The following is a 454,132-nucleotide window of genomic DNA, read 5'->3' as shown; positions in this document are numbered from 1 at the left end:
GTGCGGGAAGAGGCCCGACGACTGGATCGCGTACCCCACCTGTCGGCGCAGCTTCACCGGATCCATGTCCGTGACGTCCTCGCCGTCGATCCGGATCCGCCCGGACGTCGGCTCGATCAGCCGGTTGATCATCTTCAGCAGTGTGGTCTTGCCGCCGCCGGACGGGCCGACGAAGACGACGGTCTCCCCGGCCCGGATCTCCATGCTGACGTTGTCGACGGAGGGGTACGGATTGCCCGCGTACTGCTTGGTCAGGTTCTCCAGCCGAATGGCAGCACCGGATGCGGCCCCGGACACGGCACCGGACGCAGCACCGGATGCGGCCCCCGACACGGCACCGGACGCGGCACCACTCGTCGTCGCTTGCTCAGGCACGGATCCCCCTAGAAATGGTCAGACGCCCCACCAGGACGTACACGGCATCGAAGATCAGCGCGAGCAGCACGATTCCCAGCGTCCCCGCCAGCACCTGATTGAGCGCGTTCTTGCTGCCCAGCGACGCGATCCCCCGGAAGATCTCATTGCCCAGACCGGGCCCGGAGGCGTACGCGGCGATCGCCGCGATCCCCATCAGCATCTGCGTCGCGACCCGGATCCCGGTCAGGATCGGCGGCCACGCCAGCGGCAGCTCCACCCGTACCAGCCGCGCCGCCCGCGACATCCCGATCCCGCGCGCCGCATCGACCAGCGTCGCGTCGACGCCGCGCAGCCCGACGATCGCGTTCCGTACGATCGGCAACAGCCCGTACAGCACCAGCGCGATCACGGTCGGCGCCACACCGAGGCCCACCACCGGGATCAGCAGACCGATCAGCGCCAGCGACGGCACGGTCAGGATCCCGGACGCCGTCGTGGTCGCCAGGTTCCCGGCCCACTCGCTGCGGTACGTCAGGACACCGATCAGCACCCCCAGTACGGTCGCCACGACCATGCACTGGAACACCGCGCTGGCGTGCTGAAAGGCATCCGCCAGCAACTGCTGGTACCGGCTGCCGAGGTACTCCCAGAAATTCACGGGCCACTCCTCGGCGACGACAGTCGGACGACGGGTGACGAAAACCCTCGTCAGGTCAGACCGGAAGCCTGTTCCACCAACGGGATGATCCGCAAGGGAACGGGGTTCTCCATGACGATCGCCGTGGAGGCCCGGACGATGCCATCAAAACCCACAACCCGGTCGATCACACGTTGAAGGTCCGCATTCGACCGTGCGACGAGGCGGCACAGCATGTCCCCCTGGCCCGTCGTCGTGTGCAGCTCCAGGACCTCGGGCACCGATCCCAGGTGCGCCCGTACGTCCGCGCCCTGCCCCTGCTTGATCTCCAGCGTCGCGAACGCCGTCACCGGATACCCGAGCGCCGCCGGGTCCACGTCCGGGCCGAAGCCCCTGATGACGCCATTCGACTGAAGCCGGTCCATCCGCGCCTGCACGGTCCCGCGCGCCACACCCAGCCGTCGCGACGCCTCCAGCACTCCTATCCGGGGCTCACGGGCCAGCAGCACGATCAGCCGCCCGTCCAGCTCGTCCACGGCCACACGCACTCCCCGGGCTAGTCAACCGCTGATCATTCACTGGTCATCCTGTACAGAACGCCCGCCCATACTCACTCTTCACTGCACACCTTGACCAGCATTTACGCAAACTATTGCGCACCTTGCGATGCGGGGCGACGCTCCACCTATGACTGAGACCACTGCACACGCCACCCCCACTACCGCGCGCGAGGCCGATCCCTTCCCGGTCAAGGGAATGGACGCGGTCGTCTTCGCCGTCGGCAACGCCAAGCAGGCCGCCCACTACTACTCGACCGCCTTCGGCATGAAGCTCGTCGCGTACTCCGGACCGGAGAACGGCAGCCGCGAGACCGCCAGTTACGTCCTGGAGAGCGGCGCGGCCCGCTTCGTCCTCACCTCCGTCATCAAGGCCGCCACCGACTGGGGCCACTTCCTCGAAGCCCATGTCGCCGAGCACGGCGACGGCGTCATCGACCTCGCCATCGAGGTCCCGGACGCGCGTGCCGCCTACGCCTACGCCGTCGAGCACGGCGCCACCGGCCTTGAGGAGCCGTACGAGACGAAGGACGAGCACGGCACCGTCGTACGCGCCGCCATCGCCACGTACGGGCAGACCCGCCACACCCTCGTCGAGCGCAGCGGCTACAACGGCCCCTACCTGCCGGGCTTCGTCCCCGCGAAGCCGATCGTGGAGCCCCCGGCCAAGCGGACCTTCCAGGCCATCGACCACTGCGTCGGCAACGTGGAACTCGGCAAGATGAACGAGTGGTGCGCCTTCTACAACAAGGTCATGGGCTTCACGAACATGAAGGAGTTCGTGGGCGACGACATCGCCACCGAGTACAGCGCGCTGATGTCGAAGGTCGTCGCGGACGGCACCAAGAAGGTCAAGTTCCCGATCAACGAGCCGGCGATCGCGAAGAAGAAGTCGCAGATCGACGAGTACCTCGAGTTCTACGGTGGCCCCGGCGTCCAGCACATGGCGCTCGCCACCAACGACATCGTGGCCACGGTGAAGACCATGCGGGCCGCGGGCATCGAGTTCCTCGACGTACCCGACAGCTACTACGACACCCTCGGCGAGTGGGCGGGCGAGACCCGCGTCCCCGTCGAGATCCTGCGCGAGCAGAAGATCCTCGTCGACCGCGACGAGGACGGCTACCTGCTGCAGATCTTCACCAAGCCGGTCCAGGACCGCCCGACCGTCTTCTTCGAGATGATCGAGCGGCACGGCTCCATGGGCTTCGGCAAGGGCAACTTCAAGGCCCTCTTCGAGGCGATCGAGCGCGAGCAGGAGAAGCGCGGCAACCTCTAGCCATCCGGCTCGCCCCCGGCAACTTCCCCTGCCGGGAGCGCGATTGACCCTGCGGCCCCACGGACCTGCCCCCGTGGGGCCGCAGTGCATTCCGCCTCCCGTACTCTCGAACCCCTTTGTCCAGCAGGAGGGTTCCCATGGCCGCGGCCGTACTGACCACATCCCGTCTGATCCTCCGCGCGTTCGCCGAGGGCGACGCCGAGGCCATCACCCGGCTGATGACCGACCTGGCCGTCCGCCGCTATCTCGGCGGCCCGGTCACCGAGGAACGGATGGCGGCGATTCGGGCCGCGTACGTGGGGGCGCCGGGCGTGTACGCCGTGGCCCTCGCCCCCGCCGGCCCGCTCCTCGGCGTCGTCTCCCTCACCCCGTACGAGCGGCTCGCCGGCCGTACCGAGATCTCGTACGCGTTCCTGCCGGAGCACTGGGGCCAGGGGTACGCGCGTGAGGCGGTCTCCGCGCTCCTCAAGTACCAGGCACAGGAGGGTGGTTCGCCGCTCCTCGCCCTCACCCAGGAGGCGAACGCCCGCTCCCGGTACCTGCTGGAGGCCCTCGGGATGCGGGTGGTCGACTCGTACGAGGAGTGGGGTGCGAGGCAGGTTTTGTACGAGGTGGGCAGGGGCGGGCCGCAGTGGCCCTAAGGGGTGACCCTGACAACGACAGCCCCTCTGAGGCGAGTTGATCGGGGTCCGGTCAGGTGGGCTCTCCTCCTGGGTGACGACCCCCCGGGACGGGTGCGCGTCGCAGGATGTGAGGCGTACCGCGCCGTTGATCGTCAACGCCGCGTCGAAGCACCCGCCTGGAGAATTCCGTGAACCGTCGTACCCGTACCGCCCTGGCCACATCCCTCGTCCTCGCCTTCGCCGCCGGGCCGCTCGCCGCCCCGGCGTTCGCAGCCCCGGCACCCGGAGACACACGCCCCGCCGGGGCGGTGACCGAGCCCGCTCACGGTCCGGACAGAGCCGCCCTGGCGAAGGCACTGGAGGGGCTGCCCGACTCCGTCGCCACCTCGGCGGTCGTCCGGGTGGGCGGCAAGGGGAGCTGGCGGGGCAGTGCCGGGGTGCGGGACCTGCGGACCGGGGCGAAGGTCCTGGAGAACGCCCGCTTCCGGGCCGGTTCCACCACCAAGGTGGTCACCGCCGCACTGGTGCTGAAACTGGCCGCCGAGGGGCGCGTCGACCTGGACGGCACCGTGCAGCAGTACCTGCCGGGCCTGCTCTCGGACGCCTTCGAGCCCGTCACCGTACGACAGTTGCTCAACTACACCAGTGGGCTGCAAGGGGGCAGAACCCTCGGGGACACCGTCGACGAGGAGTACCCGCACCGCTTCGAGACCCTCCCGCCCGAAGAGGTCGTCGCGACCGCCGTGGCCAAGGGGCCGCTCCACGCGCCCGGCAAGGAGCAGCACTACGGCAACATCCACTACCTCGTACTGGCCATGCTCGTCGAGAAGGTGACCGGCGATTCGTACGCGCACCAGGCCCAGGCGCGGATCTTCAAGCCGCTCGGCATGCGCGACACGTCCTTCCCCGCCGGACCCGACCCGCGCATCCACGGCCCGCACAACCGGGGTTACGAGGACATGGAGGGGCGGATCGTCGACGTCACGGAGTGGAACATGTCTGACCGGAAGGGCGCCGGGGACATGATTTCGACGGTGGCCGACATGGAGCGGCTGCTCGTGGGGCTGTTCCGGGGCAGGGTCGTGCCGGAGCCGCAGCTGAAGGAGATGTTTACGTTCCCCGACGTGCCGGGGGCGCGGTACGGGGCCGGGCTGGAGATGTTCGAGGTGAACGGCCGCGAGGTCTGGGGCAAGACGGGGGCACGTCCCGGCTACCACACGGTCCTCGCGGCGACCCGCGACCTCTCCCGCACCCTCGTGTACTCGGTCACCGCGACCGACGCGAAGGGCGGCGGCCTGAGCCTCGCGCAGCGCTTCGCGTTCCCGGCGTTCAACCGCTGAGCGGTGGGGTGCGGGTCAGCGCTTCTTACGGGGGGACGGGGCCTGCGTACGGGTCTCCTGGCTCCGCGCACCCCCGCCCTGCCGGATGGACTGGCCGGACCGGGCGGACTGGCCGGACTGGCCGGACTGGCCAAAGGACCCGGAATTCGTCGTGGGCTTCGGCTCCCACACATTGCGCGGTCCGCCCTCCGGCGGATCGCCGAGCCGGGTCAGGGAGGTCTGCGCGCGCGGCGCCCAGAGGGGGGAGAACACCGGGTTCACGCGCAGCGCCTCCTCCAGGTGCCGTCGCGCGGCCCCGTAGTCGCCCGTCGCCCGTTCGATCTCGCCCCGGTGGTAGAGGAAGAGCGCACTGCGCACCCCCTCCTTCGTCGCCTTCTTGGCGTACTCCAGGGCCGCCTCGTCGTCGCCCGTACGGTGCAGCGCCCAGCCCAGCGCGTCCGCGACCTCCGGGCCCGGGTGCCGCGACCACTCCTCCCGCAGCAGTTCCACGGCCGTGTCCGCGTCGCCGTGGTCGGCCTCCAGGCGGCCGAGCACCAGGTCGCCGTCCACGCCCTGCTTGCTGTTCCAGGCGACCTGGGCGCGGGCGACCCCGTACTGCGGCTCGCCGTTCCCGCCGTTGGATTCCGTCAACTCGCCCAGTTCCAGGGCGTATTCGGGGCGCGGAGTGAGGGCGAGGGCCGCCCGGTACGCCTTCACCGCCTCCGTCGTACGCCCCAGTGCCGCCAGCACCCGTGCCCGGCCCGCGACCGCCGCACCCTGCTTGCGGTCCAGGGTGATCGCGGAGTCGTAGAAGCCGAGTGATTCCTCCAAGTCACCTCGCTCCCAGGCGAGTTCGGCGGCGCGGCGCAGCTGGTCCGCCTTCTCCGGAGGTGTCTGGGCCGCCACCACCGCCTCCGCCGCCAGGACCGCCGCGTCCTCCCGCCAGCCCTTGTCGCGGTACGTCTGCGCCGTCCAGCCCAGCGCCGCCGCCCCGCCCCGCTTCTCCATCAGGACCTCCGCCGCCCGCGCCGCGGCCTTCGGGTCGCCGAGCCGCCGGTAGGTGTCGATCAGCAGCGGGTACGTCGCCCACTCCTTGGGCGCCTGCCGCTGCACGATCTCACCCCACCGCTTGGCTGCCGCGAAGTCACCGCGCGCGTACGCTAGTTGGGCCATCGCCACCATTCCGGCGGAGTTGCCCTTCTCCGCCGGCCGTACGGAGAGGGAGCGCTTCAGCGCGTGCTCCGCCCTCGGGTAGTAGGCCGTGTCGGCCGCCCGCAGCCCCCGCTCCACCAGGGCCGCACCGAGCGCCGACCACGCACCGTCGTCCCGCGGGTGCGTCTTCACCCGGGCGTTCAGGGCGGCCAGCGAGCTCGCGGCCCCCGGGGCGCCCGCCGCCGGTTTCGCCGCCGGCCGCTTCCCGTCCCCCGACGGGGGCAGCAGTACGAGCGCCCCGGCGGTCAGCGCTGCCGCCGCCACCGTGGTGATGGCAGCACGCCGCACCAGCACCGAAGGCTTCTTCGGCTTCGGCTCAAGGCCCAGGCCCAGCCCTACCCCCAGCCCCGGCACGGGCCCAGGCCCAGGCCCAGGCCCAGGCCCAGGCCCAGGCCCCGGCCCAGGTCCAGGCCCCGCCGGTCCAATCCCCGGCCCCGGCCCCGGCCCCGGTCCAGACTTCGCCCCCGCCCCCGCCCCCGGCGACTCGGCGGCGGGCTCCCTGACAAGATCCGTGGCGGGCTCCGGTTCCATGGCGTCCATGCCGCTCACTGTGCGCCAGTACGACGAGCACACCCGTCCGCCGCGAACGGATATGCATACGGGTTCACACCGATGGCCCCGGGGTGCCAGGCTGGGCAGCATGGATGATCTTCAGAAACTGCGGAAGCTGCTGAGCGAAGGACTTCCGGACGAGGCCCTGATCACCGACCCCGACGTCATGGCCTCGTACAGCCACGACATGGCCAGTTTCTGCGCGGCCGGGGCGCCCGCCGCCGTCGTCCTGCCCCGCACCGTCGAGCAGGTCCAGCACGTCATGCGCACCGCCACTGCCTGCCTCGTCCCCGTCGTCCCGCAGGGCGCCAGGACCGGACTGTCCGGCGCGGCCAACGCCTCCGACGGCTGCATCGTGCTGTCCCTCGTCAAGATGGACCGCATCCTGGAGATCAGCCCCGTCGACCGGATCGCCGTCGTCGAACCGGGCGTCATCAATGCCGTCCTGTCCCGCGAGGTCGCCGCTCAGGGTCTCTACTACCCGCCGGATCCGTCCAGTTGGGAGATGTGCACCATCGGCGGCAACATCGGCACCGCCTCCGGCGGCCTGTGCTGCGTCAAGTACGGGGTGACGGCGGAGTACGTGCTCGGCCTCGACGTGGTCCTCGCGGACGGCCGGCTGCTCAGGACCGGCCGCCGCACGGCGAAGGGCGTCGCCGGATACGACCTCACCCGGCTCTTCGTCGGCTCCGAGGGCAGCCTCGGCATCGTCGTCCGCGCCGTGCTCGCCCTGAAGCCCGCACCGCCCCAGCAGCTCGCGATGGCCGCCGAGTTCCCGTCCGCCGCTGCCGCCTGCGAGGCCGTCTGCGAGATCATGGCGCGCGGCCACGCCCCCTCACTGCTCGAACTCATGGACCGTACGACCCTGCGCGCCGTCAACGCGATGGCCCACATGGGCCTGCCCGAAACCACCGAGGCCCTGCTGCTCGCCGCCTTCGACACCCCCGACCCGGCCGCCGGCCTCGCCGCCGTGGGGGAGATCTGCACGGCTTTCGGCGCCACCGCCGTCGTCCCCGCCGAGGACTTCGCGGAGTCCGAACTCCTGCTCCAGGCACGCCGGCTGTCGCTCACCGCACTCGAAGCCGTGAAGACCGCCACCATGATCGACGACGTGTGCGTACCCCGCTCGAAGCTCGGCGCGATGATCGACGGCACCGCCGCCATCGCCGAGAAGTACGGTCTGACCATCGGCGTCTGCGCGCATGCGGGCGACGGCAACACCCACCCCGTGGTCTGCTTCGACGCCGCCGACGAGGACGAGTCACGACGCGCCCGCGAGTCCTTCGACGAGATCATGGCGCTGGGCCTGGAACTGGGCGGGACGATCACCGGGGAGCACGGCGTCGGCGTACTCAAGAAGGAGTGGCTGGCCCGCGAGATCGGACCGGTGGGAGTGGAGCTGCAGCGCGGCGTCAAGGCCGCCTTCGACCCGCTCGGACTGCTCAACCCCGGAAAGCTGTTCTGAGGCCGGGGGCGTAGGACCAGCGGTGGGGCCGGAGCGGTCCGATGGTCCGATGCATCGGATGCCCGTCCCCGAATAGCGTGCGGAGGCAGGTCAGTTGTTGACCGTACCGACGAGGAGGAATCGTGCCCGCACGACTCGACCACACGATCGTCCACAGCCGCGACCGCTTCGCCTCCGCCCGCTTCCTCACGGAACTGATGGGCGCCCCCGAACCCAAGGCCTTCGGCCCGTTCGCCACGGTCCCGCTGGAGAACGGCGTCTCCCTCGACTACGCGGACGCGCGGGGTGCGCACTACGGCGAGGAGGGCGACGCCCCCATCGTGTCGCAGCACCTGGCGTTCCTGGTCACCGACGAGGAGTTCGACGCCATCCTCGGCCGCGTCCGGGAACGCGAAATCCTCTACTGGGCCGACCCGTTCGGCCAGAAGCCCCAGCAGATCAACCACGACCACCAGGGCCGCGGCTTCTACTTCCGCGACCCGGACGACCACTTCCTCGAATTCATCACCCACACGTACGTGATCGACTAGCTCTCCCCGTCCTGAGAGGTCGCCAGCAGCTCGGCCAGCGCGTCGTCCAGGCCGAGCTGCCCGCCCTCGGTCCCCGGCGGGACCATCGCCAGCGTCCGTCCCAGCCACGCCGACACGATCGGCGACGACGCCTCCAGGAGTGCGTCCCCCTCGGGTGAAGTCAGCGCCACACACACGACCGAACGCCCGTCGACCTTGGTCGGCCAGATCCGGACATCTCCGTGCCCGCAGGGACGGAACACCCCGTCGATGAGGAGTTCGCGCGCGAACGTCCAGTTGACCGGGTAGTCCGTTCCGATGTGGAAGGTCATGTGCACGGCGTACGGGTCGTTCGTCCGGTACATCAGCCGTGCGGGTACGGGGATGGTGCGCTCGGGGGACAGAACGAGGTTGAGCTCCAGCTCGCGTTCCACGACGGTGTGCTGCATGGGTGGTGCTTCCCTTCCGGTACGGGGCCCACGGGCGGGCCGTACCGGGTGAGAGCACGCTCCCCGCCTTTCATTACGCGACTTCCGCGAACTTTTTCCGCAGGACCGGCATTGACCGGAAAGTGGTGCATCCGGACGGACGGGCCCGTTGGTGGGCGGCGGTCTGGTAGATGTGGACCCCGGAATTCAAGACAACGAGGCCTCTAGCAGATACGGGACACGGTGATGAGCGCCCCCACACCGGCCAACGGCGGACACGCACCCGGCCACGGCTTCTATCCCGATCCGTCCATCCCCGGCTACGTCCGCTACTGGAACGGCAGTTCCTGGGTGCCCGGGACCAGCCGGCCGGCCCCCGCGGCCGGCGAGCCGATGCCGACCCCGCCGCCGGGCGCCGCCCCCTCGCCCGCCCCCCACTCAGGCCTCCCGAACCTGGCGTCGGTCCCGGCCCCGGCCCCGGCCGTGCCCCCGGTCGACGAGACCGGCCCGTTCTTCTTCGACGAGGAGGACGAGGCGGGCAGCCTCGCGCAGCAGACCGGGTACGAGGTGACCGGGTACGAGGTGACTGGATACGAGGTGGAGGTACGCCGCTCCGCCGATCCCGCCGTCGTCTGGCAGGCCGACACCGCCCGCCAGAACGGCTTCGGCGGCGAACGCGACCGCCGCGTCTCGTGGGGGTCCCCGTCCGCCCCTGACAGCCCGGGAGAGGCTGGTGCTGGTGCTGGTGCTGGTGCTGGTGCTGGTCCGGGCGCCGGTGCTGGTCGGGGCGCCGGTGCGGCTCCCGCCGACGGGCTGCGGCCGGGGCACCCTGCCACGTCAACACCCCCCGGCCTGACCCCCGCCCAGGGCCGAGCCCCGTCCGCCGACCCCCGCGCCCCAGGCGCCCTCCCCGCCCCCGCCCAACGCCCCGCCCTGGAATCCCCGCCCTCCGGCCGGGCGAACCCCACACAGCCGCACAGCCGGCACGGCAGCCCCGAGCCCCGCGAGCCCCTTGCGCAGCAAGCCCGCCCCGAGCCCCACGGACAGCAGGGCACCCCCGAGCCCCGTGGGCAGCACAGCACCCCCGAGCCCCGTGGGCAGCGGGGCCGCCCAGAGGGCGAGTGGGGCATCCCCTGCTCGAGCGAAGCCGAGAGCTTGGGGAAGGGTGGGCACGGGGCGGCCCCCCGCGGAGCCGCCCCCCTCGCCACCGCCCCACCCCGCTCCGGCCCGGCGACCCCGACGCCGCCCCGGACCACCGCCACCCCCGACGGCACCTTGTCCATCCGTACGGTCAAGCCCCGCCAGCGCCAACAGCCCGCTCCGGCCCACCCCCACCCCGTACCACCGCAACAGCCCTCCGCCCCACAGGGCCCACAGGGCCAACTCCCCGCCCAGGGACATCAGCCGACGCCCCCCGCCGCCTCCTGGGCCCAGCAGGTGAACCAGCTCGCCACTGCCCCCGCATCCGGATCCGCATCCGGATCCGCCCCCGCCCCCACCCCCGCAGCGGAGGGCCAGCCCGTAGTTCCCTGGAAGCCCCCCGTCGAAGACGTCTTCGCGAAGGCTGCCCGTGAGCAAGCCGCCGCCCGCCCGGCCGGTCTCGGCCGCCGGCTCGCGGCCCGCCTCCTGGACACGGTCGTGCTCGGTGCGGCTGTCGCCGCCGTCGCCGTACCCCTGGCGATGCAGGCCGTCGACCACATCGACGAGAAGATCCGCGCGGCGAAACTGTCCGGCACGACCGTCACGGTCTATCTGCTGGACGCCACCACGCTCTCCATCCTCGGCATCATCCTCGGTACGTTCCTGGTGCTGGGCGTCCTCTACGAGGCGGTGCCCACCGCGAAGTGGGGGCGCACGCTCGGCAAGAAGGCGTTCGGTCTCCAGGTCCGCGACATCGAGGAGCACGAGCCGCCCCGCTTCGGCGGAGCGCTGCGCCGCTGGCTGGTGTACGGGGTGCTGGGCGTCCTCGGCATCGGCGTGCTCAACGTGCTGTGGTGCCTGGTCGACCGGCCGTGGCGCCAGTGCTGGCACGACAAGGCGGCACGTACCTTCGTCGCGGGCGCCTGACCCGGCGTCACCGGCCCGGCCCCACCGGGCCCGCCCCACCAGCCCCGCCCCGCCGTCCCCCGAACGGCGTCCGAGCCGTTGCGGGCCCTGGGCACCGGGGTTCGACTTCCGGTATGAGCACCGACCAGCCGCCGCCCGGCGTGCCGCCTGAGAACGACCCGTTCCAGAAGTACCCGCCGCCCCCGCCGCCGCCCCCGCCGGGCGGCGGCAGCCCCTACGACCAGCCTCCGGGCAACCCGGGAGGCCCGCTGCCCCCCTACGGCGGCGGACCGTACGACGGCAACTACGGAAGCGGCGGCTACGGCGGCGGCTACGGCGGGGACGACCCGCTGGCCGGGATGCCACCGCTGGCGCCGCTCGGCAAGCGGTTCCTGGCCCGGCTGGTCGACCTGCTCATCGTGGCGATCCCGCTCGCGATCATCGGCATCCCGTTCGGCACGTACGACCGGATCACGAAGACCACCGACGACTTCGGCGACACCATCACCGAGGTCAGCAGCGGAAAGAGCGTGGTCTTCCAGCTGCTCTCGATCGTCGTGTACCTCGCCTACGACACGTACATGACCAAGAAGAACGGCGCGACGGTCGGAAAGCGCCTGCTGGGTCTGCGGGTCGCGATGCTCAACGACGGCACCGTCCCGCAGACGAACGCCGCACTGATGCGCGCCGCGGTGCTGCTGCTGCCCGCGCTGATCTGCTGCCCCTGCCTGTGGTGGCTGATCACGCTGGTGGTGATCGCCGTCGACAAGCCGTACAAGCAGGGTCTGCACGACAAGGCGGCGAAGACCGTGGTGGTCACCGCAGCCCCGTAGCCGGTCCGCTGCGCGGCTGCGAGGCTAGCCGCGCAGCGAGTGCTCGCCCACCGAGGACGCCTAGGACGCCGAAGACACCGAGGACGCCGAAGACGCCGAGGACACCGAGTCGCGTGCGCGGGGTCCGGGCACCCGGACCTCGTCGTACGCCTCGGGGGCGGTGGCAGGAACGGAGGCGGCCGTGGGACTCGTACGCGTACGGGCCCCGCGAGCCGCCTTCTTCGCGGCCCGCGCGGCCCTCGCCTGCGGCATCGGTACGGTCATCGCCACCAGCAGCCCCAGTCCCAGCGCCGCACACGCGATCACCGCGATCCAGGCGCCCGAAGTGGTCTGGGACAGCAACAGCATGGCGAGGGTGGAGAAGACCACGGTCATCGCGCCGTACGTGCACTGGGCGACCGTCGGGGCCGGAAGCTGGGTCCGGATCGGAGTCTGGCGCGTCGTCCGCTGCATGGCAGTTCCGTCCTCGGAGCACGGGGGTGGGGTCGCGGGGTCCTGGCTGACCCTACGACCATGAGGTTCCCGCACGGAACGGCCGGTAAGCGTGACCTAACCCACGGTGCCGATGCATGGGGGGCGCACAGTGTCATGACGTCGTCCGCCCACTGAGACGTGAGCGCCCGTACGCGGAGAGCCGACGGCGTTTCGCGGTGGCCCGTGAGGAAGTTGTGACCTACAGGAAGTCCGTATAGCGGAGTTCGTGAACTGCCTAGCGTGCATGTGGAGTTCATGTCAAGGTCTGTCTTTTCTTTCGTAACTCCGGTCGAATGACGTCACTTGTGACGCGCGCCGCGAACGGAACCCCTCACCCTTCGGGCCGGGCGGCCCGCGGGGGAGGACACCACCAAGTGACCAGTAAGAGACATGCCCTCAGAGGCACCGCCGTGCTCGTGGCGCTGGCTGCGACCGCTGCCACCGCCTCGGCCTTCGCCACCGCGCAGGCCGCTCCGGCGGCGCAGGTCCCGGCGGCCGTGGGCCACCAGGACCCGGCGCAGCCGGACGACGGCGGCAAGGGCGGCAAGGGCGACAAGGGCCACGTCATCGACGGCCCGTACAGCGCCCAGCAGGCCGAGCAGCGCAAGACCGCCCTGGAGGAGGTCCTCAAGGGGACCAAGAAGGCGGAGAAGCGCGGCAGTTCGAGCGTCGTGAAGCTCGCCGACAAGAAGTACGTCGAGCTCGGCCGTGAGCGCACCGACCAGATCTTCACGATCCTGGTCGAGTTCGGCGACAAGGTCGACGACACCACGATGTACGACCCGGACGGCAGCGGCCCCAAGCCGCCGATCAAGAAGTACGGCGGCAAGCCCGGCCCCCTGCACAACAAAATAGCCGAGCCCGACCGCACGAAGGACAACTCCACCGCCTGGAAGAAGGACTACAACCAGGCGCACTTCCAGGACCTGTACTTCGGCAAGGGCAAGGGCCCCGACGGGCAGCCGCTGGAATCCCTCAAGACGTACTACGAGAAGACTTCCTCGGGCCGCTACTCGGTCGAGGGCAAGGTCTCCGACTGGGTGAAGGTCGAGGCAAACGAGGCCCGTTACGGCTCCGACTACTGCGGCAGCAACAACTGCCCCAACGTCGAGGACCTGGTCCGCGACGGCGTCAACGCGTGGGTCGCGCAGCAGAAGGCGGCCGGCCGCACCGACGCCCAGATCAAGGCCGACCTCGCGAAGTACGACGCGTGGGACCGCACGGACCACGACAACGACGGCAACTTCAACGAGCCCGACGGCTACATCGACCACTTCCAGGTCGTGCACGCCGGCGAGGACGGCTCGGCGGGCGGCGGCGAGCAGGGCACGGACGCCGTGTGGGCGCACCGCGGCTACGCGTTCGGCCGTGACGACGGCGAGACGGGCCCGGCGGGCTTCAAGGCCGGCGGCACCCCGATCGGCGACACCGGCATCTGGGTCGGCGACTACACCGCGCAGCCCGAGAACGGCGGCCTGGGCGTCTTCGCCCACGAGTACGCCCACGACCTCGGTCTCCCGGACCTCTACGACACCACGAACACCGCCGAGAACTCGGTCGGTTTCTGGTCCCTGATGTCGGCCGGCTCCTGGCTGGGCACCGGCAAGAGCGAGATCGGCGACCTCCCCGGCGACATGACCGCCTGGGACAAGCTGCAGCTCGGCTGGCTCGACTACGAGAAGGCGAAGGCGGGCAAGACCTCCCTCCACAAGCTGGGCGTCTCGGAGTACAACACCAAGAACCCGCAGGCCGTCCTCGTCGAGCTGCCCAAGAAGAACGTCACCACCGACGTGGTCAAGCCCGCCGAGGGCACCAAGCAGTGGTGGTCGGACTACGGCGACAACCTCTCCAACACCCTCACCCGCGACGTCGACCTGACCGGCAAGTCGAAGGCCTCCCTCGAACTCACCGGCTGGTGGGACATCGAGGCCGACTACGACTACCTCTACACTCAGGTCTCCACGGACGGCGGCGCGAGCTGGAAGCCGATCGACGGCACCGCCGACGGCGAGCCGATCACCCGTGACGGCGGCGACAAGCCCGCCATCACCGGCGTCTCCAAGACCCACAAGAAGCTCGTCTTCCCGCTCGACGCGTACGCGGGCAAGAAGATCGGCATCCGCTTCCGCTACAAGACCGACGGCGGCGCGGGCGGCAAGGGCTTCACGGCCGACAACCTGACCGTCCAGGCCGACGGCGCGGCGCTCTTCACCGACAACGCCGAGGGCGACGACAACGGCTGGACCGTCCGCGGCTTCTCCCGCGTCGGCGGTTCGATCAACGGCGACTTCGAGCAGTACTACATCGCCGAGAACCGCCAGTACGTCTCGTACGACAAGACCCTCCGATACGGCCCCTACAACTTCGGCTTCCAGAAGACGGACCGCCCCGACTGGGTCGAGCACTACGCGTACCGCCCCGGCCTCATGATCTGGCAGTGGGACACCTCGCAGCGCAACAACAACGTCAGCGAGCACCCCGGTGAGGGCATGCTGCTGCCGATCGACGCGCACTCCAAGCCCCTGAAGTGGCAGAACACCGGCAAGCTGATCTCCAACAAGATCCAGCCGTACGACGCCGCCTTCAGCTGGTACCCGAACCCCGGCTTCACCCTCCACAAGGAAGGCGTCGCCACCAAGATCCCGGCCCAGCTGGGCGTCCCGTACTTCGACGACCACAAGAACACCTACTGGTCGAAGGACAACCCCACGGGCAGTGTCAAGACAACTGACACCAACACCCGGATCTCGATCGTCGGCCAGCCGCTGAACGGCCAGACGATGTCGATCCTGGTCAGCAAGGCCGGCCGCTAAAGGGTCATTTTCAAGCCATAACCCCAGGTCAGAGCATGATCGGCCGTCGCCCCTCTAGCGGGCGGCGGCCGATCGCGTTTAGATGCCTCTTAGGTTCTCACTATTGACGCGACGTCTCACGGGGGAGTGATTCGGTATGTCCGCAGGAGGTTTCAACAGACTCCCGAACGGGAGCGTGGTGGTGGCACTGACCCTGCCCCGCCCCGGCCCTTCGGGCGCCAAGGTCCGCATACTCGTCCACGCGGCCAACCGCGCCCGAGCCCTCACCCGGCTGCGCAACCTCGGTCTGCGCGCGGTCTACCTCCGCGGCAACACCGAACCCCCCACCCTCGACGAGATCACCGCCGTCCTCCACCACCCCGACGGCCTCCTCTGGCGCACGGCCCCCCAGTCCCGCCAAGAACTCTGGCACCCGATCCGCGCCCTGATGAGGCCCGCCTCCTGACCGCTTGAGCCCCTTCCCGGCCTCCGGGCCCGCCTCCTGGTCTCCGAGCCGCCTCCGGCCCGCCTCCAGGCCCCGTTCTGACCCCCCTCGCGGCACCGAGGGCATGCTCAGTTGCCCACCCACCCCCCGGCGCGGGCCGCAGACTCGCGCGGCCCGGCAGTCGTTGCAGCCGTCCCGCTGCGCGGAGTCCCCGCTTTCGGCGAGGCCTCCGGGGGTGCGGTCTACCGGCGGCTGATCAGCTCTCCGGGTGTCGGCCCCGCCCCGAGCGTCAGGGTGCACGCTGGGCAGCCGTAAAGCATGGTTCCGATGCCCCCGCCGCTCTGAGCCCACCGGATGGGTACGGGTGCGGTGGTGGTGGAGTCGCAGCCGATGCAGAGTGCGACGAGTACCGGCGGAGGTGGCTGAGTGAGAGCGTCCCGGGTCATGCGGCTGCCGCCATCCCCGCCACGAAGGCGGCCCGAGGGAAGGGAGCACCGGGGTAGCTGTACGGGTACTCCCGCCCCAAGGCAGCTTCGTGCAGGGCAAGACGACGCTCTTCCTGCCTGGCCAGGAGGCGTGCGGATGCCTCCGCCTGAAGCTCGAAGATCCGTCGCGCCTCCTCTTTGGAGGGGCCGGTCCAGGGCTGCGACCACGGGCTCACCGGTGCGGGCCCGGGAGCGGGCGCGGGCTGGGCGGCGAGGTAGGCGGCAGTGTGCCTGCCGGGCCTGCGGGGGCAGGCCCACAGCGCCAGGACGGACAGCACCTGTGCGAGAGTGTGGGCGATACGATCGCGCATACGTCGTTCAGCTCCTCGAAAGCTGTTCGGTCGAGCCCCGGCAGACCGGTCCTAAGCGGTCCGTCGGGGCGTTTTCATGCGTGACGCTAGGACAACCGGTATAGGTCCGTCTAGCCCGGATCAAGTCTGTCCACATTGCGGTGAAGTGAAGGCCTGTTGTCTACGCTTCCGTCCATGGCAGCGCGCGAGATTGACCACCGGGCACCGGAACCGCCGTACCGGCAGATCGCCGCCGACCTGACCGGAGAGATCGAGCGGGGCGAGCTGGCCCCGGGTCGTCCGGTCCCGTCGGAGAAGGAGCTCGTCGAGCGGTACGGCGTGGCACGCAATACGGTGCGCTCCGCCCTCGGGGTGCTCAGGGACAACGGGCTCGTCTATACGGTGCCGAGCCGAGGGACGTACGTCTCCGACCGGAGCGAGCAGGCCAAGGGGGGTTGACCACGTGCATGGTCGGGCCGGGCTGACGCATTGCCGGACCGTCGACCGCAGCTGTAAGCCCCGCTCCATGTGCTGCGGAACGGGGCTCTTGCAGCGCTAGCGGTTCAGGTCGCGGTAATCATCCAGCTTCCGCAACGAGGCCGTGCGGCGGGGCAGTTGGCCCATGCACAGGATTTCTTCCGGGAGTGCCCAAGCGTGCCAGCACGTGAGGCAGTGGACCATCCGCTTGTGCTCGGGGTCCCGCACCGATTCGCCGCCGCAGCGGGGGCACTCCTGCAAGGTGTCTCCTAGACCGAGAGGTCGAACTCTCCCAGCTTGGCACCGCTCAGGAAGTCGGTCCATTCAGCGGACGTGAACTCGACCTCCCGGCCGGTGGTGGTGGAGCGGACGGCCACCTTGCCGGGAATGTTCGTTGCCACCTCGACACAACGAGGGTCGTTGTTGTCGTACTTGCAGATGCTCGACGTGCGGAACTCGAACTTGAGGGTCGCGGTCATGGCGAACTGTCCCTTCGTCGTACGTGCGGGGAAACGGTCCCCGTGCCGTTGCCGGAAGGGCGTCGGTCAGCGTGCCCGAGTCCGGTGGGGGTGGTTCCGGATCTCCACGTCGGCATCCGTGGCGGCGGAGTAGTCGCCCCGGTCCCGGGCTTCCTGTCGCTGGTCGGCCAACGCGGCGCGGACTCCGCAGCCGGGTGCGGGTTTCGGACGGGTCGGGGGCAGGGCCAGGTGGACCGGGGCGTCCATGCCCGTCCTCAGTGTTCTCACGGGGGCCTCCGTGCGGTGGGTGACGGCTCCGATGTTCCCGGTCGCTGTCGGCCACTGCGACGGCATTCGAGGCGTCGCGAGGACGTCACTCGAAGGGCGTCAATTCGGTGTCAGAGGGCGCCACTTGGGTCTAGCGTGGAGGCATGACGACGACAGCCGTGGTGTCGAACGACGTGCTGCGGGCCGTACGCATCGGCCTGCGGATGAGCCAGGACGACCTTGCCCGCGCGATCAGGCGTGCCGGGGACGAAGCAGGCGATCCCAACGACGCTTCCAAGCGTCTCGTCCAGAGGTGGGAGTCCGGGATCAGCAAGACCCCGCGCCCGGTGTACGCACGTGCGCTGGAGCGCGTGACGGGTCTGTCCGTGGAAGCGCTGGGCTTCAGCCTGGCGGTGCCGACGGCCCGGGTGCACGAGGACGGTGCGGGAGGTCACGACATGGAGCCGGGCCCCGAAGGGGTGGCCTCGGCGCTGCCCGCGTCATCGCCCCGGCCCAAGGCGCAGCAGGCCGGGGAGCCCCAGTACAACGGCGTGTGGCTGTCCCGGTACGAGTTCTACTCGTCGAGCCGCGACGAGACCTTTGTGGGCGCGCACTACGTCGTGCTGATCCAGCACGGCAACCGGCTGACCGGCCGCTCGCTGCCGGGCGCGTCCGCCAACCCCGACAGCCCGCTCACCCTGGACCTCACCCTTGACCGGAACGTGGTCACCGGCTCATGGACGGAGCAGACCGCGACGGACGGCTACTACCAGGGCGCCCGCTACCACGGTGCCCTCCAGATGCTGGCAGAGCCGACGGGGCGACGGCTCGCGGGCAAGTGGGTCGGGTTCGGCAAGGACTTCGACGTGAACACGGGCCCCTGGGAGCTGGTCAAGAAGGAGACCAGTACGTCGAAGGCGACGCTGGAGCGGTACAGCAGACCTCCGGAGTGACCTCCTCCACCGGCCTGCTGTCCGGGGCGCCGGCCCCGCCCGTCGGCCGGCCCGACGGCGGGGCATTCCCGGACGCCGGGCACGCCGAGCGCGCGGCGTACGTGACGGCGCGGCCGGGGGCGGGTGGGCAGCGGAGTCCCGCCCCGGTGCCGCGAGGGGGGTGAAGACGAGGCTTGAGGGACGGGAAAGCGCCGGCCGAGGCGAGCAGCGGCGGGCTCGGTTCCGGGGGTTACACCACCGGCTTGCCGGTCAGCTTTATGCCCGCCTCGCGGAGTTCCTCCAGGGCCGCTTCCGTCGTCGGGGCGGCGACTCCCGCGGTCAGGTCCAGGAGGACCTGGGTGGTGAAGCCTTCGCGGGCCGCGTCCAGGGCGGTGGCGCGGACGCAGTGGTCGGTGGCGATTCCGACGATGTCGACCTCGGTGACGTGGTGGGTGCGGAGCCAGGCGGCCAGGGAGACACCGTTCTCGTCGGTGCCTTCGAAGCCGCTGTACGCCGCCGAGTGGGCGCCCTTGTCGAAGACCGCGGAGATCGCGCCGCTGGCGACCGCGGGGGCGAAGTTGGGGTGGAAGCCGACGCCCTCGGTGCCGGCGACGCAGTGGACGGGCCAGGAATCGACGTAGTCGGGGTTCGGGGAGAAGTGGTCGCCGGGGTCGATGTGGTGGTCGCGGGTGGCGACGACGTGGCAGTAACCGGCCTGGCACTCGCCGATCAGGTCGGTGATCGCGGCGGCGACGTCCGCCCCGCCCGCGACCGCGAGGCTGCCGCCCTCGCAGAAGTCGTTCTGCACGTCGACGACGATCAGGGCGCGGTGCATGGTGTGTTCCTCACTGGCGACTGGCGGTCGGGGCCGGCACTGGACCCACTCCCGAGCGTAGAGACTCCGGCGGCCTTGTGGGAGTGGGCGTTCGAGGCAGTACGTGGCTGCATGCAGCTACACGCGGCTACATGTACTCGGTGGGGATCACCGGCTCGCCGCGCGAGAGCTGCACCGAGGACATCGGGAGCGCGCCGCGGGCCGCCTTGTGGCGGTCGCGGGCCTCGTCCAGGGGTTCGCGGGCGACGACCTGGCCGGACTTGACGAGTTCGACCTGGAGCTGGTGGTCGAGGAGCTCGGCGGGGATCGGGCCGGTGCCGATGACCTCCGCCTCCGCCACGCCGTACGCGTCCGGGCGGCGGGCCGCCCACTTGCGGCCGCCGCGCGAGGACTTGGCGCCCATGGACTTCTTCGCGACGGGGAGGAGAGGGGCCTTGGGGTTCGAGGACTCCGCGCGGGCGACCAGCTTGTAGACCATGGAGCAGGTGGGGTGGCCGCTGCCGGTGACGAGCTGGGTGCCGACGCCGTACGCGTCCACGGGGGCCGCCGCGAGGGACGCGATGGCGTACTCGTCGAGGTCGGAGGTGACGACGATCTTGGTCTTCGTCGCTCCCAGCTCGTCGAGCTGCTGGCGGACGCGGTGGGCGACCAGCAGGAGGTCGCCGGAGTCGATGCGTACGGCGCCCAGCTCGGGGCCCGCGACCTCGACCGCGGTGCGGACCGCCGAGGTGACGTCGTACGTGTCGACGAGGAGGGTCGTGCCGCTGCCGAGCGAGGCCACCTGGGCCTCGAAGGCGTCGCGCTCGTTGTCGTGCAGGAGCGTGAAGGCGTGCGCCGAGGTGCCGACGGTGGGGATGCCGTAGCGGAAGCCCGCCGCCAGGTCGGAGGTGGAGGTGAAGCCGCCGACGTACGCGGCGCGGGCCGAGGCGACCGCGGAGAGCTCGTGGGTGCGCCGGGCGCCCATCTCGATCAGGGGGCGCTCGCCCGCGGAGGCCGCCATCCGGGAGGCCGCGGCGGCGATCGCCGAGTCGTGGTTGAGGATCGAGAGGATGACCGTTTCCAGGAGCACGCACTCGGCGAAGCTGCCCTCGACGCGGAGGATCGGCGAGCCGGGGAAGTAGACCTCGCCCTCCGGGTAGCCCCAGATGTCGCCGTTGAAGCGGTACGAGGCGAGCCATTCGAGGGTCGGCTCGTCGACGATCTTCTGCTCGCGCAGGAAGTCCAGTACGTCCGCGTCGAAGCGGAAGTTCTCGACGGCGTCCAGGACGCGCCCCGTACCCGCGACGACGCCGTAGCGACGGCCGGAGGGGAGTCTGCGGGTGAAGGCCTCGAAGACGGAGCGCCGGTCGGCGGTCCCGGCGCGCAGGGCCGCCTGGAGCATCGTCAGCTCGTACTGGTCGGTGAAGAGCGCTGTCGAGGGAACATCCACCGGCAGGCCGAGATCCGCTGTGTTCATACGACGGATGCTACCCCCTATTTCGTCAGAGTGACGAAATGGGGTCGGCCGAACGGGGAGAAGGGGTCGGGGAGAGCTGTGGGAGGGCCCGTTTGTGCGACGGCTGCCCTCCGGTGGCAGCATGGGAAGGGTGAGTGTCGCCCCCGTAGAGACCGAACGCCCCGAGTCGGCCGAGCAAACGTCCGTCGTTCCCGAGCCGGACACCCCCTGGGTGACTCTGGTCCACAACGACCCGGTCAATCTGATGAGTTATGTGTCGTACGTCTTCCAGACGTACTTCGGGTATTCCAAGGAGAAGGCGAAGAAGCTGATGCTCGACGTCCACCACAAGGGCCGGGCGGTCGTCTCCGCGGGCAGCCGCGAGGAGATGGAGCGCGACGTGCAGGCCATGCACGGGTACGGACTGTGGGCGACCCTCTCCCAGGACCGCAACTGATGCCGGGCTACTTCGAAGCGGTCCCCGGCGGCGGTGCGGCCGTCGCCCTGGACGAGGTCGAGACGTCCATCCTGCGCTCCCTCGCCGTGCAGCTGCTCGAACTGGTCGGGCCCGGCGACGAGCCCGTGGAGGGCGAGGATCCGCTCGCCGCGCTCTTCGCGGAAGGGCCCAGCGAGGCACCGACGGATCCGGCGCTGGCCCGGCTCTTCCCCGAGGCGTACGCCGATCCGAGGAGTGAGCCGGACAAGGAACAGCAGGCCGCCTCCGCCGAGTTCAGGCGCTTCACCGAGAACGACCTGCGTACCCGCAAGCGCGAGGACGCGCTGTCCGTCGTACGGAACCTGGACGCGCTGGCCTCGGCGGCCGACGAGGGTGATCAGGGCGGCGAGAGCCGTCTCGTGCTGAAGCTGACGCCCGAGGAGTCCCGGCGCTGGCTCGGCACGCTCAACGACCTGCGGCTGACCATCGCGTCCCGGCTGGAGATCACCGACGAGGACGAGGGCGAGATGCTCCTCCACCTCCCGGACGAGGACCCGCGCAAGCCGATGGTGATGGCGTACCTGTGGTTGGGCGGGCTGCAGGAGACCCTGGTCGAGACCCTGATGCCGTGAGCCGTGTACCGGCGATGCTGCGATCTGCGAATCCGCGATCCGCGAATCCGCCATCCGCGAATCGGCGCTGAGCTGGGCCGCGTATCAGCCCTCGGAACGTCCGTACCAGAGCTCGAAACACAAGCGTTCGCTCAGCGGACGCTCAAATCCGAATAACGATCGGGTTACCTCCCCTGTGCGCTTTGCTGCCGCAGGGGAGTTTTGTCCGGTTTTTCCTGTGCAATAGGGCACAAAGCGCTAGTCGATCACCGCGCCGAGCGTGATAGATCTGCACGACCACCCACGGACGCCACCCCTGTCCCGTGGGGGCGCTGACGCCGGAGGAACCCGGCGATGCACTCCATCCACATCCGGGGGCACACGCCCCGAGCAAGGATCGTCACAGTCGGTCCGAGCCGCGCACTTTGAGCGAATACGGCCGGATCGCATGGAGAAAGGCGCACCACCATGACCTCAGTGCAGGTCGACAACAAGCCGGGCGACGGCAATGAGGCCGCGGACGCGCAGGGCGAGTCCGGCGAGGGTTATCAGCGAGGACTCGGCGCCCGCCAGATCCAGATGATCGCCATCGGCGGCGCCATCGGCACCGGCCTCTTCCTCGGTGCGGGCAAGGGCATCTCCAAGGCCGGCCCCAGCATCATCCTGGCGTACGCCATCGCGGGCCTGGTCATCTTCTTCATCATGCGGGCGCTCGGCGAGCTGCTGATGTACCGCCCGGTCTCCGGCTCCTTCTCGGAGTACGCCCGTGAGTTCCTCGGCCCGTTCTTCGGGTTCGTGACCGGCTGGACGTACTGGCTCTTCTGGGTCGTCACCGGCATCGTGGAAGTCACCGCCGCCTCCGAGTACATGCAGTACTGGACGAAGGACGCGACCGGCTGGATCAACCAGCCGCAGTGGGTCTTCGCACTGATCTTCACGGTCGTCCTCTTCGGCGCCAACCTGATCTCGGTGAAGCTCTTCGGTGAGCTGGAGTTCTGGTTCTCGATGGTCAAGGTGACGGCCATCATCGGCATGATCCTGATCTGCGCCGGCATCCTCACCATCGGCTTCTCCGACGCCGGTGACACCGCTTCGGTGTCCCTGCTGTGGTCCGAGGGCGGCTTCTTCCCCAAGGGCATCGGCTCGACGCTGATGACGCTCCAGATGGTCATGTTCGCCTTCCTCGCCGTCGAGCTGGTCGGTGTGACCGCGGGCGAGTCCAAGGACCCGAAGACCGTCCTGCCGAAGGCCATCAACACCGTCCCGTGGCGCATCGCCGTCTTCTACGTCGGCGCGCTGATCATGATCCTGTCGGTCGTGCCGTGGACGCACTTCCAGCCGGGCGTCTCCCCGTTCGTCGCGGCCTTCGAGAAGATGGGCCTGGGCGTCGGTGCCGCGATCGTCAACTTCGTGGTCCTGACGGCGGCACTGTCCTCCTGCAACTCCGGCATGTACTCCACCGGCCGCATGCTGCGCGACCTCGCGCTGAACGGCCAGGCGCCGAAGTTCCTGACCAAGCTGACCGCCCGCGGGCTGCCGTTGGCCGGAACGTCCTTCTCTGCCGCGCTGATGCTGATCGGCGTGTGGATCAACTACCAGTGGCCGGGTGAGGCGTTCAACTACGTCGTCTCCTTCGCGACCATCTCCGGCATGTGGGCCTGGATCATGATCCTCTGCTCGCAGATCAAGTACCGGAAGCTGTCCGACGCGGGCGTGCTGCCGAAGTCCTCGTTCCGGGCGCCGGGCGCGCCGTGGACGAGCTGGTTCGCACTGCTCTTCATCGGCATGGTCATCGTGCTGATGGGCATCGACAAGGACGCCAGGATCTCGCTGTACTGCGCGCCGTTCTGGGCGCTGCTGCTGGGCGTCTCGTACCTGATCATGAAGGCCAGGAACCCGGAGAAGTTCGCCGCCAAGAAGTAGGCGCAGAACGGGTCGTCTCGGCATTCGGTCCCGTCCGTACCATTCCTCGGTACGGGCGGGACCCTTTGCATATCCTGGCGCGCATGCTGACCATTTCCCGGACCCTGCACGACCAGATCGTCGCCCACGCGCGCGCCGACCACCCCGACGAGGCGTGCGGCGTGGTCGCGGGCCCGGAGGGCACGGGCCGCCCCGAGCGGTTCGTGCCGATGCTGAACGCGGCGCGCTCTCCCACGTTCTACGAATTCGACTCGGGCGACCTGCTGAAGCTGTACCGGGAGATGGACGACCGGGACGAGGAGCCGGTGATCGTCTACCACTCGCACACGGCGACCGAGGCGTATCCGTCCCGGACGGACGTGACGTACGCGAATGAGCCCGGGGCGCACTACGTCCTGGTGTCGACGGCGGACACCGACGGGGCCGGGCCGTTCCAGTTCCGCTCGTACCGGATTGTGGACGGGGTGATCACGGAGGAGGAGGTGGAGGTGGTGGGCTGAGCATGTCGTCGGTGGCCGGGGCTGCCTGCGGCGCCGGTCCCCTCCCCGCCCTTCCACCGTTCCCCGGGCGCCGCCCGGACCCGCTCACGGCTGGCGCCGGTGGGGGCGGGTGTCCCGGGCTGCGCCCGGTGCGCGGCTGCGCCGTGCGTCCTCAAGCGCCGGACGGGCTGAGAGTGTGCCTCCTGGTACGTCGGGTGGGCTGGGTCCGGTCCCTGGGCGTCGTCCGGACCCGTTCACGGCCGGCGCCGGTGGGGGCGGGTGTTCCGGGCTGCGCCCGGTGCACGGCTGCGCCCGGTGCACGGCTGCGCCGTGCGTCCTCAAACGCCGGACGGGCTGAGGTGTGTGCCTCCTGCGTTCGCGTGTCCTCAGGCGCCGGGCGGGCCGGGGTGTCCGGATCTGTGGGATGTCTGTCCGTAGGGACATGGTGGGGGTCCGAGCGGCGGCGCAGGCTGTAGGCATGACCACTACAGCCGGCATCGCCGTCCCCGACAGCAAGCTCGCCACCGCCGCCACCGAGCTCGTCCGTGACACCACCAGCGAGCTGATCTACCACCACTCCCGCCGCGTCTTCCTCTTCGGCGCCCTCCAGGGCGGGAACCGGGGTCTCTCCTTCGACCCCGAGCTGCTCTACCTCGGCGCGATCTTCCACGACCTCGGCCTCGGCGAGCAGCACCGCACCAGCGGGCGCCGCTTCGAGGTGGACGGGGCGGACGAGGCGCGCCGTTTCCTCCAGTCGTACGGGGTCCCCGAGGACAGCATCCGCCGCGTCTGGACCGCGATCGCCCTGCACACCACCCCCGGCATCCCCGAGTTCATGGAGCCCGAGGTCGCGCTCGTCACGGCCGGTGTCGAGTACGACGTCCTCGGTATCGGGTACGACGACATCAGCGCCGCCGACCGGGCGGCGATCACCGCCCTGCACCCGCGCCCCGACTTCAAGCGCCGCATCCTTGACGCCTTCACCGACGGCGTCAAGGACAAGCCGGAGACCACCTTCGGCAACGTCAAGGCCGACGTCCTGGCGCACTTCCTGCCCGGCTACGAGCGCGGCGACTTCGTGACGACGGTCCAGGAGTCCGCCTGGCCCGAGTAGGGCGGGGCGAATTGCCAGGTGGGACGGGTGAGAGACTGTGCCCGACTTGGGCGGCAGGACCCAGGAAGCCGGTGCGAATCCGGCACGGTCCCGCCACTGTGACCGGACGCGGCCCGACAACCCGTCAGCCCGTCCGGAAGCCAGGAACTGACCTGCCGCCTCCACCGCACCACCAGGGGACGAGGTAATCCCCGGAGGAGGCTCACCGCCGTGCCCATTCCCATGCCCGTTCCCCTGTCCGTGACCGTGTCACGCCGTGCCCGTACCGCGCTCGTCGTATCCGCCGTCCTGCTTCCGCTCACCGCCTGCGGCGGGATCGACGCGAAGCAGGACGACACCAAGGCCGCCGCGAAGGCCGCCCCCGGTTTCCCGTACACCGTCGACAACTGCGGTGTGAAGACCACCTTCACCAAGGCCCCCGAGCGCGCGCTGCCCATGAACCAGCACGCCACCGAGGTCCTCCTGGAGCTGGGCCTGGCGAAGTCGGTCACCGGCAGCGCGTACCTCGACGACAAGATCCTTCCGAAGTACGCGGCCGACTACGCGAAGATCCCGGTCGTCGCCAAGGAGTACCCCTCCAAGGAGAAGCTCCTCGCCGCCAACCCCGACTTCGTGTACGGCGGTTACGCCTCCGCCTTCGACGCCAAGCAGGGCCGCAGCCGAGAGGTCCTCAAGAAGTCCGGCATCGAGTCCCGGCTGAACATCGAGTACTGCACCGAGGGCAGCAGCGCCATCGACGACATCTACCGGGAGGTCGCCGAGACCGGCCGGACCTTCGGGGTCGGCGCCCGCGCCGACAAGTGGGTCGCGGACGCGAAGAAGACCATCGACGGCACCGCCGCGCGGCTCAAGGGAATCAAGCCGGTCAGCGTCTTCGCGTACGACAGCGGCGACAAGACCGCCCAGACCGCCGGCGGCAAGGGCATGGCCAACGAGATGATCACCCGGGCGGGCGGCAAGAACGTCATGGCCGACACCCCCAAGTCCTTCATGGACGCCTCCTGGGAGCAGCTCGTCACCCGCAGGCCCGACGTCGTCATGATCATCGATTACGGGTCGACGACCGTCGAGCAGAAGAAGAAGCGGCTGCTCGAAGACCCCGCCCTGAAGGACGTACCGGCCATCAGGAACAAGCGGTTCGCGGTGATGCCGCTGTCCGAGATCCTGGTGGGCGTACGGGCGCCCGCCGCCATCGAACGCCTCGCCCTTCAGCTCCACCCCGAGCTGAAGAAGTAGCCCCGCCGTGGGCTGCAGGACTCCGCCCGCCCGCGGGCCGCTCCGCTACACCCTCGTCCTGACGGTCCTCGCCGCCGCCCTCGCGGCGGCGATGGTCGCAGGTCTCGCACTCGGACAGGTCCGGATCCCGGCCGGACAGGTCCTCGACATCGTCACGGGCGGCGCCGAACCGAGCCCCTTCCGCACGATCGTCCTCGACGTACGGATGCCGCGCGTGCTGCTCGGGGCGATCGTCGGGGCGGGGCTCGCGGTGGTGGGAACCGTGCTCCAGGCGCTCGTACGCAACCCGCTCGCCGACCCGTACCTGCTGGGGATCTCCTCGGGGGCGTCGGCGGGCGTCGTGCTCGTCATCGTCTTCGGGATCGGCAGCGGTCTTGGGCTCGCGACCACCGTCACCATGCCGGCCGGGGCCTTCGCCGGGTCGCTGTTCGCGCTCGTCCTCGTCTACACCCTCGCCCGGCGCGGCGGGCAGATGACCGGCACCCGCCTCGTCCTCGCCGGGGTCGCCGTCGCGTACATCCTGTCCGCGCTGACCAGCCTCGTCATGGTCACCTCCGCGAAGCGCGAGCACTTCCAGGAGGCCATGTACTGGACGCTGGGCGGGCTGGGGAGTGCGCGGTGGGACATGCTGCTGCTGCCCGCGGTCGTCCTCGCGGCCGGGACCGTGCTGCTCATCGCCCTGGCCAGGCCGCTGGATCTGATGCTGGTGGGGGAGGAGGGGGCGACCGTCCTCGGGCTCGACACTTCGCGCTTCCGGGCGGCCGTGTTCGTACTGACGTCGCTGGTCACGGGCGTGCTGGTGTCCGTCTCCGGGGCGATCGGGTTCATCGGGCTGCTTGTTCCGCATGCGGCTCGCATGCTTGTCGGGGCTTCGCACCGGACGCTGCTGCCCGTTGTCGCGCTTGCGGGGGCGGCGTTTCTGGTGCTTGCCGATCTTGGGGCGCGGGTGATTGCCGAGCCGCAGGACATTCCGGTGGGGATCCTTACCGCGCTCATCGGCGGGCCGTTCTTTCTGTGGCTGCTGCGGAGGCGGCCGGAGGGGGTGCCGGCGTGAGTGTGCGGCGTCCGGGGGCGGGGTGCTGTTCAGGCCGCCGGGTGCGTACGTGCGGGTGCGTTGTGGCTGGTCGCGCAGTTCCCCGCGCCCCTGTCGGGGCGTCCCTGGAAGAAGCCCCGCCACCGTCAGGAGTGTCAGCATGAGCCATCTGCGTACCGAGGGACTCTCGTACGGCATCGACGGGCGGCACCTCGTCGACTCCGTCGACATCGAGGCACGGCCCGGGGAGACCGTCGGTCTCGTCGGGCCCAACGGCAGTGGCAAAACCACCCTGCTGCGCTGTGTGTACGGCACCCTCGCCCCCACCCACGGCCGCGCCCTCCTCGACGGCGAGGACCTGCACGCCATGGGTGCCAAGCGGCGTGCGCAGCGGCTTGCCACCGTCCCGCAGGACGGCCAGGCCGTCTTCGAGCTGTCCGTGCGCGAGGTCGTCGCCATGGGCCGCTCCCCGCACAAGAAGTTCTGGGAGGCCGACACCGCCGCCGACGCCACTCTCGTACGGGACGCACTTGAGCGGGTCGGGATCGCCGACCTGGAGGGCCGCTCCTTCCCCTCCCTCTCCGGCGGCGAACGCCAACGTGCCCTCGTCGCACGGGCGTTGGTCCAGGAACCCGCCCTCGTCGTCCTCGACGAGCCCACCAACCACCTCGACATCCGCTACCAGCTCGAAGTCCTCTCCCTGGTAAGGGATTTGGGCACCACGAACCTCCTCGCCCTGCACGACCTCAACCTCGCCGCGTACTACTGCGACCGCCTCTACGTCCTGAACGCCGGCCGCATCGTCGCCGACGGCACCCCCGAAGAGGTCCTCACCCCCGATCTCCTCAAGCGGGTGTACGGGGTGAACGCCGAGGTCAGCATGCATCCGACGACCGGTGCGCCGACCGTCGTCTACCTTCCGCCGTCCACCTGACGAACAGAATCGTCTTGAGGCGTGAGATCACATGCCGGGAATCGGGCCGGGAATCTATACGATGACCGCATGGTTGCCCACGACGTGACAGCGAAGACGACGCCGATCAGCACCGTGCTGCTCGTTGCGCGCCTGCACGTCGACCTGTGCAGGCTCGACAGCGCCATCTGTACGGCCTGACGCGCGTATCTCCGCCCGCCAGCACGCACGCCCCTCGCGCGGGGGAGCAAAGCCGCGCGCCCTTCCCACGCACGCTCTCCCTGACTGGAGCCCACGCCATGGCCATCGAGGTCCGCATCCCCACCATCCTCCGCACCCACACCGGCGGCGCGAAGGCCGTCGAGGGCAGCGGCGCCACCCTCGCCGACCTGCTCGCCGACCTGGAGAGCCGCCACACCGGCATCCAGGAGCGCATCGTCGAAAAGGACAAGGGCGAGCTGCGCCGCTTCGTGAACGTCTACCTCAACGACGAGGACGTCCGCTTCCTCAGCGGCATCAACACCCCGCTCACCGACGGCGACAGCGTCACGATCCTGCCCGCCGTCGCGGGCGGCTCCCGCTGACATGCGGTACGACTCGCCGCTCGCCGCCGTCGGCAACACCCCGCTCGTACGCCTGCCCAGGCTCTCGCCCTCGGCGGACGTACGCATCTGGGCCAAGCTGGAGGACCGCAACCCGACCGGCTCGATCAAGGACCGCCCCGCGCTCCACATGGTCGAGCAGGCCGAGAAGGACGGCCGCCTCACCCCCGGCTGCACCATCCTCGAACCCACCAGCGGCAACACCGGCATCTCGCTGGCCATGGCGGCCAAGCTCAAGGGCTACCGCATCGTCTGCGTGATGCCGGAGAACACCTCGCAGGAACGCCGCGACCTGCTCACCATGTGGGGCGCCGAGATCATCCCCTCCCCGGCGGCGGGCGGCTCCAACACGGCCGTACGCGTCGCCAAGGAGCTCAGTGCCGAGCACCCGGACTGGGTGATGCTCTACCAGTACGGCAACCCCGACAACGCGGGCGCCCACTACGCCACCACCGGCCCCGAGATCCTCACCGACCTCCCCTCCGTCACCCACTTCGTCGCGGGCCTCGGCACCACAGGCACCCTGATGGGCGTCGGCCGCTACCTCCGCGAGCACAAGCCGGACGTGAAGATCGTCGCCGCCGAGCCGCGCTACGACGACCTCGTCTACGGCCTGCGCAACCTCGACGAGGGCTTCGTACCCGAGCTGTACGACGCCTCCGTCCTCACCACCCGCTTCTCCGTGGGCTCCGCCGACGCGGTCACCCGCACCCGCGAACTCCTCCAGCAGGAGGGCATCTTCGCGGGCGTCTCCACCGGCGCCGCCCTGCACGCCGCGATCGGCGTCGGCAAGAAGGCGGTTCTGGCGGGGGAGAGCGCCGACATCGTCTTCGTCGTCGCCGACGGCGGCTGGAAGTACCTCTCCACCGGCGTCTACACGGCCCCCACCACCGAGGCCGCCATCGAGACGCTGCACGGCCAGCTCTGGGCGTAACGCCCGCCGTACGACGAAGGGCCCGGCGCGATTCCCTCGCGCCGGGCCCTCCGTCGTACGTACCGCTCGTATCGCTCGTACCGTGCGTATCGCTGGTACCGCGCGTATCGCTGGTACCGCTCGTACCTTTCGTACCGCCGAAGCCGCTACCGGGGGGCGGGCACGCCCGCCGTCATCGTCTCCTCCGGCGTGGGCGGCACCCCCACCTTGCGGCGCAGCCGCTGCGGCATCTTCCGGTTCAGCCACTTCGCGGCCGGCTCCTCGACGAAGTGGAACAGCGCCCACGACATCGCGGTCACCACCAGACCGACGCCCAGCAGGTCGAACAGCACGCTGTTGTCGTCACCCGCCCGGCCCCAGGCGTACGTCGCCAGCCGGGAGACCGAGTGGTGCAGCAGGTAGAAGCCGTAGCTCCAGGCGCCGAGCAGGATCAGCGCCTTGTTGTTGAGGATGCCCCGGTGGCCGTTGATCTCCCGCTGTACGAACGCCACGATGATCAGCATCGACAGCAGGGCGATGGTCGGCCGCACCATGTAGTCGAGCTGGCCGACCACGGCGTCGGAGAGCCGGGCGCGGCCCTGGTAGTACCCGTACACGTACAGCCCGAGCAGCAGCACCGGGACGATCGGGCGCATCGGCAGCCGCCAGCCGCGCCGCACCGCCAGTGCCACCGTCATGCCGAGCAGGAACTGCGGCAGGTAGATCAGCGGGTTCCGCATGATCCAGCCCTCAGCGGGGCTGGAGAAGGTCGCGGCCGCCCACCAGTTGACCGCCCACATGCCGACCAGACCGAGCCCGGTCAGCAGCGCCAGCGTCCGGGTGCGCAGCCGCACCGCGATCCGTGCGGCCAGCGGGAACAAGGCGTAGAAGAGCAGCTCGACGCTGAGCGTCCAGGTGACCTCGTTGCCCGGCAGGTTGGGCGTGACGCCCGGGAACCAGGTCTGCACGAGGAACAGCGACGAGATCAGGCTCGGCCAGTCGATCGCGTGGTGCGCGGCGATGTAGTACGCGTAGACGCCCAGCACGGCCGCCACCAGCGAGGCGGGCCAGATCCGGCCGATCCGCCGCCAGTAGAAGGCGAGCGGGTGCTCCTGCGGCTTGAAGACCCAGGTCAGCAGGAAACCGGACAGCACGAAGAAGAAGGTGACGCCGTGGCCACCGATCATCGAGTACGGGAAGATCAGCGGCGCCGTGCCGTAGCCGGTGCCCTTTCCGTGCCCGGAGAAGTGATGGGCGAAGACCGCGAACGCGGCGAAGAATCGGAGGCTGGTGAGGGAGTCCAGCCGGTTCGGCAACGCCCTCGGCAGGTCCGACGGCCGGAACGGCGCGGGGACGAAGCTTGGGCGGGTAGCAGCGAGCGTCGCAGTCACAGGCATCTCAGTACGTCGGGGACGGAGTGGGAACGTTCTGCAAAGGTGCTTGTCGGGTCTCTGGGCACGTGGTGATCATGGGAAAAAGCCCAAGAGCGGTCAGGCTAGCGCCCCAACGGCCCCTTCTGCCTCCCGGTGTGAGCTACGCCGCCCCTGTTCGTTCCGAACCGCTGCGCCACAGTTCGCACAAGGGTGCGGGCAGCCTCGATTCTCAGCGGGACAAATGCCGTACCTGATCCCAAACAGTTGGGTCGGCGACCCCCACCCGGCGCCGGAAGTCCCACAGCGCCACATCCCGCAATTCGTCCGTCTCCAGGAAACTCGGCCGCCCCTGCGCATCGCCCACCGACCCGGGCGGCAGCGCGATCACTCCCGCCCGGTCGTGCTGCCACTTGCTCGTGATCTTCGCGACGAGCGCGTTCTCCCCCTGTACGGACAGCACCAGGCACGGCCGGTCCTTCGACCCGGGCCCGTCCTCGTAAGGCACCTCCGCCCACCAGATCTCCCCGGCCCGCGGCGTCCGCGCGGGCAGCCTGCCCGGCTTCCGGCGGGGGCCGGTGGGCCGCCCCGGCGGCCGGGTCCGCCCACCGGGGCGCTGCCGCTGCCGCTTCGCCCGCTGGCCGCGCCCCCACCCGTCGGTCAGCGCCGCGACCAGCGCGAGCACCACCACACCGAGCAGCGCCAGCCACCACGAGGTATCCATGCGCCCGACGCTACCGCCGCCCCCACACCCTCGCCTCCTTGGGGAGCGGGGCATTTGCGGGTGCGGTGGGGGTGGGCGGTGGGCGGTGGGCGTTGTGCGGGCGCGGTGGGGGTGGGCGGTGGTCGTCGTGCGGGTGCGGTGTGGCTGGGCGGTGGTCGTCGTGCGGGTGCGTCGTGGCTGATCGCGCCCACGCGGCGGAGCCGCAAATCAACACAGCCCCGCGCCCCTAAATGACTGCCCCTTACCCCGCTGGCCACCTCGTCTCCTTGGGCAGCGGAGGGGGCCCGCTGTGCCCACCCGTTCCGCCCCATCCCAACGCCCCCCTCCACGCCCCCAGTTCACCCCCACCCACGCGCCCCCGCGCACTCCCCCCGAACCGGTGACAGCGCGGGTGAGTTCCCCCACAACGGCACACCACCGAGGAGCGGGCACCCCCGCCGCGACTTACGCTCGATCCATCCGCGCGCTCCCCGCCCCGCGCCGCGCGCATTCCGCCCTCCTCGCACCCCTCCCCGCCCCCGAATCCCCGCACCGGTTCCCGCACTCGCACCCGCACCCGGAGGTTCCCGCTCCATGAAGCTCACCGTCGTCGGCTGCTCGGGGTCGTTCCCGTCCGTGGAATCGCCTTGTTCGAGCTACCTCGTAGAGGCCGACGGCTTCCGGCTGCTCCTCGACATGGGCAACGGCGCCCTCGGCGAGCTGCAGCGCCACATTGGTCTGTACGACCTGGACGCGATCTTCCTCAGCCATCTGCACGCCGACCACTTCATCGACATGACGGCCTACTTCGTCACCCGCTACTACCGCCACGACGGCGGCATGGCCCCCTCGATCCCCGTCTACGGCCCCGACGGCACCGAGGAACGCCTGACCGTGGCGCACGGCGCCACCCCCACCCCCGACTCGATGAGCAAGGTCTTCGACTTCCACACCCTGAAGCCCGGCACCTTCGAGATCGGCCCCTTCACCGTCCGTACGGAGAAGATGCGCCACCCCGTCGAGACGTACGGCATCCGCCTGGAACACGGCGGGCGCACGCTCACGTACTCCGGGGACACCGGCCCCTGCGACGCCCTGCACGAGCTCGCCGCAGGCGCCGATCTCTTCCTCTGCGAAGCATCGTTCCTCCATGGCAAGGAGGACATCCCGGACCTGCACCTCAACGGCCGCGAAGCGGGCGAGTACGCCGCCCGCGCGGCCGCCGGCCGCCTCGTCCTCACCCACGTCCCGCCGTGGACGGACGCCGCCCGCAACCTGCGCGACGCCCGCGACACGTACGGCGGCCCGGCCTGCCTGGCGGCCAGGGGCGCGGTCTACGAGATCTAGACGTACGGAGATCAGGCGTACGTACGCGGATACGTACGCGGATACGCGGAAGGGCCCCGGAACCAGACGGTTCCGGGGCCCTTCCCACAAGCTCTGCAGAAGCTCCGCAGCAGCTCTGCAGACCGGCGAAGCCCTACTTGGCCTCGGCCTTCTGCAGCTCTGCCAGCTCCTCGTCGGACTCACGGCCCGGCGTGGGAATGTTGAACTTCGTGATCGCGAAGCGGAAAACCACGTAGTAGACGGCGGCGAAGCAGAGGCCGACCAGCGCCAGGCCCAGCGGGTTCGACGCCTTGCCGAGGTTCAGCAGGTAGTCGATCAGACCGGCAGAGAAGCCGAAGCCGTCCTTCATGCCGAGCGCCCAGGTCAGGGCCATCGAGACACCGGTCAGCACCGCGTGGATCGCGTACAGCGCCGGGGCCAGGAACATGAAGGTGAACTCGATGGGCTCGGTCACACCGGTCACGAAGGCGGTCAGCGCCAGCGAGAACATCATGCCGCCGACGATCTTGCGACGCTCGGGGCGGGCGCAGTGGACGATCGCCAGGCAGGCAGCCGGGAGGGCGAACATCATGATCGGGAAGAAGCCGGTCATGAACTGGCCGGCGGTCGGGTCGCCGTGCAGGAAGCGCGCGATGTCGCCGGAGTGGGTGGCGCCGTCGGCCTGGAACGAACCCGCCTGGAACCACGGGAAGGAGTTCAGCAGGTGGTGCATGCCGACCGGGATCAGCGCACGGTTGGCGACACCGAAGATGCCCGCGCCGACCGCGCCGGAGCCGACCAGCCACTCACCGAAGTTGTGCAGACCCGCACCGAGGACCGGCCAGATGTAGCCGAAGATGACGCCGACGAACAGACCCGCGAAGGCGGAGAGGATCGGGACCAGCCGGCGGCCGCCGAAGAAGCCCGCCCAGTCGGGCAGCTTGGTCCGGTAGAACTTCTGGTAGAGCAGGGCGACGATGATGCCCATGACGACACCGCCGAGCACACCGGCGTTGACGGGGGCGTCCGTCATGGCGATCTTGCCGTCGACGACCTTGGCGACCTTCGGCAGGTTGCTGTCGGTGAAGGTGGCGAGCACCTTCTGGAAGACCAGGTAACCGGTCACGGCGGCCAGGGCGGTCGAGCCGTCCGACTTCTTCGCGAAGCCGATCGCGATACCGACGGCGAAGAGGATCGCCATGTTGTCGATGATCGCGCTGCCACCGGCCTCCATGAACGAGGCGATCTTGGTGATGAAGGTCGGGAAGCTCTCCGTGCCCAGCATGTCCTTCTGGCCGAGGCGGATGAGCAGCGCTCCGGCGGGCAGCACGGCGACCGGCAGCATCAGGCTGCGGCCGATGCGCTGCATGACAGCCATCGCGCCCGCGCCCTTCTTCTTCTTGTCGGCCGCGGGTGCGGCGGCGCTGGCCTTGGACATCTGATCCTCCATGGGGGCAAGGCGCCGCCAGGGACATGGAAAAGAGGGGGACGGCGGCGTCTCCGGGGGTTCACACGGCCGAATCGGTCGGGCTCGCGTGGTCTACACCACTCAGTGGTGTAGACCAGTTGTAACACGGTGAGGGCGAGATAAGGAACCCTCGATTCCGGTGGTCCGGGACACATCCGTACGGAACAGACAAAGGCCCTCGGACCGAGTGGGTCCGAGGGCCTGCGGGGGAGGGCAAAAGCCCCTAACCCGTTGTCAAATGCAGCTACTTGCCGTGCGCCGACTGCCTACCGTGCGCCGTGCGCCGACTGCCTGCTTGTGTCGGCTTCCTGCCGTCTGCCGGCTACCTGTGGCGTGTCAGCCGCCTGGAGCCGGCTACTTCACGTTCGCCTGCTCGATCTCCTCCTCCAGCTCCTCCGGCTCACGCCCCGGGGTCTGCAGGTCGAACTTGAGAATCGCGAACCGGAACAGCGCGTAGTACACCACCGCGAAGCACAGCCCGATCGGGATGATCAACCAGGGCTTCGTCGCCAGGTTCCAGTTGATGACGTAGTCGATCAGACCGGCCGAGAAGGTGAAGCCGTCCTTGACGCCGAGCCCCCACGTCACCGCCATCGAGACACCCGTGAGCACGGCGTGCATCGCGTACAGCAGCGGCGCGATGAACAGGAACGAGTACTCCAGCGGTTCCGTGATGCCGGTGACGAAGGACGTCAGACCCACCGAGAGCATCAGACCGCCGACCACCTTGCGGCGGTGCGGCTTGGCGCAGTGAGTGATGGCGAGCGCCGCGGCCGGCAGCGCGAACATCATGATCGGGAAGAAGCCGGTGGTGAACTGCCCCGCCGTCGGGTCGCCCGCCAGGAAGCGGTTGATGTCACCGTGCACCACGGAGCCGTCCGGCTTCGTGTAGCTGCCGAACTGGAACCAGATGGGCACGTTCAGGAACTGGTGCAGCCCGATCACCAGCAGACCGCGGTTGGCGATGCCGAAGATGCCCGCGCCGATCGCGCCGAGCCCGATCATCCAGTCGCTGAAGCTCTCCAGCGCGTTGCCCACCGGCGGCCACACCCACAGGCACAGCGCGGCGAAGGCGATCGCCACGAACGACATGATGATCGGCACCAGCCGTCGGCCGTTGAAGAATCCCAGCCAGTCGACCAGCTTGGTGCGGTGGTACTTCTGCCAGAAGTACGCGGCCAGCAGCCCCATCACGATGCCGCCGAACACACCCGGATTCTGGTAGGTGAAAGCAGTGACGGCACCGTCCGCCGCCTGGCACCCCGTGGCCACCGGCTTCGCGCCGCCCGCGCAGTCCTGGGGGAACTGGCGCAGCACGTTGTAGTAGACGAGGAACCCCGCCACCGCGGCGAGTGCCGTCGAACCGTCCGCCTTCTTGGCCATGCCGATCGCGACACCCACGCAGAACAGCAGCGGCAGCCCGATGTTCGCGTCCAGCAGCGCCCCGCCGGCCCCCGCGATCACCTTGGCGACGTTGTTCCAGCCGAGCCCGTCCTTGCCGAAGACGTCCGGCTGGCCCAGCCGGGTCAGAATGCCCGCAGCGGGGAGGACCGCGATCGGCAGCTGAAGGCTGCGCCCCATCTTCTGCAGCCCCTGGAAGAGGCCGTTCCACCACTTCGGCGACGGCGCCGCCGCGCTCTGCACACTCATGGAAGTCCTCCCGGAACAAGCCGTCCCTCACGGGTGCTGCACACTGGTGTAGACCAGTTGCGATACGGTCCCGGGGTACGACTGATCACGCACCACCGGTGATCGTCATCCTTCGCCACGACAACCCTGTGCGCCCGAGAAGTTGGGCCAACGGTGGGTTAACGTGACAAAGCGGCCAACGCTGGGCCGACGCAGCGTGATGCAGCGACCTTTGACCATTCAGGGAGAAACACATGGCCACCAAGGCTGAGAAGATCGTCGCCGGGCTCGGCGGGCTCGACAACATCGAAGAGGTCGAGGGCTGCATCACGCGCCTGCGCACCGAGGTCGTCAACCCCGACCTCGTCGACGAGGCCGCACTGAAGGCCGCCGGCGCCCACGGCGTCGTCAGGATGGGCACCGCAGTCCAGGTCGTCATCGGCACCGACGCCGACCCGATCGCCGGCGAGATCGAAGACATGATGTGAGCCACTGAGCCACTGAGTGCTCCCGGGCCCCCTCGGGCCCGATCCGCGAAGGCCCTGTTCCAGCCACCGGAACAGGGCCTTCGCACATTCCGGACCGGACCGCCCACCCCCACCGACTACGCTCGACCCATGTCTCGAATCGACGGCCGCACCCCCGAACAGCTCCGCCCGGTCACCATCGAACGCGGATGGAGCAAGCACGCCGAGGGCTCCGTCCTCGTCTCCTTCGGCGACACGAAGGTCTTCTGCACCGCCTCTTTCACCGAAGGCGTCCCGCGCTGGCGCAAGGGCAGCGGCGAAGGCTGGGTCACCGGCGAGTACTCGATGCTCCCGCGGGCCACCAACACCCGCGGCGACCGCGAGTCCGTACGGGGCAAGATCGGCGGCCGCACCCACGAAATCTCCCGCCTCATCGGCCGCTCCCTCCGAGCCGTCATCGACTACAAGGCCCTCGGCGAGAACACCATCGTCCTGGACTGCGACGTCCTCCAGGCCGACGGCGGCACCCGCACCGCCGCCATCACCGGCGCGTACGTCGCCCTCGCCGACGCCATCGCCTGGGGCAAGTCCAAGAAGCTCATCAAGGCCAACCGCGAGCCCCTCACCGGCACGGTCTCCGCCGTCTCCGTGGGCATCGTCGACGGCGTCCCCCTCCTCGACCTCTGCTACGAGGAGGACGTCCGCGCCGACACCGACATGAACGTCGTCTGCACCGGCGACGGCCGCTTCGTCGAGGTCCAGGGCACCGCCGAGGCCGAGCCCTTCGACCGCAAGGAACTCAACGCCCTGCTCGACCTGGCCGCCGGCGGCTGCGCGGACCTCTCCGCACTCCAGAGCCGGGCCCTGGCAACCGTGGCGACCCCCGACGCGTCCTGACGGATACGGGCGCACGGCTTCAACCCCGTGCGCCCGTCCATCCGTCATCCGTTTCGCTCCTCGGGGGAGGACCCGCTCCATGCAGTCGTACGTACGCCGTACCGCCCTTGCTCTCGCGGCCACCGCACTTGCCGCCACTTCCCTCGTGGGCTGCGGCGCCCTCGACAAGGCCATGGACTGCGCCAACACCGCAACCACCATCGCCGCGAGCGTCGACAAGCTCACCCGGGCGATCTCCTCGGCAGCGGACAACCCCCTCCAGTCCCAGCAGGCCCTGAACGACATCGACCGGGAACTCAAGACCCTCGGCGACAAGACCGACAACGCCGACCTCTCCAAGGCGGTCAAGGACCTCGGCACCGGCGTCGACAACGTCCGCAAGTCCCTGGACTCCGGCGACACCACCCCCGACCTGAAGCCGGTCACGGACGCCGCAGCCGAAATCGGCAAGGTCTGCACGCCGTAACGAGGTCGGTAACTTGTTACGCATGACGACCCGCCTCATCCTCGCCACCCGCAACGCCGGCAAGATCACCGAACTCCGCACGATCCTCGCGGACGCGGACCTCGGGTACGACCTGGTCGGCACGGACGCCTACCCCGACATCCCCGACGTCAAGGAAACCGGCGTCACCTTCGCCGAAAACGCCCTCCTCAAGGCCCACGCCATGGCCAAGGCCACCGGCCTCCCCGCCATCGCCGACGACTCCGGCCTCGCGGTGGACGTCCTGCACGGCGCCCCCGGAATCTTCTCCGCCCGCTGGTCCGGCACCCACGGCGACGACAAGGCCAACCTGAACCTCCTCCTCGCCCAACTCGCCGACATCGGACCCGAACACCGCGCCGCCCACTTCGCCTGCGCGGCGGCGCTCGCCCTTCCGGACGGCACGGAACGAGTCGTCTCCGGCACGATGCCGGGCACCCTGCGCGACACCCCCGCCGGCACGAACGGCTTCGGCTACGACCCGATCCTCCAGCCGGAGGGGTACGAGGTGACGTGCGCGGAGCTGTCTCCCACCGAGAAGAACGCGATCTCCCACCGGGGGAAGGCGTTTCGGGCGCTGGTGCCGGTGCTGCGGGAGCTGTTGGGCTGAGGCCTTCGCGTACGAAAACGGCCTGCGAATCATTCCTTCGATTCGCAGGCCGTTGCTGTGCGGCGGAAGGGATTCGAACCCTCAAGCCTTTTCACAGGCCACGGAACCTAACTCCGCTGTGTCGCCACTGCACCACCGCCGCCAGACGACAGACATCGTACCGGGGAGCTGATGGGTGTGCGGTGCGGGTTATGAAGTGGTCGGGTGCTTCTTGCGCTTGCGGCACCACGTCTCCGTCAGGGCGTGGCAATTCGGGCACAGATAGCGAAGGTTCTCGGGGCGATTGTCGAGCCAGTTGCCGTCGATGTGGTCGATCTGGAGCGTGATGACTTGCCCACGCCACTCTCCAGGGTTGTCACAGACGGTGCAGCAGTACGGGACGCCGATCTCCTGCAAGGCGCGGTGGAGCTGAGCTCGGTTCACGCGTGGTGACCCCTCCTCCCGCACCACGAGGACCCTGTGAGCGGTACGCCGGGGTTCGTGCACCTTGGTCACGCGGCGGGCGCGGCGGGTGAAGTGGCTGGTATCGAGATCGAGTTGGAGTGCTTTGCGCTGTATTCGCCGGTGATTGGTGTCGTTGACCTCAAGGTCGAGTGCGCGCATCACGTCTGCGAAGCTGGTGGCCGTCGGAACGACAGCCCGCAGGGCGTGCTCAAGGACTTCTCGTCGCGCGTTGCGGAAGTGGGACATGTCTACGTTCCGGCGGCGGAGCAAGGCTCCCAACGCGGCCCGGGTGCGGCCGTCGTCGGGTATCCCCAGCGCCCGCGCGACTCCACGTACGCTGTCGGTCTGCGTAGCGGCAGCTCGAAGCTCCTCCGTCGTGAACGGCAGCTCCGTCACGGCTCGTCCGCTGCCTTGGAAGTGAGCGACGTCGATCCCTGCTGCCGTGATCCGATGGCTGAGATGCGACAGCGTGCCGGTAGCGGGGACTGCACCGAGTTGGACGGCGACTTCGCGGAGCGTTGTGCAGCATCTGACTGCGACGGCTATCGCTTCGTCGGTGTATTTGCGCTGCCGTTCTTGCTGGAAGTGACCTGTGTCGATTCCGTACTCGGCGACCTTCGCCTGAAGCACACGTCGTCTGCCGCCGGTTGTCTTGAGCCCGAGCCGCCGCATGAGGTCATTCCAGTTCTTGGCCTCGGCAACAGAGCGGGCCAACACGTCCGGCGCGTAGAAATCAGTCACGGCACACCCCCTTGGAGCGGATGAGGTGCGTCATGAGAGCTTCCGCATGGGTGGCGCGGTCTGGGAGCAGGGCCCCGGACAAGTGCGATAGCTCCCGTGGACGGTAGGGGTGTCGCATGACTTCGGCCACGTTGGGCGAAACGGCCACCAACCCCCGCAGCGTCTCGTCGCTGTGCCGCACCCACCGGGTCGGAATGTGCGACGCGTCGATGCCCGCGTCCCGCATCTTCGCCCGCAGATACCGCCTGCTCCCCGCCGTGGCTATCCCCCCGCACAGCCGGACCGCCTCGTCCCAGCTCTTCGCCTCGCGTGCCGCCCGTTCCAGCATCTCGGGCGTGTACCGAACCGCCATGCTCGCCTCCTCGTCCCGGCCGCGCGTTCGCAGCCTCGTACGGAGAAACGAGCCGTTTATCGGATGGTCACGTCCGAAATGCGGAATGCCGTGCCCCAGTTGAACTGGTGCACGGCATTCCGGATACGGGACCGAGCGGAGGCTAGAACTTCGGTTCGCGGGCCTGGGACTCGACCAGTTCCGCCGCCTCTTCCTTCGTCTCGACCGATGGGGGCGAGCCGGCGAGGGGCTTCTGGGCGGTCTCCTTCATGCAGGCCACCGCGATGATGCCGACCAGAGCCGCCGCCATCGAGTAGTAGGCGGGCATAAGGTTGTTGCCGGTCCAGGCGATCAGGCCCGTGACGACCAGCGGGGTTGTACCGCCGAAGATCGACGCCGAGAGGTTGTAGCCGACGGAGAGGGAGCCGTAGCGGACCGAGGTCGGGAAGAGGGCCGGGAGAGCGGCCGACATCGTGCCCAGGAGGCAGACCAGGGACAGGCCCAGCATCAGCAGGCCCGCGATGATTGCCGGGATGCTGCCCTGGCCGAGGAGGAGGAAGGCCGGTAGGGAGAGGACGAAGAAGCCGATCATGCCGGTCATCAGCAGGGGCTTGCGGCCGAAGCGGTCGCTCAGCTTGCCGATCTGGCTGATGATCACCATCAGGAAGGCCATCACGGCGAGGAGGATCAGCAGGCCGTGGGTCTCCGAGTAGCCCAGCTCCTTGGAGAGGTAGGTGGGCATGTAGGAGAGCAGCATGTAGTCGGTGATGTTGTACGCGCCGACCAGGCAGATGCAGAGGATGAGGGTCGGCCAGTAGTCGCGGAAGATGCGGCCGAGGTCGCCCTTGGTGGTCTTCTCGACGGCGTCGGCGGCCTCGGAGGCGCGTGCGTTCTCGGACTCCAGCTTCTGGAAGGCCGGGGTCTCGTCCAGCTTCAGACGGAGGTAGAGGCCGATGAGGCCCATCGGTGCGGCGACCAGGAAGGGCAGGCGCCAGCCCCATTCGCGCATGGCGTCGTTGCCCAGGATCGCGGTCAGTGCGGTGACCAGACCGGCCGCGCCGACGTACCCCGCCAGGGTGCCGAATTCGAGGAAGCTGCCGAAGTAGCCCCGGCGCTTGTCGGGGGCGTACTCGGCGATGAAGGTGGACGCGCCGCCGTATTCACCACCGGTGGAGAAGCCCTGGAGCATCCGGAAGAGGATGAGGAGGACCGGGGCCCAGATGCCGATGGAGTCCCAGGACGGGATCAGGCCGATGGCGAGGGTGCCGATCGACATCAGGATCATCGTCAGGGCGAGGACCTTCTTGCGGCCGATCTTGTCGCCCATCGGGCCGAAGAACATGCCGCCCAGGGGGCGGACCAGGAAGGCCACGGCGAAGGTCGCGAAGGAGGACAGGAGCTGGGCCGTGTCGTTCCCGGAAGGGAAGAAGACATGGCCGAGGGTGACCGCCAGGTAGCTGTAGATGCCGAAGTCGAACCACTCCATGGCATTGCCGAGGGAGGCGGCCTTCACGGCTCTCTTCACGGCCGCTTCGTCGGTGATGGTGATGTCGGACCGGCGCAGGGGCGGGTTCTTGCGGCGGTTCAGGGCCCGGAAGAGGACGCGGTGACGCTTTACCGCCTCGGGGTCCTCGGCCCTCTCGGGGGCGGTCGGCGTCATGTGCAGGTTCCTTTCCTCGGACATGTATCCAAGGGTTTCTTCTGCACAGTCGTGACCGTTGCAAACGGAAGTCCCAGATATCTGGGACTTCCGTCACAGATTTTTAGATCTTCAGGTCCTTGATGATCTTGGCTACGTGGCCGGTCGCCTTGACGTTGTAGAAGGCGTGCTCGACCTTGCCGTCCTCGTCGACCACGATCGTGGAGCGGATCACGCCGGTCACCGTCTTGCCGTAGAGCTTCTTCTCGCCGAAGGCGCCGTAGGACGTCAGGACCGACTTGTCGGGGTCGCCGACCAGGGTGACCTTCAGGGACTCCTTCTCGCGGAACTTCGCGAGCTTCTCCGGCTTGTCCGGGGAGACGCCGATGACGTCGTAGCCGGCGGCCGCGAGGACGTCCAGGTTGTCGGTGAAGTCGCAGGCCTGCTTCGTGCAGCCGGGGGTCAGGGCGGCCGGGTAGAAGTAGACGATGACCTTGCGGCCCTTGTGGGAGGCGAGGGAGACGTCGTTGCCGTCGGCGTCGGGGAGGGTGAAGGCGGGGGCGGTGTCGCCGGGGACGAGGCGCTCGCTCATGGGGACTCCCAGGTGGGGTAGGGGCCGGGTGATGGCTTGAGCGTAATGGGGGTGCCGATGGGTGTGAGTGCGTGGGAGCTGACAGACTGCTCATGACGGAATACCGGACCGGACCACGGAGGCGGCGCAGTGTCGGAAGCCAGGACCCCTGCGCAGATCGAGGCGGACATCGTCCGCAGGCGCGACGAGCTCGCTGTGACGCTCGACGAGATCGGTGTACGGCTGCACCCCAGGACCATCGTGGGCGACGCGAAGGCCCACGTGAGGTCGACTGTCGACGAGAAGGCCGGGCGGGCGTTCGTGGCGATCAACCGCAAGGTCACGGACGTACGGGCGCAGTTCGTGGACGACGAGGGTGCGCCCCGGCTCGACCGGCTGGTGCCGGTGGCCGTGGTCGCGGTGGCGGTCGTGGGGCTGCTGGTCGTCTCCACGCGGCGCCGCAAGGGCTGACCCGCGTCCGGACGGCGGTGGCCGGGGCAGGTAGGTTTCGTGGCGTGAGCGAGAAGACCCACCCCCAGAGCGACCACGACGACAAGCTGCCGATCCGGATGCTGCACGACCGGGTGCTGGTCAAGTCCGACTCGCCCGAGGGCGAGCGCCGTTCGGGCGGCGGCATCCTGATTCCGGCCACGGCTGCCGTCGGCAAGCGGCTCGCCTGGGCCGAGGTGGTAGCCGTCGGGCAGAACGTACGGACTGTGGTGCCCGGCGATCGGGTGCTGTACGACCCTGAGGACCGCGCCGAGGTCGAGGTGCGCGGCACCGCCTACGTACTGATGCGGGAGCGGGATCTGCACGCGGTGGCGTCGGAGCGGGTGTCCGAGGATTCGACCGGCTTGTATTTGTAGAGAGCTGTTTGTAGAGAGCTGTTTGTGGCGGGCTGTTTGTAGAGAGCTGTTTGTTGCGAGCTGTACGTGAGAGGGCCCGGTGACCATCGTCACCGGGCCCTTCTGCTTGCCCTTTGCTACCGTGGGGGGACCCCGACGAGACGCGCCGTACCGGGCAGAGCTGTACTGCAAAGACGACGCACCCCGTGAGTTCGCGTTTCTCGTTCCGGAGGTGCCGTCATGGCATGGGTTCTGTTGGTCGTCGCCGGTCTGCTCGAAGTCGGCTGGTCGATCGGGATGAAGTTCACCGAGGGGTTCACCCGGCTGTGGCCGAGCGTGTTCACCGGTGCCGGGATCGTCGTCAGCATGCTGCTGCTCTCGCAGGCCGCCAAGACGCTGCCGATCGGTACGGCGTACGGCGTGTGGGTCGGTATCGGGGCGGCGGGTGCGGCGGTGGTCGGCATGGTCGCGCTGAACGAGCCGGTCACCGCCGCACGGATCTTCTTCGTGTGTCTGCTGCTGGTCGCCGTGGTGGGGCTGAAGGCAACTTCCGGTCATTAGAAGGTAGTTGGGCCGGCCGGGCTGCCCGTTTCAGTTTCCTCCCGGGCGGCGGGCGGCGCCGTTGCCGGCCGTGTCGTCGCCGTCGTCACCGCCCCCGTTTCCGCCGCCGATCAGGCCGCCGACCGGGTTGGTGGTGCCGCCGGTGTCGTCGCCGCCGTCCGCGGTTCCTCCGATGATCCCGCCGTCGGTCGCACCGCCGGTGTCGCCGCCGCCGGTGGCCGCTGCTCCGGTGGCGCCGCCGGTCTGGTCGCCGCCCGTGGTGTTGCCGCCGGTGGCCGCGCCTCCGGTGCCGGTCTGGCCGCCCTGCTGCCGGCCGCCGTCCGTGGTGGCACCGCCGGTGTCGGCGCCGGGGTCCTGGCCCGCGGTGTCGCCTGGCGTGGGCCGGACGGGCTGCTGCTGGGTGGGCGGGGGTACGACCGGGGCCTCGGCGCCCTCCTCCAGCTCCAGCTCGAAGTCCTTGGCCTCCTTGCCCTTCAGGGCGGCGGCCGTGTACTGCGCCCAGGTCTCGGCGGGGGCGCCGCCGCCGTTGACGCGCTGCTGGCCCAGCGCCCCGTACAGCGGGGTCTGGACGGCGGTGTCGGGGTCGGCGCCCATCACGGCGACGACCGTCGCCAGGTCCGGGGTGTAGCCCGCGAACCAGGCCGCCTTGTCCTCCTCCGCGGTGCCGGTCTTGCCTGCGGCGGGACGGCCCGCCGCCTTGGCGGCCGCGCCCGTACCGCCGTCGACGACGCTCTGCAGGATTGAGGTGGTGGTGTCGGCTGCGGCGCGCGAGACGACCTGCTTGACCTCCTGCTTGGGGAGGGGGAGGTCGGTGCCGTTCTTGGAGATCTTCTCGACGATCGAGTACGTGCCGCGCTTGCCGTGGTTGGCGAGGGTCGCGTACGCCTCGGTCATGTCGAGGACGCTCGCGGTGGCGACGCCGAGCGAGATCGAGGGGTAGGCGTTCAGCTCGGGCGTCGTCTCGGGGAGGCCGAGGGTCACCGCGGTGTCCTTGACCTTCGCGGGGCCGACGTCGACGGCCATCTGTGCGTAGACGGCGTTGACGGACTTGTCGGTCGCGGTGCGGACGGTGATCTGCCCGTAGGAGCGGTCGTCCTCGTTCTCCGGGGCGAACGGGATGGAACTGCCCACGACGGCCCGCTTGTTGGTGCCGTCGTACGTGGTGTTGGGGGTGATCGGGACGCCGGACTGGGTGGTCGAGCCGTTCTCGACGGCCGCGGTGAAGACGAACGGCTTGAAGGTGGAGCCGACCTGGAAGTCGCGGCGGGTCGCGTTGGAGACGTACTGCTTGGTGTAGTCGATGCCACCGTACATGGCGACGACCTTGCCGGTGGCCGGGTCGATGGAGGCGCCGCCGACGCGTACGTTGCGGTCGGCCTTGCGCTTCTTGGCGTCGGCCTTCTTCATGACGTTGTCCTCGACGGACTTCACGAAGGCGTCCTGGCGGGGCTTGTCCAGGGTGGTGGTGATGCGGTAGCCGCCGGTGTTGAGGGTCTCCTCGTCGATGACCTTGTTGTCGGTGAGGTAGTCCTCGACGGCCTGCACGATGTAGCCGCGCTGTCCGGAGAGCCCGGCGGCGGGCCTGGCCTGCTGCGGCTGCGGGAACTTGATCTTCGTCCGGGCCGGCTGCGTGAGCCAGCCCTCCTTGACCATGCCGTCCAGGACGTAGTTCCAGCGGCCGAGTGCCTTGCCGCGGTTCTCGGGGTGGGTGGCGACGTCGTACGCGTTGGGGGCGTTCAGCAGCGAGGCGAGGTAGGCGCCCTCGGGGGCGCCGAGGTCCTCGACGTCCTTGCCGTAGTAGGCCTGGGCCGCGGCCTGGATGCCGTACGCGTTGCGGCCGAAGTAGCTGGTGTTGAGATAGCCCTCCAGGATCGAGTCCTTGGACTCCTCCCGGTTGAGCTTGATCGCGATGAAGAACTCCTTCACCTTGCGGGTGACGGTCTGCTCCTGCGCCAGGTAGTAGTTCTTCACGTACTGCTGGGTGATCGTCGAACCGGACTGCTTGCCCTTGCCGGTGAGGGTGTTCCAGGCGGCGCGGACCATGGCCTGCGGGTCGACGGCGGGCTCGCTGTAGAAGCCGCGGTCCTCGGCGGCGAGCACGGAGTGCTGGACGGCCTTGGGGATTTGGGCGAGTTTGACGTTCTCCCGGTTGACCTCGCCGTCGCGGGCGAGCGGGGTGCCGTCGGCGTACAGGTAGACGTTGGACTGCGCGGTCGCGGTGTCGTTCGCCCTGGGGATCTTGACCATGGTGTAGCCGGCCACGAAGGCGCCGCAGAGCAGGAGTGCGACCAGCAGGAACGTGGTGAGCAGCATGCGCCAGGTGGGGATCAGCCGGCGCCAGCCCTTGCGCTTGGGGCGCTTGGGCTTCTTGCCCTTCTTGCCGCTCCCTGAGGCCGCCTGCCCGCCGTCGGGGTCCGAGGCGTCGGGGTTCGAGGCGTTGGGGCCCGAGGCGTCGGGGTTCGAGGCGGAGTCCGGGCCCGGGACGGAGGGGTCCCGGGGGGCCCAGCCCGGCGGCTGCTGTGGCTCGTCACTCATGCCTGTGAAGACTCCTCGGGCGCGGCCAGAGGTTCACACTCCGGCATAACAGTGTCGTATCGGGCGATTCGCTTGCGCCTCCATAAAACACCGTGCATTACCGCGATTCGTATTCGTCCTCGCACTCGGCGAGTAATCACTCGCGGACGGTGACCCCGTTGGGCTAGGGTCGTGCGCTTTGGTGCCGGAAGCGGGCGGCGGGCCAAGTGGCACAACGAGTGAGGGGGTGGGGGAGGTGCGGGTGCGGCAGATGCGGGTGCGGGAAGGGCAGTTGCGGGAGAGGCGAGTGCGGGAGGGGCGGGTGCGCTGGCGGTTGTACGCGCTGGTGGCGGCCGGCGGCTTCCGCAGGTACGCGACGTACCGGGCGGCCACGGTGGCGGGAGTGTTCACCAACACCGTCTTCGGGTTCATCCTCGCGTACGCCTACACCGCGCTGTGGGGCGAGCGTCCGGGCCTCGGCGGGTACGAGCTGCCGCAGGCTCTCGCGTACGTGTGGCTGGGCCAGGCCCTGCTGGCCGCCGCCTCGTTGATGGGCGGCGGCTTCGAGAACGACCTGATGGAACGCATCCGCACGGGTGCGATCGCGACCGACCTCTACCGCCCCGCCGACCTCCAACTCTGGTGGCTGGCAAGCGACTTGGGGCGCGGCGTGTTTCAACTCCTGGGCCGCGGGGTGATCCCGATGGTGGCCGGGGCGCTCGCCTTCGAGGTGGCGCTGCCGCCGTCGGGAGGGGTGTGGGTGGCGTTCCTCGGGTCGGTGGTGCTCGCGCTGGTGGTGAGCTTCGCGCTGCGGTACCTGGTGGCGCTGAGTGCGTTCTGGCTGATGGACGGGGCGGGGGTGGCGCAGCTCTCCTGGCTGGCCGGAATGTTCTTCTCCGGGATGCTGCTGCCGCTCACCCTCTTCCCCGGGGTGCTCGGCGAGGTGGCGCGGGCACTGCCGTGGTCCTCGCTGCTCCAGGTGCCTGCGGACGTGTACCTGGGCAAGCGGACGGGCTGGGACCTGGCGGGTGCGTACGCCTTCCAAGCGGGCTGGGCGGTCGCGCTGTTGGTGTGCGGGAGGCTGTTGCAGGGGGCGGCTACGCGGCGGGTGGTGGTGCAGGGTGGCTGAGGGGGGTGAGGTGGCTGAGGTGGCTGAGATGCGTGGGGCAGCTGCGGAACTGGTCGTACCGGTACGGGGCCGGGTGGCGCTCGCGCGGGACGGGCTGCGGGCGTACGGGCTGATCGCGGCGATGTGGATCCGCTCGACGATGGCGTACCGGGCGTCCTTCGTGATGACGACGCTGGGCAACTTCGCGGGCACCGGGCTGGACTTCGTCGCCGTACTGCTGATGTTCCAGCACGTCGACAGGCTCGGCGGCTTCTCGCTCGGCGAGGTGGCTTTCCTGTACGGGCTGGCGGGTGCGGCGCTCGGATTCGCCGACCTCGCGATGGGAACGATGGGGCGCCTGGGTGAGAAGGTGCGCGACGGCACGATGGATGTACTCCTCGTGCGGCCCGCGCCGGTGCTCGCGCAGCTCGCGGCGGACCGGTTCGCACTGCGCAGGCTCGGGCGGACCTCGCAGTCGCTGGCGGTGCTGGCGTACGCGCTCGTACAGCTGAACGCGGTGGACGCGGTGGACTGGACGCCGCTCAAGGTGCTGCTGGTGCCGCTGACGGTGCTGAGCGGCGGGGTGATCTTCGCGGCGGTGTTCACGATGGGAGGCGCGTTCCAGTTCTGGGCGCAGGATGCGGCGGAGGTGCAGTCGGCGTTCACCTTCGGGGGGAACGCGCTGCTCCAGTACCCGCCGACGGTGTTCGCGAAGGACCTTGTGCGGGGCGTCACCTTCCTCGTACCGCTCGGGTTCGTGAACTGGATTCCGGCGATGTACGTGCTGGGGCGGCCGTATCCGCTCGATGTGCCGGAGTGGTTCGCGTTCCTGTCGCCGGTGGTGGCGGTGGGGTTCTGGGTGGTGGCGGGGCTGTTGTGGCGGGCGGGGCTGAGGTCGTACCGGAGTACGGGGAGCTGAGGGCGGAGTGGGAGCTGTGGGCACAGGTGATCTGATCGAGCTGGAGGGCGTCGAGAAGGTCTTCGACGTACGGCGTAAAACGGGCTTTATGCGACGGGAGAAACGGCAGGTCAGAGCCGTCGACGGGATCAGCTTCACGATTCCGCGCGGTGAGATGGTCGGCTACATCGGGCCCAACGGGGCGGGCAAGTCCACCACCATCAAGATGCTGACCGGCATCCTCACCCCGAGCGGCGGCCGGCTGCGCGTCGCGGGCATCGACCCCTCCCGCGAGCGGACCCGTCTCGCCCAGCGCATCGGCGTCGTCTTCGGTCAGCGCACGACCCTGTGGTGGGACCTCCCGCTCAAGGATTCGTACCGTCTGATGCACCGGATGTACCGGATCCCCGACGACAGGTTCGCCGCGAACATGGCCCGCTGTGTCGAACTCCTCGACCTGGCCGAGCTGTTGGACGTGCCCGTACGCCAGCTCTCCCTCGGCCAGCGGATGCGCGGCGACATCGCGGCGGCCCTGCTGCACGACCCCGAGGTCCTCTATCTCGACGAGCCGACCATCGGCCTGGACGTCGTGTCGAAGTCCAAGGTCCGCGAATTCCTCCGCGACCTGAACACCGAGAACGGCACCACCATCCTCCTCACCACTCATGACCTGACCGACATCGAGCAGCTGTGCAAGCGCGTGATGGTCATCGACCACGGGCGGCTGATGTACGACGGCGCGCTCGCGGGGCTGCACGAGGTGGGGGAGAGCGAACGCACCCTGGTGGTCGACCTGGAGCACGAACTCCCGCCTGTGGAGACCGACTTGGCGCGGGTGGTGAAGGTGGAGGGCCCCCGGCAGTGGCTCGCCTTCCCGGCGTCGGTGTCGGCGGCGCCCCTGGTGGCCCAACTGGCGGCCAAGTACCCCCTGCTCGACCTCTCGGTGCGGGAGCCGGACATCGAGGCGGTGATCGCGAAAATGTACGCAGGCGGGGCGAGCGGGGCAACAGGCGCCCGGCTAGGCTGACTCGTATGACCAGTGACCTTCCCGAACTCCGGGCATCGGACGCCGACCGCGAGCGGATAGCCGAGGTGCTGCGCGACGCGGTCGCCGAGGGGCGGCTCGACATGGAGGAGTTCGACGAGCGGCTGGAGGCGGCGTACAAGTCACGCACCCAGGGCGAACTCCAGCTCCTCGTAAGGGACTTGCCGGTGTCAGCGGGGGCGGCGCCGGCGGTACTCCCCGCTCACGGGGCGAGCGGATCCGCTGGGGAACTGACCACTTGGGCCGGCCGGGTGGGAGTCCCCGCCACCTCCAAGGGCGCGTTCGCCTTCTGGGGCGGGTTCAAGCGGTGGGGCCAGTGGAGCGTGGCACGCCGCTTCACCGCGTTCGCGATGTGGGGCGGCGGCGAGATCGACCTGCGCGAGGCGCGCTTCGAGGACCGCGAAGTGACGATCCGCTGCATCGCGATCATGGGCGGAATGGTGGTCAAGGTCCCACCGGAGCTGACCGTCCAGGTCTCCGGCCTCGGCATCATGGGCGGCTTCGACGACAAGGCCACCGGCCAGGGCACCCCGGGCTCCCCGACCGTCCGCGTCACGGGCTTCGCCCTGATGGGCGGCGTAGGAGTGGACCGCAAACTCCGCAGGTCGGACAAGCAGCGCCTGAGGGCTGAACGACGCAAGGAACTGGACTGAGGCGGGCGGAGACGGGCTGCCCCTCCCCTCCACCGCTGTGGGCATGCGCGGCCCCTCCCTCCACCGCTGTGGGCATGCGCGGCCCCTCCCCCCACCGCTGTGGGCAATCGTTCCGCTGGGCGGAACGGGTGGGCACAGCGGAACCCCTCGCTCCGGGTAGGAGCACCCCCGCCCCCACCCGCACCAACAACGCAGCCGCACGGGCCCGCACAACCCCCGCCTCAGGGGCTGGCCCTGCGGGACCGCACCCCGGTGCGCCCCCGCACAGCACGCCCGCACACCCCCCCGTCCCCTCAGTACCGCACCGAAGCCTGCGCCCCCACCCCCGCCTCGCTCCCCTTCCCACTCCGTACCTGCGTCCCGCCCTTCAGTACCCGCAGGTCCATCCACTGACCCATCCGCCGGTACCCCTCGTCGCTCGGATGCAGATGGTCCCCGGAGTCGTACGCCGTCAGCAGCCGCGTCGGCGCGTACGGATCCCGGACCGCCCGGTCGAAGTCCACGACCGTGTCGAACACCCGCCCCGCCCGGATCTCCTCGTTCACCGCGTTCCGTACGCTCTCCAGCTCCGGCGTCCAGGACGAATGCCCGCCGAACGGCAGCAGCGTGCCCCCGACCACCCTCTGCTGCCGCGCGTGCCCCTGCCGTACGAGCTCCCGCAGCCCCGCCACGATCCGCGCCGGATCCCGCTCGTGCGGCGGCGCGATGATGTCGTTTATCCCCAGCAGCACCACGGACACCCGGACCCCGGGCCGGTTCGCCGCGTCCGCGCCGAACCGGGAGAGCCCGCTCGGCCCGCGATTGTCGCTGAGCAGCCGGTTTCCGCTGATGCCCTGGTTCAGGACGCCGTAGTGCGGCGCCCCGGGTTCGGCCCGCAGCCGGTCGGAGAGCACGTCCGGGTACCGCCGGTTGGCGTCGACCGTGGACGTCATCCCGTCCGTGATCGAGTCGCCGAAGAGCACCACGGCCCCGTCCGCGTCCGGGTTCAGCACCTCGACGCCGGTCACGTAGCGCCAGTTGTTGCTCCGGCTGCGGTACGCGCCGCCCGAGGGGTCCTCGGTGTGGTCGCCGACCGCGGTGTACCCGGTCTGCCGGGAGTGCGGGTGGTACGTCACCGGGCCGCTCGGCACCGGGGAGAAGAGGGTGACCAGGAGCTCGGCGTCGTACGGCACCTTGATCGCCGTACGGTCACCGACGACCGACCCGCCGGCCGGAATGGTCACGTACGGCTTGCCCCGGAAGGTCACGGGCCGCATGGTGCCGGGTTCGGCGGCCGGGGCGCCTGAGGCCGCGGCGACGGCGATCGACGCGTGCGAGAGGACCAGTGGTGTGGTGCCGAAGCGGTTGGAGAGGGTGATGCGGGCGCTGGTTCCGCCGATGCTGGTGTGCACGACGTTACGTACGGAACGCCCGGGGAGTCCGTGCGGAGCACGCGGATCCGGGCCGACGGGGGAGGCGGACCAGGTGCCGATCCACTGGCCGACGGCGGCGGGCCGCAGCCCCGTACCGTTGCCGTGCCGGCCTCCGTCTCCACGGTCCTGCCGCGCGTCGCGCCCCTCGCGCGGGGGGCCGTCGCCGGTCATCAGCCCGGTGAGGGCGAAGATGCCGCAGGAGATCAAGACGACCACTGCTGCCAACCCGGCCAGCAGGGCATAACCATTGCGCCTGGTCATGCGGTGGGGGACTCCTCATCATCATTCGAACTGATCACCATGATGCGCCATGACGTCGGGAAGGGAGACGTCGGGAACTCCAGGTGCGTTCCGGGAGTAGGTCAGGTAGGGACATTGCGTACGGGTCTTCACGTACGTACGTCATGCACGACATCGACATCGACATCGACATCGGCACGGGTTCGGGTACGGGCGGCAGCGCCGTCACTGGCACGGGCGAGCGGAGTGGGCGGAGCGGATGGAACGTACAGACAACGGTGCGACCGAGCGGGAGGCACGCGGGGGGCCTGATCGGCGTGAGGGGCCGGAGGGGCGCGAGGGGCCGGAGGGGCGCGAGGAGCGCACGACCGGCCCCTCACTCTCCGCAGCACGCCCCGGCCCTTCGAAAGGCGACTCCTCCCTCAGCGCCCCCTCGCCAGAGGCTGCCCGCTCCACCCCCCGCCCACCCTTCGCCTTCAGCGAGGCGGACGAGGAGAAGCGCCAGGGCGTCCGCCGCATGAAGACCACGGCGACCGGCCTCCTCGTCCTGGTGGCCCTGATCTACGTCCTCGCCAAGTGGGCCCAGCACAGTGGCTTCACGGGCTGGCCCGGCTATGTCGCGGCGGCGGCGGAGGCGGGGATGGTGGGTGCGATGGCCGACTGGTTCGCGGTCACGGCGCTGTTCAAGCACCCGCTCGGCATCCCCATCCCGCACACCGCGATCATCCCCACCAAGAAGGACCAGCTGGGCGTCTCGCTGGGCTCCTTCGTGGGCGAGAACTTCCTCTCCGAAGACGTGATCAAGGCCCGCCTGGCCCCCCTCGACATGGGCGGCCGCCTGGGCGCCTGGCTCGCCGAACCCGCGCACGCGGACCGAGTCACCGAAGAACTGGCCACCGCGCTCCGCGGCGCGCTCACGGTCCTGCGCGACTCCGACGTACAAGCCGTCGTGGGGGAGGCCATTACCCGCCGCGCGGACGCCGCCGAGATCGCCCCCGGCCTGGGCAAGGCCCTCGACAAGGTGGTCGCGGACGGCGCCCACCACCGCGCCGTGGACCTGGTCTGCACCCGCGCGCACGACTGGCTCGTCGAGCACGGCGACTCCGTCATGGACGCGGTCCAGGGCGGCGCCCCCGGCTGGACCCCCCGTTTCGTGGACCGCAAGATCGGCGACCGTGTCTACCGCGAGCTCCTCCGGTTCATCACCGAAATACGGGACATGCCGACCCACCCGGCCCGCGGCGCCATCGACCGCTTCCTGTCCGACTTCGCGACCGACCTTCAGTCCGACTCCGACACCCGGGCCCGTACCGAACGCATCAAGTCCGAGATCCTCAACCGCCCCGAGGTCCAGGACGTCATCGCCTCGGCCTGGTCCGCGGTCCGCTCGATGATCATCGCCGCGGCCGACGACGACCAGTCCGAACTCCGCCTCCGAGTCCGGGCCTCCCTCATCTCCCTCGGCACCCGCCTGGCCACGGACGGCCGCCTCCAGCGCAAGCTCGAAGGCTGGGTGGAGGGGGCGGCGGTCTACGTCATCACCACGTACCGCTCCGAGATCACGTCCCTCATCACGGACACGGTCGCGGGTTGGGACGCCGACCACACCTCACGCAAGATCGAGGCGCACATCGGCCGCGACCTCCAGTTCATCCGTATCAACGGAACGGTGGTGGGAGCGCTGGTGGGGCTGCTGATCTATACGGTGTCGACGGCGTTGGGCGCGTAGATCGCGGGGCTACGGGGGAGGGGGCGGGGCGGCACGGGAAGTCCCGTGCCGCCCCGCCCCCTCTCCCTCTATCGCTACGCGCCGCAGCTCTTCTTGCCGCCGCACCGCGTGGCAGCCCAAGAAGCAGCAGCCACCCCACCCGCCACAGCGGACACCGCAGGCCAGGCCCCCACCTTCTTGGCCAACGGGTGCGACCCGGCGAACCCGGCCACGTACAGCCCGGTCAGCCCGGCCGCGACCTTCCCCCCGGCCTCCTGCTGCCACTGCCGAGCGGCCACAGCCCCGGCGGCAGCCAGCGCCACCCCGCCCAACGGCCGCTTCTTGGTCCAACGGGCAACCCCGTAGCCCCCCACCAACCCGGTAGCGGCAACGACGGATGCGGGCACCTTGGCCATGACTACTGCCTCCAGTTCTGCTGCGCCACCGAGGACGCAAGCCTCTCCCACCGAGGCTAACGACCGCCCCGGACGGCCGGGATCCGGGCCCCTCCACGCGCTCCTCACGACGGACGAGCGCGCTAGTCACGCAGAGCCACCCGCAGGGCTGGTTCGGGACATGCGCCAGAACCGGAGCTGACCGCTCGTAGTTATGTCAGCTCAATGGTTCAAACGAGCAGGGGTGGCCTGATGCAGATCACCGCTACACACAAGAAGTGAGCAGCGAGTCATGGTGAACGCGAATCAACCGCAGGAACGCCGGCGACTCCTCAAGGGCATCGCCTTCGTGGCGGGCCTGCTCGGATCACTCGCGTTCTTCGGACTCTTCCCGGGGCTCCCGCATGTGATCGACGGCGGGGCGATTCTGGTGTCGGTGGGAGTGGGGGCACTGGCCGGCTGGGCGTACGGACGGAGGCTCGGCAGGTCCGATGGGTCTGACGGGACCGGCATGACCGACGGGACCGACGGGCCCGGCAGGTCTGACAGGTCTGCCAGGTCCGACGAGACCAACAGGACCGGTTGAGCCGCCTCCCCCCCCGGGTGCTGCCGCTGCTCCCCCTCCGAGGCCCGGCAGCACCCGGTCGACACTCCGTACTCAACCCTTACGACTCGCAGCCCACCCCGTCCCCGTCCCGGTCCAGGTGGCGCCCGTACCCGGGGTCGCCCGCATGGATCGGTGCGGCGCCGGCGGCACGCACGGCGGAGCAGTTCTTGTACGAGACGCTGCCGCCCGAGCTACCACCACTGCTGCTGCCCCCGGAAGTGCTCCCGGACCCGGACCCTGACCCGGACCCGCCCCCCGAGGTTCCTCCCGACCCGCCGGAGGACGAGTCGCAGCCCACTCCGTCCCCGTCCCGGTCCAGATGGCGCCCGTACCCGGGCTGGCCCTCCTTGATCGGGGCGACGCCGGCGGCACGTGCCGCAGCACAGTTCTTGTAGTAGATCTTCGGCGCGGGCTTCTTGGTCCGCACCGGAGCGGGCTTGGGCGCGGACACCTTCAGCCGGACAACGGCCGTGCCCGTCACGGGTATTGCCCCGCCCTCACCCGTCACGACGACGACCTTGTACGTGAACTCGTCCTCACCACCGAACCCCGCCTTCGGCGTGTAGGTGAAGCCGCTCCCGTCCGCGCTGACGGCAGCAGTCCCCATGGACGGCTCCTCGGCGAGGGACAGGGTGAATGCCCCCTTCCGTACAGCCTTCTTGAAGGGCGCGGCAGCACCCCCGCCAACGGCGGTGAAGGTGTCGTTCGCCAGGACGTTCACGGTGATCGGCTTGACACTCATCACGCTTGCGGTGTCGTCGACGAGGCCGAGCGTCGCGGCGGCGGGCGAAGGCGTCACGTCAGCCTTGGGCGTCGCCGCCTTCGTGGGCCCGGCCGTGGACCCGGCGGCCCCCACCGGCTTGGCGTCCGTCGGAGTGCCGCCCCCGCACCCCACCAACGTCACCGCCATGACCACGGCAGCCCCGCTCATTACTGCTGTGCGCTGACGCGCCGCGCCTTTCCTCAACTGCATGTGCCCCCCAAGGCGTTGGAAGTGAACTGAGAGGCTGATGATGGCAGCCATGTGAAGATCTAGTAAGGAACTAGTGGCCAATTGGCCAGAACAGGCCGTTTACGCCACCCCTTCCCCGACTCCCTCCCCATCACCTCCCAAGTCACCCCAGCTCGGCCCGCCGCCCGCTCCAACCCCCCTCCGTGTAGGCAAAGTTGCGATGATGGCTCAAAAGAACACGCGGTCCTGTCACAGTTCACCCACAGCGCGCGCAATCACCCCAGATGCAGGGCAAGCCCCCGAAATGCCCACCCCCACCAAGGTCAACGCCACCGCTCTCGCCCGCCTCGCCCGCTCCCAGCAGAACCTCGTCACCGCCCGCCAGCTCCGCACCCTCGGCCTCGCCGCCAGTACCGCCCGCCGGCGTTCCGCCCCCGGCGGCCCCTGGCAGTACGTACTCCCGCGCGTCTACCTGATGCAGACCGGCATCCCGACCCCCACTCAGTACGCACTGGCCGCGGTCCTCTACGCGGCGGACCCCCACACCCGCCCCCTCAGCGGCAGATCAGCAGCCGTGACCGCCGAAACGGCCCTCTACCTCCGAGGCGTACGCGACACGCGCCCCACTCCCGTACACGTACTCGTTCCAAACCCCCGAGTCATCCGGAGCACCGCTTTCGTACGCGTCCACCGAACCCGGCGCTACCTTTCCGTGCTCCTGGTCGAGGGCGTCCCCTCGGTACGCGCGGTCCGCGCCGCAGCGGACTTCGCCGCCCACGAACCCGCGCCGGACCGCATCCGCGCAATCCTCGCCAACACCGTCCAGAGATCCCTCTGCCACCCGGAGGACCTCCTCGCCGAACTCCGCGCCGCCAAGGGCCCTCCACCACGCGCCGACAGCCGTCGCAGCCACTGAACTGCTCGCCGGCATCCTCTCGTTCGCCGAAGCCCAGGCCCGCGACCTCCTCCTGACCACGGACCTCCCCACCCCCCTCTGGAACCCCACCCTCCACACCCCGTCGGGCACCTTCCTGGCCACCCCGGACGCCTACTGGCCCGACCACGGAGTAGCCCTGGAAGTCGACTCCCAGGAATTCCACTTCACACCCGCCGCGTACCAGCACACGGTCCGCCGCCGCCTGCGCATGGAGGCGCACGGTCTGGAGGTGGTCACCACGACCCCGGCCACGGTCCGCGACCAACCGGGTTCTCTGGTGGAGGCGTTGCGGGCAAAGCTGGCGCGGGGCGGAGCGAGGGACGCACTGCCGGCGGTACGGGTCACCCCGCTCACACCGCGCTGAGGCCCCCGCTTTCGTACCGTCTGCACGAAGCCGTCCCAGCCAACACCGAACGCACGAAGACGAACGGCCCGCCGGACGACGCAAAGCCACCGAGTTCGGGAGCCCGCACGGCGGCAGTCCGGCGCGGCAGCGGCGCCGTGGGGCGGCCGAGCCCGAGCCGCCCGCGGATGCCGCCTCGGCGCACGCCCCAGCGCACGCCCCGGCCATGCCGCCGACGCACCCCGGGCGCGACAGCAGCACCCCCAGCCGTACCGAGGTCGGCCCGCATCGACTCCCTACGACCCGCAGCCCACCCCGTCCCGGTCCAGGTGCCGCCCGTACCCGGGGTCGCCCTTCCTGACCGGCGCGGCACCGGCGGCCCGTGCCGCCGAACAGTTCTTGAAGTACACCTTCGCCGCAGATGTCTTCTTCCTGACCGGGGCGGCTGCGGCGCTGTTCATCGTGACCCGCACAACTGCCGTCCCCTCCAGGGGAGTCGAGCCCACTCCCGCGCCCACACCGGTCCCCTTGACCCTCACCTTGTACGTGAAGTCGTCCTCGCCCATGTACGAGGCGGCCGGCGTGTAGGTGATGCGGGTCCCGCTGAGTACGGCGGTGCCGTGCCGGGGCTTGGCATCGAGGGTCAGTACGTACTCGGCCTGGCCCAGGGCCGTGAGGAGCGGCGCACCCTTCGCGCCACCGCCCTCCGCGAAGGTGTCATTGGTCAGCACCTCCACCACGACCCGCCGCCCGCCCTCCGTACTCTTCGCGTCGTCGACGAGCTGGAGTACGGGCGGATGGGCGGCGGCGTCCGCCTTCACCACCCCCGCGTCACCACCCGCCTTCGCGCCCGCACCCTTCTCATCGGCCGAAGCGCCGCCTTCGCACCCGACCAGCGCCACCGCCAACGCCACAGCAGCCCCACTCACCACAGCTGCGCGCCGACGCGCGGCACCTCTCACCCACGACATGTGCTCCCCAAGGCGTTCGTCCGAAATTCCACAGGCCACAGTCCGCAATCCAAGAACGGCGGCTCGAATTCGCGCAAGGTACGCCACGGACCGCCCCAGCAACACCCCTGTTCACAAGACCTCTCGTACCTCATGGAAGTACCGTGAAGTGGGGTAATCCGGACCAGTCGGAGCCGCTACTCGCTACGTTGTGGGCCAAGTGGGGGGGGGGGAGCGCTCCGCTGAGGGTTCAGGCCAACCCACTCGCCCCGCTCACTCCGGGCTGAGGTCCCCGCGCCGTACCGCTCCTACGAAGTCGGCCCAGGCGGTACTGCGTACGGCGATGAGGGGCCCGCCGGGGGACTTGGAGTCGCGTACGGCGGCCGAGCCGCCCGCGTATGCCGTCTCGACGCACTCGGTGTTTGCGCCCCCGCTGTAGGACGACTTGAACCAGCTCCAAGAGCGATCCGTCATCGCATCTCCCCATCCTGGATGGCTCGTATGAACTCCACCCACGTGGCATGCCGCAGATCAATCCGGTGCCCCTCCGGCATCTTCGAGTCACGTACGGCGGTGTGCGCCGAGACGCGGGCGACCTCGACGCACTCCCCGCCCGTGCCGTTGCTGTAGCTGCTCTTCTGCCAACTCGGTTCTGTGGACCGGGTCATCGGGAGTGTTCCTCCAAGGTCTTCCGGATCAGCGTGGCTGATCTCTGCGGGCTCAGCGCCATCGCCCGGAGGTGATCGAACGCCTTCGTGTAGAGGTGCACGTCTGTGGGCTGTTCCAGGTAGACCGAGTCGGTCAGCCCTTCCCGGTAGACCACGTCGGGGTCCTCTTGCTCGGGGAAGCCGAGGATGGTGTACGTCCCCGTCACCGGATATGCCCCGGCGTCGAAAGGCAGGATCTGCACCGTCACATTGCTCAACTTCGCCATTTCCAGCATACGTTCGAGCTGTACGGCCATCACCTGGCGGCTGCCGATGATGTGCAGGAGAGCGCTCTGGTGGATCACAGCCCAGAGGTCCGGCGGGGCCGGTTCGGCCAGCAGTTCCTGGCGCCGCAGCCGTACGTCGACAAGCCTCTGGATCTCCTCGGCGCTGTGGTCGCTCGATGCCCGGCTCAGTTCGGCTGCGTAGTCCGCGGTCTGGAGCAGTCCAGGGATGAATTCGTTCTGATACGTACGCAGATCAGAGGCGGCCTGCTCCAGGCCCACGTACACCGAGAACCAGGCCGGCACCGCGCTGCCGTGCGCATGCCACCACCCCTTGGTCTTCGAGTCCTTGGCGAGGGACTTCAGCAGGTCACGCATCTCGTCAGAGGTCTCGTAGAAGCGGCACAGCGCGTCGATGTCCGAAGGCTGTACGCGCCCCTGCCCGGTCTCCAGCCGGTTGACCTTGGACCCGCTCCAGTCGAGCTCCTTGCCCACCTGGCTGCAGGTGAGCCCGCTCTCTTCGCGCAGCTTCTTGAGCTCGATCGCCAGCCGTCGGCGCCGCGCGGTGGGTGAACCGGCCACTTGCCTCAACTCCCTGTGTAATAGCGGAAGTTCCATCCCATAGGAAGACGGGCGTTTCGCCAATCACTCATTCGAGCTAATCCCGCCGTGCACATTGCACGGCGGGATGGGCACTGCAATCCTCTCACTAAGAGTGACTAATGGTCACGCGGTGCACGGCGAGGTGCGCGGGAGGCAGAAGCGAATGTTGACCTACGGAGAAGGAAGCGACGCCGGAGGCGAGAGCGGGTGCGTGAAGCGGAAACCCTGGGAGCTCCCCTTCTGCGCGGAGCCGAAGGAAGCCGCGGGCGTGAGGCGAGTGCTGGCCCTCCACCTCACCCTCTGGGGCCTGCCGGAACTGATCGACGCAGCGCAGATCTGCGCCACGGAGCTGACCTCGAACGTCATCAAGCACGTGGGTCCCGGGACCCCGGCGACGCTCGCGGTCTCCATGAATGGGACGTACCTGCGCGTGGAACTGCACGACCCGGACACACGCGCTCTCCCCACCCTCCTGGACGCTGAGAACGACGAGGAGTCCGGCCGGGGCATGGCACTGGTCGACGCGGTCACCGACCGCTGGGGCGTGACTCTCCGCGCGGACACCAAGGTGGTGTGGTGCGAACTGGCCACCAGCCTCACGGCGGAGAACGGTCACGCCAGCAGCCCCCGGGTCTCCCGGGCAGAGGAACACCTCACGCTCTACCGCCCCGCCAGCCATCTCCACTCGCCGGCCACGGGCAGGCTCGGTACGGCGATCGCGGAAGAGGCGGCCATCGACCTGATCGCGGACCTCCTCCACTGGCTGCGCGCGCACGGCTGCGACCCGGATGAGGCGCTGGACCGGGCGCAGGTGCACTTTGAGGCTGACGCGGTCTAGCGTTCCCATGCTGCGCCAGAAGCGGGGCCGGTTGCTACGACGTGCCGTCGGCTCCGGTGTGCGCCTTCCTGGCTGCCCGTACATCTTCGGGTGTCCGCCACCGCGTGCCCTCATAGTGCCGGTGACACATGCGGTGGCAGTTCGCGCACAGGAAGGCGAGATCGTCGAGTTTGGTTTTGCGCAGCCCAGAGACATGGAGGGGGAGGCGGTGATGTACCTCGATGTAGTCCTTGCCGACGTCCCCGTAGGTCTGACCGAAGTCGAATGTGCACACTTCGCACTGGAGCGGCTGGTTGCGCTTCCTTGCCTGCGCGATTTTGCTTCTGCGGAGCTTTGGATCCCGTTCGCGTGAGATGGCCCAGCGAGTGAGGAGCTTCCCCTCGACCGCAGATATGCCGTCTTCGTCGGTTTCCTCTGGCTGTGCGGGGATAAGGAAGAGTTCGCCGGAGGCGATGCCCTCTTCGAGGGCTTGGGCGGCCTGAAGCATTCCAGCTTCGTCATCGATGAAGGCCTGGATGATTGCTTTGTCACCCTTCCCGCACCGAGTGGGCTTGCGCGGGTAAGCGGGGTGGTTCGTGGCGAGGTCTGTGGTTTTGCGGCTCACGCTTCCCAGGGACCGGAAGTCAGGCGCTTTGGCTGCGCCGTCGTGGATCGGGAGCGAACGAAGCAATTCGGAGAGCTCTGCCACGGCGCGGTCCCCTTCCCGGAGCTCCCGCCAGCCGTTTTTGACGACCAGGGCGCAGGCCAGCAGTAGCTCATCCGGTGTCCATGTGGGGTTAGCCATAGGCAATATCGTATGTGTGTTCGCTGTGCCGACGGGGGGAATTCTGACCGAGGGCAGTGCATGCCGCACACTGGGGGCTGCGTTGTCAGTGGGGCATGTCACCCTCTGTGAGTGGCGGTTCGCAAAGAGTGTCCGTCGTGTCTGTGTGTAAGGAGGGTGCATGAACAGCACTGAGGCGGGGTTCACTTCTATCGAAATCTGTGCAGGAGCTGGTGGGCAGGCGATCGGCCTGCACCGGGCGGGTTTCCGGCACCTCGCGCTGATCGAGATCGACCCCCACGCGGCAAAGACGCTCAAAATGAACGTCGAAAGGCAAAAGGGCTGGGAGTGGGAGAGAGCCCACTGCGATGTTCTGCCGCCCACTGACGTCAAGGATTTCTCTCCGGCCAACGACTTGAAGAAGAGCGGAGAGCTGCTCACGCGGAACGGCTTGGATTTGCTGGCTGGCGGAGTCCCCTGCCCTCCCTTCTCCCATGCGGGCAAGCAGTTGGGCAAGGACGACGAGCGTGACCTGTTTCCGAGGATGCTGGAGCTTGTCGAGGAGCTCGGGCCGCGGGCGGTGATGATCGAGAACGTGCGCGGGATCATGGACCCGAAGTTTTCGGACTACCGGGACTGGATCGTGGCGCGCCTGCAAGGCGGTACCTACCGGGGCGAGGACGGAGCCAAGGTGTCCGACCCAGGCCTTGGATACAAGGTCTGCCACTGGGGTGTGCTGGAGGCGAGTGACTTCGGTGTGCCGCAGCTCCGTCCGCGGGCGATTCTGGTGGCCATCCGGGACGACGTGCTCAAGGATCTCAAGTACGAGTGGCCGACGGCTACACATGAGGAACCGGTCAGCGTCGTCGAGGCTCTCGGGCCGAGCATGCTCGAAAGGTACGGGAAGTACTTCGAAGGCACCCATGCGGAGGTCGCCCGCGCGAAGTACGAGGCCTGGCTCGAAATGGCCACGAAGCGGCGCGAAGAGCTCAAGGGCAAGGGGGGCGGCATCGCCCCCACCCTGGTCGGCGGTTCGAAGAAGCACGGGGGCGCGGATCTCGGCCCCAGCCGGGCGAAGGCCGCCTGGAAGCTGCTCGGTATCTCCGGGCTTGGTGTCGCTAACGACGTCAAGCTCTGCAAGGAGAGGGAGACCGAAGACCGGGACCTGTTCGGCCCAGGCGGCCCCATGCTTACGGTGCAGCAGGCAGCGATCATCCAGGGGTTCCCGTCGGACTGGGAGTTCGAGGGCGGCAAGACCGCGCAGTACCGGCAGGTTGGCAATGCCTTCCCGCCGCCTGTTGCGACGGCGGTCGGAAAATCGATCATCGAGGTTCTGCGGGCAGCCCGTGAGCGGGACGCACCGCAGCGATAGCAGCGGGCTCTGTCACTCGTTGCTGGTACGTCCGGGATCTCGCTGGCGGCGCTCCCGGACCTCGGCTGCGATTCGCGCCGCGCAAGCCGCAGCCGGCTCGTGTTCCCAGAAGCGGAGCACGAGCCAACCTGCTTCGCTGAGACGCCGATTGGTGTCCCGGTCCCGCGCCATGTTGCCGGCCACTTTTCCTGACCAATAGCCGGGATTGGTCTTTGGCGGTACGTAGTGCTCCGGACAGCCGTGCCAGTAGCAGCCGTCGATAAATACAGCGACCTTCGCCGGCCGGAAGACGAGGTCTGCGGTTCGGCGGAGGTCTGGCAATGGCCTCGCAGAGACGCGGTATCGAAGGCCCTGGGCGTGCAGCAGGCGACGAACGAGGCGTTCCGGGACTGTGTCCCGGCTGCGGATCGCCTGCATGTTCCGGCGTCGAGCCGCAGAGGATGCCCACGAGTCAGCAGGCAGCGGCTGGGGATCTTCTTTTTCCAATGATCTTTTCCCTTGAGGTCCAGCCGGCCTTCCGATACTGCCGGCGGCGGGCAGTATGTACGGCGGGTTCAGGAGCCGAGTGCTAAGTCGAGCAGTATGCCGGCAGTGGCCTGCTGTTGATCGTTCAGCAGCTTCTGCGTCAGGGACATCACTGCCCGCTCGTCCCTCTGTGACGCGTAGTGGAGTATCACATCGACCGCCTCATGCAGCCCATGATGCCGGCATGTGGCGATGGCCAGGGCCGTCTCTGGGACGCTTGCTTGCCTGCCGAGGTGACGCAGCACACCAGCCGCGTCTGCGTGTTGCCCTGCCGCGAACCGATCGGTGAGTCCCTGCAGGGCCGGCCAGGGTGGGCTTGCATCTCCGTTGTGTTGCCGGTCCCCCTCCGCGAGGGGGACCGGCAACACAACTGGAAGCTCAGGGGGGCTGCTCAGGTGATTCACGGCGAGACCAGCCGGCTTGTCCTCGGGATGGAGGGCAGGACAGTTCGCGCAGGGCATTGAGGGTGAGGGACCGGTGTGCTCCCGTACGGACTGACACAGCTTTGCCAGATCCTCCCAGGAGATAACGGGGTCTCCGGTGCTGCTGGCGTGCTCATATGCCAAAGCATGTACGGACTTGAGAGGCTCAAGTGCGGGTCGCTTGCGCTTGCCGTGGATCAGATCGGACAGGACTGACTTTGACACGGGAGGGTTTGCGCCTCGCTGGTCAAGTTCCCTGCATATGCCTGCAAGTGAGAGCTGCTGAGGCTGCTGTGCGGGAGGGGTCTTGGAGATCTTGATGGCGGCGCAAAGGTCCCGGACGGCCAAGGCCAGGTCTCTCTGTGGCCCGGGCGGGCAGGTCAGCAGCCCGTACCTACCGCGCTTCGGCATCTCTACTCCCTGGCTGAGCCACGTTGTTGGGGGTTCTCCCTGAGAGATTGTCACCTGCAGGTGAGGGCTGTGGGGAGAGCCTTCTGTCCTGACTTCAAGTGGGACAGAAACGAGCTTCCGTTCAGCTGCTTGGTGCCGTTCTCTTGAGGAGGAAGAAGCCAACGGGGTGATGCGAGCTGATGCCGGGTTCCGAATTATCGGCTGCGACGCCCATACGAAAGGTGACGTGTGCGCATGAACATGCCCATCTGGACGGATGAGAAGCTCGGCACGATGAAGCGCGCTGGGCTCTGGCTCGTTCAGGAGGTAGGTGTGGGGAATAGCTTCACCAAGGGACAGTTGAGGGAAGCGTTTCCTGAAGTTGCTCAGATTGACCGTCGCATGCGTGACCTTCGTGACTTTGACTGGCAGATCGACACGAAGCGCGAAGACGTAACTCTCGATGCGCACGAGCAGCGTTTTGTCCGGCAGGGAGAGCCGGTCTGGGAACCCGGTAAGGCGACACGTAAGGCCGGCGCGGCGGTCAATGCCTCTCAGCGGCGTTCGCTTCTCACGCGCGACGGGCACAAGTGCCGCTCATGTGGAATCGGACCCGGTGAGAACTATGTGGGTACGGATGTGACCTCACAGCTCGACATCGCCCGTCGGCCTGTCCGGGTGGCGGACGGGACCACTGAACTTCAGCTGATCATCGAGTGCAACCGCTGCCGTGTGGGTGACCGGGATCTTGTCGCGGACATGGGTGCGCTTCTGGCGCGTGCCACCGCTCTGCCGGCGATCGAAAAGAAGATCCTTCTTGGCTGGGTGGAGCAGGACCGCCGGGAGTTCAGTGAGATCGAAGATCTGTGGGCAGCGTTCCGGACCCTGCCGACCGATGCCCGTGATCATTTCAAGGAAGGTCTGCAGTAGGTCCACCGGGTAGGGGGTACGGGGACACAAGGGCTGTCCCCGCACCCGAAGCACTGTTGAGAATATTTGTAAGCATGAAAGGCATGACATGTCTGCGCAGTTCGGTATCCCGCCGATTTCGAACGAGAATCAAGCTCTGGTAGAGCAGAGGCTCAAGGAGGTTCACGAGGGGCAGGGCGTTGCTGAGACCTTGACGGTCGAATTTCGTGGGCAGCCCCGGCACATCGAAGTTATCGATATGCCTGTGAATCAGCTCTTCTACAATCCAGGAACCCATCGGATCCGAGCACAGCGCAGCCATGACCCGGTCAAAGACCAGGAACTGGATGAAGACCCGTGGAGCGATGAGAGCCAGGAGTATCTGCATTACCTGCTGACTGCGCTCCCGGCGGACCCGAAGAAGCGGGACCCGGCATTCATAACGCTGATGGAAAGCCTGCAGCAGCACAAACAGAACGAGCCTGGCCTGATTACCCGCGAGGGAATCCTCGTCAATGGCAACACCCGCCGCGCTGCTCTGAAGGAACTCGGAGTACCCAGCATCCGGGTTGCTGTGCTGCCGGCTTCGTGCACTGAGGCAGACATCCATGCGGTGGAGCTGTCGCTCCAGCTGCGCCCCGACGAGCGACGGCCCTATTCCTACATCAACCACTTGCTCGCCCTGGAGGAGCAGGTCAAGATTGGCAGGCCGCTCTCAGAAGTGGCCCGAAACTTCCGTACGACCCAGCCTGCCTGCGAGCGGGACCTCTGGATCCTGAGCCAGCTTCACGATTTGGTCCGGCGTAGCTCGACGGGCGGCCTCTCCCTGCGGCTCATGGACTTCGAAGAAGCGAAGGAAAAGCTGTTCGAGCTCTTCCGTGCGTACACCAAAGAGCATGGAAAGAACAAAGAGAAGGCCGATCTTCTCAAGGAGGCTCGACTGGCAGCTATCGCCCTTGACTTCTCCAAGACCGATGTTCGCTATATCAGTTCCGATTTCCAGGCCCGTTTCCTCGAACAGCGCCTCCCGGCATCAGTGAAGGGGCCCGTTGCTGCTCCTGCTGCAGTTTCCATTCCGGGCCTCAACAGGGTGGTTCAGTCCGCCGGCGCCCCGGTTGCGGCAGCCCGTGCGCTGACGGACTCATTGCTGCGCGCCAGGGCGGTCCAGGTCGCGGATGACAAAGCAACGCCGGAACAGCTCAGCACCGCCTCTCAGGCAGTTACGGAAATCAAGGATGCCTTTGAGGAGGCAATCGAGTTCGCCGGGAAGGATCACCGTCTGCGGAAGAAGCGGCAGGCGGCCCCAGACCGGGTACTGGACGCCGGCAAGGATCTGGAGCAGTGCATCACTGACCTCGTGTTGGCGCGAGGAAACGGCAGCCTGGATGAGGGGGCCTTTGATGATGCCCTGATCGTCCTGCGCACTGTGATGGGGCGCCTTGCCGTGGAGGCGGGTAAGAGCATCCCGCTGCCGGGAGAGGGTGTCAGCTGGCTGCGCGAAGCAACTATTGAGGGCCGGTAACTACGATGGCTGACCCCGGGGGTCCTTCGCTCTGGCTCGACTTTGACGCTTCCCGTACTCGGGTTGTCCTGCGTACCCGGTCCGAGTTCACCAGCGACTTCTCTGCGTTGATTGCCCGCTTTTCGGTGGGAGGCCAGAGGAGTCCGCTGGTTGCAGAGCTGGATCTGGATGATTTCCTCGTTGGCTTGAGTGAACTCGCAACCTGGGCGCACGAAGGTGTCGAGTGGGAGGGCGCTCTTGTCGGCCTCGTGAACGGAGTTCTGGACGATGCCGCAACGGCTGAACAGAGCATCCAGGGAGATGCCCCGCACCCCGAAGACAGGGTCGAGCCTGACGACCTTGATGCACTGATCGGCTCGGACTGGACCGCTGACCTCACTCCCTTCCAGCGCAGGGATATTGCACGTTTGCTGTCCCTGCGGCATGGGGCGAATTTCAGTGTTCCCGGTGCGGGCAAGACCAGGGTGGGGCTTGCGGTATTTTCCGCGATGAGGGAGCGGGGGGCGGTGCAGCGCCTGTTGGTGGTTGGCCCCAAGTCGGCTTATGAAGCCTGGCAGTACGAGAGTACGACCTGCTTCAAGACCCCTCTGCGTACGTCCATCATGGGGAGCTCTCCCGATCCGAGCGCCGAAGTACTGATCGTGAACTATGAGCGGCTGGGCCGTTCGGTTGCTGGTCTCGCCTCGTGGCTCCGGTCCGCCCCTTCGATGATCATTCTCGATGAGGCGCATCGGATGAAACTCGGCGCTAGCGGAACCTATGGGGCGGCTTGTCTGGCGCTGGGACCTCTTGCCGAGCGACGATTGATCTTGACGGGCACCCCAGCCCCTAATGGAGCCAGAGACCTTGAGAATTTGCTTTCTTTCGTATGGCCAGGGCATGGAAAGCGGGTGGTGACAGATGCGGTGGGCGGAGGCGACCTGGCTCACGCGAGCTCTGTCCTTCGTCCGCTCTTCACTCGTACGACGAAGAACGAGCTAGGCCTTCCGCCTTTCGAACCCAAGATCCAGTACGTAGATCTGCCACCGCTCCACGAGGAGATCTACAAGGCGCTCAAGGGAGAAGCCTCAAGTCGGCGTGGGGACCTTGAGTCACTGGGGAAGGCCATGCTGCGCATGCTCATGGCCGCAACGAGTCCGGCGCTGCTCGCGGAAGGAGCAACCCGGTATGAGCCGCTTTCCCATCCTGCACAGTTGGTCGAGGCTTCACCAGACGCTTCCCTGAGGTCGTTGCTGCGGAGCTTGCCGAGCCATGAACTTTCTCCCAAATACCGGGAAACTCAGGAGATTGTCCGGAGGAATGCCACTGCGGGACGTAAGACGCTGGTCTGGACGACCTTTGTTCGTAGTCTCACGACGCTGGAACAACTTCTCGCCCCGTACGAGCCGGCAGCCGTCCATGGCGGGACGCCCGACCGGGAGGAGCAACTGCGCCGCTTCCGTGAGGATCCGGACTGCATGGTCCTTATCTCGAACCCTGCGACGCTAGGTGAGGGTATTAGCCTCCACCAGATCTGCCACGATGCCGTCTACGTGGACCGGGACTTCATGGCGGGCCGATTCCTTCAGAGTCTCGACCGAATCCACCGGCTTGGCCTTGCGCCGGGCACCGAAACCAGAGTGACGGTACTTGCAGCGCGCCGGACCGTTGACGAGATCGTAGCCATGCGGCTGCAGGAAAAACTGGAGTTTATGGGCCGAATCCTGGATGACCCTTCCGTTCAGCAACTTGGCGACCTTCAAGAGGAGGCGCCTGCCACTGAAGGAATGGATACGGCGGATATCCGGGCACTTCTGGGCCACTTGGATTCATCTGACGCGTAGGTGGGGGCCCCGTTTCAGGGAGTTCGCTACTCGGCGCGCTGAGCCGCACGGAGGTCCGGCAGAACCGGACCTCTGGCCGGGAGGTCCTCAGAGTGGGCGAGAGCCCAGTGCCGGCCGTCAAGGAAGATGTGCGGGCGTGCCACGTCTTCAGGGACAACAGTGACAACTCGCGCGCTGACGAACTCGCCTTCATGCGGCACTGGGAGTTGCAGTTGGCGTGCGATGTCCTGATGGCTGGTGTAGTCCCCCATGATCAGGAATCCTTCATCCCGGAGCGCGGACCGTGCACCACCGTTCCCGCGTACGCGCTTCATGTAGTCCTTCTGCTGCGCGACCGTGCGTACGACATTGCGGCCGATGCGGCGTCCCTGGGCGCGCCGGAAGAGCTCGTTGAGGCGGGCCTGGCCGGACTTCGGCGCGAAGACGGCTGCCTGGTCCACGGGGCTGAGGTGCAGGAGAACGTTCTCGGGGAGGTCCGCGTCGTGCCAGAGCCAGAGGATTTTGTTCCGGTGTTCGGCCTTGACGGTCAGCTTCTTGTCGCGGTTGTTCCCCGTGTTGAGCCATGCCCGGTCTATCCGGAGCAAGCCCGCGCTCCAGCGGCTCTGGTAATCGTTAGCCCATACGAGCAGGCATAGATGTCCTACGGCTTCGGGGGGAATCATCCAGCCGCCGAAGGTCTGGGAGTACTTGCAGTCCACGTCGAAGCCTGCGATTTGGTAGTCCATGTCGACACCGTCGTCGAACCTGAACTCCCGCTGGAGGTTGATCTCGACGATCGTGCCTGCGTGGGTCTTCTCAGTCTTGAAGAGATCCTTCCAGTCGTAGCGGCCGGTGACCTCTCCGTTGAGCAACTGGTCGATCGTGTTCCGGAGGACTGCTGCGAAACGCTGGCCGGTGGGGTCGAGCTGTCCAAGGCGCGCGTACACCGCCGCCAGCTCTGGGTCTTCCTGAAGGAAGAGCTGTGAGTGCATGTTGACAGCGGCGGATACATCCGGCTGGAGCAAGTGGCAGTCCAGTTCTGTGAGTTGCTGGTCAGGCGGGCATTGAGGCTACCTGTCGGAGTCTGTGCCAGCGCCTGCGAACTGGCGCGATTCCATCGTTGGGCCGGACTCGTCCATACCCTGGCCGTCGTCGACTATGAGGAGGCGGACCAATCGGTCTCTGTCATGGAGGAAGCTGATGACGCCTCTGCCGTCGAGCGAGTTATCGACGAGGTCAGCGACCGCTGCCTCGAAGCTGTAGCCCTGGTGGGTCAGCGCCTCGCCTCCACGTGCAGGGCATCAGGGGGAGGCGACTGCACGAGGCGTGGCCAGGGGTGAAAGTCGCGGAACCCTGGCCGAAAGGCCTTCTAGTGGGGCGCCTTGTGTGGGGCGCCTCGTGCAGTTCGTGCGTCAGGCGTGAGCGTTAGGCCAGATCCGGCACCCCGTGGCAGTCCCGGTATGTGGTTCCGGAGCCGCACCAGCACGTCGCGGTTTTTGCCGGGGGCCAGGGGGTGGCCTTGCCGCGGGCGGCCAGGGTGGTGGCGTATTCGGCGAGGAGGGGGATGGAGTCGGGGGTGGTGCGTTCGGAGGCGGCGAAGGCTTCGTAGGAGGGGATGGAGCCTGTGACGATGCCGAGGTTGGGGGTGCCGGTGGCGGCCAGTTCGCGGAGGGACGATTCGAGGCGGGTGAGGTGGGCCTCGTGGGAGGGGTACTCGGGCTGGAGGCCGGGGTACGTCGCGAGGAGCTCGGTCAGGTCGGCGGCCGGCCAGTGCAGGAGTGCTACCGGGAACGGGCGGGAGAGCGCGGCCCGGTAGCTGCCCAACTCGGCTCGTAGCCGGGCGATTTCAGCCTTGAGCTCGGCCGGGTTGTCCGAGCCGAGGGCCCAGAGGCGCTTCGGGTCGTGGAGTTCGTCGAGGGAGATGCCGTCCGTGTGGGTGGACGTGTGGGTGCGGTCGGCCAGGGCGTCCCAGTTGTCGTGCGCCTTGCCGAGCATGCGGCGGACCCGGTGGCGGCCGGCGAGCAGGGACTGGGTCGTGTACGGGATCTCGTCGTCGGAGGGGTCTACGAGGAGGGTCAGGGCCGTCGTGTAGCAGTCGTGGGAGGCCTGGAGGTCGTCGTGCTGTTCGAGGGCCTCGGCGATGATGTCCCACGGTTCCGGGGTACGGGGGGCGGCGGCGCGGATCCCGTCGATGATCGCGCGGGCCTCGGCCTCGTGCCCGTACTCCCAGAGGTTCGCCGCTTTGAGCGCCTTGATGAGGGGCGGGTTCTCGGCGACCGGAGCGGTCGAGGTGAGCAGCTGGTCGTAGAGGGTGGCGGCTCGGGCCCGGTCTCCGGAGAGTTCGAGGTGGGCCGCCGCCTGGAGGAGCAGTGGCTCCTGGTCCTCCGGGTACTGCGCCGCGGTGCGCAGCAGACGCTCGGCTTCGGTGGTGTGGTCGGCGGGCGAAGGCGTGTCGGGGCGCATGTGGGACACCGTACTGCTGTACGGGGCGCGGGTGAGAGGGACCTGGGGGTCCGTGTTCGCGGTGGTGGTGGAAGCAGCGGAAGCGGGGGGAGGGGTGGGGGTGGGGTTGGGCATGAGGGGAGCGTTCCCCGGCGGGGTGGGGTGGGAACGTCGCTCGTGGGGGTGGTGAGTTGAGGAGGGAGGCGTTACTTTGCGCGGCCTGTTGAGTGGCGGCGGCATTGGCGGCATGGGTGGTGGTGGGAGTGGTGGCGGTGCGGGGGTGGTGGGGCGGTCGGGGGCGTGGCCGGGTGCGGGGTGCGGTTGTACGGGGTGCGGTTGTACGGGGGCGAGCGTGGGCCGGAGCTAGGGGAGCGGCTCCGCGCGGGGGCCGCCCTGTGCCCACCCGTTCCGCCCTCTGGGCGGCCCAGCTGCCCACAGAGCGGGGGCGGGCACGCGTGCCCGCAGGGTGGCGGTGGCGTGTAGGTGTGGGGGTTTGGCGGCGGGCGTCCGGGGAGCGGTGGAGGCCTCGGCGGGGGCGGGTGGGGCGGGGGCTCTGGGTGGGGGGTGAGGTCTTTGTGACCTGTGGGGTTCTGCTGATGCTGTTGGTGGTGCATCAGGTGTGGTGGACGAATCGCGAGGCCAGGGGTGGGGCTGAGGAGACCGTTCGGGCCTTGGAGAGGGAGTGGGAGGGGCCGGGAGAGAGCGGGGGCGTGCGCACGGGGGCTGGGGTTGGAGTGGAGGGCGAGTCCGGTGGGGGCGGGGGGTCTTCTGGGGACTTGGGCTCCTCGGCGGACTCTGGGTCAGTCGGCTCCTCGGGTGGGTCCGCCGGCGAGGGGGCGGGTGCGGCCTCGGCCGGATCCGGCGGAGGAGGTGGATCCGGGACAACCGGAGGCGGGGCCGGGAGCGGGGGCGAGGGCGGGAAGCAGCGGGTGGGGCCTCCTCGTTGGGATCAGGCCTATGCCGTGATCCGGATTCCGAAGGTGGGCGTGGTGGCGCCTGTCGCTCAGGGGGTGGGGAAGCGGGGCGTGCTGGACAAGGGGTACGTCGGGCATTACCCCGGGACCGCTCAGCCGGGGCAGGCCGGGAACTTCGCGTTGGCCGGGCATCGCAATACGCATGGGGAGCCGTTCCGCTACATCAACCGGTTGCGGGCGGGGGACGAGCTGACCGTCGAGACGCGTGAGGCTGTTTTTACGTACGTGGTGAGTGGGGGTGTGCCGCAGACGTCCGCCCGGGATGTGGAGGTCATCGGGAGCGTGCCGCGCAGTGGGGTCAGGGCGGGGTACGGGTATCGCGAGCCGGGCTACTACCTCACCCTCACCACCTGCACCCCTGAGTTCACGTCGAAGTACCGGCTGGTGGTGTGGGGGAAGTTGGTGCGGATGAGGCCTCGGTGACTAGGTGACTAGGTGACTAGGTGACCAGCGGTGACTGGGTGACTAGCGGAGTGCCGCCGTCACCAGTCCTCGGATCTCCTGTTCCGACACGGATCCGCCGCCCACCAGGCGGTCATAGACCAATCCGTCCACGCAGGTCAGGAGCGTGACTGTACGGTCGTCGGCGGCTTCGACGCCTTGCGTGGCCAGGAATTCGTGGACGGCTTGGCGTGCTGCGTTCTGGCGCGGTACGAGGATCTCCCGCAGCTCGGAGTGGTGCACGCTCTCGATCGCGCACGCGTAGCGCGCGAGGGAGCGCAGCCGTCCGTCGCCCGTGAGCCGTTGCTCGATGAAGGCGGCGAGTCCGGCCACCAGTTCCTCGGCGTTCTGCGGCATCGGCGTCTGTTCCCCGGCGGCCTGGTACTCCGCCCGGCCTCAGTACACCGGCGGCACCCGCGTCCCCGGTGGCGGCTGGCTGGCCCGGATGGACGGGACCGCCCTCGAACGCGAGCTGGGCACGCCCATCGTGGGTATTCCACGGGCCGTACTGCACCAGGTGCTGCGCGCCGCGCTGCCCGCCGAGTGCCTGGTGGTCGGGGCCGAGGTGACGTCCGTCGACCGCTCCGACCCGGGCCGCGTACGGATACCCCTACTCAAGGGCAGCGCCCTGGAGGGAACCCGCGAGACGGACCTGGAGGCGGATCTCGTGGTGGCCGCCGACGGAGTGGGCAGCCGGCTGCGGGCCCAGCTGTTCCCCCAGCACCCCGGCCCGGCCTACAGCGGGTCGACCGTACTGCGGGCCCTCACCGAGCACCCGGTCGCGCTGGCCACCGACTTCGAGCTGACCTGGGGGAAGGGCGCCGAGTTCGGCCACATCGCATTCGCCGACGGCCGGGCGGAGTGGCACGCCGTGCTCAACTCGCCGCCCGGGGTGCGGCATACGGACGCCCTCGCCGCGGTGCGCCGCCGCTTCGGTTCCTGGCACGATCCGATCCCCGCACTGCTCGACGCGACCCGGCCCGATGCCGTCCTGCACCACGACATCCACGAGCTCGCGACGCCCCTGCCCGCCTTCACCGCAGACCGGATCACGCTGCTCGGAGACGCGGCCCACGCCATGACCCCGAACCTCGGCCAGGGCGCCTGTCAGGCACTGGAGGACGCGGCCGTTCTGGCCGCCGCGCTCGCCACCGGGCCCACCGTCGAAGCGGCGTTGGCCCGGTACGACGCCGAGCGCCGGCCGCGCAGCCAGTCCGTCGCACGCGACGCCCGCCGGGCCGGCCGGATGGGTCAGCAACTGGCGCATCCCCTGGCCGTCGCCGCGCGCAACACCGTTCTCCGGCTGGCTCCCTCCGGCGCGACCGTCCGCGCCATCCTGCGGCATGCGGACTGGACGCCACCGGAGCCGCCCCGTGGCCGGTCAATGACGCGTTGAGGAGGCGTTGGGGGACGCGTTGAGTACGAGTTGAGGGTGCGAGTTGAGGACGCGCCACGGGGTGAGGCCTTAGGGTCGCGGGCGTGTCCAGTGATCTTCCCCGTGCCTCGGGTACGTCGCGTGAGCCCCGCAAGTCCCGGAAGCCGCATGAGCCGGAGGTGCCCCAGGTGCCCCATGTGCTTCGGCGGCGGCCTCAGTTGTTGTGGTTGTTGGTGCCCTATGTGCTGTATCTGGGGGCGCTGCCACTGGTGAACCGGGTGCAGCCGGTGGTGCTGGGGCTGCCGTTCTTGTTTGTCTGGTTGTTGGGGGCCACGTTGCTCACGCCCGTTGCCGTGTGGATGACCTGGCGGGGGGATCACAGGCGATGAGTTCCGCAGTGGTGGCTACGTCCATCTTTGGCGCTTTCATGGTGGGGACGGTCGGGCTCGGGCTGCTTGCCATGCGGGGGCGTGGCGGCGGGAGCGGGGGGCTTGCCGAGTGGTCCGTGGGTGGGCGGAGCCTGGGGGCCGTCTTTATCTGGGTGCTGATGGCGGGCGAGGGTTATACGAGTTTCAGTTATCTGGGTGCTGCGGGGTGGGGGTACAACTACGGGGCTCCGGTGTTGTACGTCGTGGCCTACATGTCCTGCGGTTATGCGGTGGGGTACGTCGTCGGGCCGATGTTGTGGGCTTATGCGCGACGGCATTCGCTGGTCGGCATTACGGACATGGTTGCCCATCGGTACGGGAAGAAGTGGGTGGGGGCGGTCGTCGCCGTGCTCGCTTCGGTGTTTCTGCTGCCGTACATCCAGTTGCAGATCACGGGGATGGGCGTGGTCGTTTCGACCATTTCTTACGGGGCGATCAGTCTCAACTGGGCTTATTTCATCGGGTTTGCGGTGACCGTTGGCTTTGTGGTGGTGAGCGGGCTCCGGGGGAGTGCCTGGGTTTCCGTCCTGAAGGACGGGATGGTGATTCTGACACTGGGGTTCCTGGCCGTATATGTGCCCTTGCATTATTTCGGGGGGTACGAGCCGTTCCTGGACCGGGTGGTGGCGGAGAAGTCGGAGTGGCTGACGTTTCCCGGGCACGGGGAGAGCGGGTTCGGGCAGGTGTGGTTCATTACCACGTCTTTCTTGAATTCTCTGACGGTGGTTATTTTCCCGACGACGGTGGCCGGATATCTCGGGGCGCGGTCCGCCGACGGGCTGCGGCGCAACGCGATGTGGCTGCCCGCCTACAACGTGCTGCTGTTCATTCCGATGCTGCTGGGGATCGCGGCGTTGTTCGTGGTGCCCGGGCTCGTGGGGGCCGATTCCAACCTGGCGCTCTTCAAGCTGGTCGTCGACTCGCTGCCGGCCTGGGTGGTGGGGGTCGTCGGAGTTGCCGCCGCGTTGTCGTCGATCGTGCCGATGGCCGTGTTCATGCTGGTCATCGGCACGATGTGGGGGCGCAGCGTGCTTGGGCTCGTACCGAAGTGGCACGGGCGGGAGAAGCTGGCCTCGCAGGTCGTGGTGGTCGTCGCGGGGGCGCTCGCGCTCGTGCTCACGTACACCGCGCCGAACACCCTCGTACGGCTGTCGCTGATCTCGTACGAGGGGATGGCGCAGCTTCTGCCCATGCTGCTGCTGGGGCTGGTGTGGCGGAAGCTGACCCTTGCCGGGGCGTTGAGCGGGCTGGTGGTGGGGGTGGGGGCCGTGTGTGCGCTGGTGTTCAGCGGGCACGATCCCGTGTGGGGCATGAACGCCGGAATTCTGGCGCTCGCACTCAACCTTCTCGTCGCTCTCACCGTCTCCTTCTGCGGGCCGGGCGATCGTGACGAGCGGCCCGACGACGAAGTGCTGGCCCGTGATCCACAGCCGGGCCCACTGGTCAAGGGCGAGGAACTCGTGGCAAGCTGACGCGAGTTGAGTAGTGGAAGACTGTCGCGGCGGGTGCCGGGGCAGTCACGGAGAGAGAGCGGGAGGGGTGGGTGTGATCAGGAAAGCAGGGCGTGCGCGCTATGCGCTGCTGATGTTCTTCCTGCTGACCCAGGTCCTCTTCGACCTCGGCGGCTTCGGCTTCGCGGGCGCTGTCGCGCTCGCCGCGACCGCCACCGCCGGTGCCGCGCTCATCGCCTGCGCGGTCATCTCCGGGCGTACTGTGCCGACAGTGCCGCGTACGAAGGTGCGCACCGCCATCCGCGACCGGGAGCGGCGTACTGCCTTCCTGGCCCAGCGTGACCCCGACGCGGCGGGCAGGCCCCGTCCGCGAGCCCCGGGCCGGCTGTCTCCGACGGCCGCGTAGGGGTAACTGCACGGGACAGCTGCACGGGATAGTTGCACGGTGTAGCTGTACACCTTTGCCGACAGCCCCTCGTGGGTCGTCATACCGATGTTGATTTTTCTCATTCTTCGGTACGACGAGACCCCCGGAGGGCTCTTCCGTGTATTCCCTTTTCGCTTCCCTTGTCGAGTGGCTTGCCGCGCTTCTGGAGCCCGCTTTCGCCGTCTTCGCGACCGCCGCCGCCATTGTCGTCTTTACGATGCTGGTACGTATTGCCTTCCATCCGCTGGCACGGGCTGCCGTACGCGGCGAGAAGGCGCGGGCGAAGATCGCACCGAAACTGGCCGCCGTACGGAAGAAGTACGCGAAGAATCCGGAGCGGATGCAGAAGGAGATCCTGGCGCTGCATACGAAGGAGAAGGTTTCGCCCTTCTCCGGGATGCTGCCCACGCTGGTGCAGCTGCCGGTCTTCTTCGTGATGTATCACGTGTTCTCCTCGGCGGAGGTCGGGGGAAAGGTGAATGAGCTTCTCGGGCACCGGCTCTTTGCTGCGCCGCTCGGGTCGCGGTGGAGTGATGCACTGGCACACGGGGGCGTTTTTGGGGCGCAGGGGCTTGTGTATGTGGGGCTTTTCGTGGTGATGGCGGGGGTTGCCACTTGGTCGTTCCTGCGGGCGCGGCGGAATGCGGCCCATTCCGATGTTCCGCAGCTTCCGGGTGGAGCGGGCGAGGGGGTCGGGGCGGGGCTGGTCAAGTGGATGCCGCTGCTGTCGTTCGGGACCCTGATCTCCGCGATGGTGCTGCCGCTGGCGGCCGGGCTGTACGTGGCCACGACCACCGCGTGGACCGTGGCGGAGCGGGCTTGGCTGCACCGGGAGCAGAAGGGTGCGAGCGAGGTTCCCGTACTGGCGTAGGGCTGACGCGGGGCCGGGGGTGGTCCACGCAGTGGGCGTGGTCTTGCGGAGAGGGCGTCGACCTTGGAGGATCGGACAATTCTCCGGTGGCCGGGCCGCAGCACATCATCAGCGGTCGGGTTGGGCGCGACCTTCGACCACAAGGAGATCAATCGTATGAAGCTGCTGCGTGTGGGAACTGCCGGTTCTGAACGTCCGGCGCTCCTCGACGGCGACGGAGTGACCGTACGGGACCTGTCCGGTGTCGTGGACGACATCGACGGCCTTCTGCTGGCCGATGCCGCAGGTCTGGAGCGGATCCGGGAGGCGGCGCGGGCGGGGACGCTGCCCGTACTGGACGCGGCGGGGCTGCGGGTCGGGCCGCCGCTGGGGCGGATCGGCAAGATCGTGTGTATCGGGCTGAACTACCACGACCACGCGCGGGAGACCGCGGCGCCGATCCCCGAGGAGCCGATCCTCTTCTTCAAGGCGCCGGACACGGTGGTCGGCCCTTACGACACCGTGCTCGTGCCGCGCGGCAGCGAGAAGACGGACTGGGAGGTCGAGCTCGCGGTCGTCATCGGGCGGACGGCCCGGTACCTGGACAGCGCGGAGGAGGGGCTCGCGTGCGTGGCGGGGTACGCGACCTCGCACGACGTCTCCGAGCGGGAGTTCCAGATCGAGCGGGGCGGCACCTGGGACAAGGGGAAGAACTGCGAGACGTTCAACCCGCTGGGGCCGTGGTTGGTGACCGCGGACGAGGTGGCGGATCCGCAGGAGCTGGAACTGAGGCTCTGGGTGAACGGGGAGCTGAAGCAGGACGGGCGGACCGGCGAGCAGATCTTCGGGGTGGGGGAGGTCGTGCGGTACGTGTCGCAGTTCATGACGCTGTACCCGGGGGACGTCATCAATACGGGGACGCCGGCGGGGGTGGCGATGGGGCAGCCGGAGCCGAAGCCTTACTTGCGGGCGGGGGACGTGGTGGAGCTTGAGGTGGGGGGGTTGGGGAGGCAGAGGCAGGAGCTGAAGGGGGCGTAGGGGGGGGCTGGGGCTGGGGCGAGGGGTGCGGCTCCGCGTGGGGGCCGCCCCCTTGCCCACCCTTCCCCAAGCTCTCGGCTTCGCTCGAGCAGGGGAGACCCCACTGCCCCCGGGGGGCGGCCCCGCTGCCCAAGAGGGCTAGGGAGGTAAGGGGCAGGCAGTTAGGGGCGCGGGGAACTGCGCGACCAGCCACGACGCACCCGCACATTGCCCCACTGCCCAGGAGGGCTAAGGGTGGGTGCCAGCGGCCTCAGGTGGGTCAGAGGTGGATGGTGGTGCCCGTGGTGGCGGACTTTTGGGCGGCTTCCAGGATGGTGAGAGCTTCGGCCGCCTGCAGGGCTGTGACCGGCGGGGGCGTCCGGTGGCGGAGGGCTTCGGCGATCGCCTCGTAGTAGGCGGGGTAGTTGCCGGGGAGGGTGGGGACCGGTACACCGCCGCCCGTGAGGGGGGATTCGCCGGAGCCGATGCGGCCCCACATCTCCTTCGCCTCTTCGCCCCAGCCAGAGGAGGGCGAGGGGCGCTTGCCTTCGCGGAGCGCCGCTTCCTGGGGGTCCAGGCCGTACTTCACGTAGCCCGCCCGGGAGCCGAGGACACGGAAGCGCGGGCCGAGCTGGGCGGTGGTCGCGCTCACGTAGAGGTGCGAGCGGACCCCGTTCGCGTGGGTGAGGGCGATGAACGTGTCATCGTCGGCAGCCGCGCCAGGACGCCGTACGTCCGACTCCGCGTACACCTGCGTCACCGGCCCGAAGAGAGTCAGCGCCTGGTCGACGACGTGGCTGCCCAGGTCGTAGAGGAGGCCGCCGATCTCGGCCGGGTCGCCGGACTCGCGCCAGCCGCCCTTCGGCTGCGGACGCCACCGCTCGAAGCGCGACTCGAAGCGCTGTACGTCGCCCAGCTCGCCCTCCGCGATCAGCGCGCGCAGGGTGAGGAAGTCGTTGTCCCAGCGGCGGTTCTGGAAGACGGAGAGGAGGAGTCCGCGTTCGTCGGCGAGGGCCGCCAGCTCGCGGGCCTCGGCGGCGGTGCCGGCGAGCGGCTTGTCGACGATCACCGGCAGGCCGGCGTGCAGCGCGGCCTTCGCGAGCGCGACGTGGGTCTTGTTCGGGGAGGCGATGACGACCAGGTCGAGTTCCCCGGCGCGGGGCCACAGGTCGTCGGCCGAGTCCGCGAAACGTACCTCGGGGAACTCGTCGAGGGCCTGTTGCCTGCGCTCCGGGCTCGACGTGACGACCGTGTCCAGGACCAGGCCGTCGGTTGCGGCGATCATCGGCGCGTGGAAGACGGAACCCGCCAGTCCGTAGCCGATCAGGGCCACCCGGAGGGGAGCGGCAGGGGTGGAGGCGGGTACGGGCGAGACAGGTGTGGGCGTCATGGTTTCCACTTAAACAACGCAGGTGGGGAAGTGCAAAAAGGGAGCCGACAGGGGGCTGATGGAGGGGGTTTTGAGAGCTGTTCGGCCGTATGGGGCGTGGCGCTGCATTCGCAACTGATCCGCATGGCAGGGTCACGGACCATGGCCGGGCGCGGGTGCTCGGCCATGCGTTTGCTCCTTCGCGATCCTGGAGAGGCCAACTCATGCGACTGTGCAGTGCACTTGTACTGGGAGTCACCGCCGCGACGCTCGTACCGGCACCCTCCGCCGTGGCCGGCGGCCTTCTTCCGCAGCGGGAGATGTGTGCGGTGTCCTCTTGGCAGGGGGCGGAGTGCGCGGAGAGCCACCTCCCCCAGGAAGCCGCCGCCCCCCGCCGTATCGGCACCGCTCCCCGCATCGGCACGGCCCGCCGCATCGGCACCGCTCCCCGCGCCGACCAGCAGCAGCCCTCCTGCGGCGACCCCCGGAGCGTCGACTTCCCCCTCGGTACGCGTATCCACGGCGGGCCCGGCACCTACCAGCCCGGCGGCGACAGCGCCGAGTGGTACCTCGACCTCACCAATGACACCGGTGCCGCCTGCCACGACATCCACCCCGTCCTCATCCTCGTGGACCACAGCAGAAACCTTTGGCCCGACCACGTCAGGGCCGAGTTCTACGACACCGCCTCCGACACCTGGCACCCCGTCCCCTTCATCCGTACCGACGAGGACGAGCTCATCGGCGTCTTCGGCACCGGGGGAGGGGACGGGACCCCCGGCTTCACCGTCGGGGCTGGCCGTACGGCGAGCGTGCAGGTGCGGCTCGCGTTCACCGAGGCCGCCCGGCCGAACACCGTCGTCGCCAACACCGCCGTCGTGCAGCGCAAGGGAAAGGACGGCGAATGGGTCGGCCAGTCCGCCGACTACCGGTTCGCCGTCGACCCCAACATCCTCACCGGGGACAGCAGTTACTCGGAAGCGGCCGGGAGTCTGCCCGAGCTCGCACAGTCGGGACCGAGCCTTCTGTTCGGGCTGGGGGGCTCCTCCGTCGCTCTCGTCCTCGGCGGCGGAGCCCTGGTGGCGGGTTCCCGGCGGACGCTGATGCGGACGGCGGTGCGGACGAGGCGGCTGATGCGGACGCCGTATCGGAGCGCTGACGAGCGCTGACGAGCGCTGACGGACGCCGCCGGAGCGCTGACCGGCGCTGCCGAGCGCTCCGGGTACCGAACCGCCCCCGCCCGCCGTCATCTGCGACGATCCCTGACGTGGACTACCCGAACACGCACCACCAGGACCCCGGCGCGCCCGTCCGGTCCGGCATCCCGGAGCACGGACGCATCCCCAAGTACTACGCCGTCAAGGCCCATCTCTCCGACCTGGTCGGCGAGTTGGCGGAGGGCCAGCTGCTGCCCACCGAGCGCGACCTCGCCCTGCGCTACGAAGTCGCCCGCGACACCGTCCGCCAGGCGCTGCGCGAACTGTTGCTGGAGGGGCGGGTGAAGCGGCAGGGGCGTGGAACCGTCGCCGCCGGGCCCAAGCTCGAACAGCCCCTGTCGTTGGCCAGTTATACAGAAGGGGTTCGCAGGCAGGGGCGAAGGCCGGGACGGAACCTGATCGGCCTGGAGCGCTTCCCCTGCCCCGCCCGGCTCGCACCCGACGTCGGGATCGAGCCAGGGGAGCCCGTCTGGCACCTGGAGCGGGTACTGCTCGCCGACAACGAGCGGGTGGGGCTTGAGAGTTGTTACGTCGCCGTGGAGCGCGTGCCGCGTCTCGACGTCGACTTCCAGCCGGACTCCTCCTTTTACGCCTACCTCCGCGAGGGCGTGGGGGTGGGGCTCGGCCGGGCGCACGAACGTATCGAGACCGTCCTGGCCACTCCGCGCGAGGCGCTGCTCATCGGGACGCCGCCCGCGCTGCCGATGCTGCTGATGCACCGGTGGTCGCAGGACGTCGGCGGCCGTCCGTTGGAGCGGGTGCGGATGCTGTTCCGGGGAGACAGGTTCAGCTTCTCCACGCAGCTCCTGACGTAAGCGGGGCTCCGGGGCAGGCTCCGGGGGCAGGCCGATACGGCTTGCGTTGATAACGAGAACGTAACGGGTCTGGTCCATCCTTGGGTGGCTGTTCACCGTGCCGTTGCCATGTGGATCCGGCCGCGTCATCCGTCCCGAGGACTGTTGCCGCCGTGAGAGTCATAGTCGTTGGAGCCGGCGTCGTGGGAACCATGCACGCCTGGCACGCAGTGGAACGCGGCCACGAGGTCGTACAGATCGAGCGCGAGAGCGAGGCACGCGGCGCGAGCCTGCGGAACTTCGGCCAGATATGGGTCAGCGGGCGTGCGGCCGGCGAGGAGCTCGACACCGCGTTGCGGGCCCGCGAGCTGTGGGAGGGCATCGGAGCCCGCATTCCCGCACTGGGCTTCCGGGCCAACGGGTCCCTGACCCCGGTACGTACGGAACTCGAACTCGCCGTAGCGCAAGGGGTGCTGGAGCGGGACGACGCCGCTGCCCGTGGCTACAAGCTGCTGACGGCCGACGAGGCCAGGGCCCTCAACCCCGCCCTGCGCGGCGACTTCCTCGGCGCGCTGTGGTGCGAGCGGGACGCGGCCGTCGAACCCCGTACTGCTCAATTGGCCCTGAAGCAGGCGCTGTTGGCGTCGGGCCGGTACGCCTTCCTCGGTGGGCGCGAGGTGCGGGACGTGGTCGGTGAGGGGGCCGTACGGGACGACCACGGAGTCGTGCACCGGGGAGACACCGTCGTCCTGTGCACCGGAGCGTGGCTCGGCGGGCTCGTGCGTGAGCTGGTGCCCTCGCTGCCGGTGCGGCGGGTGCGGCTCCAGATGATGCAGACCGAGCCTCTCGGCGAGACCCTCACCACCTCGGTGGCCGACGGCGACAGCTTCCGCTACTACCCCGCGTACGCGGGGGAGGCGCTGGACGCCCTCAATGCGGGGCAGGACCAGACGCCGACCGCCGCCGCCCACAAGATGCAGCTGCTGATGGTGCAGAGGCGCGACGGCGGGCTGACCATCGGCGACACCCACGAGTACGAGCACCCGTTCCGCTTCGATGTGGAAGAGGAGCCGTACGAGCATGTGAAGGCCGTGGCGGAGAGCTTCCTGGGGCGTCCGCTTCCGAAGATCCAGCGACGCTGGGCCGGAGTGTACGCCCAGTGCACCGACAAGAGCCGCGTGGTGCACCGGGAGCAGGTGCGCAGTGGGGTGTGGCTGGTGACCGGACCCGGCGGACGCGGGATGACCTGCTCGCCGGCCATCGCCGAGAAGACCGCGAACGAATTGGGCTGGTGAGTATCTCCATGAGCACGACTGTGAGCAGCAACAGGATCGAACTGGTGGTCCTCGACATGGCCGGGACGACCGTCGCCGACGGCGGGCTCGTCGAGCAGGCCTTCGCGGCGGCGGCCGAGCGGCTGGGGGTGGAGCCCGGGTCCGCCGACTTCGAGGAGAAGCTGGGTTACGTACGGGCCACCATGGGCGAGTCCAAGATCTCCGTCTTCCGGCACCTCTTCGGGGACGAGGCGCTGGCGCAGCAGGCCAACGCCGCCTTCGAGGAGGCGTACGGGGAGCTTGTCGACGGGGGCCGGATCGAGGAGATCCCCGGGGCCAGGGAGGCCATCGAGAAGCTGGCCGCCGACGGCCGCACCGTGGTGCTGACCACCGGCTTCGCCCGGGTCACCCAGGACGCGATCCTGGCCGCCCTGGGGTGGCAGGACCTGGTCGGGCTGACGCTGTGCCCGGCCGACGCGGGCGGCCGGGGCCGTCCGTACCCGGACATGGTGCTCGCCGCGTTCCTGCGCACGGGTGCGGTGGCGGGGGTCGGCGATGTCGCGGTCGTCGGTGACACCTCGTACGACATGCTCAGCGGCGTACGGGCCGGGGCGGGCATGGTCGCGGGTGTGCTGACGGGGGCGCACGGGCGGGACGCGCTGCTTGCGCACGGGGCGAGCCATGTGCTCGGGTCCGTGGCCGAACTGCCTGCGATGCTCGTGGAGTTGGGGCGATGAGCAGCGGTATGGGCAGCGGCATACGCTTCGATTCCGTATCGGTTTCGTACGGGAAGAACGTCGTCCTGGACTCGCTGGACCTGACCGTCGAACCGGGCGAGGTGATGGCGCTGCTCGGCCCTTCCGGGTCCGGGAAGACGACCGCGCTGCGGGCGGTGGCGGGGTTCGTACAGCCCGCTTCAGGGCGGGTGTTCATCGGGGAGCGGGACGTCACCGGGCTGCCGCCGTACCGGCGGGGCATCGGGATGGTCGTCCAGCAGTACGCGCTCTTTCCGCACCTGCGGGTGGCAGACAATGTCGCTTTTGGGCTGAAGGCGCAGAAGGTCGCCAAGGCGGAGATCCCGGGGCGGGTCGCGGAGTCCCTGGAGATGACCGGGATGGCTGCCTATGCGCAGCGTTATCCGAGGGAGTTGTCGGGAGGGCAGCAGCAACGGGTGGCGATCGCGCGGGCGTTGGCGATTCGGCCCGGTGTGTTGTTGCTGGACGAGCCTTTGTCAGCGCTTGATGCGCAGTTGCGGTCGGGAATGTTGGCCGAACTGGCCCGGCTACACCGGGAGTTGCCCGACGTTCCCATTCTGTATGTGACACATGATCAGGTCGAGGCGCTGACGCTTGCCGACCGGATCGCGGTGATGGACAAGGCGCGGCTGCAGGACTGCGGTACGCCGCAGGAGCTCTACCGGCGGCCTCGGACGGAGTTCACGGCTTCGTTCGTGGGCAATGCGAATCTGCTGCCGGTGGAGGTGGGGTCGGGGGGAGTCCGGTTCGACGGCGTCGAGCTGAAGGTCTCCACCGAGGGGGCCCGCGAAGGTGCCACGGCGACTCTTTGCGTACGGCCGCACCTGGTGGGGCTCGGGGAAGGGCCCAATGCGCTGCGCGGGAAGATCAGCGAGGTGCAGTGGAGGGGGTCTACGCACCGGCTGTACGTGGATGTGGGGGCGGGGCAGCGGGTGAAGGCGGATGTGCGGGAGCTGCGGGAGACGCCGGTGTTGGGGGACTCGGTGGTTTTGCACTTTGCGTCTGAGGACGCGGTGCTTTTGGGGGCGGGGGTTTCTGGTGGGTGAGGTGGCGTCCGTGGGAGCGGTAGCGGGTGGGGGCCGGGCGGTAGCGAGCGCGGGCCGAACAGGGGGAGCGGCTCCGCCGGGGGCCGCCCCTGTGCCCACCCGTTCCGCCCCCAGGGGCGGCCCTGCTGCCCACAGGGACGGCGGCGGCCCTGCTGCCCGCAGGGGTGGCGGGGGCGGCCCTGGTGTGCGCAAGGGGGGCGGCTTCAAGGGGCAGGGGCGCGGCGTGCCCCGCTGGGTGTGGGCCCTGCCACCGGTGGCAGTGTTGGCGCTTGTCTTTCTTTATCCGTTGGCGCTGGTGGTCCAGCAGTCGATCACGGCGGACAGCGGGGAAGTCTCGTTCGATCCCTACGGGGACGTATTCGCTTCCGAGGTCTTTCGGGAAGCGCTGACCACCACCGTGTGGCTTGCTCTCGGCGCTACCGTCGGGTGTCTTGTGCTCGGGTTCTTCCTTGCGCTGGTGATTGCATTTGTGCCATTCCCCGGCGGGAGAGCCGTCGCGAAGTTCATTGATGTGTTTCTGTCCTTTCCGTCCTTCCTCATCACGCTCGCTCTGCTCTTCATTTACGGGAGCGTGGGCATGGCCAATGGGGTGTGGACGGGGGTGACGGGGGCCGTCGAGGGGCCGTTTCATTTCCTCACCACGCCGTGGGGGGTGCTGCTCGCGGAGATCACGTACTTCACGCCCTTCGTGATGCGGCCACTGCTGGCGGCCTTCTCGCAGATCGATACGGCGCAGTTGGAAGTGGCCTCTTCGCTCGGGGCCCGGAGCTGGCGGATCGTGCGGCAGGTGATCCTTCCCGAGGCGCTGCCCGCGCTCGCCGCCGGTGGTTCGCTAGTGCTGGTGATGTGTCTGAATGAGTTCGGGATCGTGCTCTTCACGGGGGCGAAGGGCGTTACCACGCTGCCGATGCTGGTCTACAGCAAGGCGATCCTGGAGTCGGACTATCCGGCGGCGTGCGTGGTCGCGGTCGTCAACATCGCGATATCTGTGGGGCTTTACGGGATCTACCGGGTGGTGAGCCGTCGTGTTGGTGCATAGCCGGACCGGGAAATGGGCGACCTGGGTCGTCTTCTTTCTCCTCTTCCTGCCGCTCTTCGCGCTGCCGTTGCTGGTGATTCTCGGGGCCTCGTTTTCGACGCACTGGTCGGGGGCGTTTCCGTCCGGGCCGACCGTCGAGAATTACGGGGCCGCCGTGCGCGGCGAGTCGCTGCAGGCGCTCACGACGAGCCTTGTCACCGCCGTCGCCGCCAGCGCCCTCGCGCTGACCTTCGGGAGCTGGGCGGCCCTCGCCGCGGCAGCTCTCCAGAAGGGCGGGAAGAGGGTGCTGGACGCGCTGTTCATGCTGCCGGTGGCCGTGCCTTCGGTGGTGGTCGGGCTCGCGGTGCTCGTGGCTTTCAGCCAGCCGCCGTTCCTGCTCAACGGGACGCGCTGGATCGTCATCCTCGCGCACACCATTCTTGTCACCGCGTTCGCCTACCAGTCGGTTTCGGCCGCGATCCTGCGTCTCGACCCGATGTACGAGCAGGCCGCCGCGTCGCTCGGCGCCAGACCCTCGTACGTCCTGTGGCGGGTGAAGCTGCCCCTTCTGCTGCCGTCTCTGAACGCGGCCGCCGGACTCTGCTTCGCCCTGTCCATGGGGGAGTTGAGCGCCACGATGATGCTCTACCCGCCGGACTGGATGCCGCTGCCGGTGCAGATCTTCACCGCCACCGACCGGGGGTCCCTCTTCACCGGATCGGCCGTCGCGGTCGTCCTCATGGGAACCACGCTGCTCGTGCTGCTCGCGGTCTCCCGCATTCGTACCAAAGCCTCGTTCCGCTGAACGTCACTCCGCTGAACGTCACTCCACAGATGGGGATACGAAACGTCATGCAGCGCACCCTCAAGCCGCTCGCCGCCCTCACCGGCAGCCTCGTCCTCGCAGGCTCCCTCTCCGCCTGCGGCGGGGCCTCCTCCGCCTCCTCCGACGAGAAGATCGTCACCGTCTACAGCGCCGACGGCCTCAAGGGCGAGAAGGGCGACGGCTGGTACGACAAGGTCTTCAAGGACTTCGAGAAGAAGACCGGCATCAAGGTCAAGTACGTGGAGGGCGGCTCCGGCGAGATGGTGCAGCGCGCCGTCCGCGAGAAGTCCCACACGCAGGCCGACGTCATCGTCACGCTCCCGCCGTTCATCCAGCAGGCCGACTCCAAGGGGCTGCTGCAGAAGTACGAGCCGGCCGGCTCCGACCAGGTGAAGGGCGGCGACAAGTCGGGCGAGGGCAAGTGGACTTCGGTCGTCAACAACTACTTCGGGTTCATCAAGAACAAGAAGGAGCTGGCGGGCGACACCCCCAAGACCTGGGAAGAGCTGCTGGACGTCAAGTACAAGGGGAAGGTCCAGTACTCGACGCCTGGTGTGGCGGGTGACGGCACCGCCGTCCTCATCAAGGCGATGCACGACCTCGGCGGCAAGGACGCCGCCATGGAGTACCTGAAGAAGCTCCAGGTCAACAACGTCGGCCCGTCCTCCTCCACCTCCAAGCTCGCACCCAAGGTCGACAAGGGCGAGATCCTGGTGGCCAACGGCGATGTGCAGATGAACTTCGCACAGGCCAAGTCCGCCCCGAATCTCGGCATTTGGTTCCCCGCGAAGGCGGGCGGCAAGCCCACGACCTTCGCGCTGCCGTACGCTGCCGGGCTCGTCAACAAGGCCCCGCACACCGAGAACGGCAAGAAGCTCCTCGACTTCATGCTCGGCGAGGAGGCGCAGAAGGAGGTCAGCTCCGTCGGCGGCGGCTTCCCGGCCCGCGGCGACGTGCAGCCGACCGACGCGAACGCCATCGAACTCACCAAGCTGCTCGATGGAGTTGACGTCTTCCAGCCGGACTGGGCGGACATCGACAAGAACCTGAAGGCGTACGTCGACGCCTGGAAGACCGCCACCGGAAGCTGAACCGATCCCTGCACAGGCGGAGTTGTGCCCGGCCGGAAGCCGGTGCGACGTCCGTCGGTAACCATTCGGCCAAGGTTCACCGCAAGAGTCTGGACCAGTCACCGTTATCACGCAAAGGTAACGGGTCTGGTCCAAATTCTTGTGCGCCTCGATCTCAACAGCCCCGTCCCCGTTGGAGGTTCGCCATGCCCCGAGGTATGTCACGCCGTACCGTGCTCGCCACAAGCGCCACCGCCGCAGCGGCAGCCGCCGTACCGGGAGCCCTCGCCGGGCCCGCCCAGGCTGCTGCCCGCGCCGCCGCCCCCGCCGATGTGCCCAAGCTCCCCCACGGCACCAGCAGAAACAAGGTCCTCTTCGTCGGCATGGACGGTCTGCGCCACGACCGCATCCACGCGGCCAAGGCGCCCACCTTCAAGTCCTTGATGGCTCAGGGCACTTTCGCCACCAGCCTGCTGTACGCCCCGCCGCTCGCGCAGACGTCCTCCGGCCCCGGCTGGTCCACCGTCTCCACCGGTGTCTGGCCCGACAAGCACGGTGTGGTCGACAACAGCTTCAAGGGCAAGAACTACGCCGAGTACCCCGGCTTCCTGGCCCGCCTCCGTCAGGTGCGCCCGGACCTCTCCACCTTCGCGGCCATCGACTGGAAGCCCCTGGACTCCGAGGGCACCGTCACCGCGGGAGCCAGTGCCAAGATCGCCCTGGACGGTGACGCCGACGGGTACGTACAGCACGACGCGACCATCGCCGCCGCAGCGGAGAGCATCCTGCGCGACCAGAACCCCGACGTCTGCTTCATCTACTTCGGCCAGAGCGACATCGTCGGACACAACTCCGGCGCCATGAGCCCCAAGTACCTGGAACAGATCGACCTCATGGACGGCTACGTCGGCGGGATGATCGCCGCGATCAAGGGCCGCAAGTTCTACCACCGCGAGCGCTGGACGATCATCCTCACCACCGACCACGGGCACGCCGACGCAGGCGGCCACGGCGCCCCCTCCATCGAGGAGCGCCGGGTCTTCACCCTCGCCCAGGGCCCGGGTGTCCCGGTGGGCGCCAAGCCGGTCAACGCCCGGCACGTGGACGGCGTCGCCACCGTCTTCCACGCGCTCGGCATCACCCCCGACCCGGCGTGGGGGCTCGACGGAAAGCCCCTCCAACGGCCTTTCGCCGACGGCTTCGACGCCTCGTACCCGCTGCTCAAGGCGGCCGTCGACGAGACCGGCACCCCGGCGTCGGTGCTCGGCTTCACGCACAGCCCGGCGGGCGGCTGGAGCATCGACAACTCCCGGATGCCGGCGACCGGCGTCGAGGAGTGGCGGGGCTGGAGCCTCACCACCGACGAGTTCTGGACCAGGGCGGACAAGAGCCAGAACCGCGAGAACTTCACCAGGGGGCGCGGTGTGATCGCCGTCGCCGACGCTGACGAGTGGGACGACAAGGGCAGCCCGAGCACCACCGGCGAGTTCGACTCGACGCTGGTGTCGCCCGCGTACCGCATCTCCCGGAAGTCCTCCGTCACGCTGACCTTCTTCAGTCACTACCTCCAGGACGGGCCGCAGCGCGGTGACGTCCTGGTGTCCTTCGACGGCGCCGCCGACCAGCTGGTCAAGACGTACGCCGCCGATGCGAGGAACACCGCCGAGAAGCTCACCGTCCCGGTGCCGGACGGCGCCCGCACGGTCCGCGTCAAATTCCGGCTGCGCGACGCCCGCAACAACTGGTACTGGGCCGTGGACAACGTCCAACTGGGCTGAGACCAGGCCTTGTTGACCGAAGTAAGTACGGCAAGGAAGTACGGCAAGGAAGTACGGCACGGTCCCCCGTCCCACGCACCACCTTCCCCCTCCTGGAGAGAGACATGTCCTCCGGCATCTCGCGCCGCGCAGTCCTCCTCGGTGCCGCCGCCGTCGCCACCGCGGCCGGCCCCCTCGCCTCCGTCACCCAGGCCGCCGCCGCCGGGCGCACGGCCCGTGCCGCCAAGATCCCCAAGGTCCTGGTCATCGGGCTCGACGGGGCGATGCTCCGCCGCATCAAGGACGCCGACACGCCGAACCTGGACGCGCTGATGGCGTCCGGCGTCACCGCGCCGTCCAGCATCTACACCAACCCGATGGCGCCGACGAGTTCGGGCCCCGGCTGGTCCACGCTGATCACCGGTGTGTGGCCGGACAAGCACAAGGTCGTCAACAACGAGTTCACCGGCGCCGACTTCACCACCTACCCCGACTTCCTGACCCGCGCCGAGAGGGCCAACCCCGCACTCAAGACGTACGCGGTGGCGTCCTGGAACCCGGTCACCGACCTCATCTTCTCCGCGAAGGTCGACGAGCGCGTCTCCACCCCGGAGGCCGAGTACGACGTCGGTACGACGAAGCGCGCGGTCGCCAGGGTCAAGACGGACGTCGACGCGGTCTTCGTCCACCTCGACAACGTCGACCACGCGGGCCACGCAAGCGGCAACGCCAGCCAGGCGTACCTCAACGCGCTGCACGGCGTCGACGCCCAGGTCGGCGAGATCCACGCTGCCGTCAAGTCCCGTGCCACGTACGGGAACGAGGACTGGCTCATCCTCGTCACCGCCGACCACGGGCACACCGCGACCGGCGGCCACGGAGGCAACTCGTGGGACGAGCGCCAGACCTTCCTGATCGCCACCGGGGCGGGGCTGCCCGCCGGCGTCACCCGGTACGACGTGTTGATGCCGGACGTCGCCGTCTCCGCCCTCGTCCACCTCGGGATCCCCCTCGACCCGGCATGGAAGCTTGACGGGCGGGCCGTGCAACAGCCCGTCACCGACTCCTTCGACTCGCTGCGCGGCACGCTCCAGAAGGCCGTCGACGAGAGAGACATCGGCGCCGACGTCCTCGGCTTCACGCACGTCGCGCCCGCCGGCTGGTCGGTCGACAACGCGAGGATGGGCACCGGCGGCGTCACCGAGTGGCGCGGCTGGTCCTTCACCACCGACGAGTTCTGGACCAAGGCCGAGAAGGGCCAGGAGCGCGAGCTCAACGTCCGCGCCCGGGGCGTCTTCGCGGTGTGCGACGGCGACGAGTGGTCCGACAAGGCGTGCACCGGGACCTTCGATTCGACGCTGGTCAGCCCGGCGTTCCCGGTACAGGCGGGCCGCCCGGCCACGCTCACGTACACCTCGTACTACCGGCACGAGGCCCCGCAGAAGGCCGAGGTCCTCGTCTCGTACGGGGGTGGGGCGCCGGCCGTCGTGAAGACGTACACGGCGAACGCCTCGTCCCGGGTCGAGACGATTGTGCTCCAGGTCCCGGCCGGGGCCACCACCGCCCAGGTCCGCTTCCGCTACACCGGCGGCAACAACTGGTACTGGACGATCGACGGCGTCCACATCACCGCCTGAGGTTGGGGCTTACTCACATTAGGCTGGGGGCGTGCACAGGGTTGTGCGCGCCCCTTGTCTTCATGTGTACGCACGGCGGGAGTCCCACCAGATGGCAGAGCGCAAGCCGATCGAATCCTGGCTCACCGACATGGACGGAGTCCTCATCCACGAGGGCGTCCCGATCCCCGGTGCCGACGCCTTCATCAGGAAGCTCCGGGACACCGGAAAGCCGTTCCTGGTACTCACCAACAACTCCATCTACACCGCCCGTGACCTGCACGCACGCCTCGCCCGGATGGGGCTGGACGTGCCGGTGGAGAACATCTGGACCTCCGCGCTCGCCACCGCCCGGTTCCTGGACGACCAGCGCCCCGGCGGCACCGCGTACGTCATCGGCGAGGCAGGACTGACCACCGCGCTGCACGACATCGGGTACGTGCTCACCGACCACGAGCCGGACTACGTGGTGCTCGGCGAGACCCGTACGTACAGCTTCGAGGCCCTCACCAAGGCGATCCGGCTGATCAACGGCGGCGCCCGCTTCATCTGCACCAACCCCGACGAGACCGGCCCCTCCGCCGAGGGCCCGCTGCCCGCCACCGGCGCGGTCGCCGCGCTGATCACCAAGGCGACCGGCAAGGACCCGTACTTCGCGGGCAAGCCCAACCCGCTGATGATGCGCACCGGCCTCAACGCGATCGGCGCGCACTCCGAGTCCAGCGCCATGATCGGCGACCGGATGGACACCGACGTGCTGGCCGGCCTGGAGGCGGGCATGGAGACGTTCCTGGTGCTCACCGGGCTGACCGGCAAGGACGACATCGACCGGTACCCGTTCCGGCCGTCCACCGTCGTCGACTCGATCGCGGACCTGGTCGAGCGCATCTGACGCGCATCTGACGGCTCCGACGACGCCGCAGGGGCCCGTACGGCGCAGTGACGGGCCCCTGCGGATGCGGAACCTCGCGTACGGGTGAATCTTCGAAGTACCAGGAGGTTCACCATGCGCTCATCGCATCTCACTCTGTGTGCGGGTGCGGCACTCGCGGCGGTACTCGTCCCCGCGCCCGCCGCCCTCGCCGCAGTACCGGCCGTCCCCGCGCCGGTCACCGTCACCAACAACGAAGAGAACCGCAACGTCACCGTCACCCCGTCCACCATCGCGGCCGGCGGGGAAGTGGATCTGCGGGTCCACATCTGCAACGGCAAGAAGGCCGTCGGCACGTCGGAGGCGTTCTCCTCGCCCGCGTACTTCAACCCCGCGGCCGACGGCGGCCTGTTCGCCGAGGCGCGCATCCGCTCCGACGCCCAGGGGCGCGACTACGGCATCCACGTCAAGTGCGAGGACGGCGACGGCAGCGCCAGCGGCAACGTCACCGTCGTCCACCACAGGACCGAACCGACCGCCCCCGTCCGCGCGGGCGGCGGCGGCACCGCCCTGGCTGCAGAGTCCGACGGCCCCGGCACCTCGCACACCCTGATCGGCCTCGGCCTCGCGGCCGCCGCCGCCATCGCCATCGCCGGCCGCTCGGCCCGCCGCCGCAAGCGCCTTTAGGGGCGCGGGGCTGTGTCGAATCTGCGGCTCCGCCGCGTGGGCGCGACCAGCCACAACGAACCCGCACGAAGGCAACAAACCCGCCCGAAGGGAGCCCCGCAGCAATGAGCTCCGACCAGACCGCTTCCGGCAAAGGCCGGATGCTCACCGGCATCGCCTGGGCGGTGCTGCTCCTAGGACTGTGGCTGTGGGGCCGCGACCTCACCAACGGCCCGAGCGGCAACGCCGCTCCGACCACCGGTGACGTGGCCGCGGTGGGACGCCCACTGCTGCAGGTCGAACTGCCCGACGCGCACGAACCGGTCACGGGCGTACGCCCCGGCCGCCTCGACGTCCCCTCGCTCGGCATCAAAGCGCCGGTCAGCGCGCGCGGACTCGACGCCGGAGGTGCGGTCGACCCGCCGCCGTACGAGCAGCCGCGCGAGGTCGGCTGGTACCGGAACGGCACCCGCCCCGGAGCGAGCGGAGTCGCCCTGTTCGTGGGGCACGTCGACACCAGGAGCAAACCGGCCGTGTTCTACGGCCTCAGCTCCGCCCGTCCCGGCGAAAAGATCAAGATCACCGGGGCGGACGGAACAGTCACCGAGTTCACCGTCGAAGACGTCCAGGTCTTCAGCCGCGACAAGTTCGACGCGAAGAAGGTCTACGGACCCCGCGAGGACGGCCGCGCCGAGCTGCGCCTGATCACCTGCGGCGGTACGTACGACCACAACGCCCGCTCCTACACGGCCAATGTGGTCGTCTCCGCCTATCTGACGGGCGTCACTCAGGCCCCGGCGGTCGCCGGTGCCGAGTCTTGAGAAGACGCAGCCTGAGAGGACGCGGCCCGAGCGGGGGCGGGTGATCCGGCCCGCTTCGTGGCACGCAGCCCAAGACCGCCGAAGACCGCCGCGAACACGGCCCACAGCAGCACCTGCGACCCGAGCGACAGCACCCGGAAGTCCCACAACAGCGTTGCGGGTACGGGGACTTCGTCCGGATTGCCGGGCAGCAGGAACAGTACGGCGAGGGTGGCCGCCCCGATCAGGAACACCGCCCCGTGCCGCACCGGGTCCGCCTTGCCCGCCAGGCGTACGTACACCTGCCAGGCCAGCAGCATGCCCAGGACCGAGATGACGACGGCGGCCAGCCACAGCGTCTGGCGCTCGCCGACGGTGTTGGCGTCGCCGACGCCGGGCGGGGCTGCCGGGTAACGCAGCCCCGGCAGCAGCGCGACCGCGACGAACGCGGCGGCGCAGAACGCGAGGGCCCGCGGCCACGCCCGTACGAGGAAGCCGGTACGGCGGTGCACCAGCGCATAGGCGACCGCGAACAGCGCGCCCAGGGCCAGGCCGGCGACGACGGCCGTGACGACCAGGCCGAAGTGCTGCTGGGAGCGGGAGAACAGTTCCTCGTGGTGCTCCGCGACGGCGCCCGCCGCCGCGTGCGCGTGCTCCGCCGCCTCCGCCTTGGCCGAACGCGCCTCTTCGAGGACGATCGCCCTGTCCATCACGGGTTCGGCGAGCAGCAGCGAGAACAGGCCGGTGACCAGGCCTGCGGCCCCGCCCGCCGCGAGACCGCGGCCGAGCAGGGGAAGTACGGGACTCGGGTTGTTCATGGTGCGTACGGCCCCGATCAGTGGCAAGGGGCACCGAAGAGGTGCCGGCCGTCGTGCGAGAACTCGTGCAGGTAGCTGCCGGTCGCGGAGATGATGTGGCCGTTGTCCATGAACACGGCGTACAGCGCGATCAGGGCCACGATCACCGCGGCGGCCAGGATCATCAGATCCCGGGTGCGGGTGGTCGCGGCAGCCAGGTCGGTGGTCTGTGCGGACTGCTGGGCAGACACGGACATGTCGGGTGAGCCTCCTTCTGGGGTTTCCACGCCCCATGGCAGGAGGACGACGGGTCAGTTCCTGACTCCCACAGCCGCATGCGGCAGCTGTGGTCACAGTGGCGGGACCGCCCCGGAATCGCACCGGAGTTCCTGCTTACCGTCGCCTCGAAGTGTGGAGTTGTCCTCCGGAGAGTCCCAGCCTGGCAGTGCACTGTCAATACGCCCCAGGGGGGCGCGAGAACGCTCAGGGGGGCGTGAGAAGCACCTGGCCCGGCCGACTGCTCGCTCCCCCCGGAGCCGTCGGCCGGGCCGGTCCTCGACCGCGCGCGCACGAACTGCGGGAGAAGCCCGGCGCCGTCGCGGGAGGTTCTGGAGAAACCAACTCGGAACTGCGGGCCGGGGGCTGGGGCCGCCCTCCCACTCTAGAGGGCTCAAGCTCCGTTCTCCATAGGGGAATTGACGCAATGTCACAGCAAAGTCGCTGCGGGTGTAGCCCCAGTTGTCCCCACCGCGTCAGCGAGAACCGTTTTCTCCGCTCTTGTCCTGGGTGCGGGGCGTCCCGCGGGACTCCTTACGGGATTCCTTGCGGGGTTCCGTACGCGGCTTCGCACGGACCGCCTCCGAGTCCAGCGTCCCCTGTACCAGCTCCAGCGCCACCTCCGACAGCGCCAGCTGATTCCGGCGTGCGTACGACCGCATCCCGGCGAACGCTTCGTCCACCGAGACCGCCCACCGCTCGGCGAGCATCCCCTTGGCCTGCTCCAGGCGCACCCGGCTGGTCAGCGCCGACTGGAGCTGCCCGGTGAGCAGCTCGCTCTGCCGGATGGTGCGCTGCTGGAGGATGCCGATGGTCGCGGCGTCCGCGAGGGCCTGCGCCAGCTCCACGTCACCGGGCCCCAGCTCCAGCCGGGGCGTGGTGACGAACAGGTTGAGGGCGCCGATCACCGTGTCGCGCAGCCGCAGCGGGATCGCGTACGTGGCGTGGAAGCCGTACTCCCGGGCGCGCGGAGCGAACACCGGCCAGCGCTCCAGGATCTCCGCGGTGTCCAGGGAGACCGGCAGAACGGTCGTACGGCTGTGGAAGCAGTCCAGGCAGGGGCCCTCCTGGTGCTGGATCTCCAGCAGGTCGAGCAGCCAGGCGCGCTCGTCGGACGACGCCGCGGTCTGCAGCTGGCCGCGCTGGTTGACCAGCATCAGCCCGGCGGCCGACACATCGAGCAGCTCGACGCAGCGGACGGCCAGCCGTTGCAGAAACTCGATCACGTCGAAGTCGTCGACCAGAGTGTCGGCCAGCTCGACGAAAGCCGTCGCGATCTTCTGTTCGCGCACGTTGCTGTCCATGCCTGTCACCCACATCTGTCATGCTGCCGGGCGGGGCGCCCGGGGCGCTTCCCATGAGTCATCGTGTCGATTCCGATCCGTCGCCGTCGCGCAGCGCCCCGTCGGAGGTGAAGCGCAGCCGCCGCGCCACCACATCCCTGGCTACTTCCAGGATGGGCGCTTCGGCGGCGTACGCATAAGCCCGCAGCCGTACCAGGGCCGCCGCGGGGGGCACGCCGAGCCGGACCGAGATCATCCCGGTGGCCTGGTGCACCTCCGCCCGGTACAGGGACGCGTCCGCCGCGAGCCAGCTGCCGGTGCCGGGTCCCGCGCTCTCCGTACTGCCCAGCAGGGTCAGGGTCAGCGCGTCCGCGAACACCAGCAGGTTGGCGAGCGACTCCTGGTCCAGCGGGGCGGGGTCGGCCCGGTGACAGGTCAGGACCCCCACCAGGATCGCGCCGATCTGCAGCGGTACGGAGAACACCGCCCGCACCCCGAGCATCTCGGCGGCGGGCAGGAAACCGGGCCAGCGCTCCCGCGAGACCAGCCCCAGGTCGCCCTCCAGGACGAGCCGGCCGGTGCGCAGCGCGTCCGTGCCGGGCCCCTCGCCGAGAGTGAACTGGAGATCCTCCAGCGCCACGCTCGCGGACCCCGAGAACCACACCGGTTCGCCGCTCTGCTGCGTGGGGGTGCCGCGGGAGAGCGTGACGGCAAGCCCGTCCACTCCCAGGGCCTCGGAGCAGTGGCGGGCGAAGGACTCGTCGAGTCCGGCAGTGCGGCGGACCGCCAGCTCGTCGAGCAGGGCGGCCATACGGGTGCTGACCACGCACTCCCTCCGAGGGTGCTGTCCGGGTACTGCCAAGTGTGTCGGAAGTGTGCTGCGAAGAGGATAGAAGTGTGTCCTTCGGACCGCCTCATCGTATCCGGATGCCCCCGAACGGGCTGGTTGAACGCGGTGCAACAGGTTCTCGACGAAGCAGGGCACGCCGCGTGGGGGCGGGGCCCGGTGTGTCAGGATTGGATTCGACCGGATCTGTCCGGGCAGGGGCGCCTGGGGGGCTGCCTCGGAATTTCTTTCATCTTCGAGACGGTCACCTTCGAGAGCTTTCGAGAAGGTCGGTCTTCGCAAAGGCGCCCAAGGGGGAGTCGATGTACGGCAGTTACAGCGGACGAGTGCGAGCAGTGGGAGCGGTCGCGGTGGGGGCCGCGCTGCTCCTGACCGGCTGCACTTCGGGCGGCGAAGGGGGCGACGGCGGGAGTGCGGGGAAGAATCCGCCGGTCTCCCAACTGCCCAAGGGTGACGACCCGTACTGGGTCAATCCGGACGCCAAGGCGGCCAAGGCGCTCGCCGACGAGGACGACAAGGGCAAGCAGGACCTGATCAAGAAGATCGCCCAGCAGCCGGCCGGCGAGTGGCTGATCCCGGAGAACGCCAAGGAGCAGGCCAAGGGCTTCACCGAGGCCGCCGCCCAGGCCGACCGCGAGGCGATCCTGGTCGTCTACAACATCCCGCACCGCGACTGCGGCAACTTCTCCGGCGGCGGCGCCGCCGACGGCAACGCCTACCGCGCCTTCGTCAAGGAGGTCGCCGAGGGCATCGGCGACCGCCCGGCCACCGTGATCCTGGAACCGGACGCGGTGCTGCACATGGTCGACAAGTGCACCCCTGACAAGTTCCACGAGGAGCGCTACGACCTCCTCAAGGGCGCGATCAAGACCCTCAAGCAGCAGCCGAAGACCAAGGTCTACCTGGACGCGGGCAACGCGGGCTGGGGCAAGCCGGACCAGATCTTCGAGCCGCTGAAGTGGTCGGGCGTCGACGCGGCCGACGGCTTCTCGGTGAACGTGTCGAACTTCTACACCACCGAGGAGAGCAAGAAGTACGGCAAGGAGCTCTCCGCGAAGGTCGGCAACAAGCCGTTCGTCATCGACACCAGCCGCAACGGCAACGGGCCCTGGACCGGTGGCAAGCCCGAGGAGCGCTGGTGCAACCCGCCAGGACGCGCCCTCGGCGAGGCGCCCACCACCGCGACCGGTGACCCGCAGGTGCACGCGCTGCTGTGGATCAAGCGCCCCGGTGAGTCGGACGGCGACTGCAAGGGCGGCCCGCAGGCCGGCCGCTGGTTCGCGGACTACGCGGTGGAGCTGGCGAAGAACGCCAAGTAAGTGACGCAACAAGTGCCAGGTAAGTGACGCAATGAGTAAGGGGCGCCCTCCACGGAGGGCGCCCCTTACTCGTATGCACTCATGTGCTCCGTGCCGTGGTTACGGAACCTCGACCCAGACCGCCTCGGAAGGCGTGCCCTGGTCGTCCGTCACGAACAGCATGTAGCTCCCGGAGGGCACCAGTGCGCGGTTCGCCGGGACGGTGACCGTGATGCCGTCGGCCGTCTTCTTGACGTCCAGCGCGATGCTGCGCTGGTCCATGTCCGTCATGTGCGTGACGGAGCTCGGCCGCATCAGCTTCGCCGTCTTGATCGACGACGCGTGCTGCGACTTGAAGGTGCCCGAGCCGCCCCGCGCGATCTTCTTCGGCCCGTCGGTGAGCTTGGGCCGCGAGTCGCGGTAGAGGTACGGCGGGGTGTAGATCTCGATGCGCTGCTCGAAGACGCCGGGCCGGGTGTTGGCCTTGTCCGAGTAGAGCGAGTCGGAACCCGCGATCATGACCCGTCCGTCGGGAAGCAGCACCGAACCCGAGTGGTAGTTGCGCCCCACGTTCGGGTCCGCGAGCCGCTTGAACTGGTTGGACTTCGGGTCGTACGTACGGGCCTCACGGATGTTGGAGTCGCTGCGCCCGCGGTAGTCCTCGGAGCCGCCGGTGACCAGCACCGTGTCGTCCGGCATCAGCGAGGCGCTGGGGTAGCGGGTGCCCTTGTCGAGCGAGGGCCCGTCCTTGAAGGCCGGGTTGGGCATCTTGGTGTCGACCAGCCGGGTCTTCTCGGAGGACTTCTCGGACTCGCCGACGCCGCCACCGCCGATGACCATGAACTTCTGGTCCTGCGCGGGCGGCAGCATGACCGACGCCGAGGTCTCCAGCTGGTCCGGGTCGCTCATGCCCGGGATCTTCTTGAAGTTGTTGTTGTCGATGTTCCAGATGCCGGGCTCGCGGCCGACGTCGGCCGGGCCGTAACCGGCGTTGGAGCCCGAGTAGAAGAGCTTGCCGTCGTCCAGCAGGAACAGCGACGGGTAGGTCGGCAGCCGCCGCTCGAAGCCCGTGTACTTCCAGGTCTTCGTCTTCGGGTTGTAGATCTCGTCCTTGCCCGGGACGATCTGGCCGATGTCGTCGAGACCGGACGTCGCCAGGACCTTGCCGTCCTTGAGCGTGGTCAGCGAGGGGTACCAGCGGGCCTCGTTCATCGGGTCGACGGTGATGTACTTCTCCGAGACCGGGTCGAACTCGTAGGCCTCCCGGATGCCCTGGAAGTCCTTCTTATCCAGGGCCAGCTTCTCGGCCACGCCGTAGGTGTTGCGGGCGTCGACGCCGGTCAGCGAGGGGATGGCGTAGTTGTCCTGGGCGCCCGTCTCGTACTGCTTGCCGGTCTGCTTGGCCTCGACGTAGATACGGCCGAGACCCGGGTCGTTGCGCAGGAACCGGCCGGTGTTCTTGTCGAAGACCTTCTTGGCCTTCTCGACCAGGACCGGGTCCTTGGTGACGTACGACTTGCCGTTCTTCTTGCCGGTGAAGACCGTGCCGGCGGGCAGCGTTATCGGCTTGTCCGGGTTCTCGTTGTGCACGACCATCAGGCCACCGGCCTTGGTGACGTCACCCTCGAGCTTCTCGTACTGCTTCGTACCGCCCGCGACCAGCAGCTTGCCGTCGGGCAGCTGCGTGTGACCCGAGCAGAACATGTCCTTCGGCGTCGGGATCTTCTTGAAGGTGTTGGCCTTCGGGTCCCAGAGGATCGACTCGAACTTCTTCGCGTCGAAGTTCTTCTGGTTGTTGCCGGAGCCCGCGATCATCAGCACCTTGCCGGTGTTCAGCAGCGCCGAGTGGATCGTGTTGATCTTCTTGTCCGTCGGGACGTCGAGGAAGTCCCAGTGGCCGTTCTCTGCCTTGTACTCAGGACGGTTGATCTTGTACTCGTGGTACTGCTCCGAACCGAAGCGGTACAGCGCCGGCCCGTTGAACGCCGCCAGAGCAACAACCACCGCGGCCGTGATCGACAGTCTTTTGGCCCGGCGGCTCGGACGGAAACTCATTTCTTACGTCCCCCAAGGGAAGAAATCTGCATGGTCTGATCGGCCGCGGCCCAGCTCGGCTTCTGCTGCGGGGCGTGGCCCTCGGGGTGCTGCCCGGGGTAGCCGGCCGGTGCGTCGTACTCCGGGGTACTGCCCGCGGAACCCGGTCCCTGCTGCGGGCCCGGCTTGCCCTTCTTCTTCTCGTCCCGCATGCCCAGCCGCCAGGCGATGATCGGCGCCGCCGTGACCAGCAGGGCGAGCGAGGCCCAGAGGACCATCGCGGGGTGCGAGTGGCCGAGGAAGTACGAGGCTGCGATGGACCCGCCGAAGATCACGATGAAGAACATGTGGATACGGAAGGTGCCGGTGAGCGTGTCCGGGCTGGACGAGTCGCCCTTGGGCGTCACGACGAAGCTGGACTTGCGGCGCAGCACGGCGTCCATCAGTGAGCGCGCGTAGATCGGTGCGGACATCGCGGACATCGCCATGCCGGCCAGACCGCCGGAGCCCTCGGGCTCGTGCGGCGAGACGTTGTGGCGGCGGTTCCAGATGTAGAGGCCGATCTGGAGCGCGGAGGCGTTGCCGTACAGCATCATCCAGATGACCGGGTCGATCTGGACACCCGAGGCGCCCATGCCCAGGAACAGCGCGCAGGAGAGCGCGGCCAGAATCCAGTTCATGGCGGACATCGGGTAGAAGATGATCATCATCGTGTAGTTGAACATCTTGCCGGGGGGCAGCGTGCCGAAGCCCCTCCAGTACTGCTTGAGGATCGTCTCGTACGTACCGCGCGACCAGCGGAGCTGCTGGGTGAAGAAGTCGGTCCAGGCGGTCGGGCCCTCGCCGACGGCCAGCACGTCCGGGGTGTAGACCGAGCGCCACTTCTTGCCGGTGGCCGGGTTCTTGGCGCGGTGGATCTCGAAGCCCGTCGCCATGTCCTCGGTGATCGAGTCGTACAGACCGCCGATCTGCTTCAGCGCCTTGATGCGGACCGCGTTGGACGTGCCCACGAACATGGGGGCGCCGTAGCGGTTGCCCGCGCGCTGGATCAGGGCGTGGAAGAGGAACTGCTGCGACTCGGCGGCCTTCGTGACGAAGGAGTCGTAGTTGCCGTAGACCTGCGGGCCGATGACGAAGCCGATGTTCGGGTCACGGAAGTAGCCGAGCATGCGCTCCAGGTAGTTCGGGAGCGGGATGTGGTCGGTGTCGACCGAGGCGAAGTAGTCGTAGTCGTCACCGTGCGCGTCCAGCCAGGCGTTGTAGTTGCCGTGCTTGGTCTTGGCGCGGTGGGCGCCCTTCTTCTGGTTCCACTTGGCGATGCCCTTGCGGGAGAAGTGGTGGACGCCGAGACGGGCGCAGACCTCCTTGACGGCCGGGTCGTCGCCCTCGTCGAGCAGCCAGATGTGCAGCAGGCCCCGGTGGCGGATCTTGACGGCCGCCTCCAGGGTCTTGGTGACCATCTCCAGCGGCTCCTTGCCGGGCACGAAGGAGGTCATGAAGGCGACCCGGGTGCCGGTCTCGGGGACGACCGGGATCGGGTCGCGCGCGACGAGCGTGGCGTGCGCGTTGGAGAGCACGTTCAGGGTGCGGAAGAGCTCGATGAGACCGATCGACACCAGCATGACGACGTCGAGCGCACGCAGGAGGTCGTCCTGGAGGTTCGGGTCGCGGTCGGTCCAGTGGCTCGGCTGCATCAGCCAGACGAACAGGGCCAGCGAGAGCAGCGGTGCGGCACCGAGCAGCAGGGCCGCCCGGATGCGGTGCGTCTCCTGGGAGATCAGCGACCGGTACTGGACCTTGTACGGCTTACTGGGGTCCGGCTGGGTCAGCGGACCGGCCAGCCGGCTGTAGTGCTCGTAGTCGTACTTGGGCAGCGCCTTCTGCTTTCGGCGGCCCGGACCCTCGGAACCCAGCTGCGGGGGGACCCGGAGCTGCGTCGTCTGGGTGGGGTCATGGGTAGGGTCGTGGTACTGCCCGGCGCCGCTCGGCGTCGACGTCATGAGTCATCCCCCCGCACGCAAGGCTGGCTGCGTGTGTTCGTAGGTCTGGTCGCTCGCTGGCGGTCCCCCTCGACCGTCCCGAACGCATCATTGGTCGGCCCGCCATCACCACAGACACAGGACGGCAACCTTCCGGTTGCATGATGCCCGCCCCGATATCCATCGGCGATAGGGGCCCCCACCCCGTGGGGTGCTGATGCACCCCGCATGGCCCGGCCGTCTCCCCGTCGGCCGTCCGAGCCTCAACTCGTCGAACCGTCCGCCCCATTGGAGCCACGGGCTCCAGGATAGGTTCCCCGACTCTTCATGTGATCGCAAGGGTCGCTGATCGCAGGGGAGCCGGAGTCCCGGGGCGGTTCCGGGGAGGGCCCGGAACCGTGGGAATGACCGAGACCCTCCCACCGGTGGTGGAAGGGTCTCGGTTGCGCGTGCGCCGCCAGGGACTCGAACCCCGGACCCGCTGATTAAGAGTCAGCTGCTCTAACCAACTGAGCTAGCGGCGCCTGCTGACTCGGAGAACTCTACCGGATGCTCAGGAGTAGTTTGAACCAACAAGCGTCCGTGATGTCTGTTTGATTATCATTCGCACCGTCAAGATGCGTTATGTCCGGGCAGTTGGGACACTGTGCCCGTGATCCAGTTCCAGGAGATTCAGCCCGCAGCCGACTGCCCCTGCGCCGGATGCGCCGCCCAGCGCCGGGTCCGCAGAACGAGGTCTCTTCCGGTGCGTGACGGAGGTCACGCGGCGGCGCACGGCGCACGGCGGGCCGTACTGCTGGTCACCGCCGCCGGGATGGTGCTGGGCGGCGGGGGAACGGCCGGGGCGGCGGACCACGCCCCGGAGGGGGAGCGCCGCCACGATCACGGTGCCCGTCACTGGCTCGAAGTGCGCATCGAAGTACGTACAGAGGGTGAAGAGGAGGAGGTCGGGGGAGAGGAGCAGCTGGACGCTCCGGCTCCGCAGGGGCAGACCGCTCCGCTGCACGGGCGCCCCGTGGCTCCCGCAGGATCGGGCGCGACAGGTGCGCCGGGGCCAGGCGGGGTCGCCGCGGAGCCGAAGCTCAAGCCGGCCTCCCGGGCCGACATCATCAACCGGGCCAAGAAGTGGGTCGCGGCCGGCGTCCCGTACAGCATGGACAAGTTCTGGACGGACGGATACCGGCAGGACTGCTCCGGGTACGTCTCGATGGCCTGGGGGCTCAGTGGCAACGAGTGGACCGGCAGCCTCGCCGACTACGGGGTGAAGGTGAGCCGCGACCAGCTGGAGCCCGGCGACATCCTCCTCTTCCACAACGCGGCCGACCCGCACGACGGCTCGCACGTGACGATCTTCGGCGGCTGGACGGACTACACCCGCGGCCACTACCTCGCGTACGAGCAGACCCGGCCGAAGACCCGCAGGCAGGCCACCCCGATCGGCTACTGGAACAACGCCGACCGCTATGTGGGGTACCGGTACCGGGGCCTCGTCGGCGGCGCCGTCGTCCAGGGTGCGCCGGGTGCGTCGGTGTTCCCGGGGGCGCGGCACTTCCGGCCGGGGCAGGCCAGTACGTACGTGGAGAAGCTGGGGCGCCAGCTCGTGCGGCGAGGGTTCGGCAAGCACTACACCGTGGGGCCAGGACCGCGCTGGAGCGAGGCGGACCGGCGCAACGTCGAGGCGTTCCAGCAGGCCCAGGGCTGGCGGGGCAAGGCGGCGGACGGCTATCCGGGTCCTGAGACATGGCGCCGGCTGTTCACGACCGGAACGACGGAGGGGAACCAGTGAGGAACGACCCCGTAGTAATCCCCGTGCATCTCCTCTACCGCGACGAGGCCGGGGGCTCCGCGGTGCCGTCCGTGCCCTCCGGGGCGACCGTCGTCGGGCGGCGCAGGGGGACGGGCGAGCAGCGGAAGGTGGTCGTCCCCGAACCGGCCCCCGTCGCGCAGGCCCCCCTCGCGCAGGCCCCCCTCGCGCAGACGTCCGTCGCGCAGGGTCCCGTCGAGCGGCCCGGTCCTTCCGGCCCCGGCTGGGCGGCGGTGGCCGCCGGGCTCGCCGCGGTGGCCGGGTGCGGTTCGGTGCTGTGGTGGGTGGGCCTCGTACCGGGTCCGCTGCGGGTACTGCTCGGGCTGCCGGCGCGTACGTACGACGGGATCGGGACCGCGGGATGGGGTGCGCTCGCCGCTCTGGCGGCGGTGGGGCTGTGCGCGTTCGGCGGTCTGACGCGGGGGCGGGAGGGGTACGCGTCGGTGCTCACGCTCTTCGGGGCGTACCGGGGGAGCGTGCGGCGGACGGGTCTGGTGTGGCTGAGCCCGCTGCTGGTGCGCCGGCGGGTGGACGTACGGCTGAAGCACTGGCGGAGCGAGCCGCTGCCGGCCGTGGACCGGAACGGGATCGCGCTGCGGGTGGTCGTCCTCGTGGTGTGGCGGGTCGCGGACACGGCGCGGGCGACGCTCACGGTGGCCGACCACACGGGGTATCTGCGCGGACAGGTCGAGGCGGGTCTCGCACGGGTGCCGGTGGACGCGCCGTCCGCCGCGGCGGCGGTCGGGGACGCGCTGACCCGGCAGGTGGCGGCGCGGTCGGCGGCGGCCGGCATCGAGGTCTTCTCGGTGCAGCCGGTACGGATCGACTACGCGCCCGAGGTCGCCGAGGCGATGCGTCACAGGAACGTCGCCGCACTGGACGCCAAGGACCGGGACCGGGCACTGGCCTCGGTGGTCGACGCGGTGGAGGACACGGTGCGCAGGCTGACCGCGCGGGGCCTGGTCGGGGAGCTGGACGACTACGAACGCAAGGCGTTGGTAAGGGAGTTGACGGTTGCGTACCTCGGGGGGAGGTGAATTTCTTAAGTCCTCTTAACTTTGGACATTGGTCTGGACATGTTCAACTGCCGTCCCTACATTGAGTCTTGGTCTAGACCGGAAGTTCTGCTTCATCTCTTTACCCGCACGCCCTACCCAGGCGTGTGTGCGCCGGCACAGCTCGCAGTTCGACGAACGAACTTCCCCCACGTTCTCCTGGAGCCAAGCATGCAGAAGAAGGCAATGAGTGCTGCCGTCCTCGGCCTCGCGATAGCGGGCAGCACCGTACTCGCCACCGGCAGCGCCAGCAGCCACGGCTACACCGATTCCCCGATCAGCCGCCAGAAGCTCTGCGCCAACGGCACCGTCACCGGCTGCGGTTCCATCCAGTGGGAGCCACAGAGCGTCGAGGGCCCCAAGGGCTTCCCGGCGGCCGGACCCGCCGACGGCAGGATATGTTCCGGCGGCAACGGCGGCTTCGCGCAGCTCGACGATCCGCGTGGCGGCAACTGGCCTGCCACGCAGGTGAGTTCGGGCCAGAGCTACTCGTTCCGCTGGCAGTTCACCGCACGCCACCGCACATCGGACTTCCGGTACTACATCACCAAGCAGGGCTGGGACCCGACCAAGCCGCTCACCCGGGCCTCGCTCGACCCGCAGCCGTTCCTGAACGTGCCGTACGGCGGCCAGCAGCCGCCCGCGACGCTGACCCACCAGGGAACGATGCCCACGGGCAAGTCCGGCAAGCACATCGTGCTCGCGGTGTGGAACGTCTACGACACGGCCAACGCGTTCTACGCCTGCTCGGACGTCAAGTTCTGATCCGCCTCCCCTTCCCCCCTTTCCCCTTCCCCTGAGTTGAGCCGCCCCGACGCCTGCGGGGCGGCTCACGCCGTATGGGGGAGTCGCCTTTCGCGTTGACGTCCCGGACCGCGGCTGCTTCCCGTGCGTCCAGATGTACGACGAGGACCTGAAGTGGTTCGGCGCCCGGCTCAAAGAACTGAACGGGATGCTCGCCAAGGGCTGAGCGCTCCGCCTGAGCCGGCCCCTCCGCCTGAGCCGGCCCCTCCGCCTGAGCCGGCCCCTCCGCCGGATTGGCCGCGATGCGCCGTCGGCCGGCTGTGGCGCCGTCGTGGCTGGTCGCGCAGTTCCCCGCGCCCCTATGGGGTGCTACCGAAAGGTCAACAGGCGTTGCGGGAGCGTGAATTGTCGGCCGGAATGTGACGGGGAGTGCGTGCCGCCGTGGACGGGGCGGGGCGGTCGACGGTTTGCTGGTGGGGTTCAGGCACACACATGAGAACCCAGGGGGAGCACCTTGCCGTCCATGCCGCGCCGCACCTTCCTTCAGGCCACCACCGTCACGGCCGCCTCCCTCGCCGTGGGCGGCGGGGCGACGGCTCAGGCCCAGGCGGCCCCCGCCGTCCCCGTCCCCGTCCCCGGTGCTCCCGCCGCCGCCCCCGGCAAGCGGCTGCTGCGCCTGAGGACCGCCACCAACGGTGCGGGCAGTGGCCACGCCGGCCGCTACGTCGCCGAGGTCCACAACGTCCTGTGGTCCTTCGGCGAGGACGGCAGACCCGCCACCGCCCTGACCCCGCCCGACCTCGAACCCAACCGGCCCGTCCTGTCGCCCGACGGCCGCCAGGTAGCGATGGCCGCCTTCCGGGGCGGCCAGTTCCACCTGTGGGTGATGAACACGGACGGCTCGGGGCTGCGCCGCCTCACCGACGGCGCGTGGGACGACCGGGCCCCCGCCTGGTCGCCGGACGGCACCCGCCTCGCGTTCTCCTCCGAGCGCGGCGGCGACCCGGTCAAGGGCAGCCCGTACCGCATCTGGACCGTCGAGGTGCGCAGCGGGAAACTGGTCCAACTCACCGGCCTGGCAGGCCAGTCGGGCCCCGGAAAGGCGACCGGCTGGGAGGACTTCGACCCCACCTGGAGCGCCGACGGCAGCCGGGTCCTGTTCGTCAGGGGCACCGTCGAGGGCGCCGCCCTCAAGGCCCGTACGATCGCCGCCGTCGCCGCGGGCGGAAGCGGCCCCGTCACCGTCGTCCACACCGAACCGGACACCGCCCCGCCCGGCGGGCTCCTCGCCCCCGCCGTCTCCCCGGCCGGCCGCACCGCCTGGCTGCGCACCACGGCAACGGGCCAGCGGTACGAACCCGTCTCGCTGGTCGTCGACGGCACACCCGCCCCGGTCGACGGCTCGCTCGCCGACTCGCCGCCGCGCTGGCTCGACGACGAGCGGATGCTCGTCACCCTCGACGGCCACTTCCAGATCGTCCGCCCGCACCGCGCGACCACCGGGCAGGTCGTCGCCTTCGACGCGACGTTGCCGGTCGAGCGGCCCTCGTACCGGGTCAAGAGTTACGAACTGGAGCCGCGGCGGACCCGCAGGGTGCGCGGCATCCAGCAGCCGGTGCTCGCCCCCGACGGCCGCTCCTTCGCGTTCGTCGCCCTCAACTCCCTCTGGATCCAGTCGACTTCGGGTCACTTGGCACCGAAGTGCGTAGTCCGGGGAACGCCGACCAGCTACCTCCAGGGCCCCTCCTTCAGCCGCGACGGACGCTGGCTGCTGTACGTCGACGACCGCGAGGGCCTGAACGGGGTGTACCGCCACGAACTCGCCACCGGCAAGAACGAGTTGCTGGCGGGCGGCGGACGCACCCACCCCGCGCTGTCCCCGGACGGCACCCGGCTGGCCTGCATCGACATGGCGGGAGGTCTGGTCGTACGGGACCTGGCCCCGGGGACCGAGAAGGTGCTCGCCGCCCCGCTCGGCGGCGGCGGACTGCCCGGCCCGCCGAGCTGGTCCCCGGACGGCCGCCACCTCGCCTACTGCGACCGCAACCGGCTCAACTTCCGTTACCGCGAGGGCTACAACCTCATCCGGACCGTCGACACGGTCACCGGCGCCACGGCCCTGCACGCCCTCGCCCCGTTCGCCTCCCTCTCCGACCGGTACGCGTCGGGGCCCGCCTGGTCGCCGGACGGGAAGTGGCTCGCGTGCGTCAGTGAGTCCGCACTGTGGGCGCTGCCGGTCGGGGGCGACGGCAGCCCGGCGGGCGAGGCCCGGAAGCTCTCCACGTTGGGCGCGGACCACCCGAGTTGGGCGGCGGACTCGCGGACGCTGCTCTACCTGGCGGAGGGGAAGGTACGGCTGACCACCCTCGACGGGACGGGTCCCGGACGGGAGATCCCCGTCCGCCTCGACCGCCGCCGTTCCACCCCCGTCGACACCGTCGTCCACGCGGGTCGTCTCTGGGACGGCACCGCCGTCGACGGTCGGCTCCGCACCGACGTCGACATCCTGATCCGGGACGGCCGCATCACCGGCATCGAACCGCACCGGGCCGGACGGCGCGCCGCCCGCCACGTCGACGCCTCCCGGCAGACCGTCCTGCCCGGCCTCTGGGACGCACACACCCACCCCTGGCAGTACACCTACGGCGCCCGCCAGACCTCGCTCTCCCTCGCGTACGGCATCACCACCACCGTCTCGCTCGCCGGGTTCAGCTACGAACAGGCCCGCATCCGGGAGGCCGTCGTCTCCGGGCAGCTCGCCGGACCCCGACTGCTCACCACCGGCGAACTCCTCGACGGGTCCCGCGTCGCCTACAGCATGGGCCGCGCCCACCGCACCGAGGAGGGCCTGCGGCGCTCGCTCGCCCGCGGGGCGGCCCTGGACTGGGACTTCGTCAAGACGTACGTACGCGCCCCGATGGCGTACATGGAACAGGCCGCCCGCTTTGGCCACGACCGGCTCGGCGTCCTCTCCGGCTCGCACCTCGTCTCGCAGGGCCTGCAGAGCGGCCAGGACCTGACCAGCCACCTCGTCGCCACCGAGCGCGCCGACCGCGGACACGGCGCCACCAGCGAGGGCTTCACCTACCAGGACACCATCGACCACTACGCGCGCGGCGGCCTGAACCTCCTCGCCACCCCCTTCGTCGCCTCCCCCCTCCTCGGCGACTTCCCCGAACTGGCCGACGACCCGCGGGTGACGGCGATGATGCCGCCCTGGGACGCGGAGAAGGTCCGCGCGGCAGCCGCCAAGTCCCCGACCGCCACCGAACGGCTGGCGCTGCGGCGCGAGATGGGCACGTACCGGAAGCTGGTGGACGACGGCGGCCGCATGACGATCGGCACGGACACCCCGATCACCCCGGTCGGCCTGACCCTGCACCTGGTGCTGCGGGCGATGGTACGAAGCGGCTTCACGACGGCCCAGGCCCTGCACTCGGTCACCACCTCACCCGCCGAACTCTTCGGCGTACAGGGAGAGTTGGGCACGGTCGAACGCGGAAAGATCGCCGACCTGACCCTCGTCGACGGCAATCCGCTCGCCGACTTCGAGGACCTGGTGAAGGTGAGCGGCGTGCTGGTGGGAGGGCGCGTGCACGAACGGGCGGGGCTGGAGGCCGCGTACGGGAAGAAGGCCCCGACCCGGCTGCGGAGCGGCGCTCAAGGCGGCGACTGGGCGGCCGTCACGGCACTGATGCGCGAGGGGGACTGCTGCTGAGCGCTAGGGCCTGTCCGGCGGATCTTGCCGCGGTCGCGTGCCCTGGCACGCACATCTGCCGCGTTGTCGTCAATCGACGACGCTCCGCGTCGCCTCAATCCTCCGCCTTGCAGCTGCACGCACCATGCCCCGCTCAGCGGTAGTGAAAGGGCAAGGTCACTCCCATGCGGCCTGATCCGCCGGACAGGCCCTAGCCCGGGACGTGGGTGCTTCGACCTGCGGCTTCGTCGTGGCTGGTCGCGCCCACGCGGCGGAGCCGCGAATCGATACAGCCCCGCGCCCCTCAGAGGGGCGGCAGCGGGTCGTCGCGCAGGATCGCGTACCGGACGATGTCCCGCCACGCCCCCGCCCGGAAGGTACGCCCGCGCATCACGCCCTCCTGGGTGAAGCCGCACTTCTCCAGGGCGCGCCGCTCCGCGACGTTGTCCGCCTCGGTGTCCGCCTCGATCCGGGACACCGGGGTGGTGTGCCGCGGACGACGACGCTGGTGCCCGCGTCGTTCAGCAGCCGGTTCTCCTCCCAGCCCCGCCGGGGTGGGGTCGCTGGTCATCCGAGTGAGGGTAGTGACGGTCGCCCGCCCGCGACAAGGGGCGGACAGGGCCGGCAGGTACGGTTTTCGGCGTGAAGATCCTCGTCACCGGCGGCGCCGGTTTCATCGGTTCGTCGTACGTTCGCATGCTCCTCGACGGCAGCCTGCCCGGCCAAGAGCACGCCCGGGTGACCGTCCTCGACCTGCTCACCTACGCCGGGAGCACCGACAACCTGCCCCTGAACCACCCCCGCCTGCGCTTCGTCCACGGCGACGTCTGCGACCTGCCGCTGCTCCTTGAGCTGCTGCCGGGTCACGACGCCGTCGTGCACTTCGCCGCCGAATCGCACGTCGACCGGTCCATCGCCGGCGCGGGCGCCTTCGTCCGTACGAACGTGGAGGGCACCCAGAGCCTCCTCGAAGCGTGTGTGCAGACCGGCGTCGGCCCGGTCGTCCAGGTCTCGACCGACGAGGTCTACGGTTCGATCGCCGAGGGAGCCTGGACGGAGGACTCCCCGCTAGCACCGAACTCCCCGTACGCCGCGTCCAAGGCGTCCGCCGACCTGATCGCCCGCTCCTACTGGCGCACCCACGGCCTGGATGTCCGCATCACCCGCTGCTCCAACAACTACGGCCCCCGCCAGCACGCGGAAAAGCTGATCCCGCGCTTCACCACCCGGCTCCTGGCCGGCCTGCCCGTCCCCGTGTACGGCGCGGGGGAGAACGTCCGCGAATGGCTGCACGTCGAGGACCACTGCCGCGCCGTCCACCTGGTCCTCACCAAGGGCACGGCCGGCCGGATCTACCACGTCGGCACCGGGAACGCCCTCACCAACCTCCAACTGACGCAGATCCTGCTGGAGTTGACGGGTGCCTCGGCGGACCTGGTGGAGCACGTCGCCGACCGCAAGGGCCACGATCTGCGGTACGCGCTGGACGACACCCGCATCCGCGAGGAGCTGGGGTACGCGCCACAGGTGCCGTTCGCGCGGGGGCTGGCGGAGACGGTGGAGTGGTACCGGAGGGCCGGGCGCGAAGAACGTGGCGGGGAATGAGGAAGGCCCCCCGGGCTTTCGCTCGGGGGGCCTTCCTTCGTCTGTGCGCCGCCAGGGACTCGAACCCCGGACCCGCTGATTAAGAGTCAGCTGCTCTAACCAACTGAGCTAGCGGCGCTTGACTCGTAAATCGTACCTGGTCCGAGGGGGTGCTCGCGACCAGCACGGGTGGTAGCCGGGCAGGCACGAGAGGTAGTCGGGGCCGTTACAGCGAGAGCGACAGTGCCATCGGGGTGGCCCGCCGGTTGAGTGCGTCCGCCGCCTGCCGCAGCCGGTGCGCGTGCTCGACCGGCAGCGACAGGGCCAGGCAGCCCACGGCCGCCCCCGCCGTCAGCGGCACGGCCGCGCAGACCGTCCCGAGCGCGTACTCCTGGAGGTCGAGGACCGGGACGGTCGGCGGCTGGCTGTCCAGCTTGGAGAACAGCACCCGCTCGCTGGTGATCGTCCGCGAGGTCAGCCGTGCGGTTTTGTGCCGGGAGAGGTGGTCCCGGCGCCCGTCTCTGTCGAGCTGGGTGAGCAGGCACTTTCCGACCGCGCTGGCGTGTGCGGAGGAGCGGAAGTCGACCCACTCGTTGACCTTCGGGGTCAGCGGGCCCTCGGCGACCCGGGTCACCTTGATCTCGCCGTCCACGTACCGGCCGAGGTAGATCGCGGCGCCGACCGAGTCCCGCAGCTGGTCCAGGGTCTGCTGGAGGCGCAGCTCGACCAGCTCGCGGCGGGTGGTGCCGGGCGCCCCGACGAGGTCCAGCGCCTCACCCGCCACATACGCGCCGTCGGCGATCTGCTCCACGTACCCCTCGCGGCGCAGCATCAGCAGCAGTGGGCGCAGTTCGGCGGGGGAGAGACGGGTCTCGCGGGTGAGCTGGGTGTCGGTGACGCCGTCACTGTGCCGGGACACCGACTCCAGCACGCGCAGGGCGTGCTGCACCGAGTGCTGCGGCCGGCGTGGCTGTGGTGGCTGTGGCGTGGTCGGCTCGGGCTTCAGCGCCACGGTTTCCCCTTAGCTCTGCTGCTCTGCGTGTGCTGCTCTGTGTGGTCGGTTCTGTGTGGTCGTTTCTGCGTCGTCAAGCCACGATAGCCGTCAACCCCCGCCCGCGGGGCGGGGGTTGACAAATGAGTTCGCGCGGGCATTCGGCCCGATCCCCGTGAGCTGGGCCTGTACACCTCCGGCATATGCCAGAGGCATGCTCAGATCACCACGCCCGGACGCTTCGGATCACCGCGCCCGGAAGCTTCGGACCACCGTGCCCGGACGCTTCAGAGAACCGCGCCGAGGAACTCCCGGGTGCGCTCGTGCTCCGGGTCGCCGAAGATCTTCTCCGGCGGCCCCGACTCGATGACCCGCCCGGAGTCGAACATCAGGACGTCGTCCGAGATGTCCCGGGCGAAGTTCATCTCGTGCGTCACGCAGAGCATGGTGATGTCGGTCGTACGGGCGATGTCGCGCAGCACGTCCAGTACGCCCGCCACCAGCTCCGGGTCGAGCGCCGAGGTCACCTCGTCGAGCAGCAGCACCTGCGGCCGCATGGCCAGTGCCCGCGCGATCGCCACCCGCTGCTGCTGCCCGCCGGACAGCTGCGTCGGCTTGGCGTCGACCCGGTCGCCGAGCCCGACCAGGTCGAGTAGGTCGCGGGCCCGCTGCTCGGCCTCGTCCTTGGACAGGCCCAGGACGCGGACCGGCGCCTCGGTGATGTTGCGCAGCACGGACATGTTCGGGAAGAGGTTGAACTGCTGGAACACCATCCCGATGTTCTTGCGCACTTCCCGCAGCTGCTTCTCGCCCCGCGAGGGGAAGAGCTGCTGGCCATTGACGTGGATCGTGCCCTCCTCGGGCTTCATCAGCGTCATCAGCAGCCGCAGGATGGTGGTCTTGCCGGACCCGGAGGGCCCGATCAGGGTCACGTGCTTGCCCGGCTTGACCGAGAAGCACAGGTTGTCCAGGACGGTGTTCTTCCCGAACCGCTTGGTGACGTTGTTGAACTTGATCAGCTCGTCGGCAGCGGCCGGGGCCTGGAGGGAATCAGCGGTTTCAGCGGACAAGACGACGCTCCAGGGCTCGCAGCAGAAGGGACGCCGGGTAGGCGATGAGGATGAAGGCGATGCCGACGACGGTCAGCGGCTCGGTGTACTGGAAGGTCGCCGCGCTCTCCAGGCGCGCCTGCTGGAGCATCTCCAGCACGCTGATGCCGGCCAGCAGGGGCGTGTCCTTCAGCATCGAGACGACGTAGTTGCCGAGCGCGGGCACGATGCGCCGGATCGCCTGCGGGAGGATCACCGCGAACCAGGTGCGGTGCAGGGGCAGGCTGAGCGCGGTCGCCGCCTCCCACTGGCCGACCGGTACGGCGTCGATGCCCGCCTTGTAGACCTGTGCGGTGTACGTCGAGTAGTGCAGCCCGATCGCGACGGTGCCGGTGGTGAGCGCCGAGAACTGGATCCCCCACTCCGGCAGCACGAAGAACAGGAAGAACAGCTGCACAAGGAGGGGGGTGTTGCGGATGAACTCGGTGACGATGTTCACCGGCCACCGTACGAAGCGCGAGGCCGAGCGCAGCCCGAAGGCCCACACCAGACCGAGCGAGAACGAGAGCAGCGAGCCGAGTGCCAGCACCTGGAGGGTGACCAGCACCCCGTCCCAGAAGCGCGGCATGAAGTCCGCGACGGCGGACCAGTCCCAGTTGCTCATCGCGTCCCCCCGGAGATCTGCGCCTTCACGTCAATCCCGATCCCGGCCTTGGTCCTGCGCTCCAGCGCCTTCATGCCGCGCGTCAGGACGAACGCGATCACGAAGTAGATGACGAGGGTGATCGAGTAGATCTGCGCGCTCTCCTGGGTGGCGAGCCGCACCAGGTACGCGGCGAACGACACGTCGCCGATGCCGAGCAGCGACACCAGGGCGGTGCCCTTCAACAGCTCGATCAAGAGGTTGTTGAACGGCGGGATCATCTCCGGCACCGCCTGCGGCAACAGGATCAGCCGCATCCGCTGCCACGGTGTGAAGCTCAGCGCGACCCCCGCCTCGCGCTGCGCCGGGGTGACCGAGGCGAGCGCACCGCGCACGACCTCCGCACCGTACGCACCGTACGAAAGACCCAGTGCGAGCACGGCGGCCCACAGGGGCACGAACGCCCACCCGATGAGTCCCGGCACCACGAAGAACAGCCAGAACATCAGCACCAGGGCCGAGGTCCCCCGGAACACCTCGGTGTAGACACCCGCCAGGAAGCGAACGATCCACAGCCGGTTGGTCCGCGCGATCCCGATCACGAAGGCGACGAAACCCGCCAACAGGGCCGAGTAAACGGTGAGTTGAACGGTCGTCCAGATCCCCGGCAGAATCCAGTGCTGCCACAGCCCCGCGCTCATCGGCACAGCTCCTTGGCCGTCAGCGTCGTCATCTCCGCCTTCGTGAAGCCGAACGGCTGGACGATCCGGAAGAGCTCGCCGCTCTTCTTCATCTTGTGGATCTCCACGTTGAAGGCGTCGCGCAGCTCGGCGTCCAGAGCGCGGAAGGCGAAGCCGCCGCCGTCGATCTTCTTCTTGCCGTCCACCACCGGCGCGAACGGCGCGGTGGCCTCCGCCTTCCGGCTCTTGCGCACCACTTCGCGCCCGGTGAGCGCGGTACCGGCGAAGACGTCGACCCGCCCCGACTCCACGGCGTTCAGCCCGGCCACCGGGTCCTGGAGGATCACCAGTTCCTTCTCCGGGATGCCGGCGGCTATCGCGTACTCGATCTCCGCGTATCCGCTGCCGGTGGCCATCTTCGCGCCGGACTTCTTGATGTCCTGGTACGAGTTGAGCTTCTTCGGGTTGCCCTTCGGCACGATGAAGGAGTCCAGCATCTGATACTCCGGGTCGGCAAAGATGACCTGTGCGCACCGCTCCTTGTTGATGTACATACCGGCGGAAACGACGTCGAACTGCTGGGAGTTGAGCCCGGGAATCAGCGACGAGAAGTCCGTCGCGACCGGCTGCACCTTCCCGATGCCGAGCCGCTTGAAGATCACCTTCGCGAGCTCGACCGCCTCGCCGGTGAAGTTCCCCCGGTCGTCGATGAAGCCGTACGGCGCCTCACCGGCGATTCCCATCCGCACGATGCCCTGTGACTTCAGCCGGGCGAGCGTGTCCCCGGTCGGCACCTTGCTGCAGCCCGCGACCCCGAGCGCCCCCGCAGCGCCCAGCGCCGCACCGCCCGCCAACAGGGCACGCCTCGACACCGGCCTTCGTCTTTTGCTCTCTTCACTTCTCGTAGGAGCCATGGGCGCGCGGCTACCCGAGACCGCACGGATTACTCCACTCAATTCCGGCCCACGGGGCTCCAGATGCCCCCTTGACGGGAGGAACCCCCTGAGCACGATGGGAGGATGACCGACCGATTCGTGGATATTTCGCTCGACAAGCGTGGTGTGCACTGCACCGCGAAACTCCTCGACTCCCTCGCCCCGATCACCTGCCGGGCAGTCTGGGACGCGCTCCCGCTCGGCGGTGACGTCTACCACGCGAAGTACGCCCGTAATGAGATCTACGCGCTCTTCCCGTCCTTCGCGGCCACCGAGCCCCCACTCGAAAATCCCACCGTCACCCCCATCCCCGGCGACCTCTGCTACTTCTCCTTCGCCGGTACGCAACTGGCCACCGGCTCCCACGGTTACTCCGCCGACCACATCCGCCAGGACCGCCCCACCATCGTCGACCTCGCCCTCTTCTACGAGCGCAACAACCTGCTCCTCAACGGCGACCAGGGCTGGGTCCCGGGCATCGTGTGGGGCACGGTCGTGGAGGGCCTGGACCGGATGGCCGACGCGTGCCAGGACCTGTGGCGGGCGGGGGCGGTGGGGGAGACGCTGAGCTTCCGGCGGTCGGCGGCGGGCTGAGCCGGAAAAGTCCGACACCGCACGGCAGTTGGCGACCGCGCTCCCACTCCGTACGATCCGGCCGGGACACCGGACCGGAAGAACGGAAACAGACTGTGGACGCGAGACCCGACGACGAGAGCCCCGTCTACGAGATCGGCGGCAGCGATGTGGACTGGGACGGGGAGTGGCGCTGGCACGACGCGATGTGGGCCGGCAACGCGCTGATCATTCTCGGCGCCTGCGCCGTGTCCGGGGTGGGCTGGGTGTCGGGCCCCGGGGCCGGAATCCGGCTGGGCGTGATCGCCCTGGTGGCGGCGGCTTTCCTGATCTGGCTGAACACCAGGGCGCTGAACCGGCTCAGGGCCGAGACGGGCCTCTCGCACTGCAGGCTGGTGGCGGTCATGCGGCTCGCCCGGCGGGAGCAGATACCGAATGATCCGGTGGTCCGGCATGCGATGGCCCGCCTGATCGCGTTCCAGAACAGCAAGAAGGCGGGGGCGCTCTGGGCGCGCCCCCTCTGCGTCGCGCTGCTGCTGCTGATCGCGCTCCTGCAATTCCTCGCGGGGAACGTGCTGTTCGGCCTGTTGCTGCTCGCCGCGGGCGGCTACCTGGCCTCCCCGTTCAGCGTGGCGGCCCGCGTCCAGGCCCGCCAGAACCGCCTGGAGGCCCGCCTCGCCGCGCTGAACGCCACTCCTCCGCAGGGCTGAATCGTCCGCCGTAGGACTGACTCACCCTCCGCAGGGCCGACCCTCCGCAGGGCTGACTCAGACCGGCCGGGTGCCCACCGGCACGGCCCGTACCCACGTCCGGTCCGGGTCCAGGTAGGCATCGACCGCCAGCCCGGCCTCCTGCAGCGCCGTCTCGAACTCCTTCTCCGTCAGCGGGCACGCCATGAAGGTCTGCGTCCAGTTCGCGTCGGGGAACTCGTACTCGACGTGCACGGACCGGGCCCCGGGGCGGCCCCCGTCCGGCGCGGGCTCCGAGGAGACGATGCGGACCAGCCCGCCGTCGGGATAGTGCCGCACGGCGGGCAGCCCCTCGTGCCGGCCCGCCGCCTCCCGCTGGATCACCACGACGCCGTCGTCGGCGACATGGCGGCGGCAGACCCGCAGGAAGCCCTCGCGCAGTCCTTCCGCGCCCGCGTGGACGAGGAAGGACATGAGGACCACGACGTCGAAGCGCTCGCCGGGCAGGTCGAGGGCCTCGATCGGGCTCCGTACGGTACGGACCCCGGGCAGCCACTCCCGTACCTCCGCCAGCATCTCGGCGGACTCGTCGACCGCGGTGACGGCGAAGCCCTGCTCGGTCAGGGGGCGGGTGAGGCGGCCGGTGCCGGAGCCCAGCTCCAGGAGACGGGCACCCGGCCGGGGAGGGGCGGCCAGTGCCAGCCACTTCGGCTCGTCGAGGACGGGGAGCCGCCGGTACAGCTCCACCGCACACCCGTCGGGGGTGATCGCTCCGGGCCCGGTGCCTTCGTATCCCTTGCGCACGATGTGATCCATGGGACGCATCGGAACACGGGACGGATGGCACGGAAAAGGCGATCCTCGGCCGTTCCTGGCCCCTGCGGATGACGATCCGGTGGGAAATTCCGCCGGAAACCGTGCCCACCGTGCCGCCTCATTCGTCAGGCGGGTAGGCGACAACCTCATGTGGCCGCACGATATGGGCATCTGGAGCATTCAGCATGAAGACCGAAATGATCGGAATCAGCGGAATCAGCGGAAATATGAAGATGCGGGCGCGCCGTGTGTCGGCCGTCGCGGTCACCGCGGCCACCGCCGGGTCCGTCCTGGCCACCGGGGCGTCCCTCGCCCCCGCACAGGCCCTCACCCCGGCGACCGCCGCCACGGCCGTCCCCGCGCTCGCCGCCCCCAAGGCCCCCACCGTCACCGCCAGGGGCGCCTTCCTGATGAACGCGGCCACAGGGAAGGCCCTGTTCGCGAAGAACGCGGACACCCGGCTGCCCACCGGCTCGACGACCAAGATCATGACGGCGAAGGTGGTCCTCGCCGCCAAGGGCCTCAACCTGGATTCCAAGGTCACCGTCCAGAAGGCGTACAGCGACTACATCGTCAGGAACAGCGCCTCCTCGGCCCGCCTGATCGTCGGCGACAAGGTCACCGTCCGCCAGCTGCTGTACGGGATGATGCTGCCGTCCGGCTGCGACGCGGCGTACGCGCTGGCCGACAACTTCGGTACGGGTGCGACGCGCGAGGCCCGGGTGAAGTCCTTCATCGGAAAGATGAACGCGACGGCGCGCTCACTCGGCCTGAAGAACACCCACTTCGACTCCTTCGACGGCGGGGGCGGCACAGGCAACTACTCCACGGCCCGCGACCTGACCAGGCTCGCGGTGAACGCGATGAAGAACCCCACCTTCCGCGCCGTGGTCAGGACCAAGTCCACCAAACAGCGCACCGTCACCAGGGCCGGCGGCCACCGCGACATGACCTGGACCAACACGAACCCGCTGCTCAGCAGCTACCCGGGCACCCTCGGCCTCAAGACGGGCTCGGGCCCCAACGCCAAGTACTGCCTGGTCTTCGCCACCCAACGCGGCAACAAGACCCTCTACGGGACCCTGCTGTCCTCGTCGTCGGACGTGAACCGGGCGAAGGACGCGGGCAGGCTGCTGGACTACGGCTTCAGGAGGTAGACGCCCCTGGCCCTCTTGAGCAGCGGGGCCGCCGTTCCCTCCCGCCCACCCCTTGGGGGCGGGTGGGCAAGGGGGCGGCCCCCACGCGGAGCCCCGCCCTCCGACCGCACGCGCTCGCGACCGCCCCCTACACCGCCCCCGGAATCCCCGCCCCCGCCCCGTACAACGCCTCCGCCACCCGCAGCACCAGCCCGTCCCGGTGCCTCGCTGCGACCAGTTGGACCCCCACCGGCAGTCCGCCCCCGTCCACCCCGCACGGCACCGTCGCCGCCGGCTGCTGGGTCAGGTTGAAGGGGTACGTGAAGGGGGTCCAGCCCGTCCAGCGGCGCAGGCCCGAGCCTTTTGGGACCTCGGGCCCCGCGTCGAAGGCCGTCAGCGGCAGGGTCGGGGTGACCAGCACGTCGTAGGTGGTGTGGAAGCGGCCCATCCGGCGGCCCAGTTCCATCCGTGCGTCCACCGCGGCCAGGTAGTCCAGGGCGCTCATCCGCGCCCCGGTCCCGGCGATTTCGCGCAGACCGGGGTCCAGTCCTTCCCGCTGGGCGCGCCCGAAGTTCTGCGTCACCCGCGCCGCCCCGCTGAACCAGAGGGTGTGGAAGGCCTCCACCGGGTCCGCGAAGTCCGGGTCCGTCTCCTCCACGTACGCGCCCAGCTCGGCCAGCTTCTCGACCGCGCCCCGTACCGCCGCGGCGACCTCCGGGGCCACCTTCACCTGTCCGCCCAGCGTCGGCGAGTACGCCACCCGCAGGCCGCGCACCCCGTCCCGCAGGCCGGTCCTGGTCTCCGCGTCGTCCGTGACCGGTGACTGCGACCAGTCGCGCCAGTCCGCCTCTCCGGCCATCACATCGAGCATCAGGGCGGCGTCGGCCGCGTCCCTGGCCATCGGGCCCGCGTGCGAGAGCGTGCCGAACGGGCTCGACGGGTAGAGCGGGATCCGGCCGTAGGTGGGCTTCATGCCGAAGATTCCGCAGAAGGAGGCGGGAATACGGACCGAGCCCCCTCCGTCGGTGCCGACCGACAGCGGGCCGGCGCCGGCGGCCACGGCCACTGCGCTTCCGCCGCTCGAACCGCCCGAGGTCCGTGAAGGATCGTACGGATTGCGGGTGACGCCGAAGCGCGGCGAGTCCGTGACGCCCTTCCAGCCGAATTCGGGGGTGGTCGTCTTGCCGACCAGGACCGCCCCGTGCTCCCGCAGCCGCGCCACCGCGGGGGCGTCCTGTGTCCAGTTCCCCTTCTCCGCGACGGTGTGGGAACCGCGCAGGGTCGGCGTGCCCGTGGTCAGGAGCAGGTCCTTGACCGTGACCGGTACGCCGTCGAGCAGGCCCTGGGGCTCCCGCCTGCGCCACCGTTCCTCGGACGCGCGGGCCTGCGCCAGGGCGCCCTCGTGGTCGATCGAGACGAAAGCGTTCAGGGTCGGCTGGATCGCCTCGGCCCGCTCCAGTACGGCACGGGTCGCCTCCACGGGGGACAGCTCGCCCTGCTCGTACGCGGCGAGCAGTTGGCGGGCGGTGAGGGCGGTCGGCTCATTCCTGGGTGAGGTCATGGTGGGGGACGTACCCAACATTCTTGTCCACTACATTCGGAAGCGGCTTCCCGCTCTCCCAGAGTCCGTACAACTCCAGGAACTGGTCGGCCAGTTCGTCCCGCCAGCCGATCACGTCGCCGCTCATGTGCGGCGACACGGTGAGACCGGGGACGTCCCACAGGGGGCTCTGTGGGGGGAGCGGTTCCTGGGCGAAGACGTCGAGTGCGGCGCCCGCGATCCGGCGCTGGGCGAGCGCGGCCAGGAGATCGTTCTCCACGACCAGCTGTCCCCGCCCCACATTGATGAAGTACGCCCCCGGGTTCATCGCGTCGAAGGCCCGCGCGTCGAACATGCCCCGGGTCGTGTCCGTCAGCGGTGCCGCGCACACCACCCAGTCGGCGCGGGCCAGGAGGGGGAGCAGCTCGTCGGGGCCGTGCACGCCGGGGCGGGCGGTGCGGCCGGTGACGTCGACGCTCACCCCGAGCGCCTCCAGCGTGCGGGCGACGGCCCGGCCGATGGGCCCGGAGCCCACCACCACGGCCCGCGTCCCGGCCACCCGCTTCGTCTCCCGGTGCCGCCAGCGGCGCTGCCGCTGCAGCTCGTTCGTCCCCAGGAAGTCCTTCGCCGAGGCAAGGACCAGCCCGGCGACGTACTCTGAAATTGGCGTCTCGAAGATGCCGCGCGCGTTGGTGACGACCGTGTCGGAAGCGGCGAGTTCCGGACTCATCAGATGGTCCACCCCGGCGCTCGCCGTGTGTACCCAGCGCGGGCGTGCGCCGGAACCCGGCCATGCGCGCCGTACCGCGTCCGAAAGAAAGTCCCACACCAGAAGCACATCTGCTTGTGGCAGTTGACTCCGGATCGTCGAATCGTCACCGTGCAGAATGCGGGTCCGTCCGGTCAGGCTGCCAAGTCGCGGCAGCGGTTCGGCGTCGAGGACAAGAAGGGTCACATCAGTCATGGCGGAGAAACCGTTTCGTAACGTCTGACATACGCAGATGATGTACGGATTGACCACACTCGTACCTGCACCTTACGGTCGTCAACACCCGTACCTGGGGGCCGCATTGGACATTGACTTTCTCGGTGGGCCACAGCCGCAGCGCGGCGTGGGAGTGGTGGCCCCCTTCGACTTCGCACTCGACCGGGAGCTCTGGCGGTGGGTGCCGGACGGCATCTCCCTCCATCTGACCCGTACTCCCTTCGTCCCCGTCGAGGTCAGCCTCGACCTGGCCCGGCTGGTCAGCGAGCACCAGACGCTGCGCGAGGCGGTCCGGGCGCTGATCGCGGTCGAACCACAGGTCGTCGCGTACGCCTGCACCTCCGGGAGTTTTGTCGGCGGTGTCGCCGGGGAACGCGCCATGTGCGAGGCCATGTCCCGGGCCGGTGAGACACAGGCCGGGGACCTGCCCTCGGTGACCACGTCGGGTGCACTCCTGGAGGCGCTCGGTGAACTGGGCGCACGAAGGATCGCCCTGGTCACCCCGTACACGGAGTCGGTGACGCAGTCGCTGGAGGAGTATCTGGCGGAGGCGGGCATCGTCGTCACGGGAAGGGAGTTCCTGGGGCTCACCCGGCACATCTGGAAGGTTCCGTACCGGGACGTGGTGGACATGGCCCGGCAGGCGGTGGTCGGCGCGGCCGACTGCCTCTTCATCAGCTGCACCAATCTCCCCACGTACGACGTGATCCCGCAGCTGGAGGCGGAACTGCGGATGCCCGTCATCTCCGCGAACCAGGTCACCATGTGGTCCGCGCTGCGGCGCCTCGGTGCGCAGGCGGTCGGCCCGTACCAGCAGCTGCTGATGGCGTCGCAGCCACAGCCGCCGGCCCCGGCGGTGCTGCCAGTGCTGCCGGAGGTGCTTTCGGAGGCATTCTCGGAGGCGCTCCCGCCCGGAGGGCCACCGACTCTTCCGCCGGCCCTCCCGCCGGCCGCCCCGCCGGTGCTTCCGCCGGCGCTCCAGGAGCCCCCTCCGTTCCCCGAGCAGGAAGGACCGACCTGACATGACAGCGATCGGATTCCTCTATCCCGGCCATTCCGCCGAGGACGACTACCCCCGCATCGAAATGATGCTCGCCGCCCCCGACATCCGCCTGCCGCTGGTCCACACCGACATCGGCACCGACGCCCACCGCGTCGACGCACTCCTCGAAATGGGCTCCGAGACCCGCCTCGCCGCAGGCGTCGAGGAGCTGCGCCTCGCGGGCGCGGAGGCAGTCGTCTGGGCCTGTACGAGCGCCAGCTTCGTGTTCGGCTGGGAGGGCGCCCACGACCAGGTCCGCCGGCTGGCCCTGCACGCGGGCCTCCCCGCCTCCTCCACGTCCTTCGCCTTCGCCCATGCGGTACGGGCACTGGGCGCGAGCCGCGTCGCGGTCGCCGCCACCTACCCGTCGGACATCGCGGAGCTCTTCCACGACTTCCTCAAGTCGGCCGGTACGGAGGTCGTTTCGACCCGTGGCAGCGGCATCGTCACGGCGGCCGAGGTCGGCACCTGGGGCCGTGCGGAGGTCCTCGCGCTGGCCCGTGCGGGCGACCACCCGGAAGCGGAGGCGGTTCTCCTGCCGGACACGGCGCTCCATACGGCGGCGTATCTCGCCGACCTGGAAAGGGAGTTGGGCAAACCCGTGCTGACCGCCAACCAGGTCACGGTCTGGGAGGGCCTGCGGCTGGCGGAGCGGCGGGTGCGGGCGAAGGGGCTGGGGGTGCTGTTCGAGGGGTAGTGGCGGCGGGCTCGTCCTTCAGCGCCGTACCAGCGCCAGCAGGCTCAGTCCGAACATCAGGACGCCCAGGGGGAGATGCACCGACGGTACGTGCGCGATGCCGAGCACGACCTGGACGGAAGCGAGGACCAGGAAGCCGGACGCGTACGCGACGGGCCGGGGCGAGCCGCCGCCCGGCTTCCACGCCAGCACCGCCGCGAGCACGTACAGCATCGACGCCCCGTACATCACGCGGGCTCCGGCGCTGTGCAGCGTCTCTCCGTAGGGCGTGGCCAGCAGCAGCCCGGCGGAGACCGCCTGAAGGAAGATGGTCAGGGTCTGCAGGGCGATCGCGCTCTGCAGGAACGAGAAACTGCGCGGTGCCGTCGTCGCCTGGGTGGCCATGTCGCGGTCCCCTTTTCCGCCCGGGGGCAGTAGATCGATAAGGTCTCACCAGCCCGACGACGCGGGCCTGCGAAAGGTAAGGCGAGGCGGTGGCCGGGGGCGTGGGGACGGCGGGGACGGGAACCGACGGGACAGTCGGCGAGCGGCGGCAACTGCTCAATGTTGCCTACCGGTTGCTCGGCTCCCTGGCCGAGGCGGAGGACGCCGTGCAGGAGGCCTACGCGCGCTGGTACGCGCTGCCGCAGGCCCGGCGGGAGGAGATCGTGTCCCCGGGCGCCTGGCTGACGACGGTGACCGGCCGCATCTGCCTGGACGTGCTCGGCTCGGCGCGGGCCCGGCGGGAGCGCTATGTCGGCGCGTGGCTGCCCGAGCCGCTGCCCGACCGCGCCGAGTGGGACCACGGCCGTGGCACCGGGGGCGCCGCCTCCACCGACCCTGCCGACCAGATGGTCCTGGACGAGTCGGTGTCCATGGCCTTCCTCGTCGTCCTGGAGTCGATGACGCCCGCCGAGCGGGTGGCGTTCGTCCTGCACGACGTCTTCCGCTACCCCTTCGCCGAAATCGCCGACGTCCTCGGCCGGACCCCCGCGGCCTGCAAGCAGCTCGCGGCCTCCGCCCGGCGACGGGTGCGCGCTCCGTCGACGGCGGCCGGACAGTCCGACGTGGTGGGACAGTCCGATGTGGCCGGACAGTCCGACGTGCTGGGGCAGCCCGGCGCGGTGCGGCAGTCCGACAGAGTGCGGCAGTCCGACGCGGTGCGGAAGGTCAAAGAGGCATGGGAGACGAAGAACATCGCCGCCCTCGTCGACCTCCTCGACCCGGCCGCCGTGATGACCGCCGACGGCGGCGGCATGGTCGGTGCCGCCCTGCGCCCGATCGAAGGCAGCGCGCTCATCGCCGCGTACATGGTCGCCATCGCCGACAAGGCTCCCGGGCTCGAACTCCTGGAGCGGTCGGTCAACGGTGTGCCGGGGCTGGTGGCCCAGCGGGCCGGCGTGGTCATGACCGTGGCCGCGTTCGACGTCGCCGACGGCCGCGTCACCCGGATCTGGGCGGTCCGCAACCCGGAGAAGCTGCGGCCGTGGACCCAGGACGACTGACGCAGGGCGGCTGACGCAGGACGGCTGACGCAGGACGGCTGAACCCGCCCATGCTCCGGTATCGTCCCGGCGGGAATAACCGGAGACCCCCTCCTGTTACGCCCACGGAAGATACGGAAGTACGGAACACGCCCCGCCCGCCCCAGGAGGACCCCCGGTGGAACCCACCCCCCACCCCATCCGTGCCAGCGCCACCGGCCTCGCCCCCACCCCTCTCTCCGTCCTCGACCTGGCCACCGTCGGCGTCGGTGCCACCCCGAGTGACGCCCTGCGCACCAGCGTCGAGATCGCGAAGCTCGGCGAGGCCCGCGGGTTCCACCGCTACTGGGTGGCCGAGCACCACTCCATGCCCGGAGTGGCCAGTTCCTCCCCGGCCGTGATCCTCGCCCACCTCGCCGCCCACACCGACCGCATCCGCCTCGGTTCGGGCGGCGTCATGCTGCCCAACCACGCCCCGCTTGTCATCGCGGAGCAGTTCGGCACGCTGGAAGCGATGGCCCCCGGCCGCGTCGACCTCGGTCTCGGCCGCGCCCCCGGCACCGACGGCGCCACCGCCGCGGCGCTCCGCCGCAGTGACAACCCCCACGAGGGTGCGGACGAATTCCCGCGCCAGCTCGCCGAGTTGACCCGGTTCCTCCAGGACGACTTCCCGGACGGCCACCCGTACTCCCGCATCCACGCCGTCCCCGGTCCTGTGCAGGGTCACAGCAACACCCCCCAGGTCTGGCTCCTCGGCAGCTCCGGCTTCAGCGCCAGGCTGGCCGGCCAGCTCGGTCTGCCCTTCGCGTTCGCGCACCACTTCTCCGCGCAGAACACGATCCCGGCCCTCGACCTCTACCGCGAGTCCTTCCGCCCGTCGGAAGTACTGGACGCCCCGTACGCGGTCATCGGCGTCTCCGCCCTCGCCACCGACGACGAGGCCGAAGCCCGCCGCCAGGTCCTCACGGGCGCGCTCAGCATGGTCCGGCTGCGCACCGGCCGCCCCGGCCTGATCCCCACCCCCGAGGAGGCCGCCGCGTATCAATTCAGCTCCCTGGAGCGGGAGTTCGTCGACAGCTGGCTGGCGAACGTCATCCACGGCACCAAAGAGGCCGTCCGCTCAGGACTCGACGACCTCGCCAAGCGCACCGGCGCCGACGAGCTGATGCTCACCGCCAACGCGCACACCGGCTCGGTCCGCCTCCGCTCGTACGAGCTGATCGCCGACGCGTACCAACTCCCCGGCGGAACCGGCAACCAGGAAGCCGTCCGCTCGCACAGCAACTAGGAAGCCGTCCGCTCGCACAGCATCGCCGCGATCCGGTCCGGCGCCGTCGGCCGTGAGTACAGCCAGCCCTGGCCCGTGTCGCAGCCGATCCGCCGCAGCCGCGCCGCCTGGCCCGCCGTCTCCACGCACTCCGCGGTGACGGTGAGGCCCAGGCGGTGCGCGAGCTGCACCAGCGCCTCCACGATCGTCTCGTCGGCGGGGTTGGCGTGCGCCTCGTCCTGGAAGCCCCGTACGAAAGCGCCGTCCAGTTTCAGTACGGACACCGGCAGCCGGCTCAGATACGCCAGGTTCGAGTAGCCCGTCCCGAAGTCGTCGATCGCGATGTGCACGCCCATGTCGCTCAGCGCCTGGAGCGCCTGCAGCGGCCGTCCCGCAGAGCCCATCACCGCCGACTCGGTCAGTTCCAGCTGCAGCAACTCCGGTGCCAGACCGGTCTCTTCGAGGATGTCGGCCACGTCGGCGACCAGGTCCGAATCCCAGACCTGACGCACCGCCACGTTCACCGACACGAACAGGGGCTCGGTCCTGGGGTGGTCCTTCTGCCACTGCCGCGCCTGCCGGCACGCCGTCCGCAGCACCCAGCGCCCGAGGTGGACGATCGAGCCGTCCTCCTCCGCGATTCCGATGAACCGATTCGGCGCCAGCGTCCCGAACTGGGGGTGCCGCCACCGCACGAGGGCCTCGACCCCGCGCACCAGCCCGCCCTCCAGGTCCACCAGCGGCTGGTACTCCAGCACGAACTCGCCCCGCTCCAGGGCCGGCCGCAGCGTCGACGACAGTGCCTGGCGGGTCATCCGGTGCGCGTTGCGCTCCGGGTCGAAGAGGGTCCAGCGGCCTTTGCCGTCCGCCTTCGCCCAGTACAGCGTCGTGTCCGCGGCCTGCATCATCCCCGTCGCCGTCGTGCCCGCCGCCGACCGCTCGACCACGCCGATCGACGCGGACACCGAAAGCCGCTGCCCGGCCAGGTCGAACGGCTGCTGAAGGGCGGTCAGCACCGTCTGCGCCAGCTCGCAGAGCTGCTCGGTGCCGGTCGAGTCCTCCACCAGCAGCGCGAACTCGTCGCCGCCGAGCCTGGCCACCAGGAACCCGCCGCCAGGCCCGTAACCGCTCTGGTCCGCGCACCGGGTCAGCCGGGTCGCCACCGCGGTCAGCAGCCGGTCGCCGACCCGGTGGCCGAGCGTGTCGTTGACCGCCTTGAAGCCGTCCAGGTCGAGATAGCAGAGCCCGACCCGGCCGGTCCCGCCGCGCTCGTACGTCGATGTCTCCAGGGCGGCCGAGAGCCGCTCGAAGAACAGCGCGCGGTTGGGCAGCCGGGTCACCGGGTCGTGCATCTGGAGGTGCCGCAGCCGCGCCTGGAGCTCGCGCCAGTCGCCGATGTCGGAGACCGACAGGAGCACGTTCTCACTGTCCGGTACGGGGGCGAGCGCGACCTCCACCCACAGGGCGTGCCCGTCGCGGTGCTTGAGCCGGCGGGTGCAGCGGAACTTGGTCCGCCGCCCGTCCAGGACCTCGCGGTACGCGTTCCAGGTGCGGGCGTCCGAGGCGAGGTCCACCAGCTCGGCGGCCTCCGTACCGGCCAGCTGCCCGGAGTCGGTGCCGAGCAGCGTGCCGAGCGCCGTGTTCGCGGCGAGGACGGCGCCGCCGGGGGTGACCAGGGCCATCGCCAGCTGCGCGGCCCGGAAGGCGGCCCGGTAGTCGCGGGCGCCGGCGTCGTCGCGGGGGCGCGGGTCGTCCGGCCCGCCAGGGGCTCCGTACTCTCCGTACTCCGGACGGAACCCTCCGTGCTCCGGATGACGCTCCGTGACGAAGGACGGGACGAGAGGGGCGAGGGAGACGGGGTCGGGGCCTGATCCGGACTCTTCGTGGATTCCGCTCACGGTGTGCTCCCGCAGGGCGATGGAGTCGTACAGGTTTCGTCGGGCGTGGTCGGGGGGTCCTGATGTCGGCGGTCCTGATGCGGATCCCAGGCGGGAAAGTGTGCCGATCATAGAGGCTGCCGCGACGGCCGATCCAGCTCCGTCGTCGCCGAATCCCGGACCGGTACCGGGCGCCATGGTGGCTCACCCCACTGGCCGATCGTTTCTGCACGGGTGTGCCTTGACCTGCCACCCTCCTGACCGCTTGTGACTTTCTGTGACCTGTCGGGGTGTCGCCACGGGTCGCCCCGCGTACCCGAGTGGCGCACTGGAACAGGGCATTCCCCCACAAAACCGAACAATGTGGGTGAGGTGTTCCGAATTCCGCAGCGGAGGCCCGGAGGTCGATGTGCTGGACCAGTTGACACCCGGGGGAGTGCCCGAGCAGCCGCCCGAGGGGGCCGGGGGGAAGGCTGAGGGGGCATTCGGTGGAGCGGACCGGTCCAAGGTGCGGCTGCGCAGCACGGCGGCCTTCCTGACCTCCCTCGCGGCGCTCGCCGCGACGGGCCTCGTCGCGGGCCCGGCAGCCGCCGGCCAGTCCGCCGCACTGTGCGCCCTGCCGCGCACCTCCGCCCACCACTCGCTGGGCCTCGACAGCTGGAACGAGAGCTACCCGCGCCCGGTGCGCACCCTCAACGCAGTGATGATCTTCCTGTCCTTCCCCGACTCCGAGCCCCTGGTCACCCCCCGCGAGCTCGCCGCCGACCACTTCCCTGCGACCAGCGACTTCTTCCGCCGCGCCTCGTACGGCAAGTTCCAGCTCAAGCCGCACCCGCTGACCGACTGGGTGCGGATGCCCGCCACCTCCACCTCGTACGCCATACAGCGGGACTGGAGCGCGGAGCGGCGCAGCGCCTATCTGCGCGACGCGGTGGCCGCCGCCGACAGCCGCGTCGACTTCTCCCAGTACGACGTCGTCTACCTGGTCGCCGACCCGGACGCCCCCGGTGTCGACTCCGACGCCACCAAGGTGGTCAATTTCGACACCCCGCTGCACGCCGACGGCAAGGACATCCGCCGCATCGTCACCGTCTTCGAGAAGCACCCGCCGGACCGCAACGTCCTCGCCCACGAGACCGGCCACGTCTTCGACCTCCCCGACCTCTACCATCGGCCGTCCGACGGCAAGGGCGACTGGGACACGCACGTCGGCGACTGGGACGTCATGGGCAGCCAGTTCGGACTCGCCCCCGAGCTCTTCGGCTGGCACAAGTGGAAGCTCGGCTGGCTCGACGCCGAGCAGGTCGCCTGCGTCCCCTGGGGTGCCACCAGCCGGTTCACCCTGGACCCGCTGGCCGCCCCCGCCCCGGCCGGCGGCCAGCGCGGCAACGCACGGCTCGCCGTCGTCCGTACGGGAGAGAACACCGCCCTCGCCGTCGAGGCGCGCGGCGGCACGGGCAACGACCGGGGCGCCTGCGTCGAGGGCGTCCTGATCTACCGGGTGCGCAACGGCGCGGCCTCCGGCGGCGGCCCGATCGAGGTCGTCGACACCCATCCGCGCACCGAGGCGTGCGCGGACCGCTCGGTGTACCCGCCGCTCGCGGACGCCCCTCTGGGCGTCGGCGAGACGTACACGGTGGCCGACCAGGGCACCCGGGTGGAGGTCGCGGACCGGACCGGCTCGGGCGGGTGGACGGTGCAGGTCACGACGGGGCGGGGGACACCGGCTCGCTCGTAGGCGCCGTGCGGGCTTGGGCGGGCGTATGTCGGGCTTAGGAGTGCGTACGAAGCGGGGCTTAGGAGTGCGTACGTAGCGGGCTTGGGCGGGCGTACGAAAAAGTCCCCCGAGCCGAAGCTCGGGGGACTTTTCCCGTCTGTGCGCCGCCAGGGACTCGAACCCCGGACCCGCTGATTAAGAGTCAGCTGCTCTAACCAACTGAGCTAGCGGCGCCTGCTGACGTCGTAGACATTAGCACCCTGATCGGCGGGAGGAAAAATCGATAACCGGGAGGCCCGCACGCACGCCCAGAACAGCACCTCCGGCCCCGGCAGCCAGGGGTGACGCACATCGGGGGCGACCACCCAACGGGGTCCCTTCTCGGGCCCGGGGGCCAGCGCGGGCACGGTCACCGCGTCGCCCGTCCCGTGACAGAGCAGCGGCGGTACGTCCTCGGCCCGGTGGTCCCACTCCAGGAGCGCGGGCAGCCGCTGGGCGGTGCCGGGCGTCGCGAACAGCAGCATCCGCCCGCGCTGACCGGCCACTGGCCCCGACCCCGGCCCCTCCGCCCAGAGCGCGTCGAGCATCCGGCGGCCGAAGACGGCGGGCACGTTCACCACGTCGAAGGCGGTCCCGCAGGGCAGCACGGCGGGCGCGGTGGGGCGCGCCTCCCAGGTGGAGAGCGTGCTGCGCGGATACGCGGAGGCGGAGACCAGCCAGGCGGCCCCGCAGGGGGTGACGCGGTCGAGCGCGGGGGCGGGGCTCGGTGCGGGGGACGGGGAGGGGGAATCGAGCGGGGAGCGCAGGGGTGTGGGGGCGTGGGTGGTCATGCCACAGGTCTACTGGGGGTGAGCAGTCCGTTTCCGAGAGTTGCCGGAAACCGGGACAGGGCGCCCAGGAGGGGAGTATCTTGCCGCCGCCGCATATGCCACCTGGCGCTGTCGGTGGCCTACTGGGTCGGTGGCCTACTGGGTCGGTGGCCTACTGGCCGGTGGCTCCGTCGCGCAGCAGCCCCCGGCCGAAGTCCACCATCTTCTTCGCGTAGTCCTCGGTCCACGCCGCCCGCTCCGCGATGTCTGCCGCCGTCAGCCGGTCGAACCTCTTCGGGTCCGCCAGCTGCGCCGCCGCGATGGCCTGGAACTCCACGGCCCGGTCCGTCGCCGCACGGAACGCGTGGGTCAGCTCGGTGGCCCGGGACAGCAGTTCCTTCGGGTCCGCGATGGACTCCAGGTCGAAGAAGTGCTCGGGATCGGCGGACGCCTCCGCGGGCTCGAAGAGCAGCGGTGCGGGGCGCAGCCGCCGCGCGTTCGGCTCGGTTTCCGCCATGTGCTTCCTCCCATTCGGGCCACCCAGGGGGCAGATGGCCACCCTCCATTGTCCGGGTGCGCGCAAGTAGGCCTCACGGGGCCCAGCGCACCCGGTGCTCGGACAGGTGTGCCAGCACCGAGTGATTCGCCTCCCAGCCGTCCGGGAACTTCACTGTCACGCCCAGCTGGACCGGTTCGGTCGAGGGGTGTTCGTCGAGCAGTTCCGCGACGCCCTCCCGGCACACCACGATGCACGCGTGCCGGTGGCGGGAGGCCAGTACACACAGGCGGCCCGTCTCCAGGTGGAAGGCGGTCGCGTCGGGGCGGCCCGACAGCGGGTGCAGGACCACCGTCACGTCGAACTCCCGCCCCTGGAGCCGGTTCGCGGTGTCCACCGCGACTCCGCTCACGCCGAGCGCGGCCAGCGCCGCCCGTACCGCCGCCGCCTGGTCGCGGTGTGCGGTGCCGACCGCGATGCGGTCCGCCGTGAGGGGGGCCGGGTCGGGGGAGCGTTCGCTGAGTGCCGCCCCGCCCCGGTCGAGCAGCCTCCGTACGACCTGGGCGAGCGCGCCCACCGCCTCCGGGTCGGTACGGGGCGTGTGCCGGGCGGGCAGCTCCAGCAGGCCCCAGCCCGAATGCGCCGCCTCGTCCACCACCCGGTCAGCGGCCGAGCCGTCGGAGGGGACGGCGAAGGTGAGGCGCCGGTCCTCCGGGCCCGTACCGCTGCGGAAGGGCGTGTACGGGTAGAACGCGTCCGAGACGAGCGGCGCGGCCGACGCCGGGAGCCGCCACGACACCGGCAGCCGGTGCTGCGGCAGCTCCGGATTGTGCGCGAGGAGCGTCGAGACGGCGCTCGCGGACGGGTCGTACGACAGCCCCGCCCACTGGTCGGCGCCGACGATCGAGAACGGGTCGAGCTGCCCCGGGTCGCCCACGAACAGTGCCCGCTCGAAGAGGCTCGCCACGGCGAGCAGCGCGTCCGACCGCATCTGGTACGCCTCGTCGACGATCGCGTGCCGCCACGGCTCGACGCCCTTGACGTGCGCCCACTTCGCGGCCGTCGAGATGACGATGTCGATCCCGGCGAGGTCCGCCGCCTTGGCGGACTTCTTCACGTGCGCGAGATCGTCGAGGGCCTTGTCGTGCGGGTCGGAGTCGGAGCTGTGCAGCCGGCCGACGGGAAGGTCGGGCTGCTTCTCGGCGAGCCGTACGACGAGGTCGTCCACCTGGGCGTTCGTCTGCGCGACGACCATCAACGGGCGCCCGGCGGCGGCCAGTTCGAGGGCCGCGCGCACGACGAGGGTGGACTTCCCGGCGCCCGGCGGGGAGTCCACGACCACGCCGCGGTGGGCGCTGTGGAGTGTGTCGTGGAGGATCGCGGTGGTGGCGCGGGTGGCCTCGGCGGCGGGGTCGAAGTCGGGGCCGGGGGCGGGGAAGTCGGGCTTCACGGGGGTCCTTCGGGGGCGGGCCGCTGTGCGCGGGGCGGGGCGTGGTGCGGGTTGGTGTGCGCGGGGCGGGGCGGTGGGTGGCTGGTGTTGCCTGCGGCGCTTGCCCCTCCCCGGCCCTCCCCGCTGTGACACTTTGCGGCTCCGGCGCGTGGTGCCGGCTGCGGGGCCGGGAAGGTGCACGGCTTGCGCCGGTGGGGGTGGGCGTCCCGGGCCGCGCCCGGTGCACGGCTGCGCCGCGCGTCCTCAAACGCCGGACGGGCCGGAAGGGTGTGGTTCGCCGTCCGTGGGCGGGGGACCTCCGTGGGTCCACGGGGTTTCCTCCGGGTCGGGGAGCTGGGGGCCGCCGCGCTGTTCGTGCTCGAACAGGGTCCAGCAGATGCGGTCGCCGACCTCCGGGACGGTCCCCGGCGCCGGCTCCTTGGAGCGGCCCATCGCGTTGACGACGCGCAGCACCAGCAGGCCCTCGCCCACCCGCTCCACGAACTCCGCGGTCTGCGGCTTCCCCTCCAGCGACCGGTACACCTTCACCCGCTCGTCGCCGCCGCCCAACTGCGGCAGATCCGTCGTCCGTACGGTCACCAGCGGCCGCGGGCTCGGCCGCTTCCCCTCGCTCCAGCTCATCTCGACACCGAGGACCTCGCTGGTGAACGCCTCGCCGGACAGCCGCCTGGCCGCCATGGCCAGCGGATCGTCCAACGCCTCCTGGGCGTCCAGCCGCGCCTGCTCCGTCTCCCGCGAGGCCAGCTTCTGGGCGGCGCCCACCGCGCTGTCAAGGCGCGGCTGCGGCGGCTCCCCGGCCCGTACGCGGTCCCGGTGGCCGGTGTACGACCAGCGGTCCCTGGTCCATCGCTCGCCCGCCCGCACCCCCTCGGGCAGGGCCCGCAACAGGTCCAGGGCCTGCCACACCGAGTCCCAGGTGGGCCGCAGCTGGGTGGCGAGCAGCTCGCGGATGCGGCGCTCGGCGGCCGAAAGCCCGCCGAGCTGGGCGTCCGCGCTCTCGCCGTCCTCGGCGGCGGCGAACTGCTGCCTGGCCAGGTCGTACGCGTCGATGGCCGGGGCGAGCAGCGCGTTGTCGAACGCGGGGTCGGTGGCAGGACCGGCGGGCGGGCACACCAGCTGCCCGTTCGCGTCCCGCCCCGCCTCGGCCCGCAGCGCGGCCGCCGCCCCGCCGCCCGACCCCTCCGGCGGGTCGATCCAGGCGAGCAGCGCGCCCAGGTGCTGGTCCTCCAGGCTGCTCTGCCCGGTGGCCCAGTGCCGGCCGAGCAGGTCGGTCGCGGAGAGGAGGAGGGACGAGCCGGGGACGCGGGCCCGCTCCCCGTAATGCGTCAGCCAGCGGCCGAGGAGGGGGATGTGCGGAGGGGCCGGATAGGGCGTGTCCGGATCCTGCTCGGCGGTACGGCGGAACCGCATCGACCGCCCGAGCAGCCGTACGTACTCGATGCCGGCCCGGCTCGGCACGATCAACTGCGGTGCGTCCCGGCAGAGTTCGACCTCCACCTTCACGCGCTTGCCGGTCTCGGGATCGGTCTCGCCCCGCTCGGCGGGCTCGGTGTCGTCGGCGTACGCGTCGATGTACGGCAGCACGGCGTCGGCCAGCTCGGCAAGGAACGCGAACCGGAGGTCGCGGTCGCGGGGCTGCGCGACGGCGAGCAGCCGCGGGGAGTCCCGGTCCGTCCCGACGAGGGCCCCGAGGGGCGCCCCGGCCTCACCGGCGGTGGTGAGAGGCACGACGACCATGGGCCGCTCGGCGAGGTGCCGGTGGCGGACGGTGGCGAGGGGCTGCGCGCGACCGCTGCGGGTGGCTTCCAGCCGGGCGAGGGTGCTGATCAGCGACATGGGATGTCGGGCTTGCCTTTCGGGGGAGTGGGGGCGGAGTCGGGGGCGTGCGGTCGCGAGGGGTTGTGCTCTGCGTGGGGGCCGCCCCCTTGCCCACCCGTCCCGCCCCCGGGGGGCGGCCCCGCTGCCCAAGGAGGCTGACGATAGGGGCGCGGGGCTGTGTTGATATGCGGCTCCGCCGCGTGGGCGCGATCAGCCACGACGCACCCGCGCGAGAACCACCACCGCCCCACCCCGCCCGGCAGCCTCACGCCCCGGCCCCCGCGGCAGCCCCCAGCGCCTCGGCGCGCAACGTCGCCGCCCTCCTCAGGGCGGCGACCGTGGGGTCCGTGGGGTCCCCCGAGAGCCCCTCCGCCGCATCGAGCACCGCCTCGACCGTCGTCAGCCCGCCCAGTTCCCCCCGTACGCTCCGCCCCAGCGCCTCCACCGCGCCCGCCCCGCGCGCCCGTTCCCGGCAGTGGAAAGCCAGTTCGCACGCGGCCAGGCACTCCGGTGCGTACGCCGCGTCCACCGTTTCGACCGCTGCGGCCAGTTCCTCCGCCGAGCACGACGACGGGTCGAACGTCGTCCCCTCCGGCAGCGCCGCCGCCAAGTCCTCGATGCGGCGCATCCGGGTCAACTGCCGCCTGGTGACCGACAGTTGCTTCCGTACGTCCAGCACCGCACCGGTCGGCAGGTTGGAGAAGTCCTTGGGGCAGACCAGCAGCACCCGGTGCCCGACCTCCGCGCCCGCCACCTTCGCCGCCACCCGCTCCAGCGCCAGCACGTACACCGCGGCCTGCCGGGCGGCGGCCCCCACCTTCGCCGCGTCGGCCGAACCGTCCAGCATCGGGAAGGACTTGATCTCCACGGCCGTCCAGTGGCCGTCCGGATGCACCACCACCGCGTCCGGCTCCAGGTACGCGGGCGTGCCCGCGACCTCCAGTGCCAGCATCGGGTGGTCGAGCAGCGTCCACGCCTTCGCCGCGGTCGCCTCGCGCAGCGCGAGCGCGGTGCGCGCCGTACGCCCCTCGGGGCCCGCCGCCGACACGTCCGGGGTCAGCGCCCCTGACGGATCCTCCACCCCCAGCAGCCGCAGCAGCTCCATCCCGCCGTCCGACTTCACCCGCGCCTCGAACGCATTGCCGCGCATGAACGCGAACTGCGACTGCCCGAAAGCGGCCGGCGACCCCAACGCCTGCGCAAGCACCGCCTTGTTCACCCCCGCCCCGTCCAGCAGCGTCCGCCGCTCGCACCCCGGGTTCGCCGCCAGCGCGGCCAGTGCGCGGGCGTCCAGCGGGTGCGGGGCGACCGCGGCGCCACGCAGCTCGGCAAGCCGCTGCCGTACCGGAACATGCGCCGGAGCAGCCGGTTCGCTGTGTACGGGCGGAGGTGTGGGTTCGGGTCCGCTGCCCAGGGTTGCGTTCACCCTCCGAAGTCTCGCATCCACCACTGACAACACCCCCGTACCGCCACCGAGCAAGACGGAGCAACACCCCCGCATCAGTTCCCGCACCCCGTGCGCGATGATGGAACGGGCCGGTCCCATTCCGGTCCATTTCGCTCAGCGTCCAGGGAGAGATCGACATGGCACCCCGCATCCTGCTGGCCAGGCACGGTCAGACGGAGTGGTCGCTGTCCGGCAAGCACACCGGCCGCACCGACATTCCGCTGCTCGACGAGGGCCGCCACGGCGCGAAGGTGCTGGGCGAGCGACTGCACCGCGCCCCGTGGAACGGCCTGCCGGACGTCACGGTCCGCACCAGCCCCCTGCTCCGCGCCCGCGAGACCTGCGACCTCGCCGGGTTCGGCGACCGCGCCCAGGACTGGGACGCCCTCATGGAGTGGGACTACGGCTCGTACGAGGGCCTCAAGCCGGACGAGATCCACGCGCGGCAGCCCGGCTGGATGATCTGGCGCAACGGCGCCCCGGAGGGCGAGACCCTCGCCGACGTCACCGCCCGCGTCGACGGGATCATCGAGTGGGTCCGCTCCGAGGACCGCGACGTGCTCGTCTTCGCACACGGCCACATCCTGCGCTCGCTGGGCGCCCGCTGGCTGGGCCTGGACATCGGCTTCGGCGCCCACATCCGGCTCGACCCGACCTCGCTGTCCGTACTCGGCTGGGCGTACGGCGAACCCGCCGTCGAGCGGTGGAACGACACCGGTCACCTGGAGCGGTAGGGCCCCTCAGAGGCCCCGCCGCACCGTGCTCGCGTGCCGCGTCAGGAACGCGCCGATGCTCGGGGAGCGCCGGTGCGGCAGCAGCGTCCTGATCGTCCCGGCCAGCAGCGCGCGTACCCGGGACGACTGGACCTGTTCCAGCAGGTCGAGCACCTTCTGGCCGACCGCCGCCGCCTCGTCGGGCACGCCCGCCCTGGCGAGGTCGTCGGCCAGTTCGGCGCTGTAGAGCGCGAGGTTGCGGGCGAAGTGCGGGTCCTGGAGGGTGGCAGCCCGGTGCGCGTACTGGGCCGCCCGCTGCCAGTCGCCCAGCGCCGACCAGCACTGCGCCTCAAGCCCCGCCAGTTCGGCGGGCCCGAAGAAGGTCATCCACTCCGGGTCGTTGGCGGAAGGCCCGCACTGGAAGAGCGACTTGGCCCGTACGAGCGCCTCGACGCAGCCCGTACGGTCGCCCAGCGCGGCCCAGCCGGCCGCCTCGCGCAGCGTCAGCAGCGACAGCAGCCGCATCGAGCCGAGCCCGGCCGCCGCCCGCTGCCCCGCCTGCGCCGCCCGCAGCGCCTCGCGGGGGCGGCCCGCGTCCCTGGCCAGGAACGCCGTGTTGCAGAACGCGTGGGCCTCAAGCCCCCCGTCCCCGGCGACCCGTGCGGTGGCCAGCGCCTCCGCGTAGTGCGAGCGGGCCTCCTCGAAGCGGCCCGAGTCGTGCGCCAACCAGCCCACCGACAGGGCCAGTTCACCGGCCGCCGAGTGCAGCCGGTCCGACACCCTGCGCCGGACCGTCCCCGCGTCGAGCAGGGCGTACGCGGTCCGCAGGGGCTTGCCCGCGTGCTGGTAGAGGGCGTCGGCGCCGTGCCGGTCGTCGAGCAGCCGGATCTTCCGCACCGCCTCCTCCACGGCGGCGGCCTCGCTCGCGCCCGGCCGCCCCGAGAAGGCGCCGGCGCCTCTGCCGACCGGGCCGGGGCCGTCCGGCGTACTCGCGAAGGCGGTCCCCAGGGACCCGAGTGTGGCCGCGGCCGCCACCGTGGTGGAACCGCTCGTCATGAACGCGCGACGCAGCACGTCGCTCTCCTCGTCAAGATGGGAAGGGTGTGGTCCGGGGAGGCCCGGAACGGACTGCGCGGGCCACTGCGCGGGCACGAGAACAGGTGCGAGCGCAGGCGCGGAGGCGGGCACGGAAGCAGGTACGGGAGCAGGCGTGGAAGCAGGCACGGAAGAAGCAGCCGCACCCGCACCCGCAGGCGCACTGAGGTGCGGCAGCAGCGCGTTCACGCCACCGCGCGCCCTGCGGCCGCGTACCGCCTCCCGCTCGGCGAACCCCAGATCGGTCAGCGTCAGACCGGGGAACATGTGCAGGAACACCCGCTCGTACGCATAGTTGGGGCAGCGGATCTCGCCCGCCTCCACCCGCCCGATGTACCGGGCGTCGCACGCCACCTGCTCGCCGATCTCGCGGGCCGCGCGGCGCACCGCCGCCGCGAACTCCCCCGGTGAGCGGTGTCCCCGCAGGGCCCGGAAGACGGGGTTGGGATCGGGGTGGGGATCGAACGGCCGGTGATTCGCTGGTGACGACGCCATGGCCGGGCCCTCTCTGGCGGATGGTGCGATGGTGCTGTGCCGGGGCGGATGCATTCACCCCGGACGGGGCATGAACGTACCGGCTGTCACTGGGTCGACACGCGGAGTTTGCCTACAAACCGGATATCTCATCCACGATCTGCCATGAACTGCCATCCTTTGCGGCGGCGAGCCGCCGTAGCGTTGACGCCGCTGCCGCGTTGACAGGGAACGGAGGGGGTGCGGCTCCCTCCCGAGCGAGGAGGTTCCCTTGTTGGAGGCCGGCATGGAGACCGTGGAAGCCGTTACGGAACCCGCATCGGTGCCCGCATCGGTGCCCGCAGGAGTCCCAGGAGCCTGCGGTGCGCCCGGCTCCGCACCACGTACGACCGCAACCGCTACCGCCGCTCCCGCGCCCCACGCGACGACCCCCGCGCCCCACGCGACGACCCCCGCGTCCCATGCGACCACCCAGTACTGGCCCACCTCCGAGTGCAGCGCCGCGCCCGGCCCCGAGCTGCTCGGCCCCGAACCCCTCGACCTGGTCACCGTCCCCGCCCGGCAGGGGCTGGAGGCCGTCGACATCCTGCGCCGCGCCTCCGCCGCCACGTGTCCTGGCGCGGCAGGGGCGGGCCTGTCCGCCGTCGGGCCCGTGCTGCACGACGGCCCGTGCGACACGGTCGGCTTCCTGGTGCCGCCCGGCACCGCCGACGGCTGGGACATGCCGGGCAGCGCCTGTACGCAGACCCTGGGACGCGGGGTCTCCTTCGACATCCCGGGGCAGGCGGCGGGGGGCGGTGCTGATGCGTCCAGAGGTGTGAACGGCGAGGACGGTGCTGACGGCGTGGACGGCGCCGCCGCCTCCGCGACCCCCTCGGCCTCCGCCCCGCTCCGCAGCTCTGCGTCCGTGTCGGAGCCCCCCGTCACCGGCACGGGCTGGCTGCTGCCGCCCACCGACGACACCGTCCCGGTCACCGATCCGGCGGCGCTGCGCAGGGCGCTCGGCGAGGCGGCCCGTCTGATCGAGGCGGCCGACCGCTGCCGCTGACGCACCGTGCCGGCGGGCGCCGGTACCCGCCGGTGCGCCGATGTCCGCCCGTACGCCGATACTGGCCGGGTGGCAAAGAAATCCCAGGCTGCGGCCTCGACGTCAGCGGCCCGATCCACCAGCGGCAGGCGGCGCGAGCGCACCGCTGCCGCCGAGGCCGTCGTCGAGAAGGTCGACGGCGGACTCGCCGAGCTGATACCCGACCGGGACCGTCCGCGCGGCTGGACCCTCCTCCTCGACGGCGCACCCCAGTCGCACGTCGACCTCGACGACCCCGCGCACCTCGACTTCGCGTACCAGCGCAGGCTCGGCCACATCGTCGACCTGATCGCCCCGGCCAAAGCGCCCCTCCAGGTCCTGCACCTCGGCGGCGGCGCGTTCACGATGGCGCGGTACGTCGCCGCCACCCGCCCCCGCTCCACCCAGCAGGTCGTCGAGATCGACACCCAGCTCGCCCAACTGGTGCGCAGGCAGCTGCCGTTGGACTCCAACGCCCGGATACGAGTGCGTGGTACGGACGCCCGTGAGGGCCTGGCCAAGCTCCCCGACGGCTGGGCGGACCTGATCATCGCGGACGTGTTCAGCGGAGCCCGTACGCCCGCGCACCTCACCAGCGCCGAATTCCTGACCGACGTACGGCGCGTCCTGAAGCCCGGCGGGTACTACGCCGCGAACCTCGCGGACGGGCCGCCGCTCGCGCACCTGCGGGGCCAGATCGCGACCGCGGCTGCGGTCTTCCCCAACCTGGCGCTCGCCGCCGATCCGGCCGTACTGCGCGGAAAGCGGTTCGGGAACGCGGTGCTGCTCGGCTCGGAACTGGCCCTTCCGGTCGCGGAGTGGACCCGGCGGGTGGCGACCGACCCGCATCCGGGGCGCGTCGAGCACGGGCGGGACCTGGCGGACTTCACCGGGGGAGCGGCGCCGGTCACGGACGCGAGCGCGCAGCCGTCACCGGTCCCACCGGCCGCCGTCTTCAAGTAGGACCCCAAGCCGTCTTCGAGCGGGGACCTCAAGCGGCCCCGAACGGTGTGCGGGGATCAGGACTTGATGATCTCGACCATCGGTGCGTGGTCGTGCCAGGTGCAGAAGACCGACAGCTTGGCCGCGCCCGCCGTGAACTCCACCCGGATCCAGGAGGGGTCCTTCCACACCTGCATCGCCCACCCCGAAGCGGGTGTCGCGGACACCAGGGTCGCCGAGTCCTTCCCCATCGAGAACACCACCCGGCCCGCCTCCGTGTTGACCGACTTCAGGGTGCTGGGCGGTTCGGGCGGCCGGGAGGGCTTACGGGGCCCGGTGGCGGGCGGCGCGGAGGAGGGGGCGCGGCGGCCGGGGGCGGGGGACGCGGGCTTCTTCGCCGACGGGGACTGCGACTGCGACGGCCGGTGCGTCGAGGAGGACTGCGGGCGGGACGCCTGTGCGGCGGCGCTGGGCTCCGGCGGCGAGCCGGGGATGGGCAGGGCGCGCGGCGGGTCGTACGCCGTGCCCGCCATCACGGTGTGGACGCCCCACCACGAGAAGGTGACCGCGGCGCCGGTGGCCAGCAGCCACGCCCCGGCATGTATGAGTCCTCGTCGCATCCGGGCCATCCTGCACCACGCGCACCACCGCTGTCCCCGGGGGATGGGTGTGCGCCGAATGGCGTACGGTGCCGTTCCATGGCAAGTGTGCTCGTGGTCGAGGACGACCAGTTCGTACGCTCCGCCCTCATCCGGCACCTGACCGAGGCCTCCCACACCGTGCGGAGCGTCGGGACGGCCCTGGAGGCGTTGCGCGAGGTCGCTCATTTCCGCTTCGACGTGGTCGTCCTGGACCTCGGTCTGCCCGATCTGGACGGGGCCGAAGCGCTCAAGATGCTGCGCGGAATCACCGACGTACCGGTGATCATCGCGACGGCGCGGGACGACGAGGCGGAGATCGTACGGCTGCTGAACGACGGCGCCGACGACTACCTGACGAAGCCCTTCTCGGTGGAGCACCTGTCGGCCCGGATGGCCGCCGTGCTGCGCAGGTCGCGTGCCTCGGCGGGGGCGGAGCCGCCGTCGCGGGTCATCAGGGTGGGCGGGCTCGCCATCGATCCGCTGCGCCGGCAGGCGGAGCTGGACGGAACCCGACTCGACCTCACGCGGCGCGAGTTCGACCTGCTGACCTTCCTCGCGGGGCGGCCCGGCGTCGTCGTGGCGCGCAAGGAACTCCTTGCCGAGGTCTGGCAGCAGAGCTATGGCGACGACCAGACTATTGATGTGCATCTGTCGTGGCTCCGCCGCAAATTGGGTGAAACCGCCGCCAACCCCCGCTATCTGCACACCCTTCGGGGTGTCGGAGTGAAGCTCGAACCCCCACTCTCCGAACCGCCCGGCCCCTTCGCATGAGGTGGGCCCTCGTCAAGGTGTGCCTGGCCGTCACGGCGATGGTCGTGGTGGCCTTCGCGGTGCCGCTCGGTCTGGTCATCCGGGAGATGGCCGGGGACCGGGCGTTCTCCGGTGCGGAACGCCAGGCGGCCTCCATCGGCCCCACCCTCTCCATCACCACCGACCGCGAACAGCTCGAACGCGCGCTGGCGATCACCGAACCCGGCAGCAAGGGCTGGATGGCGATCCACATCCCCGCCTCCGGTGAGCCCTCAGGCGCCGGGCAGGCGCAGGAGATCGGCATCCGCCGGGCATCGGTCGAGGACGTGGAGGCGACCCAGCGGATCGGCCGCGCGTACACGGCGAAGGCCCCCGGCGGCTCGGTCCTGCTCCAGCCGACGGCACTCGCGAGCGGCGACATCGCGATCGTCGAGGTCTTCGTCCCGGAGGAGGACGTCAGCAACGGAGTCGCGACGGCGTGGCTCGTCCTGGCGGGGGTCGGGCTCGCGCTGATCGTCGGCTCGGTCGCGGTCGCCGACCGTCTTGGCGTACGGATGGTCCAGCCGGCCCAGCGCCTGGCGGGCGCGGCCCAGGACCTGGGCGAGGGAAAGCTGGGCGCACGGGTCCCCGAGGAGGGCCCCACCGAACTCAAGTCCGCCGCCGTCGCCTTCAACTCGATGGCCGACCAGGTCGTCCAACTCCTCGCCAACGAACGGGAATTGGCCGCAGACCTCTCCCACCGCCTGCGCACCCCCCTCACGGTCCTGCGCCTCAACGCCGCCTCGCTCGGGGACGGCCCGGCCGCCGACCAGACACGGGCGGCCGTGGAACAGCTGGAGCGCGAGGTCGACACGATCATCCGCACGGCACGCGAACAACGCCCGCAGACCCAGCCCGTCCCGGGCCCCGGCGCCGGGTGCGACGCCTCAGAGGTCGTACGCGAACGCATGGAATTCTGGTCGGCACTGGCGGAGGACGAGGGCCGCGAGGTCCGCCTCGCGGGCGTCGACCGGCCGGTCCGGATACCGGTGGGCCGCGCCGAATTCGCAGCGGCCCTGGACGCCCTGCTCGGCAACGTCTTCCGCCACACCCCGGAGGGCACGCCCTTCTCCCTGGACGTGCACAACGGCGAGGACGCGGTGATCGTCCTGGTCTCCGACGCAGGCCCCGGCATCGCCGACCCGGAGGCAGCCCTCACCCGCGGCAACAGCGGCGAACACGCAGGCTCGACCGGCCTCGGCCTGGACATCGTCCGCCGAGTCGCGGAGTCGACGGGCGGCGACGTCCGCATCGGCCACTCGGTGCTGGGCGGCACGGAGATCCGCATCTGGCTGGCCCTGCACGGGGGGCGTACGACGCGGACGGGGAAGCGGGGGCACAGGGTGGTGCGCAGCCGGCGCTCCGCCTCGCGGAAGACGGCCGAACTGTAGGGAGGGGCGTGCTCCGTCCTCTCATCTCGTACAGCGCCGACGCCTGGGGCGTCTGCACGCACGGTCCGGGGCCGGGCAAGGCGACCTGGTGCGAGCTGGGGCGGGGTTTCGAGCGGGGGTATCGATTCGACGGATAGTGACTATGAGTAATGGAACGGTCTCCGCGTGCGCCAGTCGGACGCGCGGCTATTCTGGCCGCGAGCCGGGGGAAATCAATCCACGAGCGGAAGGCCGGGCAATGACCGCGCAGCACACGGAACATCCCCACGACGGGCCGGTCATTCCGATGCCTCCGCTCACCCTCCCCGCACTGCGACAGGCCGTCGCGACCGTCGCGCCGGGCCGCCTGACCGAGTTCTTCGAGGACATGCAGCAGGTCTTCGTGCAGGCGGGCGAAGAGGACAGCGTCCTGCCCATCCGGCTCTTCTACCTGCGGTGGGGGGCCGTGGTGGAGATCGAAAGGCACCCCGAGACCGCCCGGCGGCTGCATGCTGCCGAGCGCAATGTGGACAGCGAGGACCCCGATGTACGTGCGCGGGCGATCCTGGAGGCCGGGGACATCGTGCGCGCGGCACACCGCGAGGTGACGGCCGGTGGCTGACTGGCGCTGGGAGGGATTTCGGGGCGACCTCTTCGACGGCCTGTCCCCGGAGGCGCTGGCCGAGGTGACGCACCTGGCCGAGCAGATCGCCGTACGTGACTCCATGGTCTTTCTGGAGGGGGCTGCCTACACCGGTCCGGGCCCTGGCGTGCGGTACGAGAGTCGCGGCCGCCTCATGCTCGGTTACCTCACGGACGTGCGCTCGGAGCGGATCGTCGTCGTCCAGGTGACCTGGCTCTCGTAGCCCGCGCCCGCCCGAGCGCCTCAGCCCCCTCGCACCGTGAGGTGATGTGCTGCCGTGTCCTCCACCACCCTCTTGAACTGGCCCAAGTCGTAATTGGCCAGCGTCTTGTCCAGGTTGGTCAACGCCCCCAGGTACTCCACGAATCCGTGCGGCTCGTACTCGATCTGCAGCGCGACCCGGCTCGTCGTGTCGCTCAGCCGGTGGAAGGTGACCACGCCCGCGTGCTGTACGCCCGCCGTTGTCCTCCATGCGATGCGGTCCTCCGCCACCACCTCTGTCAATTCGGCCGTGAAGGACTTGTTCGCACCCGGCAACCTCAGCCACCAGGTGAAGGTGTGGGCGTCGATCGGGTCCACCCGCTCGACGTGCGACAGGAACCTGGGCCACTGCGTGGCATCGCTCCACAGTGCCCAGCTGTCCGCCACGGGGGCGTTGACGTCAATGGTCTCGACGATCGAAGACGACATGGTGCGGATCCTCCTTGCGGCCTCGCGCGGCCTTGCCCAGCGGATGACGTGTCCGCGAGTTGCTGTCATCGGCCGCCTACCCGAATACCCCTGCGCAATTACCTGGGCGTAATCCGAACGACCCGGGGCACACGTGGCTGTGTCGTACACGGGAAGTCCATGAACATCCATGTATACGGAGGGATTTCACATGTTGCGTCTCACGAGCGGTCTTCGTGTCGCTGCCATCGGTGTTGCCGGAGTACTTGCCTGTACGACTCTGAGCGGCTGCGGAAGCGACGCCGGAAGCAAGGACGACCACACGGCGGACAAGTCCCCGGCGGCGGGAGCGGCGAAGACGCCCGGGGCGGAGGGTGACGACGGCGCGGTGGCCGTGCGCAACGTGAACCAGAAGACCACCGAGGCGAAGACCGCCCGCATGGTGATCCGTACCCGGACCAGTGCCGACGGCAAGTCCGTCGCCGTGGACGGCGAGGGAGCCATCGACCTCGTCGGCGGCAACAGCACCATGAACCTGTCCGCCGAGGGCGAGAAGATGGAACAGCGCATCGTCGACCAGGTGCTGTACCAGAAGCTCCCGCCCAAGCAGCGCTCCGGCGTCCCCGGCAACAAGCCCTGGGTCAAGATCGACCTCAAGAAGGCCGCGCAGCAGCAGGGCGGCAACGCGCAGGCGGCCAACCCCGCCGACAACACCGCCTACCTCAAGGGCATCAACGACAAGGATGTCAAGAAGCTCGGCGAAGAGCAGGTGGGCGGGGACGACACCACCCGCTACCGGGTGACCGTCGAGGTCGCCAAGCTCGCCAACGGCGAGCAGCTCAAGAAGCAGATCGGCCCGACGATGCCCATGGACATCTGGCTCGACGAGGACGGCCGGCTGCGCCGCCAGCAGGTCGACATGACGCTCTCCGCCCCCCAGGGCACCGGCGCGGGCTCCAGCACTCCGAAGAAGGTCAAGGTCCGGACGGTCTTCGAGCTGTCCGACTTCGGCACGAAGGTCGACGCGAAGGCCCCGCCGGCCGCCGAGACCGCCGACATGACGGGCAAGACGGGCCAGGGGGCCAACACGAAGGCCTGACGAAGTGACGGTAGAGGTGGTACGGCGGTTCAGGCCGGAGGGCCGGGCAGTATGCCCGTCCGGGCCACCTCCGCGTACCACCTTCCGCTCGACTTCGGCGTCCGGACCTGCGTCGCGAAGTCCACATGCACCGCGCCGAAGCGCTTGCTGTAGCCGTAGGACCACTCGAAGTTGTCCATGAGGGACCACAGGAAGTACCCGCGCACGTCCGCTCCGACCTCCATCGCCCGCTGGACGGCGGTCAGATGGGCGTGCAGGTAGGCGATCCGTTCGGGGTCGTGGACCGTGCCGTCCGCGCCCGGTTTGTCGTCGTAGGCGGCGCCGTTCTCGGTGATGTAGAGAGGCACGCCCGGGGCCTCGCGCCCGTACCGCACCAGCAGTTCGTACAGCCCGGACGGGTCGACCGACCAGCCCATCTCCGTACGCTCGCCCGGCGGTTGGTGGAAGGCGACGGTGTCGGCGGCCGGCCAGGGGGAGTGGTTGCTGGCGCCGTGGCCGTCCGAGCGCGGGGCGGTGGTGTCCGGTGCGTGCGAGACGACCGCCGGGGTGTAGTAGTTGATGCCTAGCATGTCGAGGCGCTGGTGGGCGGTGGCCTCGTCGCCCGGCTCGACGAACGACCAGTCGGTGAGTGCGGCCGTGTCCGCCAACAGGTCGGCGGGGTAGGCGCCTTGGAGGAGCGGGCCGGTGAAGACCCGGTTGGCGAGCGCGTCGATGCGGCGGGCCGCGTCCGTGTCCTGTGGCGAAGGGGTCAGGGGACGTACGACGCTGGGGTTGAGACTGATGCCGATACGGGCCCTGGCCGGGAGGGCCGCGCGCAGCGCCTGTGTGCCGAGCCCGTGCGCGAGGTTCAGGTGATGGGCGGCGCGCAGCGCGGCCACCGGGTCGGTCCGGCCCGGGGCGTGCACCCCCGACCCGTACCCCAGAAAAGCGCTGCACCAGGGCTCGTTGAGGGTGGTCCACAGCTCGACGCGGTCGCCGAGCGCCTCCGCGACCAGCCCCGCGTACTCGGCGAACCGGTATGCCGTATCGCGGGCCGGCCAGCCGCCCGCGTCCTCCAACTCCTGGGGCAGGTCCCAGTGGTAGAGCGTGAGGGAGGGGGTGATGTTGCGGTCGAGGAGGTCGTCGGCCAGAGCGCGGTAGAAGTCCAGGCCGCGCTGTACGGCAGGCCCCCGGCCGGTCGGCTGGACGCGCGGCCAGGAGACGGAGAAGCGGTACGCGGTCAGGTTCAGGTCCGCCATCAGCGCCACGTCGGCGGCCCTGCGGTGGTAGTGGTCGCAGGCCACGTCCCCCGTGTCGCCGTTCTCGGTACGGCCGGGCGTGTGGCTGTAGGTGTCCCAGATGGACGGCGTACGACCGTCCTCGCGCACCGCGCCCTCGACCTGGTAGGCGGCGGTCGCGGAGCCCCACAGGAAGTCACTCGGAAAGCGGGCGGGCGGAAAGTTCGCCGAAGGCATGCGTCAACTCCCGTATCGGATAAGTGAAGTGATGAAGAGTCAGCAGAGCGGAGCGGGAAGGCTCAGCCCTTGACCGCGCCCTGCATGATTCCCCCGACGATCTGCTTGCCGAAGACGACGAAGGCGATCAGCAGCGGCAGCGTGCCCAGGAAGGCGCCCGCCATGATCACCGCCTGGTCGGGGATGTAGCCGCGGCCGAGTCCGGTCAGTGCGACCTGCACGGTCGGGCTGCCGTTCTGGGTGAGGGCGATGATCGGCCAGAAGAAGTCGTTCCAGGCCATGACGAAGGTCAGCATGCCGAGGACCGCCATCGCGGGCCGCGCCGCCGGGAAGACGATGTGCCACAGCACCCGGATGCTGCTCGCCCCGTCCATCCGGGCCGCCTCGATCAGCTCGGTGGGCAGCGCCTCGATCAGGTACTGCCGCATGAAGAAGACGCCGAAGGCGCCCACCAGCGTCGGCAGGATCACGGACTGCAGCTGGTCGGTCCACTGCAGCTTCGCGACCATCATGTAGAGCGGTACGACGCTGAGTTGGGGCGGCACCATCATCGTCCCGATGACCAGCAGGAGCAGCATGTTCTTGAACCGGAACCGCAGTTTGGCGAAGGCGAACCCGGCGAAGGTGGAGAAGAGGACCGTGCCCGCGGCCACCGTCCCCGCCACCACCGTCGTGTTGAGCAGCGCCGTCCCCATGTTGGCGTCGGTCCACGCGATGCCCAGGTTCTTGACGAGGTTCCCGCCGAACCAGAAGGGGGGCGGGGTCTGGGCCAGCCGGGTGTTGTTGCGGGACGCGGCGATCGCCGTCCACACCAGCGGGAAGAGCGAGCCGACCGTGAACACGATCAGGATGGCGTACGTGAGCCGCCCGCCGTGCCGCTGCCGTCCGGCCCGCCGGACACCGCGCGGGCGCCCGGCCTTCGCTACCTCGTGCTCCGGCTTCCGTACGTCTCGTACCGTCGTCGCGCTCATGACCGGGAGCCCTCCTCGCTCTTGAGCAGCCGGCGCGAGATCAGCCAGTTGACCAGGCCGATCAGCAGCAGGATCAGGAACATCGTCCAGGCGATGGCCGACGCCCGTCCCAGGTGCAGGTTCACCCAGCCCTGCTCGTACAGGTACAGGCCCAGCGTCTGGAACTGGTGCTCCGAGCCGCCCGTCGCGCCCGCGCTCCCGCTGAAGAGCATCGGTTCGCCGAACAGCTGGGTCGCGCCGATCGTCGAGACGATCACCGTGAAGAGGATCGTCGGACGCAGCGACGGGATCGTGACGTGGCGGAACTGCTGCCAGCGCGACGCGCCGTCCAGCTCCGCCGACTCGTACAGGTCGTGCGGGATGGCCTGCATGGCGGCCAGGTAGATCAGTGCGTTGTAGCCGGTCCAGCGCCAGACGACGATCGTGGAGACGGCGAGCTGCGAGGTCCAGGTGCCGTTCTGCCAGTCGACCGAGTCGATGCCGACCAGGCCGAGCGCCCAGTTGATCATTCCGTAGTCGCGTCCGAAGAGGAGCACGAAGACGAGGGTCGCCGCCGCCACCGACGTGGCGTACGGGGTGAGGACGGCGACCCGGAAGAAGGCCGAACCGCGCAGCTTGAAGTTGAGGAGGTGCGCGATGCCCAGGGCGATCGCGAGCTGCGGAACGGTGGAGAGGATGCCGATGGTGACGGTGTTGCGCAACGAGTTCCAGAAGAACTCGTCGCTCATCAGCCGGCTGAAGTTCCTCAGGCCCACCCAGCTCATGTCGGTCGGCGCGGTCAGCTCCACCTGGTGGAGGGACGCCCAGCCGGTGTAGAGGAGCGGGAAGAGCCCGAAGGCGAGGAAGAAGAGGAAGAACGGCGCCACGTACGCGTACGGGCTGAACCGCATGTCCCAGCGGTAGCGGCGGCTGCGCCACTTGGACGCCGTACCGGCCGGCTGCCGCTCTCCGGCCCGCAGGGCCCCGCCCCCGGCCCCCTCCTCGGGGGCGGGGGGCGGGGCGGGCACGGACTCACTGCTCACACTGCTCATCAGCCGTCACCGTTCCCGACACCGTGGACGTCACCGCGGCCGGTCCCGTGGCCGGTCCCGAACCCGTGGCCTGTCCCGAACCCGTGGCCGGTCCCGAACCCGTGCCCGGTCCCGCTCACTGGTCCAGGGCGTTGTCGATCGCCTTCACCGCTGCGTTCCAGCCATCCTCGGGCGAGCGGCCCTTCTGGTCGACCTGAAGCATGCCGACGTCCGCCATATTGGTGTTGATGACGAGGTCCTTCGGGCCGAGGATCTGCACCGGCACCCCCTTCGCGGCCTGCGAGAAGATCTCCCCGATGGGGGCACCTCCGAAGTACGCGTGCTTCGCCTTGGACACCACCGGGTCGGCGTAGGCCGTCTGGGCGCTCGGGAAGCTGCCGCGCTTGGCGAACAGGGTGGCCTGCTGGGCCGGAGCGGTCAGCCAGGCGGCCAGCTTCGCGGCCTCCGCCTTGTTCTTCCCGGCCTCGGGAACGGTCAGGAACGCACCGCCCCAGTTGCTGGGCTTCGGCGCGGCCGCCACGTCCCACTTGCCCTTGCCCGCGTCACCGGCCTTGTCCTGGATGTAGCCGAGCATCCACGGCGGGCAGGACACGGTCGCGAACTGGCCGTTGGCGAAGCCCTGGTCCCAGCCCTTCTGGAACTGCTGGTGCTTGGCGGTCAGCCCGGCCGTCGCCGACTCCGCCGCGATGTCCCAGGCCTCCTTCACCGCAGGGTTGGTCTTGTAGATGACCTTCCCGTCGGTGTCGTAGAACCGCTTCTCGTTGCCGCCCATCACCGCGGCCAGCAGACCGGAAGCGGAATCCAGGAACTTCGTCCCGTCGGGAGCCTTCGCCTTGTACTGCTTGCCTACGTCCAGGTACTTCTTCCAGTCGCCGGCCCACAGCTTCCCGACCGCCTCCCGGTCGGTCGGCAGCCCGGCCTTCTGGAACAGGTCCTTCCGGTAGCAGATGCCGGTCGGCCCGACATCCGTCCCGAGCCCGACCGTCTTGCCGTCCTTGCTCGTCCCCTGCGCCCACTTCCACGGCAGGAACGCGTCCTTCTGCACCCCCGCGACCTTCCCCAGGTCCATCAGCCTGGCGGACTGGGTGGCCGTGATCTCGGCGATGTTGTTCACCTCGACGGCCTGGATGTCGGACAGACCGCTGCCGCTGGTCAGGTGGTTCAGCAGCTGGGGGTAGTAGTTCTCGTTGCGCTCGATCGAGTTCTGCTCGATGGAGACGTCCGGGTGGGCCTTCATATACGCGTCGAAGAGCCCGGCCTCCTTCATGCCGAAGGCCCCGAAGACACCGATCCGCAGAACGGTCTTCCCCTTCTGTCCTGCGGCGGCGGTGTTGCCCGTGCCCGCGTCGCTGCCGGCTGGGGAGTCGTCCGCGGCACAGCCGGAGAGCAGTGCGCCGCCCAGCAGTGCGGCGGTTGCGGAAAGAGCGATTGCGGCCCTGGAACTGGGCCTGGAACTGGCCCTGGAACTGGGCCTGGAGCTGGTCCTGCGCACAGCGAAGATCTGCATAGCGTCCTCCTGAAGCCCGATGGGTCAGGTACGGTGGGAGCGCTCCCATGTGTGATGTGTTGAAGGTTCGCGGCTCCCCGCGGGGGTGTCAAGGCACCGGACAGCGAGACTTGGCGTCATAAACGTGTGTACGAAGGCGATGAGCGGTCGTACGACGCGCGGACGTGCTGGGAGGGGTCGGTTCAATGGCGATACGGGAAACGGGTGGCCCAAGGGTCGCCCGCGGCGGACGCGGCGCAGGCCGCCCCACCCTCGAAGAGGTGGCCGCACGCGCAGGTGTCGGCCGGGGCACGGTGTCCCGGGTGGTCAACGGCTCGCCCCGGGTCAGTGACCGTACGAGAGCCGCCGTCGAGGAGGCGGTCGCCGAACTCGGCTACGTGCCCAACCGGGCGGCCCGCGCACTGGCCGCCAACCGCACGGACGCGATAGCCCTCGTCGTCCCCGAGGCCGAACACCGCTTCTTCGTCGAGCCGTACTTCTCGGACATCCTGCGCGGTGTCGGCGCCGCCCTCGCAGATACCGACATGCAGCTCCTGCTGACCATCGTCGGCAACGACCGCGAGCGCGGCAGGTTCGCGAACTACCTGGCGGGCCACCGCGTCGACGGCGTCCTCGTCGTCTCCCTCAGCGCCGACGACCCGCTCCCCGACCTGCTGACCGACTTGGGCATCCCCGCCGTCATCAGCGGCCGCCGCTCCGCCGACGAGCCCCTCCCGTGGGTGGACGCCGACAACGTCTCCGGCGCCCGGCAGGCAGTCGCCCACCTCGCCGGGCGCGGCCGGCGCCGGATAGCGACCATCACCGGACGCCTGGACATCTACGGCGCCCAGTGCCGGCTCGCGGGCTACCGCGACGGCCTCGCCGAAGCGGGCCTGCCCGTCGACGAGGCCCTCATCGCCCGCGCCGACTTCACAGAGGAGGGCGGCCGGGCCGCCATGGAGAGGCTCCTTGCCCAAGTCCCCGCCCCCGACGCGGTGTTCGTGGCCTCGGACGTCATGGCCTCCGGCGCCCGCCAGGTGCTGCGGGCCCGCGGCATCCGGGTCCCCGAGGACATCGCCCTGGTCGGCTTCGACGACTCCTCCATCGCCCGCCACATGGACCCGCCGCTCACCAGCGTCCGCCAGCCCATCGAGGAGATGGGCCGCGTGATGGCGCACACCCTCCTCGCCGAAATAGCCCGCCCCACCCTCCCGGTGGGCACCGCCCGCCCGCCCCAGCCGCAGCTGATGCTCCCCACGAAACTGGTGCCGAGGGCGTCCTCGTAGCGGGTACGCACGGGACGGGGCGCCGGGGCGGGTCCCGTCCCGGAGTGAGGCAGATCACTCCGCGGGCGCCGGCCCCGCAGGGGGCCCGTAAGGCCTCGTAAAACGACCAAGGCCCCGGTTCTTTCGAACCGGGGCCTTGGTCTCACAGGGTGAGTGACGGGACTTGAACCAGATTCGTGACCCATTCTTGACCTGCGATGATGCCGAATACCGGGACATACGGGCGTAGTTCGATACCAGTCAGAGCCACGAGGAGCCGCCGCAAGACATGATCTGTTCTCACGGGAACACCTCCCTACTGACACCACCCCACCCCTCCCGGGGTGAGTGCAAAGGGGCCCAACCGCAGAACGCAACTGTGCCCCCGACCTGATCAGGTCGGGGGCACAGTGCACCTCGCCGGACGCCTGGGGAGCAGTTCCGAGGAGGTAGTCGAGAGAGTGGGGGTCAGGTGCTCCTATCCGCTTTCGCGGGGGCCATCCACACCGCCACTCTGAAGAGTGAAGAACTGATTGACCTATTCACAGATCGAGGAAAGTGCTGTAAACGCTACAGACTTTTGATCATGAGGTCGATGGCATTGGAGGGTGCCACCCACCGAACGGCCCGACTGGGTACTCACCCGACGCCGGGCCATCGGCGAACACATTCGTGTCGCCCGCCGCGCCGCCGGCCTCACTCAGGAACAGGTCGGCCTGCGCACGGGGATCGAGCGGAACAACATCAACCGCATCGAGCAGGGCCACAGCGCCGCCCGCCTCGACTCGCTGCTCCTCATCGCCGACGCGATCGGGGTCCCGCTCGCCGACCTTGTCCGGTAGGCCGGCGACCCACCCACGGCGGGCCGCCGGGTTCACTGCGCGCCCGAGCTACTCGGGCTGCTCTCCACCAGGGACGAGGAAACCGCGCACAGGGCGGGGAGACTCAGGCGTACGCGACTCAGGCTCCTGCGCGCGCCTCCACTCCTCGACCATCGCCGCGTACCTCGGATCGATCCATTCCGTCATGACGGGTGGTCCTTTCACTCCTCGCCGAGGCTACGGCCACTCGGGCTTGGGCATCGGTCGGATGGTGCAGGACGGGGCGTGCTGGCACTGCGCTGCGACGGACACCAGCAGGTCATCCGTCGGCGCGGACCACAGCTCGCCGTCGACATTGAAGCCGAGGCTGGCGATTGCCTGCCGGGTCCGGTCGAGGATCAGCGGGTCGTAGTGCGTGGGGTCCGGGCCCGGGAAGTGGTGCACGAAGCCGCCGAAACGGTCGCACAGGTCGGCGTACGCCTGCGTGTGGAGGATCAGTGCGTGCCATCCCTCGTCCACGATCCGCGACGGCGCCAGCCCTACGCCCGGATTCTGCGCGCAGGCTACGACGAACGCGACGCCATCCGCAGCGATGCGGCCCGCCATCTCCTCGGGCATGCCCGGATTGGCGTCGAGGATGGTCCGCACGATGCTCGGCCAGTGATCGCCCATGAGGGCGCGGGCGTCTCTGGTCGCAGGTCGCTCGGTGGTGGTACTCATGTGGTGCCTCCCATTTCGGTGGGTGGTGCATGAGGCCCGCCCCGGCCGCCGACCTTGCAGGGACTCAGGCGGCGGGGGCGGGTGCTGGTGGGGCTACTCCTCGGGCTCGTCCGGGGTAGCCGCAGGGGTGAGGTCGTCGGCGGTGATGGGGCCGCCGTTCCACAGGAGCGTCACCCCGTGCTCCGCGCAGTACGCGCCCGACTCGTCCTCGACCGGGAACGAGTGGGACCGGTCGCCGTGGAAGCAGTACGTCATCGTCGGTGACACCCGCAGTCGCAGCGCAGGGTCATCACCGGTCGCTCGTACGACTGTTGGGTCCCGAGGCGAACCTCCTTCGGCCCGGCACACATCGCGTGCTCATCGCACCGGCACTCGGGTGTCTTGTACGTCCTCGCGGACCTTTGGGCCTGCACCATCACGACACCCCCCGCCCCAGTCGTGCGGCGCCGACCTCGACCAGCTCGGCCACCCGCGCCAGGGCACAGAGACGTCCGGGCTCGCACATCGGCACCACCCAGTAAGCGCCCGGCGGCGCGAGCTGGTCGACCTGCGGCACACCCAGCCAGGACCCGTGCCCCAGGTAGGCGGCCGCGCGGGACCGCCAGCGGACAGCCCCACCAAGGGGGACGAGCGGGTAGACCCACCGCTCGTCGTCCTGGATCACCGGCCCGCCGAGCAGCTGCTCCAGCAGCGGGCCCTCGGCTGCAGGGTGGGGGGTGATCAGCGCCGCGTGCAGGACATCGGCCGGGATCCGGACCGCGTCGAAGCGCTTACCGAGCGGGAGCATGGCGAGCCGCTGGTCCGCCCACTCCGCCCGTGCTTGAGGGGGAACGCTGTGCGCGTGGGCAAGCCATTCCGTGGCGGCGGTCGCTGATGACCTGCACTCTGTCTGACCAGTCGACTTCATGCTTGAAGGACACCTCACTCCAGGTGCCAAGACGAGGCCGGATCACAGGGCGCTTTGGCGGACATTCCAGAGGACATTTTCGGGACGGGAACGCCTCACCGTGGCTACCGTGTGTAAGACACGCACGTGGAGGCCCACCATGCCAGCGCCGCCCGGAAACCCACTTCTCGTCCAGGCGCGCCTTGCCGCCGGGATCCCCACGCAGGAACTCTTCGTCGACGCCTTTCAAGAGAAGGCCGCTGAGCTGGGCGTTGACGCCACAGTGACCGTCCGGCAGATCCGACGTTGGGAATCCCCGAAGCCAGGATGGCCCCACCCGCCAGCCCGCACAGTGCTGACCGCGATGTTCGGACGTTCCCCTGAAGAGCTCGGGTTCCGCAGGCCGCCACGGAACCTCTCGGCATCAGGAGGCTTAGGACCGGTTCACGATGAAGGAGTGAATCGACGTGTCTTCGTGGCCCGCTCTGCGACCGCAGTCGGCGCCGCCATACTGCCGACGTCCGCCCGCGACCTACTCGCAGCCCCACCAACCGATCCGGTCTCGGGCATCCGTGATGTGCTGACGGGCACGCTGCCTGCACCATCGCGACCCAGCAGCGTCGACTCCATCGTCCAAGCGACCGCGTCCGCGAAGCGGCAGGTGCAGGCGTGCAGATACTCGCAACTGGCGGGGAAACTTCCCGGCCTGCTGATTGAGTTTATCGAGCCTCGTGAGTCGGAGGCTGAGCAGCGTGAGCTTGATGTTGCAGCCGTCCACGCTTTTCACGTGGCGGCGTCCCTCCTACTCAAGGCAGAGGACACGGCATCGGCATGGGTAGCGGCGGAGCGAGCAATGGCGGCAGCCCGCCGGGTGGGAGATCCCGCCCTGGTGGCGGCGGCTTCCCGCTGCCTCACGCAGGCAGTTGCCGCGGTCGGACACAAGCAGCAAGCAATCCGAATCGCTATCGTCGCAGCGGACCAGCTGAGCGGAGAGGTGTCCCGCAAGGCCCCTGCGAAGACCGCGGTGTTCGGTGCGCTGCTCCTGCGCGGAGCTTGGGCTGCTGCGGTCGGTGGAGACGCGGACACCTCGGCTGAACTCCTTGACCAGGCGGGCCGGTCCGCGAAGCTCCTCGACGAGAGCAGCAACCTGGAGTGGACCGCGTTCGGCCTGCAAAACGTGCAGCAGCACCGGCTGTCGATCGCCTTGACCCTGGGAAACGCGGGCCAGGCGCTGGACGCTGCACGCAAGGTCGACGTCACCCAGCTCGCCGTGACGGAGCGTCGCGCGGTCTACTGGATGGACGTGGCGCGGGCCCTGCACATGTGCGGGCAGCCAGATAAGGCGGTGACGGCGCTGCTGAAAGCGGAGAAGGAAGCGGAGGAAGAGGTCTTGTCGCGACCGGTGGTGAAGGACCTGATCGGCGAGATGGTGGCACGCGATCGGGCGGGGCGGCTTCCGGAATTGAGGCAGCTGGCACTGCGCGCTGCGGTGCCAGCATGAAGTGCCCAGTCCTCTACGTCATTGCGTGCGCGGCCGGCCCCGCCTCAGATCTCGGCAAGCTGGTGGGCGAGGCGGTCGAAGACGGGTGGGAGGTCTGTGTCATCGGTACGCCTGCCGCAGTCGCGGGTGGATTCATCGACAAGGCGGGGCTGGCCGAGATGACGGGCCGTCCGGTTCGTTCATCGTGGCGTCGCTCGGGTGAGGAAAAGAGCAACCCGAAGGCGGACGCGGTGGTGTGCGCCCCGATGACGATGAACTCGGCTAACAAGCTGGCCCAGGGCATTGCAGACACCTACGCGTTGGGGCTCGTCACCGAGATGGTCGGCGTCGGCGTACCCGTCGTGGTGCTGCCGTTCTGGTCCACCGCCCTGGACGCTCATCCGGCAACGCGTCGCTCAGTGAACGTGCTCCGCGAGTGGGGGGTGCGAGTCCTGTACGGACCGGGGGAGTGGGAGCCGCACGAACCTGGCACCGGCGGCGAACAGCTGGAGAAGTATCCGTGGTCACGGGCTCTGCGTCTCGCCGCCGAGCTGACGCGCTGACCCTGGACATGGCGAAAGCCCCCTCCCGCCCGAAGGCGAGAGGGGGAACGCTTCACGGATTCCGGCGGTAGAAGAGCGTCGCAGGCGACGAGGACTCTGGGGGCGGGGCCCCTTCTCGTCGGCAGACCAGCGCATCCGGATCACCGGCCGGAGGCTGGAGGCTGTACCCCTCCGGGCACGGCTGACCGTCCGCCCCGTCCCGGCCTGGCTCACCCTGCGGGCCACGCTCACCGGCAGGACCCGCAGCACCGGCCGGGCCAGCAGGACCCGCCGGGCCCGAGGGACCTACCACCGAATCCCCGTCCGCGCCCGGAGCGCCAGGCTGCCCCGACGCACCAGGTACCGGAGTACCCGGCCGACCCGGCGAACCCGACGGGCCCGGATCACCCGCAGGGCCGCGCGCACCCGCTGGCCCCGGCGGTCCCGGGATCGGCACCGGCACTTCCGCTCGGTCCGGCAGATCATCCACCGCCGCCGCAGGATCCGGAGCAGCCGGAGTACCGCCCCGCGCTTGGATCTGTGCCCGCAGCACGCGTACGTCCGTCGCGAGCGTGGACACCGCGTCGCCCCGCCGGTCCGCTTCCGCAGCCACCTGCGCCGTCCGCCGGGACTCCACCTCGATCCTCACCCACACCAGGACGACCGCCCCGGAGAGGACCAGCAGGACGGCCGCCACCGCGATCGGCCGCCACCGCCGGTGCAGCAGACCGCGCGTGCGCCGAGGCCGGCGCCGGATTCTGGTCCTCACGAGGCAGGCCCTCCCAGGTGTGCGAGCTGCCGCTCAAGGTCGGCGATCAGGATCTGGAGTGACGCGATCTCCGTTTGAAGTGCAGCCCGGTCAGCACGCTCGCGCGAGAGCTCGGCGTACGCCGCGGCCAATGCCGCCTCGGCGGTCGTCAACTTGTTCTGGAGGCCATTGCGTTCCTCCTGGAGTTGGTCGACCAGGGAGCCGAACCCGGTCATCACCGCGCCCTGGTGGGCGGCCCTTGCCGACGAGCGCTGACCGATCCATGCAGCCGTGGCCGCTGCGAGCCCGACGACGATCGTCCCGATAGCGCCGAGCGTCGCAGCGTCCACGTGCATATCCTCCTGGCGGGTCAGAGGGGCGACAGTGCAGCCACTCTCAGGTCATCCGCGCCGGGCGCTGCACCGGGCTCTTCAACTCCAGCGGCAGCACCGGCACCGGCGCCTCCACCTCACGGCGGAGAGCCAGAGCAACCGCTCCCTCAATGGCGACCATCCACAGCGACTGTGTCTCGGCGGTCATGTGCAGGCCGAACGCGAGGAACAGTGCCAGCGCGCCCTGCCCCAAGTTCACGATGGATGCACCAACCGCGCCGGTGCGGAGCACGACCGCAGTGGCGACTGCTACGAGCAGGGAGAGGACTGCCATGATGGCGCCCTGCTGTTCGCCGCTGACGTCGAAGCCGTACGCGGCGGACAACTTTAGGGCGATGGCGATGAACGCGAGGATGTAGACAGGCTCGCGGCCGAAGATCTTCACGGTGGTCCTCATTTCAGTCTGATGGTCTGGCCGACCGCGATCCGGTCGGGGTCCTTGATCCCGTTCAGGCGGACGAGCGCCGCCACGGTGGTGCCGTGCTTCTTCGCGATCGCGCCGAGGGTGTCCCCGGACCGCACCGTGTACGTCGACGGGGTAGACGGGCGGCGCTTCAGCCGGTCGGCCACGTCCTCGCGGAAGTCCGCCAGGTTCGTGAACGGCTGGCCCTTCGGGTCGACCTTGTCGTCCGACCACTCCCGATGCCCGATCACCGAACGGGACGACCAGCCGTGCGCCCGGCACACCGCAGCCGCAGCACGCTCCATCGCCTCCACCTGCACCGCAGGCCACGGGTCGCGGCCGTCGCCGAGGTTCTCGCACTCGAACCCGTAGTAGCGCGCGTTGCCGTCCACTCCGTCGTCGTTGCCCTTGGTCGGGGCGGGTGGCCGGTCGCCGTAGTCCTCGGCGATCACCCGGGCGAGCACCTTGGGGTCTCCGCCCCCGGCGTGGTTGGTGCGCCCGTACCCCACGACGTGGACGACGCCGTCCTTCGTGATGACGCCGTGGCACAGCGGGCCCGGCAGCCCGGAGTACCCGATGCGGCACATCGACACGGGGTCGGCCGGGCGTCGGGTGACGGTGTGGTGGATCATCACGCCGTTCACTGGCCCCCACGGGCGGGACGAGCTGGTGCGCGTGTGGGTCGCTGCGTCGCCGACGACCTTCACCGTGAGGCCCTCGGCGCGCAGCGCTGCCACGAACCGGTCGAAGGACAGGGGAGTCGCCATCAGCCAGCCTCCGTTCCAGCGCGCGCGATGGAGGCGTTGGCCCAGAACATGGCCTCCTCCAGCTTCGTGACCGCGAGACTCTTCTCCCGGCCCTCCGGACACCGTTCGTTCAGCTCGTCGGCCAGACGTCGGCAGGCCTGCCGCACGCTGGTGTGCTCGTCGCGCTTCTCCTCCGTCGTGGCGGCGTGGAAGGCGAACCGGTGGGCAATGTCGTCAGACTGCATGGAGACTCCAGACATGAGAGAAGCCCCGGCCAGGCGGCACGGGGCGAGGGAGTAGGGGGTGGGTCAGGCGGCCTCGTAGGTGACCTCCAGGCGCATCGACGACCCGGCCGCCCACGGATAGCCAGGGGTCGGCGTGGTGCCAGGGTTCACGTAGCCGGAATCCGTCCACCGAACGACGAAGGCATTCATCGTCGTGGCGGCCGGCTGCACCAGGCCCGCCATGATGCGCCACGACGAACCGTCACCTGGCACGTACCGGCCGAGGCCCTGCCACCCGCCTGGAGACAGCGGCGCCGCCGACGCGGCCACAGGCAGGGACGCAGTCAAGGCGCCGGTGCCCATCGTGGAGCCGGTGCCCCAGGAAAGCGCGACGATGACGTGGATGGTGTCCCCTATCCGCGCCCATCTGCCCGTCGATGCGGAAGCGCCGAGCGCGGTCAGCCCCACCCACGTGGGGGTGTAGGACGTCCAGGTGCCGGAGATGTCGGCCAGCCGCTGCGCGGTGATGCGCTGCCCGGCCAGCCACGGCGCGTACGCCACGGGTGCCTCCTCAGAGTGCGGTGATCGACGGTTGGGCGAGGCGTACGTCAGAGCCCGCCTGGTGGGCCTTGGCGATGCCGTTGATGGAGCGGGCCACCGTGAACCGCTGCGGGTTGGTGATCTCGAACTGGTCGAACCTGAGCTGCGGTGCCACGTTGGTGGTGCCCGCGAAGGCGGACGCGGTCAGTCCGATCGCCCCGGCCGCGATCGTGTCCGCCATGATGGTCTCCGTCAGGTGCCACCCCACCGGCTCCTCCGTGCCCACCGGCCATACCCGCATCGAGATCGTGTGCCCGGTCAGCGTGACCCGCACTTCGAATTCGTCGCCCGCGGTGTATGTCCAGGGCAGCGTGGGCGCACTCCCGACCTGCGTGGTGTCGCGGGACACCGACAGGAACATGGCACCCGCAGTACCGAAGTGCAGCCGCGCCCGGTAGTAGGTGCTGCCGTTCACGTACCGCAGGAGCACGGCCGGGATCATCGAGGCGCCCGTGGCGACCGCCGAGGCGGACATCCGCACCCGTACCTCGGCATCACCCACCGCCCCGTCCGTAGTCTGGAACCGCACAGTGGTCGGGTTCGCCGTCAGGGTGACAACCCCACGGGAGCCGTCCACCGACCGGTCCGCCGCCACCCCGCCCGTCTCCGTCCACGCCCGGCCAGACGTCGCAGTGCCCCAAGACGCGGCCACACTGCGCCCGAACGAATCCCACCCCCACGGCTCAATCGCTGTAGCCCGCACGACCTCCCCACCGACCTGCACGTCCACCGGTAGCTCCGCCGGAGTACTCCCCGGCAGTCCGGCCGCCGACTGCACCCACCGGGGGCCCGCAGTGACCGCCACGGGTAGGACCGTTGCCGACGAAGTCACTGCGGCAGCCACCACGCTGCTGTCGGTGTCCGCACGGCCGACGACTGGGTCCTCAACCTCGCCCACTGTCCACGGCGCACCCGGAGAACAGGCGAAGACCACATCCCAGGTCCGGACGCCGATCTCCTCCTGGTACCCCTCAACGATCAAGTCCAGGGTGCCGCTGCCCACCCACGCGGGCACATTCACGATCCGTACGAGATCCCCGACATCGAGACCGAGGACCGCAGGGACGAGCTGGGGTGCGGCGTGGAGCTGGACGTGCACCGACGGCACCCGCACCCCGTCCACGGTGCCCAGGTAGAGCCGCCACGCCGCCTGTTGGGCGGCCTGTTCGTCCTTGTACAGCGACAGGGTCACCGTTTCGTCGTACAGGCCCACTCCGGCCGGCGGCGGTTGCACGGACAGTGGCCCCGTCTCCAGTACCACCCGTCCGGCGGAGCCTCCGCTGCGAGTAACGGTGACGTCGTTGCGGAGACGGGAGTCGTCCTCCACCGGCTCCAGCGGCGGCGCGACCTCGCCCGCCGTGTAGTCCAGGACTAGCGCCGGTGTCTGCCCGTAGAGGCTGGACCTGTCCCGGTAGCGCAGCCCGAGTCGCTCCCGGTCCTCATGCAGAACACCACCATCGGCGGCGGCGCACTCTTCCAACAGCGTCAACATCGGTGCCGGGCGCTGCGGGCCGAGTCGCTCGGAGGCGATCAAGGTGTCGCCGTCGTAGGTGCGCAGCGGGATGGACTCCTCGACCGCGAGGCGGCGCATACGGTCGAGGGCGGATTCTCCCTGGAAGCCATCGTCTGCGCCGTTGTAGATGGTGATCGCAGCGGCGGCCGGGGTCCACGGAGGGCTGACGCCGTTCCAGACGCCGAGGTGTCCGAAGCTCACCCCGTCGGCCCACGCACCCCACGAGGCGCTGACACCCACGGCGCGTCCCGGGGTGCCGGTGTAGACGGTGCGAGAGTAGGAGAAGGCACCGGTGACGACGTCCAGCCATCCAGCGGCCAGGTACGTGCTGCCGCCATCCACGGCAGTGAAGAGCTGAAGACGGTTCCAGACCCCGGCAAAGTTCGAGGTGTCGGTGAAGTTGAAGAAGGCGGTGACGGTGTCGTCAGCGTCCCTGATCTCCACGCGGATGCCGCCCGTGCCGACGCGCACCGTGGCCCATGCCATGCTGGCCCCGGCGACCTGGACGCGCAGCATCTCTTGCTGCGTGGCGGGAAGGGTGGGCAGCCGGTAGACCATCTCCACATGCCAGCCCGTACCCGAGCCCGGGACCCGGCCCGAGAAGGACGCGGCGGGCCCTGCCTTGGGCAGGGCGGCGGAGCCCAGGAGGGAGTCCTCCGCCCCGAACTCAACCCCAGAGACCCGCAGCGGCAGTACACCGGCGGTAGGCGAGTACGCCTGTACAGCCTCCCGCTCCTCCTCCATCGGCCAGTACGCCGACGGGCTGCCCGAGGGGATGCGCCGGCGCAGCGTGGAGTCGAGCCCTTTCTGGCCCTGCCCGTACCGGCGCAGCACCCCCGATGCGGTGATCGGTACCCATGCACTCTTGCCCGAGGCCGTCCACCGCGGGGGCCACGACGACACCTCGCCCACGACGCGGACGTTACGGTTCGTGATCTCAGCGGGTGCCACCACCGACCAGAGCCGCCCAGCCCCATCCGTGAAGGCCGGGGCCCCAGATGCCTGGCTCCGCAGGTCGGGATTGGCGACCACCGTCCCGCCGATGCCCGAGCGCAGCTCCAGCCGGTGCAAGCGGCCCTCGAAGCCCACCATTTTGAGCAGGGCCGAGCCGGAGTAGATGGAGGTAATGCCTGCCGCGCTGGCTGTCCCCAGCAGCGTCCAGGGCCCGTCAAGGGCGGCCGCCCAGTAGAAACGGGCGGTGAACCCCCCTGTGCCGTCGTCGACATCGAGGGTGACGCGTACGGCTGCCCGGCGAGGGAGGGACGGCAGGGGGCAGTCGGCGAAGAAGGAGTTGGTGCCGTTCGTCGACCAGTTCAGCGTGAGACGCGTGGTGGTGGTGGACAGCATGTAGCTGCGCTGGCTGGTGGCGCTGTCCCACTTGTAGGCGATGTACTGCGTGCCTTCGCGGTCCCAGTCAAGGGTGACCTCCGCCCGGATGTCGAGGTCCCCGACGATGTCCAGGGCTGCAACATCCGGCGTGGAGGCGGCCGCGACGAGAGAGCCGTCGAGCTGGAGGTAGGACTCCGGCCCCGGGACGGACACCCTGATCGGGGTGTTGCGGCCGATCAGCCCGTAGTACGGCGACAACGGGTTCCTCGGCGAGTACCGGCCGTCGAGGTTGTTCAGCGTCATCGTGCACTTCGACGGGTCCGTACGGGCGCCCTGGTCCGGGCGCCCGCGGTCGTGCGTGATGACGTCCCGGAGCAACACGTCCGATGTGATGTCTGTCCAGGTACCTCCGACCTGCATCTCGATAAGGGTGCCGAGCGGGGTCTCCGGGAACGCCATCGTGCCTCCTATCCGAATGCGATCTGTACGTCACCGCGACCGTCGGTCTTGACGATCCGGCGGATGAGCCGCTTCATCTCATCGGGGCCAGCAACCTCGATGCGGATCGTCGTCTGTGACGGTCCGGACTGCGATCCGGACTGTCCGGAAACCGAGCCACCTGCACCGATACCGACCTGCCCCGGGCGTGGGACGGACACGAGTCCGGCCATCGTCCGGTCCACAGCGGACTGTCCGGACGCGATCCCCTGCACGAGTCCGGCCGGGATGTACTGGCCGAGAGAGGCCATCACCCGCGACGGCGACCGGATGCCGAGGGCGCGCTTGATCGACGTCGACATGCCTCGCGCGATGACGAGCATCTGCCGCTCGATCGCTGACTGCTGCGACCGCAACCCCCGGATCAGCCCCGAGGCGGCGTCGATGCCCGCCCCGTACATCGCGTTGCCCGCGACCATCCCCGCCTGCCCGGCTGCCGTGCCCAAGAGGCGCTGCTGCTTGTTGAGTTCAGCGATCTGTCCCTTCGACGCGGATGACAGGGCGCCGGCCGCCGCCGAGCCCTGCTCCACACCGGCCTGCGCGATCTGCGTGAGCAGGTCACCGGACACGCCCTTCTTGCGGAGGGAGGCGAGGTTCGCAGCGAACTGCTTCGCCTGCGCGACGCGCGCGGAGAGGGTCGAGAGGATGCTGCTGGCGGTCGTCTCCTCGTTGGTGCCGGAGGTGATGTTCGCGCCGTCCAGAACCCCCTTCTTCACGTCGGCAGCGAGCTTGTCGCGGTTCTTGATGAGGTCGGCGTACGACTTGGAGGCCGTCTTCATCCGGGCGGCGAGTGAGCTCTCCCGGTTGGCCAGGGTGAGGAGTTGGCGTTGCCGGGAGCCGATCAGGTTGAGGGCGTTGGAGCGGGCGCGGCCCGGCATCATCGAGTCCGCCACGATGTCCGCGAGGCGTGTGGACGCGGCCTTGACCTGCTTGCCGGTGCCGGTGAGCCCGTCGACCAGACCACGGCCGACCCAACGCCCCTGCGCCCTGGTGACCTTGGACGGAGAAGCGATGCCCAGAACCCGCGCGATCGGCCCGGGGATCATCGATTTTGCGAAGCCCGCGACCTTCCCGGCGATCCAACTCCCCATGGACTTGATGCCTTCCCACAGGCCCTGGACAACCGCCTTTCCCTTGTCCAGCAGCAACCGGCCGAGATTTCCGATGGCTGAGCCGATCCGGCCCGGGATGCCGCGGGCCCAGATGATGAACTGCGCCGCCTTGGTGATCGCTGCGACCTTGAACCGCTCGAACGCCGTCGTCGCCGCCCGCCACAGAGTGGACGCCAGCCCGGAGATCGCGCCCCAGATGCGGCCCGGGAGCCCAGCCACCCAGACGACCATCTCGACGAACTTGCGGACCAACCCGTCCTTCGCGGCGCCTACCCAGCCGCCGATCTTTCCTGGCAGCTGACCCAGCCACTCGATCGCGGCGAGGATCCCGTCGACCGCAGCCGAAACGACGGCCTTGATGCCGTTCCACGCCCAGTTCCACGCGGTCTGGAACCACGTCGTCTTGGTCGCGATCAGCACGATCACCGCGATCAGCGCGGCGATACCGACCACGATCCACGTGATCGGCGAGGCCAGAAACGCACTGTTCAGGATCCACTGAGCGGCCGCCCAGATCTTCGTGGCACCCGCCACCACCGCCCCGTACAACGCCCAGAGCTTCATCCCGATCACGATCGCGGCGACCGCCTGCGCCAGAGTGTTCACCACCCCCGGCGGGAGCGCGTTGAGCACCTTCGCCAGGTTCACGGCGAGCATGGTCGTGATGCCGATCAGCGGCGCCAGAGCCACGATCACCGACAGAGCCGCACGCGCCAGGGTGCCCAGCGTGGCCCCGCCCTGACGGGCCAGCTCCATGAACTGCCCGAAGCCCGCGGACCCCTTGAGACTGGAGCCCCACGCCGCGAACGCTGCCGTCATCGAGACCAGCCCGCCCGTGACCCCGGCCGAGGCCGGGGCGAACGCGGCCAGCAGCCCGCCGAAGCCGACCGCGAGGTTGCGGATGACTGCCAGGAAGTTTGACAGGGCGGGTCCGGCCGCAGCCGCCATGCCCTGCGCCCACGCCTGGATACCGCCACCGTCGGCGCCGGCCTGGATCTCCCCGATGAACCGCCGGAGTGCCCCGGCCGCCGCCTCGACGAACGGCGTCAACGCTGGGAGCAGCGACCGCAGCAAGGTCAGCCCGTCCGTGAGGACCGGCATCGTCGTGTCCGACAGGCTGTCGGACCAGGCTTTGTAATCGCCCTTCAGCCCTGCGAACGCGCGCGCGGTCGCTTGCGTCGCCGGGGGCAGGCCCTGCATCTGCGCCTCGGCCGCCGCATCCGCCTCCCGCGCAGCTTTGGATGCGGAGGCAACCTCCTTCAGCGCGGACTCGTACGCCTTCCCGCCCTTCGTGGCGAGCTTGGCGGCCATCTGCTTCTTCAGCAGCACCTTCTCGTGGGCGTCGTCCGCCTTCTCCGCGGCCTCGGACGCCTCGGCAACGCCCTCCATCTGTGGCTTCACCGCCAGGCTGAACGCCTTGACCGCGATGCCCGCGGAAACTGCACCCGCAGCCAGCCCGCCAAGGGCGGTCGATACCGCAGCGACGGCCGGCACCCCTGCGCCGATGCCTGCCGCCGCCGTCGCGACCACACCGAGCCCGGCCGCCGCCGCTCGGGAGCCCTCGGTCAGGGCCTGGCCCATGCCCCGCCCAGCCGTACGGCCAGCGGTGACGAACCGCCCGTTGAGGTCACGGAGGCGGCCCTCCGTGTCCCGCTGGAGGCCCTGCATGTGTAGGCGGGCAGCGCCGAGACCGGAGATCCATCCGGACTCGTCGGCACGGATGACGCCGACCAGCTCGCCAAGGCGGAGGGCCATGGTCCACCCCCTCGTGTCTAGCTAGCGCGCTGTGGAGTTGTGTTCAGGTGGTGCGAAATGCCTGTTCAGGCGGGTATCCGAGCTGAGGAGGCCGAGGATGCGCAGGCGCAGCCACCGCCACGACCGTTCCCGGAGGATCCCCGAGTCGACGTCGATGCCGTACGTCTCGTGGAGGTCGTCTTCAATGAGCGCCCACTGCTCCAGCAGGGCGCCCCACGTCAGGTCTTGGCGGCCTTCCGGGCGCGGCTGGTAGCCCGCGGGGTACTCGTACCACTCTGCGAGCCCCGTTTCGGGGTCGATTTCGCCGCACGGGATGAGGCGCGGCGCTCCTCCCGATTCGGGGCTGCTTGAGAAGGGTCGCCGTCCGCAGCCCAGAACGCCTCGGCGGCGGGCAACCCTTGGGAGATCCAGATGACTGCGGTAAGAGCGACGTGGCGAAGGCGCGGCCACGCGAGGTGCTTCACTGCGTCGTCGTACGCGGTGCCAAGGGCTACGCGGTAGAGGTCCATCTCGGCTGCGTCGTTGAGTACTTCGGCCTCGGGTTCGGCGCCGTCTGCGGCCATCCGCATGCCGGATTCCATGAGCTTCTCGACGCGGAGGCCGTCCTCGGCGGAGCACGGCGAGATGTGGAAGGTGCGGATCTTGCCGTCGGTGCACTTCACGGGGAGGTCGAGGGAGTCACCGAGGAACTCCTCCAGGACCTTGAAGTTGCCCGCCATCAGGGGGTCACCGGGTTCGTGATCGGGGCCAGGGGGCCGGTGCCGGTGAACGTGACCTGCACCTGGTCGAGGTCGCTGCTCTCGCCGCCCTGCGGCTCCCAGGCGGGGAGCGCGCGGCCCCGGTACGCCTCGGGAAGGCCATTGCGGTCGAAGAAGCGGAGGTCGACCTCGGACGGGTCGCCGTACGCGAAGAACGCCAGCCTGATTGCCTCGTGGACTGGGGAGTACGAGGTGCTGTCCTTGGAGACCTTCCGGTTGAACGTCGCCTCGACCTCCCACTCCTGCGCCGTCTTGGTGTTCTCCTTCCACCCGTCGGTGTCGTAGCTGGTGCTGTCCTCATGGTTGGGGTCGGCGGTCCATTTGAACTCGGTGACTCCGGGGCAGAGTTGCCAGTCCGGGGCCACGTCGGTGCCCATGTTGATCTCCAGCCGCCACCGTCGGGCGAGCGCGGTCACAGGGGTAGGCGTCGACATGACGGCCTCCTATTCGTACAGGTTGGGCGCGGACCGGGTGGTGCGCGCGTAGTAGTTGGCGGCCAGCTCCATACGGCCGTGCTCGTCCTGGCCCATCAGGGCTTGCGACTGCCGCCACAGCAGTGCCACCCACGCGGAACCCATCTGCTCTGCCTGCCGGTTGTGGAGCAGGTCGAGGAGGTCGTCCGCGAGGTCGTTGACGTCGCGGGGGTCGCGGCTGGCCCGCAGCCGGATCTGAATCCCGGTGATCGCGTCGGAGAGATCCGGGTCCTCGACCGGGTACGTCGACAGGCACACGATCCGGTCCGGGGTATCGGGCATGACGGAGAAGACGATGCCGGTCTCCGCCGGGGTGTAGATCCCGGTTGGCCGGTAGACGGCCAGACCTGCGCCGGAGATGAGTCCGGCGATCCCGTCGAGGAGGTCAGCGGTGTAGCCCACGAGCACCTCCAAGGGGGGCTGAGGGTTAGCCGCGAAGCCAGCGGCGCAGGCCAACAGCCATGAGGCGCAACATCACGTCGCGCTCCGAGTTCATGGGGATCTCTAGGTATTTCGCGGTCCTGCCGGGCAGGTGCTTGAAGTCCAAGCGCTCATGCTGGACGACGGCATAGACCGTGTCGAAGCTGATCGCACCGTTGAGGCCCTCCACGTCCACCCGCCCGGAGCGCTCCAACGTCCCCTCATCGAGCGGGATGATCTTCTTCGCTTCTCCGAGGGTGTGCTCCAAGGCCCGTTCGACACCTTCGGATGCGAGCCGTCGGCCGCGCGAGGTCCACAGCCGGTTGCCCTGCCACGACATACGCGAGTACTGCGTCATTCGAGCTGCACCTCCAGATGGTCAGGAGTGGGAAGCCCGCCGCCGTCGCGGCGCAGCGCTGCGATGACGGCGGTCTTTCGGCCGTCGGGGAGCATGACCCGCGACCCGGGCGGGGCGACGGTGGTCAGCGGCGCGTACGCGGTCGACGATGAGGTGACCTGGTCGCCGCCGGGGCTGCGGACCATCCGGGTCTGCTCGTCGAGGAAGCACCGCGTCACGACTGGGGGGCCGTACTGCGGCCCATACGGGCCCTGCCCCAACAGCGGTTCGACCGTGACCTGGTGGCGCATGAAGCGGCCGGGCAGCGTACCCATCAGCAGCTCCGGACGGTGTAGTGGAACACCTCGTGCGACAGCGTCGACAGCACCCGGTATGCGCGCTCCGGCACGTACGTAGGCCCTGACCGGTTGGCGCCTGCCCCGTACTGGATTTGTGCCGAGCCGATGCTCACACCCTGGATCGGGCCCGAGGTGTCGTTCTCCTCGCCGACCTCACCCCAGAATTCGATCACCGCACAGACCGCCTCGGCGAACGCTGCCGCCACCGTCGGGTTGGTGGGGAGCCCGCCCGCATCGACGGCGTACCAGGCGCCGCGCAGGACGTTCGCGTCGAGGAGCGTCGTTGCACGCTCCAACAGCCGGTCCGCGTCCAACGGGGGTGCCGTGTGGAGGTAGTTCGCGAGCTGGGTGCTGGTGGCGTACCTGCGACCACCCACGGCCGGGCCCGGCGCCGGACCGACCGCGACCTTCTGCCCTTCCACCGAGGCACCAGTGCCCGTCACCGACCACGCCAGTGTCCACACCCCGGCCACCGTGTACACCACCGGCGCCGACCACGTACCCCCACCGTCGCCCGTCGTCGTGACCGGAGTCGTCGCCGTGCCGTCCGGCGCGTACACCGTCAGCACAGCCGCCGTGGTCCCGTCGTGCGGGTCGACGGCCAGGGTCGCGGTGACGCGGTCGCCTGCATCGGGCATGTCAGCCTCCGTCCGTCGCGCGGGTGGTCAGGGTGGGTCCCGCTGCGCTCGTGACCAGCCGAGGGCGGGCCGAGCTCGGGGTGAGCTGTGGGCCCGCGGCAGAGGGGGTGAGGTGGTCGGCGGGACGCTGCCGCACCCCAGCCAGAACGCGCGCCTGCCCCGCCTCGACGGCGGGTGCCAGGCGGACGTACGGGCCGATGCGCGCCGCACTGACCTCGACCGCCGAGCCGAGAGAGATCCGCCGCACCACGGCGAACGGGAGGGCCGTCTCCTCGGCGGTGGCCGGGCCGAGCGCACCGAGCGTGCTCCCGGACAGACCGCGAGCGTCGGCTGCCTCGATGGCCGGGGTGAGCGTCTGCGACGACACTGCGGGCAGGGCCGTGCTGGACTCCGCGGCCTGGCCTGCCACCAGCAACCGGGCCTTGCATCCGCCAGCCGGGAGCGCCGCCTCCACCGTGGTAGTCGGGCTGAGTGTGCTGCGCTTGGCCTGTCCGACGGGTCGAGCCTCGGCGCCACCGAGCGCCGGGACGAGGGGCGTTCGCTTGCTGCGCCCGAGCGGCCGGGCGGCGTCGTCTTCCGTGCCGGCATTGAGGTCGGTTGCGGAGGCGGCATCGAGCGGACGCGCCGTCGTGTCCTCGACGGCCGGGGCTAGCCTGTGCCGCTTGCTCCTGCCGACTGTCTGCGCTGAATCGGTCGCCGAGGTAGGTGGGAGCAGCTGGGTCTTGACCGGGCTGCTCGGTACCGCGCTGGATGCCGCAAAGGCTGTGGCCAGCGTCAGTCGCTTCGCCCCGGTCAACGCCCGTACGTCGCACCGCTCGGCTGCGGGCAGGAGCCCCGCAGCCGTCGGCAGCGCCCGCGCGGCTGCTGCTTCCGTGGCCATTCCGACCAGCTGGCGCTTCGTCTTGCCGTACGGCTGCGCGCCGGTGGTCTCGGACGCAGCGGGAAGGGCTCGCGACCGGCGCGGCTGGAGTACCTGAGGGGCGGTGGTCTCTGTTGCATGCGGCAGCGGGCGGCTCTTCGCCGCAAGGAGGGGGTGCGCCGCGCTGGTGTCCGTCGCCGTACCCAGTGCGCGCTGCTTCGCTTGCGCAAGGGGAAGCGCCGTGTCCGTGCCCGTGGGGACAGGCAGCGGGCACCGCTTCGCCCTGCCGACGGGCAAGGACGAAGCTGTCTCGGCGCTGAGTACCAGGGTGCGGCGTTTCGCGGCGGTGACCGGGCGTGCCGTCCCGGTCTCGGTAGCGGATGCGGATGCCGTGAACTTGGTGGAGGCCAGGGCCTGGGCCGCCGCCGCTTCTGTGCCGGGGTTCAGGACGGAGACGACCCCGGGCACCACGTTGACGTTGTCGAACTCGGCGAAGTCGTCGGTGCCTGCGTCCCGGTGGGTGACGAGCTGATATTCCAGGTCCGTCGAGGTGGTCACCCACGCCGGGCTCGTCGCGGTGCGGCGAGTTGTCCAGGTGAGCGCGTCCGGCGAGGTGTCCCAGTAGAGCGTGCCCGCCGACTCGCGGATCCGCAGGTACGCGTGCGCGGTCGCGTCGTAGAGAAGAAAGAGCGCGCCAGGGTCGGAGTAGCCGACCCGGACGAACATGGCGAGAGTCGGCGTGGCAGCCGCCGTATTGATCTCGAATCCGGCGTCGGTACCAAACGTGGCAGTCAGCACGACGACTTGGGCGGCCGCCGACGCGGACGCGGCAGGGTAGACCCGTACGAACGCGCTGCTGCCCGCCAAGATGAACGTCTTGCTACTGGAATACGCGTTGTAGCCGGCCGTACAGGCGACCCTCGCCCGGCCGCCGGCCTCCTCGTAGATGCCGTAGTTGTTGGCCCACTGGCTCTCGTCGATGGTGTTGTCGTTGAAGTCGTCGACGAGTTCCCCGAGGAGCGGCACGTCTACCTCCCGGAGCGGGTCAGGCTGCCGAGGACACCCGGGCGAAGTCCGCGATCGTCAGCGTGAAATCGGACCCGTCGGGGGTCATCGTGACGTCATGCTTGGTCAGGGGCACGCAATCGCTGTCCGTGCCCCCAGTGGTGTCCGGGTCGTAACAGATGATCACCGCCGAGATCGCGTTGCCAGTGGCGGCCGTCCACGTGATGTCGGCGGCGTCGATGTTCACGCGGTCGTTGGCGTTGTCCATGCCGACGGTCACCGAGGCCAGAGTCTTGCGGCCCATAGTGGTCTGTTCGTTCGATGCTCCGGCCAGGAGAGAGCCGAGGTCGGCGTAGTCGCGCATGGTGGAGTCGCCGACGATGCCGGACGTCTCGATGGGCACGGCGATCAGTGCGTCGTTGGTGGCGGGCAGCGCGGCCAGCGTCGCCAACCGGCCGAGGGCGATGTTGAAGACGAGGTTGGCCACCGCGTCCGTCCTTTCAGGGGTGGGGGCCCGCGCCCCGGCCGCTGTCGTGCGGCCGGGAGGCGGACATGGAGAAGGGGGAGGCCGCAGCCTCCCCGGGGGCGTGCGCACCTGCTACGCGCTGGCGCCGATGATGACGATGTCGTACGTGACGGCCGTGCCAGCCGCCGAGTTGGCGATCTTCAGGAGGTCGCCGGTACCAGCGGTCACCGCGTAGCAGGTGGCATCGGCGACCCCAGCGGCCAGGCCGAGCGAGGCACCCGGGCGCAGCGTGACCGTGCCCGTCGCGTTGAGCATCGTGGCCCACGCGTTCGTCGAAGCCGCGCCCACCACGACGTTGTTGGTGTTCGAGGCGGCGGCCGAGATTACGATGCCCTTGATCCGCGCGAACGTGACCGCGGCCCCGAACGCGTCGAGGAGCACCCCGGCGAGGTCGAGATCCTCGGTGCCCGACGCGGCCAGCGTCCGCCGGTCGGAGAACACCTTGTCGGCCTTGCCCGCCCCGGTGCCCGAGGCAAAGGCGCTGGCCTTGCGTACGGACAACGGGGCGGTGCCCGTGGTCAGGTCCAGTGCCGAGGTCAGGGAGGCATCTGCCGCGATGGAGATGCTGGAGTTCAGCGGCATGTCAGCTCCCGTACCTCTCGGCGAGCTGGTCCCGCGTCATCCCCTCGATGTCCGACTGACGCTCCGGGTCGTCCTCGACGAGGCGGGCGTACGCCTGCCAGTCCGTCTTGGACGCCTTCCGGGAGGGCGGCTTGCTCACCCCGGACACCTCGCCGTCCTCCGTGGTGCCCACTGTGTCGGCAGTGGGAACGCCCGCCGGATTCTCCTTGCGGAGTTCCTCGTTGGTCAGCGGGACGTCCGCCGATGGGTCGTGCACCCCGGGCGCGGTGAGCGTCGGCCGGGACAGGACACCGTCGTTAACGAGGTTGGGGAGGCCATCGCCGTCGGAGTAGCGCTCCCAGTTCGGCAGCATCTCCAGCCGCGCGTTGGGCCGGTCGTATCGGGCGATGTCGCCCGTGTTGGTGTTGCGGTAGCTCACGCTCATGCCGGGACCGCCGTCCTGATGTCGACCTGTACGAGGATCTCCGTCGGTGTCCCGGCCGGCGCGGCGAGGACGACGGAGAGGTTGTCACCTGCGGCACAGGCGGCGTTCTGGACGGTGGTGTTGCCCGCCCACGCGTCGGTGGTGGTGGCCATCGGAGCGGCGAGGACGTCGGACGCGCCCTTCTTCACCTGCACCGTGCCCGCGCTGCCGCCAGTGCGGTACGCGCGTACCGCGAGGATGGTGGCGGCGGCCGGGACCTTGCAGAGTTGGTAGGTGCCGGCCGTGCCTGCGGCGACACGGACTTCTTTGCTGTAGGTGCGGGCGGTGGAGGTGTCGACCTCGCCGCCCCTGCCGTCCACGCTGTGGACCTTGTAGCCCATGGGGCTGTCCTTCCTGCGGGAGGGGCCCACCCGGGGTGGGTGGGCGTAGAGGGTTAGGCGACGTCGGCGCCCTTGATGAGGACGGCCCGGTTGGCGTCGAGGGTCTTGGTGCCGTAGAGGCAGTCGACCGAGACGACCATCTGCTTCTTGTCCATGTCGTAGTCGTAGACCACGCGCAGACCGAAGCCTTTGTAGTTCGCGATGCTCGCGTCCCTCGCGCCCATCGGCAGCTCCAGCGGCCGGAACGCCAGCGCGAACGCCGACTTGTGGAACGCCAGGCCCTCCTCCGTAGTGGAGTTGCCGGACGTCTGCGCGGGCTTGGCGATGTTCTGCGTCATGTACGGGTCGAACCCGAACACCCGGCGTCCCAGGCTGGCCTCGGTGAGGCCCTCCGTGCTGCCGCGCTTGTCCGCCTCGTGGAACAGCGGGTCACCCAGCCACTTCGCGGCGATGTTCGGGCCGACGGCCGCACGCCGTTCGGAGGCGGGCACCTTGCGCTGGTCGAGGACACGTCCCGCGTCGATGAGCACACGCGGGTTGTCCCACGCCCACTCGTTGTCTCCGGCGACGACACCGACCTCCTGCACGACGTCCGTGCGCAGCGCGAGAAGGTCGCGGTCGATCTTCTGGGAGATCGCTTCCATCGCGGGGGTGAGGAGCTGCTCGTCGAAGTCGGTGATCTTCAGCGTCATGTCCTCGGACGTGACCGCGAAGCTCACGTCGGCGAAGTGGTTCAGCGTCATGTTGATGCTGGACTCCGTCGCGTCCTGCACCGTGATGCCGGCGGCCCGGTTGTACTCATTGGCCACGAAAGTCGTGGGCTTGCGGATGGTGATTGCGTCGCCCGACTTGCGGGCGAACTCCGCCTCGTAGTCGCGGTGTACGAGCGACGCCATAACGGTCGTCTCGTACAGGTTCGCAAGCGCCTGCTGTGCGATGACCTGCGCGGTCAGGAACGTGTTGGCCATGGGGGTGGTACCTCCTATCCGGTACGGCGCTTCCGCCGCTCTTCCCGGATCTCGTCAATGGATTTGGGACCCGTACGGTCCGGCTCACCAGTCCCGCCGGTGAACTCGCCGGACGCTGAAGCGGCGGACGCCTGGCCCGCGGCCTTGAGCTTGGGGTTGTCGGCGACGGCCGCCTTGATGGCCTCGCTGACTTTCTTCGTGAACCCCTCGTCGGAGGGGTCGAGCTTGCCGAGCTTCGCCATAAACGCGCGGCTGTCGGTGAGGCTGCCGGGGTCGGCGCCGTGCTTGGACGCCCCCTTAAACACGGCCAGTTCGGTCGCCGTCTCGCGATGTGCCGCAGTGGCGCGCTCGATCTCCGCAGTGAGCTTCGCGGGGTCCGGCGGGGTGGCGTTCTTGTCGTCGTCCTGGACCAGGCCCAGCGCCTTGCCCAGCTCCTGGACGAGGGCCGACTTGGCCTCCTCCGCCGCTTGCTTCTTGGCGTCCGTACGGGCCTTGCCCGCGTCCTTCCGGGCGTCCTCCAGCTCCTTCGTGAGCCGGGCGACCTGCGCGGCCGGATCGTCGCCGCCCTTGCCGCCCTTCGGCGGGCTGGGCTTCCGAGCACCCTTAGCCAGCGCGTCGTCCTCCGGAGCGTCGGTGGAGGCGTCGTTGTCGGTGTCGGCCTCCTCCTCGCTGCCGGTTTCCTCGCCGTTACCGTCGCCGTTGGAGTCGGATTCGTCGCCGTCCCCTCCGTCGGCGTACAGGTACGGGTCGAAAGGGCCGGTCGAGTAGGGGTGAGCCCACGTCGTACGGACACCTCGGGTAAGGGTGCGCTTGTGCATCGTGCCCTCCTGGGGCGCGTCGGGGGCCGACTCCTGGCCGGCCTCGGAGTGGGGCTGGCCCCGCGCCTGGCGGGACTGTGCGTGATCCGTCCGCAGTCGGCGGACGGAAGTTTGAGAACGGGCTGTGCGACGGTTCGCGCGCCAGTAGCGTCCGAAGGATGAACGAGACAGAACGCGCTCCGGGCGCATGCCGCAGGTGTCAGGGACCACTGGTCCGAAACGTGCTGCGGAAGTCAGCGTGGGGCGGGCAGGAGATTGTCAAGCGATCAGAGCCGTACTGCCCCTCATGCACGCACCAGGAGTTGGCGGCGTGGGACAAGAAAGTCGACGACCAGAAGCAGCCGTAGTCAGCGTGCGGAGCCGATCTGTTCGCGGGTCGGCTTCCGCCGCAGGTCATCGTGCGCGGCAACGTGCTCGCGCTGCGCGGCCTGCCACTTGCGGACATAGGAACCAGCCTGGCGGCGGGCGCCCTCATCCATCGCTGCGGCCTGCCGGCGCTTCCAGGCCCGGATGTGCCGCTCGATCTCCCGCTGGCGCTGCGTGTCCTCGTACGTGGTGCCCGGCGTCGCATGGTGCGGGGGGCGGGTCGTCACGCCCGGCAGGTAGATCGACAGGGAGTGCCGGCAGTTGGGATGAAAGAGGCCCTTGGCGCGGGCTTCGACGAGGGATCCGGCGACGTGCACCGCGACCGTCCGCACAGGTGCGAGAAAGCGCGTCGGCTGGACTGCGTGCTCGACCCGCACTGTGTGTGCCCCGCCCTCCCCGGCCAGGGTGAGGACCTCGCCCTCCCACAGTGCGCACAACGGGCATTCCAGTGGAGCATCTGACACGATCACGAACCCTTGGCCGATCTCGGCGAGGACGTCGACGTGCCCCTCGATGACCGCGCGCGCCGTCACGCTGCGCACCGCCATCTCCGCGTACGACGCCATGTCCCACGACCGGCCGGCCGAGTCGATGAAGCCCGTCACCCCGCGCTCGGCGAACTGATTGAGAGCGCGCTGGGACGCTTGCCTTCGGGTAAGGCCGCCGAGCAGGACGTTGGCAGACGCACGGCCGGTGATGCGCCGGTAGACGTCGACCACCGCGCGGGTGATGCGCTGGTAGAGCGGCCGGGTGTCCTCGGCCAGTGATGCCGCCAGCCGGTCCACTGCGGGGGCGCTCGGCAGGATACGGCGGGCCTGGAGTTCCCGGCCGATGTCGAGGGCTCCCAGTTCGGCGACGGCGGCTTGCCGTCCGCGGTCGTACGCGGTGACCAGGGCTCTGCGGGCCGCCCCGTTGGTGTCCTGCTGGAGGGCGTCGGCGATCTCCTCGACGGCCTGTCGCAGGTCGCCGATGGAAGCTGCCTTCAGCTCGGCCCATAGCGGCGACTCGATGTCGGCGGCGAGTGCTGCGGCGAGCCGCTCCAGCAGTGCGGTCTGCGCGTCGTCGTACAGGGCGCGCACCTCGCGAGCGAGATCCTCCGCCATTGCTGGGGAGACAGGCATCAGGCCAGCGCCCCCATCTGCATCGGGTCGGGCACCCGCTTCCCGGTCTCATCGAGGATGCGGTCGACCTCGGCGGTGACCCGGGCGTCGTCCCAGTCCGGGTGGATCGTCTCCACCATGACCTGGGTACTCATCGCGCCCGCGCGGGCGAACACGTCGACGGTGTTGGCGATGGTGAGCTGGTCCTCGACGATGCTGTCGCCGAACTCGACGAACGGCCGCTGCGGGATGACCTTGCTGCCGAACACCTCCCGGTCCAGGACGAGGAGCGGTTCGAGGACATCGCCGAGCCCCGGCCGCCACCGCAGCACCTTCTTCCCGGTGGTCGTCAGCGATCGGCGTTCCTTCGCCTGCACCTCCGTCGCGGTGACGGCGATGTCCCCGCCCCGGCCGAAGGTCTGCGGGGAGTACCCAGTGGACCGGATGATCGTGTCTACCCAGTGGTAGGCGGACGCCTCGTGCTCCTGCACCCGGATTGCGAACTGAACGATCGTGAGCTGCTGGCCGTCGCCGCGGGTCAGCATGTCCAGCCCGGCGTACATCTCCCGGTCCGGATTGAAGCTGCCGCCGCGGCCGGCCCCGGCGGACTGAAGCATCGAGTTCGGGACGACGAGGCGGCCCTTGGCGAGGCGGATGTCCCGCATCCACGACGAGTAGATCTCGTCGAGGGTGTCGAGCATCGACTCCACACCGTCGAGGTCGGAGCGGCCGAGGTCGGCCAGGGCCGGGATGCCCCGCCACTTTCGGGAGGGCTGATTCTGGATGTAGGCGACGTCGAGCCGGTCGTATCCGGTCGCCGTCGCACCGTCCGCGTCGACCCGCAAGGCAAGGTTCTCGGTGGCCGGGTGGTCCTGGAGCGGCACCACGCGGCCGAGCTTGTCGGGGGTGCCCTGGTACAGCCCGTGGTAGATCACTCCGGGCTCATGGCGTTCCAGGTGCCGCCACACAATGCCGCTGTCCGCGGCGACGGTGCGCCAGAACGTCACGGCAGACAGGACACCCCAGCGGAACTCGGGGACGGCCCGGTCAGCGTGAACCGCGTCGATCCACGGCCGATCCCGGAGAGTGGTGTCGTACACCGGGCGCAGGTACACCCCGCCGAGCGCGGACGCGACCTCGGCCGCGGTCTGGAGGGACGCGTGCATCCCGTCATCCACGATCGTGTCCAGGCGGGCCTGCGTCGCGTCGTCCTCGGCCCGGAACTGCGGCGCCTCGGAGAACAGCAGATCGGCACTGCCACCGCAGATGTCCCCGGCAAGCGGCACGTGGAGCTTCGTGCGCTGCTCGCCCTCGGCCGGCGGGCGTCCCCACCACCAGCGCGAGATGCGCCCCGCGAAGCCGTCGGAGTACTGCACTGGCTTGGCCTGGGGCCCCGTGGCTCCGCCGCCGTACAGGGAGGTGAGCCGGTCGGGGTCGCCGCCGTACCAGGTGTCCCAGGTCGTCATCGCGTCGAGCGCGGGCTTGAGGTGCCGGGGCGGCCAGGCGATGTTCCGGTCAGGCAGGGGCATCGTCGGGTACCTCCTCGTCCTCGTCGTCCGGGGGGTTCTCGATCTCGTCGGCGGCCTCGCGCAGCCACTGCGCGAGGACCGGGCGCAGGTCTTCCACCTGCCCGTCCACGACCTCAAGATCCAGGTCGTCGTACGCGATCTGCTCACCTCGGAGGAGCAGCGTCACGGGCGTGGTCGTGACCAGCGGACCGATACGGAGGACCATCAGACGCGCTCCTTCTCCAGCAGCAATGACGCCATCGCGAGCCAGGAACAGGCCACTGCGTCGTACCGCTCCATCAGCGCCGGGTTCGGGTTGAGTTCGGCGAGTTCTAGGAGGCGGGCCGCGTTATCCAGTGCCTGATCAGCAGTGAGCGTCACGCCGCTACCTCCAGTCGGGTTGGGAGATACGGGCGCCACAACGCTTCTGTCGTACGGATGCCGTACCGCAAGGCGTCGCAGGAGTGGTCGTTGGCCTTGATCGGCTTGTCCTCCCCGCGTTCGGCCGCCGCGTCGTCCCACGAGTAGCCGGGCAGCTCGTCGATGAGGCCGCCCGCGGACTCGTGAACGAGGAGATCGCCGGTGGAGAACAGTGAGGAGACGGTGCGGATCCCGTCCAGCACCGTGTTGTCGGCCGGGGTCACCCCGGTCACGCCGTCGCGGTGCAGCTGCTCGATGTACGAGGACGCCGACGGGTCGACGACCGTCCACTCCGGGGCCACGCCGACCACGTTGGTCTCCGGCTGCGGCACCCGGGCCAGCCATCCGCGGCGGGCCTTCGAGTACTCGGCGTCGGTCATCATCCGGCGGTGGGCCTTGGAGTCGTATCGGTACTCGTTGACCACGTACAGGCGGCGGTCGGAGCCGAGGCCGATCAGCACGTCGGAGTACGGGTTGACGGTGCCGTAGTCCACCGCGTCGCACAGCCAGCGGTCGATGCGTGGGAGCGCCGACACGACGTGCTTGTGGGTGTCGAACGCGTCGTAGATCGCGCCCTCGGACTGCACCCACTGCCCGAGGATGAACCGGCGGTACCACAGGCCCACGTATTCGGCCTTGAGCGAGGTCACGTAGGCAGGGTCGAGGGCTGGGTTGTCGTCGAGGGTGAACTGCCAGGCGCGGAGGTCGAGGTCGGCGGTCCGGTTGAGGAAGTCCTTGCGCAGCCAGTGGCCGGGGTTGTCGGGGTTGGTGGTGGCCAACAGCCGGGCACCCCGTACGGAAAGGCGGCCGAGAAGCTGGTTCCAGAACCCCTTGGGGATGAGAGTGGCCTCGTCGACGTAGGCGAGGTAGGCGGTCATGCCGCGCAAGCGGCCTTCGGCCCGGGAGTCGGCGGCGCCGATGAGGTGGATCGTCCGGCCAAGGATCGTTGCGGTGGTGGCGCCGCGGGTGTGGTGGACCATGCGTGCCACGGGGCCGAACAGCCCCTCGTCCATCAGGGGTTCCAGGACGTTCCGCTCGATGGTCTGAAGGGACCGGCCGACGATGACGATCAGCCCGGACGAGGGTGCTGCCGCAACTCCAATGAGGAACGCAATCAGCGAAGCGATCGTCTTCCCGGAGCGGATCGCGCCGTGCCAGATGTTGATGCGGGCAGTGGCCTCGGCGATGCTGCGAATCTGCTTCGGCGACAGGGGCAGGGAGTCGAGCATCAGCCCTCCCCGGTGGTGTCCTCCTGGTGGCCGGCCACGGCCTGGATGCCGTCAGCGAGGGAGAGCAGCATGGACCGTACGGAATCCGTCTCGGGGCTGCCGTCGATTGCCTCCAGCCGGGCCGCCGCGGTGGTCGCTGTGCTGATGCCGGTGATCAGTGCTTTGCGGTCCTGCGCGGGGAGGCGTTCGGCGTCGTACCGCACGGGGGCGCCCATGGACACTTCGACGAGGGGGTACGGGTTGACACTGGTGAGGTAGTCGAGGTCGTCCTCGGCGACGTCGTAGAGGCGGGCGACGATCGCGGCGCGGCGGGCGCGGGAGTCGATGACGCGGGCCTGTGTAGCGACGGCCGTTGCTGCGCGGTCGAAGGTGAGGCCGAGGTCGGCGGCGAGGTCAGAGATGGTGTGTCCGCTGCGCCCCGTGCGGCGGGCGATCTCGTTGCGGCCGTGGCCCTCCGCGTGGAGGACGCGAACAGCTTCGCGGTCGGCGTCGTCCACGGGCCGGTCGTTCTTCTTCAGGCCCACGGGGGTCACCTCCTGGACATGCGAAAGCCCGGCCGCGCATGTGCGGCCGGGCCGGTCGGGTTGGGGGGTGTTAGCGGCGCCGGAAGAGGCAGATGAGCGCGGTGCGGTCGCCGGAGAGTGCCTTGCCTTCGCTGGAGGCCATGTTGCTGAGGGTCCAGCCCTGCCGTTCGATGGCTTCGATCTGCTCACCGACGCCGGACATGAGGCCGGTGCTGCGGTGGGTGGTGTTCGCCTCGATGATCTTGAAGGTGAGGATGTACCGGCCGGCCTGGTAGGCGTCCGCGGCGACTTTCTCGGCGCTGTCGGCCTTGGCCTGGTTGATGAACCCCATGGGTGACCCCTGTGTTGTGGTGACGGTGGGGTCAGCGTGGCAGCAAGGTGTGCGGTGGGGGCGGGTGTTGCTGTCCTGTGACATGCGTCAACCCCGCACGCGGGTGGGGCTGGAAGTTCAAGGACCACCGCCGTTCCGGATTCGAACCGGTGCTGGCCAGCGTGGACGACAGCCTTCGTCTGCCGACGGCGTCCCCGTCTGAGAGATCCGGGATGCAAGTCAGCCCCGCGCGGTGGCGGGGCTGTTGTTTCCGGGCACGCCGGATCTGCGGCCTAGTGTGCGGCATGATCGGCGGTTGTGCAACTACGGGCGTAGTCCTCCGCCCGAGCCGGGATTTTCGTGGGTGCGTCGCCCCGTGAGGTGATAGCCAGTGACTCGCCGTTGCCCGGCCAAAGTCCGGTCCGTCGCGTGAAAGTAGCTGGCGGGGATGAAGTACGTGCGGCCGAGATGGTCGGCATCGAGCACCTTGACCGGTCGGGCATCTGCATCCGCGATGATCACGGAGGCGGGGTAGTGGGAGGTAGCGTTGCCGCTGATCGTCGTGTAGACCTGGCCCGCCTCAATAAAATGAATGCTTCGGCTCCTCGCCATTATCGCGGTTCCTCTGGTGGTGGACGGTGGACGGAGTGGGCGGAGGGCCCCGCCGCGTCGGGGGTGTGCCGCGGCGGGGCCTGGTCTCAGAGTGTCAGCTCCCGGCGAGCGGCACGGTCTGGTTCGCTGCGTAGAGCTCGGCGATCTCGGTGCCGTCGGTGGTGCGGGTGGCGAAGCGCTCCCGAACCTCGGCGACGATCTGGTGGCAGCGCTCGGCGTCCCCGGCCTGGCGGGCTGCGATGTAATCCGTCACGGACTGGTGCTTGGCCATGGTCACTTCCCCTTCGTCTTCTGCTGTTCGGCGGGCCGGGTCCAACCGCCGGTGCTGCTGCCGTACCTGCGGGAGTGCTGCGGCTCGCTCTCGGCGCGCTTGGGGTCTCGGGTGGGCATGTCCTTGGGCAGTGCCATGCTGGTGTTCCTGTCTCGTGTGTGCGGGATGGGTGGCCCGGGGCGGTCGGGATGCCTGGCAGCTGTCGGCCGCTCCGGGGGTATGTGGTGGGTCAGCGCTCTTCGCCGTCGGCGAGCCCCTCCCACGGTTCTCCGTCGTCGTACTCGGCGGCCTCGGCCGCTGCCTCCTTGGCGGCGAACCGCTCCTCGTCGGCAGCATCGAGCGCGGCCTCTCCGGCCTCTTCGTACTCGCGCATCTCGTCGCCGCTCATGACATCGGCGTTGGTCATCTCGTCGTACTCGCCCACGGGGTGCTCCTCGGTCGCGGGGCCGGACTGTCCGGCTCCCCTCACCGCCCGATCGGGTCGGGCAGATCGGGCAGCCGTCAGGCGTGCCTCGGGGTCCAGGTACCAGCGTCGAACTCGGCCAGTTCGTCGAGGTACTCGTCGGCGCCCTGCCTCATGCGCTCACCGGTGCTGTGCGAGCCAGCAGCCTGCAAGTCGCGTTGGGCGCGGCGCGCGGCGGCGATGTCGGCCTCGATCTCCTGCCGTACCTCGGCGGGGTCCTGATCGGTGCGGAAGTGGCGACTAGCAGCCATTACGGCGTCCTCTCGGTGGGGTAGATCACGTGGGTGCGGTGCAGGTTGGTGGGGTCCTCCTCGAACCTCCACCGTGTAGGCGCAGGGCCTGTAGGTGTAGGTGTAGGAGCCCCTGTAGGTGATACCTGACCTGCGGTTCCTACACCTCCTACGCCGCTCTCAGAAGCGGGCGGAGAGGGGTCGGGAAGGGCTTCTCTGCGGACCCCGGTGGAGGGGCTGCGGCCGGGCATCCGTACCCCGTCGACGACGGGTACGGACGCGGTCTTGCACGCGGAGCGGACGAAGGCGGTCGTCCACTCTGCCCCAGTGGCCTTGGTGAGGTGCTCGGCGAGGACGGTGAGGTGGGCACCGCGGGCGTCGCCGATAGCGGTCCGGAGGTGCTCGACGAACTCGGCGGTGGAGAGCCCCTCGTCAATCTCGTTCGCTGGGGTGTCGGCGGCGTCCTGCTTCGGATCGGCTTTGCTGCGGGCCCGGTTGTGGGTGCGGTACGCGGCGATGCACCAGCCGATGGTGATCGGCCAGAGCAGCAAGGCGAGGCGGTCGGAGTGTGCGGCGAGGGTGCCGAGGAGGCCGCCGCCGATCTTGCGGGCGACGAGGGCGAGGACGAGGAGGATCGCGGCGCGCAGGCACCACTCCCACCCACTCGCCGCGCCGAGCCAGCCACGGATCCCAGCGGCCCACCGGCGGCCGGCCCCTGCGCCTCGGCGACCGAGGGTCCAGCAGAGGTATCCGGAGCCGCGGCCGATGCGGCGGCAGGCGGCGCGGAGCCATTGGGCGGTCGTCATACGAGCTTCCCGAGGTCCAAGGTGATGATCGAGGAGAGGGCCCACTCGCCGAGGCTGTTCGCTCCGGGGATAACCAGGTCGCCAATGACCGCGAAGAGGCCGGTGCCGAGGGCGAGGAGTACGCCGACGAACACGCCCTTCTTGAAGCGCGACTTGTTGGGCTTGGGGAACTTCTTGCGCATGCACCAGAGCACGATGACGGCGACAGTGACGACGACCGCTCCGTAGCCGTCGATCCGGGGTGCGGCGGCTGTCGCGATGGAGGGGGCGGTCGTGCCGGTCGTCCAGTTCTGGATGAGTCCTCCGAGCCCGTTGCCGCCCCAGCGGAGGAACCCGGCGAGGTAGCCGAGAATGCCCGCGGGGCAGCCCACCATCAGGGTCCCGGAGGTGATCCCGGACCAGAAGGGCAGCAACTCTTTGGGGTCCTTGGCCTTGCTACCGGGAGCGCCCCCGGCTGCTGCTGCGCCTCCGCCGCCGCGCCACCAGGTGAGGTGTTCGGCGGCGAACAGGCCCATTCCGAGGACGAGTCCGGCGGTGGTCACGGTGGCGCTGGTCATGTCGCCGATCCCAACGGCGAGGGTGACGTTCACGGGCGTACTCCCGTCAGGACGTAGACGACGGTGAGGAACGGGAGGGCGATGCAGGTGGCGATGAGCGCGGACCACAGGAGGGTGCGCGCCCCAGCCGCTCGTGCCTTCGGGATCCACAGTTCCTTGGCGGCCCCGGCGGCGGCGACGCGGTAGACCTGGTCGGCGAACACGAGGGTCGCGAGCGGGATGAGGGCGATCACCCACGCCCCGGCGAGTCCGGCTTCGTCGCGGGCCAGGCTGAGGACGTCGGCCCACCAGGTGGTAGCCGGCGAACCGGCCACGATGCAGGCCGCGTTGTAGAAGGGCCTGCACCGCACCCACCAGGAGGGGCCGGGCTCCGGCTCGTCGGGGATGGCGGGCAGGTTGGTGAAGACGTAGTGGGTGTGAAAGTGGACGTCTCCAGGGGGCGGCACCGCGGGAGGTGCTGCGGGCGGCGGGACCGGCGCGGGGAAGGGTCGCTGCCAGGTGGCCGGCGGGGCCGGGGGCCGCGGGGGAGGCGGCGTCGGCGGCGGTGAGGCTGGCCTCGGCGGGACCCGCCCCGGGAGTGGTTGGCCTGCGGGAATGATCCGCGTGGGCACGATCGGGTGCTCGGTCACCACTGGCCCCCGTAGATCAGGGCGATCAGCAGGGCGAGGAGGGCGGCACCAAGGGCAGCCTCACGCCGCTTCGGCGAGCGGGCGCAGAGGGCGATGGTCGCGGCGAGCACGCCGACTGCGAGTACGAGGTAGATCACGTGTGGCTCCAGAGAAGAACGCTGATGATCGTGCCGAGGGTGAACCCAGCCACGGCCGCCATGCCGTGAAGCGCGTACCGGAGGCGGCCTTGGGGATGTGTGGCGACGACGCCGAGCGCGGCAAGGATCGCGAGCGCGGGGAATGCGACCAGGGCGATGAGGGCCATCAGGCACCGACCTTCAGCGCGCGGACGTAGCGGGCGACGGTGTCCGGGGAGACGGGGCGGCCGAGGGCCTTGCTGACGCATCGGCGGATCGCGTCCTCCTCGTGGATCCCTGAGTCCCATGCGGTCCGGACTGCGTCCTTGGTGGTCACGGCCCCGGAGTGCAGGGGCAGGACGTCGGCGTCCGGATCGTCCGCGGACTGTCCGGACTGATCCGGATCGGCGCCCGGACTGATCTGGAGGGCGGCCAGCTCGGCATCCACCTGGTTGCGCGCGCGGGCGAGCTGGCGGCGCACAGGGATGAGCGCGAGTTCCCCGCCCGCCTCGGCCTGTTCCATCTCGACCCACTTCTGTGTGCGGGGGTCGAGGTGCTTGGCGTGGTGGCGCATGACCACGGTCCAGCCGAGCTTGGCGACGCCGGAGACTGCGGCGCCCACGATGCCGATGATGGGCTGTCCGACGATCCAGCCGTGCGCGGCGACGGCGGCCATGGCGACGGCGAGCGCGAAGTGCCCGGCCCGGCGGGGGAAGCGGGCGCGCTGAGGGTCGTAGCGGGCGAGCCACTCCAGCGCCATGCACATGATCCACAGCAGGTCGAAGACGACGGCTGCGGAGTATGCGGCGACCGCGATCACGACGAGGGTGAGGAGGTCGCCGATGCTGGCGGTGGACCAGACGACGGACGCGGTGACGAGGAGTGCGGCTCCGGCGGTGACGGCGTGGAGAACGATGTGGTCCCAGTCACGGGGCGGTGCGGGGATGGCGACGTTGTAGTCCTCGTCGATGATGTGCGTCTTGCCGTTGACCGTGTGGGCGATCTGGCGTGTGTGGGTGGTGGTGCGGGTCTTCACGGAGCAGCTCCGGGCGAAGGAAGGGGCCGGGCCACGGCGGGGGTGTGGCCCGGCCGGGTGGGTCAGCGAGTCACGTGGACGGTGATGATCACGGCGAGGAGCACGAGCGGCGCGATGATCCCGACGACCAGGTAGAAGGCGCGCATCAGCGGCCTCCCCTGCGGGCGTGTGCGTCCTTCTTCGCGGACGTGGCCCGGTCCGTGGCGCCGGCCTGGTAGTCGCGCTTGCACGCGGCCGGGGTCGCGGGAGCGTCAGCGACGGGGTTCGGCCGAGGCCGGCGGTCCGGCTGCTGCTCGCTCATCGCCGGGCCTCCGCCGTCCTGCGCAGCGCCTTCGCGTAGGTGCTGCGGGTCGTGGTTGAGGTGGTGCGCGGCAGGACGTCCAGGAGAGTGGTCTGTTCGTCGGCCGTGTCGGCGAGGTGGGCTGCCAGCGTGAGCCGGTCCCCCTCGCCGAAGGGACGGTCCGGGTAGAACGCGCTGAGGTCGTGGGCGCCGGTACGGAGCGCGGCCCGGATGCGGGGGTGGGTGCTCATCGGGTCACCTCGGCGTCCGGCAGCGCGTAGGCGGCCCGGTCGAGGACGAGGGCGTACTCCCCGCGGGTGGTGGGTTCCCAGATGCGCGGGGCCACGTTGAGGATCTCGGCGACGCCGGTCGTCGCGGCGGCGCTGGCCGCGTTCGCGAGGGCGAGGCGTCCGCCGTCGTCGAGCGGGTCGGCCGGGTGCTCGCGGCACATGGTGGCCATGGTGGCGAGCGCGGCCCGGACGCGGGCCGTGGTGCTGGACAGCGTGGCGTGGGCGCGGCGGAGACCTTCATCGGGCTGGGTGATGTCGAGACGGTCAGCCACGGCTGACCTCCCGTCGGGCACGACGCTGGGCCGGAGCGAGCATCTGGTAGTAGGCCCGGCATGCCCGGCAATGCCGCTTGCCGTTCTTGTCGACCCGCGTGTTGGCCACGTCGTACAGGTGGCCGCGCGGGCACTTGGTCTTGACCGCGTTTACCGCCGAAGCGGCCCTCCCGCGCAGGATGTTGATCCGGCCAGTGACCGGCTCCAGGTGGTAGGGGTTGATGCAGCGGCGGTGCAGACACGTCCGGCCGCCGGGGCACGTGGTGTCCCGGGTGTGGCACAGGTGGTCTAGGTGGAGCCCCTGAGGGATCGGGCCGACCACCAATGTGTAGGCCACCCGGTGTGTTGCGCATTCCGCGCCGTCGACCTTCAGACGGCCGTACCTGTCCGCGTTGGTTGCTCCCGTCCAGATGATGCATCCGGACTTGGCGGCCACGGCATTGCCGAAGAGCCGACAGGTCAGGCATACGCCGCGCGTGCGGCGCTTCGGTTCGAAGGTGCTTCCGCACCTCTCGCATGTCTGTGGGGGATGGGTAGTCTCACCCATGGCCTGCTCCTTCTCTTCAAGGTTGAGCGGGCTGGCCCCGGTCGGGCTCTCACACACCGACCGGGGCCGTTCTTGTTGCACGAGACCGAGAGGCGGCCTCGCAGAACCACGCTAAACCCTAGGGTTGATGACCGCAACCCTAGGGTTTAATCTGGGGCTATAGGTCGCGCTCTCGCGCCAGAAGGGAGAGCGGGAGTGGCTGACCAACCCGAGGAGGTGAGGCGGCTCGTGGAAGCCATCGACGCATTCGAGGCCATCAAGGACGACACCGCGTGCGCCGTCGCCGTGTCGAAGGCGCTGGAGCAGTGGCCGACTTACCACGCTCGTCTGCGTGAACTCAGGCAGAAGCGCGTACAGGCGCTGAAGGCAGAGGGGCAAACTTGGTCGCAGATCGCCGACACCCTCGGAGTCACGGCTGCTCGCGCTCAGCAGATCGGGGCGGGGCTGCGTGGCACGAAGAGGCCGAAGAAGGACGTGGGCGAGTAGCCGGCGGGCGCCATCGACTGATCGGAGAACTGCGGTGACGTCAATCCGCGAGCACGAAGGCGAAATCCGGATCTGCACTTCGTGTGGGCAGCCCTCGTTCCGGGGTACTGGCGAGGCCGGATTCGATTGGGAGCACTTCCAGGAGCAGTGGGGCGGGATCTTCTGCCCGTACTTCCCGTGCGCTGGCGAGTCATTGCCGATGTCCTGGGACGAGGCTTCGCTCGATGATCTGAAGGCCGAGTATCCGGACACCTACCCGTACGAGCCACCGGCGAGGCAGTGATCTGACCTCGATGCATCTTGAGAGAAGGAAGCAGACGAGTCGAAAGGAGCCCCCGCCGAATCGTGGCGGGGGGCTTCGTGCTGCCCGGATGCGTCCGGGATGATCGCGTCTACTCCTGTGTTGCTCGGGCCTCCTGCATTGCCCGGCCGAGCGCGGCGGTGAACGTGTAAGAGCCGTGTTTGGCGATCAGCGGCGCCCGTAGTTCGTGAGCGCGTGCGGCGGCACCCTGCGCGGCGGACCAGCGGTCAGCCGAGGTGTCGGCGCCGCTGTCCGTCCACGCACGTACCGCGGCGAGGGTGTCCTCCACCTCTAGCTGTGCAGCCACCATCTCATCCGGGACCATCACGTCATCGCTCATGGAACTGAGCCTACGGGGCCTCCGTATACGAGTGCTCCGTCCAGCAGAGCAGCGCGTGCTGCTGGCGGGCGTACGTGTAGGGATCGTCGACGCTCGCACCGTCAGCTGTGACCAGCGCCTCGGACATCATCTGAAAGTGCGCCCGGCTTGCTGCCGCCTCCGCAGCCACTGCCGCCGGTGGGTGTGATGGCAGCGGGACCTCGGCAAGCCGGTCCGCCAAGTAGATGCCCATGATGTGGCTGTGCCGGCACTCTTCGGGGGTCAGTAGCCCGGCACGGGCGCGGGCTTCAGTGCGTTCGTGCTCGGCGAGCAGCGCGAGGAGGTCCAACAGCCTGTCGGTGCCGGTTGTCGCCATCCGGGCAGCGTGGCACGAGCGCGTAGCTGACGTCGAGAGCGCACGGGCGCGCCACTGCGGATGCGCCCTTCCCCGTCCGGGGTGACGGTGGAGGCATGGACGGAGCGCCGATAGTCGTGCACCCACCCCGCGGCGAGGGCGGCCGGCGGGTCACCGCGGGCGAGACGATCTTGGGCATTGCCTACTCAGACGGGGACCTGGTCGAGCTGCTGCGGCTGGCCGGGGTGGAGGGCGCGGAGGACGTGGTGGCCGCCGAGTCGCCGTGGATTGAGTGGAGGGGCGCGGCACCTCACGATTACGGGTGGGGTGTGGGCGAGCGGGGGTACCGGCCGCCGCCGACGTAAAAGGTCCCGCGGTGCCCCATGCGCTCAGTGGATCTTGAGTGAGCACGCAATCAGCCCATCGCACACGGTATTCAGTTCCTTGCTCAGGTCCACCAGGTCCTCGGCGGCAGCTGGACCGAATTCCGGCAATGGCTTCCAGCGCCGCGAGCGCATCGTTGTCCACTCCGCTTCATCCGGCCCCCAGGTGATGGTGCCGTGGATGTACTGGTCACGGCGCTTGAAAGCTGCGCGGCAGCGAGACAGCAGCGGTAGAAGTTCGGGTACTCGTCCCCCACCCACAAGCTGCTGCTGTTTCGTGATCTGTTCGCATAGGTCCAAGAGCTTGCCGACCGTCTCGCCAGCAGTTATGAGTCCGCTGTACCTGCTGTCAAGGAGTTGCGTCGAGATCACGCGGAGACGGAACTCGACGATCGCAGCGGTGGTCACCATGGTGCCGAGCGCCAACAGATAGTCCTGAGGGAGGGGCGGGACAGGAGATTCTTCGGCCATAGGCGGATGTTCGCACCTTGGGCCTTACGAGCGTTGGGCTTTTCCTCATGAGCCTTGAGTCGTTGGTACGAGGCGTGACCAAAGCTCAACTGCCAGCGTTGGCATCCTATGGATGAGTCCACGACCGCTGCTGATTTCCTCGCCACCGAATGGGGCGACCCAGCCGCCCGCCTCCCGCTGCTGTCCGTACCTGAAGCGCGCGCCGTAGTGCTGCTCCTCGCCGAGTTGGAAGAGCAGCACCCGGCGGCAGCCGAGCTGCGCGGAAGGATCGCCCGCCGGCTACCGTCCTGACCGCTTTCAGGGGCCGAGGTTTCTCCAGCGTCGGACCCACCAATTCTTCTCGCACGGGTCGTACCGCTCGTCACCGATTAGCTGGCGAAGGTGACGGTGGCCGAACGCAGTTCTGGCCGCGAGCGCGGACCACTCGTCGCGTACGGGGCCCGGACTGAACCCGTCAACCATGCCCTCGCGCCAGTCCTGCCAGGTTGCCCAACTGACTTGGCCCCGCTCTCGAAGGGTGAGTTCGTCCTCACAAAGGTCGATGTACTGACGAATGGCCCGGCGGCCGGCGCCGCCGCTTGTCGGTAGGCCGTCCATCGGTAGTTGGGCGAGGAGGTCCCAGTACCGCTTCAGGTAGAAGTCCTCGGTCTGACGTACCCGATCGCGAGCAGTACCAGCTAGGCCGACCACGAAAGCGGCCAGGGCGAGCATGGCTCCGACGAGCGTGATCCAGGCTTGCGCGGGCATAGCTTCAGGATGTGCCTGCCCGCGTTTCCCTGCCACCGGGGCTATCAGGCGGCGATCACACCTTGCTCGGACCAGATCACCCCGCACCTGGTGCACCGTGCGACGGGCTGCGCCCCAGCCCCGCCATGCACTTCGATCGCTCCGCCGCAGGCGCAGGGGTGGGTGTCGGCGAGCAGGCGGCACCCGTCCGCGATGTCGAGGGCCTGCTCCACCCTGGCGGCGGCCCCCTCGGCGACGCGGGCGATCCGATGCAGCTGCTCCTCGCCGAGCGGACGGCACGGCCCCCGGCGCCCTTCGACGCGGGCGCACAGCCACAGCGCGGCGTACGGGGCGGTGCGCTGTCCGGTGTATCGCCACCGCTGCGGGTCGACCGCGTCGGCCACGGCGAGGTGGTCTCGGCGTACCCGGTCGGCGGCCGGCCACGTACGCGGCGCACGTGCCATCGTGGGTCGCTGGATCTCGGAGGCGGTCTGGTCGGCCAGGTCGACGAGGGCGGCCTCCACCGCGCGCATGGTGTCGAGGATGGGGATGCGGAGCGGGGCGACGGTGACGCCGATCGGCTGCGCGGGGTGGATGTCGGCGGGGAGGGGCGCGGTCTCGTCCGGGTCGAGGCGGGTGAGGTAGGCGCGGAGCCCTGACGGCGGCCACGTGGCGGTGGTGGGTGCGCCGAGGGCGTCGCGGAGGTCTGCCCAGAGGGTGGCGACGGTGCGGAGGTGGTGGCTGGTGGTGGTCATCGCTGCTCCTGTGTGGTGCGGGGCGTAGGCTGATGATCACCGGTGGGGCGTGCCAGGTCTGGGGAGATCGCGGGCACGCCCCTTCTGCGTGGGCGGGTCAGTGCTCCTGGGTCGCTTCGGTCGCTGTGCTGTCGCGGTAGAACTCGGCGCGATCCTTGTGGACCCGCCCGTCCTTGAGGCGCGAGCCCCGGGTGTCCATGCACGGGGCTCCGGGCACGCAGCGGCAGCGCGGGCAGGTCACCATAAGGGCGCGGTGGTGGATGGTGGGTTCGCGGCGGTAGGTCATGTCTGCTCCTTGATCGGGGAGTTGGGATCTTCGGCCCCTGCCGGGGAGGGTTGGCCGAGGGCGTGGCGCACGGCGGAGCTGGCGAGCGGGCCGAGGTGGGTGTCGAGCAGTGCGCGGACGCGGGCAACAGCGGCCTCGGCGTGCTCGGCGCGGAAGAGCGTGTGGCCTTCCCCGCGGACGAGCTTCGCCAGCCGTTCGTACTTCTCCTCGGTGGTGTGGCCGTCCCAGCCCCGGCAGATGCGGGATGTGGGTTCCACGTGGGCGAACAGCGGTAGGTCGCGTTCGGCGATGTGCCAACTCATCTGCCCGGTCGGCGCCTCGATGATGACCACAGCCCAGCCGGGTGCGGTCGGGTCGGTGTGGCCGATGTGGGCGGGGTAGAGGCTGGCGAGGTGGGCGACAAGGCGAGCGCGCTCGCGGTACACGCCGTCGCGCTCGGCCTCGGTCTGCTCGGCGCGCTGCTCTGCGGCGTACGCGCGGTCGCGCTCGTCGGCGGCCAATTGCGCGGCGGGGAGGAGACGGCGCGCGGACTGCTCGACGCGTGCTCGCTCGCGAGCAAGTCCCGCGTCGAGGTGGCGGATCTGCTCGTCCCGGTTGTCGATGTCCGCGTGGAGCTGCCCAATCTCGGCGCGGAGCAGCGCGGCTTCCTCGGGGAGGAGTCGGCCGTCGACGGCGCGGTCGACGAGGTGGAGCAGCTGCTCCGTGGTGGGCTCAGTCATGCTGCCCGCCCTTCCGCGTCTGGGTGGGGCAAGTGGTGGTGTGGCTGATGCCGAGGCCGGTGAACCACATCTCGCAGCACGCCCCGTTGAGGGTGATCGCTGCTGTGTCCCGGCCAGCCGGGCATGACGCCGCGTGGACGGACTGGGTCTCTGCCCACGGGAGGCAGCACGCGATGAACGTCCCGTCGTCGCGCGGCCGGGCGACCCGCTCGGCCGCCTCGGCGCGGCGGCGGGCGAGGTGGTGGGCGTCGCGGTTGTTGGACGCGGCCCCGACGAGGAACAGTCCGATGCAGGTGCAGAGCCCCGCGTGCCAGGGGAGGTCGGAGCGGATGCAGGCGACGGTGGAGAACCCTGCGCCGACCGCGAGGATGCTGAGGAGGGTCTGGGTGCGGGAGTAGGGGGTCATCAGCGGTGCCTCCACATGAGGACGAGGGCGACGATGCCCGCGATGAGGGAGAGCGCCACCCATGCGGCGACGATCCAGGCGAGGGCGGTGATGGCGGTGGTCATCGGCTGTGTCTCCGGGGCAGGTTGATGAAGTGGCCGAGCATCATGGCGGCGTAGATCCAGATCAGGGCGCCGAGCGCGATGGCGGTGATCACGAGGCGCTCCCCTCGGCGTCGTCGGTGCGTACTGCCGGGTCGCCCGGACGCGCAGTCCCGTCAGCCCGACGGCGCAGCATCAGGGCGGAGGCGTCCAGCGGGCTGCCGGTGTACTCGGCGACCGCATCCGCGGCCTCGCGCAGCGCAGCGGCCCGGTCGGCGGGCACCGTGGGGAGCACGGCCAGCACCGCGTCGGCGAATCGTTCGCGATCATCGCGGCGCGAGATCAGCGCGTAGGCGTCGGAGTCGGCGAGCACCTGCGCGATCCGGTCGCGGAGGTCGGCCCGGTCGGCGGCGGGCGCCGGCGGTACGGCTGCGCGACGGAGCAGCTCGTCGAGCATCGCGGCCGAGCCGGGGATGGCGCGGGCGAGGATGCCGTTGCGGAGCGACTCGGAGGGGAATTCGACCTCACAGTTCACCCCGCAGTACGTGTGATCACCTGCGGTGTGGTCGCGCTCGGTGGCCTCGCGGTCCGCGCGCTGCTCGCCGGTCTCGGCCGGGGCGAGGCAGGCGAAGAACGCGGCGGCCTCCTCCGGGTAGCGGTCGAGGCCGTCCTCCTCGCCGCACTCCAGGTTCTTGTGGAGGTCGTACTCGAAGTGGCGGAGCCATGCGCGGAGAGCGTTCTCGATGTCGTCGACGTTGACGGTGATCTGGGTGAGCTGCTCGGGCATGTGCTGCTCCTCGTGTGTGCGTGTGGGTGGGTGGAACCGGGCGGGGCGGGTTAGGCGGCGTTGTTGGGGTGGCTGCCGGTGGTGGGGTCGCAGGGGAGGCAGGTGTCGTATCCGCGGTTGGCTCGGTAGCCGTGGAGGGGGGTGTGGCAGACGGTGCAGAGGGGTGTTTCTGGAGCCTCTGTGTCGGCGCTTCCCTCCCCCTTCCCCTCTCGTAGAGGGGGGGAAGGGGGGGAAGGGGGGGTTCCCTGAGGTTCCCGCGAGGTTCCCGGGGAATGCCTGACCTGCGGTTCTTCGGTTCTGGGTGACGTTCCCGGGGAACGTTCCCTGGGAACGTCGTCGGGGAAGGTCTCCGGGAAGCTTTCCGGGGAACCCAAGTTGTCCCGGTTTTTCCTGGTTCGGACGGCGGTTGCGATCTTGTCTTTGCCGATCTTGATTCCGGCGGTGGCGAGGGCGGAGATCGTGCGCGGGTTGCCCGCGTCGTTGGGCAGTCCGAGCCCGTCGATTTTCGTGATCAGCCACTCGACCGTGCCGACGATGTTCTGCTCCTGGTGCTCGTACGCGGCGAGTACGTGGCGGGTCTTGCCGGGGGCGTAGCGGTCGCCGTCCTTGTGCGCGTGGCGGACGAGGTGGAACACGTCGGGGCCGATGCCGGTACGGGTGTGGGTGCGGTTCAGGAGGAGGTGACCACCGCCCTGGACGCGGAGTTCCCATACGTGGTCGACGTCCTGGGTCTTGGCGGAGGAGCCGCGGGCGCCGCGCTCGGTGTCCTTGCCCATGTGGTCGAGGCGTACGGACGCGATTCCGGCGCGCTTGAGGGGGAGGAGGGTGTGCCGGTAGAGGGACAGCCAGGTGTCGGACTCGTTCTCGGGGCCGCTGATGAACCGGGACACGGTGTCGAGGCAGACGACTTGGGCTTCGCACGCGTTGACCATGGCGAGGAGGTCGGTGCCGCCGCCGGCGGTGTCGAGGGGGCGGATCGGGGGGAAGCTGGCGTAGGAGAGCATGCCCATGCGGCCGGGGCCGCCGCCGTAGCTGATCATGCGTTCTTGGATGTCCTGGTGGCCGTTCTCCGCGTCGACGTAGAGGACGGATACGGGGGCCTGCGGGCGGTCGCCGAGGACGGCTTGCCCGGTGGCCATGCGCCACATCCATTCCTGGACGAACAGGCTCTTGCCTGCTTTGCCTTCGCCGACGACGGTGATCTGCTGGCCGGGGGCGAGTAGGCGTCCGGGGAGGAGTTCGACGGCCCCGAAGTCGATGGAGAAGAAGCTGCTCCAGTCCAGGAGTGCGTCCGCGGGAGTGCTCGCCTGGCCCGCGGTGCGGTCCGCTTTCCTCTTCTGGTAGTCGTCGATGTAGGTGGTGACGGCGCCGGGTTCGGCGTCGGGCCGGGTGGCGTACTGGACGATCTGTCGTCCGAGGTCGGCCTCGGCGCGGAGCTCGGCGCGGGCGCGGACCTGCTCGGCGTAGTACTGAGGGGATCCGGACGCGTAGTCGGCGAGGTGGGCGACGTACGGGGCGCCACCCGCCCGCTGTAGTTCGCCGCGCTTCTCCAGCTCCAGTTGGACGGCGAGGGGTGCGGTGGGCTGGCCGGTGGCGTGGAGGTGTCCGAGGACGTCCCAGACCAGTTCGTGTGCGGGTTGGGAGAAGTCGGCGCGGTCGAGCGTTGCGCGGAGGGTGGGGATGTGGTGGGCGTCGTGCATGCAGTCGCCGAGGACGTACCGCTCGGCGTCAAGGTGTTCGGGGCCGTGCGGGTCCGCCTGGTCGCGCGGGTTCATGTGGCGGACGTTCTCCACAGGTACGGCTCCGATCAGAAAAGGGTGGTGGGGTCGGTCGGCGGACACCGGTGGTCGGTGACGTGGGGGTGGGGGCAGTTGGTGGGGTGCCAGATTCCGGTCCAACGAAGGCGTAACGGGGTGTGGGGTCCCGCTTGGTAGAGGCACCAGATCAGTCGGTTCGGTGTGACCGTGGCGGCTTGCTCGGCCGGGGTGAGCGGTCGGAGGTCGGCGGTCACGGTCAATGCGGCGGTGTGTCCGACGAGTTGGGTGAGGGTGGAGGCGCGGCAGGCCGGGCACCGGGAGTCGTCGCCCGGCCTGCGCGCCCCGCCCATCAGGCGCTCTGCTGCTCTTCAGGCTGGAAGAGGGTGCCGCCGCTGGTGCGCCGCTCGTACATGTCGCGCTGGACGGAGCGGAGTCGGCCGCCGCTGATCTCGTCCCCGGCGACCTCGATGGACGTGATGCGGACCTTGACCGAGGGGGCCTTGTCCTCCTCCGGTCCGGGCTCGGTGCGCTCGGTGTGGGACAGCTCAACCACGGCCATCCATCGGCCGTTGCGCTGCTTGAACATCTGGGGTGGCGAACGGTTCCAGGGCTTCGGCTACGTCGGTGAGGACCTTGGAGTCGACCTTGACGTCTGCGTCGATGTGGAGGGTCATGCGGCGTGTGCTCCTTGCTGGGTGGGTGCCCCCGGGCAGGTGTCCCGGTGGAGGTGGCGGATGGTCTGGGTGAAGCGGGTGACGGCCTCGGCGCCGGTCATGGTGACGGTGACTTCGCAGAGGAGGCACTCGTACTTCGCGGCGGGTTTCTCGATCCACTGGCCGGTGCGGGTCTGCTGGCCGAGGCGGACGGTGAGGGCGCCGGTGATCTGCCTGCCGTCGGGCAGGAAGTAGGCGGTCACGCGGCGGCCCGGTCGACGAGGAGGCGGATCGCGGCCTCGGCCTGCTGCGGCACGACTCCGTTTCCGAGGGCCTTCAACTGCGCGGTGCGCGAGAGCCCGGGTACGTCGGTGACGTGGCCAGCGGGCAGCCCCATGAGCCACTCGACGAACGGGGGGTTCAGGCGTCCCAGATCGTTAGTTGGGCTCGGGGCAGGGCGGCCGAGGACTCGCCCCCACCGGGCGATAGCGGGACCGTAGGAACCCCAGGCCGGTCGGCCGCTGCGGGCGCCGTCGGGAGCGAACACACCTCGGCCGCCAGGCACAACCCGTGCCTGCCCGCCTCCTGCGAGGGCGAGCGCTTCGTCTGCCGGTTCTCGTTCGCCGACGCCCGCGGCGTCGGCAGCAGAGACACGACGTGCCGCAAATTCATCCCGCCCTGCGCGGCGTGCCCCACCCCGGTCGCCTCCGAGGTGGACGGGGTCGGCAACAAGCTGACGGCCGTCGGCAGTTGACCCTTCTGCCCACCGCCCCGCCAGTCCCGGGCGGCCGGTGTCGGCAGCCCAGGCGAGGACGAAGAGCCGACTTCGCTGGTGGGCAGCGCCGACCTCCGACGCGCGTACAAGGCACCACTCCGCATCGAACCCGAGGCGGGCAAGGTCAGCGAGGACGACGTCGAACCCGACTCGAAGGTGATTCGCGACGTTCTCAAAGACTGCGACTCGGGGTCGTAGAACCCCAAGGGCACGGGCAATGTCGGGCCAGATGTGCCGCTCATCCGAGGTTCCCTTCAGGTGGCCGGCGAGGCTGAACGGCTGGCAGGGGTAGCCGCCGCACACGATGTCGACGGGCTCGACCTGCGACCAGTCGACGGCGGTGAGGTCGCCCAGGTTGGGGGCGTCGGGGACGCGGTGGGCGAGGATGCGGGCGGCACCGGGGTCGGGGTCGGTGACCCATGCGGTAGTGCCGCCGAACATGGCCTGGACAGCCATGTCGAGGCCGCCGTACCCGGTGCAGAACGAGCCGATACGGGTCATCGGGCCACTGCCACGACGTCTGGCCACGCGCACTTGGTGAGGACGGCGGTCTCCCGCTCGGGCACGGCGGCGAGCGGGTAGCCGAGGTGGTGCAGACCCATGCACATCGCGGTGTAGGCGTCGGCCTGGTCGTAGCGTCCGACGCCTTCGGTGTGGTGGCCGAACCGGTCGGCGACGCCCGTGCGCACGGTGCCCTTGTCTGCGTTGCCTTTGCCGGTGGCGTAGAGCTTGAGGCAGGACGGGGGGACGACGCCGTACGGGATGCGGTGCCGGTAGCAGTACTGGCGCACCAGCACGCGGAGCCCGGCGAGTTCCTCGTGGCCGGCCATCGCACCGTGCCCGTACGAAGGGCCTTCCATCACGACGAGGTCGGCCGCCCGGACGTACTCGCCGATCATGGTGACGAGGTAGCTCAGCCGGTCGTCCCCGCGCTTCTTGGTGCGGATGATCTCGGACCAGCCGACTCCGGCCACGCCGGTGCAGGTGAGGGAGAGATCCAGCCCCACGACGAGGGGGGTGGGCCCTGCGGCCGGGTGGGGGGACAGCCCGGCCGCAGGAGTCGTGACGTCGAACAGAGTGGTCACAGGCCCTCGCCTCGCGGGCGGGGGACGAGCGGCCACGCGGGCTCGACGACCGCGGCCGGGTCCTTCTTGCGGAAGTACGCCTGGAGGCTGGCGGCCTGCTCGGCGGCCCATCCGGTCTGCACGGTGTGCAGCTCGTCGAGGGTCATCAGCGCGAGGGCGGGATGCATGGTGCCCTGGCGCCACGCGACCCGGCACGCGGCGATGGCGTCGGCGTCAGCGGAGTGCGCGTCGCCGATCGGCACCGCGTAGTGCTCGCACAGGGCGGTGAGCTTGCGGGAGCCCTTGCGGTACTTGTCGACGTGCCGGTCGATGACGAGCGGGTCGACGACCGGCGCGGGCGGGAGCGGGTCAAGCCCGTACCGTTCGGCCTCGCGGTCGAGGACGGTGAAGTCGTACCGTGCGTTCATCGCGACGATCGGCAGGCCCGACACGATCGCCTGCGTCAGTCCTCCGAGGAGCTGCCCGACGACCTCCTCCAGCGGGGTGCCCTGCGTGCGGGCCTTCTCGGTGGTGATGCCGTGGATGGCGGCGGCCCCGTCGGGGATGTCCTGCCCGTCGACGTCGGAGAGCCAGACTCCGGAGTCGGTGGGCTGGCCGCCACCGCACTGGACGATGCACGCGGTGACGATGCGGGCGGTCTCCGGGTCGGTGCCGGTGGTTTCCAGGTCGAAGCCGACCATGCGGCCTAGGTGCCAGGTCATGAGGCACCGCCCGTGCGCTCGGCGTAGATCCGCCGGCCGAGGTCGTCGAGCGACTCCTGCTCACCGGTCTCGTTGACGACCGTCCGGCCGAGCATGCGGAGGTTGCCCAGCTCGTAGCCGATCTGCTGGAGGCGGCCGGGTGATGTCCCCTTGGCGAGGATCTCGTCCCGGTACGAGTCCGGTGTGCGGGCCGGGGCGTCGTTGCCGCGCTCGACGTGGGAGGCGTCCGGGTCCTTGTCGTGCGTCGGCGTCAGCCCGCTGGAGAGGAGGAGCACGCGCAGAGCCACGGACTGCGCCTTCGCGGTGCCCTTGTCGGCGGAGTCCAGGGCCTCGCCCTGCGACTGCGCGGTGATCGTGTCGCCTTTCGGGCCGATGATCAGCCACGTCACGCGGACCGTGCACTCGCGCATCTTGTTGCCCTTGCTGGTGGTCGTGTCGCGGTACTCCGCGTTCACCTGCTGAGGGATGACGTTGATGCCGTGCTTGAGGGTGACCGGGCCGAAGGTGTTTACGACCGTGTCGACGCCGCGGAAGTTGAAGCGGGTGCCGCCGCCGTTGTACTGCTCGCCCTTCGCGATGGCGCGGATGTCGCGGCGGACCCGCAGCCACGCGAGGTGGACCGGGATCATCTCTGGGTCGTCGTCGCCGGGCTCGTAGTCAGCCATGAGGTCCGGCGCCGGAACGTACTCCTCGACGAGCACAGCCGGGGCGCCAGCGGGCGGGGTGTCGGTGCGACCGGCCGCAGCCGCCGCCCGTTCAGCGAGCGTGGTCATACCTGGTGCGCCTCTCGTACAGCGGTGGGAATGGACAGACGGCGGCTGGTGCGGTCCTCCACGCACGCCTCGTAAGCGCCGGGGAACTCCTCGCGCAGCCGGGCCCGGTCGACGTACTCGCGGGACTCTTCGTCGAAGGAGTAGGCGGTTCGGCCGCCGAGGTAGGCGGTGTCGGCGTCGCCGAGCGCACCGACGAGCGCGGCCTTCGCCCGCGTCTTGCGGGACTTCGCCTCGCGCTCGTCGTTGACGGCGTCGAGGTAGTCGGCCAAGGCGTCCTGCGCGTCGCCGTCCCGGTCGATGGCCACCGGCTCACCGGTCCGGCCGGGATGCAGCTGCTCGTACAGATCGAGGAGGACATCCGGGTCCGCCGAGGCGGGCAGGACCGGCGGGCGCCGCGTGGTGATCTGTTCCCACGCCAGCGCCCCGGCCGCCCGCAGGTCGGCTACGAGCTGAGTGTGGTCGGTCACTCGCACGACGAACTGACGGAAGTCGTTGCCGCCGATCAGCACCGCCACATGCATGTGGTCGTAGCCGCAGGTGTCGGCCTGCCACAGGGTCTGTGCGAGGACGTCATCCGGGCACCCGGTGCGCCACTGACCGGCTTTGAACGCGGCCCGGCACTTGATCTCGACAGCGCACCGCTCGCGGGTCTCGGCCAGCGGACATTCGAGGACGCGGCGGTCGAGAGTGCACATCTGCCACGGCCGGTCGACGTTCGCGACCAGGCCAACCCGGCGGACAACGGACCGGTTGCGGCGGGCCCACTCACGGGCCACGGTCTCCTCGTTCAGCCGCCCCCACAGGGCGGGTTCGGAGTCGTCACCCTCCAGCGGGAGACCGCCGGTTTTGTCGTGCCAGACCGACAGGGCATTGCCGTAGCGGCTGACGCCGAGGATCGCGGCGAGGTCGGAGGAGCCGATACCGGAACGGCGGGCGGCGAGCCAGACGTCGCGGTCGGCGTCGGCGGAGAGGATGAGGCGGCCGGTCGGGGTGACCCGGCGGCCGGCGGCCGGGGCCGAAGCCCCGGCCAGCACGGTGGTCTCCATCAGAAGCCGCCCCCGATTCCGTAGTCGTCGCCGTACTCGACCGGCTCGGTCGGTCGCGGGCAGCGCCCGGCCCCCGGGGTGTGGCAGTTGTACGGGTTGAGGTGCGGGGCCCGGTCCGGGGTCATGCACTCCTCGCAGTCGCCACGGCGGCACGGCGGGCAGAGGACCGGCTGAGGAGTGGCCGCCGCCCCCGAAGGGGTGGCCTTCTCCTCGGTGTAGCCGACGTACCGGTGAACGTCGAAGTCGTCTTCGTAGTAGGCGTAGGGGTCCCACGTGCCCTTGAAGAAGCGCCAGCCGAGCGCAGTCCGCTCCTCGTTCTCCGGGTGAGTGGTCACGGTGTCGCAGCGGAACTTCCAGCCGTACTGGGGGAACTCGCTGTCCGTGTACGTATGGCCTGGTTTGTAGAAGGCGTTCACGCAGCACCGACCTGACGCTGCGCCGGGACGGCCTTCGGCTGGCCGATCTCCCGCAGCCGGTCCGCGAGCCGCAGCACCTGCACCCCGTACACGGGGATGCTGCCGTCGGAGACGAGCCCGTCGAGGAGGGTCTCCACGCAGGTGTCCCGCTGGTGCGCGGCGTGCGAGTCGGGCCCTTGATGGCCGGCGGACCGGTCCAGGGCGGCGATGTGCTGGAGGTCGTCGAGGACCGACTGCCCGTCCTCGTCGGCCTGTCCGGCCAGGGCGAGGATGAGGACGCTCAGGTAGTGCGAGATGTCGAGGGTCGCGCCCCCGGGGATGGCGGCGGCGTGGATACGGAACGGGCCGCCCACGGTGGGCATGCGGTCGTCAGCCACGGTCCGCCGCCTCCACTCCGGCCGCCTGGTACCAGGCGTTGAACTCGTGCGACGCCATGCCAGGCTCGCAGCCGTCCACGGGCGCCTGCATCACGGTCGCGGCGGCCAGCGCGAGGGTGGCGTGCACCTGCGCCTCCGCCGCGAGTGCGGCACCGACCACGGGGTCCGCCCCGTCGCCGTAGGTGTAGTGGTTGGCCTGGTCGGCGAGGCGCTCGGCCTGGCGGTAGTGCTCGGGTCCGGTCATCGCTTGTTCCCCCGTCGGGTGGTGATGTGGTGGTGGGTGTCGTCGAGGGCGAGGCCGCACATCACGCCGAGCCAGACCAGCGCGGCGGCCATGAGGATCTGGAGGACGATCACTCGTCGCCCTCCTCGTCGTACGAGGCGTCAATTTCCAGCGGCGTCACGATGTAGCCGGTGCAGGTCTGCGCGGACGCGTCGTCCCCGTCGACGTGCTTGAGGTCGAAGAAGGTCAGCTCCATCGGGCTGAACTTGCTGCCGTCGTCCGGGACCCACGCGACGAGGCCGGTCGCGCCCTCGCGGTAGGCGAGCGCCAGGCAGTGGTCCATGGCGGTCTGCTCGGTGGCGTAGGTGCCGAGCGTGAGCCCGGACTCCGGGTGCTCCGCCCGGTAGATCAGGGTGGGCGCGGCCTCCAGCTCAGCGACCCTGGCCCGCAGCGCGACCAACTCCCGTGCGAGCTCCGGGTCCTGGAGGAGACACGCGGACTCCAGCGCCTCCGCAGCCACGGACGCGAGGTCCGTCAGGGGAGACGCGTACTCCCAGGCGGCCACGATCACCCGGGCCGCAGCCACCGTCCGGCCGGCGCTCATCCGGTCACCGCCGCACGGATGTAGTCCATGACCTGCTCGCCCTCGGGGACCGCGACCGACACCCGCACCGGAACAGTGGTGCCGTCCGGGCGGGGGGTGGTCGAGGTAATGAGCGTCCACAGCTCCAGGCCGTCACGGGCCGGGCTGATGTGGATGTAGCCGCCGCGCGACTGGAGCCACTCGCCGAGGTCGTCGACGTCGGACACCGTGACGTACACGGCGCCGGGACGGACGATCACCGTCGGGGAGGGCAGCGGGAGGCAGTCGAGCATCGACTCGATGGCGAGGCGGTTGTCACTCGTCCGCTCGTAGTCGGTGGCGGGCGGGCGGTGGGTAGTCTGTGTGATCACGGTGTACCTCTCGTTCTTGTGGGTGAGGTGTGCCGAGGGGTCGCATTCGGACCAGGCCCGGTCCGGGCGGCCCCGTCTTTTTCGTGGTGGGTCAGGCGATGCGGACCGGGGCACCACGCGGCGGCAGCGGTTTCAGCTGCGCCAGCGGGTGAGCGGCGGTCGACGGCGAGCTAGCGACGACCAGGGCGAGCGGCCCACGTGTCGGCTCGTGGTGGAACAGTTCGTCGATCCGGTCGAGGTCGGCGTCCGTGAAGCGGACGACGCGGCCGAGCTTCGAGTGCGGCAGGCTGGCGATGTTCCGGCGGAGCCACCTCTCCTCGATGCGGAGGATGGCCGCGGCCTCGGGGTAGGTGTGGCGCTTCATGCCGGGACCGCTTCCGGGTTGTGCGCCGGAGCGGGGACCGCCCGGCCGGCCGGGGCCCAGAGGACCAGGTGGTCGACTCCCAGCCGCCTGGCAATTGCCAATGCGGCCTCGTGAGGGGCGGACTTGTGAGCTCCGTTTCGGAGGAAGCCGACCTTGCTCGGGTGGACTCCTGCCTCAGCGGCGAGGTCGCGGACGCTGATGCCCCGGCCGTCGCCGGTCCGCTTCATCAGGAGGACGAGCAGGTCAGGGTCGACGAGAAGATCCATATTGTTTGTGCTGCGCATGATTCACCTCCGTAGACACAGTGTGCGTTTCCGTGAACAAGAACGACAGTACACACCCATAGACGGTCTGTCTACGCAGGCGCACAGAGCGTGCGGAATCAGCCGTACCCCCCGCGCGCCCTATCCGGCAAGGGTCGATACCGTAGACACTCTGTCGTGGCGCGTGAACAGGACGGCCACTGATCAGGGCAGACTCGCAGCCGTCCATCTCGCCCCATAGACACCAGTCGTGCGACAGGGGAGCGAGCAGGCAGGATGAGCCTCATGGCCGAGCAGACAAAAACGCAGCTAAGCGACCTCGTGCGACGGCGCCGCGCCGAGCTGGGCATCAGCCTGCGCACGTTGGCCGAGCGCAGTATTGATCCGCTATCAGGTGAACAGGCGAAGTTCGGGTGGATCAGCAAGCTGGAGAACAACAAGCCGACGGACACGCCCTCGGAGGAGCTGCTCCGGGCGCTGGCCGCCGGCCTTGAGCTCCCGCTCCGTGTTGTCCAGGAGGCCGCCGCTGCGCAGTACCTCGGGATGGGGGAGGTGCGTTCGGAGGACGGGACGGCGCGCCTACTGATTGCCCGGATTCAGGAGATGAGTCCGGAGGATCTTGAGCAGCTCGCCGCGATCACGGAGACTTTCGCGCGCCGCAAGGGCTGACGAGCGGGGCATGCGACAGCAGTGGGGCAATCTTTGACTACTGACGGGTTGGGTCTGGTCACGCTGTGACCCGTGTGGCATCGTCTGTGATCCGCCTGGGGGGCGAATCGGTAAGCTCAGTGCACCCGTTCGAACTAGCGGACGAATTTTTGGTGCACCCATGCAAGGGGGCTCGATGGCGGACAAAAATGGAGCAGAGCAGGCGCTAGTACGAATTGAACTGGTCGCCTATCTGCCCGGAGGGCGGGCCTGCTACCCGGTGGAAATCGAGGGCGAGCTCGTCTGGCTCATCCTCGCAACCGAGATGACCGAGAGGCTCCGCGCCGAAATGGTCGAGTACCTGCGGTTCCTCTCCGACGAGAAGGTCTGGACGCAGCACTGGGACGGCCCCGCGGGGGAGCCGCCCCAGATCAGACGAGCCTCCTAGAACTCACACCACCTGCCTCAGCCCAGACCCCGCTGGGGTGGACATTGCTGCCTCGACGGCGGCCGTGATCTCGCCGTCGAGGGCGCGCACCAGGTGCCCGTACCGGTCGACCGTCGTCGTGATCGACTCATGGCCCAAACGGTTCTGAATTGCGGGCAGCGGAATGTTCGCAGCGATCAGCCACGACACATGGGTGTGGCGGAGGTCGTGCAGTCGGGGCTTCTTCGTGAGGCCCTTCGCGGTGGCCTCCTTGAGGGCGCGCTCCCACTTCCGGTGGTAGAAGTTGCTGTGTCGCCACGCCTTGCCCTGCCCGCCGCGGAAGACGTAGTCCTCCGGGCCGCGACCGGCGACGTATCTGCGCAGCATGTCCATCTGCGCCCCTGTGAGCGCGATGACGCGGCGAGCCTTCTTCGTCTTCGGCGGGCCCAGCGCGAAGGTGTTGTCCTCTTGGCGCTTCCAGGCCCGCTGGACGCTGACTGTTCCCGCGCGCAGGTTAAGGTCCCGGGTCTGAAGCGCACTCGCCTCGCCCCACCGCATGCCCGTGCCCACGAGCCAGTCGCACAGGTCGGCTGCGGCCGGATCAAATGCCCGCATCTCGGCGACGATCCGCGCGTACTCGTCGTGTTCCAGGAACGTCATCTCCTCCTCGGTCCCGGAGTCCGTGCGGGGCAGCGACGTCTTCGCGCATGGGTTGGTGGCGCGGAGTTGAGGGGTTGCGTCCAGTGCGGCTTGGAAGATGCACCAGAGGAGCCCGTGGCGATTCGCGATGGACTTGGGGCTGGCCTTGCGCCACAGGGTCCGTGAGGGGTCGTCAGGATCCTTGACGGTGGTCTCCTGCGCTCGAACCCAGTCGGTCACGTCGTCCTGCGTCACGGTGCATAGGGTGGCCGGCGCCCGCGTCCCGGATCGGTCGGTGTGGACGATGCCGCCGTACGTCATCACCGAACCGTCGGCACGGGTGTGGGTGACCGGGGTGAAGTGGTTGTCGATGTCCCGCTTGTAGTCCTTGCGGGTGCGCTCGTCGATTCCGGTCAGCCGGTCGGCGTACCGGTGTGCCCACTCGATCAGCGGGACGTCGTCCGGGTCGGTGTCCGGCTCGACGAATCCCTGCCCGCGCACCCAGCCGTGCGGCCACCGTCCGCCGTGGGCCTCGACGAGTTTCTTGAATGCCTCGGCCGAGTCGACGTCGCCGAACCGCTCCGTCTGCCAGGCGCCGCCCTCGCGCCACTTCACCTGGAAGGTGCTGCTGCCGCCCGCCTTGGGGCGCACCACGATGCTTGCCATGAGGGCGAGGGTAGGGCGCAGATCACATGATCGGTTCCCGTTGTGTTCCCAAGGTTCAGAAACAGATCAAGGCCCGACCTGCTTTCGCAGGTCAGACCTTGATCATTCAGGGTGAGTGACGGGACTTGAACCCGCGGCCACCTGGACCACAACCAGGTGCTCTACCAACTGAGCTACACCCACCGTGACCGGTCTTTTTCGTGACCGGCTGAGAAAAAGTGTACAGGGTTCGCGAGGGTGCTCGCGCCCAGGTTTACGGAGGCCTTTCCAGGGCCCCCGCGAGGGTGCTACTTGCCGCCCTCACCAGGGGCGACGTGCTTCGCTGCGATCTTCTTCGCGGTGTCGGAGTCCGGGCCAGGCCGGGGTACGAAGACGGCTTCGCGGTAGTAGCGCAGTTCGGTGATGGAGTCACGGATGTCGGCGAGGGCGCGGTGGTTGCCGTTCTTGTCCGGGCTGTTGAAGTACGCCCGCGGGAACCAGCGCCTGGCCAGCTCCTTCACCGAGGACACGTCGACGATGCGGTAGTGGAGGTAGTCCTCCAGCTCCCGCATGTCGCGTGCGAGGAAGCCGCGGTCGGTACCGACGGAGTTCCCGCAGAGCGGGGCCTTCTTCGGTTCCTTCACGTGCTCCCTGATGTACGCCATGACCTGTGCCTCGGCGTCGGCGAGAGTGGTGCCGGCGGCGAGTTCGTCGAGGAGGCCGGAGGAGGTGTGCATCTGGCGCACGATCTCCGGCATGGTCTCCAGGGCCGCGTCCGGCGGGCGGATTACGATGTCCACGCCTTCGCCGAGCACGTTGAGCTCCGAGTCGGTGACCAGTGCGGCCACCTCGATAAGTGCGTCGTCCGTCAGCGAGAGCCCGGTCATCTCGCAGTCGATCCACACCATGCGATCGTTCATGCGGCTCACCCTATGGGGTGCGGGAGCCTTCGGGCTCCGCCCAGAGCGGGTGGTTGTCGTGCGGGTGCGTCGTGGCTGATCGCGCAGTTCCCCGCGCCCCTAAAGAATGCCCCCTGCCCCCCAGCCCCTTTGAGCCCGCGAGCCTCCTTGGGCAGCGGGGCCGCCCCCCGGGGGCGGGACGGGTGGGCAAGGGGGCGGCCCCCACGCGGAGCCGCACCCCCCTGCCCGCCTGCTCCCCGCTACCTCAGGCGTCCGCCCGGTACGTATACGTCCGAGCTCTGCCTGCCGTTGTCCGTGACGGACGCGCTCGTGCCCGAGACTCCGGCGTTTGCCGCCGCAGCCCGCCGCACCTGCTGCGGCACCGCTTCGGACAGCGCCGACGGCGACCCCAGTGCGACGGGGTCGGACGCCGGTCGCCGCGCCCGGTAGGCGGCCCGGTACGCAGCCGGGGATGACCCCAGCTGGCGCCGGAAGTGCCCGCGCAGCGCGACCGGCGAGCGGAAGCCGCACCGGCCGGCGACCTCGTCCACCGAGTAGTCCGACGTCTCAAGCAGCCGCTGGGCCTGCAGCACCCGCTGAGTGATCAGCCACTGCAGTGGAGCGCTCCCAGTGAGCGACCTGAAACGCCGGTCGAAGGTCCGGCGGCTCATGTACGCACGCGCGGCGAGCGTCTCCACGTCGAACTGCTCGTGGAGGTGTTCGAGCGCCCACGCGACGACCTCGGCCAGCGGGTCGGCGCCGATTTCTTCAGGTAAAGACCTGTCGAGATAGCGCTCCTGCCCGCCGCTCCGGCGCGGCGGTACGACGAGACGCCTGGCCAGCGCACCGGCCGCCTCCGTCCCGTGGTCCGTGCGCACGATGTGCAGACACAGATCGATTCCGGCCGCCGTCCCCGCGGAGGTCAGGACGTCTCCGTCGTCGACGAAGAGTTCGCGCGGATCGACGTGCACCGACGGATAGCGCTTGGCGAGCGTCGGCGCGTACATCCAGTGCGTGGTCGCCGGGCGGCCGTCGAGCAGGCCGGCGGCGGCGAGCACGAAGGCCCCCGTGCACAGCCCGACGATCCGGGCCCCCTCCTCGTGCGCGCGGCGCAGCGCGTCCAGCGCCTCCGGTGGTGGTGGGGAGGTGATGGACCGCCAGGCCGGTACGACGACCGTCCCGGCGCGGCTCATCGCCTCCAGGCCGTACGGTGCGGTCAGTTCGAGGCCTCCGGTGGTACGGAGTGGTCCTTCCTCGCCGGCGCACACCAGTAGCCGGTAGCGCGGAACCCCTGCGTCCTGCCGGTCAATGCCGAACACCGAGAGCGGAATGGAGCTCTCGAAAATGGGTCCCCCGCTGAACAGCAGAACGGCAACGATTTCCCGGCGGCGGCGCCCGGAGAGCTTCCGGGCGGCCTCCGGCGGTGCGGCCAAGTCCTGGCTCATGACGCTAAGCCCCCCTCAGTGGTCGCGGCTCCCTGTTCGTGACGGGCCTGTGGCTCCTGCACACTGCTCCTTGAAGTCGCAGTCCCTCTAGGTCCTGCACGGTTCCCCCGCCGTCGAATAACCCATGATCGAATCTACTGTGTCGTATGGCGCCGTCGTGACAAGTTCCGAAACCGGCGCTATGTCGACATGACAACTTGGCGCGAAGCATTCGATCAGGAAGCGTTCCACTCCCGGGCGCCGCAGGGAAGTGCGCCTTTCGCTCATGGCCCGTCCCCGTAGGGTGCGCGGGCGGCGAGCGGTCCTTTCTTCCCTGGTGGCACGGGGGTTGGAGGGGCCTTCCGCCAAGGCGCGGGGGTGGAGGCGAAGTTGGCTGAAAAGCTACGGGCGCGCGTGTGCGATCCCGTCACTCACCCGGCGCACCACCCTGCGGTGCGTGACCTCTCCGCAACGATTTCACGCACTGTTCTTCTGTGAATCCGCGTCCACGGCGCGATCCTCACGATTCCGCCCTGCGTCCGCCGCGGTGTGTTCCGGAGCCGGTGCGGCTGTGCCGGCCGCGGTGGGTGCCCGCCTGGAGGTCCTCGTCCGGCTCCCGGTCGCGGACGGCGGTCCTGGTCGACCGGCGGAGCAGCAGGCGGCAGACGACGGTGACGACGGCCAGTCCCGCGGCCGACGCGGCGGCGCCGCCGACGGGCGCTCCGTACCCGATCAGTACCACCGGTACGAGCAGACAGCTGAAGGCCGCCCACCGGACGACGTCCCCCGCGGAGCCGGCGGACGCGCGCTCCGGGTCGGCCGGAATGTCCGGAGGCGGGCGGTGTCCGTGGTGTGGCTGTGCCCCGTGGGGTCCCTGATGTCCCTGGTGTCCGTGGGGATGGTCGTCGTCGTACGGCGGCGAGAAGGGCGAGGGGCCGTGCACGGCGCACTTCCTCCTGGGCGCGGGGGACGGGGAGCCTGATCAACGAACGGAGGGGCCGGACGGTCACGTCGCCGGCGGCTGTACGAAGCGGCGGCAGGCCTCCGTGCGGAGCGGCCGCGGACGCCGGTACGGAGCGCCGGCAGACGTGCGTACGAAAAACAGCGGCGGACGCCGGTACGGGGCGGCGGCAGACGCCTGTACGGGCCAGCGGGCATTGCGATCCCGGCCTGGGTCGTGCATGCTCCTGGAACGCTGCTCGCCTGCGGGCACTGGGCAGCGGAGGAGTGCCGCCGTACCCTTGGGGGTATGGGCTTGGGAAGATGATTCCCGGACAGCTCCGCTGTCGTGGGGCGAGTCGTCCCCTGCTGTTCCCGCCGTAAGCCCCGTGCAGTTCTCCTGAGGATGCAGACGCCGAGACACCGATGGCCGGTCACGAAACCCCCGAACCCGCGGACCGCAAGCAGGTCGCCGATCCCACTGCCGAGTACGGCGTGGAGTCGAGCGGCGACCTCTACGCGCGAGAAGACCCCCGTCACTCCTGCGATCCCGCCTTCCGGCACGGTGTTGTCGTCGGCTTCGACGGCTCCACCTCCAGCGAGCGGGCGCTCGCGTACGCCATCGGAATGGCCAGGCGGCTCGGCCAGGGGCTGATCATCGTCCATGTCGCGAACCGGCTGCCGACCACCGTCTGGGCGGGCTGCGAGCCGCCCGTCTTCGTCGACGTCCCCGACCACCGCACCGAGGTGCTCGGGCTCGAACTGGCCTGTGCGGACTACCTCGCCGAGGTGCCGTGGATCCTGGTCGAGCGGGGCGGCGACATCTGCCACGAGCTGGAGGAGGTCGGCCGGGAGTACGAGGCCGACGCGATCGTGGTGGGGTCGACGCACGGCATCGTGGGGCGGCTCTTCGGGTCGGTGGCGGGGCGGTTGGCGAAGCGGGCGCAGCGTCCGGTTGTTGTCATTCCGTAATGCTTCGTCAGTTTGCGTGACGGGCAAGGCAGTTGGCGGTTCTGCGCTCTTGACGTTCTGTGGCGGTTCCTGAAACTACCCCTGCGTAGGGGTGATTTGTGACCTTGTGAAGGGTAAATAAAGGTCGCTGGGCACTCAGCACCAGGCACCCGCAGTACTTGCAGGAAGGGAGCCCCGCCGTGGACAACGACGTCTCCGCGGGAAGCACATCCGCCTCCGCCTCCACTCTCGGCCACCTCGCACTCGGACTCACCCTCCTCGCTTTCGGCCTCGGTCACACCGGGGTGCTGAGCGGGATCACGGCGGCGAGCGCCGTCACCGTCGCGCTGTTCGTCGGCGGCTTCACCCTCTTCGTCGCGGGGCTCCTGGAGTTCCGGGCGGGGAGTTCGTTCAACGGGACGGCGTTCGCCGGGCTCGGGGCCTTCTGGTTCACCTGGGGCACCGCGACCGGCGACGGCGGGCTCTCGGCCGACGCGGCGGGGCTGTTCCTGCTGCTCTGGGCGCTGCTCGCGCTCAGCCTGACCCTGGGGGCGGCCGGCGGCGGACCGCTCTCGCAGGTCATGTACGGGCTGTTGTTCGTGGCACTGCTGCTGCTCGGGATCGCGCAGTTCGCGGACGCCTCGATGCTGGGGAAGGTCGCGGGCTGGGTGGCGGCGCTCTCCGGGCTCCTCGCCTGGTACGGCGCGACGGCGGCATGGGCGAAGTGGCCCACGGCCCTGCCGGGCCGCGCCGCGGGCGGCCGGGGTGTGACGGCCGCCGGCTGAACCGCAACTGCCGGGCCAGGGTCCGGTGTGGGGCGACACCGGACCCGACGGGGAAGGGCCCCGCACGCCGTGGTGGCGTGTGCGGGGCCCTTCTCGTACAGACGGATTGTGTTTATTCGACGGTGACGGACTTCGCCAGGTTGCGCGGCTTGTCGATGTCGCGGCCCATGGCCAGCGCCGTGTGGTAGGCGAGGAGCTGGAGCGGGATGCCCATCAGGATCGGGTCCAGCTCGGTCTCGTTCTTCGGGACCACAATGGTGTGGTCGGCCTTTTCCTGCTCGCGGTGCGCGACCGCCAGGATCCGGCCGCTGCGGGCCTTGATCTCCTCCAGCGCCGCGCGGTTCTTCTCCAGCAGATCGTCGTCGGGGACGATCGCGACCGTCGGGAGCGCGGGCTCGATGAGGGCGAGCGGGCCGTGCTTGAGCTCGGATGCGGGGTAGGCCTCGGCGTGGATGTAGGAGATCTCCTTGAGCTTCAGGGAGGCCTCCAGGGCGACCGGATAGCCGCGCACGCGCCCGATGAACATCATCGACTTGGCGCCCGCGTACTCCTCGGCGATCTTCTTGATCTCTTCCTCCGTCTGGAGGATCTCCGAGATCTGGGCGGGCAGCTTGCGCAGGCCCGCGATGATCCGCTTGCCGTCGGAGACGGAGAGGTCGCGGATCCGGCCCAGGTGCAGGGCGAGGAGCGCGAAGGCGGTGACGGTGTTGGTGAAGCACTTGGTGGAGACGACGCAGACCTCCGGGCCCGCGTGCACGTACACGCCGCCGTCGGCCTCGCGGGCGATGGCGGAACCGACCACGTTGACCACGCCGAGGACGCGGGCGCCCTTGCGCTTCAGCTCCTGCACGGCGGCCAGCACGTCGTACGTCTCACCGGACTGGGAGACCGCGATGTAGAGGGTGTCGGGGTCCACGACCGGGTTGCGGTAGCGGAACTCCGAGGCGGGCTCGGCGTCGGCGGGGATGCGGGCCAGGGACTCGATGAGCCCGGCGCCGATCAGGCCCGCGTGGTAGCTGGTGCCGCAGCCGAGGATCTTGATGCGGCGCACGCCGCGCGCCTCGCGGGCGTCCAGGTTGAGGCCGCCCAGGTGCACGGTGGAGAAGCGGTCGTCGATCCGGCCGCGCAGCACGCGGTCCACGGCGTCGGCCTGCTCGGAGATCTCCTTGTGCATGTACGTGTCGTGGCCGCCCATGTCGTACGACTCGGCCTCCCACTCCACGGTGGTCGGCGTGGCCGACGTGGTCGAGCCCTCCGTGGTGTACGTACGGAAGTCGTCGGCCTTCAGGGTGGCCATCTCGCCGTCGTCGAGGGTGACGATCTGGCGGGTGTGGGAGACGAGGGCGGCGACGTCCGAGGCGACGAACATCTCCTTCTCGCCGATGCCCAGGACGACCGGGGAGCCGTTGCGGGCGACGACGATGCGGTCGGCGAAGTCGGCGTGCATGACGGCCAGGCCGTAGGTGCCCTCGATGTGGCGCAGCGCCTCGCGGACCTTCTCCTCCAGGGTCTCGGCCTGGGCGCGGGCGATGAGGTGGACCACGACCTCGGTGTCCGTCTCGGAGGCGAAGACGACGCCGTCGGCGGTCAGCTTGGCGCGCAGATCGTCCGCGTTGTCGATGATGCCGTTGTGGACGACGGCGACCTTCGACTCGGTGTCCAGGTGCGGGTGCGAGTTCTCGTCGGAGGGGGCGCCGTGGGTGGCCCAGCGGGTGTGCGCGATGCCGGTGGTGCCGGCGAAGCGCTTGGGGACCTTGGCCTCCAGGTCACGGACCCGGCCCTTGGCCTTGACCATGCGCAGGCCGGACGCCTTGGGGGTGTTGATCACGATGCCCGCGGAGTCGTAGCCGCGGTACTCCAGGCGCTGCAGGCCTTCCAGGAGCAGGGGCGCTACGTCACGCTTGCCGATGTAACCGACGATTCCACACATAAGGACTTGCCCTCCGAGTTGTCTGTGGTGCTGTCCGGTGCCGGGCGGCCCGGGTAGGGGCTGCTCAGCCGTAGACGAGGCGGCGCAGCTGGCGGAGTGTGAGCTCCGGCGGTGCGACCGCGCGGTGCGGCAGCTCGGCCGCGATCCTCTCGAAGATGTCCGCGTTCACGGCGCCGCCTGCTTGCAGTTCGCGGTGGCGTCGGCGGACGAATTCCTCGGTCGTCTCGTCGAAGTACGCCAGTACGTCGAGTACCACCCGGGCGGCCTCGCCGCGCGGCAGCGCGGTGGAGCGGACCAGATGGTCGATGAGGTCCTCGTGCGGGGACGAGGGAGACGTACGGCGTTCGAGCACCCGTTGATATTGGGGCAGTGTGAGGGCTTATGCAAGAATCCTGCCCGATATCGGGCAGGATTCCTCTTGATCTCGTCTCTGGGCGCCCTTGGTCTGGACCTAGAGCCGCTTCAGGACGGCCTGCTTGGCCGTCGCGAACTCCTCGTCGGTGAGGATTCCGGCCCCGTGCAGCTCGCCGAGTTCACGCAGACGGCGCAGCAGGGTGTCGTGATCGTCGGCGGCGGCGGGAGCGGCCTTCTCCAGTACGGGTGTTCCGGCGGGCTCCGCGGTGGCCGCCGGGTGCGGAAGCCGGGCCAGCACCGCGGCGGCGACCAGGGCCGCCGTGTACTCCTTCTTCGACAGCCCCCACAGGTCCAGGGCGTACGGGTCGTACTTGGGGGCGGGGGACTTCGACCCGGGCCGGCCGGTGAGGAAGCGGAGGTGGCCGTTCTCCAGCCCTATCGAGGGCAGCCACTCCACCCCGGTGATCTCCGCGAGGGGGAGGGAGACGGGGCCGCCGGAGGACTTGGACTCCTCCGCCTTCCAGTTCCAGGACAGGCGCACCGCGTCCCCCTCGAAGGAGGCCGTGCCGTCCCCGCCGCCGCCCGACACCGGCACCGCGGGGCCGGGGAGCAGGAAGCGGTCCACCGGTTCGGAGGGCACCTGGTCGAGCAGCAGCGCGGTGCGGACCTCGTCCACGAAGTACTCGGCGACACCGGTGCGGTCCTGCTCGACGGCGAGCCGGTACGGGTCGGCGGCGCCCCCCAGCCTGCCGCTCGCGGCCAGCAGCAGCGGGCACGCGCCCTCCCGCAGGCGCAGCCGCAGCCCGCCGCCCTTGCGCCCCGGCTCGTAGGCGATGCCCGCCAGGGCGACCAGCGGGACCTCCAGCTCACCCAGTGCCTGCCGCAGCGGATGGATCTTGCTGCCCCGCCCCGGGACGATGCGCACTGTGTCGCCGTCGAAAGTCCACGTACCGTCCTTCTGAAGAATCTCCGCCATGCCGGGATTCTCGCACCGGCGTGCGTGCCCATGAGGTGTTGAATTGGTCTACACCCTTGACCGGGCCGTGACTTGGACGGTAGCCATGGGTCCTGCTCCACCTCTGTTACGTACATGCCACAGCCGCGCTGCCCCGTCGAAGGGACCGCTTGTGAGACACCGTCGTACGATTCCCCGCCTCCTCGCTCCGATGCTGCTCGTCGCCGTAGCGGGAACGGCCGCCGTCGGCGCGGCCCCGGCACCCGGTGCGGGTCCCGCCGCCCCGGCCAAGGCCGCCGGGCCCCGACCGCTGGGCCAGATCGTTCCGGCCCCCGCCTCGGTCAGTGCGGGCGGAGCGGCCTACACGATCGACTCCGGGACCCGGATCAGGGTCGGCCGCTCGGCGGACGCCAAGAAGGTCGGCGACGCCCTGGCGAAGGTGCTGCGCCCGTCCACCGGGTACCAGCTGCCGGTCACCTCGCGCGACGGCCGGGACGGCATCCGGCTGAGGTTCTCCTCCGACCCCTCGCTCGGCGAGGAGGGCTACCGGCTGGACTCCGGCCGCAGCGGCGTCACCATCAGCGCCCGCAGGGCCGCCGGTCTCTTCCACGGCATCCAGACGCTGCGCCAGCAGCTGCCGGCCGCCGTCGAGAGGCCGACGAAGCAGACCGGGCCGTGGAAGGTCGCGGGCGGCACCATCAAGGACGTCCCGCGCTACGGCTACCGGGGTGCGATGGTCGACGTCTCCCGCCACTTCTTCACCGTCGACCAGCTCAAGCGCTACGTGGACCAGCTGGCCCTCTACAAGGTCAACAAGCTCCACCTGCACCTCTCGGACGACCAGGGCTGGCGCATCGCCATCGACTCCTGGCCGAGGCTCACCACGTACGGCGGCTCCACCCAGGTCGGCGGCGGCCCCGGCGGCTACTACACCAAGGCCCAGTACAAGGACATCCTGAAGTACGCGGCGGACCGGCACATGGAGGTCGTCCCGGAGATCGACGCCCCGGGCCACACCAACGCCGCCCTCGCCTCGTACGCCGAGCTGAACTGCAACGGCGTCGCCCCGCCGCTCTACACCGGCACCGCGGTCGGCTTCAGCTCGCTGTGCGTCGACAAGGACCTCACGTACAAGTTCCTCGACGACGTGATCGGCGAGATCGCCCGGATGACGCCGGGCAAGGTCATCCACATCGGCGGCGACGAGGCGCACGCGACGCCGCACGAGGACTACGTGAAGTTCATGACGAAGGCGCAGGCCATCGTCGGCAAGTACGGCAAGACGGTGATGGGCTGGCACCAGCTGGCCACCGCGAACCCGGGCAAGGGCTCGATCATGCAGTACTGGGGCACCGACAGCGCCGCCGCCGACCGCAAGACGGTCGCCGACGCCACGCACAAGAACGGCGCCAAGGTCGTCATCTCCCCGGCCGACCGCACCTACCTGGACATGAAGTACAACAAGGACACCAAGCTGGGGCTGGCCTGGGCGGGCTACGTCGAGGCGCAGCGCTCGTACGACTGGAACCCCGGCACGTACATCGAGAACGCGGCCCCCGGCTCCGTCATCGGCGTCGAGGCACCGATCTGGTCCGAAACACTCGTGACCACCAAGGACATCGAGTACATGGCCTTCCCCCGCCTGCCCGGCATCGCCGAGCTCGGCTGGTCACCCGCGTCCACCCACCACTGGGACCGGTACAAGACCCGCCTCGCCCAGCAGGGCCCGCGTCTGACGGCGATGGGCATCGACTTCTACAAGTCGCCGCAAGTGCCGTGGGTGAGTGAGTAGTTGAGAGCGCGCCAGTAGTACGGGAGGGGGTACGCCGGGACCGTCCGGCGTACCCCCTCCCGTACGGCGGGCTCTACAGGTCCTCCGGCAGCAACCGGAAGGCCGTGTGCCCGGTCAGGGGCCGGATCATGCGGAAGTGACGGTCCGAGGTGAACATCGCGTCCGTGCGGTAAGCGGCGGCCAGAGCGACGTTCATGGCGTCCGCCAGGCCGATCCCCTTGCCGCCGTCCGCGTCCCGGTACCCCTCCAGCACCGTCATCGCCGTGCGCAGGTGCGGGGCGACGTCGGGGATGGACAGCTTCCGCCCCTCGGCCCCTCTGGCGAGGAAGTCGAGCGCGCGGTACGCGGCCTGTGCGCTGATCTTCGTGGTGACCAGATAGTCGAGTTCGGTCATGACCATGGGGGAGACGACCAGATGCCCGATGGCCGAGAAGGCCTTGCGGTACTGGGAGCTGTCGGCCGTGGACGCGACGAGAAGCCGATAGAGGGCGTTGGTGTCGGCGATGGTGACGGCGCTCAAGAGCCCATCCCCCGGAGAACCTCGTCGACTTCTTCGTCGGTGAGGTCGGGCCCGGTCCCGATGTCGGGGATTTCCATGTCACCCATGGGGTCCGTCGAGTACGGGAGCGCCTCGTCGGCATCTATCGGCACCAGGCGGGCGACCGGACGGCCGTTCTTGGTGACCGTGACGGTCTCGCCGTGCTCGGCGGCGGCGAGGATCTGCGAGGACCGCTGGTTGAACTCGCGGGCGGTGGCTTCCATGTAGTACACGGTACTACGGCCGAGGGTTTCAGGGGTGCGGGGAACTGCGCGGCCGGCCGCGGCGCACTCGCACGGGACAAGCGCCCCTCGCCGCCCCCGCCCTTCCCCGCCCCCGCCGTCAGGCGACCTTCTTGGCGGTTTCGATCGCCTTTGCCAGGTCCTCCAGGACCGGTGCGCACTTGTCGTAGGAGTAGATCGGCTCCGTGACGCGCGGGATCACCTGGCCGGCCTTGACGGCGGGCAGCTGTGCCCAGGTCGGCTTGTTGGCGATGTCCTTGGGCTGGAGCACTGCCGAGCGGTTGTCCATCATGATCACGTCGGCCTTGTACTTGGCGACGTTCTCCCAGCTCAGGCCCTCGAAGAAGCCCTGCGCGTCGACCTTCGGCTCGATGAACTTCACGCCCAGTTCCTGGAAGTAGAGCGTGTCGGCGCTCATCTTCGCGAGCGAGACGTAGAACAGGTCGGCGGAGGCCGAACCGATCATGACCTTGATGTCGGGGTGGGCCTTCGCGGCGGCGCGCAGCCGGGCCGAGGCCTTCTCGAAGCGGGCCTTGGCGTCCGCGATCTTCTTCGCCCTGAGGTCGGCGCCGAGGGACGCGGCCAGCTCGGCGCGGCGCGCCAGGGCCTTCTCCATGTTGGTGCCGGAGGCCCACAGGGCGACGCTCGGGGCGAGCGAGTAGATCTTCTTGGCGGACTGTTCCGGGACGTACCAGAGGACGTCCTTCTCCCACATGTCGGAGATCAGCAGCTCGGGGATCAGCTTGGCGTACTTCTCGACGTCGAACTCGCCGTAGGCGTTGCCGATGATTTCGAGCTTCGAGATGTCCATGTCGCCGGCCTGGACGTCGGGCTTGCCGTCCTTGCCCTTGGTCGGGCCGAAGACGCCCGTGACCTCGATGCCGTAGTCGTGGAGCGCGGCGGCCGTGCCGGTGAAGGCGACGATGCTCTTCGGGAAGGACTTTGTCTCGACCTTCTTGCCGCGGTCGTCGGTGAAGGACCAGGGGCCCGACTTCCCGGCGCCGCCCTCCGACGCCTTGCTGCCGGAAGCCTTCTCGCCGCCGCACGCGGCCAGTGCGGCGCCGATGCCGAGCGCACCGCCGGCGGCGAGGAGGCCACGGCGGGTGGGACGGGAGAGGCGGGACGGGGAGGGCATGGCGGTTCTGCTTTCGTACGGGCGGAGCGGACGGGACCAGGGGAAGGTTAGCCTAACCTTCCTTCTGGCCTGAAGGGGGTGTCCGGTTTCCGCCCGTACGGAAGTGGGGCGCGGCTCTCTGCCTAGGCCTGCATGCCCAGTTCGCGCGCGATCAGCATGCGCTGCACCTCGCTGGTGCCCTCGCCGATCTCCAGGATCTTGGAGTCGCGCCACATCCGGGCCACCGGGTACTCGTTCATGAAGCCGTACCCGCCGTGGATCTGGGTTGCCTCCCGGGCGTTGTCGACGGCGACGGTGGAGGAGTACAGCTTGGCGATGGCGGCCTGCTTCTTGAAGGGCTCGCCGTTGACCAGGCGGGACGCCGCGTCGTACCAGCCGATGCGGGACATGTGCGCCCGCATCTCCATGTCCGCGATCTTGAACTGGATGGCCTGGTTCGACCCGATCGGCTTCCCGAAGGCGTGCCGCTCGCGCGCGTACTTCAGCGACTCGTCGACGCAGCCCTGCGCGAGGCCGGTCGCGAGCGCGGAGATCGCGATGCGGCCCTCGTCGAGGATCCGCAGGAACTGGGCGTAGCCGCGGCCCTCCTCGCCGAGCAGGTTCGCGGCCGGGACGCGGACGTCGGAGAAGGACAGCTCGCGGGTGTCGGAGGAGTTCCAGCCGACCTTCGAGTACGGGGCCGCCACGGTGAAGCCGGGGGTGCCGGAGGGGACGATGATCGAGGAGATCAGCGGCTTGCCGTCACTCGTTGAATTGGGCGCAGTGCGGCCGGTGACCGCGGTGACGGTGACCAGGGCGGTGATGTCGGTGCCGGAGTTGGTGATGAAGCACTTGGAGCCGTTGATCACCCACTCGCCGGTCTTCTCGTCGAGGACGGCCGTCGTACGGGTGCCGCCCGCGTCCGACCCGCCGTCCGGCTCGGTCAGGCCGAACGCGCCGAGCGCCTCGCCCGCGCAGAGCCTCGGCAGCCACTCCCGCTTCTGCTCCTCCGTACCGAACCGGAAGATCGGCATCGCGCCGAGCGAGACGCCCGCTTCGAGGGTGATCGCGACGGACGAGTCGACGCGGGCCAGCTCCTCCAGGGCGATGCCGAGCGCGAGGTAGTCGCCGCCCATGCCGCCGTACTCCTCCGGGATGGGCAGGCCGAAGAGGCCCATGCGGCCCATCTCACGGACGATCTCGTACGGGAACTCGTGCCGCTCGTACAGGTCGCCGATCTTCGGGGCGACGACGTCGTGCGCGAACTCCTCGACGGTGCGGCGGAGTTCTTCGTGCTCGGGGGTGAGGCGGTGGTCCATCGTCTGTCCTTCAGTCCTTGTGGGAGAGGGCGCGTACGGTGCGGGACGGGCTGGGTCGGCCGAGTTGCTCCGCCATCCACACGCTGGTGGCGGTGAGGCGGGTGAGGTCGACCCCGGTGTCGATGCCGAGGCCGTTCAGCATCCAGATGAGGTCTTCGGTGGCGAGGTTGCCGGTGGCGGACTTCGCGTACGGGCAGCCGCCCAGGCCGCCCGCGGAGGCGTCGACGGTGGTGACGCCGTGGCGGAGGGCGGCGAGGGTGTTGGAGAGGGCCTGGCCGTAGGTGTCGTGGAAGTGGACACCGAGGAGGTCCGTGGGAAGGCCGGCCTCGTTCAAGTCGGTGAGGAGAGCGGCTACTTGGCCGGGGGTCGCCACGCCGATCGTGTCGCCGAGGGAGAGTTCGTCGCAGCCCATGTCGACGAGGCGGCGGCAGACCCGGGTGACCTGGGCGGCCGGGACCGCGCCTTCCCAGGGGTCGCCGAAGCACATCGAGAGGTAGCCGCGGACGTGCGCACCGGCGGCGCGGGCGCGGGTGACGACCGGCTCGAACATGGCGAGGGCCTCGTCGACCGTACGGTTGAGGTTGGCCTTGGCGAAGGACTCGGTGGCGCTGGCGAAGACGGCCACGTCGCGGGCGCCGAGGGCGAGGGCGCGGTCGAGGCCCCTCTCGTTGGGGACGAGAACGGGGAGGCGTGTGGTCTCCGCCAGGTCCTTCACCTGAGGGAACAGGGCTTCCGCGTCGGCGAGTTGGGGCACCCACTTGGGGTGGACGAAGCTGGTGGCCTCGACGGTGGTGAGGCCGGCTGCGGCGAGACGGTGGATGAACTCCGCCTTCACCTCGGTGGGGACCGTGGACTTCTCGTTCTGCAGGCCGTCGCGGGCTCCTACCTCGTAGATCCTTACGCGGGTGGGGAGTTGGGGGTCCTTGACGACCATGGGGAGCGTCATGCGGTGTCCTCCTCCTCGTCGGTGCTCTCGGGGGTGACGACGGCCAGGACCTGGTCCATGGCGACCGTGGCCCCGGCCTTGACGTCGAGTTCGGCGACGGTGCCGGCGTGCGGGGCGGAGATGACGTGCTCCATCTTCATGGCCTCGACGACGAGGAGGCTCTGCCCGGCGGCGACCCGGTCGCCCACGGCCACCTTGACGACGGTGACGGTGCCCGGCATGGGGGCGGTGAGGGCGTCCAGACCGGAGTGGGCGGCGCCGGTGAGGGTGGCGGCGACGGGGTCGTGGGGCTGGAGGTGCCAGGCGTGGCCGTCCCGGCCCAGCCACTCGCCGTGGTGGCGGAAGGTGTGGGTGAGGCCGGCGACCTCGACGGTGAGGCGGGCCGGGGATGGGGCTTGGGCTTGGGCGGCCCGGGTCGCGGAAGGTGCGCCGGGGGCGAGCCGGGCACGGAGGATCTCCCCCACCCCGCCCCTTCCCGAAACCGGGCCCGGCCCGGACGCGCCAGGGGCTCCGCCCCCGGACCCCCGCTGCTCAAACGCCGCAGGGGCTGACATGGGCGGTGCGGCTGGAATGCTCACCTCCGCAGACGTCACGGGGCCGCGTACCCGTACCGCCACCGGCTCCTGCCCCGGGATCCGGAAGTCGTGCACCGTCCAGGCGGGGGTGCCGCCCAGGCGCCAGCCGGACGGTGCGTCGAACGGGTCCGTCCAGCCCGAGGCAGGACCGGCCAGTTCCGCCTGCGCCAGCAGTCCCGCCGCCGCGTACACCTCCACGGGGACGGTGTCGTCGATCAACGACTCCGCGTCCCGTTCCACCAGCCCGGTGTCCAGGTCGCCCGCCACCACGTCCGGGTGGGCCAGCAGGCGGCGCAGGAAGCCCGCGTTCGTCTGGACGCCCAGCGTCACCGTCTCCGCCAGCGCCGCGCGCAGCTTGCGCAGGGCGGTGGGGCGGTCCGGGCCGTACGCGATGACCTTCGACAGCATCGGGTCGTACAGGCTGCCGATCTCCGTGCCGACCGAGAGGCCGGAGTCCGTCCGGACCCCGTTGCCCTGCGGCTCGTGCAGGGCGAGGATCGTGCCGCCCGAGGGGAGGAAGCCGCGGGCAGGGTCTTCCGCGCAGATGCGGGCCTCGACGGCGTGCCCGGTGAGGGTGATGTCAGCCTGGGTGAAGGGGAGTTCGGCGCCGGAGGCGACCCGGATCTGCCACTCCACCAGGTCGAGGCCGGTGATCAGCTCGGTGACCGGGTGCTCCACCTGGAGGCGGGTGTTCATCTCCATGAAGAAGTACGAGGCCGGGTCGTCGCCGGGGACGATGAACTCGACCGTGCCCGCCCCGCTGTACCCGCAGGAGCGCGCCGCCTGCACCGCGGCCTCGCCCATCGCCGCCCGCGTCGCCTCGTCGAGGAGTACGGACGGCGCCTCTTCGATGATCTTCTGGTGGCGGCGCTGGAGCGAGCACTCGCGCTCGCCGAGGTGGACGACGTTGCCGTGGCCGTCGGCCAGGACCTGGATCTCGATGTGCCGGGGGCGGTCGACCCACCGCTCCACGAGCAGTGTGTCGTCGCCGAAGGAGGAGCGGGCCTCACGGCGCGCCGCCGCGATCTCGTCGGCCAGGAGGGCCTCGTCGCGGACCAGCCGCATGCCCTTGCCGCCGCCGCCCGCGGACGGCTTGAGGAGGACCGGCATACCGATCTCCCGGGCGGACGCGGCGAGTTGGGCGTCCGTGAGGCCCGAGCCCGATGACCCTGGCACGACCGGTACGCCCGCCGCCTTTACCGTCTCCTTCGCGCGGATCTTGTCGCCCATGAGGGAGATCGCGGAGGCCGGCGGGCCGATGAAGACCAGTCCGGCGGAGGTGCACGCGGACGCGAACTCCGCGTTCTCCGCGAGGAATCCGTACCCCGGGTGGATCGCCTGCGCGCCCGAGCGCACCGCGGCCTCGATCAGGCGGTCGATGCGCAGATAGCTCTCCGACGCCGCCGGCGGGCCGATCCGCAGCGCCGTGTCCGCCTCACGGACGTGCCGTGCGTCGGCGTCGGCGTCGCTGAAGACGGCCACCGAGCGGATGCCCAGCTCGCGGAGCGTACGGATGACGCGGACGGCGATCTCGCCGCGGTTGGCGACCAGGACGGTGTCGAAGAGGTAAGTCGTCACAGGGGAAGTGGTCACAGTCGTCATGAGTCGTCTCACATCCGGAAGACGCCGAAGGCGGGGTCGGCGAGCGGGGCGTTGGCGCAGGCGGTCAGGGCGAGGCCGAGCACCTGGCGGGTTTCGAGGGGGTCGATGACGCCGTCGTCCCAGAGGCGGGCGGACGCGTAGTAGGCGTTGCCCTGCGTCTCGTACTGGGCGCGGATCGGGTCCTTGAAGGACTCCTCCGCCTCCGTCGGCCAGTCCTCGCCGCGACCCTCGATCTGGTCCCGCTTGACCGTGGCCAGTACGGAAGCGGCCTGTTCGCCGCCCATCACGGAGATCTTCGCGTTGGGCCACATCCACAGGAAGCGGGGGGAGTAGGCCCGCCCGCACATCGAGTAGTTGCCCGCGCCGTACGAGCCGCCGACGACCACGGTCAGCTTGGGCACCCGGGTGCAGGCCACGGCGGTGACCATCTTCGCGCCGTGCTTGGCGATGCCGCCGGCCTCGTAGTCGCGGCCGACCATGAAGCCGGAGATGTTCTGCAGGAAGACCAGCGGAATGCCGCGCTGGTCGCACAGCTCGATGAAGTGCGCGCCCTTCTGGGCGGACTCCGAGAACAGGATGCCGTTGTTGGCGACGATGCCGACCGGGTGGCCGTGGATGCGGGCGAAGCCGGTGATCAGCGTCTGCCCGTACTCCGACTTGAACTCCTGGAAGCGGGAGCCGTCGACGACGCGCGCGATCACTTCGCGCACGTCGTAGGGGGTGCGGGAGTCGACGGGGACCGCCCCGTACAGCCCGGCGGGGTCCACCTTCGGCTCGTCGACCGGCGTCACCGACCACGGCAGCGGGCCGCGCCCGGGGAGCGTCGCGACGATGTTCCGTACGATGCGCAGCGCGTGCGCGTCGTCCTCGGCGAGGTGGTCGGTGACCCCGGACGTACGGGAGTGGACCTCGCCGCCGCCCAGCTCCTCGGCGGTGACGACCTCGCCGGTGGCCGCCTTCACGAGGGGCGGACCGCCGAGGAAGATCGTGCCCTGGTTCCGTACGATCACGGCCTCGTCGCTCATCGCGGGTACGTACGCCCCGCCCGCCGTGCACGAGCCGAGGACGGCCGCGATCTGCGGGATCCCGGCGCCGGACATCCGCGCCTGGTTGTAGAAGATCCGCCCGAAGTGCTCGCGGTCCGGGAAGACCTCGTCCTGCATGGGCAGGAAGGCGCCGCCGGAGTCGACGAGGTAGAGGCAGGGGAGACGGTTCTCCAGGGCCACTTCCTGCGCCCTCAGGTGCTTCTTCACCGTCATCGGGTAGTACGTGCCGCCCTTGACGGTGGCGTCGTTGGCGACGATCACGCACTCGCGGCCGCTCACCCGCCCGATCCCGGCGATCACTCCGGCCGCCGGGGCCTGGTCGTCGTACATCCCGTTCGCGGCGAGCGGGGCCAGCTCCAGGAACGGCGAGCCCGCGTCGAGCAGGGTGTCCACCCGGTCCCTGGGCAGCAGCTTGCCGCGCGCGACGTGCCGGGCGCGGGACTTCTCGCCCCCGCCGAGCCGGGCGGTGGCGAGCCGGTCGCGGAGATCGTCCGCGAGCTTCCGGTGGGCGGCCTCATTGGCCTGCCAGGCCGCCGACGACGGATCCGCGGTGCTGTTGAGCACCGGTGCTTGCTGCATTCTGTCGAGCTCCCTTGCCCGCCGGAGGTGCGTGGTGCGCGGGTGCGCGCGAGGTTAGTGACCGTTAACGCATTCCCGAGGTTAACGAGCGCTAACGACTCTGTCCAGGGCTGACTGACGGGTGGGGGAGGGCAGTTGCGCGCAGGGGGTGGCCGCTCCCGCGCCCGGGGGGTGCCGCACCGGCCCGCGAAGATGTCATGGAGGTTAACGACCGCTAACCCGCCGGTCTAGAATGCTGTCATGAGCACCCAAGCCGCCCCCAGCGGTACGCCCCGGGTCGCGGCCCCCACCCGCCGCGAGCAGATCCTCAAGGAAGCCGCGCGCCTCTTCGCCGAGCGCGGCTTCCACGGGGTCGGCGTCGACGAGATAGGCGCGGCGGTCGGTATCAGTGGCCCCGGCCTCTACCGCCACTTCGCGGGCAAGGACGCGATGCTGGCGGAGCTGCTGGTCGGCATCAGTGAGCGGCTGCTCGAAGGCGGCCGGACACGGGTCGAGGCGGCCCCCGACGCCCCGGCGGCACTCCTCGCCACCCTCATCGACGGCCATATCGACTTCGCCCTCGACGACCGCCCCCTGATCACCCTGCACGACCGCGAGCTCGACCGGCTGCGCGACGACGACCGCCGACGGGTGCGTCAACTCCAGCGCCAGTACGTGGAGTTGTGGGTGGCGGCGGTACGAGACCTGCACCCCGACACCCCGGAGTCGGAGGCCCGAGCCGCCGTCCACGCCGTCTTCGGCCTGCTGAACTCGACCCCGCACCTGGGCTCGGGGCTGCCGGGACGGGGGGCTACGGAGGCGTTGCTGCGGAGGTTGGCGCATGGGGCGTTTGGGGCGTTGGGGGAGTAGGGGGGTGTCCGGCTGGGATTGTCCGGCTGGATTGCGCGGGGCCGGGTGGTCGTTGCGTGCCGGTGCAATCTGCCGCAATCACCCGGCGCGGTGCTGTCTGCGTGCTGCATCCTGGTCGCTCGACCAGCAGCCACGGAGGGCATAGTGACTCTCAGGTTCATCGGCACCACATCGCAGATCGGCGACTGCCCGACCCTGTACGAGATCGAGGAGACCGGGGACATTCTTGTTCAAGGGGAGAAGGTCACCGAACCTGAACACCTGGTGAAGCTCCGTGATGTGAAGGATTCGGAGGCATTCGTCACTGTGCCCCGCGCTCTCCTCGTACGCTTCGCTCCCCGCTCCGCAGCGGCACAGATGATCCCATTTGAAGAAGCCGCTCACTTCTTCGAGGACTTCCAGCACACCGCCTGGCGGCTGGAGACGCGCACTGGTTATGCCTCGGACCGGCAGAGTGAGAAGTGGCAGCGCTTCCTCGCGGGCGAGGACGTTGCGAGCAGGCCGGGGCACCCGTGGTACGACAATGTCCAGGCGCAGACGGCTCAGGGCAAGCGCTTCGAGCGCGTACGGCTTCTGGACGAACCTGTGACGCAGGGGCAGTCCTTCCTCCTGGCTTCAGCCCCGGGAAACATCGCCGCAGGCGAGGATATCCGTAACCTCACCCGCGCGGAGGCGCGCCAACTCAGCCTCCCCGACTACGACTTCTGGCTTTTCGACTCCCGCACCGTCGTCCGCTTCGTCTTCGACGACGAGGACGTGACGCTGGGCGTGGTCGTGAGCGAGGACCCGGCCGAGGTCGCCGCCGCGTGCCAAGCACGTGATGCGGCCTGGCACCACGCGCGCCGTATCGCCTAGATCGACCGGCAGGTACGTTCGACCGTGTGAGCACCGACTTCCAGTCAGCCCGGGTCGCCCTCGGCGCGCGATTGCGTGAACTGCGCGCCGAGGCCGGCCTCGACGGCAAGGACGTTGCCGCCCGGCTGGGCTGGCAGCGGTCCAAAGTCTCGCGCCTTGAGAACGGGAAGCAGACTCCCTCTGCGGCAGATCTGACCGCATGGGCCGAGGCGGCTGAGCGCCCGGACTGCGTACCCGAACTACAGGGGCGTTTGGCCGGGTTGGAGACTCGTTACCGGTCCTGGAAACGGCAACTGGCTGAGGGTGCGCGAGCGCGCCAGGAACAAGCCATTGTCGAGACCGAGGCCACTCGTGTGACCAGAGGCCTGGAGGTCGCCTGTGTCCCCGGCCTGTTCCAGACGGCCGATTACGCCCGGCACGTCTTCCGGGCGAGTGCTGCGTTCAGCCGGATCGGCAAGGACCCGGAAGACGCTGTGCGCGCCCGCATCCGGCGTCAGGAGGCCCTCTACCAGCCCGGCCGCAGCTTCCGGTTTCTCATCTGGGAAGGCGCTCTGCATGTGCGTGCCTGCCCGCGGGATGTGCATGCTGCGCAGTTGGACCGGCTCGTCGGCCTGGTGGGGCTGGATACCGTGGAACTGGGGGTGATTCCCCTGCGCGCGGATCTGAACTGCACACCCGCACACGGCTTCTGGATCTACGACCGGCGTCTGGTCATTGTCGAGACGATCAGTAACGAGATGTGGCTCGACGACGATGAATCGATCTCCCTGTACGAGGAAGTCTGGGACCGGTTCGCGGAATCGGCGGTCTACGGCACGGCTGCCCAGCGCCTCATCGGGCGGGTACGGGCATCACTGGATCCCCCGCTCTAGGCAATCCCTCTCAACTATCTTGCAATCGATCGCAATCGCGAGCAATTGCCCCGCATTGGGGCAATCAAGGGCCCTACCTTCCGGGTAGTGGGCACTCCCGCCCACGCCGCCCGCCACCGGCCGGCCGGTGGCCCCGAGAGGAGAATCCCGGTGAACCCCTTCGGCACCGAGCACGTCGACACGTACGAGAAGCGCACCCCGGACAGCGAAGGGTGGCGCGGTGTCCCCTTCCGGCACCCGGCGGACCTGCCGGTCGAGGTGGACGGCGGTAAGCACGACGCCGGCCCGATGCCTCCGGAGGCCCCGCGCGACCCGCAGCCTCAGCCGCAGGGCGGTGGCGGCAAGTAGGGTCGGCCCGAGCGGCGAGAGCACCGGACCCGAGGTGTTCGTACGCGAAGCAGCCCCTGGCCGGGACAGGTCAGGGGCTGCGGTGCTGGTTCGGCCGGGGGCACGGCTGAGACCGCGTCGAATCCGGCGCGCCGGCGGGCCGCACGGCAGGAGCCGCCGGAGGAGAGGAAGGCATCCCCCCGCCCGGCGGGGTGCTGGCGTTACGGCGTCGGGCAGTGCGGAGACGGCACAGTTCAGGCGTGATCTTCACTCGATTACGTACACGCCGGGTCGCTCCGGCCCGCTTGTGCGCCACGCATGGTGCCGGCGCCGCACCGGCCGCGCGGTGACCCGGCAGGCCTGCGCGGTGTCCTTGGTGCGGCCCCTGGGCGGGAACCGGTCGGTCAGCTCCAGCCGCAGCAGTTCCCGCCTCGCCTGCTCGCCGGGCGTCAGCCAGCCCCCTTGCGCATGTCCCTTGATCCCGGCGTACCGCAGGGGTCAAGGAACGTCACTCCTCCTCGGACACCGCCAGGTCCACCTGAGTACAGGCAGGGGAACCCGCAAGGGCGGGCGTGCTCCATACGGGGGATGTGCTCACCCTTTGGACGGAACCCTCCCAGGCGCTTCTGGCCGAGCGGAAGGATCGGATCAGAGACTGGCTCGGTCCGCAGTAGCCACAAGGTGCGGGCCACGCATGCCCCCACGGAAGCCGATGAACAGCCGCAGCGGGACCGAGGGGGATCAGTTGTCCGAGTAACGTGACGTCACCGAGCCAGGGATCGACGCTGCGGGCTTCTCCACGGCGGGTCCCATGTTCGCCGCGTTTCATGGCGAGCTGGTCCCGCACCCGTGGCGCGCCCCTGAGTCCGAGCATGATGCCTACCAGCTGTTCCACCAGCGATCGGTTGCCATGGGCTGGCTCGACGACCAATCGAGTGCCGCAGGAGACGAACGTGCGTCCAAGGCGCCGGGCCTGTGGGCCATGAACAACGCCTTCTGCAGCACCCGCCATGCCGCCGCCGAGCCTTTCGCGTGGTTCCAGGTCGAGTGCAGTGTGCCGGCGAGCGACCGGCCGCTGCCCGTGCAACCGTTCCTGCGCTGCGCCGAGGACACCACCGCGCTCATCGGCACGGCACACCTGTCCGCGGTGCAGATCCTTCTGCCCGTGCAAGGACTCGCCCCCGCCTCGCGCCCGCGCAGTGCACTCGTGCCCTCCATGGAGACCTGCGACTGGTTCGGTGAGCGCGCCCCGCAGTCCCGGACGCCGGTGAGGGTGACCATGAGCAGTGGGCGCACCCCTTCCATCTCCGCCGTCGCGCAGCAACTTGTCAGCCACCTCGTCCGCTTGGAGCAAGCGGTATTTCTCCCGGGCGAATCAGGAAGAGCCGACGAGGACGCAACCCTGCCGTCACCGTTTGCCGACGATTTCTGGAACGGCCCGCCCCTGCACGGCATGACCCTGGACGGTGAACTCGCCGAGTGGTCCTGCGACGCAGTCGGCTGGCTGGCCGCGACGATCGCCGACTCTGCCGCTCAACTCGGTGTGCGTACCCCGCTGCTGCTTACTGTCGTACGGGGGTGAACACGGCGAGTGGCTGCCCTCCGGCCGGGCCGGGTGGCCACCGCCCGGTTCCGGAATCGTGCAGCGGATCCCGCGCCGCCGCAGGTACGCACGGCTCGCATGTGACGAATACGCCTCGTCTCCCCGTGCCGAGATGAGGAGCCACTTCTAGTACACGGCTCAGGCGCCTGCCCGCACGGCCCGTAGGAGGGCGGACAGTGCACGGGTGCCGGTGGTGAGGACGACCTCGGGGGCGTCGCTTTCGCGGAGGTGGAGGGTGTGGGGGTGGGGGTGGTCGGGGGCTGCGGCGATGTTGACGCAATTGCCGCCGCCGCCCTCGCTGAAGGTGGACTTCTGCCAGTCGAGATCAGGCATGGCTCTTTGGTTCTTCCTGTAGGGACCGGAGCAGGGCCGAGAGTGCGCGGGGCGTGGTGGCGAAGTGAACCTCGGGTGCGTCGCTCTCGCGGAGGCGGAGGGTGCGATCGGGAGCGATGGCGAGGTTAATGCAGTTGTCGCCCGCGCCGTCGCTGAACGTGGACTTCTGCCAAAGGAGTTCGGACATGGGCCAATTCTCAGTGGGTGTACAGGACGTGCTGGATGAGCCCCCAGGAGTCGCGGGTCTCGTGCCGGGAGGGAGAGCCGTCCGGGGTTACTTCGGGGAGTGCGCACTTGGCCAGGCCGCCGAAGGTGCTGTCGTAGCGGTTGATCGATTCGGCATCACCCAATCGCAGTGGCTCGGCGGGGTGTTCGAGGACGACCGTTCCTAGTCCCTCTACCCCGGGGTCGAGGATGAGGAACGGTGTACCGAACCAAGCCCGTGCGCCTGCCTCGAAAGGAAGGATCTGGACGGTGGTCCCGGGCCGTTCGGCGGCCTCGATCAGGTGCGTGAGCTGGCCGCGCATGACGTGCGAGCCGCCCACGGCGATGCGCAGTGCCGCTTCGTGGATGATGCCGTGGAAGCTGGTCGCGGAGTCCTCGGCGAGGACGCGTTGGCGTGCGAGCCGGAACCGCACCGACTCCTCGATCTCTTCGGAACCGGCATCGGGCCGCGCGCTGCGGAACAGGGCGCGCATGTACGCCTCGGTCTGCAACAGCCCTGGGATCAGGAGTGTTTCGTGGCTGCGAATGTCCGTGGCCCGGGACTCCAACTCGGCGAGGTCGAGGGCGGACTTTCCCATGAACTTGCGGTAGTCGGACCACCATCCACGGCCATTGCTCTCCGACATGCTCACGAGTGCATCGGCATAGGGCTCAGAACTGACACCGTACTTCTGGAGCAAGGCTCGGAGCCGCTCGGTGGGAATGGCGGTGCGGGCTGCTTCGATGTGGCTGAGGTGTGTCGCCCCCACACCAATGGAGCTACTGGCCTCATTGACCGTGAGTGCTGCGGCTTCCCGCAACTTCCTCAGCTCTGCGCCGACTCGGCGCTGGCGCTCGGTGATGTTCGTACGTAGTGCCACAGCGGCGTCCTCCGTCAGCTTCCGGGACAGTCTGCCGCTGGAGGGGCAGGTGGTCCACCAGATCCAGCGAGTAGGTTGCAGATCTGATGACTACTTCGCTACCTTGAGTATGGCGACGCTCACACAGCGATGTCGGAAGCCTCGCTCATCGACACCTGACACCACCATGCCCGGCTACCGGAAGTGCGCCGCCCGATCCACCACCCGCTCCGGACGGGTGTGTGCCCGTGGGGGCGGTACTGCCACCGGCGGCCGGGACGTCGATCACGCGAAACGCGAACGCAAACTCCCCCCTGCCTGGAGGCATCCCGTGGGCGAATCCGACGTGCCCGAAACCATTGAACTCCCGCAGTCGTACACCCTGTTCACCCCCAGCAACGCCAGCTCCCCCAAAATCTGCCGCGACTTCGTGCGCAGCGCACTGGCGACCCTCGGGCTCGGCGACCTCGCCGAAACCGCCGCCCTCTGCACCTCCGAGCTCGTCACCAACGTCCATCAGCACGCCAAGGGCGACGTACACCTGAGAACCCGGATCGAGTCCACCCACATCCGTATCGCGGTCTACGACGACTGCCCCGGCCTCCCCGCGCCCCGACGCGCGAAGAGTGCCGACGAAGATGGCCGGGGCCTCTTCCTCGTCACCGCGCTCTCCGACGTCTGCGGTGTCTCCCGGGCCACCCACGGCAAGGGTGTGTGGTTCCAGCTGAACCGGGAGTGAGGGCGGCTGTTTGGTATATCGCCACGACAGCGGAGATGGGCGGGGCGATAATGAGAAATATCTGCCCTTGAGCCGTGAGCTCTACAGAGAAATTCTGCGGGCCACCCTCGCGTACAGCACGGCCGAACGCTCCAACGATCGCCCGGCCGGGCGACAGCGGAGAAGCTATGAGTACTGGGAATGCCCCGCAATGGCAACAGCCGTCCGCCCCGCCGCCGAAGCAGCGTAGTTGGTTTGTGCGCCACAAGGTCATGACGGTACTTCTCGCTCTCCTGGCCTTCATTGTGGTCATCGGAATCGCGAGCAGTATCGGCGGTGGCGGGGATCGCGACGTCGGGAAAACCACACCCTCGTCCGACGTACCGGGAAACCAGTCGAAGAAGCCCGAGAAGAAGGACATTCCCGGTCTCGGGGACGCTGTGCGAGACGGAAAGTTCGAGTTCACCGTCACCAGGATCCAGGACGGTGTCCGAAAAATCGGCAGCAGCGACTTCGGTGAGGTCGCACAAGGGCAATTCATTCTTGTTCACCTGAAGGTGGAGAACGTCGGGGCCGAGTCGCAGACGTTCGACGGCAGCGACCAGAAGCTGATCGGACCCGGAGGAAAGGAATACAGTGCGGATACCTCCGCCGGAATTTACCTGAACGACAGTAATTCGTACCTGGAGCGGATCAACCCGGGGAACTCGGTAGCCGGAGTGATCATCTACGACGTGCCCAAGTCGGTGATACCGCAGAGCATCGAGCTGCACGATTCGTTCCTGAGCGGCGGCGTGGTGGTTGACCTTCAGTAGGTGTGCTGGCCTTCAGTAGGTGTGCTGGTCAGCGTTCGGCCGCGTGGGAGCACCCCCGTGTGCAGCCCGGCTGGCTCGTCCCACATCCGGGACGCCCCGCCCCCCGCCCGAGGGGCCCGGCAGAATGGACCCCATGCCGATACTCAGCCGTGGCGCCCTTGTCGACCACCTCGTAAGCACGCACATCGCCGGAGACGTTGCCACTCCCCGCGACAACAACCTTTCCCACTACCGCAAGCTCGCCAACGGCGACCGGCACTACTGGCTCGGTATCGAGCTCGGCGACCGGTGGACCGACGAGCAGGACGTGCTCGCCGTCATGGCCGAGCGGTGCGGGGTCAGTGACGATCCCGGGCACCGGCACGGGCAGGACACCATCGATCCCGAGCTGACCGTCGACGGGCTCGACCGGGCCGCCGCGCGGCTGCGGAAGGCCGCTGCCGACAAGCAGCGGGTGCTCTTCGCGACCGGGCACCCCGGGGCGCTGCTCAATGTGCACGGGGCGACGGCGAGAGCGCTGCGTGACGCGGGTTGTGATGTCGTACGGATTCCGGGCGGGCTGACTGCTGATGAGGGATACGTGGTGCAGTTCGCCGACGTGGCCGTCTTTGAGCGGGGGGCGAGTCTGTGGCACACCCACTCGCCTGCGCCGATGACGGCGATCCTGGACGGGCTGGAGAGGAACGGGGAGCCGCTGCCGGATCTCGTCTTCGCCGACCACGGGTGGGCGGGCTGTGCGGGGCAGCGCGGGATCGATTCCATCGGGTACGCGGACTGCAACGACCCGGCGCTGTTCCTGGGCGAGGCGGAGGGGATCATGGCCGTGACCATTCCGCTGGACGACCACGTCGTCGACCCGTTCTTCTACGAGCCGATGACGGACTACCTGCTGGACGCCGCAGGCCTGCGCTGACCCCTTCTGGGGGTCGGGTCCAGATAGACGCGGGCGATCGCCGGGTAGCGCTCGCACAGCTGCTGCTCGGCCTCCTCGCAGGCCCACTCGATCTCGGCCGCCGACGAGACGTCCCGGAAGTCGATCTTCGCGGCGACCAGGATCTCGGACGGACCCTGGATGAGGGTGGTCAGTTCGATCACGTCCTCGATGTGCGGTACGGAGAGGAGCTCCTCGCGGACCCCCTCGCGCATCTCAGGGGGCAGCGACCGGCCGATCAGCAGCTGGGCGTTGCTGCGGCCCAGGACCCAGGCCACGTACACCAGGAGCAGGCCGATCAGGACGGACGCGAGGCCGTCCCAGACGCCGGACCCGGTGAGATTGCCGAGGAACAGGCCGGCTGCTGCCAGGAGGAGGCCGGCCAGGGCGGCCGAATCCTCCATGACGACGGCCTTGACCGCCGTGTCGGGGGTCATGCGGAAGTAGCGGCCGACGGGGGCGCCGAGCCGGGCGGCCTCCGCCCGGACCTGCTTGATCCCGGTGCGCAGCGAGTAGCCCTCCAGGAGGAAGGCGACGGCCAGGACGAGGTAGGAGACCAGGGGGTCTCCGAGCTCCTCGCCGTGGGTGAGGGTGTGGATTCCGTCGTAGACCGAGAAGACGGCGCCGCCGACGAACGTCGCGACCGAGGCGAGCATCGCCCAGATGTAGCGCTCCGGGCCGTGACCCAGGGGGTGCTTGGCGTCGGCGGGTTTCCCGCTGCGCTTGAGGGCGGTCAGGAGGAGGAGTTCGGTGACGGTGTCGGCCACCGAGTGCGCCGCCTCGGACAGCATCGCGCTGGAGCCGCTGATCGCGCCCGCGACGGCCTTCGCGACGGCGATGCCGAGGTTGGCGACTGCGGCGACGACGACCGTGAAGGTGCTTTCGCCGCCCTTCGTACCGGCCTGTTCACCCTGTTCACCCTTTTCGCTCATGTACGGACCGTATTACGGGGCCGGGTGCGGCGGCGCGTCGGTCAGCGTTACGGGACCGGGTGCGGCGGCGCGTCGGTCAGCGCGGGACGCGCACCACGCCCTCTTGGATGACGGAGATCGCGAGGCGTCCGTCCTGTGTGTAGATGCGGGCCTGGCCCAGGCCCCGGCCGCCCGAGGCCGACGGGGACTCCTGGTCGTAGAGGAGCCACTCGTCCGCGCGGAAGGGCCGGTGGAACCACATCGCGTGGTCGAGCGAGGCCCCGACCACGTCGCCGGTCGCCCAGCCGCCCCGGCCGTGGGCGAGGAGGACGGAGTCCAGGAGCGTCATGTCGGAGACGTATGTGGCGAGGCAGACGTGCAGGAGGTGGTCGTCGGCGAGCTTGCCGGTGGTACGGAACCAGACCTGCGAGCGGGGCTCGCGCACCTCTCCGACCGTGGCGTACGGGGGCGAGTCCACGTAGCGCAGGTCGATCGCGGCGCGGGCTTCGAGGAGCCGGTCGACTGTGCCCGGGTCGACGAAGCGGTCCGCGTAGCGGGGGAGCGTCTCGGCGGCGGTGGGGAGGGATTCCGGCGCGGGGGAGGCCGGCATGGAGGCCTGGTGCTCCATGCCCTCCTCGTACGTCTGGAACGACGCCGAGAGGTGGAAGATCGGGTGGCCGTGCTGGACGGCGACGACCCGGCGCGTGGTGAAGGAACGCCCGTCGCGGATCCGGTCGACGGTGTAGACGATCGGGGCCGACGGGTCGCCCGCGCGCAGGAAGTACGCGTGGAGCGAGTGGGTGAGGCGGTCTTCGGGGACCGTGCGCCCGGCGGCGACCAGGGCCTGTGCGGCCACCTGGCCGCCGAAGACGCGGGGGACGATCGCCGAGCGGCTCACGCCCCGGAAGATGTCCTGCTCGATCCGCTCCAGGTCGAGCAGATCGAGCAGGGACTCAAGTGCGTTGGTCATGGGGGGAGTTGTAGCAGCTGATGCTGCTTAGAGGCCCATGTCCTTGGCGATGATCATCTTCATGACCTCGCTGGTGCCGCCGTAGATGCGGTTCACCCGGTTGTCCGCGTACAGGCGGGCGATCGGGTACTCGTTCATGAAGCCGTAACCACCGTGCAGCTGGAGGCACTTGTCGATCACGCGGTGCGCGACCTCGGTGCAGAACAGCTTCGCGGACGCGGCCTCGGCCGCCGTCAGCTCACCGGCGTCCAGCGCCTCCGTGGCGCGGTCGACGACCGCCTCGGCGGCGTCCACCTCGGCCTGGCAGGCGGCCAGTTCGAACTTGGTGTTCTGGAACGCGGCGACCGGCTTGCCGAAGACCGTGCGGTCCTGGACGTACTGCTTGGTGAAGCGGATCGCGGCCTTCGCCTGGGCGTACGCGCCGAAGGCGATGCCCCAGCGCTCGGAGGCCAGGTTGTGGCCGAGGTAGCCGAAGCCCTTGTTCTCCTCGCCGAGCAGGTCCTCGACCGGCACCTTCACGTCGACGAACGCCAGCTCGGCGGTGTCGGACGTACGCAGGCCCAGCTTGTCCAGCTTGCGGCCGACCGAGTAGCCCTCCAGCTTGGTGTCCACGGCGAAGAGGGAGATGCCGAAGCGGCGGTCGTCCTCGCGCGGCGCGGACGTACGGGCGCAGACGATCACGCGGTCGGCGTGCACGCCGCCCGTGATGAAGGTCTTGGAGCCGTTGAGGACGTAGTGCGTGCCGTCGTCGGAGAGCTTGGCGGTGGTCTTCATGCCCGCGACGTCGGAGCCGGTGCCCGGCTCGGTCATCGCGAGCGCCCACATCTCCTCGCCGGAGACGAACTTCTCCAGGTAGCGCTTCTTCTGCTCGTCGGTGGCGAGCATCTTGATGTACGGGAGACCCAGCAGGACGTGCACGCCGGAGCCGCCGAAGGTCACGCCGGCGCGGGCGGTCTCCTCGGTGAGGACGGCCTCGAACTTGTGCGACTCCAGGCCCGCGCCGCCGAACTCCTCGGGCACGTTGATCCCGAAGACGCCCAGCTCACCGAGCTTGTAGTAGAACTCGCGCGGCGCCTGGCCCGCGGCGAACCACTCGTCGTAGACGGGGACGACCTCGGCCTCGATAAAGGCCCGGAGGGTCTCCCGGAACGCCTCGTGGTCCTCGTTGAATACGGTACGGCGCACGGGAACGCCTCCTTCGGCGAGAGAGTGGAGCCCTGCTGGGCACCCAGACGGCTAAGCGCTTGCTCAGATACTCGGCAAAAGTTACCGGCCGGTTATGAGGGTGTCCAGAGGGGAGTGGTGTTGTAGCGGCCACATGGGTGGGGAGTCGGGTGTCACTCGTGCGAGTGGCGGTACCGTCGAAACCGGGGCCGCGTCCTCGCGGCGTCCGACACCATCTTGTCCATGGGAGCAGCGATGGCCGCAGAGGTAGCACCGACACCGAAGTGGGAGCGGGCGACCCCGGAGAACTGGATGTACCCGCCGGAGTCCGGCTGGACGTACGCCCAGGTCGAAGAGCTTGGTCTGCCGTTCGACTGGGACTTGGTGGATGGGACGATCGTGCCGCGTGGGATGACGAATCAATGGCATGACATGGTGCGTGACGGGATCGGGTTCGCCCTGCGGCAGGGCAGGGTCCAGCCGTACATGGTCAATGTTGAGCGCTGTGTGCTGTTGGGGGAGCGGAACGCGCCCAAGCCCGATGTCATCGTCTACGACCATCGCGGCCTCGATCCGATCACCCTGGGGTGCGTTCCGATCGAAAAGGTTGTTCTCGCTGTCGAGGTCGTTTCCGATGGCTCGCGCACTGACGACCGGTTCCGCAAGCCCGGCATGTACGCGGATGCCGGAGTCGACTACTTCTGGCGGGTCGAGCGTGGTGAGGGCAGCCTGCCGGTGGTGTACGAGTTCTGGCTGCACCACGAGGCAGGTGTTTATGCCCCGAGCCCCGAGACCCCGGTCCACCACGGGAAGCTGACCACCTCGGTGCCGTTCCCCATGGAAATCGACCTCGACTCCCTGCTGCAATTCTGAACCTGGCCGCGGTGCGACCTGTCCGCCGCGTCCAAGTCCTCCACCCGCCTCATCAGATCCGTACATGTGCGGAATCCGTCGTGCTGCCTACGCTCGAACCATGAACACTCCCTCTTCCGAGCCCCGCGGCCCCGTCGACTCGTCCCGCATTCCCCGGTACGCCGGACCGGCGACGTTCGCCAGGCTGCCCCGCCTGGACGAGGTCGGCGGGCGTACGGACGTCGCGGTCGTCGGCGTGCCCTTCGACTCGGGTGTCTCCTACCGGCCCGGCGCGCGCTTCGGCGGCAACGCGATCCGCGAGGCGTCCCGGCTGCTGCGCCCGTACAACCCGGCGCAGGACGCCTCCCCGTTCGCCCTCGCGCAGGTCGCGGACGCCGGTGACATCGCCGCCAACCCGTTCAACATCAACGAGGCCGTCGACACCATCGAGGCCGCTGCGGACGACCTGCTGGGGTCGGGTGCGCGGCTGATGACGCTCGGCGGCGACCACACGATCGCGCTGCCGCTGCTGCGGTCGGTGGCGAAGAAGCACGGTCCTGTCGCGCTGCTGCACTTCGACGCGCACCTGGACACGTGGGACACGTACTTCGGTGCCGAGTACACGCACGGCACGCCGTTCCGCCGGGCCGTCGAGGAGGGCATCCTCGACACCGAGGCGCTGTCCCACGTCGGCACCCGCGGCCCGCTGTACGGCAAGCAGGACCTGACCGACGACGAGAAGATGGGCTTCGGCATCGTGACGTCGGCGGACGTCATGCGGCGGGGCGTGGACGAGGTCGCGGACCAGCTGCGGCAGCGGATCGGCGACCGGCCGCTGTACATCTCCATCGACATCGACGTGCTGGACCCGGCGCACGCGCCGGGCACGGGGACGCCGGAGGCGGGTGGCCTGACCTCGCGCGAGCTCCTTGAGATCATCCGCGGTCTTTCGGCGTGCAACCTGGTCTCGGCGGACGTCGTCGAGGTCGCGCCGGCGTACGACCACGCGGAGATCACTTCGGTGGCGGCGTCGCACACGGCTTACGAGCTGACGACGATCATGTCGCGGCAGATTGCGGCTGCGCGGGGCTGATCCGCTGGGCGCATGGGCGCTGGGCGCTGGGCGGGGTGGGGTGGGGTGGTGCCCGGCTGGGCGGGGTTTTCTGTGTGCGGGTGCGTTGTGGCTGGTCGCGCAGTTCCCCGCGCCCCTAAAAGCCTGCCCCTTACCCCGCTAGCCCCCTAGCCCTCTTGGGCAGCGGGGCCGCCCCCCGGGGGCGGGACGGGTGGGCAAGGGGGCGGCCCCCCACGCGGAGCACGCCCCATGCGCGAAGCTTGGGTGCATGACCCACGATCACGACCTCGTCCTGCGGCCCACCCCCGCTCAGACCGCCGCCGCCCTGGCCCCGCCGCTCGGGCGTACCGGTGGTGACCTGGTCGTGGAGACGTTGCGGGGGCTCGGGGCGACCACCGTCTTCGGGCTCCCGGGGCAGCACGCCCTCGCGCTCTTCGACGCGCTGCGGCGGTCGCAGCTGTCGTACATCGGGCTGCGCGTCGAGAACAACGCCGGGTTCGCCGCGGACGGCTACGGCCGGATCACCGGCGAGGCCGCCCCGCTCTTCCTCTCCACCGGCCCCGGCGCCCTGACCTCCCTCCCCGCCCTCCAGGAGGCCGCTGCCGCCTCCGCCCCCGTCCTGGCGATCTCCAGCCAGGTCCCGGCGGCCGGCCTGGGCGGCGGCCGGCACGGGCATCTCCACGAGCTGCGCGACCAGCAGGCGTCGTTCCGGGACGTGGTGAAGTCCGTGCACCTCGCGCGCACCCCGTCCCAGATCCCGTCCGCGATCGCCGACGCCTGGGAGTCCGCGCTGACCGCCCCGCACGGCCCGGTCTGGGTCGAGATTCCGCAGGACGTGCTGGAGGCGGAGACTCAGATTCCGGTCGTGCTCGCGCCCGACGCCACCCCGCACAACCTCGCCCCGCGCCCCGAACTCACCGCCGTGGCAGCCCACTTGCTGTCGACCGCCACCCGTCCGGTGATCGTCGCGGGCGGCGGAGTCGTACGTTCCGACGCCTCGAAGAAGCTGAAGCAGCTCGCCGAGCGGCTGAACGCCCCCGTCGTCACCACCTTCGGCGGCAAGGGCGCCTTCCCCTGGCACCACCCGCTCTCCCTCCAGTCCTGGCTGGAGGACCGTCACACGACCCAGTTCCTGGAGGAGGCCGATGTCCTTCTTGTCGTCGGTTCCGGGCTCGGCGAGCTGAGCAGCAATTACGGAACGTTCGCACCACGCGGCCGGATGATCCAGATCGACGCCGACCTCGGCAAGCTGGAGTCCAATTACCCGGCGCTGGGCATCCACGCCGATGCCCGGCTGGCGCTCACCGCGCTGCTGGAGACGATCGACGAGGACCGCCCCGACAAGGGCGCGGCGGAAGCGGTACGAGAGGTGCTCGGCCGGGTCCGTGAACGTATCGCCGCCCAGGGGCTGGACGCCGAACAGCAGCTTCTCGCCTCGATCCGCGAGGCCCTGCCCGCCACCGCCCCCAGCTTCTGGGACATGACGATCCTGACCTACTGGGCCTGGTCCGCCTTCGACCCCGCCCGCCCCAACACCATGCACTCCGCCCAGGGCGCCGGAGGGCTGGGATACGCCTTCCCGGCGGCCCTGGGCGCGGCCGTCGCCGACCCGGACACCCCCGTCCTCGCCGTCTCCGGCGACGGCGGCGCGATGTACTCGATCGCCGAGCTGGCCACCGCCCGCCAGCACGACCTCCCGGTGACCTGGCTGATCGTGGATGACGGTGGCTACGGAATCCTGCGCGAGTACGCGGACGGGACGTACGAGGAGCCGATCGGCACGGAGCTGACCCGCCCCGACTTCACCGCCCTCGCCGAATCCTTCGGCGTGCCCGGGGTCCGTACGACACCGGAGACGCTGGCCGCCGACCTGGCCGCGGCACTCAAGACACCCGGCCCGTCCGTGGTCGTGCTCCCGGCCCGCCCGCGCATGTTCGCGCCCAGTCACCTCAGCGAGGGCTGAGACCGAGGGCTGAGACCGAGGGCCGGGGCCGAGGGCCGGGGTCGAGGGCCGGGACTCCGGGGCCTGTTACCGAACACGTACACATAACCCGTACAACTTTTCCCCCTCCTTTGAGTCATCTGATGCGGAAGTGCCTTGAGAGCACTTCCGCATCACTGATTTCAGGGGACAGGGACTCGGGGCATGACCATACGTACCAACCGAATACAGGGCATATCGAGAGGCCTCACCGCCGTCGCACTCGCCACCGGAGTTCTCCTCCCGGTGGCCGCCGCAGGACCCGCCACCGCCGCCGCGCCCGCGGTGACGTGCAGTTCGAACAAGGCCGGGCTCGCGAAGAAGCTCCAGGGGGACATCACCGCCGCCCTGCGCGGGCGGCCCGGCACCGTCGCCGTCGCCGTGTACGAGCACTCCAGCCGGACGTACTGCTCACTGCGTGGCTGGAACAGCTTCGACTCCGCCAGCATCGTCAAGGTCACCGTCCTGGCGACGCTGATGTGGGACGCGCAGAAGACCAACCGGACCGTCTCCGCCCGTGAGCGCGGCCTCGTCGACGCCATGATCACCAAGTCGGACAACGACGCGACGACCGCGCTGTGGAAGCAGCTCGGGGTCGGGAAGATCAACGCGTTCCTGAAGGCCGCCGGGATGGCCGCGACCAAGCCGGGCGCGGGCGGCTACTGGGGGCTCACCCAGGTCAACGCCGCCGAGCAGAGCAAGCTCCTCGGGCTGATCACCCTACACAACAACGTCCTCACGGACGGCTCGCGCGCCTACATCCTCGACCGGATGGCCCACGTCGTGCCCGCGCAGCGCTGGGGCACCCCGGCCGGAGCCCCCGGCAAGGCCCGCGTACAGGTCAAGAACGGGTGGCTGCCGCGTGCCTCGCAGGGGTGGCGGGTGCACTCGCTGGGCGCCTTCACCGGCCTCGGACACGACTACACGATCACCGTGCTCAGCCACGGCAACAAGACGATGCAGCAGGGCGTGGACACGGTGCAGGCCGTGTCGCGGGCCGTGCACCGCGACCTCAACCCGGCCACGGACGGCAAGGCGCGCACCTTCGAGGCACCCGTGCCCACCGTCGTCCCGCCCGCCGCCCCGCAGGAAGTGATTCCGCCGATGCCGCGCTGATCCGATGCCGCGCTGAAGCGACGGCGCGCTGATCCGACGGCGCGCTGATCCGATGCCGCGCTGATCCGACGGCGCGCCGAGCGCCCTGTTCGCGCCCCCCTTCACCCCGGTGAACCTCGCGCGCAACATTGCGGCGGGATGAAATCCGCAGCTCGCGGCGTTGGTGCCTTCCGGTGGAACATGGATCGACCGGGAGGCACCACGTGGCAGGGCAAGAGCAGCAAGTCGTACGAGAACCGGGCTGGGCGCGCCGGCTGACCGGCTACGCCTGGCGGTACCGCACCAATGTCCTGCTCGCCCTCGGCTCCTCCCTCGGCGGCATGGCCGTCATGGCCCTCGTACCGCTGATCACGAAGATCGTCATCGATGACGTGATCGGGGCGGGGACGCGGTCACTGGCCGTGTGGACGGGGCTGCTGATAGCCGCGGCCGTCGTCGTCTACGGCCTCACCTACATCCGCCGCTACTACGGCGGCAAGCTCGCCCTCGACGTCCAGCACGACCTTCGTACGGAGATGTACGGGACGATCACGAAGCTCGACGGGCGGCGGCAGGACGAGCTGTCCACCGGGCAGGTCGTCGGTCGCGCCACCAGCGACCTCCAGCTGATCCAGAGCCTGCTGTTCATGCTCCCGATGACCATCGGGAACGTGCTCCTCTTCCTCATCTCGCTCGTGATCATGGCGTGGCTCTCCCCGGTCCTCACGCTGGTCGCGCTCGCCGTCGCCCCCGCCCTGTGGTTCATCGCCCGGCTCAGCAAGAAGAGGCTGTTCCCGGCCACCTGGTACGCGCAGGGACAGGCCGCGGCGGTCGCGGGCGTCGTCGACGGCGCCGTGTCCGGTGTGCGGGTGGTGAAGGGGTTCGGGCAGGAGGAGCAGGAGACCGGGAAGCTGCGGGAGGTGTCGCGGCGGCTGTTCGCGGGCCGGCTGCGGACCGTGAAGCTCAATTCGCGTTACACGCCCGCCCTGCAGGCCGTACCCGCCCTCGGGCAGGTCGCCATGCTGGCCATCGGCGGGTGGCTGGCGACGCGCGGACAGATCACCCTCGGTACGTTCGTCGCCTTCTCCACCTACCTCGCGCAGCTCGTCGGCCCGGTGCGGATGCTCGCGATGGTGCTGACCGTCGGGCAGCAGGCCCGCGCGGGTGTGGAGCGGGTGCTTGAGCTGATCGACACCGAGCCGTCGATCGAGGACGGGACCAAGGAGCTTCCGGCAGATGCTCCGGCGACCGTCGAGTTCGACGACGTGAGCTTCGCCTACGAGGAGGACCGGCCGGTCCTCGACGGGTTCTCGCTGGAGTTGCGCGAGGGCGAGACCGTCGCCGTCGTCGGGTCTTCGGGGAGCGGGAAGTCGACCGTCTCGCTGCTGCTGCCGCGTTTTTACGACGTGTCGCGCGGGGCCGTGCTGGTCGGCGGGCACGACGTGCGGGAGCTGACGCTCGCCTCGCTGCGGGCCGCGATCGGGCTGGTGCCCGAAGACAGCTTCCTCTTCTCCGACACCGTCCGCGCCAACCTCGCGTACGGCGTCCCGGACGCCACCGACGAGCAGATACGCACCGCCGCCCGCGCCGCCCAGGCCGACCGCTTCATCGAAGAACTGCCGCACGGCTACGACACCAAGGTCGGCGAGCAGGGGCTGACGCTGTCGGGCGGGCAGCGCCAGCGGCTTTCGCTGGCCCGCGCCATCCTCACCGACCCCCGGCTGCTGCTCCTGGACGACGCCACGTCGGCCGTGGACGCCCGGGTCGAGCACGAGATCCACGAGGCGCTGAAGAGCGTCATGGCGGGGCGTACGACGCTGCTCATCGCGCACCGCCGCTCCACCCTCAACCTCGCCGACCGCATCGCCGTCCTCGACGGCGGACGCCTCGCCGACATCGGTACGCACGCGGAGCTGGAGCGGCGCTCCGCCCTCTACCGCCGCCTGCTCACCGACCCCGACGAACTGGGCGGCGTATCGCCCGGACACACGCCCGTGCAGGCGCCCGTCGAGGACGACCGGTCCGTACAGGCCGAACTGGCCGCCGAGTTCGACGCCGAGCGCGGGATCACCCCCGACCTGTGGATACGGGACGAGACCGACCCTGCCAGGGCGGCGGCCGACCAGGCGCCGGGGATGCCCGCGACGCCCGAGCTGCTGGCCCAGGTCGAGGCGCTGCCGCCCGCCGACGGCGTACCGGACATCGACGAGGCGCGGGCCGTCGCCCCCGAGGACTCGTACGGACTGCGCAGGCTGCTGCGCGGTTTCGCTCTCCCGCTGCTCGTCAGCCTGGGCCTGGTCGCCGTCGACGCGGGGATGGGGCTGCTGCTGCCGGTGCTGATCCGGCACGGCATCGACGAAGGCGTCACCCAGCTCGCGCTCGGCGCGGTGTGGACGGCGGCGGGACTCGCGCTGCTCGCCGTGCTCGTGCAGTGGGGTGCGCAGATCAGCGAGGCCCGGATGACGGGCCGGACCGGCGAGCGGGTGCTGTACTCCCTCCGTCTGAAGATCTTCGCGCAGCTCCAGCGGCTCGGACTCGACTACTACGAGCGGGAGTTGACCGGGCGCATCATGACCCGGATGACGACCGACGTGGACGCGCTGTCGACGTTCCTCCAGACCGGTCTGGTGACCGCGTTCGTCTCCGTCGTGACCTTCCTCGGTGTGATGGTGGCGCTCGTCGTCATCGACGTGGAGCTGGCGCTGGTCGTCTTCGCGACGCTGCCGCTGCTGGTCTTCGGCACGTACTTCTTCCGCAAGAAGAGCGTCCAGGCGTACGAGCTGGCGCGCGACCGGGTCGGCGCCGTCAACGCCGACCTCCAGGAGTCCGTGGCCGGACTGCGCATCGTGCAGGCCTTCGGACGGGAGAAGGCGGGGCGGGAGAGGTTCGACGCGAACAGCCGCAGCTACCGGCAGGCGCGGGTGCGCGGCCAGTGGCTGATCTCGGTCTACTTCCCGTTCGTCCAGCTGCTTGCGTCGGTGGCGGCCGCCGCAGTGATGATCGTCGGCGCCGGGCGGATCGAGGCCGGCACGCTGACGGCGGGCGCGCTCGTCGCGTACCTGCTCTACATCGACCTGTTCTTCGCCCCGGTCCAGCAGCTCTCGCAGGTCTTCGACGGGTACCAGCAGGCGACCGTCTCGCTGCGCCGCATCCAGGAACTGCTGCGCGAGCCGACCTCCACGGTCGGCGCGGACTCCCCGAAGGACGTGCTGTCGCTGCGCGGCGAGATCGCCTTCGAGGACGTGTCCTTCCAGTACGGGGCCGACGAAGAGGCCCTGTCCGAGGTCTCGCTGCACATACCCGCAGGTCAGACGGTTGCTTTTGTGGGTGAGACCGGAGCGGGCAAGTCGACCCTCGTCAAGCTGGTCGCCCGCTTCTACGACCCGACGAGCGGCCGGGTCACCGCCGACGGCAGCGATCTGCGCGACCTCGACATGACCGCGTACCGGCACCGCCTCGGCGTCGTGCCGCAGGAGGCGTACCTCTTCGCGGGGACGGTCCGGGACGCGATCGCGTACGGGCGGCCGGACGCCACGGACGCCACCGTCGAGGCGGCGGCCCGCGCGGTCGGCGCCCACGACATGATCGCCACCCTCGACGGCGGCTATCTGCACGCGGTCGCCGAGCGCGGCCGCAACCTCTCCGCAGGCCAGCGCCAGCTCATCGCGCTCGCACGGGCCGAACTGGTCGAACCGGACGTTCTGTTGCTCGACGAGGCGACCGCCGCCCTCGACCTGGCCACCGAGGCCCAGGTCAACCAGGCCACCGACCGGCTCACCGGCCGCCGTACGACCCTGGTCGTCGCCCACCGGCTGACCACCGCCGCCCGCGCCGACCGGGTCGTGGTCATGGACCACGGGCGGGTCGTCGAGGACGGCACCCACGACGAACTGCTCGCGCTGGACGGCACGTACGCACGGCTGTGGCGCACCTTCGTGGGGGAGGACGAACCGGCGGCCGTCTGAGGGCTCGTTGCCCCGTGCCCTTCCGTGCTGTTCTTTGCCCTTCCGTGCACTGTGCAACCGCCACATGGCCATTGAGCGTCGTACGCGCATACGATCCCGTGATGAACGGGGCGAGTGTGTTCGATGGGGTGGGGCAGCCATGCGTCCGATGGGACAGATGAGACGACGGGCGATCGGTGCGGTCGCGGTGGCGATGACGGCCGGACTGCTGACCCTCGGCGGTCCTGCCGTCGGGTCCGCAGACGCGGCGGCGGCCGCCTGCGCGGGGGTACGGGTCAAGACGTACGGCTTCGCGACCGGCGAGGTCCGCGTCTACAAGAGCCGCCAGTACGTGTGCGCCCAGACGGTCGCCAAGCGGGCGGGCGTACGGCAGAAGATGCGGGTGAGCATCCAGGCGCGCGGGAGCAGGGCGGCCGTCGACTCGGGGACGTACACGCGGCACGCGGGGCCGGTGACGGTGTTCGCGCTCCACCGGTGCGTGCGGGTGGAGGGCTCGGTGGGCGGGAAGAGCACGGCCTCCGGCTGGATCCTCTGCTGACCGGCTTCTTTCCTGACCGGCTTCTCTCCTGACCGGCTTCTCTGCATCCTCCTCCATTCCTCTACAGACAAGGGGGATTGAGGATCATTAGGTTGACCTCTGTTGTCCGTGTGCCGACAGGGGAGTGGCGAATGCGCAAGACGTTCAGGGGAGTTCTCGCGGGAGCGGTGCTCATGGGCACCGTCGGTGCGACCGGCGGGGCGGCGGGGACGGCGGTGGCCGCCGAGCAGATACCTGCGATACCGGGGACAGCCGCGATATCGGGGACATCCGCGGGCGATGCCGCCGCCGCAGATATCAAGGACCGCATCCTCGCCATCAAGGGCATGACCCTGATCGAGGAGAAGCCGTACGCCGGCTACCGCTACTTCGTCCTCAACTACACCCAGCCGATCGACCACCGCCACCCCGAGCGCGGCACCTTCCAGCAGCGTCTGAGCCTGCTGCACAAGGACGTGAGCCGTCCGACCGTCTTCTACACCAGCGGCTACGGCCTCTCCACGAACCCCGGCCGCGCCGAGCCGACCGCGCTCGTCGACGGCAACCAGGTCTCCATGGAGTACCGGTACTTCACCCCGTCCAGGCCCGCGCCCGCCGACTGGTCCAAGCTGGACATCAAGCAGGCCGCCGACGACCAGCACCGCGTCTTCACCGCCCTGAAGTCCATCTACTCGAAGAAGTGGCTCGCGACCGGCGGCTCGAAGGGCGGCATGACCGCCACGTACTACGAGCGCTTCCACCCGCGGGACATGGACGGCGTCGTCGGGTACGTCGCCCCCAACGACGTCCGCAACGACGAGGACTCGGCGTACGACCGGTTCTTCAGCACGGTCTCCACCAAGGAGTGCCGCGACCGCCTCAACAACCTTCAGCGCGAGGCCCTGGTCCGCCGCACCCCGCTGCTCGCCAGGGCGAAGGCGCAGGCCGAGAAGAACGGCTCCACCTTCAAGACCATCGGCAGTGTCGAGAAGGGCTTCGAGAACACCGTCCTCGACTTCGTCTGGGGCTTCTGGCAGTACAGCTCGGAGAAGGAGTGCGGTGACGTCCCCGTGGCGAAGACCGCCACCGACGACGAGATCTTCCACTACCTCGACGCGAAGTCCGGCTTCGGCTCCGCCAGCGACCAGGACCTGGCCGGCTACACCCCGTACTACTTCCAGGCGGGCACCCAGCTCGGCGCACCCCAGTACAAGTACCCGCACCTCAAGGGCCTGATGAAGTGGGGCCCCGAGTACTTCCAGTCGCGGGTGTACGTGCCCCGCGACATCCCCATGAAGTGGGACGGCGGCAGCGCGATGCGCGACGTCGACCGGTGGGTGCGGAGCAACGCCCGCCAGATGATGTACGTGTACGGGCAGAACGACCCGTGGGGCTCCGAGCGCTTCGCCCCCGCGGCCGGAGCACGCAACGACAACCACGTGTACACCGTGCCGGGCGCCAACCACGGCGCGCGCATCTCCGGACTCCCCGCCAGCCAGCAGGCGGCGGCCGTCGCCCAGGTCCTGAAGTGGGCGGGCGTGGCCTCCACCGCCGTCCAGTCGGACCCGGCGAAGGCGAAGCGGCTGACGGCGTACGACGCGAAGCTGGACAAGGCCGAGGTGAACGGGGAGCTGGAGCTGCGTCCGTAACTCCTTTATGGGGTGCGCCTGTGGTCACGCGGGCTTGTGGGGTGCGCCTGTTGCCATGCGGGCTTGTGGGGTGCGCCTGTGGTCACACGGGCTGGGCGCACCCCACCGGCCGTCCGCCGTCCAGCTGTACGTACAGCCGGGTGGCGGACGGGCACTGGGTCCTTCCGGTGACCGCCCGCACCACCTTGAACTCCGGGTCGCGGTCGCCCGATCCGTCGCACGGGGTCTCCTTCACCTGGCCGCCGCCCGCCCCGTACACACAGTCCCCGACGACCGTGTGCGGGCCGCCGCCACCGCCCGCGTCGCCGGGGTGCGGGGCGGTGAGGTTGCGCATGCAGGCGTAGCCGCGCGGGACGGCGCCGTCGCCGTTCTCCTCGCTCTTCGGCCGGGACTGCGAGATGTGCAGGACGAAGTCGGTGGTGGCAGGGCAGGAAGGGCCGTTCGCCGCCTGCCCGTTGTAGCGGGCGGTGACGCGGGCGGCGGCGCGCTCGCTGGAGCAGGAGACCTCGCGCGGGGCCTTCCCGTACGAACTGCACTCGTTGACGCCGAGGAAGACCGCGCCGTAGCCGGACGGAGTGACCGGCAGGCTGTCGGCCGTCCTCCCGGGATCCTCGCCGCCTGTGAAACCGGCCTGGCAGCCCACCACGCTCAGGAACAGCAGCCCGGCCGCTGCTCCGGCCCCCGCCCGTGCCGCGCCGATCCGTGCCGCGCCGATCCGTGCCGATGTCGCAATGGTCCACAATGTCCTGCGCATGCAGCATCCCCCGATACCTCTGCACTTCGACGCTTGTGCGGTTCTGCCCAGAGTGACCCGATGAGACGGGCGCACGCCAGGCTCACGGAGGCACTTCCGTCATACGGAGACAGGTGTCGGACCGGGGTTCGATCCCACCCGTCACTTCCGCCTGTTCCCGCACCAATTCCTGGGAACTTCGAAGGAACCGCGAAAACCCGGGAACCCAGCCGGACCCCGCCCCGTCCAATCGCCGTACTGCTGGTGAGTCTCCGCAGAGCGGTGTCGGCCTTCGCTGCTGGCTGCGTCCGCTGACTCCCCTCTCCAGCCGCCTGCGGCCAGCAGCACGCCCCGCCACCGGTGCGCCCCCCTCCGAATGCGCCGGTGGCGGGCACCCCCGCCCTCCCTCTCCTGCCTCGCTTACCCGGCAGGCTCAACTCCGTGCCCGTGCACGGATATTGACGGGTACTTACTTTCGGGCAAGTGTGACCCCGCTGGAAGTTTCCTTCAAGGGCTTCAAGAAGGGGTCACCGTGCCGGAACACCTCACCAGTCCCTCCCGTCGCACCCTCCTCGCCGCGAGCGCCGCCACAGTGGCCGCGGCAGTCACCGGAGCCACGCCGGCGGCGGTGGCGGCCGACCGGCCCGCCGTCTCCGACGACCGGCTGAGACGACTCATCTCCGCCATGTCCCTGGAGGAGAAGGTCGGGCAGCTCTTCGTGATGCGGGTGTACGGACACACCGCGACCGACCCCGACCAGGCGGACATCGACGCGAACATGAAGGAGATCGGGGTCCGCGACGCCGCCGGACTGATCGCCAAGTACCACGTCGGCGGCATCATCTACTTCGCGTGGGCGCACAACACCCGCAACCCGCACCAGATCGCCGACCTCTCCAACGGCATCCAGCGCGAGGGCCTCAAACAGAACCCCCGTATACCCCTCCTGATCTCCATCGACCAGGAACACGGCATCGTCGCCCGCGTCGGCAAACCGGCCACCCTGATGCCCGGCGCGATGGCCCTGGGCGCAGGCGCCTTCCGCCGCGGCACCCGGGACGCCGGCGAGGCCGCCCGTATCGCCGGAGCCGAACTCGCCGCCATGGGCATCCGCCAGAACTACGCACCCGTCGCCGACGTCAACGTCGACCCCGCCAACCCGGTGATCGGCGTCCGCTCCTTCGGCTCCGTACCGAAGTCGGTGGCAGCGCTGGTCGCGGCACAGGTGCGCGGCTACCAGGGCGCCGGCATCGCCACGGCCGCCAAGCACTTCCCCGGCCACGGCGACACCAAGGACGACAGCCACAACAAACTCCCGTACATCGACCACACCCGCGAGGAGTGGTCGGCCCTCGACGCCCCGCCCTTCCGGGCCGCGATCGCCGCCGGCATCGACTCGATCATGACCGCGCACATCGTCGTCCCGGCGCTCGACCCCGCCGAGGACCCGGCCACCCTCTCCCGCCCCATCCTCACCGGCATCCTGCGCGAGGAGCTGGGCTACCGGGGCGTCGTGGTCACGGACGCGCTCGGCATGGAGGGCGTACGCACCAAGTACGGCGACGACCGGGTCCCCGTACTCGCCCTGAAGGCCGGCTGCGACCAGCTCCTCAACCCTCCCCTCCTGGACGTGGCGTGGCGGGCCGTCCTGGAGGCGGTCAGGAGCGGCGAACTGACCGAGGCACGCCTCGACGAGTCGATCCTGCGCATCCTCCGGCTCAAGGCCCGACGCGGCCTGTTCGACCACCCGTACGTCACGCACCGGGGCGTCGACCGGACGGTGGGCATACGTTCCCACCTGACCGCCGCCGACCGGTTCGCCGACGCGACGACGACCCTGCTGGTGAACGAGGGCGCTCTGCTGCCGCTCTCCAAGCGGCGGCACCGGCGGGTGCTGGTGCTGGGGGTCGACCCGGCCTCCCCCTCCGGGACGACGGGCCCGCCGACAGGTGTCCTGGCCGCCACTCTCACCCAACTCGGCTTCACCACAACGGTGTTGCCGACAGGATCGGCCCCTTCGCGCGCGAAGATCGACGAGGCGGTGGCGGCGGCACGGACCGGAGCGGACGCGGTGGTCGTCGCGACCCGCAACGTCACGGCGGCGAGCGCCCAGCGGACGCTGGTCACGGAGCTGGCGGCGACGGGAGTCCCGGTCGTGACGGTCGCCATTCAAAACCCGTACGACGTAGCCCAGTTGGCGGCCTCGGGTGCGCGCGCCCAGCTGGCCTCGTACTGCTGGACGGACGTCGAGATGCAGGCGGCGGCGCGGGTGCTGGCCGGGAAGGTACGCCCGGCGGGCCGGCTGCCGGTGCCGGTGCAGAGGGCGGACGATCCGGCGAGGGTGCTGTACGGGGTGGGGTACGGGCTGAGCTACTAGCCGCAGGAGCGGGGGAGCGGGGGAGCGCGGGAGCGTGGTGCGCCGTCGGCGCCGGCCGTCGGCCGTCGGCGCACCACGCTCCGGGCGGATCACCCCGGCGTGATCGGTCCGAGGTAGGTGCCGCCGGAGACGTCGATGGTCTGGCCTGTCACCCAGCGGCCCTGCGGGCCGGCCAGGAAGCCCACCACGTCCGCGACGTCCTCCGGCTGGCCGATCCGGCCGAGCGCGGTGATCGACTCAAGTGCGGCCACCGCCCCGGGGATCTCGGCGTAGCCGGCGATCATGTCGGTGAGTACGACCCCGGGTTCGACCGTGTTCACGGTGATCGCGCGTCGGCCCAACTCGTTGGCGAGCGAAGGACCGAGGGAGGCGAGTGCCGCCTTGGACACGGTGTAGGCGAGCTGGGCGGGCTCCGCGATCCGGGTGGCCGCCGAGCCCATGTTGACGATCCGTCCGCCGTCCCGCAGCAGTGGCAGCGCCCGCTGGATCACGAACAGGGGCGTGCTCACGTTGATCGCCAGAACCCGCTCGAAGTCCTTTTCGGTGAGCTGCCCGATCGAACCGATCGAGTGGATGCCCGCGTTGTTGACCAGGATGTCCAGGCCGTCCGCGCCGTGTTCCGCCAGCCCGGCGGTCAGCCCGTCGAACAGCCGGTCCACCGCACCGCGTTCACCGAACAGCGCCTGCACCGCGAACGCCCGGCCGCCCGCCTCGGCGACCCGCGCCACGGTCTTCGCGGCGGCCTCGCCATTGCCGCCGTAGTGGACCGCGACCAGCGCCCCCTCGGTGGCGAGCCGCAGGGCCACCGCACGCCCGATCCCACGCGAGCCGCCCGTCACCAGTGCGGTCCTGCCGTCCAGTTCCCCCATGATGGCCTCTTCCCTTGTGGCGCCTCGATCAACTCCTGTAACTGTGCAGCCTAGTTGAGCGGGTGAGCCGGATCTGGGGTGTTTGCGGAGCGTCCGTCCGGCGGGCAGGGGACAACCGCTCGACGGGTCTGTCCGGGGCGGGCCACAAGCCTGGACGGCTTTGACCCGCACGCCCCTGTACTGCCCCGACGCGGTGACACTGGTGCCGCGTGCGGACCCGGCCGCGCCGGCAGGGCGGATCGACCACCCGACGGACGGGTGGCTGCCGGAGCGGTGGCGAGCCGCACGGGCAGGATCTGGCGGCGGCCTTCCGCCACGGTTTCCAGCCGGTCGCTCCGCTGCGGATCTGGCTGCGGAGCTGAACCGGGTCCCGAGCCCCGAGGGGCATCAGCCGAAGTCCGCCACGTGGTCCGTGACCCATTCGCGGTAGGTGCGTGCGGGCCGGCCGGTGATCTCGGCCACCGCCGGCGACACCTGCTCCGGCTCCGCCTCCATCTGCCCGTGGGCCTCGACGATGGCGCGGGCGTACGCCGGGGGCAGGCCCGCTGCCTCCAGCGCGGCCGCTGCCGCTTCTTCGTCCAGCTCGTCGAAGACCAGCCGGCGGCCGAGGACGTCGCCGATCGTACGGACCTGCTCGGCCTGGGTCAGCGCCTGCGGGCCGGTCAGGTGCGGGGCCCTGCCCTCCAGGCCGGCTGTCGTCAGTGCCCGTACTGCCACCGCCGCGAGATCCGCCTCGTGGATCAGCGACCGCGTCGCTCGGGCATGCGAGCCGCTGACGACGTCCCCTTCTCTGATCTGCTCCGCCCATGCGAGGGTGTTCGACGCGAAGCCGCCCGCGCGCAGGAACGTCCACTGCAGGGTCGAGGCGCGGATCGCACGCTCAATCGCGGTGTGGAAGGCGAGAATGCCGGGCTCCGGCTCCACGGTGTCGTCGTCCGGCACGCCCCACGCGGACAGGTAGACGATGCGGCGTGCGTGCTTCTCCGCAGCCGCGATCACTGCGGGCGCGGCGTCCGCCGTCAGCAGCGGCCAGATGAGGAAGACCGCGTCCACCCCCTCCATGGCCGCCTCCACGGAAGCCGCGTCTGTCAGGTCGCCGCGTACCACTTCGGCCCGGTCGGGCAGCGAGGCCGTGCCCGGGTCGCGGACCAGGGCGCGCACCTCCACGCCTGCCGCCAGTAGTTGCGCCACGGCCTGGCGCCCTGTCTTTCCCGTTGCGCCGGTCACCAGGATCATCGTCTTCTCCTCGGTAGGTAGTAGCGGGTGCAGCACTCATACGGTGCAACCTGAAGAGAAGTTGAGGTCAAGGGCACCTGTCCTTCCGGTCCCCACCTGCGGGCAGTCCAAGGCGGTTGCCGCTCCGCCGTGAGCTCGGCCCACGCGGAGCGGGGTGTGTGGGGCGGCGAGCCACGTGACCCCGCCGCCCGCCGCCTCAGGCCAGCGTGGAGACGCAGAACGGGGGCCCCTCCAACCCACCGGGCACCCGGCGGAACTCATCGATCCGCCCGACCCGGCGCTGTTCGTCTCCCGCTCCGTCGCGACCGGCCCCTATGCGCTGTCCGCGACGATCCGTCTCCCGATGCCCATGGACCGGGCGCTGCGGCTGATTCCGTCGACGGTCGGCTCCCACCGTCCCGAGAGCCCCGAAAGCGCCGAAAGGTCCGACGCCAACGGGGACGGTCGGCTGCCTAGCGGGGAGTACTAGCGGGGAGTACTAGCGGGGAGTACTAGCGGGGAGTAGGGGGTGCGGGTGCCTTTCCCGGCCACTGCTCCTGCAGGGTTCGTACCGTCTCCCGGATCGCAGGGCGGCGCGCCGCCCCCGTCCGCCACAGCGCGTAGAGACGTCGTGTCGGCACCGGGTCCAGCCGTACCGCCAGCACTCCCTCCGGGAGCTCGCCCCTGCCCAGGCGGGGGATCATCGCGATGCCCAAACCGGCGGCGATCAGGGCGAGTTGAGTGTGGTTCTCCTCTGCCTGGTGGGCGACATCCGGTTCGTAGCCCGCCGTGCGGAGCGTGCGCATGAGCCAGTCGTGGCAGACCGTTCCCGGGGGCTGGCAGATCCAGCGTTCGGCGGCGAGCTCCTCGCGGCGTACGTCCGTACGGCCGGCCAGCGGGTGCCCGGCAGGGACCAGCAGGTCGCAGGGGTCGTCGCCGATCACCGCCTGTTCGACGCCCTCGGGGGCGGGCAGTGGGGCGATGTCCCAGTCGTGGGCGACGGCCAGGTCAAGGGCGCCCTTGGCGACCAGGTCGACGGAGAGGTGCGGGTCCACTTCCGTCATACGGGCGTCCAACGCCGGGTGCCGCCGGGCCAGTTCGGCCAGTACGCCCGGCATCAGTCCGCGGGCCGCCGACGCGAAAGCGCCCACCGTCAGGCGTCCGCCCGGCAGGCCGCGCCGTTCTTCGAGTGCCGTCTCGGCGCGTTCGACGATCGAGAGCAACTCATGGGCGGTGGCCGCCAGTTGGACGGCCTCCTCGGTGAGGGCGATGCCCCGGCCCCGGCGCTCCACCAGCTTCGTCCGCGTCTCGCGCTCCAGCTTCGCGATCTGCTGCGAGACCGCCGACGGGGTGTAGCCGAGCGCGGTGGCGGCGCCCGCCACCGACCCGTGGACGGACACCGCGTGCAGGGCGCGCAGCCGGGAGAGATCGAGCATCGCAGAACCACCATTCGACAGCGTTGCTTCATCCTACGGTGAAGAAATCCGAGCTGGTGCTAAAGGGTCGGTGGGCGTGATCCTCGACCCATGCCCACGTCACCGTCCGTTTCCCTGGCCTCGCACCTGCCCATGCGGCCCGCGCACCTCACCCTGGCGGTCGTCGTCGCCGCCGTCTGGGGAGTCAACTTCGTCGTCATCGAAGTCGGCCTCGCCCACTTCCCGCCGCTGCTCTTCTCCGCCCTCCGCTTCCTGGTCGCTGCCCTCCCGGCGGTCTTCTTCGTGGGCCGCCCGAAAGTGGCCTGGAAGTGGATTATCGGCGTCGGGCTGGCTCTCGGCGTCGGCAAGTTCGGGCTGCTCTTCGTCGGGATGGACCAGGGGATGCCCGCCGGTCTCTCCTCCCTCGTCCTCCAGGTGCAGGCCGTCTTCACCGCCGTCATCGCCATGACGACACTCGGTGAACGTCTCACCCGTACAAGGAAGTGGGGGATGCTGGTGGCCCTCGCGGGCATCGGCGTCGCCGCGTACGACGAGGGTGCGAGCGGGCCCGTGCTCGCGTTCGTCCTCGTCGTCGCCGCTGCCGCCTGCTGGGGTGTGTCCAACGTCCTCACCCGTAAGGCCGCCGCCCCCGACCCCCTCAACTTCATGGTCTGGGTGTCGACCGTCCCCGTGCTTCCGCTGCTCGGCCTGTCGCTCCTCTTCGAGGGCTGGGACCGGGACGTCGAAGCCCTCGCCGCCCTGGACTGGACCGGCGTCGGCATCATCCTCTACGTCGCCTGGGTCGTCACCGTCTTCGGCTTCGGGGCGTGGGGGTTCCTGCTGAGCCGCCACCCCGCCTCCTCCGTCGCACCCTTCACGCTCCTCGTGCCGGTCTTCGGCATGACGTCCGCGGCGCTGCTGCTCGACGAGCAGGTCAGCGGTCTGCGGTGGTGCGCGGCGGCGCTGCTGGTGGGCGGAGTGGCGCTGGCCCAGTTCCGGTTGGACCGGTTCCGGTTGGACCGGTTCCGGCTGCCCGGGCTCAGGGAGAAGTCAGCAGTGCCAGGTGCTCCCGTCCCGCCGCCAGCAGGTGGGGCAGTTCCGCCGCCTGCGGATACCAGCGCTTCTCGTACTCCCAGCACACCCAGTCGTCGGGGCTGAGCAGGGAGAGGCACTCGGCGAGCGGCAGCACCCCGGCGCCCAGGGCGAGCGGGGTGGTGTCCTCGGCCGAGGCGATGTCCTTCACCTGTGCGTAGCCGAGGTGCGGGGCGAGGACGCCGTGCGAGGTGACGGGGGTCTCGCCGCCGAGCCAGGTGTGCATGACGTCCCAGAGGGCCCCGACGTTCTTGTGGCCGACGGCGGCGACCACGCGGGCCGCGTCGACGCCCGTGCGGTGCGAGTCGTGGGTTTCGAGGAGGATGCGTACGCCGTAGTCGTCGGCGGTCTCCGCCGCCGCACCCAGTCGGCGTGCGGCCCGTGCGTCGCCGTCCTCGGAGCCGTCCGTGGGGCTGTCCGAGGAGCTGTCCGAGCGGTTCGAGCCGTCCGTGGAGCCGTCTGCCGAGTTCCCGTCCGCCGAGGCCCCGGCGCCGGGGAAGACCCGTACGTACGGTGCGCCGAGATCGCGCGCCAGCTCAAGCAGGCCCCGGATCTCCTCCAGTACGGGACCGTCATCGCCAGGTGCCGCGGCCTTCGCGTACCCGGCGACGGTCAGGATCTCGATCCCGGCGGCGGCGAACGTCGCCACCACCGCGGCCCGTTCTGCCGCCCCGATCCCCGGATGCACCGGCTCCTCGGGGTGGGCGCGCAGCTCGACGCCCTGGAAACCGGTCGCGGTGGCGAGCGCGACGACGTCGGACATCGGCATCCCGGGGACGCCGAGGGTGGAAAAGGCGAGCTTCACCGTGCGACAACTCCTTCTGTTCCTGCGGACGTTCCTGTGCTCGTTGGTGCTGGTGCGGGCGCTGTGGTCAGGTCCAGCAGCCAGTCCTGGCCGACGAGGTTCGCCCCGTACGACCGGTGCGGCTGCTCCGCGACCAGGACGAACCCGGCCCGCTGGTAGATCTTCCGTGCGGCGGTCAGCACATCATTCGTCCAGAGCACCACTTCCCCGTACCCCGCGCCGCGCGCGAAATCCACCACGGTGGACACCAGCCGCTCGCCGATCCCGTGCCCGCGCGCGGACGGCTCGACCAGCAGCAGCCGCAGCCGGGCCGTCGGCGGCCCCGGCGCGACCCCGTCCCGTACGCACATCACACTCCCCACCGGCCGGCCGTCCAGCTCGGCGATCCACACCCGCTCCAGCTGCGGGTCGTGGTCCTGGGCGAACCCGGCGACGATGCCTGCGACGAAGCCCTCGTACGCCACGTTCCATCCGAACTCGGCCGCGTACAGGGCCCCGTGCCTGGCGATGATCCATCCGAGGTCCCCGGGGCCGCTCTCCCGCAGCACCGGCTCCGGCTCCGACTGCGGAAGCTTCCCGGCCGTGCCTGCCGTACCGTCCAAGCCCTCCAGTACAGCCCGCACCTCTCGCATCCCGTGCGTCATCCGCTCCCGCTCCTCGGGTGGTACGCGGGAGAGCAGTGCGCCCACCGCCTCCCGCGAGCGCTCGTCGAGCAGGGACGCCGCCTCGCGCCCGTGCGCGGTGAGGGTGACGCGCTGGCGGCGCGGATCGTGCGGGGAAGCGGTGCGTTCCACCAGTCCGTCCCGCTCGAACTTGCCGAGCAGACGGCTCAAGTACCCGGCGTCCAGGCGCAGTCGGGACCGCAGGTCGGCGGCGTCGGTGCGGCGGTCGTGCGCCAGCTCGTACAGCACCCGGGACTCGGTGAGGGTGTACGGGGCGGAGAGGTGGCGGCTGTAGTCGAGCGCGCCGATCAGATTCGTATAGAAACGGTTGAAGGCGCGCATTTCGTGGATGCTCATGGAGCGCTCCCGTCCTGGTCTCCCTTGACTGAGTCAACGGTACGCCGCCGGGTCCGGTGAGGGAACGACCCGGCGAGTCAACGGCGTAGGCGACAGTCGTACGGGGCAGGAGTCGCCCATGACTCAGACCTCCGCTTCCGCCTGGCAATTCACCGACTCCCGGGGGCAGTTGGCGTTAGCCGCCACGCGTCCCAGCCGTATCGCCGCGTACATCCAGGCAGGTGCGACCCTCTGGGACCACGGCCTGCGCCCCCTCGGCATCTTCGGCTCCCACCACGACGGCCCCCACCCCGACCGCGCCAAGTCCGGCCGCCTCCCCCTCGACGGGCTGACCTACTACGGTGCGGGCGCGAGCCTCGACCCCGACGAGGTCCTCGCCTCCGGCGCTGACCTGCTCGTCGCGGTCAGCTACGGAGGCGGCGCGGTCTACGGCATGGAACCGGACGCCGCCAAGCGCCTGGAGGAGCAGATTCCGGTGGTCGTGATCGACGTCGGCCAGGGCCGCTCACTGTCAGAGGTACGGGAGAACTTCGCCGCGCTCGCGGCAAGCCTGGGCGGCGCCGAACCGCCGGAGGCAGACCACCGACTGGCCGACGCCCAGGCCAAGTTGAAGTCCTTGGTCAGCGCCGAGACCCCGGCGATTGTGGCGCTCTCCCCGGCGAGCGCCACCGAGGCCCACCTGGCCCGCCCGCACGCCTGGCCCGACCTCCGCGCCCTGACCGCACTCGGCGTCCCCCTCCTCGCCCCGCCCCCGGAGGGCGGCGCCAACTGGGCCACGGTGCGGTGGGAGGCGGCCGCCGCCCTGGCCCCGCGCATCGTCCTCGCGGACGTACGCGCCAATGCGGCGCCCCTGGACCCCTCGCTCCTGGGCGCTTCCCGCCGGGGCGACGGCGTCCGCGTACTCCCGTGGAACCCCGAACTCCCCGCGAGCAGCACGGCCCACACCGGCTTCTTCGACGGCATCGCGGAGGCGCTGACCGGCTGACCTGCGGATCTGTGGACCCGGCTCCTGGGGGGCCAGACCCCTGGGGGATCATGCGAGAAGCGCGACGCACGAACCCCAGGAGGCAACCCATGTCCCGTCCGATCACCCTCGTCACAGGCGGCAGTAGAGGAATCGGCGCCGCCACCTGCCTGCGGCTGGCGGCCGACGGCCATGACATCGCGCTCGCGTACGTACAGGACAAGGCCGCCGCGGAGGAGACCGCGGCGGCGGTCCGCGCAAGCGGCGCCCGCTGTCTCGTCGTGCAGGCCGACACCTCCCTGGAGACCGACGTCAACCGCCTCTTCGACACCGCGGCGGCCGAACTCGGCCCGCTCACCGGCCTCGTCAACAACGCCGGCGTCACCGGCAAGCTCTCCCGTATCGCCGACGCCACCACCGAGGACCTGCGCCGCGTCATCGACGTCAACGTCTTCGGCACTCTGCTGTGCTGCCGCCGCGCCGCCCGCGACATGACGGCGAACGGCGGCGGCGCCATCGTCAACATCTCCTCCGGCGCGGCCACCCTCGGCAGCCCCGGCGAGTACGTCCACTACGCCGCCTCCAAGGCCGCCGTCGACACCCTCACCCTCGGCCTCTCCAAGGAACTCGGCCCCGACGGCATCCGCGTCAACGCGGTCGCCCCCGGCCTCACCGACACCGACATGCACGCCACCATGGGCGACCCCGACCGCCCGGCCCGGATGGCCCCCGAGATCCCCCTCCGCCGCGCCTGCGCCCCCGGCGAAATCGCGGCTGCCGTCGCCTGGCTCCTCTCGCCGGACGCCTCGTACACCACGGGAACGGTGCTGCGGGTGGCGGGCGGACGCTGAGTCGTCGGATCAGTCCGCGATGCGGACGCTGAGTCTCGGATCAGTCCGCGATGTCGACGCCGTAGCCGCGGGCCAGCGCTTCGAGGCCGTGGTCGTACCCCTGGCCCACGGCCCGGAACCGCCACTGCCCCGCGCGGCGGTAGAACTCGCCCAGCAGCATGGTCCGTTCGGTGGTCGCCGCGTCCAGCGTGGCCCGCGCGAGGGTGGCCCCGCCGCTGCCCTGCGAGGTGGAGATCTGGAGCGGGCCCACGTCCTTGAAGGTCGCCGTGCCGTCGACGGCGGCCGCCACGACCACCCGGAGGGCGGCCGGGGGCAGGGCGGCGAGGTCGGCGGTGACGGTCTGCTCGGTGGGTCCGTCGGTGAGCAGGCGGACCGTACCGGCGGGGTTCTCCGGAGCGCCGAAGAAGACGAAGTCCTCGTCGAAGGAGACCTGTTCGTCGTCGTCCAGGACGAACGCGACGACGTCGATCGCGCAGGCCGTACGGGACCCCCAGGTGGCGGTGACCGAGAGCGGCGTTCCCGCCCGGAGCGCGGGCAGGTCCACCACGCCGCCGCGCGGCATGATCTGCGGGGCGTGCGGCCGGAGGGCGGCGCCCGGTTCGTACACGGGGATCGGCCCGTCCAGCCAGTCCGGTGCGTGGGCGGGGACGGCGAGCGTGACGATCCGCTTCATCCTGCGGTCCTTCTCGCCGCCGGGGAGCACGAGGGCGTCGGTGACGCTCGCGGAGAGGTTCACGGCTGCCGAACCGCCCAGCTCCACCACCCGGGTGCGGTACGCGGCCGCTTCCGGGTGCGTACCGCCGATGACGAGGACGCGGCGGCCGGAGAGGGGGCCGGTGGCCTTCGGAGTACGGGGAGCGGGAAAAGCCTTGGCAGCAGCGGGAGTTGGGGACCCTGCTGACGTGATCTCCGGCGTGACCTCCCACGTGACCTCCGGCATGCCCGTCGGGGTCGGTGACTGCGGTGCAGGCGCGGGCGGCCACGCCGGAGCCGCCGACGGCCGTGCGGGAGCGTCGTGCGGCGTCCCTGCCCGTACCTCTCCCAGCAGCCGCAGGAAGGTGTGCTCGTCGATCACCGGGACGCCCTCGGCCAGCGCCCGGCGGGCTTTCGCAGAGCCGGTGGTGCTGTCGTTGGTGACCAGAACGCTGGTGTGCCTGCTGACCGAGCCCATGACGTTCAGCCCGGCGGCCACCGCGCGCACCACCAGCTCCGTACGCCCGATGTCGGTGCCGCCGGTGAGGGCCACCTTCATACCCTGCACCAGCGGCCCGTCCGGAGCCGCCCGGCCCGGATTGCGGTAGGCGCACGACGCCTTGGGCGGCTGCGGGGTGAACTGGGCGTCCTGCCTGGGCGGGCACGGGACCAGCGGCAGCGGTACGTCCAGCTGCGCGGCCCCCGCCAGGGAGGCCCGCAGGATGCCTGCGAGCGTCCGGGTGTCGTCCAGGGCGTCGTGCGCGCGCAGCTGCGGTACGCCGTAGTGGGCGGCCAGCGTGCCCAGCTTGAGGTCGGCGGTGGGCGGGTCCAGCTGCCGGTTGAGGGACACGGTGCACAGCCGCCGCGCGACGGGCAGCCACACCCCGGCCCTGGCGAACTCGTGCGCCAGGAAGTCGTAGTCGAACTGGGCGTTGTGCGCGACCATCACCCGGTCCTGGAGCATCGCCGCGAGCTGCCCCGCCACCTGGTCGAAGGTCGGTGCCCCGCGCAGCCGCTCCCGGGTCAGGCCGTGAATGTCGACCGGTCCGGGGTCGCAGCCGGGGTCGAGCAGCGTGGAGAACTCGCCCGTCTGCTCTCCGTCCGGGCCTAGCGTGATCACCGCGACCGACAGCACCCGGTCCCGGCGGGCCGTCAACCCCGAGGTCTCGACGTCCACCAGGGCCCAGTCATGGGCGTAGTCCGGCAGGTCCGGCAGGCAGCGTGCGCCGAGAGGTGAGGAAGAAGTGAAGGCCATGAGGAGAAGGATGGAGTGATGAGAGGGCCCCCTCAAGCGGAATGACGATTTGTCCTACTTGTTGGGTCCTACTCGCTCTTGTTGGGCCCTACTTGCTTGCTCGGCCCGTCGAACCGCGCACCACCAGCTCCGCAGGGACCGTCTCCACGTAGCCGGGGCCGGCCGGCGGGTTCGCCGTCGTCGCGAGCAGCCCGGCCCGTGCGCCCGCCTCGTACAGGGGCAGTCGTACGGTCGTGAGGGCCGGCACCGTGTCCGTCGCCGACGGAAGGTCGTCGAAACCGGCGACCGAGAGGTCCTCGGGGATGCGCAGACCACGCTCGCGGGCGGCGGCGCAGACGCCCAGGGCGATGGTGTCGTTGGCAGCGACGACCGCTGTCAAGTCCGGCTCCGCAACGAGGAGTTGAGCGAGGGCGGCGTGGCCCGACGCGCGGTCGTAGGGGCCGTGGAGGGTGAGGGCGGGGTCGTACACGAGGCCCGCTTCACGCAGGGCGTCGCGGTGGCCCTCCAGGCGGTGGCGGGTCGTGGTGCGCTCGACGGGACCGGCGACGTAGCCGATGCGGGTGTGGCCGAGGGTGAGGAGGTGCTCGGTGAGACGGCGGGCGCCGGTGCGGTTGTCGAAGGAGAGGGTGGCGGTGACGGTGCTGCTCCCGGGCAGGACCCCACCCTCCGTCAGTGCCGGTCTCCCGCACAGGATGATGCGGGTGCCCGCCGCCGCCAGCTTCGCGAGTTTCGCGGCCACCGCCGCCGAGTGTTCGGTGTCCTCGATCGCGCCGCCGGTCAGGATCACCGCGGCGGCGCGCTGGCGCTGGAGCAGGGTGAGGTAGGTGAGTTCGCGTTCGGGGGAGCCGCCCGTGTTGCAGACGACGGCCAGCTTCTCGCCGCCGGTGCGTGCGGTGCCGTCGGGGCCGCTGATCCGGGACTGGGCCGCCCCGGCCATGATCCCGAAGAACGGGTCGGCGATGTCGTTCACCAGGATGCCGACCAGGTCGGACGTGGCGGCGGCGAGCGCGCTCGCCGGGCCGTTCACCACGTAGTCCAGGTCCGCGACCGCGCGCAGCACGCGCGCGCGGGTCGCCTCCGCCACCGGGTAATTGCCGTTCAGGACACGGGAGACCGTGGCCGGGGACACCTGGGCGCGGTGCGCCACGTCCGCCAACGTCACCGTCATGCGTCCGCCCCCGCCACTGTCACGTCTGCCCCCGGAGCCGTCACGTCTGCCCCGGTCACCGTCCCGTCCGTTCCCGGTGCCGTCACGTCCGCCCCCGTCCCCGTCATGCGTGCGTCCCCGTCACTGTCATCGCGCTGCCTCATCTGCTTGGTCGCCGGGCCCGTCCGGTGGGCCTCCAGGGGCTTCCGGGTCTTGTCGCACCGCCGTGCACAGGTTAGCTTCTTGGCTCGTAGCGTATAGAAAGCGCTTTCTAGATGCGTACGGGGCGTACGCACGGGCTGTACGAAGGGGACTGACGTGACACGCAAAACGGTGCGGATCGCCATGAACGGCGTCACCGGACGGATGGGGTACCGCCAGCACCTCGTACGGTCCGTGCTCGCGATCCGCGAGCAGGGCGGCCTCGACCTCGGCAACGGCGACGTGCTCTGGCCCGAGCCGATACTCGTCGGCCGCCGCGAGCACGCGCTGCGCGCGATGGCGCAGCAGCACGGCATCGAGGAGTGGTCCACCGACCTGGCGGCCGTCCTCGCCGACAAATCCGTCGACATCTACTTCGACGCCCAGGTCACCTCCGCCCGCGAGGAAGCCCTCAGGCAGGCCGTCGCAGCCGGAAAGCACCTCTACACGGAGAAGCCCACAGCGACAGGAGTCGAAGGCGCCCTGGAGCTCGCCCGCCTCGCCCGCGCCGCCGGCATCAAGCACGGCGTTGTCCAGGACAAGATCTTCCTCCCCGGACTGCTCAAGCTGAAGCGCCTCATCGACGGCGGCTTCTTCGGCGAAATCCTGTCCATCCGGGGCGAGTTCGGCTACTGGGTCTTCGAGGGCGACTGGCAGGACGCGCAGCGCCCGTCCTGGAACTACCGCGCGGAGGACGGCGGCGGCATCGTCGTCGACATGTTCCCGCACTGGGAGTACGTCCTGCACGAGCTGTTCGGCCGCGTCACCACGGTGAGCGCGCACGTCGCCACGCACATCCCGCAGCGCTGGGACGAGCAGGGCAAGCCCTACCCGGCCACCGCCGACGACTCCGCGTACGGCATCTTCCAGCTGGAGGGCGGCGCCGTCGCCCAGATCAACTCCTCCTGGGCGGTCCGCGTCAACCGCGACGAGCTGGTGGAGTTCCAGGTCGACGGCACACACGGCTCCGCCGTCGCCGGACTGCGCAACTGTCGCGTCCAGCACCGCTCCGCCACCCCCAAGCCGGTCTGGAACCCCGACCTCCCGGCCACCGAATCCTTCCGCGACCAGTGGCAGGAAGTCCCCGACAACGCCGTCTTCGACAACGGCTTCAAGGCCCAGTGGGAGCTCTTCCTGCGCCACGTCGTCCTCGACGAGCCCTACACCTGGGACCTCCTCGCGGGCGCACGCGGCGTACAGCTCGCCGAGCTGGGCCTCAAGTCCTCGGCGGACGGCCGCCGTTACGACGTTCCGGAGCTGACCCTGTGAGCGCGCTGATCCTCCCCGCCGCAGGTGGCGGAACCTTCTCCCACACCCCGCGCGCCGAGCCCTCCGGCTACGTCTGCGGCGGCTCGCCGCTCGTCTCCCGTACGGTCTTCTCGGCGGCCCACGTCGTCGCCGACCCGTACGCCGACACGTCGCCCGATGAGGCGGCAGCGGTCGACTGGGACTCCACCCTCGCCTTCCGCCGCCACCTGTGGGCGCACGGCCTCGGGGTCGCCGAGGCCATGGACACCGCACAGCGCGGCATGGGCCTCGACTGGGCGGGCGCGGCGGAACTGATCCGCCGCTCGGCCGCCGAGGCGAAGTCGGTGGGCGGTGCGATCGCCTGCGGCGTGGGTACGGACCAACTTCCGTCGGGCACCCATGACTTGGCGACCGTCACGGCCGCGTTCGAGGAGCAGCTCGCCCTCGTCGAGGAGTCCGGCGCGCAGGCCGTCCTGATGGCCTCGCGCGCCCTGGCGGCTGCGGCCGACGGCCCCGAGGACTACCTCGCCACGTACGGGCACCTGCTCCGGCAGGCGAGCGAGCCGGTGATCCTGCACTGGCTGGGCCCGATGTTCGACCCGGCGCTGGAGGGGTACTGGGGGTCGGCGGACCTGGACGCCGCGACCGAGACCTTCCTCCAGGTCATCGCCGCCCACCCCGACAAGATCGACGGCATCAAGGTGTCGCTGCTCGACGCCCGGCGCGAGGTCGAACTCCGCCGCCGCCTGCCGGAGGGCGTCCGCTGCTACACCGGCGACGACTTCCATTACCCCGAGCTGATCGCGGGCGACGAACAGGGCTTCTCCCACGCCCTGTTGGGAATCTTCGACCCGCTCGGCCCGCTGGCCGCCGAAGCGGTCCGCGTCCTGGACACGGGCGACACGGCGGGCTTCCGCAAGCTGCTCGACCCGACGGTCGAGCTGTCCCGGCACCTGTTCCAGAAGCCGACCCGCTTCTACAAGACGGGCGTCGTCCTCCTGGCCTGGCTGGCCGGCCACCAGTCGCACTTCACCATGGTTGGCCAACTCCAGTCGGCGCGCTCGCTGCCGCATCTGGCGCGCGCGTACCAACTGGCCGACGGGGTCGGCCTGTTCCCCGACCCGGAGCTCGCGGCGACCCGCATGCGGGCGCTGCTGACCGTGCACGGAGTTGCCCAGTGACCGAGGACCTCGCCCGCCTGAGCATCAATCAGGAAACCCTCAAGCAGTGGTCGTTGGAGAAGCTGGCGGCGGGGTGCACCGCTGCGGGCATCTCGCAGGTCGGACTCTGGCGGGCGCCCGTCCAGGAGTACGGGGCCGAGCGCGCGGCCAAGCTGATGCGCGACGCCGGGCTGACGGTCACGAGCCTGTGCAGGGGCGGCTTCCTCACCGCCCTCGACGAGGCCGAACGGGCCCGCGCGCTCGACGACAACCGGGCCGCGATCGACGAGGCGGCCACCCTCGCCGCCGACACCCTGGTCCTCGTCTCGGGCGGACTCCCGCCCGGCAGCCGGGACTTGGCAGGCGCTCGCGAACGTATCGCCGACGCGCTCGCCGTCCTCGGCCCTTACGCCTCCGCACGCGGTGTCCGCCTCGCCATCGAACCCCTGCACCCGATGTTCGCCTCCGACCGGTGCGTGGTGTCGACGCTGGGCCAGGCACTCGACCTGGCCGAACGCTTCCCCGCCGAGCAGGTGGGCGTGGTCGTGGACACGTACCACATCTGGTGGGACGATCTCGCGCCCGCGCAGATCGTGCGCGCCGGGGCCGGCGGCCGCATCCACTCCTTCCAGGTCGCGGACTGGATCACCCCACTCCCGGCCGGAGTGCTGCTGGGGCGTGGCCAGTTGGGCGACGGAAGCATCGACCTGCGCGGCTTCCGGGAGATCGTCGACGCGACCGGCTTCACCGGCCCGATCGAGGTCGAGATCTTCAACGAGGGCCTGTGGGCACGGGACGGAGCCGAGGCCCTGGCGGAGGTGGTGGAGCGGTACCGGGAGCACGTGCTCTGACGGCCCGGGTGCGCTCACGCGTGGCCGCGTCCCGGGTGCGCTCACGCGTGGCCGCGTCCCGGGTGTGCTCACGCGTGGCCGAGGACGGCGAGCAGCGCGGCGCACTCGCCGAGGGCCTGGACGGCCAGCGCCGCCCGCCGTACCCGTACGGCAGGCGCGGCCAGGGCCACGACGAGCGCCACGACTCCGACGGCGATGCCCGACTCGAACAGCCATCCCGGCATCGTGGACGAGCACTGCTCCCCGTACGTCAGACAGCGCGAGGCCCGCTCCGACGCCAGCGTGAGCACCCCGATCGCCACGGCCGCCGGCGGGAAGAGGGCGGCGGTCAGGGCGGCCCAGAGCCGGGTGCGGTCCTTCGGCGGCGCGGCCGGGGAAGTGGGTCCGGAGGCGTACGCGTGGTCGGAGGTGTTCATGCCCCCCATCCCACACGGGCCGCCGCGGCCGCACAGCCGTGCGGATACTCAGATCCCGGGTGACACGTACTCAGGCGGCGGCCGGGCCCCGCCCCGCCCGGCCGCCCGGCGCCACTCCTTGCCGCGCTACTTCTTGCCGCCGCCCAGCACCTGCCCCAGCAGGTCACCGAGACCGCCACCGGTGCCTCCTGCGGGCGCCGCGCCGGCCGTTCCCGGATTCTTCCGTTCCGTGGCCCGCTTGGTGACCACGGCCAGGACCACCGGGAGTGCGATCTCGATCGCCCGGGTGACGCTCGCCGCCGGGAGGCCGGTCTTCCTCGCCACCGCGTTGGCGACCGGCTTGGCCAGCTTGCCGAGCATCCCGGCCATCATGCCGCCGCCGACCAGTCCGCCCAGGCCGCCGCCGAGCGTGGCCACGCCCTGCAGGGGCGGCTCGGAGGCTTCGGCGAAGGCGGCGCGCACCTCGTCGGCCTCCTCCGGAGTCGCGGCCTCCGCCTTCTCGGCGATGCCGCCCGCGAAGGCGTCGGCCGTGGAAGCGACGACGCTCTGCGCGCCCGCCGTGTCCGTACCGAGCACCTCGGCGATCTCGCCGAGCCTGTCGTCGCCCAGCTCGGCGAGCACATCCTTTTGGAATGAGTTGTCTGCCATGACGGAAACGCTACGTCTGCACCGATATCTCGGCACCTTGTGTCCGCCCTGACAGGTGCCTCGGTGCGCACCTCGCGACGCACTCGGTACCCGCCTCGAAGAAAACTGGAATCTCCGTGCAACCCTTTGCCGCACTCGTCGGTCATATTGGGCATCAGGGCTTCCGGGGAGGGATCTGGGGGGATTCAGGGAGGCCTGAGACGGAGGGGGACCCAAAGGGGACCCGGTCGACGGACCGGGTCCCCTTTGTCATGCCGGGGTGCGGCTGGGGGTGCGGCTGTGCTGCTGCGCGGTTTGCCTGTAGGAGGCTGCGTTGTCCACAGCCCGCCCGCGCTGTCGGACCCCGGCGGTACCGTCGGTTCATGAGCAGCTCAGGGGCGGGTGGCGGTTCAGGTGCGGCCGTGGTCGAGGGGGTTCTGGAGCGGATCACCTATGCCAACGAGGACACCGGGTACACGGTCGGGCGGGTCGACACCGGGCGCGGATCCGGGATCGGTGACCTGCTGACCGTCGTCGGCGCGCTGCTCGGTGCGCAGCCGGGGGAGTCCCTGCGGATGGAGGGGCGCTGGGGGTCCCACCCGCAGTACGGCAAGCAGTTCACCGTGGAGAACTACACGACGGTGCTGCCCGCCACCATCCAGGGCATCAGGCGCTATCTGGGCTCCGGGCTGATCAAGGGCATCGGGCCGGTCATGGCCGACCGGATCACCACCCACTTCGGCGTCGACACCCTCGACATCATCGAGCAACAGCCCAAGCGGCTCGTCGAGGTGCCGGGCCTCGGGCCCAAGCGGACGAAGATGATCGCCGCCGCCTGGGAGGAGCAGAAGGCGATCAAGGAAGTGATGATCTTCCTCCAGAGCGTCGGAGTCTCCACCTCCATCGCCGTGCGCATCTACAAGAAGTACGGGGACGCCTCGATCTCCGTCGTGAAGAACGAGCCGTATCGGCTGGCCGCCGACGTGTGGGGGATCGGGTTCCTCACCGCCGACCGCATCGCGCAGGCCGTCGGGATTCCGCACGACAGTCCGGAGCGGGTCAAGGCGGGCTTGCAGTACGCGCTGTCGCAGTCCACCGACCAGGGGCACTGCTTCCTCCCGGAGGAGCAGCTCATCTCCGACGCCGTGAAGCTGCTCCAGGTGGACACGGGGCTCGTCATCGAGTGCCTCGCCGAGCTGGCGGAGGACCCCGAGGGGGTCGTCCGGGAGAAGGTGCCGGGGCCGGAGGGGCCCGGCGGGGAACCGGTCACCGCCGTCTACCTCGTCCCCTTCCACCGGGCCGAACTCTCCCTCTCCGCCCAGGTGCTGAGGCTGCTGCGCACGGACGAGGACCGGATGCCCGGGTTCCGGGACGTGGAGTGGGGGAAGGCGCTGGGGTGGCTCGCGAAGAGGACGGGTGCGTCCCTCGCTCCCGAGCAGGAGGCTGCCGTCAAGCTCGCGTTGACGGAGAAAGTGGCGGTGCTGACGGGCGGTCCCGGCTGCGGGAAGTCCTTCACCGTACGGTCCGTGGTCGAGCTCGCGCGGGCGAAGAAGGCGAAAGTGGTGCTGGCCGCGCCGACCGGGCGGGCGGCGAAGCGGCTGTCCGAGCTGACGGGGGCCGATGCCTCGACCGTGCACCGCCTCCTTGAGCTGAAGCCGGGCGGCGACGCGGCGTACGACAGGGACCGGCCGCTCGACGCCGATCTGGTGGTGGTCGACGAGGCGTCGATGCTGGATCTGCTGCTCGCCAACAAGCTCGTCAAGGCCGTCGCCCCCGGTGCGCACCTGCTGCTCGTGGGGGATGTGGACCAGCTGCCGTCCGTCGGCGCGGGCGAGGTGCTGCGGGACCTGCTCACCGAGGGCGGGCCCGTTCCGCACGTACGGCTGACGCAGATCTTCCGGCAGGCCCAGCAGTCGGGGGTGGTGACGAACGCGCACCGGATCAACTCCGGGAACCACCCCCTCACCCAGGGGCTCAGCGACTTCTTCCTCTTCGTCGAGGACGACACCGAGGAGGCGGGGCGGCTCACGGTGGATGTCGCCGCGCGCCGCATTCCGCAGAAGTTCGGGCTCGACCCCAGGCGGGACATCCAGGTGCTCGCCCCCATGCACCGCGGCCCCGCCGGCGCGGGCACGCTGAATGGCCTGCTCCAGCAGGCCATCACTCCGGCCCGCCCCGACCTCCCCGAGAAGCGGTTCGGCGGCCGCACTTTCCGGGTCGGCGACAAGGTCACCCAGATCCGAAACAACTACGACAAGGGGGAGAACGGCGTCTTCAACGGGACGGTGGGGGTCGTCACCGCGCTCGACGCCGACGAGCAGACGCTGACCGTCCGCACCGACGAGGACGAGGACATTCCGTACGACTTCGACGAGCTGGACGAGCTGTCCCACGCGTACGCCGTCACCATCCACCGCTCACAGGGGAGTGAATATCCGGCAGTGGTGATCCCCGTCACCACCGGCGCCTGGATGATGCTCCAGCGGAACCTGCTCTACACGGCCGTGACGCGGGCCAAGAAACTCGTCGTCCTGGTCGGTTCGCGCAAGGCGATCGGGCAGGCGGTGCGTACGGTTTCGGCAGGTCGGCGGTGCACCGCGCTCGACCACCGGCTCGCCGGAGGAACGTACGTACCGCCACCTCGGCAACCGGTCGCGGGCCATCGGTGGGAAACCTCACCCGGGGGTTACGGAACCGGGGCGAAGGGGGCAGTATGAGCAGGTTGGCGGCACTCAGTGCCGCGAACTGGCCTATTGGCCGACCCCGAGTGCACTCTGCTGAGCCAAGTGGGGGATGGTAGAGACAGTCAGGGCACCTCGAAGAAGAGGCACTACGTCGGTGAGGGATGACGTGAGCGAGAGCGACAACTCTGTAGTACTGCGGTACGGCGATGGCGAGTACACCTACCCGGTGATCGACAGCACCGTCGGCGACACGGGCTTCGACATCGGGAAGCTCCGGTCCCAGACCGGTCTGGTCACCCTCGATAGCGGATACGGCAACACCGCCGCCTATAAATCCGCCATTACCTATCTCGACGGCGAGCAGGGCATCCTGCGGTACCGCGGGTACCCCATCGAGCAGCTGGCCGAGCAGAGCAGTTTCCTGGAGACGGCCTACCTGCTGATCAACGGTGAGCTGCCGAAGGACGACGAACTGTCGACCTTCAAGAACGAGATCACCCAGCACACGCTGCTGCACGAAGACGTCAAGCGGTTCTTCGACGGCTTCCCGCGCGACGCACACCCGATGGCCATGCTGTCCTCGGTCGTTTCGGCGCTGTCCACGTTCTACCAGGACAGCCACAACCCGTTCGACGAGCAGCAGCGCCACCTGTCGACGATCCGGCTGCTCGCCAAGCTGCCGACGATCGCCGCGTACGCGTACAAGAAGTCGATCGGCCACCCCTTCGTCTACCCGCGCAACGACCTGGGTTACGTCGAGAACTTCCTGCGCATGACCTTCTCGGTCCCCGCCCAGGAGTACGTGCCGGACCCGGTCGTCGTCTCCGCGCTGGAGAAGCTGCTGATCCTGCACGCGGACCACGAGCAGAACTGCTCGACCTCCACCGTGCGTCTGGTCGGCTCCTCGCAGGCGAACATGTTCGCCTCGATCTCCGCCGGCATCAGCGCCCTGTGGGGCCCGCTGCACGGTGGCGCCAACGCGTCCGTCCTGGAGATGCTCGAAGCGATCCAGGCCGACGGCGGCGACGTCGACGCCTTCATCCAGAAGGTGAAGAACAAGGAGGACGGCGTCCGCCTGATGGGCTTCGGCCACCGGGTGTACAAGTCCTTCGACCCGCGCGCCAAGATCATCAAGGCTGCCGCGCACGACGTCCTCTCGGCCCTCGGCAAGTCCGACGAGCTGCTGGACATCGCGCTCAAGCTGGAGGAGCACGCGCTCTCCGACGACTACTTCGTCTCGCGCAACCTCTACCCGAACGTGGACTTCTACACGGGTCTGATCTACCGGGCGATGGGCTTCCCCACCGACATGTTCACCGTGCTCTTCGCGATCGGCCGTCTGCCGGGTTGGATCGCGCAGTGGCACGAGATGATCAAGGAGCCGGGTTCGCGCATCGGCCGCCCGCGCCAGATCTACACGGGCGAGGTCCTCCGCGACTTCGTGCCGGTCGACGAGCGCTGACCACTCGGTCGCCGCACTTGAGCGCATAGAAAAGCGCCCCGCCGCCGATCCCCCCACGGGTCGACGATACGGGGCGCTTTCCTGTTCCCCGGATCGGATTCCCCCCACGGGATCCCAACCGGGCGTCTGTCGGCTTTCGCCGCCAGAGGTCTTTGGTGCCTCGATACTGCTGGTCGTGCGGTACTGCCCGGTCCTGAAGCCGGTACTGCTCCGGCCCTGAAGCCGGTACTACCCGGCCCTGAAACCGGTACCGCCCGGCCCTGAAGCCGGTCCTGCTGCGGTCCGCCAGGACACGTACATACGGGAGGGCCGCTCAAAGCTCCCCGGTATACGTGTCCCGGCCAACGCTTGCCGGGGACGTCCCCCAAGACATCCCGCGTCGAACGTCCCCCAAGACGCTCTTGGCATCGCTTCTTAGACTCGCGACCCCGGCCAATGGTTACCCCTCGAACGCAGTGATCTACGTCACTTCGCGTATGTCGTGCGTTCGTGTACGTCATGTGAAGGTACGTAGCCGGAGGCTGTTTGTCACTACGAAGACGGATGAGAAAGCCATGGCAAATCCGGCGATCATCGGGTTGAGCAGCCCGGCGGCGGCCAGCGGCAGTGCCGCGACGTTGTAGCCGAAGGCCCAGAAGAGGTTCCCCTTGATGGTGGTGAGGGTCCTGCGGGACAGCCGGATCGCGTCCGCCGCCACCCGGAGATCCCCGCGGACCAGCGTCAGGTCGCCCGCCTCGATCGCCGCGTCCGTGCCGGTGCCCATCGCCAGGCCCAGGTCGGCGGTGGCGAGCGCCGCCGCGTCGTTCACGCCGTCGCCGACCATCGCGACGATGCGGCCCTGCGCCTGCAGACGGCGGACCACGTCGGCCTTCTCCTCGGGCAGGACCTCCGCGTACACCTCGCCGGCGCCGATGCCGACCTCGGCGGCGACCGCGTCCGCGACCGCCCGGTTGTCCCCGGTCAGCAGCACCGGTACGAGGCCGAGCGCGCGCAGTCGGGCGACCGCCTCCGCGCTGGTGTCCTTCACCGTGTCGGCCACCGTCAGCACGCCGCGTGCCTCGCCGTCCCAGGCGACCGCGACGGCCGTACGTCCCGAGGCCTCGGCGGCGGCTTTCGCCGCGGCGAGCGCGGGCGGCAGCTCGTAACCCCGGCCGGTGAGCAGCTTCTCCCGCCCCACCAGCACCTTGCGGCCCTCCACGACGCCTTCGACACCGAGGCCGGGGACATTGGCGAAGTCCGTGACCTCGGGAAGGCCGGCGCCGGCGCCCGCTGCCGCCGAGCCAGCCGCTTGTGCCCCCGCCGCCACCGCCTGCGCGATCGGATGCTCCGAGGCGTGCTCCAGGGCCCCGGCCAGCCGCAGCAGTTCGGTGGGGTCGACCCCGGCGGCGGGCAGGACGTCCTTCAGCTCCATCCGGCCCGTCGTCACCGTCCCCGTCTTGTCGAGCACGACGGTGTCCACACGGCGTGTCGACTCCAGCACCTCGGGGCCCTTGATCAGGATGCCGAGCTGCGCGCCCCGCCCCGTGCCAACCATCAGCGCGGTCGGCGTGGCCAGGCCCAGTGCGCACGGGCAGGCGATGATCAGCACCGCGACGGCGGCCGTGAAGGCGGCGGTCGGGTCGTCGGTGACGAGCAGCCAGGTCACCAGCGTGCCCAGTGCGATCAGCAGCACGACGGGGACGAACACGGCGGAGATCCGGTCGGCGAGGCGCTGCACCTGGGCCTTGCCGTTCTGCGCGTCCTCCACCATCCGGGCCATCCGGGCGAGCTGGGTGTCGGCGCCGACCCGGGTGGCCTCGACGACGATCCGGCCGCCCGCGTTCACGGTCGCGCCGGTGACCCGGTCGCCGGGGCCCACGTCCACCGGCACCGATTCGCCGGTCAGCATCGACGCGTCGAGGGCCGAGCTGCCCTCGACGACCGTGCCGTCGGTGGCGACCTTCTCCCCGGGGCGTACGACAAAACGGTCCCCGGCGGCCAGCCGACGTACCGGAATCCGCACCTCCGAGCCGCCGCGCAGTACGGCGACGTCGGTGGCACCCAGCTCCATCAGCGCCCGCAGCGCGGCCCCCGCCTTCCGCTTGGAGCGGGCCTCCAGCCAGCGGCCGAGCAGGATGAAGACGGTGACCCCGGCGGCGACTTCGAGGTAGACGGTGGAGGCGCCGTCGGCCCGGCCCGCCGTCAGGTCGAAGCCGTGCCGCATGCCGGGCATGCCCGCGTCACCGAAGAACAGCGCCCACAGGGACCACCCGAAGGCGGCGAGCGTGCCGACCGAGACGAGGGTGTCCATGGTCGCGGCGCCGTGCCGGAGGTTGGTCCAGGCGGCCCGGTGGAAGGGCAGCGCGCCCCAGACGACGACCGGGGCGGCCAGCGTCAGCGACAGCCACTGCCAGTTGTCGAACTGGAGGGCCGGGACCATCGACAGCAGGATCACGGGGGTGGCGAGCACGGCGGAGACGAGCAGGCGCTGCCGGAGGGCGGCCAGTTCGAGATCGGCGGGGTCCTCGGCGTCGCGGTCGTCGGCTGCCGGGGGCGCGGGCTCCTCGGCCGTGTATCCCGTCTTCACCACGGTCGCAATCAGGTCCGGGACGCCGACCGTCCCCCCGTCGTATGCGATCCGCGCCTTCTCCGTCGCGTAGTTGACGGTGGCGGCCACGCCCTCCATCCGGTTGAGCTTCTTCTCGATGCGGGCCGCGCACGAGGCGCAGGTCATCCCGCCGACGGTCAGCTCGACGTGGTGGTCGAGGGGGAGGGGCGATGCGGGTTCGGGGGGTGAATCGGGGGTGGCGCTGTTCATTCGTGGGGCTCCAGGAAACGTGCCGGGCCGTATCCACCCAGTATGAACAACCTGGCGGATACGGCCCGCGAGCAGTGCGGGGCGAGCGGTCAGACGGTGCCGACCAGCTCGTAACCGGCCTCGTCGACGGCGGCCCGTACCGCCTCTTCGTCCAGCGGGGCGGCCGACACGACGGTGACCTGCCCGGTCGAGGCGACGGCCTTGACCGAATCGACGCCCTCGATCTCCGAGATCTCGCCGGAGACCGCGCTCTCGCAGTGGCCGCAGGTCATGCCCTTCACCTGGTACACGGTGGTGACGCCGCCCACCTGGACGTCGGCCGCACCGGTGGAGCCGCAGGAGCCGGACGGCGAGCAGCAGGAACCGGAGGTCTGGGCGGCCTCGGCGGTGGCGGGGGTCTGGGTCTCGGCGGTCATGTGGGTGCTCCTTCGAAGACGGATGGCTGGTCACTGGTCACCGGCCCTCATGGTGACTGATGTGACGAGACTATACCCCTAGGGGGTATCAAATCCAGCGGCATCCGGCCTCGTCGGTTTTCGGTCGTGTCGCATCTGGGATAGATGACCCTTATGTCACATTCGGGGACGCTCATTCTCATCATGGCCATCGCGGTGCTCGCACCCCTGCTGGCGTACGGGATCGGCCGCTGGCTGCCCGTTCCGCTCGTCATCTTCGAGATTCTGCTCGGCATCGTGATCGGCCCCGACGTTCTCGGCTGGGCGCAGCGCGACGCGGTGATCGACGTGCTGTCGCAGCTCGGCCTCGCGATGCTGATCTTTCTCGCCGGGTACGAGATCGAGTTCGGCAAGGTCCGCGGCAGCACGCTGAAACGGTCCGCCGCCGCCTGGCTGATCGCCCTCGCCCTCGGCCTGGGGCTCGGCACCCTGCTCGCGAACGTCGGCGACGACGGCGGCTTCAGCAAGGGCGTCTTCATCGGCACGGCGCTGACCAGCACGGCACTGGGCACCGTCCTGCCGGTGCTGCGGGACTCGGGGGACCTCGGGGGGCGTTTCGGGCAGGTGATGATGGCGTTCGGCTCGGTCGGCGAGTTCGGGCCGATCGTCGCGATGGCGCTTCTGCTCAGCGGGCGCAGCGCCTGGCAGTCCACGGCGCTGCTCGCCACGTTCGCGGCGCTGACCGCGGCGGCGGTGTACTGGGCGATGCGCCCCAAGCCGCCGTGGTTCTCCGGCATCATCGCCAAAACCCTGCACAGCAGCGGTCAGTTCGCGGTGCGCTTCGTCGTGCTGCTGCTCGCGCTGATGCTGGGCGCGTCGCAGGCCCTGGGCCTGGACGTACTGCTCGGCGCGTTCGCCGCCGGCCTCATCACCCGCCTCGTCCTCAACGGGGCCGCCCCCAGCAGCAGCGGCGAGATCCTCGCCAAGGTGGAGGCGATGGGCTTCGGCTTCCTGGTGCCGGTGTTCTTCGTGGTCACCGGCATCGAGTTCGACCTGCGCTCGCTGCTCGACGGTGGCCGGGCGCTGCTCCTGCTGCCGGTCTTCCTCGCCCTGTTCGTCGTCGTACGGGGCCTGCCGGTACGTCTCCTCGCCCCGCCCGACCTCGGGGGCCCGGACCGTACGGCACTGATGCTCTTCAGCTCCACGGCCCTGCCGCTCGTCGTGGCGATCACCACCATCGGACTCGACGACAAGGTCCTCACGGCGAGCGAATCGGCGGCACTGGTCGGGGCGGGAATGGTGTCGGTACTGGTCTTCCCGCTGCTGGCGCTCAAGTGCAGGGCGGGGACGGGGCCCGGGTCGGGGTCGGGGTCGGGGTCGGGGTCGGGGGAGAAGGCGAAGGTGGGGAGGGTGGAGTCGGAGTCCTGGTGACGCCTCTATGAGGTGACGGCGACGCCTCTATGAGGCGACGGTGGGCGTGCCCCCGTGCACCGCCCACTCCCGGGCCAGGATCGACATGTACAGGTCGTCGATCCACTCGCCCTCGTGCCACAGCGCCTCACGCGCACGGCCTTCGACGACGAAACCGACCTTCTCGTACGCCCGTCGGGCGCGCGGGTTGAAGTCGAAGACGCCGAGCGAGATGCGGTTCAGGCCGAGGGCCTCGAATCCGTACGTGACGACGAGGCGGCAGGCCTCGGTGCCGAGTCCCCGGTTGCGTCCTCCGGGCCCCAGCAGCGTACGGAAGTTGCAGCTCCGGTTGGCCGGGTCCCACTCGTTGAGGACAACCTCGCCCACGCACTTCCGGGTGGCCCGGTCGACGACGGCCAGGTCGAGACGGTCGGCCTGCTCGGCCCGGGTCAGGTACCAGTCGCGGGTCGCGGTGTCGGGCACGAAGGCCGGCGAGCCGGTGAACCTGAGCACTTCCGGGTCCATGAGTGCCTCCAGCATCGCCGGGACGTCGTCCTCGGCGAAGGGGCGCAGCAGGACGCGGTCACCGGTCAGGGTGGGCTTGACGGAGAAGTCGGCCGAACTGTCGATCATGCGGTGATCCTCCGTGCCGTACGCGGCGAAGCACAAGCGAATTCGAGGCGTGGAGCGGATGCGGGATGCGGCGGGTGCGGGATATGCGGCGGATGCGGTACGGGCCCCGCACCTTCGGCCGGAAGCGGCCGGATGCGAGGCCCTGCGGGAGGAAGGCGCGCCCCTCGGGGGCTGTCAGTCGCGGCGTCTGTTGCCGGGGCGGCGGGCCACCCAGCTGCGGATGGTGTCCGCGTACCAGTAGGGCTTGCCGCTCTCCACGTGGTCGGGCGGGGGCAGCAGACCGTGCTTGCGGTACGAGCGCACGGTGTCCGTCTGAACCTGGATGTGCGCGGCGATCTCCTTGTACGACCAGAGCTTGCGGTCCGTCATCGGTGCACCTCCCTGCGAAGGCCGCAGCCACGGCCGGGGGGCCGTCGGGGGAGCTGCGGAATTCGCTGGCGATCACTCAGCCTCTGCCCCGTGAACGACGCTCCGTGAAGTGGAGGTTGGGGCTGTGGTGTGCCTGTGACGGAAGGCCCGCGTAATGGCGACATGTGTGACGGAAAGCGCACCTCTGTGACGTAAGTGGTGCAGGGGATGAGCGGGACACACCGGGTGGGCCGCGCCGATGTGCTTGGCGGGGCTCGCCCTTGGGTGTAGTGGGACAGGGGCTGTGCGTCAGTGCTCGCCGGGACCGCACACCGGCACACCGGCGATCTTCTTGCCGCCGCGGAGGTAGACGTTGCTCACCCAGGCGAAGTCACTTCCTGCGGGCAGCGTCACCTTGCTCCACCAGCGGTTCTTCGTACCGTCCGGGGACCTGACCGGGGTGGTGTTCTCGTTCGTCTGGCAGTAGTCGAGCAGCCAGATGCGGGACTTGGTAGCCAGGATCTGCGCGCTGGTGCGGGGGAACTCACGGAGATTGACGCGGGTGCCGTGGAGGTAGACCCGCTTGGGCGCGAGGGCCGCGGCGGGGGGCGGGGTGAGGGCCGGTGCGAGGGCCGGTGCGAGAGCTGGTGCGGCGACCCGTGCGACGACCGGCCGGGGGCTGTTCGCCCCGGTGGCCGGCACCGACAGCAGGCCGGTGGTCAGCAGGGTGGCCGCGGTGGCGGTGGCAGTGACGGCGAGGCGCGGGTACGTCATGGGCTGTTCCCCCTGGGTGGGCTGCCTGGGTGGGCTGCGCGTCCGAACGGGCCGTTCGTCCTCGGCCCTCCGTACGAGAAGCCTGCCCGGCGGCGCCCGTACGGGCGGGAGAACGGGCGCCGTTCACTCGGACGGAGCCCGCAGCCCGCAGCCCCGAGTCCAGAGCCTGCAGCCCGGAGCCCGCAGCCCGGAGTCCAGAGTCCGTAGCCCCCTACGCCCCGCAGCCCCGCAGGAAGGCCCGTGTCCGTCGTGCGATCGGCAGTGGCTTGTCCGGCGGGCACGGGTACATGTCCTGTTCCACGATCGCGAACAGGCCCGTCCCGCGCTCCGCGCCGAGTTCCTGCGCGGCCTGCAGTACGGGCTCCAGCGCGGGCACCCCGCCCGGCGGTTCGCACATCACGCCCTCCGCCACGGCGTGCCCGAACGGCAGCCGCTGCTCGTTCACGCGGGCCAGCACCGCCGGATCCACCTGCTTGAGGTGCAGATAGCCGATCCGTTCCCCGTACGTCTCGATGAGTTTGACGCTGTCGCCGCCGCAATAGGCGTAGTGCCCGGTGTCCAGGCACAGCGAGACCAGGTCGGAGTCGGTCGAGTCGAGGAGGCGGACCACGTGCTCCTCGGTGGCTATGTGCGTGTCCGCGTGCGGATGGACGACGACCCGCAGCCCGAACTCCTCGCGCACCTGCCGCGACAGCCGCTCCGTCTGCGCGGCGAGCAGCCGCCACTGGGCAGGGGTGAGGGTGTCGTTCTCAAGAGCCCGCCCGGTCTCGTCGTCCCGCCAGAAGGCCGGAATCATCACGAGGTACCCGGCGCCCACGGCCTGCGCCTGCCGGGCCACCGCCGAGACGTGTGCCCAGGTGGTGCTCCAGTCGGGTGAGTCGTCCCGGTGCAGTGCGGTGAACACCGTCCCGGCGGACACCCGGAGACGGCGCTCGCTCAACTCCTGCCGAAGCCGGCCGGCGTCGCGCGGCAGATAGCCGTACGGGCCCAGCTCGATCCACTCGTAACCGGCCTCGACGACCTCGTCCAGGAATCGCTGCCAGGGCACCTGGTGGGGCCGGTCGTCGAACCACACCCCCCACGAGTCCGGGGCGGTACCAATCCTGATGCGCGTCAGCGCTCCCTCGCCGGTCATGGGGGAACCTTGACAGTTTTCCGAACGCGCGGCTAGACCTGAAAACCGCAGTCCGCCGACGAGGGGGATTCATGAGCGAAGCGCAACAAAACAGCCCGTACGAGAACACCCTGTACGAGAACACTCCGTACGACCTGATCGTCATGGGCCGCCTCGGCGTGGACCTCTATCCGCTCAAGGCGGGGGTGCCGCTGGACCGGGTCGAGACGTTCGGCAGGTTCCTCGGCGGATCGGCGGCGAACGTGGCGGTCGCCGCGGCGCGGCTCGGGCGGCGGGTCGCGCTCGTCTCGCGGACCGGGGCTGACCCGTTCGGGGTGTATTTGCGCAGGGAGCTGGAGACCTTCGGCGTCGGCGTGCGCTGGGTGACGGAGGTCGCCGCGTACCCCACACCCGTCACCTTCTGCGAGGTCTTCCCGCCGGACGACTTCCCGCTCTACTTCTACCGGCAGCCCAAGGCGCCCGACCTGGAGATGCGTCCGGGGGAGCTGGACCTCGACGCGGTGCGCGGCGCACGCGTCTTCTGGGCGACCGGTACGGGGCTGTGCGCGCAGCCCAGCAGGGACGCGACGTTGGGCGCGCTGGAGGCTCGCGGAGGCGCCGTGCACACCGTCTTCGACCTGGACTGGCGCCCGGCCTTCTGGATGGACCAGGACCCGCACCCGTACTACGCACAGGCCCTGCGGCACGCCACGGTCGCCGTCGGCAACATCGACGAGTGCGAGATCGCGACCGGTACGCGCGATCCGCACGCCGCGGCGAAGGAGCTGCTGGGGGCGGGTGTCGAGCTGGCGGTCGTCAAGCAGGGGCCCGAGGGCGTCCTCGCCGTCCACCGCGACGGGAGCTCTGTGCGAGTGCCGCCTCTTGAGGTGAAGGTGCTCAACGGGCTCGGCGCGGGCGACGCGTTCGGCGGGGCACTCTGCCACGGCCTCCTCGCGGGCTGGCCCCTGGACCGTACGATCCGCTGGGCGAACGCGGCGGGAGCGCTGGTGGCGACCCGCCTGGAGTGCTCGTCCGCGATGCCGTACGCGGCGGAGATCGATCGGCTTCTGCTTCTGGCGACGGGCGGCGAATGATGACGGACCAGCATGCGGCGGATCAGCAGCTTTTTGTGGCGGCGGGGAGCGAGTCCCGCGGACCGTACGCGCTCGACATCGGGCCGAAGCGGGCCGGGTGGGAGTACACGGCGTTGCGCGTGCTCGAACTGCGGCCCGGTGCCTCGCACCACCTCCCCACCGGGGACTGTGAATGGATCGTGCTGCCGCTGGCCGGGGCGTGCAGCGTCCTCGTCGACGGAGAGGTCATCGAACTCCTGGGCAGGGACGGCGTGTTCGGCTCGGCCTCCGACTTCGCCTACCTTCCGCGCGACGCCCACGCCCAGATCGCCACCGGCGCGGGCGGCCGCTTCGCCCTGGCGGGAGCGAGGTGCGAGCGACGGCTCCCCGCTCGTTACGGTCCCGCGCAGGAGGTTCCGGTGGAGCAGCGGGGGAGCGGGGCCACGGGCCGCGAGGTGCGGAACTTCGCGGCGGCGGACGTCTTCGAGTGCGACCGGCTGATCGCGGTCGAGGTGATCACGCCCGGGGGGCACTGGTCGTCGTATCCGGCGCACAAGCACGACGAGGGGATTCCGGGGCGGGAGTCGGTGCTGGAGGAGATCTACCACTACGAGTTCGACGGCGGTCCCGGCGTGGCGGGCTACCAGCGGATCGCGTCGTCCCGGCCGGGCGGTGCGGACCTGCTGACCGAGGTCCGCACCGGCGACACGGTCCTGGTGCCGAACGGCTGGCACGGCCCGTCGATCGCCCCGCCGGAGCACGCCATGTACTACCTGAACGTGATGGCGGGCCCGGGCCCCCTCCGCGAATGGAACATCACCTTCAGGGAGGGGGAGGGGTACAGGTGAGAGCGAGGGGGCGCGTGGTGCGGGTGCGTCGTGGCTGGTCGCGCAGTTCCCCGCGCCCCTAAATGCCTGCCCCTTACCTCGCTAGCCCTCTTGGGCAGCGGGGCCGCCCCCCCCGGGGGCGGGACGGGTGGGCAAGGGGGCGGCCCCCACGCGGAGCCCCGCCCACCGACCGCACGCCCCGACACCGCCCCTCCCGCTACCCCCTTCCGAGGAGGCCCACCCCATGCCGACCCCCGCTCCCACCCCCACCCGCCACCTCACCACCGCCCAAGCCCTCCTCGCCTTCCTCACCCACCAGCACACCGAAAGCCACGGCGTCCGCCGCCGCCTCATCACCGCCACCTGGGGCATCTTCGGCCACGGCAACGTCGCAGGGCTCGGTCAGGCGCTTGTGGAGACCGGGGCGGGCCCGGACGGCATGCCCTTCCTCCAGGGCCGCAACGAGCAGGCCATGGTGCACGCCGCCACCGCCTACGCCCGCCAGCAGGGCCGCCTCTGTGCCCACGCCGTCACCACCTCCATCGGCCCCGGCGCCACCAACCTCGTCACCGGCGCCGCCCTCGCCACCATCAACCACCTCCCCGTCCTCCTCCTCCCGGGCGACACCTTCGCCTCCCGCCCCGCCGACCCCGTCCTCCAGCAGCTCGAAGTCCCGTACGCCGGGGACGTTTCCGTCAACGACTGCCTGCGCCCCGTGTCCCGGTACTTCGACCGCATCACCCGCCCCGAGGCGCTCGTCCCCGCCGCCCTCGCCGCGATGCGGGTCCTCGCCGACCCCGCCGAGACCGGTGCGGTCACGCTCGCCCTGCCCCAGGACGTACAGGCGCAGGCGTACGACTGGCCCGAGGAGTTCTTCGCCGACCGCGTCTGGCGCGTACGGGCCCAAGAGCCCGACCAGCGGGACCTGTTCGATGCCGAAGAGGCGGTACGGGCCGCCCGCCGCCCCCTCCTCGTCGCCGGCGGCGGCGTCCGCCACAGTCGCGCCGAGTCCGCCCTCCGCGCCCTCGCCGACCGCACCGGCATCCCCGTCGCCTCCACCCAGGCGGGCAAGGGCTCGCTCCCGTACGACCACGCCGCCGACGTCGGCGGCATCGGTCACACCGGTACCGCCACCGCCAACCACCTCGCCCGCACCGCCGACCTCGTGATCGGCGTCGGCACCCGCTACACCGACTTCACCACCGCCTCCGGAACCCTCTTCCAGAACCCCGAAGCCCGCTTCCTCAACCTCAACATCACCGGCTTCGACGCCCACAAGAGGGGCGGCCTCACCCTCGTCGGCGACGCACGCGCGGGCATCGTCGGCCTCCTCGACAGGCTTCACGAACGCACCGCCGAAGGCGAGCACCTCACCGGCTACCGCGTGGAGGCGGCGTACGAGACCGAATACCGGGCCCGGAAGGCCAGTTGGGAGGAGCACGTCACCGCCGTCTACTCCGCCCCCGACGACAAAGCCGTCCCCACCCAGGCCCAAGTCCTCGGCGTACTGGACACCTTGGTCACCCACGAGGACATCCTGATCAACGCCGCCGGATCTCTCCCCGGGGACCTCCACAAGTACTGGCGGACCCGCTCCCGCGACGGCCACCACGACCAGTACCACGTCGAATACGGCTATTCCTGCATGGGTTACGAGATCCCCGCCGCCATCGGCGTCCAGCTCGCGGCCCCCGGCCGGCCCGTCTGGGCGCTCGTCGGTGACGGTACGTATCTGATGAACCCCACGGAAATCGTCACCGCCGTACAGGAGCGTCTGCCGATCAAGGTAGTGATCCTGGACAACCACGGGTATGCCTCCATCGGCGGTCTCTCCGAGGCCGTCGGCGGCGAGCGCTTCGGCACCGACTACCGCTTCCGCGCCGGCGACGGTACGTACACGGGAGAGCCGCTGCCCCTCGATCTGGCTGCCAACGCCGCCTCCCTGGGGATGCGCACTCTGCGCGCCCACACCATCGGTGACCTGCGGGAAGCCCTCAAAGAGGCGCGGGCGAGCACCGTTCCCACATGTGTCTACGTCGAGACCGAAACGGGCGACACAGTGTCGGGCCCGCCGCCTGGCGACGCATGGTGGGATGTTCCCGTGGCCGAGACCGCGACCCGCCCGTCGGCGGCTCGGGCACGCGAAGAGTACGACCGGCACGTCGCAGCCCGACGCCACCACCTTTGAAGGAGTGCAGTTCATGAAGACCGTCAACCACTGGATCGGTGGCAAGACCGTCGAGGGTGCGTCGGGCAACTGGGGCCCGGTCACCGACCCGGCCACCGGCGCCGCCGACACCCGTGTCGCCCTCGCTTCCGTCGAGGAGGTGGACGCGGCCGTCGCGTCCGCGAAGGACGCCTACGCGAAGTGGGGCACGTCCTCCCTCTCCGCCCGCACCGCGATCCTCTTCCGCTACCGCGCCCTGCTCGACGCGCACCGCGACGAGATCGCCGCCCTGATCACCGCCGAGCACGGCAAGGTGCACTCGGACGCGCTGGGCGAGGTGGCCCGCGGCCTGGAGATCGTCGAGCTGGCGTGCGGCATCACCACCCAGCTCAAGGGCGAGCTGTCCACCGAGGTCGCCACCCGCGTGGACGTCTCCTCGATCCGCCAGTCGATCGGCGTCGTGGCCGGCATCACGCCGTTCAACTTCCCGGCCATGGTGCCGATGTGGATGTTCCCGCTCGCGATCGCATGCGGCAACACCTTCGTACTGAAGCCCTCCGAGAAGGACCCTTCGGCGTCCCTGCGCCTCGCGCAGCTCGCCACCGAGGCCGGCCTGCCGGACGGCGTGCTGAACGTCCTGCACGGTGACAAGGTCGCCGTCGACCGGCTCCTGGAGCACCCGGACGTCGCTGCGATCTCCTTCGTCGGCTCGACCCCGATCGCCCGCCACATCCACACCACCGCTTCCGCCAACGGCAAGCGCGTACAGGCCCTCGGCGGCGCCAAGAACCACATGCTGGTCCTCCCGGACGCCGACCTCGACGCGGCCGCCGACGCGGCCGTCTCGGCGGCGTACGGCTCGGCCGGTGAGCGCTGCATGGCGATCTCGGCCGTCGTGGCCGTCGGCGCCATCGGTGACGAGCTCGTCGCGAAGATCGTCGAGCGCGCCGAGAAGATCAAGATCGGTCCTGGCAACGACCCGGCGTCCGAGATGGGCCCGCTGATCACCGCCGCCCATCGCGACAAGGTCGCCTCGTACGTCACGGGCGCAGCCGCCCAGGGCTCGAAGGTCGTCCTCGACGGCACGGGGTACACGGTCGAGGGCTTCGAGAACGGCCACTGGATCGGCCTCTCGCTCCTGGACCACGTCCCGACCGACTCCGACGCCTACCGTGACGAGATCTTCGGCCCGGTGCTGTGCGTCCTGCGCGTGGACACGTACGAAGAGGGCGTCGCCCTCATGAACGCCTCGCCGTTCGGCAACGGCACCGCGATCTTCACCCGCGACGGCGGCGCCGCCCGACGCTTCCAGCTGGAGATCGAGGCCGGCATGGTCGGCGTCAACGTGCCGATCCCGGTGCCGGTGGGCTACCACTCCTTCGGTGGCTGGAAGGACAGCCTCTTCGGCGACCACCACATCTACGGCAACGACGGCATCCACTTCTACACCCGCGGCAAGGTCACCACGACCCGCTGGCCGGACCCGGCCGACACCCCCTCCGGCGTCGACCTCGGCTTCCCCCGCAACCACTGACCCCACCCGTCCCACCCTCACCTGCGGGCTCCAGCCAATTCCGGCCGGAGCCCGCAGGCGTACCTCTTGAGCGACTGCTCAGACGTGCCCGTACGTTTTGAGCGACTGCTCAGCTGTGCCCGTACCTTTTGAGCGACTGCTCAAGCGTGCCTGTACACGCCTCCCGGCTCCAGCTCCTTCGGTGCGAACAACCGCTCCACCGACACCAGCGTGAACCCCCGCTCCCGCAGCCCGTCCACGATCGCCGGCACCGCAGGCACCGTCCCCTCATAGATGTCGTGGAGCAGGATGATCCCGCCCCGCTTCGCGGACTTCAGGATGCGTTCCTCGATCACCTTCGGGTCGTGGTCCCGCCAGTCCAGCGCCCGTGAGTTCCACAGGATCTGGGCGAGGCCGAGCTCCTTGCAGATCGCCGCCACGTGCTTGTTCGTACGCCCCTGCGGCGGCCGCATCAGCGTCGGCCGCCGCCCTGTCAGCTGGGCGAGGGCGTTCTGCGTCTGCGCCAGTTGCCGCCGCGCCTCTTGAGGCGGCACTTCGGTCAGCCGCGGGTGCGTCCACGAGTGGTTGCCGACCTGGTGCCCGTCCGCCACCATCCGCCGCACCAGGTCCGGGTACTTGTGCACCGGCCCCCTCCCGATCAGGAAGAACGTCGCCGGCACGTGCTTCTCCTCCAGCACGTCGAGCAGCTCGCCGGTGTAAGGCCCCGGCCCGCCGTCGAAGGTCAGGGTCACGCACTTGGCCACCCGGCAGTCGACGGGGCCGACAACGGGGCCGCGCGCGAAACCGGTCAGCAGGGCGGCGGCGACCAGTGCGGCGGCGGTGATCAGGGAACGGCGGCGTTTCGTCACCGCACACCGGTACCAGCGGCGGGCACCCCCGCAAACGCCACGCCCGCCGCAGGTCACCCGGTCAGCGCGGCACCCGGCCGGTGCGTCGGCGTGTCAGCGGGGTGCCAGGCGGCTGTGTCAGCCCGGCACCCGGCCGCTGTGTCAGCGCGGCAGTGTTCCGATGACGACGGTCGCCCCCATGTCCTCGTCCTCCTCGACACGGGCCGTCAGCCCGCCCCGTACCATCGCCGCGACCGTACGGTCCGCCTGCCGCTCGCTCGTCTCGATCAGCAGGCTCCCGCCGGGCGCCAGCCAGGACGCCGCCTGTGCCGTCACCCGGCGCTGCACGGCGAGCCCGTCGGAGCCGCCGTCCAGCGCGACGAGCGGTTCGTGGTCCCGTGCCTCGGAGGGCAGCAGACCGATGTCGTCGGTCGGTACGTACGGGGCGTTGGCGACCAGGACGTCCACCCGCCCCCGGATCCGTTCCGGCAGCGGTGCGTACAAGTCGCCCTCGTACACCGCCCCGCCCACCGCCTCCACGTTCCGCCGCGCACACAGCACCGCCGCGGGCTCCACGTCGGCGGCGTACAGCTCGATCCCCGGCAGTACGGATGCCAGGACCACCCCCACCGCCCCCGCCCCGCAGCACAGGTCGAGCACGACGGCTCCCGGCCGCCCGAGCGCGACGGCGTGCCGGGTCAGGAACTCGGTCCGGCGCCGGGGCACGAACACCCCGGGGTCCACGGAGATCCGCAGCCCGCAGAACTCGGCCCAGCCCAGGACGTGTTCGAGCGGCAGCCCGCCGACCCGCCGATCCACCATGGCGGCGAGCTCCGCGGGCGTACACGCGGTGGACAGCAGCAACTCCGCCTCGTCCTCGGCGAAAACACAACCGGCGGCCCGGAGCCGAGCGACCACGGCGGAGGGCGGGAGAACTGCGGGAGCGGAAGCGGGAGTACACATGAGTATCGACACGGGAGAGCCTTTCGGAATGACTACCGAGGGCGCTCTCCGGTCCGACCCGTAACGACTGCTGTGACAGTGACGACAGTTACGACAGCTTCGTACGGCGACCACGAGGTGAGAGCACCCAACCTGCGACAGCGGTAATGGGTCTCACCTCCCTGGTCCGGGCCCGCGCGTACGGCGGGCAACAGGCAGGACCCTACCCGAGGGGATCACCGCAGTACAGAGGCCGTCAGCGGGACTCGGTGGCCTCCGCCGCCCGCGCCGCCTCCGCGTCGATCGTCATCCGCATCGGGACGACCGCCAGTCCGCCCGACAGCATGATCGCCGCGAACATCGAGGCGATCATCCGGCTGCCTTGAGTGCGTAACGGCCCCCCGCCCTGTAGAGCCCGCTGTCCTGTTCTCGGCATGACCTTTGTCAGTACCGGCAGCGGCAAGAAGGGCGGGGAGCCGGGGAGTTGCTACTTGTTCACGGCGAAGCGCATCAGGGCCTGCTCGTCGCCCTGCTTGACCTTGCCGGTCTTGTTGATGACCTCAAGCTTCCAGTTCGCACCGTCCCGGACCGCCTTGGCGACGGCGCACGCGTTGTCGCTGGTGAGCAGGGAGGGCCAGATGTCGGCGACCTGCTGGGCGCTGCCGCCGGAGGCGTCGTACACCTTGAAGCTGATGTTCCGCGCCTTGGAGAAGGCGCTGCCCTTCTTGTACGCGGCGGAGACGAACACGATGGACGTGACGTTCGTCGGCACGCGGCCGAACTCCACGGTCACCGTCTCGTCGTCGCCGTCGCCCTTGCCGGTCTGGTTGTCGCCGCTGTGCACCAGCGCGCCGTTGCCCAGCGGGTCCAGGGAGTCAAGACCGGCGAGGCGGACCGGGTCGGCGCCGCTCATGGCGATGGCGATCAGGTCGAGGTCCGTGCCGACGGTCCGGCGCAGCTTGCCCAGTACGCCGCCGCTGCTGCCCGAGGTCGGGTCCCAGGACACCCCGATGGACAAGTGGGTCACGCCGGCCAGGTCCGCCGGGCCGTCTTCCTTGCTGAGCGTGATCATGTGAGATCCCTTGATAGTGGACAAGTAAGTGCAAATTCTGCATTGTGCCGTCGTGGCTGCCCAGGCCGGGGGTGGAGCCGTCCGGGGCCCCTGCGCCCGGTCAGTCGAAGTCCCAGGTGAGCATGGCGAATACGCCGTCCCGCTTCGCCCCTGTCGCCGTGTACGTGGCCAGTGCCGCCGCATTGTCCGTGTCGACGCCGACCCACATGTCGTAACAGCCGCGCTCACGGGCCTCCGCGGCGAGGGCCTCGGTCAGCGCACGCCCGATGCCGCGCCGCCGGTGCCCCTCGTCCACGGACAGCTCGTACAGGCACATCTCCGTGCCCTTGTCCGGGTGCAGCATCTCGATGCCGGAAATCATTCCGGCCGGGAATCCTTCGACGTACGCGATGAGCATCAGATGGCCGGACGCCGCCAGGAAGCGCTCCGCCCACTCCTCGCGCGCCGCCGCATCAAAGAGGTGCTCGGCGGCGATCAGTTCTGCTGTGGCGGTGGCGCGGCGGATCTCCATGCGCTCCATGCGACGGCCTCTCCGGTACGGGCATACGGGCGAGTTCGGGGACGAGCGGCGTACCACGGCTGCGGTACGCCGCAGCGGTGGCCTACTCCCCGGGGAGGGGCACCGGTTCCGCCTGGCGGCAGCCTAAAGGCACAGGGCGCGCACTTAGGGTCGGGAGCATGGAGAATCCCCTTCGCCGACTCCCCAGCGGGCGCCCCCGCGGGAGTCGGCTCGCCGCCGTACTCGCGGCGCTCGCCGTGCTGGTGGGCGGTGGAGTCTGGGCGGGCGTCGCCGCAGCAGACGATCCGGTCGCCGTGCACAGGTCCGACCAGACAGTGGAGATGCCGGGCGCACGCATCGACACCTCGTACTTCACCGCGGACGACACCTCCGACGGTGGCGCCTCTGCCGGTGACACCTCCGCCGGTGGCACCAAGAAGCGCCGGCCCGCAGTGCTCATCGGCCACGGCTTCGGCGGCAGCAAGAAGGACGTGCAGGCCCAGGCGGAGGAGCTGGCCCGACACGGGTACGCCGCCTTGACCTGGTCCGCGCGCGGCTTCGGCAGGTCCGGCGGGAAGATCGGCCTCAACGACCCGGACACCGAGGTCAAGGACGTGTCCCGGCTGATCGACTGGCTCGCGAAGCGCGGCGAGGTCCAGCTCGACAAGGACGGCGACCCGCGCGTCGGCGTCACCGGCGTCTCCTACGGCGGCGCGATCTCCCTCCTCGCCGCGGGTCACGACCCGCGCGTGGACGCGATCGCACCCCAGCTGACGTACTGGAACCTCGCCCAAGCCCTCTTCCCCGACGGGGTGTTCAAGAAGCTCTGGGCCGGGATCTTCGTCACCACGGGCGGCGGCTGCGCCCGCTTCGAGCCGAAGCTGTGCGAGATGTACGAGCGGGTGGCCGTCGCGGGCAAGCCCGACGACGCGGCCCGCAAGACCCTTGAGGAGCGCAGCCCGTCCGCCGTCGCGGACCGGATCAAGGTGCCCGCGCTGATCGTCCAGGGGCAGAGCGACTCGCTCTTCCCGCTCGGCCAGGCGGACCAGATGGCCGCTGCCGTCTCGAAGAACGGCGCCCCCGTCGCCGTCGACTGGGTCTCCGGCGGACACGACGGCGGCGATCAGGAGGCGGGCCGCATCCACAGCCGCATCACCCACTGGTTCGACCGCCACCTCAAAGAGGACACGGCGGTCGACACCGGCCCCGGCTTCCGCGTGAGCCGCACCGGAGGAGTCGACTCCACCAACGGCGCCGCCAGCCTGCGCGGCGCGGACGCCGCCCGCTACCCGGGTCTGCACAACGACGTGCGGAACATCCCCCTCACCGGCCGCCGTGGCCCGCAGCAGACCTTCGCCAACCCGGCCGGGTCCAGCCCGCCCGCCATCTCGTCCGTCCCAGGGGCGGGCGCCCTCTCGCAGCTCTCCGGGCTCGGCGTGGGCCTCTCCCTCGACTTCCCCGGCCAGTACGCGCAGTACGACTCCGCACCCCTCGACAGCGGCGTCCAGGTCACCGGCTCGCCGACCGTCAAGGTGCGGGTGAAGTCCGACCGCGACGACATGGTGCTCTTCGCGAAGGTCTACGACGCGAGCGCGAACGGACAGCAGGTGCTCCCGCACCAGCTGGTCTCCCCGGTCCGGATCACCGGCGCCAAGGCCGGAAAGACCGTCGAGCTGACCCTGCCGGCCGTCGACCACAAGTTCCAGGCCGGGCACCGGATGCGGCTGCTGCTCACCGCGACCGACCTCGGATACGCGTCCCCGGCCGACCCGGCGACGTACACCGTGGGGCTGGAGAGCGGACTGCAGGCGCCCACCGACCCGCAGCTCGCCACCGCCTCCGCCGCTCTCGCCTGGTGGGTGTGGGGGCTGCCGCTCGCGGGCGCACTGGTCGCGGGCCTGCTGCTGGTCAGCGCACGCCGCAGGACGAGCGCACCGGCCCCCGACCCGGAGCTCGCCGAAGTACCGCTCCAGATCACCTCTTTGAGCAAGCGGTACGGCAGGTCGGGCGACAGGTACGCCGTCCGCGACCTGTCCTTCCGCGTCGAGAAGGGCCAGGTCCTCGGACTCCTCGGCCCCAACGGCGCAGGAAAGACCACCACTCTGCGGATGCTGATGGGCCTCATCACCCCCGACGGCGGCGAGATCCGCGTCTTCGGGCACGCCATCCGTCCCGGCGCACCCGTGCTGTCCCGGGTCGGCGCGTTCGTCGAGGGCGCGGGCTTCCTGCCGCACCTCTCGGGCCGCGCCAACCTCGACCTCTACTGGCAGGCCACCGGCCGCCCCGCCGCGGACGCGCACATCGAGGAGGCCCTGGAGATCGCCGGCCTCGGCGACGCCCTCCAGCGGGCCGTACGCACGTACTCGCAGGGCATGCGCCAGCGCCTGGCCATCGCCCAGGCCATGCTCGGCATGCCGGACCTTCTGATCCTCGACGAGCCCACCAACGGCCTCGACCCGCCGCAGATCCGCGAGATGCGCGACGTGATGATCCGGTACGCGGCCGGCGGACGCACCGTCATCGTCTCCAGCCACCTCCTGTCCGAGGTCGAACAGTCCTGCACGGACCTCGTCGTCATGGACCGCGGCAAGCTCGTGCAGGCAGGACCGGTCGCGGAGATCATCGGCTCCGGCGACACCCTGCTGGTCACCGTCGACGGCGAGGTGACGGAGGCCGTGGTCGACAAGGTGGCCGCGCTGCCGGGCGTCGAGACGGCCGTACGTGCCGAGGGCGGGCTCCTCGTCCGCCTCGACGGGGGCACCGCCCAGACGCTCATCGCGGAACTGGTGCGCATGGACGTCCCCTTGACCGGTGTGGGACCGCACCGCCGCCTGGAGGACGCGTTCCTCACCCTGATCGGAGGCTCGGCATGAGCACCGCAACCACACCCGCGCCTGCGACCGACACCGCACCCGGCTACCGGCCGGGGCGGACGCTCCCGCTGCGCGTCGAGGCCAAGCGCCAGTGGCGGCGGCGCCGCACGATGGTCATGGCGATCATCCTGGGCGCCCTGCCCTTCGTCCTCATCGCGGCCTTCGCCATCGGCGGCACCCCCGCCGAGCGCGGCGGCAGCGCCAGCGGCCGGATCAACCTCATGGACACGGCGACCGCGTCCGGCGCGAACTTCGCCGCGACCTGCCTGTTCGTGTCCGCGGGCTTCCTGCTGATCATCCCGGTCGCCCTCTTCTGTGGCGACACCGTCGCCTCCGAGGCCAACTGGTCGTCCCTGCGCTACCTGCTCGCCGCACCCGTGCCGCGCGCCCGGCTGCTGTGGAGCAAGCTCGCGGTGGCTCTCGTCTTCAGCCTGGCGGCGATGGTGCTGCTGCCGGTGGTCGCCCTGATCGCCGGTACGGCGGCGTACGGCTGGGGACCTCTGGAGCTGCCCACCGGCGGCGCGCTGGCGGCCGGTACGGCGGTGCCGCGCCTCGGGCTGGTCGTCGCGTACCTCTTCGTCTCCCAACTGGTCACCGCGGCGCTCGCCTTCTGGCTCTCCACGAAGACGGACGCACCGCTGGGTGCGGTCGGCGGCGCGGTCGGCCTGACGATCGTAGGGAACGTCCTGGACGCGGTCACCGCGCTCGGCGACTGGCGCGACTTCCTGCCCGCGCACTGGCAGTTCGCCTGGGTGGACGCGATCCAGCCGCAGCTGGAAGTGGGCGGGATGCTCAAGGGCGCGGCGATCTCGGTGACGTACGCACTGGTGCTGTTCGCGCTCGCCTTCCGGGGCTTCTCGCGCAAGGACATCGTGTCGTGATGCGAGTCGTGTCGTCTGTGGTGACGCGTGTCGTGACGTAAAGGGGGCTGCGGGCGGGCCCGACTCCGTACATCATGTGCGGCATGTCAACTCTTCTGCTCGCACTGGCAGTTGTCTCCACCGGCCTCTACGCGGGCATGATGCTGATCTTCCTGACCGGCATCATGCCCGCACTGGCCCGGGTGAACGACGAGCAGTTCGTCACGACGATGCGCCGCATCAACGAGGACGTGCCGCGCGGCGTCTTCGTCACGACGATGTTCGCGTCGGTGCTCTTCCCCGTCGCGGCCCTCTTCGTCGGCCCGGAGGGCGGCCGCACCGCCACCCAGCTCTGGCTCCTGATCGGCGGCCTGGCCCTCACCGTCCTCAACCACACGTTCACGGCGGGCGGCAACATCCCGCTCAACAACGCCCTCGCGGCCTCGGAGACGGCCGGCACGCCGGACGCCGAGGTACGGGCCGCCTTCGAATCCCGCTGGAACCGACTGCACGTCTTCCGCACCCTCTTTGCGGTGACGGGATTCGCCCTGGTGGTGGCGAGCGCACTGGTCTAGTCGCCGTACGAAGTCATCGCCGGGCGCGCGCGTACGCCGTCATGGCCGGGCGCTCGTACGGGGGTGTCTCCGGGCGCTCGTACGAGGGCGTCTCCGGGTGCCCGTACGAGGTCAGCGCCTCAGCAGCGCGAACAGCGTCTCCCACCGCTCCCCGACCACCTCCGGCGCGTACCGCCGCACACTGTCCCGGGCCGCGTCGCCGAACTGTTCCCGCAGCTCCCGGTCCACCATCAACCGCTCGATCTTCCGCGCCAGTTCGTCCACGTTGCCCGGCCGGGCGAGCAGCCCGTCGACGCCGTCCGCCACGATCTCCCGCACCCCGGGAGACGCGTCGAACGCCACGCACGGCAGCCCGGCCGCCTTCGCCTCAAGAGGCGTCACCGGAAACCCCTCCTGCCGCGACGGCAGCACGAAGACCGACCCCTCCCGCAGCGCCCCCGGCACGTCCTCCGTGAACCCCATCCACTCCACGGACGCCCCGAGCCCCAGCTCCGCACACTGCTTCCGCAACGCCTCCTCGCGCGCACGCGCACGCCCGGTGCTCTCGCCGTACATCCGCAGCCGCCAGTCCGGGTGACGCGGCGCGACCTGCGCCCATGCGTCGAGCAGTATGTCCGGCCCCTTGTCGTGGTCGAGCCGCCCGATGCTCAGTACGCACTTACGGTCGCGCGGCGAGGCGTCCCGCACGGCCCCGGGAAGGAGCGCCGGCATCACCCCGGCGTGGTTGACCCAGCTGCGGATCCACCAGTCGGCGTCCTGCCGGGTCGGCGCCAGCACCCGGTCCGCGTGCCGCAGGCACAGCCAGCGCAGCCGCTGGAAGTGTCCCGACCGCCTGGTGACGGCGTACGGCTCATGGCTCATCAGGACGACCGGCAGCCCCGTGGTGTCCGCGAGCGCCACCCACTCCAGCGCCCACCCCTCGGTCACCACGACGACCCCGTCGGTTTCCCGGAAGAGCGCCGACAGCTCCGCCGCCTTCGCCCGCATGCCGTGCTCGTGCACACGCCGCCGCCGGTGCGCGAGCAGGTCCAGCCGGTGCCGGGCCTTCGCGGGCGCGGCAGGCGGCGGAGCGTCGTACAGCGCACTGACCCGGTACGGAAGAGCGCTCCCGGTCCGCAGCCGCCGCTCCCCGTCCGCCGCGGGCGCCACACCGATGAGCCGCACCCGGTGGCCCCGCTCACTGAAGAGCCCGGCCAGGTGGTGGGACCAGCGGGCGGTACCGCCCTGGGCGTCGACGCTTCCGGAGACAAGAAAGATGTCCAAAGAGCATTCCCGGGCTGTAGAGCAGTGGGGGCATTCCGGGCGAATGTACACAAGTGGAAGCCCACAGTCCGGGAGGGCGAGCACGTGGCCCGGCGGCCGGGTGTGGTCGAAGCCCCGCCGCAAAAGAGAAAGCTGACCAGCGTCATTGCTGGTCAGCTCTGATGTGCGCCCCCGGCAGGACTCGAACCTGCGGCCAAGCGCTTAGAAGGCGCCTGCTCTATCCACTGAGCTACGGGGGCCGGGTGGTGAACCTGGGCCCGGATTGGCCGGTGTGGCCAGTTGTGGCTGTTGCCGGGGACAAGGATAGGGCTCCGATCGCCTTGGCCCGGCTGCTTCACCTCCGTGGCACGATGTGGAGGTTCAGTGAAGCGACCCCGATAATCGCAGGCAGGTGCGAATCCCGCAGCGCTTTTGGCGTCCCGCGCCCCGGGTGTTGTGCACTCGTTATGCCTGCGCCCCACTCGTCCCAAGTGTCCCAGGGTGTGCACTGTCCCCGATTGGGGGGATATCGGCGCGCAGAGATGGTCTATACGCTTCAAAAAACGGTCATAGTTGGGCATTCTTCGTATGTGGTGACCTTGGACGTACGGCCTCAGCTGCTTGACGCACTTTCCGCCCTGCGCGACCGTGTCGCCGCCGTGCGCCTCCCCTTTCCGCTGCCAGGGGCGCCCCGCGCGCGACAGACGCGAGTGGAGCTCCTGGCCCAGCTCGACGACTATCTGGTGCCCCGGCTCCAGGACCCCGAAGCACCGCTGCTCGCCGTCATCGGCGGATCCACCGGGGCGGGCAAGTCGACGCTCGTCAACTCCCTGGTGGGGCGCCGGGTCAGCGAGGCGGGGGTGCTGCGGCCGACGACGCGTACGCCGGTACTCGTGTGCCATCCCGACGACCACCACTGGTTCGCCGGACTGCGCGTGCTGCCGCAGCTGACCCGGGTGTGGCTGCCCGAGCGCTGCGGCGAGGAACTGGAGGAGCCGGCCGAGAGCGGGGTGCTGCGGGTGGAGACCTCCGAGTCCCTGCCGCTCGGGCTCGCACTGCTCGACGCCCCCGACATCGACTCGCTGGTGGCCGCCAACCGGGTGCTGGCCGCCGAACTGATCTGCGCCGCCGACGTGTGGGTGATGGTGACGACCGCATCGCGGTACGCCGACGCGGTGCCGTGGCATCTGCTGCGTACCGCCAAGGAGTACGACGCGATGCTGGTCACCGTCCTGGACCGGGTGCCGCACCAGGTCGTCGGCGAGGTGTCGCGGCAGTACGCGGCGCTGCTCACCAAGGCGGGACTCGGCGACGTACCGCGCTTCACCATTCCCGAACTGCCCGAATCGGCGGGCGGGGGAAGCGGACTGCTGCCCTCCACCGCCGTGGGGCCGTTGCTGGAGTGGCTCACCCACCGGGCCCGGGACCCGGCCGCCCGGCAGCAGGCCGTGGCCAGGACCGCGCGCGGGGCCATGGACTCGCTGAACGCCCGCATGCCGGAGCTGGCGGGCGCGGTCGCCGCCCAGTACGCCGCCGCGGTGCGGCTGACGTCGGCCGTGGAGGACGCGTACGAGCAGGAGGGTGAGCGGGTGCGGCGGCGGCTCCAGCGGGGCGCCGTGCTGTCCGGGGACGCCCTCACCCGGTGGCGCGCCCACCCCGCGGACGCCACGGACGGGGAACTGCTGGATTCGCTGGTGGACAGCCTCACCGCGCTCCTCCAGTGCGCGGTGGCCGCCGCCGACGAACACGTGCGGGCCGTCTGGCGGGAGGAACCGGCCGCCGCGGCGGTCGTGCCCGACGGGCCCGACCCGGAGTCCGGCGAGCGGATCGGTCTGGTCGTACGGCGCTGGCGGAGGGTGGTGGAGGAGCTGGCCGAGGAGGAGGTACGGGAGCTGGAGCGGCCTGCCGCGCCCGACCCGGAGACCGTGGCCGCGCTCCTCGCGGCGGCGCTCCTCGGCGGGCGACGGGCCCGCTCGGCGGGCGAAAGGCTGGCCGAACGGATCGGGGCACAGGGCGCACTGCGGCTGCGCGACAAGGGCGGCGAGCTGGTGACGACACACATCGAACAGGTGCTGCACGCCGAACGGGACCGGCGCCTGGCACCGCTCGAAGCGCTGGCCGTGACGCCGGTGCCGCAGGCCGAGCTGATCGCCGCACTGTCCGTGACGAAGAAGGAGAGGTGACGGTGGTGACCGTGGAGCACGCGGAGACGGAAGAGGCCGGTGGGAAGCCGGCAGGGCGCGGTGACGCGGCCGCGACCGGCAGCCCCGAGGGGCGTGGTGGGGACAACGGGCGTGGCGGGTACGACGGGCGTGGCGTGGACAACGGGCGTGGCTGGGACGACGGGCTGATTGCGCGGCGGGCCGTGGGGAGGGAGCCGGACCGGTCGGAGCCGGACGGCGGAGCGACGGACGAGTCCGTGGCGCCGGAGGAGTGCGGCGATGTACCGCCGGGGAGCGGGGAGTACGGGGCCGACCTGCGGGTACGGCTGGACGCGCTGCGGGAGTTGGTCGGGCTGTCGCGGGCCAGGCTCGCAGGGGACACGCTGCACGAGGCGGGGCGGGTGCTCGACGAGGCGGCGGCGCGGCGCCGGCTGTCGGGCCGGCACACCGTCGTCGCCGTCGCCGGAGCGACCGGAAGCGGCAAGTCCACGCTCTTCAATTCCCTCGCGGGGGTGAGGATTTCGGAAACCGGCCTCAAGCGGCCCACCACGTCCGCACCGATCGCGTGCAGCTGGACGGACGGAGCGGCCGGGCTGCTCGACCGGCTGGGGATTCCGGGGCGGCTGCGCAGGCGCCCGTTCCAGCTCGGGACGGGTGCCGGGACCGGCGGGGACGAAGGGCTGCGCGGGCTGGTGCTGGTGGACCTGCCGGACCACGACTCGGCGGTGACCGCACACCGGGAGCAGGTCGACCGGGTGCTGGCGCTGGTCGACGCGGTGATCTGGGTCGTCGACCCGGAGAAGTACGCGGACGCGGCCCTGCACGAGCGGTACCTGCGGCCCCTGGCAGGGCACGCGGAGGTCACCTTCGTGGTGCTCAACCAGACCGACCGGCTGCCGGGCGAGGCCGCCGATCTCGTACTGGACGACCTGCGCCGGCTCCTCGACGAGGACGGCATGGCGCTCGGCGAACACGGCGAACCCGGGGCGACGGTGCTCGCGCTTTCCGCCCTTACGGGTGACGGCGTGGAGGAACTCCGGGAACTGCTGCGGGCGTTCGTACAGGAAAGGGGCGCTGCGGGGCGGCGGCTCGCCGCCGATGTGGACGCGGCGGCGGCCGGGCTGCGTTCGGTGTACGTGGCGGAGGGGAGGGCGGGGCTGGGGGAGCAGGCCCGGGAGGAGTTCGCGGACCGGCTCGCGGAGGCGGTCGGTGCGGCGGCGGCCGGGGAGGCGGCCGAGCGCGAGTGGCGGCGCAACGCGGGCACGGCGTGCGGGTCGCCGTGGCTGCGGCTGTGGCGGTGGCACGACGCCGGGCGGGTGTCCGGCGGGAGCGGTTCCGTTCTGCCGGAGCGGGCGTTCGCGCAGTCCAGGGACGTGGAGGTGACCGCACGTCAGCGGGTGGAGCAGGCGGTGCGTACGGTCGCCGACGCAGCGACGTCCGGGCTGCCCGCACCCTGGGCGCACGCGGTGCGCGAGTCCGCGGCGCGCGGGGCGCAGGGACTGCCCGAGGAGCTGGACGTCCTCGCGGTGAAGGCCGGGGTGCCGCGGGGGAAGCCGCCACGGCCCGCGTGGTGGCCGGTCGCGGTGCTGGCGCAGGCGGCGATGACGCTCCTTCAGGTCTACGGCGGGCTGTGGCTGCTCGGCCAGGTGCTCGGGGTGCTGGAGCCCGACCTGGTCGCGCCGTTCCTGCTGATGCTGTGCGGGGTGGCCGGCGGGCCGGTGGTGGAGTGGGGCTGCTGGGCCGCGGCTCGCGGCCCGGCCAGACGGTACGGGCAGGACGTCGAGCGGCGGCTGCGGGAGGCGGCGGCCGGCTGCGGGCGGGCCAAGGTCCTGGACCCGGTCTCCGCGGAACTGCTGCGCTACCGGGAGGTGCGCGAGCGGTACGTGGCGGTGACGGGGGTGGGCGCGGGGTGAGCGGGCGGGGGCGAGCGGGGCGAGGTGAGCGGGGCGCAGCGAACGGCTCGCAGTGAACGGGCCCGGGTGACGGGGTTTTCCACAACCGGCGGGCCGTCCACAGGCCCCGGCGGGAAATCCGGGACCGGTCCAGCATGGGAAGCACCAGCCGGTACGCGGCTGGTCCGGTGCCTGCACCGGACATGCGGACGGGGGTCCTGCGATGAACGAGACGACGGTGACTCTGGTGGGCAACGCCGCCACCGGGCCGATTTCCACCGAGACGCCGATGGGCATTGCGGTCAGGTTCCGCCTCGCGGTGCGAGCGCGGCGATGGGACCGCGAGAAGGAGATCTGGACGGACGGCCCGACCAGCTTCTACACGGTGTGGTCGAGGCGGACACTGGCGGCGAATCTGAGCTCTTCGCTGGATGTCGGCGACCCGCTGGTCGTGCACGGCCGACTGCGCATCAAGGACGAGACCAGGGACGGGCAGCGCTGGCTTTCGGCGGACGTGGACGCCCTGGCGGTGGGCCACGATCTGACCCGGGGCACCTCGGCGTTCCGGCGGGTGGCCAAGGCGGATCCCCGGCTGGTGGAACCGGCGGCGGTCCGGGCCGCGCACACGGAAGCCGGGGCGCCCGCCGGACCACCGGGCTGGGCGGCGGAGACACCCGTGAGCTGGGCGGCGCGAGGAGCCCCGGACGGGAAACGGGGCCGGAAACCGGACGGGAAGCCCGACGGGAAGCCGGATCGGGAGGCAGACCGCACCGGGGGCGAGAAGGTGAGGGCCGTGTCCTGAACGCACCTTATGCGGAGGGTATTTGTCGACAAAGACAAGAGTGAGGGCAGGCGGCGATAACGATTCCGATTCGGAATCGGACGTCAGGTCGCATGGTGGGGGGCTGTTCGGTATTGCTTCCTTAGGATTCCCGGATACCCATGGGGCACTTGAGGTTGCAGGCGAGGCACTCCCCCCACACGCATCATGCGAAAGCACCTCGCCCGGAGGGGACTTGCATGTTTGGCGAAGCGACAGCTTCGAACCGGGGACGGAGGACCGCCCGCCGCCTGGCGGCAGCTGTTCTCACTCCGTCCCTGCTCATGGCGGGCGCGCTGGCCGGCGCGGGACCCGCGGCGGCAACCGAGCAGCCGCGCAATCCCGGCGGGGCGGCCGCCACCCTCGGCGGACTCACTGTCCATGACGCCGTGACCATCAGTGACGCCGGCGAGGAGTGGAAGGCCGAGGCCGGGCTCTTCGAGATGACCGTCACCGGCGGCGGCACCCTGCAGAGCTACAGCATCGACCTGCGGACCCCGGCGCGCGAGGGGACCACGTACAAGGAAGTCGGCTGGGAGCAGTCCTCGCTGCACAAGAACAAGAACGCCGGCAAGATCCGCTGGATCCTGGAGCACTCCTACCCCCAGGTCAACGATCTCGCGGAGCTCGCCAAGAGCGCCGGTGCGAGCTCCCTCGACGACAGGGCCGCCGCCGCGGGAACCCAGGCCGCCATCTGGCGCCTCTCCGACGACGTCGAGGCCCGGCCCCTCGACCCCGACGCGGGAAAGCTCGCCGCGTACCTGGGACGGTCCGCGAAGGACACCCCGCAGCCGCCCGCCTCGCTCGCCCTCGACCCGCCCGCCGTGGCGGGCCGCGCAGGGGAGCGGGTCGGCCCGGTCACCGTCCGTACCGGGGCGGACCGGGCGACCGTCCAGGTCACCACGGGCGCACCACTCGGAGTGCGGGCCGTCGACAAGGACGGAAAGACCGTCAAGGACGTCGGGGACGGGGCGCGGCTGTACTTCGACATACCCGCGGGCGTTCCGGGCGGCACGACCGCGCTCACCGTCCAGGCGGACGCCAGGGTGCCGATCGGGCGGGCCTTCGTCAGCGACACCCACAGCCAGACCCAGATCCTGGCCGGGGCCAGCACCTCCACCGTCACCGCCGAAGCCACCGCCACCTGGGCCGGAGCGGAGGCGTCGGGAGCCGTCCCGGCGCTCTCCGCGAAGAAGAACTGCGCCAGGAGCGGGGTCGACATCACCGCTGCGAACGCGGGCGACGCCCCGTTCAGCTTCGAACTGCTCGGCTCCCGGTACACCATCGCGGCGATGAAGTCGCGGACGGTGACCATCCCGCTGCAGGAGGACCAGGCGTACGACCTCACGGTCTCCGGACCCGGTGGGCTCCGTAAGAACTTCACGGGCGTCCTGGACTGCGAGACCGCCGGGACGGTGGCCATCGGCACCGCCGACGCCCCCGCCAACCGGCCCACCCCGGCCACCGCCGGCCAGCCCACCCCGCTCGGCACGGCCGACGACGAGAACCTGGCCGCGACCGGCGGATCGGCGGCGACCTCGATGATCGGGTACATCGCGCTCGGCATGGTCGTGCTCGGCGGCGGCGCGATGTTCATGCTCCGAAAGAAGAAGCCCGTACCCGCCCCCGACGAGGACTGAGACGGGGACCGAGACGAGGACTGAGACGGGGACCGACGAGGGGTGAGACGGGCACCGAACGGCTCGCAGGGGGCCGGGAGCCAAGCGGGACAAGGGGCACAAGCCCCCACACCCCCTGCCCCGGCTCCTGCCCCGGCGGGTATCCGGTTTCCGCCGGGGGAGTGACGTCAGGCAAGATGGGGTGTATCTGCCCACCCCACGATCTGCCGGACGGTTTCTCTTGGCTGAGTACATCTACACCATGCGCAAGACGCGCAAGGCGCACGGCGACAAGGTGATTCTTGATGACGTCACCCTGAGCTTCCTGCCCGGCGCGAAGATCGGTGTGGTCGGCCCCAACGGTGCCGGTAAGTCCACCGTTCTCAAGATCATGGCCGGCCTTGAGCAGCCGTCCAACGGTGACGCGTTCCTGACGCCCGGCTTCACCGTCGGCATCCTCATGCAGGAGCCGAAGCTCGACGAGTCCAAGACGGTCCTGGAGAACGTCCAGGCCGGCGCGGCCGAGACCATGGGGAAGCTCGCCCGGTTCAACGAGGTCGCCGAGCTCATGGCGACCGACTACTCCGACGCGCTGCTCGATGAGATGGGCAAGCTCCAGGAAGACCTGGACCACGCCAACGCCTGGGACCTCGACGCCCAGCTGGAGCAGGCCATGGACGCCCTGGGCTGCCCGCCCGGCGACTGGCCCGTCACCACCCTCTCCGGTGGCGAGAAGCGCCGCGTCGCGCTCTGCAAGCTGCTCATCGAGGCCCCGGACCTGCTCCTCCTCGACGAGCCCACCAACCACCTGGACGCCGAGTCGGTGAACTGGCTGGAGCAGCACCTCTCGAAGTACGCGGGCTGCGTCATCGCCGTGACCCACGACCGGTACTTCCTGAACAACGTCGCCGAGTGGATCCTCGAGCTCGACCGCGGCCGCGCCATCGCCTACGAAGGCAACTACTCCACGTACCTGGAGAAGAAGGCCACCCGCCTCAAGGTCGAGGGCCGCAAGGACGAGAAGCGCCAGAAGCGGCTCAAGGAGGAGTTGGAGTGGGTCCGCTCCAACGCCAAGGGCCGCCAGGTCAAGTCCAAGGCGCGCCTCGCCCGTTACGAGGAGATGGCAGCCGAGGCCGACAAGATGCGGAAGCTGGACTTCGAGGAGATCCAGATCCCGCCGGGCCCGCGCCTGGGCTCCATCGTCGTCGAGGTCGAGAACCTGTCGAAGGCCTTCGGCGACAAGGTCCTCATCGACGACCTGAGCTTCACGCTGCCGCGCAACGGCATCGTCGGCATCATCGGTCCGAACGGTGCGGGCAAGACCACGCTGTTCAAGATGATCCAGGGCCTGGAGACGCCGGACAACGGCTCGATCAAGGTCGGCGACACGGTCAAGATCAGCTACGTCGACCAGAGCCGCGGCAACATCGACCCCAAGAAGACGCTGTGGGCCGTCGTCTCCGACGAGCTGGACTACATCAACGTCGGCCAGGTCGAGATGCCGTCGCGCGCGTACGTCAGCGCCTTCGGCTTCAAGGGCCCGGACCAGCAGAAGCCGGCCGGGGTGCTCTCCGGTGGTGAGCGCAACCGCCTCAACCTGGCGCTGACCCTCAAGGAGGGCGGCAACCTGCTCCTCCTCGACGAACCGACCAACGACCTGGACGTCGAGACCCTGTCCTCGCTGGAGAACGCGCTGCTCGAATTCCCGGGCGCCGCAGTGGTCATCTCCCACGACCGCTGGTTCCTGGACCGGGTGGCGACGCACATCCTCGCGTACGAGGGCGAGTCCAAGTGGTACTGGTTCGAGGGCAACTTCGAGTCGTACGAGAAGAACAAGGTCGAGCGGCTCGGAGCGGACGCCACGCGCCCGCACCGCGCCACGTACAAGAAGCTCACGCGAGGCTGATAGCTGGTGTCCCGGCACATCTACTCCTGCCCCCTTCGCTGGTCGGACATGGACGCCTTCGGGCACGTCAACAACGTCGTCTTCCTGCGGTATCTGGAAGAGGCGCGGATCGACTTCATGTTCCGGCTGGCGCCGGGGGAGGGCAGCGCGTCCTTCACGGGCGGGTCTGTCGTGGCCCGGCACGAGATCGACTACGTGCGGCCCCTCGTCCACCGGCACGAGCCGGTACGGATCGAGTCGTGGGTGACGAAGATAGGCGCGGCGTCCCTGACGATCGCGTACGAGATCAAGGATCCCGAGCAGGTGTACGTACGGGCGTCCACGGTCGTGGTCCCGTTCAACCTGGCGGAGGGGCGGCCGCGGCGGATCACCGCCGAGGAGAAGTCCTTCCTGCAGGAGTACCTGGACGACGAGGACGACGCCGCCGCGGCAGGCAGTGCCAAGGCTTTCGCGGCATGACGACGGAGCTGGCATGACGACGGAGCTGGCATGACGACGGAACCGGGCATGACGACGGAGCGGGCATGACGGTACGGACGGGGGCCCGGACGCTGGAGCTGGACGGGGCGGGGGAAGCGGCGGACCTCGCCGCCTTCCTCGCCCGGCTGATCCATTACGACCGGGCCGCCGCCGTCCGCCTCCAGTCGGAGGGCGCCGCGCTGGCCGTCTTCGGACGGCCGCCGTCCTTCGAGGTCCTCGCCGTACGGACGGCCCGGCTGGCCCGGCCCGCCGCACTCGACGTGACCGTGTCCGCCGGTGAACTCCTCGAAGCGATCGACGAGCCGACCGGCACGGTGACCGTGCCCGAGGCCGTCACCGGGCCGCCGTGGGCCGGCGTGCTGCCGCCGCGCGGCGGCTGGCAGCTGGTCGAAGGAGTGCCGGACGCCGCTGCCATGCGGGGCGTCGTATCCGCTGCGGTCGCCGAATTCCGTTCCCGGGACGAGGAGTTGGCCCCCGAGGGGCGGACCAGGGCGGCCCGGGACCTGATCGGCCGCGACATCTGGTCACGGACGCTCGGGGGGACCGAACTCCCGCTGCGGGCCGTGCACGCCGCCCAGTCGCTGGGTTTCCTGCGGCCCGGCGTGCCGGTGGCGCTGCTCTCCGCGGGGAGCTGGCTCCGCCTCCGTACCCCTTACGGATCGGTGACGGTCCGCAGGGCGTCCGGCGGGTTCGGGATGCTGAGCGTGGCACCCGCCTGAGCCCCGGGGTTTTCTACCGCTGGTCGTCCGGCCAGATGCCGATGTGGTCCTGCTCCAGTTCCAGCATGACGCGGTGCCGCATGTCCAGCGACTGCGTGTACTCCGCCGGGAGCTGGAGCCTGCCCGCCCGGTCGAGCATCGCGTACTCGCGGGCCACCACCGACTCCTGGCCGGTCTCCGCGTCCACCTCCGTGCGCCGCAGCACCTCCGTCGACGTACGGCCGTCGCGGATGGCCACGGTGCGGCGGACCTCGGTGGCCACCGACTGGTCGTGGGTGACGATGACGATCGTCGTGCCCAGCTCCTCGTTCGCCCTGCGGAACGCCCCGAAGATCTGATCGGCGGTCGTGGAGTCCAGCTCGCCCGTCGGCTCGTCCGCGAGGAGCACCGAGGGCTGGTTGGCCAGGGCGACCGCGATGGCCACCCGCTGCTGCTGGCCGCCCGACATCTGAGAGGGGCGCCGGTCGCGGCAGGCCGCGACATCCATCATCGACAGCAGCTGATCCACCCGCGCGGTGCGCTCGGCAGCCTTGCCGCGGCCCTTCAGCTGCATGGGCAGCGCCACGTTCTGAGCCGATGTCAGGTACGGGAGGAGGTTGCGGGCGGTCTGCTGCCAGATGAAGCCGACCACGTTGCGCCGGTAGTTCAGCCGCTCCTTGGCACCCATCGTCAGCAGGTCGCAGCCCCCCACCTTCGCCGCACCCGCCGTCGGCTCGTCGAGGCCCGCGAGGATGTTCATCAGCGTGGACTTGCCGCTGCCCGACGCCCCCACCAGAGCCATCAACTCGCCCTCCTCGACCAGCAGATCGAGCCCCTGGAGGGCCTGCACCTCCACCCCGTCCGTGGTGAACACGCGCACCAGCCGGTCGCAGGAGATCAACGCGTCGTGGCCGAACTCGGGGCGGTTGCGCCGGGACGCGGCCCGTTGCTCCAGCTCCGCGAGAGTGGTTCCGGTGCCCGCGGTCGTCGTGGTGTCGGTCATCGCGCGTCTCCTGCCCTGAGTTCGGTCGTTGTCGTCACGCGGGTGGACCACCAGGCCTGGACCGCCGCCACCCCGGCCGCGATGCACACCACCGCGAGCGCGGGGACGAGCAGCGACCAGACGTCCGTACGCAGCAGAACGGGCGCGGACCCGGGAATCTGCGCCTTCGCGGCCAGAGCGAGTACGCCCAGATCGATATCGGGGGCGAGGAGTTGGACGGCCGCCCAGCCGACCAGCGCCCCGCCGCACGCGGCCAGCAGTGCCTGCGGCAGCGACTCGAAGATCAGCAGCCGCCTGCCCTGAGCTCGGGTGAGGCCCATCGTGCGCAGCCTGGCCAGGAGCGCCTTGCGCTCGGGGGAGGCCTGGAGGAGGGAGAGCAGTACGGCGAGGACGGCGAAGCCCGCGCCGGCCGCGACCGCCGTCGTATAGATCCGCTCGGCGCCCTGCTGGAACGGCCGGCTGACGAACTTGTCCCGCTCCTGGGCCCACAGATGCACCTGCGTGCCCGCGCCCGCGGCGCTCTGCAGCGCCGTGCGGTCCAGGGCGCTCGGGTCGGTGCCGGTGAGCAGCAGGGTCGAGGGCCTGTAGCGGGGGAGGGCGGCGGTGCTGATCAGCATGAACTCACCCTCGCGCAGGGCCGGGGTGCTTTTCACGGTGCCCGCGACGCGCGTCGTGAAGCCGCCGTAGAGGGCGCTGCGCAGGGCGATGGCGGGGTCGTTGCCGAGGCGGGCAGCGGTCTCGGGGGAGGCGAGGACGGGGAAGACCTTGCCCTTGCCGTCCTTGCCCTTGCCGTCCTTGCTCTTGCCGTCCCTGCCGCCGCCCGCTGAGGGGTTCAGTGCGGAGGGTGCGAAGCCGCCGTTGTCCGTACCGCGCGCGAGGCGGGCGTACGACTCGGGGTCGACCGCCACCAGCGAGACCTCGCTCTTGCCGTCCGGCAGCGTGATCATGGTGTCGACGCCGACCGCGCTGACCTCACGCACACCGGGAACCTTGCTGACGGCGGCCAGCGTGCGTGCGTCGAAGCCCGCCCGGTCGTTCTGCAGCCTGGCGTCCGCGCCCACCTGCTCCGTCGCGGCCCGGTCCCGCGATTCGGCCACGCCCGCCAGCACGGAACCGCCGAAAGCGGCCGTCGTCAGGGCGAGCAGCAGCGCCAGCAGCGGCAGAGTCGCCGCGGCGGGGGAGCGCCCCGCCCTGGCCGCCGACAGGAAACCGACCGCGCCCCGGCGCAGCGCCATCGGCCGGGCCACCATGCGCAGTGGCAGCGGATACAGCCGTACGAGCACGAACGACGCGACCACTCCCACCAGCACCGGGGCGGCGCTGACCAGTTGGTCGACCTCGCCGTCCGTGCCGCGCCGACGCAGCGCGGCGACGGCGCCCACCATCAGGACGACGAGGGTGAGTTCGGCGACCGTACGGCGCCGCGACGGTTTTGCCTCTGCGACATCGGTGCGGTCGCCGTGCACGCGCGGCCGCAGATGGGCGAGGGCCGCCCGCAGGGGCAGCCCCGCACTGGCGAGCAGGGCGACAGCCGCCGCCGCGAGCGCGGGAGCGGCCGGCCGGGCGCCCGGCAGCAGCAGGAGCGAGGCCAGCCAGCCCAGCGCGGCGGCCGGCAGCACGACCACCGCGAGCTCCGTCCACAGCCGCCGCACCAGGCCACGCACCGAACCGCCCCGCGCCCGTACGAGCGCCAGCTCGGCGGACCGGCGGGCCCCGGCGAGGGCGCCGGCCATCAGGAGGACGGCGGCGGCGACCGTACCCACTCCGAAGGCGGCGACGGCGACGACCGGGACGACCGCGGTGCGGGTGGCCTCGAAGGAGGCGACCAGCTTTTCGAGGTCGGTGGTGACCATGACCGGGCGGCCGAGGCTCTCGCGCAGGGCGGTGGCCGCGGGGCCGGTCTCCAGGCTCGCCACCGCGCTGGCCAGGGGCTGCGCGTCGAGGGCCGTGAGATGGCCGGTGCGGGTGGGGATCTCCCAGAACGTTTCGGGTTGCGGGTCGAGGGAGAGGAGTGCGCCGCCGGCGTCGGGGGCCAGCAGCAGGGCGGACAGCCAGTGCGTGTCGTCGGGCGCGAGCTTCGTGACCTGGACCCCGGGCTGGTGCAGCAGCGGCTCGACGGACCAGTAGGTGGACTCCGGGGCGTACGGGGCGAGGATGCCGGTGATCTTCACCCGGGCGGAGTTGCCCGTGGTGGCACCGGTCTCCCTGGCGTCGAGGTGCACCACCGAACCGACCTTGAGCCGCAGGGTCCTGGCCGTGGCCGTGCTGACCGCGGCCTCCAGGTCGAGCACCGCAGCGACGGGCTTTCCCCGGTGCCGGGGCGCGCGGCCCTCGACGAACCGGGAGTGCTCGGCCAGCCCCGACCGGGCGGTCACCACGAACTCCGGCTGCGCGTCGCTCAGTCGGGGCAGCGACCTGTCCGGCGAGGCCAGCGGCTTGGACGTACGGACCCCGTACGCCGAGCCCGCGCGGGTCACCTGGAGCGGTTTCGCGGGCGCCTTGACCAGCTTGTCGAGCACGCCACTGAGCACGGCCGGGCTCAGGGACTGCTCCCGGATCTCCGGCGGGGCCGCCACGTCGCCCGGTGCGCCGACGGCCTGGAGCACCCGCTGGGCGGCGGGGGCCGAGGCGATCTCGCCCCGCAGGCCCGAGTCCTGGGCGCGGTCCAGCGCGCGCGGGAACGCCGAGGCGAGGAACGCCGTGATCAGGACCAGCACGCCCAGAGCGACGGCGGCACCTGGTGCGGCGCGCAGCCGGGTGCGTACCCACGGGGCGACAGTGCGATGACTCATGTCAGTTGCCGCCTCTTTGAGGAGGCGAGGGTGCTGTGGCTCATGTCAGTTGCCGCCTCCTTGGACGCGCAGTGTGGTGGCCGGATCGCCGCGGCGCAGTGCGAGCACCAGGACGACCAGCAGGGGTACGGCGACGACGCCCGCCAGCAGCAGTGCGACCTGCCCGGCGGGCAGCTGCACCAGTACCCCGGGCAGCGGCTGGGTGGCCTGCCCGGTCAGCACGATCAGCGGTGTCACCGCCCTGGTCAGTACGGCGCCCAGCGCCAGCCCGACGACCAGCGCGATGCCGATCAAGAGCGACTGCTCGCCCGCGATCAGCCGGGCCAGCTGTTTCGGCGGTGTGCCCAGCGCCCTGAGCACCGCGAACTCCGAGGTCCGCTCCCGCAGCGAGCCCGCCGCGCCCACCGCGAAACCGACCGCTGCCAGCAGCGCCGCCACCACGGCGACCGCGAGCAGCGCCGCCTGTGGGCCCGCGCCGAGGGGGTCGTCGTACAGCTCGCGCAGCGTCTCGTCCCGTACGTGCACCTGCTGCGGGTCGAGGTCGGGGCGGTTGCGCAGCGACTGTGCGGCCTCGGCGGTCCGGCCGGGCGTGGTGGCCAGCCACCACTCGGTGGGTGACAGGGCGTTCGCCTCCCTCCGGGTCAGCTCCTGGTTGACGGCGCGCAGATCGACGAGGAGAGCGCCGCCGTCGCTCTTGGCCCCAGCGGCCCCAGCGGCCCCAGCAGTCCCAGCGACCCCGGCAGTCCCAGCAGCCCCAGTGGCACCGGCGGCACCGGCGGTCTCCGCCCCCGCCGGCCCGGTGGTGGACAGCTGCCGCACGGCGCCGATGACCTTGAAGGTCAGGTTGACGCCGTTGACGTCGAGACCGACCGTCGAGCCTGGCCGTGCGCCCGAGGCCGCCAGGAACCCGTCGGTCGCGACGGCCGACAGCTTCTGGGGCGCGGCGCGGAACAGGGAGAGGTGCACGGCCGTCGTGGGATACCCGGCCCACTGCTCCTCTTCTGCCGTCATCCGGTTCGCCCCCGTCCGGTAGACGACGTCGAGGAGCCCCCCGCCGGGGGCGGACGGCTGGAGCTTGGCACGTGCCTGCTGGTCGCCGGCCCGGTCCGCCAGCACGTCGACCGCGGTTCCCGACCAGAAGACGCCGACGGGCACGGACTCGACCCTGCCGTCCGGGCTCCGCAGCGAACGGAGCGTCAGGACGTGGGTCTCGGAGGCCCCGCGCGGCTGGGCGACCGTCGCCTCCAGGCCCGTCAGGCGCAGCGGAGGGGCGGGCCGGCCGGCCGCCGCACTGTCCACGGTCAGCGCCTTCGCGCGCCCGTCGGCGGTCACGGACCCGGCCGGCAGCCGGTGGGTCACGCCGTACCGGTCCTCGACGGTGACCGTGATGCGGCTCGACATCTTTGAGGGGGCGTTGTCGGAGCGGCGCAGGACGACGTCCAGGGTGAGGGTGGAACCGCTGCCCGGCAGGGCGACCCCGTTGCGGTCCTTGTCCTGGATGCCCAGTGCGGCGGTCTGCTTCCGGAAACCGTCGCCGCCGCCCTCCACCAGGTCCTCACGGAGCAGCAGGGACTCGGTCGCCCGCGCGGTGTCCAGCGCCAGGACGTCCGCCGTGCGGTCGTCCGAGAGGTTCATCGGCACCCTTGCGGCGGGGGCGGCGGAGGTCACACCCGGCGCCGACGCGTACACGTCGCCCATTGCGGAACCGGCGCCCGCGCCACCGGTGACCCGGATCGAGGCACCACTGCGGAAGTCCGCCTGGTCCTCCTGCGAACGGTCCCACGAGGCGCCCTGACCGATCGCCAGCATGCCCATCGCCACGGCCAGCACCAGCAGCAGCACGGGGCCCGCGCCGCGCAGCGGACGGCGGCTCAGCTGCCAGCCAGCGAGCGCTGCGGGCAGAGAGCGCCCCTTGGCGGCACGTTTCTCCGCGAGCTTGGCGAGCGGCGGCAGCAGCCGCAGCGTCAGTACCGTGCCCGCGAGCAGCGCGAGCGCCGGGGCGGCGACGAGCAGCGGATCCACCCCGAGTTCGCCGTTCCGGTCGCCGGTCAGCGGCCCGGTGCCCGAGGTCTGCCGGTCCAGCTGCCAGTACGCGACGACCGCGATCAGCAGCAGCGCGAGGTCCGCCCCCGCCTTCATCGGCGCGGGCACCGAACGGAGCCTGCGGCCGAGCCCGCTGCCGCCCCGCCCGGCCGAGAAGGCGGGTGCGACGACGGCCGCCGCGCAGCCGAGCCCCACGCCCGCCCCGACCAGCCAGAGCCCGGCCGTGCCCAGCGGCCCGCCGGTGTCCAGCGTCAGCCCGAGCCCGCCGAGCGTGCCCTGCCCGGACAGCAGCCGGGTCAGCGGGCCGGCGAGCAGCGGCGCGGCGACCGCGGCGGGCAGCGCCAGACACCCGGCCTCGATGGCGGACAGGGCGACGATGCGCCCGCGCGAGGCGCCGCGCGCCACGAGGAGTTCGGTCTCCCCGGCCCGCTCGCTGCTCAGCAGCCGGGCCACCAGCAGCAGCGCGTACGCCGCGAGGAGCACCAGCTGCAACGAGACGATCAGAAGTGTGGACCGGGACACCAGCAGCGCCCGCTCCGCCTGGCCCAGGACGGTCGGCAGCCCGTTGCCCACGGACACCGACCCCTTGAAGGGGGCCGTCCCCGCCACGTACGACGCACCTGCGGCGGCCGCCGTGCGCAGCGCGCCGATGCGCGCCGTGTCCACCGTGCGGAAGTCGGCGGTGACCAGCCAGGAGGCGGTGCCGTGAGACACGTGCCCGGCGCGCAGCAGCGCAGGGTCGGCGAGCAGCGGGCCGTACGTGGTGAAGGTGGCGGTCCGGATGCCGCGCCCGGTCAGCTCCTCCAGCTTCCAGTACGGATCGCCGAGCCGCTTCGGCTCGTACAGGCCGGTGACACGGATCTGCCTGGCCGGTCCCGAGAGACGGTCGGTGAGGGTGAGGACGGTGCTGCCGGGGGTGATCTTGAGCTGTTTGGCAGCGTTGTCGGGGAGCGCGACCTCGATGACCGCGTTCTTGTCGGGGGAGCCCTGGAGGGGCCTCGGCCAGGCGCCCGTGGTCAGCCGCACCCGGTTGCGGTCGAGCCCCGCGAACCGGGTCAGGTCGGGTTCGCCCTTGCGCGCCGCGGCCGGCTGGAGGGTGCGGGGCAGTGCGTAGGGACCGGACTGGTCGAGGGCGGTGGTGCGGGTGGGCAGCCCGTCGAAGGTGCGCCGGCCCGCCTCCCGTACGACCTTGTCGGCCTCGGCCCGCGTCTGCCCGGTGACGGCGCCGCTGGACACGGTGAGGGAGGCGGCCGAAGCGTCGCGCGAGCCCAGCGAGCGGCGCAGCCCCGCGTCCCCGATCGAGCCCGAGAAGGCGGTGAGGGCCGCCAGCACGGACGTCGTCAGCAGGACCGCGAGGAGGGCCGCGGTGAGCAGCAGCCGGTGCGCGCGCACCCGCAGAAAGACAAACCCCGTCACTCGTTCCCCTGACGTCCTGCTTCGAAAGCACTTCCGGAGCTCTTTCGGATGCTGTCAGAGGATCAGAGGGGGGAAATCCGCCCGCCGTTCCGGCTTTTCTGTGATCGTGGCCGAAATCCGGGAGTGGATCACCGTATTCCGGTTTCAGGCGGGGGAACATGCCCAACTTCGGTGCGAAAAGGGGGAGTTCAGCCCTCGGTGTTCACCATGGAGGCGGCGGCGTACGTCATGTAGTTCCACAGCTGCCGCTCGTGCTCGGCCTCCAGACCCAGCTCGTCGACCGCCACCCGCATGTGGCTCAGCCACGCGTCGTGTGCCGCCCGGTCCACCTGGAAGGGCGCGTGCCGCATCCGCAGCCGCGGGTGGCCGCGCTCGTCGCTGTAGGTGCGCGGGCCGCCCCAGTACTGCATCAGGAACAGCGTGAACCGCTCCTCGGCCGGACCGAGGTCCTCCTCCGGGTACATCGGCCGCAGCAGCGGGTCCTCGGCGACGCCCTGGTAGAAGCGGTGCACCAGGCGCCGGAAGGTCGCCTCCCCGCCCACCTGCTCGTAGAAGGTCTGCTCCTGAAGCGTTCCCCGCGGAATCTCGTTCACCGTTCCATCGTCTCAGACGGGGCGGCGGAGGACCCTGGGCCTAGGACCAGAGGTCCGAACGGCATCACCTGGCCCGTTCGCACCGTCCGTTCGCACCCCACCCGTTCGCACCCTCGCCAAGGAGGTGGTGCTCGCGCGACAGTGGGCCCATGGGCGCACACGCGGAGTTCGTGGACCTGTACGCCGACGAGCGGGCCGCGCTGGTACGGGAGATCGCCGCGGCCGGCGCGCTGAAGGACCCGGCCTGGCGGGCGGCCTTCGGCGCGGTACCGAGGCATCTCTTCGTGCCGTACTGGTTCAAATTCGGACCCGGCGGCTCCGAACGCCTCTGGGGCGAGGACCCCGACCCGCAGCGGCGGGAGCGCTGGCTGCGGGGTGTCTACGCCGACACCGCGCTCGCCACCCGGGTGCGGGACGGCGTGCTGCTCTCCTCCAGCAGCCAGCCCTCGCTGATGGCCAGGATGCTGGACGAGCTGGAGGTACGGGAGGGGCACGAGGTGCTGGAGGTCGGTGCGGGCACCGGCTACAACGCGGCGCTCCTCTCCCACCGGCTCGGCGAGGAGCACGTCACCAGCCTCGACCTGGAGCCGGAGATCGCGGAGTCGGCCCGTTCCCACCTGGCGCGGGCCGGGTACGCACCGGTGGTCCTGGCCGGCGACGGGGCGCGGGGCTGCCCGGCGCGTGCTCCGTTCGACCGGATCATGGCCACCTGCACCGTGCCTTCGGTGCCGCCGCAGTGGCTGGGGCAGTGCAGGCCGGGGGCGCGGATCCTGGCGCCGCTGTCGACGGGGCTGATCGCTCTGCGGGTACGGGACGGGTCGTACGCGGAGGGGCGCTTCCTGCCGACCCCCGCGTACTTCGTGCCCTTGCGCGGAGGTCCTGCCGGGCCGGCGCCGCGCTATACGGGCGGGCTGCCGCGGTCGGCGCTGGAGAACGACCTGTTCCGCTTCCTGCTGACGCTCAGTGCCAACAGCCTCGATCCGCACGAGGCGCTGGCGCTGTGGCACCTGGAGGGGCGGCCGAGGCGGGAGCGGTTCGGGGTGACGGTGAGCGGGGTGGGGCAGTGGGCCTGGCTGGACGATCCGGCGGGGCCGTACGCGTGGCCGCTGGGGTGAGGGCGCGCGGGGGTGGGGGTGAGGGCGCGCGGGGGTGGGGTGAGGACGCGCGGGGGTGGGGTGAGGACGCGCGAGGGTGGGGTGAGGACGCGCGAGGGTGGGATGCGCGGCGGGCGGCGGTGCGGCCCCCAGGGGGCGGCACCGCCGTGCCGTAGCGGTCTGTCAGCCGCGGTGGACGGTGATGGTGGTCCAGGCGCCCACGTGGACCCGGTCGCCGTCCTGCAGGGGCACCGGGACGTACGGCTGGATCGGGTCCTCGCCGCCGTTGATCGTCGTGCCGTTCGTCGAGTTCTGGTCGACGACCGCCCAGGAGCCGTCCGGCTGCTGCACCAGCACCGCGTGCTGGTGCGAGACGCCCGGGTCCTCCGGCGGGACGGCCAGGTCCACGTCGGGGGACTCGCCGGTGGAGTGCCGGCGGCGGCCGATGGTGATCTGGTTGCCGGTGAGCGGAAGCTGCTGCTCCGGCGAGTACGCGGGCAGGTTCAGAGCGCCCGCCTCCGGGCCGCTGCGCTGCATCATCGCCATGAAGTACTCACGGTCGGGTCCGACCGTCGCCGACCAGTGCCCGCCGCCTGCCTGAGGACCGCCCTGCGGCTGGTACTCCTGCGGGTAGCCGCCCTGCGGCTGGCCCTGCTGCGGGTGCTGCCCCTGCTGCGGATAGCCGCCGGGGCCACCCTGCTGGTGCGAGGGAGGTGGCAGCATCCAGTCGTCCTCGCCAACGCCCGGCTGCTGCGGCTGCTGCTGGTACTCCTGCTGGTAGCCGCCCTGCGGGCCCTGCTGCTGGAAGGGCTCGGCCGGCCGGTTCAGCTGCGAGGGCCGCGAGCCCTGGTACTCGTACGGGTCGTGAGCCTGCGCCCCGTAACCCTGCTGCATGTGCTGCTGCTGCGGCGGCTGCGGTGCGGGCGGTGCGTACGAGGTGGCCTGGTGCGTGAGGAAGTTCCACCGGCACTCCTCGCAGTACGGTGCCATCGCCTCGCGCGGCGTGCGGCACTGCGGGCACAGCTCGGCGTGTGCGGTGGCGTCGGGGCCCCCGTAACCCTGACCCTGGCCGGGGTCGGACTGCGGGTATCCGTACGCGGGCGGTGGCGGCGGGGGCGGCGGCACGGCGCCGGTCATGCGATGGCCGCAGACCTCGCACCAGTCGTCGGAACCCGACTGGTGTCCGTTCGGGCAGGTCGGCATGTCGGCGCTTCCCCCTCTCCTCGTCCGGCCCGCAGGCCGTACACAGCTCTGGTCGGCTGCTAGATCGCTCTAGTACAGCTCAGAATCGAAAATAGTTGTACTGGGCTTACTTCTTTACTCGGACGGTCTTCGTGGAGCGCGTTTCGAGAGTCATCTCGTCTGCTTCCGCGACCTTCGCCTTCAGCCGCACAGTACCCGTCGCCTCGTCGACCACGTCCACCACCTTCGCAAGCAGTTTCGCAGTATCCGCGTTCCCCGACGCCGCCGCGAGCTGTACGGCCCGTCCCAGTTTGGACGTCGCGCCGTCGAAATCGCCCGACTTCCGTGCATCCAGGCCCTGTTGGATTGCTTGTGCAAGTTCCGCCTGGCCCGTGTAGTGCGCGACCTGCGGATTGATGGACGTGGAAGCCACCATGTCGTCCGTCCAGACCGCCCTGATCAGCCCCTGGGAAAGGGTCTGCGGGGAGCCGCCGGCGGTGTCAGGCAGGATCAGCGAGACCCGCGCGGCCAGCATTTCCTGGCCCACACCGGCCTCCGGCACCGCCACGCACACGTGGTAGTCGCGGGACTCGTCGCCCCAGGAACCGGTCGGGTAGTCGCCCGCGCGGGGCCCTGCCTCGCTGCGCCGGGAGGTCAGCTCCTCGACCGTGGGGGCGACCTGCTTGACGAACCTGATCTCGACCCCGACGGGCGTCCAGAGGCGGAGATTCACATCCGCGACCTCCTTGCCCATCGCGTTCTCCATCATCTGCGTGAAGTCCGCGGACAGCTCCGCCGGGTCCGCGACGATGTCCGCGGTGCCGAGCAGCGCGGACGCGATGCCCGTGACCTCTTTCACTTCCCAGTCCGTGCCCACACCGCGGGCGTCACAGGTGAAGCGGCCCGCCACGGCTTCGAGGGTGGCGGCCAGATCCTTCGGCGACTCGTGCTCGTTGCGGCCGTCCGTCAGCAGGATGCCGTGCCGGATGGGGGCCTCGGAGGAGGCCAGGAGCCGGTCGGTGAGGCGCAGCCAGGTGCCGATCGCGGTGCCGCCGCCCGCGGTCAGCGACCGCAGCGCGCCCTTGGCCTGGGCCCGGGTCGAGGCGTCCGCCACGGCCAGCTTGCCCTGGCCGGGGTAGACCTCCTTGGCCAGGTGGGTGCCGCCGACCACCGCGAAGGCGGTCCCGTCGCGCAGCGCGTCGATCGCCGCGGCCGTCGCGTCGCGGGCGCCGCGCATCTTCGTCGGCGGGTAGTCCATCGAACCCGAGCAGTCCACCATGATCACCACGGCGGCCGTCGGGTCCTGGCCGGGTATGTACGAGGGCGAGGCGGAAGCGCCCGCGAGGGGCGAGCCGCCGCTGGTGCCGCCGCCGGTCGAGGTCACCGTGACGATCGCGTTGACCTCCCGGCCGCCCTCCGGCAGGAACTCGTTCTGGTACACGTCGACGGAGAACTGCGGCACGTTGGACTTGGAGAAATTGGCCATCGAATCGGCTCCTAGCGAATCTTGCGAAACCAGGTCCCGCGAGGGACGGGGACGAAGAAGCGGAACGTACGAGGGATACCGGCGGACCGGGCGGTGCCGTTTGCCACAGCGGGCGGCCCCGGCCCGTCGCCGGGCCGCCCTAGGCGGATCCTGCCCCTTGCGGCAGCATCGGGAACGGCAGTACCGCCACTGTTACGTTGTCGTGGCCCCCGCCGTCGAGCGCGTGCCCCACCAGAACCTGGGCACTGTGCAGCGGGCGTTGCGCCGCGTCCGCCGGAATGACATGTGCCATTTCCTGCGCCGCCTCCGCGTAGTTCCACAGCCCGTCCGTGCAGACGACGACCACTCCCGGCCGGTCCGGCTTGAACGAGGCGGTGTGCGGGTCGATCTCGTACGCGTCGGCGCCCAGCCATCCGGTGATCGCGTGCGCGCGGTCGTCCGCGTACGCCTCGGCCTCGCCCATCAGACCCGCGGCGACCATCTGCGCGGCCCACGAGTCGTCCTCGGTGAGCCGGGCGGGCGGCCCGGACCGGTCGTCCGGCACCCAGTAGACGCGGCTGTCGCCGATCCAGCCGACGACCAGCAGGCCGCCCGCGACGATGGAGGAGACCAGCGTGCACGCCGGGGCGTTCTGGTGGCGGTGCGGATCGTGCTCCGTGGGCTGCGGCTGCTGCGCGGCGAGCACGTTGACGGCCTCGGCGGCGGCCAGGATCGCCTCGTGCAGGGCCTGCTGCGGGTGGGTGCCGCGCGGCAGTGACTCCAGGAGCAGGGTGTTCGCGGCGGCCGCCGCGGCGGCGGACGCCTCGTCGGGGCGGGTCGCGGACGACACCCCGTCGCAGACCACGGCGATCGTCGCCGTCGAACCGTCGGGCAGCTCCGCCTCGGAGATCGCGAACGCGTCCTCGTTGCGGTGGTGGCGCAGCCCGCGGTCGCTGACCGCGGCGACGGACGCCAACTCCCGCTCCTGGTGGTCGCGCTCGCGGGGCTGGGCGTGGCCGCAGTTCTCGCAGTAGCCGTCGGTGTCGATGCGGCCGGCCCGGCAGGCGACGCACACCTTCGACGGGTCCGCCTCGGAAGCCGCGGGGGCGGCGAGAGGGTAGTCGACGACGGTGGGCCGCTGGACGACCGGCATGTCGGCGGTGTCCTCGCCGCCGTCGCCCTCGCTGAAGCCGCCGTTGCCCCCGCCCTTGCCGAAGCCGCCGCCACCTTGGCCCCCGCCCTCGCTCTCGCCGAAGTCGGGCGCGGAGACATCGGCCGTCGGGGGATGGCCGGACCGTTCGCCGGCGCCGCCCCCGTGGCCGTTGACCGGCTGTTCGGCCGGTTCCGTACCGGGACCGCGCGTCCCGATCGCCACTGTCGGACGGTCGTCCGGTGGCTGCGGCACGACTGTCAGGTCGTACCCGCACACCTCACAGAACGAGTCGCCCCTTTCCAGCGGCTCCTCGCAGCCGGGGCAGGCCGACAGCTGGTGCGTCTGCGACATCATCACACCCAAGTCCGGGGGCGGAGGCGGTTGGCCCGCTCCACCAGGTCGATCCTCTCGTCGCCGCGCTGCGCGAGCCGTGCGAGCACCCGGTACGAGCGTTCCAGGCCGAAGCGCAGGCCCCGCTCGTCCAACTGGCTGCCGAGCAGCGCGGTCTGCACGGGGCGGGCCCCGTGCCCACCGGAGAGTACCCAGTCGAGCGCCGTGCCCAGCACCTCGGTGGCCAACTGCTCACGGCGTACGGCGTCAAGACCGAAGCCCTGCAGGGCCTCCACCTGCGCCGCGGACGCCAGTAGATCGTCGATCAGAGGTTCCTGAGCGGCGCGCCGCCGCAGCCTCGCCCGTACGGCCGCCACGCGAGCCGCCGTGTAGTGGATCGACGCCTCGGGCACCGACTCCAGCGTCCGCACGGCCGCCGGCCTGGCACCGGCCGCGAGCTGTACGCGGGCGAGGCCGAACGCGGCACTCACATAGCTGGGGTCCGTCGTCCACACCAGGCGGTAGTACTCGGCGGCGTTGTCGAGCTGGCCGAGCACCTCCGCGCACACCGCGAGGGCCAGTTTGGGGGCGGCCTCGCCGGGAAACGCGTCGTAGATCGCGTCGAAGGACAGCGCAGCCGTCTCGTTGTCCCCGGCGGTCAGGGCAGCGATGCCGCGGTACCAGACCACCCGCCAGTCGTCCGGGTACGCGGTCTCCAGATCCTGCAAGGTCTCGGCGGCGGTGGGCAGTTCACCCATCTCCAGGCGGGCCCGCAGCTCGCGCAGCCGCCGCTCCACCGAGTCGCCCGGCGCCTGCTGGAGCGCCGTGATCAGCTCGGCGGGGGCCGAGGCCATCAGGCCCGCGAGGAACCCGGCGTTCGGATCGTTCGGGTCGACCCGGGGCACCGGCAGCGCCAGGGCGGTGGTCGAGGGCGGCAGGGGCAGGAGGTACGGGGTGGCATTCTCCGGCGCCACGGATGCCACGGACGCGGCCGACGGGACGGATGCGACGGCAGGGGTGGCCGCGGCAGGGGGTGCGCCCGGGGGAACGGGTGGAGCGCCGGGCACCGGGGGCATCTGCAGTGCGCCCTGGGTCGGGGCGTACGCGGCGGCGGGGCCGGGCTGCTGATGCGTGGGAGCGCCCGTCAGAGCGGCGGCAGGCTGCTGCCCGGCCGCCGGCGGGGCCTGGGCCGGGGTGCGGGCCTGGGCGGGGATCTGGGCCTGCGCCGGAAGCTGTCCCTGCCCCTGCCCCTGCCCCTGCCCCTCTCCCTGCCACTGTCCCTGCCCCTGTCCCTGTCCCTGTCCCAGCTCCTTCTTGCCGCCGCGCCGCGCCCGACGCGGCACGGGCAGCGACCTAATCCCCAACTGCGAAACGGAACCGGTCAGTTCGGCGAAGAGACCGGTGTCGGTGACCCGCAGCTCCGGGCCGAACAGCGTCGACAGCGACGGCCTCGGCCGCCCCGTCTGGAGCGCCACGACCTCCCGCAGCACCCCCGTCAGCTGATCGGCCATCTCCGAAGCGGAGGCGAACCGGCGGGCCGGGTCCGGGTCCGTCGCCCGTACGAGAAGCCGGTAGAAGGACTCGTACTGGTGGAAGACCGGAATGTTGTCCGGGTCCGGGAGGGAGTCCACGAAGACATTCGTGTAGCCCTGGAAGTCGAAGGTGAGGACGGCCAGCGTGCGCGCCACCGTGTACAGGTCGGAGGCGACCGAGGGGCCGACCTCGCCGACCTCGGGAGCCTGGTAGCCGACCGTGCCGTAGATCGCCGACTCGTCGTCGTCCATACGGCGGACCGCACCCATGTCGATCAGCTTCAGCTGGTCCTGCTGCTGGATCGCGTTGTCGACCTTGAAGTCGCAGTACAAAAGGTTTCGGCTGTGCAGGTGGCCGAGGGCTTCGAGGGCCTCGATGCCGTACGCGCAGGCCTGCTCGACCGGCAGCGGGTCACGCTTGCCGCCGGTGTCGCGGCGCTCGTTGGCGATCTCCTTGAGGGACTTGCCGCCCACGTACTCCATGACGATGTAGCCGTCCATGGAGCCGGTGCGGGTGTCCAGGTGCTCCACGAAGTTGTAGATCCGCACGATGTTGGAGTGCTCGATCTCGGCGAGGAAGCGGCGCTCGGAGATCGCGGCGGCCATCGCGTCCTGGTCACCGGTGTCCAGGAGGCCCTTGAGGACCACCCAGCGGTCGGAGACCGCCTTGTCCACGGCGAGGTAGACCCAGCCGAGACCGCCGTGCGCCAGGCAGCCCACCACCTCGTACTGGCCGTGCACGACGTCGCCCGTACCCAGCTTGGGCACGAAGGAGTACGGATTGCCGCACTTGGTGCAGAAGCCCTCGGTACGGCCGGTCCGCTCGCCCCGCGAACGGCCCACCGGGGCGCCGCACTCGGAGCGCGAGCAGAACCGCTTGCGCTCCGGCACCTCCGGATTCGACATGATCGCGGTACGGGGATCGGGGCGCGGCACCTCGGGAACGCTGACCAGACCCGCGCCCAGCCGGTTGCGGCCCGAGGCGGCCGTCGACGTGCCGGAGGAGCGCACCGACACCGAACGGGACCCCGTCGCACCGGACAGCGCACGCGACAGGCGGCCGGAGACCGAGCGGCGGGACGTCGCCGAGCGCGAGGACCGGGAGGACTGCGAGGAGGCGCGCGAGCTGCTCCGCAGGGAACTGCTGGCGGACCCGCGGGACCCTCTTGAGGAGGCCCTGCCGCCGCCCGTGATACCGGTGGTGGTCGCGGCGATCACGCCGTTCGGCGACACCACGGGGGCGAGCCCGCAGGTGTCGCAGTACATCTCGCCGCCACCCATGTCCTCGTACGAGCCCCCACAACCGGGGCGCTGACAGGCCGTGCTCATGGATTACCCCCGTTGGTGCGGTCGTTGGGCGCCAGAATTTCCCTGGCGGTCTGCTGGTAGCGCAACACCGCCTGCTCTGCCACGCGCAGGTCGCACGGCGCGCTCCACAGCATCCGGCGGGCCGCGTCGTACCGCTCGATGAGCTGCGGGTCCTCCGCCATGCCGTGCCGGGCGACCTTCGCCTTGTACGCGTCCAGCCTGCCGCGCAGCTCGGCGCGGACGGCCAGCGGTGCGGTGACCGCCGTCAACGACTCGCGGGCCCGCAGCAGTTCGTCCTCGGCGTCCCGTTCAAGAGAGTCGAGCAGCGGGGACAGCCGGTGCCACTGGGAGCGCCTGCGGTAGTCGCCGGCCGTGGCGAGCAGCTCCTGGAGCGCGGTGGGCGGGCCGCTCACCGCGGGCACCTCGGACGCCGCGATCTTCGCGAGGACCTCACCGCGCGCGGAGCGGGCCTCGGTGAGGGTGCGGTCCGCCCGCGAGAGCACGTCGCGCAGCTTCAGCAGCCGCTGCTCGGCGTCCTGCCGTACGGTCAGCACCGCGTCGATCTCCCGCCGTACGTCCTCCAGCGCACGGGCCGCCCGGTCGTAGCGGTCGGTGTCGGGCCTGCCGCCGCCGGGAGCCGAACTCCCGGGCGCGGAACGCCAGAAGGCCAGCGGGTCGGACACCACCTGGGCGCGCAGCGTCGCCAGCTCCTGGGTGATCGCCTCCAGGTCGTCGCCCGCCGGGTGCTCACCGGGCCGCACACCGACGGAGTGCGCCAGGGAGCGGGTGCGGTGCAGCTCCGCCGCCAGGAGGTCTATCCGGGCGGGCAGCGCCGACCACACCGCGTCCGCCGTGACGACCATGTCGAGGGAGGACGCGTACAGCTCGTTCATCCTGCTCACCAGCTCGGCGAGCGAGAAGTGCTCGGAGAGCTTCGCGGGACCGGTGATCGACGAAGGAGCCCCGTGCGCGTGCGCACCGCCGGAGACCGTGACGCCCCGGCCGCGGACGACGTCGGTCAGCTCGACCAGGTCCTCCCTGCTGGGCCAGCGCCGCCGCGCCCGCACCTCACGGGCCCCCCGGAGGGCGGCGCTGTACGCGTCGAAGTACGTCCACAGCAGCGTGATCGACTGCTCGGCGGACGCCCACCGGTCCTTGGTGACTCCGGTCAGCTCGGCTCCTTCGAGGAGACGCCGCCCCGCATGGTCCTGGAGGGCGAGAAGCGACGTCTCGATCGCCTCGTGCTCGGCGCCGAGCCGCGCCAGGGCACGGTCCACCTGATCCCGGTCCAGGACCGGGCCCGGGGGACTCCCCGCGGAGCCGGGGGAGGATCCCGCGACGCCCATCGATCACCTCTCCGCTTCTGCCGTCAACTGCTGTTGTGCCATGGGTTGTCGGCGCCTGTCGTGCCTGTCGTGCCTGTGGTTTCTGTGGTTTCTGTGGTGCCGTCGGCGCCGCTCCCGTGCGGTCAGTCCTTGAACTTCGGGGCCGGCGGACCGCTGCTCTTGCCGAGGCCCGCCTTCAGCCAGTCCTCGTACGACTGGGCCCAGCGGGCCTTGCTGTACTCCGCGAGGACCTTGTTGATCCGGCGCACCAGATCGACGTCCTCCTTGTTCGTCGCGACGCCGTAGTACTCGGTGGTGAACGGGGTGCCCTTCACCTCGATCGCCGGGTCCTGCGCCGCCTGGCTGGCGGCCAGCGCGTTGTCGGTGACGATCGCGTCGGCCTCGCCCAACTGGAGCCGCACCAGGCAGTCCAGCTGGTTGGGCACGATGTACCTCGGGTCGTCGAACAGCGCGCCGTGCGACTCCTTCTTCATCGCGTCGAACGCGGTGGAGCCCGCCGCCGTACAGACCCGCTTGCCCTTCAGCGAGTCGTCGTACCCGGTGATCTGGGACTCCTTCGGGGCCAGGACCTGCTGCCCGGCCTGGAAGTAGGCGTGGGAGAACGCCACGTCCTTGATCCGGGCGCAGTTGACCGTCATCGTCCGCACCACGATGTCGACCTTGTTGTCCTGCAGCGCGGGGATGCGCTGACTGGTCGGTATCGCACGGTAGATGACCTTGTCCGGGCTGCCGAACAGCTCCGTCGCGATCGCCTTCACGATGTCGATGTCGAAGCCTTCGAGCTGACCGCTGGCCGGATTGCGGTAGCCCCAGCGATAACTGTTCTGGTCGATGCCCGCGACGAGCTTGCCCGCGGTGTCACCGGTCCTGGACTTGATCCGCTTGATCGCGGGCCCGTCCAGGGGCGACGGGCGCAGGCTCGCCTCCGGGTTCTCGCACTCGGCGGCCTTCGCCGGCAGCACGGCGACCGTACCGCTGCCGGGCGAGGACACCGTGTCCGAGCCGCTGCCCGCGGCGTCGGGCAGCGGCAGTACGGCCACGCCTGCCGTCAGCACACAGGCCGAGGCCAGCGCGACAAGACCCAGCCGCCAGCCGCCCCGCAGGGTGCGCGCCCTCCCGGTCCCGGCCGCACGGGCCCCTGCCGATCCGGTCCGCTCCATCGCACTCCCTCCGGCCACCTGGTCCCGCGCCTCCCGCGCGTCGCGCGCGCTCATCACCTGAACTCCGAAAGCCTGCGGCCGATGCCCAGCACCGCCGCCGCCGCGGCGAGCAGGGCCAGCACCGCCGCTCCGACCGCCAGCCCCGACAGCGCGCTCCGGCCGCCCTCGGCGGCCTCGGTGAACTCGCGCTGCTCCCACTCCAGGGCCTTCGCCAGCGCCTCGTCGACCTCGCCGAACGACTCACCGGTCGAGGTCTTCTCGCCGATGACCTTGTCCAGCGCACTGTCGTAGTTGCCCTGGTCGTCGGTCTTGCGCGCGTCCGTGTGCCGGGTCTGCCACTCCTTGACGGCGGCGGTGGCCCGCCCGACCGGGGCGCCGCCCCCCTCGTCCTCGGCGAGCCGCTGCGCCTGGGCCAGCTCCCGCTTGAGGGCGGCCATCCCGGTCGTGTAGTCGACGTCGTACTTGTCCTTCTTGTCCTTCGTGGAGACCGCGCCCCGCGAGACCAGAGTGAGGTTCTCGTTGGCGCGGGCCTGGAGGGAGCTGATCCGGGCGTCGTTGAGGACCTTCAGCGACTCCTGGCCGTTCGCCCGGGAGTCCGCCAGGCCCGAGGACGCGACCGTGTGCCCGACGGCCAGCCACAGCAGAACGGCCGTCGAGGCGACGGTCGCGGTGAGCAGCCCCTGGTTGAACACCCGGTTCGTACGGCGGTAGTTGCGGCGCTGGGCCCAGCCGAGACCGCCGAGCGCCACCACGCCGAGCCCCAGTGCCAGATACGGCCAGGTGCTCGCGTCGTCGTAGTCGCGGTAGAGACGGCCCGTCTCCTCGTCGTACAGCTTCTTCGCGGCGGGCAGCAGCTGGGTGGTCATCTGCTCGTTGGCGTACCGCAGGTAGGCGCCGCCGAGCGGGAGGCCCTGTCGGTTGTTGGCACGGGCCCGCTCGATCAGGCCCGTGTACCGGGGGAGCCCCTGGTTGAGCCGGGTGATCTGCTGCCCTGAAGCGCTCTCGCCCGAGGTGTTCGCCGCGGCCTTGACCAGCAGGCGGGACGCCTCGGCGATGTCGTCGTTGTACTTCTTCGTCACCGCGGGCGGCTCCTGCGCGCCCGCGAGGAAACCGCTCGCGGCGGAGGTGTCGGCGTCGGCCAGCGAACGGTAGATGCTCGCGGCGTCGGCGGACAGCGGCTGGCTGCGCGTCACCACGTCGTCGGCGGCCGTGGCCCGGTCGGAGACCTGCCAGGCGGTCACCGCACCGAACGCGATGACCAGGGCGGCCATCACGGCCCCGATGATCCGCAGCCGTCCGGGTTCGGTCGTCGCCCCGGCCCGCAGCCGGTCCATGCCCTCGGCCCACGCGCTGGTGCGCGCGGGCGGCGGTTGATGCGGCCCCGGTACACCGGGCCCGGACGCGGCCGGCGCGGGCGCCAGTGCGGTCCCCCCTGGGCCGCTCATCGGCGGGTGTGCCACGTGACCTCCCCCTCGGTCGTGGACGGCTGGCCCGTCTTCCGGCGGGCCCCCCTCCTCATGAATACGTCGGAGAGATCCGTTTGGTTCCCGTACGGAGCCCGTGGGCGATCAGTGCGCCGGTCCGTTCGGGGACCGGGACGGTGATCGGCCGGGGAGACCGTTCGTTGCCAATTCGCGCCAGGGACATGCCACTTCGTGGCCAAATCCTATGCGGAGCCGGGTTCGGGGGCTATGGGGCTCCGGCCGCCGCCCGTGTCGTCCCCAAATGCTCGGGTACGGCACGGACGGCGGCCGGGGGCGTAGGTACGGGTGCCACGGGCGTTACGCGTAGTGCGCCCGCAACGTCCGGTGCGCCCGCGCCGGGGCCGCGACGTGGTCGAGGCCCAGCAGGGCCGCGCCGAGCACCGGCGCCGCCGTGACGACCCGTACGACCGCCTTCGGAGCCCGCTCGGCCAGCAGGGCCGCGATCCGGCCGTCCAGCTCCGGGTGCCGGGCGGCCAGCACGCTGCCGCCGAGCAGCACCGGCGCCTCCTCCTCCAGGAGGCCGAGCCGGCCCAGCGCCACCGACGACATCGCCACGACCTCGTCGGCCAGCCGGTGCACCAGGGACCGCGCCACCGCGTCCCTGCGCGCACCGACCGCGAACACCAGCGGCGCGACCTCGTGCTGACGCACCGCCGGGATGCGGCCCAGATGCAGCGCCTCTATGAGGGCGTACATCGTCGGCAGCCCGAAGTGCGCGGGCAGCGCCTGCGCCAGCTCCGTCGGCTCCCCGCGGCCGTCCTCCGCACGGGCGGCGAACCACAGGGCCTCCTCGGCGAGACCCCCGCCGCCGCCCCAGTCGCCGGAGATCTTCCCGATCGCCGGGAAGCGGGCGGTGCGCCCGTCGGGCACCATGCCCACGCAGTTGATGCCCGCCCCGCACACCACCGCGACTCCGCGCGGCTCGTCCACGCCGGCCCGCAGTATCGCGAAGGTGTCGTTGCGGACCTCGGTGCTGCGGCCCCAGCCGCGCGCCTGCACCGCGGCCGCCAACTCCCGCTCCTCGACCGGCAGATCGGCGTTGGCCAGGCACGCCGACACATGGTCGACGCCGCCGATCCCCGCCTCCCCCATGGCCTGTGCGACCGCGTCCGCGAGGACGTCGACCGCGACCTGCACACCCACCAGGGGCGGCTGGAAACCGCCGCCCCTGCCGGTGCCCAGGACACGGCCGTCCGCGCCGACGACGGCGACGTCCGTCTTGCTGTTTCCCGCGTCGATGGCCAGTACGGAACCACGGGCCAGGCAAGTCGTACTCACGCCCACGCCAGGTGCTCCCGGTTGTGCGCGATCAGCTTGTCCGTGAGCGCCTCGGCGTACTCGAACTGTCCGACCAGGGGGTGCGCGAGCAGCGCCTTGAAGACCCGCTCGCGGCCGCCGTGCAGGGCCGCCTCAAGAGCGAGGTTCTCGTACGCCGTGACGTGGGAGACGAGCCCCGCGTACATCGGGTCGAGCGCCGGCACCTCAAGAGGCGTCGCTCCCGACGCGTCGATGCGCGCCTGCGTCTCGATGACCGCGTCGTCCGGCAGGAAGGGCAGCGTCCCGTTGTTGTAGGTGTTGACCACCTGCACGGGCGAGCCGGCGCCGCCGAGCAGCCCGGACGCCAGGTCCACGGCCGCCTCCGAGTAGAAGGCTCCGCCGCGCTTGGCGAGCAGCTCCGGCTTCTCGTCCAGCGCCGGGTCGCCGTACAGAGCCAGCAACTCCTTCTCCATGGCGGCCACTTCCGCCGCCCGGGACGGCTTGGTGCCGAGCTCCCGCACGACCTCGTCGTGCTGGTAGAAGTACCGCAGGTAGTACGAGGGGACGACGCCGAGACGGTCCACGACGGCGCGCGGCATGCGCAGGTCGGCGGCGATGGCCCCGCCGTGCTCGGCGATCAGCTTCGGCAGCAGGTTCTCGCCCGCCGGGCCCCCGAGCCGTACGCCCAGCTCCCAGGTGAGGTGGTTGAGACCCACGTGGTCGAGGTGCACCTCGGCGGGGGTGACGTCGAGCAGCGCGGCGAACTTCCGCTGGAAACCGATCGCCACGTTGCACAGGCCCACCGCTTTGTGGCCCGCGTTCAGCAGTGCGCGGGTGACGATGCCGACCGGGTTGGTGAAGTCGATGATCCACGCGTCCGGGTTGGTACGGCGTACGCGCTCGGCGATGTCCAGGACGACCGGGACCGTGCGCAGCGCCTTGGCGAGACCGCCCGCGCCCGTCGTCTCCTGGCCGACGCAGCCGCACTCCAGCGGCCACGTCTCGTCCTGGTTGCGGGCCGCCTGGCCGCCCACGCGGAGCTGCAGCAGCACCGCGTCGGCGCCCGCGACGCCCGCGTCGAGGTCGGACGTGGTGGTGATCGTGCCCGGGTGGCCCTGCTTGGCGAAGATGCGGCGGGCGAGAGAGCCGACCAGTTCCAGACGGTCGGCCGCCGGGTCGATCAGGACCAGCTCGGTGACCGGGAGGGTGTCCCGCAGCCGGGCGAAGCCGTCGATCAACTCGGGTGTGTAGGTGGAACCTCCACCGACTACTGCGAGCTTCATGTGCGTGACCTAGCCCTTCACTCCGGTCAGCGTGACACCCTCGACGAACGCCTTCTGGGCGAAGAAGAAGACGAGGATCACGGGGGCCATGACCAGTACGGTCGCGGCCATGGTCAGATTCCAGTTGGTCTGGTGGGCGCCCTTGAAGGAGTCCAGGCCGTAACTCAGCGTCCACGCGGCCGGGTTCTCCGACGCGTAGATCTGCGGCCCGAAATAGTCGTTCCACAGGGCGAAGAACTGGAACAGGGCGATCGCCGCGATGCCGGGCTTGGCCATCGGCAGCACGATGCGGATCAGCGTGCGGAATTCGCCGCAGCCGTCCACCTTCGCCGCGTCCAGGTACTCGTTGGGGATGGTCAGCAGGAACTGCCGCAGCAGGAAGATGGAGAACGCGTCGCCGAACGCGAGCGGGATGATCAACGGCCACAGCGTGCCGGTGAGGTCCAGCTGCTTCGACCAGAACAGGTACATCGGGATGATGACGACCTGCGGCGGCAGCATCATCATCGAGATGACCAGCAGCAGTGACAGATTGCGGCCACGGAAGCGGAACTTGGCGAGTGCGTACGCCACCGGTACGGACGAGAGGACCGTGAGGACGGTGCCGAGCCCCGCGTACAGCAGGCTGTTCTTCCACCAGCTGAGGAAGCCCGGCGTCTCGAAGACCTTGACGTAGTTGCCCCACTCCCAGGTGTCGGGCACCAGGTCACTGGTGAGCGCCTGCGAGTCGCTCATCAAAGAGGTGAGGAAGAGGAAGACGAACGGCAGCACGAAGAACAGGGCCGCCGCGATCCCGAGGGAGTGCACACCGATCCAGTGCAGCGACGCCTTGCGGCGGGCGGTGCGATGGGCGGGAGTGCGCGGATCCGCAGGGAGCGGACGCTCCATGGTTCGTCCGGACAGAGAAGTGGAGGACATGGGAGTTAGTCACCTGCCTGGAGGAGGCCGCCGCGACGTCGCATCAGCAGGGCCGTGAAGGCCATCGCCAGAACGAACAGGACGAGCGCGGTGACCGCGGCCGCGCCGTAGTCGAAGCGCTGGAAGCCGAGGTTGTAGACGAGCTGCGGCAGGGTCAGTGTCGACTTGTCCGGGAAGCCGGGCTCGACCTGCTGGCCCGAGTTGCCGATGATGCCCGAAGCGACCTTCCCCGCCACAAGTGGCTGGGTGTAGTACTGCATCGCCTGGATGACCCCGGTGACCACCGCGAACATCACGATGGGCGAGATGTTCGGCAGCGTCACGAAGCGGAACCGCTGCCAGCCCGAAGCCCCGTCCAGCTCCGCGGCCTCGTACTGCTCCTTCGGTACGTCGAGCAGTGCGGCCATGAAGATGACCATCAGGTCGCCGATGCCCCACACCGCGAGGATGGTGAGCGCCGGCTTCGACCAGGCCGGGTCGGTGAACCAGTCCGGCGTCGGAAGACCGAGCGAGCCCAGTATCTCGTTGACCGGCCCCGTACCGGGGTTCAACAGGAAGACGAAGCCGAGGGTCGCGGCGACCGGCGGGGCGAGGAAGGGCAGGTAGAAGAGGGTGCGGAAGACTCCCGTCGCCGTCTTGATCTTGGTGATCAGCAGACCGATGCCGAGGCCGAAGACGACCCGGCAGGTCACCATCACCACGACCAGCCACAGCGTGTTGCGCATGGCGGGCCAGAAGTTCGGATAGCCCTCGAAGACGTACTTCCAGTTGTCCAGGCCGTTGAAGACCGGAGCACTGAACCCGTCGTACTTCGTGAACGAGAAGTACACGGTGGAGAGCAGCGGGTACGCGAAGAAGACCGCGAAGCCGATCAGCCAGGGCGACATGAAGGCCGCCGTACGAAGCGCGGACCTGCGGCGCTTCGTACGGAGCGTGGGCATGGTCATCGGGGACTACTTCGCCTTCGCGATGTCGGTGTCGATCTGCTTCGCGAGCTTGTCCAGACCGGCCTTCAGGTCCTTCTCCGTGCCCTTCTCGAACTGGTAGCCGAAGTCCTGGATGGTGTTCAGGTACGTGGCGCCGTTGACCGCGCCCGCAGCGGTGTTGGACTTCGGGTGCTGGGCGATGTCGATGAAGGTCTTGAACTCCGGCTCGATCTTCAGGTCGGGCGACTTCAGCGCCTCGAAGGTCGACGGCACGTTGTGGATCCCGTTGGAGAACGCCACGACGGCCTTGGTGTCGGTCGTCATGAACTTGATGAGCTCCCACGCGGCGTTCTGCTTCTTGCTCTGCGGGGCGATGCCCATCACCGTGCCGGACAGGTAACCCCTGCCGTACGAGTCCTTCTGGCTGTCCGGGACGGGCATCGGGGCGACACCGATCTTGAACGGGACCTTGGCGTCCTTCGCCATCCCCAGCCGCCACTCGCCGTCCAGCTGCATCGCGACCTGACCGGTGTGGAAGGGATGCTTCGCGCCGAACTCGTCACCGAAGGTGTTGCGGAACTTCTCCAGCTTCTGCAGCCCGCCGAGGTCGTCGACCATCTTCTTCTGCGTGGTGAACATGTCCGCGAACGCCGGGTCCTTGGCGACCTGCGACGTGCCGTCCTTGCCGAAGTACTCCGGACCCCAGGAGCCCAGGTAGTGCTCGGTGGTCGTCTCGTAGCCGTGGAACGCGGGCATGAAGCCCAGCTGCTCGAAACCGTCGCCCTTGGCCTTCGTCAGCGCCTTCGCGGTCGCGGCCAGCTCGGAGTACGTCTTCGGCGGGGCCTTGATGCCGGCCTTCTCGAAGGCGTCCTTGTTGTAGTAGAGGCCGTACGCGTCCGCCAGCAGCGGCAGCGCGCAGCGCTTCCCCTCGAACTGGGTGTAGTCGAGCATGACCTTCGGGAAGGTCTTCTCCAGGTCCAGCTTGGACTTCTCGATGAACGGCGACAGGTCGGCGAAGGCACCCGAGGAGCAGAACTTTCCGATGTTGGACGTGGTGAACGACGACACGACGTCCGGACCCTTGGAACCGCCGCTGCGCAGCGACTGGTTGAGCTTGTCGTCATTGATGTTGCCGACGACGTTGACCTTGATGTTCGGGTGCGCCTTCTCGAAGCGGTCGACGTTCTCCTTGATCGCCTTGACCTCGTTCGGCTGGTTCCACCCGTGCCAGAAGTTGATCGTGGTGCGGGCGTTCGGGTCGTCCTTCGCCGTGTTCTCGGCGGAGCCGGTACAGGCGGTGGCAGCGACGGATATCGCGGCGACGGCGAGGGCGGCGGCGGACAGACGACGGTTTCTGCGCATGACAGGGCTCCCAGGGCAGGACGGGGACACAGGGGGTCGGTACGGGATGCGGGGGTCTTAGCGGGACGAGGTGTCGAACACTTCGTCGCGGGTGGCCTCCAGGGCGCTCTGCAGCGCACCTCTCAGCACGGGGTCCTGCTGGATCTCGCCGATCACCAGACGCGGACGGGGCGCCGCCAGATCGGCCAGCTCCGTCTGTACGAGGGACCGCAGCGGCTCGCCGCCCGCGGCGATCACGGCCCCGGACAGCACGATCAGTTCGGGGTCGAGCACGGCCACCACGGAAGCGAGCCCGGTCGCCAGACGCTGCGCGAACTCCCGCAGCATCCCGGCCAGTTCGGCCTCTCCGGCGGCGGCCCTCGTCAACAGCTCGGTGGCCACCTGCACGGCAGGCTGCTCCGGGGTCTCGTGCCCCAGCCGCTTGGCGATCCGCGGTACGGCGACCGCGCCCGCCAGTTCCTGGAAGCCGCCCCCGTTGGCCTGCGCCACCCGCCGCATCAGCGGGGCGCCGGGCACCGGCAGGAAGCCGACCTCGCCCGCGCCGCCGGTCCACCCGCGGTGCAGCCGGCCGCCGAGGACGAGAGCCGCGCCGAGGCCTCCCTCCGCCCACAGCAGCACGAAGTTCTCGTGGCCGCGTGCCGCACCGAGCCGCTGCTCGGCGACCGCCGCCAGGTTCACGTCGTTCTCGTACACGACCGGCATCGGCAGTACCGCCGCCAGCTCGTCGAGCAGCGTGGGGGAGTGCCAGCCCGGCAGGTGCGAGGCGTACCGCAGCCGTCCGGTGCTCGGGTCGAAGGCGCCGGGCGTGCCGATGACGACCCGGTGCAGGTCGCCCCGCACCAGACCGGCGTCCTGCGCGGCGCCGTCGACCGCCTGCGTCACCTGACGTACGACACCCGTCGACGAGCGTCCGGGGGTGGGCAGTTCGAAGCTGCCGACGGTCTCGCCCGTGAGGCCGGCGACGGCGGCGCGGATACGGTCCGGGGTGACGTCGAGGGCGGCGACGTGGGCGGCGCCCGCGTTCACCGCGTACAGCTGCGCGCTGGGTCCGGGGCGGCCCTCGGTGGTGCCGGTGGCGACGACGAGACCGGCCGCTTCGAGGCGGGCCAGGAGCTGGGACGCGGTCGGCTTGGACAGCCCGGTGAGCTTGCCGATCCGGGTGCGGGAGAGCGGACCGTGGGCCAGCAACAGGTCCAGCGCGGCACGGTCGTTCATCGCGCGCAGGACGCTCGGGGTACCCGGTGTACCAGGCGTTGTGGCCATGATGATGTCACCCGCCTCTCGGCTTCCCGTTCTCCCAACCACGTTGTTAGGAAAGTTTCCTATTCGGTGGGAGGAACGTAAGCGCAGGTGAAAGGGGCGTCAATGGGAAGTGCCCCCGAGGCAACCAAAGCGTTACCTGCGGGGGCACAGAAAGGGGAAATCTTGCGGCGCAAGAGATTTTGCGGCACAAGCGGTTCTTGCGGTACGAAGCCGGGCGTACCGCCGCCTCTTTGAGGAGCGGGCCCGGCGACGGCCGCGGCTTGCCGAGGTTCGGGTTCGCCGACGGCTGCGGCTAAGGCTGGGGCTTGCTGAGGTTCGGGTTCGGCGCGGGGGCCGCCGGGCCGGATCCCGGAGCCGCGCCCGCGGGCGGGATCGGGTTGGACGCCAACGCCTGCGGGGACAGCGGATTGGCCATCGCGGACGGGGCCGCGACACCCGCCGACGGGTCGGCGGGATCCGCTTCGAGGACCGGAACGGGTCCGCCGACGATCCGGATGCCCGCCGTGTCGAAGGCCTGCTTGACCCGCCAGCGCAGCTCGCGCTCCACCCCGAGCGCCTTGCCCGGCATGGTCTTCGCGGACAGCCGCACGATCATCGAGTCCAGCAGGACGGAGTCCAGGCCGAGGACCTCGATGGGGCCCCAGAGCCGCTCGTTCCACGGCTCGGCCTTCGCCATGTCCTCGGCGACCCCCGACAGTACGGTCCTGATGTTCTCCAGGTCCTCCGACGGGCGGACCTGGACGTCGACGCCCGCCGTCGCCCAGCCCTGGCTGAGGTTGCCGATCCGCTTGACCTCGCCGTTGCGGACGTACCAGATCTCGCCGTTGTCGCCGCGCAGCTTGGTGACCCGCAGGCCCACCTCTATGACCTCGCCGGAGGCGACGCCCGCGTCGATGGTGTCGCCGACGCCGTACTGGTCCTCCAGGATCATGAAGACGCCGGACAGGAAGTCGGTGACCAGGTTGCGCGCACCGAAACCGAGCGCCACACCCGCCACACCGGCACTCGCGAGCAGCGGCGCCAGATTGATGTTCAGCGCACCCAGCACCATCAGCGCCGCGGTGCCGAGGATCAGGAACGACGCGACCGAGCGGAGCACGGAACCGATCGCCTCGGAACGCTGGCGGCGGCGCTCCGCGTTGACCAGCAGGCCGCCGAGGGCGGTGCCCTCCACCGCCTGGGCGCTGCTGTTCATGTGCGCTATCAGCTTGGTGATCGTGCGCCGGATCACCGACCGCAGGACGGTGGCGATCACGATGATCAGCAGGATGCGCAGGCCGACGCTCAGCCAGGTGGACCAGTTCTGCTCCACCCAGCTCGCGGCGTTGCCCGCCTTCTCGGCGGCCTCGTCGAACGTGACGGGATCGGCGGGCGGTTCTGCGACCAGTCGGGCGGACCAGGACACCTCGGGCACCTCCATGGAATGTGGCAGACCCACCACACTAACGGGGCAAGGTGGAGGAGCCTGTTGACATCGCGCTGCCGGGGCTGTGGTCCGCGACACCACCGCGGGGCGGTTCCCTCGCGGAGACGCTGTGGTGCAAAACACTCCCGGCCCGTTACCCGGACGTGGTGGCGCCACGACCAGGCATGAGGGGAGACTGGACCCAGATCGTCCCGGCGCGAGCCACGCGCCGCCGGCGTAATAGGAGGCATCCGTGCCGCATGTCCTGGTCCTCAACGCGTCGTACGAGCCCCTCGGCGTCGTACCGCTCCGCCGTGCGCTCGTCCTCGTCCTGGAAAACAAGGCATTCTGCCTGGAGGAGTCCGGCGCCTTCCTGCACAGTGCGACCCGGGCCGTCCCCGCTCCCAGCGTGGTCCGGCTGAAACGGTTCGTAAGGGTCCCCTACCGGGGTCCTGTCCCCCTCACCCGCCGTGCGCTCTTCGCCAGGGACGGCGGGCGCTGTATGTACTGCGGTGGCGTCGCAACCAGCGTCGACCACGTCATTCCGCGCAGTCGCGGCGGACAGCACGCCTGGGAGAACGTGGTGGCGGCCTGCCGCCGCTGCAATCACGTCAAGGCCGACCGGCACCTCATGGAGCTCGGCTGGCGGCTGCGCCATCAGCCCGCCCCGCCGTCCGGCCTTGCCTGGCGCATCATCGGGACCGGGCACCGGGACCCGCGCTGGCTCCCGTATCTGCAACCTTTCGGTGCGGATGACGCCCTGGCCCGGATCGACGGGACTTCGGTAAGAACCGGAGTCGCCTGAGACCGGGACTTTTTTGTCTGTACAGGTATGCCCGTGGGGTTGAGCGACCGCTTAAAGCGGTCGCTCAACCCCACGGGGCATTTCCTGCGCCGTGCCCTGCGCTGTTCCCGCTGCGCTGTTCCCGCGCCGTTTCTGCAATTACGGGGCGACCGCGTACGCCTCCACCGACCACAGCGAATACCCGAACCGGGTCGCCCGCTCGTCGCCCTGCACCCGTACGAACTTCGCGTCCGGCGCATCGAAACGGACCGTCTCCCGGCCGCCCCTGCCGTCCCGCACCGTGGCCGCCGTGCGCCAGCTGCGGCCGTCGGCGGACACCTGGACGCGGTACGCCTTCGCATAGGCGTCCTGCCAGGTAAGGACGACCTGCCCCACCCGCACCGGCTGCGCCAGCTCCAGCTGCCACCACGCCGCAGGACCGGCGGGCGACGACCAACGCGTCCCCGCCCTGCCGTCGGCCGCCGCCGCGGCGGGGAAGTCGGCCGTCTCGTCGCCCGACGACGACGCCCTCCCGGTACGTACGAGATCGGGGCCCGCGGTGCGCGGCGCCGCCCGCACGGTGAGCACCTGCTCCTCGCCGCCGCTGAACGACACCGGGACGCGGTACTCGCCCGCCGGAGTGCCCTTCGCGACCTTGATGTCGAGCGGCACAGCGGCGTCCGTGCCGCGCGGCACGACGGTCGCCTTCGGGGCCACCACCTCGATGCCCTTCGGCGCCTTCGCGACCAGCTCCCCGCGCACCTCGCCGGGCCGCTGCCCGGTCAGCGCCGCCTGCACGCGCGCGGGAGGCCCGCCGATCTCCGCGTCGACCTCCTTGCGGGACAGGGCGAGCCGGGCCTCGGGCTCGTCCGCGAACCACGGCACCATCCGGTGCACCTCCGGCTCCCCGGACGTCCATGCGAGCCGCACCGCGTCCACGCGCGTGCCGCCCACGGTCGTCTGCGTCCAGCCGTCGGCGGTGAGCGCGCCCACCTTCCGCCAGCCCTCGCCGGGCACATGCACCTCCACCGCGGCATCGGTCCGCCCCGGGTCGGTCATCGTCGTCACCGTGGACACCGGCCGCGGATGCTTCAGACGCACCGTGTACGTGCCGGGCCCCCGCGTGACGCTGCCGCCCTCGCGGTCCGCACCGGTCCACGCGGCCCCCTGCCGCACCGCCTTCGACAGGAACGGGTCGAGGACCCCCTTGCCGACCGTCACCCGGGGCGCCTTCAGCGCCGTACGGGAGGCGTCCAGGGCGAGCGACGCACGCCAGGCGCCCGCACCGTCCCCGGCCGCCTGCGCCTGGAGCATGTCGACGGCCCTCTCGCCCGCCACGCCGACCTGCGCGAACCGCTCCATCCAGGGCCGTACTTCGTCGTCGAAAGTGCCCCCTGCGGCCTTGCCGAGGCGCTGCGGGGTCTCCCTCATCACCGTGAACGCGGCCCGCAGCCGCTGCGCCGCCGCGTTCCTCAAAGAGGCGTCGGTGGACGAGCGGGACTTCCAGAACGCGTCGATCAGCGGCCGCAGGTACGCCGACTCGTGCGCCGGGTCCAGGATCGACGAGGCGTGGTTCCCGGCGAACGCACGCATCGCCTCGCGGGCCCCGGCATCGTTGCCCGCGAGGTCGTCGATCGCCGCCTGCCAGGACTCCTGCGGCTGGTAACCGCGCGGGTTCCAGGCGAAGTCGGCGGCCGTGAACAGCGGAATGCGGGACGCGGAGGGCTGCTCCATGGCGTTGGACAGCAGAGCGGCGCTACGGCCCGCCACGGCCGGTTCACGGCCCGTGTAGGGGCCGAGGAAGATGCGGCCGGGCGCGTAGTCGTTGACCGGGTAGTTGTCCATGGTCACCAGCGGGTGGCCGAACGCGCCCCGGGTGGTGACCAGTTCACGCCCGCTGATGGTGCGCGGCACCACGCCGACCCCCGTCCACGCGACCTGCACGCGCGGATCGAGCTCGGTGGCCAGCGCCCGCCGGTAGGCGGTCGCCCCGTCCTGGTAGAACTCGGTCGGCATCAGCGACAGCGGCTCGGCGCCCGGGTGCCGCTCGGAGAGGTGGCGGGCCACCGCGCTCGCCACGCGCGCGTGTGCCTTCGCGGCCGCCTCGGGCCCCGAACCGAACACGTCGGCGTCCTGACCGCAGTGCCACTCGCTGTAGCTGACGTCCTGGAACTGCAGCTGGAAGACCCGCACCCCCAGCGCCCACATCGCGTCCACTTTGCGGGTGAGGGCGCGAACGTCCCGGTCGTCGGACATGCACATCGCCTGCCCCGGAGCCACCGCCCAGCCCAGCGTCACGTGGTTGCGGCGGGCGTGGTCGGCGAGCACCCGGAAGGAAGTCCGCTCGGCGGCCGGGTAGGGCTCGCGCCACAGGGCCTGCCGGTACGGGTCGTCGCCGGGGGCGTACAAGTAACGGTTCTGCTTCGTACGGCTCATGAAGTCGATCTGGGCGAGCCGCTGTTCGGTGCTCCAGGGACGGCCGTAAAAACCCTCCGTCATGCCCCGCACGGCCGTTCCCGGCCAGTCCCGGACGACCACGCCCGCGACACTGCCACCGGCCCCGGCCCCGCCCGCGGCACTGTCGGTGCGCACCAACTGCCGCAGCGTCTGCGCCGCGTGGAACATGCCGTCCGCGCCGACGCCGTCCAGCGCCACCGTGTCGCGCCCCGCGACCTCGCCCACCGCGATCCGGTAACCGCCCTGCGGCAGGTCCGCTCGGGCCGGCGCCCTGAGCGCCTTCAGCACGTCCTCCGCGCCACCCGCCCGTACGACCAGACCGCGCGGCGGCAGCGCCTCGCCCGGCGCCACCTCATAGAGGGTGTGGGCACCGGCGCCCCTGAGCACGCTCCGCAGGGAGTCCACCGCGTACGGGTCGGTGCCCGGCGCGACGACCAGCACCGCCTCGTCACCGACCGGTACGCCGGGCCCGGCGGCCCGCATCGACTGCGGACGCGGCCACACCGGCGGCAGCGGGGCGTCACTGTCGCGGTCCCGTGCGGCGGGGGTGGGGACGTCCGGCGCGGGCGGCGCGGCGGCCGCAACCGGCGCACCGCCGAGCAGACCGCCCATCACGGCGAACGCGACAGCGGTCGCACCCCTCCTGCGCCCCAGCTGCACGCCGTACTCCTCGGTGTTCATCGCTCTGTGACCTACGGGCGCAGAGCCCATCACCCGTCTGCCAAGGGTGTCAATGCGAGCCCGTCGCCGTGTCGCATTTGCCCGCAGAGGTCTGGCGGACAGTCTGCGGCCGTCCGTCCGATTCCTTCAACTTCTTCCTTCACCTCCCGCCCCGGAGCGAACATGTGACCCGAGTCACCTTCGGCGGCCGTAAATGTCTGCGGTTCTGTCCTTTGGGTATGGCTGCTGTAGTCCGCGTCCCCCACCAAGGGAGGCCCTCCGTGGCCGCTTCCGCCCAGCTCCTCCTCTCGGCCCTGTCCAAACAGGTCTCGGGCCCCGACTCAGGTCTCGACGGATCCTGTGCCTGCGGCTGCGCCGAGCCGCCCCTCACGAGCGAACCCCCGCTCGCCGACGCTGCGCCGCTGACCAGTGAGCCGCCGCTCACCGACGCCGCACCCCTCACCAGCGAGCCGACGTCGTACGGAACGGCGGCCGGCACGGAGTACCAGTACCTGGGAGTCTGAATGGCAGCAGAGGGGACGGCGCCGGGAGACCCGGCGCCAGGACCGCTCGCCCGGCTTGCCGCGCTGCACGGCGTCGCCACGTTCTACGCCCCGTCCGAGGACCGCACCGTCCAGGTTCCCGCCGACACCGTCGTCGAGGTCCTCGCCGCCCTGGATGTCGACGCCTCCACGCCGCACGCCGTGGACGCCGCCCTCGCCGCCCATGCCGCTGCCGCCCCGCAACGGCTGCTGCCGCCGACGGTCGTCCTGTGGCGGGACGCCCCGGCCCTCCCGGACGCCCTGACGGCGCTGCCCGAAGGCACCGTCGTACACGTCACCACCGAGCAGGGCGAGACCCGGCAGTGGCCGACGCCGCCACCCGCACACAGCGACGTGCCCGACCTGCCTGACACGTCCGCCGTGCCTGACACGTCCGCCGTGCCTGACACCTCCCCAGTGCCCGCCGCGCCCGCCGCGCCCGCCGCGCCCGCCACGCCCGCCGACCACTGGGGGCAGCTGCCGCTCGGCGTCCACGTGCTGACCGCCCGGCTGCCCGACGGCCGCGGGGCCGCCTGCCACCTCGTCGTCGCCCCCGCGCGCGTGCCCGCACCGCGAGGACCCCGGCACGGCTTCCTCGTACAGCTGTACTCCCTGCTGTCCACCCGCTCCTGGGGCATGGGCGACCTCGGCGACCTCGGCGAGCTGGCCGCCTGGGCGGGGCGCTCGCTCGGAGCCGGGTTCGTCCAGGTCAACCCGCTGCACGCGGCCGTCCCCGGCACACCGACCGACCCGTCCCCCTACCGCCCGGCCTCCCGGCGCTTCCCCGACCCGGTGCACCTGCGGATCGAGGACGTGCCCGAGTTCTCCTACGTCACCGACCCCGCCGACCGGGAACGCCTCGCGGACCTGCTCGGCCGGGCCGCCGCCCTGCGCGACGACGTGCTGAACAAGGGCGCCCTGATCGACCGGGACGCCGTCTGGCACCTCAAGAGGCAGGCCCTGGAGATCCTGTGCGCGCAGCCCCTCGGCCCCGGCCGCCGCGCCGCCTACTGCGACTTCCTGGCCGAGCAGGGCACCGCCCTGGAGGACCACGCCACCTGGTGCGCGCTCGCCGAACTGCACGGCCCCGACCGGCAGAACTGGCCGGGGCACCTCGCCGACCGCGACTCCGCCGACACCTCCCGCGCCCGCACCGAACTCCGCGACCTCGTCGACTTCCACAGCCGGCTCGTCTGGCTCACCGACTGCCAGCTCGCCGACGCCCAGCGGGCCGCCCGCGAGGCCGGCATGGCCGTCGGCATCGTCCACGACCTCGCGGTGGGCGTGCACCCAGGTGGCTCCGACACCTGGGCGCAGGGATACGCCTACGCACCGCGCATGTCCGTCGGCGCACCCCCCGACGCCTTCAACGCCCACGGCCAGGACTGGGGCCTGCCGCCCTGGCGGCCCGACGCCCTCGCCGAGTCCGGCTACGCCCCGTACCGCAGCCTGCTCCGCAACCTCTTGAGGCACGCGGGAGCCGTCCGCATCGACCACGTCATGGGCCTCTTCCGGCTCTGGTGGGTGCCCGAGGGGCACGAACCGGCCGACGGGACGTACGTCCGCTACGACGCCGAGGCCATGCTCGCCGTCCTCGTCCTGGAGGCCGACCGCGCAGGGGCCACCGTCATAGGAGAGGACCTCGGCACCGTCGAGCCGGGCGTGCGCGACGCCCTCGCCGCACGCGGCGTGCTCGGCACCTCCGTGCTGTGGTTCGAGCGCGACTGGGCGGGCACCGGCCGCCCGCTGCCGCCCGGCGCCTGGCGCGAGGGCTGCGTGGCCACCGCCACCACGCACGACCTGCCCTCCACCGCCGCCCGCCTCACCGGCGACCACGTCGCCCTGCGGCACCGGCTGGGGCTGCTCACCCGCCCCCTGGAGCAGGAGCGCGCCGAGGACACCACGGAGGTCACCGACTGGCTCTCGTACCTCACCCGGCTGGGCCTGCTGCCCGAGGGTGCGGGCGGCGAGGAGGCCGCCGTACGGGCCGTGTACCGCTTCCTCTGCGCCACCCCGGCCCGGATGGTCGGCGTGTGGCTGCCGGACGCCGTGGGCGACCGCCGCCCGCAGAATCTGCCCGGCACCTGGGACCAGTACCCGAACTGGCGGCTGCCCCTCGCCGACGCCGAAGGACACCCCCGCACCCTGGAAGAACTGGCCGCCTCGCCCCGCCTCCACGCCCTCATAGAGGTGATCAGGACGGGAGCCGAGGTGCCGCCCGGACCACTTACGGCACCCCCGGGCGCGCGCTCCACTTAGACGTTCGCTACTTTTGCAGCGTGGACAAGAAGAACGCTCTGCGCGCCGGCGCTGTCGCGACCGGTACGACGCTGATGATGCTGCTCCTGTCGTCTCCCGCGCTCGCGGCCGTACGGGACGACGGTGACGACCCGGGCCCCGGCCTGAGCGTCGCCGAGACCCTCGGCCTCTTCGTCGCGGCCCCGATCGGCCTCTTCGTGGTCATCGCCGGCCTGGTGATGGTGCTCGACAAGTCGCGCAAGCAGGTCTGACACCGGATCTCGTTCGTCCGGGAGCTCTTCCGAGAGCATTCCGGGAAGCCTTCCGAGGGCGCCGGCGCCCGTACGCATCGACGTACGGGCCGCCGGCGCCCTCGTTGCGTTGCCCCGCCCTCTCATTCTTCAGTTCTACTGAATAGATTCGTCGAAAACTTTCGATGGACCTGAACAACTCCCCGATGTGACGGTAGATCCCTCACCGAGATCCACCGATCACCTCATGGGGGCAGCGATGGCAGTACTGGACCGCATCCGCACACCGGCGGCACCACCGGGGACCGTGGCGAAGGGCGCGGGCCTCGGCCTCCTCCTCGCCGCCGTCGCCACCGTCGTCTGGTCCGGCAGCTTCGTCACCTCGCGCGCACTGCACGACTCCGTGCCGCCCGTCCAGGCCGCCTTCTGGCGCTGGATCGTCGCCCTCCTCGCCGTCGCCCCCTTCGCCGTCCGCGAGACCTGGCGCCGGCGCGCCCTGCTCCGCAAGCACCTCGGCTTCCTCACCCTCGCCTCGCTGCTCGGCGTCACCGCCTACAACACCCTCGTCAACCAGGCCGGACTCGACACTCCCGCAGGCACCATGGGCATGATCATGGCCGCCTCACCCGTCGTCATGGCGGGGTACGAGCGCCTGGGCGGACAGCGGCTCGGCGCCCGCCGCGTCGTCGGCATGCTGATCGCCTGCGCCGGAGTCCTGCTCCTGGTCGGCAAGGGCTCGCTCACCCTCGGCCTGTCCGTCGGCGCGTTCTGGATGATCGCCGCGGCCCTGTGCTTCGGCTCGTACAGCGCCCTGCTGCGCCGCAAGCCCGCGGAGATCGGCGGACTTGCCTTCCTCTTCGCCACGTTCGTGCTCGGCGCCCTGATGCTGGCACCGGTGTACGGCATCAGCCTCGCCGTCCAGGGCGGCTTCGAGGCCCGCCCCGGCACCGTCGGACCGCTCGTCTACGTCGGAGTGTTCTCCTCCGCCGTCGCCTTCTTCGCCTGGAACAAGGCCGTCGCGCTCATCGGCGCCGCCCGTGCCGGCATCGTCTACTACCTCCAGCCGGTCTGCGTGGCGCTGCTCTCGTACGCGGTCCTGGGCGAGGAGACAGGGCCGCTCCAGGTCCTGTGCGTGGTGCTGATCCTGGGCGGTGTGGTGCTGGGGGCCGCATCGGGCACCGGCAGGAAGACTCAGGGGGCGAGTCGTCAGTAGGTGGGTCGCAGCACCTGTCCCGGCTGGGCCACGGCGGGCGCGATCATCTGCGGCACGGTCACGAAGGTGTACCCCCGTTTCCTCAGCTTCGCGACGATGCCGGGCACCGAAGGGACCGTGCCGCCGTAGATGTCGTGCAGCAGGATGATGCCGTCGCGTTCGGCCTGGGCGAGGATGCGGCTCTCGATGAGCGCCGGGTCGGTCGTCGAGTAGTCCCGGGCGGTGGCGTTCCACAGGACCTGGGTCAGGCCGAGTTCGCGGGCGACGCCGGTGACCATCGGGTTCGTACGGCCCTGCGGCGGGCGCATCAGCGTCGGCGTGACGCCGGAGACCTGCCGGATCGCGTCCTGGGTGCGGGAGAGTTCGCTGCGGACCTCCTCCTCGGTGAAGTGGATGAGGATGCGGTGCGTCCAGGTGTGGTTGGCCAGTTCGTGGCCCTCGCGGTGCATCCGGCGCACGACGTCGGGATGGCGCAGCACGTGCTTCTCACCGAGCAGGAAGAACGTCGCGGGCACCTTCTCCTCTTTGAGGATGTCGAGGAGCTTCGGGGTGTCCCTGCCGGGACCGCCGTCGAAGGTCAGCGCGATGCACTTGGCGACCCGGCAGTCGGGCTTCCCGGAATTCTTCGCGTCGGCCGCCGCCTTCGCGTCTGCGGCCCGGCCCTGGGCGACCCCCGCCTGGAACCTGACCATGTCGGGCGCGTTCGGCTCGACAGAACAGCCGCCCAGCGCAAGAGAGATCACCGCCGCTGCCGCCGCCACCGTCGTACGCCGGGCCCTCATCCGCCGCTTCATGCGCCGACGGTATCGCGGGAATCCGGCGGGAATCCGGCGGGAAGCCGGCGGGAAGCCGGGAGAATCCGGCGGGAATCCGGGAGAAGCCGGGGCCGAAGATTCCGGATAGGTTGCGGTCATGGCCGAGTGGGACATCAAGAAGCTGCGCATCCTGCGGACACTGCGCGACCGCGGCACCGTGACCGCCACCGCCGAGGCGCTGCTGATGACGCCGTCGGCCGTCTCCCAGCAACTCTCCAACCTGGCCAAGCAGCTGAACGTGACCCTTCTTGAGGCACACGGCCGCCGTGTCCGCCTCACCGACGCCGCCCACCTCGTCCTGCGCCACGCCGAAGCCGTCTTCGCGCAACTGGAGCGCGCGGAGGCCGAATTGGAGGGGTACGCACAGGGGGACGCCGGAGAGGTGCGGATCGGGGCGTTCTCGACCGCCGTTCCGGCCCTCGTCGTACCGGCCGTACGGCGCCTGCGCGAGACGCACCCCGGCCTGGACGTACGGGTCAGGGAGGCGGAGGCGGCCGAGGCGTACGAACTCCTCTCCGACGGCGCCGTCGACCTCGCCCTCTCGCTGGCGGCCCACGCGCCCACCGCCCGCGACCCGCAGTTCGCCCGCATCCCGCTCCTGGCCGATCCTCTTGATGTGGCGCTCCCGACGGGCCACGCCCTCGCCACGGCCGCCGGCCTGCGGCTGGCGGACCTCTCCGGCGAGGCATGGATCTTCGGCGGCAGCGGCCCCTGGTCGGAGATCACCACCGCGGCCTGCGAAGCGGCGGGCTTCGTCCCGGAGCAGGCACACAGCGCGGCGGGCTGGACCGCGATCCTCGCCATGGTCGAGGCGGGGATGGGCGTCGCCCTGGTGCCGAGGATGGCCGCGGCGGAACGCCGGGCCGGAGTCGTCATGCGGGTCCTGGAGGCGGACCAGCCCCGGCGGCACGTGGTCGCCGCCGTGCGGCGGGGCGCGGAAGAGGGGGCGGGGGTGGGCCGGGTGCTGGCGGCCCTGCGGGGGATCGCGGCGGAACGGGCGTAACGAAACCCACACCGTTCGCATCTGCTTAAAAGCCTGTGCGGAAACTTTCGATGGACCTGAGGGGTCCCCCGCGCCACAGTCATGGCATGACGACCGACGTGAACGCGACCGCGCACCCCGACGACCCGCACGCCAACGACGCCGCCCCCTACGGCGGAGGCGACCCGTACGCCGACTACCGCGGCGCGGGCGAGTACGCGTTCACCGAGCTCGTCGACCTCGCGGACCGCCGCCTCGGCGCCGGCGTGATCGCCGCCAACGACGAGTTCTTCGCCGAGCGCGAGAACCTCCTGATCCGCGAGCGCGCCGTCTTCGACCCCGAGCACTTCGGCCACAAGGGCAAGATCATGGACGGCTGGGAGACGCGCCGCCGCCGCGGCACGGGCGCCGACCGGCCCTTCCCCGAGCCCGAGGACCACGACTGGGCGATCGTCCGCCTCGGCGCCCCCGGCGTCATCCGCGGCATCATCGTCGACACCGCCCACTTCCGCGGCAACTACCCGCAGCGCGTCAGCATCCAGGCCACCGCCGTCGAGGGCTCCCCGAGCCCCGAGCAGCTCCTGGCGCCGGACGTGAAGTGGGAGGAGATCGTCCCGGCCACCCCCGTGAAGGGGCACGCCGCCAACGGCTTCGAGATCGCCGTCGAGCGCCGCTTCACCCACGTACGCGTCTGCCAGCACCCCGACGGCGGCATCGCCCGCCTGCGCGTGCACGGCGAGGTCGTCCCGGACCCCGAGTGGCTCCAGCTCCTGGGCACCGTCGACCTCGTCGCCGTACAGAACGGCGGCACCTACGAGGACGCGTCCGACAAGTTCTACTCGTCGCCGACCCAGATCATCCTGCCCGGCACCTCCCGCAAGATGGACGACGGCTGGGAGAACCGCCGCCGCCGGGTCCGCGACACCAACGACTGGGTGCGCTTCAAGCTCGTCGCCCAGGGCGCGATCCGCGCCGTCGAGATCGACACCGCGTACCTCAAGGGCAACTCCGCGGGATGGATCGCGCTCAGCGGGCGCAACGGCGACGCCGGCGACTGGTTCGAGATCCTGCCGCGCACCAAGCTGCAGCCCGACACCCTGCACCGCTTCAAGCTCGCCGCGCAGGCCGTCGCCACCCACGTACGCCTCGACGCCTTCCCCGACGGCGGCGTCGCCCGGATGCGCCTGCACGGCGCGGTCACCGAGCAGGGCCAGGCCGAACTCCGCGCCCGTTACGAGGACTTGAGCAACTAGTCCGTCCTGGGCGACCAGCCCATGGCGTCACCCCAGAACGACAGAGGGCCCCGGTGAGTTCACCCGGGGCCCTCCGTCAATTCACCGGCAGACTACGAGCCGGAAGCCGCAGACTACGAGCCGGAAGCCGCAGCGTACGAGCCGGAAGCCGCAGCCTACGAAGCAGCGGCCTCGTCCGCCGCCTGCGCCTTGAGCGCCCGCTCAACGCCCGCCCGCGACTCCGACACCAGCCGCCGCAGCGCCGCACTCGGCTCCGCCGACGCCAGCCAGGCGTCCGTCGCGTCCAGCGTCTCCTGCGAGACCTGCAGGGCGGGGTACAGACCGATGGCGATCTGCTGCGCGATCTCGTGCGAACGCGAGTCCCACACGCCCTTCACCGCCGCGAAGTACTTCTCCGCGTACGGGGCGAGCAGCTCCCGCTGGTCGGTCTGCACGAAGCCGCCGATGACGGCCTCCTGGAGGGAGTTCGGCAGCTTGTCGGACTCGACGACCGACGCCCAGGCCGCCGCCTTCCCCTCGTCCGTCGGACGCGCCGCACGGGCCGAGGTCGCGTGCTGCTTGCCCGCCGAAGTGTTGTCGCGCTCCAGCTCCGCCGCGATCTCGTCCTCGTCCATGACCCCGACGGCGGCGAGACGCCCGACGAACGCCCAGCGCAGATCGGTGTCCACGGCCAGCCCCTCGACCGACTCGGTGCCCTCAAGAAGGCCCCGCAGCAGGTCCAGCTGCTGCGGCGTGCGCGCCGTCGCCGCGAACGCCCGCGCCCACGCCAGCTGGTGGTCGCTGCCAGGCTCGGCGGCCTGGAGGTGGGCGAGGGTCGCCTCGGTCCACTGCGCCAGCCCCGCCTCGCGCCAGGCCGGCGCCGCGTACAGGTCCAGCGCCAGCTTCACCTGACGGTGCAGCGACTGCACGACGCCGATGTCCGACTCCTTCGCGATGCCGGACAGCACCAGCGACAGGTAGTCGCGGGTCGCCAGCTCGCCGTCGCGCGTCATGTCCCACGCGGACGCCCAGCACAGCGCACGCGGCAGCGACTGGGTGAAGTCGCCCAGGTGCTCGGTGACGCACGCGAGGGACGCCTCGTCCAGGCGCACCTTCGCGTACGACAGGTCGTCGTCGTTGAGCAGCACCACCGCCGGGCGCGGACGGCCCACCAGGGCGTCCACGGGGGTCAGTTCGCCGTCGACGTCCAGCTCGATGCGGTCGGTGCGCACCAGCTTGCCCGCACCGTCCAGGTCGTACAGGCCGATCGCGATGCGGTGCGGACGCAGCGTCGAGGAACCCTTGGCGCCGACGGGCAGCGCGGGGGCCTCCTGCTTGACCGCGAAGGACGTGACGACGCCGTCCGCGTCCGTCTCGATCTCCGGGCGCAGGACGTTGATCCCGGCCGTCTGGAGCCACTTCTGCGACCACGTCTTGAGGTCGCGGCCACTCGTCTGCTCCAGGGCGCCGAGCAGATCGCTCAGCTGCGTGTTCCCGAAGGCGTGCGCCTTGAAGTACGACTGCACACCGGCGAAGAACTCGTCCATGCCGACGTACGCCACAAGCTGCTTCAGTACGGAAGCGCCCTTGGCGTACGTGATGCCGTCGAAGTTGACCAGCACGTCGTCCAGGTCACGGATGTCGGCCATGATCGGGTGCGTGGACGGCAGCTGGTCCTGGCGGTACGCCCACGTCTTCATGGAGTTGGCGAAGGTGGTCCAGGAGTGCGGCCACTTCGAACCCTCGGCGTACGCCTGGCAGGCGATCGAGGTGTACGTGGCGAACGACTCGTTCAGCCACAGGTCGTTCCACCACTCCATCGTGACGAGGTCGCCGAACCACATGTGGGCGAGCTCGTGCAGGATCGTCTCGGCACGCGTCTCGTACGCGGCGTCCGTCACCTTCGAGCGGAACACGTACTGGTCGCGGATGGTCACCGCGCCCGCGTTCTCCATCGCGCCCGCGTTGAACTCCGGCACGAAGAGCTGGTCGTACTTCGCGAACGGGTAGTCGTAGTCGAACTTCTCCTGGAACCAGTCGAAGCCCTGCCGCGTGACGGCGAAGATGTCCTCCGCGTCGAGATGCTCGGCCAGCGAGGGACGGCAGTAGATGCCCAGCGGCACGGACTGGCCGTCCTTGCCCTCGTACGACGAGTGCACCGCGTGGTACGGGCCGGCGATCAGCGCCGTGATGTACGTCGAGATGCGCGGCGTGGGCTCGAAGACCCACACGTCGTCCTTCGGCACCTCGGGCGTCGGCGAATTGGAGATCACGGACCAGCCCGCCGGGGCCTTCACGGTGAACTGGAAAGTCGCCTTCAGGTCGGGCTGCTCGAAGCTGGCGAACACCCGGCGCGCGTCCGGCACCTCGAACTGTGTGTACAGATAGGCCTGCTCGTCGACAGGGTCCACAAAGCGGTGCAGGCCCTCACCGGTGTTCGTGTAGGCGCACTCCGCGACGACCTTCAGCTCGTTGGCCCCGCCGCGCAGGGAGGCCAGCGCGATGCGCGAATCGGCGAAGACCGCCTTCGCGTCCAGCGCGGCACCGTTCAGCACGACCTCGTGCACGGCCGGCGCGACCAGGTCGATGAAGCTCGACGCGCCGTCCTCGGCGGACTCGAAGCGCACCGTGGTCACCGAGCGGTACGTACCGCCCTCCTGCGCACCACTGAGGTCGAGCTCGACCTCGTACGCCTCAACCGTGAGCAACCGCGCGCGCTCCTGCGCTTCTTCGCGGGTCAGATTGGTACCGGGCACCCTGTCATCTCCTCGGATCGTGACGTTCCCGGCCATCCTTCCACGGCAGAGGGCCCTCTCGGCAGGGGAATACCGTCCGTGCGCACGCCTGGGCAACAGAATGCGCAAGAGCGGTGACACACGGTTCCCCGGTGTCACCGCCCTTACGTACGAGAGGTGCGTCAGCTCAGTGCGAGGGGCTGCGCCAGCCCTGCGAGGGGCTGCGTCAGCCCTGCGAGGGGCTGCGTCAGCCCTTCAGCTCCGCCGCGACCAGCTCCGCGATCTGTACCGCGTTGAGCGCGGCACCCTTGCGGAGGTTGTCGCCGGAGAGGAAGAGCGCGAGGCCGTTGTCGACGGTCTCATCGACGCGGATGCGGCCCACGTACGACACGTCCTGGCCCGCCGCCTCAAGAGGCGTCGGAATCTCGGAGAGGGCCACGCCGGGGGCGCCGCCGAGCAGCTCGTACGCGCGCTCCACGCTGAGCGGTCGCTCAAATCGCAGATTGACCTGGAGCGAGTGGCCGGAGAAGACCGGGACGCGCACGCACGTGCCGGAAACCTTCAGTTCGGGAATCTCCAGGATCTTGCGGGACTCGTTGCGGAGCTTCTGCTCCTCGTCCGTCTCGAACGAACCGTCGTCGACGATGCTGCCCGCGAGGGGGAGCACATTGAAGGCGATCGGCTTCTTGTAGACGTTCGGCTCGGGCAGCTCGACCGTGCCGGCGCCGTGCGTCAGCTCGGCCGCCTGCTCGACGATCTTCTTGACCTGGCCGTCGAGCTCGGCGACACCGGCCAGACCCGAGCCGGAGACGGCCTGGTAGGTGGTGGCGATCAGCGCGGTCAGCCCGGCCTCGTCGTGCAGCGGACGCAGCACCGGCATCGCGGCCATCGTCGTGCAGTTCGGGTTGGCGATGATGCCCTTGGGGCGGTCCGCCACCGCGTGCGGGTTGACCTCGGAGACGACGAGGGGGACCTCGGGGTCACGGCGCCACGCGGAGGAGTTGTCGATCACGACGGCGCCCTGGGCGGCGACCTTCTCGGCGAGCGCCTTGGAGGTGGAGCCACCGGCGGAGAAGATCACGATGTCCAGGCCCGTGTAGTCGGCCGTCGAGGCGTCCTCGATGGTGACCGGCTTGCCGTCCCACTCCAGGGTGCTGCCGGCGGAGCGCGCCGAGGCGAACAGCCGCAGCTCCGTCACCGGGAACTTCCGCTCCGCCAGGATCCGCAGCACAACTCCGCCGACCTGACCGGTGGCTCCGACGATTCCGACCCTCACGGTGACTCCTCAGTCCTCAGTGTGCAGGTGCGACGACCTGCGGCGTTGGCACCCATGATGCGGGAGGTGCTGTCCGCCTTGTCCAATCGATTGTCCGAAGTACGGGACACCGGGCCCCTGCCCCGGCCATGCTCTGGCCATGTCTGTGACAAAGAACAAGTGGACACCCACCCACGGCGACCCCTACCGGCCGGTGCCCTACACCCCCGAACGGATGGACGCGGCCGAATCCCTGGCCCGCGCCGCCGAGCTCCGCGCGCGCATGGACGAGCGCCGCACCGTACGGCAGTTCTCCACCGACCCCGTCCCCGACCAGGTGATCCGCGACGCCATCGCGTGCGGCGCGACCGCCCCCTCGGGCGCCCACCAGCAGCCCTGGACCTTCGTACTCGTCAAGGACCCGGACGTACGGCGCCGGATCCGCGAGGCCGCCGAGGAGGAGGAGCAGATCTCCTACGAAGGCCGGCTCGGCGAGGAGTGGCTCGACGCGCTGCGCCCGCTCGGCACCGACGAGGTCAAGCCGCACCTCACCGACGCACCCGGCCTGATCGTCGTCTTCCAGCAGCGCTACTGGCTCGCCGAGGACGGCACCAAGCACAAGCACTACTACGTGGACGAGTCCGTCGGCATCGCGGTCGGCATGCTGCTGTCCGCCCTGCACCTCTCCGGCCTCGCCGCACTCATCCACACCCCGAGCCCCATGCGCTTCCTCTCCGAGGTGCTGGGCCGCCCGGTCAACGAGAAGGCGTTCGCGGTGATCCCGGTCGGCTACCCGGCGGACGGCTGCGTCGTACCCGATCTCGTACGGAAATCGCTGGACCAGGTAATGATCGAGATCTGACCGGCGCAGGTACGAGGAAACGCGGCTGCGAGGAAACGCGGCTGCGAGGAAACACGGCTGCGAGGAAACGCAGGGTTCGAGGAAACGCAGGGTTCGAGGAAACGCAGAAACGAGGAAGGGGCGGGCCGGTGAAATCCCGGCCCGCCCCTCACTTCACGTGCGCCTCAAAGAGGTTACGGAGTGACCTTGTCGATCTGGACGCTGCCCTTGCCCGCAGCAGTGCCGCGCGCGTTCAGCAGCTGGACCTCGCCGAAGAACTGGCGTCCTTCCGGAGCCGCACCGCCGACCTTCACCTCGGCCTTGACCTGCGCCGAAGCACCGTTGGCGAGCTGCACGGTCTTCGTCTCGTCGGCCGTGACCGAGCCGAGCGACGGCGAGAAGAACACGTCCCGGTAGTCGTACGTGGTCGTCCCCGACGGGATCGAGTAGCCGTCCACGACGATCGTGTACGTACCGGCGGCGGGCTTGACGAGGCTGACGGACTCCTCCGAGTCGCCCTTCGCCGACTTGCCGACCTCGACGCCGTCCTTGAGGACCAGCAGGTCCAGGTCGGCCTTGACGTCCGAGACCTTGCCGATGGCGATGTCAAGGCGCTCGGCGCCCGCACCGATGACGACCGTGCTCTCCTGCGACTCACCCTGCTTGATGCTCGGCTTGGCGATCTTCGCGGAGCCCAGCGGGCCGCCCTTCAGCTTGCCCTCCAGCGCGGCGAAGTTGTTGGTGACCTTCCACTCGACGGGGGCCGGGGTACCGGCCTTCGCCTCGGAGACGACGTTGACCGCCGGGTCGAATTCCGAGCCGAGGACCGTCACGTCGAGCGTGTACGGGTTGTCCAGGAGCGGCGACGTACGGCGCGCCTCGACCTCGATCTCCCAGACGCCCGCCGCCGGGTCCGCGTACGAGCGGACGTCGGGACGGCAGGTGTTGGCCGGGTTGTTGTAGTTCGGGTAGCAGCCCGTCGTCGCCGTCGGGTCCGACGGCACGCCGTACGGGTGGATCGAGATGAACCGGGTCTGGCTCTTCCCGGTGAGCCCGCCCATCGCCACCTCAAGGGACTTCGCGCCCTTGGGGACGTTCACGAAGTACGAGATGTGGCTGTTGCGCTGCACCGAGCCGGACTTCTTCAGCGTGTACGACGGCTTCAGCAGCTCGTCGGAGGCGACGACCGTGGTGAGGATCTGCTTGTCGATGCCCTCGGTGGCCTTGTCGGACACCTCCAGGACCGCACTGTGGATGCCGCCGGCGCGGGGCTGCGCGGAGACCTTGACGGTGACCGGCTGGTTCAGCGGCAGCTGCACGACGTCATTGCCGACGATCTTGAAGGTGCCGTCGTTGTTCTCGAAGTGCAGCTCGTGGCGGACGGCGCCGGCCGGGCCCGTGGTGCGGGTGACCGTGATGTCGTACGTCTTCTTCTGGCCGACCTTCAGACCACCCTCGCGGTCGTACAGACCGGTTCCGAAGCCGGGGGTCTTCAGGGCCTCGTCGATCGCGGTGTCGACCGGGGCCTTCACCGTGTACTCGTGCGCGGTCGCGCCCTTCTTCAGGGACTTCCACGCGTCGACGATGTTGATGAGGCCGGCGCCCTGCTCGTGGGCCTGCGCCCCCTTGATGTGGTCCGCCTGGCTGACCAGTGCCGTCCGCAGCTTCGCGGGCGTCAGGTCGAGCCCCGACTGCTTGGCGGCCGAGATCAGCAGCGCCGAGGCGCCCGCTGCCTGCGGGGACGCCATCGAGGTGCCCTGCAGCATCTGGTAACCGGCCGGCAGCGGGTAGCCCGCCTCGGCGACCGGGCCGCCGGGCAGCCAGGTCTGCGTGGTGTTGATCGAGGCGCCGGGCGCGGTGATCGTCGGCGCGAAACCGCCGTCCTCGCGCGGGCCGCGCGAGGAGAACGGCATCATCGCGTACTTGGTGCTCACCGCGGAGCCGTAGTTGGCGGCCCAGGTCTCCTTGGAGATGGACGCGCCGACCGAGATCACCTTGTCGGCCAGAGCGGGGTCACCGATGGTGTTCGTACCCGGGCCGCTGTTTCCGGCCGAGATGACCAGCTGCACACCGTAGGTGTCGATGAGGCGCGTGTAGAGCTCGGCGCGCGCGTTGTTGCCGTCGTTCAGGGCGGGCAGGCCGCCGATCGACATGTTGACGATGTCGACGCCGCGGTTCTTGACGAGGTCGGACATGCCCTCGAAGAGCGCGACGTTGGTGCAGCCGCCGCTCCAGGTGCAGGCGCGCGAGGAGACCAGCTTGGCGCCGGGCGCCGCGCCGTTCATCTTGCCGCCGAAGAGGCTGTTGGCGGCGGTGATGCCGGCGACGTGGGTGCCGTGCTCGCTCTCGATGACGCCGATGTTCACGAAGTCGGCCTTCGCGCCGGCCGCGTTGTACTCGACGTCCTTGCGGGTCTCGACGACGAACGGAATCCGCTCCGCGACGTCCGTGGCCGGGTCGTCCTTGCCGAAGTAGCCGACCTGGAACTTGTCCTTGTACGGGCTCATCGCGACCTCGTCGGCGAAGTCGCCGTCGTTGTCGAGGTCCACCCGGACGGTCCCGGTCGCCGGGTCGTACAGCACGCCCCACACGTCGGTGGTGTCGCCGTCCCGGTTCAGGTCGCCCTTCATGTCGCCACCGGTGGTGGCGGCCTCGCGGAAGACGTTGAACTTGTACGTGCCCGCGGGCGCCGTCCAGGTCTTGCCGGACGCGGTGAAGGTCGGCCCGCTGACCTCGGTGATCATCGCCCGCCAGGTGGCGTCGCCGTCGGCGACCGGGTCGGTGGCGGTCACCCAGTCGACGATCTTGCGCTCGCCGGTGGTGGTCTTCTGCAGCGCCGGGTGCCCCAGGTCGATGCCGGAGTCCAGGACGCCGATGGTGACGCCGCGGCCGTCCGCCTTTGGGTTCTGCTTCACGAACTTGACGGCGCCCGTCTCGAAGGACGGGTTGTACGGGTTCTCGGCGGGGGTGTCCTTCCCCGGCGCCGGGTACGTTCCCGCGGCCTTGGCGGCCCCGCGGGCGCCGTCCGCCCGGTCCCCGGAGGGTGTCGGGTCGTCCAGCTTGATCTCCTGCTTGAGATCGATGGCCTGCACGCTCGCGAGCTTGGTGGCCGCCTTCAGCGCCGCCTCCGCCTTCGCGGTGGGCAGCGTCGCCCGTACGTAACCGAGCTTGTCGTCCGTGCGGCCGACGAGCGCGCCCTGTACGTCACCGAGCTGCTCGGCGACCTGCTCGGTGGCTCCCGGAGCGGTCGCCACCATCACGGTGACGTCCTTGGCCCCGGCGGCCTGCGCCTTGGCGAGCAGCTCCGTGTCCGTGCTGCCGAGCTTGGCCTCGGCCGACTTCGGGGCCGGGGGAGTGGGGTCGGGCGTACCGGCCGCGAAGGCGGGCAGCGGCGCGGTCGCACACAGCGCGGCCACGAGCGAGGCGGCGAAGGCTATTCGCGCGGTACGTCTGACGCCCGCGCGGGGCGCGGACGACTGGGGGGTGGCGGTCATGTGCATCCCTGAATGTGAAGGATCTGGAAGAAGTCAGGACAGAAAAGGTCCGGATTTCGGTGTCCAATGACCGGTCAGCATGTCGCAAGTGACAGTTGTTTGGGGAGAGTTGACCGGGGCGGATTGTGACCGTGGCACACATCCGCCACTGGCCGCCTTCCGCCACCGGGCGCGAGAGGGGTCGACTTCTGGCGTCCAAAGCGCAATCCACAGCCCGGACGCCTAGCCTCTGCAGATGAACGCAGAGCTGAGAGTCGCTGCCTACGCCGTGTGCGTACAGGACGAGAAGGTGCTGTTGGCCCGCTGGGTGGCCAGGGACGGAGCCAAGCGGTGGACGCTGCCCGGCGGCGGCCTCGAACACGGCGAGGACCCTCTCGAAACGGTCGTCCGCGAGGTCGACGAGGAGACCGGCTACAGAGTCGAACCCCTCTCGCTCCTCGGCCTCGACTCCATCCGCCGCCGCTACCCGCGCCGGCTCGGCTCCTTCGCGGACTTCCAGGGACTGCGGATCGTGTACGAGGCGGAGATCGTGGGCGGCGAGCTCCGCCACGAGACCGGCGGCTCCACGGACCTCGCGGCCTGGCACCGCCTCGACGCGGTGGAGGAACTCGACCGGGTCGAGCTCGTCGACACCGGCCTCGCACTCTGGCGCACCCGGCCGGCGACGGGCCGGGCCGCCCCACCACCGCACCGCACCTGACCGGTACGCCCGGCCCCGCACCGCACCTGACCGGTACGCCCGGTCCCCGGGCCCCTGTCCCCGGGAATGGCCGGAAGTGGATCAACCAGGGAGGGGTGGGGCAACCCTGCTGCCCCACCCCCGGGTCATCTCCCGCGACGCGCCGCCGCACTCATCGCCCGGCCCGCACCCGACCCAGCAGGGGAACCAGATGCCCGTACGCACCACCCGCAACGCGCTCCTCGCCGCTCTCGCCGCCGCAGCCGTCCTCGGCGCCGGCACCCTCTCCACCGCGCAGGCCGGCGAACGTACCGCCGGTGACCCCCACGCCCGGACCCGTGCCGCCGTCGACGCCCTGGTGCAAGGCGGGGCGCCCGGCGTTGTCGCCCGTACCGAAGGGCCCGGCGGGTCCCGGGCCTGGACGGACACCGCCGGGGCAGGCGACCTCACGACGGGGCGGGAGCGTGGTGCGCAGGACCGGTTCCGGATCGGGTCGCTCACCAAGACGTTCGTCGCGACGGTGATGCTCCAGCTGGAGTCCGAGGGGAAGCTCAGCCTCGACGACAAGGTCGGCAAGTGGCTGCCCGGCGTCGTCAGCGGCCACGGCCACGACGGCGGGAAGATCACTCTGCGCCAGGTGCTCCAGCACACCAGCGGCATCCACGAATACACCACCGACCCGGAGTTCGCCCGTCAGCGGATGGGCGTCGGATTCCTGGAACACCGCTACGACTCGCTCTCCGGGCGCCAGCTCGTCGAGGTCGCCATGAAGCACGCCCCCGACTTCGAGCCCGGCAAGAAGTGGCAGTACTCCAACACCAATTACATCCTCGCCGCCCTGGTCGTCGAGAAGGCGACCGGCCGCTCGTACGCGAGCGAGATCGAGCGGCGCATCATCCGCCCCCTCAAGCTGCGTGCCACCTCCGTCCCGCGCGAGGAGACCCGGCTGCCGCAGCCCAGCAGCCGCGCGTACACCACGTTCTCCGACCCGGCCGCCACGAAGAAGTACGACATCACCGAGTACAACCCGTCTCTCGCGGGTGCGGCGGGCGCCATGGTCTCCAGCACCGCCGACCTCAACCGCTTCTACCGCGAACTGCTCACCGGCAAGCTCCTGCCGAAGCGGCAGCTCAAGGAGATGACGACCACCGTCCCGGTCAGCGACCAGCTCCCCGGCACGGGCTACGGGCTCGGCCTCCTCAAGCAGACGCTGTCCTGCGGCAAGGAGGTCTGGGGCCACACCGGCGGCATCCACGGTTCGATCACCGAGGCGGGCACGACCAGGGACGGCCGGCAGTCCCTCGCCCTGAACCTCAACGGCGACTGGAGCGGCGCCACGGGCTCGGTGTTCGAAGCCGAGTTCTGCACCAAGTAGCAGCCCCGCAGGGGGAATCACCGGGCCAAGTCACCTGGGCAGGACGACCACATAGGCGGCCGGGTCGTGGTCCACGGACGCCATCAGCGCCGTCCGCAACACGGCCGCCTGCTGGTCCATCGCCTCGCGCAGCTTCTTCGGCGTGAGGTGGACGACCGTGATGCCGAGCCGCTCCAGGTGCTCCCGCTTGCGCGCGTACTGCGACCAGAGCCGGTCCTCGTCCTGGCGCGGCGCCCGGGTGTCCAGCTCGACGGCCACCGACTGGTCCGGCCAGAACGCGTCCACACCGCCCAGGTGCGGGCCGCCCGGCAGCCTCAGGTCCACGTTCCACAGCGGGTCCGGCAGCCCGAAGCAGCGCACCATCTCGTACAGCCGCTCCTCGGCGGCCGACCGGCTCTCGGCCAGGATCGACTGCACGGCGTCCCGCACGTGCGGCCTCGTCAGCAGCTGGGCCATGTTCAACTCCCGTACGAGCGCGGCAGGTTCGCAGTGGCCGTTGCCCACGGCCTCGGTCAGCAGATGCCGCACCGTGTCCACGTCCGTCAGGTGTGCCACCGCGTCGGAGACCGCCCGAGCGACCGGGGCCACCGGCAGCCCGGTGATGATCTGGGTGCCGGGCAGCGCGTGCGCCCGCACGATCCGTACGCACCCGGTGGAACGCAGCCGCCGTGTCCTGGGCACCATGACGTCGATCTGCGCCAGCGCCGGCAGCGGCGGCGCGGAGGAGAACCGGTGCAGGGCGAGGGCCGCGAGCCCGGTGACGACCGCCTCGCTGTCGTCCCGCCCGGGACGCCCCGCGTACAGCAGCGCCGCGTGCAGCCGCTCCTCGCTGGTCGGCGGACCCTGGTGCAGTACGAACACCCCCGGCAGCAGCTGCTGCCACGGCCCGCCGGGCCCGCACTGCGAGGACGCCTTGGCCGCCGTCACCCCGTACTCCCGCAACTGGGCAGTCGTCAGAACCCGCCGCTGCACGTCGGCGAGACGGCTGGGGGAGGGCGTACGGGGAGACGTGGCGGAAGAGGCGGCTGGGGCGGCCGGGGCGGCGGAGGAGACCGGGGTGGCAGGGGCGGCCGGGGCGGCGGGGGATTCGAGGCGGGCGGAACCGGTGCGCGGCTGCGGGGCGATGTGCACCTGCGGGGCCGTCGGCTCCTGCGCGGCGCTCTCGGCCTGCGGGGTGCCCTGCGCCTGGGGGTGCGTGTCGTTGTTCATGCCGAGGGCTTGCCCGCGCCGACCCCCGCCTCTAACCGCTGTTACAGTCCCGTCGACATTCCGGGACAACCCCGCCCTAAAGTACGGCTGTTCGACTGCCGAGCAGTGCCCGGAAAAAACCCCTGGAAACCCCCTGGAATCCCCCGGAACGCCCCGCGTCCGTGGGACAGGGACGTGGGGCCCCGCCCCCGGGTGTCGCCACGGCACCCGGGGGCGGGGCCCCACCCCCGTAACCCCTCCTGCTAGGCGCAGGCGGCGTCGCAGTCCTGCGCGTGCCGTGCCCGCGCCAGGTCGTCGCGTGCCTCCAGCACCAGGCGGCGCAGTGCCGGGGCCGCGTCCGCGTGGGACGTGAGCCACTCGTCGGTGGCGGCCAGCGTCGCGGCCGGGTCCTGGAGTGCGGGATACAGGCCGCGGACGATCAGCACCCCGATCTGGATGGAGCGTGTCGCCCACACCCGCTCGATCGCGTCGAAGTACTTCGCGGCATACGGGGCGAGCAGCTCACGCTGACCGCTGCGTACGAAGCCCCCGTTGGTGGCCTCGACGAGCGCGTTGGAGAGCGCGTCGGACTCCACGACCGACGCCCACGCCTGCGCCTTGACCGCCTCGGACGGGCGGGAGGCCAGGCAGCGCACCTGGTGGCGCTTGCCCGAAGCGGTGTCGTCCCGGGCGAGTTCGGCGGCGATGGCCGACTCGTCGGCCCGGCCGTGCGAGACGAGCGGGGACAGGAACGACCAGCGCAGCTCCTGGTCGACGTCGAGACCGTCGATCCGAGCCGTACCGGCGAGCAGGCCCTCCAGGAGCTGGAAGTCGGCCTCGTCGCAGGCTCCGGCGGCGAAGAAGCGCGCCCAGGCCAGCTGGTGCTCGCTGCCGGGCTCGGCGCTCCGCAGCTCGCGCAGCGCGCCCGCGGAGAGGAGCCGGCCGCCCTCCTCGCGCCACTGGGGGGCCGCGTAGTGGACGAGCGCCGTCTGCGTCCACGCGTGCAGCATCTGGAGCACGCCGATGTCCGACTCGCGGCCCGCGAAGCGCAGTACGAGATCGATGAAGTCGCGGGCGGGCATGAGGGCGTCACGGGTCAGGTTCCACAGCGCGGACCAGCACAGGGCGCGGGCCAGGGGATCCGTGAAGTCGCCGAGATGGGCGCGCAGGGTGTCCAGCGAGCCCGGGTCGAAGCGGATCTTGCAGTAGGTGAGGTCGTCGTCGTTGACCAGGATCAGCGCGGGCTTCTCGGCGCCGGCCAGGCCGTCGACGACCGTGCGCGGACCGGCCACGTCCGTTTCCGTACGGGCGTAACGGACCAGCTCGCCGCCCTCCAGCCGGTAGAGGCCGATCGCGACGCGGTGCGGGCGCAGCTCCGGGGCGGCCCCCGCCGCAGCCCGCTGATGCGCGGGGAGGGTGGCCTGCTGCACCACCGCGAGCTCGGTGATCCGGCCCTGCGCGTCGTAAGTGACCTCCGGCGTGAGGGAGTTGACCCCTGACGTCTGGAGCCAGACGCGCGACCACTGGGTGAGGTCGCGGCCGCTGGTCTCCTCCAGCACGGAGAGCAGGTCGCCGAGCCGGGTGTTGCCGTACGCGTTCGCCTTGAAGTAGCGGCGGGCACCCTCCAGGAAGGCGTCCCGCCCGACGTACGCGACGAGCTGCTTCAGCACGGACGCGCCCTTGGCGTACGTGATGCCGTCGAAGTTGAGCTTCGCGTCCTGGAGGTCACGGATGTCGGCCGTGATCGGGTGCGTGGACGGCAGCTGGTCGGCGCGGTACGCCAAGGACTTGCGGCGGTTGGCGAAGGTGATCCAGCCGTCGGTGAAGCGGGTCGCCTCGACCATCGAGAAAGTGCCCATGAAGTCCGCGAAGGACTCCTTGAGCCACAGGTCGTCCCACCACTGCATGGTGACCAGGTCGCCGAACCACATGTGCGCCATCTCGTGCAGGATGACGTTCGCCCGGCCCTCGTACGACGAACTCGTCGTTTTCCCGCGGAAGATGAAATCCTCGGTGAAGGTGACCAGACCCGGGTTCTCCATCGCGCCGAGGTTGTACTCGGGGACAAACGCCTGGTCGTACTTCCCGAAGGGGTACGGATAGTCGAAGTTGTCGTGGAAGAAGTCCAGGCCCTGCTTGGTGATCAGGAAGACGTCGTCCGCGTCGAAGTGCTTGGCGAGACCCTTGCGGCACATGGCGCCGAGCGGGATGTCGAGGGTGCTGCCGTCCGCGAGGGTGCGGCTGTAGGAGTCCTCGACGTAGTGGTACGGGCCGGCCACGACGGCGGTGATGTACGTGGAGATCGGCTTGGTCTCGGCGAACGTCCAGGTGCCGTCCTCCAGGGTGCCGACGCCGTTGCTCCACGCCGTCCAGCCCTCGGGCGCCCGCACCGAGAAGCGGTACGGGGCCTTCAGGTCGGGCTGCTCGAAGTTGGCGTACACCCGGCGGGAGTCGGCGGGCTCGTACTGCGTGTAGAGGTACACCTCGCCGTCCTCCGGGTCGACGAAGCGGTGCATGCCCTCGCCGGTACGGCTGTAGGCGCACTGGGCGTCCACGACGAGGACGTTCTCGGCGGCGAGGCCTTCGAGGGCGATGCGGGCGCCGTCGAAGACGGCCGCCGGGTCGAGCGCGGTGCCGTTCAGCGTCACCGCGTTGACGGCCGGGGCGACCAGGTCGGCGAAGGTGGACGCGCCCGGCGTCAGCGCCCGGAAGCGGATCGTGGTCACCGAGCGGAACGTTCGCGGGCCGTCCCCCTCGTGGTCGCCGACCGCGGAACGCAGGTCGAGCGCGACCTCGTAACCGTCGACGGACAGCAGCTCGGCCCGGATCTGGGCTTCGTCGCGGGACAGGTTCTCACCGGGCACGGGCACTCCTTTGTGACACGTTCGACGCTTTTCGATACTCCTCGAAACAGCACCGATCTTCCCATGTGCTCCTGACGGGGCGCGCACGGGAATGGTGCCGGGGGTTGGCTGGTTGTCAGGCACAGCGAGCGACCGTTGAAGTTTCATGAGGAGAGACATGTCCCAGACCGCGAAGATCCCCGCAGACTTCTGGTTCGACCCGCTGTGCCCCTGGGCGTGGATGACGTCGCGCTGGATGCTTGAGGTGGAGAAGCAGCGCCCGGTCGAGATCCGCTGGCACGTGATGAGCCTGGCCGTGCTCAACGAGGGCCGCGACGACCTGCCGGAGGAGTACCGGGAGGCCATGAAGACGGCGTGGGGCCCGGTCCGCGTGGTCATCGCCGCGCAGCAGCTGCACGGCGAGGAGATCACCGGCGCGCTGTACACGGCGCTCGGCACCCGCATCCACAACGACGGCCGCGGCATCACCGACGAGGTCATAGCGGAGGCGCTGGCCGAGGTGGGCCTGCCCGCCTCGCTTGCTTCCTACGCCACGGCCGACACGTACGACAAGGAGCTGCGTGCCTCGCACCAGTCGGGCATCTCCCTCGTCGGCGAGGACGTCGGCACGCCGGTCATCGCGGTCCCGGGCGAGGACGGCGACCCGATCGCCTTCTTCGGACCGGTCGTCACTCCGGCGCCCAAGGGTGAGGCGGCGGCGAAGCTCTGGGACGGGACGCTGCTGGTGGCGGCCACCCCCGGCTTCTTCGAACTGAAGCGGACCCGCACCAAGGGGCCGGACTTCAGCTGACCCCTTGGGCGGGGGGCGGGGCGGGCTGGTGGGGCGGGGGCGGGCGGCACGGGCCCGGTGGTCGTCGTGCGGGTGCGTCGTGGCTGATCGCGCAGTTCCCCGCGCCCCCAAAAGACTGCCCCTTCGGGCGGCTGACGCCGCCGACCCCCAGCCCTCTTGGGCAGCGGGGCCGCCCCCCGGGGGCGGGACGGGTGGGCAAGGGGGCGGCCCCCACGCGGAGCTAGCCCCTACCGGCCCCGCCCAACAGGCAGCCCCCGCCGAACCCTCGTACCGTCCGTCTATGGAGACAGGCGAGATACGTGGCGACAGCCACATAGGCACGACGGCCCCCCATGCCCCCCATGCCCCCCATGCCCCCCATGCCCCCCACGCCACCCATGCCCCCCACGCCACCCTGCCCGTACGCCCGACCGACCGAGCTGTACGGGCAGGGTGTTCCGCCCTCGCCGCCCTCTGGTGGCTGACCGGGCTCCGGCAGGCCTCCGGGGCCCTGCGGCACTACCTCGCCGGCACCGGCGCCCCGTACGCCCTCGACGCCAGCACCCTCGTCGCCCTCCCGCCCGTACGAGCAGCCGTGAACGCCCGCCTCCTGGAGGCCGAGGCAGGCCACTGGTCCGGCACCGACGGCTGGCAGGGCGTCCGTATCGCTCCCTCCACCAGCCCCGACTGGTGGCTGGCCGTGCGCGACGTCCAGTACCGCGTGATCCGCCCCAACCCGCACTACTACCGCGTCGAGTTCCGCACCCCCTTCACACCCTTCGCGCGTCTCCACGAGAGGGGCCTGGCAAGGGAGTTCACGGCCACCGGCCGCACCGGTTACCTGCCACGCTGACATGGAAGAGCCCCCGCGAGTCATGTCCTCGCAGGGGCTCTTCGTCATTCCACCCGCCCGGTGAAAGTTGAGAAGACGATCACGAGCAGGGCGCTTGGGGGTCCCGCCGGTCCGGCAGGAGTCACCACCGGCTCCGGGTCACGGAGTGATCAGCGGCGTGCGGTTCTTCGCGTCGGCGTAACGCTTCGACACGTCCTGCCAGTTGACGACGGCCCACATGGCGTCGATGAAGTCGACCTTCTGGTTCTTGTACTGCAGGTAGAAGGCGTGCTCCCACGCGTCGAAGACCAGGACCGGGACGGAGCCCTGGCCGACGTTGCCCTGGTGGTCGTAGACCTGCTCGACGATCAGACGGCCCGAGACCGGCTCGTACGCGAGGACGCCCCAGCCGGAGCCCTGCGTGGTCGCGGCGGCCTTGGTCAGCTGCGTCTTGAACTTCGCGAAGCTGCCGAAGGACTCGGTGATCGCGTCCGCGAGGTCGCCCACGCCGTCGGCGGCCGTCGGCTCGCCGCCGCCGCTGTCCTTCGGGCTGGCCATGTTGTGCCAGTAGATGGAGTGCAGGATGTGGCCGGAGAGGTGGAACGCGAGGCTCTTCTCCAGACCGTTGATCGAGCCCCAGGCGTCCTTGTCGCGCGCCTCGGCGAGCTGCTCAAGGGTGTCGTTGGCGCCCTTGACGTAAGCCGCGTGGTGCTTGTCGTGGTGCAGCTCGACGATCTGCGGGTTGATGACGGGCTCAAGGGCCGCGTAGTCGTACGGAAGTTCAGGAAGCGTGTAAATGGCCATGTCGTCCGACCCCTCCGATTGCTTATTGCAAGTCTTATGCATCTGCACGCTACCAGCACTTATTCGGCTCAGCAGCTTAGGCATGCCTCAGTAAAAAGCCCTAGGTCCGCATGCCGAGAGCATGCGGACCCAGAGCCTGAGAGGGGTGCGGAGAGGGCTAGTTGCGGGCCTTCGCCAGCTTCTGCCGTACGAGGCCGAGGATGATCAGGAACACCGTCAGACCGCCCGTCCCGGCGAGCTGGAGGCGCGTGTCGGGCTGGCGCAGCATCAGGAAGAAGATGACCGCCATGCCCGCCAGGGCCACCCAGGTCAGATACGGGAACAGCCACATCCGGACGACCAGCTTCTCCGGCGTCTCACGCTCCGTGCGACGGCGCAGGAGCAGCTGGGAGACCGCGATGAAGATCCAGACGACCAGGATCAGCGCGCCGATCATGTTCAGCAGCCAGGGGAAGACCTTGTCCGGGCTGATCCAGCTGAGCGCCACGCACACGAAGCCGAAGACCGACGAGCACAGCACCGCGACGCGCGGCACCCCGCCGGACAGCTTGCCGAGGAAGGCCGGGCCCTGACCGCGGGAGACCAGCGAGTACGCCATGCGGGACGAGCCGTAGATGTTGGCGTTCATCGCGGAGAGCAGGGCCGCCAGCACGATCACGTTCATGATCTGACCGGCCGCCGGGATGCCCAGGTGGTCGAGGGTCGCGACGTACGGGCCGATCGAGGCGACCTTCGGGTCGTTCCACGGGACCAGGGTGACGACGACGGCCATCGAGCCGATGTAGAAGATCGCGATGCGCCACATCGCGGTGCGGACCGCCTTGGTGACGCCCTCGATCGGGTTCTGCGACTCGGCAGCGGCGATCGTCACCGTCTCCAGACCGCCGTACGCGAAGACCGAGGCCAGCAGACCGATGATCAGTCCCTCGCTGCCGTTCGGGAAGAACCCGCCGTCACCGGTGAGGTTGGTGAGGCCCGGGGCGGCGGTGTCGCTGCCGGGCAGCACACCGAAGATGGCGAGCAGGCCGATGATCAGGAACAGCGAGATCGCGCCGACCTTCAGCGCCGCGAACCAGAACTCGAACTCACCGAAGTTCTTCACGGCGGCGAGGTTCGTGCCCAGGAAGATCACCATGAACAGCGCCACCCACGCCCACTGCGGGGACCCCGGGAACCAGCCCTGCATGATCTTCGCCGCGCCGATGCCCTCCAGGCCGACGGCCACACAGAGCAGGAACCAGAACGCCCAGCCCGCCGTGAAGCCCGCCCACGGCCCGATCGCCCGCTCGGCGTGCGCCGAGAACGACCCCGAGCTGGGGTTCGCCGCCGACATCTCGCCCAGCATCCTCATCACCAGCATGACGAGCAGGCCGGATATCGCGTACGCGATGACGATGGAGGGACCCGCGGCCGCGATGCCGGCACCCGACCCGACGAAGAGCCCGGCACCGATCACCCCGCCGAGAGCGATCATGGAAAGGTGACGCTGCTTGAGACCGTGGCCGAGCGAGGCGTCGGCCGGCGCTGCGCCGGCCGCTCCTGCATCGGCCGCTTCGACACGTGGGGGCGGCGGGGGCGCGGAGGTCCGAGACATGGGCGTGCCCTGTTCACTAGCTGAGACGGTGGGAAGCGAGCTGAGAGAGGGACACAGTCTCGGCACGCGCACCGCTCAGAGGGAACACTCGACCGCTATACGGACACCACGCTCACACATCGTGAACGCTCAGGCACGCCTCGCGCGCAATTCCCGCACCCAGGACACCAGCAGTACGGCCACGGTCGCACCCGCCGACCACAACAGCTGCGGCCGGGCCGTGTCGTCGAGGAGCATCAGCACCAGCACGACGCCCATCGCCGCCAGCGCCACCCACGTCAGATACGGGAACGCCCACATCTTGAGGGTGAGGCGCTCCGGCATCTCGCGCTCGATGAGGCGGCGCAGCTTCAGCTGCGAGACGGCGATCAACGCCCATACGAAGAGCAGCACCGCGCCGACCGCGTTGAGCATGTAGAGGAAGACCGTGTCGGGCCAGAGCAGGTTCAGTACGACGGAGACGAAGCCGAAGGCGACGGAGGCGAGCACCGCACGGCGCGGGACACCGCCCGCACTGGTCCGCAGCAGCCCCTGGGGTGCCTCGCCGCGCTCGGCCAGCGAGAAGACCATGCGGGACGAGCCGTAGAGGTTGGCGTTGAGCGCCGAGAGCAGGGCCACGAAGACGACGATGTTCATGAGGGTGCCGGCCGACGGGACGCCGATGCGGTCGAGCACCGCGACGTAGGGACTGAGGCCCGGGGTCAGCGAGTTCCACGGCAGCAGCGTCACGATGACCAGCATCGAGCCGACGTAGAAGAACAGGATCCGGAAGACGGCGCTGCGCACGGCACGCCCGACCGCGCGGGCCGGGTCGTCGGTCTCGGCGGCGGCGATCGTGACGACCTCCAGGCCGCCGAACGCGAAGACCACCGCGAGGACACCCGAGATCACCCCGGACCAGCCGTGGGGCAGGAAGCCGCCCTCGTCGGTCAGATGGGCCATCCCGACGGGGTCCGTCTCTGGCAGCACGCCGAAGACCGCCAGCAGGCCGAGTACCAGGAAGAGCACGATCGCGCCGACCTTGAGCGCCGCGAACCAGAACTCGAACTCACCGAAATTCTTCACCGCGGCCAGGTTGGCGACAGTGAAGACCACCATGAAGATCAGCACCCAGGTCCACTGGGGCACCCCGGGCACCCACCCGTTGGCGATCTTCGCCGCGCCCGTCGCCTCCACCGCGAGGACGACCACCAGCAGGAACCAGTACAGCCAGCCCACGCTGAACCCGGCCCACCGGCCGAGCGCCCGCTCCGCGTGCACCGAGAACGAACCCGACGCCGGGATCGCCGACGACATCTCGCCCAGCATCCGCATCACCAGCATCGCGATGGCGCCCGCGATCAGGTACGAGAGGACGATGCCGGGACCGGCCACGGCAATACCGGCACCCGAACCCACGAACAGGCCGGCGCCGATCACCCCGCCCAGGCCGAGCATGGTCAGATGGCGCTGCTTGAGCCCGGCGGACAGGGGCTCCTTCTCGCCGGGGCCGGGCGTGCGGAGCTGCTGGTCTTGCATGGCGCTCGTACTCTCGAAGGACCACGGAGGATCAGTGGAATTTGGCGGGACTCCACAGTCTCTCCCTGTTCGACTGCTCCGCGCAAAAGGTACCTATTACTCTCCACCGCCAGTGACGCGCATCACGTCACCAGGCCCCGCCCTCAGGCGCTTTGTGCGAACCCCACCAAGCCCCTGTTCTCCGCTTTGTCGGCGCTCTAGGGTGATCGGGCGACCAGCCCTGGGTAACGTCGCCCTGTTCCCCACTCTCCTTCCTTCTCTCCTGCGGAGTCCCGATGAGCACTGCTGCCGTAACCACCCGCCCCGGCGCGGTCCTTGCCGACCTGCTGCCTGCCACCCGCGTACGAGACATCGCGCTCGTCGTCGGCGGTGCGGCGCTCACCGGCATCGCGGCCCAGATAGTGGTGCCCCTCCCGGGCACTCCGGTGCCGGTCACCGGGCAGACCTTCGCGGCGCTGCTCGTCGGCACCGCCTTCGGCGCGCGCCGCGGCTTCCTGGCGCTGGCGCTGTACGCGCTGGCGGGCGTGGCGGGCATGCCGTGGTTCAAGGACGGCACGTCGAGTGCGGGCGGGGCGTCCTTCGGTTACGTCATCGGCATGCTGCTGGCCGCCACCGTCGTGGGGGCGCTGGCCCGGCGCGGCGGCGACCGCTCGGTGCTGCGGACCGCGGGCACCATGGCCGTCGGCTCCGTGATCATCTACTCCGTCGGCGTCCCGTACCTGATGGCCTCGACGGGTATGGGCCTGGGCGCGGCGCTCGCGGCGGGCGTCGTCCCGTTCCTCATCGGCGACGCACTGAAGGCGGCACTGGCGATGGGCGCCCTGCCCGCCGCCTGGAAGCTGGCAGGCCGCAAGGGCTGATCCATTCCGTACGTACCAAGGGGGCTCCCGGCATCTTGACCTTGCCGGGAGCCCCCTTTTGCCGTGGGCGCAGGGGCAGTCACCCAAGGGCACGAGCCCCCACGCACCCGCACCCACCACACCTCGGGCGGAAGCCTCAGTGCTCGCGAGCCCCCCGCTCCCGGCGCGACCACCAGAACCCCACCCCGCCCGCGCCGACCAGCAACGCCCCGGCGATGCCGAGCGGCAGAGCGCCGTCGCCGACGCCGGTGCGCGGCAGGCCGCCCGGCTTGCTGGTGCTCGGGGCCGGCGAGGCGGGGGAGGGGGACTCCGGCCCGAACGGCACGTTCGACGTACCGAGCAGCAGCGGCGTGTCCGGCGCGTTCGGCGTCGGCTTCGAGGTGCCGAAGTCGACCGGCCCCTGCTGCCAGAGCAGCTTCTCGCTGGTGCCCTCGGTCACCGGCAGGCAGATCTTCCCCTTCTTCTTGAGGTCGAAGGTCGCGTCGACGTCGTACGACTTGGACTTGCCCGCAGCGAGGTCCGCGACGATGCAGGCGAACCCGCTGTTGGAGCCCGGCGGGAGCTTGCCGGCCGGGATCGGCACACAGCCGTTCACCGCGTCGACCTTCAGGCCGTCGAAGCCGACGACGGCCATGGTGATCTGCCCGGTGGCCTTACTGCCCTTGTTCGCCACTGTCGCGGTGATTTTTGTCTTTCCGGTTTTGTTGTCGACCGAAATCTTTCCGGGGAGCTCGGTCGAGATCTTCAGGTCCGCGGGAGCGCCGGGGCCGGGAGACCCTCCTTGAGTGCTGCCGGGTGTCGGCTCGGCGGCGAACGCACCGTACGGCAAAAGAAGAACAGATGCTGCCGCGACCGCCAGACAAGATCCCGCACGTACCCCGATGATCTCTTTCCCGATCTTTTCGAGCATTTCCCAGCCCCCTTATTCTGAACAGCATCAGCTGTACTTGCAGGAGTACCACAAGATTGCGTCCAACTGTGCTGCAATGGTGGGAAGTTAATGCTTCTGTCCTGGTCGCAGCAGGTGCTGAGGAGGAGGACGGGGATGCCGGGATATACGAGTGGCGGGGTGCAGGGGTTATTGATCGCCGGTCGTTACCGGTTGGGAGAGACGATAGGCCAGGGCGGCATGGGGCGGGTGTGGCGTGCCTATGACGAGATCTTGGACCGCGCCGTCGCCGTAAAAGAAATGCGCATGGACGGACTGGATGCAGAGGACAGCCGAATTCGACGGGAAAGGACTTTGCGGGAAGCGCGGGCCACGGCTCGTATAGACCACCCGAATGTGGTGCGGGTCTACGACGTCGCCGACGAGAGCGATCGGCTGTGGATCGTGATGGAGCTGGTGGATTCCCGTTCGCTGGAGCAACACCTCGTGGGGGAGGGACCCGTGCCGCCGCGGGAGGCGGCCCGGATCGGGCTCGGGGTGACGGCGGCGCTCCGCGAGGTGCACGTACGGGGAGTCCTGCACCGGGACATCAAGCCGGGCAATGTGCTCCTGGGCCGGGGCAACGACCGTGTCGTCCTCACCGACTTCGGCATCGCCGCGATCCAGAACACGACGGCGCTGACGATCGTCGGGATGCTGGTCGGCTCGCCGGACTACATGGCGCCGGAGCGGGTCGGCGGCCGCCCGCAGGGAGCGCCGTCCGACCTGTGGTCCCTCGGGGCCACGCTGTGCGCGGCGGTGGGCGGCACATCCCCGTTCACCCGCCCCACGACGATGGCCACGCTGCACGCGGTCCTCTATGAGGAGCCGGAACTCCCTGCGTCGGCGGGTGAGCTGGCCCCGATCCTGACCGCGCTGCTGGCCAAGGAGCCGGAAGCCCGTCCGACCGTGGACGAACTCCATGCGGCCCTGACGGAGCTGTTGGCGGGGGAGGGGGAGCGGGCGGGGGAGGCCGAGAGGGCGGAGGGGCCGTCGGAGCCGGAGGGGCCCGTGCAGGAGCGGACCCGGCCCGTGCCGCCGGTCCCGTACGAGCCGACCCGGGTGGAGTCCCCGGTGCCGGTGCCGGTGCAGGAGCCGTTGGCGGGAGCGGAGGGGCCTGGGGTCGAACCGTCCGGTGAGGGCGCTGGACCCCGCCGGTCGGAGACCACGGAACTACGTGTTCCGGCAGGGGCGGTGGTACCGGAGCAAGCACAGAAACCGGAAGCGGCTGCCGACCCCGAAACCGGAACCGGCGCTCCGCAGCGGTCCGGTGGGCGAGGCGTGCGGTTCAGGCGCAGCAGGCCGGGGCCGCGAACGGACCCGCGCGTCGGTACGGTGGAGGCGGCGCGCGGAACGTCCGGACCCGTCACCGGTCCCGTCACCGGTCCCGGAACCTTGGAGGACGCCGTTCCGCGGACCCGTCGGCCCACTTTCGTGGTCCCTCCGGTCACGCAGCCTGGCGAGGAGAATCCCGCGCCTTCGCCCGATGCCTCGGCCCTGGCCCCCGGCCCGGCGCCGGTGCCCGTGCAGGCCCCGGCCCCGGCCACAGCTCCGGAGCCCGAGCCCGTGGAGCCCGTACCTGCGCCTGAGGCCGCACCCGAGCCCGTACCTGAGCCCGAGCCCGCGCCCGCGCCCGCACCCGCGCCCGAACCGCCGCTTGAACCGCCGCTTGAACCCCCGGCTCCGGCTCCGGAGCCGCCCATCAGCCCAGCCCCCGGCCGCACCCTTCCCCGCACCCGTACCCGCCCCCGTGCCCTCGTCGCCGCCGGAGCCGCAGTCCTCGTGGCCGGTGCGGTGGTGACCGCCGTCCTGCTGGGGCGCGGCGAGGACCCCGGCCAGAACAACAACAGCAGCGGCAACAACAGCAGCGCAAGCAGCAGCACCAGCAAGCCGTCCGTCGCCCCCACCGTCGCCGGTACCGCCAGGCCGCCCACCTCCGGGGTCAGGCCCGGGAGCCGAAACGAGATCGGGTTCTCGTGGGTGCCGCCCACCGGCTGGACACGCAGCGCGCGCAGCCCGTCGAACGTGCACTACCACTCGCCCGACGGCACACAGGAAATCGCCGCCGCGTACACGCTCGTACGGGGCGGCGATCTGCTCACGCAGTGGGAGAACTTCGAGAAGGAGTCCCACGACGTGCAGGACTACCGGAAGATCCGGCTGGAGCGGACGACGTTCCAGGGGCGGCCCGCCGTCGTCTGGGAGTACACCTTCACCCAGGAGGGCAAGCCCCGGCAGGGCCGCCAGACCGGCTTCAACGCGGGCGGGAAGTCGTACCAGATCAACGTCTGGTTCGAGATTCCCGCCCGCGCCGAGGCCTTCCGCAACTACGAGCGGGTGACGGAGTCCTTCGTACCGCTCTGATCCACCGGGGTCGCCCGCTCGATCAGGTCCACCGCAGTCGCCGGGGCCGCGGCGGCCACCGGGGGAAGCGTGCCGTTCCGCTTCTGTACGAACTCGCGGATCAGCGCGAAGCCCACCACGAGAGCGGCGACCAGCAGCGAGAGGAGCACCTGGGTGCGGCCCGCGTCGTCGGTCAGCATGTAGACCAGTACGAACGAGATCATCGCGATCGTCGCCCAGGTCAGGTACGGGAAGAGCCACATCTTCACGACCAGCTTGGACGGGTCCTCGCGCAGGATGATGCCGCGCATCCGCAGCTGCGTGAAGCAGATGACCAGCCAGACGAAGAGCGCGACCGCGCCCGAGGAGTTCAGCAGGAACTCGAAGACCGTGTCCGGCCACATGTAGTTGAAGAACACGGCGACGAAGCCGAAGACGACCGACGACAGGATCGCGATCTGCGGCACGCCCCGCTTGCTCACCTTCGTGAAGGCCTGCGGAGCGTCCTTGCGCTGGCCGAGCGAGAAGGCCATCCGGGAGGCGGTGTACAGGCCGGAGTTCAGGCAGGACAGGACGGCCGTCAGCACGATCACGTTCATGATCTGGCCGGCGTGCGGGATGCCGATGGAGTTCAGGGCCGCGACGTACGAACCGCCGTCCGCGACGATCGACTTGTCGTTCCACGGCAGCAGCGTGACCACGACGAAGATCGAGCCGAGGTAGAAGATGCCGATGCGCCAGATGACGCTGTTGGTGGCCTTGGTGACGGCGCGCTGCGGGTCCTCCGACTCACCGGCGGCGAGCGTGACGATCTCGGAGCCCATGAACGAGAAGACGACCATCAGGACACCGGTCAGGATCGCCCCGTACCCCTTGGGGAAGAATCCCCCGCTGTCGGTGAGATGCGCGAATCCCGCCCCCGGGTTGTCCGAGCCGGGCAGCACGCCGAACACGGCCAGCAGACCGATGATCACGAACGCGCCGATCGCGACGACCTTGATCCCCGCGAACCAGAACTCGAACTCGCCGTACGAGGCGACGGAAGCGAGGTTGGTGGCCGTCAGCACGAGCATGACGATCAGCGCCCAGCCCCACTGCGGCACCGCCGGTATCCAGCCTTCCAGGATCTTCGCGCCCGCGGTCGCCTCGACGGCGAGCACCACGACCCAGAAGAACCAGTAGAGCCAGCCGATCGAGAAGCCGGCCCAGCGGCCGAGCGCCTGGTCCGCGTATGCGGAGAAGGAACCCGAGGACGGCCGTGCGGCAGCCATCTCGCCGAGCATCCGCATCACGAAGACCACCATCGCGCCGACCAGGGCGTACGACAGCAGAATCGCGGGCCCGGCGGCGGCGATGCCCGCACCGGAACCCACGAACAGGCCTGCGCCGATCACGCCGCCGATCGCGATCATGGAGAGATGGCGGTTCTTGAGACCGGCCTGGAGGCCGCCGTTGTCGACGGAGCCGCCGGCCACGGAGCTTCTGTCCGGCTTCTCCGTCTGGGTCGGGTGCGCACTCATGCACAAACCTCATTCGTTACTTCGGGCACGTCGTCGGGCCGCAGTGTCATGACGCTCGGTGCAGGAGGGCCGGTCTGCCGGCCGTCCTGTGAGCCCCCGCATTCAAGCCGAGCCCGGGACAATCCGGAAGACTTGATTCCGGATCGTTGTACGAGGACAAATGCCCGGGATGTACGGCCTTAGGTCCCGCATCGCGAGGGACCGAGGTCCTTACCCCGATGCGCCCTACCCCGTGCAGCGCATGCCACACTCGTCACATGCGCGTGTACCTCGGTTCCGACCATGCCGGATACGAACTCAAGAACCACCTCGTCGAGTGGCTCAAGGCCCACGGCCACGAGCCCGTCGACTGTGGTCCCCACCTCTACGACGCCCAGGACGACTACCCGCCGTTCTGCCTCCGGGCCGCCGAGAAGACGGCCGCCGACCCGGACTCGCTCGGCATTGTGATCGGCGGCTCCGGCAACGGGGAGCAGATCGCCGCGAACAAGGTCAAGGGCGTACGGGCGGCCCTCGCCTGGAGCGAGCAGACCGCCGCGCTCGGCCGTGAGCACAACAACGCCAACGTCATCTCCATCGGTGGGCGCATGCACACCGAGGCCGAGGCGGTGAAGTTCGTCGAGATCTTCCTCTCGACGCCCTACTCGAACGAGGCGCGCCACACCCGCCGCATCGAAATGCTCTCCGAGTACGAGACCACGGGCGTCCTCCCGGCCATCCCGCCCCACCACCCGCAGCAGGCCTGACCCCCGGGCGGCTGACCCCCTGGGCGGCTGACGCCGCCGCTCCCTAGCCTCCTTGGGCAGCGGGGCCGCCCCCGGGGGCGGGACGGGTGGGCAAGGGGGCGGGCCCCACGCGGAGCACGCCCCCTCGCTCCGGCACGCCCCCGCCCCCGCCCCACCGAGCCCGCCCCCCGAAGAGGTTCCCGTGCCCGAAGGCCACACCATCCACCGCCTCGCGCACGAGTACGCCACCCGCTTCACCACCGGGACCCCGGTGCAAGTCACCAGCCCCCAGGGCAAGTTCGCCGACTCCGCCGCCCTCCTCGACACCCACCCCCTCACCGTCACCGAGGCCCACGGCAAGCACCTCTTCCTCGGCTTCGGCCCCCTCGGCTGGGTCCACATCCACCTGGGCCTCTTCGGCAAGGTCTCCTTCGAGAACGCACCGGCCAGGACAGCGGCCGGCGCGGCGGCCAGAACCGCCCCCAAGGCCGACACCGTCCGCCTCCACCTCGCCACCCCCACCGCATACGCCGACCTCCGCGGCCCCACCACCTGCACCCTCATCACCGACGCCGAGAAGAGGGCCGTCCACGACCGCCTCGGCCCGGACCCCCTGCGCGCCGACGCGGACCCCGACCGCGCCCTGCGCCGCATCCGCGCCTCGCGCACCACGATCGCCGCGCTCCTGATGGACCAGAAGGTCGTCGCCGGCGTCGGCAACGTCTACCGGGCCGAAGTCCTCTTCCGGCACGGCATCGACCCGTACACCCCGGGCAGGGACCTCACCGGCGCCCAGTGGGACGCGATCTGGCACGACCTCGTCGCCCTCATGCACGAAGGCGTCCGGCTCAACCGGATCGACACCGTCCGCCCCGAGCACACCCCCGAGGCCATGGGCCGCCCGCCCCGCAAGGACGACCACGGCGGCGAGGTGTACGTCTACCGCCGCGCCACGATGCCCTGCCACCTCTGCGGCAGCGAGATCCGCACCGCCGACCACGCCGCCCGCAACCTCTTCTGGTGCCCCACCTGCCAGAAGCCCTGACCGCTCAGAAGTCCCGACCGCTCAGCACCCACAAGGCACCCGCAAGCCCCGACCGCTCAGAACCCGTGCGCCAGCCACGGCGCCACGTCCGACCCGAACGCCACCGAAGCCTCCGCCACCGCCCCCTCGCGCAGCTCCCGCACCCGCCCGGCCGCCGCGAGCCCGGCCAGCGGCACGCCGCCCAGGTAGGCCGCCCCCAACTCCCGTACGGACAGGGCGACATCGGCCGGATCCGCGGTCCGCACGCACACCGCGCCCTTCGCGTCACCGGTCAGCCGCCACCGCCCCTCGTTCCACGGGCAGAAGGCGTCCTGCACCTCGAACACCACGTCCACCGGCGCCCGGTAGGTACGCGCCTCCAGCGCCGCACCCACGTCCACCAGCCGTACGTGCATCGAGTCCCGCAGTGTCACCGCGCTGCGCCGTGTGTCGGACACCAGATGCAGCCACGCGTCGTCGGACGGCCGGTTGTGTGCCGTCAGTTTCGACGTCAGGTCGATGCCGAAGAGGAAGCGCCACAGTGCCGCGTACGCCTGCGGGGCCCGCGGACCGACCGCCTCCAGGTCCTCCAGGACCACCACCCCGTCCGCACCCGCCGCACTCCACTCGGGCTTCACCCGGAACCGCGCGAAGCCCAGGACCGTGCCGTCGGCGTCCGACGCGAGCACACACTGCAGCGCCGACGCCCCCTCGCGGTCCTTCTCCGGGTCCAGCAGCGGAACCCGCTCCCAGCCGGGCTGCCGGGCGAGCATCCCCGGCCGCCCGGCAACCGCCTGCGCGTAGATCTCCTCGCACGTGTTCCGTACGGCCTCGTCGGCCACCGGCGCGTACCGCAGTCGTACGTCGTCCGTACCCTCGGGTACCGCGATCCGCACCCGCGCGGTGTCGATCGAGGCCCGCAGCTCGAACGTCCCGACCCCGTAGCCGAACCGGCCGTAGATCACCGGCTCCGACGCCGTGAGGACCGCGACCGCCTCGCCGCGCGCCCGTACGTCGTCCAGCTGCTGCCGCATCATCGACGTCAGCACGCCGCGGCGCCGGTGCGTCGCCGCCACACCGACCATGGTCACGCCCGCCACGGCCAGCGACGCCCCGCCCGGCACCGTCATCCGGAAGCTGAACGCCCCCGCCGTCCCGACGCACGCCCCGCCGTCCCACACACCCACCGAACGGTCGAACTCGGTCAGATCGCGCCACAGAGCGCGCTCCTGTGCCGACTCCTCGACCCCGCCGAAGGCCCGCTCCAGCGTCGCGTACCAGGTGTCCCACTCGGCCGGAGTCAGTACCCGCAGTTCCGTAGTCATATGCCATGCCTACCAGCGGCCCCCCATGACAAGCCACTCATTTCGAACGCAATGTCATGGGGGTCCCCCTGCGGAGGAGCCGCGCGGGTGGATAAGGTCCACGGCAATGGGCGGCGCCGTGAGAGTCGATTCGTACACCGCCCGGTGGCGCAAGTCCGCGCACCGGGTGCGCAACGGGCTGCGCCGGTCCGGGGTCGACTACTTCCGCGGCGACGGCTCCGACTGGATCGCCCTCGCCGCCCTCCTCCTCACCGTCCCGGCCATCACCTTCGGCACGATCGTGACGCCCGTGTGGATCGCCCCCTCGATGCTGGTGCTGCCGATCGTCGCGGGCGGCCTGCTGCTCCGCCCGGCCAGCCTGCTGGGCCTGTACGCGGCCGCAGCGACGGCACTGATCATCGAGTCCGTCGTGCTCGGCCCGTACACCCAGGGCCCGGCCCGCGTCACTCCCGGCACCGTCCTCACCGTCGCCGCCTGCGGCTTCTTCGGGCTGGTCATCGCCCAGTTCAGGGCCCGGGTCGGAGTGCCGTGGAGACGCGGCGGCACCATGCTCTTCGACCTGCGCGAACGCATCCGGGTGCAGAGCGCGCTCCCCGCCCTCCCCAAGGGCTGGCACCGCGAGATGGCGCTGCGCCCGGCCGGCGGCCAGTCCTTCTCCGGCGACTTCGTCGTGGCCGCCCGTACGAATGGCGGGCGCACCCTCGAAGTCGTCCTCACCGACGTCTCCGGCAAGGGCATGGACGCGGGCTCCCGCGCCCTGCTGCTGTCCGGCGCCTTCGGCGGCCTCCTCGGCTCCCTCCCGCCGCACGACTTCCTGCCCGCCGCCAACGGCTATCTGCTCCGGCAGGACTGGGACGAGGGCTTCGCCACCTCCATCCACCTGGTCCTGGACCTGGAGACCGGCGAGTACGAACTCCTCTCGGCGGGCCACCTGCCCGCCCTCCAGCTGCACGCGGGCAGCGGTCGCTGGGAGGAGAAGTCCGGCGAGGGCCCCCTCCTCGGTGTCTACGACGGCGCCGAGTTCGACCCGGGCAAGGGCGTACTGGCCCCCGGCGACGTGCTGATGCTCTTCACGGACGGCCTGGTGGAGGCGCCGGGACGCGACATCAGCGAGGGCGTCGACCGGCTCACGGGCGAGGCCGACCGCTACGTCGCGGCGGGCTTCGAGGGCGCCGCCTGGCACCTCATCGAAGCCGTCGCCAAGGACGTCAACGACGACCGAGCCCTGCTGCTGCTCTGCCGCAACTGACCGCCTTCCGCAACGACAGCGCCCGCCGCCACCTCATAGAGGCGACGGCGCGCGCGACACAGCGGCAACAACGGACGTGGCACAGCGGCAACAACGGACGTGGCACAGCGGCGACGGCGCGCGACACAGCGGCGACGGCGGACGCGACAGGTACGGCAGCCGCTCAGCGCGCGGCAGACGGCTCCTTCTCCAGCGCCGCGCGTCCCGGCGGCAGGTCCTTGTCCCGGCCCGGCAGGATCCGTGCCAGCCAGTGCGACTGACCGGCGGCCAGCGGCCCCAGCACGGCCAGCAGCAGTACGTACCCGGCGATGAACGGCGAAAGCCGCTCGTCGAGCCCGGCCCCCGCCGCCATCGTCGCGAGGATCAGCGCGAACTCGCCGCGGGCGAGCAGCGTGGTGGCGATGTTCGCGGCGGGCTGCGCCCCGAACCCGTAGATCCTCGCGGCACTCACGCCCGCGATCACGTTCATCACCAGCGTCACCGCGACGGCTGCCAGTACGGGCCACAGCACCACGGGCAGATCACCGGGGTCGATGGACAGCCCGAACGCGAAGAAGAAGATCGCACCGAACGCGTCCCGCAGCGGATGCACCAGCTTCATGATGCGCGGCCCCGACGACGTGCTGCCGAGCATCAGACCGACCATGAACGCACCGATCGCGTCCGCCACTCCGAACCACTCGGAGACGCCCGCCACGAAGACGGCCGCACCGAGGAAGGAGATGACGAGCAGCTCGTTGTCCTCGGTGCCGATGAGCCTGCCGATGACCTTCGTACCGAAGCGGGCGACCAGGGCGAGCAGCAGCAGGAACCCGAACGCCTTGCCCGCGTCGACGGACGCCGCGGCGAGGCTGTCCGCGCCGGACAGGATGGGCTGCAGCGCGGCCAGGTACAGGGCGAGAAAGATGTCCTCGACGACGATGATGCCGAGGATCGGCTTGGTCTCGCCGTTCCCGATCCGCCCCAGGTCCACCAGCACCTTGGTGACGATCGCGGACGAGGAGATGCCGAGCACACCGGCCAGCACCAGCGCCTCGGAGGTGCCCCAGCCGAGCGCGAAGCCGAAGCCGAGACCCGCGCCGACGTTCAGCGCGAGATACGCGCCGCCGGCGAGCGCCATCTTGCGCCCGCCCTCTTTGAGGTCGTCGAGATGGAATTCAAGACCGAGGTAGAAGAGCAACAGGACCAGGCCGAGCGCGGAGAGCATCTCCAGGTCGTGCGGGTCCTTCAGCAGCACCCAGCCGGGGGTGTGCGGGCCGAGCAGGATCCCGGCCAGGATGAACAGCGGAATGGTCGGCAGGCCGATCCGGCCTCCGAGACGGGCGAGTACGGCGGCGGCGAGAAAGGCACCGCCCATGGCGATGAGTGTGTCTGCGTGTCCGATGGGGCCGCTCCTCCTGTGTGGTGGGGCACTGCGCACGAAGGCAAACTGGTCAAGACGGCGTCAAGAAACCGTCAGTAATTAGTTTACCGAACCTTTTACGTCGCAAGCGGTCCCTGCCCCATGCACCCGTGGACGCGTCTACGAACCCTTCCGGAACGCCCACGACAGATCCGGCTCCGTCACCACCCGCAGCGCCCGCCGCACCGGCGGCGTGCACAGCACCGTCACCAGGGCCACCGCGGCCAGCGTGACCACGATCCGCCCCAGCGGAGTGCCCAGGTGGTACCGCTCCGCCCAATGCGCGTAATCCGCGTACTTGATCACGAAGCCGTGCAGCAGGTACCCGCAGATCGTGCCCGAGCCCAGTGCCGTGAACCACATCCGCCGCCGGGGCACCCACGCCAGGAAGCAGGCCGTCAGCATCAGCGCCGCACCGAACATCGCGTACGTCATCAGCACCCCCAGCCACCACGGCTGGTCCAGCTCCTGCACGCTGTGATTGCGGTACACCCAGTCCAGTTGCGTATACGGCACCGCCCAGTACAGGAACGCCGCCGAAGCCGCGAACACCGGAATCGCCGCCCACCGCACCGACCACCGCTGCACCAGCCGGAAGTGCTGGGGCCGCAGCCGCAGCCCCAGCACGAAGAACGGCAGGAACTGCAGCACCCGCTGCACCGACAACTGCTCGCTCATGCCCGGTGTCACCGCCGCAGCGGTCGCGATCACCAGCGAGATCTGCACCGGCCACCGGACGGCCATGAACAGCGGAGTCAGCAGCCGCCACACGAACAGCGCCATCAGGAACCACATCAGGAACCACGGCGACAGCAGCCGCGGCGACACCGGCCCGTCCTCCATGAACCCGAAGAACAACGCGTACGCCGTCTGGAAGACCACGTACGGCACCACTACGCTCGACACGAGCCGCATCAGCTTGTGCGGACGCATGCCGAAGGACCGCGAGAAATAGCCGGAGATCAAAATGAAGGCCGGCATGTGGAAGACATACACGAGCACATACAGCGTTTCGGTCGCCCGGCTCCCGGAGAGCACCAGCGGCCACGAGTGCCCCACGGCGACGAGCACGATCGCCAGGTACTTCGCATTGTCGAAGTAGGCGTCCCGTCTCTCCTTGCCCGGTGCGGGCACAGGGGTCTTCGCCGAGGAAGGGGCGGGCCGTAGTGCCGGTACCGGTTCCGTCAGCGGAGGCAGCGGGGCCCTCTGTTGCGTCTGGGGAGACTGGAGCATTTGAGGCACCCTAGTGGCGCCCACGACGATCCGTCACGCATCGCTGTACGGCCGTCGCGTGCCGCCGCGGCATACGCGCACTGCCTCCGCGACGCCCCCGCGGCGACTTCGCAGCGTACGAGCAGGTGCACAACAGCCAAGATCACGTCGCGATCCGGCCAACGAGGGCCATCAACAGTGCGTCACCCGGCAGTCAGTGATGGGGTGTTGGTGGCACGATGGCCTAGCGGGGGAAGCACTGGGCCGTGTGTCCCCGGGCCGGCAAGGCGGACCGACCAAGGGTGTGATCAGTTGTGGCCATTTCACTGTCAGTGGTGTTGCTGTTGGCAGTCGTCCTCGTGGTGTTGATACGAGGCGGCTCGCTCAAAGCGGGACCCGCTGTCGTAGCGGTGCTCTTCGGGTTCTTCCTTGCCTCCACCGGCATGGCGGACGACATACAACGGTTCCTCAACTCCCTTGCCAGCACCCTCAACAACATCAAGTTCTGAGGAACAATCCTGAAGAAGTTTCCGAAGTTTCCGAGGAACAGACAAAAAACCTCCGGCCCGGCGAGCGAACTCACCGGGCCGGAGGCCGTTGCAGAGCGGGCGACGGGAATCGAACCCGCGTAGCTAGTTTGGAAGACTAGGGCTCTACCATTGAGCTACGCCCGCACACGCACCGCAGGGACGCCGGAGCGACCGCGGTACGGAGAGCATCGTAGCGGGTCCAGGTGCGTCGACGCACACCCCGTTCCCATGAGCCGGTAAAGCGGCCGACGCGGTACCCGCGGGCATGTACCCTACGTGTCGCACCGACGGGGTGTGGCGCAGCTTGGTAGCGCGTCCGCTTTGGGAGCGGAAGGTCGTCGGTTCGAATCCGGCCACCCCGACCAGCAGAATCCCTCTTCATCCTTGCCACAGGTCCCCCCACAAGATCGCATTGTGGGAGCACGTCCGCTTGCCGTTACTATGCAAGCTGCGTGCCCGTGTGTCTGATACCGGGCTCGATCAGCAGGACCGCCCAACTGAGCGGTTCGGCAGAACCCAAGAAGTCAGCCACCAAGGAGACCGAACCGTGAAGAGCGCCGTGGAGACCCTGAACCCGACCCGGGTTCGGCTCAGCATTGAGGTGCCCTTCGAGGAGCTCAAGGACAGCCTCGACGCGGCGTACAAGAAGATCAACCAGCAGGTCACGGTGAAGGGCTTCCGCAAGGGGAAGATCCCGAACCGAGTCATCGACCAGCGGTTCGGCCGTGGCGCTGTTCTGGAGGAGGCCGTCAACGACGCCCTCCCGAAGTTCTACACCGAGGCCGTCAACGAGGGTGAGCTGAACCCGCTGGGTCAGCCCGAGGTGGACATCACGGAGCTGAAGGACGGCGAACTGCTGTCCTTCACCGCCGAGGTCGACATCCGCCCGTCGATCGAGATCCCGGACTACTCCGGCATCGAGGTCGAGGTCGACGCCGTCACCGTCTCCGACGAGGACGTCGCGAAGGCTGTCGAGGACCTGCGTGGTCGCTTCGCCTCCACCAACCCGGTGGAGCGCGCCGCCGAAGACGGCGACGTCGTCACGATCGACCTTGAGGCCAAGGTCGACGGCGAGGTCCTGGAGGACGGCGTGGCCGAGGGTGTTTCGTACACCATCGGCTCCGGCGAGCTCCTCGAAGGCATCGACGAGGCCGTCAAGGGCCTGGAGGCCGGTGGCGAGGCCACCTTCACCTCCCAGCTCAAGGGCGGCTCCGCCGAGGGCAAGGACGCGGAGGTCACCGTGAAGGTGTCCGCCGTCGCCGCCCGTGAACTCCCCGAGCTGGACGACGAGTTCGCCCAGATGGCGAGCGAGTTCGACACGCTGGAGGAGCTGACGGCCGACAGCCGCAAGCGCCTTGAGAACATGAAGCAGTACGACCAGGCCACCCAGGCCCAGGAGCGCGTGCTCGACAAGCTCATCGAGCTCGTCGAGGTCCCGATCCCCGAGAACCTCCTCGCGGACGAGGTCAAGACCCGCAAGCACAACCTGGAGCACCACCAGCTCGGTCAGATGGGCATCGACCTCGCGAAGTACCTGGAGATCCAGGGCAAGACCGAGGAAGAGTTCGACGCCGAGACCGCCGAGCAGGCGATCAAGGGCATCAAGACCCAGTTCATCCTCGACGAACTGGTCAACAAGGAGAAGCTGAACGTGAACCAGGAGGAGCTCACCGAGCACCTCATGCGTCGCGCGCAGTCCTCCGGCATGTCCCCCGACGAGTTCGCCAAGGCCGTCGTCGAAGGCGGCCAGGTCCCGATGCTCGTCGGTGAGGTCGCGCGCGGCAAGGCGCTCGCCGTCGTCGTCGAGGCCGTCACGGTCAAGGACACGAACGGTGAGCTCGTCGAGCTCGACGATGACGAAGACGAGGCTGCTGAGACGGTCGAGGCTGCCGAGACGGCCGACGCCGTCGAGGCCGCCGAGGGCGAGACCGACGTGAAGGACGCCGCCGAGGCCAAGTAGGCCCCGGCAGCCCCTGAGCACAGCACCGCCAGTCACGACGACGGGCCCGGACGCAGACTTGCGTCCGGGCCCGTCGCCGTCCCCCCGGCAGGCATCCGTCGCCTTCCCCCCCCGGCAGGTACCCGTCGCCTCACCGCCCGGCAGGCCCCCTCGCCCCGTACGACGGGCCCGCACACCTGATCCCACGACCTTGCGCTCCCAGCGAACAGTTCCGGAAGCGGGATGGCGTTGTCCTACCTGCGCGTTAGGGTCCATGAGTAGGCGGGTTGGGTGGGATACCCGACCCCCCGTACAAAGACGCTGAGACGGCCGGAGCCGTCAGAGACGAGCAGGTGGAATACGTGACGAATCTGATGCCCTACGCCGCCGGCGAGCAGCTCCTCGGTGGAGGCCTCGGCGACCAGGTCTACAGCCGACTGCTTGGTGAGCGCATCATCTTCCTCGGCCAGCAGGTCGACGACGACATTGCCAACAAGATCACGGCGCAGCTCCTCCTCCTGGCCGCCGAGCCGGAGAAGGACATCTACCTCTACATCAACAGCCCCGGTGGCTCGGTCTCGGCCGGCATGGCCGTCTACGACACCATGCAGTACATCCCGAACGACGTCGTCACCATCGGCATGGGAATGGCGGCCTCCATGGGCCAGTTCCTGCTGACCGGCGGCACCGCGGGCAAGCGCTTCGCACTTCCGCACACGGACATCCTGATGCACCAGGGCTCCGCGGGCATCGGCGGTACGGCGTCGGACATCAAGATCCAGGCCGAGTACCTGCTGCGTACCAAGAAGCGCATGGCGGAGATCACCGCCCTGCACTCCGGTCAGACCGTCGAGGCGATCATCCGCGACGGCGACCGCGACCGCTGGTACACCGCCGAGGAGGCCAAGGACTACGGCCTCATCGACGAGATCATCACCGCTGCTTCGGGCGTTCCGGGCGGCGGCGGCACCGGGGCCTGATCCCCGCGCCCCAACCGCTCCGCAACTTCCACCCCAGAACGCCACCAGGATGGTGAACACCCACATGAGCAACTTCTCCGCCCCCAACGGCCTCTACACCGGCCCGCAGGTGGACAACCGCTACATCGTGCCGCGCTTCGTCGAGCGCACCTCGCAGGGCGTCCGTGAGTACGACCCGTACGCGAAGCTCTTCGAGGAGCGCGTGATCTTCCTCGGCGTGCAGATCGACGACGCGTCCGCCAACGACGTCATGGCGCAGCTGCTGTGCCTGGAGTCGATGGACCCCGACCGCGACATCTCGATCTACATCAACTCGCCCGGCGGCTCCTTCACGGCGCTCACCGCGATCTACGACACGATGCAGTTCGTGAAGCCCGACATCCAGACGGTCTGCATGGGCCAGGCGGCCTCGGCCGCCGCCGTCCTGCTCGCCGCCGGTACGCCGGGCAAGCGCATGGCGCTTCCGAACGCCCGCGTGCTGATCCACCAGCCGTCCTCGCAGACCGGCCGCGAGCAGCTCTCCGACCTGGAGATCGCGGCCAACGAGATCCTGCGGATGCGGACCCAGCTGGAGGAGCTGCTCGCGAAGCACTCCACCACGCCGATCGAGAAGATCCGCGACGACATCGAGCGCGACAAGATCCTCACGGCCGACGACGCCTTGGCGTACGGCCTGGTCGACCAGATCGTCTCGACCCGCAAGACCACGGCCTCGGCTGCGGCCTGAAGCTCCGGCCGGGCCCTCGGCGGAGTCATCGGCCGGGCGAAGTAACGGGTCCTGCCCACCCCTTGGCACGGTGCACGTCATCGTGAACCGTGCCAAGGGGGGCCCGAACGGGGGGTCGGGCAAGGTACCGTCGAAGATTGAGGCACCAGGAGCCGCTGTACCAGGCGGCTTCCCAGGCGAAGGGGATTCACCTCGTGGCACGCATCGGTGACGGCGGAGACCTGCTGAAGTGCTCGTTCTGCGGAAAGAGCCAGAAGCAGGTGAAGAAGCTCATCGCAGGTCCCGGTGTGTACATCTGCGACGAGTGCATCGATCTCTGCAACGAGATCATCGAGGAGGAGCTCGCCGAGACGAGCGAGGTCCGCTGGGAGGAACTTCCCAAGCCTCGCGAGATCTACGAGTTCCTCGAGGGGTACGTCGTCGGGCAGGAGCCCGCGAAGAAGGCCCTCTCGGTGGCGGTCTACAACCACTACAAGCGCGTCCAGGCCGGTGAGAACGGCGGCGGTGCGAGCCGCGAGGACGCGATCGAGCTCGCCAAGTCCAACATCCTGCTGCTCGGCCCGACCGGCTCCGGCAAGACGCTGCTCGCGCAGACCCTCGCCCGGATGCTGAACGTGCCGTTCGCCATCGCCGACGCCACGGCGCTGACGGAAGCGGGCTATGTCGGCGAGGACGTCGAGAACATCCTCCTGAAGCTGATCCAGGCCGCTGACTACGACGTCAAGAAGGCCGAAACCGGGATCATCTACATCGACGAGATCGACAAGGTCGCGCGGAAGAGCGAGAACCCGTCGATCACGCGCGATGTGAGCGGCGAGGGCGTCCAGCAGGCGCTCCTCAAGATCCTTGAGGGCACAACGGCCTCCGTACCTCCGCAGGGCGGGCGCAAGCACCCGCACCAGGAGTTCATCCAGATCGACACGACGAACGTGCTGTTCATCGTGGGCGGCGCGTTCTCCGGCCTGGAGAAGATCATCGAGTCGCGGGCCGGCGCCAAGGGCATCGGCTTCGGCGCGACGATCCGCTCCAAGCGGGAGATCCAGGCGAGCGACCAGTTCTCGGAGATCATGCCGGAGGACCTGGTCAAGTTCGGGATGATCCCGGAATTCATCGGCCGTCTGCCGGTGATCACTTCGGTCCACAACCTGGACCGCGAGGCGCTCCTCAAGATCCTCGTCGAGCCGCGCAACGCACTGGTCAAGCAGTACCAGCGCCTCTTCGAACTCGACGGCGTCGAGCTGGACTTCGACCTTCCGGCGCTGGAGGCCATCGCCGACCAGGCGATCCTGCGCGGCACCGGCGCGCGTGGCCTGCGGGCCATCATGGAGGAGGTCCTCCAGTCGGTGATGTACGAGGTGCCGTCCCGCAAGGACGTCGCACGGGTTGTCATCACCGAGGAGGTCGTCCAGTCCAACGTCAACCCGACCCTGGTGCCGCGCGAGCCGCGCATCATCGGCAAGAGCGACGGCGGACGGCACGAGAAGTCGGCGTAGCGGTTCTTGGTGCACGTACGAGGAGGGCCCGCCCGGTTCACACCGGGCGGGCCCTCCTCGTTGTCGACCGCGAGGGTCACTTCTTGACGCGGACGTCCTTGCGGAGCTTGGCGAGCATCTCGGCCGTCGCGTCCATCGAGAACGGCTGCTGCGCGTTACTCGCGCTGCCCGCGGCCATGGTGCTGTAGTCCGCCCAGGCACAGATGAAGCTCTGCTGCATCTGCTTGGTGGCCTTGTTCGGGGCCTGGACCTCCTGGCACTTCATCAGCGCGTTGTCCAGGCCGGCGGGCGAGACGCTCTGTGGGGTGCCGACCAGCTGCCCCTTGCCCTCCTTGCCCGCGTCCTTCTGGGCGCTGAGCCGCACGGACTCGAAGTAGGACGTGAGGGCCTTCTCCGGGTCCTTAATGGTGCCGTACGCGCCCAGGAAGTTCATGCTCTTGGCCTTGTTGAGGGATTCCATCAACGAAGGGTCGGTGGGGCTGAGCTTGGAGGTGTCGAGCGTCGTGTAACCGGTGCCCGTCATCGTGAAGTCGGTGACCCCGGCCGTCTCGAAGACCTTCTTCGACTCCGGGTCGCCCTGCGAGACGGGAGCCTGCTTGGGGTGCTTGTACTCCCCGCCCAGCACCGTCTCCGGCGTCGTCAGCTTGTGCGGCCCGTCGTCCTTGATGCCGTTGAAGAAGAGGAAGTACGCACCCGCGCCCGCCGCCGCGAGGACGACCACCGCGAGGGTGACGATCAGGCCGGTCTTCTTTTTCTTCGGGGCCTCCGGGGCACCGGGGTACTGCTGCTGACCGTACGGGTCCTGCGGAGGCTGCTGACCGTAGGGGGGCTGCTGGCCGTACGGAGGCTGCGGCTGCTGCCCGTACGGCTGCTGCTGCGGCGGTGCCTGCTGCGGGTAGCCGTACTGAGGCTGGGCCGGCGGCGCCTGCTGGGGGTAGCCGTAACCGGGCTGGCCCTGCGGCGGCTGCTGGCCGTAGGGGCCGCTCTGGCCGCCGTACGGGTTCGGCTGCTGCGGCTGCTGGCCGCCGTACGGGCCGGGCTGGTTGTAGCTCATGTACGGAGTTCCCCTCCAGATGCTTATGCGTCGCGAACATCCTGGCGGACGGGTGGGACACACATGCTTCCGGGGGCCGGACTGTTACCTAACAAACGCGTTTCGGAGCGGTACCCGCAGGCCCTTAAACTGGCCGCGTGACCGAGAACTCTCAGACTCCGCAGCCCGCAGCCACCGACGCATTGCCGACGACCTACACGCCGGCCACCGTAGAGGGGCCGCTGTACGAGCGCTGGGTAGAACGCGGTTACTTCACGGCCGACGCAAAGAGCGACAAGCCCGCGTACACCGTCGTCATCCCGCCGCCGAACGTCACCGGCAGCCTGCACCTGGGCCACGCCTTCGAGCACACGCTGATCGACGCCCTCACCCGCCGCAAGCGCATGCAGGGCTTCGAGACGCTGTGGCAGCCGGGCATGGACCACGCCGGCATCGCCACCCAGAACGTCGTCGAGCGGGAGCTCGCCAAGGACGGCAAGTCCCGCCACGACCTGGGCCGCGAGGCGTTCGTCGAGCGCGTCTGGCAGTGGAAGGAAGAGTCCGGCGGCCAGATCTCCGGCCAGATGCGCCGCCTCGGCGACGGCGTCGCCTGGGACCGCGAGCGCTTCACCATGGACGAGGGACTGTCGATCTCCGTCCAGACCATCTTCAAGAAGATGTACGACGACGGCCTGATCTACCGCGCCGAGCGCATCATCAACTGGTGCCCGCGCTGTCTGACGGCCATCTCCGACATCGAGGTCGACTACCAGGACGACGACGGCGAGCTCGTCTCCATGAAGTACGGCGAGGGCGAGGACACCATCGTCGTCGCCACCACCCGCGCAGAGACGATGCTCGGCGACACCGCCGTCGCCGTCCACCCCGACGACGAGCGCTACGCCCGCCTCATCGGCAAGCAGATCAAGCTGCCGCTGACCGACCGCACCATCCCCGTCGTCGCCGACACGCACGTCGACCCGGAGTTCGGCACCGGCGCCGTCAAGGTGACCCCGGCGCACGACCCGAACGACTTCGCCATCGGCCAGCGTCACGACCTGGAGACCATCCAGGTCCTCGACGAGCGCGGCATCATCATCACCCCCGGCCCCTTCCAGGGCCTGGACCGCTTCGAGGCCCGCTCCACGATCGTCGCCGCCCTGCGCGCCGAGGGCCGGATCGTCGCCGAGAAGCGTCCGTACGTCCACTCCGTCGGCCACTGCTCCCGCTGCAAGACCACGCTGGAGCCGCGTCTGTCGATGCAGTGGTGGGTCAAGGTCGAGACGCTCGCCAAGGCGGCCGGCGACGCCGTCCGCGACGGCCGCGTCAACATCCACCCGGCCGAGCTGACGCCGCGCTACTTCGACTGGGTCGACAACCTCAACGACTGGTGCATCTCGCGCCAGCTCTGGTGGGGCCACCGCATCCCCGTCTGGCACGGCCCGAACGGCGAAATGGTCTGCGTCGGACCGGGCGAAGAGGCGCCCACCGGCGAGGGCTGGCACCAGGACACCGACGTCCTCGACACCTGGTTCTCCTCCGGCCTGTGGCCGTTCTCGACCATGGGCTGGCCGGAGCGGACCGAGTCGCTGGAGAAGTTCTACCCGAACTCCGTCCTGGTCACCGGCTACGACCTGATGTTCTTCTGGGTCGCCCGGATGATGATGTTCGGCCTGTACGCCATGGGCGACGTTCCGTTCCGCACCATCGCCTTCCACGGCATGGTCCGCGACGAGAGCGGCAAGAAGATGTCGAAGTCCAAGGGCAACGTCGTCAACCCGCTCGACTGGATGGACAAGTACGGCTCCGACGCCGTCCGCTTCACCCTCGCGCGCGGCGCCAACCCGGGTGTCGACGTCCCGATCGGCGAGGACTGGGTCCAGGGTTCGCGCAACTTCGCCAACAAGATCTGGAACGCGACCCGCTTCGCGCTCATGAACGGCGCGACGGTCGAGGGCGAGCTGCCGACCCCCGAGCAGATGACGGCCACCGACCGCTGGATCCTCTCCCGCCTCAACACGGTCGTCGCCCAGGTCGACGCGCTCTACGACGACTACCAGTTCGCCAAGCTGTCCGACGCCCTCTTCCACTTCGCGTGGGACGAGGTCTTCGACTGGTACGTCGAGCTGTCCAAGACGACGTTCTTCGCGGAGGGCGAGCAGGCCAAGGTCTCCGCGCGCGTCCTCGGCGAGGTCCTGGACGTCACCCTGCGTCTGCTGCACCCGGTCGTCCCGTTCGTCACGGAGACGCTGTGGACGACCCTCACCGGCGGCGAGTCCCTCGTCGTCGCCGACTGGCCCAAGGACTCAGGCTTCCGCGACACCGCCGCGGAGCAGGAGATCGAGCTCGTCCAGCAGGTCGTCACCGAGGTCCGCCGGTTCCGCTCCGACCAAGGCCTGCAGCCCGGCCAGAAGGTCCCGGCCGAGCTCACCCTGACCGGTACGGCGCTGGCGCCCCACGAGGCGGCCATCCGGCAGCTGCTGCGGCTCCAGCCGGCCGGGGACGGCTTCCACGCCACCGCCTCGCTGCCCGTCGCCGGTGCCACGGTCGCCCTCGACCTCTCCGGCACCATCGACGTCGCCGCCGAGCGCAAGCGCCTCACCAAGGACCTGGAGGCCGCCAAGAAGGAGGTCGCCCAGGCGAACGCCAAGCTCGGCAACGAGGCGTTCCTCGCCAAGGCCCCCGACAACGTGGTGGACAAGATCCGCGGCCGTCTGAGCAAGGCCGAGGCCGACATCGAGCGCATCACCGCGCAGATCGAGGCACTGCCGCAGCAGTAGGCGGTACGTACACCGCAGGGCCCCGCACCGAGTGGTGCGGGGCCCTGCGTCATGCACCCTGACGAGTGCCACACCTCACGCACAACGGGACAGAAGTCCGCTCAATCAGGGCGAAAGGCCCTGCATCATGGAGCGTATGCACGACAAGCCCACCGCCTCGCCGGTCCACCGGGCCTGGGCGGCGGGCCGTCACTGGCTGGAATGCCGCACGGTCGACAGGCGCACCCTGGACCTGTGCGTACCGCTGATCTGCTTCGCCCTGATGCTCCTGGACGTACCGGGCCTGGCCGCGGCCGACAACTCCCTCAACGGGATCTCCGCCGCCGCCGTCCTCGCCGCGGGCGCGAGCACCCTGCTGCTGCGCCGCCGCCTGCCCTGGATCCCGTACGTCGTCGCGCTCGGTCTGCTCGGATGGCTGCATGAGCTCACCCTGATCCAGTTCGCCCTGTACTCGGTGGGCCGCTACCGGGGGAGGGCCGCCGCGATCGTGGCGACGCTCGGCTACGGGCTCTTCGCCTACGGGATGTTCCTGACGCCGGGGTGGCCGGAGAACAGCGCCGCCACCCTCATGGAGTTCCTGAGCCTCGTCGTGCCCATCGGGGTGCTCGCCGCCGGCGTCGGCGTCGCCGCGTACCGGCAGGACCTCGTCAGGGAACTGGAGGTCCAGCAGGGGCGCACGGCCGCCCTCCAGGCCGTACAGCAGGAGCGGCTGTCAGTGGCGCGCGACGTGCACGACTTCGTGGGACGGGAACTGACCTTGCTCGCCGTACGGTCCGAGGTGCTCGCCGTACGGGCGCGGGGCGAGGCCCACCAGAAGGACTTCGACGAACTGTCCGAGACCGCCCGCAAGGCCCACCGCATCCTCAACGAGATCATCGTTCAGCGCGCCCAGGAACGGGACGCCACCCCCGGCATCGACGCCCTGGCCGTGCTCGCCGTCGAGGGGGAGCGGGCCGGCAGCCCGGTGGAGCTCGACATCGACGGACGCGCCGCCGCACTGTCGCCGCTGCGCCAGGCCGCCGTCTACCGGGTCGTCCAGGAGTGCCTGACGAACGCCGTCAAGCACGCGCCCCAGGAGGCCGTACGGGTACGGATCACGCTCGACGGCGTACACCTGCGCATCGAGGTGTGCAACGACCTGCCCAGCACGGTGCCCGCCAAGCAGCCCGTCTCGGCAGGCACCGGCACCTTCTCGATGGAGGAGCGGGTACAGGCCATGGGCGGCACCCTCCTGGCGGGCCACCACGAGGGGAAGTACCGGGTGCTCGCGGTGCTGCCCGCCGGGGTCTGAACTTCCCGCCGGGATCCCGGGGAGCCCCGCCGCTCAGCTCGCCGCAAGCAGCTTGTGGAGATTGTCGAAGTCCTCCACGCACTTGCCGGAGCCCAGCGCCACACAGTCCAGCGGATTGTCCGCGACGTAGACCGGGATGCCGGTCGCCGCCGAGATCCGCAGATCGAGGCCCGGCAGCAGGGCGCCGCCGCCGGTCAGCACGATCCCGTGCTCCATGACATCGCCGGACAGCTCCGGCGGGCACTCCTCCAGCGTGGTGCGCACCGCCGCGATGATCGCCTCCACCGGCTCCTCCAGCGCCGCCCGCACCTCGGCCACCGAGAGGTCCAGGGTCATCGGCAGACCGCCGACCTTCTGCCGGCCCCGGATGGTGAACGTCTCCTGCTCCAGCTCCGGCCGCGCGGGCACCGGCCACGCCGAACCGATCGCGACCTTGATGTCCTCGGCGGTGCGCTCGCCGATCAGCAGCCGGTACTCCTTGCGCACGTAGTCGGTGATCGCGGCGTCCATCCGGTCGCCGCCGACCCGCAGCGACTGCGCAGTCACGATGCCGCCCAGCGAGATCACCGCGACCTCCGTGGTGCCGCCGCCGATGTCCACCACCATCGAACCGCGCGCCGACGACACCGGAAGACCCGCACCGATCGCCGCCGCCATCGGCTCCTCTATGAGGTGAACGGCGCGGGCACCGGCCCGGTCCGCGGCGTGCACGATGGCCCGCCGCTCCACCGGCGTCACCCCGCTCGGCACGCACACGACCATGCGGGTGCGCGGGCGGCGGCCCGGGACCGCCTTGCGGACGAAGTGCCGGATCATCTCCTCGGCCGCCTCGTAGTCGCTGATCACCCCGTCCCTGAGAGGGCGGATCGCGGTGATCGAACCAGGGGTCCGGCCGATGGTCTCCTTGGCCTCGGTGCCGACGGCCAGCGCCGTCGTCGAACCGGCCTTCACCGCCACCACCGAGGGCTCGTTGAGGACGATGCCGCGCCCCCGCATGTACACCAGGGTGTTCGCCGTACCCAGGTCGATGCCTATGTCCCGGCTGTCCCGGCCACCACGCCTGCGCACAGCGGGCTGCGTCGTCTCGTCGCTCACTCGATATCCTCCCCAATCGTGATCTACCAGGGTCACACACTCGTTCGGTATGGAAGGGATAAATAGTCACCGCGGTCGCCGGCCGAAGGCGCTGTCCGCCGTTGTCGTACCCCCTCCGTAGACTGGCGGGGTGAGCGACCTTCCCCCGAACGACGACCATGCTTTCGAAGAGATCGTGGAGGCCGAGACCGGCCGCGATCCCGACCTCGCCGTCATCGAGGCCGGCAGCCGCACCCTGCGTACCCAGGGCGCCGCCCCGGCCGACGACACCCTGCCCACCCGGCCCGCGGACCCGGAGGTGGACAAGGCGCTGCGCGCGGTCGAGACCGAACTCGCGGGCCGCTGGGGCGAGACCAAGCTCGAACCCTCCGTCACCCGGATCGCCGCCCTGATGGACGTCCTGGGCGAGCCCCAGCGGGCGTACCCCTCCATCCACATCACCGGCACCAACGGCAAGACCAGCACGGCCCGCATGATCGAGGCCCTCTTCGGCGCCTTCGAGCTGCGCACCGGCCGCTACACCAGCCCCCACGTGCAGTCGATCACCGAGCGCATCAGCCTGGACGGTCTGCCGATCAGCGCCGAGCGCTTCGTGGAGACGTACGAGGACATCAAGCCGTACGTCGAGATGGTCGACGCCGCGCAGGACTACCGCCTCTCCTTCTTCGAGGTCCTGACCGGCATGGCCTACGCGGCCTTCGCCGACGCCCCCGTGGACGTGGCGGTCGTCGAGGTCGGCATGGGCGGCACCTGGGACGCCACCAACGTCATCGACGCGGCCGTCGCCGTCGTCACCCCCATCTCCCTCGACCACACCGACCGGCTCGGCACGACGCCCGGCGAGATCGCGGGCGAGAAGGCCGGGATCATCAAGCAGGACGCGACCGTCGTCCTGGCACAGCAGCCGGTCGACGCGGCACAGGTCATGCTGAAGACGGCTGTCGGGGTCGACGCGACGGTGGCCCGCGAGGGCATGGAGTTCGGCGTCGTCGCCCGCGAGGTCGCCGTCGGCGGCCAGCTGGTCACCCTGCGCGGACTCGGCGGGGAGTACGAAGAGGTCTTCCTCCCGCTCCACGGCGCCCACCAGGCACACAACGCGGCCGTCGCGCTCGCCGCCGTCGAAGCCTTCTTCGGCATCGGCGCGGAGCACGCCCGCACCCTGGACATCGACACTGTCCGCAAGGCGTTCGCCTCGGTGACGTCCCCCGGCCGGATGGAGGTCGTACGGCGCAGCCCGACCGTCGTCCTGGACGCCGCGCACAACCCGGCGGGGGCACGGGCGGCGGCGGAGGCGGTCGGCGAGGCATTCAGCTTCAGCCGGCTGATCGGAGTCGTCGGCGCGAGCGGCGACAAGGACGTACGAGGCGTCCTCGAAGCGTTCGAACCGATCTTCGCCGAAGTGGTAGTGACACGGAACTCGACCCCCCGCGCCATGGACGTCGACGAACTCGCCGCGATCGCCGTCGAGGTGTTCGGCGACGACCGCGTCCAGGTCGAACCACGGCTCGACGACGCCATCGAGGAGGCGATCACGCTGGCCGAGGAGGACGGGGAGTTCTCCGGCGGCGGCGTGCTGGTCACCGGATCGGTGATCACTGTGGGAGAGGCCCGGCTGCTGCTGGGAAGGGGCTGAGTTCCTGTGCGTACGCTCTGTGCTTCGACGCTGATCGGCGAGTTCTTCGTGATCGGCTTCGCCGGGCTCGTCGCGATGAAGTCCGACGACCTGTCGATGACCACGGTCTGGACCGTGTGCGGCATCGCGATGCTGCTGTCCGTGCTGCTCTGCGGAATGATCACGCGGCCGGGAGGGCTCCAGCTGGGCTGGGCACTTCAGGCCGGACTGATCGTCAGCGGCTTCTGGGTGCCGCTGATGTTCTTCCTGGGCGCGGTCTTCGGAGGGCTGTGGTGGGCGTCGATCCACTACGGCCGCAAGATCGACGAGGCGAAGGCACGGTGGGCGGCGCAGGCGGAGGCGTAGGCGACCCCTAGAGGGGCGCGGGGAACTGCGCGACGAGCCACGACGCACCCGCAGGGATCGCACCCCGCCCGGACGGGCAGCCCCGGGGGTCCGGGCAGCGCCCGGGGAACGGTGGAAGGGCGGGGAGGGGCACGGCGCCGCAGGCAACGCCCCCCCCGCCCGCCCCCCCCATGCCTGACGCTGCGTGACAGGTCCCCCGTACGGCCCTGTAATCTGCGACCCACCGCGCCCGTGGCGCACACCCGCACACCGCACACCCGCGCACCGCACACCCGCGCACCGCACACCCGCACATCCAAGGAGCCCGCACCGTGACCCAGCGCACCCTCGTCCTGCTCAAGCCCGACGCCGTCCGCCGTGGACTCATCGGCGAGGTCATCGGCCGCATCGAGCGGAAGGCAGGCTGGACGATCAGCGCGCTGGAGCTGCGCAGCCTCGACCAGGACACCCTCGAAGCGCACTACGGCGAGCACAAGGGCAAGCCCTTCTACGAGCCCCTCGTCGCGTTCATGTCGTCGGGTCCGATCGTCGCCCTCGTCGTCGAGGGCGAGCGCGTCATCGAGGGCGTACGCCAGTTGGCCGGTCCGACCGACCCGATTGCCGCCGCTCCCGGGTCCATTCGGGGCGACTTCGGCACCATCGTCCGCGAGAACCTGATCCACGCCTCGGACTCCGAGGAGTCCGCCGAGCGCGAGCTCAAGCTGTTCTTCCCGGGCCTCGTCTGAACCGAACGACCACGGCGCCCGCCGACGCAATGTCAGCCGAACAGCGCCGCATGCCTGGGGCGACCGAAGTAATTCGGTCGCCCCTCGGCATATGCAACGCGACGGAGGGAACGCATCCCCCCGACACAGCGTCACCATGGGTGAGGCGGGTAGGTGTTCCGCCCACAATGGCGAAGGACCCTCGCGCGGTGACCGCACATGCGGCACTACGATGGACGTCACCGCGCCCGCAGCATCCAGCGCACCACCCACTTCGCCTACCGATACAAGCCATCGCACGCTCCACTCGGGAAGGCCCGACGCATCCTCATGGGGAAGAAGAGGGAACCAATGTCGTTCATCGGCCGTGATATGGCTGTCGACCTCGGGACCGCCAACACGCTGGTGTACGTCAGGGGTAAGGGCATCGTGCTCAACGAGCCCTCGGTCGTCGCCATCAACACCAACACCGGCGGCATCCTGGCCGTCGGCTCCGAAGCCAAGAAGATGATCGGCCGTACGCCGGGCAACATCGTTGCCGTACGGCCCCTGAAGGACGGCGTGATCGCCGACTTCGAGATCACCGAGCGGATGCTCCGCTACTTCATCCTGAAGATCCACAAGCGGCGCTACCTCGCCCGCCCGCGGGTCGTCGTCTGCGTGCCCTCCGGCATCACAGGGGTCGAGCGCCGCGCCGTGATCGAGGCGTCCACGCAGGCCGGTGCCCGTCAGGTGCACATCATCGAGGAGCCCATGGCCGCCGCCATCGGCTCCGGCCTGCCCGTCCACGAGGCCACCGGCAACATGGTCGTGGACATCGGCGGCGGCACCACCGAGGTCGCCGTCATCTCGCTCGGAGGAATCGTCACGGCACAGTCGATCCGCGTCGCGGGCGACGAGCTGGACAACGCGATCATCCAGCACATCAAGAAGGAGTACAGCCTCCTCCTCGGTGAGCGGACCGCCGAGCAGATCAAGATCACCATCGGTTCGGCGTTCGACCTCGACAAGGACGAGCACACCGAGATCCGCGGCCGCGACCTCGTGTCCGGACTGCCGAAGACCGTCGTGATCTCCGCGGCCGAGGTCCGCAAGGCCATCGAGGAGCCGGTCAACGCGATCGTCGACGCCGTGAAGACCACGCTCGACAAGTGCCCGCCGGAGCTGTCCGGCGACGTCATGGACCGCGGCATCGTCCTCACCGGCGGCGGCGCCCTGCTGCGCGGCCTCGACGAGCGGCTGCGCCGCGAGACCGGCATGCCGATCCACATCGCCGAGGACCCGCTGGACTCCGTCGCGCTCGGAGCCGGCAAGTGCGTGGAGGAGTTCGAGGCGCTCCAGCAGGTGCTGGACGCCCAGCCGCGCAGATAGCAGGACGCCAACCAGCGCCCGGGGTCACCTGCCGGCCCCGGGCACTGTGAAGAAATCCGCCGTACGGGCCCCTGCCGTCCCGTGCGGCGGATCGTTGATATACACGCATACGCATTTTTCCGACGAGGAAGGCACGGCCGCCGCACGTGAGGGACACACGAGAGAGCCGGCTGCTCCTGGTGCTGCTGATCGCCGTAGCGTTCGCGCTGATCACGGTCGACATCCGCGGCGGCGAACAGTCACCCGTCGACGGAGCCAGGCGGGCCGCCGCTGCCGTCTTCGGACCGGTGGAGAAGGGCGTCGCCACCGCGGTCGACCCGATCGGCAACGCGATCGGCGCGGTACGGGATTCCGGGGACAGCCACGACCAGCTCAAGGCCCTTGAGCGGGACAACCAGCAGCTCAGACTGCGGCTCGGCAGCGACGACCGCAACCAGAGCCGGGTGCGCGAGCTCGACGGCATGCTGAAGAAGGCCGGCGCCGGACAGTACGGCATCAAGGGCGCCGAGGTCATCGCCATAGGAGCGGCCCAGGGCTTCTCCTGGACCGTCACCCTCGACATCGGCAGCAACGACGGCGTCACCCGCGACATGACGGTCCTCAACGCGGACGGCCTCGTCGGCCGCGTCACCACCGTCGGCCCCGGCACCGCGACCGTACTGCTGGCCAACGACCCCAAGTTCACCGTCGGCACCCGCATGGAGAAGACCAACGAACTCGGGTTCGCAACCGGGCAGGGCGACCGCCCGCTCAGCGTCCAGTTCCTCAACGGCAAGGCCAAGGTCAAGCCCGGCGACCGCCTGGTGACCTTCGGCTCGCGCGTCGCGAAGCCCTTCGTGCCCGGCGTTCCGGTCGGTGAGGTGGTCCGCGTCGACCCGTCCGGCGGCGACCTCACCCGGACCGTGTACGTCCGCCCGTACGTCGGCTTCACCAAGCTCGACATCGTCGGCGTCGTCGTCCAGGCCCCGCGCACCGACCCCCGCGACACCGTCCTGCCGAACAAGCCCAAGCCCGCCCCGACGGTCACCGTCACAGTGACGCCGAAGCCCCCGACCGGCGCGAACAACGGCGACGGCAATGCCGCAAACAATGGCGACGCCGCAAACAATGGCGACGCCGCAAACAACGGCAACGGCAATGCTGTAAACAACGGCAACGGCAACGCTGTGAACAACGGCAACGGCGCGAACAACGGCAACGGCAACAACAACGGCGACGGTGCCGCCAACGGCAACGCCGCCGACCAGTAGGAGCTGAACCTGATGCGCTTCAACCGGATTCTGCTCTCCGCCACCCTGGTGGTCGTCGCCCTGGTCGTCCAGGTCACCGTCCTCGCCAGACTCCAACTCCCCGGCGCCGTACCCGACCTGACACTCCTCGTCGTCCTCGGCCTGGCCTTCGTCTACGGACACGTCAGCGGAGCTCTCATCGGCTTCGGCGCGGGCCTCCTCGCCGACCTCGCCCCGCCCGCCGACCACGCCGCCGGCCGCTACGCCCTCGTGCTCTGCGTCATCGGCTACCTCGCGGGCCTCGCCAAACCCGAGAACGGCCGGCTCCGCTCCGCCACCGGCCCGATGCTCGTCGTCGTGGCCGCGGCCCTCGGCTCCACCCTGCTGTACGCGGGCGTGGGCGCCCTCGTCGGCGACACCGCCGCCCGCCACGTCGGCCTCGGCGGACTGCTCTTCACGGCGGCGCTGTACGACCTGCTGCTCGCACCGTTCGTCGTCCCCGGCATCATGGCGCTCGCCCGGCGCGCCGACAACGACCCGCTCTCCGAATCCTCCTCCGGCGGCGCCGACGTCTCCGCCGGCTGGCTCTCCTCCGGCACGGGCCTGCGCATCGGCGAGCAGAAGGGCGGCCTGCGCCTGCGCGCCGCCCGCTCCAGGGCCTCCAAGGCCGGACGCATCAAGGGAGTGAAGCGCCTGTGACCAACATTCCGGAGACCGGCCGGACCCCCCGGGTCAGGATCCGGCTCATCGTCCTCCAGGTCCTCGTCTTCTCCCTGCTGCTCACCCTCGGCGGACGCCTCTGGTACCTCCAGATCCGCAACGGCGACGAATACACCGACGAGGCGAAGAACAACCACGTCCAGCAGGTCGTCCAGCCCGCCGTCCGCGGCTCCCTCCTCGACGCCCGCGGCGTCCCGCTCGCCGACAACGAGACCAAACTCGTCGTCTCCGCGTCCCGCACCGAACTCATGAAGATGAAGGACGACGGCAAAGCGGTCCTCACCCGCCTCGCCGACATCCTGGACATGAAGCCCAAGGACGTCACCGACAAGGTCCGGCTCTGCGACGCCAAGACCCCGCAGCCCTGCTGGAACGGCTCCCCGTACCAGCCGATCCCGGTCACCAACAAGGCCACCACCCAGCAGGCCCTCCAGATCCGCGAGCGCGCCGAGGACTTCCCCGGCATCACCGCCGAGCCCACCGCCGTGCGCCGCTACGCCGCCCCCGGCAAGGCCAACACCGCCCAGGTCCTCGGCTACCTCTCGCCCGTCACCGACGCCGAGATCGAGAAGGCCAAGGACTCCGACTCCCCGTACCTGCGCTCCGACCAGGTGGGCCGCTCGGGCCTGGAGCGTACGTACGACAAGGACCTGCGCGGCAAGGCCGGCGTCACCCGCTACGAGGTCGACAACCTCGGCCGCGTCATCGGTCTCGCCAAGGCCGACAAGGCGGAGCCCGGTGCGAACGTCGTCACCAGCATCGACGCCCGGGTGCAGGCCGTCGCCGAGTACGAACTGCTCGACGCGATGAAGGAAGCCCGCAAGGCGTTCGACAAGAACACCAGCACCAACTACAAGGCGGACGCGGGCGCCGTCGTCGTGATGGAGGCCAAGACCGGCCGCGTCGTCGCGATGGCCTCCAACCCCACCTACGACCCCAACTCCTGGGTCGGCGGCATCTCCGGCAAGGACTACGCGGCCCTCACCGGCAAGAACTCCAACTTCCCGCTGCTCAACCGCGCCATCCAGGCACAGGCCGCCCCCGGCTCGATCTTCAAGGTGATCCCGACGACCGCCGCCGTCAACGCCGGCTACGACTTCAACGGCAACTACCCCTGCCCGAGTTCGTACTCCATCGGCGGCCAGACCTTCACCAACTACGAGTCCAAGGGCCACGGAAGCATCAGCCTCGGCGGCGCCCTGGAAGTTTCCTGCGACACCGTCTACTACGCCCTCGCCCACCAGCAGTGGCAGCGCGACGGCGGCACCAAGCCGAAGAAGGACGCCAAGGACTGGTTCTACAAGACGGCCCACCAGTTCGGCCTCGGCAAGGAAACCGGCATCGACCTCCCCAACGAGGTCACCGGACGCGTCCCCGACCGGCAGTGGAAGCAGCGGTTCTGGGCGGCCAACAAGGACTCCTGGTGCAAGCAGGGAAAGAAGAACGGCACGTTCGTCGAGCAGATCGCCTTCGAGAACTGCATCGACGGCAACCAGATGCGCGCCGGTGACTCCGTCAACTACTCGATCGGCCAGGGCGACACCCTCGTCACGCCCATACAGATGGCGTCGATCTACGCGTCCATCGCCAACGGCGGCACCATCCACACCCCGTCCGTCGGCAAGGCGGTCGTCAGCGCCGACGGCAAGCACGTCAAGGAGATCAAGCCGAAGATCCAGGGCCGGCTGCCGATGAACGCGAGCACGCACAAATTGATAGACGAAGCCCTCGCGGGAGTCGCCACCCGGGGCACCGCCGCCTGGAGGTTCCAGGGCTGGCCCCAGGACAAGATCCCGATGCACGCCAAGACGGGTACCGCCGAGGTCTACGGCAAGCAGACCACCTCGTGGTTCGCCACGTACACCAAGGACTACTCGATCGTCATGACGATCGCGCAGGGCGGCACCGGCTCCGGCGCCTCGGGACCTGCCGTACGAAAGATCTACAACGCGCTGTACGGCCTCGACAAGGACGGCAAGTTCGACCCGAAGAAGGCCCTGCTGCCGCAGCCGCAGCAGAACCTCCCGAAGATCGAGACGGACGGCTCCATCGACTCGCCCGCCATCAAGCCCTACGTCCCCGAGCCCAAGGAGCCCGTCGAGCCGGTGGGGGTCGCAGGGCCCCCGGCGACCGGCACGGGACGCCCCGGCGCCGGCGGCACAGCCGGCCGGGGCATCCAGCGGATGGGGGACTGACATGGCCAACAGCGCACACGGCTTCTCCGTCCGGCGCTACGCACCCGAGCGCGGCGCCTTCGCCAAGCTCACCGCCCGCGACTCCCTCGTCCGCAAGCTCGACTGGCCGCTGCTGCTGTCGGCGGTCGCCCTGTCGGGCATCGGCGCACTCCTGGTGTGGTCGGCGACCCGCGGCCGTGACTCGCTCACGCACGGCGACCCGTACTACTTCCTCTTCCGGCACCTGCTCAACACCGGCATCGGCTTCGCCCTGATGGTCGGCACGATCTGGCTCGGCCACCGCACCCTGCGCGGCGCGGTGCCGATCCTGTACGGGCTCTCCGTCGTCCTGGTGCTCGCGGTGCTCACCCCCCTCGGCACCACGGTCAACGGCGCGCACGCATGGATCGCGGTGCCCGGCGGCTTCTCGCTCCAGCCCTCCGAGTTCACCAAGATCACGATCATCCTGGGCATGGCGATGCTGCTCGCCGCCCGGGTCGACGCCGGCGACCAGGCCCACCCCGACCACCGCACGGTGCTCAAGTCGCTGGGCGTCGCCGTCATCCCGATCATGATCATCATGCTGATGCCGGACCTCGGCTCGGTCATGGTCATCGCCATGATCATCCTGGGTGTGCTGCTGGCCTCCGGAGCCTCCAACCGGTGGGTGTTCGGGCTGGTCGGCGCGGGTGTCCTCGGGGCCGTCCTGGTGACGGCCCTCGGGCTGCTCGACGAGTACCAGATCAACCGCTTCGCCGCGTTCGCCAACCCGAACCTCGACCCGGCGGGCGTCGGCTACAACACCAACCAGGCACGCATCGCGATCGGCTCCGGCGGACTCACCGGCACGGGCCTCTTCAAGGGCTCGCAGACGACCGGCCAGTTCGTCCCGGAACAGCAGACCGACTTCGTCTTCACCGTGGCGGGCGAGGAACTCGGCTTCCTCGGCGCGGGCCTGATCCTCGTCCTCCTCGGCGTCATCCTGTGGCGCGCCTGCCGGATCGCCCGCGAGACGACCGAGCTGTACGGCACGATCGTCGCCGCCGGGATCATCGCCTGGTTCGCCTTCCAGTCGTTCGAGAACATCGGGATGACGCTCGGCATCATGCCGGTCGCAGGCCTCCCCCTGCCCTTCGTCTCCTACGGAGGCTCGTCGATGTTCGCGGTGTGGGTGGCGATCGGACTCCTGCAGTCCATCCGGGTGCAGCGGCCGCTCACGGCGTAGCGGCCTACCACGGCGCAGCGGCCGGCAAAAGGCGCAGGCGTTGCCATGCAGACGGCAGCGCCGCCTGCCGCCCCTCTGTCTGAAGGCCCCTCTCGCGTCTAGATTCGTGTCATGGCGGACACCAAGCGCGAGATCGAGCGGAAGTACGAAGCCACTACGACCGACACCGAGGGCCAACCCCAGCTGCCTGATTTCCTCAAGGTGGCCGGGGTCTCGTCCGTCGAGGACAAGGGCGTCGCCGCCCTCGACGCCGTCTACTACGACACCGGCACCCTCGCCCTCGCCGCCCACGCGATCACCCTGCGCCGCCGCACCGGCGGCGACGACGCGGGCTGGCACCTGAAACTCCCCGTCGCCCCGGACGTGCGCGACGAGATCCGCGCCCCCCTGGGCACGGCCGGCGAAGTGCCGCGAACCCTGTCCTCCCTCGTACGGGCCAGGACGCGCGGGGAGCCGCTGCTGGCGACCGTACGGCTGAAGTCCTCGCGGCGGGTCCGCCACCTCCTGGACGCGGCGGGGGAACTGCTCGCCGAGGTGAGCGTGGACGCGGTGACGGCCCAGCGGCTGGGCGCCGGCGAGCTGCGGGCCGTCTCCTGGACGGAGATCGAGGTGGAGCTCGCCGACGACGGCGACCCGGCGTTCCTGGACGCGGTGGAGAAGAAACTGCGCAAGGCGGGCGTACGGCCGTCCGCAGCGGCCTCGAAACTGGCGCGGGCACTGGAGGAGACGGGCGGCGGACCCGCCCACACCGCCGCCGAGGACGACGGCACGGCCGGAGCGCAGGTACTCGCGTACGTACGGAAGCAGGCCGAGGCCGTCGCCGTCTACGACCCGGCGGTACGGCGCGACCTGCCGGACTCGGTGCACCGGCTGCGGGTGGCGACACGGCGGATGCGCAGTGCCTTCAAGACCCACCGGAAGGTCCTGGACCGCACGGTCACCGACCCGATCGGCGACGAACTGAAATGGCTGGCGGGCGAATTGGGCGTCGACCGCGACCAGGAAGTACTCGCCGCCCGCCTGTCCGCCCGGCTGTCCGCCGTGCCCCGCACACTGCTCCTGGGGCCGGTACACGGCCGGCTGCGGATCTGGTCGGCGGCGCGCCGCAGCGGATCCAGGCGGCGGACCCTCGCCGTCCTGAACTCCCGCCGCTACCTGGAACTGCTGCGCTCCCTGGACGCACTGCTCGCCGACCCGCCGCTGCTGAAGGCGGCGGCGAAGGACGCGGCCCCGGTCCTGCGTGCGGCGCTCGCCAAGGACCACGCACGCCTGGCCGACCGTACGGAACACGCACTGTCCCTCGCCCCCGGCGGCGAACGGGACGTCGCCCTCCACGAAGCCCGCAAGGCCGCGAAACGCCTGCGCTACGCGGCGGAATCGGCGCGCCCGACCCTGGGCAAACCGGCGAACCGGCTGCGCAAGAGGGTCAAGGACGTCCAGTCGGTACTGGGCGACCACCAGGACAGCGTGGTCGCCCGCGCCGAACTGAGGAACCTCGCGATCCAGGCGTACGCGGCAGGCGAGACGACCTTCGTGTGGGGCCTGCTGTACGGGCAGGAGGAGCGGGTCGGGGCGGAACGGGAGAGGGAGCTGGCAGAGGTGTGGGGGAGGGTGCACTTCAACCCGTCCGGCCTCTGAGGACGCGCGGACACAGTCCGAGCCCGCGGCGCGGCCCCGAACGCCACCTCACCGGCGCGAGCCGGGCCCTTCCCCGCCCCGCGCACAAGCGGTCCGTACAAACCCGCTCCGCACCCGAGTTAGGCTTGAGGGTCCCCCTGCCCGCTCATGAGAGACACCGCGATGCCTGTTGAGTCGGTCTTCCCCCGCCTGGAAGCCCTCCTGCCGCATGTGCAGAAGCCCATCCAGTACGTCGGCGGTGAGCTGAACTCCACCGTCAAGCCGTGGGAGAGCTGCGACGTCCGCTGGGCGCTCATGTACCCGGACGCGTACGAGGTCGGGCTGCCCAACCAGGGCGTCATGATCCTCTATGAGGTGCTCAACGAGCAGGACGGCGTCCTCGCCGAGCGCACCTACAGCGTGTGGCCCGACCTCGAAGAACTGATGCGCAAGCACGACGTGCCGCAGTTCACCGTCGACGCCCACCGCCCGGTGAAGAACTTCGACGTCTTCGGACTGTCCTTCTCCACCGAGCTCGGCTACACCAACATGCTGACCGCGCTCGACCTCGCCGGCATCCCCCTGAACGCCGCCGACCGCACCCTGGACGACCCGATCGTCCTCGCGGGCGGCCACGCGGCGTTCAACCCGGAGCCGATCGCCGAGTTCATCGACTGCGCCGTCATCGGCGACGGCGAGCAGGCCGTCCTCGACATGACGCAGATCATCCGGACCTGGAAGGCGGAGGGCCGCCCCGGCGGCCGTGAGGAAGTCCTCTTCCGCCTCGCCAGGACCGGCAACGTCTACGTCCCCGCGTTCTACGACGTCGAGTACCTGCCCGACGGCCGCATCGCCCGCGTCGTACCGAACAAGTCCGGCGTGCCGTGGCGCATCTCCAAGCACACCGTCATGGACCTCGACGAGTGGCCCTACCCCAAGCAGCCCCTCGTCCCGCTCGCGGAGACCGTCCACGAGCGGATGTCCGTCGAAATCTTCCGCGGCTGCACCCGCGGCTGCCGTTTCTGCCAGGCCGGCATGATCACGCGCCCCGTACGGGAGCGAAGCATCACCGGCATCGGCGAAATGGTCGAGAAGGGCCTGAAGGCGACCGGCTTCGAAGAAGTCGGCCTGCTCTCGCTCTCCTCCGCGGACCACACCGAGATCGCCGAGGTCGCCAAGGGCCTCGCCGACCGCTACGAAGCGGACAAGATCGGCCTGTCCCTCCCCTCCACCCGCGTCGACGCCTTCAACGTGGACCTCGCCAACGAGCTGACCCGCAACGGCCGCCGCTCGGGCCTCACCTTCGCCCCCGAGGGCGGCAGCGAGCGCATGCGCAAGGTCATCAACAAGATGGTCTCGGAGGAGGACCTGATCCGTACGGTCTCCACCGCGTACGGCAACGGCTGGCGCCAGGTGAAGCTGTACTTCATGTGCGGCCTGCCCACCGAGACCGACGAGGACGTCCTGCAGATCGGCGACATGGCGGTCAACGTCATCGCCGAGGGCCGCAAGGTCTCCGGGCAGAACGACATCCGCTGCACCGTCTCCATCGGCGGCTTCGTCCCCAAGCCGCACACGCCCTTCCAGTGGGCCCCGCAGCTGAGCGCCGAAGAGACCGACGCGCGCCTCACCAAGCTCCGCGACAAGATCCGCGGCGACAAGAAGTACGGCCGCTCGATCGGCTTCCGCTACCACGACGGCAAGCCCGGCATCGTCGAGGGCCTGCTCTCCCGCGGCGACCGCCGCATCGGCTCTGTCATCCGCGCCGTCTACGAGGGCGGCGGCCGCTTCGACGGCTGGCGCGAATACTTCTCGTACGACAGGTGGATGCAGGCCGCGGCCAAGACGCTGCCCGAGTACGGCGTCGACGTCGACTGGTACACCACCCGCGAGCGCACCTACGAAGAGGTCCTGCCCTGGGACCACCTGGACTCCGGTCTCGACAAGGACTGGCTCTGGGAGGACTGGCAGGACTCGCTCGACGAGACCGAGGTCGAGGACTGCCGCTGGACCCCGTGCTTCGACTGTGGCGTGTGTCCGCAGATGGACACCTCCATCCAGATCGGCCCCACCGGCAAGAAGCTGCTGCCGCTGTCGGTCGTCAAGTAGCGCGAGCGGTATACGCAGAGGTCCGGCCGAGGGGTGTTGTTCCCTCGGCCGGACCTCTGCGCGTACCCGCACCATGCTTTTGCCGCGTGCTGGATCCGAACGGACCGCTGACGCGTCCTGGAGGGGAAACGGGGAGGGCCCGACATGGACTTTGAGAAACAACAGCCACAGCCGCCTTTGCCCGCGCCTGTGCCCGCTTCTGCGCCTGTGCCGGGGCAGCAGGAAGGGTGCCTGACGGCCTTCGTCAGGATCCCGGTGCGGATCGTGGTCCTGGTCCTCGTCGTACCCGTACGAGTGGTGTGGGACCTGCTCCGCACGGGCGTCGAACTGGTCCGGCGGACAGTGCCCCGCCTGGGGCACGTGCTGTTCGTGGTGCCCCTGGTGTGGCTGTACGAAGCGGTCCTCACACCGGTCGGCCACGGCCTGCGCCGGCTCGGCCGTGCGGTGTTCGTCACCCCGTGGGCGGCACTGTGGCGGCACGTTCTGCGCCCGCTCGCCCGCAGCCTCTATGAGGCGGTGCTGACACCGGTGGGCCACGGCCTGCGAGGGCTGGGCCGCGGCCTGCGGTGGCTCGGGCGGCACCTGGGTGCAGGGCTGGTCGCCTGCGGCCGCGGGGCCTGGGCGGGTGTGGTCTGGTGCGTGCTGCGGCTCGGCGTCGCACCGGTGGTGTGGCTGTACCGAGCGGTGCTGACACCGGTCGGGCACGGGCTGCGGTGGCTGGCCCGGCGGACGGGCGCGGGCGCGACAGCTTTGGGGCGCGGGTTGCGGGCGGTGGCCGGCTGGTGCGTACGGACACTGCTGGTGGCACCGGTGGCGTGGCTGTACCGGGCGGTGCTGACACCGCTCGGCCGCGGTGTCGCACGGCTTGTGACGGCGGTCGGCGCGGGGTGCGGTTGGTGCGTACGGGTGCTGGTGGTGCGCCCCGTGGTGTGGGCGTACCGGCGGCTGCTGACGCCACTCGGCCACGGTGTCGCGTGGGTGTTGCGCGGCTTCGGGGGTGGGGTGGCGTGGGTGTTGTGCGGCTTCGGGCGTGGGGTGGCGTGGGTCGTGATGACCTTGCTGGTGGGGCCGGTGGTGTGGCTGTGCCGGGAGATCGGGGCCGCCCTGGGGATCTGCTGGCAGGTCGCCGGGTACGTGTCGCGAGCACTGGGCCGGGGCGTGAAATGGCTCGCCCAAAACCTCGTGGGGCGGCCGGTGCGCCGGGTCTACCGGAGCGTCCTCACCCCGCTCGGGCACTGGATGCGCGACGGCGTGTGGCGCCCCGCGAAGAGGGCGGCCACCGAGGCGGGCCGGGGCGCGAGGGACGCGCTGCGGTCGGCGGGACGGACGGCGCGGCAGGTGCTGCGGGAGGCGAGGGCTTCTGTGCGGGAGGCGCGGAGGGGGGCTTGGCGGGCGTTGGTGGGAGGACCGGCCTCGGCCCCGGCCCCGGGCCCCGCTCCTGTTCCGGTCCCGGTTCCGGCCCCGATCCCGATCCCGGCCCCGATCCCGGCCCCGATCCCGGTTCCGGGGGAAGGAGCACCGGGGGTGGCGCTGGTCAAGGGCGCCGGGCCGGGAGCGAACTGAGCGGGCCAGGTGCAGGGGCCACCCCGCGAGCCCGTCCCGCCCGCACGTACCGCCCCCGCCCCCCCGAGTGCCGCCCAGGCCCCGCCTCGGGAACCATCCCCGCCCCCGGCGCGTACTCTGGGTAGTACAACGACTGCCCCCGGCGCAGCCCCCGGCCCCGAGACCCCCCTGCTCAGCGCAGCGGAGGACCGGACGGGAACCGCCGCGCGGGGACACCCCCACAGGCCCCGTGGGCGCGCGGAAGACGCGCCGCCCCGCACCGAGGAGAAGAACCACTGGGCAAGCGACAGCCCGAAGGCCCGCCGCCCGCACCGGCGGTGCAGCGCATCAGACTGCGCTACACCAAGCGAGGCCGCCTCCGGTTCACCAGCCACCGTGACTTCCAGCGCGCCTTCGAGCGGGCCCTGCGCCGCGCCGAGGTGCCCATGGCGTACTCGGCGGGCTTCACCCCGCACCCCAAGGTGAGCTACGCCAACGCCGCACCCACCGGCACCGGCTCAGAGGCCGAGTACCTGGAGATCGCGCTCACCGCGCCCCGCGACCCGCAGACCCTGCGCGGACTGCTCGACGAGTCGATGCCCGACGGCCTCGACATCATCGACGCGGTCGAGGCCCGCACCTCCGGTCTCGCCGACCGGCTGACCGCCTCCATCTGGGAGCTGCGGCTGAACGGAGTGGCGCAGCAGGACGCGGCCAAGGCCGTCGAGACCTTCCTCGCCGCCGAGACCGTCGAGGTCCAGCGCCGTACGAAGAACGGCATGCGCAGCTTCGACGCCCGTGAGGCGGTCGTCGAGATGACGGCCGTACCTCCGGAGGAGAGCGCCGTCCGTCCACAGGACGAGGCGGGCGATAGGCCCGCGGCGGAGCCCTGTGCGATACTGCGGCTGGTAGTACGGCACATGACACCCGCCGTACGACCCGACGACGTCCTTTCCGGTCTCCACGCTGTGGCCGACCTGGCGCCGCCGGTCCCCGCAGCGGTGACCAGGCTGGCGCAGGGGCTTCTCGACGAGGAGTCCGGAACGGTGACCGACCCGCTCGCGCCCGACCGCGAGGCGGTGACGGCAGGCTCTACCACAGCCCCCGCACCCGCCACCGCGAAGGCGCCTGAAGGTTCCGGTTCCGCTTAGGGCGGTCGTTGCAGCGCAGCCCTGGTACTCGGGAGCCACCTGGGTCGGGCCGCGTACTTAACCGGACTTTCGCCAGGCCGTACGTCTTCGTACGTACGGAACCGGCGAGCTAGAGATCAGCTCCCGTGCGGCGCCCGCGCCCCGGACGGTGGCCCCGCGCACCGCGCGTGGGCCGCGGCCGGACCGGATTCAGGCGCGGCGCCCGGGAGCGCGACGGGAGAACCCCGCATGCTTGAGCCGATCGACCCCGCTGAGGCCGAGAACACTTCGCCCAGCGACACACTGCCGCCGCGCCGCAGGCGCCGCGCGGCCTCTCGTCCCGCCGGACCCCCCGGGGCCGGCGCGACCCAGCCGGACCAGTCGGATGCCGCCAAGACCGTAGAGGCCGCGGCTCCGGCCATACCGGCCGGAGAGGGTGCCGTGACCGACACCACTGACCACGCCAACAACACCCACAACGACAGCAGCGACAGCGCTGCTCCGGCGCGTCCGCGCCGTCGTGCCGTGCGCAAGGCCACCGCACCGGCGGGCTCGCCCGCCCCGGTCGCCGGCACGGCCCCCGCCGCCGCTGCCGAGACCACCGCCCCCGAGACGGCCGCCGCCGCTGTCGCCGAGACCGCCGCACCCGCCGCGGACGAGGCCCCCGCGCCGCGTACACGCCGTCGTGCCGTACGCAAGGCAACCGCCCCGGCCGGTGCGCCCGCCGAGCCCACGACCGGTGCCGAGCAGGCGCCGGCCGCCGAGACCCCCGCAGCGGAGGCCCCCGCCGCCGAGACGGCCGCTCCGGCCCGCCGCCGGGCGACGCGCAAGGCCACCGCCCCCGCCGGATCCCCGGCCGGGGCCGCCGCGGAGGTGCCGGCTGCCGCAGAGGCGCCCGCGGTTGAGGCGCCTGCCGCCGTCGAGGCTCCCACCGCCGACGAGGCTCCCGCCCCGCGTGCACGCCGTCGTGCCGTGCGCAAGTCCACCGCTCCGGTCACCGAAGAGGCTTCGGCCGTGGTCGAGACGCCGGCCGAGCCCGTCGCCGTACCGCAGGAGGCAGCCGTCACGCAGGAGGAAACGGCCGCGGAGGCCGCCGAGGCCGCTCCGGCGCCGCGTGCCCGCCGCCGTGCCACCCGGAAGGCGACCGCCCCTGCGGGCTCGCCCGCTCCGGCCGAGGAGACCCCGGCCGCTGCTGCGGCTCCGGTCGTCGAGGCCGAGCCCGAGCCCGTGTTCGTACCGCAGGAAGCCGGGACGGACGCCGCTCCGGCGCCGCGTGCCCGCCGCCGTGCCACCCGCAGGGCGAGCGCGCCCGAGGGTGCCCCGGCCGCTGCCGCAGCTCCGGTCGAGACCGCTACGGTCCAGGCCGCTCCGGCCGAGGCCGCGCCTGTGGCCGCCGCACCGGAAACAGCCGTGACGGAGAGTGCCGAGCAGGACGAGGCGCCGCGCGGACGTTCGCGCCGTCGGGCGAGCCGTCCGGCCGCCACCCCGAAGTTCACCGCCGAGCCGGTGGCGCCCGCCACCGAGCCCGCCGCGGCGAAGAAGGCCGACGCGCAGCAGACGGAGAAGCAGGCCGAGAAGCAGGCCGACGAGAGCGCGCCGCGTTCGCGCCGCCGTGCCCAGCGGCCCGCCGTCGCCGTGTTCCAGGCGCCGGTCTTCTCCGAGCCGATGTTCCAGACCCCCGAGACCGCGGCCATGATCGCCGCTGCCGTCACCCCCGCCGACGAGGCGGAGGAGATCGACGAGGACGAGGCGGAGATCGAGGCCGAGACCGCCGTCGAGGCGCCGGTCCAGGAGAGCGAGCCCGCGCACTCCGGTGGCCGCCGTCGCCGCCGCCGTCGCGGTGAGGCCGCCGCCGAGCCGCAGCCCCGTCATGACGTCCAGGAGGCCCCGCAGGACGAGGTCGAGGAGGACCCGGCCCAGGGCCACGACGCCGAGGGCCAGGACGAGTCCGACGACGCCGACGACCGCAGGGCGCGCCGTCGCCGTCGCGGTGGCCGCCGCCGCCGTCGCGGCGAGGCCCTGGACGCGGAGGAGTTCGAGTCCGAGGGCGGCCGCCGCGGCGACCGCACCACCGAGGACGCCGCCGAACCGCAGCAGGACACGGACCACTCCTCCGACGAGGACGACGCCGACGACCACGACGACGACCACCAGGGCGCCGGTTCGTCCAGCAGCCGCCGTCGCCGTCGCCGCCGTCGCCGCAGCGGTGACTCCGGCCACGACGACTCCGTCGCGAACGGGTCCGACGACCCGGAGCGCACCGTGGTCAAGGTCCGCGAGCCCCGCAAGAAGGAGGCCGTCGCCGAGCGCGAGCCCGGCACCGGCTTCGACGAGGTCCAGTCCATCAAGGGCTCGACCCGCATGGAGGCCAAGAAGCAGCGCCGCCGCGAAGGCCGCGAGCAGGGCCGCCGCCGCGTCCCGATCATCACGGAGGCGGAGTTCCTGGCGCGCCGCGAGGCCGTCGAGCGCGTCATGGTCGTACGCCAGAACGGCGAGCGCACCCAGATCGGCGTCCTCGAGGACAACATCCTCGTCGAGCACTACGTCAACAAGGAGCAGTCGACGTCGTACGTCGGCAACGTCTACCTGGGCAAGGTGCAGAACGTCCTCCCGTCCATGGAGGCCGCGTTCATCGACATCGGCAAGGGCCGCAACGCCGTCCTGTACGCCGGTGAGGTCAACTTCGAGGCGCTCGGCATGGCCCACGGGCCGCGCCGCATCGAGACCGCCCTCAAGTCCGGCCAGTCGGTCCTCGTCCAGGTGACGAAGGACCCGATCGGCCACAAGGGCGCGCGTCTGACCAGCCAGGTCTCGCTGCCGGGCCGCTACCTCGTGTACGTGCCCGAGGGCTCCATGACCGGCATCAGCCGCAAGCTCCCGGACACCGAGCGGGCGCGTCTGAAGACCATCCTCAAGAAGATCGTCCCCGAGGACGCGGGCGTCATCGTGCGCACCGCGGCCGAGGGCGCGAGCGAGGACGAGCTGCGCCGCGACGTCGAGCGTCTGCAGGCCCAGTGGGAGGACATCCAGAAGAAGGCGAAGAGCAACACGGCCACCAACGCGCCGACGCTGCTCTACGGCGAGCCGGACATGACCGTCCGCGTCGTCCGCGACATCTTCAACGAGGACTTCTCCAAGGTCATCGTCAGCGGTGACGAGGCCTGGCAGACGATCCACGGGTACGTCGCCCACGTCGCGCCGGACCTCAACGACCGGCTGTCGAAGTGGACGTCGGAGGTCGACGTCTTCGCGACGTACCGGATCGACGAGCAGCTGATGAAGGCCCTGGACCGCAAGGTCTACCTGCCGTCCGGCGGCTCGCTGGTCATCGACAAGACCGAGGCGATGATCGTCGTCGACGTCAACACCGGGAAGTTCACCGGCCAGGGCGGCAACCTCGAAGAGACCGTGACGAGGAACAACCTCGAAGCGGCCGAGGAGATCGTGCGCCAGCTGCGGCTGCGCGACCTGGGCGGCATCGTCGTCATCGACTTCATCGACATGGTCCTGGAGTCCAACCGCGACCTGGTGCTGCGACGCCTCCTGGAATGCCTGGGACGCGACCGTACGAAGCACCAGGTGGCGGAGGTCACCTCGCTGGGTCTCGTGCAGATGACCCGCAAGCGGGTCGGCCAGGGCCTCCTGGAGTCCTTCTCCGAGACCTGCGTCCACTGCAACGGGCGCGGCGTCATCGTGCACATGGAGCAGCCCACCGCGATCGGTGGCGGCGGTGGCTCCAAGCGCGCGAAGAAGCGCGGCAAGGGCGGCAGCGGCTCCGACCAGGGGCACGAGCACGAGCACGGTCACGACGGCGGTCAGGACCACGGTCACGACCACGACGACGACGCGCACGAGCCTCTTGAGGTCGAGTCGGAGGCGGAGGTCGCCGCCGAGGTGGCCGCGCCGATCGCACTGCCCTCGCCGGACTTCGTACCGGACGAGGAGCTGTACAGCAGCGCCGCGGAGGCCGAGGCCGCCGCCACGCGTGGCCGTGGCCGCCGCCGGGCGTCCCGCAAGGCGTCGGCTCCGGCCGGTGCGCCGCGCGGGAAGACCTCGCCGGCCGACTACATCGAGCACGCTTCGCCGATGAGGACAAAGGCAGTGGCGGAGGCGGAGCCGGTGGTCGAGACGGCGCCCGAGCGGGTGGCCGAGGCCGATGCCGGGGTCGATGCCGTGGTCGAGGCAGCACCTGTTGCCGAGCCCGTCGCCGAGCGCGTCGTCGAGGCGGAGCAGGAGGCCGCTCCGGCGCCTCGTGGCCGCCGCCGGGCGACCCGTAAGGCGTCGGCTCCGGCCGGTTCGCCGAAGAGCTCCCAGGAGCCTGCCGCCGAGGCGACCGTGGTGGAGACGGCTCCGGCCGTCGAGACCCCGGTGGCCGAGAAGGCCGTGGCCGAGCCGGTGGAGGCACCGGCCGAGGTGCCCGCCGCCGACGCGGCCCCGCCGCGGGCCCGCCGCAGGGCGACCCGCAAGGCCACCGCCCCCGCGGGTTCGCCCGCCGGATCGGCCGAGGCCGCCGTACTCGTGGTGGAAGCCGCGCAGCCGGTGGCGGAGAAGGCCGAGGCCGCACCTGCCGAGACCGCGCCTGCCGAGACCGCACCTGCCAAGGCCGTACAGGACGGGACCGCACCCGAGGTCGACGAGGCTCCGGCACCGGCCAAGAAGACGGCACGCAAGACCGCCGCCAAGAAGGCCGCGCCCGCCAAGAAGACCGCCGCCAAGAAGACGGCCGCCAAGAAGACCGTCGCGAAGAAGACGGCCACCAAGACGGCCACGAAGACCGCTGCCAAGTCGACGACGGCCAAGAAGACTGCGAAGAAGACGGCCGCGGCGGACCAGCAGACGCTGCCGTCCGTGTCCGCCCCCGCGCAGGACTGACGCAGCACCAGCAGTACGGAACCACCGAAGTAACGCAGTATCCGCAAGTCCCGGCGGAACCGGCCCCGGCCGGACCCGAGGTGGCCAGCGCCGATCAGGCGCTGGCCACCCTGGTATCCGGGACCCGGGCCTGCGCGACCCGCAGGCCGTGAAATTCCCCAGAACGACGGAGAGTTCGTAACCCCATGAGCAACAGCGCCACCCCCCGCCCCATACGCAAGGCTGTCATCCCTGCCGCAGGTCTCGGCACCCGCTTCCTGCCGGCGACCAAGGCGACGCCCAAGGAGATGCTGCCGGTCGTCGACAAGCCCGCGATCCAGTACGTGGTCGAGGAAGCTGCCGGGGCGGGACTCTCCGACGTACTCATGATCACGGGCCGCAACAAGCGCGCTCTCGAGGACCACTTCGACCGCAACTACGAGCTGGAGTCGGCCCTCACCAAGAAGGGCGACGCCGACCGCCTCGCCCGCGTCCAGGAGTCCAGCGACCTGGCGACCATGCACTACGTCCGCCAGGGCGACCCGCGCGGCCTGGGCCACGCCGTCCTGTGCGCCGCCCCGCACGTCGGCAACGAGGCCTTCGCGGTCCTCCTCGGCGACGACCTGATCGACCCGCGCGACCCGCTGCTCGCCCGCATGGTCGAGGTCCAGCAGACGTACGGCGGCAGCGTCGTCGCGCTGATGGAGGTCGACCCGGAGCAGATCCACCTGTACGGCTGCGCGGCCGTCGAGGCCACCGCCGACGGCGACGTCGTCAAGATCAACGGCCTCGTCGAGAAGCCCGCCACCGAGGACGCCCCGAGCAACCTCGCCATCATCGGCCGCTACGTCCTGGACCCGGCGGTCTTCGACGTCCTGCGCGAGACCGCCCCCGGCCGCGGCAACGAGATCCAGCTCACCGACGCCCTCCAGACGATGGCCGCGGACGAGAAGGTCGGCGGCCCGGTGCACGGCGTCGTCTTCAAGGGCCGCCGCTACGACACCGGCGACCGCGGCGACTACCTGAAGGCCATCGTCCGCCTCGCCGCCGAACGTGCGGACCTCGGCCCGGAGTTCAAGACCTGGCTGCGCGGCTACGTCGCGGACGAGATGTAGGCCTCCGCCTCCCTGCCCCACCCCCGCACCACCCCCTGCTCGACCCGCACGAAGGAGAACCCCATGATCGGCCTGGTACTGGCGGCGGGCGCCGGACGGCGTCTGCGTCCCTACACCGACACGCTGCCCAAGGCGCTCGTCCCCGTGGACGGCGACACCACCGTCCTGGACCTGACCCTGGGGAACTTCGCGAAGGTCGGACTGACCGACGTCGCGATCGTGGTCGGCTACCGCAAGGAAGCCGTCTACGCACGCCAGGCCGAACTGGAGTCGAAGTACGGCGTGAAGATCACGCTCATCGACAACGACAAGGCCGAGGAGTGGAACAACGCCTACTCCCTGTGGTGCGCCCGCGACGTCCTCAAAGAGGGCGTGATCCTCGCCAACGGCGACACCGTCCACCCGGTCTCCGTGGAGGAGACCCTCCTCGCCGCCCGCGGCAAGGGCCAACAGATCATCCTCGCCCTCGACACGGTCAAGAACCTGGCCGACGAGGAGATGAAGGTCATCACGGACGAGTCCGGCGCCGTCAGCCGCATCACCAAGCTGATGGACCCGGCGACCGCGACCGGCGAGTACATCGGCGTCACCCTCATCGAGCCCGAGGCGGCCGTCGCCCTCGCCGACGCCCTGAAGACCACCTTCGAGCGGGACCCCGACCTCTACTACGAGGACGGCTACCAGGAACTGGTCAACAGCGGCGTGCGCATCGACGTGGCCCCCATCGGCGACCTCAAGTGGGTCGAGATCGACAACCACGACGACCTCGCCAAGGGCCGGGAGATCGCGTGCCTGTACTGACCCGGCTGATCCCCTCGCCGGTCGCCGTCGACATCTCCAGGGGCGCCCTGGACGATCTCGCCGGCCTCCTGGCGGACCAGCGGATCTCCGGCTCGGGCGCGCTCGCCATCGCCATCAGCGGCGGGTCGGGACGGGTGCTCCAGGAGAAGCTGGCACCCGTCCTGCCCGGCGCCGACTGGTACCCGGTCACCGACGGCACCATCGACGCGGCGGTCCGGCTCGCCGAGGAGATGAAGGGCCGCAAACGGTACGACGCGGTCGTCGGACTCGGCGGCGGAAAAATCATCGACGTCGCCAAGTACGCCGCCGCCCGGATCGGCCTGCCCATGGTCGCCGTCGCGACGAACCTGTCGCACGACGGCCTGTGCTCCCCGGTGTCCATCCTGGACAACGACAACGGCCGGGGCTCCTACGGCGTGCCCACGCCCATCGCGATGCTCATCGACCTCGATGTCATCCGCGACGCCCCCGCCCGTTTCGTACGCTCCGGGATCGGCGACGCGCTCTCCAACATCTCGGCCGTCGCCGACTGGGAACTGTCCCACCGGATCAACGGCGAAAAGGTCGACGGCCTGGCCGCCGCCATGGCCAGGCAGGCCGGCGAGGCGGTGCTGCGCCACCCCGGCGACATCACCCAGGACGCGTTCCTCACCGTGCTCGCCGAGGCGCTCGTCCTGTCCGGCATCTCCATGTCGATCAGCGGCGACACCCGGCCCTCGTCGGGTGCCTGCCACGAGATCAGCCACGCCTTCGACCTGCTCTTCCCCAAGCGGGCCGCGCTGCACGGCGAGCAGGTCGGCATCGGCGCGGTCTTCGCGATGCACCTGCGCGGTGCGCACGAGGAGGCCGGGCTGTTCGCCGACGTACTGCGCAGGCACTCCCTGCCGGTCCTGCCGGGCGACATCGGCTTCACCGTCGAGGAATTCGTCCAGGCGGTGCAGTACGCGCCGCAGACCCGGCCGGGACGCTTCACGGTGCTGGAACACCTGGACCTGTCGGCGGACGGCATCAGGGACGCGTACGCCTCTCTGGTGAAGGCCGTCGGCGCGTCGGGTGGACAGCCGGACAGCGGGCGTTAGCCCGGTTTGACCCACCGGTCGAGGTCCCGTAACTTTGACCGTCGGCGTCTTTTTGTGCGCCAAACCCCTGAGCAACCCCCTCCCGGGCCGCCTCCTCAAAGAGGTGCACGGGAGAGGCCGCTCGTCCTGTTCGCGCCGGAAGCGGCTGGCATCAGGGGTCCCGTCTTTCGAGTGAGAGTGAGATCCGCGTGTACGCCATCGTGCGCAGCGGTGGTCGCCAGCACAAGGTTGCTGTCGACGACATCGTTGAGGTTGACAAGATTTCCACTGCCAAGGTTGGCGACACGGTCGAGCTTTCGACTCTGCTCGTTGTCGACGGCGACTCCGTCACCAGCGACCCGTGGGTCCTGGCCGGGATCAAGGTCACGGCCGAGGTCGTGGACCACCACAAGGGCGAGAAGATCGACATTCTCCGCTACAAGAACAAGACCGGCTACCGCCGTCGCCAGGGTCACCGCCAGCAGTACACGGCGATCAAGGTCACCGGTATCCCCACGGCTGCGAAGTAAAGGGACTGAGACATGGCACACAAGAAGGGCGCATCGTCCACTCGGAACGGTCGCGACTCAAATGCCCAGCGGCTCGGCGTCAAGCGCTTCGGCGGCCAGGCCGTGAACGCCGGTGAGATCCTGGTCCGCCAGCGCGGCACCCACTTCCACCCGGGCACGGGCGTCGGCCGTGGCGGCGACGACACGCTGTTCGCCCTCGCCGCCGGCGCGGTCGAGTTCGGCACGCACCGTGGTCGCAAGGTCGTGAACATCGTTCCGATCGCCGGCTGAACAAGCCAGCTTTCACGGACACCGCCTCCATGAGGCGACGGTCCTGAGCGATACACAGCACGTATCCGAGGGCGGACGCTCTTTCCCGGCTATCCGGGGAAGCGTGTCCGCCCTCGGCGTGTTACGTATGTAGACATTCCGCATTACCTGTACTGGAGGACACCCATGACCACCTTCGTGGACCGCGTCGAACTGCATGTCGCCGCGGGTAGCGGAGGCCACGGCTGCGCCTCCGTACACCGTGAGAAGTTCAAGCCGCTCGGCGGCCCGGACGGCGGCAACGGCGGACGGGGCGGCGACATCACCCTTGTCGTCGACCAGGCTGTGACCACCCTTCTCGAGTACCACCACAGCCCCCACCGCAAGGCCACCAACGGCCAGCCCGGCGCAGGCGACAACCGCTCCGGCAAGGACGGCCAGGACCTGATCCTGCCCGTGCCCGACGGCACCGTCGTCCTCGACAAGGAGGGCAACGTCCTCGCCGACCTCGTCGGCCACGGCACCACCTACATCGCCGGTGAGGGCGGCCGCGGCGGCCTCGGCAACCTGGCGCTCTCCTCGGCCCGCCGCAAGGCCCCCGGCTTCGCGCTCCTCGGCGAGCCCGGCAAGTCCGCGGACATCGTCCTGGAGCTCAAGACCGTCGCCGACGTGGCACTGGTGGGCTACCCGAGCGCCGGCAAGTCCTCGCTGATCTCCGTGCTCTCCGCAGCCAAGCCGAAGATCGCGGACTACCCGTTCACCACCCTGGTCCCCAACCTCGGCGTCGTCACGGCCGGCTCGACCGTCTACACCATCGCCGACGTCCCCGGCCTGATCCCCGGCGCCAGCGAGGGACGGGGCCTCGGCCTGGAGTTCCTGCGGCACGTCGAGCGCTGCTCGGTCCTGGTCCACGTGCTCGACACGGCGACCCTGGAGTCCGACCGCGACCCGATCTCCGACCTCGACGTCATCGAGGAGGAGCTCAAGTTGTACGGCGGTCTCGAGGACCGGCCGCGCCTCGTCGTCCTCAACAAGGTCGACATCCCGGACGGCCAGGAGCTCGCGGACATGATCCGCCCGGAGCTCGAAGCCCGCGGCTACAAGGTCTTCGAAGTGTCCGCGGTGTCCCGCACGGGCCTGAAGGAACTGTCCTTCGCCCTGGCCCAGGGCATCTCCAAGCTGCGCGCCCGCAAGCCGAAGGAGGAGGCGACCCGCATCGTCATCCGCCCGAAGGCCGTCGACGACAGCGGCTTCAAGGTCGTCCTCGACGAGGAGGAGAACGTCTACCGGGTGCGCGGCGAAAAGCCGGAGCGCTGGGTGCAGCAGACCGACTTCAGCAACGACGAGGCCGTCGGCTACCTCGCCGACCGCCTCAGCCGCCTCGGCGTCGAGACCGCACTGATGAAGGCCGGCGCCCGCGCGGGCGACGCCGTCGCCATCGGCTCCGACGAGAACTCGGTCGTCTTCGACTGGGAGCCCACCGTCATGGCCGGCGCCGAGATGCTGGGCCGCCGAGGCGAGGACCACCGCCTCGACGAGCCGCGCCCCGCAGCCACGCGCCGCAAGGACCGCGACGCCGAGCGCGACGACCCGCAGAAGGAATACGACGAGTTCAAGCCGTTCTAGCCGCTTCGTCGACTCCGGGAAGCACCTCGTGCGCCGGTGACGTGAGAAGACCGTGAGAAGGGGGCCCGCAAAGGCCCCCTTTTCCGGTTTCCGGAGCCGACAGGCCAGGATGGGAGAGCACAACAACGATCCAGGGGAGTGGCACGGTGGAATCCCGCACAACGGGCAGCGCGGACGGTGCGGTCAGCGTCGTCGTCATCGTCTACAACGACGCCGCCCACATCACCACGGCCGTCGAGTCCGTACTCGCACAGGGCGACGCCGTCGGCGAGGTGATCGTCGTCAACGACGCGTCCACCGACAACACCCGCGAAGCAGTCGACGCACTCGCCGCCCGCCACCCGCTGGTCAGACCCCTGCACCGCACGGAGAACAGCGGCGGCTGCGGCAGCCCCCGCAACGACGGCATCGCCGCGGCGCAACACCCTTACGTGATGTTCCTCGACAGCGACGACGTCTACCCGGCGGGCGCGGTGGATGCCCTGCTGGCCGCCGCCGACGGCGTCGACATGGTCGCGGGCCAGTGCGTGCGCAGGGAACTCCCCGAGAAGCGCGACACCGTGTGGGCCCCCGGCCTCTACGACCCCACAGCAGGCGCCACCCTGCCGGGCACCGTCATGGACGGCATCGGCGCACACCCCGAGTTCCTCCTCGACACGCTCTCCGTCAACAAGCTCTACCGCCGCGACTTCCTCACCGGGCACGCCGTCCGCTTCCCCGACGGCGCCTTCCACTACGAGGACTTCGTCTTCACCGCAAAGGTGTACGCGGCGGCCCCCCGCACCGCCGTCGTCGCCGCCCCGGTGTACGTGTGGCACGTCCGCCGGGACGCCGCCGAACTCTCCATCTCGCTGCGCCGCGCCACCATTGCCAACTGGGAACACCGTGTGGAGGCCCACCGCCGCGTCGTCGAGGTGTTCCGCAAGGCGGACCTCGACACACTCGCGGTGGCCGCACAGACAAAGTTCCTCGACTACGACCTGCCCATGTACGTACGCGAGCTGCCGCAGCGCAGCGCCGCCTACCGGGCCGACTGGTGGCGTGCCACGCGCGCCTACCTCGCCGCCTTCGACGAGGCTGCGTACACCGCCGCCGAAGCCCCCTCCCGCTGGCTGGCCCGCGCCGTCGTCTCCTGGGAGGCCCCGGCCGAACTGGAGCGGGTCGTGGCGCTGGCCGCTCAGCCGCCCCGGCTGCTGCCGCCGTCGCACACGACAGGCTCCGGCCTGCCGGTGCTCGCCGAAGGACTGCCCGAGGTGGAGCTGGACGGGCTCGCCGAACTGCCCCCCGGGAAACTCCCGTTGACCGTCAACGGCACAGTGGCCGTCGGTCGCTCGCTCGGGTTCATCCTGACCGTACGGGAACTGCACGGCCTGCTCGGCCCGTTGAAGCCACAACGGCTCTTGCTGCGCCTCGTCGACCAGCGGGAGGACCGCCCCACCCTGGAACGCGACCAGCCCCTGCTGCGTACGGGCGCCGACGCCTGGCAGGCGGAATTCGCCGTTCGGACACGTGACCTGGCCGTCCACGAGCGGCTGATGTCCTGGCGGGTGCGCGCCGAAGTCGTGTGCGCCGACGGCACCCGCATCCCCGCCGAGGTGCGGGCCGCCACCCCCGGCGCAGCCCGGCGCACCGTCGTCCTCGGTGCCGGTCTGCCCCTGCTCGTACAAGCACACGTGACGCCGCGGCAGGCGCTGATGGTGCGCGTGGTCGGCGGCGTGCAGGGCGGAATCGACGTCGTGGGCCGCCGCCTCAAGAGGCTGGCACGCAAGGTGAAGTAGCACGCGAAAAGAAAGGGGCCCCCGTCCGCGACTGCGGACGGGGGCCCCTTTCCTTGGGATCACTACGGGGGGCGCGGTCTCCGCCGCGCCCGAGCTGTTACCGCTCCAGGAACGTGAAGAGCTCTTCCCACCGCTGGGTGATCGACTCGGGGGAGTACCGCTGTACGTTCTCCCGGGCCAGGTCGCCCATCCGGTCCCGCATCTCCTGGTCCTGTATCATCCGCACCAACTGCCGTGCCAGCTCAGGGGTGTTGCCGGGCCGGGCCAGCAGCCCGTCCACACCGTCCTGAATGATCTCGTGCACGCCCGGCGCGCAGTCGAACGCCACGCACGGAACCCCGCACGCCATGGCCTCCAGCAGCGCGAGCGGAAAGCCCTCACCGCGCGAGGACTGTGCGAAGACGGACGCCCCGTGCAGCGCCCCGACCACGTCACGGGTCTGCCCCGCCCACTCCACCGAATCGTCCAGGCCGAGATCCGTGGCCTGCTTCTTGAGCGACTGCTCAAGCTCCCCTGCGCCGTACAGCTTCAGCTTCCAGCCCGGCACCTGCGCGGAGGCCTCCGCCCAGGCGTCGAGCATCATGTCGAGGCCCTTCTGGTGGCTGAGCCGGCCGATGCTGACGACGGTCTTCTCCGTACGGGGAGAGACGGTCTCCGGCATCATCGGCAGCGGGTTCGGCATGAACCCGACGTTGTTGAGCCCCTTCACCGCCCACAGGTCGGCGTCCTCCTGCGTGAGCAGCAGCAGCCGGTCGACGTCCTTGTAGTGCTTCAGGACGCGCTGGAAACGCGAGGACTGCCGGGAGTACTCGAAGCTCTCGTGGCTCATGCCGATGACCGGGTGCCCGGCGGTGTCGGCGAGCGCCACCCACTCCATCGCCCACACCTGGGTCACGATGATCATCGCGCCGGGGGCGGCCGTCCGGAACATCCGGGAGAGCTTCGCGGAAGCTTCCCGCATCCCGCTCTCGCGCTTCGCGTTGTGCCGCCGGGCGGCGACGTCGATCGTGCCGCGCAACCCCGCGACGGACTTGCGGCCGGGCGGCCGGACGTCGTGCAGCGTGACCGTCTTGAACGGCGGGTTGTCACCGAGGTCCATGGCGACCTCGGCCGGCGCGATGCCGACCAGGGTGACCCGGTGGCCGCGCTCGGCCAGCAGAGAGGCCATCTGGGCCTGCCAGCGGGCCACTCCGCCGAGCTCGTCGACCTCGTTGGCCACGAAGAAGATGTCGCGTCGAGTCACCGGGCCCCACCCTTTCCTCCGAAGAAGCGGTCGGCGATCCGGGCCGCGGCGTCACCGCGGTCGTACTCGCCGTACTTGTCCACGAACTCCTTCACTTGCGGCCCGTACCGCGTCCGCAGACCGTCCAGGTCCTCCAGCACGTCGTACAGCGACTCCTCGTCGCGCGGGACGGGGCCCGGCGCCGTCTCCAGGAGGTTGAAGTACGTGCCGCGGATGTCCTGCGAGTACTCCTCCCAGTCGTACGCGAAGAAGATCATCGGCCGCTGCAGCAGCGCGTAGTCGAACATCACGGAGGAGTAGTCCGTGATCAGCGCGTCCGCGGCGAGGAGCAGCGGCGTGATGTCCGGCTCCTCCGAGACGTTGATGACGCGCCCCGCCATCGCCGGCGGCAACGACACCTGGTTGAGGTAGTGCGTGCGTACCAGCAGCGTGAACTTGTCGCCGAACTTCTCGGCGAACTTCTCGATCTCGAAGGGGAACTCGAACTTCTGCACCTTGCCCTGGGCGTTGGCCCGGAACGTCGGCGCGTACAGCACCACCGGCAGGTCCGGGCGGATGCCCAGGCGCTCCCTGAGCTCCTTCACCTGCGGACTCTCGACAGTGGCGTCACGCCCCTTCACCAGGGCGTCGTTGCGCGGGTAGCCGGTGCGCAGCAACTTGCTCTCCGGCATCCGGTACGCGCGTGCCAGCGTGCGCACGTCGTGCTCGGTACGCACCACGAAGTGGTCGAACCGGTCCAGCGACGCCTGGTACGTGGCCTGCTCGCCCTCCGACATCAGCCGGTAGCCGGGCTCGTCGAAGCCCATGCGCTTGAGCGCGGAACCGTGCCAGGTCTGGATGTACGTCGTCTCGGGACGCTTGCGGAGCTTCAGCGGGAAGCCCTGGTTGTCGATCCAGAACTCGGCCTGTGCGAGCGCCTTCAGATACTTCCAGGACCACCTCTGCACCAGTTCCACGTCGTCCGGGAAACCGGTCGGCTTGGCGCCCGCGTACGACCAGATCGCGTGGACCGGGGCGCCGCGCCGCTTCAGCTCCTCATAGATGGCGCGGGGGCTGTCGCTGTACTGCTTGCCGAGGTGGCTCTCGAAGACGACGGTGCCCTTGCGCACGGGCAGCGCCTTGATCATGCGGTGGTAGCCGTCGATCTTGCGGGCGCCGGAGTTGAGTTCCTTGCGCACGTCACGGGCCTTGCGGTACGTCTTCTTGGCGATCCGGGCGGGCAGGCTGTCCATGTTGTTGCGGATCAGCGCGCGCGCCTTCTGCGAGGCGGCACTGTGCTGCACGACGTGGAACGCCAGATGACCGCGCCCGGAGACCTCCGCCTCTATGCGGTCGCCCGCCAGCCGTGTCAGCCGGGGCCTGACCTGCATGATGCCGGTCCGCTCGATGTCGGCGGCGCCGACGGTGACGGCGCTCACCGTGGTCCGGCCGTCGACCGACAGATGCATCCGGACGTTCCAGACGTCGTCCACGATGCCCAGCGGACGCAGCTCCTTGGCCAGCGGCAGGGAGGCCTCCCAGCGCACCCGGTCGCCGTCGACACGGACGCTGCGGACGGGGAAGCGGAACGTCTGGAGGCTGGTGCGGCGCGCCTTGAGGACGATCTCGGCGGACAGCTTCGAGCCCGGCTCGATCTTGCCCAGTGGATTGACGACCGCTCCGCCGAGTACGACCTCGGCGGGCTTCTCGTCGTACTGGGTCAGACTGTTGCGCAGGTTCAGCTTCTCGACCGGCTTGGTGTGGTAGCCGAGGTCGGTGACGTCGAGCAGGCTGCGGGCGTGCGGGTCCTCCAAGTGCTCCTCGCACCAGTAGATCCGGCCGTCCTTCTCCACCAGCGGCACCGCGAGCTTGTTCCTGTTGAGGAGCATGTCGATCGCGGGCATCAGGTTGTCCCAGTCCTCCTGGAGGAGGAGGTACGCGCAGATGGCGTGGGCGGGGTGCAGTTCGTTGTACGCCTCGGGGGCGAAGCTCTGGACGTAACTGCGGGCCATCTCGGCGAAGGCGTGCCGGTAGTCGTCGTCGAGGAACGGCAGTTCGCGCAAGTAGAGGACCAGGTCGTGCTTCAGGAACTTGATGTCCTTGTGCAGCTTCAGGTCGTCCATGGAGCGGGACTTGAGGATTTTGTCGATCCGGCGGTGGATCTCCACCCGGTCCGCAAAGTTATTGATCTCGTTGCGGCGATTACTGATCGACTTCTTCTCGGTCTTCTCGACCACATTCCAGTAATAAACAGTGTTCGGAATGAGAGTGATGCGGGAAGCCGCCAGATATGCTTGGGCAGAGAAAAGCAGGTCCTCGTAATGAATCCGCTTCGGGAAAGTGAGGTTGCTTTCGATCAGGAATTCTCGCCGGTAGCACTTGTTGGTCGACAGAGTGTCGAATACCAGCAGGTCGGGGAGTTCCGCAACGGAGTCGATCGTGCGCGTGGAGTTGTAGAGCCAGCGGTACCACTCGGTCGTCTTGCCGTGCCGGCTGTCGACGTGGACCCGCAGACACATGCCGGACACCAGGTCCGCACCGGTGGTCTCGGCAGCCTCCAGCATGTTGCGGCACGCGTTGAGCTCAAGCGTGTCGTCGCTGTCGAGGAACATCACATAGCGGCCACGGGCCACTGCGATGCCCTGGTTGCGCGGCTCGCCGCAGCCGCCGCTGTTCTCCTCCAGCTGGATCGCCCGGACCCGGTCGGGATGCGCGGCCGCCAGCTTCCTGGCCACGTCGTACGAGCCGTCGGTGGAGCAGTCGTCCGCGACGATCACTTCGACGTTGTGCAACGTCTGGTCCAGAACCGACTGCACGGCGGCGGGCAAGCGGTCGGCATCGTTGTAGACGATGACGACAACACTGATGTCCGGCACGGTCGTCGGCGGGCTGTCCGGCGAGGGAGACGGGCTTGACAAGGCCACCTCTGTGTTCACGTCCTCGGTACGTTTCGATTGCTGATCCCTCACAACTGCGGTAGGTGAGGGACGGCCAACTGGATGAGCCTTGAAGGATTTCGACACTCCTGGCCAGGCTAGCCTACGGGCGAAGGCCCTCCGCCCCTGCCCAGAGATGCCTGGATCAGTGATCATTGCGTCTCTGTATAGTGCCTCTATGACTTGGCTGGTAACTGGCGGTGCGGGATACATCGGTTCACACGTGGTAAAGGCGCTCGCCGAAGGCGGGGAAAGCGTCGTGGTGCTGGATGACCTGAGTACCGGAGACGTGGCCCGCATTCCCGCGGGTGTTCCCCTGGAGCGCGGCTCGGTGCTCGACCGCCCGCTCCTCGACGACGTACTGCGCAGGCACACCGTCACGGGTGTGGTGCATATCGCCGCGAAGAAGCAGGTCGGCGAATCCGTGGAACGGCCGCTGTTCTACTACCGCGAAAACATGGTCGGTCTGCAGACCGTGCTGGAGGCCTCCGTGGCCGCCGGGGTGAAGCAGTTCCTCTTCTCGTCCTCCGCCGCCGTGTACGGAATGCCCGACGTCGAGCTCGTCACCGAGGAGACCCCCTGCCTGCCCATGAGCCCGTACGGCGAGACCAAGCTGGCCGGTGAATGGATGGTCGAGGCCGTCGGCAAGGCACACGGCATGGCCACCGCCTGCATGCGCTACTTCAACGTGGCAGGCGCCGCCTCGCCCGAACTCGGCGACCCCGGGGTCTACAACCTCGTACCGATGGTGTTCGAACGGCTCGACGCCGACAAATCGCCGCTGATCTTCGGCGACGACTACCCGACCCCCGACGGCACCTGCGTCCGCGACTACATCCACGTCGCCGACATCGCCTCCGCTCACGTCGCCACCGCCCGCAAACTGGTCGCCGACCCCGACGCCCGGCTGATCCTCAACATCGGCAAGGGCGAAGGCGTCTCCGTCGCCGAGATGATCGACATCATCCGCGAGATCAGCGGCCGCCAGGACATCAAGGCCGAGGTCGCCCCGCGCCGGGCCGGCGACCCCGCCCGGGTCGTCGCCTCTGCCGACCGCATCCACGGCGAACTGGACTGGGAAGCCCGCTACGGCGTACGGGAGATGGTCGAGTCGGCATGGGCGGGCTGGCGCCACAGCCACCCGCAGGGCTGACCGGCCGCACCTTCGACGAGTTGACCGGCGACCGCCTCTTGAGGGCGACAGCCCGACAGCGACCACAGACCGACGGCGGGCCCCGGAATCCTCCGGGGCCCGCCGCCCTGCGTCCACCACCGGGCACCCGGCCCGCATGTCCGTGGAGCGGAACCCGAAGGCGGCACGGCGGCCCCCTCACGTACATTGCGGGAAACAGGGCTGAGCAAGGGGATGACGCACGTGTCAGGGGAAAGCGGCCGGGCGGTACAGGGCACGAGGCAGGGCGTCGCCGAAGCACGCAGGGTCGTGATCAAGGTCGGCTCCTCCTCGCTGACGACTGCCACGGGCGGCCTGGACGCCGACCGGGTGGACGCCCTGGTCGACGTACTCGCCAAAGTCAGAAGCGGTGGCACCCGCGAGATCGTGCTGGTCTCCTCCGGCGCCATCGCCGCCGGGCTCGCCCCGCTCGGCCTCGCCCGCCGCCCCAAGGACCTGGCCCGCCAGCAGGCCGCCGCCAGCGTCGGCCAGGGCCTCCTCGTCGCCCGGTACACCGCCTCCTTCGCCCGCTACGGCGTCCGCGTCGGCCAGGTACTGCTCACCAGCACCGACACCAGCCGCCGCGCCCACTACCGCAACGCCTACCGGACCCTCGACCAGCTCCTCGCCATGGGCGCGCTACCGGTCGTCAACGAGAACGACACCGTCGCCACGGACGAGATCCGCTTCGGCGACAACGACCGGCTCGCCGCCCTCGTCGCCCACCTCGTACGCGCCGATCTGCTGGTGCTCCTTTCGGACGTCGACGGTCTGTACGACGGAGATCCGGCCAAGCCCGGCACCTCCCGCATCGCCGAGGTCACCGGACCCGACGACATCGCCCACGTCCAGATCGGCAGCGCGGGCAAGGCGGGCGTCGGCACCGGCGGAATGGTCACCAAGGTCGAGGCCGCCCGCATCGCCGCCGCCGGCGGCATCCCCGTCGTCCTCACCTCCGCCACGTACGCCGCCGACGCCCTCGCCGGACGCGACACCGGCACCTACTTCCACCGCACCGGCCGCCGCAGCGCAGACCGGCTGCTGTGGCTCGCACACGCCTCCACACCGCAGGGCGCCCTCACCCTCGACGACGGGGCGGTACGGGCCGTCGTCGAGCGGCGCACGTCGCTGCTGCCCGCCGGGATCGCCGCGGTCGAGGGCGAGTTCGCCGCGGGTGACCCGGTGGAGCTGCGCGACAGCACCGGCCGGGCCGTCGCCCGCGGTCTGGTCAACTTCGACGCGAAGGAACTCCCGCAGCTCCTCGGCCGCTCCACCCGCGACCTCGCCAGGGAACTCGGCCCCGCATACGAACGCGAGGTCGTCCACCGCGACGACCTGGTGCTGCTGCACCACTGACAGGCAGGCCCGCACGGCCGCCGAAGCGTCCCCGAATCCCCGCCGGGCGTCCACGAAACGGCCGAAAGTCCAGCCTCCTGGTGGAGACCTTCAGGAAAACCCCCCGCATCCGGCCCGGGACTGGTCAACTTTGTTGCGGGGATACAGCACACAAACGCATCAGGAGGCCGCCGGTGAGACGAGCGCGCCCGGGGGCGCCGCCCCGAGGGACAGCCGAGCGAGCCTTGACGAGCGTCGGGGCGGGCGCGGACTTCGACGACGGCGACGACTTCGACGACGGCCGGGACGGCCCCGCCGCCGACGCCGCCGACGGCAGGGAACCCCGCCCCGGCCAACGCCGGCAGGACACCGAGGAGTCCCGCCTCTGGTACATCACACTCAGCGTCTCGGGCGCCGAGACGCCCCTCAAAGAGGTGCGCCGCGGCCTCGAACAGCTCGCCCACGACCACCCCTTCCTGCTGACCAGCCGTTACGCGGGCGACCACGCGGAGATCCGCTACTGGGAAGAGGCCCGCGACCTGCACGACGCCGCGGCCGTAGCACTGCGCCTGTGGGGCGAGCACCGGTCGACGGCGAAACTGCCGCCCTGGGAGATCGTCGGCCTCGAAGTCATCGACCGCGACACCTATCACCAGCGGGTCGCCGAGGGGTACGGACCGCCCCCGGCGGCACCCGTCGGCGTACATCCGTACTGAACAGGGGCGGCAAAGGGGCAGGGGCCGGGCTCCGTGGCTTCCTATGGGGTTCTGGGGGGTTCTGTGGGGTTCCCCGGCACCCCTGGCGTACGGGGTCCGGTGGTGGGCCCGTGGCCGTCTCGGAGTCCGGGACGGCGGACGGGCCGTCCGGGCCACCGGATTACGCTGCGGACATGACCTCGCACACCGCTCCCGCCGACGCCACCGCCGACCGCTCCCCGGTCCTCGCCGCCGCCTCCGGGGCCCGGGAGGCGGCGGCCGCGCTCGCACCGCTGCCGCGCGCCGCGAAGGACGCGGCCCTCCTCGCCGTCGCCGACGCCCTCCTCGCCCGTACGGACGAGATCGTCGCCGCCAACGGCGAGGACGTCGCCCGCGCACGCGAGGCGGGCACCGCGGAATCGGTCGTCGACCGCCTCACCCTCACCCCCGAGCGGGTGCGGGCCATCGCCTCCGACGTACGGGACGTGGCGGCACTGCCCGACCCGGTCGGCGAGGTGGTGCGCGGCTCGACCCTGCCCAACGGGATCGACCTGCGACAGGTGCGGGTACCGCTCGGCGTCGTCGGCATCATCTATGAGGCGCGCCCCAACGTCACTGTCGACGCCGCCGCCCTGTGCCTCAAGTCCGGCAACGCGGTACTGCTGCGCGGCTCCTCCTCCGCGTACGCCTCCAACACGGCACTGGTGGGCGTGGTCCGCGACGCCCTCGAAGAGGCGGGGCTGCCCGCCGACGCCGTACAGCTCGTCCCCGGCGAATCCCGCGATTCGGTACGCGAGTTGATGCGCGCCCGCGGCCTGGTCGACGTCCTCATCCCGCGCGGCGGCGCCTCCCTGATCCGTACCGTCGTCGAGGAATCCACCGTCCCCGTCATCGAGACGGGCACCGGCAACTGCCACGTGTACGTGGACGCAACCGCCGACCTCGACATGGCCGTCGACATTCTGGTCAACTCCAAGGCGCACCGCGTCAGCGTCTGCAACGCCGCCGAAACCCTCCTCGTCCACCAGGACATCGCCGCCGCCTTCCTGCCCCGCGCGCTGGACGCCCTCGCAGAGGCCAAAGTCACCGTCCACGCGGATGCGAACGTCCTGACATTCGCCGGAGGTTCGAAAGCCACTGTCGTTCCGGCCGTCGAGGAGGACTGGGAGACCGAGTACCTCTCCTACGACATCGCCGCAGCCGTCGTCGACTCCCTCGACGACGCCGTCGCGCACATCCGCCGCTGGTCCTCCGGGCACACCGAGGTCATCGTCACCACCTCGCAGGCCGCCGCCCGCCGCTTCACCCAGCTCGTCGACTCCACGACGGTCACGGTGAACGCGTCCACCCGCTTCACCGACGGCGGACAGTTCGGCTTCGGCGCGGAAATCGGCATCTCTACACAGAAGTTGCACGCGCGAGGGCCGATGGGGCTGCCCGAGCTGACGTCGACGAAGTACATCGTGACGGGCGACGGCCACATCCGCTGACCCGCTCCGTCCTCCGCCTTCCCGTCACCCCTTCGCCGGCCCTTCCCGCTCTGCCCGTTCTCTGCCCAAAACGACCGACCGGGTCTACGCTGAACGGGTGCCGGACGACGTGGAGGGCAAGCCGTTCCCGGATGGCTGGGAGCCCGACGACGACCGCGGGGGCGCGGACGAGGACTTCGCCTCCGTGGTTTTCGACGAGGCCTTCGTCAAAGCCGCCGACATTCATGAACCGAGTGCCGTGGAGCGGCTGTTGGCGGCCGCCGAGGCGCGCGCCGACGCCGATGCCGCAGCCCGTACCCGGGCGGGGCAGCGCCCCGACGACGATCCCTACGACGCCTCCGACGGGCGCGATCCGTACGCGCCCTACGGTGACGGCGGCTACGGCGACGGTGACGCCCGCGACACCTACGCGGACGGGGCCTTCGTGGGGCCGTACGGGCGGCACGGCGGCGCCATGCGCCCGTACCGCAACTCCTCGCGCTGGCACCGCCCCATCGCCTGGCTCCTCGCCCTGCTGATGGGCATCGGCATGGTCGCGTTCGCCTTCGCCGCCGTGTACCGGGGCGCGTCCGGCAGCCGCGACGGACGGACGCCTTCGCCCGCGGCCACCGAGGTCGACGTTCCGGCTCCAGGGCCGGCCGCCACGCCGGGCACGACCGGGGGCGGTCCGTCCGTATCGGCGGAATACACGGCACCGGCAGTCTCCGCCCAACCCCGTACGCCCTGAATGCCCCGGCCGAATCCCCGGGAATGGCCGAATCTCTCACCGGATCCTTCAACCGGAACCTTCAACGCGGCGGAATCCGGCGGGAGTTCTCCCGAAGTTCTGCCGTTCCGGGGCGTTTACCTTCGCTTCCCGCGACCTACTCTGAAAGGGAGACTCTCTCCCCACCGCAGGGCCCAGTGCTCAGGGAGAAGCGATGGCAGGTCGATCGGACCCGCCCGAGGGCATCCCGCCCGAGGGCCTCCCCAACAGTGGTGACGACGACAACCGGTCCGTCGTATTCGACGAATCGTTCGTCCGCGCCGCCCGGCTCCAGGAATTCTCCGCGTCCGAACGGGCCGGGGACCACGCACCCGCGGTCCGCACCCTGCCCCCGGTGGCCGTGCCGTCCCCGGCGACGGGCAACGGCCGCAAACAGGTGTTCCTGATGACGCTGCTCGTGGTGCTGGCCCTCAGCACTGCGGTCTACATGGGCGTACGCAGTCCCGTGTCGCCCGCTTTCGAACGCCACCCGGAGGCACTGCGCGCGACCGTCGTACCGCTGGCCCCGGCGGGACGGGTGCCCGGCGGCGAACCCGCGGAACTCTTCCTGCACAGCCCGGCGGCACAGTTCCGTACCGGTGCGGAAGGCATCCAGCTGCCGGTCGCCCGGAGCACACCGCACTTCTCGGAGAGCCAGGTCCTGGCCGCCCTGACCATCGCCAAGGACTACCTGGTCCAGTCGTCCGTCGACCCCGGCGTCCTGACGGGCGGGTCGGTCCGCCCGGTAAGGCTGCTGCTCGACCCGGACCAGCAGGAACAGTTCGACGCGAGCTTCGCCCCGGGCGGGGCGGGCGGGCCGGGAAGCAGGTCCGCAAGCGGGACCGGCACCGGGTCAGGAAGCGGATCGGGTGCCGGGGCGGCGGCCGGCGGCTGGATGGTCCGCTTCGACCCGGACAGGGTCGCCCTGGCAGGGGCGACCCGGGCGAACGGCGTCCTGAAGGCCACCGAGGTCGGCCCCGACATCCTCGACGTGTCCACCGACCACACCTTCGTCTACCCGCTGCGCCCCGCTGCCCGCCCCGGCGACAGCTCCGAACGGGCCGACGCCGCCTCGCTGTTCACCGTGCGCCGCGAACTGCACTTCCGTTACGACGCGGAGGACCTGCGGCGCCACCGGGCGGAACTGCTCGGCTCATACGCGGTCGGCGGCCCGCAGGCGTGCGCCACCACCACCGCGTTATCTGAGTCCTGGCAGCCCCTGCTGGCGGGCGGGAAGGCTCCTGCGGCAGCCCCTGGCGCAGGAGCGTCCGCCGGGGCGCCTGCGGGCACCGACCCGTATGCCACGGGAGCGCCGGCGGGATCGGTCTGCGGCACCCTGGACCCGGCGGCGATGCCGACCCCCCAGCCGCGCTGACCAGGTGAGGATCCAGACGCTCCGGTGCAGGAGAGCGAGGGGCAGGGCTCGGTCCCGGCCCCTCGCTCTCCGTACGGAACAGCCCTCTCGGGCCCTCTCAGGCCCTCTCAGGCCCTGTCGTCGGAGCCGGAGCCGGATCCAGAACCGTTTCCGGACCCGGCAGAACCGGAACCGTTCCCCCCGCCGAACTTCCCCCTCAGCTTTCCGCCCAGGTCACCCGCACCCCCCGCAATGTCGCCGACAAGCTTCATCAGCGGGTCCTTGCTGGTGCGGACCGTGTCCGCATAGTGCGCCGCGGACTCCTTGAAGGAATCCGTCACCGAGGTGTCCTTGTCCTCGTCCCGTCGCGGGTAGTGGCCGTCCATGATCCGCTGGTACTCGCGGCTCTCGGACCACTTCTTCAGCTCCGCCGCCCGCACGGTGGTGAACGGGTGCGAACGCGGCAGCACGTTCATGATCTTCAGGACGGAGTCGCGCAGGTCGCCGCCCGCCTCGTACTCCTCCGCCTGCTTCAGGAACGCGTCCACGTTCATCTCGTGCAGGTGGTTGCCGCCCGCGATCTTCATCAGCCCGCGCATCGACGCCTGGAGGTCCTGGCCCACCAGCAGCCCGGCGCGGTCCGCCGACAGCTCCGACTTGCGGAACCATTCGCGCAGCGCCGTGACGATCGCCATGATCGCGATGTTGCCCAGCGGAATCCAGGCCACCTTCAGCGCCAGACTCGTCAGGAACAGCAGGATCGTCCGGTACACCGAGTGCCCGGACAGTGCGTGGCCGACCTCGTGCCCGACGACCGCCCGCATCTCCTCCTCGTCGAGGAGCTCCACCAGGCCCGTCGTCACCACGATGATCGGCTCGTCGAGACCGATGCACATCGCATTGGGCTTCGGGTCCTGCGTGACGTACATCGCCGGAACCTTCTCCAGGTCCAGGATGTAACAGGAGTCCCGCAGCATGGAGTTGAGGTGTGCGAACTGCTCGTCACTCACCCGCACCGAGTCGGACAGGAACAGGAGCCTCAGGCTCCGCTCCGGCAGCAGTCCGCTCAGCGCCTTGAAGACCGTGTCGAATCCGCTCAGCTTGCGCAGCGCCACCAGGGCGGACCGGTCCGCCGGGTGCTCGTACGCCCGGGAAGATATTCCCGGGAACCGCCTGCGCTGCCGTCCGGGCAGGTTCTCCCGCCCGGCCCCCTCCTCGTTGTCCCGACCCTGCTCGTGATTGCCGTCTGTCATGAAAGACCCCTGCTCTCGTAAGAGACATGTCCCGTCCCCCGGACGGCCCCAGCCTAAAGGCGGCGTTCCGGAGCCTCCCCCATGCTGACGCCGCCCCACCCGGGCCGGTTGCCCGAAGGGCCGATATCGCCTCAACGACTGAGTCGGCGTGAGCGTGCCCGCGACCGCCGCATACGATGATGCCGAAGTCTCCCCTCCGTCTCCCGATAGGTCCGCCGAAGATGAGCCTCCACAGCACCGCATCCCACCTCGTCACCCTCGCCTCCGGCGAAGCCGGCAAGCACGTCGACGAGCACGCCTCCCTGAGCCCCCTCGTCACCGGCGGCGGCGCCTTCGTCGCGCTCCTGCTGCTGCTCTGGATCACCACCCGCTTCAACCGGGACCGCTGAGCCGGACCGGGGGACCGGGCCGGACACACGGGCCAGTAGGGTCTGCACGCATGGGAGAGCAGGTAATGCCTACCGGCCCGGCCGGTACGGATACAGGCACGCTGCGCGGTACGGCCGCGACGATCAGCGCCGAGGGTACCGGCAAGCGCCGGATCGGCGTCATGGGCGGCACGTTCGACCCGATCCACCACGGGCACCTGGTGGCCGCCAGTGAGGTGGCCGCACTGTTCCACCTCGACGAGGTGGTCTTCGTACCGACCGGACAGCCGTGGCAGAAGAGCCACAAGCTGGTCACGCCCGCCGAGGACCGCTATCTGATGACGGTCATCGCGACCGCGTCCAACCCGCAGTTCTCGGTCAGCCGCATCGACATCGACCGCGGCGGCCCGACCTACACGATCGACACCCTGCGGGACCTGCGCGCACTCAACGCCGACGCGGACCTGTTCTTCATCACCGGTGCCGACGCGCTCTCCCAGATCCTCACCTGGCGCGACGCCGAAGAACTCTTCGCCCTCGCCCACTTCATCGGTGTCACCCGCCCCGGCCACGACCTCACGTCCGACGGGCTGCCCGAGGGCGGGGTCTCCCTCGTGGAAGTACCCGCTCTCGCGATCTCCTCGACGGACTGCCGCGCGCGCGTGCGCGGGGGTGACCCGGTCTGGTACCTGGTGCCCGACGGCGTGGTGCGCTACATCGACAAGCGCGAGCTGTACCGGGACTGACGGCGAGCGGCACGGAGCAGCAGGAGCAGCACGGAAATGGGGCACCGGTGAACGACGGCCAGAACCCGTACGACCCTTACGCGCAGGACCCGTACAGCCCGCCGCAGCCGGAAGTCATCGGCTACGACGCGTACGGACAGCCGGTGTACCAGCAGGTGGCACAGCAGCAGGCGCCGCAGACGCCGCAGCAGTACGACCCGTACGCACAGCAGCAGCAACAAGTGCCCCCGCAGCAGCAGGCGTACGGTTACGACACCTATGCCCAACAGTCGCAACAGCACGCACAGTTCGACCCGTACGCCCAGCAGCAACAACAGCAACAGCAACAGTCGCAGTCGCCGTCGCCGCAGCCTCAAGAGGCGTACGGCTACGACACCGCCCAGCGACAGCAGCAGTGGATCCCGCAGCAGGCCCCCGCACCGGAGCCGCAGCAGGCACGGCAGCCGTCCCGGCCGGCCCCCGCCGAGCCGCCGCGCGAGGCACCTCAAGAAGAGGCCACCGGACAGCGCAGGACCGACGCCCCCGAGTACGGCACCGAACAGTTCTCCTTCGTCGAGGAACCGGACGAGAACTCCGAAGACGTCATCGACTGGCTGAAGTTCACCGAGAGCCGCACCGAGCGCCGCGAGGAGGCCAAGCGCCGGGGCCGCTCCCGCGTCGTCGCCCTCGCCGTGGTCCTCGCGCTCGTCGTCGTGGGCGGAGTGGGCTACCTCTGGTACGCCGACAAACTGCCCGGCCTCTCCTCCGGCAAGAGCGACAAGCCCGTTGCCACAGGTGCTCAGAAGCGCGACGTGATCGCCCTGCACCTGCACAACACCAAGCAGCCCAACATGACCTCGACCGTGCTGCTCGTCGACAACACCAGCACCGGTCAGGGCACCACCGTCCTGCTTCCCAACACCCTCACCCTCGCCGACGACAACGGCGTCGCCACCACGCTCGCCAAGTCCGTCCACGACGACGGCGGCACCGGTACGCGCGAGTCCCTCGGCACCGCCCTGGGCACCCGGGTCAGCGGCACCTGGCGCCTCGACACCCCATACCTGGAGAACCTCGTCGAGCAGGTCGGCAACATCGAGATCGACACCGACACCGCCGTCCCCGACACCAAAAAGGGCGCGGCACCCTTGGTGAACAAGGGTGCCTTGCAGACCCTCAGCGGCCGGATGGCCGTCGCGTACTCCACCTACCGCGCACCGGGCGAACCCGAGAGCAAGCAGCTGGCCCGCTTCGGGGCGGTCATGCAGGGCGTCCTGAAGAAGATCTCGGACGACCCGCAGACCGCCGCCGTCACTGTCCGCAACCTCGCCCAGATCCTCGACCCGTCGCTGCCGGAGAAGTCCCTCGCCGCCTCCCTGGCCAAGCTCGCCGGGCACGCCAAGAAAGGCGCGTACAAGACGGTGCTGCTGCCGGTGGGCGCCGACGGCAGGGTCAGCGACTCCGACACAGTGGTCAAAACCGTCCTCGGCGGCGTCGCAGCCGCACCCGAGCAGGGCGCGGCCGTACGGGTGGGGGTGCGCAACGGCAGCGGGAAGCCGACGGCGACAGAGGCCGCCCGGATCGCCCTGGTCAACGGCGGCTACACGTTCGCCGACGGAGGGAACACGGCCACCGCGGCGGCCTCGAAGGTCACCTACGGCGACGCCGCCCAGAAGCCGAAGGCCGAGGAGGTCGCCAAGACCCTGGGGCTGCCGGCCACCGCCGTCACGAAGGGCGCCGCCTCAACGAACGCCGAGGTCTCCGTCGTCCTGGGCCAGGACTACAAGATCCCCTCGCGGCGGTAGCCCGCCCGCAGCCCGATGCCCCGCCGGAAAACTCCGGCGGGGCATGTCAGCAGTACATGAGACCCTTGTGGTAATCACCGACCGCCGACGAAAGCCTGCTTGTGACCGCCACTGACCGTTCCATCGAGCTCATCAACGCCGCCGCACAGGCGGCCGCCGACCGGCTCGCGCACGACATCATCGCGTACGACGTCAGCGACGTGCTGTCCATCACGGACGCCTTCCTGCTCGCCTCCGCGCCCAACGACCGCCAGGTCAAGTCGATCGTCGACGAGATCGAGGAGAAGCTCAGCAAGGAGCTCGGCGTCAAGCCGGTGCGCCGCGAGGGTGACCGTGAGGCCCGCTGGATCCTCCTCGACTACGTCGACATCGTGGTGCACGTCCAGCACAGTGAGGAGCGCGTCTACTACGCGCTGGAGCGCCTGTGGAAGGACTGCCCCGAGATCGCCCTGCCCGACGACGCGGTGAAGACCCGCGGCAAGGCCGAGGAGCACGCCAAGCTGAACCCCGCGGGTGAGCTGGACGGAGACCTGGACGGAGAAGCGTTCTGAACGGCACGGGGCTGAACAGCACGGGCCCGGACAGCACGGGCGGCGGCGCGGGGAGCGGAAACCGGGGCCGCCGCATCGTTCTGTGGCGGCACGGTCAGACGTCCTGGAACCTGGAGCGCCGCTTCCAGGGCAGCACGGACATCGCGCTGACCGGGGAGGGAGTGTCCCAGGCCCGCCGGGCGGCACGTCTGCTCGCCTCGCTGAAGCCGGACGCGATCGTCGCCTCCGACCTCCAGCGGGCCGCGGCCACGGCCGGTGAACTGGCCGCCCTGACCGGACTTGAGGTCACGCACGACGCCAGCCTGCGCGAGACGTACGCGGGCGCCTGGCAGGGCCTCACGCACGACGAGATCCTCGCCCAGTACGGCGAGCAGTACACGGCGTGGAAGCGCGGCGAGCCGATCCGCCGAGGCGGCGGCGAACTGGAGACGGAGGTCGCCGACCGGGCCGCCCCCGTCGTCCTGGCGCATGCCGACAAGCTCGTCGACGGCGGCACCCTCGTCGTCGTCAGCCACGGCGGCACCATCCGCACCACCATCGGCCGGCTCCTCGGCCTGGAGTCGTACCACTGGGAGGGCCTGGGCGGCCTTTCCAACTGCTGCTGGTCCGTCCTCGGCGAGGGCGCCCGCGGCTGGCGGCTCATGGAGCACAACGCCGGGACGCTCCCGGAACCCGTGCTCGGGGACGACGACTGAACCGTCCCCGGACCGTCCCGGGCCGCCCCCGGGACGGCGGCCGACCCGGATTTCACTTTCCGGCAGGTCGCAGGCTAGAGTTCTTCTTGTTCGCAGCGCAGAGCGGGAAACAAACCGCACAGCACCAAGAACACGCGGGGCTATAGCTCAGTTGGTAGAGCGCCTGCATGGCATGCAGGAGGTCAGGAGTTCAATTCTCCTTAGCTCCACAATCAAGATCCCGTCCCCCACAGGGGGCGGGATCTTTTGCTGTCCCCCTTGCGGAGCCGTGACAGAATCGAGCGCCGGAGAGGCGGTCGCCGAAGGGGAGGGGACGATGGGCGCACACAGGCGGAAATGTGACTGGTGCGGCAGCGGTACGCCGATCGTCCGCGACATGGAACCGGTCAACTCCGAGTACCAGTACTGGTGCGAGGAGTGCGCGCGGGCGCTGATCATAAAGGGCGACCCGATCGAGACATACCGCGAGCTGGAGGGCGAGCCCATCTACGGCCGCCTGCTCGACGAGCACTGCACCCTCAAGCGCTTCTACTCCTTCGCCAGAGCCTGATCCTCCGGCCGGGCCTCCGAAGCCTTTGTCAGGACACAACGTGCCAGGACAAAAGCCAGGCCGACTGCCGGGTAGAGGGCCGACAGAGCGAACTCCCCGATGTCCTGGTGCAGCTCGGGGCGCCCCTGTCGTCCGTGCGGCACGGCCCACAGCGCGTACGAGAAGAAGACGGCCCCTGCAGTCCACGCCCCCGCACGTCGCGCACTCCCGTTCCGTACCGGCCCCACGGCGAGGAACAGGACCAGCGGCACGCACCACACCCAGTGGTGCGACCACGAGATCGGGCTGATCAGCAACGCCGTCACCGCGCAGGTCAGTGTGGCCCGCGCCCGTTCGCCCCGCAGTGCGGCGGCCACCGCCGCACAAAGCCCGAGAGAGGCCACGAGCACGGCGGCGGTGGCCCACCACGAGCCGGGTTCACCGGTGTGCAGGAGACGGGCGAGGACGCCGCCGAGGGACTGGTTGGCGGTGTCCTCGGTGTTGCCGACCCGGGCGGACTCGAAGATCTTCCGGGTCCAGAAGGAGAAGGAGTCCCGGGGCAGGAGGGCTGCCGAGGCGAGGGTGGCGGCAGAGAATGCGGCGACGGCGACGACTCCCTGCCGCAGCCAGGGGTTGCCGCGGTACGTACCGGCGCGGCGAGCCTTGGCCACGCCGGTGAGCAGCAGGAAGACGACGAACAGTCCCGGTGTCAGCTTCACCGCCGTGGCGAGGCCGATTCCCGCGCCCGCCCATCGGTGCCGGTCGTGCCGGGTGAGGTCCCACAGCACGGCGACCGCGACGGCGAGGTTGATCTGCCCGTACCGCAGGGTTGTCCAGACGGGCTCGCACCAGACTGCGGCGGACGCCACCCACAGAGTGACAGCGGGACTGTCGCGGCCGATCAATTTGAGGGAGAGATGCACCAGAGCGACCAGGAGGGCGAGATTGCCCGCTGTTGCGAAGGTGCGCATCGGGCCGCTGTCCAGCAGGGTCAACGGGGTGAACAGCAGGGCGGCGAAAGGCGGGTACGTCGTCGGGAGGTTCGCGGCGGTGACGCGCATCTCATAGAGGTCGCCGCCGGCGAGAACAGTTGCCCCCTCCGCGCGGTAGACGGTCAGGTCGATCATCGACACCTGTGCCAGACGCTGGGCGGCCCAGAACGCGGCGAAGGAGAGAAGGCAGACCGCACCTGCGAAGAGCATGGAACGAGGTGTGCGGTGGCTGCGGGCGGTGAGGGCCCGCCCGGTCTTGATTACGGTCACGAAGAGTGACGGTATCGTCACGGAAAGATTGGGGTCGAGGTGTGGGGATGTCGCCTGCAGGGAGCGCGGAAAGGGATTTGGTGATGCGGCGATTCTCCGTCTAAAGTTGGCGATGTCGCCGGGGGAAACCACGGGGAACGACGCGAAGTGCACAGCACGGGGCTATAGCTCAGTTGGTAGAGCGCCTGCATGGCATGCAGGAGGTCAGGAGTTCAATTCTCCTTAGCTCCACAGAAACAAGAAGCGGACCATCCGATCGGATGGTCCGTTTCTTTGTGTTGCCGTGCTCCCTCAACGGTGGCGCTTCCTCAACTGCGGCGCCGGTCAAGGGCCTTGCCCGCAACCGGCGCGGAGGGAGCGGCCGGGGGCTGTTCGATGCGCAGGGCGAGGGCGGGACAGCGACGTACCGCACGCTGGGCGCGGGGCCTCAGATGGAGCGGTACGGACGTGTCCGCGAGTGTCGGGTAGCCGTCGTGGCCGAGCCGGATCAGCTCGGGGACTACGTCCGCACACAGGCCGTGGCCCTGGCACAGGGTCCAGTCCACGGCGAGCTTCTCGCCGCTGGGGGCGGCGCGTTCGTAGCGGGCGGGGCCGTGTCGGTCGGGGCCGGGGAGGGGCAGTACGCCGGCCGTGGGGCGTCCGCAGCCGCCGCCCAGGATGTGGGCTGCCAGGTCGTCCGTGAAGGCGTTCAGGGTGGACAGCAGGAAGCGGACCGAGCCGTCGGGGTGCTTGCAGGCGCCCCGGCCCTTTGCCGCCTGCGCCACTTCGCGGAGGGCCTCCAGGGCTGCTTGGCCGCCGCCGTTCAGCACGTCGGACAGCCCGCCCGCGGCGGCGGGCAGTCCCAGCTTGCAGGGGCCGCACTGACCGGCGGTCTCGGCGGCGAGCCAGTTCGCGATGCGCAGCGACTCGCCCAGCGGACAGGTTTCTGGGCCGATCGGGAGCAGTGCGCCCGCGCCGAGCGTGCCGCCGAAGGAAGCCAGGGACGTGCGGGAGACGGCGGCGTCGTGCGCGGCGTACGCGTCGATCCAGCTGCCGTGGTAGCCGCCGGTCAGCACGCCCTGGGGGAACGGCGGAGCACCGGCCAACTGGAGGACGTAACCGAGCGGGACGCCGGAGGGCACCTCGACGACGAGTGGGCGCGCGACGGCGCCGGAGAGGGTCAGCAGGACGGTGCCGGGCTCGTCGGGGACGCCGGTGCGGGCGTAGCGGCGCGGGCCCAGGCGTGCGGCGACGGCGAGTTGGGCGTACGTCTCGGCGTTGGAGAGCAGCGTGGGGGCGCCGGCGACACCGGACTCGGCGGCGCGTTCGCGGCGGCCGGGAGGCAGGGCGGGCCCACCGTTCGCCGCGCGGATCACGGCGGAGGCCTCGCCGGAGACCATGCGCTCGGGGGTCCGGACGATCCGGGCGCGGATACCGCGGTTGCGGATGCGCCGGTCGGTCAGGCCTCGTTCGGCGAACGCGTCCGTGACGGACGCTTCGGTGGAGTCACGGGTGACGGCGACGAGCAGGGTGCGTGCGCCGAGGGCTTCGGCGGCGAGCAGGGCGCCGTCCAGGACGAGGTGCGGGGCGCGGTTGATCAGCACGGTGTCCTTGCGGCACGCGGGCTCGCCCTCGCTCGAGTTGACGACGACCACGGGAGGGACGCCGCGGCGGTCGGCGGCCCTGGCCACCGCCCGTAACTTGCGGCCGAAAGGGAAGCCGGCGCCGCCCTTCCCGAGCAGGGAGACCTCTTCCGCGAGTGTGGCAAGGTGTTCGCCGGTGACGGGGGCCAGGGGGCCGTGGACCTTCAGATGGGTGCCGAGGTCGAGGCGGGCGGCGAGGTCGAAGCCGCTGGTGAGGTGGGGGAGGCCGACCGTGACCACGTGGGGGACGTCGGGCAGGGGGACGTTGCGGGCGTTCAACGGTGTCCTCCGGTGGGGGTGTGCGCGTGCCGGGGTGCGGGGGAGCCGGGGAACGGGGTGGGCAGGGGCTCATGCGACGGGGAATCGACCGGCCGGCGTGGCCGCGGTACGAGCGGGGCCTCGGCCTGCGAGAGCAGGGCGCCGTCGACGATGCTCCTCTTGAGGTGGGGCGGAAGCAGGCGCAGGGACAGTGCCGCCGCCACCGCTGCCAGGCACAGGGCGTACATCGTGACCACCCAGGCGTCGGCCGGGCGGCCGGTGAACAGGCCGTGCAGGAGGGCCGAGCACCAGGCGGGGTAGGCCAGCATGTGGAGCGCGCGCCAGCGGCCGGGTATCCGGCCCGGCGTCGCGAAGACGCTCCGCAGGGCGCCCGTCGTGGCAGCCACGATCATCAGGAGCCCGGCAAGCGAGCCGAACCCGACGAGCACGGACGTCCCCGAGAGCCCGCCCGCGAACGGCAGCAGGGCCGCGAGCAGCGACACGTGCCCGAGGACGGCCTTCACCGTGACGTGCAACAGGAGCAGGCCGAGGGAGGCGGCCGCGGTGGCCCGGTGCACCCCCTGCGCGACCAGCCGGTGCCGTGGCCGCAGCAGCAGCCGGTCGGTGGCGAGAAGCCCCCAGGCGACGGACGCGGTGAGCGAGACGAGGGTCAGGACACCGGTGGTGAAGTCGAGGGCCGCCCGGAGACCGTTGCCGCCGAGGAGGGCGAGCAGTGGCAGCAGGAGCAGCGCAGCCGCCGGCAGGGCGCGTGGCAGAGGGCGCCGAGGGGCGGCGGCCGCTTTGTGGCGCAGACGCGGGCGAGGAAGCAGAGGGTTCATGGCAAGGACTCCGGGGATTCGGGAATGTGGTCCCGTCGCGGGAGGCTAGACCGGGCGGTGCGGGGAGGGCGGGGGTTTGGTGGTTCCGCCGTGCGCGGGGCGTACGGACGGGTACGGTCCGCCCCGCGCTCTTCGTCCGTGCCCTTCACCCGCGAGTTCCGCCGGAGGCACTAGCTCGATGCGGCGCCCGCGACCCCTGCGGTACCCTGGCGCCATGCGTGCCGTACGCCTTCTGCTTAGTGAGCCGCGCTGATCAGTCCCGACCGGTGAAGAACCTGGTCGGCATCGGCGCGGCGTCCCCTCCTGTGCGAGGGGATTTTTCATTTCCGCAGGCAGAGATCCGTAGGCAGAGACGAAATCGATGGAGCTTCGAAAATCATGAGCGAGACGAATGCCGCTGCCGCTGCCGAGACGGCAGCCGCGCACCGCTACACGGCTGCCATGGCCGCCGACATCGAGGCACGCTGGCAGGACTTCTGGGACGCCGAGGGCACCTACGAGGCGCCGAACCCCGGCAACGGAGACCTGTCGGGCGACGCGGAGCTGGCCGCGAAGCCCAAGAAGTTCATCATGGACATGTTCCCGTACCCCTCCGGTGCGGGCCTGCACGTCGGCCACCCGCTGGGCTACATCGCCACTGACGTCTACGCCCGCCACCAGCGCATGACGGGCCACAACGTGCTGCACACGCTGGGCTTCGACGCGTTCGGCCTGCCCGCGGAGCAGTACGCCGTGCAGACCGGTACGCACCCGCGGATTTCCACCGAGGCCAACATGGCCAACATGAAGGACCAGCTGCGCCGGCTGGGCCTGGGGCACGACAAGCGCCGCTCGTTCGCGACGATCGACGCCGAGTACTACAAGTGGACGCAGTGGATCTTCGTCCAGATCTTCAACTCCTGGTACGACGCGGACGCGCAGAAGGCCCGCCCGATCGCGGAACTGGTCGCCCAGTTCGAGAGCGGTGAGCGCGAACTGTCCGACGGCCGTTCCTGGGCCGCTCTGGACGCCGCAGACCGCGCCGACGTACTGAGTGAGTACCGGCTGGCGTACGCTTCCGACGCGCCCGTGAACTGGTCGCCGGGGCTGGGCACCGTACTGGCCAACGAGGAAGTGACGGCGGACGGGCGTTCCGAGCGTGGCAACTTCCCCGTCTTCAAGGCCAAGCTGCGTCAGTGGAACATGCGCATCACCGCCTACTCCGACCGCCTGATCGACGACCTGGACGGCCTGGACTGGCCGGAGGCCATCAAGCTGCAGCAGCGCAATTGGATCGGCCGCAGCGAGGGCGCCCGCGTGGACTTCGCGGTCAACGGCGCCGCCGGCAAGAAGATCACTGTCTTCACCACCCGGCAGGACACCCTGTTCGGCGCGACGTACATGGTGCTGGCGCCCGAGCACGAGCTGCTCGCGGACATCGTCCCGGCCGCCTGGCCCGAGGGCACGCACGACGTGTGGACCGGCGGGCACGCCACTCCGGCCGAGGCCGTCGCCGCGTACCGCAAGCAGGCCGCCGCCAAGTCCGACGTGGAGCGGCAGGCCGACGCCAAGGAGAAGTCCGGCGTCTTCACCGGTGCGTATGCGACCAACCCGGTAAGTGGGGAGCGCGTCCCCGTTTTTATTGCCGACTACGTGCTGATGGGCTACGGAACCGGCGCGATCATGGCCGTTCCCGCGCACGACTCCCGCGACTTCGCCTTTGCGCGCGCCTTCGAGCTGCCGATGCGCTGCGTCGTCGAGCCGACGGACGGCCGCGGTGAGGACCCGGCCGAGTGGGACGACGCGTTCGCTTCGTACGACGGGAAGATCGTCAACTCCGCCGCCGCGGACACCGTCTCGCTGGACGGGCTGGGCGTCGTCGACGCGAAGATCCGCATGACCGAGTGGCTGGCCGAGAACGGCTGCGGCGAGGGCACGGTCAACTACCGGCTGCGCGACTGGCTGTTCAGCCGTCAGCGCTACTGGGGCGAGCCCTTCCCGATCGTCTACGACGAGGACGGCATCGCCCACTCGCTGCCCGAGTCGATGCTGCCGCTGGAACTGCCCGAGGTCGAGGACTACTCGCCGCGCACCTTCGACCCCGAGGACGCCGACGCGCAGCCCGAGACGCCGCTGTCGCGCAACCAGGACTGGGTCAACGTCACCCTGGACCTGGGTGACGGCCCCAAGAAGTACCGCCGCGAGACCAACACCATGCCCAACTGGGCCGGTTCCTGCTGGTACGAGCTGCGCTACCTGGACCCGCACAACAGCGAGAAGCTGGTCGACCCGGCCGTCGAGCAGTACTGGATGGGCCCGCGCGAGGGCATGCCGCACGGCGGCGTCGACCTGTACGTCGGCGGCGCGGAGCACGCGGTGCTGCACCTGCTGTACGCCCGCTTCTGGTCGAAGGTGCTGTTCGACCTGGGTCACGTCTCGTCGTCCGAGCCGTTCCACAAGCTGTACAACCAGGGCATGATTCAGGCCTTCGTCTACCGGGACGCACGCGGCATCGCGGTCCCGGCGGCCGAGGTCGAGGAACGCGACGGCGGTTTCTCCTACCAGGGCGAGAAGGTCAGCCGTGTCCTGGGCAAGATGGGCAAGTCCCTGAAGAACGCCGTCACGCCGGACGAGATCTCCGCCGAGTACGGTGCGGACACCCTGCGCCTCTATGAGATGGCGATGGGGCCGCTGGACGTGTCGCGTCCGTGGGACACCCGTGCGGTCGTCGGCCAGTACCGGCTGCTGCAGCGGCTGTGGCGCAACGTCGTCGACGAGACGACGGGCGACGTCACCGTCGTCGACGGCGAGCCGGACGAGGACACGCTGCGCGCCCTGCACAAGGCGATCGACGGTGTCGGCCAGGACATGGCCGGAATGCGTTTCAACACGGCCATCGCCAAGATCACTGAGCTGAACAACCACCTGACGAAGACGGGCGGCCCCGTGTCACGGTCGGTCGCCGAGCGGCTGGTGCTGCTGGTCGCCCCGCTGGCCCCGCACATCGCCGAGGAGCTGTGGCGCAAGCTGGGGCACACCGAGTCGGTCGTCCACCGGGACTTCCCGGTCGCGGACCCGGCGTACGTCGTGGACGAGACCGTGACCTGCGTCGTTCAGATCAAGGGCAAGGTCAAGGCGCGCCTGGAGATCTCCCCGTCGATCGGTGACGACGAGCTGGAGAAGCTGGCGCTGGCGGACCCCGCCGTCGTCGCGGCGCTGGGCGGCGCAGGCATCCGCAAGGTGATCGTGCGGGCGCCGAAGCTGGTCAATATCGTTCCGGCGTAGTCCCGAACCGCATGAGCGGGGCGGCTGTTCGGACTGGCTGAGGGCTTTCCCCTACGGGCAGGTTGGGGGTTCCGATGGAACCTCTGGCCTGCCTGTTCCGTTTACGGTGGAGGAGCACTCAACAGTTTCAGTCAGTGGAACATCCCATCAGTCCTACCGCGGAGGGGCGTCATGGAAGCTGTCGTCATCCTGATCATGGCGCTGCTCTTCTTCGCCTTCGTCGGATTGGGGGTGTATGTCACCGTGAAGGCGGTCGGAGCCGCCAGGCGCGGCGTGGACCGTACGATCACGCAGGCCAGGCGCACCGTCGAGGACACCACGCTGCGGGCGAAGAGCTACGGACAGGTGGGCATGGGCGGCGAGCTGGCACAGCTGCGCCTGTCGCTGCGCACCTCTATGAGGGCCACCCAGGAGGCACTGACCACGGGCGTCGCATCCGACGCCTCGCTGTCGGAGTCGATCGGCCTGTTCGAGCGGCTCAGCGAGTACGGCCACCAGCTGGACGACGAGCTGCGCCGGCTGGAGCGCGATCCGGACAAGGCACAGGCCGCCGAGCGGATCCCCGAGCTCCGCGAGCGTACGGAGCAGGTCGTGCAGTCGGCGGACTCGCTGCGCTGGGCGGCCAGGGACCGGGCACGGAAGTTCGCGGACGACGACCTGGCCTCGCTGAGCGAGCAGATCCGGATGGAGTCCGGCGCGCTGCGCCACTGGGCGGCAGTGGACCCCGACCCCGCCCGGCAGGACGGGACGGCCGCTGCCGGACCTTCGCAGACCTGGCCGGAGCCGGACGAGGGCACGGCAGGGCAGGGCAAATCCGCGGCCGGGGACTCCGCGGACGGCGAGAAGGCCTCCGGGCCACAGGCGATCACCGGCCGCGACCAGAGCCGGCAGCCCACCTACTCGTGGCAGAAGGCGCCCCGGCCCGAGAGCAGCACCTGATCCCTGCGGGTGCCGGTGGCCCGTTGAGAGGGGCCGGACTGCCGCGGGGCTTCGCCTGCGGGTAACCTCCCGCTCATGTCCCGCCATGTCGCGATCGTCACCGATTCAACGGCCTACCTGCCACACCGGACGATGGAGCGGCACGGCATCACCGCGGTGCCGCTGACCGTCGTCATCGGCGACCAGGCGCTCGAAGAGGGCACCGAGATCTCCGCTCGCTCGCTCGCCCAGGCCCTGCAGAAGCGCCGGTCGGTGACCACGTCCCGGCCGAGCCCCGAGATGTTCGCCGCGACGTACCGTGCGGCGGCGGAGGCGGGTGCCACCGGAATCGTCTCGCTGCACCTGCCGGCCGAGCTTTCCGGAACGTACGACGCGGCCGTCCTCGCGGCTCGCGAAGCGCCCGTGCCGGTACGGGTGGTGGACACCGGGATGGTCGCCATGGCGCTCGGCTTCTGCGCCCTTTCCGCGGCCGAGGCCGCCGAGGCGGGCGGCACGGTCGACGAGGCGGTGGCCGCGGCGGAGAAACGCGCCGAGGGCACCTCCGCGTACTTCTACGTCGACACCCTGGACTATCTGCGGCGCGGGGGCCGGATCGGTGCCGCGCAGGCGCTGCTGGGCTCGGCGCTCGCGGTCAAACCGCTCCTCGAACTCGTCGACGGGCGGATCGAGATGCTGGAGAAGGTGCGGACGGCGTCCCGGGCGATCGCCCGGCTGGAGGAGCTCGCGGTGGAGCGGGCCGGCGAGCGCCGCGTGGACGTCGCGGTGCACCACTTGGCCGCGCCCGACCGTGCCGAGACGCTCGCACAGCGGCTCAGGGAGCGGGTGCCGGGGCTGGCGGACCTGCACGTCAGCGAGGTCGGTGCGGTGATCGGGGCACACACGGGGCCCGGCCTGCTGGGGGCCGTGATCTCGGCGCGCTGAAGGGTTCCGTACCACCCGTACTCACCCGGGGGAGTGGCCGAGTTATCCACAACTGGTGGCTTTTCCACGGGAATTGACCATGATCAGCGGGATATGGGCGGCGTGCCTACCGTCAGGTGCATGGCTCTGCGATCACGAAACGAAACGTCAGGACCGGGCCGCACGCCCGGTCGTACCTCCTACTCCCTCTCCCGTGCGAGGCCGGAGCGCACAAGGCCATCCCGCACGAGGCTCTCCCGCCCGAGGTTCCACACCGTGCCGGGCGCCCGGCACGGCAGACGCGGGGCGGCCGCCACCGCTGCGGCAGCCGTGTCCAGGCGCCGTGCGGACGCGCTCTTCGCCCTGCCCGGCTCCCTGCCCGGCGCTCTGTCCAGGGTGCTGGCGCCTTCGCCCAGCGCCCCTTCGCCGACCGTCCCCTCGCCGACCGTCCCCTCGCCCACCGTCCTCTCGCCCTCTTCCTCTGCGGCTTCGGCCTCCGTGGCTTCTGCACGGTCCGTGACCGCCGTGGCTGCTCCGGCAGTTCCCGGGGCGTCCCCGGCCGCCGTGCGGCGGGGTGTGGGAGGGCTCCGGCGGGGTTGGGCCGCGGTGCGGGAGCGGATGCCGGTGTGGGTCCAGACGCGGTGCGGGATGGAGCCCCGAACGCTGGGGGCGCTCGCTGCCGTTCTGGTCGTGTCCGCGGGATTCGCCTTCCAGCACTTCTGGACCGGGCGTCCCGAGACCGTACGTGTTCCGGAAACGGTGGGAGTGGCGGGACCCGCGGCTCCCCTGCCGACGCCGCCCCGGGCGCAGCCGTCGCCCGGCCCTGCACCGGCTCGTGCTTCCGCCCCGGGAGCGGTGCAGGCGCCGCAAGCACCGGGCGGCTCGGTGGTCGTCGTCGACGTGAGCGGCAAGGTGCGGCACCCGGGTGTGCACCGGCTGCCCGCCGGATCGAGGGTCGCCGACGCCCTGAGGGTGGCCGGCGGCGTCAAGAGCGGTACGGACACCGACGGGCTCAACAGAGCCCGGGTACTGACCGACGGCGAACAGGTGGTGGTCGGCGGGCCCGCACCGCCTCCGCCGGACGCGGGCGCCGGCCCGGGGGCCGGAACGGGCGGCGTCCCGCAGACCGGGCCGGTCAGTCTCAACTCGGCGACCGTGGAACAGCTCGACACCCTGCCTGGCGTCGGCCCCGTCCTCGCCCGGCACATCGTCGACTACCGCACGCAGCACGGCGGGTTCCGCTCGGTGGAGGAGCTCCGCGAGGTCAACGGGATCGGTGACCGCCGCTTCACAGACCTCCAGAACCTCGTACGCCCGTGAACCGCCCCACCGGCTCCGACCGTCCCGCAGCGGCCGTACGACCCGAGGTGCACGCCGCATCCGGTCACCGGCTCGGGGACTCCGACCCGCGGCAGGAGGGCCCGGCCGACCTGAGGCTGCTGCCTCCGGCACTGGCGGCCTGGGCCGCCGCCGCACTGACGGTGGGCGGCCCCGCGGCCCCGGCAGTCGCTCTCCTCGCCCTCACCCTGACAGGAGCCCTGGCAGCGGTTCTCCTGGCCGCGCGGGGGACAGCCGAGCGGAGCGGCGGGCAGGGCGAAGACAGGACCAGTGGCGGGCAGGGCGAAGACAGGACCAGTGGTCAGGGCGAAGGCAGGGCCGGCGGGCGGAGCGGAGACCTGAGCAGCATGCAGGGCGGCGGGCGGTCCCTGCGGCTCACCGCCGTCGCGACCGCGCTCCTCTGCGCCGCCGCGGCGGCCGCCTCGGCCGCACTGCACTCGGCCGACCTGCACCGAGGCCCGGTGCCCGAACTGGCGCACCGGTACGCCACGGTGGGTGCCGAGCTGACGGTCACCGGCGACCCGCGGCAGACCAGGCCCCGGGTACGGGGCGACCGGACGGCGCCCCGTACCGTCGTACTGGACGCCGAGGTCACCCGGGTCACCGCCGTCGACGGCACGGTCACCGCCGTACGGACTCCGGTCCTCGTCCTCGCCCCGGTGCGTGGGCCCACCGCCCAGTGGCTGCGGCTGCTTCCCTCCACCCGGCTGTGGGTGCCCCGGGCACGGCTGGCGCCGCCATTGCCGGACGGCGACCGGATCGCTGCCGTGCTGCGCATTCCGGGCAATGGGCCCCCGGAGATCGCGGGCCCGCCAACCGCCGTGCAGCGCACGGCCGGTGGGCTCAGGGCAGGGTTGCGGGAAGCCACCGAAGGGCTGCCGACGGACGCGCGGGCGCTGCTGCCCGGACTGGTCGTCGGCGACACCTCCCGTATGGAACCGGACCTGCACGACGCCTTCGCGGCAACCGACCTGGTGCATTTGACGGCCGTCTCCGGCAGCAACCTCACCATCGTCCTGGCACTGCTGATCGGGCCGCCCGCCCTCGCCCTGCGCGCGGAGCGTCGGGGGCTCGCACCCAGGCTCGGCATCTCGCTGCGCACCACCGCACTGTTCGGCGGGGCACTCACTCTTGCCTTCGTGATTGTGTGCCGTCCGGAGCCCAGCGTGCTGCGGGCCGCCGCCTGCGGGCTGATCACCCTCCTCGCCATCGGCACCGGCCGGCGCAGGTCACTGGTCCCGGCGCTGGCCGCCGCCGTCCTACTCCTGGTGCTGTACGACCCGTGGCTGGCCCGGAGTTACGGATTCCTGCTCTCAGTGCTGGCCACCGGGGCGCTGCTCACCATCGGCCCGGTCTGGAGCGCCGGGCTGCAACGGCGCGGGGTGCCGCCCAGGATCGCCGAGGTGCTGGCGGCGGCGTCCGCGGCGCAGGCGGTGTGTGCTCCGGTGGTCGCGGTGATGGCGGCCCGGGTCAGTCTCGTGGCGATCCCCTGCAACCTCTTTGCGGAGCTGGCGATCGCCCCGGCCACCGTGCTCGGTTTCGCCGCCCTCGCGACGGCCCTCGTGGCGATGCCCGTCGCCGAACTGCTCGCCCGGGTCGCGGGGTGGCCCGCCGGGTGGATCGCCGGGGTCGCCAGGGCCGGGGCCGCGCTGCCAGGGGCGGAGATCGGCTGGCCGGGCGGCTGGTGGGGCGGGCTGCTGCTGGCAGTTCTGACCGTCGCTGTGGTGCTCGCCGTCCGCAGGGCTCCGCGCCACCCCTGGCTGAGTTCCGGCTGCGTTCTGCTCCTGCTGCTGGCGGTGGTGCGCCCGCCGCCGCTCACCGGGGTCCTCACCGGATGGCCGCCGCCGGACTGGAAGTTCGTCATGTGCGACGTCGGTCAGGGAGACGCGATGGTGCTCGCGGCGGGGGAGGAGGGGACGGCCGTGGTCGTCGACGCGGGCCCCGACCCCGTACTGGTCGACCGCTGTCTGCGCGAGCTCGGCGTCACGCGCGTACCGCTGGTCGTGCTCAGTCACTTCCATGCCGACCACGTGGCCGGGCTGCCCGGAGTGCTGCGCGGCCGGGCGGTCGGCGCGGTTCAGACGACGACGCTCCAGGAACCCCGGGACCAGGCTGCGTTCGTCCACCGGACGGCGGCCGGGGCCGGGGTGCCGGTGATCACCGTCCGGCCGGGGGAGCGGCGCCGGATCGGCCCGCTCGACTGGCAGGTGCTGTGGCCTCCGCCGCCCCTGCACTCGGTGCCCCGCGCGCCGAACGACGCGAGCATCACCCTGCTCGTACGGTACGGGAGCCCGGACGGGGCCCCGGAAGGGGGCACGGAGGGAGGTCTGGAGGGAGAACAGGACGGAGACCGGGGTCGGGGCATGGGCGGGAGCCTGACTCTGCTGCTGCCCGGCGACCTTGAACTGCCCGCCCAGCAGGCCCTGCTGAGGGCCGGGCCCGAGCTGCCGCCGGTGGACGTCCTCAAGGTCGCCCATCACGGGTCGGCCCGTCAGGACCCGGGGCTGCTCCGCCGGGTAGCACCCCGGCTGGCCCTTGTCCCGGTGGGCCGCGACAACCCGTACGGCCATCCCGCACCCGCGGCCCTGGCGGCGCTCACGTCCGGCGGCGCGGTGGTGCTGCGTACGGACAGGGACGGGCCGATCGCGGTGATCGGCTCGGAGGCCGGGCCGGCAGCGGTGCCACGGGGCAGATGAGTTCCAGCGGTGTCGACGGCCGGCGGATACAAGTAAGCGGAATGCTCAATTCAGACCTCTGGGGACAGGCGGGTCCATCTCCCCACCGAGCCCCTCGTTTGCCTCGAACACCCCATGAGTGATCGAATGCCTTTTCGTCAAAGGGTCGATGTCCCGACGGTTCGCCGTGTTTCGTCGCGTCCCTGCAGCAACGAATCGCACGGGGTGTGCACATCATGATCTCCCGCTGGCTCGGCCGACGTTCGACCTCCGGAAGCCACGCCAGACCACTCGCCGGACTCTCCGTCCCGGCCTCCGCAGGTGTCCTCAGCTGCCGGGTTCTCGACCCGGTCAACGAGCCCGTCCGGCAGGCCGAGTTCGTCGTCACCGACGCCGCAGGGCGCAAGATCGTCGGAGGTGAGACCGACCCGTACGGCTCCCTCTTCGCCGCTGTGCCGGCCGGCGACTACCGACTGGCCGTCACCGCCGAGGGCTTCACCCCCTACCGCGGCAGCGCCACCGTCACCGAGAGCGGCCACTCCGGCCTCGGGGACGTGACCCTCCAGATCGCCTCACCGCCCCCGCTCCCGGAGCCCGGCGAGTGGGAGATCGACCTCATGCACTCCCAGATCAGCTTCTCCGCACGGCACATCGGCCTCGCCCGTATCCGCGGCCGGTTCAACAGCTTCGCGGGCGCGGTCCGCATCGGCGAGCGCATGGAGAACTCCGCCATGCACGTCATCATCGACGCCGCGTCCATCGACACCAACGTCAAGATGCGCGACGACCACCTGCGGGGCAAGGACTTCTTCGACGTCGCGAACTACCCGACGATGGAGTTCTACAGCGACCGCTTCGTGCACCGCGGCGGCAGCCGCTGGGCGATCTCCGGCGCCCTCACCCTGCACGGCGTGAGCCGCACCGTCACGCTCGACAGCCAGTACCTCGGCATGGGCAACGGCATCCAGGGCGAGACCCGCGCGGCCGTCCACTCCAGCGCCGAACTGCACCGCGAGGACTTCACCCTCACCTGGCAGACGATGCTCGGGCACGGCATCGCCGCCGTCGGCTCGTCCATCGCCGTCGAGCTGGACATCCAGATCATCCCCAAAGGGCCGGCCGCCCCGGCCGCCTGAGCAGGCCTTTTAGGAGCCCTGGGCACCTATCGTGGGTGCCAGGTCGCCGGGCACCCCACCCCCGAGCGCCTCTCCTACGGGGCCTCCAGCCACCCCTCGTACTCCGCGGCCAGCGCGTCCAGTGCCGCGGAGTCCAGGCGCCCCTCCGGGTCCTCGACCACCACCAGCCACTGGGCGTCCTCGGCGTCGTCCTCGCCCGCCAGGGCGTCCCGTACGAGCTGGGGCTCCTGGGCCGTCCCGAACCGGTCGGGCAGCTCCTGGGCCACCTCCTCGGCGGCATCCCGGTCCGGCAGTACCAACACATGTCGCACATCGCTCACGTGGACATTGTCCGGTACTCGCCCGGTACGAACTCGGCGGGGCGGGCACTGTCAGTGGCCCGTGGGATGCTTGACCGCGATGGCCACCAGGAAGAATTCGACCGACGATCCGCTCGCCCCCGTCACCCTCGCCGTGGGGCAGGAGGACCTGCTGCTCGACCGCGCCGTGCGGCAGGTAGTGGCGGCGGCCCGCGCCGCCGACGCGGAGACCGACGTGCGCGACCTCACGCCCGACAAGCTGGAACCAGGCACCCTCGCCGAGCTGACCAGCCCCTCGCTCTTCTCCGAGCGCAAGGTCGTCGTCGTGCGCAACGCACAGGACCTCTCCGCCGACACGATCAAGGACGTCAAGGCGTACCTCGGCGCCCCCGCCGAAGAGATCACCCTCGTCCTGCTGCACGCGGGCGGCGCCAAGGGCAAGGGCCTCCTCGACGCGGCCCGCAAGGCCGGTGCCCGCGAGGTCGCCTGCCCCAAGACCACCAAGCCCGCCGAGCGGCTCTCGTTCGTACGGTCCGAGTTCCGCGCGCTGGGCCGGTCCGCCACGCCCGAGGCGGGCCAGGCGCTCGTCGACTCCATCGGCAGCGACCTGCGCGAGCTGGCCAGCGCCGTCTCGCAGCTCGTCTCGGACGTCGAGGGCACCATCGACGAGGCGATCGTCGGCCGGTACTACACGGGCCGCGCCGAAGCCTCCAGCTTCACCGTCGCCGACCGCGCGGTCGAGGGCCGGGCGGCCGAAGCGCTCGAAGCGCTGCGCTGGTCGTTGTCGACCGGCGTCGCTCCCGTCCTGATCACCAGTGCGCTCGCTCAGGCCGTACGCGCCATCGGCAAGCTCGCCTCCGCCCCGCGCGGCGCCCGCCCCGGGGACCTGGCCCGGGACCTCGGTATGCCGCCGTGGAAGATCGACCGGGTCCGCCAGCAGATGCGCGGCTGGTCGGCGGACGGCGTCGCACTCGCACTGCGCGCGGTCGCCGATGCCGACGCGGGCGTCAAGGGCGGCGGGGACGACCCGGAGTACGCCCTGGAGAAGGCGGTCGTCGCGGTGGCCCGCGCCGCTCGCGCACGGCCGTCCCGCTAGGCCTCCGGCCCGCTAGGCCTCCTTGCACAAGCAGCCCGCGCTTCGCCGTACGCAACCCGCCCTCGCTGCGTAAGGGAAACGCCGAAGGGAAACGCGAGGGGGAAACGCCGAAGGGAAGCGCGAGAGGGAAACGCCAGAACCCCGGTCCCGTCCTGGGGAAGGACGGAGACCGGGGTTCCGGTTCAAGCTGGTGGTCCACCGCGCCCGCGTGGCGAACGCGTTCGGTGCGCGGCGGGGGTGTCGGGTCAGGAGCGGTAGAGAGGGTCCGCTGAATCCTGGCGCCGACGATTCACTACAGGTACCTCAGAGTGATGCTCAGGCCTGCAGGGTGGCGACCTTGGCAGCCAGCGCCGACTTCTTGTTGGCGGCGGCGTTCTTGTGGATGACACCCTTGCTGGCGGCCTTGTCGAGCGCGCGGGAGGCGTCGCGAACGGCCAGCGTGGCCTTCTCGACGTCACCGGCGACGACGGCCTCGCGGGCCTTGCGCACGGCGGTCTTGACCGAGGACTTGACGGCCTTGTTGCGCAGGCGCGCCTTCTCGTTGGTCTTGTTCCGCTTGATCTGGGACTTGATGTTCGCCACGAAAGAGCCTTTACAGGTTCGGTTGGATCTCGATGTGCGTCCCGCCACCCGCAAGGGTCACGAGACACAGCTGCCCAGGCTACCAGTCGTCCGCCGACCGGCCCAAACCGGCCGCAGCCCCCCAGCCGTGGGACCATGGGAAGACTTCACAACTTCCGGACCGAGACGAGAACGACGCACGCGCGCGCCCGACGCACATCCGTGGCGCCCACCGTGTACGTCTTCTCAAGAATCAGGACCCTGCGTGCCCGCGACTCCTCTCCACGTGCCCGAGCCGAGCCGTACCGACCCGGCACTGCTCCGCAACTTCTGCATCATCGCGCACATCGACCACGGCAAGTCGACGCTTGCCGACCGGATGCTCCAGCTGACCGGTGTGGTCGACCCGCGGCAGATGCGTGCCCAGTACCTCGACCGCATGGACATCGAGCGCGAGCGCGGCATCACGATCAAGTCCCAGGCGGTACGGCTGCCCTGGGCGCCGGGCGAAGGCGAGGGCAAGGGCAAGACCCACGTCCTCAACATGATCGACACCCCGGGCCACGTGGACTTCACCTACGAGGTCTCCCGCTCGCTGGCGGCCTGCGAGGGCACGGTCCTGCTGGTCGACGCGGCACAGGGCATCGAGGCGCAGACTCTCGCCAACCTCTACCTGGCGATGGAGAACGACCTCGCGATCGTCCCCGTCCTCAACAAGATCGACCTGCCGGCCGCCCAGCCGGAGAAGTTCTCCGAGGAGCTGGCCAACCTCATCGGCTGCCAGCCCGAGGATGTTCTGAAGGTCTCCGCGAAGACCGGTGTCGGCGTGGACGCGCTGCTCGACCGCGTCGTGCGCGACGTGCCGGCCCCGGTCGGCGTCAAGGACGCGCCCGCCCGCGCGATGATCTTCGACTCGGTCTACGACTCCTACCGCGGCGTCGTGACGTACGTACGAGTGGTCGACGGCCAGCTCAACAAGCGCGAGCGCATCAAGATGATGTCGACCGGCGCCACCCACGAACTGCTGGAGATCGGCGTCTCGTCGCCCGAGATGACGTCCTCCGACGGTCTCGGTGTCGGCGAGGTCGGCTACATCATCACCGGTGTGAAGGACGTCCGGCAGTCCAAGGTCGGCGACACCATCACCTCCCTGAACAAGGGGGCAACGGAGGCGCTGGGCGGCTACAAGGACCCGAAGCCGATGGTCTTCTCGGGCCTGTATCCGGTGGACGGCTCCGAGTACCCGGACCTGCGCGAGGCCCTCGACAAGCTCCAGCTCAACGACGCCGCGCTGGTGTACGAGCCGGAGACCTCGGCGGCGCTGGGCTTCGGCTTCCGCGTCGGCTTCCTCGGCCTGCTGCACCTCGACGTGATCCGTGAGCGCCTGGAGCGCGAGTTCGGCCTCGACCTCATCGCGACCGCGCCCAACGTGGTCTACCGCGTGGTCATGGAGGACGGCTCCGAGCACATCGTGACCAACCCGAGCGAATTCCCCGAGGGCAAGATCTCGGACGTCTTCGAGCCGGTCGTACGGGCCACGATCCTCGCCCCCAGCGAGTTCATCGGCGCGATCATGGAGCTCTGCCAGACCCGTCGCGGCACGCTCCTGGGCATGGACTACCTCTCCGAGGACCGTGTCGAGATCCGCTACACGCTGCCGCTCGCAGAAATTGTCTTCGACTTCTTCGACCAGCTGAAGTCCAAGACCCGCGGCTATGCCTCCCTCGACTACGAGCCCACCGGCGAGCAGTCCGCAGCACTGGTCAAGGTCGACATCCTGCTGCACGGCGACAGGGTCGACGCCTTCTCCGCCGTCACGCACAAGGACGCGGCGTACGCGTACGGGGTGCGCCTCGTGGCCAAGTTGCGCGAGCTCATTCCGCGGCAGGCCTTCGAGATCCCCATCCAGGCCGCCATCGGCTCCCGGGTCATCTCCCGCGAGACGATCCGCGCCATCCGCAAGGACGTCCTCGCCAAGTGCTACGGCGGCGACATTTCCCGCAAGCGCAAGCTCCTGGAGAAGCAGAAGGAGGGCAAGAAGCGGATGAAGATGGTCGGCAGCGTCGAGGTTCCGCAGGAAGCCTTCATCGCGGTCCTCTCCAGCGACGAATCCAGCAGCAAGAAGAAGTAGCCGGGCAGAAGCAGCCGGGGCGCCTGAACCACCGGCAGCCGAGTACGGGCCCGTCGCACCTCGGTGCGGCGGGCCCGTTTCGTTGTACGGAAGTCCGTGCGGCCCGTGTACGGAAAGTCCGTGCGGCCGTGTCCGGAGCCCGTGCGGCCTGTTGTACCGCTCGGTAGGAGTGCCCGGGACCACCTGGCGGCCACGGTCAGGTCCGTTATGAAAAGGAGGGCCCGGGAGCTCTTACGCACCAGGCCCCGGCGCTCTACTCTGATCACTGATCGTTTGTTACTCGCCAGTTAAATACCAGCCAGTCGCGCAGCAATGCCGTGGGCCCGGAGGACGTCGTGAGCGACACACAGACCATGATCGAGAACCGGCCGCCGTCCGTCGCGGCCCTCTTCATCGAGCGCGTGGCCGCCACGCCGGACGGGGAGGCCTACCGGTATCCGGTGCCACCGTCCAGTGGACAGGGGCCCGACGAATGGCGCTCGTTGAGCTGGGGGCAGGCCGCCAAGCGGGTGTACTCGATCGGCGCCGGCCTCGTCGAACTCGGCGTGCAGCCCGAGGAGCGGGTCGCGCTCGCCTCGAACACCAGGGTCGAGTGGATCCTCGCGGACCTCGGTGTGATGTGTGCGGGTGCCGCCACCACCACGATCTATCCCTCGACCAACGCCGAGGAGTCGGCGTACATCCTCTCCGACTCCGAGAGCCGCGTACTGATCGCCGAGGACGCCGACCAGCTCGCCAAGGCCCGCGAGAAGCGCGCCGAGCTGCCGAACCTCGCCCACGTCGTGGTCGTCAACGCCGAGGACGCCAAGCCCGCCGACGGCGACCCCGAGGGCTGGGTGCTCTCGCTCGCCGACCTGGAGGCACGCGGAGCGGCGTACCTGGAGAAGAACCCGGACGCGGTCAAGGAGCGTGTCGCGGCGATCACCTCCGACCAGCTCGCCACGCTCATCTACACCTCCGGCACCACCGGCCGCCCCAAGGGTGTACGGCTGCCGCACGACTGCTGGTCGTACATGGCGAAGGCGACCGTCGCGACCGGGCTGATCACCAAGGACGACCTGCAGTACCTGTGGCTGCCGCTGGCGCACGTCTTCGGCAAGGTGCTCACCTCCGGACAGATCGAGGTCGGGCACGTCACCGCCGTCGACGGCCGCATCGACAAGATCATTGAGAATCTGCCGGTCGTGCAGCCGACGTACATGGCCGCCGTACCGCGCATCTTCGAGAAGGTTTACAACGGCGTCGCCGCAAAGGCACGGGCCGGTGGCGGAGCCAAGTACAAGATCTTCCTGTGGGCGGCGGGCATCGGCCGCGAGTACGCGAAGGTGACGCAGGACAACTTCCGGCGCACCGGGCAGGCGACAGCACCCTTCGCGCTGAACGCCAAGCACAAGGTCGCGGACGCGCTGGTCTTCTCGAAGATCCGTGAGGCGTTCGGCGGGCGGCTGCGGGCGTGCGTGTCGGGTTCGGCCGCGCTCGCCCCCGACATCGGCTACTTCTTCGCAGGCGCCGGGATCCACATCCTGGAGGGGTACGGGCTGACCGAGTCCAGCGCCGCCAGCTTCGTCAACCCCGGTGAGGCGTACCGCACCGGCACCGTCGGCAAGCCGCTCCCCGGCACCGAGGTCCGTATCGCGGAGGACGGCGAGATCCTGCTGCGCGGCCCCGGCATCATGCAGGGCTACCACGGGCTGCCGGAGAAGACCGCCGAAGTCCTGGAGCCCGACGGCTGGTTCCACACCGGCGACATCGGGGAACTGTCGGCGGACGGGTACCTGAAGATCACCGACCGCAAGAAGGACATCATCAAGACGTCCGGCGGCAAGTATGTCTCGCCCGCCGAGACCGAGGGGCAGTTCAAGGCGGTCTGTCCGTACGTGTCGAACATCCTGGTGCACGGCGCCGACCGGAACTTCTGCACGGCGCTGATCTCCCTCGACGAGCCGACGATCCTCGGCTGGGCGAAGGAGCAGGGCCTGCGGGCGACGACGTACGCGGAGGTGGTCGCCGCGCCGGAGACCCAGGCCCTCATAGAGGGTTACGTCAAGGAGCTCAACGAGGGCCTGCAGCGCTGGCAGACCATCAAGAAGTTCCGGCTGCTGCCCCGCGACCTGGATGTCGAGAACGGTGAGCTCACGCCCAGCCTGAAGCTGAAGCGGCCGGTCGTCGAGCGGGAGTACAAGCACCTGATCGACGAGATGTACGCGGGGAGCCGGGAGGCCTGATCCGGCTCTTTGGAACGTGTGGGACGCGTCGCGGTCAGCTGCCCTGGCCGCGGCGCATTTCCGTGAGGGTCTCCTTCATCCGGGCCACCTGGCCCCGCAGTTGCGACGCGTCGCCCGGACGGCCCTGGGCGACGCACCCCTCGATCTCCGACAACTGCTCGGCGAGCCCGAACTGCTGCCGCTCCTGCTCCAGCATCCGCTCCAGCTGGCGGTTCTTGCGGTGCAGTTCGAGGAAGACATTCACTTTTGCGCGCAGCACCCACGGGTCGAACGGCTTGGTCAGGAAGTCGGCGGCGGCGAACTTCTGCCGCAGCAGCGCCTTCATCGCCTCCTCGCCCGAACGGGCCCGTACCAACGGTTCGTTCAGCGGGCCCAGAACGGCCTCCAGTGCGATGAGGTTGTCCTCCATGTCGTCCAACCAGCAGGATGCTGGCGCAATCGCTCTGCGGTGCCTCAGCGGTCATCGTCTACTGCCTCACAGCGTCGGTGGTGGGCCGGCGGGCTCACTACGAGTCGTCGGCCTGCCCCGGGACCACGGGGGCAGCCGGTGCCACCGGAGCGTCCGGGACGGTGAAACCTGCCGACGCGCATCCCGGCTGTCCCCTGGGCGCGGCCGCCCAGCTGACCGACCGTGCCGACTTCGCGGGCGACGCGGGTGACTTCGTAGGCGAAGGCGGAGAGCTGGTCGACCATCGTGTTGACCGCCCGGCCCGGCCGGCGCAGGTCGCCGTGCAGCTGCCGGTTTCCGTCGTGCAGGTCGACCCGCTGGGTGAGGTCGCCGCCCGCGACCGCGTCCAGCACGCGCGTGGCGTTGACGGCGGGCACCACGAGGGCGTCGAGCAGGGCGTTCGTACTGTTGATGTGGGAGGCCCAGCGGCCCTGGCCGGGGCTCACCGCGAGGCGCTCGTCGAGCCTGCCGTGCCGTACGACCTCCCGGCGCACACGGGCGAGTTCGGCCCCGTAGTGCTCCTTGCGGTGGGCGATCTGGTGGAAGGCCGCGGTCGGTTCGGCCGGGGTCCCCTCCTGTGCCGCCGGCAGCCGGACCCGGAAGTCCCCGTCCCGCAGCGCGGTCGTCGCGGCGAGGAGAGGGCGCAGTTCGGAGGCGTGCACCCACCCCTCGCCGGGGTGCGAAGTGGTGCGATCTTCGTTCATCGGGGCCCACTTCGGTGACTCGGTGCTTATGGGCGGGCCCAGTCTGTCACCCTGTGGTTGTCGTAAGCGGCGCATTGCGAGAACCGACCAGGAGCCGCACTGTGGCATCCATTCCGACGCAGCGGGCCAACGGCGCCCGTGCGAGAAATCCGTGGGCCGGGAGGTGCGAGATCCAGTCCGAGGCCCGCACCAGCCTGCCCGGGAACCCGCTCGCGCCGTCCGCCGCGCGGAAGTTCCTGCGGGCTGCCGTCGCGGACTGGTCCGGTACGCCCCTGCTGCCCGCCGACGAGGGCTTCGCCTCCCGTCTCGCCGACGACGCGGCCCTGGTCGTCAACGAACTCGTCACCAATGCCGTCGTGCACGCGGGCACCACCGTCGAACTCCTGTGCCGCATCGAGCCCCCGGGCGCCACCAGCGAAACCGCCGCCCTCGTCATCGAGGTCTCCGACCACCACCCCTCCCGGGTCGTACGCAACGAACCGCAGCGCTACGAGAGGGCCGACGCCCCCGAGTACGGGCGCGGCCTCCACCTCGTCGCCGGACTCGCCGAAAGCTGGGGCGTCACCTACCGCACCGGCCTCAAGACAGTCTGGGCGGCGCTCCCGCTGGACGGCTGGCAGCCCGCCGCGGCCGACAGTCCCGCGCTCACCCCCACCGTCCTCGCCGCCCACCAGGAGTTCCAGCGCGGGCTGCGGGTGGCCGAGATCCTCGCCCCGCTGCCGCGCAGGCAGCTGCGCGGCGAGGACCAGGACTGGATCAACCGGGGTGCGCTGTCGTTCCTCGCCGAGGCCTCCGACCTGCTGGCCGGGCAGTTCGACCAGGACATGGTGGTGGCGCTCGCCGCGCAGCTGCTGGTGCCCCGGCTCGCCGACTGGTGCGCCGTGTGGCTCGACCCGGAGGGCGGCGGCCCGGGGGCGCAACCGCGGCTCGCCCGCGTCTGGCACGCGCGCGAGGCATGCGTGGAGGAACTGCGCGCCCTGCTGGAGAAGGAGCCGCCGCGGCTGCCCGAATCCGCCCGCGGCGGCCCCGTGGCGCTGCCCTGGCCGGGCACCGGGGCGACCTTCGGCGGGGCCGGTGCGGTGCTCGCCTGCCAGATGGTGGTGGGCGGGCGCAGGGTCGGCATCCTGATGCTCGGGAGGGCCGGCATGCCGCGCATTCCCGACGAGGTGACCGGGCTCATCGAGGACTTCGTACGCAGGGTGGCGCTCGCCGTGGGCGCCGCCCGCCGGTACACCCAGCAGGCCACCATCTCCAGTGTCCTGCAGCGGGCCCTGCTGCCCAGCCAGGTTGCCGAGATCCCAGGCCTGACCAGCGCCCTCGTCTACCAGCCGCGGGGCGAGGGGCTGGCCGGCGGCGACTTCTACGACATCTTCCACGCGTCGGACGGCCGCTGGTGCTTCGCCCTGGGCGACGTACAGGGCAACGGACCGGAGGCCGCCGTCGTCACCGGGCTGGTGCGGCCGTGGCTGCGGCTGCTCGCACGCGAGGGCTACCAGGTGTCGGGGGTCCTGGACCGGCTCAACCGGCTGCTGCTCGACGATGCGACGGAGTCCGCGGACGCGGCGGCGCGGCTGGTCGCCGCCGCGGGCGGCCAGGACCTCCCGGACGGACCGCAGGCACGTTTCCTGTCGATGCTGTACGGAGAGCTGGAGCCGCTCCCGGAGGCGGACGGCGGCGGGGTGCGATGCACGGTTTCCAGCGCCGGGCACCCGCTGCCGCTGGTGCTGCGGCCCGACGGGGAGGTGCGGGCGGCGGGCCGGCCGGGGGTGCTGCTCGGGGTGCTGGACGACGCGGCGTACGAGAGTGAAACGTTCGTGCTGGCGTCGGGGGAGGTGCTGCTGAGCGTGACGGACGGGGTGACGGAGCGGCGGTGCGGGCAGGTGCTGTTCGATGACGGGGAGGGGCTGGCGGCGGAGCTGGCGGGGTGTGCGGGGCTGTCGGCGCAGGGGGTGGCGGAGCGGATCACCAGGGCGGTGCACGGGTTCGCGGAGGATCCGCCGGACGACGACGTGGCGCTGCTGGTGCTGCGGGCGGAGTAGGGCGGCGGCGGTGCCGGGTTCCCGTAGGGCGGACAGCGGCGGCGGTATCGGGTTCCCGGAGGGCGGACAATGGGGGCATGCCTTCTGTACTGCCTGATGGTGAGCCCATGCCCGAGGACGGGGCGCTGCCTCTTGATGCGCTGCGGGGGGCGGGGGAGCGGCCGCTCGGGTTCTATCTGCACGTGCCGTACTGCGCGACCCGGTGCGGGTACTGCGACTTCAATACGTATACGGCGACCGAGCTGCGGGGGTCGGGCGGAGCGCTTGCTTCGCGCGACAACTACGCGGCGACGCTGGTGGAGGAAGTGCGCCTCGCGCGCAAGGTGCTGGGCGACGACCCGCGGCCGGTGCGGACCGTCTTCGTGGGCGGCGGGACGCCCACCCTGCTGCCCGCCGCCGATCTCGTACGGATGTTGGGGGCGGTGCGCGAGGAGTTCGGGCTCGCGGACGACTGCGAGGTCACGACGGAGGCCAATCCCGAGTCGGTGAATCCGGCGTACCTGGCGGAGCTGCGCGAGGGCGGCTTCAACCGGGTGTCGTTCGGGATGCAGAGCGCCAAGCAGCACGTGCTGAAGATCCTGGACCGTACGCACACCCCGGGGCGCCCGGAGGCGTGTGTCGCGGAGGCGCGGGCGGCCGGCTTCGACCATGTGAACCTGGACCTGATCTACGGCACCCCGGGGGAGTCCGACGCCGACTGGCAGGCGTCCCTCGACGCGGCCATCGGGGCGGGCCCCGACCATGTGAGTGCGTACGCGCTGATCGTCGAGGAGGGCACCCAGCTCGCCCGGCGGATCCGGCGCGGCGAGGTCCCGATGACGGACGACGACGTGCACGCGGACCGCTACCTGATGACGGAGGAGGCGCTCTCGAAGGCCGGTTTCTCCTGGTACGAGGTGTCCAACTGGGCGACCTCCGAGGCCGGCCGGTGCCTGCACAACGAGCTGTACTGGCGTGGCGCCGACTGGTGGGGCGCCGGGCCCGGTGCGCACAGCCACGTCGGCGGTGTGCGCTGGTGGAACGTCAAGCATCCCGGTGCCTACGCACAGGCGCTGGGCGAGGGGCGGTCCCCCGGGGCCGGGCGCGAGGTGCTGCTCGACGAGGACCGCAGGGTCGAGCGGATCCTGCTGGAGCTGCGGCTCGTCGAGGGCTGCGAGCTGTCGCTGCTGAAGCCCGCCGGGCTGGCTGCCGCGGAGAAGGCGGTAAGGGGCGGCCTCTTGGAGGACGGTCCTTACGCCGAGGGCCGCGCGGTGCTCACCCTGCGCGGCCGGCTGCTCGCGGACGCGGTGGTGCGGGACCTGGTGGACTGAGGACCGCGCGCAGCCACCGGGCGGCCGCGCGCAGCGACCCGGGCGGCCGGTGGCTGAGACCCGAGCGACCGGTGGCTGCGACCCGGGCGGCCGGGCGGGGCGACCGGGCGGAAACGCTGCCATGCTGCGGGCACCGCTTCCGGTCAGCCCTGCGGCACGTCGCCGACCGTCACGTGGTCGATGAGCCGCTCCACCGCGCCGAGCAGGGACGGTTCCAGGTCCCTGTACGTGCTCACCCGCGCCAGGATGTGCTGCCAGGCGGCGCCCGTGTTGTCCGGCCAGCCGAGCGCCCGGCACACGCCCGTCTTCCAGTCCTGGCCGCGGGGGACCCGAGGCCAGCCGGGGATGCCGACGGAGGACGGCTTCACGGCCTCCCACACGTCGATGTAGGGGTGCCCGACGATCAGGACGTGGGCGTCCGTCACCCGGGCGGCGATGCGGGACTCCTTCGAGCCCGGCACCAGGTGGTCGACCAGGACGCCGAGTTTCGCGTCCGGCCCCGGGGCGAACTCGGCAACGATCGCCGGCAGGTCGTCGATGCCCTCCAGGTATTCGACGACGACGCCCTCGATGCGCAGGTCGTCGCCCCAGACGCGTTCCACCAGTTCCGCGTCGTGCCGCCCCTCCACATAGATGCGGCCCGCCCGCGCCACGCGCGCCCGCGCGTGGGTGACGGCGACCGACCCGGAAGCGGTACGGGCGGGGCGCATGGGGGAGGCACCCGAGGGCGGCCGTACCAGCGTCACCGGCGCACCCTCATAGAGGAAGCCGGCCGCAGTCATCGGGAACACCCGGTGCTTGCCGAAGCGGTCCTCCAGGGTGACCGTCGGGCCCTCGGCCGTCTTCTCGGTGCGGATCACCGCACCGCAGAAGCCCGTCGACACCTCCTCCACCACCAGGTCGTACTCGGCGGGGAGTTCGGGGGCGGGCGTCGACTTCTTCCAGGGCGGGGTGAAGTCGGGGCTGTAGCTGCGCATGCGTCAGACGCTACGACACGTGCCCGAGGGGCAGCCAGGAGGCCTTGAAACGGCGTGCCAGCGCGTCGCGTTGGGCCCTGACGAACGCCGCGTCCACCGCCGCACCGTGCCCCGGCACGTACACGGCGTCCTCGCCGCCCAGGGAGAGGAGCCGGTCCAGCGCCTCGGGCCACCGTCCGGCGACCGCGTCGGGGCCCGCCTGCGGCTCCCCGGACTCCTCCACCAGGTCCCCGCAGAAGACGACCTCGGGGCCGCCCTCCAGGCCCGGTACGAGGGCCACCAGGTCGTGGCCGCTGTGCGCGGGTCCCAGGTTGGCGAACAGGACGCTGCGCCCGCCGCCCAGGTCGAGGGTGCGCTCGCTGGAGACCAGGTGGTGCGGGGCGGCCAGCAGCTCCGCGGCCTCGGCGGCGGTGTGCGGATCCACCCCTTGACGTACCGCGTCGGTGGCGATCGACTCCCGCTGCGAGACGAGCAGCGTGTCCATGCCGGCCGCGGCGAACACCTCGACGCCCGCGAAGACGCCCGCCCCCAGCACATGGTCGAAGTGGGGGTGGCTGAGCGCGAGATGCGTCACTCTGCGGCCGAGCAGCGACTGGGCCTGAAGCCGGATCCCGGCGCCCTCGCGCAGCGAGGACCCGGTGTCGTACAGGAGCGCGCCCCGGGCGCCGCAGACCAGGCCGACCGTCGCGTCCCAGCCAGGCAGCCGTCGCCTGCCGACGCCCGGAGCGAGTTGTTCCCAGCCGGCCTCTTCCCATCGCATCTCCATACCGTGACGCTAGCGTGAGCTGCCGCCCTTGCCCGGTCGGCACCCCGCCGCCGTACACTGGCCCGGACAATCGCTGGCACTCGCGCACGGGGAGTGCCAGGCAGGGCGGCGGGGCACCAGCCCCGTACGCCCGATCTGCACCAGGGAACATCAAGGCTTGGAGGTGTGCGCGATGCTCAGTGAACGCAGACTTGAAGTGCTGCGCGCCATCGTCCAGGACTATGTCGGCACGGAGGAGCCCGTCGGCTCCAAGGCGCTCACCGAGCGGCACCAGCTCGGCGTCTCCCCGGCCACCGTCCGCAACGACATGGCGGCCCTGGAGGACGAGGGGTTCATCGCCCAGCCGCACACCAGTGCCGGGCGCATCCCCACGGACAAGGGCTATCGGCTGTTCGTCGACCGGCTGGCGGGGGTCAAGCCCCTGTCCACGCCGGAGCGGCGGGCGATCCAGAGCTTCCTGGACGCGTCGCTCGACCTCGACGACGTCGTCGCCCGTACGGTGCGGCTGCTCGCGCAGCTGACCCGGCAGGTGGCCGTCGTCCAGTACCCGTCGCTGACGCGTTCCACGGTGCGGCACGTGGAGCTCCTGTCGTTGGCGCCCGCCCGGCTGATGCTGGTGCTGATCACCGACACAGGACGGGTCGAGCAGCGGATGATCGACTGCCCGGCGCCGTTCGGCGAGATGTCCCTGGCGGATCTGCGGGCGCGGCTCAACAGCCGGGTCGTGGGCCGCAGGTTCGCCGATGTTCCGCAGTTGGTGCAGGAACTTCCCGAGTCGTTCGATCCGGAGGACAGGGGAACCGTTTCGACGGTTCTCGCGACTCTTCTGGAGACGCTCGTGGAAGAGACCGAGGAACGGCTGATGATCGGCGGCACCGCCAATCTCACCCGCTTCGGCCACGACTTCCCGCTCACCATCCGCCCCGTACTGGAGGCGCTGGAGGAGCAGGTCGTTCTGCTGAAGCTGCTCGGAGAGGCCACGGAGTCCGGCATGACCGTACGTATCGGTCATGAGAATGCTCACGAGGGACTCAGTTCTACGTCCGTGGTCGCAGTCGGCTACGGTTCGGGCGACGAGGCAGTCGCCAAGCTAGGCGTGGTCGGACCGACCCGCATGGACTACCCCGGAACGATGGGAGCGGTACGCGCAGTGGCACGTTACGTCGGACAGATCCTGGCGGAGTCGTAAGTGGCCACGGACTACTACGCCGTACTCGGCGTGCGCCGCGACGCTTCCCAGGACGAAATCAAGAAGGCGTTCAGGCGTCTTGCGCGTGAGCTTCACCCGGATGTGAATCCGGACCCGAAGACTCAGGAGCGCTTCAAGGAGATCAACGCCGCCTACGAGGTGTTGTCGGACCCGCAGAAGAAGCAGGTCTACGACCTCGGCGGCGACCCGCTGTCGGCCTCCGGCGGAGGCGGTGCGGGCGGCTTCGGCCAGGGTGGTTTCGGAAACTTCTCCGACATCATGGACGCCTTCTTCGGTACGGCGTCCCAGCGCGGCCCGCGGTCGCGCACCCGCCGCGGCCAGGACGCCATGATCCGGCTGGAGATCGACCTCAATGAGGCGGCCTTCGGCACCACCAAGGAGATCCAGGTCGACACCGCTGTGGTGTGCACGACCTGCAGTGGCGAGGGCGCTGCCCCCGGCACCTCCGCGCAGACCTGTGACATGTGTCGCGGCCGCGGTGAGGTCTCGCAGGTCACCCGGTCGTTCCTCGGCCAGGTCATGACCTCGCGGCCCTGCCCGCAGTGCCAGGGCTTCGGCACGGTCGTGCCGACGCCGTGCCCGGAGTGCGCCGGCGACGGCCGCGTCCGGTCGCGTCGCACGCTCACGGTGAAGATCCCGGCCGGTGTCGACAACGGCACCCGCATCCAGCTCGCGGGCGAGGGCGAGGTCGGCCCCGGCGGCGGCCCCGCCGGCGACCTCTATGTGGAGATCCACGAGCTGCCGCACCAGACCTTCCAGCGGCGCGGCGACGATCTGCACTGCACGGTGACCATCCCGATGACGGCGGGCGCGCTCGGCACCAAGGTGCCGCTGGAGACGCTCGACGGGGTCGAGGAGATCGACATCCGGCCCGGTACGCAGTCGGGCCAGTCGGTGCCGCTGCACGGGCGCGGTGTGACGCACCTGCGCGGTGGCGGTCGCGGTGACCTGATCGTGCACGTCGAGGTGCTGACGCCGTCGAAGCTGGACCCGCAGCAGGAGGACCTGCTGCGTCAGCTGGCGAAGCTGCGCGGCGAGGAGCGGCCCACGGGGCAGTTCCAGCCGGGGCAGCAGGGGTTGTTCTCGCGGTTGAAGGACG

At 70.2% G+C, this 454,132-nt stretch carries 422 protein-coding genes, 10 tRNA genes, 7 pseudogenes and 3 riboswitches (1 of these 442 running past the window's edge); of the genes and pseudogenes, 210 read left to right on the top strand and 229 right to left on the bottom strand.

Annotated features, from left to right (window positions below):
* The 3 genes in view from AB0D18_RS03385 to AB0D18_RS03375 are tightly spaced (at most 50 nt apart) and all read right to left on the bottom strand, a layout consistent with a single transcriptional unit that may run on beyond the window.
* On the bottom strand, positions 1-333 hold the beginning of the coding sequence (locus tag AB0D18_RS03385) for a betaine/proline/choline family ABC transporter ATP-binding protein (RefSeq protein WP_362412171.1). Its footprint begins 975 nt before the window's first position; 333 of the gene's 1,308 nt are visible here — the first part of the coding sequence; it begins with the start codon at positions 331-333; the stop codon falls past the left edge of the window.
* 34 nt (positions 334-367) lie between these two features.
* On the bottom strand, positions 368-1,015 hold the full coding sequence (locus tag AB0D18_RS03380) for an ABC transporter permease (RefSeq protein ID WP_362411886.1): 648 nt from the start codon (positions 1,013-1,015) through the stop codon (positions 368-370).
* A 50-nt stretch (positions 1,016-1,065) separates the two neighbouring features.
* Positions 1,066-1,536, bottom strand: a complete 471-nt coding sequence (locus AB0D18_RS03375) for an Lrp/AsnC family transcriptional regulator (RefSeq protein ID WP_362411883.1) — start codon at positions 1,534-1,536, stop codon at positions 1,066-1,068.
* A gap of 145 nt (positions 1,537-1,681) precedes the next feature.
* Between AB0D18_RS03375 and hppD the strand changes: the two genes are divergently transcribed.
* The 3 genes from hppD (at position 1,682) to AB0D18_RS03360 (ending at position 4,793) form a co-directional block, all read left to right on the top strand.
* Positions 1,682-2,830 carry a 4-hydroxyphenylpyruvate dioxygenase gene (gene hppD / locus AB0D18_RS03370; RefSeq protein WP_362411880.1) on the top strand — a complete coding sequence of 383 codons (1,149 nt, stop codon included), beginning with the start codon at positions 1,682-1,684 and terminating at the stop codon, positions 2,828-2,830.
* 137 nt (positions 2,831-2,967) lie between these two features.
* Positions 2,968-3,471 carry a GNAT family N-acetyltransferase gene (locus AB0D18_RS03365; RefSeq protein WP_362411877.1) on the top strand — a complete coding sequence of 168 codons (504 nt, stop codon included), beginning with the start codon at positions 2,968-2,970 and terminating at the stop codon, positions 3,469-3,471.
* Between the two features lie 170 nt (positions 3,472-3,641).
* Entirely contained in the window at positions 3,642-4,793 is a 1,152-nt protein-coding gene (locus AB0D18_RS03360) for a serine hydrolase domain-containing protein (RefSeq protein ID WP_362411874.1), read from the top strand.
* A 15-nt stretch (positions 4,794-4,808) separates the two neighbouring features.
* Here the strand turns inward: AB0D18_RS03360 and AB0D18_RS03355 are convergent, their stop codons facing one another.
* A complete protein-coding gene (locus AB0D18_RS03355) occupies positions 4,809-6,338 on the bottom strand; it encodes a tetratricopeptide repeat protein (RefSeq protein WP_362411871.1) in 1,530 nt (509 codons plus the stop codon).
* Positions 6,339-6,624: 286 nt separating this feature from the next.
* Between AB0D18_RS03355 and AB0D18_RS03350 the strand changes: the two genes are divergently transcribed.
* Entirely contained in the window at positions 6,625-8,001 is a 1,377-nt protein-coding gene (locus tag AB0D18_RS03350) for an FAD-linked oxidase C-terminal domain-containing protein (RefSeq protein WP_362411868.1), read from the top strand.
* 122 nt (positions 8,002-8,123) lie between these two features.
* The gene (locus AB0D18_RS03345) at positions 8,124-8,531 is read left to right on the top strand and encodes a VOC family protein (protein ID WP_362411865.1); all 408 of its coding nucleotides are present in this window, start codon (positions 8,124-8,126) and stop codon (positions 8,529-8,531) included.
* Here AB0D18_RS03345 and AB0D18_RS03340 read toward each other — a convergent pair.
* Positions 8,528-8,959 carry an SsgA family sporulation/cell division regulator gene (locus AB0D18_RS03340; RefSeq protein WP_362411862.1) on the bottom strand — a complete coding sequence of 144 codons (432 nt, stop codon included), beginning with the start codon at positions 8,957-8,959 and terminating at the stop codon, positions 8,528-8,530. The genes AB0D18_RS03345 and AB0D18_RS03340 overlap by 4 nt on opposite strands.
* Before the next feature lie 225 nt (positions 8,960-9,184).
* Here AB0D18_RS03340 and AB0D18_RS03335 point away from each other — a divergent pair, with 225 nt between their 5' ends.
* Positions 9,185-11,005, top strand: coding sequence for an RDD family protein (locus AB0D18_RS03335; RefSeq protein ID WP_362411859.1), 1,821 nt, complete (start codon positions 9,185-9,187; stop codon positions 11,003-11,005).
* Positions 11,006-11,118: 113 nt separating this feature from the next.
* Entirely contained in the window at positions 11,119-11,817 is a 699-nt protein-coding gene (locus tag AB0D18_RS03330) for an RDD family protein (protein WP_362411856.1), read from the top strand.
* A gap of 60 nt (positions 11,818-11,877) precedes the next feature.
* Here AB0D18_RS03330 and AB0D18_RS03325 read toward each other — a convergent pair whose 3' ends face one another.
* Positions 11,878-12,270, bottom strand: a complete 393-nt coding sequence (locus tag AB0D18_RS03325) for a hypothetical protein (protein ID WP_362411853.1) — start codon at positions 12,268-12,270, stop codon at positions 11,878-11,880.
* A 395-nt stretch (positions 12,271-12,665) separates the two neighbouring features.
* Between AB0D18_RS03325 and AB0D18_RS03320 the strand changes: the two genes are divergently transcribed.
* Together AB0D18_RS03320 and AB0D18_RS03315 are read left to right on the top strand one after the other, a co-directional pair.
* Entirely contained in the window at positions 12,666-15,104 is a 2,439-nt protein-coding gene (locus AB0D18_RS03320; protein ID WP_362411850.1) for an immune inhibitor A domain-containing protein, read from the top strand.
* A gap of 136 nt (positions 15,105-15,240) precedes the next feature.
* On the top strand, positions 15,241-15,549 hold the full coding sequence (locus AB0D18_RS03315) for a hypothetical protein (RefSeq protein WP_362411847.1): 309 nt from the start codon (positions 15,241-15,243) through the stop codon (positions 15,547-15,549).
* A 421-nt stretch (positions 15,550-15,970) separates the two neighbouring features.
* On the opposite strand, the gene AB0D18_RS03310 is transcribed toward AB0D18_RS03315, so the two are convergent.
* A complete protein-coding gene (locus AB0D18_RS03310; RefSeq protein WP_362411844.1) occupies positions 15,971-16,324 on the bottom strand; it encodes a hypothetical protein in 354 nt (117 codons plus the stop codon).
* Positions 16,325-16,498: 174 nt separating this feature from the next.
* Here AB0D18_RS03310 and AB0D18_RS03305 point away from each other — a divergent pair, with 174 nt between their 5' ends.
* Complete coding sequence (locus AB0D18_RS03305) at positions 16,499-16,762, top strand: winged helix-turn-helix domain-containing protein (protein ID WP_362411841.1); 264 nt, start codon at positions 16,499-16,501, stop codon at positions 16,760-16,762.
* 287 nt (positions 16,763-17,049) lie between these two features.
* On the opposite strand, the gene AB0D18_RS03300 is transcribed toward AB0D18_RS03305, so the two are convergent.
* The gene (locus tag AB0D18_RS03300) at positions 17,050-17,259 is read right to left on the bottom strand and encodes a DUF397 domain-containing protein (RefSeq protein WP_362411838.1); all 210 of its coding nucleotides are present in this window, start codon (positions 17,257-17,259) and stop codon (positions 17,050-17,052) included.
* Positions 17,260-17,325: 66 nt separating this feature from the next.
* Positions 17,326-17,526 (bottom strand): hypothetical protein, encoded by a 201-nt coding sequence (locus AB0D18_RS03295; RefSeq protein WP_362411835.1) that lies wholly within the window; start codon positions 17,524-17,526, stop codon positions 17,326-17,328.
* A gap of 143 nt (positions 17,527-17,669) precedes the next feature.
* Between AB0D18_RS03295 and AB0D18_RS03290 the strand changes: the two genes are divergently transcribed.
* The gene (locus AB0D18_RS03290; RefSeq protein ID WP_362411832.1) at positions 17,670-18,458 is read left to right on the top strand and encodes a helix-turn-helix transcriptional regulator; all 789 of its coding nucleotides are present in this window, start codon (positions 17,670-17,672) and stop codon (positions 18,456-18,458) included.
* Between the two features lie 229 nt (positions 18,459-18,687).
* On the opposite strand, the gene AB0D18_RS03285 is transcribed toward AB0D18_RS03290, so the two are convergent.
* Together AB0D18_RS03285 and AB0D18_RS03280 are read right to left on the bottom strand one after the other, a co-directional pair.
* Positions 18,688-19,272, bottom strand: coding sequence for an isochorismatase family protein (locus tag AB0D18_RS03285; RefSeq protein WP_362411829.1), 585 nt, complete (start codon positions 19,270-19,272; stop codon positions 18,688-18,690).
* Positions 19,273-19,399: 127 nt separating this feature from the next.
* Positions 19,400-20,728, bottom strand: a complete 1,329-nt coding sequence (locus tag AB0D18_RS03280; protein ID WP_362411826.1) for a nicotinate phosphoribosyltransferase — start codon at positions 20,726-20,728, stop codon at positions 19,400-19,402.
* 121 nt (positions 20,729-20,849) lie between these two features.
* On the opposite strand from AB0D18_RS03280, the gene clpS reads away from it, so the two are divergent.
* The 11 genes from clpS (at position 20,850) to AB0D18_RS03225 (ending at position 29,988) form a co-directional block, all read left to right on the top strand.
* Positions 20,850-21,164, top strand: coding sequence for an ATP-dependent Clp protease adapter ClpS (gene clpS, locus AB0D18_RS03275; protein WP_362411823.1), 315 nt, complete (start codon positions 20,850-20,852; stop codon positions 21,162-21,164).
* Positions 21,164-21,775: a DUF2017 domain-containing protein gene (locus tag AB0D18_RS03270; RefSeq protein ID WP_362411820.1), complete on the top strand. Its 612-nt coding sequence runs from the start codon at positions 21,164-21,166 to the stop codon at positions 21,773-21,775. The genes clpS and AB0D18_RS03270 overlap by 1 nt, the downstream gene beginning before the upstream one ends.
* A 447-nt stretch (positions 21,776-22,222) precedes the next feature.
* On the top strand, positions 22,223-23,677 hold the full coding sequence (locus AB0D18_RS03265) for an amino acid permease (protein ID WP_362411817.1): 1,455 nt from the start codon (positions 22,223-22,225) through the stop codon (positions 23,675-23,677).
* Between the two features lie 83 nt (positions 23,678-23,760).
* Entirely contained in the window at positions 23,761-24,177 is a 417-nt protein-coding gene (locus AB0D18_RS03260) for a M67 family metallopeptidase (RefSeq protein ID WP_362411814.1), read from the top strand.
* A 457-nt stretch (positions 24,178-24,634) separates the two neighbouring features.
* Entirely contained in the window at positions 24,635-25,270 is a 636-nt protein-coding gene (locus tag AB0D18_RS03255; RefSeq protein ID WP_362411811.1) for an HD domain-containing protein, read from the top strand.
* 61 nt (positions 25,271-25,331) lie between these two features.
* Positions 25,332-25,420, top strand: a riboswitch (cobalamin riboswitch).
* Between the two features lie 96 nt (positions 25,421-25,516).
* Positions 25,517-26,506 carry an ABC transporter substrate-binding protein gene (locus tag AB0D18_RS03250; protein ID WP_362412168.1) on the top strand — a complete coding sequence of 330 codons (990 nt, stop codon included), beginning with the start codon at positions 25,517-25,519 and terminating at the stop codon, positions 26,504-26,506.
* A gap of 7 nt (positions 26,507-26,513) precedes the next feature.
* Positions 26,514-27,560, top strand: a complete 1,047-nt coding sequence (locus tag AB0D18_RS03245; RefSeq protein WP_362411808.1) for an iron ABC transporter permease — start codon at positions 26,514-26,516, stop codon at positions 27,558-27,560.
* A gap of 139 nt (positions 27,561-27,699) precedes the next feature.
* Positions 27,700-28,473 (top strand): ABC transporter ATP-binding protein, encoded by a 774-nt coding sequence (locus AB0D18_RS03240; RefSeq protein ID WP_362411805.1) that lies wholly within the window; start codon positions 27,700-27,702, stop codon positions 28,471-28,473.
* 69 nt (positions 28,474-28,542) lie between these two features.
* Positions 28,543-28,653, top strand: a complete 111-nt coding sequence (locus AB0D18_RS03235) for a putative leader peptide (protein WP_362411802.1) — start codon at positions 28,543-28,545, stop codon at positions 28,651-28,653.
* A 98-nt stretch (positions 28,654-28,751) separates the two neighbouring features.
* A complete protein-coding gene (locus tag AB0D18_RS03230; protein ID WP_362411799.1) occupies positions 28,752-29,036 on the top strand; it encodes a MoaD/ThiS family protein in 285 nt (94 codons plus the stop codon).
* A 1-nt stretch (position 29,037) separates the two neighbouring features.
* Positions 29,038-29,988: a cysteine synthase gene (locus AB0D18_RS03225; protein WP_362411796.1), complete on the top strand. Its 951-nt coding sequence runs from the start codon at positions 29,038-29,040 to the stop codon at positions 29,986-29,988.
* Positions 29,989-30,134: 146 nt separating this feature from the next.
* Here AB0D18_RS03225 and AB0D18_RS03220 read toward each other — a convergent pair whose 3' ends face one another.
* The gene (locus AB0D18_RS03220; RefSeq protein WP_362411794.1) at positions 30,135-31,358 is read right to left on the bottom strand and encodes an acyltransferase; all 1,224 of its coding nucleotides are present in this window, start codon (positions 31,356-31,358) and stop codon (positions 30,135-30,137) included.
* Positions 31,359-31,569: 211 nt separating this feature from the next.
* A complete protein-coding gene (locus AB0D18_RS03215) occupies positions 31,570-32,061 on the bottom strand; it encodes a type II toxin-antitoxin system PemK/MazF family toxin (protein ID WP_362411791.1) in 492 nt (163 codons plus the stop codon).
* Positions 32,062-32,634: 573 nt separating this feature from the next.
* Between AB0D18_RS03215 and AB0D18_RS03210 the strand changes: the two genes are divergently transcribed.
* Positions 32,635-33,387 (top strand): MBL fold metallo-hydrolase, encoded by a 753-nt coding sequence (locus AB0D18_RS03210; protein WP_362411788.1) that lies wholly within the window; start codon positions 32,635-32,637, stop codon positions 33,385-33,387.
* Positions 33,388-33,520: 133 nt separating this feature from the next.
* Here the strand turns inward: AB0D18_RS03210 and AB0D18_RS03205 are convergent, their stop codons facing one another.
* Complete coding sequence (locus tag AB0D18_RS03205) at positions 33,521-34,804, bottom strand: PTS transporter subunit EIIC (RefSeq protein ID WP_362411785.1); 1,284 nt, start codon at positions 34,802-34,804, stop codon at positions 33,521-33,523.
* A gap of 384 nt (positions 34,805-35,188) precedes the next feature.
* Positions 35,189-36,484: a PTS transporter subunit EIIC gene (locus tag AB0D18_RS03200; RefSeq protein ID WP_362411782.1), complete on the bottom strand. Its 1,296-nt coding sequence runs from the start codon at positions 36,482-36,484 to the stop codon at positions 35,189-35,191.
* 233 nt (positions 36,485-36,717) lie between these two features.
* Between AB0D18_RS03200 and AB0D18_RS03195 the strand changes: the two genes are divergently transcribed.
* The 4 genes from AB0D18_RS03195 to rdgB all read left to right on the top strand — a co-directional run bounded on the left by AB0D18_RS03195 (position 36,718) and on the right by rdgB (position 38,921).
* Complete coding sequence (locus AB0D18_RS03195) at positions 36,718-36,951, top strand: PTS glucose/sucrose transporter subunit IIB (RefSeq protein ID WP_362411779.1); 234 nt, start codon at positions 36,718-36,720, stop codon at positions 36,949-36,951.
* A gap of 129 nt (positions 36,952-37,080) precedes the next feature.
* Positions 37,081-37,827: a ribonuclease PH gene (gene rph / locus AB0D18_RS03190; protein WP_362411776.1), complete on the top strand. Its 747-nt coding sequence runs from the start codon at positions 37,081-37,083 to the stop codon at positions 37,825-37,827.
* 79 nt (positions 37,828-37,906) lie between these two features.
* Positions 37,907-38,293: a hypothetical protein gene (locus AB0D18_RS03185; RefSeq protein ID WP_362411774.1), complete on the top strand. Its 387-nt coding sequence runs from the start codon at positions 37,907-37,909 to the stop codon at positions 38,291-38,293.
* 22 nt (positions 38,294-38,315) lie between these two features.
* Positions 38,316-38,921, top strand: a complete 606-nt coding sequence (gene rdgB / locus AB0D18_RS03180; RefSeq protein WP_362411771.1) for an RdgB/HAM1 family non-canonical purine NTP pyrophosphatase — start codon at positions 38,316-38,318, stop codon at positions 38,919-38,921.
* Between the two features lie 58 nt (positions 38,922-38,979).
* Here rdgB and AB0D18_RS03175 read toward each other — a convergent pair.
* The 5 genes from AB0D18_RS03175 to bcp all read right to left on the bottom strand — a co-directional run bounded on the left by AB0D18_RS03175 (position 38,980) and on the right by bcp (position 42,668).
* Positions 38,980-39,063 (bottom strand) — tRNA-Leu (locus AB0D18_RS03175).
* A 47-nt stretch (positions 39,064-39,110) separates the two neighbouring features.
* A complete protein-coding gene (locus AB0D18_RS03170; protein WP_362411768.1) occupies positions 39,111-40,106 on the bottom strand; it encodes an HNH endonuclease in 996 nt (331 codons plus the stop codon).
* On the bottom strand, positions 40,099-40,458 hold the full coding sequence (locus AB0D18_RS03165; RefSeq protein WP_362411765.1) for a hypothetical protein: 360 nt from the start codon (positions 40,456-40,458) through the stop codon (positions 40,099-40,101). The genes AB0D18_RS03170 and AB0D18_RS03165 overlap by 8 nt, the downstream gene beginning before the upstream one ends.
* A 142-nt stretch (positions 40,459-40,600) precedes the next feature.
* Entirely contained in the window at positions 40,601-42,097 is a 1,497-nt protein-coding gene (proP, locus tag AB0D18_RS03160) for a glycine betaine/L-proline transporter ProP (RefSeq protein WP_362412165.1), read from the bottom strand.
* Between the two features lie 103 nt (positions 42,098-42,200).
* On the bottom strand, positions 42,201-42,668 hold the full coding sequence (bcp, locus tag AB0D18_RS03155; RefSeq protein ID WP_362411762.1) for a thioredoxin-dependent thiol peroxidase: 468 nt from the start codon (positions 42,666-42,668) through the stop codon (positions 42,201-42,203).
* Positions 42,669-42,797: 129 nt separating this feature from the next.
* Between bcp and AB0D18_RS03150 the strand changes: the two genes are divergently transcribed.
* The 3 genes from AB0D18_RS03150 to AB0D18_RS03140 all read left to right on the top strand — a co-directional run bounded on the left by AB0D18_RS03150 (position 42,798) and on the right by AB0D18_RS03140 (position 44,053).
* On the top strand, positions 42,798-43,118 hold the full coding sequence (locus tag AB0D18_RS03150; RefSeq protein WP_362411760.1) for a DUF3618 domain-containing protein: 321 nt from the start codon (positions 42,798-42,800) through the stop codon (positions 43,116-43,118).
* Positions 43,119-43,216: 98 nt separating this feature from the next.
* Complete coding sequence (locus AB0D18_RS03145; RefSeq protein ID WP_362412162.1) at positions 43,217-43,513, top strand: co-chaperone GroES; 297 nt, start codon at positions 43,217-43,219, stop codon at positions 43,511-43,513.
* Positions 43,514-43,617: 104 nt separating this feature from the next.
* Positions 43,618-43,696, top strand: a riboswitch (guanidine-III (ykkC-III) riboswitch).
* Between the two features lie 36 nt (positions 43,697-43,732).
* The gene (locus AB0D18_RS03140) at positions 43,733-44,053 is read left to right on the top strand and encodes a multidrug efflux SMR transporter (protein WP_362411757.1); all 321 of its coding nucleotides are present in this window, start codon (positions 43,733-43,735) and stop codon (positions 44,051-44,053) included.
* 30 nt (positions 44,054-44,083) lie between these two features.
* Here AB0D18_RS03140 and AB0D18_RS03135 read toward each other — a convergent pair whose 3' ends face one another.
* Positions 44,084-46,588 (bottom strand): transglycosylase domain-containing protein, encoded by a 2,505-nt coding sequence (locus AB0D18_RS03135; RefSeq protein ID WP_362411754.1) that lies wholly within the window; start codon positions 46,586-46,588, stop codon positions 44,084-44,086.
* 250 nt (positions 46,589-46,838) lie between these two features.
* Here AB0D18_RS03135 and AB0D18_RS03130 point away from each other — a divergent pair, with 250 nt between their 5' ends.
* Genes AB0D18_RS03130 through AB0D18_RS03115 form a run of 4 tightly spaced genes read left to right on the top strand, consistent with a single transcriptional unit; the run spans position 46,839 to position 50,271 of the window.
* Complete coding sequence (locus AB0D18_RS03130) at positions 46,839-47,696, top strand: ABC-2 family transporter protein (protein WP_362412159.1); 858 nt, start codon at positions 46,839-46,841, stop codon at positions 47,694-47,696.
* 28 nt (positions 47,697-47,724) lie between these two features.
* Complete coding sequence (locus AB0D18_RS03125) at positions 47,725-48,594, top strand: ABC transporter permease (protein WP_362412156.1); 870 nt, start codon at positions 47,725-47,727, stop codon at positions 48,592-48,594.
* Positions 48,595-48,610: 16 nt separating this feature from the next.
* The gene (locus AB0D18_RS03120) at positions 48,611-49,600 is read left to right on the top strand and encodes an ATP-binding cassette domain-containing protein (protein WP_362411751.1); all 990 of its coding nucleotides are present in this window, start codon (positions 48,611-48,613) and stop codon (positions 49,598-49,600) included.
* A gap of 5 nt (positions 49,601-49,605) precedes the next feature.
* Entirely contained in the window at positions 49,606-50,271 is a 666-nt protein-coding gene (locus tag AB0D18_RS03115; protein WP_362411748.1) for a DUF1707 domain-containing protein, read from the top strand.
* 293 nt (positions 50,272-50,564) lie between these two features.
* Here the strand turns inward: AB0D18_RS03115 and AB0D18_RS03110 are convergent, their stop codons facing one another.
* Positions 50,565-51,944, bottom strand: coding sequence for an SGNH/GDSL hydrolase family protein (locus tag AB0D18_RS03110; RefSeq protein WP_362411745.1), 1,380 nt, complete (start codon positions 51,942-51,944; stop codon positions 50,565-50,567).
* A gap of 238 nt (positions 51,945-52,182) precedes the next feature.
* On the opposite strand from AB0D18_RS03110, the gene AB0D18_RS03105 reads away from it, so the two are divergent.
* Complete coding sequence (locus AB0D18_RS03105) at positions 52,183-53,652, top strand: DUF445 family protein (protein WP_362411742.1); 1,470 nt, start codon at positions 52,183-52,185, stop codon at positions 53,650-53,652.
* Positions 53,653-53,726: 74 nt separating this feature from the next.
* Here AB0D18_RS03105 and AB0D18_RS03100 read toward each other — a convergent pair whose 3' ends face one another.
* Positions 53,727-54,047, bottom strand: coding sequence for a hypothetical protein (locus tag AB0D18_RS03100; RefSeq protein WP_362411739.1), 321 nt, complete (start codon positions 54,045-54,047; stop codon positions 53,727-53,729).
* 271 nt (positions 54,048-54,318) lie between these two features.
* Between AB0D18_RS03100 and AB0D18_RS03095 the strand changes: the two genes are divergently transcribed.
* Positions 54,319-54,612 carry a hypothetical protein gene (locus AB0D18_RS03095; RefSeq protein WP_362411736.1) on the top strand — a complete coding sequence of 98 codons (294 nt, stop codon included), beginning with the start codon at positions 54,319-54,321 and terminating at the stop codon, positions 54,610-54,612.
* Between the two features lie 79 nt (positions 54,613-54,691).
* On the opposite strand, the gene AB0D18_RS03090 is transcribed toward AB0D18_RS03095, so the two are convergent.
* Positions 54,692-55,564: an excalibur calcium-binding domain-containing protein gene (locus AB0D18_RS03090; RefSeq protein WP_362411734.1), complete on the bottom strand. Its 873-nt coding sequence runs from the start codon at positions 55,562-55,564 to the stop codon at positions 54,692-54,694.
* Between the two features lie 325 nt (positions 55,565-55,889).
* Here AB0D18_RS03090 and AB0D18_RS03085 point away from each other — a divergent pair, with 325 nt between their 5' ends.
* Together AB0D18_RS03085 and AB0D18_RS03080 are read left to right on the top strand one after the other, a co-directional pair.
* A complete protein-coding gene (locus AB0D18_RS03085) occupies positions 55,890-56,501 on the top strand; it encodes a hypothetical protein (RefSeq protein ID WP_362411732.1) in 612 nt (203 codons plus the stop codon).
* Between the two features lie 250 nt (positions 56,502-56,751).
* Entirely contained in the window at positions 56,752-56,886 is a 135-nt protein-coding gene (locus AB0D18_RS03080) for a hypothetical protein (protein ID WP_362411729.1), read from the top strand.
* A gap of 275 nt (positions 56,887-57,161) precedes the next feature.
* Here AB0D18_RS03080 and AB0D18_RS03075 read toward each other — a convergent pair whose 3' ends face one another.
* The 4 genes from AB0D18_RS03075 to AB0D18_RS03060 form a co-directional block, all read right to left on the bottom strand.
* Positions 57,162-57,794: an excalibur calcium-binding domain-containing protein gene (locus AB0D18_RS03075; RefSeq protein ID WP_362411726.1), complete on the bottom strand. Its 633-nt coding sequence runs from the start codon at positions 57,792-57,794 to the stop codon at positions 57,162-57,164.
* A gap of 294 nt (positions 57,795-58,088) precedes the next feature.
* Entirely contained in the window at positions 58,089-58,289 is a 201-nt protein-coding gene (locus tag AB0D18_RS03070) for a DUF397 domain-containing protein (protein ID WP_362411723.1), read from the bottom strand.
* Positions 58,286-58,483: a DUF397 domain-containing protein gene (locus AB0D18_RS03065; protein ID WP_362411720.1), complete on the bottom strand. Its 198-nt coding sequence runs from the start codon at positions 58,481-58,483 to the stop codon at positions 58,286-58,288. Before AB0D18_RS03065 ends, AB0D18_RS03070 begins: the two co-directional genes overlap by 4 nt.
* On the bottom strand, positions 58,480-59,328 hold the full coding sequence (locus tag AB0D18_RS03060; RefSeq protein ID WP_362411717.1) for a helix-turn-helix transcriptional regulator: 849 nt from the start codon (positions 59,326-59,328) through the stop codon (positions 58,480-58,482). The genes AB0D18_RS03065 and AB0D18_RS03060 overlap by 4 nt, the downstream gene beginning before the upstream one ends.
* A gap of 184 nt (positions 59,329-59,512) precedes the next feature.
* Here AB0D18_RS03060 and AB0D18_RS03055 point away from each other — a divergent pair, with 184 nt between their 5' ends.
* Positions 59,513-60,187 (top strand): ATP-binding protein, encoded by a 675-nt coding sequence (locus AB0D18_RS03055; RefSeq protein WP_362411714.1) that lies wholly within the window; start codon positions 59,513-59,515, stop codon positions 60,185-60,187.
* Positions 60,188-60,221: 34 nt separating this feature from the next.
* Here the strand turns inward: AB0D18_RS03055 and AB0D18_RS03050 are convergent, their stop codons facing one another.
* A complete protein-coding gene (locus AB0D18_RS03050; protein ID WP_362411711.1) occupies positions 60,222-60,971 on the bottom strand; it encodes an HNH endonuclease in 750 nt (249 codons plus the stop codon).
* 160 nt (positions 60,972-61,131) lie between these two features.
* On the opposite strand from AB0D18_RS03050, the gene dcm reads away from it, so the two are divergent.
* On the top strand, positions 61,132-62,322 hold the full coding sequence (gene dcm, locus AB0D18_RS03045; RefSeq protein WP_362411708.1) for a DNA (cytosine-5-)-methyltransferase: 1,191 nt from the start codon (positions 61,132-61,134) through the stop codon (positions 62,320-62,322).
* Positions 62,323-62,334: 12 nt separating this feature from the next.
* Here the strand turns inward: dcm and AB0D18_RS03040 are convergent, their stop codons facing one another.
* A complete protein-coding gene (locus tag AB0D18_RS03040; protein WP_362412154.1) occupies positions 62,335-62,784 on the bottom strand; it encodes a very short patch repair endonuclease in 450 nt (149 codons plus the stop codon).
* A 1,130-nt stretch (positions 62,785-63,914) separates the two neighbouring features.
* Here AB0D18_RS03040 and AB0D18_RS03035 point away from each other — a divergent pair.
* The 3 genes from AB0D18_RS03035 (at position 63,915) to AB0D18_RS03025 (ending at position 67,913) form a co-directional block, all read left to right on the top strand.
* Positions 63,915-64,589: a hypothetical protein gene (locus tag AB0D18_RS03035; protein ID WP_362411705.1), complete on the top strand. Its 675-nt coding sequence runs from the start codon at positions 63,915-63,917 to the stop codon at positions 64,587-64,589.
* 88 nt (positions 64,590-64,677) lie between these two features.
* Positions 64,678-66,090, top strand: a complete 1,413-nt coding sequence (locus AB0D18_RS03030; protein WP_362411702.1) for a transcriptional regulator — start codon at positions 64,678-64,680, stop codon at positions 66,088-66,090.
* Positions 66,091-66,095: 5 nt separating this feature from the next.
* Entirely contained in the window at positions 66,096-67,913 is a 1,818-nt protein-coding gene (locus AB0D18_RS03025; RefSeq protein WP_362411699.1) for a DEAD/DEAH box helicase, read from the top strand.
* A gap of 26 nt (positions 67,914-67,939) precedes the next feature.
* Here the strand turns inward: AB0D18_RS03025 and AB0D18_RS03020 are convergent, their stop codons facing one another.
* The 3 genes and pseudogenes from AB0D18_RS03020 to AB0D18_RS03010 all read right to left on the bottom strand — a co-directional run bounded on the left by AB0D18_RS03020 (position 67,940) and on the right by AB0D18_RS03010 (position 70,355).
* Positions 67,940-68,884, bottom strand: a complete 945-nt coding sequence (locus AB0D18_RS03020; protein ID WP_362411696.1) for a NaeI family type II restriction endonuclease — start codon at positions 68,882-68,884, stop codon at positions 67,940-67,942.
* A gap of 138 nt (positions 68,885-69,022) precedes the next feature.
* Positions 69,023-69,190 (bottom strand): annotated as a pseudogene (locus tag AB0D18_RS03015) (ATP-binding protein); the annotation flags it as partial.
* Between the two features lie 127 nt (positions 69,191-69,317).
* Entirely contained in the window at positions 69,318-70,355 is a 1,038-nt protein-coding gene (locus AB0D18_RS03010) for an SEC-C domain-containing protein (protein WP_362412151.1), read from the bottom strand.
* Between the two features lie 518 nt (positions 70,356-70,873).
* Between AB0D18_RS03010 and AB0D18_RS03005 the strand changes: the two genes are divergently transcribed.
* A complete protein-coding gene (locus AB0D18_RS03005) occupies positions 70,874-71,731 on the top strand; it encodes a class E sortase (RefSeq protein WP_362411693.1) in 858 nt (285 codons plus the stop codon).
* A gap of 42 nt (positions 71,732-71,773) precedes the next feature.
* Here AB0D18_RS03005 and AB0D18_RS03000 read toward each other — a convergent pair.
* A pseudogene (locus AB0D18_RS03000) lies at positions 71,774-72,100 on the bottom strand (TetR family transcriptional regulator C-terminal domain-containing protein); the annotation flags it as partial.
* Positions 72,101-72,134: 34 nt separating this feature from the next.
* On the opposite strand from AB0D18_RS03000, the pseudogene AB0D18_RS02995 reads away from it, so the two are divergent.
* The 6 genes and pseudogenes from AB0D18_RS02995 to AB0D18_RS02970 form a co-directional block, all read left to right on the top strand.
* Positions 72,135-73,145, top strand: a pseudogene (locus tag AB0D18_RS02995) (FAD-dependent monooxygenase); the annotation flags it as partial.
* Positions 73,146-73,351: 206 nt separating this feature from the next.
* Positions 73,352-73,513, top strand: coding sequence for a DUF3311 domain-containing protein (locus tag AB0D18_RS02990; RefSeq protein ID WP_362412148.1), 162 nt, complete (start codon positions 73,352-73,354; stop codon positions 73,511-73,513).
* A complete protein-coding gene (locus AB0D18_RS02985; protein ID WP_362411690.1) occupies positions 73,510-75,024 on the top strand; it encodes a sodium:solute symporter family protein in 1,515 nt (504 codons plus the stop codon). Before AB0D18_RS02990 ends, AB0D18_RS02985 begins: the two co-directional genes overlap by 4 nt.
* Before the next feature lie 112 nt (positions 75,025-75,136).
* A complete protein-coding gene (locus tag AB0D18_RS02980) occupies positions 75,137-75,409 on the top strand; it encodes a DUF6412 domain-containing protein (protein WP_362412145.1) in 273 nt (90 codons plus the stop codon).
* Between the two features lie 139 nt (positions 75,410-75,548).
* Positions 75,549-76,301: a YidC/Oxa1 family membrane protein insertase gene (locus tag AB0D18_RS02975; protein ID WP_362411687.1), complete on the top strand. Its 753-nt coding sequence runs from the start codon at positions 75,549-75,551 to the stop codon at positions 76,299-76,301.
* A 156-nt stretch (positions 76,302-76,457) separates the two neighbouring features.
* Positions 76,458-77,318, top strand: a complete 861-nt coding sequence (locus tag AB0D18_RS02970) for a fumarylacetoacetate hydrolase family protein (RefSeq protein WP_362411684.1) — start codon at positions 76,458-76,460, stop codon at positions 77,316-77,318.
* A 259-nt stretch (positions 77,319-77,577) separates the two neighbouring features.
* Here AB0D18_RS02970 and AB0D18_RS02965 read toward each other — a convergent pair whose 3' ends face one another.
* Positions 77,578-78,687 carry a Gfo/Idh/MocA family oxidoreductase gene (locus tag AB0D18_RS02965; RefSeq protein WP_362411681.1) on the bottom strand — a complete coding sequence of 370 codons (1,110 nt, stop codon included), beginning with the start codon at positions 78,685-78,687 and terminating at the stop codon, positions 77,578-77,580.
* 203 nt (positions 78,688-78,890) lie between these two features.
* On the opposite strand from AB0D18_RS02965, the gene AB0D18_RS02960 reads away from it, so the two are divergent.
* The 13 genes from AB0D18_RS02960 (at position 78,891) to AB0D18_RS02900 (ending at position 92,397) form a co-directional block, all read left to right on the top strand.
* Positions 78,891-79,835: a hypothetical protein gene (locus AB0D18_RS02960; protein ID WP_362411678.1), complete on the top strand. Its 945-nt coding sequence runs from the start codon at positions 78,891-78,893 to the stop codon at positions 79,833-79,835.
* A 98-nt stretch (positions 79,836-79,933) separates the two neighbouring features.
* A complete protein-coding gene (locus tag AB0D18_RS02955) occupies positions 79,934-80,698 on the top strand; it encodes a GntR family transcriptional regulator (protein ID WP_362411675.1) in 765 nt (254 codons plus the stop codon).
* A 152-nt stretch (positions 80,699-80,850) separates the two neighbouring features.
* Positions 80,851-81,972 (top strand): TIGR03364 family FAD-dependent oxidoreductase, encoded by a 1,122-nt coding sequence (locus AB0D18_RS02950; RefSeq protein WP_362411672.1) that lies wholly within the window; start codon positions 80,851-80,853, stop codon positions 81,970-81,972.
* Between the two features lie 8 nt (positions 81,973-81,980).
* The gene (locus AB0D18_RS02945) at positions 81,981-82,688 is read left to right on the top strand and encodes a phosphonatase-like hydrolase (RefSeq protein ID WP_362411669.1); all 708 of its coding nucleotides are present in this window, start codon (positions 81,981-81,983) and stop codon (positions 82,686-82,688) included.
* Positions 82,685-83,752 carry an ABC transporter ATP-binding protein gene (locus AB0D18_RS02940; protein WP_362411666.1) on the top strand — a complete coding sequence of 356 codons (1,068 nt, stop codon included), beginning with the start codon at positions 82,685-82,687 and terminating at the stop codon, positions 83,750-83,752. The genes AB0D18_RS02945 and AB0D18_RS02940 overlap by 4 nt, the downstream gene beginning before the upstream one ends.
* Positions 83,753-83,936: 184 nt before the next feature.
* Positions 83,937-84,791 (top strand): 2-aminoethylphosphonate ABC transporter permease subunit, encoded by an 855-nt coding sequence (locus tag AB0D18_RS02935; protein WP_362411663.1) that lies wholly within the window; start codon positions 83,937-83,939, stop codon positions 84,789-84,791.
* On the top strand, positions 84,778-85,575 hold the full coding sequence (locus AB0D18_RS02930; protein WP_362411660.1) for an ABC transporter permease subunit: 798 nt from the start codon (positions 84,778-84,780) through the stop codon (positions 85,573-85,575). The genes AB0D18_RS02935 and AB0D18_RS02930 overlap by 14 nt, the downstream gene beginning before the upstream one ends.
* Positions 85,576-85,622: 47 nt before the next feature.
* Positions 85,623-86,687, top strand: a complete 1,065-nt coding sequence (locus tag AB0D18_RS02925; RefSeq protein WP_362411657.1) for a 2-aminoethylphosphonate ABC transporter substrate-binding protein — start codon at positions 85,623-85,625, stop codon at positions 86,685-86,687.
* Positions 86,688-86,872: 185 nt separating this feature from the next.
* Positions 86,873-88,444: an alkaline phosphatase family protein gene (locus AB0D18_RS02920; protein WP_362411654.1), complete on the top strand. Its 1,572-nt coding sequence runs from the start codon at positions 86,873-86,875 to the stop codon at positions 88,442-88,444.
* A 104-nt stretch (positions 88,445-88,548) separates the two neighbouring features.
* Positions 88,549-90,060 (top strand): alkaline phosphatase family protein, encoded by a 1,512-nt coding sequence (locus AB0D18_RS02915; protein WP_362411651.1) that lies wholly within the window; start codon positions 88,549-88,551, stop codon positions 90,058-90,060.
* Between the two features lie 91 nt (positions 90,061-90,151).
* Positions 90,152-90,931: an HAD-IIA family hydrolase gene (locus AB0D18_RS02910; protein WP_362411648.1), complete on the top strand. Its 780-nt coding sequence runs from the start codon at positions 90,152-90,154 to the stop codon at positions 90,929-90,931.
* A 114-nt stretch (positions 90,932-91,045) separates the two neighbouring features.
* Positions 91,046-91,597 (top strand): hypothetical protein, encoded by a 552-nt coding sequence (locus AB0D18_RS02905; protein WP_362411645.1) that lies wholly within the window; start codon positions 91,046-91,048, stop codon positions 91,595-91,597.
* Between the two features lie 104 nt (positions 91,598-91,701).
* Positions 91,702-92,397, top strand: coding sequence for a class F sortase (locus AB0D18_RS02900; protein WP_362411642.1), 696 nt, complete (start codon positions 91,702-91,704; stop codon positions 92,395-92,397).
* Here AB0D18_RS02900 and AB0D18_RS02895 read toward each other — a convergent pair.
* The 4 genes from AB0D18_RS02895 to AB0D18_RS02880 form a co-directional block, all read right to left on the bottom strand.
* Positions 92,364-93,194 (bottom strand): CbtA family protein, encoded by an 831-nt coding sequence (locus AB0D18_RS02895; protein WP_362411639.1) that lies wholly within the window; start codon positions 93,192-93,194, stop codon positions 92,364-92,366. The two genes, AB0D18_RS02900 and AB0D18_RS02895, sit on opposite strands and share 34 nt — an antisense overlap.
* Before the next feature lie 17 nt (positions 93,195-93,211).
* On the bottom strand, positions 93,212-93,430 hold the full coding sequence (locus AB0D18_RS02890) for a CbtB-domain containing protein (RefSeq protein WP_362411636.1): 219 nt from the start codon (positions 93,428-93,430) through the stop codon (positions 93,212-93,214).
* 34 nt (positions 93,431-93,464) lie between these two features.
* Positions 93,465-93,627: riboswitch (cobalamin riboswitch) on the bottom strand.
* A 298-nt stretch (positions 93,628-93,925) separates the two neighbouring features.
* Positions 93,926-94,753 (bottom strand): GAF and ANTAR domain-containing protein, encoded by an 828-nt coding sequence (locus AB0D18_RS02885; protein ID WP_362411633.1) that lies wholly within the window; start codon positions 94,751-94,753, stop codon positions 93,926-93,928.
* Positions 94,754-94,811: 58 nt separating this feature from the next.
* Positions 94,812-95,558, bottom strand: a complete 747-nt coding sequence (locus AB0D18_RS02880; protein ID WP_362411630.1) for a GAF and ANTAR domain-containing protein — start codon at positions 95,556-95,558, stop codon at positions 94,812-94,814.
* A 323-nt stretch (positions 95,559-95,881) separates the two neighbouring features.
* Here AB0D18_RS02880 and AB0D18_RS02875 point away from each other — a divergent pair, with 323 nt between their 5' ends.
* A complete protein-coding gene (locus tag AB0D18_RS02875; RefSeq protein WP_362411627.1) occupies positions 95,882-96,898 on the top strand; it encodes a glycoside hydrolase family 6 protein in 1,017 nt (338 codons plus the stop codon).
* 99 nt (positions 96,899-96,997) lie between these two features.
* On the opposite strand, the gene AB0D18_RS02870 is transcribed toward AB0D18_RS02875, so the two are convergent.
* The 3 genes from AB0D18_RS02870 to AB0D18_RS02860 form a co-directional block, all read right to left on the bottom strand.
* Entirely contained in the window at positions 96,998-98,932 is a 1,935-nt protein-coding gene (locus AB0D18_RS02870; protein ID WP_362411624.1) for a kelch motif-containing protein, read from the bottom strand.
* Entirely contained in the window at positions 98,929-100,911 is a 1,983-nt protein-coding gene (locus AB0D18_RS02865) for a cellulose synthase catalytic subunit (RefSeq protein WP_362411621.1), read from the bottom strand. Before AB0D18_RS02865 ends, AB0D18_RS02870 begins: the two co-directional genes overlap by 4 nt.
* A gap of 429 nt (positions 100,912-101,340) precedes the next feature.
* Positions 101,341-101,414, bottom strand: a tRNA-Lys gene (locus AB0D18_RS02860).
* Between the two features lie 122 nt (positions 101,415-101,536).
* Between AB0D18_RS02860 and AB0D18_RS02855 the strand changes: the two genes are divergently transcribed.
* The 4 genes from AB0D18_RS02855 (at position 101,537) to AB0D18_RS02840 (ending at position 108,211) form a co-directional block, all read left to right on the top strand.
* Positions 101,537-102,676 carry a peptidoglycan-binding protein gene (locus tag AB0D18_RS02855; protein ID WP_362411618.1) on the top strand — a complete coding sequence of 380 codons (1,140 nt, stop codon included), beginning with the start codon at positions 101,537-101,539 and terminating at the stop codon, positions 102,674-102,676.
* On the top strand, positions 102,673-103,731 hold the full coding sequence (locus AB0D18_RS02850) for an SPFH domain-containing protein (protein WP_362411615.1): 1,059 nt from the start codon (positions 102,673-102,675) through the stop codon (positions 103,729-103,731). The genes AB0D18_RS02855 and AB0D18_RS02850 overlap by 4 nt, the downstream gene beginning before the upstream one ends.
* Positions 103,732-103,920: 189 nt before the next feature.
* The gene (locus AB0D18_RS02845) at positions 103,921-104,514 is read left to right on the top strand and encodes a lytic polysaccharide monooxygenase (RefSeq protein ID WP_362411613.1); all 594 of its coding nucleotides are present in this window, start codon (positions 103,921-103,923) and stop codon (positions 104,512-104,514) included.
* Positions 104,515-105,016: 502 nt separating this feature from the next.
* Positions 105,017-108,211 carry an amidohydrolase family protein gene (locus AB0D18_RS02840; protein WP_362411610.1) on the top strand — a complete coding sequence of 1,065 codons (3,195 nt, stop codon included), beginning with the start codon at positions 105,017-105,019 and terminating at the stop codon, positions 108,209-108,211.
* Positions 108,212-108,494: 283 nt separating this feature from the next.
* On the opposite strand, the gene AB0D18_RS02835 is transcribed toward AB0D18_RS02840, so the two are convergent.
* Positions 108,495-108,761, bottom strand: coding sequence for a GNAT family protein (locus tag AB0D18_RS02835; RefSeq protein WP_362411607.1), 267 nt, complete (start codon positions 108,759-108,761; stop codon positions 108,495-108,497).
* Between the two features lie 71 nt (positions 108,762-108,832).
* On the opposite strand from AB0D18_RS02835, the gene rfbB reads away from it, so the two are divergent.
* Entirely contained in the window at positions 108,833-109,795 is a 963-nt protein-coding gene (gene rfbB, locus AB0D18_RS02830) for a dTDP-glucose 4,6-dehydratase (RefSeq protein ID WP_362411604.1), read from the top strand.
* 44 nt (positions 109,796-109,839) lie between these two features.
* On the opposite strand, the gene AB0D18_RS02825 is transcribed toward rfbB, so the two are convergent.
* The 6 genes from AB0D18_RS02825 to ehuB form a co-directional block, all read right to left on the bottom strand.
* Positions 109,840-109,913, bottom strand: a tRNA-Lys gene (locus AB0D18_RS02825).
* Positions 109,914-110,000: 87 nt separating this feature from the next.
* Positions 110,001-110,780 carry an IclR family transcriptional regulator C-terminal domain-containing protein gene (locus AB0D18_RS02820; protein WP_362412142.1) on the bottom strand — a complete coding sequence of 260 codons (780 nt, stop codon included), beginning with the start codon at positions 110,778-110,780 and terminating at the stop codon, positions 110,001-110,003.
* 272 nt (positions 110,781-111,052) lie between these two features.
* Positions 111,053-111,835, bottom strand: coding sequence for an ectoine/hydroxyectoine ABC transporter ATP-binding protein EhuA (gene ehuA / locus AB0D18_RS02815; RefSeq protein ID WP_362411601.1), 783 nt, complete (start codon positions 111,833-111,835; stop codon positions 111,053-111,055).
* Complete coding sequence (ehuD, locus tag AB0D18_RS02810; protein WP_362411598.1) at positions 111,825-112,478, bottom strand: ectoine/hydroxyectoine ABC transporter permease subunit EhuD; 654 nt, start codon at positions 112,476-112,478, stop codon at positions 111,825-111,827. Before ehuD ends, ehuA begins: the two co-directional genes overlap by 11 nt.
* Positions 112,475-113,158, bottom strand: coding sequence for an ectoine/hydroxyectoine ABC transporter permease subunit EhuC (ehuC, locus tag AB0D18_RS02805; protein WP_362411595.1), 684 nt, complete (start codon positions 113,156-113,158; stop codon positions 112,475-112,477). Before ehuC ends, ehuD begins: the two co-directional genes overlap by 4 nt.
* Positions 113,155-114,051, bottom strand: a complete 897-nt coding sequence (gene ehuB / locus AB0D18_RS02800) for an ectoine/hydroxyectoine ABC transporter substrate-binding protein EhuB (RefSeq protein WP_362411592.1) — start codon at positions 114,049-114,051, stop codon at positions 113,155-113,157. Before ehuB ends, ehuC begins: the two co-directional genes overlap by 4 nt.
* A gap of 105 nt (positions 114,052-114,156) precedes the next feature.
* Between ehuB and AB0D18_RS02795 the strand changes: the two genes are divergently transcribed.
* Together AB0D18_RS02795 and AB0D18_RS02790 are read left to right on the top strand one after the other, a co-directional pair.
* A complete protein-coding gene (locus AB0D18_RS02795; RefSeq protein WP_362411589.1) occupies positions 114,157-114,666 on the top strand; it encodes a DUF3830 family protein in 510 nt (169 codons plus the stop codon).
* Positions 114,667-114,761: 95 nt separating this feature from the next.
* A complete protein-coding gene (locus AB0D18_RS02790) occupies positions 114,762-115,355 on the top strand; it encodes a hypothetical protein (protein ID WP_362411587.1) in 594 nt (197 codons plus the stop codon).
* A gap of 57 nt (positions 115,356-115,412) precedes the next feature.
* Here the strand turns inward: AB0D18_RS02790 and AB0D18_RS02785 are convergent, their stop codons facing one another.
* Positions 115,413-116,150: a class I SAM-dependent methyltransferase gene (locus tag AB0D18_RS02785; protein WP_362411584.1), complete on the bottom strand. Its 738-nt coding sequence runs from the start codon at positions 116,148-116,150 to the stop codon at positions 115,413-115,415.
* A gap of 227 nt (positions 116,151-116,377) precedes the next feature.
* On the opposite strand from AB0D18_RS02785, the gene AB0D18_RS02780 reads away from it, so the two are divergent.
* Complete coding sequence (locus tag AB0D18_RS02780) at positions 116,378-117,307, top strand: serine hydrolase (RefSeq protein WP_362412139.1); 930 nt, start codon at positions 116,378-116,380, stop codon at positions 117,305-117,307.
* Positions 117,308-117,434: 127 nt separating this feature from the next.
* On the opposite strand, the gene AB0D18_RS02775 is transcribed toward AB0D18_RS02780, so the two are convergent.
* Both AB0D18_RS02775 and AB0D18_RS02770 read right to left on the bottom strand, forming a co-directional pair.
* Positions 117,435-118,847, bottom strand: coding sequence for an amidase (locus AB0D18_RS02775; RefSeq protein ID WP_362411581.1), 1,413 nt, complete (start codon positions 118,845-118,847; stop codon positions 117,435-117,437).
* Positions 118,828-119,790: a D-2-hydroxyacid dehydrogenase gene (locus AB0D18_RS02770; protein WP_362411578.1), complete on the bottom strand. Its 963-nt coding sequence runs from the start codon at positions 119,788-119,790 to the stop codon at positions 118,828-118,830. The genes AB0D18_RS02775 and AB0D18_RS02770 overlap by 20 nt, the downstream gene beginning before the upstream one ends.
* 106 nt (positions 119,791-119,896) lie before the next feature.
* Here AB0D18_RS02770 and AB0D18_RS02765 point away from each other — a divergent pair, with 106 nt between their 5' ends.
* Positions 119,897-120,832, top strand: a complete 936-nt coding sequence (locus tag AB0D18_RS02765) for a decarboxylase (RefSeq protein WP_362411575.1) — start codon at positions 119,897-119,899, stop codon at positions 120,830-120,832.
* A gap of 1 nt (position 120,833) precedes the next feature.
* On the top strand, positions 120,834-121,550 hold the full coding sequence (locus tag AB0D18_RS02760; RefSeq protein ID WP_362411572.1) for a decarboxylase: 717 nt from the start codon (positions 120,834-120,836) through the stop codon (positions 121,548-121,550).
* Positions 121,551-121,568: 18 nt separating this feature from the next.
* Here AB0D18_RS02760 and AB0D18_RS02755 read toward each other — a convergent pair whose 3' ends face one another.
* A complete protein-coding gene (locus AB0D18_RS02755) occupies positions 121,569-121,934 on the bottom strand; it encodes a hypothetical protein (RefSeq protein WP_362411569.1) in 366 nt (121 codons plus the stop codon).
* A gap of 101 nt (positions 121,935-122,035) precedes the next feature.
* Here AB0D18_RS02755 and AB0D18_RS02750 point away from each other — a divergent pair, with 101 nt between their 5' ends.
* Together AB0D18_RS02750 and AB0D18_RS02745 are read left to right on the top strand one after the other, a co-directional pair.
* Entirely contained in the window at positions 122,036-123,034 is a 999-nt protein-coding gene (locus AB0D18_RS02750) for a sigma-70 family RNA polymerase sigma factor (RefSeq protein ID WP_362412136.1), read from the top strand.
* A gap of 157 nt (positions 123,035-123,191) precedes the next feature.
* On the top strand, positions 123,192-124,301 hold the full coding sequence (locus AB0D18_RS02745; RefSeq protein WP_362411566.1) for an LLM class flavin-dependent oxidoreductase: 1,110 nt from the start codon (positions 123,192-123,194) through the stop codon (positions 124,299-124,301).
* On the opposite strand, the gene AB0D18_RS02740 is transcribed toward AB0D18_RS02745, so the two are convergent.
* Positions 124,298-126,178 (bottom strand): EAL domain-containing protein, encoded by a 1,881-nt coding sequence (locus AB0D18_RS02740; protein ID WP_362411563.1) that lies wholly within the window; start codon positions 126,176-126,178, stop codon positions 124,298-124,300. The two genes, AB0D18_RS02745 and AB0D18_RS02740, sit on opposite strands and share 4 nt — an antisense overlap.
* A gap of 340 nt (positions 126,179-126,518) precedes the next feature.
* Here AB0D18_RS02740 and AB0D18_RS02735 point away from each other — a divergent pair, with 340 nt between their 5' ends.
* The gene (locus AB0D18_RS02735) at positions 126,519-127,895 is read left to right on the top strand and encodes a M6 family metalloprotease domain-containing protein (protein ID WP_362411560.1); all 1,377 of its coding nucleotides are present in this window, start codon (positions 126,519-126,521) and stop codon (positions 127,893-127,895) included.
* A gap of 139 nt (positions 127,896-128,034) precedes the next feature.
* On the opposite strand, the gene AB0D18_RS02730 is transcribed toward AB0D18_RS02735, so the two are convergent.
* The 6 genes from AB0D18_RS02730 to AB0D18_RS02705 all read right to left on the bottom strand — a co-directional run bounded on the left by AB0D18_RS02730 (position 128,035) and on the right by AB0D18_RS02705 (position 133,873).
* Positions 128,035-128,108: transfer RNA gene (locus AB0D18_RS02730), tRNA-Lys, on the bottom strand.
* Positions 128,099-128,704, bottom strand: a complete 606-nt coding sequence (locus AB0D18_RS02725; RefSeq protein WP_362411557.1) for a bifunctional DNA primase/polymerase — start codon at positions 128,702-128,704, stop codon at positions 128,099-128,101. Before AB0D18_RS02725 ends, AB0D18_RS02730 begins: the two co-directional genes overlap by 10 nt.
* 151 nt (positions 128,705-128,855) lie before the next feature.
* Entirely contained in the window at positions 128,856-129,200 is a 345-nt protein-coding gene (locus AB0D18_RS02720; RefSeq protein ID WP_362411554.1) for a hypothetical protein, read from the bottom strand.
* Between the two features lie 73 nt (positions 129,201-129,273).
* A complete protein-coding gene (locus AB0D18_RS02715) occupies positions 129,274-130,629 on the bottom strand; it encodes an AAA domain-containing protein (RefSeq protein WP_362411551.1) in 1,356 nt (451 codons plus the stop codon).
* 243 nt (positions 130,630-130,872) lie between these two features.
* Complete coding sequence (locus AB0D18_RS02710; protein ID WP_362411548.1) at positions 130,873-132,465, bottom strand: hypothetical protein; 1,593 nt, start codon at positions 132,463-132,465, stop codon at positions 130,873-130,875.
* A gap of 247 nt (positions 132,466-132,712) precedes the next feature.
* Entirely contained in the window at positions 132,713-133,873 is a 1,161-nt protein-coding gene (locus AB0D18_RS02705) for a hypothetical protein (protein WP_362411546.1), read from the bottom strand.
* 158 nt (positions 133,874-134,031) lie between these two features.
* Between AB0D18_RS02705 and AB0D18_RS02700 the strand changes: the two genes are divergently transcribed.
* A complete protein-coding gene (locus AB0D18_RS02700; protein ID WP_362411543.1) occupies positions 134,032-134,628 on the top strand; it encodes a histidine phosphatase family protein in 597 nt (198 codons plus the stop codon).
* A gap of 6 nt (positions 134,629-134,634) precedes the next feature.
* On the opposite strand, the gene AB0D18_RS02695 is transcribed toward AB0D18_RS02700, so the two are convergent.
* Positions 134,635-136,197 carry a hypothetical protein gene (locus AB0D18_RS02695; protein ID WP_362411540.1) on the bottom strand — a complete coding sequence of 521 codons (1,563 nt, stop codon included), beginning with the start codon at positions 136,195-136,197 and terminating at the stop codon, positions 134,635-134,637.
* Between the two features lie 562 nt (positions 136,198-136,759).
* Between AB0D18_RS02695 and AB0D18_RS02690 the strand changes: the two genes are divergently transcribed.
* Positions 136,760-137,224 carry a hypothetical protein gene (locus AB0D18_RS02690; protein WP_362412133.1) on the top strand — a complete coding sequence of 155 codons (465 nt, stop codon included), beginning with the start codon at positions 136,760-136,762 and terminating at the stop codon, positions 137,222-137,224.
* A gap of 69 nt (positions 137,225-137,293) precedes the next feature.
* A complete protein-coding gene (locus AB0D18_RS02685) occupies positions 137,294-138,205 on the top strand; it encodes a fused MFS/spermidine synthase (protein WP_362411537.1) in 912 nt (303 codons plus the stop codon).
* Between the two features lie 56 nt (positions 138,206-138,261).
* On the opposite strand, the gene AB0D18_RS02680 is transcribed toward AB0D18_RS02685, so the two are convergent.
* Positions 138,262-138,804 (bottom strand): hypothetical protein, encoded by a 543-nt coding sequence (locus tag AB0D18_RS02680; RefSeq protein WP_362411534.1) that lies wholly within the window; start codon positions 138,802-138,804, stop codon positions 138,262-138,264.
* 78 nt (positions 138,805-138,882) lie between these two features.
* On the opposite strand from AB0D18_RS02680, the gene AB0D18_RS02675 reads away from it, so the two are divergent.
* From AB0D18_RS02675 to AB0D18_RS02660, 4 genes are all read left to right on the top strand, one after another.
* The gene (locus AB0D18_RS02675) at positions 138,883-139,596 is read left to right on the top strand and encodes a response regulator transcription factor (protein WP_362411531.1); all 714 of its coding nucleotides are present in this window, start codon (positions 138,883-138,885) and stop codon (positions 139,594-139,596) included.
* A complete protein-coding gene (locus AB0D18_RS02670; protein WP_362411528.1) occupies positions 139,593-141,005 on the top strand; it encodes a HAMP domain-containing sensor histidine kinase in 1,413 nt (470 codons plus the stop codon). The genes AB0D18_RS02675 and AB0D18_RS02670 overlap by 4 nt, the downstream gene beginning before the upstream one ends.
* Before the next feature lie 238 nt (positions 141,006-141,243).
* Entirely contained in the window at positions 141,244-141,606 is a 363-nt protein-coding gene (locus AB0D18_RS02665; protein WP_362411525.1) for a hypothetical protein, read from the top strand.
* Positions 141,599-141,850, top strand: a complete 252-nt coding sequence (locus AB0D18_RS02660) for a hypothetical protein (RefSeq protein WP_362411522.1) — start codon at positions 141,599-141,601, stop codon at positions 141,848-141,850. Before AB0D18_RS02665 ends, AB0D18_RS02660 begins: the two co-directional genes overlap by 8 nt.
* 20 nt (positions 141,851-141,870) lie before the next feature.
* Here AB0D18_RS02660 and AB0D18_RS02655 read toward each other — a convergent pair whose 3' ends face one another.
* Entirely contained in the window at positions 141,871-142,317 is a 447-nt protein-coding gene (locus tag AB0D18_RS02655) for an SRPBCC family protein (RefSeq protein ID WP_362411519.1), read from the bottom strand.
* Between the two features lie 190 nt (positions 142,318-142,507).
* Here AB0D18_RS02655 and AB0D18_RS02650 point away from each other — a divergent pair, with 190 nt between their 5' ends.
* Positions 142,508-143,395, top strand: coding sequence for a hypothetical protein (locus AB0D18_RS02650; protein ID WP_362411516.1), 888 nt, complete (start codon positions 142,508-142,510; stop codon positions 143,393-143,395).
* Positions 143,396-143,424: 29 nt separating this feature from the next.
* Here the strand turns inward: AB0D18_RS02650 and AB0D18_RS02645 are convergent, their stop codons facing one another.
* From AB0D18_RS02645 to AB0D18_RS02630, 4 genes are all read right to left on the bottom strand, one after another.
* A complete protein-coding gene (locus AB0D18_RS02645) occupies positions 143,425-144,849 on the bottom strand; it encodes a GH1 family beta-glucosidase (RefSeq protein WP_362411513.1) in 1,425 nt (474 codons plus the stop codon).
* 62 nt (positions 144,850-144,911) lie between these two features.
* The gene (locus tag AB0D18_RS02640; RefSeq protein ID WP_362411510.1) at positions 144,912-145,820 is read right to left on the bottom strand and encodes a carbohydrate ABC transporter permease; all 909 of its coding nucleotides are present in this window, start codon (positions 145,818-145,820) and stop codon (positions 144,912-144,914) included.
* Positions 145,817-146,842 (bottom strand): sugar ABC transporter permease, encoded by a 1,026-nt coding sequence (locus AB0D18_RS02635; protein ID WP_362412130.1) that lies wholly within the window; start codon positions 146,840-146,842, stop codon positions 145,817-145,819. The genes AB0D18_RS02640 and AB0D18_RS02635 overlap by 4 nt, the downstream gene beginning before the upstream one ends.
* A gap of 124 nt (positions 146,843-146,966) precedes the next feature.
* Complete coding sequence (locus AB0D18_RS02630; protein WP_362411507.1) at positions 146,967-148,358, bottom strand: ABC transporter substrate-binding protein; 1,392 nt, start codon at positions 148,356-148,358, stop codon at positions 146,967-146,969.
* Positions 148,359-148,543: 185 nt separating this feature from the next.
* Here AB0D18_RS02630 and AB0D18_RS02625 point away from each other — a divergent pair, with 185 nt between their 5' ends.
* Both AB0D18_RS02625 and AB0D18_RS02620 read left to right on the top strand, forming a co-directional pair.
* Positions 148,544-149,623: a LacI family DNA-binding transcriptional regulator gene (locus tag AB0D18_RS02625; RefSeq protein WP_362411504.1), complete on the top strand. Its 1,080-nt coding sequence runs from the start codon at positions 148,544-148,546 to the stop codon at positions 149,621-149,623.
* A 587-nt stretch (positions 149,624-150,210) separates the two neighbouring features.
* On the top strand, positions 150,211-150,444 hold the full coding sequence (locus tag AB0D18_RS02620) for a helix-turn-helix transcriptional regulator (RefSeq protein ID WP_362411501.1): 234 nt from the start codon (positions 150,211-150,213) through the stop codon (positions 150,442-150,444).
* Between the two features lie 216 nt (positions 150,445-150,660).
* Here the strand turns inward: AB0D18_RS02620 and AB0D18_RS02615 are convergent, their stop codons facing one another.
* The 3 genes from AB0D18_RS02615 to AB0D18_RS02605 form a co-directional block, all read right to left on the bottom strand.
* Entirely contained in the window at positions 150,661-151,143 is a 483-nt protein-coding gene (locus AB0D18_RS02615) for a hypothetical protein (RefSeq protein WP_362411498.1), read from the bottom strand.
* Positions 151,144-151,236: 93 nt separating this feature from the next.
* Entirely contained in the window at positions 151,237-151,398 is a 162-nt protein-coding gene (locus AB0D18_RS02610) for a hypothetical protein (protein WP_362411495.1), read from the bottom strand.
* Positions 151,399-151,558: 160 nt separating this feature from the next.
* Positions 151,559-152,050, bottom strand: a complete 492-nt coding sequence (locus AB0D18_RS02605) for a hypothetical protein (RefSeq protein ID WP_362411492.1) — start codon at positions 152,048-152,050, stop codon at positions 151,559-151,561.
* 436 nt (positions 152,051-152,486) lie between these two features.
* On the opposite strand from AB0D18_RS02605, the gene AB0D18_RS02600 reads away from it, so the two are divergent.
* Together AB0D18_RS02600 and AB0D18_RS02595 are read left to right on the top strand one after the other, a co-directional pair.
* Positions 152,487-153,530, top strand: a complete 1,044-nt coding sequence (locus AB0D18_RS02600) for a hypothetical protein (RefSeq protein WP_362411489.1) — start codon at positions 152,487-152,489, stop codon at positions 153,528-153,530.
* Positions 153,527-154,072, top strand: a complete 546-nt coding sequence (locus AB0D18_RS02595; protein ID WP_362411486.1) for a flavoprotein — start codon at positions 153,527-153,529, stop codon at positions 154,070-154,072. Before AB0D18_RS02600 ends, AB0D18_RS02595 begins: the two co-directional genes overlap by 4 nt.
* 744 nt (positions 154,073-154,816) lie before the next feature.
* Here AB0D18_RS02595 and AB0D18_RS02590 read toward each other — a convergent pair.
* The 41 genes from AB0D18_RS02590 to AB0D18_RS02390 form a co-directional block, all read right to left on the bottom strand.
* Entirely contained in the window at positions 154,817-155,149 is a 333-nt protein-coding gene (locus tag AB0D18_RS02590; protein WP_362411483.1) for a hypothetical protein, read from the bottom strand.
* 46 nt (positions 155,150-155,195) lie between these two features.
* A complete protein-coding gene (locus AB0D18_RS02585) occupies positions 155,196-155,576 on the bottom strand; it encodes a hypothetical protein (RefSeq protein ID WP_362411480.1) in 381 nt (126 codons plus the stop codon).
* An 8-nt stretch (positions 155,577-155,584) separates the two neighbouring features.
* Complete coding sequence (locus tag AB0D18_RS02580) at positions 155,585-156,361, bottom strand: N-acetylmuramoyl-L-alanine amidase (RefSeq protein ID WP_362411477.1); 777 nt, start codon at positions 156,359-156,361, stop codon at positions 155,585-155,587.
* Positions 156,361-156,585: a hypothetical protein gene (locus tag AB0D18_RS02575; RefSeq protein WP_362411474.1), complete on the bottom strand. Its 225-nt coding sequence runs from the start codon at positions 156,583-156,585 to the stop codon at positions 156,361-156,363. Before AB0D18_RS02575 ends, AB0D18_RS02580 begins: the two co-directional genes overlap by 1 nt.
* 63 nt (positions 156,586-156,648) lie before the next feature.
* Positions 156,649-157,125 carry a hypothetical protein gene (locus AB0D18_RS02570; protein WP_362411471.1) on the bottom strand — a complete coding sequence of 159 codons (477 nt, stop codon included), beginning with the start codon at positions 157,123-157,125 and terminating at the stop codon, positions 156,649-156,651.
* A 10-nt stretch (positions 157,126-157,135) separates the two neighbouring features.
* Positions 157,136-160,465, bottom strand: a complete 3,330-nt coding sequence (locus tag AB0D18_RS02565; protein WP_362411468.1) for a hypothetical protein — start codon at positions 160,463-160,465, stop codon at positions 157,136-157,138.
* An 8-nt stretch (positions 160,466-160,473) separates the two neighbouring features.
* Positions 160,474-163,371: a hypothetical protein gene (locus tag AB0D18_RS02560; protein WP_362411465.1), complete on the bottom strand. Its 2,898-nt coding sequence runs from the start codon at positions 163,369-163,371 to the stop codon at positions 160,474-160,476.
* Positions 163,372-163,589: 218 nt separating this feature from the next.
* Positions 163,590-164,090 carry a hypothetical protein gene (locus AB0D18_RS02555; protein ID WP_362411462.1) on the bottom strand — a complete coding sequence of 167 codons (501 nt, stop codon included), beginning with the start codon at positions 164,088-164,090 and terminating at the stop codon, positions 163,590-163,592.
* On the bottom strand, positions 164,090-164,563 hold the full coding sequence (locus tag AB0D18_RS02550; protein WP_362411459.1) for a hypothetical protein: 474 nt from the start codon (positions 164,561-164,563) through the stop codon (positions 164,090-164,092). Before AB0D18_RS02550 ends, AB0D18_RS02555 begins: the two co-directional genes overlap by 1 nt.
* A gap of 9 nt (positions 164,564-164,572) precedes the next feature.
* Positions 164,573-165,004 carry a minor capsid protein gene (locus AB0D18_RS02545; protein WP_362411456.1) on the bottom strand — a complete coding sequence of 144 codons (432 nt, stop codon included), beginning with the start codon at positions 165,002-165,004 and terminating at the stop codon, positions 164,573-164,575.
* Between the two features lie 25 nt (positions 165,005-165,029).
* Positions 165,030-165,380, bottom strand: coding sequence for a hypothetical protein (locus AB0D18_RS02540; protein ID WP_362411453.1), 351 nt, complete (start codon positions 165,378-165,380; stop codon positions 165,030-165,032).
* Positions 165,377-165,694, bottom strand: coding sequence for a hypothetical protein (locus AB0D18_RS02535; protein WP_362411450.1), 318 nt, complete (start codon positions 165,692-165,694; stop codon positions 165,377-165,379). Before AB0D18_RS02535 ends, AB0D18_RS02540 begins: the two co-directional genes overlap by 4 nt.
* Positions 165,694-166,356, bottom strand: coding sequence for a hypothetical protein (locus AB0D18_RS02530; protein WP_362411447.1), 663 nt, complete (start codon positions 166,354-166,356; stop codon positions 165,694-165,696). Before AB0D18_RS02530 ends, AB0D18_RS02535 begins: the two co-directional genes overlap by 1 nt.
* Before the next feature lies 1 nt (position 166,357).
* Positions 166,358-168,241, bottom strand: coding sequence for a hypothetical protein (locus AB0D18_RS02525; RefSeq protein ID WP_362411444.1), 1,884 nt, complete (start codon positions 168,239-168,241; stop codon positions 166,358-166,360).
* 19 nt (positions 168,242-168,260) lie between these two features.
* Positions 168,261-168,707 (bottom strand): hypothetical protein, encoded by a 447-nt coding sequence (locus tag AB0D18_RS02520; protein ID WP_362411441.1) that lies wholly within the window; start codon positions 168,705-168,707, stop codon positions 168,261-168,263.
* Between the two features lie 111 nt (positions 168,708-168,818).
* Complete coding sequence (locus AB0D18_RS02515) at positions 168,819-169,328, bottom strand: hypothetical protein (protein ID WP_362411439.1); 510 nt, start codon at positions 169,326-169,328, stop codon at positions 168,819-168,821.
* Between the two features lies 1 nt (position 169,329).
* Positions 169,330-169,752 carry a hypothetical protein gene (locus AB0D18_RS02510; RefSeq protein ID WP_362411436.1) on the bottom strand — a complete coding sequence of 141 codons (423 nt, stop codon included), beginning with the start codon at positions 169,750-169,752 and terminating at the stop codon, positions 169,330-169,332.
* Positions 169,749-170,132, bottom strand: a complete 384-nt coding sequence (locus AB0D18_RS02505; protein WP_362411433.1) for a hypothetical protein — start codon at positions 170,130-170,132, stop codon at positions 169,749-169,751. The genes AB0D18_RS02510 and AB0D18_RS02505 overlap by 4 nt, the downstream gene beginning before the upstream one ends.
* 53 nt (positions 170,133-170,185) lie before the next feature.
* Positions 170,186-171,100, bottom strand: a complete 915-nt coding sequence (locus AB0D18_RS02500) for a P22 phage major capsid protein family protein (RefSeq protein ID WP_362411430.1) — start codon at positions 171,098-171,100, stop codon at positions 170,186-170,188.
* A gap of 14 nt (positions 171,101-171,114) precedes the next feature.
* Positions 171,115-171,918, bottom strand: coding sequence for a hypothetical protein (locus tag AB0D18_RS02495; RefSeq protein ID WP_362411427.1), 804 nt, complete (start codon positions 171,916-171,918; stop codon positions 171,115-171,117).
* A gap of 347 nt (positions 171,919-172,265) precedes the next feature.
* Complete coding sequence (locus tag AB0D18_RS02490; RefSeq protein WP_362411424.1) at positions 172,266-173,405, bottom strand: phage minor capsid protein; 1,140 nt, start codon at positions 173,403-173,405, stop codon at positions 172,266-172,268.
* Entirely contained in the window at positions 173,405-174,913 is a 1,509-nt protein-coding gene (locus AB0D18_RS02485; RefSeq protein WP_362411421.1) for a capsid protein, read from the bottom strand. Before AB0D18_RS02485 ends, AB0D18_RS02490 begins: the two co-directional genes overlap by 1 nt.
* Complete coding sequence (locus AB0D18_RS02480; RefSeq protein ID WP_362411418.1) at positions 174,900-175,118, bottom strand: hypothetical protein; 219 nt, start codon at positions 175,116-175,118, stop codon at positions 174,900-174,902. Before AB0D18_RS02480 ends, AB0D18_RS02485 begins: the two co-directional genes overlap by 14 nt.
* Positions 175,118-175,273 (bottom strand): hypothetical protein, encoded by a 156-nt coding sequence (locus AB0D18_RS02475; RefSeq protein WP_362411415.1) that lies wholly within the window; start codon positions 175,271-175,273, stop codon positions 175,118-175,120. The genes AB0D18_RS02480 and AB0D18_RS02475 overlap by 1 nt, the downstream gene beginning before the upstream one ends.
* Positions 175,270-176,541, bottom strand: coding sequence for a PBSX family phage terminase large subunit (locus AB0D18_RS02470; RefSeq protein ID WP_362411412.1), 1,272 nt, complete (start codon positions 176,539-176,541; stop codon positions 175,270-175,272). Before AB0D18_RS02470 ends, AB0D18_RS02475 begins: the two co-directional genes overlap by 4 nt.
* Positions 176,541-177,065 (bottom strand): helix-turn-helix domain-containing protein, encoded by a 525-nt coding sequence (locus AB0D18_RS02465; RefSeq protein WP_362411409.1) that lies wholly within the window; start codon positions 177,063-177,065, stop codon positions 176,541-176,543. Before AB0D18_RS02465 ends, AB0D18_RS02470 begins: the two co-directional genes overlap by 1 nt.
* 70 nt (positions 177,066-177,135) lie before the next feature.
* On the bottom strand, positions 177,136-177,396 hold the full coding sequence (locus AB0D18_RS02460; RefSeq protein ID WP_362411406.1) for a hypothetical protein: 261 nt from the start codon (positions 177,394-177,396) through the stop codon (positions 177,136-177,138).
* A gap of 685 nt (positions 177,397-178,081) precedes the next feature.
* Positions 178,082-178,258 carry a hypothetical protein gene (locus tag AB0D18_RS02455; protein WP_362411403.1) on the bottom strand — a complete coding sequence of 59 codons (177 nt, stop codon included), beginning with the start codon at positions 178,256-178,258 and terminating at the stop codon, positions 178,082-178,084.
* A gap of 2 nt (positions 178,259-178,260) precedes the next feature.
* Entirely contained in the window at positions 178,261-178,395 is a 135-nt protein-coding gene (locus tag AB0D18_RS02450; protein ID WP_362411401.1) for a hypothetical protein, read from the bottom strand.
* Positions 178,396-178,487: 92 nt separating this feature from the next.
* Positions 178,488-178,682 (bottom strand): hypothetical protein, encoded by a 195-nt coding sequence (locus tag AB0D18_RS02445; RefSeq protein ID WP_362411398.1) that lies wholly within the window; start codon positions 178,680-178,682, stop codon positions 178,488-178,490.
* 77 nt (positions 178,683-178,759) lie between these two features.
* Positions 178,760-178,972, bottom strand: a complete 213-nt coding sequence (locus AB0D18_RS02440; protein WP_362411395.1) for a hypothetical protein — start codon at positions 178,970-178,972, stop codon at positions 178,760-178,762.
* Positions 178,972-179,757 (bottom strand): hypothetical protein, encoded by a 786-nt coding sequence (locus AB0D18_RS02435; protein WP_362411392.1) that lies wholly within the window; start codon positions 179,755-179,757, stop codon positions 178,972-178,974. Before AB0D18_RS02435 ends, AB0D18_RS02440 begins: the two co-directional genes overlap by 1 nt.
* Positions 179,754-180,347 carry a hypothetical protein gene (locus AB0D18_RS02430; RefSeq protein ID WP_362411389.1) on the bottom strand — a complete coding sequence of 198 codons (594 nt, stop codon included), beginning with the start codon at positions 180,345-180,347 and terminating at the stop codon, positions 179,754-179,756. Before AB0D18_RS02430 ends, AB0D18_RS02435 begins: the two co-directional genes overlap by 4 nt.
* The gene (locus AB0D18_RS02425; RefSeq protein WP_362411386.1) at positions 180,344-180,760 is read right to left on the bottom strand and encodes a hypothetical protein; all 417 of its coding nucleotides are present in this window, start codon (positions 180,758-180,760) and stop codon (positions 180,344-180,346) included. Before AB0D18_RS02425 ends, AB0D18_RS02430 begins: the two co-directional genes overlap by 4 nt.
* A gap of 179 nt (positions 180,761-180,939) precedes the next feature.
* Positions 180,940-181,080, bottom strand: coding sequence for a hypothetical protein (locus AB0D18_RS02420; RefSeq protein ID WP_362411383.1), 141 nt, complete (start codon positions 181,078-181,080; stop codon positions 180,940-180,942).
* Positions 181,077-181,247 (bottom strand): hypothetical protein, encoded by a 171-nt coding sequence (locus AB0D18_RS02415; protein ID WP_362411380.1) that lies wholly within the window; start codon positions 181,245-181,247, stop codon positions 181,077-181,079. Before AB0D18_RS02415 ends, AB0D18_RS02420 begins: the two co-directional genes overlap by 4 nt.
* Positions 181,247-182,095, bottom strand: coding sequence for a protein transporter Sec31 (locus tag AB0D18_RS02410; protein ID WP_362411377.1), 849 nt, complete (start codon positions 182,093-182,095; stop codon positions 181,247-181,249). The genes AB0D18_RS02415 and AB0D18_RS02410 overlap by 1 nt, the downstream gene beginning before the upstream one ends.
* A gap of 145 nt (positions 182,096-182,240) precedes the next feature.
* Positions 182,241-182,396, bottom strand: coding sequence for a hypothetical protein (locus AB0D18_RS02405; RefSeq protein ID WP_362411374.1), 156 nt, complete (start codon positions 182,394-182,396; stop codon positions 182,241-182,243).
* Positions 182,393-182,626 (bottom strand): hypothetical protein, encoded by a 234-nt coding sequence (locus tag AB0D18_RS02400; protein ID WP_362411371.1) that lies wholly within the window; start codon positions 182,624-182,626, stop codon positions 182,393-182,395. Before AB0D18_RS02400 ends, AB0D18_RS02405 begins: the two co-directional genes overlap by 4 nt.
* Positions 182,623-182,937: a hypothetical protein gene (locus tag AB0D18_RS02395; protein ID WP_362411368.1), complete on the bottom strand. Its 315-nt coding sequence runs from the start codon at positions 182,935-182,937 to the stop codon at positions 182,623-182,625. The genes AB0D18_RS02400 and AB0D18_RS02395 overlap by 4 nt, the downstream gene beginning before the upstream one ends.
* Positions 182,930-183,484: an HNH endonuclease gene (locus tag AB0D18_RS02390; RefSeq protein ID WP_362411366.1), complete on the bottom strand. Its 555-nt coding sequence runs from the start codon at positions 183,482-183,484 to the stop codon at positions 182,930-182,932. The genes AB0D18_RS02395 and AB0D18_RS02390 overlap by 8 nt, the downstream gene beginning before the upstream one ends.
* A 195-nt stretch (positions 183,485-183,679) precedes the next feature.
* Here AB0D18_RS02390 and AB0D18_RS02385 point away from each other — a divergent pair, with 195 nt between their 5' ends.
* The gene (locus AB0D18_RS02385; protein ID WP_362411364.1) at positions 183,680-183,970 is read left to right on the top strand and encodes a hypothetical protein; all 291 of its coding nucleotides are present in this window, start codon (positions 183,680-183,682) and stop codon (positions 183,968-183,970) included.
* A 392-nt stretch (positions 183,971-184,362) separates the two neighbouring features.
* Here the strand turns inward: AB0D18_RS02385 and AB0D18_RS02380 are convergent, their stop codons facing one another.
* Together AB0D18_RS02380 and AB0D18_RS02375 are read right to left on the bottom strand one after the other, a co-directional pair.
* On the bottom strand, positions 184,363-184,611 hold the full coding sequence (locus AB0D18_RS02380; protein ID WP_362411361.1) for a hypothetical protein: 249 nt from the start codon (positions 184,609-184,611) through the stop codon (positions 184,363-184,365).
* Positions 184,612-184,621: 10 nt separating this feature from the next.
* Positions 184,622-184,966 (bottom strand): hypothetical protein, encoded by a 345-nt coding sequence (locus tag AB0D18_RS02375; protein WP_362411358.1) that lies wholly within the window; start codon positions 184,964-184,966, stop codon positions 184,622-184,624.
* Between the two features lie 95 nt (positions 184,967-185,061).
* Here AB0D18_RS02375 and AB0D18_RS02370 point away from each other — a divergent pair, with 95 nt between their 5' ends.
* Complete coding sequence (locus AB0D18_RS02370) at positions 185,062-185,310, top strand: hypothetical protein (protein ID WP_362411355.1); 249 nt, start codon at positions 185,062-185,064, stop codon at positions 185,308-185,310.
* A gap of 24 nt (positions 185,311-185,334) precedes the next feature.
* On the opposite strand, the gene AB0D18_RS02365 is transcribed toward AB0D18_RS02370, so the two are convergent.
* The gene (locus AB0D18_RS02365) at positions 185,335-185,799 is read right to left on the bottom strand and encodes a hypothetical protein (protein ID WP_362411352.1); all 465 of its coding nucleotides are present in this window, start codon (positions 185,797-185,799) and stop codon (positions 185,335-185,337) included.
* Positions 185,800-185,907: 108 nt separating this feature from the next.
* Between AB0D18_RS02365 and AB0D18_RS02360 the strand changes: the two genes are divergently transcribed.
* Positions 185,908-186,090 (top strand): hypothetical protein, encoded by a 183-nt coding sequence (locus AB0D18_RS02360; protein WP_362411349.1) that lies wholly within the window; start codon positions 185,908-185,910, stop codon positions 186,088-186,090.
* Positions 186,091-186,096: 6 nt separating this feature from the next.
* On the opposite strand, the gene AB0D18_RS02355 is transcribed toward AB0D18_RS02360, so the two are convergent.
* The 22 genes from AB0D18_RS02355 to AB0D18_RS02250 all read right to left on the bottom strand — a co-directional run bounded on the left by AB0D18_RS02355 (position 186,097) and on the right by AB0D18_RS02250 (position 198,966).
* A complete protein-coding gene (locus AB0D18_RS02355; RefSeq protein ID WP_362411346.1) occupies positions 186,097-186,546 on the bottom strand; it encodes a hypothetical protein in 450 nt (149 codons plus the stop codon).
* 44 nt (positions 186,547-186,590) lie between these two features.
* Positions 186,591-187,280 (bottom strand): hypothetical protein, encoded by a 690-nt coding sequence (locus AB0D18_RS02350; protein WP_362411343.1) that lies wholly within the window; start codon positions 187,278-187,280, stop codon positions 186,591-186,593.
* Positions 187,281-187,377: 97 nt separating this feature from the next.
* A complete protein-coding gene (locus tag AB0D18_RS02345; protein WP_362411340.1) occupies positions 187,378-187,566 on the bottom strand; it encodes a hypothetical protein in 189 nt (62 codons plus the stop codon).
* Positions 187,563-188,285 (bottom strand): hypothetical protein, encoded by a 723-nt coding sequence (locus tag AB0D18_RS02340; RefSeq protein ID WP_362411337.1) that lies wholly within the window; start codon positions 188,283-188,285, stop codon positions 187,563-187,565. The genes AB0D18_RS02345 and AB0D18_RS02340 overlap by 4 nt, the downstream gene beginning before the upstream one ends.
* The gene (locus AB0D18_RS02335) at positions 188,278-188,691 is read right to left on the bottom strand and encodes a hypothetical protein (RefSeq protein ID WP_362411334.1); all 414 of its coding nucleotides are present in this window, start codon (positions 188,689-188,691) and stop codon (positions 188,278-188,280) included. Before AB0D18_RS02335 ends, AB0D18_RS02340 begins: the two co-directional genes overlap by 8 nt.
* A gap of 192 nt (positions 188,692-188,883) precedes the next feature.
* Positions 188,884-189,558 carry a hypothetical protein gene (locus AB0D18_RS02330; RefSeq protein ID WP_362411331.1) on the bottom strand — a complete coding sequence of 225 codons (675 nt, stop codon included), beginning with the start codon at positions 189,556-189,558 and terminating at the stop codon, positions 188,884-188,886.
* A 50-nt stretch (positions 189,559-189,608) separates the two neighbouring features.
* Positions 189,609-191,333: an AAA family ATPase gene (locus AB0D18_RS02325; RefSeq protein WP_362411328.1), complete on the bottom strand. Its 1,725-nt coding sequence runs from the start codon at positions 191,331-191,333 to the stop codon at positions 189,609-189,611.
* Positions 191,334-191,664: 331 nt separating this feature from the next.
* On the bottom strand, positions 191,665-191,874 hold the full coding sequence (locus AB0D18_RS02320) for a hypothetical protein (RefSeq protein ID WP_362411325.1): 210 nt from the start codon (positions 191,872-191,874) through the stop codon (positions 191,665-191,667).
* The gene (locus tag AB0D18_RS02315; RefSeq protein WP_362411322.1) at positions 191,861-191,989 is read right to left on the bottom strand and encodes a hypothetical protein; all 129 of its coding nucleotides are present in this window, start codon (positions 191,987-191,989) and stop codon (positions 191,861-191,863) included. Before AB0D18_RS02315 ends, AB0D18_RS02320 begins: the two co-directional genes overlap by 14 nt.
* Positions 191,986-192,231 carry a hypothetical protein gene (locus AB0D18_RS02310; RefSeq protein ID WP_362411319.1) on the bottom strand — a complete coding sequence of 82 codons (246 nt, stop codon included), beginning with the start codon at positions 192,229-192,231 and terminating at the stop codon, positions 191,986-191,988. The genes AB0D18_RS02315 and AB0D18_RS02310 overlap by 4 nt, the downstream gene beginning before the upstream one ends.
* Entirely contained in the window at positions 192,228-193,271 is a 1,044-nt protein-coding gene (locus AB0D18_RS02305; protein WP_362411316.1) for a DNA cytosine methyltransferase, read from the bottom strand. Before AB0D18_RS02305 ends, AB0D18_RS02310 begins: the two co-directional genes overlap by 4 nt.
* Positions 193,241-193,828 (bottom strand): hypothetical protein, encoded by a 588-nt coding sequence (locus tag AB0D18_RS02300; RefSeq protein ID WP_362411313.1) that lies wholly within the window; start codon positions 193,826-193,828, stop codon positions 193,241-193,243. The genes AB0D18_RS02305 and AB0D18_RS02300 overlap by 31 nt, the downstream gene beginning before the upstream one ends.
* Entirely contained in the window at positions 193,825-194,529 is a 705-nt protein-coding gene (locus AB0D18_RS02295; RefSeq protein ID WP_362411310.1) for a 3'-5' exonuclease, read from the bottom strand. The genes AB0D18_RS02300 and AB0D18_RS02295 overlap by 4 nt, the downstream gene beginning before the upstream one ends.
* Positions 194,526-195,302: an ERF family protein gene (locus AB0D18_RS02290; protein WP_362411308.1), complete on the bottom strand. Its 777-nt coding sequence runs from the start codon at positions 195,300-195,302 to the stop codon at positions 194,526-194,528. Before AB0D18_RS02290 ends, AB0D18_RS02295 begins: the two co-directional genes overlap by 4 nt.
* The gene (locus AB0D18_RS02285) at positions 195,299-196,348 is read right to left on the bottom strand and encodes a lambda-exonuclease family protein (protein ID WP_362411305.1); all 1,050 of its coding nucleotides are present in this window, start codon (positions 196,346-196,348) and stop codon (positions 195,299-195,301) included. Before AB0D18_RS02285 ends, AB0D18_RS02290 begins: the two co-directional genes overlap by 4 nt.
* Complete coding sequence (locus AB0D18_RS02280; RefSeq protein ID WP_362411302.1) at positions 196,348-196,764, bottom strand: hypothetical protein; 417 nt, start codon at positions 196,762-196,764, stop codon at positions 196,348-196,350. Before AB0D18_RS02280 ends, AB0D18_RS02285 begins: the two co-directional genes overlap by 1 nt.
* A complete protein-coding gene (locus tag AB0D18_RS02275) occupies positions 196,761-197,141 on the bottom strand; it encodes a hypothetical protein (RefSeq protein WP_362411299.1) in 381 nt (126 codons plus the stop codon). Before AB0D18_RS02275 ends, AB0D18_RS02280 begins: the two co-directional genes overlap by 4 nt.
* The gene (locus AB0D18_RS02270; RefSeq protein WP_362411297.1) at positions 197,134-197,385 is read right to left on the bottom strand and encodes a hypothetical protein; all 252 of its coding nucleotides are present in this window, start codon (positions 197,383-197,385) and stop codon (positions 197,134-197,136) included. The genes AB0D18_RS02275 and AB0D18_RS02270 overlap by 8 nt, the downstream gene beginning before the upstream one ends.
* 109 nt (positions 197,386-197,494) lie before the next feature.
* Positions 197,495-197,968, bottom strand: a complete 474-nt coding sequence (locus AB0D18_RS02265) for a hypothetical protein (protein WP_362411295.1) — start codon at positions 197,966-197,968, stop codon at positions 197,495-197,497.
* Positions 197,965-198,318, bottom strand: coding sequence for a hypothetical protein (locus tag AB0D18_RS02260; RefSeq protein WP_362411292.1), 354 nt, complete (start codon positions 198,316-198,318; stop codon positions 197,965-197,967). Before AB0D18_RS02260 ends, AB0D18_RS02265 begins: the two co-directional genes overlap by 4 nt.
* A 91-nt stretch (positions 198,319-198,409) precedes the next feature.
* Complete coding sequence (locus tag AB0D18_RS02255; RefSeq protein ID WP_362411289.1) at positions 198,410-198,682, bottom strand: helix-turn-helix domain-containing protein; 273 nt, start codon at positions 198,680-198,682, stop codon at positions 198,410-198,412.
* A complete protein-coding gene (locus AB0D18_RS02250; RefSeq protein ID WP_362411286.1) occupies positions 198,679-198,966 on the bottom strand; it encodes a helix-turn-helix transcriptional regulator in 288 nt (95 codons plus the stop codon). The genes AB0D18_RS02255 and AB0D18_RS02250 overlap by 4 nt, the downstream gene beginning before the upstream one ends.
* Positions 198,967-199,230: 264 nt before the next feature.
* Here AB0D18_RS02250 and AB0D18_RS02245 point away from each other — a divergent pair, with 264 nt between their 5' ends.
* Complete coding sequence (locus AB0D18_RS02245; RefSeq protein WP_362411283.1) at positions 199,231-199,614, top strand: XRE family transcriptional regulator; 384 nt, start codon at positions 199,231-199,233, stop codon at positions 199,612-199,614.
* Between the two features lie 175 nt (positions 199,615-199,789).
* Positions 199,790-200,041 (top strand): hypothetical protein, encoded by a 252-nt coding sequence (locus AB0D18_RS02240; protein WP_362411280.1) that lies wholly within the window; start codon positions 199,790-199,792, stop codon positions 200,039-200,041.
* Between the two features lie 3 nt (positions 200,042-200,044).
* Here AB0D18_RS02240 and AB0D18_RS02235 read toward each other — a convergent pair whose 3' ends face one another.
* The 5 genes from AB0D18_RS02235 to AB0D18_RS02215 form a co-directional block, all read right to left on the bottom strand.
* Positions 200,045-201,325 (bottom strand): site-specific integrase, encoded by a 1,281-nt coding sequence (locus AB0D18_RS02235; protein WP_362411278.1) that lies wholly within the window; start codon positions 201,323-201,325, stop codon positions 200,045-200,047.
* Positions 201,326-201,435: 110 nt separating this feature from the next.
* Positions 201,436-201,508, bottom strand: a tRNA-His gene (locus tag AB0D18_RS02230).
* A 104-nt stretch (positions 201,509-201,612) separates the two neighbouring features.
* Positions 201,613-202,224 (bottom strand): oligoribonuclease, encoded by a 612-nt coding sequence (gene orn, locus AB0D18_RS02225; protein WP_362411275.1) that lies wholly within the window; start codon positions 202,222-202,224, stop codon positions 201,613-201,615.
* Positions 202,225-202,463: 239 nt separating this feature from the next.
* Positions 202,464-203,648, bottom strand: a complete 1,185-nt coding sequence (locus AB0D18_RS02220; protein ID WP_362411272.1) for a helix-turn-helix domain-containing protein — start codon at positions 203,646-203,648, stop codon at positions 202,464-202,466.
* A gap of 499 nt (positions 203,649-204,147) precedes the next feature.
* Entirely contained in the window at positions 204,148-204,570 is a 423-nt protein-coding gene (locus tag AB0D18_RS02215; protein WP_362411269.1) for a hypothetical protein, read from the bottom strand.
* Between the two features lie 422 nt (positions 204,571-204,992).
* Here AB0D18_RS02215 and AB0D18_RS02210 point away from each other — a divergent pair, with 422 nt between their 5' ends.
* Positions 204,993-205,538 carry a universal stress protein gene (locus AB0D18_RS02210; protein WP_362411266.1) on the top strand — a complete coding sequence of 182 codons (546 nt, stop codon included), beginning with the start codon at positions 204,993-204,995 and terminating at the stop codon, positions 205,536-205,538.
* A gap of 179 nt (positions 205,539-205,717) precedes the next feature.
* Positions 205,718-206,302, top strand: coding sequence for an acetate uptake transporter (locus AB0D18_RS02205; RefSeq protein WP_362411263.1), 585 nt, complete (start codon positions 205,718-205,720; stop codon positions 206,300-206,302).
* A gap of 112 nt (positions 206,303-206,414) precedes the next feature.
* Here the strand turns inward: AB0D18_RS02205 and glmS are convergent, their stop codons facing one another.
* The 3 genes from glmS to AB0D18_RS02190 all read right to left on the bottom strand — a co-directional run bounded on the left by glmS (position 206,415) and on the right by AB0D18_RS02190 (position 209,562).
* The gene (glmS, locus tag AB0D18_RS02200) at positions 206,415-208,232 is read right to left on the bottom strand and encodes a glutamine--fructose-6-phosphate transaminase (isomerizing) (RefSeq protein WP_362411260.1); all 1,818 of its coding nucleotides are present in this window, start codon (positions 208,230-208,232) and stop codon (positions 206,415-206,417) included.
* A 64-nt stretch (positions 208,233-208,296) separates the two neighbouring features.
* Entirely contained in the window at positions 208,297-208,584 is a 288-nt protein-coding gene (locus tag AB0D18_RS02195; RefSeq protein WP_362411257.1) for a hypothetical protein, read from the bottom strand.
* 99 nt (positions 208,585-208,683) lie between these two features.
* The gene (locus tag AB0D18_RS02190) at positions 208,684-209,562 is read right to left on the bottom strand and encodes a DUF4429 domain-containing protein (RefSeq protein WP_362411254.1); all 879 of its coding nucleotides are present in this window, start codon (positions 209,560-209,562) and stop codon (positions 208,684-208,686) included.
* Between the two features lie 190 nt (positions 209,563-209,752).
* On the opposite strand from AB0D18_RS02190, the gene AB0D18_RS02185 reads away from it, so the two are divergent.
* On the top strand, positions 209,753-211,333 hold the full coding sequence (locus AB0D18_RS02185; protein WP_362412127.1) for a beta-N-acetylhexosaminidase: 1,581 nt from the start codon (positions 209,753-209,755) through the stop codon (positions 211,331-211,333).
* Between the two features lie 73 nt (positions 211,334-211,406).
* On the opposite strand, the gene AB0D18_RS02180 is transcribed toward AB0D18_RS02185, so the two are convergent.
* The 7 genes from AB0D18_RS02180 to AB0D18_RS02150 all read right to left on the bottom strand — a co-directional run bounded on the left by AB0D18_RS02180 (position 211,407) and on the right by AB0D18_RS02150 (position 219,294).
* Positions 211,407-211,853, bottom strand: a complete 447-nt coding sequence (locus AB0D18_RS02180; RefSeq protein WP_362411251.1) for a PIN domain-containing protein — start codon at positions 211,851-211,853, stop codon at positions 211,407-211,409.
* Positions 211,850-212,095: a type II toxin-antitoxin system prevent-host-death family antitoxin gene (locus AB0D18_RS02175; RefSeq protein WP_362411248.1), complete on the bottom strand. Its 246-nt coding sequence runs from the start codon at positions 212,093-212,095 to the stop codon at positions 211,850-211,852. The genes AB0D18_RS02180 and AB0D18_RS02175 overlap by 4 nt, the downstream gene beginning before the upstream one ends.
* Before the next feature lie 118 nt (positions 212,096-212,213).
* The gene (locus AB0D18_RS02170) at positions 212,214-213,248 is read right to left on the bottom strand and encodes an ABC transporter substrate-binding protein (RefSeq protein ID WP_362411245.1); all 1,035 of its coding nucleotides are present in this window, start codon (positions 213,246-213,248) and stop codon (positions 212,214-212,216) included.
* Positions 213,249-213,370: 122 nt separating this feature from the next.
* Complete coding sequence (locus AB0D18_RS02165; protein ID WP_362411242.1) at positions 213,371-214,546, bottom strand: acyl-CoA dehydrogenase family protein; 1,176 nt, start codon at positions 214,544-214,546, stop codon at positions 213,371-213,373.
* Between the two features lie 10 nt (positions 214,547-214,556).
* Complete coding sequence (locus AB0D18_RS02160; protein ID WP_362411239.1) at positions 214,557-215,492, bottom strand: hydroxymethylglutaryl-CoA lyase; 936 nt, start codon at positions 215,490-215,492, stop codon at positions 214,557-214,559.
* Positions 215,489-217,669, bottom strand: a complete 2,181-nt coding sequence (locus tag AB0D18_RS02155; protein ID WP_362411236.1) for an acetyl/propionyl/methylcrotonyl-CoA carboxylase subunit alpha — start codon at positions 217,667-217,669, stop codon at positions 215,489-215,491. The genes AB0D18_RS02160 and AB0D18_RS02155 overlap by 4 nt, the downstream gene beginning before the upstream one ends.
* A gap of 8 nt (positions 217,670-217,677) precedes the next feature.
* Complete coding sequence (locus AB0D18_RS02150) at positions 217,678-219,294, bottom strand: carboxyl transferase domain-containing protein (RefSeq protein WP_362411233.1); 1,617 nt, start codon at positions 219,292-219,294, stop codon at positions 217,678-217,680.
* Between the two features lie 240 nt (positions 219,295-219,534).
* On the opposite strand from AB0D18_RS02150, the gene AB0D18_RS02145 reads away from it, so the two are divergent.
* The 5 genes from AB0D18_RS02145 to AB0D18_RS02125 all read left to right on the top strand — a co-directional run bounded on the left by AB0D18_RS02145 (position 219,535) and on the right by AB0D18_RS02125 (position 223,779).
* Entirely contained in the window at positions 219,535-220,143 is a 609-nt protein-coding gene (locus AB0D18_RS02145) for a helix-turn-helix domain-containing protein (RefSeq protein WP_362411230.1), read from the top strand.
* 144 nt (positions 220,144-220,287) lie between these two features.
* Entirely contained in the window at positions 220,288-220,998 is a 711-nt protein-coding gene (locus AB0D18_RS02140; RefSeq protein ID WP_362411227.1) for a DUF6879 family protein, read from the top strand.
* A gap of 26 nt (positions 220,999-221,024) precedes the next feature.
* Entirely contained in the window at positions 221,025-221,870 is an 846-nt protein-coding gene (locus AB0D18_RS02135) for a helix-turn-helix transcriptional regulator (protein ID WP_362411224.1), read from the top strand.
* Positions 221,871-222,020: 150 nt separating this feature from the next.
* The gene (locus AB0D18_RS02130; protein WP_362411221.1) at positions 222,021-222,218 is read left to right on the top strand and encodes a hypothetical protein; all 198 of its coding nucleotides are present in this window, start codon (positions 222,021-222,023) and stop codon (positions 222,216-222,218) included.
* Between the two features lie 790 nt (positions 222,219-223,008).
* Positions 223,009-223,779, top strand: coding sequence for a hypothetical protein (locus AB0D18_RS02125; protein ID WP_362411218.1), 771 nt, complete (start codon positions 223,009-223,011; stop codon positions 223,777-223,779).
* 159 nt (positions 223,780-223,938) lie between these two features.
* On the opposite strand, the gene AB0D18_RS02120 is transcribed toward AB0D18_RS02125, so the two are convergent.
* The 4 genes and pseudogenes from AB0D18_RS02120 to AB0D18_RS02105 all read right to left on the bottom strand — a co-directional run.
* Positions 223,939-224,133 carry a DUF397 domain-containing protein gene (locus AB0D18_RS02120; RefSeq protein ID WP_362411215.1) on the bottom strand — a complete coding sequence of 65 codons (195 nt, stop codon included), beginning with the start codon at positions 224,131-224,133 and terminating at the stop codon, positions 223,939-223,941.
* Positions 224,126-224,320 carry a DUF397 domain-containing protein gene (locus AB0D18_RS02115; RefSeq protein ID WP_362411212.1) on the bottom strand — a complete coding sequence of 65 codons (195 nt, stop codon included), beginning with the start codon at positions 224,318-224,320 and terminating at the stop codon, positions 224,126-224,128. The genes AB0D18_RS02120 and AB0D18_RS02115 overlap by 8 nt, the downstream gene beginning before the upstream one ends.
* A 10-nt stretch (positions 224,321-224,330) precedes the next feature.
* Entirely contained in the window at positions 224,331-224,984 is a 654-nt protein-coding gene (locus AB0D18_RS02110; RefSeq protein ID WP_362412124.1) for a DUF5753 domain-containing protein, read from the bottom strand.
* Between the two features lie 36 nt (positions 224,985-225,020).
* Positions 225,021-225,218: pseudogene (locus AB0D18_RS02105) on the bottom strand (helix-turn-helix transcriptional regulator); the annotation flags it as partial.
* Between the two features lie 310 nt (positions 225,219-225,528).
* Here AB0D18_RS02105 and AB0D18_RS02100 point away from each other — a divergent pair.
* The 3 genes from AB0D18_RS02100 to AB0D18_RS02090 all read left to right on the top strand — a co-directional run bounded on the left by AB0D18_RS02100 (position 225,529) and on the right by AB0D18_RS02090 (position 227,643).
* Entirely contained in the window at positions 225,529-225,936 is a 408-nt protein-coding gene (locus AB0D18_RS02100; protein ID WP_362411210.1) for an ATP-binding protein, read from the top strand.
* A 167-nt stretch (positions 225,937-226,103) separates the two neighbouring features.
* The gene (locus AB0D18_RS02095; RefSeq protein WP_362411207.1) at positions 226,104-226,730 is read left to right on the top strand and encodes a DUF4352 domain-containing protein; all 627 of its coding nucleotides are present in this window, start codon (positions 226,104-226,106) and stop codon (positions 226,728-226,730) included.
* Positions 226,731-226,863: 133 nt separating this feature from the next.
* Positions 226,864-227,643: a phosphatase gene (locus AB0D18_RS02090; RefSeq protein WP_362411204.1), complete on the top strand. Its 780-nt coding sequence runs from the start codon at positions 226,864-226,866 to the stop codon at positions 227,641-227,643.
* Here AB0D18_RS02090 and AB0D18_RS02085 read toward each other — a convergent pair.
* The 3 genes from AB0D18_RS02085 to AB0D18_RS02075 all read right to left on the bottom strand — a co-directional run bounded on the left by AB0D18_RS02085 (position 227,613) and on the right by AB0D18_RS02075 (position 230,727).
* Positions 227,613-228,593, bottom strand: coding sequence for a cation diffusion facilitator family transporter (locus AB0D18_RS02085; protein WP_362411201.1), 981 nt, complete (start codon positions 228,591-228,593; stop codon positions 227,613-227,615). The genes AB0D18_RS02090 and AB0D18_RS02085 overlap by 31 nt on opposite strands.
* Positions 228,594-228,669: 76 nt before the next feature.
* On the bottom strand, positions 228,670-229,542 hold the full coding sequence (gene tesB, locus AB0D18_RS02080; protein ID WP_362411198.1) for an acyl-CoA thioesterase II: 873 nt from the start codon (positions 229,540-229,542) through the stop codon (positions 228,670-228,672).
* A 27-nt stretch (positions 229,543-229,569) separates the two neighbouring features.
* The gene (locus tag AB0D18_RS02075; protein WP_362411195.1) at positions 229,570-230,727 is read right to left on the bottom strand and encodes an acyl-CoA dehydrogenase family protein; all 1,158 of its coding nucleotides are present in this window, start codon (positions 230,725-230,727) and stop codon (positions 229,570-229,572) included.
* A 222-nt stretch (positions 230,728-230,949) separates the two neighbouring features.
* Between AB0D18_RS02075 and AB0D18_RS02070 the strand changes: the two genes are divergently transcribed.
* The 7 genes from AB0D18_RS02070 (at position 230,950) to AB0D18_RS02040 (ending at position 241,837) form a co-directional block, all read left to right on the top strand.
* Positions 230,950-231,579 (top strand): Uma2 family endonuclease, encoded by a 630-nt coding sequence (locus AB0D18_RS02070; protein ID WP_362411192.1) that lies wholly within the window; start codon positions 230,950-230,952, stop codon positions 231,577-231,579.
* A gap of 100 nt (positions 231,580-231,679) precedes the next feature.
* Positions 231,680-232,651 (top strand): agmatinase, encoded by a 972-nt coding sequence (gene speB, locus AB0D18_RS02065; protein WP_362411189.1) that lies wholly within the window; start codon positions 231,680-231,682, stop codon positions 232,649-232,651.
* 247 nt (positions 232,652-232,898) lie between these two features.
* Positions 232,899-234,593, top strand: a complete 1,695-nt coding sequence (locus tag AB0D18_RS02060; protein WP_362411186.1) for a thiamine pyrophosphate-binding protein — start codon at positions 232,899-232,901, stop codon at positions 234,591-234,593.
* A 183-nt stretch (positions 234,594-234,776) separates the two neighbouring features.
* Complete coding sequence (locus AB0D18_RS02055) at positions 234,777-235,727, top strand: serine hydrolase (protein ID WP_362411183.1); 951 nt, start codon at positions 234,777-234,779, stop codon at positions 235,725-235,727.
* 203 nt (positions 235,728-235,930) lie between these two features.
* Positions 235,931-239,671: an ABC transporter ATP-binding protein gene (locus AB0D18_RS02050; RefSeq protein WP_362411180.1), complete on the top strand. Its 3,741-nt coding sequence runs from the start codon at positions 235,931-235,933 to the stop codon at positions 239,669-239,671.
* Between the two features lie 157 nt (positions 239,672-239,828).
* Positions 239,829-240,209 carry a hypothetical protein gene (locus tag AB0D18_RS02045; protein WP_362411177.1) on the top strand — a complete coding sequence of 127 codons (381 nt, stop codon included), beginning with the start codon at positions 239,829-239,831 and terminating at the stop codon, positions 240,207-240,209.
* A gap of 131 nt (positions 240,210-240,340) precedes the next feature.
* On the top strand, positions 240,341-241,837 hold the full coding sequence (locus AB0D18_RS02040) for a S28 family serine protease (RefSeq protein WP_362411174.1): 1,497 nt from the start codon (positions 240,341-240,343) through the stop codon (positions 241,835-241,837).
* An 82-nt stretch (positions 241,838-241,919) separates the two neighbouring features.
* On the opposite strand, the gene AB0D18_RS02035 is transcribed toward AB0D18_RS02040, so the two are convergent.
* On the bottom strand, positions 241,920-242,591 hold the full coding sequence (locus AB0D18_RS02035) for a hypothetical protein (RefSeq protein ID WP_362411171.1): 672 nt from the start codon (positions 242,589-242,591) through the stop codon (positions 241,920-241,922).
* Between the two features lie 511 nt (positions 242,592-243,102).
* On the opposite strand from AB0D18_RS02035, the gene AB0D18_RS02030 reads away from it, so the two are divergent.
* Positions 243,103-244,947, top strand: coding sequence for a glycoside hydrolase family 3 protein (locus tag AB0D18_RS02030; protein ID WP_362411168.1), 1,845 nt, complete (start codon positions 243,103-243,105; stop codon positions 244,945-244,947).
* Positions 244,948-245,036: 89 nt separating this feature from the next.
* Here the strand turns inward: AB0D18_RS02030 and AB0D18_RS02025 are convergent, their stop codons facing one another.
* Both AB0D18_RS02025 and AB0D18_RS02020 read right to left on the bottom strand, forming a co-directional pair.
* Positions 245,037-245,816 (bottom strand): SDR family oxidoreductase, encoded by a 780-nt coding sequence (locus tag AB0D18_RS02025; RefSeq protein ID WP_362411165.1) that lies wholly within the window; start codon positions 245,814-245,816, stop codon positions 245,037-245,039.
* Positions 245,817-246,203: 387 nt separating this feature from the next.
* Positions 246,204-247,052, bottom strand: coding sequence for an NAD(P)H-binding protein (locus AB0D18_RS02020; RefSeq protein ID WP_362411162.1), 849 nt, complete (start codon positions 247,050-247,052; stop codon positions 246,204-246,206).
* Between the two features lie 175 nt (positions 247,053-247,227).
* Here AB0D18_RS02020 and AB0D18_RS02015 point away from each other — a divergent pair, with 175 nt between their 5' ends.
* Positions 247,228-247,521: a hypothetical protein gene (locus AB0D18_RS02015; protein ID WP_362411159.1), complete on the top strand. Its 294-nt coding sequence runs from the start codon at positions 247,228-247,230 to the stop codon at positions 247,519-247,521.
* 22 nt (positions 247,522-247,543) lie between these two features.
* Here AB0D18_RS02015 and AB0D18_RS02010 read toward each other — a convergent pair whose 3' ends face one another.
* Entirely contained in the window at positions 247,544-248,467 is a 924-nt protein-coding gene (locus AB0D18_RS02010; protein WP_362411156.1) for a LysR family transcriptional regulator, read from the bottom strand.
* Between the two features lie 132 nt (positions 248,468-248,599).
* Here AB0D18_RS02010 and AB0D18_RS02005 point away from each other — a divergent pair, with 132 nt between their 5' ends.
* Positions 248,600-249,604, top strand: coding sequence for an EamA family transporter (locus AB0D18_RS02005; RefSeq protein ID WP_362412121.1), 1,005 nt, complete (start codon positions 248,600-248,602; stop codon positions 249,602-249,604).
* Here AB0D18_RS02005 and AB0D18_RS02000 read toward each other — a convergent pair.
* Both AB0D18_RS02000 and AB0D18_RS01995 read right to left on the bottom strand, forming a co-directional pair.
* Positions 249,486-250,343 (bottom strand): sugar phosphate isomerase/epimerase, encoded by an 858-nt coding sequence (locus tag AB0D18_RS02000; RefSeq protein ID WP_362411153.1) that lies wholly within the window; start codon positions 250,341-250,343, stop codon positions 249,486-249,488. The two genes, AB0D18_RS02005 and AB0D18_RS02000, sit on opposite strands and share 119 nt — an antisense overlap.
* Positions 250,340-251,362: a helix-turn-helix domain-containing GNAT family N-acetyltransferase gene (locus AB0D18_RS01995; RefSeq protein WP_362411150.1), complete on the bottom strand. Its 1,023-nt coding sequence runs from the start codon at positions 251,360-251,362 to the stop codon at positions 250,340-250,342. Before AB0D18_RS01995 ends, AB0D18_RS02000 begins: the two co-directional genes overlap by 4 nt.
* 118 nt (positions 251,363-251,480) lie before the next feature.
* Between AB0D18_RS01995 and AB0D18_RS01990 the strand changes: the two genes are divergently transcribed.
* Together AB0D18_RS01990 and AB0D18_RS01985 are read left to right on the top strand one after the other, a co-directional pair.
* Positions 251,481-252,347: an ABC transporter substrate-binding protein gene (locus tag AB0D18_RS01990; protein WP_362411147.1), complete on the top strand. Its 867-nt coding sequence runs from the start codon at positions 251,481-251,483 to the stop codon at positions 252,345-252,347.
* Between the two features lie 89 nt (positions 252,348-252,436).
* Positions 252,437-253,177 (top strand): SDR family oxidoreductase, encoded by a 741-nt coding sequence (locus AB0D18_RS01985; RefSeq protein WP_362411144.1) that lies wholly within the window; start codon positions 252,437-252,439, stop codon positions 253,175-253,177.
* A gap of 40 nt (positions 253,178-253,217) precedes the next feature.
* Here the strand turns inward: AB0D18_RS01985 and AB0D18_RS01980 are convergent, their stop codons facing one another.
* A complete protein-coding gene (locus tag AB0D18_RS01980) occupies positions 253,218-255,125 on the bottom strand; it encodes a TerD family protein (RefSeq protein WP_362411141.1) in 1,908 nt (635 codons plus the stop codon).
* An 88-nt stretch (positions 255,126-255,213) separates the two neighbouring features.
* Positions 255,214-256,293: a LacI family DNA-binding transcriptional regulator gene (locus AB0D18_RS01975; protein WP_362411138.1), complete on the bottom strand. Its 1,080-nt coding sequence runs from the start codon at positions 256,291-256,293 to the stop codon at positions 255,214-255,216.
* Positions 256,294-256,590: 297 nt separating this feature from the next.
* On the opposite strand from AB0D18_RS01975, the gene AB0D18_RS01970 reads away from it, so the two are divergent.
* The 3 genes from AB0D18_RS01970 to AB0D18_RS01960 are packed head-to-tail and all read left to right on the top strand — an operon-like array spanning position 256,591 to position 259,732.
* Positions 256,591-257,742: a Gfo/Idh/MocA family oxidoreductase gene (locus AB0D18_RS01970; protein WP_362411135.1), complete on the top strand. Its 1,152-nt coding sequence runs from the start codon at positions 256,591-256,593 to the stop codon at positions 257,740-257,742.
* Between the two features lie 5 nt (positions 257,743-257,747).
* Positions 257,748-258,902 (top strand): dihydrodipicolinate synthase family protein, encoded by a 1,155-nt coding sequence (locus AB0D18_RS01965; RefSeq protein WP_362412119.1) that lies wholly within the window; start codon positions 257,748-257,750, stop codon positions 258,900-258,902.
* Positions 258,899-259,732 (top strand): sugar phosphate isomerase/epimerase family protein, encoded by an 834-nt coding sequence (locus AB0D18_RS01960; RefSeq protein WP_362411132.1) that lies wholly within the window; start codon positions 258,899-258,901, stop codon positions 259,730-259,732. Before AB0D18_RS01965 ends, AB0D18_RS01960 begins: the two co-directional genes overlap by 4 nt.
* A 68-nt stretch (positions 259,733-259,800) precedes the next feature.
* On the opposite strand, the gene AB0D18_RS01955 is transcribed toward AB0D18_RS01960, so the two are convergent.
* The gene (locus AB0D18_RS01955) at positions 259,801-260,148 is read right to left on the bottom strand and encodes a hypothetical protein (RefSeq protein ID WP_362411129.1); all 348 of its coding nucleotides are present in this window, start codon (positions 260,146-260,148) and stop codon (positions 259,801-259,803) included.
* Between the two features lie 126 nt (positions 260,149-260,274).
* On the bottom strand, positions 260,275-260,796 hold the full coding sequence (locus tag AB0D18_RS01950) for a DUF937 domain-containing protein (protein ID WP_362411126.1): 522 nt from the start codon (positions 260,794-260,796) through the stop codon (positions 260,275-260,277).
* Between the two features lie 362 nt (positions 260,797-261,158).
* On the opposite strand from AB0D18_RS01950, the pseudogene AB0D18_RS01945 reads away from it, so the two are divergent.
* A pseudogene (locus AB0D18_RS01945) lies at positions 261,159-263,402 on the top strand (ATP-dependent RecD-like DNA helicase); the annotation flags it as partial.
* Positions 263,403-263,625: 223 nt separating this feature from the next.
* On the top strand, positions 263,626-264,921 hold the full coding sequence (locus tag AB0D18_RS01940) for a citrate synthase (RefSeq protein WP_362411123.1): 1,296 nt from the start codon (positions 263,626-263,628) through the stop codon (positions 264,919-264,921).
* Between the two features lie 496 nt (positions 264,922-265,417).
* On the opposite strand, the gene AB0D18_RS01935 is transcribed toward AB0D18_RS01940, so the two are convergent.
* Positions 265,418-267,718 carry a heavy metal translocating P-type ATPase gene (locus AB0D18_RS01935; protein WP_362411120.1) on the bottom strand — a complete coding sequence of 767 codons (2,301 nt, stop codon included), beginning with the start codon at positions 267,716-267,718 and terminating at the stop codon, positions 265,418-265,420.
* 89 nt (positions 267,719-267,807) lie between these two features.
* Positions 267,808-268,134, bottom strand: a complete 327-nt coding sequence (locus AB0D18_RS01930) for a cation transporter (RefSeq protein WP_362411117.1) — start codon at positions 268,132-268,134, stop codon at positions 267,808-267,810.
* 153 nt (positions 268,135-268,287) lie between these two features.
* On the opposite strand from AB0D18_RS01930, the gene AB0D18_RS01925 reads away from it, so the two are divergent.
* Positions 268,288-269,544 carry a cation:proton antiporter gene (locus AB0D18_RS01925; protein WP_362411114.1) on the top strand — a complete coding sequence of 419 codons (1,257 nt, stop codon included), beginning with the start codon at positions 268,288-268,290 and terminating at the stop codon, positions 269,542-269,544.
* A gap of 27 nt (positions 269,545-269,571) precedes the next feature.
* On the opposite strand, the gene AB0D18_RS01920 is transcribed toward AB0D18_RS01925, so the two are convergent.
* From AB0D18_RS01920 to AB0D18_RS01905, 4 genes are all read right to left on the bottom strand, one after another.
* Positions 269,572-270,156, bottom strand: coding sequence for a GNAT family protein (locus tag AB0D18_RS01920; protein ID WP_362411111.1), 585 nt, complete (start codon positions 270,154-270,156; stop codon positions 269,572-269,574).
* A gap of 174 nt (positions 270,157-270,330) precedes the next feature.
* Positions 270,331-270,525, bottom strand: coding sequence for a MerR family transcriptional regulator (locus tag AB0D18_RS01915; RefSeq protein ID WP_362411108.1), 195 nt, complete (start codon positions 270,523-270,525; stop codon positions 270,331-270,333).
* A gap of 288 nt (positions 270,526-270,813) precedes the next feature.
* Positions 270,814-271,278 carry a peptidase M23 gene (locus AB0D18_RS01910; RefSeq protein WP_362411105.1) on the bottom strand — a complete coding sequence of 155 codons (465 nt, stop codon included), beginning with the start codon at positions 271,276-271,278 and terminating at the stop codon, positions 270,814-270,816.
* Between the two features lie 211 nt (positions 271,279-271,489).
* Positions 271,490-272,413: a sugar phosphate isomerase/epimerase gene (locus tag AB0D18_RS01905; RefSeq protein WP_362411102.1), complete on the bottom strand. Its 924-nt coding sequence runs from the start codon at positions 272,411-272,413 to the stop codon at positions 271,490-271,492.
* Between the two features lie 71 nt (positions 272,414-272,484).
* On the opposite strand from AB0D18_RS01905, the gene iolC reads away from it, so the two are divergent.
* From iolC to AB0D18_RS01885, 4 genes are all read left to right on the top strand, one after another.
* Complete coding sequence (gene iolC, locus AB0D18_RS01900; protein WP_362411099.1) at positions 272,485-273,486, top strand: 5-dehydro-2-deoxygluconokinase; 1,002 nt, start codon at positions 272,485-272,487, stop codon at positions 273,484-273,486.
* Positions 273,483-274,313 carry a 5-deoxy-glucuronate isomerase gene (iolB, locus tag AB0D18_RS01895; protein WP_362411096.1) on the top strand — a complete coding sequence of 277 codons (831 nt, stop codon included), beginning with the start codon at positions 273,483-273,485 and terminating at the stop codon, positions 274,311-274,313. The genes iolC and iolB overlap by 4 nt, the downstream gene beginning before the upstream one ends.
* 223 nt (positions 274,314-274,536) lie before the next feature.
* Positions 274,537-276,480 (top strand): 3D-(3,5/4)-trihydroxycyclohexane-1,2-dione acylhydrolase (decyclizing), encoded by a 1,944-nt coding sequence (iolD, locus tag AB0D18_RS01890; RefSeq protein ID WP_362411093.1) that lies wholly within the window; start codon positions 274,537-274,539, stop codon positions 276,478-276,480.
* A gap of 13 nt (positions 276,481-276,493) precedes the next feature.
* Entirely contained in the window at positions 276,494-277,993 is a 1,500-nt protein-coding gene (locus AB0D18_RS01885; RefSeq protein WP_362411090.1) for a CoA-acylating methylmalonate-semialdehyde dehydrogenase, read from the top strand.
* Positions 277,994-278,133: 140 nt separating this feature from the next.
* Here AB0D18_RS01885 and AB0D18_RS01880 read toward each other — a convergent pair whose 3' ends face one another.
* The 4 genes from AB0D18_RS01880 to AB0D18_RS01865 form a co-directional block, all read right to left on the bottom strand.
* A complete protein-coding gene (locus AB0D18_RS01880) occupies positions 278,134-278,841 on the bottom strand; it encodes a polysaccharide deacetylase family protein (protein ID WP_362411087.1) in 708 nt (235 codons plus the stop codon).
* A 141-nt stretch (positions 278,842-278,982) separates the two neighbouring features.
* On the bottom strand, positions 278,983-279,783 hold the full coding sequence (locus AB0D18_RS01875; protein ID WP_362411084.1) for a putative protein N(5)-glutamine methyltransferase: 801 nt from the start codon (positions 279,781-279,783) through the stop codon (positions 278,983-278,985).
* A gap of 466 nt (positions 279,784-280,249) precedes the next feature.
* Positions 280,250-280,834 (bottom strand): TerD family protein, encoded by a 585-nt coding sequence (locus tag AB0D18_RS01870; RefSeq protein WP_362411081.1) that lies wholly within the window; start codon positions 280,832-280,834, stop codon positions 280,250-280,252.
* 100 nt (positions 280,835-280,934) lie between these two features.
* Positions 280,935-281,345, bottom strand: a complete 411-nt coding sequence (locus tag AB0D18_RS01865; RefSeq protein ID WP_362412116.1) for a GNAT family N-acetyltransferase — start codon at positions 281,343-281,345, stop codon at positions 280,935-280,937.
* 167 nt (positions 281,346-281,512) lie between these two features.
* Here AB0D18_RS01865 and AB0D18_RS01860 point away from each other — a divergent pair, with 167 nt between their 5' ends.
* The 3 genes from AB0D18_RS01860 (at position 281,513) to AB0D18_RS01850 (ending at position 285,641) form a co-directional block, all read left to right on the top strand.
* Complete coding sequence (locus AB0D18_RS01860; protein ID WP_362411078.1) at positions 281,513-284,206, top strand: alpha/beta fold hydrolase; 2,694 nt, start codon at positions 281,513-281,515, stop codon at positions 284,204-284,206.
* Positions 284,203-285,087, top strand: coding sequence for an ABC transporter permease (locus AB0D18_RS01855; RefSeq protein WP_362411075.1), 885 nt, complete (start codon positions 284,203-284,205; stop codon positions 285,085-285,087). Before AB0D18_RS01860 ends, AB0D18_RS01855 begins: the two co-directional genes overlap by 4 nt.
* 83 nt (positions 285,088-285,170) lie before the next feature.
* A complete protein-coding gene (locus AB0D18_RS01850) occupies positions 285,171-285,641 on the top strand; it encodes an anthrone oxygenase family protein (RefSeq protein ID WP_362411072.1) in 471 nt (156 codons plus the stop codon).
* A gap of 111 nt (positions 285,642-285,752) precedes the next feature.
* On the opposite strand, the gene AB0D18_RS01845 is transcribed toward AB0D18_RS01850, so the two are convergent.
* Together AB0D18_RS01845 and AB0D18_RS01840 are read right to left on the bottom strand one after the other, a co-directional pair.
* Positions 285,753-286,904 (bottom strand): glycosyltransferase, encoded by a 1,152-nt coding sequence (locus AB0D18_RS01845; RefSeq protein WP_362411069.1) that lies wholly within the window; start codon positions 286,902-286,904, stop codon positions 285,753-285,755.
* A 166-nt stretch (positions 286,905-287,070) separates the two neighbouring features.
* A tRNA-Arg gene (locus tag AB0D18_RS01840) sits at positions 287,071-287,143 on the bottom strand.
* A gap of 339 nt (positions 287,144-287,482) precedes the next feature.
* Between AB0D18_RS01840 and AB0D18_RS01835 the strand changes: the two genes are divergently transcribed.
* The 7 genes from AB0D18_RS01835 (at position 287,483) to AB0D18_RS01805 (ending at position 296,481) form a co-directional block, all read left to right on the top strand.
* Positions 287,483-289,066: a dynamin family protein gene (locus AB0D18_RS01835; protein ID WP_362412113.1), complete on the top strand. Its 1,584-nt coding sequence runs from the start codon at positions 287,483-287,485 to the stop codon at positions 289,064-289,066.
* Positions 289,063-290,958 (top strand): GTPase, encoded by a 1,896-nt coding sequence (locus AB0D18_RS01830; RefSeq protein WP_362411066.1) that lies wholly within the window; start codon positions 289,063-289,065, stop codon positions 290,956-290,958. Before AB0D18_RS01835 ends, AB0D18_RS01830 begins: the two co-directional genes overlap by 4 nt.
* Before the next feature lie 202 nt (positions 290,959-291,160).
* Positions 291,161-291,739, top strand: a complete 579-nt coding sequence (locus AB0D18_RS01825) for a single-stranded DNA-binding protein (protein ID WP_362411063.1) — start codon at positions 291,161-291,163, stop codon at positions 291,737-291,739.
* Positions 291,740-291,957: 218 nt separating this feature from the next.
* Positions 291,958-293,397, top strand: a complete 1,440-nt coding sequence (locus AB0D18_RS01820; protein ID WP_362411060.1) for a TQXA domain-containing protein — start codon at positions 291,958-291,960, stop codon at positions 293,395-293,397.
* Between the two features lie 220 nt (positions 293,398-293,617).
* Positions 293,618-295,282, top strand: a complete 1,665-nt coding sequence (gene ettA / locus AB0D18_RS01815; RefSeq protein WP_362411057.1) for an energy-dependent translational throttle protein EttA — start codon at positions 293,618-293,620, stop codon at positions 295,280-295,282.
* Between the two features lie 6 nt (positions 295,283-295,288).
* Positions 295,289-295,741: a thioesterase family protein gene (locus tag AB0D18_RS01810; protein ID WP_362411054.1), complete on the top strand. Its 453-nt coding sequence runs from the start codon at positions 295,289-295,291 to the stop codon at positions 295,739-295,741.
* A 65-nt stretch (positions 295,742-295,806) separates the two neighbouring features.
* Positions 295,807-296,481 (top strand): hypothetical protein, encoded by a 675-nt coding sequence (locus tag AB0D18_RS01805; protein ID WP_362411051.1) that lies wholly within the window; start codon positions 295,807-295,809, stop codon positions 296,479-296,481.
* A gap of 13 nt (positions 296,482-296,494) precedes the next feature.
* Here AB0D18_RS01805 and AB0D18_RS01800 read toward each other — a convergent pair whose 3' ends face one another.
* The 4 genes from AB0D18_RS01800 to AB0D18_RS01785 form a co-directional block, all read right to left on the bottom strand.
* Positions 296,495-297,463, bottom strand: a complete 969-nt coding sequence (locus AB0D18_RS01800) for an ABC transporter ATP-binding protein (RefSeq protein WP_362411048.1) — start codon at positions 297,461-297,463, stop codon at positions 296,495-296,497.
* Positions 297,460-300,255, bottom strand: coding sequence for an ABC transporter permease (locus tag AB0D18_RS01795; protein ID WP_362411045.1), 2,796 nt, complete (start codon positions 300,253-300,255; stop codon positions 297,460-297,462). Before AB0D18_RS01795 ends, AB0D18_RS01800 begins: the two co-directional genes overlap by 4 nt.
* 45 nt (positions 300,256-300,300) lie before the next feature.
* On the bottom strand, positions 300,301-303,714 hold the full coding sequence (locus AB0D18_RS01790; RefSeq protein WP_362411042.1) for an ABC transporter permease: 3,414 nt from the start codon (positions 303,712-303,714) through the stop codon (positions 300,301-300,303).
* 188 nt (positions 303,715-303,902) lie between these two features.
* A complete protein-coding gene (locus AB0D18_RS01785; RefSeq protein ID WP_362411040.1) occupies positions 303,903-304,307 on the bottom strand; it encodes a globin in 405 nt (134 codons plus the stop codon).
* Between the two features lie 149 nt (positions 304,308-304,456).
* Between AB0D18_RS01785 and AB0D18_RS01780 the strand changes: the two genes are divergently transcribed.
* On the top strand, positions 304,457-305,422 hold the full coding sequence (locus AB0D18_RS01780) for a methyltransferase domain-containing protein (protein WP_362411037.1): 966 nt from the start codon (positions 304,457-304,459) through the stop codon (positions 305,420-305,422).
* Between the two features lie 162 nt (positions 305,423-305,584).
* On the opposite strand, the gene AB0D18_RS01775 is transcribed toward AB0D18_RS01780, so the two are convergent.
* The 14 genes from AB0D18_RS01775 to AB0D18_RS01710 all read right to left on the bottom strand — a co-directional run bounded on the left by AB0D18_RS01775 (position 305,585) and on the right by AB0D18_RS01710 (position 324,790).
* Complete coding sequence (locus AB0D18_RS01775) at positions 305,585-306,604, bottom strand: FHA domain-containing protein (protein ID WP_362411034.1); 1,020 nt, start codon at positions 306,602-306,604, stop codon at positions 305,585-305,587.
* A 106-nt stretch (positions 306,605-306,710) separates the two neighbouring features.
* A complete protein-coding gene (locus AB0D18_RS01770) occupies positions 306,711-308,069 on the bottom strand; it encodes a VWA domain-containing protein (protein WP_362411031.1) in 1,359 nt (452 codons plus the stop codon).
* A 139-nt stretch (positions 308,070-308,208) separates the two neighbouring features.
* The gene (locus AB0D18_RS01765) at positions 308,209-309,552 is read right to left on the bottom strand and encodes a PP2C family serine/threonine-protein phosphatase (protein ID WP_362411028.1); all 1,344 of its coding nucleotides are present in this window, start codon (positions 309,550-309,552) and stop codon (positions 308,209-308,211) included.
* A 2-nt stretch (positions 309,553-309,554) separates the two neighbouring features.
* Entirely contained in the window at positions 309,555-312,392 is a 2,838-nt protein-coding gene (locus AB0D18_RS01760) for a tetratricopeptide repeat protein (RefSeq protein ID WP_362411026.1), read from the bottom strand.
* Positions 312,389-313,717 carry a hypothetical protein gene (locus tag AB0D18_RS01755; RefSeq protein ID WP_362411023.1) on the bottom strand — a complete coding sequence of 443 codons (1,329 nt, stop codon included), beginning with the start codon at positions 313,715-313,717 and terminating at the stop codon, positions 312,389-312,391. The genes AB0D18_RS01760 and AB0D18_RS01755 overlap by 4 nt, the downstream gene beginning before the upstream one ends.
* A 122-nt stretch (positions 313,718-313,839) precedes the next feature.
* Positions 313,840-314,931: a glutamate ABC transporter substrate-binding protein gene (locus AB0D18_RS01750; protein ID WP_362411020.1), complete on the bottom strand. Its 1,092-nt coding sequence runs from the start codon at positions 314,929-314,931 to the stop codon at positions 313,840-313,842.
* Positions 314,931-316,211 (bottom strand): hypothetical protein, encoded by a 1,281-nt coding sequence (locus AB0D18_RS01745; RefSeq protein ID WP_362412111.1) that lies wholly within the window; start codon positions 316,209-316,211, stop codon positions 314,931-314,933. The genes AB0D18_RS01750 and AB0D18_RS01745 overlap by 1 nt, the downstream gene beginning before the upstream one ends.
* Positions 316,212-316,658: 447 nt before the next feature.
* The gene (locus AB0D18_RS01740) at positions 316,659-317,639 is read right to left on the bottom strand and encodes a BadF/BadG/BcrA/BcrD ATPase family protein (protein ID WP_362411017.1); all 981 of its coding nucleotides are present in this window, start codon (positions 317,637-317,639) and stop codon (positions 316,659-316,661) included.
* Complete coding sequence (locus AB0D18_RS01735; RefSeq protein ID WP_362411014.1) at positions 317,636-318,901, bottom strand: 6-phospho-beta-glucosidase; 1,266 nt, start codon at positions 318,899-318,901, stop codon at positions 317,636-317,638. The genes AB0D18_RS01740 and AB0D18_RS01735 overlap by 4 nt, the downstream gene beginning before the upstream one ends.
* 9 nt (positions 318,902-318,910) lie before the next feature.
* The gene (locus tag AB0D18_RS01730; protein ID WP_362411011.1) at positions 318,911-319,819 is read right to left on the bottom strand and encodes a carbohydrate ABC transporter permease; all 909 of its coding nucleotides are present in this window, start codon (positions 319,817-319,819) and stop codon (positions 318,911-318,913) included.
* 5 nt (positions 319,820-319,824) lie between these two features.
* Positions 319,825-320,766: a sugar ABC transporter permease gene (locus tag AB0D18_RS01725; protein ID WP_362411008.1), complete on the bottom strand. Its 942-nt coding sequence runs from the start codon at positions 320,764-320,766 to the stop codon at positions 319,825-319,827.
* Between the two features lie 6 nt (positions 320,767-320,772).
* On the bottom strand, positions 320,773-322,107 hold the full coding sequence (locus tag AB0D18_RS01720; protein WP_362411005.1) for an ABC transporter substrate-binding protein: 1,335 nt from the start codon (positions 322,105-322,107) through the stop codon (positions 320,773-320,775).
* A gap of 57 nt (positions 322,108-322,164) precedes the next feature.
* Positions 322,165-323,370 (bottom strand): ROK family transcriptional regulator, encoded by a 1,206-nt coding sequence (locus tag AB0D18_RS01715; protein ID WP_362411002.1) that lies wholly within the window; start codon positions 323,368-323,370, stop codon positions 322,165-322,167.
* A 292-nt stretch (positions 323,371-323,662) separates the two neighbouring features.
* Positions 323,663-324,790 (bottom strand): mechanosensitive ion channel domain-containing protein, encoded by a 1,128-nt coding sequence (locus tag AB0D18_RS01710; RefSeq protein ID WP_362410999.1) that lies wholly within the window; start codon positions 324,788-324,790, stop codon positions 323,663-323,665.
* A 238-nt stretch (positions 324,791-325,028) separates the two neighbouring features.
* On the opposite strand from AB0D18_RS01710, the gene AB0D18_RS01705 reads away from it, so the two are divergent.
* Entirely contained in the window at positions 325,029-325,580 is a 552-nt protein-coding gene (locus tag AB0D18_RS01705; protein ID WP_362410996.1) for an HNH endonuclease, read from the top strand.
* A gap of 138 nt (positions 325,581-325,718) precedes the next feature.
* On the opposite strand, the gene AB0D18_RS01700 is transcribed toward AB0D18_RS01705, so the two are convergent.
* Positions 325,719-328,676 (bottom strand): beta-N-acetylglucosaminidase domain-containing protein, encoded by a 2,958-nt coding sequence (locus AB0D18_RS01700; RefSeq protein WP_362412108.1) that lies wholly within the window; start codon positions 328,674-328,676, stop codon positions 325,719-325,721.
* 281 nt (positions 328,677-328,957) lie between these two features.
* Between AB0D18_RS01700 and AB0D18_RS01695 the strand changes: the two genes are divergently transcribed.
* From AB0D18_RS01695 to AB0D18_RS01680, 4 genes are all read left to right on the top strand, one after another.
* A complete protein-coding gene (locus tag AB0D18_RS01695) occupies positions 328,958-329,200 on the top strand; it encodes a hypothetical protein (protein WP_362410994.1) in 243 nt (80 codons plus the stop codon).
* Positions 329,201-331,477: a 4-alpha-glucanotransferase gene (gene malQ / locus AB0D18_RS01690; protein ID WP_362410991.1), complete on the top strand. Its 2,277-nt coding sequence runs from the start codon at positions 329,201-329,203 to the stop codon at positions 331,475-331,477. It begins immediately after the preceding gene.
* Positions 331,478-331,497: 20 nt separating this feature from the next.
* Complete coding sequence (locus AB0D18_RS01685; protein WP_266653888.1) at positions 331,498-331,728, top strand: hypothetical protein; 231 nt, start codon at positions 331,498-331,500, stop codon at positions 331,726-331,728.
* 238 nt (positions 331,729-331,966) lie between these two features.
* A complete protein-coding gene (locus AB0D18_RS01680; protein WP_362410988.1) occupies positions 331,967-332,920 on the top strand; it encodes an EamA family transporter in 954 nt (317 codons plus the stop codon).
* Here AB0D18_RS01680 and AB0D18_RS01675 read toward each other — a convergent pair.
* Positions 332,914-333,714 carry a polysaccharide deacetylase family protein gene (locus AB0D18_RS01675; protein ID WP_362410985.1) on the bottom strand — a complete coding sequence of 267 codons (801 nt, stop codon included), beginning with the start codon at positions 333,712-333,714 and terminating at the stop codon, positions 332,914-332,916. The two genes, AB0D18_RS01680 and AB0D18_RS01675, sit on opposite strands and share 7 nt — an antisense overlap.
* 118 nt (positions 333,715-333,832) lie before the next feature.
* On the opposite strand from AB0D18_RS01675, the gene AB0D18_RS01670 reads away from it, so the two are divergent.
* Positions 333,833-334,738: a LysR substrate-binding domain-containing protein gene (locus AB0D18_RS01670; RefSeq protein ID WP_362410982.1), complete on the top strand. Its 906-nt coding sequence runs from the start codon at positions 333,833-333,835 to the stop codon at positions 334,736-334,738.
* 86 nt (positions 334,739-334,824) lie between these two features.
* Positions 334,825-335,970 (top strand): allantoicase, encoded by a 1,146-nt coding sequence (gene alc, locus AB0D18_RS01665; RefSeq protein WP_362410980.1) that lies wholly within the window; start codon positions 334,825-334,827, stop codon positions 335,968-335,970.
* Positions 335,971-336,125: 155 nt separating this feature from the next.
* Here alc and pepN (AB0D18_RS01660) read toward each other — a convergent pair whose 3' ends face one another.
* A complete protein-coding gene (gene pepN, locus AB0D18_RS01660; RefSeq protein ID WP_362410977.1) occupies positions 336,126-338,705 on the bottom strand; it encodes an aminopeptidase N in 2,580 nt (859 codons plus the stop codon).
* Between the two features lie 226 nt (positions 338,706-338,931).
* Positions 338,932-339,960 (bottom strand): aspartate-semialdehyde dehydrogenase, encoded by a 1,029-nt coding sequence (locus tag AB0D18_RS01655; RefSeq protein WP_362410974.1) that lies wholly within the window; start codon positions 339,958-339,960, stop codon positions 338,932-338,934.
* A 139-nt stretch (positions 339,961-340,099) separates the two neighbouring features.
* Between AB0D18_RS01655 and AB0D18_RS01650 the strand changes: the two genes are divergently transcribed.
* A complete protein-coding gene (locus AB0D18_RS01650) occupies positions 340,100-340,801 on the top strand; it encodes a nitroreductase family protein (RefSeq protein ID WP_362410971.1) in 702 nt (233 codons plus the stop codon).
* A 173-nt stretch (positions 340,802-340,974) separates the two neighbouring features.
* Here AB0D18_RS01650 and AB0D18_RS01645 read toward each other — a convergent pair whose 3' ends face one another.
* A complete protein-coding gene (locus AB0D18_RS01645; RefSeq protein ID WP_362410968.1) occupies positions 340,975-344,274 on the bottom strand; it encodes a S8 family serine peptidase in 3,300 nt (1,099 codons plus the stop codon).
* Positions 344,275-344,509: 235 nt separating this feature from the next.
* Here AB0D18_RS01645 and AB0D18_RS01640 point away from each other — a divergent pair, with 235 nt between their 5' ends.
* Both AB0D18_RS01640 and AB0D18_RS01635 read left to right on the top strand, forming a co-directional pair.
* Entirely contained in the window at positions 344,510-344,974 is a 465-nt protein-coding gene (locus AB0D18_RS01640; RefSeq protein ID WP_362410965.1) for an NUDIX hydrolase, read from the top strand.
* Between the two features lie 190 nt (positions 344,975-345,164).
* Complete coding sequence (locus tag AB0D18_RS01635) at positions 345,165-346,328, top strand: serine hydrolase domain-containing protein (RefSeq protein ID WP_362410962.1); 1,164 nt, start codon at positions 345,165-345,167, stop codon at positions 346,326-346,328.
* Between the two features lie 30 nt (positions 346,329-346,358).
* Here AB0D18_RS01635 and AB0D18_RS01630 read toward each other — a convergent pair whose 3' ends face one another.
* Positions 346,359-347,537, bottom strand: coding sequence for a hypothetical protein (locus tag AB0D18_RS01630; protein WP_362410960.1), 1,179 nt, complete (start codon positions 347,535-347,537; stop codon positions 346,359-346,361).
* A 242-nt stretch (positions 347,538-347,779) separates the two neighbouring features.
* Positions 347,780-350,380, bottom strand: a complete 2,601-nt coding sequence (gene pepN, locus AB0D18_RS01625; protein WP_362410957.1) for an aminopeptidase N — start codon at positions 350,378-350,380, stop codon at positions 347,780-347,782.
* Between the two features lie 157 nt (positions 350,381-350,537).
* On the opposite strand from pepN (AB0D18_RS01625), the gene AB0D18_RS01620 reads away from it, so the two are divergent.
* The gene (locus tag AB0D18_RS01620; protein ID WP_362410954.1) at positions 350,538-351,170 is read left to right on the top strand and encodes a DsbA family protein; all 633 of its coding nucleotides are present in this window, start codon (positions 350,538-350,540) and stop codon (positions 351,168-351,170) included.
* A 280-nt stretch (positions 351,171-351,450) separates the two neighbouring features.
* Positions 351,451-352,002 (top strand): hypothetical protein, encoded by a 552-nt coding sequence (locus tag AB0D18_RS01615; RefSeq protein WP_362410952.1) that lies wholly within the window; start codon positions 351,451-351,453, stop codon positions 352,000-352,002.
* Between the two features lie 138 nt (positions 352,003-352,140).
* Here the strand turns inward: AB0D18_RS01615 and AB0D18_RS01610 are convergent, their stop codons facing one another.
* The 3 genes from AB0D18_RS01610 to AB0D18_RS01600 form a co-directional block, all read right to left on the bottom strand.
* Entirely contained in the window at positions 352,141-352,785 is a 645-nt protein-coding gene (locus tag AB0D18_RS01610) for a superoxide dismutase (protein WP_362410949.1), read from the bottom strand.
* 157 nt (positions 352,786-352,942) lie between these two features.
* On the bottom strand, positions 352,943-354,379 hold the full coding sequence (locus AB0D18_RS01605) for an amino acid permease (RefSeq protein WP_362410946.1): 1,437 nt from the start codon (positions 354,377-354,379) through the stop codon (positions 352,943-352,945).
* Between the two features lie 129 nt (positions 354,380-354,508).
* Positions 354,509-355,897, bottom strand: a complete 1,389-nt coding sequence (locus AB0D18_RS01600; RefSeq protein WP_362410943.1) for an amino acid permease — start codon at positions 355,895-355,897, stop codon at positions 354,509-354,511.
* Positions 355,898-356,172: 275 nt separating this feature from the next.
* Between AB0D18_RS01600 and AB0D18_RS01595 the strand changes: the two genes are divergently transcribed.
* The gene (locus AB0D18_RS01595; RefSeq protein WP_362410940.1) at positions 356,173-356,757 is read left to right on the top strand and encodes a biotin transporter BioY; all 585 of its coding nucleotides are present in this window, start codon (positions 356,173-356,175) and stop codon (positions 356,755-356,757) included.
* A gap of 136 nt (positions 356,758-356,893) precedes the next feature.
* Here AB0D18_RS01595 and AB0D18_RS01590 read toward each other — a convergent pair whose 3' ends face one another.
* Positions 356,894-357,667 carry an LPXTG cell wall anchor domain-containing protein gene (locus tag AB0D18_RS01590; RefSeq protein WP_362410937.1) on the bottom strand — a complete coding sequence of 258 codons (774 nt, stop codon included), beginning with the start codon at positions 357,665-357,667 and terminating at the stop codon, positions 356,894-356,896.
* 90 nt (positions 357,668-357,757) lie between these two features.
* On the opposite strand from AB0D18_RS01590, the gene AB0D18_RS01585 reads away from it, so the two are divergent.
* On the top strand, positions 357,758-360,049 hold the full coding sequence (locus AB0D18_RS01585; protein ID WP_362410934.1) for a protein kinase: 2,292 nt from the start codon (positions 357,758-357,760) through the stop codon (positions 360,047-360,049).
* Here the strand turns inward: AB0D18_RS01585 and AB0D18_RS01580 are convergent.
* Positions 360,013-361,440: an amino acid permease gene (locus AB0D18_RS01580; protein ID WP_362412104.1), complete on the bottom strand. Its 1,428-nt coding sequence runs from the start codon at positions 361,438-361,440 to the stop codon at positions 360,013-360,015. The two genes, AB0D18_RS01585 and AB0D18_RS01580, sit on opposite strands and share 37 nt — an antisense overlap.
* Positions 361,441-361,805: 365 nt before the next feature.
* Here AB0D18_RS01580 and AB0D18_RS01575 point away from each other — a divergent pair, with 365 nt between their 5' ends.
* Positions 361,806-362,294, top strand: a complete 489-nt coding sequence (locus AB0D18_RS01575; RefSeq protein WP_362410931.1) for a ribose-5-phosphate isomerase — start codon at positions 361,806-361,808, stop codon at positions 362,292-362,294.
* A gap of 181 nt (positions 362,295-362,475) precedes the next feature.
* On the top strand, positions 362,476-363,318 hold the full coding sequence (locus tag AB0D18_RS01570) for a DNA-formamidopyrimidine glycosylase family protein (RefSeq protein WP_362410928.1): 843 nt from the start codon (positions 362,476-362,478) through the stop codon (positions 363,316-363,318).
* Positions 363,319-363,374: 56 nt separating this feature from the next.
* Here AB0D18_RS01570 and AB0D18_RS01565 read toward each other — a convergent pair whose 3' ends face one another.
* A complete protein-coding gene (locus AB0D18_RS01565; protein WP_362410926.1) occupies positions 363,375-364,622 on the bottom strand; it encodes a GNAT family N-acetyltransferase in 1,248 nt (415 codons plus the stop codon).
* Positions 364,623-364,740: 118 nt separating this feature from the next.
* On the opposite strand from AB0D18_RS01565, the gene AB0D18_RS01560 reads away from it, so the two are divergent.
* A complete protein-coding gene (locus AB0D18_RS01560) occupies positions 364,741-365,871 on the top strand; it encodes a PP2C family protein-serine/threonine phosphatase (protein WP_362410923.1) in 1,131 nt (376 codons plus the stop codon).
* A 163-nt stretch (positions 365,872-366,034) separates the two neighbouring features.
* On the opposite strand, the gene AB0D18_RS01555 is transcribed toward AB0D18_RS01560, so the two are convergent.
* Together AB0D18_RS01555 and AB0D18_RS01550 are read right to left on the bottom strand one after the other, a co-directional pair.
* Positions 366,035-367,228, bottom strand: a complete 1,194-nt coding sequence (locus AB0D18_RS01555) for a cation:proton antiporter (protein ID WP_362410920.1) — start codon at positions 367,226-367,228, stop codon at positions 366,035-366,037.
* A gap of 165 nt (positions 367,229-367,393) precedes the next feature.
* The gene (locus tag AB0D18_RS01550) at positions 367,394-368,506 is read right to left on the bottom strand and encodes an acyltransferase family protein (RefSeq protein ID WP_362410917.1); all 1,113 of its coding nucleotides are present in this window, start codon (positions 368,504-368,506) and stop codon (positions 367,394-367,396) included.
* Between the two features lie 293 nt (positions 368,507-368,799).
* Between AB0D18_RS01550 and AB0D18_RS01545 the strand changes: the two genes are divergently transcribed.
* Positions 368,800-368,994, top strand: a complete 195-nt coding sequence (locus tag AB0D18_RS01545) for a hypothetical protein (RefSeq protein ID WP_362410914.1) — start codon at positions 368,800-368,802, stop codon at positions 368,992-368,994.
* A gap of 94 nt (positions 368,995-369,088) precedes the next feature.
* Here the strand turns inward: AB0D18_RS01545 and AB0D18_RS01540 are convergent.
* Positions 369,089-369,159, bottom strand: a tRNA-Gly gene (locus tag AB0D18_RS01540).
* Between the two features lie 144 nt (positions 369,160-369,303).
* Between AB0D18_RS01540 and AB0D18_RS01535 the strand changes: the two genes are divergently transcribed.
* The 5 genes from AB0D18_RS01535 (at position 369,304) to clpX (ending at position 374,154) form a co-directional block, all read left to right on the top strand.
* Positions 369,304-369,380, top strand: a tRNA-Pro gene (locus AB0D18_RS01535).
* A gap of 182 nt (positions 369,381-369,562) precedes the next feature.
* On the top strand, positions 369,563-370,975 hold the full coding sequence (gene tig, locus AB0D18_RS01530; RefSeq protein ID WP_362410911.1) for a trigger factor: 1,413 nt from the start codon (positions 369,563-369,565) through the stop codon (positions 370,973-370,975).
* Between the two features lie 341 nt (positions 370,976-371,316).
* Positions 371,317-371,934, top strand: coding sequence for an ATP-dependent Clp protease proteolytic subunit (locus tag AB0D18_RS01525; protein WP_362410908.1), 618 nt, complete (start codon positions 371,317-371,319; stop codon positions 371,932-371,934).
* A gap of 49 nt (positions 371,935-371,983) precedes the next feature.
* Positions 371,984-372,661, top strand: a complete 678-nt coding sequence (locus AB0D18_RS01520) for an ATP-dependent Clp protease proteolytic subunit (protein ID WP_362410905.1) — start codon at positions 371,984-371,986, stop codon at positions 372,659-372,661.
* Positions 372,662-372,855: 194 nt separating this feature from the next.
* On the top strand, positions 372,856-374,154 hold the full coding sequence (gene clpX, locus AB0D18_RS01515; protein WP_362412101.1) for an ATP-dependent Clp protease ATP-binding subunit ClpX: 1,299 nt from the start codon (positions 372,856-372,858) through the stop codon (positions 374,152-374,154).
* A 76-nt stretch (positions 374,155-374,230) separates the two neighbouring features.
* On the opposite strand, the gene AB0D18_RS01510 is transcribed toward clpX, so the two are convergent.
* Positions 374,231-375,208: a hypothetical protein gene (locus AB0D18_RS01510; RefSeq protein WP_362410902.1), complete on the bottom strand. Its 978-nt coding sequence runs from the start codon at positions 375,206-375,208 to the stop codon at positions 374,231-374,233.
* Positions 375,209-375,345: 137 nt separating this feature from the next.
* On the opposite strand from AB0D18_RS01510, the gene AB0D18_RS01505 reads away from it, so the two are divergent.
* Complete coding sequence (locus AB0D18_RS01505; RefSeq protein ID WP_362410899.1) at positions 375,346-377,967, top strand: valine--tRNA ligase; 2,622 nt, start codon at positions 375,346-375,348, stop codon at positions 377,965-377,967.
* Positions 377,968-378,103: 136 nt separating this feature from the next.
* Positions 378,104-379,258 carry an ATP-binding protein gene (locus AB0D18_RS01500; protein ID WP_362410897.1) on the top strand — a complete coding sequence of 385 codons (1,155 nt, stop codon included), beginning with the start codon at positions 378,104-378,106 and terminating at the stop codon, positions 379,256-379,258.
* A gap of 33 nt (positions 379,259-379,291) precedes the next feature.
* Here AB0D18_RS01500 and AB0D18_RS01495 read toward each other — a convergent pair whose 3' ends face one another.
* Positions 379,292-380,353 carry a rod shape-determining protein gene (locus AB0D18_RS01495; protein ID WP_362410894.1) on the bottom strand — a complete coding sequence of 354 codons (1,062 nt, stop codon included), beginning with the start codon at positions 380,351-380,353 and terminating at the stop codon, positions 379,292-379,294.
* Between the two features lie 130 nt (positions 380,354-380,483).
* On the opposite strand from AB0D18_RS01495, the gene AB0D18_RS01490 reads away from it, so the two are divergent.
* The 20 genes from AB0D18_RS01490 to AB0D18_RS01395 all read left to right on the top strand — a co-directional run bounded on the left by AB0D18_RS01490 (position 380,484) and on the right by AB0D18_RS01395 (position 408,160).
* Entirely contained in the window at positions 380,484-381,986 is a 1,503-nt protein-coding gene (locus AB0D18_RS01490; protein ID WP_362410891.1) for a folylpolyglutamate synthase/dihydrofolate synthase family protein, read from the top strand.
* 6 nt (positions 381,987-381,992) lie between these two features.
* Positions 381,993-382,331 (top strand): DUF4233 domain-containing protein, encoded by a 339-nt coding sequence (locus tag AB0D18_RS01485; RefSeq protein ID WP_362410888.1) that lies wholly within the window; start codon positions 381,993-381,995, stop codon positions 382,329-382,331.
* Between the two features lie 311 nt (positions 382,332-382,642).
* Complete coding sequence (gene ndk / locus AB0D18_RS01480) at positions 382,643-383,056, top strand: nucleoside-diphosphate kinase (RefSeq protein ID WP_345222994.1); 414 nt, start codon at positions 382,643-382,645, stop codon at positions 383,054-383,056.
* 330 nt (positions 383,057-383,386) lie between these two features.
* Positions 383,387-384,406 (top strand): rod shape-determining protein, encoded by a 1,020-nt coding sequence (locus tag AB0D18_RS01475; protein ID WP_362410885.1) that lies wholly within the window; start codon positions 383,387-383,389, stop codon positions 384,404-384,406.
* Positions 384,407-384,552: 146 nt separating this feature from the next.
* On the top strand, positions 384,553-385,656 hold the full coding sequence (gene mreC, locus AB0D18_RS01470; RefSeq protein WP_362410882.1) for a rod shape-determining protein MreC: 1,104 nt from the start codon (positions 384,553-384,555) through the stop codon (positions 385,654-385,656).
* A 12-nt stretch (positions 385,657-385,668) separates the two neighbouring features.
* Positions 385,669-386,334 (top strand): rod shape-determining protein MreD, encoded by a 666-nt coding sequence (gene mreD, locus AB0D18_RS01465; RefSeq protein WP_362410879.1) that lies wholly within the window; start codon positions 385,669-385,671, stop codon positions 386,332-386,334.
* On the top strand, positions 386,331-388,550 hold the full coding sequence (gene mrdA, locus AB0D18_RS01460) for a penicillin-binding protein 2 (RefSeq protein ID WP_362410876.1): 2,220 nt from the start codon (positions 386,331-386,333) through the stop codon (positions 388,548-388,550). The genes mreD and mrdA overlap by 4 nt, the downstream gene beginning before the upstream one ends.
* Position 388,551: 1 nt before the next feature.
* Complete coding sequence (gene rodA, locus AB0D18_RS01455) at positions 388,552-389,754, top strand: rod shape-determining protein RodA (RefSeq protein WP_362410873.1); 1,203 nt, start codon at positions 388,552-388,554, stop codon at positions 389,752-389,754.
* Positions 389,755-389,865: 111 nt separating this feature from the next.
* Positions 389,866-391,392, top strand: a complete 1,527-nt coding sequence (locus AB0D18_RS01450; RefSeq protein ID WP_362410870.1) for a CYTH and CHAD domain-containing protein — start codon at positions 389,866-389,868, stop codon at positions 391,390-391,392.
* Between the two features lie 162 nt (positions 391,393-391,554).
* Entirely contained in the window at positions 391,555-393,480 is a 1,926-nt protein-coding gene (locus tag AB0D18_RS01445; protein ID WP_362410867.1) for a TIGR03960 family B12-binding radical SAM protein, read from the top strand.
* A 255-nt stretch (positions 393,481-393,735) separates the two neighbouring features.
* The gene (locus AB0D18_RS01440; protein WP_362410864.1) at positions 393,736-395,043 is read left to right on the top strand and encodes a hypothetical protein; all 1,308 of its coding nucleotides are present in this window, start codon (positions 393,736-393,738) and stop codon (positions 395,041-395,043) included.
* 317 nt (positions 395,044-395,360) lie between these two features.
* Positions 395,361-396,173, top strand: a complete 813-nt coding sequence (locus AB0D18_RS01435; protein ID WP_362410862.1) for a TIGR03936 family radical SAM-associated protein — start codon at positions 395,361-395,363, stop codon at positions 396,171-396,173.
* Positions 396,174-396,401: 228 nt separating this feature from the next.
* The gene (locus AB0D18_RS01430; RefSeq protein WP_362410860.1) at positions 396,402-401,024 is read left to right on the top strand and encodes an Rne/Rng family ribonuclease; all 4,623 of its coding nucleotides are present in this window, start codon (positions 396,402-396,404) and stop codon (positions 401,022-401,024) included.
* Between the two features lie 185 nt (positions 401,025-401,209).
* Positions 401,210-402,118 (top strand): UTP--glucose-1-phosphate uridylyltransferase GalU, encoded by a 909-nt coding sequence (gene galU / locus AB0D18_RS01425; protein ID WP_362410858.1) that lies wholly within the window; start codon positions 401,210-401,212, stop codon positions 402,116-402,118.
* Between the two features lie 63 nt (positions 402,119-402,181).
* Positions 402,182-402,919 carry a phosphocholine cytidylyltransferase family protein gene (locus AB0D18_RS01420; protein ID WP_362410856.1) on the top strand — a complete coding sequence of 246 codons (738 nt, stop codon included), beginning with the start codon at positions 402,182-402,184 and terminating at the stop codon, positions 402,917-402,919.
* Positions 402,907-403,998 (top strand): iron-containing alcohol dehydrogenase family protein, encoded by a 1,092-nt coding sequence (locus AB0D18_RS01415; RefSeq protein ID WP_362410853.1) that lies wholly within the window; start codon positions 402,907-402,909, stop codon positions 403,996-403,998. The genes AB0D18_RS01420 and AB0D18_RS01415 overlap by 13 nt, the downstream gene beginning before the upstream one ends.
* Positions 403,999-404,186: 188 nt before the next feature.
* On the top strand, positions 404,187-404,507 hold the full coding sequence (gene rplU, locus AB0D18_RS01410) for a 50S ribosomal protein L21 (RefSeq protein ID WP_185026398.1): 321 nt from the start codon (positions 404,187-404,189) through the stop codon (positions 404,505-404,507).
* A gap of 12 nt (positions 404,508-404,519) precedes the next feature.
* Positions 404,520-404,777, top strand: coding sequence for a 50S ribosomal protein L27 (rpmA, locus tag AB0D18_RS01405; RefSeq protein WP_018103204.1), 258 nt, complete (start codon positions 404,520-404,522; stop codon positions 404,775-404,777).
* A 165-nt stretch (positions 404,778-404,942) separates the two neighbouring features.
* Complete coding sequence (gene obgE, locus AB0D18_RS01400; protein WP_362410849.1) at positions 404,943-406,382, top strand: GTPase ObgE; 1,440 nt, start codon at positions 404,943-404,945, stop codon at positions 406,380-406,382.
* Positions 406,383-406,528: 146 nt separating this feature from the next.
* Positions 406,529-408,160, top strand: a complete 1,632-nt coding sequence (locus tag AB0D18_RS01395) for a glycosyltransferase (protein WP_362410846.1) — start codon at positions 406,529-406,531, stop codon at positions 408,158-408,160.
* Between the two features lie 97 nt (positions 408,161-408,257).
* On the opposite strand, the gene AB0D18_RS01390 is transcribed toward AB0D18_RS01395, so the two are convergent.
* Together AB0D18_RS01390 and AB0D18_RS01385 are read right to left on the bottom strand one after the other, a co-directional pair.
* On the bottom strand, positions 408,258-409,403 hold the full coding sequence (locus AB0D18_RS01390; protein WP_362410843.1) for a glycosyltransferase: 1,146 nt from the start codon (positions 409,401-409,403) through the stop codon (positions 408,258-408,260).
* Positions 409,400-412,300: a CDP-glycerol glycerophosphotransferase family protein gene (locus tag AB0D18_RS01385; protein ID WP_362410840.1), complete on the bottom strand. Its 2,901-nt coding sequence runs from the start codon at positions 412,298-412,300 to the stop codon at positions 409,400-409,402. The genes AB0D18_RS01390 and AB0D18_RS01385 overlap by 4 nt, the downstream gene beginning before the upstream one ends.
* A 196-nt stretch (positions 412,301-412,496) precedes the next feature.
* On the opposite strand from AB0D18_RS01385, the gene galE reads away from it, so the two are divergent.
* The 6 genes from galE (at position 412,497) to AB0D18_RS01355 (ending at position 419,129) form a co-directional block, all read left to right on the top strand.
* Positions 412,497-413,471, top strand: coding sequence for a UDP-glucose 4-epimerase GalE (gene galE / locus AB0D18_RS01380; RefSeq protein WP_362410837.1), 975 nt, complete (start codon positions 412,497-412,499; stop codon positions 413,469-413,471).
* A 213-nt stretch (positions 413,472-413,684) separates the two neighbouring features.
* A complete protein-coding gene (gene proB, locus AB0D18_RS01375) occupies positions 413,685-414,845 on the top strand; it encodes a glutamate 5-kinase (protein WP_362410834.1) in 1,161 nt (386 codons plus the stop codon).
* Between the two features lie 173 nt (positions 414,846-415,018).
* Positions 415,019-415,540 carry a hypothetical protein gene (locus tag AB0D18_RS01370; protein ID WP_362410831.1) on the top strand — a complete coding sequence of 174 codons (522 nt, stop codon included), beginning with the start codon at positions 415,019-415,021 and terminating at the stop codon, positions 415,538-415,540.
* 173 nt (positions 415,541-415,713) lie between these two features.
* Positions 415,714-417,009 carry a glutamate-5-semialdehyde dehydrogenase gene (locus tag AB0D18_RS01365; RefSeq protein WP_362410828.1) on the top strand — a complete coding sequence of 432 codons (1,296 nt, stop codon included), beginning with the start codon at positions 415,714-415,716 and terminating at the stop codon, positions 417,007-417,009.
* A 97-nt stretch (positions 417,010-417,106) separates the two neighbouring features.
* Positions 417,107-417,736, top strand: coding sequence for a hypothetical protein (locus AB0D18_RS01360; RefSeq protein ID WP_362410825.1), 630 nt, complete (start codon positions 417,107-417,109; stop codon positions 417,734-417,736).
* 193 nt (positions 417,737-417,929) lie between these two features.
* Entirely contained in the window at positions 417,930-419,129 is a 1,200-nt protein-coding gene (locus AB0D18_RS01355; protein ID WP_362410822.1) for a hypothetical protein, read from the top strand.
* A gap of 107 nt (positions 419,130-419,236) precedes the next feature.
* On the opposite strand, the gene AB0D18_RS01350 is transcribed toward AB0D18_RS01355, so the two are convergent.
* Positions 419,237-420,361, bottom strand: a complete 1,125-nt coding sequence (locus tag AB0D18_RS01350; RefSeq protein ID WP_362410819.1) for a M48 family metallopeptidase — start codon at positions 420,359-420,361, stop codon at positions 419,237-419,239.
* 221 nt (positions 420,362-420,582) lie between these two features.
* On the opposite strand from AB0D18_RS01350, the gene AB0D18_RS01345 reads away from it, so the two are divergent.
* The 7 genes from AB0D18_RS01345 to AB0D18_RS01315 all read left to right on the top strand — a co-directional run bounded on the left by AB0D18_RS01345 (position 420,583) and on the right by AB0D18_RS01315 (position 425,055).
* The gene (locus tag AB0D18_RS01345) at positions 420,583-420,750 is read left to right on the top strand and encodes a hypothetical protein (protein ID WP_362410816.1); all 168 of its coding nucleotides are present in this window, start codon (positions 420,583-420,585) and stop codon (positions 420,748-420,750) included.
* Positions 420,751-420,800: 50 nt separating this feature from the next.
* Positions 420,801-421,475 carry a nicotinate-nucleotide adenylyltransferase gene (nadD, locus tag AB0D18_RS01340; protein ID WP_362410813.1) on the top strand — a complete coding sequence of 225 codons (675 nt, stop codon included), beginning with the start codon at positions 420,801-420,803 and terminating at the stop codon, positions 421,473-421,475.
* A 47-nt stretch (positions 421,476-421,522) separates the two neighbouring features.
* On the top strand, positions 421,523-423,259 hold the full coding sequence (locus AB0D18_RS01335; protein ID WP_362410810.1) for an LCP family protein: 1,737 nt from the start codon (positions 421,523-421,525) through the stop codon (positions 423,257-423,259).
* Positions 423,260-423,360: 101 nt separating this feature from the next.
* Positions 423,361-423,810 carry a ribosome silencing factor gene (rsfS, locus tag AB0D18_RS01330; RefSeq protein WP_362410808.1) on the top strand — a complete coding sequence of 150 codons (450 nt, stop codon included), beginning with the start codon at positions 423,361-423,363 and terminating at the stop codon, positions 423,808-423,810.
* 11 nt (positions 423,811-423,821) lie between these two features.
* Entirely contained in the window at positions 423,822-424,505 is a 684-nt protein-coding gene (locus AB0D18_RS01325) for a histidine phosphatase family protein (RefSeq protein WP_362412099.1), read from the top strand.
* Between the two features lie 136 nt (positions 424,506-424,641).
* Positions 424,642-424,714, top strand: a tRNA-Ala gene (locus tag AB0D18_RS01320).
* Between the two features lie 59 nt (positions 424,715-424,773).
* Positions 424,774-425,055 (top strand): hypothetical protein, encoded by a 282-nt coding sequence (locus tag AB0D18_RS01315; RefSeq protein WP_362410805.1) that lies wholly within the window; start codon positions 424,774-424,776, stop codon positions 425,053-425,055.
* On the opposite strand, the gene AB0D18_RS01310 is transcribed toward AB0D18_RS01315, so the two are convergent.
* Complete coding sequence (locus tag AB0D18_RS01310; protein ID WP_362412096.1) at positions 425,034-426,236, bottom strand: glycosyltransferase 87 family protein; 1,203 nt, start codon at positions 426,234-426,236, stop codon at positions 425,034-425,036. The genes AB0D18_RS01315 and AB0D18_RS01310 overlap by 22 nt on opposite strands.
* A 218-nt stretch (positions 426,237-426,454) precedes the next feature.
* Here AB0D18_RS01310 and AB0D18_RS01305 point away from each other — a divergent pair.
* Positions 426,455-426,527 (top strand) — tRNA-Ala (locus AB0D18_RS01305).
* 77 nt (positions 426,528-426,604) lie between these two features.
* Here AB0D18_RS01305 and AB0D18_RS01300 read toward each other — a convergent pair.
* Together AB0D18_RS01300 and AB0D18_RS01295 are read right to left on the bottom strand one after the other, a co-directional pair.
* On the bottom strand, positions 426,605-428,197 hold the full coding sequence (locus AB0D18_RS01300; protein ID WP_362410802.1) for an NADH-ubiquinone oxidoreductase-F iron-sulfur binding region domain-containing protein: 1,593 nt from the start codon (positions 428,195-428,197) through the stop codon (positions 426,605-426,607).
* A complete protein-coding gene (locus AB0D18_RS01295; RefSeq protein ID WP_362410799.1) occupies positions 428,194-429,015 on the bottom strand; it encodes a hypothetical protein in 822 nt (273 codons plus the stop codon). Before AB0D18_RS01295 ends, AB0D18_RS01300 begins: the two co-directional genes overlap by 4 nt.
* Positions 429,016-429,393: 378 nt before the next feature.
* Here AB0D18_RS01295 and leuS point away from each other — a divergent pair, with 378 nt between their 5' ends.
* From leuS to AB0D18_RS01280, 3 genes are all read left to right on the top strand, one after another.
* Entirely contained in the window at positions 429,394-432,279 is a 2,886-nt protein-coding gene (gene leuS / locus AB0D18_RS01290; RefSeq protein WP_362410796.1) for a leucine--tRNA ligase, read from the top strand.
* Positions 432,280-432,450: 171 nt separating this feature from the next.
* Positions 432,451-433,218, top strand: coding sequence for a hypothetical protein (locus tag AB0D18_RS01285; protein WP_362410793.1), 768 nt, complete (start codon positions 432,451-432,453; stop codon positions 433,216-433,218).
* A gap of 75 nt (positions 433,219-433,293) precedes the next feature.
* Positions 433,294-434,139: a DegV family protein gene (locus tag AB0D18_RS01280; protein ID WP_362410791.1), complete on the top strand. Its 846-nt coding sequence runs from the start codon at positions 433,294-433,296 to the stop codon at positions 434,137-434,139.
* Between the two features lie 179 nt (positions 434,140-434,318).
* Here the strand turns inward: AB0D18_RS01280 and AB0D18_RS01275 are convergent, their stop codons facing one another.
* Positions 434,319-434,579, bottom strand: a complete 261-nt coding sequence (locus tag AB0D18_RS01275) for a hypothetical protein (protein WP_362410788.1) — start codon at positions 434,577-434,579, stop codon at positions 434,319-434,321.
* A 187-nt stretch (positions 434,580-434,766) separates the two neighbouring features.
* Here AB0D18_RS01275 and AB0D18_RS01270 point away from each other — a divergent pair, with 187 nt between their 5' ends.
* The 3 genes from AB0D18_RS01270 to AB0D18_RS01260 all read left to right on the top strand — a co-directional run bounded on the left by AB0D18_RS01270 (position 434,767) and on the right by AB0D18_RS01260 (position 439,267).
* The gene (locus AB0D18_RS01270; RefSeq protein WP_362410785.1) at positions 434,767-435,438 is read left to right on the top strand and encodes a helix-hairpin-helix domain-containing protein; all 672 of its coding nucleotides are present in this window, start codon (positions 434,767-434,769) and stop codon (positions 435,436-435,438) included.
* A complete protein-coding gene (locus AB0D18_RS01265; RefSeq protein WP_362410782.1) occupies positions 435,435-438,152 on the top strand; it encodes a ComEC/Rec2 family competence protein in 2,718 nt (905 codons plus the stop codon). The genes AB0D18_RS01270 and AB0D18_RS01265 overlap by 4 nt, the downstream gene beginning before the upstream one ends.
* 215 nt (positions 438,153-438,367) lie before the next feature.
* A complete protein-coding gene (locus AB0D18_RS01260; protein WP_362410779.1) occupies positions 438,368-439,267 on the top strand; it encodes a YceI family protein in 900 nt (299 codons plus the stop codon).
* 74 nt (positions 439,268-439,341) lie between these two features.
* Here the strand turns inward: AB0D18_RS01260 and AB0D18_RS01255 are convergent, their stop codons facing one another.
* The gene (locus AB0D18_RS01255) at positions 439,342-439,587 is read right to left on the bottom strand and encodes a hypothetical protein (protein WP_362410776.1); all 246 of its coding nucleotides are present in this window, start codon (positions 439,585-439,587) and stop codon (positions 439,342-439,344) included.
* A gap of 79 nt (positions 439,588-439,666) precedes the next feature.
* Here AB0D18_RS01255 and holA point away from each other — a divergent pair, with 79 nt between their 5' ends.
* A complete protein-coding gene (gene holA / locus AB0D18_RS01250; RefSeq protein WP_362410773.1) occupies positions 439,667-440,662 on the top strand; it encodes a DNA polymerase III subunit delta in 996 nt (331 codons plus the stop codon).
* Between the two features lie 315 nt (positions 440,663-440,977).
* Here the strand turns inward: holA and rpsT are convergent, their stop codons facing one another.
* On the bottom strand, positions 440,978-441,244 hold the full coding sequence (rpsT, locus tag AB0D18_RS01245) for a 30S ribosomal protein S20 (RefSeq protein WP_185026347.1): 267 nt from the start codon (positions 441,242-441,244) through the stop codon (positions 440,978-440,980).
* Positions 441,245-441,488: 244 nt separating this feature from the next.
* Between rpsT and lepA the strand changes: the two genes are divergently transcribed.
* Complete coding sequence (lepA, locus tag AB0D18_RS01240) at positions 441,489-443,354, top strand: translation elongation factor 4 (RefSeq protein ID WP_362410770.1); 1,866 nt, start codon at positions 441,489-441,491, stop codon at positions 443,352-443,354.
* Positions 443,355-443,689: 335 nt separating this feature from the next.
* The gene (locus tag AB0D18_RS01235; RefSeq protein WP_362410767.1) at positions 443,690-445,579 is read left to right on the top strand and encodes an AMP-dependent synthetase/ligase; all 1,890 of its coding nucleotides are present in this window, start codon (positions 443,690-443,692) and stop codon (positions 445,577-445,579) included.
* Positions 445,580-445,613: 34 nt separating this feature from the next.
* Here the strand turns inward: AB0D18_RS01235 and AB0D18_RS01230 are convergent.
* Both AB0D18_RS01230 and AB0D18_RS01225 read right to left on the bottom strand, forming a co-directional pair.
* Positions 445,614-446,043 (bottom strand): annotated as a pseudogene (locus tag AB0D18_RS01230) (response regulator).
* Positions 446,044-446,182: 139 nt separating this feature from the next.
* Positions 446,183-446,731: pseudogene (locus tag AB0D18_RS01225) on the bottom strand (hybrid sensor histidine kinase/response regulator); the annotation flags it as partial.
* Positions 446,732-446,901: 170 nt separating this feature from the next.
* Between AB0D18_RS01225 and AB0D18_RS01220 the strand changes: the two are divergent.
* Positions 446,902-448,770, top strand: a complete 1,869-nt coding sequence (locus AB0D18_RS01220; RefSeq protein WP_362412093.1) for an ATP-binding SpoIIE family protein phosphatase — start codon at positions 446,902-446,904, stop codon at positions 448,768-448,770.
* A 77-nt stretch (positions 448,771-448,847) separates the two neighbouring features.
* A complete protein-coding gene (hemW, locus tag AB0D18_RS01215) occupies positions 448,848-450,080 on the top strand; it encodes a radical SAM family heme chaperone HemW (RefSeq protein WP_362410764.1) in 1,233 nt (410 codons plus the stop codon).
* A gap of 143 nt (positions 450,081-450,223) precedes the next feature.
* On the opposite strand, the gene AB0D18_RS01210 is transcribed toward hemW, so the two are convergent.
* Together AB0D18_RS01210 and AB0D18_RS01205 are read right to left on the bottom strand one after the other, a co-directional pair.
* Complete coding sequence (locus AB0D18_RS01210) at positions 450,224-451,057, bottom strand: DUF3097 domain-containing protein (RefSeq protein WP_362410761.1); 834 nt, start codon at positions 451,055-451,057, stop codon at positions 450,224-450,226.
* Between the two features lie 10 nt (positions 451,058-451,067).
* A complete protein-coding gene (locus AB0D18_RS01205; protein ID WP_362410759.1) occupies positions 451,068-451,823 on the bottom strand; it encodes an MBL fold metallo-hydrolase in 756 nt (251 codons plus the stop codon).
* Between the two features lie 172 nt (positions 451,824-451,995).
* Between AB0D18_RS01205 and hrcA the strand changes: the two genes are divergently transcribed.
* Entirely contained in the window at positions 451,996-453,012 is a 1,017-nt protein-coding gene (gene hrcA, locus AB0D18_RS01200; RefSeq protein ID WP_362410756.1) for a heat-inducible transcriptional repressor HrcA, read from the top strand.
* Positions 453,013-454,132, top strand: a 1,120-nt coding sequence (gene dnaJ / locus AB0D18_RS01195) for a molecular chaperone DnaJ (RefSeq protein ID WP_362410753.1), incomplete at its 3' end; no start/stop codon positions are given.

Source organism: Streptomyces sp. NPDC048442 (genome assembly GCF_040651475.1).
Classification (GTDB): Bacteria; Actinomycetota; Actinomycetes; order Streptomycetales; family Streptomycetaceae; genus Streptomyces.
The sequence above is the reverse complement of the archived record's forward strand: the minus strand, read 5'-3'. Positions and strand labels throughout refer to the sequence as shown.

Coding starts and splice junctions, on each gene's coding strand:
- AB0D18_RS02035 (WP_362411171.1), bottom strand. CDS start 242,591: ATGCGCAGGACATTGTGGACCATTGCGACATCGGCACGGATCGGCGCG.
- AB0D18_RS03195 (WP_362411779.1), top strand. CDS start 36,718: ATGGCCACCAAGGCTGAGAAGATCGTCGCCGGGCTCGGCGGGCTCGAC.
- AB0D18_RS02320 (WP_362411325.1), bottom strand. CDS start 191,874: ATGGCCGTGGTTGAGCTGTCCCACACCGAGCGCACCGAGCCCGGACCG.
- AB0D18_RS01600 (WP_362410943.1), bottom strand. CDS start 355,897: ATGCAAGACCAGCAGCTCCGCACGCCCGGCCCCGGCGAGAAGGAGCCC.
- AB0D18_RS01520 (WP_362410905.1), top strand. CDS start 371,984: ATGGTGAACACCCACATGAGCAACTTCTCCGCCCCCAACGGCCTCTAC.
- AB0D18_RS02960 (WP_362411678.1), top strand. CDS start 78,891: ATGCGACTGTGCAGTGCACTTGTACTGGGAGTCACCGCCGCGACGCTC.
- AB0D18_RS03335 (WP_362411859.1), top strand. CDS start 9,185: ATGAGCGCCCCCACACCGGCCAACGGCGGACACGCACCCGGCCACGGC.
- AB0D18_RS02240 (WP_362411280.1), top strand. CDS start 199,790: ATGGCGGACAAAAATGGAGCAGAGCAGGCGCTAGTACGAATTGAACTG.
- AB0D18_RS01905 (WP_362411102.1), bottom strand. CDS start 272,413: ATGACCGGCGAGGGAGCGCTGACGCGCATCAGGATTGGTACCGCCCCG.
- AB0D18_RS01550 (WP_362410917.1), bottom strand. CDS start 368,506: ATGCTCCAGTCTCCCCAGACGCAACAGAGGGCCCCGCTGCCTCCGCTG.
- AB0D18_RS03235 (WP_362411802.1), top strand. CDS start 28,543: ATGGTTGCCCACGACGTGACAGCGAAGACGACGCCGATCAGCACCGTG.
- AB0D18_RS02360 (WP_362411349.1), top strand. CDS start 185,908: ATGGATGAGTCCACGACCGCTGCTGATTTCCTCGCCACCGAATGGGGC.
- AB0D18_RS02580 (WP_362411477.1), bottom strand. CDS start 156,361: ATGGCGACTCCCCTGTCCTTCGACCGGTTCGTGGCAGCGCTGCGCGCC.
- AB0D18_RS02115 (WP_362411212.1), bottom strand. CDS start 224,320: ATGTCCGAACTCCTTTGGCAGAAGTCCACGTTCAGCGACGGCGCGGGC.
- AB0D18_RS01990 (WP_362411147.1), top strand. CDS start 251,481: ATGACTCAGACCTCCGCTTCCGCCTGGCAATTCACCGACTCCCGGGGG.
- AB0D18_RS01285 (WP_362410793.1), top strand. CDS start 432,451: ATGGAAGCTGTCGTCATCCTGATCATGGCGCTGCTCTTCTTCGCCTTC.
- AB0D18_RS03215 (WP_362411791.1), bottom strand. CDS start 32,061: ATGGATACCTCGTGGTGGCTGGCGCTGCTCGGTGTGGTGGTGCTCGCG.
- AB0D18_RS02980 (WP_362412145.1), top strand. CDS start 75,137: ATGTTCTTCCTGCTGACCCAGGTCCTCTTCGACCTCGGCGGCTTCGGC.
- AB0D18_RS02450 (WP_362411401.1), bottom strand. CDS start 178,395: ATGGCACTGCCCAAGGACATGCCCACCCGAGACCCCAAGCGCGCCGAG.
- AB0D18_RS03230 (WP_362411799.1), top strand. CDS start 28,752: ATGGCCATCGAGGTCCGCATCCCCACCATCCTCCGCACCCACACCGGC.
- AB0D18_RS02575 (WP_362411474.1), bottom strand. CDS start 156,585: ATGCAGTCTGACGACATTGCCCACCGGTTCGCCTTCCACGCCGCCACG.
- AB0D18_RS02160 (WP_362411239.1), bottom strand. CDS start 215,492: ATGACGCTCCCCATGGTCGTCAAGGACCCCCAACTCCCCACCCGCGTA.
- AB0D18_RS03210 (WP_362411788.1), top strand. CDS start 32,635: ATGAAGCTCACCGTCGTCGGCTGCTCGGGGTCGTTCCCGTCCGTGGAA.
- AB0D18_RS02155 (WP_362411236.1), bottom strand. CDS start 217,669: ATGACGACTGTGACCACTTCCCCTGTGACGACTTACCTCTTCGACACC.
- AB0D18_RS01750 (WP_362411020.1), bottom strand. CDS start 314,931: ATGAGCGCGCGCGACGCGCGGGAGGCGCGGGACCAGGTGGCCGGAGGG.
- AB0D18_RS02495 (WP_362411427.1), bottom strand. CDS start 171,918: ATGCACAAGCGCACCCTTACCCGAGGTGTCCGTACGACGTGGGCTCAC.
- AB0D18_RS03090 (WP_362411734.1), bottom strand. CDS start 55,564: ATGAGCGGGGCTGCCGTGGTCATGGCGGTGACGTTGGTGGGGTGCGGG.
- AB0D18_RS02020 (WP_362411162.1), bottom strand. CDS start 247,052: ATGATCCTGGTGACCGGCGCAACGGGAAAGACAGGGCGCCAGGCCGTG.
- AB0D18_RS01640 (WP_362410965.1), top strand. CDS start 344,510: ATGAACGCAGAGCTGAGAGTCGCTGCCTACGCCGTGTGCGTACAGGAC.
- AB0D18_RS03200 (WP_362411782.1), bottom strand. CDS start 36,484: ATGAGTGTGCAGAGCGCGGCGGCGCCGTCGCCGAAGTGGTGGAACGGC.
- AB0D18_RS01930 (WP_362411117.1), bottom strand. CDS start 268,134: ATGACCGCCGAGACCCAGACCCCCGCCACCGCCGAGGCCGCCCAGACC.
- AB0D18_RS01445 (WP_362410867.1), top strand. CDS start 391,555: ATGCCTGTTGAGTCGGTCTTCCCCCGCCTGGAAGCCCTCCTGCCGCAT.
- alc (WP_362410980.1), top strand. CDS start 334,825: ATGACGACCGACGTGAACGCGACCGCGCACCCCGACGACCCGCACGCC.
- AB0D18_RS02625 (WP_362411504.1), top strand. CDS start 148,544: ATGGCGATACGGGAAACGGGTGGCCCAAGGGTCGCCCGCGGCGGACGC.
- AB0D18_RS01920 (WP_362411111.1), bottom strand. CDS start 270,156: ATGATCGACAGTTCGGCCGACTTCTCCGTCAAGCCCACCCTGACCGGT.
- AB0D18_RS02910 (WP_362411648.1), top strand. CDS start 90,152: ATGGCAGAGCGCAAGCCGATCGAATCCTGGCTCACCGACATGGACGGA.
- AB0D18_RS02490 (WP_362411424.1), bottom strand. CDS start 173,405: ATGCCTGTCTCCCCAGCAATGGCGGAGGATCTCGCTCGCGAGGTGCGC.
- ehuB (WP_362411592.1), bottom strand. CDS start 114,051: ATGGCTCCTACGAGAAGTGAAGAGAGCAAAAGACGAAGGCCGGTGTCG.
- AB0D18_RS01855 (WP_362411075.1), top strand. CDS start 284,203: ATGAGCACCGCAACCACACCCGCGCCTGCGACCGACACCGCACCCGGC.
- AB0D18_RS03165 (WP_362411765.1), bottom strand. CDS start 40,458: ATGGCGGTTCGGTACACGCCCGAGATGCTGGAACGGGCGGCACGCGAG.
- AB0D18_RS02515 (WP_362411439.1), bottom strand. CDS start 169,328: ATGCCGCTGAACTCCAGCATCTCCATCGCGGCAGATGCCTCCCTGACC.
- AB0D18_RS03185 (WP_362411774.1), top strand. CDS start 37,907: ATGCAGTCGTACGTACGCCGTACCGCCCTTGCTCTCGCGGCCACCGCA.
- AB0D18_RS02375 (WP_362411358.1), bottom strand. CDS start 184,966: ATGGCGACAACCGGCACCGACAGGCTGTTGGACCTCCTCGCGCTGCTC.
- AB0D18_RS02470 (WP_362411412.1), bottom strand. CDS start 176,541: ATGCTCGACTCCCTGCCCCTGTCGCCGAAGCAGATTCGCAGCATCGCC.
- AB0D18_RS01950 (WP_362411126.1), bottom strand. CDS start 260,796: ATGGCAGACAACTCATTCCAAAAGGATGTGCTCGCCGAGCTGGGCGAC.
- iolC (WP_362411099.1), top strand. CDS start 272,485: ATGAGCGAAGCGCAACAAAACAGCCCGTACGAGAACACCCTGTACGAG.
- AB0D18_RS01610 (WP_362410949.1), bottom strand. CDS start 352,785: ATGGCCATTTACACGCTTCCTGAACTTCCGTACGACTACGCGGCCCTT.
- AB0D18_RS01825 (WP_362411063.1), top strand. CDS start 291,161: ATGAACGAGACGACGGTGACTCTGGTGGGCAACGCCGCCACCGGGCCG.
- AB0D18_RS03255 (WP_362411811.1), top strand. CDS start 24,635: ATGACCACTACAGCCGGCATCGCCGTCCCCGACAGCAAGCTCGCCACC.
- holA (WP_362410773.1), top strand. CDS start 439,667: ATGGCCACCAGGAAGAATTCGACCGACGATCCGCTCGCCCCCGTCACC.
- AB0D18_RS02245 (WP_362411283.1), top strand. CDS start 199,231: ATGGCCGAGCAGACAAAAACGCAGCTAAGCGACCTCGTGCGACGGCGC.
- ehuD (WP_362411598.1), bottom strand. CDS start 112,478: ATGAGCAACTGGGACTGGTCCGCCGTCGCGGACTTCATGCCGCGCTTC.
- glmS (WP_362411260.1), bottom strand. CDS start 208,232: ATGTGTGGAATCGTCGGTTACATCGGCAAGCGTGACGTAGCGCCCCTG.
- hemW (WP_362410764.1), top strand. CDS start 448,848: ATGCCTTCTGTACTGCCTGATGGTGAGCCCATGCCCGAGGACGGGGCG.
- AB0D18_RS02905 (WP_362411645.1), top strand. CDS start 91,046: ATGCGCTCATCGCATCTCACTCTGTGTGCGGGTGCGGCACTCGCGGCG.
- AB0D18_RS02510 (WP_362411436.1), bottom strand. CDS start 169,752: ATGAGCGTGAGCTACCGCAACACCAACACGGGCGACATCGCCCGATAC.
- AB0D18_RS03240 (WP_362411805.1), top strand. CDS start 27,700: ATGAGCCATCTGCGTACCGAGGGACTCTCGTACGGCATCGACGGGCGG.
- AB0D18_RS01820 (WP_362411060.1), top strand. CDS start 291,958: ATGTTTGGCGAAGCGACAGCTTCGAACCGGGGACGGAGGACCGCCCGC.
- AB0D18_RS02760 (WP_362411572.1), top strand. CDS start 120,834: ATGACAGCGATCGGATTCCTCTATCCCGGCCATTCCGCCGAGGACGAC.
- AB0D18_RS02770 (WP_362411578.1), bottom strand. CDS start 119,790: ATGACTGATGTGACCCTTCTTGTCCTCGACGCCGAACCGCTGCCGCGA.
- AB0D18_RS01675 (WP_362410985.1), bottom strand. CDS start 333,714: ATGAAGCGGCGGATGAGGGCCCGGCGTACGACGGTGGCGGCGGCAGCG.
- AB0D18_RS02040 (WP_362411174.1), top strand. CDS start 240,341: ATGCGCAAGACGTTCAGGGGAGTTCTCGCGGGAGCGGTGCTCATGGGC.
- AB0D18_RS01310 (WP_362412096.1), bottom strand. CDS start 426,236: ATGCTCTTCGCAGGTGCGGTCTGCCTTCTCTCCTTCGCCGCGTTCTGG.
- AB0D18_RS01730 (WP_362411011.1), bottom strand. CDS start 319,819: ATGTCCTCCACTTCTCTGTCCGGACGAACCATGGAGCGTCCGCTCCCT.
- AB0D18_RS01350 (WP_362410819.1), bottom strand. CDS start 420,361: ATGACAGACGGCAATCACGAGCAGGGTCGGGACAACGAGGAGGGGGCC.
- AB0D18_RS01805 (WP_362411051.1), top strand. CDS start 295,807: ATGACGGTACGGACGGGGGCCCGGACGCTGGAGCTGGACGGGGCGGGG.
- AB0D18_RS02345 (WP_362411340.1), bottom strand. CDS start 187,566: ATGACCTACCGCCGCGAACCCACCATCCACCACCGCGCCCTTATGGTG.
- AB0D18_RS03205 (WP_362411785.1), bottom strand. CDS start 34,804: ATGTCCAAGGCCAGCGCCGCCGCACCCGCGGCCGACAAGAAGAAGAAG.
- AB0D18_RS02315 (WP_362411322.1), bottom strand. CDS start 191,989: ATGACCCTCCACATCGACGCAGACGTCAAGGTCGACTCCAAGGTCCTC.
- AB0D18_RS01775 (WP_362411034.1), bottom strand. CDS start 306,604: ATGCCGACCTGCCCGAACGGACACCAGTCGGGTTCCGACGACTGGTGC.
- AB0D18_RS03305 (WP_362411841.1), top strand. CDS start 16,499: ATGGCAGCGCGCGAGATTGACCACCGGGCACCGGAACCGCCGTACCGG.
- iolD (WP_362411093.1), top strand. CDS start 274,537: ATGCCGACCCCCGCTCCCACCCCCACCCGCCACCTCACCACCGCCCAA.
- AB0D18_RS02340 (WP_362411337.1), bottom strand. CDS start 188,285: ATGACTGAGCCCACCACGGAGCAGCTGCTCCACCTCGTCGACCGCGCC.
- AB0D18_RS01280 (WP_362410791.1), top strand. CDS start 433,294: ATGTCCCGCCATGTCGCGATCGTCACCGATTCAACGGCCTACCTGCCA.
- malQ (WP_362410991.1), top strand. CDS start 329,201: ATGGCAGCAGAGGGGACGGCGCCGGGAGACCCGGCGCCAGGACCGCTC.
- AB0D18_RS03100 (WP_362411739.1), bottom strand. CDS start 54,047: ATGGCCAAGGTGCCCGCATCCGTCGTTGCCGCTACCGGGTTGGTGGGG.
- dcm (WP_362411708.1), top strand. CDS start 61,132: ATGAACAGCACTGAGGCGGGGTTCACTTCTATCGAAATCTGTGCAGGA.
- AB0D18_RS02945 (WP_362411669.1), top strand. CDS start 81,981: ATGAGCACGACTGTGAGCAGCAACAGGATCGAACTGGTGGTCCTCGAC.
- AB0D18_RS02265 (WP_362411295.1), bottom strand. CDS start 197,968: ATGAGCGCCGGCCGGACGGTGGCTGCGGCCCGGGTGATCGTGGCCGCC.
- AB0D18_RS02845 (WP_362411613.1), top strand. CDS start 103,921: ATGCAGAAGAAGGCAATGAGTGCTGCCGTCCTCGGCCTCGCGATAGCG.
- ehuC (WP_362411595.1), bottom strand. CDS start 113,158: ATGAGCGCGGGGCTGTGGCAGCACTGGATTCTGCCGGGGATCTGGACG.
- AB0D18_RS02640 (WP_362411510.1), bottom strand. CDS start 145,820: ATGAGCGCGACGACGGTACGAGACGTACGGAAGCCGGAGCACGAGGTA.
- AB0D18_RS01875 (WP_362411084.1), bottom strand. CDS start 279,783: ATGTGTACTCCCGCTTCCGCTCCCGCAGTTCTCCCGCCCTCCGCCGTG.
- AB0D18_RS01620 (WP_362410954.1), top strand. CDS start 350,538: ATGTCCCAGACCGCGAAGATCCCCGCAGACTTCTGGTTCGACCCGCTG.
- AB0D18_RS01985 (WP_362411144.1), top strand. CDS start 252,437: ATGTCCCGTCCGATCACCCTCGTCACAGGCGGCAGTAGAGGAATCGGC.
- AB0D18_RS01770 (WP_362411031.1), bottom strand. CDS start 308,069: ATGGCCAATTTCTCCAAGTCCAACGTGCCGCAGTTCTCCGTCGACGTG.
- AB0D18_RS02455 (WP_362411403.1), bottom strand. CDS start 178,258: ATGGCCAAGCACCAGTCCGTGACGGATTACATCGCAGCCCGCCAGGCC.
- AB0D18_RS02735 (WP_362411560.1), top strand. CDS start 126,519: ATGTGGGTGAGGTGTTCCGAATTCCGCAGCGGAGGCCCGGAGGTCGAT.
- AB0D18_RS02915 (WP_362411651.1), top strand. CDS start 88,549: ATGTCCTCCGGCATCTCGCGCCGCGCAGTCCTCCTCGGTGCCGCCGCC.
- AB0D18_RS02550 (WP_362411459.1), bottom strand. CDS start 164,563: ATGTCGACGCCTACCCCTGTGACCGCGCTCGCCCGACGGTGGCGGCTG.
- AB0D18_RS02670 (WP_362411528.1), top strand. CDS start 139,593: ATGAGGTGGGCCCTCGTCAAGGTGTGCCTGGCCGTCACGGCGATGGTC.
- AB0D18_RS01850 (WP_362411072.1), top strand. CDS start 285,171: ATGTCAACTCTTCTGCTCGCACTGGCAGTTGTCTCCACCGGCCTCTAC.
- AB0D18_RS02900 (WP_362411642.1), top strand. CDS start 91,702: ATGAGCTCCGACCAGACCGCTTCCGGCAAAGGCCGGATGCTCACCGGC.
- AB0D18_RS01995 (WP_362411150.1), bottom strand. CDS start 251,362: ATGAGCATCCACGAAATGCGCGCCTTCAACCGTTTCTATACGAATCTG.
- AB0D18_RS02325 (WP_362411328.1), bottom strand. CDS start 191,333: ATGAACCCGCGCGACCAGGCGGACCCGCACGGCCCCGAACACCTTGAC.
- AB0D18_RS01720 (WP_362411005.1), bottom strand. CDS start 322,107: ATGCGCAGAAACCGTCGTCTGTCCGCCGCCGCCCTCGCCGTCGCCGCG.
- AB0D18_RS01260 (WP_362410779.1), top strand. CDS start 438,368: ATGATCTCCCGCTGGCTCGGCCGACGTTCGACCTCCGGAAGCCACGCC.
- AB0D18_RS03290 (WP_362411832.1), top strand. CDS start 17,670: ATGACGACGACAGCCGTGGTGTCGAACGACGTGCTGCGGGCCGTACGC.
- AB0D18_RS02885 (WP_362411633.1), bottom strand. CDS start 94,753: ATGGACAGCAACGTGCGCGAACAGAAGATCGCGACGGCTTTCGTCGAG.
- AB0D18_RS02985 (WP_362411690.1), top strand. CDS start 73,510: ATGAGTTCCGCAGTGGTGGCTACGTCCATCTTTGGCGCTTTCATGGTG.
- AB0D18_RS02165 (WP_362411242.1), bottom strand. CDS start 214,546: ATGGACCACCGCCTCACCCCCGAGCACGAAGAACTCCGCCGCACCGTC.
- rpmA (WP_018103204.1), top strand. CDS start 404,520: ATGGCACACAAGAAGGGCGCATCGTCCACTCGGAACGGTCGCGACTCA.
- galU (WP_362410858.1), top strand. CDS start 401,210: ATGAGCAACAGCGCCACCCCCCGCCCCATACGCAAGGCTGTCATCCCT.
- AB0D18_RS03095 (WP_362411736.1), top strand. CDS start 54,319: ATGGTGAACGCGAATCAACCGCAGGAACGCCGGCGACTCCTCAAGGGC.
- AB0D18_RS02400 (WP_362411371.1), bottom strand. CDS start 182,626: ATGAGCACCCACCCCCGCATCCGGGCCGCGCTCCGTACCGGCGCCCAC.
- AB0D18_RS02840 (WP_362411610.1), top strand. CDS start 105,017: ATGCCGCGCCGCACCTTCCTTCAGGCCACCACCGTCACGGCCGCCTCC.
- AB0D18_RS03010 (WP_362412151.1), bottom strand. CDS start 70,355: ATGCGCCCCGACACGCCTTCGCCCGCCGACCACACCACCGAAGCCGAG.
- AB0D18_RS03065 (WP_362411720.1), bottom strand. CDS start 58,483: ATGACCCGGTCCACAGAACCGAGTTGGCAGAAGAGCAGCTACAGCAAC.
- AB0D18_RS02655 (WP_362411519.1), bottom strand. CDS start 142,317: ATGTCGTCTTCGATCGTCGAGACCATTGACGTCAACGCCCCCGTGGCG.
- AB0D18_RS02440 (WP_362411395.1), bottom strand. CDS start 178,972: ATGGCTGCTAGTCGCCACTTCCGCACCGATCAGGACCCCGCCGAGGTA.
- AB0D18_RS01585 (WP_362410934.1), top strand. CDS start 357,758: ATGCTTCTGTCCTGGTCGCAGCAGGTGCTGAGGAGGAGGACGGGGATG.
- AB0D18_RS02560 (WP_362411465.1), bottom strand. CDS start 163,371: ATGGCCCTCCGCCTTGGCGAGCTGGTCGGCGTCATCCGTGCCGACGAG.
- AB0D18_RS01270 (WP_362410785.1), top strand. CDS start 434,767: ATGGAGCCCCGAACGCTGGGGGCGCTCGCTGCCGTTCTGGTCGTGTCC.
- AB0D18_RS02365 (WP_362411352.1), bottom strand. CDS start 185,799: ATGGCCGAAGAATCTCCTGTCCCGCCCCTCCCTCAGGACTATCTGTTG.
- rodA (WP_362410873.1), top strand. CDS start 388,552: ATGGCCAACAGCGCACACGGCTTCTCCGTCCGGCGCTACGCACCCGAG.
- AB0D18_RS02350 (WP_362411343.1), bottom strand. CDS start 187,280: ATGACCACCACCAGCCACCACCTCCGCACCGTCGCCACCCTCTGGGCA.
- AB0D18_RS02835 (WP_362411607.1), bottom strand. CDS start 108,761: ATGACCAGCGACCCCACCCCGGCGGGGCTGGGAGGAGAACCGGCTGCT.
- AB0D18_RS01765 (WP_362411028.1), bottom strand. CDS start 309,552: ATGTCGCAGACGCACCAGCTGTCGGCCTGCCCCGGCTGCGAGGAGCCG.
- AB0D18_RS03260 (WP_362411814.1), top strand. CDS start 23,761: ATGCTGACCATTTCCCGGACCCTGCACGACCAGATCGTCGCCCACGCG.
- AB0D18_RS02055 (WP_362411183.1), top strand. CDS start 234,777: ATGACCATACGTACCAACCGAATACAGGGCATATCGAGAGGCCTCACC.
- obgE (WP_362410849.1), top strand. CDS start 404,943: ATGACCACCTTCGTGGACCGCGTCGAACTGCATGTCGCCGCGGGTAGC.
- AB0D18_RS01430 (WP_362410860.1), top strand. CDS start 396,402: ATGCTTGAGCCGATCGACCCCGCTGAGGCCGAGAACACTTCGCCCAGC.
- AB0D18_RS01870 (WP_362411081.1), bottom strand. CDS start 280,834: ATGATCACGCTCAGCAAGGAAGACGGCCCGGCGGACCTGGCCGGCGTG.
- AB0D18_RS02865 (WP_362411621.1), bottom strand. CDS start 100,911: ATGACGTCGACGCCGAGCGGCGCCGGGCAGTACCACGACCCTACCCAT.
- AB0D18_RS02085 (WP_362411201.1), bottom strand. CDS start 228,593: ATGAGCGAAAAGGGTGAACAGGGTGAACAGGCCGGTACGAAGGGCGGC.
- AB0D18_RS02380 (WP_362411361.1), bottom strand. CDS start 184,611: ATGAGCGATGACGTGATGGTCCCGGATGAGATGGTGGCTGCACAGCTA.
- bcp (WP_362411762.1), bottom strand. CDS start 42,668: ATGAGCGAGCGCCTCGTCCCCGGCGACACCGCCCCCGCCTTCACCCTC.
- AB0D18_RS02650 (WP_362411516.1), top strand. CDS start 142,508: ATGTTGCGTCTCACGAGCGGTCTTCGTGTCGCTGCCATCGGTGTTGCC.
- iolB (WP_362411096.1), top strand. CDS start 273,483: ATGATGACGGACCAGCATGCGGCGGATCAGCAGCTTTTTGTGGCGGCG.
- orn (WP_362411275.1), bottom strand. CDS start 202,224: ATGAACGATCGCATGGTGTGGATCGACTGCGAGATGACCGGGCTCTCG.
- AB0D18_RS03310 (WP_362411844.1), bottom strand. CDS start 16,324: ATGCGCGATCGTATCGCCCACACTCTCGCACAGGTGCTGTCCGTCCTG.
- AB0D18_RS02025 (WP_362411165.1), bottom strand. CDS start 245,816: ATGGGGGAACTGGACGGCAGGACCGCACTGGTGACGGGCGGCTCGCGT.
- AB0D18_RS02535 (WP_362411450.1), bottom strand. CDS start 165,694: ATGGGTACGCTGCCCGGCCGCTTCATGCGCCACCAGGTCACGGTCGAA.
- AB0D18_RS02250 (WP_362411286.1), bottom strand. CDS start 198,966: ATGCGCAGCACAAACAATATGGATCTTCTCGTCGACCCTGACCTGCTC.
- AB0D18_RS01615 (WP_362410952.1), top strand. CDS start 351,451: ATGGAGACAGGCGAGATACGTGGCGACAGCCACATAGGCACGACGGCC.
- AB0D18_RS02190 (WP_362411254.1), bottom strand. CDS start 209,562: ATGGCGGAGATTCTTCAGAAGGACGGTACGTGGACTTTCGACGGCGAC.
- AB0D18_RS02120 (WP_362411215.1), bottom strand. CDS start 224,133: ATGCCTGATCTCGACTGGCAGAAGTCCACCTTCAGCGAGGGCGGCGGC.
- AB0D18_RS02255 (WP_362411289.1), bottom strand. CDS start 198,682: ATGAAGCGCCACACCTACCCCGAGGCCGCGGCCATCCTCCGCATCGAG.
- AB0D18_RS03145 (WP_362412162.1), top strand. CDS start 43,217: ATGCTGCACGACCGGGTGCTGGTCAAGTCCGACTCGCCCGAGGGCGAG.
- AB0D18_RS02875 (WP_362411627.1), top strand. CDS start 95,882: ATGTACGGCAGTTACAGCGGACGAGTGCGAGCAGTGGGAGCGGTCGCG.
- AB0D18_RS02530 (WP_362411447.1), bottom strand. CDS start 166,356: ATGCCCGATGCAGGCGACCGCGTCACCGCGACCCTGGCCGTCGACCCG.
- AB0D18_RS03285 (WP_362411829.1), bottom strand. CDS start 19,272: ATGCACCGCGCCCTGATCGTCGTCGACGTGCAGAACGACTTCTGCGAG.
- AB0D18_RS02645 (WP_362411513.1), bottom strand. CDS start 144,849: ATGCCTTCGGCGAACTTTCCGCCCGCCCGCTTTCCGAGTGACTTCCTG.
- AB0D18_RS02700 (WP_362411543.1), top strand. CDS start 134,032: ATGGCACCCCGCATCCTGCTGGCCAGGCACGGTCAGACGGAGTGGTCG.
- AB0D18_RS02480 (WP_362411418.1), bottom strand. CDS start 175,118: ATGGTCCTCCGTATCGGTCCGCTGGTCACGACCACGCCCGTGACGCTG.
- AB0D18_RS02675 (WP_362411531.1), top strand. CDS start 138,883: ATGGCAAGTGTGCTCGTGGTCGAGGACGACCAGTTCGTACGCTCCGCC.
- AB0D18_RS02460 (WP_362411406.1), bottom strand. CDS start 177,396: ATGGGGTTCATCAACCAGGCCAAGGCCGACAGCGCCGAGAAAGTCGCC.
- AB0D18_RS01670 (WP_362410982.1), top strand. CDS start 333,833: ATGGCCGAGTGGGACATCAAGAAGCTGCGCATCCTGCGGACACTGCGC.
- AB0D18_RS03300 (WP_362411838.1), bottom strand. CDS start 17,259: ATGACCGCGACCCTCAAGTTCGAGTTCCGCACGTCGAGCATCTGCAAG.
- AB0D18_RS02940 (WP_362411666.1), top strand. CDS start 82,685: ATGAGCAGCGGTATGGGCAGCGGCATACGCTTCGATTCCGTATCGGTT.
- AB0D18_RS02210 (WP_362411266.1), top strand. CDS start 204,993: ATGGCCGGTCACGAAACCCCCGAACCCGCGGACCGCAAGCAGGTCGCC.
- AB0D18_RS03225 (WP_362411796.1), top strand. CDS start 29,038: ATGCGGTACGACTCGCCGCTCGCCGCCGTCGGCAACACCCCGCTCGTA.
- AB0D18_RS02045 (WP_362411177.1), top strand. CDS start 239,829: ATGAGACGACGGGCGATCGGTGCGGTCGCGGTGGCGATGACGGCCGGA.
- AB0D18_RS02725 (WP_362411557.1), bottom strand. CDS start 128,704: ATGACCACCCACGCCCCCACACCCCTGCGCTCCCCGCTCGATTCCCCC.
- AB0D18_RS01450 (WP_362410870.1), top strand. CDS start 389,866: ATGGCGGACACCAAGCGCGAGATCGAGCGGAAGTACGAAGCCACTACG.
- AB0D18_RS02415 (WP_362411380.1), bottom strand. CDS start 181,247: ATGGCCCTCATCGCCCTGGTCGCATTCCCCGCGCTCGCGATCCTTGCC.
- AB0D18_RS01860 (WP_362411078.1), top strand. CDS start 281,513: ATGGAGAATCCCCTTCGCCGACTCCCCAGCGGGCGCCCCCGCGGGAGT.
- AB0D18_RS02785 (WP_362411584.1), bottom strand. CDS start 116,150: ATGGATCACATCGTGCGCAAGGGATACGAAGGCACCGGGCCCGGAGCG.
- AB0D18_RS01500 (WP_362410897.1), top strand. CDS start 378,104: ATGCACGACAAGCCCACCGCCTCGCCGGTCCACCGGGCCTGGGCGGCG.
- AB0D18_RS01595 (WP_362410940.1), top strand. CDS start 356,173: ATGAGCACTGCTGCCGTAACCACCCGCCCCGGCGCGGTCCTTGCCGAC.
- AB0D18_RS01555 (WP_362410920.1), bottom strand. CDS start 367,228: ATGGGCGGTGCCTTTCTCGCCGCCGCCGTACTCGCCCGTCTCGGAGGC.
- AB0D18_RS01780 (WP_362411037.1), top strand. CDS start 304,457: ATGGGCGCACACGCGGAGTTCGTGGACCTGTACGCCGACGAGCGGGCC.
- AB0D18_RS03110 (WP_362411745.1), bottom strand. CDS start 51,944: ATGACCAGGCGCAATGGTTATGCCCTGCTGGCCGGGTTGGCAGCAGTG.
- AB0D18_RS02555 (WP_362411462.1), bottom strand. CDS start 164,090: ATGGCGGGCAACTTCAAGGTCCTGGAGGAGTTCCTCGGTGACTCCCTC.
- AB0D18_RS01865 (WP_362412116.1), bottom strand. CDS start 281,345: ATGGAGATCCGCCGCGCCACCGCCACAGCAGAACTGATCGCCGCCGAG.
- AB0D18_RS03070 (WP_362411723.1), bottom strand. CDS start 58,289: ATGACGGATCGCTCTTGGAGCTGGTTCAAGTCGTCCTACAGCGGGGGC.
- AB0D18_RS03035 (WP_362411705.1), top strand. CDS start 63,915: ATGAACATGCCCATCTGGACGGATGAGAAGCTCGGCACGATGAAGCGC.
- AB0D18_RS01910 (WP_362411105.1), bottom strand. CDS start 271,278: ATGACGTACCCGCGCCTCGCCGTCACTGCCACCGCCACCGCGGCCACC.
- AB0D18_RS02270 (WP_362411297.1), bottom strand. CDS start 197,385: ATGACCGGACCCGAGCACTACCGCCAGGCCGAGCGCCTCGCCGACCAG.
- AB0D18_RS01955 (WP_362411129.1), bottom strand. CDS start 260,148: ATGAACACCTCCGACCACGCGTACGCCTCCGGACCCACTTCCCCGGCC.
- AB0D18_RS03365 (WP_362411877.1), top strand. CDS start 2,968: ATGGCCGCGGCCGTACTGACCACATCCCGTCTGATCCTCCGCGCGTTC.
- AB0D18_RS02090 (WP_362411204.1), top strand. CDS start 226,864: ATGCCGATACTCAGCCGTGGCGCCCTTGTCGACCACCTCGTAAGCACG.
- AB0D18_RS03270 (WP_362411820.1), top strand. CDS start 21,164: ATGCCGGGCTACTTCGAAGCGGTCCCCGGCGGCGGTGCGGCCGTCGCC.
- AB0D18_RS02390 (WP_362411366.1), bottom strand. CDS start 183,484: ATGGGTGAGACTACCCATCCCCCACAGACATGCGAGAGGTGCGGAAGC.
- AB0D18_RS02170 (WP_362411245.1), bottom strand. CDS start 213,248: ATGCCCTCCCCGTCCCGCCTCTCCCGTCCCACCCGCCGTGGCCTCCTC.
- AB0D18_RS02110 (WP_362412124.1), bottom strand. CDS start 224,984: ATGTCGGAGAGCAATGGCCGTGGATGGTGGTCCGACTACCGCAAGTTC.
- AB0D18_RS01345 (WP_362410816.1), top strand. CDS start 420,583: ATGAGCCTCCACAGCACCGCATCCCACCTCGTCACCCTCGCCTCCGGC.
- AB0D18_RS03130 (WP_362412159.1), top strand. CDS start 46,839: ATGCGGGTGCGGGAAGGGCAGTTGCGGGAGAGGCGAGTGCGGGAGGGG.
- AB0D18_RS01295 (WP_362410799.1), bottom strand. CDS start 429,015: ATGAACCCTCTGCTTCCTCGCCCGCGTCTGCGCCACAAAGCGGCCGCC.
- AB0D18_RS01760 (WP_362411026.1), bottom strand. CDS start 312,392: ATGAGCACGGCCTGTCAGCGCCCCGGTTGTGGGGGCTCGTACGAGGAC.
- AB0D18_RS02595 (WP_362411486.1), top strand. CDS start 153,527: ATGAAGTGCCCAGTCCTCTACGTCATTGCGTGCGCGGCCGGCCCCGCC.
- AB0D18_RS02405 (WP_362411374.1), bottom strand. CDS start 182,396: ATGAGCGAGCAGCAGCCGGACCGCCGGCCTCGGCCGAACCCCGTCGCT.
- AB0D18_RS02720 (WP_362411554.1), bottom strand. CDS start 129,200: ATGGCGGAAACCGAGCCGAACGCGCGGCGGCTGCGCCCCGCACCGCTG.
- AB0D18_RS02005 (WP_362412121.1), top strand. CDS start 248,600: ATGCGGCCCGCGCACCTCACCCTGGCGGTCGTCGTCGCCGCCGTCTGG.
- AB0D18_RS01795 (WP_362411045.1), bottom strand. CDS start 300,255: ATGAGTCATCGCACTGTCGCCCCGTGGGTACGCACCCGGCTGCGCGCC.
- AB0D18_RS02540 (WP_362411453.1), bottom strand. CDS start 165,380: ATGACGCAGTACTCGCGTATGTCGTGGCAGGGCAACCGGCTGTGGACC.
- AB0D18_RS01575 (WP_362410931.1), top strand. CDS start 361,806: ATGCGCGTGTACCTCGGTTCCGACCATGCCGGATACGAACTCAAGAAC.
- AB0D18_RS01475 (WP_362410885.1), top strand. CDS start 383,387: ATGTCGTTCATCGGCCGTGATATGGCTGTCGACCTCGGGACCGCCAAC.
- leuS (WP_362410796.1), top strand. CDS start 429,394: ATGAGCGAGACGAATGCCGCTGCCGCTGCCGAGACGGCAGCCGCGCAC.
- AB0D18_RS02095 (WP_362411207.1), top strand. CDS start 226,104: ATGAGTACTGGGAATGCCCCGCAATGGCAACAGCCGTCCGCCCCGCCG.
- AB0D18_RS03340 (WP_362411862.1), bottom strand. CDS start 8,959: ATGCAGCACACCGTCGTGGAACGCGAGCTGGAGCTCAACCTCGTTCTG.
- AB0D18_RS01915 (WP_362411108.1), bottom strand. CDS start 270,525: ATGACGGACCGCAAGCTCTGGTCGTACAAGGAGATCGCCGCGCACATC.
- AB0D18_RS03325 (WP_362411853.1), bottom strand. CDS start 12,270: ATGCAGCGGACGACGCGCCAGACTCCGATCCGGACCCAGCTTCCGGCC.
- AB0D18_RS02665 (WP_362411525.1), top strand. CDS start 141,244: ATGACCGCGCAGCACACGGAACATCCCCACGACGGGCCGGTCATTCCG.
- AB0D18_RS01420 (WP_362410856.1), top strand. CDS start 402,182: ATGATCGGCCTGGTACTGGCGGCGGGCGCCGGACGGCGTCTGCGTCCC.
- AB0D18_RS02920 (WP_362411654.1), top strand. CDS start 86,873: ATGCCCCGAGGTATGTCACGCCGTACCGTGCTCGCCACAAGCGCCACC.
- AB0D18_RS01755 (WP_362411023.1), bottom strand. CDS start 313,717: ATGGGCGTCGCGGGATCCTCCCCCGGCTCCGCGGGGAGTCCCCCGGGC.
- AB0D18_RS02630 (WP_362411507.1), bottom strand. CDS start 148,358: ATGCAGATCTTCGCTGTGCGCAGGACCAGCTCCAGGCCCAGTTCCAGG.
- nadD (WP_362410813.1), top strand. CDS start 420,801: ATGGGAGAGCAGGTAATGCCTACCGGCCCGGCCGGTACGGATACAGGC.
- AB0D18_RS01510 (WP_362410902.1), bottom strand. CDS start 375,208: ATGAGCTACAACCAGCCCGGCCCGTACGGCGGCCAGCAGCCGCAGCAG.
- AB0D18_RS02175 (WP_362411248.1), bottom strand. CDS start 212,095: ATGGAAGCCACCGCCCGCGAGTTCAACCAGCGGTCCTCGCAGATCCTC.
- rdgB (WP_362411771.1), top strand. CDS start 38,316: ATGACGACCCGCCTCATCCTCGCCACCCGCAACGCCGGCAAGATCACC.
- AB0D18_RS02775 (WP_362411581.1), bottom strand. CDS start 118,847: ATGACCTCACCCAGGAATGAGCCGACCGCCCTCACCGCCCGCCAACTG.
- AB0D18_RS01680 (WP_362410988.1), top strand. CDS start 331,967: ATGGCAGTACTGGACCGCATCCGCACACCGGCGGCACCACCGGGGACC.
- AB0D18_RS01980 (WP_362411141.1), bottom strand. CDS start 255,125: ATGGCCTTCACTTCTTCCTCACCTCTCGGCGCACGCTGCCTGCCGGAC.
- galE (WP_362410837.1), top strand. CDS start 412,497: ATGACTTGGCTGGTAACTGGCGGTGCGGGATACATCGGTTCACACGTG.
- AB0D18_RS01605 (WP_362410946.1), bottom strand. CDS start 354,379: ATGTCTCGGACCTCCGCGCCCCCGCCGCCCCCACGTGTCGAAGCGGCC.
- proP (WP_362412165.1), bottom strand. CDS start 42,097: ATGACGCCGACCGCCCCCGAGAGGGCCGAGGACCCCGAGGCGGTAAAG.
- AB0D18_RS03135 (WP_362411754.1), bottom strand. CDS start 46,588: ATGAGTGACGAGCCACAGCAGCCGCCGGGCTGGGCCCCCCGGGACCCC.
- AB0D18_RS01205 (WP_362410759.1), bottom strand. CDS start 451,823: ATGGAGATGCGATGGGAAGAGGCCGGCTGGGAACAACTCGCTCCGGGC.
- AB0D18_RS01645 (WP_362410968.1), bottom strand. CDS start 344,274: ATGACCGCCACCCCCCAGTCGTCCGCGCCCCGCGCGGGCGTCAGACGT.
- AB0D18_RS03025 (WP_362411699.1), top strand. CDS start 66,096: ATGGCTGACCCCGGGGGTCCTTCGCTCTGGCTCGACTTTGACGCTTCC.
- hppD (WP_362411880.1), top strand. CDS start 1,682: ATGACTGAGACCACTGCACACGCCACCCCCACTACCGCGCGCGAGGCC.
- AB0D18_RS02355 (WP_362411346.1), bottom strand. CDS start 186,546: ATGCCCGCGCAAGCCTGGATCACGCTCGTCGGAGCCATGCTCGCCCTG.
- AB0D18_RS02060 (WP_362411186.1), top strand. CDS start 232,899: ATGACCCACGATCACGACCTCGTCCTGCGGCCCACCCCCGCTCAGACC.
- AB0D18_RS02870 (WP_362411624.1), bottom strand. CDS start 98,932: ATGAGTTTCCGTCCGAGCCGCCGGGCCAAAAGACTGTCGATCACGGCC.
- AB0D18_RS03125 (WP_362412156.1), top strand. CDS start 47,725: ATGCGTGGGGCAGCTGCGGAACTGGTCGTACCGGTACGGGGCCGGGTG.
- AB0D18_RS03050 (WP_362411711.1), bottom strand. CDS start 60,971: ATGGCTAACCCCACATGGACACCGGATGAGCTACTGCTGGCCTGCGCC.
- AB0D18_RS01355 (WP_362410822.1), top strand. CDS start 417,930: ATGGCAGGTCGATCGGACCCGCCCGAGGGCATCCCGCCCGAGGGCCTC.
- AB0D18_RS02235 (WP_362411278.1), bottom strand. CDS start 201,325: ATGGCAAGCATCGTGGTGCGCCCCAAGGCGGGCGGCAGCAGCACCTTC.
- AB0D18_RS02605 (WP_362411492.1), bottom strand. CDS start 152,050: ATGAAGTCGACTGGTCAGACAGAGTGCAGGTCATCAGCGACCGCCGCC.
- AB0D18_RS02795 (WP_362411589.1), top strand. CDS start 114,157: ATGACCGACCGATTCGTGGATATTTCGCTCGACAAGCGTGGTGTGCAC.
- AB0D18_RS02615 (WP_362411498.1), bottom strand. CDS start 151,143: ATGAGTACCACCACCGAGCGACCTGCGACCAGAGACGCCCGCGCCCTC.
- AB0D18_RS01715 (WP_362411002.1), bottom strand. CDS start 323,370: ATGGCCACAACGCCTGGTACACCGGGTACCCCGAGCGTCCTGCGCGCG.
- AB0D18_RS02500 (WP_362411430.1), bottom strand. CDS start 171,100: ATGGCCAACACGTTCCTGACCGCGCAGGTCATCGCACAGCAGGCGCTT.
- clpS (WP_362411823.1), top strand. CDS start 20,850: ATGGGAAGGGTGAGTGTCGCCCCCGTAGAGACCGAACGCCCCGAGTCG.
- AB0D18_RS01735 (WP_362411014.1), bottom strand. CDS start 318,901: ATGAAGCTCGCAGTAGTCGGTGGAGGTTCCACCTACACACCCGAGTTG.
- AB0D18_RS01650 (WP_362410971.1), top strand. CDS start 340,100: ATGTCTGTGACAAAGAACAAGTGGACACCCACCCACGGCGACCCCTAC.
- AB0D18_RS03140 (WP_362411757.1), top strand. CDS start 43,733: ATGGCATGGGTTCTGTTGGTCGTCGCCGGTCTGCTCGAAGTCGGCTGG.
- AB0D18_RS02895 (WP_362411639.1), bottom strand. CDS start 93,194: ATGAACAACCCGAGTCCCGTACTTCCCCTGCTCGGCCGCGGTCTCGCG.
- AB0D18_RS01635 (WP_362410962.1), top strand. CDS start 345,165: ATGCCCGTACGCACCACCCGCAACGCGCTCCTCGCCGCTCTCGCCGCC.
- AB0D18_RS02780 (WP_362412139.1), top strand. CDS start 116,378: ATGAAGATGCGGGCGCGCCGTGTGTCGGCCGTCGCGGTCACCGCGGCC.
- AB0D18_RS01975 (WP_362411138.1), bottom strand. CDS start 256,293: ATGACGGTGACGTTGGCGGACGTGGCGCACCGCGCCCAGGTGTCCCCG.
- AB0D18_RS03020 (WP_362411696.1), bottom strand. CDS start 68,884: ATGCACTCACAGCTCTTCCTTCAGGAAGACCCAGAGCTGGCGGCGGTG.
- AB0D18_RS02755 (WP_362411569.1), bottom strand. CDS start 121,934: ATGGCCACCCAGGCGACGACGGCACCGCGCAGTTTCTCGTTCCTGCAG.
- AB0D18_RS02125 (WP_362411218.1), top strand. CDS start 223,009: ATGTTCGCCGCGTTTCATGGCGAGCTGGTCCCGCACCCGTGGCGCGCC.
- AB0D18_RS03115 (WP_362411748.1), top strand. CDS start 49,606: ATGACCAGTGACCTTCCCGAACTCCGGGCATCGGACGCCGACCGCGAG.
- AB0D18_RS01565 (WP_362410926.1), bottom strand. CDS start 364,622: ATGACTACGGAACTGCGGGTACTGACTCCGGCCGAGTGGGACACCTGG.
- tesB (WP_362411198.1), bottom strand. CDS start 229,542: ATGACCAACGCACTTGAGTCCCTGCTCGATCTGCTCGACCTGGAGCGG.
- AB0D18_RS02485 (WP_362411421.1), bottom strand. CDS start 174,913: ATGCCCCTGCCTGACCGGAACATCGCCTGGCCGCCCCGGCACCTCAAG.
- AB0D18_RS02330 (WP_362411331.1), bottom strand. CDS start 189,558: ATGCCCGAGCAGCTCACCCAGATCACCGTCAACGTCGACGACATCGAG.
- AB0D18_RS02070 (WP_362411192.1), top strand. CDS start 230,950: ATGGGAGCAGCGATGGCCGCAGAGGTAGCACCGACACCGAAGTGGGAG.
- AB0D18_RS03055 (WP_362411714.1), top strand. CDS start 59,513: ATGTTGACCTACGGAGAAGGAAGCGACGCCGGAGGCGAGAGCGGGTGC.
- AB0D18_RS02185 (WP_362412127.1), top strand. CDS start 209,753: ATGCTGCTCGTCGCCGTAGCGGGAACGGCCGCCGTCGGCGCGGCCCCG.
- AB0D18_RS01210 (WP_362410761.1), bottom strand. CDS start 451,057: ATGCGCAGCTACAGCCCCGACTTCACCCCGCCCTGGAAGAAGTCGACG.
- AB0D18_RS01885 (WP_362411090.1), top strand. CDS start 276,494: ATGAAGACCGTCAACCACTGGATCGGTGGCAAGACCGTCGAGGGTGCG.
- AB0D18_RS02965 (WP_362411681.1), bottom strand. CDS start 78,687: ATGACGCCCACACCTGTCTCGCCCGTACCCGCCTCCACCCCTGCCGCT.
- AB0D18_RS02925 (WP_362411657.1), top strand. CDS start 85,623: ATGCAGCGCACCCTCAAGCCGCTCGCCGCCCTCACCGGCAGCCTCGTC.
- AB0D18_RS02285 (WP_362411305.1), bottom strand. CDS start 196,348: ATGGAGACCACCGTGCTGGCCGGGGCTTCGGCCCCGGCCGCCGGCCGC.
- AB0D18_RS01925 (WP_362411114.1), top strand. CDS start 268,288: ATGTCACATTCGGGGACGCTCATTCTCATCATGGCCATCGCGGTGCTC.
- AB0D18_RS03280 (WP_362411826.1), bottom strand. CDS start 20,728: ATGAACACAGCGGATCTCGGCCTGCCGGTGGATGTTCCCTCGACAGCG.
- AB0D18_RS03265 (WP_362411817.1), top strand. CDS start 22,223: ATGACCTCAGTGCAGGTCGACAACAAGCCGGGCGACGGCAATGAGGCC.
- AB0D18_RS02220 (WP_362411272.1), bottom strand. CDS start 203,648: ATGAGCCAGGACTTGGCCGCACCGCCGGAGGCCGCCCGGAAGCTCTCC.
- AB0D18_RS03085 (WP_362411732.1), top strand. CDS start 55,890: ATGCCCACCCCCACCAAGGTCAACGCCACCGCTCTCGCCCGCCTCGCC.
- mreD (WP_362410879.1), top strand. CDS start 385,669: ATGCGCTTCAACCGGATTCTGCTCTCCGCCACCCTGGTGGTCGTCGCC.
- speB (WP_362411189.1), top strand. CDS start 231,680: ATGAACACTCCCTCTTCCGAGCCCCGCGGCCCCGTCGACTCGTCCCGC.
- hrcA (WP_362410756.1), top strand. CDS start 451,996: ATGCTCAGTGAACGCAGACTTGAAGTGCTGCGCGCCATCGTCCAGGAC.
- AB0D18_RS01725 (WP_362411008.1), bottom strand. CDS start 320,766: ATGACCATGCCCACGCTCCGTACGAAGCGCCGCAGGTCCGCGCTTCGT.
- AB0D18_RS01745 (WP_362412111.1), bottom strand. CDS start 316,211: ATGGACCGGCTGCGGGCCGGGGCGACGACCGAACCCGGACGGCTGCGG.
- proB (WP_362410834.1), top strand. CDS start 413,685: ATGACGCACGTGTCAGGGGAAAGCGGCCGGGCGGTACAGGGCACGAGG.
- AB0D18_RS02435 (WP_362411392.1), bottom strand. CDS start 179,757: ATGACGACCGCCCAATGGCTCCGCGCCGCCTGCCGCCGCATCGGCCGC.
- AB0D18_RS01590 (WP_362410937.1), bottom strand. CDS start 357,667: ATGCTCGAAAAGATCGGGAAAGAGATCATCGGGGTACGTGCGGGATCT.
- AB0D18_RS02290 (WP_362411308.1), bottom strand. CDS start 195,302: ATGACCACGCTCGCTGAACGGGCGGCGGCTGCGGCCGGTCGCACCGAC.
- AB0D18_RS02710 (WP_362411548.1), bottom strand. CDS start 132,465: ATGTCGCTGATCAGCACCCTCGCCCGGCTGGAAGCCACCCGCAGCGGT.
- AB0D18_RS03350 (WP_362411868.1), top strand. CDS start 6,625: ATGGATGATCTTCAGAAACTGCGGAAGCTGCTGAGCGAAGGACTTCCG.
- AB0D18_RS02150 (WP_362411233.1), bottom strand. CDS start 219,294: ATGCAGCAAGCACCGGTGCTCAACAGCACCGCGGATCCGTCGTCGGCG.
- AB0D18_RS02565 (WP_362411468.1), bottom strand. CDS start 160,465: ATGGCGTTCCCGGAGACCCCGCTCGGCACCCTTATCGAGATGCAGGTC.
- AB0D18_RS01935 (WP_362411120.1), bottom strand. CDS start 267,718: ATGAACAGCGCCACCCCCGATTCACCCCCCGAACCCGCATCGCCCCTC.
- AB0D18_RS01365 (WP_362410828.1), top strand. CDS start 415,714: ATGACCTCGCACACCGCTCCCGCCGACGCCACCGCCGACCGCTCCCCG.
- AB0D18_RS01580 (WP_362412104.1), bottom strand. CDS start 361,440: ATGATCGCGATCGGCGGCGTGATCGGCGCAGGCCTGTTCGTGGGTTCC.
- AB0D18_RS03330 (WP_362411856.1), top strand. CDS start 11,119: ATGAGCACCGACCAGCCGCCGCCCGGCGTGCCGCCTGAGAACGACCCG.
- AB0D18_RS02890 (WP_362411636.1), bottom strand. CDS start 93,430: ATGTCCGTGTCTGCCCAGCAGTCCGCACAGACCACCGACCTGGCTGCC.
- AB0D18_RS03030 (WP_362411702.1), top strand. CDS start 64,678: ATGTCTGCGCAGTTCGGTATCCCGCCGATTTCGAACGAGAATCAAGCT.
- AB0D18_RS01630 (WP_362410960.1), bottom strand. CDS start 347,537: ATGAACAACGACACGCACCCCCAGGCGCAGGGCACCCCGCAGGCCGAG.
- AB0D18_RS02295 (WP_362411310.1), bottom strand. CDS start 194,529: ATGACCTGGCACCTAGGCCGCATGGTCGGCTTCGACCTGGAAACCACC.
- AB0D18_RS02970 (WP_362411684.1), top strand. CDS start 76,458: ATGAAGCTGCTGCGTGTGGGAACTGCCGGTTCTGAACGTCCGGCGCTC.
- AB0D18_RS03315 (WP_362411847.1), top strand. CDS start 15,241: ATGTCCGCAGGAGGTTTCAACAGACTCCCGAACGGGAGCGTGGTGGTG.
- AB0D18_RS02505 (WP_362411433.1), bottom strand. CDS start 170,132: ATGGGCTACAAGGTCCACAGCGTGGACGGCAGGGGCGGCGAGGTCGAC.
- AB0D18_RS02680 (WP_362411534.1), bottom strand. CDS start 138,804: ATGCGACGAGGACTCATACATGCCGGGGCGTGGCTGCTGGCCACCGGC.
- AB0D18_RS03105 (WP_362411742.1), top strand. CDS start 52,183: ATGGAACGTACAGACAACGGTGCGACCGAGCGGGAGGCACGCGGGGGG.
- AB0D18_RS01800 (WP_362411048.1), bottom strand. CDS start 297,463: ATGACCGACACCACGACGACCGCGGGCACCGGAACCACTCTCGCGGAG.
- rph (WP_362411776.1), top strand. CDS start 37,081: ATGTCTCGAATCGACGGCCGCACCCCCGAACAGCTCCGCCCGGTCACC.
- AB0D18_RS02145 (WP_362411230.1), top strand. CDS start 219,535: ATGAGCACCCAAGCCGCCCCCAGCGGTACGCCCCGGGTCGCGGCCCCC.
- AB0D18_RS01710 (WP_362410999.1), bottom strand. CDS start 324,790: ATGGAGGTGCCCGAGGTGTCCTGGTCCGCCCGACTGGTCGCAGAACCG.
- AB0D18_RS02610 (WP_362411495.1), bottom strand. CDS start 151,398: ATGACGTACTGCTTCCACGGCGACCGGTCCCACTCGTTCCCGGTCGAG.
- AB0D18_RS02335 (WP_362411334.1), bottom strand. CDS start 188,691: ATGACCCCCTACTCCCGCACCCAGACCCTCCTCAGCATCCTCGCGGTC.
- AB0D18_RS02010 (WP_362411156.1), bottom strand. CDS start 248,467: ATGCTCGATCTCTCCCGGCTGCGCGCCCTGCACGCGGTGTCCGTCCAC.
- AB0D18_RS02370 (WP_362411355.1), top strand. CDS start 185,062: ATGGACGGAGCGCCGATAGTCGTGCACCCACCCCGCGGCGAGGGCGGC.
- AB0D18_RS02695 (WP_362411540.1), bottom strand. CDS start 136,197: ATGGCGTCGTCACCAGCGAATCACCGGCCGTTCGATCCCCACCCCGAT.